This window comes from Vibrio sp. 2134-1, from assembly GCF_033339495.1.
In genome coordinates this window covers 173,015-549,497 of record NZ_JAWOUS010000001.1, presented here as the reverse complement: position 1 = coordinate 549,497, position 376,483 = coordinate 173,015, and the positions used below count along the sequence as shown (strand labels likewise).

At 43.7% G+C, this 376,483-nt stretch carries 332 protein-coding genes, 2 tRNA genes, 3 pseudogenes and 2 riboswitches (1 of these 339 only partly in view); of the genes and pseudogenes, 161 read left to right on the top strand and 176 right to left on the bottom strand.

Annotation, left to right across the window (positions count from 1 at the left end):
* Positions 1-4,659, top strand: a 4,659-nt coding sequence (locus R7R78_RS02455; RefSeq protein ID WP_225472950.1) for a tandem-95 repeat protein, incomplete at its 5' end; no start/stop codon positions are given.
* A gap of 88 nt (positions 4,660-4,747) precedes the next feature.
* Here the strand turns inward: R7R78_RS02455 and R7R78_RS02450 are convergent.
* Positions 4,748-5,362 carry an OmpA family protein gene (locus R7R78_RS02450; RefSeq protein WP_031781371.1) on the bottom strand — a complete coding sequence of 205 codons (615 nt, stop codon included), beginning with the start codon at positions 5,360-5,362 and terminating at the stop codon, positions 4,748-4,750.
* A 2-nt stretch (positions 5,363-5,364) separates the two neighbouring features.
* Positions 5,365-6,681 (bottom strand): TolC family outer membrane protein, encoded by a 1,317-nt coding sequence (locus R7R78_RS02445; protein ID WP_005389970.1) that lies wholly within the window; start codon positions 6,679-6,681, stop codon positions 5,365-5,367.
* Positions 6,682-7,082: 401 nt separating this feature from the next.
* Between R7R78_RS02445 and R7R78_RS02440 the strand changes: the two genes are divergently transcribed.
* The gene (locus R7R78_RS02440; RefSeq protein WP_225472949.1) at positions 7,083-13,616 is read left to right on the top strand and encodes a Calx-beta domain-containing protein; all 6,534 of its coding nucleotides are present in this window, start codon (positions 7,083-7,085) and stop codon (positions 13,614-13,616) included.
* A gap of 70 nt (positions 13,617-13,686) precedes the next feature.
* On the opposite strand, the gene R7R78_RS02435 is transcribed toward R7R78_RS02440, so the two are convergent.
* Complete coding sequence (locus R7R78_RS02435) at positions 13,687-14,880, bottom strand: class I SAM-dependent methyltransferase (protein ID WP_213886757.1); 1,194 nt, start codon at positions 14,878-14,880, stop codon at positions 13,687-13,689.
* A gap of 160 nt (positions 14,881-15,040) precedes the next feature.
* The gene (locus R7R78_RS02430; protein WP_025766604.1) at positions 15,041-16,444 is read right to left on the bottom strand and encodes a methyl-accepting chemotaxis protein; all 1,404 of its coding nucleotides are present in this window, start codon (positions 16,442-16,444) and stop codon (positions 15,041-15,043) included.
* Between the two features lie 90 nt (positions 16,445-16,534).
* Here R7R78_RS02430 and yccX point away from each other — a divergent pair, with 90 nt between their 5' ends.
* Positions 16,535-16,807, top strand: coding sequence for an acylphosphatase (yccX, locus tag R7R78_RS02425; RefSeq protein WP_017634611.1), 273 nt, complete (start codon positions 16,535-16,537; stop codon positions 16,805-16,807).
* A 2-nt stretch (positions 16,808-16,809) separates the two neighbouring features.
* Here yccX and R7R78_RS02420 read toward each other — a convergent pair whose 3' ends face one another.
* Positions 16,810-17,139: a TusE/DsrC/DsvC family sulfur relay protein gene (locus R7R78_RS02420; protein ID WP_005377396.1), complete on the bottom strand. Its 330-nt coding sequence runs from the start codon at positions 17,137-17,139 to the stop codon at positions 16,810-16,812.
* Positions 17,140-17,548: 409 nt separating this feature from the next.
* On the opposite strand from R7R78_RS02420, the gene R7R78_RS02415 reads away from it, so the two are divergent.
* On the top strand, positions 17,549-17,923 hold the full coding sequence (locus tag R7R78_RS02415) for a chromosome partitioning protein ParB (RefSeq protein WP_047102337.1): 375 nt from the start codon (positions 17,549-17,551) through the stop codon (positions 17,921-17,923).
* Positions 17,924-17,999: 76 nt separating this feature from the next.
* Here the strand turns inward: R7R78_RS02415 and R7R78_RS02410 are convergent, their stop codons facing one another.
* From R7R78_RS02410 to R7R78_RS02390, 5 genes are all read right to left on the bottom strand, one after another.
* On the bottom strand, positions 18,000-18,668 hold the full coding sequence (locus R7R78_RS02410) for a Bax inhibitor-1/YccA family protein (RefSeq protein WP_005494926.1): 669 nt from the start codon (positions 18,666-18,668) through the stop codon (positions 18,000-18,002).
* Between the two features lie 248 nt (positions 18,669-18,916).
* A complete protein-coding gene (locus R7R78_RS02405; RefSeq protein ID WP_005377400.1) occupies positions 18,917-19,666 on the bottom strand; it encodes an amino acid ABC transporter ATP-binding protein in 750 nt (249 codons plus the stop codon).
* Between the two features lie 23 nt (positions 19,667-19,689).
* Positions 19,690-20,787, bottom strand: a complete 1,098-nt coding sequence (locus R7R78_RS02400; RefSeq protein ID WP_005389988.1) for an amino acid ABC transporter permease — start codon at positions 20,785-20,787, stop codon at positions 19,690-19,692.
* A gap of 1 nt (position 20,788) precedes the next feature.
* Complete coding sequence (locus R7R78_RS02395) at positions 20,789-21,994, bottom strand: amino acid ABC transporter permease (RefSeq protein WP_225472948.1); 1,206 nt, start codon at positions 21,992-21,994, stop codon at positions 20,789-20,791.
* A gap of 218 nt (positions 21,995-22,212) precedes the next feature.
* The gene (locus R7R78_RS02390; RefSeq protein ID WP_005377403.1) at positions 22,213-23,241 is read right to left on the bottom strand and encodes an amino acid ABC transporter substrate-binding protein; all 1,029 of its coding nucleotides are present in this window, start codon (positions 23,239-23,241) and stop codon (positions 22,213-22,215) included.
* Positions 23,242-23,701: 460 nt separating this feature from the next.
* Between R7R78_RS02390 and R7R78_RS02385 the strand changes: the two genes are divergently transcribed.
* A complete protein-coding gene (locus R7R78_RS02385; protein WP_213872036.1) occupies positions 23,702-24,628 on the top strand; it encodes a bifunctional precorrin-2 dehydrogenase/sirohydrochlorin ferrochelatase in 927 nt (308 codons plus the stop codon).
* 101 nt (positions 24,629-24,729) lie between these two features.
* Here the strand turns inward: R7R78_RS02385 and R7R78_RS02380 are convergent, their stop codons facing one another.
* Both R7R78_RS02380 and R7R78_RS02375 read right to left on the bottom strand, forming a co-directional pair.
* A complete protein-coding gene (locus R7R78_RS02380; protein WP_005377415.1) occupies positions 24,730-25,212 on the bottom strand; it encodes a YajQ family cyclic di-GMP-binding protein in 483 nt (160 codons plus the stop codon).
* Positions 25,213-25,233: 21 nt separating this feature from the next.
* The gene (locus R7R78_RS02375; RefSeq protein ID WP_005377417.1) at positions 25,234-26,292 is read right to left on the bottom strand and encodes a 3-deoxy-7-phosphoheptulonate synthase; all 1,059 of its coding nucleotides are present in this window, start codon (positions 26,290-26,292) and stop codon (positions 25,234-25,236) included.
* 372 nt (positions 26,293-26,664) lie between these two features.
* Between R7R78_RS02375 and R7R78_RS02370 the strand changes: the two genes are divergently transcribed.
* Positions 26,665-27,162, top strand: a complete 498-nt coding sequence (locus tag R7R78_RS02370; protein WP_005377418.1) for a DUF4442 domain-containing protein — start codon at positions 26,665-26,667, stop codon at positions 27,160-27,162.
* Between the two features lie 33 nt (positions 27,163-27,195).
* On the opposite strand, the gene R7R78_RS02365 is transcribed toward R7R78_RS02370, so the two are convergent.
* Positions 27,196-28,548 carry a hypothetical protein gene (locus R7R78_RS02365; protein WP_005377421.1) on the bottom strand — a complete coding sequence of 451 codons (1,353 nt, stop codon included), beginning with the start codon at positions 28,546-28,548 and terminating at the stop codon, positions 27,196-27,198.
* A 192-nt stretch (positions 28,549-28,740) separates the two neighbouring features.
* Here R7R78_RS02365 and R7R78_RS02360 point away from each other — a divergent pair, with 192 nt between their 5' ends.
* Entirely contained in the window at positions 28,741-29,574 is an 834-nt protein-coding gene (locus R7R78_RS02360; RefSeq protein ID WP_017633794.1) for a S1 RNA-binding domain-containing protein, read from the top strand.
* A 283-nt stretch (positions 29,575-29,857) separates the two neighbouring features.
* Here R7R78_RS02360 and rsmF read toward each other — a convergent pair whose 3' ends face one another.
* The 4 genes from rsmF to R7R78_RS02340 all read right to left on the bottom strand — a co-directional run bounded on the left by rsmF (position 29,858) and on the right by R7R78_RS02340 (position 37,157).
* Positions 29,858-31,294, bottom strand: coding sequence for a 16S rRNA (cytosine(1407)-C(5))-methyltransferase RsmF (rsmF, locus tag R7R78_RS02355; protein ID WP_031781146.1), 1,437 nt, complete (start codon positions 31,292-31,294; stop codon positions 29,858-29,860).
* A 150-nt stretch (positions 31,295-31,444) separates the two neighbouring features.
* Positions 31,445-34,093: an MlaD family protein gene (locus R7R78_RS02350; RefSeq protein WP_225472947.1), complete on the bottom strand. Its 2,649-nt coding sequence runs from the start codon at positions 34,091-34,093 to the stop codon at positions 31,445-31,447.
* The gene (locus R7R78_RS02345; protein WP_005377429.1) at positions 34,086-35,336 is read right to left on the bottom strand and encodes a paraquat-inducible protein A; all 1,251 of its coding nucleotides are present in this window, start codon (positions 35,334-35,336) and stop codon (positions 34,086-34,088) included. Before R7R78_RS02345 ends, R7R78_RS02350 begins: the two co-directional genes overlap by 8 nt.
* 24 nt (positions 35,337-35,360) lie before the next feature.
* Positions 35,361-37,157, bottom strand: coding sequence for an ABC transporter ATP-binding protein (locus tag R7R78_RS02340; protein ID WP_017634277.1), 1,797 nt, complete (start codon positions 37,155-37,157; stop codon positions 35,361-35,363).
* 92 nt (positions 37,158-37,249) lie between these two features.
* Here R7R78_RS02340 and R7R78_RS02335 point away from each other — a divergent pair, with 92 nt between their 5' ends.
* The 14 genes from R7R78_RS02335 to rmf all read left to right on the top strand — a co-directional run bounded on the left by R7R78_RS02335 (position 37,250) and on the right by rmf (position 58,388).
* Positions 37,250-37,723: a GAF domain-containing protein gene (locus R7R78_RS02335; protein WP_017634278.1), complete on the top strand. Its 474-nt coding sequence runs from the start codon at positions 37,250-37,252 to the stop codon at positions 37,721-37,723.
* Between the two features lie 97 nt (positions 37,724-37,820).
* Positions 37,821-38,447: an RNA chaperone ProQ gene (gene proQ / locus R7R78_RS02330; RefSeq protein WP_005377435.1), complete on the top strand. Its 627-nt coding sequence runs from the start codon at positions 37,821-37,823 to the stop codon at positions 38,445-38,447.
* A 17-nt stretch (positions 38,448-38,464) separates the two neighbouring features.
* Positions 38,465-40,471: a carboxy terminal-processing peptidase gene (prc, locus tag R7R78_RS02325; RefSeq protein WP_213962515.1), complete on the top strand. Its 2,007-nt coding sequence runs from the start codon at positions 38,465-38,467 to the stop codon at positions 40,469-40,471.
* Between the two features lie 194 nt (positions 40,472-40,665).
* A complete protein-coding gene (locus R7R78_RS02320) occupies positions 40,666-41,331 on the top strand; it encodes a hypothetical protein (protein ID WP_062730582.1) in 666 nt (221 codons plus the stop codon).
* A gap of 226 nt (positions 41,332-41,557) precedes the next feature.
* Positions 41,558-44,164 (top strand): aminopeptidase N, encoded by a 2,607-nt coding sequence (pepN, locus tag R7R78_RS02315; protein ID WP_225472946.1) that lies wholly within the window; start codon positions 41,558-41,560, stop codon positions 44,162-44,164.
* A 65-nt stretch (positions 44,165-44,229) separates the two neighbouring features.
* On the top strand, positions 44,230-44,448 hold the full coding sequence (locus R7R78_RS02310) for a DUF2835 domain-containing protein (RefSeq protein ID WP_005377440.1): 219 nt from the start codon (positions 44,230-44,232) through the stop codon (positions 44,446-44,448).
* Between the two features lie 201 nt (positions 44,449-44,649).
* On the top strand, positions 44,650-49,491 hold the full coding sequence (locus R7R78_RS02305) for an NAD-glutamate dehydrogenase (protein ID WP_086046766.1): 4,842 nt from the start codon (positions 44,650-44,652) through the stop codon (positions 49,489-49,491).
* Positions 49,492-49,802: 311 nt separating this feature from the next.
* Complete coding sequence (gene pyrD / locus R7R78_RS02300; protein WP_225472945.1) at positions 49,803-50,813, top strand: quinone-dependent dihydroorotate dehydrogenase; 1,011 nt, start codon at positions 49,803-49,805, stop codon at positions 50,811-50,813.
* Between the two features lie 168 nt (positions 50,814-50,981).
* The gene (locus R7R78_RS02295) at positions 50,982-51,524 is read left to right on the top strand and encodes a cell division protein ZapC (RefSeq protein WP_005377444.1); all 543 of its coding nucleotides are present in this window, start codon (positions 50,982-50,984) and stop codon (positions 51,522-51,524) included.
* Between the two features lie 486 nt (positions 51,525-52,010).
* Positions 52,011-54,131 (top strand): bifunctional 23S rRNA (guanine(2069)-N(7))-methyltransferase RlmK/23S rRNA (guanine(2445)-N(2))-methyltransferase RlmL, encoded by a 2,121-nt coding sequence (rlmKL, locus tag R7R78_RS02290; RefSeq protein ID WP_053350765.1) that lies wholly within the window; start codon positions 52,011-52,013, stop codon positions 54,129-54,131.
* 21 nt (positions 54,132-54,152) lie between these two features.
* The gene (locus tag R7R78_RS02285; protein WP_017821808.1) at positions 54,153-54,395 is read left to right on the top strand and encodes a glutaredoxin family protein; all 243 of its coding nucleotides are present in this window, start codon (positions 54,153-54,155) and stop codon (positions 54,393-54,395) included.
* Positions 54,373-56,292 carry an ABC transporter ATP-binding protein gene (locus R7R78_RS02280; protein ID WP_213893859.1) on the top strand — a complete coding sequence of 640 codons (1,920 nt, stop codon included), beginning with the start codon at positions 54,373-54,375 and terminating at the stop codon, positions 56,290-56,292. Before R7R78_RS02285 ends, R7R78_RS02280 begins: the two co-directional genes overlap by 23 nt.
* A 7-nt stretch (positions 56,293-56,299) precedes the next feature.
* Complete coding sequence (locus R7R78_RS02275; RefSeq protein WP_225472944.1) at positions 56,300-58,033, top strand: DUF3466 family protein; 1,734 nt, start codon at positions 56,300-56,302, stop codon at positions 58,031-58,033.
* Positions 58,034-58,214: 181 nt separating this feature from the next.
* Positions 58,215-58,388, top strand: coding sequence for a ribosome modulation factor (rmf, locus tag R7R78_RS02270; RefSeq protein WP_005377453.1), 174 nt, complete (start codon positions 58,215-58,217; stop codon positions 58,386-58,388).
* 140 nt (positions 58,389-58,528) lie between these two features.
* Here the strand turns inward: rmf and fabA are convergent, their stop codons facing one another.
* The gene (gene fabA, locus R7R78_RS02265; RefSeq protein ID WP_005390081.1) at positions 58,529-59,047 is read right to left on the bottom strand and encodes a bifunctional 3-hydroxydecanoyl-ACP dehydratase/trans-2-decenoyl-ACP isomerase; all 519 of its coding nucleotides are present in this window, start codon (positions 59,045-59,047) and stop codon (positions 58,529-58,531) included.
* Between the two features lie 70 nt (positions 59,048-59,117).
* Entirely contained in the window at positions 59,118-60,758 is a 1,641-nt protein-coding gene (locus tag R7R78_RS02260; protein ID WP_005377458.1) for an AAA family ATPase, read from the bottom strand.
* A gap of 210 nt (positions 60,759-60,968) precedes the next feature.
* Here R7R78_RS02260 and matP point away from each other — a divergent pair, with 210 nt between their 5' ends.
* The 4 genes from matP to R7R78_RS02240 all read left to right on the top strand — a co-directional run bounded on the left by matP (position 60,969) and on the right by R7R78_RS02240 (position 63,071).
* The gene (gene matP, locus R7R78_RS02255) at positions 60,969-61,418 is read left to right on the top strand and encodes a macrodomain Ter protein MatP (RefSeq protein ID WP_005396497.1); all 450 of its coding nucleotides are present in this window, start codon (positions 60,969-60,971) and stop codon (positions 61,416-61,418) included.
* A gap of 15 nt (positions 61,419-61,433) precedes the next feature.
* Positions 61,434-61,745 (top strand): DUF3634 family protein, encoded by a 312-nt coding sequence (locus R7R78_RS02250; RefSeq protein WP_225472943.1) that lies wholly within the window; start codon positions 61,434-61,436, stop codon positions 61,743-61,745.
* Positions 61,746-61,859: 114 nt separating this feature from the next.
* The gene (locus tag R7R78_RS02245; RefSeq protein WP_225472941.1) at positions 61,860-62,183 is read left to right on the top strand and encodes a hypothetical protein; all 324 of its coding nucleotides are present in this window, start codon (positions 61,860-61,862) and stop codon (positions 62,181-62,183) included.
* Between the two features lie 522 nt (positions 62,184-62,705).
* A complete protein-coding gene (locus tag R7R78_RS02240; protein ID WP_225472939.1) occupies positions 62,706-63,071 on the top strand; it encodes a regulator in 366 nt (121 codons plus the stop codon).
* A 28-nt stretch (positions 63,072-63,099) separates the two neighbouring features.
* On the opposite strand, the gene R7R78_RS02235 is transcribed toward R7R78_RS02240, so the two are convergent.
* Together R7R78_RS02235 and R7R78_RS02230 are read right to left on the bottom strand one after the other, a co-directional pair.
* Complete coding sequence (locus R7R78_RS02235) at positions 63,100-63,636, bottom strand: hypothetical protein (RefSeq protein ID WP_225472937.1); 537 nt, start codon at positions 63,634-63,636, stop codon at positions 63,100-63,102.
* A gap of 184 nt (positions 63,637-63,820) precedes the next feature.
* A complete protein-coding gene (locus R7R78_RS02230; RefSeq protein ID WP_225472935.1) occupies positions 63,821-65,008 on the bottom strand; it encodes a hypothetical protein in 1,188 nt (395 codons plus the stop codon).
* Between the two features lie 243 nt (positions 65,009-65,251).
* On the opposite strand from R7R78_RS02230, the gene R7R78_RS02225 reads away from it, so the two are divergent.
* A complete protein-coding gene (locus R7R78_RS02225; protein ID WP_225472933.1) occupies positions 65,252-65,878 on the top strand; it encodes a DUF2726 domain-containing protein in 627 nt (208 codons plus the stop codon).
* A 39-nt stretch (positions 65,879-65,917) separates the two neighbouring features.
* On the opposite strand, the gene R7R78_RS02220 is transcribed toward R7R78_RS02225, so the two are convergent.
* The 8 genes from R7R78_RS02220 to R7R78_RS02185 form a co-directional block, all read right to left on the bottom strand.
* Entirely contained in the window at positions 65,918-67,270 is a 1,353-nt protein-coding gene (locus R7R78_RS02220) for a secretin N-terminal domain-containing protein (protein ID WP_225472931.1), read from the bottom strand.
* Between the two features lie 17 nt (positions 67,271-67,287).
* Positions 67,288-68,361 (bottom strand): zonular occludens toxin domain-containing protein, encoded by a 1,074-nt coding sequence (locus tag R7R78_RS02215; protein ID WP_225472957.1) that lies wholly within the window; start codon positions 68,359-68,361, stop codon positions 67,288-67,290.
* Positions 68,361-68,720 (bottom strand): DUF5455 family protein, encoded by a 360-nt coding sequence (locus R7R78_RS02210; RefSeq protein WP_024701224.1) that lies wholly within the window; start codon positions 68,718-68,720, stop codon positions 68,361-68,363. The genes R7R78_RS02215 and R7R78_RS02210 overlap by 1 nt, the downstream gene beginning before the upstream one ends.
* Positions 68,720-70,345: a methyl-accepting chemotaxis protein gene (locus R7R78_RS02205; protein ID WP_225472929.1), complete on the bottom strand. Its 1,626-nt coding sequence runs from the start codon at positions 70,343-70,345 to the stop codon at positions 68,720-68,722. Before R7R78_RS02205 ends, R7R78_RS02210 begins: the two co-directional genes overlap by 1 nt.
* Positions 70,346-70,422: 77 nt before the next feature.
* Positions 70,423-70,686, bottom strand: a complete 264-nt coding sequence (locus R7R78_RS02200) for a major coat protein (protein ID WP_140104866.1) — start codon at positions 70,684-70,686, stop codon at positions 70,423-70,425.
* Positions 70,687-70,955: 269 nt separating this feature from the next.
* Positions 70,956-71,261, bottom strand: coding sequence for a hypothetical protein (locus tag R7R78_RS02195; RefSeq protein WP_005389159.1), 306 nt, complete (start codon positions 71,259-71,261; stop codon positions 70,956-70,958).
* A gap of 83 nt (positions 71,262-71,344) precedes the next feature.
* Positions 71,345-73,375, bottom strand: coding sequence for a replication endonuclease (locus tag R7R78_RS02190; protein ID WP_225472928.1), 2,031 nt, complete (start codon positions 73,373-73,375; stop codon positions 71,345-71,347).
* Positions 73,368-73,649, bottom strand: a complete 282-nt coding sequence (locus tag R7R78_RS02185) for a hypothetical protein (RefSeq protein WP_025787611.1) — start codon at positions 73,647-73,649, stop codon at positions 73,368-73,370. Before R7R78_RS02185 ends, R7R78_RS02190 begins: the two co-directional genes overlap by 8 nt.
* 200 nt (positions 73,650-73,849) lie before the next feature.
* Here R7R78_RS02185 and R7R78_RS02180 point away from each other — a divergent pair, with 200 nt between their 5' ends.
* Positions 73,850-74,218, top strand: coding sequence for a DUF3693 domain-containing protein (locus R7R78_RS02180; RefSeq protein WP_031849321.1), 369 nt, complete (start codon positions 73,850-73,852; stop codon positions 74,216-74,218).
* Positions 74,219-74,385: 167 nt separating this feature from the next.
* Here the strand turns inward: R7R78_RS02180 and R7R78_RS02175 are convergent, their stop codons facing one another.
* From R7R78_RS02175 to R7R78_RS02165, 3 genes are all read right to left on the bottom strand, one after another.
* Entirely contained in the window at positions 74,386-76,107 is a 1,722-nt protein-coding gene (locus R7R78_RS02175) for an ATP-binding protein (RefSeq protein WP_158156477.1), read from the bottom strand.
* Entirely contained in the window at positions 76,097-77,278 is a 1,182-nt protein-coding gene (locus R7R78_RS02170) for an FIST signal transduction protein (RefSeq protein WP_017634895.1), read from the bottom strand. Before R7R78_RS02170 ends, R7R78_RS02175 begins: the two co-directional genes overlap by 11 nt.
* Before the next feature lie 113 nt (positions 77,279-77,391).
* The gene (locus tag R7R78_RS02165) at positions 77,392-77,748 is read right to left on the bottom strand and encodes a hypothetical protein (protein WP_005377473.1); all 357 of its coding nucleotides are present in this window, start codon (positions 77,746-77,748) and stop codon (positions 77,392-77,394) included.
* Between the two features lie 257 nt (positions 77,749-78,005).
* On the opposite strand from R7R78_RS02165, the gene ccoN reads away from it, so the two are divergent.
* From ccoN to uspE, 10 genes are all read left to right on the top strand, one after another.
* The gene (ccoN, locus tag R7R78_RS02160) at positions 78,006-79,433 is read left to right on the top strand and encodes a cytochrome-c oxidase, cbb3-type subunit I (protein ID WP_005396488.1); all 1,428 of its coding nucleotides are present in this window, start codon (positions 78,006-78,008) and stop codon (positions 79,431-79,433) included.
* Between the two features lie 12 nt (positions 79,434-79,445).
* The gene (gene ccoO, locus R7R78_RS02155; RefSeq protein ID WP_005377475.1) at positions 79,446-80,066 is read left to right on the top strand and encodes a cytochrome-c oxidase, cbb3-type subunit II; all 621 of its coding nucleotides are present in this window, start codon (positions 79,446-79,448) and stop codon (positions 80,064-80,066) included.
* Between the two features lie 9 nt (positions 80,067-80,075).
* Complete coding sequence (locus R7R78_RS02150) at positions 80,076-80,249, top strand: cbb3-type cytochrome oxidase subunit 3 (protein WP_005377485.1); 174 nt, start codon at positions 80,076-80,078, stop codon at positions 80,247-80,249.
* Positions 80,249-81,223 carry a cytochrome-c oxidase, cbb3-type subunit III gene (gene ccoP, locus R7R78_RS02145; protein WP_225472927.1) on the top strand — a complete coding sequence of 325 codons (975 nt, stop codon included), beginning with the start codon at positions 80,249-80,251 and terminating at the stop codon, positions 81,221-81,223. Before R7R78_RS02150 ends, ccoP begins: the two co-directional genes overlap by 1 nt.
* 105 nt (positions 81,224-81,328) lie before the next feature.
* Positions 81,329-81,805 (top strand): FixH family protein, encoded by a 477-nt coding sequence (locus R7R78_RS02140; protein WP_005377489.1) that lies wholly within the window; start codon positions 81,329-81,331, stop codon positions 81,803-81,805.
* 4 nt (positions 81,806-81,809) lie between these two features.
* Complete coding sequence (locus R7R78_RS02135; protein ID WP_225472926.1) at positions 81,810-84,173, top strand: heavy metal translocating P-type ATPase; 2,364 nt, start codon at positions 81,810-81,812, stop codon at positions 84,171-84,173.
* 15 nt (positions 84,174-84,188) lie between these two features.
* Positions 84,189-84,353, top strand: coding sequence for a cbb3-type cytochrome oxidase assembly protein CcoS (gene ccoS / locus R7R78_RS02130; protein WP_005377493.1), 165 nt, complete (start codon positions 84,189-84,191; stop codon positions 84,351-84,353).
* An 8-nt stretch (positions 84,354-84,361) separates the two neighbouring features.
* Positions 84,362-85,042 carry a sulfite exporter TauE/SafE family protein gene (locus tag R7R78_RS02125; RefSeq protein ID WP_225472925.1) on the top strand — a complete coding sequence of 227 codons (681 nt, stop codon included), beginning with the start codon at positions 84,362-84,364 and terminating at the stop codon, positions 85,040-85,042.
* Between the two features lie 90 nt (positions 85,043-85,132).
* Positions 85,133-85,879, top strand: a complete 747-nt coding sequence (locus R7R78_RS02120) for an FNR family transcription factor (RefSeq protein ID WP_005377497.1) — start codon at positions 85,133-85,135, stop codon at positions 85,877-85,879.
* 180 nt (positions 85,880-86,059) lie between these two features.
* Positions 86,060-87,007, top strand: coding sequence for a universal stress protein UspE (uspE, locus tag R7R78_RS02115; protein ID WP_213914992.1), 948 nt, complete (start codon positions 86,060-86,062; stop codon positions 87,005-87,007).
* Between the two features lie 141 nt (positions 87,008-87,148).
* Here uspE and ttcA read toward each other — a convergent pair whose 3' ends face one another.
* The 4 genes from ttcA to R7R78_RS02095 form a co-directional block, all read right to left on the bottom strand.
* Positions 87,149-88,042: a tRNA 2-thiocytidine(32) synthetase TtcA gene (gene ttcA / locus R7R78_RS02110; protein WP_005377502.1), complete on the bottom strand. Its 894-nt coding sequence runs from the start codon at positions 88,040-88,042 to the stop codon at positions 87,149-87,151.
* A gap of 198 nt (positions 88,043-88,240) precedes the next feature.
* Complete coding sequence (locus R7R78_RS02105) at positions 88,241-88,903, bottom strand: DUF2987 domain-containing protein (RefSeq protein WP_206954978.1); 663 nt, start codon at positions 88,901-88,903, stop codon at positions 88,241-88,243.
* Between the two features lie 13 nt (positions 88,904-88,916).
* Positions 88,917-89,753 (bottom strand): glucosaminidase domain-containing protein, encoded by an 837-nt coding sequence (locus R7R78_RS02100; RefSeq protein WP_151515140.1) that lies wholly within the window; start codon positions 89,751-89,753, stop codon positions 88,917-88,919.
* Entirely contained in the window at positions 89,746-90,543 is a 798-nt protein-coding gene (locus R7R78_RS02095; RefSeq protein ID WP_170893783.1) for a hypothetical protein, read from the bottom strand. The genes R7R78_RS02100 and R7R78_RS02095 overlap by 8 nt, the downstream gene beginning before the upstream one ends.
* 400 nt (positions 90,544-90,943) lie before the next feature.
* On the opposite strand from R7R78_RS02095, the gene potA reads away from it, so the two are divergent.
* From potA to R7R78_RS02070, 5 genes are all read left to right on the top strand, one after another.
* Positions 90,944-92,059 (top strand): spermidine/putrescine ABC transporter ATP-binding protein PotA, encoded by a 1,116-nt coding sequence (potA, locus tag R7R78_RS02090; RefSeq protein ID WP_017634901.1) that lies wholly within the window; start codon positions 90,944-90,946, stop codon positions 92,057-92,059.
* On the top strand, positions 92,040-92,900 hold the full coding sequence (gene potB, locus R7R78_RS02085) for a spermidine/putrescine ABC transporter permease PotB (RefSeq protein ID WP_005377512.1): 861 nt from the start codon (positions 92,040-92,042) through the stop codon (positions 92,898-92,900). The genes potA and potB overlap by 20 nt, the downstream gene beginning before the upstream one ends.
* The gene (gene potC, locus R7R78_RS02080) at positions 92,900-93,670 is read left to right on the top strand and encodes a spermidine/putrescine ABC transporter permease PotC (protein WP_005389180.1); all 771 of its coding nucleotides are present in this window, start codon (positions 92,900-92,902) and stop codon (positions 93,668-93,670) included. Before potB ends, potC begins: the two co-directional genes overlap by 1 nt.
* 102 nt (positions 93,671-93,772) lie before the next feature.
* Positions 93,773-94,804: an extracellular solute-binding protein gene (locus R7R78_RS02075; protein WP_005377519.1), complete on the top strand. Its 1,032-nt coding sequence runs from the start codon at positions 93,773-93,775 to the stop codon at positions 94,802-94,804.
* Positions 94,805-95,053: 249 nt separating this feature from the next.
* Positions 95,054-96,091 carry an extracellular solute-binding protein gene (locus tag R7R78_RS02070; protein WP_005377521.1) on the top strand — a complete coding sequence of 346 codons (1,038 nt, stop codon included), beginning with the start codon at positions 95,054-95,056 and terminating at the stop codon, positions 96,089-96,091.
* A gap of 88 nt (positions 96,092-96,179) precedes the next feature.
* On the opposite strand, the gene cobB is transcribed toward R7R78_RS02070, so the two are convergent.
* Complete coding sequence (cobB, locus tag R7R78_RS02065; RefSeq protein WP_005377522.1) at positions 96,180-96,911, bottom strand: Sir2 family NAD+-dependent deacetylase; 732 nt, start codon at positions 96,909-96,911, stop codon at positions 96,180-96,182.
* Between the two features lie 118 nt (positions 96,912-97,029).
* On the opposite strand from cobB, the gene R7R78_RS02060 reads away from it, so the two are divergent.
* Positions 97,030-97,203 carry a hypothetical protein gene (locus R7R78_RS02060; protein ID WP_165401620.1) on the top strand — a complete coding sequence of 58 codons (174 nt, stop codon included), beginning with the start codon at positions 97,030-97,032 and terminating at the stop codon, positions 97,201-97,203.
* A 32-nt stretch (positions 97,204-97,235) separates the two neighbouring features.
* Here the strand turns inward: R7R78_RS02060 and R7R78_RS02055 are convergent, their stop codons facing one another.
* The 12 genes from R7R78_RS02055 to R7R78_RS02000 form a co-directional block, all read right to left on the bottom strand.
* Entirely contained in the window at positions 97,236-98,456 is a 1,221-nt protein-coding gene (locus tag R7R78_RS02055; RefSeq protein ID WP_225472924.1) for an ammonium transporter, read from the bottom strand.
* Between the two features lie 579 nt (positions 98,457-99,035).
* Complete coding sequence (locus R7R78_RS02050) at positions 99,036-99,458, bottom strand: SMI1/KNR4 family protein (RefSeq protein ID WP_225472923.1); 423 nt, start codon at positions 99,456-99,458, stop codon at positions 99,036-99,038.
* Between the two features lie 11 nt (positions 99,459-99,469).
* Positions 99,470-103,642, bottom strand: coding sequence for an RHS repeat-associated core domain-containing protein (locus R7R78_RS02045; protein WP_225472922.1), 4,173 nt, complete (start codon positions 103,640-103,642; stop codon positions 99,470-99,472).
* Positions 103,643-104,065: 423 nt separating this feature from the next.
* Complete coding sequence (locus R7R78_RS02040) at positions 104,066-104,482, bottom strand: hypothetical protein (RefSeq protein ID WP_225472921.1); 417 nt, start codon at positions 104,480-104,482, stop codon at positions 104,066-104,068.
* Positions 104,466-105,518: a formate dehydrogenase subunit gamma gene (locus R7R78_RS02035; protein WP_005377534.1), complete on the bottom strand. Its 1,053-nt coding sequence runs from the start codon at positions 105,516-105,518 to the stop codon at positions 104,466-104,468. The genes R7R78_RS02040 and R7R78_RS02035 overlap by 17 nt, the downstream gene beginning before the upstream one ends.
* 14 nt (positions 105,519-105,532) lie before the next feature.
* A complete protein-coding gene (gene fdh3B, locus R7R78_RS02030) occupies positions 105,533-106,141 on the bottom strand; it encodes a formate dehydrogenase FDH3 subunit beta (RefSeq protein ID WP_005377536.1) in 609 nt (202 codons plus the stop codon).
* An 11-nt stretch (positions 106,142-106,152) separates the two neighbouring features.
* The gene (locus R7R78_RS02025; protein ID WP_213968824.1) at positions 106,153-109,008 is read right to left on the bottom strand and encodes a formate dehydrogenase subunit alpha; all 2,856 of its coding nucleotides are present in this window, start codon (positions 109,006-109,008) and stop codon (positions 106,153-106,155) included.
* Positions 109,009-109,018: 10 nt separating this feature from the next.
* Positions 109,019-109,219, bottom strand: coding sequence for a twin-arginine translocation signal domain-containing protein (locus R7R78_RS02020; protein ID WP_005377542.1), 201 nt, complete (start codon positions 109,217-109,219; stop codon positions 109,019-109,021).
* A 73-nt stretch (positions 109,220-109,292) separates the two neighbouring features.
* Positions 109,293-109,919 carry a molecular chaperone gene (locus tag R7R78_RS02015; protein ID WP_017820684.1) on the bottom strand — a complete coding sequence of 209 codons (627 nt, stop codon included), beginning with the start codon at positions 109,917-109,919 and terminating at the stop codon, positions 109,293-109,295.
* Positions 109,920-109,928: 9 nt separating this feature from the next.
* Positions 109,929-111,590, bottom strand: coding sequence for a 4Fe-4S dicluster domain-containing protein (locus R7R78_RS02010; protein ID WP_054576889.1), 1,662 nt, complete (start codon positions 111,588-111,590; stop codon positions 109,929-109,931).
* A gap of 311 nt (positions 111,591-111,901) precedes the next feature.
* Positions 111,902-112,528, bottom strand: coding sequence for a DUF3306 domain-containing protein (locus tag R7R78_RS02005; protein ID WP_025766652.1), 627 nt, complete (start codon positions 112,526-112,528; stop codon positions 111,902-111,904).
* Positions 112,518-112,982, bottom strand: a complete 465-nt coding sequence (locus tag R7R78_RS02000) for a DUF3305 domain-containing protein (RefSeq protein ID WP_005389514.1) — start codon at positions 112,980-112,982, stop codon at positions 112,518-112,520. Before R7R78_RS02000 ends, R7R78_RS02005 begins: the two co-directional genes overlap by 11 nt.
* Positions 112,983-113,305: 323 nt before the next feature.
* Here R7R78_RS02000 and R7R78_RS01995 point away from each other — a divergent pair, with 323 nt between their 5' ends.
* Positions 113,306-114,130 carry a formate dehydrogenase accessory sulfurtransferase FdhD gene (locus tag R7R78_RS01995; RefSeq protein WP_005377552.1) on the top strand — a complete coding sequence of 275 codons (825 nt, stop codon included), beginning with the start codon at positions 113,306-113,308 and terminating at the stop codon, positions 114,128-114,130.
* A 240-nt stretch (positions 114,131-114,370) separates the two neighbouring features.
* Here the strand turns inward: R7R78_RS01995 and R7R78_RS01990 are convergent, their stop codons facing one another.
* The 3 genes from R7R78_RS01990 to R7R78_RS01980 all read right to left on the bottom strand — a co-directional run bounded on the left by R7R78_RS01990 (position 114,371) and on the right by R7R78_RS01980 (position 119,660).
* Complete coding sequence (locus R7R78_RS01990; protein ID WP_025766654.1) at positions 114,371-115,963, bottom strand: ABC-F family ATPase; 1,593 nt, start codon at positions 115,961-115,963, stop codon at positions 114,371-114,373.
* A 216-nt stretch (positions 115,964-116,179) separates the two neighbouring features.
* Complete coding sequence (locus tag R7R78_RS01985; RefSeq protein ID WP_213866523.1) at positions 116,180-118,219, bottom strand: cache domain-containing protein; 2,040 nt, start codon at positions 118,217-118,219, stop codon at positions 116,180-116,182.
* A complete protein-coding gene (locus R7R78_RS01980) occupies positions 118,209-119,660 on the bottom strand; it encodes a sigma-54-dependent transcriptional regulator (protein ID WP_225472919.1) in 1,452 nt (483 codons plus the stop codon). The genes R7R78_RS01985 and R7R78_RS01980 overlap by 11 nt, the downstream gene beginning before the upstream one ends.
* 334 nt (positions 119,661-119,994) lie before the next feature.
* Here R7R78_RS01980 and R7R78_RS01975 point away from each other — a divergent pair, with 334 nt between their 5' ends.
* From R7R78_RS01975 to R7R78_RS01950, 6 genes are all read left to right on the top strand, one after another.
* Positions 119,995-120,813: a substrate-binding domain-containing protein gene (locus R7R78_RS01975; protein ID WP_225472917.1), complete on the top strand. Its 819-nt coding sequence runs from the start codon at positions 119,995-119,997 to the stop codon at positions 120,811-120,813.
* 6 nt (positions 120,814-120,819) lie between these two features.
* Positions 120,820-121,518 carry an ABC transporter permease gene (locus R7R78_RS01970; protein ID WP_005396188.1) on the top strand — a complete coding sequence of 233 codons (699 nt, stop codon included), beginning with the start codon at positions 120,820-120,822 and terminating at the stop codon, positions 121,516-121,518.
* 50 nt (positions 121,519-121,568) lie between these two features.
* Complete coding sequence (locus tag R7R78_RS01965) at positions 121,569-122,288, top strand: energy-coupling factor ABC transporter ATP-binding protein (protein ID WP_213885312.1); 720 nt, start codon at positions 121,569-121,571, stop codon at positions 122,286-122,288.
* Positions 122,266-122,853, top strand: a complete 588-nt coding sequence (mobA, locus tag R7R78_RS01960; RefSeq protein WP_199267698.1) for a molybdenum cofactor guanylyltransferase MobA — start codon at positions 122,266-122,268, stop codon at positions 122,851-122,853. Before R7R78_RS01965 ends, mobA begins: the two co-directional genes overlap by 23 nt.
* Positions 122,850-124,628, top strand: coding sequence for a bifunctional molybdopterin-guanine dinucleotide biosynthesis adaptor protein MobB/molybdopterin molybdotransferase MoeA (locus R7R78_RS01955; protein ID WP_137281987.1), 1,779 nt, complete (start codon positions 122,850-122,852; stop codon positions 124,626-124,628). The genes mobA and R7R78_RS01955 overlap by 4 nt, the downstream gene beginning before the upstream one ends.
* A gap of 74 nt (positions 124,629-124,702) precedes the next feature.
* Entirely contained in the window at positions 124,703-124,969 is a 267-nt protein-coding gene (locus R7R78_RS01950; RefSeq protein ID WP_005377584.1) for a DUF2960 domain-containing protein, read from the top strand.
* Positions 124,970-125,154: 185 nt separating this feature from the next.
* Here R7R78_RS01950 and nagK read toward each other — a convergent pair whose 3' ends face one another.
* Both nagK and R7R78_RS01940 read right to left on the bottom strand, forming a co-directional pair.
* A complete protein-coding gene (nagK, locus tag R7R78_RS01945; RefSeq protein ID WP_017820672.1) occupies positions 125,155-126,063 on the bottom strand; it encodes an N-acetylglucosamine kinase in 909 nt (302 codons plus the stop codon).
* Between the two features lie 175 nt (positions 126,064-126,238).
* A complete protein-coding gene (locus R7R78_RS01940) occupies positions 126,239-126,988 on the bottom strand; it encodes a tRNA-uridine aminocarboxypropyltransferase (protein WP_206954088.1) in 750 nt (249 codons plus the stop codon).
* Positions 126,989-127,128: 140 nt separating this feature from the next.
* Here R7R78_RS01940 and R7R78_RS01935 point away from each other — a divergent pair, with 140 nt between their 5' ends.
* A complete protein-coding gene (locus tag R7R78_RS01935; protein WP_206954087.1) occupies positions 127,129-127,944 on the top strand; it encodes a sterol desaturase family protein in 816 nt (271 codons plus the stop codon).
* Between the two features lie 104 nt (positions 127,945-128,048).
* Here the strand turns inward: R7R78_RS01935 and R7R78_RS01930 are convergent, their stop codons facing one another.
* The 5 genes from R7R78_RS01930 to R7R78_RS01910 form a co-directional block, all read right to left on the bottom strand.
* Positions 128,049-128,267 (bottom strand): hypothetical protein, encoded by a 219-nt coding sequence (locus R7R78_RS01930; protein ID WP_054579285.1) that lies wholly within the window; start codon positions 128,265-128,267, stop codon positions 128,049-128,051.
* Between the two features lie 48 nt (positions 128,268-128,315).
* A complete protein-coding gene (locus R7R78_RS01925; RefSeq protein WP_005377611.1) occupies positions 128,316-128,696 on the bottom strand; it encodes a hypothetical protein in 381 nt (126 codons plus the stop codon).
* Positions 128,697-128,907: 211 nt separating this feature from the next.
* Complete coding sequence (locus R7R78_RS01920) at positions 128,908-129,321, bottom strand: NUDIX hydrolase (RefSeq protein ID WP_206954086.1); 414 nt, start codon at positions 129,319-129,321, stop codon at positions 128,908-128,910.
* On the bottom strand, positions 129,311-129,730 hold the full coding sequence (locus R7R78_RS01915) for an NUDIX domain-containing protein (protein ID WP_206954085.1): 420 nt from the start codon (positions 129,728-129,730) through the stop codon (positions 129,311-129,313). Before R7R78_RS01915 ends, R7R78_RS01920 begins: the two co-directional genes overlap by 11 nt.
* A gap of 207 nt (positions 129,731-129,937) precedes the next feature.
* Positions 129,938-131,956, bottom strand: a complete 2,019-nt coding sequence (locus R7R78_RS01910; RefSeq protein ID WP_206954084.1) for a methyl-accepting chemotaxis protein — start codon at positions 131,954-131,956, stop codon at positions 129,938-129,940.
* 134 nt (positions 131,957-132,090) lie between these two features.
* Between R7R78_RS01910 and R7R78_RS01905 the strand changes: the two genes are divergently transcribed.
* A complete protein-coding gene (locus tag R7R78_RS01905; protein ID WP_186584267.1) occupies positions 132,091-132,585 on the top strand; it encodes an NlpC/P60 family protein in 495 nt (164 codons plus the stop codon).
* A 45-nt stretch (positions 132,586-132,630) separates the two neighbouring features.
* On the opposite strand, the gene R7R78_RS01900 is transcribed toward R7R78_RS01905, so the two are convergent.
* The 3 genes from R7R78_RS01900 to R7R78_RS01890 all read right to left on the bottom strand — a co-directional run bounded on the left by R7R78_RS01900 (position 132,631) and on the right by R7R78_RS01890 (position 135,102).
* Positions 132,631-132,975: a DUF3802 family protein gene (locus R7R78_RS01900; RefSeq protein WP_005377620.1), complete on the bottom strand. Its 345-nt coding sequence runs from the start codon at positions 132,973-132,975 to the stop codon at positions 132,631-132,633.
* Between the two features lie 190 nt (positions 132,976-133,165).
* Positions 133,166-134,128 carry a GGDEF domain-containing protein gene (locus tag R7R78_RS01895; protein WP_025766666.1) on the bottom strand — a complete coding sequence of 321 codons (963 nt, stop codon included), beginning with the start codon at positions 134,126-134,128 and terminating at the stop codon, positions 133,166-133,168.
* Entirely contained in the window at positions 134,128-135,102 is a 975-nt protein-coding gene (locus R7R78_RS01890) for a response regulator (protein WP_042523017.1), read from the bottom strand. Before R7R78_RS01890 ends, R7R78_RS01895 begins: the two co-directional genes overlap by 1 nt.
* Positions 135,103-135,326: 224 nt before the next feature.
* Between R7R78_RS01890 and R7R78_RS01885 the strand changes: the two genes are divergently transcribed.
* Together R7R78_RS01885 and R7R78_RS01880 are read left to right on the top strand one after the other, a co-directional pair.
* On the top strand, positions 135,327-136,193 hold the full coding sequence (locus R7R78_RS01885) for a fructosamine kinase family protein (protein WP_005377623.1): 867 nt from the start codon (positions 135,327-135,329) through the stop codon (positions 136,191-136,193).
* A 253-nt stretch (positions 136,194-136,446) separates the two neighbouring features.
* Complete coding sequence (locus R7R78_RS01880) at positions 136,447-136,641, top strand: CPXCG motif-containing cysteine-rich protein (RefSeq protein ID WP_017634925.1); 195 nt, start codon at positions 136,447-136,449, stop codon at positions 136,639-136,641.
* 75 nt (positions 136,642-136,716) lie between these two features.
* Here the strand turns inward: R7R78_RS01880 and R7R78_RS01875 are convergent, their stop codons facing one another.
* Positions 136,717-137,328, bottom strand: a complete 612-nt coding sequence (locus tag R7R78_RS01875) for a riboflavin synthase (protein WP_005377625.1) — start codon at positions 137,326-137,328, stop codon at positions 136,717-136,719.
* A gap of 392 nt (positions 137,329-137,720) precedes the next feature.
* Here R7R78_RS01875 and R7R78_RS01870 point away from each other — a divergent pair, with 392 nt between their 5' ends.
* The gene (locus R7R78_RS01870; protein WP_005377626.1) at positions 137,721-139,091 is read left to right on the top strand and encodes an MATE family efflux transporter; all 1,371 of its coding nucleotides are present in this window, start codon (positions 137,721-137,723) and stop codon (positions 139,089-139,091) included.
* A 134-nt stretch (positions 139,092-139,225) separates the two neighbouring features.
* Complete coding sequence (locus R7R78_RS01865) at positions 139,226-140,224, top strand: DUF3080 domain-containing protein (protein ID WP_225472915.1); 999 nt, start codon at positions 139,226-139,228, stop codon at positions 140,222-140,224.
* Between the two features lie 15 nt (positions 140,225-140,239).
* On the opposite strand, the gene R7R78_RS01860 is transcribed toward R7R78_RS01865, so the two are convergent.
* Positions 140,240-141,085, bottom strand: a complete 846-nt coding sequence (locus tag R7R78_RS01860) for a DNA ligase (RefSeq protein ID WP_225472913.1) — start codon at positions 141,083-141,085, stop codon at positions 140,240-140,242.
* A 422-nt stretch (positions 141,086-141,507) separates the two neighbouring features.
* On the opposite strand from R7R78_RS01860, the gene R7R78_RS01855 reads away from it, so the two are divergent.
* From R7R78_RS01855 to R7R78_RS01780, 16 genes are all read left to right on the top strand, one after another.
* A complete protein-coding gene (locus R7R78_RS01855) occupies positions 141,508-141,828 on the top strand; it encodes an STAS domain-containing protein (RefSeq protein ID WP_017634929.1) in 321 nt (106 codons plus the stop codon).
* 26 nt (positions 141,829-141,854) lie between these two features.
* A complete protein-coding gene (locus R7R78_RS01850; protein WP_225472911.1) occupies positions 141,855-142,721 on the top strand; it encodes an OmpA family protein in 867 nt (288 codons plus the stop codon).
* A complete protein-coding gene (locus R7R78_RS01845) occupies positions 142,718-144,820 on the top strand; it encodes an SLBB domain-containing protein (RefSeq protein WP_064353904.1) in 2,103 nt (700 codons plus the stop codon). The genes R7R78_RS01850 and R7R78_RS01845 overlap by 4 nt, the downstream gene beginning before the upstream one ends.
* Complete coding sequence (locus R7R78_RS01840) at positions 144,820-145,506, top strand: AAA family ATPase (RefSeq protein ID WP_005377635.1); 687 nt, start codon at positions 144,820-144,822, stop codon at positions 145,504-145,506. Before R7R78_RS01845 ends, R7R78_RS01840 begins: the two co-directional genes overlap by 1 nt.
* 11 nt (positions 145,507-145,517) lie before the next feature.
* Complete coding sequence (locus tag R7R78_RS01835; protein WP_149191800.1) at positions 145,518-145,898, top strand: Hpt domain-containing protein; 381 nt, start codon at positions 145,518-145,520, stop codon at positions 145,896-145,898.
* 308 nt (positions 145,899-146,206) lie between these two features.
* A complete protein-coding gene (locus tag R7R78_RS01830) occupies positions 146,207-147,733 on the top strand; it encodes a sigma-54-dependent transcriptional regulator (RefSeq protein WP_213962555.1) in 1,527 nt (508 codons plus the stop codon).
* Complete coding sequence (locus tag R7R78_RS01825) at positions 147,708-148,778, top strand: glycosyltransferase family 4 protein (RefSeq protein WP_213962556.1); 1,071 nt, start codon at positions 147,708-147,710, stop codon at positions 148,776-148,778. Before R7R78_RS01830 ends, R7R78_RS01825 begins: the two co-directional genes overlap by 26 nt.
* 144 nt (positions 148,779-148,922) lie before the next feature.
* Complete coding sequence (locus R7R78_RS01820; RefSeq protein WP_225472910.1) at positions 148,923-150,107, top strand: glycosyltransferase; 1,185 nt, start codon at positions 148,923-148,925, stop codon at positions 150,105-150,107.
* An 11-nt stretch (positions 150,108-150,118) separates the two neighbouring features.
* On the top strand, positions 150,119-151,291 hold the full coding sequence (locus R7R78_RS01815) for a glycosyltransferase (RefSeq protein ID WP_017634933.1): 1,173 nt from the start codon (positions 150,119-150,121) through the stop codon (positions 151,289-151,291).
* Positions 151,284-152,714, top strand: a complete 1,431-nt coding sequence (locus tag R7R78_RS01810; RefSeq protein ID WP_065274518.1) for a lipopolysaccharide biosynthesis protein — start codon at positions 151,284-151,286, stop codon at positions 152,712-152,714. Before R7R78_RS01815 ends, R7R78_RS01810 begins: the two co-directional genes overlap by 8 nt.
* Positions 152,711-154,075, top strand: a complete 1,365-nt coding sequence (locus R7R78_RS01805; protein WP_005377645.1) for an O-antigen ligase family protein — start codon at positions 152,711-152,713, stop codon at positions 154,073-154,075. Before R7R78_RS01810 ends, R7R78_RS01805 begins: the two co-directional genes overlap by 4 nt.
* 115 nt (positions 154,076-154,190) lie before the next feature.
* Complete coding sequence (locus tag R7R78_RS01800; RefSeq protein ID WP_225472909.1) at positions 154,191-155,315, top strand: glycosyltransferase; 1,125 nt, start codon at positions 154,191-154,193, stop codon at positions 155,313-155,315.
* A complete protein-coding gene (locus tag R7R78_RS01795; RefSeq protein WP_225472908.1) occupies positions 155,312-156,745 on the top strand; it encodes a GumC family protein in 1,434 nt (477 codons plus the stop codon). The genes R7R78_RS01800 and R7R78_RS01795 overlap by 4 nt, the downstream gene beginning before the upstream one ends.
* A 221-nt stretch (positions 156,746-156,966) precedes the next feature.
* Entirely contained in the window at positions 156,967-158,085 is a 1,119-nt protein-coding gene (locus tag R7R78_RS01790; RefSeq protein WP_225472907.1) for a glycosyltransferase, read from the top strand.
* On the top strand, positions 158,078-159,268 hold the full coding sequence (locus R7R78_RS01785; protein WP_176310954.1) for a glycosyltransferase family 2 protein: 1,191 nt from the start codon (positions 158,078-158,080) through the stop codon (positions 159,266-159,268). Before R7R78_RS01790 ends, R7R78_RS01785 begins: the two co-directional genes overlap by 8 nt.
* Positions 159,269-159,278: 10 nt before the next feature.
* Entirely contained in the window at positions 159,279-159,917 is a 639-nt protein-coding gene (locus R7R78_RS01780; protein ID WP_225472906.1) for a sugar transferase, read from the top strand.
* Between the two features lie 19 nt (positions 159,918-159,936).
* On the opposite strand, the gene R7R78_RS01775 is transcribed toward R7R78_RS01780, so the two are convergent.
* The 5 genes from R7R78_RS01775 to hrpA all read right to left on the bottom strand — a co-directional run bounded on the left by R7R78_RS01775 (position 159,937) and on the right by hrpA (position 167,759).
* Entirely contained in the window at positions 159,937-160,326 is a 390-nt protein-coding gene (locus R7R78_RS01775) for an AAA family ATPase (RefSeq protein WP_213877496.1), read from the bottom strand.
* 126 nt (positions 160,327-160,452) lie between these two features.
* Positions 160,453-162,033 carry a BCCT family transporter gene (locus tag R7R78_RS01770; protein ID WP_005377659.1) on the bottom strand — a complete coding sequence of 527 codons (1,581 nt, stop codon included), beginning with the start codon at positions 162,031-162,033 and terminating at the stop codon, positions 160,453-160,455.
* A 362-nt stretch (positions 162,034-162,395) separates the two neighbouring features.
* Positions 162,396-162,911, bottom strand: coding sequence for an outer membrane beta-barrel protein (locus R7R78_RS01765; protein ID WP_005377661.1), 516 nt, complete (start codon positions 162,909-162,911; stop codon positions 162,396-162,398).
* A gap of 199 nt (positions 162,912-163,110) precedes the next feature.
* Entirely contained in the window at positions 163,111-163,590 is a 480-nt protein-coding gene (locus R7R78_RS01760; RefSeq protein ID WP_021033871.1) for an outer membrane beta-barrel protein, read from the bottom strand.
* Between the two features lie 182 nt (positions 163,591-163,772).
* The gene (hrpA, locus tag R7R78_RS01755) at positions 163,773-167,759 is read right to left on the bottom strand and encodes an ATP-dependent RNA helicase HrpA (RefSeq protein ID WP_225472905.1); all 3,987 of its coding nucleotides are present in this window, start codon (positions 167,757-167,759) and stop codon (positions 163,773-163,775) included.
* Between the two features lie 185 nt (positions 167,760-167,944).
* On the opposite strand from hrpA, the gene R7R78_RS01750 reads away from it, so the two are divergent.
* Complete coding sequence (locus R7R78_RS01750) at positions 167,945-168,529, top strand: FMN-dependent NADH-azoreductase (RefSeq protein WP_225472904.1); 585 nt, start codon at positions 167,945-167,947, stop codon at positions 168,527-168,529.
* Between the two features lie 94 nt (positions 168,530-168,623).
* Here the strand turns inward: R7R78_RS01750 and R7R78_RS01745 are convergent, their stop codons facing one another.
* Both R7R78_RS01745 and R7R78_RS01740 read right to left on the bottom strand, forming a co-directional pair.
* Positions 168,624-169,013 carry a hypothetical protein gene (locus R7R78_RS01745; protein WP_225472903.1) on the bottom strand — a complete coding sequence of 130 codons (390 nt, stop codon included), beginning with the start codon at positions 169,011-169,013 and terminating at the stop codon, positions 168,624-168,626.
* 62 nt (positions 169,014-169,075) lie between these two features.
* A complete protein-coding gene (locus R7R78_RS01740) occupies positions 169,076-170,380 on the bottom strand; it encodes a MipA/OmpV family protein (protein WP_021707746.1) in 1,305 nt (434 codons plus the stop codon).
* Between the two features lie 235 nt (positions 170,381-170,615).
* Here R7R78_RS01740 and R7R78_RS01735 point away from each other — a divergent pair, with 235 nt between their 5' ends.
* The 3 genes from R7R78_RS01735 (at position 170,616) to R7R78_RS01725 (ending at position 173,540) form a co-directional block, all read left to right on the top strand.
* A complete protein-coding gene (locus R7R78_RS01735) occupies positions 170,616-170,960 on the top strand; it encodes a hypothetical protein (RefSeq protein WP_017820645.1) in 345 nt (114 codons plus the stop codon).
* A 9-nt stretch (positions 170,961-170,969) separates the two neighbouring features.
* Positions 170,970-172,910: an alkaline phosphatase D family protein gene (locus tag R7R78_RS01730; RefSeq protein WP_017634943.1), complete on the top strand. Its 1,941-nt coding sequence runs from the start codon at positions 170,970-170,972 to the stop codon at positions 172,908-172,910.
* A gap of 189 nt (positions 172,911-173,099) precedes the next feature.
* Positions 173,100-173,540 (top strand): TerB family tellurite resistance protein, encoded by a 441-nt coding sequence (locus R7R78_RS01725; RefSeq protein ID WP_017820644.1) that lies wholly within the window; start codon positions 173,100-173,102, stop codon positions 173,538-173,540.
* A 241-nt stretch (positions 173,541-173,781) separates the two neighbouring features.
* Here R7R78_RS01725 and R7R78_RS01720 read toward each other — a convergent pair whose 3' ends face one another.
* Both R7R78_RS01720 and R7R78_RS01715 read right to left on the bottom strand, forming a co-directional pair.
* Positions 173,782-174,312, bottom strand: a complete 531-nt coding sequence (locus R7R78_RS01720; protein WP_005377684.1) for a 3'-5' exonuclease — start codon at positions 174,310-174,312, stop codon at positions 173,782-173,784.
* Between the two features lie 83 nt (positions 174,313-174,395).
* Positions 174,396-175,938: pseudogene (locus R7R78_RS01715) on the bottom strand (diguanylate cyclase domain-containing protein).
* 291 nt (positions 175,939-176,229) lie between these two features.
* Between R7R78_RS01715 and R7R78_RS01710 the strand changes: the two are divergent.
* The 3 genes from R7R78_RS01710 to R7R78_RS01700 are packed head-to-tail and all read left to right on the top strand — an operon-like array spanning position 176,230 to position 181,692.
* Positions 176,230-176,862, top strand: a complete 633-nt coding sequence (locus tag R7R78_RS01710) for a DUF2760 domain-containing protein (protein ID WP_225472901.1) — start codon at positions 176,230-176,232, stop codon at positions 176,860-176,862.
* The gene (locus R7R78_RS01705) at positions 176,862-178,826 is read left to right on the top strand and encodes an Hsp70 family protein (protein ID WP_225472899.1); all 1,965 of its coding nucleotides are present in this window, start codon (positions 176,862-176,864) and stop codon (positions 178,824-178,826) included. The genes R7R78_RS01710 and R7R78_RS01705 overlap by 1 nt, the downstream gene beginning before the upstream one ends.
* 55 nt (positions 178,827-178,881) lie before the next feature.
* Entirely contained in the window at positions 178,882-181,692 is a 2,811-nt protein-coding gene (locus tag R7R78_RS01700) for an Hsp70 family protein (RefSeq protein ID WP_225472897.1), read from the top strand.
* Positions 181,693-181,777: 85 nt separating this feature from the next.
* On the opposite strand, the gene R7R78_RS01695 is transcribed toward R7R78_RS01700, so the two are convergent.
* Positions 181,778-181,972 (bottom strand): hypothetical protein, encoded by a 195-nt coding sequence (locus R7R78_RS01695; protein ID WP_005377692.1) that lies wholly within the window; start codon positions 181,970-181,972, stop codon positions 181,778-181,780.
* 86 nt (positions 181,973-182,058) lie between these two features.
* Between R7R78_RS01695 and R7R78_RS01690 the strand changes: the two genes are divergently transcribed.
* Positions 182,059-182,745: a DNA-3-methyladenine glycosylase I gene (locus R7R78_RS01690; protein ID WP_005377694.1), complete on the top strand. Its 687-nt coding sequence runs from the start codon at positions 182,059-182,061 to the stop codon at positions 182,743-182,745.
* An 83-nt stretch (positions 182,746-182,828) separates the two neighbouring features.
* Here the strand turns inward: R7R78_RS01690 and R7R78_RS01685 are convergent, their stop codons facing one another.
* Both R7R78_RS01685 and R7R78_RS01680 read right to left on the bottom strand, forming a co-directional pair.
* Positions 182,829-183,806, bottom strand: a complete 978-nt coding sequence (locus R7R78_RS01685; RefSeq protein ID WP_017820639.1) for a Gfo/Idh/MocA family protein — start codon at positions 183,804-183,806, stop codon at positions 182,829-182,831.
* Between the two features lie 11 nt (positions 183,807-183,817).
* The gene (locus R7R78_RS01680) at positions 183,818-184,105 is read right to left on the bottom strand and encodes a putative quinol monooxygenase (protein WP_225472896.1); all 288 of its coding nucleotides are present in this window, start codon (positions 184,103-184,105) and stop codon (positions 183,818-183,820) included.
* Positions 184,106-184,208: 103 nt separating this feature from the next.
* Between R7R78_RS01680 and R7R78_RS01675 the strand changes: the two genes are divergently transcribed.
* From R7R78_RS01675 to R7R78_RS01650, 6 genes are all read left to right on the top strand, one after another.
* Complete coding sequence (locus R7R78_RS01675; RefSeq protein ID WP_225472894.1) at positions 184,209-185,087, top strand: LysR family transcriptional regulator; 879 nt, start codon at positions 184,209-184,211, stop codon at positions 185,085-185,087.
* A gap of 426 nt (positions 185,088-185,513) precedes the next feature.
* Positions 185,514-186,857: a sodium/glutamate symporter gene (locus R7R78_RS01670; protein WP_158159647.1), complete on the top strand. Its 1,344-nt coding sequence runs from the start codon at positions 185,514-185,516 to the stop codon at positions 186,855-186,857.
* A gap of 204 nt (positions 186,858-187,061) precedes the next feature.
* Positions 187,062-187,553, top strand: coding sequence for a type II secretion system protein (locus R7R78_RS01665; protein ID WP_005377704.1), 492 nt, complete (start codon positions 187,062-187,064; stop codon positions 187,551-187,553).
* A gap of 271 nt (positions 187,554-187,824) precedes the next feature.
* Entirely contained in the window at positions 187,825-189,564 is a 1,740-nt protein-coding gene (locus R7R78_RS01660) for an ABC transporter transmembrane domain-containing protein (RefSeq protein WP_025998567.1), read from the top strand.
* A 3-nt stretch (positions 189,565-189,567) separates the two neighbouring features.
* A complete protein-coding gene (locus tag R7R78_RS01655) occupies positions 189,568-191,343 on the top strand; it encodes an ABC transporter transmembrane domain-containing protein (protein ID WP_225472892.1) in 1,776 nt (591 codons plus the stop codon).
* A gap of 251 nt (positions 191,344-191,594) precedes the next feature.
* The gene (locus R7R78_RS01650; RefSeq protein ID WP_054576911.1) at positions 191,595-192,143 is read left to right on the top strand and encodes a hypothetical protein; all 549 of its coding nucleotides are present in this window, start codon (positions 191,595-191,597) and stop codon (positions 192,141-192,143) included.
* A gap of 42 nt (positions 192,144-192,185) precedes the next feature.
* Here the strand turns inward: R7R78_RS01650 and R7R78_RS01645 are convergent, their stop codons facing one another.
* The 8 genes from R7R78_RS01645 to R7R78_RS01610 form a co-directional block, all read right to left on the bottom strand.
* Positions 192,186-194,408, bottom strand: coding sequence for a TonB-dependent siderophore receptor (locus R7R78_RS01645; RefSeq protein WP_225472890.1), 2,223 nt, complete (start codon positions 194,406-194,408; stop codon positions 192,186-192,188).
* A 199-nt stretch (positions 194,409-194,607) separates the two neighbouring features.
* Entirely contained in the window at positions 194,608-196,584 is a 1,977-nt protein-coding gene (gene fhuB / locus R7R78_RS01640; protein WP_225472889.1) for a Fe(3+)-hydroxamate ABC transporter permease FhuB, read from the bottom strand.
* Entirely contained in the window at positions 196,581-197,465 is an 885-nt protein-coding gene (locus tag R7R78_RS01635; protein ID WP_054574124.1) for an iron-siderophore ABC transporter substrate-binding protein, read from the bottom strand. The genes fhuB and R7R78_RS01635 overlap by 4 nt, the downstream gene beginning before the upstream one ends.
* Before the next feature lie 11 nt (positions 197,466-197,476).
* Positions 197,477-198,241 (bottom strand): ABC transporter ATP-binding protein, encoded by a 765-nt coding sequence (locus R7R78_RS01630; protein WP_005377721.1) that lies wholly within the window; start codon positions 198,239-198,241, stop codon positions 197,477-197,479.
* Between the two features lie 324 nt (positions 198,242-198,565).
* Positions 198,566-198,784, bottom strand: a complete 219-nt coding sequence (locus R7R78_RS01625) for a hypothetical protein (protein WP_005377723.1) — start codon at positions 198,782-198,784, stop codon at positions 198,566-198,568.
* Positions 198,785-198,871: 87 nt separating this feature from the next.
* A complete protein-coding gene (locus R7R78_RS01620) occupies positions 198,872-199,996 on the bottom strand; it encodes an HD-GYP domain-containing protein (protein ID WP_054701448.1) in 1,125 nt (374 codons plus the stop codon).
* A 274-nt stretch (positions 199,997-200,270) separates the two neighbouring features.
* Positions 200,271-201,476: an aromatic amino acid transport family protein gene (locus R7R78_RS01615; protein ID WP_225472888.1), complete on the bottom strand. Its 1,206-nt coding sequence runs from the start codon at positions 201,474-201,476 to the stop codon at positions 200,271-200,273.
* Positions 201,477-201,637: 161 nt separating this feature from the next.
* A complete protein-coding gene (locus R7R78_RS01610) occupies positions 201,638-202,831 on the bottom strand; it encodes an iron-containing alcohol dehydrogenase (protein ID WP_017634023.1) in 1,194 nt (397 codons plus the stop codon).
* Between the two features lie 626 nt (positions 202,832-203,457).
* On the opposite strand from R7R78_RS01610, the gene R7R78_RS01605 reads away from it, so the two are divergent.
* Positions 203,458-204,723 (top strand): HD domain-containing phosphohydrolase, encoded by a 1,266-nt coding sequence (locus R7R78_RS01605; protein WP_005389088.1) that lies wholly within the window; start codon positions 203,458-203,460, stop codon positions 204,721-204,723.
* A gap of 54 nt (positions 204,724-204,777) precedes the next feature.
* Here R7R78_RS01605 and R7R78_RS01600 read toward each other — a convergent pair whose 3' ends face one another.
* Together R7R78_RS01600 and R7R78_RS01595 are read right to left on the bottom strand one after the other, a co-directional pair.
* Entirely contained in the window at positions 204,778-205,380 is a 603-nt protein-coding gene (locus tag R7R78_RS01600; protein WP_033905235.1) for a 2OG-Fe(II) oxygenase, read from the bottom strand.
* A gap of 160 nt (positions 205,381-205,540) precedes the next feature.
* Complete coding sequence (locus R7R78_RS01595; protein ID WP_225472887.1) at positions 205,541-206,311, bottom strand: TerC family protein; 771 nt, start codon at positions 206,309-206,311, stop codon at positions 205,541-205,543.
* Between the two features lie 411 nt (positions 206,312-206,722).
* Here R7R78_RS01595 and R7R78_RS01590 point away from each other — a divergent pair, with 411 nt between their 5' ends.
* Positions 206,723-207,661 (top strand): LysR family transcriptional regulator, encoded by a 939-nt coding sequence (locus R7R78_RS01590; protein ID WP_005377737.1) that lies wholly within the window; start codon positions 206,723-206,725, stop codon positions 207,659-207,661.
* Positions 207,662-207,680: 19 nt separating this feature from the next.
* Here the strand turns inward: R7R78_RS01590 and R7R78_RS01585 are convergent, their stop codons facing one another.
* From R7R78_RS01585 to R7R78_RS01570, 4 genes are all read right to left on the bottom strand, one after another.
* Positions 207,681-208,562: a YjjW family glycine radical enzyme activase gene (locus tag R7R78_RS01585; RefSeq protein WP_225472886.1), complete on the bottom strand. Its 882-nt coding sequence runs from the start codon at positions 208,560-208,562 to the stop codon at positions 207,681-207,683.
* A gap of 22 nt (positions 208,563-208,584) precedes the next feature.
* Positions 208,585-210,126 carry a YjjI family glycine radical enzyme gene (locus R7R78_RS01580; RefSeq protein ID WP_151514746.1) on the bottom strand — a complete coding sequence of 514 codons (1,542 nt, stop codon included), beginning with the start codon at positions 210,124-210,126 and terminating at the stop codon, positions 208,585-208,587.
* 212 nt (positions 210,127-210,338) lie between these two features.
* Positions 210,339-210,962 carry a LysE family translocator gene (locus R7R78_RS01575; protein ID WP_005377741.1) on the bottom strand — a complete coding sequence of 208 codons (624 nt, stop codon included), beginning with the start codon at positions 210,960-210,962 and terminating at the stop codon, positions 210,339-210,341.
* A gap of 202 nt (positions 210,963-211,164) precedes the next feature.
* Positions 211,165-212,382 carry an HD-GYP domain-containing protein gene (locus tag R7R78_RS01570; protein ID WP_225472885.1) on the bottom strand — a complete coding sequence of 406 codons (1,218 nt, stop codon included), beginning with the start codon at positions 212,380-212,382 and terminating at the stop codon, positions 211,165-211,167.
* A gap of 487 nt (positions 212,383-212,869) precedes the next feature.
* Here R7R78_RS01570 and R7R78_RS01565 point away from each other — a divergent pair, with 487 nt between their 5' ends.
* Positions 212,870-214,573, top strand: a complete 1,704-nt coding sequence (locus R7R78_RS01565; RefSeq protein ID WP_213901119.1) for a putative bifunctional diguanylate cyclase/phosphodiesterase — start codon at positions 212,870-212,872, stop codon at positions 214,571-214,573.
* Positions 214,574-214,681: 108 nt separating this feature from the next.
* Here the strand turns inward: R7R78_RS01565 and R7R78_RS01560 are convergent, their stop codons facing one another.
* The 5 genes from R7R78_RS01560 to R7R78_RS01540 all read right to left on the bottom strand — a co-directional run bounded on the left by R7R78_RS01560 (position 214,682) and on the right by R7R78_RS01540 (position 219,012).
* Positions 214,682-215,155: a response regulator gene (locus R7R78_RS01560; RefSeq protein WP_005377744.1), complete on the bottom strand. Its 474-nt coding sequence runs from the start codon at positions 215,153-215,155 to the stop codon at positions 214,682-214,684.
* On the bottom strand, positions 215,142-216,479 hold the full coding sequence (locus tag R7R78_RS01555) for an ATP-binding protein (RefSeq protein ID WP_005389108.1): 1,338 nt from the start codon (positions 216,477-216,479) through the stop codon (positions 215,142-215,144). The genes R7R78_RS01560 and R7R78_RS01555 overlap by 14 nt, the downstream gene beginning before the upstream one ends.
* A gap of 3 nt (positions 216,480-216,482) precedes the next feature.
* Positions 216,483-217,901: an SLC13 family permease gene (locus tag R7R78_RS01550; protein ID WP_017634015.1), complete on the bottom strand. Its 1,419-nt coding sequence runs from the start codon at positions 217,899-217,901 to the stop codon at positions 216,483-216,485.
* 248 nt (positions 217,902-218,149) lie between these two features.
* Positions 218,150-218,614 (bottom strand): GNAT family N-acetyltransferase, encoded by a 465-nt coding sequence (locus R7R78_RS01545; protein ID WP_225472884.1) that lies wholly within the window; start codon positions 218,612-218,614, stop codon positions 218,150-218,152.
* A gap of 35 nt (positions 218,615-218,649) precedes the next feature.
* Positions 218,650-219,012, bottom strand: a complete 363-nt coding sequence (locus tag R7R78_RS01540; protein ID WP_025766707.1) for a hypothetical protein — start codon at positions 219,010-219,012, stop codon at positions 218,650-218,652.
* A gap of 479 nt (positions 219,013-219,491) precedes the next feature.
* On the opposite strand from R7R78_RS01540, the gene R7R78_RS01535 reads away from it, so the two are divergent.
* Positions 219,492-220,049: a DUF3750 domain-containing protein gene (locus R7R78_RS01535; protein ID WP_054574115.1), complete on the top strand. Its 558-nt coding sequence runs from the start codon at positions 219,492-219,494 to the stop codon at positions 220,047-220,049.
* 51 nt (positions 220,050-220,100) lie between these two features.
* Here the strand turns inward: R7R78_RS01535 and R7R78_RS01530 are convergent, their stop codons facing one another.
* The 7 genes from R7R78_RS01530 to R7R78_RS01500 all read right to left on the bottom strand — a co-directional run bounded on the left by R7R78_RS01530 (position 220,101) and on the right by R7R78_RS01500 (position 227,981).
* The gene (locus R7R78_RS01530; protein WP_225472883.1) at positions 220,101-221,678 is read right to left on the bottom strand and encodes a sensor domain-containing diguanylate cyclase; all 1,578 of its coding nucleotides are present in this window, start codon (positions 221,676-221,678) and stop codon (positions 220,101-220,103) included.
* Between the two features lie 185 nt (positions 221,679-221,863).
* Positions 221,864-222,334: a heme-degrading domain-containing protein gene (locus tag R7R78_RS01525; protein WP_053306491.1), complete on the bottom strand. Its 471-nt coding sequence runs from the start codon at positions 222,332-222,334 to the stop codon at positions 221,864-221,866.
* Positions 222,331-223,371 (bottom strand): oxidoreductase, encoded by a 1,041-nt coding sequence (locus R7R78_RS01520; RefSeq protein ID WP_054579456.1) that lies wholly within the window; start codon positions 223,369-223,371, stop codon positions 222,331-222,333. The genes R7R78_RS01525 and R7R78_RS01520 overlap by 4 nt, the downstream gene beginning before the upstream one ends.
* Before the next feature lie 11 nt (positions 223,372-223,382).
* A complete protein-coding gene (locus R7R78_RS01515) occupies positions 223,383-224,156 on the bottom strand; it encodes a DeoR/GlpR family DNA-binding transcription regulator (RefSeq protein WP_225472882.1) in 774 nt (257 codons plus the stop codon).
* A 184-nt stretch (positions 224,157-224,340) separates the two neighbouring features.
* Complete coding sequence (locus tag R7R78_RS01510) at positions 224,341-225,342, bottom strand: HAD family hydrolase (RefSeq protein ID WP_225472881.1); 1,002 nt, start codon at positions 225,340-225,342, stop codon at positions 224,341-224,343.
* 162 nt (positions 225,343-225,504) lie between these two features.
* The gene (locus R7R78_RS01505) at positions 225,505-226,602 is read right to left on the bottom strand and encodes a hypothetical protein (protein ID WP_225472879.1); all 1,098 of its coding nucleotides are present in this window, start codon (positions 226,600-226,602) and stop codon (positions 225,505-225,507) included.
* A gap of 53 nt (positions 226,603-226,655) precedes the next feature.
* Positions 226,656-227,981 (bottom strand): anaerobic sulfatase maturase, encoded by a 1,326-nt coding sequence (locus R7R78_RS01500; RefSeq protein ID WP_130546078.1) that lies wholly within the window; start codon positions 227,979-227,981, stop codon positions 226,656-226,658.
* A 178-nt stretch (positions 227,982-228,159) separates the two neighbouring features.
* Between R7R78_RS01500 and R7R78_RS01495 the strand changes: the two genes are divergently transcribed.
* On the top strand, positions 228,160-228,948 hold the full coding sequence (locus tag R7R78_RS01495) for a formylglycine-generating enzyme family protein (protein ID WP_033905216.1): 789 nt from the start codon (positions 228,160-228,162) through the stop codon (positions 228,946-228,948).
* Between the two features lie 46 nt (positions 228,949-228,994).
* On the opposite strand, the gene R7R78_RS01490 is transcribed toward R7R78_RS01495, so the two are convergent.
* The gene (locus R7R78_RS01490) at positions 228,995-231,325 is read right to left on the bottom strand and encodes a tetratricopeptide repeat protein (protein WP_225472878.1); all 2,331 of its coding nucleotides are present in this window, start codon (positions 231,323-231,325) and stop codon (positions 228,995-228,997) included.
* Between the two features lie 388 nt (positions 231,326-231,713).
* Here R7R78_RS01490 and R7R78_RS01485 point away from each other — a divergent pair, with 388 nt between their 5' ends.
* Complete coding sequence (locus tag R7R78_RS01485; RefSeq protein ID WP_005377767.1) at positions 231,714-233,279, top strand: arylsulfatase; 1,566 nt, start codon at positions 231,714-231,716, stop codon at positions 233,277-233,279.
* Between the two features lie 189 nt (positions 233,280-233,468).
* Here R7R78_RS01485 and R7R78_RS01480 read toward each other — a convergent pair whose 3' ends face one another.
* The 7 genes from R7R78_RS01480 to R7R78_RS01450 form a co-directional block, all read right to left on the bottom strand.
* A complete protein-coding gene (locus R7R78_RS01480; protein ID WP_005377768.1) occupies positions 233,469-234,890 on the bottom strand; it encodes an aspartate kinase in 1,422 nt (473 codons plus the stop codon).
* An 86-nt stretch (positions 234,891-234,976) separates the two neighbouring features.
* Complete coding sequence (locus R7R78_RS01475; protein ID WP_005377769.1) at positions 234,977-235,363, bottom strand: ectoine synthase; 387 nt, start codon at positions 235,361-235,363, stop codon at positions 234,977-234,979.
* 14 nt (positions 235,364-235,377) lie between these two features.
* Complete coding sequence (gene ectB / locus R7R78_RS01470; protein WP_170897114.1) at positions 235,378-236,643, bottom strand: diaminobutyrate--2-oxoglutarate transaminase; 1,266 nt, start codon at positions 236,641-236,643, stop codon at positions 235,378-235,380.
* 34 nt (positions 236,644-236,677) lie between these two features.
* Entirely contained in the window at positions 236,678-237,211 is a 534-nt protein-coding gene (gene ectA, locus R7R78_RS01465) for a diaminobutyrate acetyltransferase (RefSeq protein WP_005393379.1), read from the bottom strand.
* A 314-nt stretch (positions 237,212-237,525) separates the two neighbouring features.
* Positions 237,526-239,184 carry a BCCT family transporter gene (locus R7R78_RS01460; protein WP_005377772.1) on the bottom strand — a complete coding sequence of 553 codons (1,659 nt, stop codon included), beginning with the start codon at positions 239,182-239,184 and terminating at the stop codon, positions 237,526-237,528.
* Between the two features lie 192 nt (positions 239,185-239,376).
* A complete protein-coding gene (locus tag R7R78_RS01455) occupies positions 239,377-240,126 on the bottom strand; it encodes a 3'-5' exonuclease (RefSeq protein WP_213903506.1) in 750 nt (249 codons plus the stop codon).
* Positions 240,123-242,003: a DUF294 nucleotidyltransferase-like domain-containing protein gene (locus R7R78_RS01450; RefSeq protein WP_213903507.1), complete on the bottom strand. Its 1,881-nt coding sequence runs from the start codon at positions 242,001-242,003 to the stop codon at positions 240,123-240,125. Before R7R78_RS01450 ends, R7R78_RS01455 begins: the two co-directional genes overlap by 4 nt.
* 438 nt (positions 242,004-242,441) lie before the next feature.
* Between R7R78_RS01450 and proV the strand changes: the two genes are divergently transcribed.
* The 6 genes from proV to R7R78_RS01420 all read left to right on the top strand — a co-directional run bounded on the left by proV (position 242,442) and on the right by R7R78_RS01420 (position 248,858).
* Entirely contained in the window at positions 242,442-243,629 is a 1,188-nt protein-coding gene (gene proV / locus R7R78_RS01445; protein WP_005377777.1) for a glycine betaine/L-proline ABC transporter ATP-binding protein ProV, read from the top strand.
* A 4-nt stretch (positions 243,630-243,633) separates the two neighbouring features.
* Positions 243,634-244,719, top strand: a complete 1,086-nt coding sequence (gene proW, locus R7R78_RS01440; protein ID WP_005377778.1) for a glycine betaine/L-proline ABC transporter permease ProW — start codon at positions 243,634-243,636, stop codon at positions 244,717-244,719.
* A complete protein-coding gene (gene proX / locus R7R78_RS01435) occupies positions 244,712-245,719 on the top strand; it encodes a glycine betaine/L-proline ABC transporter substrate-binding protein ProX (protein WP_005385703.1) in 1,008 nt (335 codons plus the stop codon). Before proW ends, proX begins: the two co-directional genes overlap by 8 nt.
* A gap of 194 nt (positions 245,720-245,913) precedes the next feature.
* Entirely contained in the window at positions 245,914-247,863 is a 1,950-nt protein-coding gene (locus tag R7R78_RS01430; RefSeq protein WP_225472877.1) for an LTA synthase family protein, read from the top strand.
* Between the two features lie 146 nt (positions 247,864-248,009).
* Positions 248,010-248,375, top strand: a complete 366-nt coding sequence (locus R7R78_RS01425; protein ID WP_005385707.1) for a VOC family protein — start codon at positions 248,010-248,012, stop codon at positions 248,373-248,375.
* Positions 248,376-248,474: 99 nt separating this feature from the next.
* A complete protein-coding gene (locus R7R78_RS01420) occupies positions 248,475-248,858 on the top strand; it encodes a hypothetical protein (protein WP_005377782.1) in 384 nt (127 codons plus the stop codon).
* Positions 248,859-248,947: 89 nt separating this feature from the next.
* Here R7R78_RS01420 and R7R78_RS01415 read toward each other — a convergent pair whose 3' ends face one another.
* Together R7R78_RS01415 and R7R78_RS01410 are read right to left on the bottom strand one after the other, a co-directional pair.
* Complete coding sequence (locus tag R7R78_RS01415; protein WP_031780983.1) at positions 248,948-249,682, bottom strand: chromosome partitioning protein ParA; 735 nt, start codon at positions 249,680-249,682, stop codon at positions 248,948-248,950.
* Positions 249,683-249,713: 31 nt separating this feature from the next.
* A complete protein-coding gene (locus R7R78_RS01410) occupies positions 249,714-249,872 on the bottom strand; it encodes a hypothetical protein (protein WP_005377784.1) in 159 nt (52 codons plus the stop codon).
* Between the two features lie 418 nt (positions 249,873-250,290).
* A riboswitch (glycine riboswitch) is annotated at positions 250,291-250,404 on the top strand.
* Positions 250,405-250,490: 86 nt separating this feature from the next.
* Between R7R78_RS01410 and R7R78_RS01405 the strand changes: the two genes are divergently transcribed.
* The 4 genes and pseudogenes from R7R78_RS01405 to R7R78_RS01390 all read left to right on the top strand — a co-directional run bounded on the left by R7R78_RS01405 (position 250,491) and on the right by R7R78_RS01390 (position 254,370).
* Positions 250,491-251,780, top strand: coding sequence for a site-specific integrase (locus R7R78_RS01405; protein WP_225472876.1), 1,290 nt, complete (start codon positions 250,491-250,493; stop codon positions 251,778-251,780).
* A 547-nt stretch (positions 251,781-252,327) separates the two neighbouring features.
* Positions 252,328-252,489, top strand: a pseudogene (locus tag R7R78_RS01400) (ATP cone domain-containing protein); the annotation flags it as partial.
* A 603-nt stretch (positions 252,490-253,092) separates the two neighbouring features.
* The gene (locus R7R78_RS01395; protein WP_225472874.1) at positions 253,093-253,986 is read left to right on the top strand and encodes a zinc ribbon domain-containing protein; all 894 of its coding nucleotides are present in this window, start codon (positions 253,093-253,095) and stop codon (positions 253,984-253,986) included.
* 138 nt (positions 253,987-254,124) lie between these two features.
* On the top strand, positions 254,125-254,370 hold the full coding sequence (locus R7R78_RS01390; RefSeq protein ID WP_225472873.1) for a protein L: 246 nt from the start codon (positions 254,125-254,127) through the stop codon (positions 254,368-254,370).
* 76 nt (positions 254,371-254,446) lie between these two features.
* Here the strand turns inward: R7R78_RS01390 and R7R78_RS01385 are convergent, their stop codons facing one another.
* Genes R7R78_RS01385 through R7R78_RS01375 form a run of 3 tightly spaced genes read right to left on the bottom strand, consistent with a single transcriptional unit; the run spans position 254,447 to position 255,496 of the window.
* Positions 254,447-254,818, bottom strand: a complete 372-nt coding sequence (locus tag R7R78_RS01385; RefSeq protein ID WP_225472872.1) for a hypothetical protein — start codon at positions 254,816-254,818, stop codon at positions 254,447-254,449.
* Positions 254,819-254,833: 15 nt separating this feature from the next.
* Complete coding sequence (locus R7R78_RS01380; protein WP_225472871.1) at positions 254,834-255,193, bottom strand: hypothetical protein; 360 nt, start codon at positions 255,191-255,193, stop codon at positions 254,834-254,836.
* A gap of 18 nt (positions 255,194-255,211) precedes the next feature.
* Positions 255,212-255,496, bottom strand: coding sequence for a hypothetical protein (locus R7R78_RS01375; RefSeq protein ID WP_225472870.1), 285 nt, complete (start codon positions 255,494-255,496; stop codon positions 255,212-255,214).
* Between the two features lie 1,405 nt (positions 255,497-256,901).
* On the opposite strand from R7R78_RS01375, the gene R7R78_RS01370 reads away from it, so the two are divergent.
* The 13 genes from R7R78_RS01370 to R7R78_RS01310 all read left to right on the top strand — a co-directional run bounded on the left by R7R78_RS01370 (position 256,902) and on the right by R7R78_RS01310 (position 269,896).
* Positions 256,902-257,534, top strand: a complete 633-nt coding sequence (locus tag R7R78_RS01370) for a hypothetical protein (protein ID WP_225472869.1) — start codon at positions 256,902-256,904, stop codon at positions 257,532-257,534.
* Positions 257,535-259,299: 1,765 nt separating this feature from the next.
* A complete protein-coding gene (locus R7R78_RS01365) occupies positions 259,300-259,494 on the top strand; it encodes a hypothetical protein (RefSeq protein WP_225472868.1) in 195 nt (64 codons plus the stop codon).
* Between the two features lie 5 nt (positions 259,495-259,499).
* Complete coding sequence (locus R7R78_RS01360; RefSeq protein ID WP_153645749.1) at positions 259,500-259,670, top strand: hypothetical protein; 171 nt, start codon at positions 259,500-259,502, stop codon at positions 259,668-259,670.
* Positions 259,648-260,898: a hypothetical protein gene (locus R7R78_RS01355; protein ID WP_052708201.1), complete on the top strand. Its 1,251-nt coding sequence runs from the start codon at positions 259,648-259,650 to the stop codon at positions 260,896-260,898. The genes R7R78_RS01360 and R7R78_RS01355 overlap by 23 nt, the downstream gene beginning before the upstream one ends.
* 109 nt (positions 260,899-261,007) lie before the next feature.
* Positions 261,008-261,442 carry a hypothetical protein gene (locus tag R7R78_RS01350; protein WP_318119319.1) on the top strand — a complete coding sequence of 145 codons (435 nt, stop codon included), beginning with the start codon at positions 261,008-261,010 and terminating at the stop codon, positions 261,440-261,442.
* Positions 261,443-261,662: 220 nt separating this feature from the next.
* Positions 261,663-262,256, top strand: coding sequence for a hypothetical protein (locus tag R7R78_RS01345; RefSeq protein WP_225472866.1), 594 nt, complete (start codon positions 261,663-261,665; stop codon positions 262,254-262,256).
* 376 nt (positions 262,257-262,632) lie between these two features.
* Positions 262,633-262,833 (top strand): hypothetical protein, encoded by a 201-nt coding sequence (locus tag R7R78_RS01340; protein ID WP_193285748.1) that lies wholly within the window; start codon positions 262,633-262,635, stop codon positions 262,831-262,833.
* A gap of 50 nt (positions 262,834-262,883) precedes the next feature.
* Entirely contained in the window at positions 262,884-263,393 is a 510-nt protein-coding gene (locus tag R7R78_RS01335) for a hypothetical protein (RefSeq protein ID WP_225472864.1), read from the top strand.
* Between the two features lie 17 nt (positions 263,394-263,410).
* Entirely contained in the window at positions 263,411-264,451 is a 1,041-nt protein-coding gene (locus R7R78_RS01330) for a S49 family peptidase (RefSeq protein WP_225472863.1), read from the top strand.
* A gap of 84 nt (positions 264,452-264,535) precedes the next feature.
* Complete coding sequence (locus tag R7R78_RS01325; protein ID WP_225472862.1) at positions 264,536-265,378, top strand: hypothetical protein; 843 nt, start codon at positions 264,536-264,538, stop codon at positions 265,376-265,378.
* 217 nt (positions 265,379-265,595) lie between these two features.
* Positions 265,596-266,210 (top strand): phage baseplate protein, encoded by a 615-nt coding sequence (locus tag R7R78_RS01320; RefSeq protein ID WP_225472861.1) that lies wholly within the window; start codon positions 265,596-265,598, stop codon positions 266,208-266,210.
* Positions 266,211-266,215: 5 nt separating this feature from the next.
* Positions 266,216-267,949, top strand: a complete 1,734-nt coding sequence (locus tag R7R78_RS01315) for a hypothetical protein (protein ID WP_225472860.1) — start codon at positions 266,216-266,218, stop codon at positions 267,947-267,949.
* A 348-nt stretch (positions 267,950-268,297) separates the two neighbouring features.
* Positions 268,298-268,397, top strand: a riboswitch (glycine riboswitch).
* A gap of 122 nt (positions 268,398-268,519) precedes the next feature.
* Positions 268,520-269,896, top strand: a complete 1,377-nt coding sequence (locus R7R78_RS01310) for an alanine/glycine:cation symporter family protein (protein ID WP_104975278.1) — start codon at positions 268,520-268,522, stop codon at positions 269,894-269,896.
* A 117-nt stretch (positions 269,897-270,013) separates the two neighbouring features.
* On the opposite strand, the gene R7R78_RS01305 is transcribed toward R7R78_RS01310, so the two are convergent.
* Positions 270,014-270,580 carry a hypothetical protein gene (locus tag R7R78_RS01305; RefSeq protein WP_005385713.1) on the bottom strand — a complete coding sequence of 189 codons (567 nt, stop codon included), beginning with the start codon at positions 270,578-270,580 and terminating at the stop codon, positions 270,014-270,016.
* Positions 270,580-271,215: a LysE family translocator gene (locus R7R78_RS01300; protein ID WP_017820932.1), complete on the bottom strand. Its 636-nt coding sequence runs from the start codon at positions 271,213-271,215 to the stop codon at positions 270,580-270,582. The genes R7R78_RS01305 and R7R78_RS01300 overlap by 1 nt, the downstream gene beginning before the upstream one ends.
* Before the next feature lie 223 nt (positions 271,216-271,438).
* Here R7R78_RS01300 and R7R78_RS01295 point away from each other — a divergent pair, with 223 nt between their 5' ends.
* Positions 271,439-272,911: a carboxypeptidase M32 gene (locus R7R78_RS01295; RefSeq protein ID WP_225472859.1), complete on the top strand. Its 1,473-nt coding sequence runs from the start codon at positions 271,439-271,441 to the stop codon at positions 272,909-272,911.
* Positions 272,912-272,978: 67 nt separating this feature from the next.
* On the opposite strand, the gene R7R78_RS01290 is transcribed toward R7R78_RS01295, so the two are convergent.
* The 3 genes from R7R78_RS01290 to R7R78_RS01280 all read right to left on the bottom strand — a co-directional run bounded on the left by R7R78_RS01290 (position 272,979) and on the right by R7R78_RS01280 (position 275,194).
* Positions 272,979-273,929, bottom strand: coding sequence for an LpxL/LpxP family Kdo(2)-lipid IV(A) lauroyl/palmitoleoyl acyltransferase (locus R7R78_RS01290; RefSeq protein ID WP_137281935.1), 951 nt, complete (start codon positions 273,927-273,929; stop codon positions 272,979-272,981).
* A 419-nt stretch (positions 273,930-274,348) separates the two neighbouring features.
* The gene (locus R7R78_RS01285; protein ID WP_069593657.1) at positions 274,349-274,684 is read right to left on the bottom strand and encodes a DMT family transporter; all 336 of its coding nucleotides are present in this window, start codon (positions 274,682-274,684) and stop codon (positions 274,349-274,351) included.
* Positions 274,685-274,807: 123 nt separating this feature from the next.
* Positions 274,808-275,194: a DUF6559 family protein gene (locus R7R78_RS01280; RefSeq protein ID WP_005377791.1), complete on the bottom strand. Its 387-nt coding sequence runs from the start codon at positions 275,192-275,194 to the stop codon at positions 274,808-274,810.
* A 340-nt stretch (positions 275,195-275,534) separates the two neighbouring features.
* On the opposite strand from R7R78_RS01280, the gene metA reads away from it, so the two are divergent.
* From metA to R7R78_RS01245, 7 genes are all read left to right on the top strand, one after another.
* Entirely contained in the window at positions 275,535-276,476 is a 942-nt protein-coding gene (metA, locus tag R7R78_RS01275) for a homoserine O-acetyltransferase MetA (protein ID WP_005377792.1), read from the top strand.
* A gap of 179 nt (positions 276,477-276,655) precedes the next feature.
* Positions 276,656-277,381, top strand: a complete 726-nt coding sequence (pilW, locus tag R7R78_RS01270) for a type IV pilus biogenesis/stability protein PilW (protein WP_017820928.1) — start codon at positions 276,656-276,658, stop codon at positions 277,379-277,381.
* Between the two features lie 267 nt (positions 277,382-277,648).
* Positions 277,649-278,578 carry a phosphate/phosphite/phosphonate ABC transporter substrate-binding protein gene (locus R7R78_RS01265; RefSeq protein ID WP_053303129.1) on the top strand — a complete coding sequence of 310 codons (930 nt, stop codon included), beginning with the start codon at positions 277,649-277,651 and terminating at the stop codon, positions 278,576-278,578.
* Positions 278,578-280,734, top strand: coding sequence for a GGDEF domain-containing phosphodiesterase (locus R7R78_RS01260; protein ID WP_225472858.1), 2,157 nt, complete (start codon positions 278,578-278,580; stop codon positions 280,732-280,734). The genes R7R78_RS01265 and R7R78_RS01260 overlap by 1 nt, the downstream gene beginning before the upstream one ends.
* Positions 280,735-280,890: 156 nt before the next feature.
* Complete coding sequence (locus tag R7R78_RS01255; RefSeq protein WP_225472857.1) at positions 280,891-284,067, top strand: response regulator; 3,177 nt, start codon at positions 280,891-280,893, stop codon at positions 284,065-284,067.
* A gap of 9 nt (positions 284,068-284,076) precedes the next feature.
* On the top strand, positions 284,077-284,553 hold the full coding sequence (locus R7R78_RS01250; protein WP_017633987.1) for a hypothetical protein: 477 nt from the start codon (positions 284,077-284,079) through the stop codon (positions 284,551-284,553).
* 1 nt (position 284,554) lies between these two features.
* Entirely contained in the window at positions 284,555-285,646 is a 1,092-nt protein-coding gene (locus R7R78_RS01245) for a hypothetical protein (protein WP_025766727.1), read from the top strand.
* 146 nt (positions 285,647-285,792) lie between these two features.
* Here R7R78_RS01245 and R7R78_RS01240 read toward each other — a convergent pair whose 3' ends face one another.
* The 4 genes from R7R78_RS01240 to R7R78_RS01225 all read right to left on the bottom strand — a co-directional run bounded on the left by R7R78_RS01240 (position 285,793) and on the right by R7R78_RS01225 (position 287,720).
* Positions 285,793-286,104: a hypothetical protein gene (locus tag R7R78_RS01240; RefSeq protein ID WP_005377799.1), complete on the bottom strand. Its 312-nt coding sequence runs from the start codon at positions 286,102-286,104 to the stop codon at positions 285,793-285,795.
* Positions 286,105-286,306: 202 nt separating this feature from the next.
* Positions 286,307-286,741, bottom strand: a complete 435-nt coding sequence (locus R7R78_RS01235) for a DUF962 domain-containing protein (protein WP_225472856.1) — start codon at positions 286,739-286,741, stop codon at positions 286,307-286,309.
* A gap of 119 nt (positions 286,742-286,860) precedes the next feature.
* A complete protein-coding gene (locus R7R78_RS01230) occupies positions 286,861-287,214 on the bottom strand; it encodes an MmcQ/YjbR family DNA-binding protein (protein WP_005377801.1) in 354 nt (117 codons plus the stop codon).
* A gap of 23 nt (positions 287,215-287,237) precedes the next feature.
* Positions 287,238-287,720 (bottom strand): MarR family winged helix-turn-helix transcriptional regulator, encoded by a 483-nt coding sequence (locus tag R7R78_RS01225; protein WP_005377802.1) that lies wholly within the window; start codon positions 287,718-287,720, stop codon positions 287,238-287,240.
* A 110-nt stretch (positions 287,721-287,830) separates the two neighbouring features.
* Between R7R78_RS01225 and R7R78_RS01220 the strand changes: the two genes are divergently transcribed.
* Positions 287,831-288,718, top strand: a complete 888-nt coding sequence (locus tag R7R78_RS01220; RefSeq protein ID WP_064353868.1) for a DMT family transporter — start codon at positions 287,831-287,833, stop codon at positions 288,716-288,718.
* Between the two features lie 132 nt (positions 288,719-288,850).
* Here the strand turns inward: R7R78_RS01220 and R7R78_RS01215 are convergent, their stop codons facing one another.
* The 9 genes from R7R78_RS01215 to R7R78_RS01175 all read right to left on the bottom strand — a co-directional run bounded on the left by R7R78_RS01215 (position 288,851) and on the right by R7R78_RS01175 (position 299,597).
* Positions 288,851-290,173, bottom strand: a complete 1,323-nt coding sequence (locus R7R78_RS01215) for an EAL domain-containing protein (RefSeq protein WP_225472854.1) — start codon at positions 290,171-290,173, stop codon at positions 288,851-288,853.
* Positions 290,174-290,692: 519 nt separating this feature from the next.
* Entirely contained in the window at positions 290,693-291,964 is a 1,272-nt protein-coding gene (gabT, locus tag R7R78_RS01210; protein ID WP_225472852.1) for a 4-aminobutyrate--2-oxoglutarate transaminase, read from the bottom strand.
* Positions 291,965-291,978: 14 nt separating this feature from the next.
* Complete coding sequence (locus R7R78_RS01205) at positions 291,979-293,406, bottom strand: NAD-dependent succinate-semialdehyde dehydrogenase (protein WP_225472851.1); 1,428 nt, start codon at positions 293,404-293,406, stop codon at positions 291,979-291,981.
* A gap of 54 nt (positions 293,407-293,460) precedes the next feature.
* Positions 293,461-294,543: an agmatine deiminase gene (gene aguA / locus R7R78_RS01200; protein ID WP_225472850.1), complete on the bottom strand. Its 1,083-nt coding sequence runs from the start codon at positions 294,541-294,543 to the stop codon at positions 293,461-293,463.
* A gap of 12 nt (positions 294,544-294,555) precedes the next feature.
* Entirely contained in the window at positions 294,556-295,422 is an 867-nt protein-coding gene (aguB, locus tag R7R78_RS01195) for an N-carbamoylputrescine amidase (protein ID WP_225472849.1), read from the bottom strand.
* Positions 295,423-295,439: 17 nt separating this feature from the next.
* Entirely contained in the window at positions 295,440-296,717 is a 1,278-nt protein-coding gene (locus tag R7R78_RS01190) for an NAD(P)/FAD-dependent oxidoreductase (protein ID WP_031852232.1), read from the bottom strand.
* Between the two features lie 37 nt (positions 296,718-296,754).
* Complete coding sequence (locus R7R78_RS01185) at positions 296,755-298,239, bottom strand: aldehyde dehydrogenase (protein ID WP_225472848.1); 1,485 nt, start codon at positions 298,237-298,239, stop codon at positions 296,755-296,757.
* Positions 298,240-298,274: 35 nt separating this feature from the next.
* Entirely contained in the window at positions 298,275-298,832 is a 558-nt protein-coding gene (gene puuR, locus R7R78_RS01180) for an HTH-type transcriptional regulator PuuR (protein WP_225472847.1), read from the bottom strand.
* Positions 298,833-298,850: 18 nt separating this feature from the next.
* The gene (locus tag R7R78_RS01175; protein ID WP_169628436.1) at positions 298,851-299,597 is read right to left on the bottom strand and encodes a gamma-glutamyl-gamma-aminobutyrate hydrolase family protein; all 747 of its coding nucleotides are present in this window, start codon (positions 299,595-299,597) and stop codon (positions 298,851-298,853) included.
* Between the two features lie 340 nt (positions 299,598-299,937).
* Here R7R78_RS01175 and R7R78_RS01170 point away from each other — a divergent pair, with 340 nt between their 5' ends.
* From R7R78_RS01170 to R7R78_RS01100, 15 genes are all read left to right on the top strand, one after another.
* Positions 299,938-301,281, top strand: coding sequence for a glutamine synthetase family protein (locus R7R78_RS01170; RefSeq protein WP_005377815.1), 1,344 nt, complete (start codon positions 299,938-299,940; stop codon positions 301,279-301,281).
* 18 nt (positions 301,282-301,299) lie between these two features.
* Positions 301,300-302,775 carry a Na+/H+ antiporter NhaC family protein gene (locus R7R78_RS01165; protein WP_054576461.1) on the top strand — a complete coding sequence of 492 codons (1,476 nt, stop codon included), beginning with the start codon at positions 301,300-301,302 and terminating at the stop codon, positions 302,773-302,775.
* A gap of 249 nt (positions 302,776-303,024) precedes the next feature.
* Positions 303,025-303,708: a DUF4336 domain-containing protein gene (locus R7R78_RS01160; RefSeq protein ID WP_186584308.1), complete on the top strand. Its 684-nt coding sequence runs from the start codon at positions 303,025-303,027 to the stop codon at positions 303,706-303,708.
* 418 nt (positions 303,709-304,126) lie between these two features.
* Positions 304,127-304,594, top strand: a complete 468-nt coding sequence (locus tag R7R78_RS01155; protein ID WP_005385757.1) for an Sbal_3080 family lipoprotein — start codon at positions 304,127-304,129, stop codon at positions 304,592-304,594.
* A 64-nt stretch (positions 304,595-304,658) separates the two neighbouring features.
* Entirely contained in the window at positions 304,659-304,991 is a 333-nt protein-coding gene (locus R7R78_RS01150; RefSeq protein ID WP_005377819.1) for a YnfA family protein, read from the top strand.
* 141 nt (positions 304,992-305,132) lie between these two features.
* Entirely contained in the window at positions 305,133-305,537 is a 405-nt protein-coding gene (locus tag R7R78_RS01145) for a DUF1801 domain-containing protein (RefSeq protein ID WP_017633973.1), read from the top strand.
* A 153-nt stretch (positions 305,538-305,690) separates the two neighbouring features.
* Entirely contained in the window at positions 305,691-306,071 is a 381-nt protein-coding gene (locus R7R78_RS01140) for a hypothetical protein (protein WP_138939935.1), read from the top strand.
* Positions 306,072-306,221: 150 nt separating this feature from the next.
* Positions 306,222-306,722, top strand: a complete 501-nt coding sequence (locus tag R7R78_RS01135) for a GNAT family N-acetyltransferase (protein WP_053306918.1) — start codon at positions 306,222-306,224, stop codon at positions 306,720-306,722.
* Between the two features lie 98 nt (positions 306,723-306,820).
* On the top strand, positions 306,821-307,072 hold the full coding sequence (locus R7R78_RS01130) for a TIGR03643 family protein (protein ID WP_005377824.1): 252 nt from the start codon (positions 306,821-306,823) through the stop codon (positions 307,070-307,072).
* Positions 307,073-307,476: 404 nt separating this feature from the next.
* Positions 307,477-307,866 (top strand): lysozyme inhibitor LprI family protein, encoded by a 390-nt coding sequence (locus R7R78_RS01125; protein WP_065274430.1) that lies wholly within the window; start codon positions 307,477-307,479, stop codon positions 307,864-307,866.
* 163 nt (positions 307,867-308,029) lie between these two features.
* Positions 308,030-308,479, top strand: coding sequence for a nuclear transport factor 2 family protein (locus R7R78_RS01120; protein WP_225472846.1), 450 nt, complete (start codon positions 308,030-308,032; stop codon positions 308,477-308,479).
* A gap of 126 nt (positions 308,480-308,605) precedes the next feature.
* Entirely contained in the window at positions 308,606-309,244 is a 639-nt protein-coding gene (locus R7R78_RS01115; RefSeq protein WP_054865570.1) for a hypothetical protein, read from the top strand.
* Positions 309,245-309,449: 205 nt separating this feature from the next.
* The gene (locus R7R78_RS01110) at positions 309,450-309,848 is read left to right on the top strand and encodes a VOC family protein (protein ID WP_017820909.1); all 399 of its coding nucleotides are present in this window, start codon (positions 309,450-309,452) and stop codon (positions 309,846-309,848) included.
* Positions 309,849-310,013: 165 nt separating this feature from the next.
* Complete coding sequence (locus R7R78_RS01105; RefSeq protein WP_017820908.1) at positions 310,014-310,652, top strand: DJ-1/PfpI family protein; 639 nt, start codon at positions 310,014-310,016, stop codon at positions 310,650-310,652.
* 129 nt (positions 310,653-310,781) lie between these two features.
* On the top strand, positions 310,782-311,012 hold the full coding sequence (locus R7R78_RS01100; protein WP_017820907.1) for a hypothetical protein: 231 nt from the start codon (positions 310,782-310,784) through the stop codon (positions 311,010-311,012).
* A gap of 258 nt (positions 311,013-311,270) precedes the next feature.
* Here the strand turns inward: R7R78_RS01100 and R7R78_RS01095 are convergent.
* From R7R78_RS01095 to hppD, 8 genes are all read right to left on the bottom strand, one after another.
* Positions 311,271-311,347, bottom strand: a tRNA-Val gene (locus R7R78_RS01095).
* A 33-nt stretch (positions 311,348-311,380) separates the two neighbouring features.
* Positions 311,381-311,457, bottom strand: a tRNA-Val gene (locus R7R78_RS01090).
* A 179-nt stretch (positions 311,458-311,636) separates the two neighbouring features.
* Positions 311,637-311,975, bottom strand: coding sequence for a hypothetical protein (locus tag R7R78_RS01085; RefSeq protein WP_005377830.1), 339 nt, complete (start codon positions 311,973-311,975; stop codon positions 311,637-311,639).
* A gap of 119 nt (positions 311,976-312,094) precedes the next feature.
* Positions 312,095-312,754, bottom strand: coding sequence for a DUF2726 domain-containing protein (locus tag R7R78_RS01080; RefSeq protein ID WP_047100684.1), 660 nt, complete (start codon positions 312,752-312,754; stop codon positions 312,095-312,097).
* A 195-nt stretch (positions 312,755-312,949) separates the two neighbouring features.
* Entirely contained in the window at positions 312,950-313,618 is a 669-nt protein-coding gene (maiA, locus tag R7R78_RS01075) for a maleylacetoacetate isomerase (protein ID WP_225472845.1), read from the bottom strand.
* A gap of 21 nt (positions 313,619-313,639) precedes the next feature.
* Positions 313,640-314,677, bottom strand: coding sequence for a fumarylacetoacetate hydrolase family protein (locus R7R78_RS01070; protein WP_065646799.1), 1,038 nt, complete (start codon positions 314,675-314,677; stop codon positions 313,640-313,642).
* Between the two features lie 9 nt (positions 314,678-314,686).
* The gene (locus R7R78_RS01065; protein ID WP_005388948.1) at positions 314,687-315,817 is read right to left on the bottom strand and encodes a homogentisate 1,2-dioxygenase; all 1,131 of its coding nucleotides are present in this window, start codon (positions 315,815-315,817) and stop codon (positions 314,687-314,689) included.
* Positions 315,810-316,883, bottom strand: coding sequence for a 4-hydroxyphenylpyruvate dioxygenase (gene hppD, locus R7R78_RS01060; RefSeq protein ID WP_130546050.1), 1,074 nt, complete (start codon positions 316,881-316,883; stop codon positions 315,810-315,812). Before hppD ends, R7R78_RS01065 begins: the two co-directional genes overlap by 8 nt.
* 538 nt (positions 316,884-317,421) lie before the next feature.
* Here hppD and R7R78_RS01055 point away from each other — a divergent pair.
* The 7 genes from R7R78_RS01055 to R7R78_RS01025 all read left to right on the top strand — a co-directional run bounded on the left by R7R78_RS01055 (position 317,422) and on the right by R7R78_RS01025 (position 326,202).
* Positions 317,422-318,528, top strand: coding sequence for a M20/M25/M40 family metallo-hydrolase (locus R7R78_RS01055; protein WP_225472844.1), 1,107 nt, complete (start codon positions 317,422-317,424; stop codon positions 318,526-318,528).
* A 264-nt stretch (positions 318,529-318,792) separates the two neighbouring features.
* Complete coding sequence (locus tag R7R78_RS01050) at positions 318,793-320,403, top strand: peptide ABC transporter substrate-binding protein (RefSeq protein ID WP_213876501.1); 1,611 nt, start codon at positions 318,793-318,795, stop codon at positions 320,401-320,403.
* A gap of 144 nt (positions 320,404-320,547) precedes the next feature.
* Positions 320,548-321,468, top strand: coding sequence for an oligopeptide ABC transporter permease OppB (gene oppB / locus R7R78_RS01045; RefSeq protein WP_005377838.1), 921 nt, complete (start codon positions 320,548-320,550; stop codon positions 321,466-321,468).
* 9 nt (positions 321,469-321,477) lie between these two features.
* A complete protein-coding gene (locus R7R78_RS01040; protein ID WP_225472842.1) occupies positions 321,478-322,410 on the top strand; it encodes an ABC transporter permease subunit in 933 nt (310 codons plus the stop codon).
* Positions 322,411-322,420: 10 nt separating this feature from the next.
* Positions 322,421-323,404 (top strand): ABC transporter ATP-binding protein, encoded by a 984-nt coding sequence (locus R7R78_RS01035; protein WP_025766748.1) that lies wholly within the window; start codon positions 322,421-322,423, stop codon positions 323,402-323,404.
* Positions 323,405-323,413: 9 nt separating this feature from the next.
* Positions 323,414-324,406 (top strand): ABC transporter ATP-binding protein, encoded by a 993-nt coding sequence (locus R7R78_RS01030; protein WP_053306923.1) that lies wholly within the window; start codon positions 323,414-323,416, stop codon positions 324,404-324,406.
* Entirely contained in the window at positions 324,406-326,202 is a 1,797-nt protein-coding gene (locus tag R7R78_RS01025) for an aminopeptidase P family protein (protein WP_225472841.1), read from the top strand. Before R7R78_RS01030 ends, R7R78_RS01025 begins: the two co-directional genes overlap by 1 nt.
* A gap of 160 nt (positions 326,203-326,362) precedes the next feature.
* On the opposite strand, the gene R7R78_RS01020 is transcribed toward R7R78_RS01025, so the two are convergent.
* Positions 326,363-328,807 carry a collagenase gene (locus R7R78_RS01020; protein ID WP_225472840.1) on the bottom strand — a complete coding sequence of 815 codons (2,445 nt, stop codon included), beginning with the start codon at positions 328,805-328,807 and terminating at the stop codon, positions 326,363-326,365.
* Positions 328,808-329,109: 302 nt separating this feature from the next.
* Here R7R78_RS01020 and R7R78_RS01015 point away from each other — a divergent pair, with 302 nt between their 5' ends.
* Positions 329,110-329,544, top strand: coding sequence for a hypothetical protein (locus tag R7R78_RS01015; protein ID WP_225472839.1), 435 nt, complete (start codon positions 329,110-329,112; stop codon positions 329,542-329,544).
* Positions 329,545-329,664: 120 nt separating this feature from the next.
* Here the strand turns inward: R7R78_RS01015 and R7R78_RS01010 are convergent, their stop codons facing one another.
* The 7 genes from R7R78_RS01010 to R7R78_RS00980 form a co-directional block, all read right to left on the bottom strand.
* Positions 329,665-330,513 (bottom strand): ABC transporter permease, encoded by an 849-nt coding sequence (locus tag R7R78_RS01010; RefSeq protein ID WP_225472838.1) that lies wholly within the window; start codon positions 330,511-330,513, stop codon positions 329,665-329,667.
* 2 nt (positions 330,514-330,515) lie between these two features.
* The gene (locus R7R78_RS01005; RefSeq protein WP_225472837.1) at positions 330,516-331,796 is read right to left on the bottom strand and encodes an ABC transporter permease; all 1,281 of its coding nucleotides are present in this window, start codon (positions 331,794-331,796) and stop codon (positions 330,516-330,518) included.
* Complete coding sequence (locus R7R78_RS01000) at positions 331,793-332,914, bottom strand: ABC transporter ATP-binding protein (protein WP_048626301.1); 1,122 nt, start codon at positions 332,912-332,914, stop codon at positions 331,793-331,795. Before R7R78_RS01000 ends, R7R78_RS01005 begins: the two co-directional genes overlap by 4 nt.
* A gap of 73 nt (positions 332,915-332,987) precedes the next feature.
* Positions 332,988-333,902 (bottom strand): dihydrodipicolinate synthase family protein, encoded by a 915-nt coding sequence (locus R7R78_RS00995; RefSeq protein WP_225472836.1) that lies wholly within the window; start codon positions 333,900-333,902, stop codon positions 332,988-332,990.
* Positions 333,903-333,958: 56 nt separating this feature from the next.
* Entirely contained in the window at positions 333,959-334,933 is a 975-nt protein-coding gene (locus tag R7R78_RS00990) for an ornithine cyclodeaminase family protein (RefSeq protein WP_225472955.1), read from the bottom strand.
* Positions 334,934-335,020: 87 nt separating this feature from the next.
* The gene (locus R7R78_RS00985) at positions 335,021-336,094 is read right to left on the bottom strand and encodes a polyamine ABC transporter substrate-binding protein (protein WP_225472835.1); all 1,074 of its coding nucleotides are present in this window, start codon (positions 336,092-336,094) and stop codon (positions 335,021-335,023) included.
* Positions 336,095-336,217: 123 nt separating this feature from the next.
* Complete coding sequence (locus tag R7R78_RS00980; protein WP_225472834.1) at positions 336,218-337,474, bottom strand: NAD(P)/FAD-dependent oxidoreductase; 1,257 nt, start codon at positions 337,472-337,474, stop codon at positions 336,218-336,220.
* A 109-nt stretch (positions 337,475-337,583) separates the two neighbouring features.
* Here R7R78_RS00980 and R7R78_RS00975 point away from each other — a divergent pair, with 109 nt between their 5' ends.
* The 6 genes from R7R78_RS00975 to R7R78_RS00950 all read left to right on the top strand — a co-directional run bounded on the left by R7R78_RS00975 (position 337,584) and on the right by R7R78_RS00950 (position 344,112).
* Positions 337,584-338,585, top strand: coding sequence for a 4-hydroxyproline epimerase (locus R7R78_RS00975; protein WP_225472832.1), 1,002 nt, complete (start codon positions 337,584-337,586; stop codon positions 338,583-338,585).
* Between the two features lie 21 nt (positions 338,586-338,606).
* On the top strand, positions 338,607-340,139 hold the full coding sequence (locus R7R78_RS00970) for an aldehyde dehydrogenase (NADP(+)) (protein ID WP_225472953.1): 1,533 nt from the start codon (positions 338,607-338,609) through the stop codon (positions 340,137-340,139).
* A gap of 152 nt (positions 340,140-340,291) precedes the next feature.
* A complete protein-coding gene (locus R7R78_RS00965) occupies positions 340,292-340,966 on the top strand; it encodes a GntR family transcriptional regulator (RefSeq protein WP_225472830.1) in 675 nt (224 codons plus the stop codon).
* Between the two features lie 30 nt (positions 340,967-340,996).
* The gene (locus R7R78_RS00960; protein ID WP_017633951.1) at positions 340,997-341,761 is read left to right on the top strand and encodes a hypothetical protein; all 765 of its coding nucleotides are present in this window, start codon (positions 340,997-340,999) and stop codon (positions 341,759-341,761) included.
* 364 nt (positions 341,762-342,125) lie between these two features.
* Positions 342,126-343,721: a S41 family peptidase gene (locus R7R78_RS00955; RefSeq protein ID WP_225472828.1), complete on the top strand. Its 1,596-nt coding sequence runs from the start codon at positions 342,126-342,128 to the stop codon at positions 343,719-343,721.
* Between the two features lie 70 nt (positions 343,722-343,791).
* A complete protein-coding gene (locus R7R78_RS00950) occupies positions 343,792-344,112 on the top strand; it encodes a hypothetical protein (RefSeq protein WP_005397755.1) in 321 nt (106 codons plus the stop codon).
* Between the two features lie 71 nt (positions 344,113-344,183).
* Here the strand turns inward: R7R78_RS00950 and rlmF are convergent, their stop codons facing one another.
* The gene (gene rlmF / locus R7R78_RS00945) at positions 344,184-345,311 is read right to left on the bottom strand and encodes a 23S rRNA (adenine(1618)-N(6))-methyltransferase RlmF (RefSeq protein ID WP_115385898.1); all 1,128 of its coding nucleotides are present in this window, start codon (positions 345,309-345,311) and stop codon (positions 344,184-344,186) included.
* Positions 345,298-345,813 carry a M48 family metallopeptidase gene (locus tag R7R78_RS00940; protein ID WP_005377870.1) on the bottom strand — a complete coding sequence of 172 codons (516 nt, stop codon included), beginning with the start codon at positions 345,811-345,813 and terminating at the stop codon, positions 345,298-345,300. Before R7R78_RS00940 ends, rlmF begins: the two co-directional genes overlap by 14 nt.
* 138 nt (positions 345,814-345,951) lie before the next feature.
* Here R7R78_RS00940 and R7R78_RS00935 point away from each other — a divergent pair, with 138 nt between their 5' ends.
* Entirely contained in the window at positions 345,952-346,182 is a 231-nt protein-coding gene (locus R7R78_RS00935; RefSeq protein ID WP_005377871.1) for a glutaredoxin family protein, read from the top strand.
* A gap of 27 nt (positions 346,183-346,209) precedes the next feature.
* Here the strand turns inward: R7R78_RS00935 and R7R78_RS00930 are convergent, their stop codons facing one another.
* On the bottom strand, positions 346,210-347,079 hold the full coding sequence (locus R7R78_RS00930; protein ID WP_005389786.1) for a LysR family transcriptional regulator: 870 nt from the start codon (positions 347,077-347,079) through the stop codon (positions 346,210-346,212).
* Between the two features lie 106 nt (positions 347,080-347,185).
* Here R7R78_RS00930 and R7R78_RS00925 point away from each other — a divergent pair, with 106 nt between their 5' ends.
* The 3 genes from R7R78_RS00925 (at position 347,186) to R7R78_RS00915 (ending at position 349,756) form a co-directional block, all read left to right on the top strand.
* The gene (locus R7R78_RS00925) at positions 347,186-348,409 is read left to right on the top strand and encodes an MFS transporter (RefSeq protein ID WP_047100700.1); all 1,224 of its coding nucleotides are present in this window, start codon (positions 347,186-347,188) and stop codon (positions 348,407-348,409) included.
* An 89-nt stretch (positions 348,410-348,498) separates the two neighbouring features.
* Positions 348,499-349,071, top strand: a complete 573-nt coding sequence (locus tag R7R78_RS00920; RefSeq protein ID WP_025766766.1) for a DUF1415 domain-containing protein — start codon at positions 348,499-348,501, stop codon at positions 349,069-349,071.
* 109 nt (positions 349,072-349,180) lie between these two features.
* Positions 349,181-349,756 carry a nucleoside triphosphate pyrophosphohydrolase family protein gene (locus R7R78_RS00915; RefSeq protein ID WP_005377875.1) on the top strand — a complete coding sequence of 192 codons (576 nt, stop codon included), beginning with the start codon at positions 349,181-349,183 and terminating at the stop codon, positions 349,754-349,756.
* A gap of 69 nt (positions 349,757-349,825) precedes the next feature.
* On the opposite strand, the gene btuD is transcribed toward R7R78_RS00915, so the two are convergent.
* From btuD to cobT, 8 genes are all read right to left on the bottom strand, one after another.
* Positions 349,826-350,593, bottom strand: a complete 768-nt coding sequence (gene btuD, locus R7R78_RS00910) for a vitamin B12 ABC transporter ATP-binding protein BtuD (RefSeq protein ID WP_017820884.1) — start codon at positions 350,591-350,593, stop codon at positions 349,826-349,828.
* Positions 350,580-351,575, bottom strand: coding sequence for a vitamin B12 ABC transporter permease BtuC (gene btuC, locus R7R78_RS00905; RefSeq protein WP_042521936.1), 996 nt, complete (start codon positions 351,573-351,575; stop codon positions 350,580-350,582). The genes btuD and btuC overlap by 14 nt, the downstream gene beginning before the upstream one ends.
* A gap of 82 nt (positions 351,576-351,657) precedes the next feature.
* Entirely contained in the window at positions 351,658-352,686 is a 1,029-nt protein-coding gene (locus R7R78_RS00900) for a succinylglutamate desuccinylase (RefSeq protein ID WP_017820882.1), read from the bottom strand.
* 274 nt (positions 352,687-352,960) lie between these two features.
* Entirely contained in the window at positions 352,961-354,757 is a 1,797-nt protein-coding gene (locus R7R78_RS00895) for a M3 family oligoendopeptidase (protein ID WP_042521938.1), read from the bottom strand.
* A 128-nt stretch (positions 354,758-354,885) separates the two neighbouring features.
* Positions 354,886-355,500: an alpha-ribazole phosphatase family protein gene (gene cobC / locus R7R78_RS00890; RefSeq protein ID WP_154204658.1), complete on the bottom strand. Its 615-nt coding sequence runs from the start codon at positions 355,498-355,500 to the stop codon at positions 354,886-354,888.
* Positions 355,501-355,511: 11 nt separating this feature from the next.
* Positions 355,512-356,045, bottom strand: a complete 534-nt coding sequence (gene cobU / locus R7R78_RS00885; protein ID WP_042521941.1) for a bifunctional adenosylcobinamide kinase/adenosylcobinamide-phosphate guanylyltransferase — start codon at positions 356,043-356,045, stop codon at positions 355,512-355,514.
* A complete protein-coding gene (locus R7R78_RS00880; protein WP_213898298.1) occupies positions 356,042-356,818 on the bottom strand; it encodes an adenosylcobinamide-GDP ribazoletransferase in 777 nt (258 codons plus the stop codon). Before R7R78_RS00880 ends, cobU begins: the two co-directional genes overlap by 4 nt.
* A 29-nt stretch (positions 356,819-356,847) precedes the next feature.
* Positions 356,848-357,891, bottom strand: coding sequence for a nicotinate-nucleotide--dimethylbenzimidazole phosphoribosyltransferase (gene cobT / locus R7R78_RS00875; protein ID WP_005377883.1), 1,044 nt, complete (start codon positions 357,889-357,891; stop codon positions 356,848-356,850).
* Between the two features lie 248 nt (positions 357,892-358,139).
* On the opposite strand from cobT, the gene R7R78_RS00870 reads away from it, so the two are divergent.
* The 4 genes and pseudogenes from R7R78_RS00870 to R7R78_RS29960 all read left to right on the top strand — a co-directional run bounded on the left by R7R78_RS00870 (position 358,140) and on the right by R7R78_RS29960 (position 361,639).
* Positions 358,140-358,829, top strand: a complete 690-nt coding sequence (locus R7R78_RS00870; protein ID WP_053350419.1) for an NAD(P)H-binding protein — start codon at positions 358,140-358,142, stop codon at positions 358,827-358,829.
* A 200-nt stretch (positions 358,830-359,029) separates the two neighbouring features.
* On the top strand, positions 359,030-360,403 hold the full coding sequence (locus tag R7R78_RS00865) for an L-cystine transporter (RefSeq protein WP_005377885.1): 1,374 nt from the start codon (positions 359,030-359,032) through the stop codon (positions 360,401-360,403).
* Positions 360,404-361,015: 612 nt separating this feature from the next.
* Positions 361,016-361,381: pseudogene (locus tag R7R78_RS29965) on the top strand (hypothetical protein); the annotation flags it as partial.
* A complete protein-coding gene (locus R7R78_RS29960; protein ID WP_406707359.1) occupies positions 361,358-361,639 on the top strand; it encodes a DapH/DapD/GlmU-related protein in 282 nt (93 codons plus the stop codon). The pseudogene R7R78_RS29965 and the gene R7R78_RS29960, both read left to right, overlap by 24 nt.
* Positions 361,640-361,852: 213 nt before the next feature.
* On the opposite strand, the gene R7R78_RS00855 is transcribed toward R7R78_RS29960, so the two are convergent.
* The 16 genes from R7R78_RS00855 to R7R78_RS00780 all read right to left on the bottom strand — a co-directional run.
* The gene (locus R7R78_RS00855; RefSeq protein ID WP_165615995.1) at positions 361,853-361,996 is read right to left on the bottom strand and encodes a hypothetical protein; all 144 of its coding nucleotides are present in this window, start codon (positions 361,994-361,996) and stop codon (positions 361,853-361,855) included.
* A gap of 1 nt (position 361,997) precedes the next feature.
* Complete coding sequence (locus R7R78_RS00850) at positions 361,998-364,175, bottom strand: hypothetical protein (RefSeq protein ID WP_225472826.1); 2,178 nt, start codon at positions 364,173-364,175, stop codon at positions 361,998-362,000.
* Between the two features lie 54 nt (positions 364,176-364,229).
* The gene (locus R7R78_RS00845; protein WP_225472824.1) at positions 364,230-366,989 is read right to left on the bottom strand and encodes a host specificity factor TipJ family phage tail protein; all 2,760 of its coding nucleotides are present in this window, start codon (positions 366,987-366,989) and stop codon (positions 364,230-364,232) included.
* Positions 366,946-367,368: a hypothetical protein gene (locus R7R78_RS00840; RefSeq protein WP_225472822.1), complete on the bottom strand. Its 423-nt coding sequence runs from the start codon at positions 367,366-367,368 to the stop codon at positions 366,946-366,948. The genes R7R78_RS00845 and R7R78_RS00840 overlap by 44 nt, the downstream gene beginning before the upstream one ends.
* Positions 367,365-367,817, bottom strand: coding sequence for a DUF1833 family protein (locus tag R7R78_RS00835; RefSeq protein WP_225472820.1), 453 nt, complete (start codon positions 367,815-367,817; stop codon positions 367,365-367,367). The genes R7R78_RS00840 and R7R78_RS00835 overlap by 4 nt, the downstream gene beginning before the upstream one ends.
* Positions 367,818-367,827: 10 nt before the next feature.
* On the bottom strand, positions 367,828-368,379 hold the full coding sequence (locus R7R78_RS00830; protein WP_213892147.1) for a hypothetical protein: 552 nt from the start codon (positions 368,377-368,379) through the stop codon (positions 367,828-367,830).
* Entirely contained in the window at positions 368,379-370,637 is a 2,259-nt protein-coding gene (locus R7R78_RS00825) for a hypothetical protein (protein WP_225472819.1), read from the bottom strand. Before R7R78_RS00825 ends, R7R78_RS00830 begins: the two co-directional genes overlap by 1 nt.
* Positions 370,618-370,902, bottom strand: a complete 285-nt coding sequence (locus R7R78_RS00820; protein ID WP_025500496.1) for a phage tail protein — start codon at positions 370,900-370,902, stop codon at positions 370,618-370,620. Before R7R78_RS00820 ends, R7R78_RS00825 begins: the two co-directional genes overlap by 20 nt.
* Before the next feature lie 65 nt (positions 370,903-370,967).
* A complete protein-coding gene (locus tag R7R78_RS00815; RefSeq protein ID WP_225472818.1) occupies positions 370,968-371,438 on the bottom strand; it encodes a phage minor tail protein domain-containing protein in 471 nt (156 codons plus the stop codon).
* 3 nt (positions 371,439-371,441) lie between these two features.
* Positions 371,442-371,945, bottom strand: a complete 504-nt coding sequence (locus R7R78_RS00810; RefSeq protein WP_140390455.1) for a phage tail tube protein — start codon at positions 371,943-371,945, stop codon at positions 371,442-371,444.
* Between the two features lie 2 nt (positions 371,946-371,947).
* Positions 371,948-372,394: a phage tail terminator protein gene (gene gpU, locus R7R78_RS00805; RefSeq protein ID WP_025766786.1), complete on the bottom strand. Its 447-nt coding sequence runs from the start codon at positions 372,392-372,394 to the stop codon at positions 371,948-371,950.
* A complete protein-coding gene (locus R7R78_RS00800) occupies positions 372,384-373,016 on the bottom strand; it encodes a phage tail protein (protein WP_031812305.1) in 633 nt (210 codons plus the stop codon). Before R7R78_RS00800 ends, gpU begins: the two co-directional genes overlap by 11 nt.
* The gene (locus tag R7R78_RS00795) at positions 373,013-373,291 is read right to left on the bottom strand and encodes an ATP-binding sugar transporter from pro-phage family protein (RefSeq protein WP_029822210.1); all 279 of its coding nucleotides are present in this window, start codon (positions 373,289-373,291) and stop codon (positions 373,013-373,015) included. Before R7R78_RS00795 ends, R7R78_RS00800 begins: the two co-directional genes overlap by 4 nt.
* Positions 373,284-373,475, bottom strand: coding sequence for a hypothetical protein (locus R7R78_RS00790; protein ID WP_025632827.1), 192 nt, complete (start codon positions 373,473-373,475; stop codon positions 373,284-373,286). The genes R7R78_RS00795 and R7R78_RS00790 overlap by 8 nt, the downstream gene beginning before the upstream one ends.
* 59 nt (positions 373,476-373,534) lie before the next feature.
* A complete protein-coding gene (locus tag R7R78_RS00785; protein ID WP_083151000.1) occupies positions 373,535-375,508 on the bottom strand; it encodes a phage major capsid protein in 1,974 nt (657 codons plus the stop codon).
* A protein-coding gene (locus tag R7R78_RS00780; RefSeq protein ID WP_225472817.1) for a phage portal protein crosses the window boundary here: on the bottom strand, positions 375,474-376,483 show its 3' portion. It continues 550 nt past the right edge of the window; only the last 1,010 of its 1,560 coding nucleotides appear in the window; the start codon falls outside the window, past its right edge; its stop codon occupies positions 375,474-375,476. Before R7R78_RS00780 ends, R7R78_RS00785 begins: the two co-directional genes overlap by 35 nt.

The following is a 376,483-nucleotide window of genomic DNA, read 5'->3' as shown; positions in this document are numbered from 1 at the left end:
GCAGACCAAACCTTGGCAGAAGACTTTACGCCATACAGCATCGATCTAAATACCGCTTTCAGTGATGTGGATAACGTGGATGGCGAGTTGAGCTTCAGTGTCTCTGGCAACAGCAACATTCAAGTGGCGATCGTCAATGGCATTGCTACGTTCACTCCAACCGCAGACTGGAACGGCTCAGAAATCCTAACCTTTACGGCTACCGATCCAAGCGGCGAAAGTGTTAGCCAAACGGTGAACTTCACAGTGGCGCCTGTGGCGGACATCGTGGCAGATAAAGCAACGGTCGTGGAAGACACGCCAACCATCATCAAGGTCTTAGGTAACGACACGTTCGAAGGCGACGACAAAGTGGTGTCGCTCGATACCAACAACGGTCCAGCGAACGGCACGGTCTCGGTCAACCCGGACGGCAGCGTGACTTACACGCCAAACGACAACTTCCACGGTACAGACAGCTTTACCTACATCGTCACGTCCGGTGGGGTATCGGAGTCCACCACGGTGAACGTCGATGTCACACCAGTCAATGACAAGCCTGACAGTGAGGACTTTACGCATGTGACTGACAAGCCTGTGACGCAAGTTGTATTTGATACTGATACGAAACCTTTAGGTGATGGCGACTCTCAGGATCATATAGCGGATATTGAAGATGACTTAAATGGCAACGACTTGCATGTGCAGATTACTGAACTACCGACCTCAGGAACATTGTTCTTCAGAGATAACAACGGTGAACTGCATGAAATAAAAGAAGTCAGTGACACTCTTTATGAAAAAGATAGCCTTTACTATGAAGCTGATAATGTGGGTTTCTTATTAGGTATCAAGGATCGCCCAGATACACCAAATAGTTCCGAGTCTACAACAGATTTCAATAATTGGGGGCTAAGTGAGGACGGAGGTCCATCACACTCCCGTACTGAGCATTTAGTTAATGGTTCCTCCATCACTATATCTTCTGATAGTGGTGAACTTGCTCAATACAACCGCCAAGTGTCACATATCGGAAACGGTATTGCTGACAATGATGGGCAGGGTATTGAGAAAGGCGAGACAATTACGATCGATTTGTCTAATAACCCTGTGGGCAGCGTAAACCTTGGCTTAGATGGATTAGGTGGATTGTTTGATTACGGTGATGACAACGCTGCGCTTATTACGGTTACGTATTTAGATTCAAATAATATCGAACAGACTCAAACGTTCGAGTTCTTGAAGCCTGAAGGCAACTTCATGCTATTCCAAGAAACAAGCGTTGGTTTTGGGCTGGAACTAGCTCTTCCTGAAGGTTCGGTCATTACTCAGTTAGATTTTTCTACGAAAAATGAAGGGAACTGGGAGTTACGTTATGTAGAAGGTATTCCTGCCGGAGATAGCTTTGGATATGTGGCAGTCGATTCTGAAAGTGGAGTTAGTGATCCGTCTACGGTCAATATCGTTAACGAAATACTAGATGGTAATGTTGCGGAAAATGGACCTGTGGTGGAGAGCATTGCAGGTGTTACTGTTGTTGAGGGTGACGATGTCACGTTTTCTGTTTCTCTAAATAACGCGACAGATCAGACCGTTAAGTATCAAGTGGATTTCTCTGCAGAGGGTTCTAGTGTGAGCTCTCAAGACATTGATTTGTCGAACGCAACTTTTACTAATGGCGTGAAGTATTTGGGTGGATACCTTATTGTTCCAGCCGGAGTGAATGGCTTTGAGATTACCATTCCAAGTATTGATGATCAGTTGGTTGAATCAACAGAGAGTCTTGTGATTAAAGTCGGAGATGTATCTGGCGTTGGCTATATTGATGATAATGATGTTCCGCCAGCAGTTCAAAGCAACGAAATTTCCGGATTAGAAGACGAAGCTATTGTTATAACACTAGAACATTTAGGCATCGTTGATAGTAGTATAAGTGTTGAGTTTGACACTTCTGCTCTAAATGGCTCACTGCAAGTGAAAGGTTCTGATGGTTGGGAAGCGGTTTCTGGCAGTGTACTCGCTTCTGATATCGAAAATGGTCTTGTTCGTTATGTTCCTGCTGAACATGAGTCTGGTGCAAATGTTTTCGATAAAGACGGTGTTGGGAACGGCTTGGATACTTACGAGCAGATTCATTTCACTGTTAGTGATGGCAATTCTTCTGCTTCAGGTACGTTGAGTATCGACATAGAGCCTGTCGCGGACCCAATTAAGATTGACCTTACTTTCGGTCCAGTAACGTCTGTACCTGTGACACTAGGCGGAAGCTGGTCTACAGACGAAGAACTTAAAGAGCTGCTTGAGGCAAGTAATTTACCAGGGCTTGACTTTGAACATGTGGTGACACAAACGTTTAATAACGGACATGTTGGTAATGACTTAATGCTAAGCGGTGACACTGAATCGCCACTGAGCTTTGTCGGAGATCAACAAGCAGGTGCGAACGTTGATGCTCAAGGCAGTGATATCTTTGTGACTGGAGGAGGTAATGATTCTATCTATGGCGGTATTGGTTCATTAGATGATCAAGCGGAGACGGACACAGTTGTTTACTCTGGCAAGTTGTCTGATTACAACTTCAACTATTACCCTGCATCTGACCACTCAGAAGTCCCGTATTGGATTGTCGAAGATAGCCGATTTATTGATACAAAAGATGTTGTTTCGAGCACTCATAAAGAGTCGGGTGACCACCTTTATGAAATTGAACAACTTATCTTCCAAGATGCCATTATCAAGCTAAACAACAACACAGGAGAGTATGTTGTACTTACAGAGCAGCAAGTCTCTTTTGACCTGAACCTTGATCTTATCGATGTGGATGGAAGTGAGTCATTCATTAACGATAGCGTCACCTTAACGGGAATTCCTTCAGGGCTAACATTAGAGGTGAATGGCAAAACGGTTACTGAAAACAGCGATGGTTCTTACACGGTTGACCTTTCAAGTGAACCAAATCAAACCAGTCATCAACTAAGCGGTACGATTACTGTACCAGCCGATTACAATGGTTCGTTAGATTTTGATGTAACAGCGACGGCAGGAAGTGTTGAAGTTAATAACAATACTCAAATGGGAACGGACACGGCTTCTGTTTCAGTTCGAGATTATGATTTTGTTTCCGGTACGCATGGTGATAACAAGATAGCTGGATCTGATAGCAATGATGTGATTGTTGGCGATGTTCAAGGATTACAGATTGTCGAGGGGCAGGACTACAACATTGCTTTTATGCTCGATACATCAGGCAGCATGGGTTACGACGTTGGTCTAGCGCTAGGTGAGCTAAAAACAGTGCTGAATACTCTTACCGAAAGTGCTAGTGGCCCTCATTCGGGCAAAGTGAACGTTTTATTGACCACATTTGCTACTGGGAGCTCTCAGGTACTTGAATTAGATTTGAGTGCTGACAACGCAACATCGCAAATAGAGTCTACATTGGATGCAATTTTACAAATCGGTGATGGTAATACAAATTATGAAGCCGGGTTCCAATCTGCACTAGACTGGTTTGCTAATGCCGATAGTGGCGCAACAAACCTAAGTTATTTCATATCTGATGGTCAACCAAACCAAGCTACGGATAACAATACGAGTTGGTTTAGTGGTTGGGAGGGTGTCGTACTTGGCGTGTCAGAACAAAAGTTAGTGACGCTAGCGGATGTCTTGCCAAGTGATTACAGGTTTGGTGATACAGTCACATACAACAATAAAACAATCATAGATTTTCGCGGGGCGGTGTATTCGCTCTCTACTGGAGAACAGGTGGGGAGAATGCTTAACTCATATGTCTATGATGATTATGGAAATCATGTTCTATCTCAAGCGAATAACGCATATCAAGCATTGGCTGAATTTAGTGAGGTTCGTTCGATAGGTCTTGGTCGCTACTTAGATGAAGATTCGTTAGAAAACTTCGACTCTGATGGTGTAGTAAGAGCTAATATAGATGTAAACCAACTAGCAGAAGTGATCCTTGGTAAGGAAGTTTCATTGATGCAAGGCAAAGATGAGATTAACAGCCTTGATGGAAATGACATTATTTTTGGTGATGCCATGCGTTTCGACGTCGATGGTGAGCAAGGAGTTTCCGCGCTGCAAAACTACGTAGCTTCTCAACTAGGTAAGGATGTTTCGTTGGTTACCAAAGAAGAAGTTCATCACTACATTACTGAAAACCAAGCAGAATTTGAACAGTCTCGTTATTACGACCAGGCAGATACCATCTCTGGTGGTTCAGGAGATGATATTTTGTTTGGACAAGGCGGTGACGACAAGCTGTTCGGTGGTGCAGATAATGATATTTTAATTGGTGGTTTCGGCAATGATATTTTGACAGGGGGGGACGGTGAAGACATCTTTAAATGGATTGATGTGTCCAATGAACGCGACACTGTCACTGACTTCAATAAAGATGAAGACACTCTAGACTTCTCTGATCTCTTTGATGACTTATCTAAAGATGAAATTGGAGAGCTTCTTAATGATCTTCAATCAGGTGATCATACCGGTGATGTCGGAGAGTATCACGTAGAAGTGGCACCAGATGGCAGCTCTGAGGCAAACCTGAGTATTACAAAAGGTAGCTCGACATTAGACATCCATTTTGACGGTGCAAGTGTTGATGATGTGACTCAAAGCTTGATTGCAAGTTTAGAGGCGCAATACAAAGATATGTAGTGGCGTTACCATTTAGGTAAAATTGAAAATCAAAAAAGGTCTAGCAATTTGCTAGACCTTTTATTTTTACGTTCTGTTTATGGTTGTGTTAGCTTTTTGGAAGTGTAGTGAAAACGGTCCACTCTTTCTTAACTTCGCCCTTGTGACCAATCACTGTTGCGGTTACTCGACGGTTTAGCGCGTGACTCACTTGGTCAGTGCCTTGTGTTGCAAGCACTGTGTCTCCATAGCCCACAATGGTAACTCTATCCCCACTAATACCATTCGTCATGAGTTCTTTTCTAACGTTCTCAGCCCGGCGCTTGGATAAGTCGAGATTGTGTTCTGCAGTACCAGTGCGACTAGCATAGCCCTGAATCTCGATAGACGTATTTGGGTACTCTTTCAAGAAATCGGACAACTCACGAATTTGTTGCGTAAAGATAGGGTTGATAACATCGGAATCGTTCGCAAATAGGACTCGAATTTGCATTTCTTGTGAGGAGTCGACATACGAGCCGCAACCATCGTTATCTATCTCGGCACCTAAAGGGGTACCCGGACACAAATCGCGCTCGTTAATAACGCCGTCTGAGTCATCATCTATATGATCAGCCCACTGATCGGCAATTGGCGTATCGATGTAATCATACTCATCGCCTTTATCGGATGAGCTGCATGCCGAAATCATCAATGAGAGTGCAATAAGAGTTATGTGTTTCATAATTAATACTCCACTTCTTCTAGCCATTCTTTAGGCATTTCGACCCTTAATGCACTCAACAGTTGACCTGTTGCGTTCATCACTCGATATTTGGCGTACTGCTCTGCGTATTTAGAATCTAAGTAGTCTTTACGCGCCTCAAAGAGCTCGTTTTCAGTGTTCAATAGATCAAGCAGTGTTCGTTTACCGATGCGATATTGCTTCTCGTAAGCAATTACGGTCTCAGACGCAGAGTCAACATGATCTGACAGAAACTCTTTTTGTTGTAATGTTAAATCAAGCGCACTCCAAGAAAGTCTTAACCCTTCTTCAACATTGCGATAGGCACCTTCACGCAAGTCTTTTGCTTTATTTAGCTGGTAGGCGAAGTTTTCTGAGTTCGCTGCATCACTGCCGCCATTGAATAGGTTGTAGCGTAGACGCAGCATGGCAAGTGTCTCATCACTGCGACCTTTTAAACCATCAGCGTCGTCACGCCATGTTTGCGAAGCTTCAATGGAAATGGTTGGGTAGTTAACACCTTTAGACTGTTTGTATTGAAACTTAGCCGAGTCTACGTCTGCGAGCGCCACTTGAATAACGGGATGCAGTTCAAATGCCAAGCCTACCGCTTCATCAACTGTGTACGGAATAAAGTTTTGGTCCGCTCTCGGAAAGATTAGCCCTTGCGGTGTTTGACCGACTAAACGAGTGAACATCGTGTGAGAGTCATACAGGTTATTTTGAGCAGCGGCTAAGTTGCCGTGTGCTTTTGCCAAACGTGCTTCTACTTGCGTTAAGTCAGCGGTAGAGCCGATACCCGAGTTGACTCGTTTTTTAATGTCATCGTAGATATCTTTGTGAACAGCCAGGTTGTTTTCAGACAGCTTGAGTATTTCGTAAGCTTTTACAGCGTCTAGATAAACTTTGGTGACTTCAAGTGCTTTATCCGATGCGTCGGCCAAAAGTTGAAATCTTACTGATTCAGCATCCGCTGCGGTTCGGTCGATATCATTAAGAGTCGCACTGCCGTCCCAGATAAGTTGGGTTAGTGTCACCGATGCTTCTTTTCGAGTGTAATCTGTATCTCCACGTCCCACCTCGTCAGAAGGGTCTAATCCTTCATACCCAATACCCGCATCTAGATCAATAGAGGGTAAGTAAGCACCCGAAGATGCTTCATTTACGTATTTTCGGCTCGTAAATTCATTAAATGCACTCTTAATGTCAGGGTTGTTTTTTAACGTCAATGCCACGGCTTGCTCTAAAGTTTGACCGAAAACGGGTATAGACACCATTAAACTACAGCAGCAAGCAATATTTAGTCGGTTCCATTTCACGGTATTTCTCCTAAAAATTCGTGTTGCTTTTTGCTATTTCATCTCATAACTGAGACGAAACATCATAAATAACAGTGCTTGAGTAAGGGATTTATCAACCTACTGTTAAAACAAAGCTTTTGTTTCAAAAATCCAAGATTTCGCCTTTTAAAACCTTAGCACATATGTCGAATGTTGCTTAGCAACATAGCAAGTTTAGCTCGGAGAAAAGCTTGAATTCTTAATATCATAGCGTTTCACGGCCTGTGTCACTCTGCGCTTTTTTGTAACTCTGCCCCTAGAGTTATCAAACGTCCTACAAGCTACACATACAACGAAAATATGATGATTTTGACTAAACTATAGACGTAAATGTAGGGGTGACAAACTTTTGACTTGGTTTGAAGTGGGGCGAGGTAGATATGGAACGTGTAACTTTTAGCTCATTGGCGGGCAACATTGTCGTTATCGGGTTGGACGGGGAGATTAGGACTTTAGGTCAGGGTCAACTACCTCAACCAGGAGAGTTAATAATCGATGAAGTATCAGATACTTCTGAACTTGTTATCGAGCAGGTGACACCACAAGGAAGTTCAATAAATGTAACTGATGATATCACTGCGTTAATTGAAGCAATTGCGAGTGGGGAAGACCCGACTGAGCTGGGTGAAGAGTTTGAACCTGCTGCAGGTGAAGGAAACGGGTCTAGCCCACAGAATACGGGAGCTATAGATCGCACAGGTGCTGAATTACTCGCTAGTACCAATTTTGAGACAGTGGGAACTGACGGAACAGGATTTTCAAGTACTCAGGTAGAGACGCTACTCGATATTCTCCAAATACAACCACCAGAACCAACAGCAATCCCCGTTCCTGCAACGATAATTGTTCAGGAAATATCCAGTCCGACTATCAACGAAGGTGATCAGGTTGTATTCGATATTACTTTAAACCAAGCAACAGAGGACAATACTGATGTCACTTTGTCGCTACTTGATGGTACCGCAACTGGCGGTTCAACTGACGAGAGCGGAAGTGACTACGTTAATGAGCGTGTTCTCATAACATTTTCTGATGGTACAACGGAAGAAATCTTGGTTGATGATAACGGTACTTTTACAGTCTCGGTCCCATTAGGTGAAAGCGGGTTTACGGTTTCTCTCGACTCTATAGATGACTCTATATTCGAAGGCCCAGAAACGTTTACGCTTTCTGGCACAACAGAAGAACAAAATACACCTGCAACCGGGGTGGCAACCATTGTTGATGATGGTAGTGGGCCAGGTTTAAGTCCTGATGATGATCGCCCAACGGTAACGATGAGCGATGCAGGGATAGTTAATGAGGGTGAAACGGCTAGCTTTAAAGTGTCGTTATCTAATCCATCAGCTATAGATGTTGAGGTTGAACTGACTCTCAACTTAGGTGACACCGAAGCCGGTGACTTAGGTCTCTTAGAATACAACACGGGAAATGGCTGGGTTGCAGTGCCAAATGATGGTGTGGTGACGGTGTCAGCCGGGCAAACCGAATTTGATGTGCGTATCGCTTCCATTGATGACACCGTTTATGAAGGCCCTGAAGATTTCAGTGTGACAGTAACTGGCATTGGGGCGGTACAAGGCAGCGATACGGGTACAGCAACGATTGTGGATGATGGCAGTGGTCCAGGACCTGATCCGGACGATGACCGTCCAAGTGTGACTATTACCGATGCTGGCACCATTAATGAGGGTGAGACTGCGAACTTCACAGTCACCTTATCGAACGCGTCTGAAGCGGAAACGCAAGTGGAGTTGGGTCTTAATCTCGGCGATACCGAAGCCGGTGACTTAGGTACCTTAGAATACAACACGGGAAGTGGTTGGGTTGCAGTGCCAAACGATGGCGTGGTGACGGTGCCAGCCGAGCAAACCGAATTTGATGTGCGTATCGCTTCCAATGATGACGCCGTTTATGAAGGCCCAGAAGATTTCAGCGTGACGGTGACTGGCATTGGCGCGGTGCAAGGCAGTGATACGGGTACAGCAACGATTGTGGATGATGGCAGTGGTCCAGGACCTGATCCCGATGATGATCGCCCAAGCGTGACTATTACCGATGCTGGCATTATTAATGAAGGTGATACGGCGAACTTCAAAGTGACGCTATCGAATGCCTCCGAGTCCACTGTTCAAGTCGAGCTAGGCCTAAACTTGGGTGACACTGAAGCCGGTGACTTAGGCACCTTAGAATACAACACCGGAAGCGGTTGGGTTGCAGTGCCAAACGATGGCGTGGTGACGGTGCCAGCCGGGCAAACCGAATTTGATGTGCGTATCGCTTCCATTGATGACACCGTTTATGAAGGCCCTGAAGATTTCAGTGTGACAGTAACTGGCATTGGGGCGGTACAAGGCAGCGATACGGGTACAGCAACGATTGTGGATGATGGCAGTGGTCCAGGACCTGATCCGGACGATGACCGTCCAAGTGTGACTATTACCGATGCTGGCACCATTAATGAGGGTGAGACTGCGAACTTCACAGTCACCTTATCGAACGCGTCTGAAGCGGAAACGCAAGTGGAGTTGGGTCTTAATCTCGGCGATACCGAAGCCGGTGACTTAGGTACCTTAGAATACAACACGGGAAGCGGTTGGGTCACAGTGCCAAACGATGGCGTGGTAACGGTGCCAGCCGGGCAAACTGAGTTTGATGTGCGTATCGCTTCCATTGATGACACCGTTTATGAAGGCCCTGAAGATTTCAGTGTGACGGTAACTGGCATTGGGGCGGTACAAGGCAGTGATACGGGGACGGCGACGATAGTGGACGACGGCAGTGGTCCAGGACCTGATCCCGATGATGACCGCCCAAGCGTGACTATTACCGATGCTGGCACCATTAATGAGGGTGAGACTGCGAACTTCAAAGCCACCTTATCGAATGCCTCCGAATCTGCAGTTCAAGTGGAACTTGGCCTCAACTTAGGTGACACCGAAGCCGGTGACTTAGGTACCTTAGAATACAACACGGGAAGTGGTTGGGTCGCAGTGCCAAACGATGGCGTGGTGACGGTGCCAGCCGGGCAAACCGAATTTGATGTGCGTATCGCTTCCATTGATGACACCGTTTATGAAGGCCCTGAAGATTTCAGTGTGACAGTAACTGGCATCGGGGCGGTGCAAGGCAGTGATACGGGTACAGCAACGATAGTGGATGATGGCAGTGGCCCGGGCCCTGATCCGGACGATGACCGCCCAAGTGTGACTATTACGGATGCTGGCACCATTAATGAGGGTGAGACTGCGAACTTCAAAGTCACCTTATCGAACGCGTCTGAAGCGGAAACGCAGGTGGAACTGGGTCTTAATCTCGGCGATACCGAAGCCGGTGACTTAGGTACCTTAGAATACAACACGGGAAGTGGTTGGGTTGCAGTGCCAAATGATGGCGTGGTGACGGTGCCAGCCGGGCAAACCGAGTTTGATGTGCGTATCGCTTCCATTGATGACACCGTTTATGAAGGCCCTGAAGATTTCAGTGTGACGGTGACTGGCATTGGGGCGGTACAAGGCAGCGATACGGGTACAGCAACGATTGTGGATGATGGCAGTGGCCCTGGACCCGATCCGGATGATGACCGTCCGGTTGTTGCGGCAATTAGTGATAGAACCGTAAACGAAGGTGAGTCTGCTACGTTGGTTGTCACTTTGAGTAACCTAAGCACTACGGATACTCTCGTTAATCTGACACTTAATGATGGCACAGCAGAGGGAGGGGTAGATTACACCAAATCGTCTGTTACTGTTACCTATGCAGATAGTTCATCAGACGTTATCCCTGTGAACCCTGATGGTACATTTAATGTGTCCGTACCAGCTGGTGATATGACCTTTGACGTTGTGATAAGTACCACCGACGATGAGCTGTTCGAAAGCGATGAAAATTTCACATTAATTGGACAGACCGAGATACAAACAACTCCGGTTATAGGCACGGTAACGATTCTTGATAACGATACAGTCAGCGTTGCCTCTATTTCTAGTGAAGTGGTTAATGAAGGTGAACCTATCATTTTTGATGTTACTTTAAGTAACCCTAGTGATAGTGAAAGTTTGGTCAATATGGTGCTCGCTGATGGTAGCGCAGAGGGGGGCATAGACTACATCAATACATCGGTTACAGTTACCTATGCGGATAACTCAACAGATGTCATTACTGTCAACGCAAACGGAACATTTGATGTTTCAGTTCCCGCGAACGACGTCTCATTCAGCGTCACAGTCAATACTATTGATGATGACCTATTCGAAGGCGCAGAGACTTTAACACTCTCGGGTAAAACTGCCACTCAAATTACATCTGCAATGGGTACAGGGACTCTTCTTGATGATGGTTCGGGGCCAGGACCTGATCCAGATGACGATCGCCCAACAGTGGCAGCGATTACCTCTACAACGGTAAACGAAGGTGATATTGCAACACTAGATGTAACGTTGAGTAATGAAAGCACCACCAACACCACTGTCAATATGATGCTGACTGACGGATCAGCAGAAGGCGGTGTTGATTACACCGATACTTCAGTAACAATTACTTATGAGAGTGGCGGCATAGAAGTCGTTACGGTAAATCCAGATGGCAGCTTTATTGTCGATGTGCCCGCAAATGATACGACTTATAGTGTTTCTGTAAGTACAACAGATGATGACTTATTCGAAGGACCTGAAACCTTTACGTTATCAGGTAACACTGATAACCAAGTTGGCTCTGTGATTGGTACCGGTACTATTGTTGATGATGGTAGTGGCCCAGGACCAGATCCTGATGATGACCGCCCGACTGTAGCAGCGATTACGGATGCCATAGTTAGTGAAGGTGAGCTGGCAACGCTTGAAGTCACTTTAAGCAATGCAAGTACCACAAACACCGTTGTTAATATGACATTAGCAAATGGGACAGCTGAAGGAGGTTCGGATTATACAAATACGACAGTAACCGTTACCTACGCTGATAGTAGTACCGACGTTATTTCAGTGAACCCAGATGGTACGTTTGATGTCATTGTACCAGCTTTAGACACAACATTTAGCGTTACTATGGTGACGTTAAACGATGATATTTATGAGGGTGATGAGAACTTTACATTATCCGGTGCCACTACTGTGCAAACAACTGCTGCGGTCGGTACCGTAACGATTAACGATGATGCAGACATACCAACTGTCACTGAAATTACGGATATTCAAGTGGTGGAAGGTAACGATGCGAAGTTTAACGTTACACTGAGTAATGCAAGTGCGGTTGCGATTATGGTTAGTATGTCTCTCTTAGACGGAACCGCTGTCGCTGGAGATGATTTTAACGCTACGAGTGTGACCATTACTTATGCTGATAACACGACGGAAGTTATTGCGGTAAACCCTGATGGAGCGTTTGATGTCTCGGTACCTGCGAGTGATACTAACTTTAGTGTTACGGTAAACACTGTTGAAGACCAGATTTATGAATCTTCAGAAAACTTTGTTTTAACTGGTTCGATTCAAGGGCAATCACCTGCAGCGTCAGGCCTTGGTACTATTATTGATGATGACAATACACCTCCGACAGTAGAAGACTTTGGCATTTCGGTTGACCTTAGTGTGGGAGGAGACGCTTTAATTGACTTTGCACCACATGCGCAAGACTTTGAAGATGACTTTGATCTTCAAGATGATAAAGAAACGAGCATCTGTGTCACGACGCTTCCAGACTATGGCTATCTCTATTACTTGGATGATCAGAACAATGAAGTCATATTGGACATTGGTGATGTGATTCCAGAAACTACGGAAGTCAGATATGCACTAACGGAAGACTTCTTTGATGAGCAAAGCTTTGATTCCCAAGATTTACTCGATGAATTTTCTAAAGACTTCATTGCCGATTCAGTCGATGTTAACGGTTTAAGTTTCTTTGGAGGAACCATTGATGGTAATGGTGACTTTGTCAATAATGCTCAAATCAAGGTCGACTTTGCCGCTCAGCAGGTAGGTTTAGTTGTAGTGTCACCGGGCGAAACTGGCCAAGGGGATGAAATTAGTACGAGTGAGTTCATTGCCATTGAATTAGATGAAGGGCTTGAAGCTAAAGAAGCAAGGTTAAACCTAGCAAGCTTGAATGATAGGTTTAACAGTGGCGGCGCTTGGATTCAAGCATACTTTTATATGGGCGATACTCTTGTTGATATACAAACCATACACACCAGTGACATCGTATTTACTGGTAATCAAGAAGGTTACGCTGACGTATCGCTAAGTAATGGCAGTTTTGATGAGATTCGCTTGTTCCCTGAAACAGACAGTTCAAGTGATAAAGCCAGCTTTACTCTAGTTGGTACTCAGATTACAAGTTTTAATAATGTAAACGACTCGTTTGATTACAAAGCGATTGACTCAGATGGTTTAGAAAGCGATACCACTGCAACCGTTGATATTGATTTTAACAATGTCTCTTTTGAAACAGTGACCGCTTTCGGTACACAGACTGCTTCGTTACAGCAAGAGCCTAATATCATCATGGGAACAGACCAAGATGATGTTCTTGTAGGCACCGATGGTAATGATATTCTAATTGGTGGTCTAGGTAATGATATTTTGACTGGTGGCGGAGGTGATGACATCTTCAAGTGGACAGAGATGCAATCCGCAACTGACACCGTGACGGATTTCAGTGACGGGGATCAGCTCGATTTTACCGATGTATTTGATGATATGAGTGGTACTGATATTTCCACATTACTTGATGATCTCGGCTCTGGCGATTATCACGGAAGCGTGGATGATATCACGGTGGCGGTGACTGAAAGTGGAGGTAACTCAACTCTGACCATAAATAAAGATGGACAACAGTTGGAGGTTAATTTTGACGGAGCTTCTGCTTCTGATATCGCCAATAGTTTGATTTCTAATCTTGAACAATTACGAGAGTAAATGATTCAAAATGAAAAACGGAGCGAAAGCTCCGTTTTTCATTTAGTAATGCAGTAAGTTCAGGCAATAATTAAAGCACTTTACATGCAAAACCTTTTAAGTAGAAACCTTCTGGATATGCTGTATCGGTTGGGTGGTCAGCGGCTTGTTCAAAACGCTCCACAAACTTTACTTGGCGGTTAGCGTCTACGGCTGCATCAGCGATGATTTTCTGGAACAGAACTTGATCCATCAAGCCAGAGCAAGAGTAGGTCAGTAGCGTGCCGCCCGGTTTTAGAATTTGCATTGCTAGCATGTTGATGTCTTTGTAACCACGACATGCGCCGTTGAGTTGTGCTTTGCTCTCTGCGAACTTCGGTGGGTCCATGATCACAACATCGAACTGAGTTCCTTGATCACGATACTCACGAAGCAGCTTAAACACGTCTGCATTTAGGAACACGGCACGCTTCTTCGAAATATCAAACTCGTTTAGTTCTGCGTTGAATTTTGCGGTATCTAAAGCAGGTTGTGACACGTCAGCGTTAATCACACGCTTTGCATCACCTTTTAGAGCGTAAAGTCCGAAGCCACCTGTGTAAGAGAAGCAGTTAAGAACTTCTTTGCCTTTCATATATTTCATCGCTTGCTGGCGACTATCACGTTGATCTAGGTAGAAACCTGTTTTGTGTCCGCCAACGATATCTACACTAATCTTTACGCCATTTTCTTCGATGACGACCGATTTAGGTGGCTCTTCGCCGTGCAAGACGCCCGTGATCTCTTTTAAACCTTCTTTTTTACGAACGGCCACGTCAGAGCGCTCGTACACATTACAATCAGGGAAGCACTCAACCAGAGCGTCAACAATAGCCTGCTTATTGTGTTCTGCGCCAGCACTGAGAAGTTGGCACACAAAGAAACTTTGGTAACGGTCGATCGTAACGCCTGGTAAGCCGTCAGACTCTGCTGCGATAAGGCGATAACCCGTAAGGCCATCACGTTCGATAATGTCTTCACGAAGAAGTTGTGCGTCTTTAAGTCGTTTAACGAAAAAAGCGGTGTCGATTTCTTCTTTATCAAAACTCCAAATACGAGCACGAATTTGTGAAGCTGGCGAATATGCCGCCTTAGCTAGCCATTTACCGTCGTGAGTGAATACATCAACCGTTTCGCCAAGAGCAGGTTCGCCCTCAACTTTGTTGATGCCTCGAGAGAAGATCCAAGGGTGCTTGCGCTTGACCGATTTCTCACGACCTTTAACCAAATAGATAGCAGCTGTCATTTCATTAGCTCTTGTTGAATTTTGAAAGGGGCGTATTGTCCGGGATGTAAATGGTAAAAGCAATATCCCTCGGCAATCCAGTACATTGTGGTGACTTTTAAATACAAAAAAGGTCACTAAAGTGACCCTTTTATTGAATTTGCTGTAATAGATTCCGTTGCTATGCTTTAAGTCCAGTAAGTAGTGCTTCCATTGTGTCGCTTTGCTTACGCAGTTGATCAACGTTTTGTGAAGTCGTGCTTATCATATTGCACACGTTATCTGCTTGAACTCGAATTTCTTCAACGCTTGAGGCGATATTGTCCGCGACTACACCTTGCTCTTCAGCTGCTGTTGCAATTTGAATGCTACTGTCGGAGATAGTTTGATTTTTATCTGCCAAAGAGCCGATTTCGTGATTCACTTCCGTCATGAGGTTTTGTCCCTCATTTGCATTATTAACTGTCACTTCCATCAGCTTAGTAAGTGACTGGCTGTTACGCTGTAACGATTCGATCATCGTTTGGATTTCAACTGTCGCTTGCTGAGTGCGTCCCGCAAGAGCGCGAACCTCATCCGCAACGACCGCAAATCCACGACCTTGTTCTCCAGCACGTGCAGCTTCAATAGCCGCGTTCAGAGCAAGTAGGTTGGTTTGCTCGGAGATCCCATTGATTGTTGTCACTACTTCATCAATTTGTGCTGCATTGGCATCTAACTCGGCAACGGCTTGAGACGCAGATTGAATCTCATTAGAGAGGTTCGAAATCGAGTGAAGCGTATTCTCAACTTTCACTTGTCCAGACTGAGCCACGTTTCGCGCATCATCGGTTTGCGTGCTTGAATCGTGAGCTAGTGTCGCGACTTCTCGAATCGTTGATGCCATTTGTTCCGTTGCACTCGCAAGAGAGTTGAGGTGTTCCTGCTGAGTCGCTGAAATATCTGAACTGTGATGAATCGATTGATTCAGGTCTGAGCTAATTTGTTGCATTAACGCCACAGACTCTTGAATCGACAGCACCATTTGTTGCTCTCGTTCTGCAACTTTGTCTATCGTAATAGCAATTTCACTAAACTCGTCGCGAACAGGGAAGAAGTTCATTCTCGCAGTTAAGTCGCCACCCGCAAGGGTGTTTAATGCTTTGTTCATCGTGAACATCGCGCCGCCAATAAACGTCATGATGTAGTAAACGCCAAGAGCGAGAATAAACAAGCTCACACAGATAATGCTTACTTGAGTCGTTGATAGGGCAGCCCATAAAGAAAGTTCATGGTTCGCAACCAAACTGTACGTACCATTTAAAACAGACACGGATTGCGAACCAGAGCCAATAGAAACGGTTTCTGAACCAGCGATTAGGCTTGCTACTTGAGATTGAGAAAGGTTGCCTGCCTCTATCAGACCTTTCATAAGCATGAGCTCTTCTTGGTACATACTTGAGATCAGTGTATTAGCCGCGCTATTAAGGACGAGAGTGAGAATGACTAAAGCAAGAAGAGGGAGAACGAAGAGCAAATAGAACTTTTCTTGAATCTTTAAGTGAATGAGATACTTATCAATCCAGCGGAATGGAATTTCTTTCATAATTATAATAACCGTGCAAAAACCCACTATCCTTAGTGGGGTGAATAGACGCAAAGAATATATCACTCAGTAAAAAGAAGCGGTACAAAGATGAACGTAAAGTGTGAGAGATTTATAGTAAAAGGTCACGTTCAAGGCGTCGGCTTTCGTTACCATACTTCCCATCAAGGATTGAAGCTAGGGTTAACAGGTTATGCGAAGAACCTAAACAATGGTGATGTTGAAGTGATGGCGTGTGGAACAGACGCGCAAATAGTTGCGTTTTCGGAATGGTTACAAGAAGGACCGCGAACGGCAACAGTAGAGCATGTGATGCAGGAGCCTGCGTCGTATAAGCCGTTACGCGGTTTTAAAATTTTATGAATCTACAAGCATTTAGCTGGCTTTGGTAGGCCGGCTAATTTGGTTGCTTGTTTGGCTGGTCCCTTTTTAAACAGCTTGAATAGATACTTACTGTTACCTTTTTCCGGGCCGTGTGCTTTTTCCATCGCTTTCACAAGCATACGCACTGCAGGGGAGGTATTAAACTCTTCATAAAAGTCTCGCACAAAATGCACAACTTCCAAATGAGCATCCGTAAGCTCGATGTCTTCTTCTTTTGCTAAAAGCTCAATCATACCTTCTTCCCATTGAGTATGATCCAATAAGTAGCCTTGAGCATCCGTTTCAATTTCTTTGCCGTTGTAAACGAACATAACGTTTTATCCGTTAAGTAAACATGGATGTTTATAGATTAGCGACAGCCGAGAATGTTCTCAACAAAAGAATCTCGAAGTAGTGCCGAGCGAAGCAAAAGCGTACAAAATGGTGAGTGCTTTTTGACTAAGCCAGGTGCTTTGATATAAATGCTCTTTTATTCAAATAAATAGGAAACTATTCAGTTTGTTAGAAATTTTTCGGGGTGAGTACCAACGAAATTGCATGGATACCCAGGCTTATTCATTTTTGTTTTGGTTTTTTCTTGGCTACTTGTCTGATTATGGGATTTTATGGGTGAATGAATAGCTGACAACGTTGTGTTTGTTTTCATAGACCGATATTCTCTTTGATTGATGAAAAGCCTGTATTCAGGTTAGAAACAACAATGATGACAAGGAGTTAGTCATGTCGAAACAACGTTACATTGAGATTAATGACAATGTAAAATCCACTTGGTCCATCGAGCGAATTTGGCAACTTGCAGAATCCTTACCTGTAGAAGAAATTGCGATTGATGATATAAAGGGCCCAAATGAAGTGACTTGGTTTAGTCATGAAGGGCCACGGCCAACCTGCCGTGAAATTGCAAAACATTGCCAACGAATCAACAATGCTGATTTGTCGTATCCGGTAATCTTAACCAGTGACTATCGTGTTTTTGACGGTATGCACCGAATCGCCAAGCAAATCATGTTAGGAGAGGAAACGATCAAAGTAAGACGCTTTAGAGAAAATCCAGAAGCTGACGAAGTTATCGAGTTGTCTGTAGAGCAGGCGTAATACACTGAATTGCACACAAAGAAAAAGCCCGAAGGAATTACCTTCGGGCTTTTTTATTCTACTTAACGAGAAACGATTAATCGTCGTTCATAATACCTAGAATGCTTAGTAGACTAGTGAACAAGTTAAGGATGTTTAGGTACATCGAAATTGTTGCACTGATGTAGTTTGTCTCTTCGCCACGAACGATACGACTTGTATCGAATAGGATGAAACCAGAGAACACGAGTGCAGAAACACTGCTGATTACTAGGTGAGCCATTGTTGAACCAACGAAGATGTTAATCAGCGCTGCAACGATCACAATGATCAAACCTGCCATCAGGAAGTTGCGCATGAAAGAGAAATCTTTCTTGCTTGAAATGGTGTAAGCCGATAGGCCAAGGAACACCATACCAGTCAAACCTAGAGCTTGAGCAATGATAGTAGGACCGTTTGGAATTGATGCGTAGTAGTTAAGCATTGGACCTAAAGCACCACCCATTAGAGTCGTGAAAACGAATGTCCAAACGATACCAGATGATGAGTTGATTGCCTTTGGCATAACAAAGAACAAAATACCAATCGCTGCAAGCTGCATCACAATTGCCATGATTGGTGAAATTTGCATTGCCATAGTCGCGACTGCTGCGATAGCACTGGTCATCAGTGTCATCGACAGTAGGAAGTAAGTGTTTTTCAGTACTTTGTTAGTTTCTAGTGTATTAGGAACACTTGTTGAACGAGTAAACATTGGACTGTTCATAATTATCCTCAATAAGGGAGTTTACTATTGGTACATTTATGGGGCTGAAAGTTCAAAAAATCAAGCCCTTTTCATGCATATCCTAGATAAAATGATAATGGAAATAAGATGTTATGTATTTGGCAACTTGTAACACAATATTACTGCCTAGCATAGCTATGTTGATTCTCACACAGATTTTTGAATTTAGTAACAAAAGCACTGGCTTCATAGAAACCAGTGCTTTTTTATGTCGATTCGGCTAAATCTTAGTGGTGTAAGATTTGCGCTAGGAAGTTTTGGGTCCTATCCGATTGAGGATTCTCAAAGAAGTCGACCGGGTTGTTTTCTTCGATGATCTCTCCTGCGTCCATGAATATCACGCGATCGGCAACCTCTTTAGCAAAGCCCATTTCATGTGTCACACAAAGCATAGTCATGCCTTCCTCGGCGAGTTCGACCATTACATCCAGTACTTCGCGAACCATTTCCGGGTCGAGTGCAGATGTTGGCTCATCAAAAAGCATGACTTTAGGGTTCATACACAAAGAGCGAGCAATCGCCACACGTTGTTGCTGACCACCAGACAACTGACCGGGATACTTCTCCGCTTGGTCTGGAATTTTTACACGTTCCAGATATTTCATCGCAACTGCTTCTGCCTCATCTTTTGGCATCTTCTTCACCCAGATAGGCGCGAGCGTACAGTTTTCCAGTACGGTTAAATGAGGGAAGAGATTAAAGTGTTGAAAGCACATGCCCACTTCTCGGCGCACTGCTTCAATGTTCTTTAAGTCTTCAGTTAATTCCGTACCAGAGACGTAAATGCTGCCTGCTTGGTGCTCTTCAAGACGGTTAATACAGCGAATCATCGTTGATTTTCCCGACCCTGATGGACCACAGATAACGATTTTCTCGCCGCGCTTAACGTCGAGGTTAATATTTTTTAGTACGTGAAACTCACCATACCATTTATTCATGTCCTTCAATTGGATCATGTAGTCTTGTTGTTGCGTCATAATACGTCCTTGATCTTGATGAGTTATCGTTTGTGACCGGTATGAAGTTTGTTTTCAAGCCATATCGAATAGCGTGACATGCCAAAACAAAACACCCAAAACACTAACGCGACAAATACATAACTTTCTGTAGCAAAGCCTAACCATTCAGGGTCGGTGTTTGCTGCTTGCCCTATACCGAGTACGTCAAACATACCAATGATGAGTACCAAACTGGTGTCTTTAAACAAACCGATGAAGGTGTTCACGATAGAAGGAATAGTAATCTTTAGCGCCTGTGGCAAGATAATCAGCCCAGTCTTTTTCCAGTAACTTAACCCAAGCGCATCAGCGGCTTCATATTGACCTTTCGGAATGGCTTGTAGACCACCGCGTACCACTTCTGCCATGTAAGCGGAGGCAAACATAACCACACCGATAAGGGCGCGAATCAGTTTATCTGTCTCTGAACCTTCAGACATAAATAATGGAAGCATAACCGAAGCCATGAACAAAACCGTAATCAGCGGAACGCCACGCCAAACTTCAATGTAGACGGTACAAATGCTGCGAATGATCGGCATCTCTGAACGTCTACCAAGCGCAAGCACCACACCAATTGGCAGTGAAACTACGATACCAACTAACGCAATAATGAGCGTAACGAGTAGTCCACCCCATTTGTGTGTATCGACCACTTCTAGTCCAAAGACACCACCGTATAAAAGTCCAGCGATGATGAATGGGTAGATGTTTACGAAGAAAAGCCAAATCCACATCCGTTTCGGTGTCTTCTCATACGCGAGTAAAACAGTAAATATGGCCAATGTGATATAGAAAAGGCGAGGGCGCCATAGTTCGGACTCTGGATAAAAACCATACATGAACTGCTCCCAGCGCACGCTGATAAATACCCAGCAAGCACCATCTCGGCTACAGTCGTCACGCGTTGAGCCAATCCAGTCTGCGTTAATAAACGCCCAATCCACGATATACCATATTGCAGTTACGACAATATACGCAAGAATGACAGTAACAATGGAATTGATAGGGCCATTAAATAGATTTTTCCGCATCCAACCAACGAAGCCTACAGTATTGGCGGGTGGTGGGAGATCCGGTTGAAATTGATGAGTACTCATATTATCTCTCCACCAGCGCGACTTTACGGTTATACAAGTTCATTAATGCAGACGTAATCAGACTTAATGTCAAGTACACGCCCATCGTCATCGCAATGATCTCAATCGCTTGTCCCGTTTGGTTCAGGGTAGTACCAGCAAACACAGAGACAAGATCTGGGTAACCAATCGCCATCGCTAACGATGAGTTTTTGGTGAGGTTGAGATATTGACTGGTTAAAGGTGGAATAATAATTCGTAACGCTTGAGGAATGACAACAAGCTTTAAAGTTTTCGAGCGTGGTAAGCCTAGCGACATCGCTGCTTCGGTTTGACCATGGCTAACCGCATTAATACCAGAGCGCACAATCTCAGCAATGAAAGAAGCTGTATAAACACTCAATGCCAAAAGTAGCGCGGCCAATTCAGGAATAATGCTAATACCACCTCGGAAGTTAAACCCTTTTAGTTCAGGATAATTCAGTGAAATTGGCATACCAGCAAGGAAGTACACAACCAATGGAAGGCCAACAACTAAACCCAAAACTATTCTTCCCATTGGGGTTTGTTGCCCAGTGAGACGTTGCTTATTATTCGCCCATACATTAATTAATAAGCTTGCGATTACCCCGAAGATTAACGCGGCAATAACGTAGCTACTGCCAGGTTCCATAGTCGGTGCAGGGAAATATAAGCCACGAACGTTCAGGAAAATAGCTTCACCAAGACTTAAGCTTTGGCGTGGTAAGGGTAATGCTTGAAGAACAGCGAAATACCAGAAGAATATTTGCAGAAGAAGGGGGATATTTCGGAAAGTTTCGATATAAACTGCCGCTAAACGACTAACTAACCAGTTAGAAGAAAGGCGGGCAACCCCCATGGTAAAGCCAATCACAGTAGCCAGAATAATACCTAATACGGAGACTAACGCCGTATTAAGAAGGCCGATGATAAATGTTCTACCGTAAGAGTACGTTTCATCGTATTCAATTAATGTTAACCCAATACCAAACCCGGCTTCTTGATTCAGAAAACCGAAGCCCGTTGCAATACCACGAGCATCTAAGTTATTGAGAGCGTTGTTTACAATCGTGTAAAAGAAAAATACCAGTGCAGCAATGGCAATGATCTGGAAAATAGCAGAACGAAAGGCAGGATTATAAATCAGGCTCTTGCTTCCGCTTGGTTTGGACATCGTACTTGGCGATGCATCTTGTGTCGGTTTCATACAGCGATAACCTCAAACCTTAGTTATAGATATCGGCCTGTATAACAAAGTTTCGTCCTTGCTGGCTAAAGAATAACGCTCTCATGTCTAGCGGCTTACGAACCTTTAAAGCCGTTCCACAAAGCGAGCGCTTTTCGCCATCCAATGAGCGATCCTTACTCATACAGTGAGATATAATCAAGAAAAAGGGCGGCATGAACCGCCCTGATTAACTCTTTCTATCGGATTGGTGGCGCGTACATAAAGCCGCCTGCATTCCATAGCGCATTAACGCCACGAGAGATTTCTAACGGCGAACCAGTACCGACTGTACGTTCGAAGCTTTCACCATAATTACCAACTTGTTTGATAACTTGGTAGCCCCAATCGTCACGAATACCCAAACCTTTGCCTTTAGGGCCATCAACACCGAGGATACGTTTGATGTTTGGATCTGTTGACTTCAGCATTTCATCCGCATTCTTCGAACTAATACCGTATTCTTCAGCGTTAATCATCGCAGACAATGTCCACTTAGCGATGTTAAACCATTGATCATCGCCTTGACGAACGACTGGACCTAGTGGCTCTTTAGAGATGATTTCTGGAAGAACGGCCGCAGAGGACGGATCTTTCAAATTCAAACGTAGTGCATAAAGGCCAGATTGGTCAGTTGTTAATACGTCACAGCGTCCCGCATCAAAACCTTTCGAAGTTTGCGCCGCTGTGTCGAATACCACAGGTTTGTACGCCATGCCTTGGTTGCGGAAATAATCTGCAAGGTTTAGCTCGGTTGTTGTACCTGATTGAACACATACCGACGCACCATCAAGCTCTTTAGCACTTGATATACCAAGTTCCTTCTTCACCATAAAGCCTTGACCGTCGTAGTAGTTCACACCTACGAAGTTTAGGCCCAGTGCAGTGTCACGGTGGAGAGTCCAGGTCGTGTTACGGGAAAGCACATCAATCTCACCAGATTGAAGCGCAGTGAAACGTTCTTTTGCGGTTAGGGGTACATATTTAACTTTCGTTTTATCCCCAAGAACGGCTGCAGCCAGTGCTTGGCAATATTCTACGTCGATACCTTCCCATTCGCCTTTTGAGTTAGGGTTAGAGAAACCAGGTAGACCGGTACTTACGCCACAAGTAAGAAAGCCTTGTTTTGTGACTTTGTCCAGAGTAGTGTCTGCTGCTTGAGCTGATGTTGCCATCATCGCAGTAGAAGCCGCTACGACGGAAGCAAGAACTGTGAGTTTATTTGCCATTTGTATCCTTCCTGTATGATCCATGTTTAATCAGGAGTGACCTGAAATAACGTGTCCAATTCGTTAGAGTTATCGTCCTACGTGATTGATTTTCGAAGAAACGGCATTCGATAGATCAACCAGTTATAAGCGTAGGAAAGGATCTGTTAATTCTCAAATATATAATTTAAATGAAGTTTTGAGAGAACTTACAAAGTGCCTTGAGATTTAGAATGACGAAATGTTAATTGTTTGTAAATAGTGCAATTCATGGACAATTTGGTGCATCAGAACAATCAATAGAAGAGTGAACAATACAAAAGAATAAAAAGTTGTTATTAAAACTGTCATTAGCTGAGCAAGGTGAAGTTCAGTAAAAATTCAAACAAAAATTATTTGTGATACCGAAACAGGGTGATGAGCTTGCCCCATTTTTGGTAGCATGGTCTACAACAGCTAATTAGAGTAATCATGGATTGAAATGCGATATTTTCCTCTGTTCTTAGATTTAATTAATAAACCCGTTCTCGTCGTGGGTGGCGGTGAGGTGGCAAGCCGAAAGGTGGAAGCGTTGCTAAAGGCTGGGGCGGATGTGACTATCGTTTCTCCGACGTTGGTTGATTTTCTGTCTAAGCTTGCTTCTGAGCATCAACTGCGCTGGGTACAACGTTTCTATTCGAGTGACATTGTCACTAAAAGCTTTGTTCAAGTGTGGGCGACGACAGACAATCCTGAGCTAAATCACCAAGTGTACAAAGATGCTAAAGAGCTAGGCATCTTGGTTAACGTTGTGGATGATAAGCCTTACTGTGATTTCATCACGCCGTCAATGATTAATCGTGGCCGCATCCAAATCGCTATCTCTAGTGGTGGAGCTTCGCCAGTTTTAATTCGAAACATCCGTGAAAAGCTTGAATCGATACTGCCACAAAACATGGGGTTGATGGCGGATTTTGCTAACTCAAAGCGAAACTCAATTAAAGAGGCATTGCCTAGCGTCGATTTACGCCGTAAGTTTTGGGAGCAATTCTTCTCGAATCCCGAGGTTGAAAACGCACGAGATAATCGAGAGTTAGAAGCAATTTACCAAGCGACCATGGCAACACCTTTAGATGAAAAGGGAAGTTGTACTTGGGTTCATGTTGGGAAAGATGTTGAGATGTTGCCAATAAAAGCCGTACGCTATATGCAACAAGCGGAGCTGGCTCTGTACTCAACTCGATGTGAAGCGAATGTGTTAGAACTAATACGAAGAGATGCAGAAAGAGAAGCTTTCTCGAGCGCTGCTGAGCTTTCGGATATGCTGGCTAAGGCTAAGGCTAAAGCTGAAAAGCTTCGAATTTGCGTGTTCATACCACAAGGAACGAGCGAATTCGTATTGCTGCAAGGGCAGGACTTAGTTATCTAGCAATGTCAAATGCTAAAGTGGATACGTAGTTCGTTACACTAAAGCCAATAAAAAACGCCAGCGGATTATGCGCTGGCGTTTTTATTTACTTCTCAGATTGATTAATCACGGAAGTTGTTAAACTGGAATGGGATACCCATCTCTGCTTCACGAATCGCTGCCATTGTCGCTTGCAGGTCGTCGCGTTTCTTACCAGTAACACGTACTTTGTCGCCTTGAATAGAGGCTTGTACTTTTAACTTTGCGTCTTTGATAAGTTTCACTACTTTTTTCGCCGTTGGAGTATCAATACCTTGGCGGAAAAGCAGAGTTTGGTGCCAGTTTTTACCAGTAACGTCTGGGTCTTGTGCATCCATTGCGTTCGCGTCAATGTTACGCTTCGCTAAGTGGCCGCGTAAAATGTCGCGCATTTGCTTAAGTTGGAAGTCACCTTCCGCAGACATTTTTACGTTTTCTTCTACTAGCTCAAAGCTCGCATTTACGTTGCGGAAATCGAAACGAGTAGACAATTCACGGTTAGCGTTATCAACGGCGTTACGTAGTTCAACCGTATCGATTTCAGAAACAATATCAAACGATGGCATGAAGATTCCTTGATTATTTTGTTATAGGGACTTTCGGGACTTAACAGCGCTTGCCAGCATATCTAGCATTGTAGCAGTGTCTTCCCAACCTAGGCATGGATCTGTAATAGACTGACCATACGTTAGGTTATTGATGTCAGTCATTGGCTGATTGCCTTCAAGAATAAAGCTTTCAGCCATGATACCCGCAATACGAGTGCTGCCTGACTTAATTTGGTTACAAATGTCCTGAGCTACGTCGATTTGTTTTCTGTGTTGCTTCTGACAGTTTGCATGGCTGAAATCCACAACCAAACGTTGTGGCAATCCAAACTCAGCTAAAGCATCACATGCTTGTTTGACTGATGCTTCATCAAAGTTAGGGCCTTTTTCTCCACCGCGCAGAATAATATGACCGTAAGGGTTGCCACTTGTGCGGTAAACCGTCATTCGACCGTTCTTATCTGGCGAGTAGAAGTAATGCGATGCTTTCGATGCGCGAATTGCATCAATTGCAATTTTTACGTTGCCATTTGTGCCATTTTTGAAACCAACTGGGCAAGATAGTGCCGACGCCATTTCACGGTGAATTTGTGATTCCGTTGTGCGAGCACCAATCGCGCCCCAAGTGATCAAATCCGCGATGTATTGACCAGTGATCATATCAAGAAACTCAGTAGCAGTCGCAAGACCAAGCTTGTTGATATCCAGTAGTAGTTTACGAGCTTTATGAAGACCAGCTTCAAGTGCGTAAGAACCATCTAGGTTAGGGTCCGTAATCAAACCTTTCCAACCAACTACTGTACGAGGCTTTTCAAAGTAAGTACGCATCACGATAAATAGCTCGTCTTTGTACTTGTCTTGGATTTCACTCAGGCGAGTGGCGTAATCAATGGCAGCTTCAGTGTCGTGAACAGAACACGGACCTACAATCGCAAGAAGGCGATTGTCTTCACCCGATAAAATGTTTTCAATCTGACGACGAGATTGAGCGATACGGTCTGCAACGTCATCCGTAATAGGATGTACACTACCTAGCTCTGCTGGGGTAGGCATTGGACCCAAAGGCTGGGTTCTCAATTCATCTGTTTTTATAGGCATGTTATAGCTTTATTCTCTATTGCGAAGGGGTAAAGATAACGGAATTACAGGCAGGAATAAACCGTTTCACGGGAATCTTCGCCAGGAAATACCGAATTGTATACAAAGGTGTAGGTATTCATTTAAATGACTTATGTATAAATGACAAAACTTGATCATTAAATCAATATATATACATTTGAATTTATAACCATTTTATCTATCTCGCTGTAAGGTAATCTAAGTAACTGCGATAAACTTCATACCTTACGGGTGACGCCGTCACTTTATGAGGGTTAAATAACTCGTGAGATCGAGCTTTTGTTAACATTTCTTTGACATCTATTTCTTTCGTTGATTAACTGGTCTGACTAGATTGGTAAGGAGACCAAAATGTTATCAGCTCTACGTCGTGCGAATTTGTATCTAAATCTGTTTGGCTTTTCAAAAGTGCCGCTGATTTGGCTTTGCCACCCTAAAATCATTGCGATAGATAGCAAGCATGTTGAGGTTCGTATCCCATTGCGCAGAAGAACGAAGAACCACCTGAATAGCATGTATTTCGGCGCTTTAGCCGTTGGCGCTGATGTTGCTGGTGGTTTTCTTGCTATGAGTAAAGCGCAAGAAAAGGGAGAAGCGATCTCGCTAGCATTTAAAGGTGTGAAAGCCGAGTTTTTAAAGCGCCCGGAAGCCGATGTGCACTTTGTTTGTAACGATGGTCATGTCATTGATGAGATGCTCGAGCACACCTTGGCAACGGGTGAACGAGTAAATCGTGACGTAAAAATTGTCGCGCTGTGTCCTAACTTACATGGTGACGAGCCAATGGCTGAATTCTCGCTTACTCTTTCGATAAAAAAAGCAGCCCAACAAAGAAAAGAGGCTGCCTAGTGGTTTGTGGCTCGCTTGTTTAAAGGCGGTGGCTTAATTGAGTTCAATCTTCTCGATAGAGACGATTTTGGAGCGATTTAAGACCACTTTCCAGCGGTAATAAACAGGCTCATCGGTGTGGTTGTCCTCTTTGACAATCACATTGAGCAAATGACGTTTCTCTACTGACTCTTTGGTTACTTGACCTTCATTTAAACGGTAAACTCGGTTTGAGCTTTTATCCATCAAGCGGATGATAGGGCGTAAACTGATGTTCAATGTTTCTCTCGTTTGTTCGTAACCACTCAAGAAAAGAGAGGTCGCCATTTCGGTTTTCTCGTGATAATGAAGAATCTGCTCTTCACGTTGAACGACGCGTTTTTTACGTATTCTTTGAATCTTATCCGGCAAGCTACTTAAGGTACGATAATCGAGCCACTCCAATTTTTTGCCAACCACTTTTTTCGTCGTTGGATCAACATACTTCTTACGCCATTTTGGCTTGCCTTTACGGATCCATCGCCACATGGCATCGCGTAAATCATCTTTAAAGATTTCTCGTAAAGCGTAAATAAAAGACATCGCGATAATGAATGAGGCAGAAATTTCCCCCAGATAATCGCGAGCGAGAATCACTGTCGAGGTCACGACAACCATCACTAAACCGGTTGCAATACCTTTGATAGCGCGCTTAATGTTGTTACCCATCGATATGGTTTCTTCACGAAGCACGATAGGGTGTTCAATCAATCGCCTTAGCAAGCGCATTTTGTTAGATAGGCGAGTAACGTCTTCAACGACTCTTGATGAGTTGTATTTGTTGAGTTTACGATGGGCTTGCTCTTTCTCACATAGCGTGATCAGACGCTTTTTGATCGTGCCATAGTCGCCTTCACGTGGTAGATGGGCCACCAGTGACAGGAACTTTTGCTCGGTATACCAAGACAGATAGTTATCGATGTTAACGTAGTAGCGTTTTAAGTTCTCTTCATAAGGAATAGAACGCCGCAAGCGCTTTAAGATCTCAAGCGTGAGCTCGATAACTTCGTCCACTTCATCTTCCGTTACGGAGTTGTTCTCATGCTTGTTTAAACTTGCTACCGCTTTGTCTAGCGCGATAACGTATTGGTAAGCGAACAAACTCAAACTTACTCGGTATTGCTGATTCGACAGGCGTCCACGTTTGGCAAGTCGACTGTGTACTAGCGGAAGAAGGATTTCAGTACTGTAATAAGATCGTTGCTGTGTGATTGAGGTGTAATAAAATTCGGATTCACTGATGATATCGGCGTTTAAACCAAGCTCACCAGGTATAAAAAAGTAAATATCTAGGTCGACACTTTTGCTCTTTGCGAGTGCATGACTGATTTTTAATGTTATTGAGTCTTGTTTATCGACGGTGACCAAAGAAAGCTCCTGACTTTGCTAAAGCATTCTTAACTTATGCGTTCCGTTGAGCAGGTAAGTATAAGAGTGCTAAAAGAGTGACTGGGGCATATAGCTGAACGACAACAGCATAACAGAGCACTATGCTTTTCTCTCTGATTTTCTTGTTAGTTTAGGTATAATTCCACGTAAATTTAAAAAGAGACAAAATCAATGATTAAAATTGGTCAAATTAACAGCTTAGAAGTCATTAAAAAGGCTGATTTTGGCGTATTTCTGGATGGCGATGATTACGGTTCTGTTCTACTACCTAGTAAGTATGTACCAGAGGGTACTGAAATTGGTGAGCATGTAGACGTATTTCTGTACTTCGATTCAGAAAGCCAACTTGCTGCGACCATTGAAAGACCAATTGCCCAAGTGGGTGAGTGGGGTTTAATGAAGATTGAGGGTGTGAATGCGACAGGTGCTTTTGTAAATTGGGGCATCAAAGAAAAGGACTTACTGATTCCTTTTAGTGAGCAACGCACTCGCTTCTCTGCCGGACAAACCATTTTAGTGTATGTTTATACCGACAAAGCGTCAGGTCGCATTGTTGGTACGACTAAGTTCAATAAATGGTTAGATAAAACTCCAGCGAATTATGAAGTTAACGAGCAAGTTGATTTGATCATCGCAGAGCGTAGTCAACTTGGTTATAAAGCTATCGTTAACGGTAAGCATTGGGGCATGATTTTCCCATCGGATGTTTTTGGTAAGCTTTACATCGGTAAAAAGCTGAAAGGCTTTATTAAGCACATTCGTGAAGATGGCAAAATCGACCTTGCTCTACAAAAAGTCGGTGTGGCGAAAATGGACGATCTTTCTAGTAAGATCCTTGACCTGCTAGAGAAGAAAGGCGGATTTTTGCCTTTGAATGACAAGTCGTCTCCTGAAGCGATTTTTGATGCTTTCCGCACAAGTAAAGGGACTTATAAAAAGACCATCGGTGGCTTATACAAGCAGGGTAAAATTGTCATTGAGAAAGACGGTATTCGTCTAGCGTAGTCCAAACTCACGTAAAGCGGATCTACAGCCAAAAAAACGGCCCAAACTTTTCCTTTTTTTGGGCCTAGGGGAAACGGCTCCGCAGAGCCTGCGCTAAACTTGTCCAACAATAATTTTGTTGGTGAACATAGAGAGAAATGCCACATCAAAGCATTACTTTGATACAACTAGTTTAGTACAGCGTGTCCGGATCGCTAGCGAGCCCACTTGCTTTCATACTTACGAACTAAAAGGCCATCGCAAATACGATGGCTTTTCATTTATTTATGGTTCGTTACGTCTTTTAAAATAAGTTCTTATCTCGTACTAATTCGCGAGGGAGGCCATTCTTTATTCGGTTGCTTACCCACTTGCCAAGGCCAATAACTGCACCTTGATAGGTGACAAGCACTTCGCCTTTACCTGTTTTCATTCCCTCAGGAATGGTTTGTGGGCGAACATCACGCCCCATGTACCATTCGCGCGCTTCTTCAATACTGAGTTCAATGGCGTTGCTTTCAGAACCTGTCGCCAGGGCAGTCGCGACTTGGTGTTGCCAACGGTAGCCATTTTTATGGGCTTCCGCGATCTTTATACCCATACGGGAGAAGCGTAATTCGCCGATCATCGCTTCTAAAGCATTAGGGAACAGCCAGACATCTTTATCGCGAAGCCATACAGAACTGTCATTTGGAAGTTTAATACCTAACGCGCTTTGGAGTTGTTGAGCAATTTCTGTCGATTCTTTTTTTGAAGTTTTAGCAAAGGGGAATTTCCCCATGCGCTTTTTGACTTCTGGCGCCTCAACAGCAGCCAGTTTGCGAATTCTTGCAACAAAGAACCCTTCACAGTCGTAGACCTGCGGGAAAATATGCAAAAAGCCTTCTTCAGTTAGAGCTGCCTCTGCGTTTTCAAACAAGTTCTCAAGGCTTTCAAACTCTACAGCATCCCCAAAGGTTTCTTTCAAGTGATGACAAACTTGTTGGTTTTCTTCTGTACTGAGCGTACATGTTGAGTAAACCATCACACCACCGGGCTTTAATGCATGGAAGGCGCTTTCAATAAGATCTTTCTGCGTGTCAGCGATGTCGAGTACGGAAGCTTGCGTCCAGTTTTTCATCGCATCTTCGTCTTTGCGAACGGTGCCTTCTCCAGAGCAAGGCGCGTCGAGCAAAACCGCATCAAATTGTTCTGGTAGCCAACCGCCAAAAACGCGTCCATCGAAGTTACTTAGTGCGGCGTTACGTACCCCACAACGTTCCACATTAGCGTGCAGTACTTTTACACGACTTGCGGCGTATTCATTGGCCACAAGTACACCTTCGTTGTTCATTAAAGCTGCAATTTGAGTGGTTTTTGAGCCGGGAGCGGCTGCGGTATCTAACACGGCATCGTAAGATTCATCATTCATAAACAGAGCAGATACCGGCATCATCGAACTGGCTTCTTGAATGTAGAATAAGCCAGACATGTGTTCTGCTGTGTTGCCTAATGGTACAACTGACTCATCCGCTTCAATCCAAAAACCTGTGTCACACCAAGGCACAGGAGAAAGCTTCCAGCCTTTTGTTTCTGCTCGTTCTAGAAACGCTTCAACACTGATCTTCAACGTATTAACTCGAATACTTTTGCGCAGTGGCTTTTGGCACGAAGCAATAAAGTCTTCCATGTTGAGGTGAGCAGGAAGGATGGTTTGGATTTTTTCCAGAAACGCGTCTGGGATGTAAACATTAGGATGCAATGTGGGATCTCGTTTGCAGAATTTGTGGCAAATAATATACGAAAGCGAAGCAGAAACGAATAGTGACAAGGGCCGAGCAATAAAAAAGAGCAGCGATTGCTGCTCTTTTAAAGTGATCAAACTTCAATTGTACGTGAATTGAGCTTTATTCTACGGCTTAGGAATCGCTGTACGCCATTGAGTCCAACCTTCTTCAGCTTGTGGATACAAAAAGAAAGATTGCCCACTCTTTGCCGCTGGTGGAATAGTCGATTGCTCTGGCGTTGAAAACGCAATTCCTCCGCGAACTAAACTATCAAAGGTTCCCGCTTTGATGTTAGCGCCGGTAAGCCCGATGGAAACATCTACTCCTGAAACATTCCAGAACACACTGTTTTGACGAACGAGGTAAGCATATTCAGGCTGTATTTTGATAGTCGTGACGATGCGATCAGCAAATTCTCCTAGGCTTACGTCGGTCACTTGGCCAACTTCCATCTGGCGGTAAAGAATAGGGGTACCGACTTGTACTGAGCCTCTTTGTTCACTTTGTAACGTAAACATGATTCCATGCACGCGTTCTGAACTATTTTTTATTTGAAAATCAAATTTAGCTTTACCTTTACCTGGTTCAACACTGATGGATTTCGAAACCAACGCCCCGAGGTTTTTAACGCCACCTAAACCAATTTCTGGTTCAGTTAGCCAAAAATGTGAGCCTTCAACCGCAATGTTTTCTACGTATTCAGGTAGGATTCTTGCAGTGACTTCAACCATGTTACGACGAAAATTCGGTACAACCAGAGTGATTTCACCAACTTTAACACCTTGATATTCAATCGGCATTCCTTTAGCAATCTCTTGCGAACCGTCGGTTTCTAAAGCAATGACGCGCCCAAACTTGCGAGCGGTTTTTTGATCAGAATACAGCTTCCAGTTTTCTCCGATTTTGTTTTCAACGCCTGGCACGGAGTCAAAAGCGATGCCACCTTCGATTAACGACTTCAAAGGGTGTGCTTTCACACTGACGCCAGCTAATGATGCATCTATCTCAATCCCTGAACGATTCCAAAAAACGGTTTGTGGCGTTACAAGATAAGCGAAGCGGTTTTCGATAGTAGCCTTAATTAGTACTCCGCCATCAACTAGTTGGAAATCGGAGACGTTACCAACTGGAAGATTACGATAGAGTAGAGGACTGCCTTTGGAAATCGGCGGCAATTCAGAAGCAAATAGTGTTAGCGCCCTAGAGCCACTTTGATTGTACTGCGCCAATTCAGCCAATGATTCATTTTGGAACAGTTGATACTCTTTTTGAATATCCTGCTTGCCTTCGCTCACAAAACTAATTGACCCGGTTAACAACTGCTTTGCTGGAGGAACGGTAACGCTGAGCCCGGATTCAGTTAACTCTGCTGATGCACTGCCGGTTACATAAAAACGATTGTTTGATTTGATCAGATGTTTGTATTCATGGTCAATCAATACATCCATAAATACTTCGTGTTGTGATTTTTTATCTTCCTTAACTAGGCCCACTTTGATGATTGAACCAACAACGATGCCTTTATAAAGTACATTGGCACCGCTATCTAGGCCAAACGAATTGTCGGATACCAAACGAATCGCGATGGACTTTTCTTGCTGCTGGTTAAACACGTTTTTACGAATGGCAGTAAAGCGGCGAGAGCGTTCACCCGCGCCCGGCACGATCGTTAAGAAGTTTCCTCGCACTAAATTAGCAATGTTTTCAACACCTGAAAGGGACACTTTTGCTTCTTCTAAGACAAATCGAGTACCTGTCGTCAGCATGTCACTAAAAGCGGGTTGAATTGCCGCTGACGCCAATATCACTTCTCGGCCTTCGGAAAGGCTCAAGTCCGTAACTTGGCCAATTTCGATTCCGCGATACATAATTGGAGCGCCTTCTCCGCTGATCTTGCTGTCATCAGGTAGGACGATTTTAACCGCGATGCCTCGACCAGCAGTTTTCAAATCTTTATACAAACGGAACTCGGTGTTCTCTTCTACAGGCTCACCATCATCCGGAGAGTCGACGGCGATGGCGCCACCTAGTAAGGCACTCATGCTTTCTAGTCTTACATCGACACCTTCAAAACCGATGCTGGCACCAATTCCACTGACGTTCCAGAATCGACTGCGGTTGTTAATGATATGTCGGTATTGATCCTGAATGTTGGCTTGAATAGTGATAGATTTTGCATCTTCATCTAGCTGGTAACTGTACACTTCACCGATTGGGATTTTCCTATAAACAATTTGAGAGCCAACCGATACACCACCTAAATCACGGCTTTTGAGCTTAATATTCAAACCTTGAGAAACGCGTAAATCTGTTGGGGCAGAGTCTAACGCATGGAATGTTGTCTCAAACTCTTGACCATCTCCGGGTTGAATCGAGATGTAGTTACCTGAGACGAGCGCATCCAGTCCGGAAACTCCCGTTAGACTAGCTGTTGGTTTTACTAACCAAAAGCGTGTTTTATCGTTCAGTAACTTTGCAGCTTCAGGATAGATATCAGCATCGACATAAATACTGCCGAGATCTTCGGTGAGGTTAATGTCTCTTACCATGCCGACTTCTAATCCTTGGTAACGGATAGTGGTTCGGCCGGCGACAAGACCAGCGGCATCAGAAAAATAGATTTGCACTCGTTGTCCTGCATCGTGTATCGACTTCACAACAAGCCAGCCAGCTAAGACCATGGTCAAAATTGGCAACAGCCAAAGAGGAGATATGCCTTTACTCCGCTTTACATCTGGTACGTATGACGTTTGAGAACTGTTCTGATCACTCATTCATTGACTCTTTTTCTGATTGTTTTGGGCTTGTTTGGTCCCAGATTAGCCTTGGATCAATACTTTCTGCTGCAAGCATGGTCAATACAACGACAACACCAAATGCTACCGCGCCATATCCTGGTGTGAAATCCAGTATCTGACCACGATCGACTAACGTCATCATGATAGAAATAACAAACAAATCCATCACAGACCATTTACCGATCCATTTAACAACAAAGTAAACCATCATTCGTTGTCTCTTAAACACCGAACGTTTGAATTGGATGCAAAGCATGATGTAGGCGAGCCCAAGTATTTTAATCACCGGGACAACGATACTGGCAACAAAAATGATCGCAGCGATTCCATACATGCCGCTTTTTACCAAACCAGCCACGCCTGAAAAAATAGTGTCCTCCAAACGCTTACCATTGGTAAGCAAGATGGAAATAGGGATCAGGTTAGCGGGGAAGATGGCGACCGTTGCTGCGATGAGGTAAGCCCATGTTTTCTGAATGGAGTTTGGCTTGCGATGATATAACTCGTGATGACAACGCTGGCAATGGTCACCTTCAGGCTGGGACAAGTGGCATTCATGGCAATGCACATCTTTATGCTCAAAAGCATATAAACTTTCTGGCTTCCAAGCTTCCCAATAACGACGCACGCTGATTCTTGAAACTAACAAAACGGTAAATATCTGCAAAAGAACCAGACCAATTAACCCTGGACCGACGAAAATGTCGGAATAATCTTGGAGTTTAAAACAGGAAATGGCGATGCTAACTAAGAACACATCCAACATAACCCAATGCTTCAAATGTTGAATTAGCCACAGTGAGATACGAAGCCCACGGAACCATCGTTGATGTAAAGAAATATGCGCCGTTACCACTGAAACACAAACCGTCAGTGGCGCAAGAGAGCTACAAAATAGAATGAGCAATGAAAGAAGAACAAATCCTTCTTCCATCAATGTGATCATCCCTGAAGGTAGGGTTGCCGGAATCATCACACCAAAGAGTCGGATGCTAATAAAGTTAAAAAAGTGCGATGGAATAAATAGTAGGATGCAGGTTATCGCGACGGCTAGATTACCAGAGAGGCTAGGGCTACCTCCGCGATATAATTGCGTACCACAACGAGGGCAGTGTGCATTTTTGCCATGGGGTAAGTCGACGATGTCGACAGGCAATTCACAACCTTGGCACAAACGTACGTTATTGGGTTGCATGGCGTGCTTAGACAGAGAGGTCATAACGACCTCTCTAGCTTGAACGATTTAAGCGTGGGACTGTATGCCCCCATATAAGGTTTGATATAAGCCTTCTTGCTCAACTAACTCACCATGAGTACCTGTTTGCGTCACTTTCCCATCTTCAAGCACGTAGATCAAATCGGCTTGTTTAACAGCGGATAGTCGGTGCGCAACGATTAATGTTGTTCTACCACGTAAGAACTCGGTCAGTGCTTTGTGTAAAGCCGCTTCAGTAGCGGTATCTAGCGCAGACGTGGCTTCGTCTAAAATTACAAATTGAGGATTACTCAGCACCATTCTGGCAATGGCAAGCCGTTGTCGTTGACCTCCTGACAAACGAATGCCATTACGACCAACTTGAGTATCCAAGCCGTGGTTAAGTTGAGAAATTACATCTTGCAGCTGAGCCACTTCAAGCGCACGCCAAAGTGACATTTCGTCAAAATTCCCACCAAGCGTTAGATTATGCCTCAAGGTGTCGTTAAATAGTATAGGTTGCTGTAATACCACGGCAATTTTGTCGCGAATTACTTCAAAGCCAATATCTTCTGTTAATTCATCATTAAAGCGAATGCTACCGGAGTTTTGACGGTAAACCCCAATAAGTAATTGTATCAAGGTCGACTTACCACCGCCGCTTGCACCAACTAACGCCACTTTCTTTCCTGCCGGCATATGTAAAGAAAGATTATCTAGGACTTTGTTTTCATTATTGTAAGAGAAATTAATGTTTTCTACTTTAACGTCAACTTCTCTACCTTCTTTGAAAGGATTTACCTTAGGAACCGGTCTCTGCTCTTCTTCTAACTCTAATAAGTCGTTGATGCGTTTTAATGCGGCTTTAGCGCTGTACCAAGAAAACTGAATCCCAAGCAACTCTTGAACAGGAGACAGCATGAACCATAGGTAACCAAAAACGGCAAATATTTGGCCAATAGTAAGGTCACTGAACATGACCATTAACATTGCGACAGCTCTGAATAATTCAAAGCCGATCAAAAAGAGAAGGAAAGAAACGCGACCAGCCGCTTCAGATTGCCAAGCATACTTGTCTGCATCAACGCGAACTTGGTTCGCACTGTCTTTGAGTTGTTGGAGGAATTCTCGCTCTTTATTGGCTGCGCGTAGTTGGTAGATTCCATCTAATGTTTCAACCAAACGGTTTTGGAAAATTTCAAAAGAATGATTTTCCTTCCGTTTCAGATGTTTAACCATACTGCCTAGTTTACGTGAGAAGTAAATGACAATAGGGTTAACTAACAGGATAAACAGACCAAGTCGCCAATCGAGCCAAAGTAGAACGATAGCAGTACCAATAACAGTCAGAAAACTGATAACGAATTTTGCTAACGTAGAACCAATAAATTTATCAATGGTCTCAATGTCAGTGATAAGGTGTGCGTTGATTCCTCCGCTACCTTTGGTTTCGTATTGTCGGATGCTGATACGGCCGAGCTTGTCGATCATTTTACTGCGCATCTCAAACGTGATGGTTTTTGAAACAAGCGTAAATTGTCGGCTTTGAAGGATATTTAATCCTTGGCTCGCAGCTCGCATAAGAACAACCAAGAACAGGGTGAAGAAAATATAGCCTGTCGGAGTGTGCCACGCTTCAGGGAGAATGGCATTCATGGCATCTAAGCCTTTTGCAGGTTGGTCCAATAAGACCTCATCAACCATCAAAGGCATGAGGAGGGGAATTGGAACACTAATCAAGGTTGCAAGCACCGCTATCAAGTTCGCTATGATCAGCTTGGACTTGTGCTTTTTTACTTGTGTTATCAACCAAGAACGGCTAATAGTGTCATTTTTCAGAAGCATTGTAATTGAGAATAAGTCCTATTATAAAGTAGGGCTGCATTTTAGCGCCATACATTGAGAATGGAAGCTTTTATAGTAAGTAGGAAGTTAATATGAACTTAGAACAATACCAGAGACTAACCAAACAAGCTGTTGCTCTAATTGAGTCTGAACCAGACTTTATTGCGAACCTAGCAAACTTGAGCTCATTGCTTTTCATGGAACTTGACGATCTTAACTGGGCAGGCTTTTACCTAACAAAAGGTGAAGAGCTTATTCTTGGTCCGTTCCAAGGAAAACCAGCTTGTGTTCGTATCCCAATGGGTCGAGGCGTCTGCGGTACTGCTGCACAAACTAATACTATACAAAGAGTATACGACGTTCACGAATTTGAGGGGCATATTGCGTGCGATGCAGCGAGCAATTCAGAAATTGTGATTCCATTTTCTATTAATGGAAAGGTGGTTGGTGTACTTGATATTGATAGTCCAAGTATTGGCCGATTTAATGAAACAGACGAAGAAGGTCTCACTCATTTCATGGTTGAAGTAGAAAAGCTGCTTAATTCACACGCGAACGACGCATAAATTAGCCTTCGAGTGTGGTTTTTCCTTGGCATGTCACTATAATACGAGAATATTTTTTCTTAATGCTCGCGGAAATCCGCTCAAATCAGGACCCCTCATGACTGAAAAGTTAAAAAACAGCAAAGAAGTTATTGCATATATTGCTGAATGTTTCCCTAAGTGCTTTACTTTAGAAGGTGAAGCAAAACCTCTGAAAATTGGTATTTTTCAAGATCTTGCGGAACGTCTAAATGAAGACGAAAAAGTAAGCAAAACACAGCTTCGTGCAGCGTTAAGACAGTACACTTCATCATGGCGTTACCTACACGGTGTAAAACCAGGTGCAGTACGTGTAGACCTAGATGGCAACCCTTGTGGTGAGCTAGAAGAAGAGCACGTTGAACACGCGAAAGCGACACTTGCAGAAAGCAAGGCGAAAGTTCAGGCTCGTCGTAAAGAACAAGCACAAAAAGCTCGTGAAGAAGGTAAGGCGAAAGCGAAACCTGCGGCTAAAAAGCCTCAACAGCCTCGTCGTACTAATAAACCAAAAGTACAAAAACCAACTAAGCCTGTAGAAACGCGCGCTCTAAATGCTGATGAAATCACAGTAGGTAACGCAGTTAACGTGAACATGGGCAAAGGAAACATGGCAGCGACCATTGTTGAAATCAATAAGGATGATGTACGTGTTCAACTTGCTAACGGCCTACAAATGGTTGTGAAAGCGGAGCACTTGCGCGCATAAAGGAGATACTCCTACGCATGAATTGCCGTTCAAAAGTGACCCTGATTGCTGCTAGCTTATGGCTAGCAGCATCAGCTCAGGCTCTTGAAGCCAAACTACATAAAGATGACCTGCCGGTTCTTTCTCCTGAAGTTCAGCATGAAACAGCTAGCAAACGAGTCACCTCGCGATTTACCCGCTCTCATTATAAGCACTTCAGCCTCAATGATGATTTCTCTAAAGCGATATTTGAACGCTATGTAGAGTTGCTTGATTACAATAGAAATATTTTCACTCAAGCAGACATCGATTCATTTAAAAATTGGTCAGTCGAGCTTGATGATCAGCTTAAATCGGGCAACAACCAAATTGCTTTTGATGTTTACAACCTCTCAATGCAGAAGCGTTTCGATCGTTTTGCTTATGCGTTAACTCTACTCGATGAAGAGATCAAGTTTGATACCGATGACGAGATAGAGTTAGACCGCTCTGACGCCGCATGGCCAAAAGACGAAGCAGAGCTCAACGAGTTGTGGCGCAAGCGTGTGAAATATGACGCGTTAAATCTGAAACTGACTGGCAAAGAGTGGCCAGAGATTAAAGAAGTTTTAGAGAAGCGTTATAACAACGCGATGAAGCGCATCACACAGACCAACAATGAAGACGCATTTCAGTTGTATATGAATGCCTTCGCGCGACAGGTTGACCCTCATACAAGCTACCTTTCTCCACGTAATGCCGAGCAATTCCAATCGGAAATGAACCTTTCTCTAGAAGGCATCGGCGCCGTTTTGCAAATGACAGACGATTACACAGTAATTCGTTCACTTGTTGTTGGCGGTCCGGCATCAAAGAGTAAGCAACTTGGTGAAGGGGACCGAATCACTGGTGTTGGACAAGACGGTGAAGAAATTGTCGACGTGATCGGTTGGCGTCTGGATGATGTTGTTCAGTTAATCAAAGGCCCTAAAGGCACAAAGGTTAATCTACAGATCTTGCCAGAAGGTAACGATGCTAAGAGTTACATTGTCACAATTGTTCGTGACAAAGTTCGCTTAGAAGATCGTGCGGTTAAGTCAGAAATCATCGAAAAAGACGGTAAGAAGATTGGTATTTTAGAAGTACCAAGTTTCTACGTCGGCTTATCGAAAGACACCGATAAATTACTAGCTGAGTTGAAAACCAAAAACGTTGACGGCGTAATCGTTGATCTACGTAACAATGGTGGTGGTGCGCTAACAGAAGCGACGGCATTGACAGGTTTATTCATTAAAGAAGGTCCTGTAGTTCAAGTTCGTGACAGCTATGGCCGCATCAAGGTGAATGCCGATACCGATGGAAAAGTGAGTTATGATGGCCCATTGACGGTGTTGATTAACCGCTACAGTGCTTCAGCATCTGAAATTTTTGCAGCGGCAATGCAAGATTATAATCGTGCAATCATCTTAGGTGAAAACTCTTTCGGTAAAGGTACAGTTCAGCAACATCGTTCACTGAATCATATTTACGATCTTTTCGATAAAGAGCTAGGCTACGTTCAGTACACGATTCAGAAGTTTTATCGTATTGACGGTGGAAGTACGCAAAATCGTGGTGTTGCACCAGATATTTCGTACCCAACGCCAATTGAGGCTTCTGAAACAGGTGAAAGTGTTGAAGACAATGCTTTACCTTGGGATCAGATTGATAAAGCACAATATCAAACGTTTCCAAGTAACGACGCCTTAGTTGAAAAACTTACTGCTCTTCATAACAAGCGTATTTCTGATGAAATGGAGTTCCGCTTTATCAATGAAGACATCGAGAAATATCGTAAAGAAAAAGACGATAATACTTTGTCTTTGAACGAAAAAGTTCGTAAAGCTGAATCGGATAAAGCGGAAGCCCTTCGATTACAACGCATAAATGAACGTCAAGTTGCTTTGGGTAAAAAAGCATTCAAAACATTGGATGACATACCAAAAGATTACGAGGCTCCTGATGTTTATTTAGATGAGTCTGTCGCGATTATGGTCGATCTACTTAAGCAGGAAAATCAGTCATAATAACTGGCAATTTAGAATAAAAAGAGTGAGTCTTTCAGATTCACTCTTTTTTTATGCCTTTTTGTCTTCCGTTGTCTCGATATCGAGCAAGATATTCGCTTATTTTCCCCCAATAATTTACGTGATCTACATCTAAAATTTCGCGAAAGTGAAGACTACTGGCTAAGCTAAAAGAAAATGATAAGGATGCCGATATGAAGTGGTTCTTTATTTTACTTAGCTTTTGCTGCTTTAGTGTGGTTGGTGGAGAAAACACCAGAGAAGATGAATTAAGTCACTTTGACACGCCGTTTCTCATCGGAGACTGGTATTTAATGAACCCAAACCCCGAAGAGTCGGCTGAAAACTTTCGCGCGATCAAACTCTCATTAGGTTCTGACTACAGCTTTTCTATTGATATTCAAAAGAAAGACTATTCCGTTGACCATTGGGAAGGGCTGTATAATGCAAATGAAGACACAATCGTTCTTGGTTTAAACACCGACGAGCCTCAAATTTATGCCTATCGCAACAACCATAATACGCTTGATCTTAATGGTGTAACGTTCACTAAAGGATTATCTAATTCACTTGCAGGTATTTGGTCTAGCTCTCACGTATCTGGCGACGGTCTTGTGGCCAACAACATTAATCAGATGGATTTGATACTTCAACCTGATTTCGTGTTCATGTTTAGGGTTTCGAACGAAGAAGGGGATGAGTCCATCAAACAAGGTGTGTTTTACACAGAAGATGAGTTTTTGGTTCTGCTGTATGAAAATGGCGAGCATGGAACCACGTATAAGCTCAACAAGAATGAGCTAACGATCGAAGATTCCAATGGTGATATGTACGCCGTACTCAATAGAGTTACGCCATGATGCCTTTAACATGCGCCAAATTACGCGTGCGTACGGTAAGTCATTAATGTTGTTTAAATGTTAATCAAAAAACGGAGCTAGAGCACTAAAAGCTCCGTTTTTTGATGGAAAGACTTGTATTCTGATACCACAACCCCTACAAATAGCTTATATAGTGATACCAGAACTGCATTTTTGATCATGCAGTCTGGTATTTTTGTTGTTCGACATACAAGGATTTATGCTCATGTCTCAAGCTCCCCTGGCCAAATATCGTAAAGATTATAAAGAGCCATCTCATGCGATTACTGATATCGATCTTACTTTTGATCTATATGACAATGACACAATCGTTACGGCGGTATCAAAAGTTGCTCAAAAAGGCGATACAACAACGCTAGAACTCGATGGCGAAGGGCTTGAGCTACGCGCTGTAAAAGTAAATGGTGAGGATTGGGCTCATCACGAGGTGAAGGAGTCATCGCTGGTACTGACCGATCTTCCATCCGAGTTTGAACTTGAAATCGTCACCAAAATTGATCCTGAAGCGAATACAGCACTCGAAGGTTTGTACAAATCAGGCGGCGCATTTTGTACTCAGTGTGAGGCTGAGGGCTTCCGCCGTATCACGTACTATCTAGACCGTCCGGATGTTCTAGCAAAATACACAACAAAAGTGATCGCAGATAAAGCGGCTTACCCATATTTGCTGAGCAATGGTAACCGAATTGCAGAAGGTGATGCAGAGAACGGTCGTCATTGGGTTCAATGGCAGGATCCGCATCCAAAACCAGCTTACTTGTTCGCCCTTGTTGCAGGCGACTTTGATGTATTGCGTGACAAATATACAACGATGTCAGGTCGCAGTGTTGATTTAGAAATCTTTGTTGATAAAGGTAACTTAGATCGTGCAGGTCATGCGATGACATCGCTGATCAACTCGATGAAGTGGGATGAGGAACGCTTTGGCCTGGAATACGATCTGGATATTTACATGATCGTTGCTGTTGATTTCTTCAACATGGGTGCAATGGAAAACAAAGGCTTGAACATTTTTAACTCAAAATATGTTCTGGCGAACGATCAAACTGCGACAGATCGTGATTATTTAGGCATCGAAGCTGTGATAGGTCATGAGTACTTCCACAACTGGACTGGCAACCGTGTCACTTGTCGTGATTGGTTCCAACTAAGTCTAAAAGAGGGCTTAACCGTATTCCGTGACCAAGAATTCTCTTCTGACTTAGGCTCTCGTGCTGATAACCGTATTGATAACGTACGTATTATTCGTGGTCCTCAATTTGCGGAAGATGCAAGCCCAATGTCTCACCCGATTCGTCCTGACAAAGTCATTGAGATGAATAACTTCTACACGCTAACGGTGTATGAAAAGGGCAGCGAAGTTATTCGCATGTACCATACACTCCTTGGCGAAGAGGGCTTCCAAAAAGGAATGAAACTTTATTTTGAACGTCACGATGGTACCGCCGCGACGTGTGAAGACTTTGTTTCTGCAATGGAAGATGCCACCGGTGTTGATTTAAAACAGTTCCGTTTGTGGTACAGCCAATCGGGTACACCAACGCTACGCGTAAATAGCGAATACAACGCTGATGCAAAAACTTACGCACTAACGGTAGAGCAATTTACGGAGCCGACGCAAGACCAAACAGAAAAACAAGCGCTGCATATTCCGTTCGATATCGAGTTGTATGATTCGAAAGGTCGAGTTATCCCACTGGTGATTAACGGTGAATCTGTTCATAACGTGCTGGATATTAAACAAGATAAGCAAACGTTCGTATTTGAAAATGTCGAAGAACAGCCAGTGCCATCTTTGTTGCGTGAATTCTCGGCACCAGTCAAATTAGAATACGATTACAGCGATGACGAGTTAGTCTTCTTGATGAAGCACGCAACGAACGATTTTGCTCGATGGGACGCTAGCCAAATGCTATTGGCTAAATACATTCGTCAGAATGTGAAAAATATTCAAGCGGGACAAGAAGTATCGCTTTCTGAAGGTGTGATAGATGCTTTCCGCGGTGTGCTGTTGGATGAAACGCTTGAGCCAGCTTTCATTGCTCAAGTTTTCTCTATGCCTTCAATCAATGAGATTACTGGTTGGTACCAGCAAATTGATATCGATGCCGTAGACAAAGTGCTAAACAGCATTACAGTGTCACTTTCTAAGGAATTAGAAGATGAGCTAAGTGCGACTTATCACACGCTTAAGCAAACAGAGTATACGATCGACCATGCTGCTATTGGCAAGCGTGCTTTACGTAACCGTTGCCTTCAGTACCTAGCATATACGGAAAAAGGTAATGATTTAGTCAACGCGCAGTACGCATCTGCAAATAACATGACAGATACGATTGCTGCGATGAGTGCCGCAAATAACGCTCAGCTCGAGTGTCGTGAAGCACTTATGGCTGATTATAGCGATAAATGGAAGCACGATGGTTTGGTTATGGATAAGTGGTTTGCACTTCAAGGTAGCAATCCTGCAGAGGATGCTCTTGAAAAAGTAAAAGCAACCATGAACCACGAAGCATTTAGTTTGAAAAATCCGAACCGTACGCGCAGCTTAATTGGCTCGTTCTTAAGTGCGAACCCTGTACGTTTCCATGATAAATCCGGTGTAGGTTACCAGTTTGCCGGTGAAATTCTTCGCCAACTAAATGATTCGAACCCACAAGTAGCTTCTCGAATGATTGATCCTTTGCTTAAGTTCCGTAAATACGATGAAGCTCGCCAAGCAATGATTCGTGCAGAACTTGAAAAGCTCAAAGCAATGGATAATCTTGCTAAAGATCTATTCGAAAAAGTGACTAAAGCACTAGACGAATAGTAAACAACACAATAGGGTGGTCATTTAGACCACCTTATTTGTTTATGTCACTTAGTTTTCACTTCATGAACTATTACTACTTCAATCTCAACATTTCATATCAAACGTTTTTATCTCATTATTCTGGTGCGGCAAGTGTTGTTCAAGTTGTCACACACAACGGTTTGCGTTTGCAGTTACCCGCCGCGAGATTTAGACCATTTCTTAGTCAATTGGGCGTTAGAGGCCAGTTTAGACTAACAACTGACCAAAATAATAAGTTTCTTAAGTTAGAAACTCTGTGATGTATTGTATTTGCAGAGAGTTAAATAGGAATCTTAGTCACAGAATCGGACATTTCACCTCTTACCACTACGATTAGTTGTTAAACATTTGTAATTATGCTTTTACAATGGGCACATGCATTACCTATGCTTAGTTTCTAAGGTAACAACCTAGCTACTAAGTCCCCCTACAAAACAACAATTCTAATGTGGAGTGTGAATATGACCGCGCGTGAAAATGTAGTGCCGGTTCTGCTTGAAAAGGTTTACCAACTGATTCAAGACAAACTCGAGCTTTCTCACCAAACGCTTGTAACTAAACTTGCTCAACACTTATTCAGTAACATTGCTGATGATGATCTAATTCAGCGAAACGAATCCGACCTTTATGGTGCTGTCGTTAGTCTTTGGCACCATATCAATGAAAAAAAACCAGAAGAGATTTCGGTTCGAGTATTTAACCCGACCGTAAGTCGTCAAGGCTGGCAATCCACACACACAATCGTAGAAATTGTTGTTCCAGATAGTCCATTCTTAGTGGACTCAGTCAAAATGGCTTTAGCACGTTTGGATCTTGTTTGTCACCTAATGTTGAATAACCCAACACAGATTCAGCGTGATAAAAAAGGCCAAGTTACAGACGTAAACGGTGAGGGTGGTGTTCTTCAATCACTTTTCCACATAGAGGTAGACCGCCTTACTAGTAAAGACGAGATGCAAGCGCTTAAAGAAGAGCTGTTAAGAATTCTATCTGATACTCGCTTAGTCGTTGATGACTGGAAGCAGATGGTTGATAAGCTTAAGTTTGTTACTGATGAACTTGAGAAAAATAAAGATCGTGTTTCTATCCAAACTGATCGTATGGATGAAACGATCGCATTTCTTCGTTGGCTAGAAGATCATAACTTTACCTTTATGGGTTATAAAGATTATGACTTAAAAGAGGTCAATGGTGATACCGAACTTGTTCCTGCTAAAGAAAAAGGACTAGGTCTGTTTGCTGATGACAAGCGCGTGCGTAGCGTCAAGCTCTCTGAATTATCAGATTCAGCGCGATTAGAAGCGAAAAAACCATACGCTCTGATCATCACCAAAGGTAACAAAGCATCTCGTATCCACCGTCCGGCTTATACTGATTACATCGGTATTAAGAAGTTTGATGAAAACGGTAAAGTAATAGGTGAGCATCGCTTTACTGGTTTATATACCTCCGCCGTTTACAACCAAGCGGTACAAAGTATTCCTCTGATCCGTGAAAAAGTTGACCGTATCCTTGAAGCAAGTGGATACCGTCACGGATCATACTCATACAAAGCATTGCACAATATCTTAGAAAACTACCCACGCGACGAGTTGCTTCAAGCTAATGAAGAAGAGCTGCTTGAGGTGGGAATGGGTGTTGTACAAATGCAAGATCGTGACTTGCTGCGTTTGTTTGTTCGTAAAGACCCATTTGGTCGTTTCTTCAGTTGCATGGTTTATGTCACTAAAGATCGTTACAACACAGAATTGCGTCGTCAAACTCAACGCATTCTTAAGCAGTACTTTGGTTGCGAGCAAGAGGTTGAATTTACAACGTACTTCTCAGAAAGCCCACTAGCGAGAACACATTACATTGTTCGTGTAGACAATAACAACATTGACGTAGACGTGAAAAAGATCGAGCAAAATCTAATGGAAGTTTCTACCTCTTGGGATGACAGACTAAAAGAATCCATCATTGCTAACTTTGGTGAAAGCAAAGGCCTTCCTCTTTCAAAAGAATATATGAGTGCGTTCCCTCGCTCATACAAAGAGGACATGATGCCAGGTTCTGCGGTTGCAGATATCGAGCGCTTAGAAGCGTTAAGTGATGATAATAAACTTGGCATGTTGTTCTACCGACCTCAAGAAGAGGGTGCAGATTCCAAAGCTGTCCGCTTAAAGTTATACCATCGCGATGAACCAATTCACCTTTCTGACGTAATGCCGATGTTGGAAAACCTTGGTTTGCGTGTGATTGGCGAATCGCCATATGAGATCGAGAAAAACAACGGGCAGACTTTCTGGATCCTTGACTTCTCTATGCTGCATAAGAGCGAGAAAACCGTTGACCTTCGTGAAGCTCGTGATCGTTTCCAACAAGCATTTGCTGCCATTTGGGCGGGTAATCTTGAAAGTGATGGTTTCAACCGATTGTTATTAGGTGCGTCGTTATCTGGCCGTGAGATTTCCATTCTTCGTGCTTACGCACGATACATGCGCCAAGTAGGCTTCCCATTCAGTCAGCAGTACATCGAAGACACGCTAAGCCACTACCCAGACTTAGCGACAGGTCTAGTCAAGCTGTTCACCAAGCGATTTGATCCGAAACACAAAGGCAGCGAGAAAGGCCAAAACGATCTAATTAAAAAGCTAACAGAGCAGTTGGATCGTGTAGAGAGCTTGGATGATGATCGTATTATTCGTCGTTATATTGAAATGATCATGGCGACGCTTCGTACCAACTACTACCAAGTAGACGAGAATAAGCAGCCTAAGCCTTGGTTATCTTTGAAAATGAAGCCAAGCGATATTCCTGAGATTCCGCAGCCTGTACCTGCATTCGAGATCTTTGTTTACGCACCAGATATTGAAGGTGTTCACCTTCGTGGTGGAAAAGTGGCTCGTGGTGGTTTGCGTTGGTCAGATCGTCAAGAAGACTTCCGTACGGAGATTCTTGGCTTAGTAAAAGCGCAACAGGTTAAGAACACTGTAATTGTACCAGTGGGTGCAAAAGGCGGCTTCGTTTGTAAACGCCAGCCATCTCTCACCACTCGTGATGAAATTTTTGCGGAAGGTCAGCGTTGTTACAAACGCTTTATCCGTGCACTGCTAGATGTGTCAGATAACATCATTGAAGGAGAGGTGGTACCACCACAAAACGTTGTTCGTCACGATGAAGATGACCCATATCTAGTAGTGGCTGCCGATAAAGGCACAGCAACCTTCTCAGATTTGGCAAACTCTGTTTCTGCAGAATACAACTTCTGGCTAGGTGACGCATTCGCTTCAGGTGGTTCAAACGGTTACGATCACAAAGCAATGGGTATCACCGCAAAAGGTGGTTGGGAATCTGTTAAGCGTCATTTCCGTGAAATGGGCATCAACTGTCAGACCACTGATTTTACTGCAATCGGTGTAGGTGATATGGCAGGTGACGTGTTCGGTAACGGTATGCTGTTATCGAAGCATATTCGATTGCAAGCTGCGTTTAACCACATGCACATCTTTATTGATCCAAATCCAGATTCAGCCAGCAGCTGGGAAGAGCGTAACCGCTTGTTTAATTTGCCAAGATCAAGCTGGGAAGATTACAACAAAGACTTGATCTCTCAAGGTGGTGGCATCTTCTCTCGTCGATCAAAATCGATCCAGTTGACGCCAGAAATTCAGAAAATGTTAGGTACGAAGAAAGCATCTTTAGCGCCTAACGATCTGATAAAGATGATCTTGAAAATGAAAGTCGATCTTCTTTGGAATGGTGGTATCGGCACTTACGTTAAATCATCGACAGAAACTCATACAGATGTTGGTGACCGTGCTAACGACATGCTGCGCATTGACGGCCGTGACTTAAGAGCCAAAGTGGTTGGCGAAGGTGGTAACTTGGGTATGACTCAGCTTGGTCGTATCGAATACGCACTAACTGGCGGTCGAGTGAACACGGACTTCGTTGATAACGTAGGTGGCGTTGACTGTTCGGATAATGAAGTCAACATCAAGATCTTCCTCAATGGACTGGTTTCAAATGGCGATCTTACGGTTAAGCAACGTAACCAAATTCTAGAGTCTATGGAAGACGAAGTGGGTGAAATTGTCTTGGATGATGCTTACCGTCAGTCGGAGTCGATCTCTGTTACTGAACAGCAAGGTGTTGGCATTGTTAAGGAGCAAATTCGATTCATCCACACTATGGAGAAAGCAGGGTACTTGGACCGTGCTCTCGAATACATTCCTGATGATGAAACGCTAATCGAGCGTGAAAAACAGGGACTAGGTCTGACTCGCCCTGAGCTATCAGTGTTAGTTGCCTACGGTAAAATGGTACTTAAACAGCAACTTGTTACGGATGAAATCGCAAATGATGAATTCCATGCAAAACAACTTGTTGAATATTTCCCAAGTGCGTTACGACGTAACTATAAAGATCAAATGGTTAATCACCCACTGCGAGCTGAAATTATCGCTACAGCATTGGCTAACCAGATGGTTAATGAAATGGGCTGTAACTTCGTTACTCGTTTGCAAGAAGAAACTGGTGCAAGTGTTGTCGATATTGCCAACGCTTACAGTGCGGCTAGAGAAATCTTTGATTTAGAAGCAATCCTCAAGCAAACTCGCAAACTTGATAACGTTGCGACAGCGCAAGCTCAATACGAAATTATGTTTTACGTGCGCCGAGCACTGCGTCGAATTGCACGCTGGTTGCTTCGTAACCGTAGCGGCAAATGCACGGTCGGTGAGTTGATTGCTATCTACAAGCAAGATGTCAATGTTATCACTGAAACCCTAGACACTATGTTAGTTGAGTCTGAAGTTGAAGAACACAATGAGTTGGCTCAAGGTTGGATAGAGAAAGGGGTTGAAGAGAAACTCGCTCACCAAGTTGCCCGCTTATCAAGCTTACAATCTGCACTGGATATTTCATCAGTAGCAAGTGAAACAGGTAAAACGGTTGAGCAAGCATCGAAACTCTACTTTAACTTGGGTGACCGTTTATCGTTGCATTGGTTCTTGAAGCAAATTAATAGCCAAGCCGTTGATAACAACTGGCAAGCACTTGCAAGAGCGGCATTCCGTGAAGATCTGGACTGGCAACAACGTCAACTTACCGCTCAGGTACTGACTTGTGGCTGCTCAACCGAAGAGCTTGACGTGATGGCTGCGTTAGAAGATTGGATTGAAACTAACGAGCAATCGTTGCACCGCTGGGAGAGTATCTTAAACGAGTTCAAAGTTGGCTCAGTACACGAATTTGCTAAGTTCTCTGTAGCACTTCGAGAGCTAGTACTTTTAAACCTCAACTGCTCATCGAAAGAGTAGTGGAATAATCAAGTCATAAGTAAAAGCCTCGTTATTTAACGGGGCTTTTTATTATCTATTATTCACATTTGGAACGAAAATAGTTACATTGTCACATTGAATTGAAATTAAAACAGAGTGAAATCGATTGCTTTTAAGCGGTTAGTTACGATTTTTATCGCAGAAACTTGATTGTAATTGTTTGTTTTATATTTAAAAATCTTATAAAGATATAGGTTTTTACTTATTACGTTCATTTTCATTGAATTACGATGAAAAACGGTAAATAATATTGTCCCGTTTATACGGGGCTTTTTTCTTTCGGAGGCACAATGCTTTACCGTCTAGCCAGAACTGGCTTTTTCCAACTCGATGCCGAGAAGGCACATGATCTTGCAATCAAGAACTTCCAACGCTTTAACGGCACACCACTTGATCTCTTTTACCGCCAACAGTTACCAACTCGTCCAGTTGAGTGTATGGGTCTAACATTCCGTAACCCTGTTGGTCTTGCGGCTGGTTTAGATAAAAACGGCGAATGTATTGAAGCATTTGATACCATGGGCTTTGGCTTTGTCGAAGTCGGCACTGTAACGCCACGACCACAACCAGGTAATGATAAACCACGCTTATTCCGTTTAGTGGAAGCAGAAGGGATCATCAACCGCATGGGCTTTAATAACCTAGGCGTTGATAATTTGATCGAGAATGTTAAACGAGCAAAATTCAATTGTGTTCTCGGAATTAATATCGGTAAAAATAAAGATACGCCAATTGAGAAAGGGGCAGAGGACTACCTGATTTGTATGGAAAAAGTGTATGAGTATGCTGGCTATATTGCAGTAAACATCTCATCGCCAAACACTCCAGGTCTTCGTTCACTTCAATATGGTGAAGCGCTTGATGAACTGCTTTCCGAATTAAAAGCGAAACAAGCGGAGTTATCAGAGAAGTACAACAAGTATGTCCCGTTAGCATTAAAGATTGCGCCAGATTTAAGTGACGATGAAATCTGCCAAATCTGCGATTCTTTATTGAAAAACAATATAGATGGTGTGATCGCGACTAACACAACTTTGGATCGCACGATCGTAGAAGGGATGAGACACGCCAATGAGGCAGGTGGCTTGAGTGGTCGCCCTGTGCAATCACGCTCTACGGAGGTCGTACGTAAGCTTCATGAAGAGCTTGGAGACAAACTTCCAATTATCGGTGTTGGTGGTGTAGATTCCTATGTTGCAGCCAAAGAAAAGATCATGGCAGGCGCTAAACTTGTTCAAGTCTACACTGGCTTTATTTACCACGGCCCAGGTCTCGTACGTGATATTGTTAAGAATCTTTAACATATACATCAAAAACTACTGAAAAATCAGTACCTGTTACATAAAAAAGAGGACTTTGTTTCCTCTTTTTTTTTATCCGTTCGTTTGTAGAATTTAAAAATCACGAGTAGGTAATTAAGCGTCTTACCTCTTTACCACTGATTTAACTAGTCAAGAGAGAACGGAATAATGCTTAAACCCAGCGACAAATGGAATTGGTATTTTGACGAGCAAAAAGCTTGCTTAATGCTGGATCTGGGGGAGGAAATGATTTTCCAAACCAATCTATCCCGAAAATTGTTGGTTAACTGTGCCTTCTCAAACAGTGAATTTACCGTTGATGACGCCAGCGCATTTCAAACGTTTAATGAGCGCATTCGCTGTCTCGATATCAGTGAATATCGCCAAGCTGAATTAACACTGTATTGTGTTGCTGCAAAGCGTTTTCATAAACCTGTACAGCCTAAGAGCTGGTTCTTCGATGCACAGTCCTCTGATTATGAACCTCAAGAAGGGGACATGGTCTTTCTCACAAATCAATATTCTGATGGTATGTTCATCGTTCTAGAACCAGGCGAAACATCGAGCTTATGTGCTTATGTTAACCAAGAAGCCTTTGTTCTTGATGGCAATAAGGCGCTTCAATTTGGGCAGCCGATTAAAGTAATGCATGATCGCATGGCTTGTGCAAACCACCTCTTTGCAATGACCCCTATGGCAATGGTGGGTTAAAGCTGTTTAATTTTTCTTTATTTCGTTCCTTTGTTTGCCTTAATCGACCTTATTGGGTCGATTTTTTTTGTCCTTTCCTCTGACACTCCAATCCGAAAGACCATGAAACTGTTTGTTTTCTATGCATGCAAACATGAAGCTGGTCACTTTTATTTTACTTATTTCAATTTGATTACTCCTTTAATTAGGCAACCTAGCGCCTAAAAAAAACCTATTTATTCCCCTATAAAGGGTATTTGTAAGTAATTTACATCAATCAATCCCGACTGGTATATACCAAAATGCATGTAAATAAGTATTCACTTCTTCTAAAGGAAACAAAATACGTTCATGAATGAAAAACATTCAAACTAAAGATGTTGAAAGTTTTAGATCATTTGAGTGGTGATGATTTGAACTAACGGGTGGGAAAATACCTTTAAAAACGAGGCATTGATCGTAAAGTCAGGTATAATTGAAGCCATTTTTTATCAGCGAAAGAACACTATGAATCAATATCTCGCGGTAACTTCAAATGGCATGGAAAATTTGCTTGTTGAAGAACTGACTAAACTAGGCATTGAAAATGCGAAACCAGTACAGGCAGGCGTAAAATTTAAAGCGACAAACGAACAGGTTTATCGCTGTTGTTTGTGGAGCCGTTTAGCGTCTCGATTTGTACGTGTTTTATCTGAGTTCACGTGTAACAACGACATGGACTTGTATCTATCCACTTCCACTATTAACTGGGTTAACCAATTTCATAGCTCTAAACGCTTTGTTGTGGACTTTAACGGCACAAACCGTGAGATTAGAAATAGCCAATACGGAGCTATGAAGGTCAAAGATGGCATCGTAGATTGCTTTGAGAATAAAGGCTTGCCACGTCCTAATATCAGCAAAGAACGCCCAGATATTCGTATTCACGTTCGTTTGCATAAAGATAAAGCGTTGCTTGGGGTAGACATGGTAGGTAGTGGTCTTCATCAGCGTGGTTATCGACCAGAATCGGGTCGTGCGCCATTACGTGAAACGCTTGCTTCTGCGATTATCATGCGTTGTGGCTGGGATGGGCATCAACCATTACTAGATCCAATGTGTGGTTCTGGTACTTTGCTTATTGAAGCGGCAATGATGGCTGCCAACATGGCACCTGGCGTTAAGCGCAAACAATGGGGCTTCGAAGTTTTGGAAGACTTTGAACCGGAGACCTGGGCTGAGATTAAATCAGAGGCTAATGTTCAAGCTAGACGAGGTGTCAAGAAAGTTGACGCTAAGTTTTTTGGATTCGATAACGACCCCAAAGTATTAAAAGTCGCTCAAGAAAACGCCCGCAGAGCAGGTGTTGAAGAGTTGATTGAGTTTGCGCAAGGTGATGCTGCAACTATTACTCGTCCCGCAGGATTTGAACACGGTGTTATCGTTTCAAACCCACCTTACGGTGAGCGTCTAGGAACTGAGCCGGGGCTGATTGCGCTCTATACCGCATTCGGTGGACAGCTAAAATCTGAGTTTGGCGGATGTAAAGCATCTATCTTCTCTAGCTCAGACGAGCTCTTGAGTTGCCTTCGTATGCGCGCTGATAAACAGTTTAAATTGAACAATGGTGCGTTACCGTGTCACCAAAAGAACTACAGCATTGCCGAGCGCAGCGCTGATGAAGTGAAAGGTGCAGATACTAACGTTCAAATCGCACCAGACTTCTCAAACCGTTTGAAGAAAAACATTGGCAAGATTGGCAAGTGGGCGCGTAAAGAGAAACTAGACTGCTATCGTATCTACGATGCAGACCTTCCAGAATATAACGTAGCGATCGACGTGTACGGCGATCAAATTGTGATTCAAGAGTACGCAGCACCTAAGAACATCCCTGAAGAAAAAGCCAAGCGTCGTCTAACGGACATTATCCGTGCGACGATTCAGGTGACAGGTGTCGAAGCGAACAAAGTTGTACTGAAAGTTCGTGAGAAGCAGAAAGGTCGAAGCCAGTACCAAAAATTAGGTCAGGTATCAGAGACGCTCGAAGTAAACGAGTACGGTGTGAAGCTGATCGTGAACCTTCATGACTACCTAGACACAGGCCTGTTCTTGGATCATAAGATCACTCGTCGTCGTCTTGGCGAAATGGCACAGGGTAAAGATTTCCTTAACTTGTTTGCTTACACTGGTAGTGCAACAGTGCACGCTGCAGTTGGTGGTGCGCGTTCCACTACAACTGTCGATATGTCAAACACCTACTTGAACTGGGCGAAAGACAATATGCAGCTTAATGGCTGTGTAGGGCGCCAACATAAATATGAACAAGCGGACTGTTTGCAATGGCTAGAAAACGCAAAAGGTGAGTACGACTTGATCTTTATTGACCCACCTACGTTCTCTAACTCTAAGCGTATGGAAACATCATTCGATGTACAACGTGACCACATTAAGCTAATGAAGAACCTCAAACGTTTACTGAGAAGTGAAGGCACAATCGTATTTTCAAATAACAAACGTCACTTCAAGATGGATGAAGAATCACTCGCTGAATTGGGTTTGAAGGCTCAGAATATTTCTTCTCAAACGTTACCATTAGATTTTGCGCGTAATAAACAGATTCATAACTGTTGGCTAGTAACGCACGCGTAGTATAAACAAAAGGATTAATACGTGCTGATATTGTATAGCACGGAGGGATGCCATCTTTGTGAGATGGCATTTGCTCTAGTAGACCAAGTCGGTTTGGCCGAGCAAACAGATATCATTGATATTGCGTTCGATGATGTACTATTTTCTCGTTACGGCGTCACAATACCCGTATTAAAATATCAAGATTCTGAGTTGAACTGGCCGTTTGACTTAGAACAACTCACACATTGGTTGGATAATAATGGCATTACTTACCATTCATAACGCACAACTTGCATTTGGTGACCACCCATTGCTAGACAAAGCGGAGTTCGCTCTTCAAGAAAACGAACGCGTTTGTTTAGTTGGTCGTAACGGAGCAGGTAAGTCCACGTTAATGAAAGTGCTTGCCGGCGACATTTTGTTGGATGATGGCAAGATTCAAATAACTCAAGACGTAGTAGTTTCTCGGCTTGAACAAGATCCACCGCGCAATCAAGAGGGTACGGTTTACGAATACGTATCTGGCGGTTTGGCTGAAATCGGCGAACAATTGAAGATCTATCACGATCTTCTCGATCTTGTTGCTCAAGACCCAAGTGAGAAGAACATTAACCGTTTGGCGAAAGTTCAAGAGCAACTTGATCATTCTAATGCTTGGCGCTTTGATGACCGTGTTAAGAACGTACTTGGCGCTTTAAAACTAAGCCCAGAAACCAAACTGGCCGATCTATCCGGTGGCTGGCAACGTAAAGCTGCTTTAGCTCGTGCGCTGGTTTGTGATCCTGATGTATTGCTTCTTGATGAACCAACAAACCATCTCGATGTGACAACGATCGAATGGTTAGAGAACTTCTTAAAAGACTTCAAAGGCTCGATCATCTTTATTTCTCACGACCGTGCATTCATCAAGTCGATGGCGACACGCATCGTCGACTTAGATCGCGGTCAATTAGCTTCTTTCCCTGGTAATTACGAACAGTATTTGAATGACAAAGAAGAAATGCTTCGCGTCGAAGAAATGCAAAATGCTGAGTTCGATAAGAAACTAGCTCAGGAAGAAGTGTGGATTCGTCAAGGTATTAAAGCACGTCGTACTCGTAATGAAGGCCGTGTTCGAGCCCTTAAAAAACTTCGTGAAGAGCGTCGTGACCGTCGTGAAGTTCAAGGTAAAGTTAACCTAAACATCGATGATGCTTCTCGTTCAGGTAAGATTGTATTTGAAGCAGAAAATGTATCTTTTGCTTACGAAGGCAAGACAATTGTCGACGACTTTAGCTTTAACATCATGCGTGGTGACCGTATTGCACTTATCGGACCAAATGGCTGCGGTAAGAGTACGGTACTTAAATTGCTACTAGGGCAATTGGAAGCGCAGTCTGGTCGTTTACACTGCGGAACAAAATTAGAAGTCGCGTACTTTGATCAGTACCGAGAGATTTTGGATCCAGAAAAGACAGTGATCGATAACTTAGCGGATGGGAAACAAGAAGTAATGGTTGGGGGACGTCAGCGTCATGCGCTGAGTTATCTCCAAGACTTCTTATTTGCACCTAAGCGCGCCAGAACCCCGGTTAAGGCACTTTCCGGTGGTGAGAAAAACCGATTATTGCTAGCCCGTATCTTGTTGAAACCAAACAACTTACTTATTCTTGATGAACCAACTAACGATTTGGATATCGAAACGTTGGAACTTTTAGAAGAAATGCTTGCCAATTATCAGGGTACATTATTGTTAGTGAGTCACGACCGTGAGTTCGTAGACAACACAGTAACAACCAGCTGGATTTTTGAGGGTAACGGTATAATCGAAGAGTTCGTTGGTGGTTATCATGATGCTAAACAGCAGCGTGACCAAGTTCTTGCTTCGCGCAGTCAGGTTGAAAAACCAACGAAGAAAGAGAAAGTGGTTGAGGAAACTCCCAAAACTACGCAACCTAAGAACAATTCGAAGAAGTTATCGTATAAGCTGCAAAGAGAATTAGAGGCTCTACCAGCTAAACTTGAACAATTAGAGTCGGATATCGAGAGCCTTCAGGAGCAAGTGAACGATCCAGAGTTCTTTGCTAAACCTGTAGAGCAAACTCAGCCGGTATTGGAACAGCTTGCTGCACTAGAGCAGGAGTTGGAAATCGCATTCGAGAGATGGGAAGAACTCGAAGCAATGCAACAGGATAGTTAAGAATTCAATGAATTGTAGTAATAAATTCAAATTGACCGCCATTGCAATGATGGTTGGTACCACAATGAACGCACAGGCGGCATTGTATCAAGTTGTTGAGGTTTCACCTCAGGATCATGGTTCAAACGGTGACTACCAAACGGCTTACGGGGTTGCAATTCAACAGGGCGATGCAGGTACAGATCCTTCAACAGGTTCACCTTTCGCTTTAGGCTGCTTTGATGCAGCAGCAAACTGCACGCCAGAGCAGTTTAAACTTGCAATGGAAACTCGCACTACGCCGATTTCAGCGACACAAGCCGTGGATGGGAACAGCTATCGTGAAGAAATCCCATTCGGATTAGACGCTGGCTTTTATTACATCCAAGAACTCAAAGACTTTGAGCGTTACTGTTACAACCAGCTTCGCTATTCCACCTGTGACTCATGGGCTTCAGTAAACTGGACGCCGTGGAATAAAGAACGTAGTAAAGACTTTACTTCTAATGCGTTAGCGTTCATAGAAGAAGATTCTGCTGCTTATAAAAATGAATATAACAATGTTATCAACCAGCTTACCGAGGGTGGTGCAGCTGTCGGTAATCAGAGTAAAGTTAGCACAGAAAATACTTCTACATTAGAAACACGAAATACCGTAGTTGCACCAGTAGAGCCAAATATTCTTACTGGCGATGGTGACGCAAGTGTTGTGCAAAGCCATGCTTGGAGCACAGACGGCAATTTTACTGTTGGCAGTGTTTCTCGAACAGCAAGCAATACCAATGGATCTCACCACACATCAAAAGCAGCGATTTGGGATCAAAGCGGAACCGTCAGTGAATTGGCTTGGCCAAGTGGCACATCTAAAGATGGAGAAAGGTTAGCTCAAGGGAGCATGCGTGACCTTGTCACTGATGGAACTACGGTCTATGGCGTAGGTTACAACACTTACAGTGATGATAACTACCTGAATGCGACTGTTTTTGTCGGAACTCTAGAAGCCGAAGGTAGCGTTGAAAACGCAACTTGGAAAAACAAAGTTGTTGTAGGAGCTAGACAGCGCGAGGGTGATGATACGGTTCATACAAACTCACGATTAACCGACGTTAACTCTAATTTTGTTGCTATTGGTGAAGCAAAACGTTCGGGCGGATACTTAATGCCAACGGGCTCTGCTCCGAATCGTCTCTTTATCGTAGATGATGTTCGTAAGGATTCTATTAGCGCTTTTTACCCAACTACTGGCATTTTCTTTAGCGGTGCGGGCGGTAAGATGGGCGGTATCAACTCTTACAATGAAATCGTCGGGCAACTTGATGCGGAAACGACTCGTGAAGACGATGGCAAGCCACGTCGTAAGCGCGGTTTTATCTATCCATATAGCGTAGGTGGCGAGACTAGTGAACGTGCTGCAACATTATTCAATGGAGAAGCTTGGTTCCTAGACAGTTTGACTAACGGCGGTGATTACTCTGAACAAAACAATCAGTTCCGTATTATCGACGCAACTGATATCAATGATGCAGGTGTGATCTCTGGTACTGCTATGAAATGTGCAGGTGGTTATAGTACAACAGCAAACAATGCGACATGTAGCTCTGAAGAGCAAATTGTAGCAGTCAAACTAGTACCTATTGCTGACGCAACTAAGGACGACATCGTATCTCGAAGCATTGACTCAACGACGACAGAGCGTCAAGGTGCAGGCCTTGGTTGGTTAGCTTTGACCATGCTTGGATTGTTGGGGTTCCGTAGAAAATAGTTAAAAATCGTCAGTAATTTTTAAATCAAGCAGAGGCTCACACATTTGAGTCTCTGCTTTTTTTATGCCTTGAGAAATTGCCTACTTTGATCGATTCTTATAAGTGGAGTCATAAAAACTCCATCAAAGTTTCACAATAACAGCTGTACGTTAGTAAATGGACCTGTATGAGGAATTAACTATGAAGAGACAAAAGCGTGATCGCCTAGAACGAGCTCAATCTCAAGGCTACAAAGCTGGATTGAATGGAAGGTCTCAAGAGGCTTGCCCATATCAACAAGTTGATGCTCGGTCGTATTGGTTAGGTGGTTGGCGTGATGCCAGAGATGAAAGACAATCTGGTCTCTACAAATAAACTCTCCACATACAAAAAGAAGGATTCGAAAGGGCTCTACGGAGCCTTTTCTACATTACAGGGACATAGGGAAGTAGGTTAACACTCGATAACAAAAAGGCTCCTAAATAGGAGCCTTAATAAATCGATTAAAATCGTGATTAGAAGCTTGAAGTGTCTTGGAACAAGCCAACTTTCAAATCTTTTGCTACGTAGATTTCTTTGCCGTCCACACATACACGACCGTCAGCCAAACCCATCACAAGCTTACGGTTTACAACGCGTTTCATGTGGATTTCGTACGTCACTTTTTTCGCTGTTGGCAGGATCTGACCTGTAAACTTCACTTCGCCAACACCCAGAGCACGACCTTTTCCTTTGCCACCAACCCAGCCAAGGAAGAAACCAACAAGTTGCCACATCGCATCAAGGCCAAGACAACCCGGCATTACAGGGTCGCCAGGGAAGTGGCAGTCAAAGAACCACAAATCTGGAGTAATATCCAATTCCGCCAAGATCAAACCTTTACCAAAATCGCCTTCAGTCTCAGACATTTTAGTAACACGATCCATCATTAGCATGTTTGGCGCAGGAAGCTGAGGGTAACCAGGCCCAAACAGTTCGCCTTGGCTAGAAGCAAGTAGATCGTCACGGTTATAAGAATCACGTTTGTTTTGCATTATCAATTACTCCAATTTTTGATAGCTGCATCTTAGTGAACACGTGTACGCTAAACAACTCCGATCAGTACTAGACAAACCAGTTTTTGATGCGCTGCACAATTCCTTCTGGATGCTCATGTCTTTCAAAGTTTTCAATACGTTCCGCTATTTTGCCAATAATGCTATCGTCTTCACCTCTAAAAGGTTTATTCATTACAATCGGAATAGCTTCATCTACGGTAGAAACGGACCAAATATGGAACTCACCATTTTTAATGCTTTCTATTACATCTTTATGTAATGCAAGGTGTTTAAGGTTTGATTTTGGCATCACAACACCTTGATTTCCTGTAAAACCTTGATGTTTACAAACCTGATAAAAACCTTCAATTTTTTCGTTCAAGCCACCAACGGCTTGCACTCGACCAAACTGATCAACAGCCCCTGTAACCGCAACTTGTTGATTAATTGGAGATTCAGATAAAGCACTTACCAAGCAACAAAGTTCTGCAAGAGATGCGCTGTCACCATCAACTTCACTATAAGACTGTTCAAATACGATGGAGGCTGAGTAAGGCAGTGGTTCATCCAGTTTCAGAGCAGAGCTCAAGAAAGCTTGCATAATCATCATGCCTTTTGCATGTAGATTGCCTCCAAGCTCAGCTTTGCGCTCAACATCGGAAACATCGCCATCACCAAAATGAATTACACAAGATATTCGCGCAGGCTCACCATAGCTGACAGGGTGCCCAGCCATATCAATAACGGTTAGGCCATTGATTTGACCAACTTGTTCCCCAGTTGTCTCAATGATGACTTGTCCATCTAAAATATCGTACACGGCACGCTGAGGAAGGTAAGATTCTCGGTAATACTTATCGTCAATCGCTTTATCTAACGACTTGTAATCTAATGCGTGGCCATCACTGAACTGGCTAGCAAGCGTTAGAAGTTGAGAGTGCCACATTACTCCTAAAGGCAGATAATGTTGATCTTCAGTAAATCTCATACCGGCCAGCAACAATCTTCTAAAACCACATTCAGTTAAGTGAGGCAGCTGATATTGAGAACATATCCAGTTCACTAAACCAAAGTAATCTGTCAAATTCTGCTCTGACAGATGAATATCTTCTTCAACTTCCGTATACATGGCAAAGCCAGAACAGAAGTCTTCATCGATGTATTCTAGCTCTGCTAACTGACTTCTTTCTCCTGTTACAATCAGTTTTACATCATAAGCTTTAGCTTGCGGTACTGAAGTAGGTAAACGAGTAGGGCTTAGGTTCAGTGGCTCGATAAGGTTTTGTTGAATTGCAGACTTTATATTTGGCCAAAGCCCTGGGTTAGCCAAAATTAGATTAGCCGGTACAATTAAGTAACCGTTATCTGCCTGTGAAATTAAACCAGGTTGGAAGGCAATATCACCACTTACATCAACACTGTAACGGTCAAATAAACGTTTGGCATCAAGTGATTCCGAAAAAACTATCGCAGCGTTAGACTGGCTCTGAAGAGCTTTACTGATGAACTCTCTATATACAGAATTATCTACGCAGTTAATGAGTAGTACTCGCGTCAATCCGGAAATTTTTGAAAAACGAGATATCGTTGCCGACATTCTCGGTTGGAGATCAGTAAAAGACTTCTTTGGTAACGAAGGTGCAGACTTTAAAAGTGCTTCGTACTGCTCAAGTGAAGGTGTTACGTCTTGCCAATTAAGTTGGTTCATTAAAATTCATCGTAATTCAATCTTGCCGACATTATAACGAAACGGACTATAACACCCTAGCACCAATTTGGTTTGCTCTCGGCATTCATCTCTCAATGAACAATACTTAGACAAATGAGTGATCAACATCGATACTTCTAAGAGTTTTATTTGCCCAAGTAAACCATCTGGGTTACGCTGTCACTAGGTTATGTTTATGGGTCGGAACAAATGAAATATCAGCAGCTTGAGAATCTAGAATGTGGGTGGAAATGGAAGTATCTCATCAAAAAATGGAAAGATGGTGAAGCGATTACCCGACATATTGATACGAGCGAAGCAGATGCAGCGGTCGCAGAACTAAAACGCCTTGAACACGAGCCTACACTTGTCTTAGCTTGGATAGAAAACCACATGTCAGAAGAGTTAGATAATAAACTCAAGCAGGCTATCCGAGCGAAACGGAAACGTCACTTCAATGCAGAGCAAGTCCATACAAAGAAGAAATCCATTGATTTAGATTACCGAGTTTGGGAAAAGCTTTCTAGTAGAGCGAATGAACTTGGTTGTACGTTATCTGACGCAATTGAATATTTGCTTTCCGAAGCGTCGAGAAGTGAAAAAGCGAGTCAAAAAGTTACCTCAATTAAAGAGGATTTGAGTAAATTGCTATCTAGCTAGGATAGGGAGTGCCAAATGTTATATGTAATCTTAATTGCAGCCATCGTGATCTTTTGGTTGATCGCAGTCGATAGGCCGGTGTTAAAAGTAAAGTTCGATAATGGCCATATTAGTAACGTAAAAGGGCATCTACCTCCTTCTTTCAAACACAACTTACAGGATATTAGTGAGCATAACCCGTTTACTGGTGAAATGAAGGTGTATAGCCAACGAACAGGAATGCGCTTAAGCTTTTCCAAAGGCATTCCCAAAAAAGTTCAACAGAGGATTCGTAACGTTTTTCCGCACCAGGGCTTCAAAGCAAACGAAGGCAAGAAGCGCGCTTAATTACATATCAGTTACTTCATCATGTTAAATGGGACGCAATGTGGCGTCCCATTTTCGTATCTACAGAAAAATTACTTATCATTGAACAATCAACAACATAAACGGACCAAAACGATGAGATACGTTGTAACTTTAATGATATTGATCTTTGCAAGTAATTCAGTTTTTGCTGACGATTCAGAAACGAACCTGTTGGCTAAAAAGATTAAGACTAAGCTTCAAAAGAAAGTAGACAATAAGTTTGATGGCTATCAAGGTTATTGTGACGTCATGATAGAAATGGAGCACAAAAGTAAAAACGTAGTAATAAAAAGAGTAACCAGCAGTGGTGACCAAAAAGTGTGTAGGTACGTTAAGTCCAACTTGAAGAAAGGAAAACGCTATCGTTACAAATACCCCGAAAAGTACATTCGCCTCCATATAACCACAGGCTTATAAATGTTTCAGAACGCCTTGATTAAGAGCGAGTGAACTGAGCTCGTGATTTTTGGCAGATTTCGTTGCGGAGCGATTAGAGCGTTTAGCTGATTTTTGCTGTTGTACGAGGCGAGTATGAAAGGCTTTTTTGTTTGGTAGTGCTTAAGTTAGTAATCGTGATGCCATTGAATGGCAAATTCAGTGAGTTGGCCATCATCACCATACATAGATTGATTCAGGTACTTACGGAAGAACACGCCAGTAAGTCGAGGGCTAAGCGCGCATCAATTTTCAATAAGAGATTTGATTTGCTTCGTAAGCATAACCACAAACCAAACTAGCGATTGCAAGTCCACAGGAACCTCGGTTAAAGCCTCAAAAGCAAACAATGTTGTTAATCTTAGGAGGACATTTTAAAGTAGCTAAAACCGGACATTATTGCTTTGAGTTTACACCCTCCTTGGTGCGCATTATATCTGCTTATGTTGAATGCGATTGCATATGCTAGTCCTATAAAATGTCTCTCTTTTGAGGGACTATTCAATGAAGTATCACGAAATGACTAAAAACTATATTTTTCGTGAATTTGAATGTGGTTTATCCGTCGAACAAGCTGCTGAACTTTGTTTAAAAACTGTGAGAACGGTCAAAGAATGGGACAAGGGGAAAACCATTCCACCTGAGTGTAAACGGTTGATGAGAATGACAAAGGGTAGAGAACTGAGCCCATCAGAACAATGGGAGCACTTTAAAATGCACTATGACAAATTAGAACTTCCAACAGGACAATTGGTTACGGCTCAACAACTATTAACAGGAATAGCGTTATTAGAGATTGGAGCACTAACAGACTTAGAAGCGGCGGGGCAAGTATTAAAATATGCTAGAGCACTAAAGAAAATGATGTAAAAAAGGCTCCGCAAGGAGCCTGATAATCTTAAAGAGCTTCTACGTTTTCTTTATTCCAGAATTTAGAAAACCCTAAAGCAGTAAAAGATACTGTTTTAAATCCATCGATGAAATCGGTTTCGACTAAAACGCTATTATTTTTGGTAAATGCGTTAATAACGAAACTCTTTCCTGCATCAGACTTAGGTGTTAGATAGAGATATGCATAAGCGTCTTCGCTTTCTTTAACACAAAATCCATTCATTTTAATAGGTTGACCATTAAAATTTTGTATGGCAACACCTTCTAGCTTATGTTGGTTTGTGTTATTTATATCTTTAGATTTTCTATAATTGCATGTATCTCTGCTCGTATCTCCTAGATTAAAATACATGCTCAATTTCCCATTCAAGTTGCGCTGAGCTTGAACAGCAAAAAACCTTCCTAACTCGCCATCTTCATTCAAAGATGCCATCATAACTGTGCCATCTTGTTCCCATGTATAGCTAGGGACTGGTATCCACTCTTCTTTAGCTGAAGCAAAAAAGCTAGTTGCTATAAGTAGAAATAAAGTAAGTATCCGCATTAAATTTCCGCAAAAATTAATCTCATTAAATTTGTGGTTATTGTAATTCAGTGGAAACTGGTTTTGGGACCTTAATTGTTAGAAGATATGTAAATAGTTACTATAAAAATGAAAGCAAAGGTAGGCATAGTAAAACCTATGCAAGCTTATGTATTATGAAAAAAGGCTCCAAAGGAGCCTTCTATTAGAAACTAGAGTTTACCGGGCATATGCTTCCTTCAATCCAAGGCATATGACTACGTGTTACGATGTCGTCTCCAATAGAAAATGTCTTTTCACCCCAGTACTCAACGATTTCATTAGGTTTTTTATGCTCTTGATTAGAAAAACTGTGCCTGTTTTCTTTAATAGAGCCGTAATACGTCATACTAGATACATATGATCCAGAAGCTTTAGGGTCATTCAAAATTAATTGTATCTCGTGGTCAATCTCTTGGAACATTTTTAAAAAATGTTCCAGAATATCATCAACGTTTTTGTTTAGATTTGCTCTATGAAAGATGAAGGAGAAGGTATAACCACAGCTTAGACTTAAGAGGTTATCTTGCCCAACTTCAGAGCCACTTACATGATATGAGTCAGTAACATATATGACATTCTCCAACAGCTTTTTCTTTGATTTAAAAAACTTATCAATATTTATTTTGATTGTTTCCACTACTAGAGTTGATTTCCCTAAGGTTCTCTGACTGATCTCAACAAGTGGGATTTTAACGCTGATATCGATAAAACTACCAGAATTCGACTGTAAGAAAGAAATTCTCGAAAAGTTGTAGTTCATTTTGTTAAGTTCGACGTACCATTTTTCATTCAAGTTAGTTGGTACAGGGTTCATTACTGTATAAAGGTCTCTAAAGTATTCTGTTGCACCATGAAATACATGACTTATATTCTGTTTAAGTAATGTTACATCATCTTCCGTCACTGGTCTAAAATGAGCAAATGAGTTTCTTATTGCGTTTATTTCTAGCAACTTATTTACAATCACCATTCTGTCAGCTGAAAAGTAGGGACTAAATTGCTGCCAAGTGCTTTCATTTTCTAAAATATAAACGAGCTCTCCGCTATTAAGGAACAGCATTGGTGAAGACACAGTATTACCTAAATAACCATACTTCTTAGATTGTGTGAACCTTTTCTTATAAGCAGAGCTAATCGTCTCGTCTTCGTTAATATTCGTGTTTGCCCAGTTTGCACCTTTATACTTTTTTAGAATGCTATAAACAAACACTCTTAACGAGTTTTCAAATCTAAATAGAATGTTAAGAGCTTCATAAGAATGAATATGAATCCAATCTCCTGGAATAGTATATTGAGGATCTTGATAATCACTCTTTTCGACATTTAATAGCTCTTTATCTCTCCAATCCATAACGTATCATCCTTATAAAAATATATGCACTTCAATTATAAGTCATTGTTCCAATAGGGTAAAAACAATCTAGTAAGGTTATACAAAGATTTGAACAGAAATGAATGTATGGAATAGCCGATGGAGTGTGGAATTTACCCCCGTAATACACTACGGGGGCGCATAAAAGCTGATTTCTATAACACACTGAACAAAAACGATATGCTACCATGCACTCATTTTTTTATGAGTGAGGAACGGAAAGTGCCTGAATTACTGATACTTATATCCTTAGCGTGTATTGTGTATCTATTCACAAAGAAGGGAAAGAAATCTAAACGTAGGCTTAACGAATGGGAACAAGGTGCAGCGGTTAGAAGACCAAACAGCGTACATTCTTTTGAACCCAAAGTTGTAGAAAAGAACCCAAAGATAGTCGAAGTAGCACTGCCGAAGACTGGCAATAAGGCTAATTCTGTACCTCACAAGAAAAGTACATACTTGGCCACCAAGACAGAGCGCAGATTCTATAGGGTGTTGCAGGAGCTTATACCTGATGAATACGTGATTCATAGCCAAGTTTCATTGATGGCGTTGGTTCAACCGACCAATTTTAAAGATAACTCTCGAACTTGGGCTAAAAGAATGGACTACGTGATAACGGATAGAGACACAAAAGTTTTGGCGGTCATCGAGCTGGATGACTCATCTCATAGGCAGAAGAAGAGACAAGAACGAGATATATACGTAAACAATGCACTTAACGGACACCATCCGTTGCTTCGGTTTGAAGCTAGAAGCTCTTATGACAAAACACATATCGCAACCGTGTTAGAACGTGACACGATAATAAAGTGTAGAGAATTGGAAAACGCATTACAGTACAGCTAAAGCAGAGCCGAACAGCAATTGTTCGGCTTTTCTTTTAACTCAAAGTATCGTGGTTCTTATCGTTACTTTAAGTTCTTTATCTACCGTATTGGTCTTTTCTGACCGGAATAGAGCACCAAGCAAAGGCACATCCATCAAGACAGGCACACCGCTTACTGAATCGCGCTGCTCTTGGGAAATCAAACCACCTAAAGAGATCGTCTGGCGGTCTTTGACCTTGACCACGGTTTGCAGTGTTCGCGTATTGGTGATGATGTCGGATGCGATAGAGGAATCCGTTACCGAGTCGGATTTTTGCATTATCTGAAGCACAACATGATCACCAATTACATGAGGCACTACCTCAAGTGACACGCCCACATCCTTACGTTCGATTTGCTGGACTCTATTACCGCCATCTGTCACCTCAGAGGAAGTGAGGAACGGCACGTTCTGGCCAACCGTGATGTAACCGCGCTCTCTGTCCATAATGAACATGTTTGGTCGTGATAGGAGCTTAGTATTCTGATTCTTAGACACGGCTTTAATAAGCGCATTAAAATCACCACCCTCATAAAATAGCAGGTTATCAACGGCTTTCTTGATTGCAGTAGGCTGCGAAACAAAGCCTGCTTCACTCAGTGCCAAGTCCATATTCACGCCGACTTCCTGAGAATCACCAAGCTCAGTTTCGGTAATCACAGCCTCAATAAAGACTTGCTTTTGTGGTCTATCAATCCCTTTGATGAGCACATCAATGTGCTTCAATTGGTTCTCAGAGCCAGTCACGATAATGCTGTTTGTGGTCGGTAATACCTCAACCTTGTAATTCTTAATTGCTTTATTGTTCAGTGTTTGATTCTGCGTTGCAGCAAGCATCGAGGAAATCAAATCAACGACCTTGGTATTTCGGACATTCTCAAAGAAGTACAACTTCACTTGAGAGGGTTCGAACGTCTCCACTTTGTTGGCGTCAGCAATGATGGTAAAAACGCCGTGGTCATGCGTAAGCTCGTAACCATGCGCACGAAGCACCGAAAGGAAAAAGGCTGGATAGTCCTCATCTTTCAAATCCGGCGCGGTAAAGCTGACCTCACCAGTGACACCATGACCGAGCACAACTGTGTTTCCAGTGTGAACCGAGAACCACGATGCAAAGTCTCCAATCGGTGTGTTTTTTGCCTCAAAGGGCGCAGAGGTGGCGGCAAAAGCAGGAGAGCCGAGCAGGGTGCACGCGAGCAGAAAGACGGTAATGCTGGATGTGGAAAAGTTGGAACAAGCCGTTGTTTGTTTCTCAACTTTACCACAGCGCATAGTAAGTAATGTGCGCGTGAGCAGTGAGCCTCCGGCGTAATAAAATTCTTTTTGTTTTTTTGAAAGAAAAGCTGTGAGTTTTGCGATTATCCATGACATAAAGCGCACCTTATTCCCTAGCACATGACTTTGAATGATTGACCGTTGCCACTCACCGTAATGGAGCAAGAGCCGTTAGATTGAGCCGTAAAGCCCTTTGCGTATAGTTGCGACGACGACAGACGCACATCGTCCTTAACGAGCACAAAAGACGGGGCTACATTTGGGGGATTCATTGACGATTCGATTCGATAGCCGTCGAGCAAGTCACTCAATGACTCGCGAGGCTCCGATGCTTGAGCCGTTTCGGGTTCCGTCGACATGTTCGGCGTGCCAACTAAGGTGAACACCGCAAACGAGACGGCGACACCTGCCGCAAACACACTGAATCGAGAGTATTTGCGGAGATAGATTTTCGTAATGCGCATGATATTTCTCAACGTATACGGGACAGTGTAACGTCCGTGGGTATAGTAGGGCGGCAATACTGAAAAAACGCCGTCCTCATAGTTGTTCCTAAACATCTGCTTAGTGTCGTAAGAACTGTATAAGTCCGTACCCCAGAGCATCCATTTATCGACGGTGAGCGAGTTCGCGTTGTCACCATATTTCACGATGCCAACGTGCAACTTGGGCATTTTCAACTTGAGTTGACCGAGCGTCAGAACGGATACCGCCGTCGAGATGATAGGGACTTGAAGACGGTCTAAGCGGCGACAAAATACGGTGTGTTCAGCAAGTGCGAGACGCGCTTGTTTATCAACAATCGAAATGTCTTGAACTATGAAAATGACATCCCATCCAAGCTTTCGAATATGCAAAAGGTGATCAATTAACTTTTGTCGATTCTTGTCGTTCCATGTGCGCGAGTTAAACCACGTTCCGCACTCATCGAGCACAATCAAGCCGTCTTTTTTAGTGTCATAGCTTTTGTTTGCCGAACCAATCACCATTAAATCTTCCACTTGAGGCTTGTCCGGTAAGCGATAAAGGCGAGTGTTGCGCTTATCGCGTCCAAGCATTTCTTTCAAGTTGATATCGAGGTTTGTCGCCACAGGCACACCACGCATAAACGCCTCACGAATCTTACCGACTGCCGTTAGTGTTTTGCCTGAGCCGAGCTTACCCGTGACAAAGTAGACCGATGCCATTACGCCGCCCTCACAATCGCGTAGAACTTCCACTCCCACACCCAACGCAACAGACGCGCCGAGTAAATCGCACTCACACAAGGCACAGCGTTATTAGGGATGAACATACCCGCTGCTTGTGACCACATTGGAGGCGCAACATAAGACAGACCCGTTGCAAGGGTGTAAATCGCCAAGGTGAGGGTGACGGTTAAACCGATTAGCAGCGTTAAAATGACCAAGTTAATCGTGACGTTTCGTGCTTTCGCAATGAAGAACCAACCAAATAACGTGGTCGCTATCTGAGAGATAAAGGCAACCAGAGCAGGGAGGCGCAGCGCCGTCCCAATGGTACTGACAATTGGTAATAACTGAATCATTAGTAATATCTCCCCGAACCTGGCTTGTTACTTGGTACAGGCGTGACCTCAGTCAGCAGGATTTCAACAAGCGTCTTAATCGTGTAGATGTAAATCAGAATTGAGATGATCATTTTGAGTTTCTGCGAAAACTCACAAGAGATAGAAGCGCGACCACCGCCAAGCGTAGGCAAGGATAGATTCATGCAGGGTGTAGGCTTAGGTAACACACTCAAAAACGAATCCGATATAGCATTAATATGCCCCTCAGACTCCGCCGTCAGATTCTTCTCAATCAAATCGTTTGCCGCATCGGTCACGGTCTTTTCATAGGAATTCATCGCACCGGACACGGCTTTATCCGCTTGAGTCAGTACATCACCGACATAATCCGAACCTAAACCATGAGGGTTTTCACAATAGTTGTTTTCCTCGGTAGGCTCACAAGGCTTGAGGTCGTCGAGCTTGTCCGATAACTCCGCAAATCCATCAGCGTTAGTGGTTTGCAGATCATCGAGTCCCTTAACCACCTCACCGACAGAATTGGTGTTTCGATTGACCGCCGTCGTGATGTCACCGTTAGCTTGCTGAATCAGCGCCTTAGTGTTTTCGTAAATCTTGTTGTCGTTGATTTGCTGCTTTTGAATCGCTTGGGTGTTAGTCACCATCGACGCATTAAGCGCAATGATTTGGTTTTGAATATCAGCGCTCGATTGATTGAGGTCGACATTTAGCGCGTTGAGTGCTTTGTTCACATCCGAATTAAGCCCTTTGATCGCACTGACAACGCCTTTATCGGTTGATTCATCCGTGTCAGGGTCTTCGACTTCTGGCTCCGCGTCAGTATCGGGTGGGTTAACCGTATTGGTTGAGCCGTCAGGCAATACGCTAGGGTCTTCGATGTCGCCCGTTGGGTCGTCAGGGTCGTGAATTGGATCATCGGGAATAATAGGGGTGTCAGGACCATCTTTACCCCAAAACAGCGTACCACCATCACACTGATTACCAGTGAATTGAAACTTACCGTGACATCGCGTGTTTTGAGTGAACTCACCGGAGTCGACATCGGTACAAAGCGTAGTGTCATTTGGAATACGCTCAAGCTCACAACGGGTTGCGCCAAAATCGCCATAACATGCCCCCGTCACTTGCTCACCATAAACATAAGCCGACCAGTGAAGTGATTGTTTGTCATCAATGGATAGCTTGAACTGACAGGCATCCATACAAGTGCCGTCAGGGTTTTCACCAAACTCACATGCAGGAACGATAGGCTCACAGGTGTAACCGTCACCATCTTCTACTCTTTCATGATCTGCTGGACACTTAGCGGTACGATGAAGAAACGTTGCAGCGTGATATCTCGGGTAACTGGGACTGGTTGTGTTACAAATAATCATCAAAGCGAATTTACTACTCTCTATAGAGCATGATGTCGTATAGAAGTCTTTGTAGTTAACAAACTTATTTTCATAACAAGAAACATACGAGTAAGGGTTAACCCTTTTACCCAAGGACAAGTTACAGTTAGGATAAGCGGCAACATCGCTAGCGCTGTAAGTAGGTTGAGCGGCGCTTACATTAAAAGCACTAAACAAAACACCCAGTAAAATAATCAGTGACGCTATGCTTTGTTTAATGTTCATTTGTAAATATTCCTCGTGAAAAATAACGCCCCCATTCGGAGGCGTTGACCAATGGGTGTATAAAGCAGTCGTTAGAATTACGTTGCTTTGTTTGCACCTTTCTTGAATAGCTTGATGCCGATGAAACCAACCGTTAGTGGAACAGCGATTGTCCAAGTAGAGGCAAGCATGTCAGTAACAAACGTGCTTAAATCAGCGAATGCTTGCGCTGCCTGATCTGGCAATGCTGCATGTGCACCAGATGCCGCCATAAGAAGTGCACCACCAAATGTCGCACGTTTTGTTGTTACTACTGCGCCAGACTTAGCCATTGCTGCGCGTACTTTGCTTTGCTTTTCCATAGTCTTATTTCCTATGTTTTGTTTATGAAGAAGTTGAAACCTCAGCCGCTTTCTTGAATCCAAGAATGTGGAAACCAATCGAGAAGCCAAGGATAAATGCTGCCCCAAAACAGCCGAGCATAAACTCTATTGACAGCATTTATCTTTGCCCTCCGACCATCCAACCGAGCGCAACTAACAAGAAGCAAATGCCTAAGAACACCATTAACTGAAAGTTATCGAGTCGAGCCATTAGCTCTGCAAATTGCGTCTCGGTCATGATTTAGCCCTTACTTTTCATTAAGTTGAGGTAGGGCGTAGAGGTGGAAACCGTCGATAGAGACGTGTTTACCCTCATCGTTACCAAAGCTGAATTTTTTGTGTTCCACATCAAACATCATGCGATTACCCACGCAGCGCTTGAGCAGTTCGCCAGCCTTGCCGTTTTCCCAAAGCTCAGGAGACACACGCACTTCAATGGTGTCTGTTGGATTGGTCGTGATGAGACGCAGCTTGCCGTTTTGCTTTTGTTCGCCATTACGGTCTGTTTTGGTTTCTTGAACGATGTCCGAAACATCTAGAATTAAACCTTCCATTCTCATAGTGTTTTGCCCTTATTTTTACGTTGTTGGTTAGTTGAAAATTGAAATGACAGTTATTGACACAAGTCCAAGGGAAATTAATGCATCATGTCGGGCGGGGCTGCGCCCACCCAACACGACGCATTAATTTCCTGAGGGTCGGTGAGCAACAGCGCTTCCATTTCGTCATAGAGCGCTAGGTGTTTTTCGTATTGCTCGTAAAGGTCGTCATACATACGCTCGTACTCTTTTTCACGTTCTAGCGCGTCGAAGTAATCGACCACGTTAGACATGATCCCTTGTTGAGCACGGATGAATTGTTGTTTGTTCTCGGTCTTCCAAGTACGGAAGCGAGTCGCGATAAAAATCTTATGGAACATCAAGCCATTCAAACGCGCTTGAGCCATATCGCCGTAACGAGTTGATGAGTATTCACCGCCCGAAGCAATCAATTTTTCGATAGAGGTTGAAACGGAATATTCCGCTTTTACTGGTTGGTCTTTGCGCTTAACGAACACGCCGCCCATTGCGTAACAAAACGCTTTCCAGTCGCCCTCATCAGCAGAGCGGCGAACCGTTTCTAATAGAAAGTGTTCGTCTTGAGATAAATCTGTAAACAAAGCATCGTCCTCTTTGAATTCATCACGAAGACGACGAAGCTCACGCCATACCGTGACAGATGGACCACCAATAAATTGAAATTGTCGAATTTGATTCACACGCGCCCAAGTCACGACACGTTCCGCCGCATCCGAGCCAGACAAAGACGAACCTTTGTCAGAATCAATGTGCTGACCGTCGATGTTTTTACTCAGGTACTTAGCGACATAACCAACGGCTGAACCTTGCGACCAGTCGATAACTTCCGCTTTGAAACGGGCTTTCTTTGCGCCTTTTTCGTTTGGCGAGTCAGCCATAGCGAGACGACGAAACTCAGACGTCACGAACTTGCGTGCGGATTTTTCCATGAAAAGCAACAAGTGGTGATGCGGTGTGCCGTCTTGGTGAGGCTCGACAATGCGCATCCCGTAAACCTTGATTTTGCTTTTATCAATCGACTTGCGAAGATTCGCCCAAACGCCCATAAGGTAAGCGTGAGCCGCTTTCGCATCAGGCTTGCCAGCCTCAAGCCATTTCGGGTTGATGTCACCCTTAGAAACAGAGTGGAAACGAGACGGAGCCGTTACCGTGAAGAACACCGCATCGTGATTCGATTCTTGAGCGATTTCCTCAAAGCCACGCAGACGAACGAACATTTCTGCGCGGCGAATCTCAGCGTTAGAAACCGACTTAGCGGATAGCTCACTGAGTGTGAAGTAGTTAGACGGGTCAGCCTCATCGTAAGCAATCGTGTTTTCTAGCGCGATACGGTTAGACGTATTGCGATCACGTTGACGGCTTAGAGAAAAATCCGAGCAGTAAACTTGCTTACGGCGTTGAACAAGCGCTAAATCACGCGCAACACATTCAACCTCGTAAGCACATTTACGGCGCAGTTGACGAACAAGCCAATGCTCATCAAGGGCACGGTTTACCAATGCGAAAAGCTCACAGTTGTTTTCTGCGTATTGAATTTGCTCAGGTGAGAATGCCAAGCCTAATGAATCAAGAAGCTGACACGCTTTATCAAAACGCGCTTGTGATTCTTCAAGCGGAATTGCACTTAACACGCGAGAAAAATCGCGTGATTTGCGCTTGGCTAGGTTGGTAATTTGTTCATCCGACATCGCGTAGCTGTAGCCGTGCTCAGTCAAACGGTCGTGAGCGTCGTTAACTGCGCGAACGGCTTCCAGAGCGTTGCGTGTTTTCAGAATGTCGGTGTAAGCGCGTGTCATATGTCGAGCGAAGTCGCCGTTACGGTGTAATGATTTCGGCAAGTCCAAACAAGGGTTAGAAGTAGGGCGCTCAATAAATTCTGACAGGTCGTGTGAGTAGATTGACGTACTCATTGCCGATTTCACTGTCGACGGAATGAAATCCTCAGGCGTTGTGAATCTGTGGTCGACGTACTCAAAACGATGGTCGAATAAGTTATCAGGAATGTGCTCACATGAAGCCCAAGAATGGACAGGAACAAAATCAATCCATTCTTGTTTACCTGATGCCAAATCAACAACAAGTTCACGCATTATTTTGAGCCTCAACCGTTTTTGAAATAAGAGCGCGTTTTGGTGCGTCTTTCACGTAAACACGAAGTTCACTAACTTCGTTTTGTGTAAGCTTACCGTCAGCCATGAACTCGTTAAGCATTGGAATAGCGGATGGCTCTTTTTCAACCCAGCGTTGAACTTGAGCGTAAGTGCTCGCAGGAACTTCGAAATTCGAGCGGCCATAGAAAACAAACGCGATAGCTAGTAGTCCAGCTAACATACATAACAGTTCAAATGTTTTGTCGCGTTCCATAATCAACCACCTTGACTAGTTGAGAGAGCGACCGCCAAAGCCAAGCGCGAAAGCGTCAAGGGCAAACGCCCAGAGCTAAGGCGGTCTGATACTGATTGAATAACCAAATTTGGTTAGTAGCGTAATCACCAAAATTGGTTAGTGCAAGACACCAAAAATGGTGATTGATAAGCTAAACTGACGGAAATGGAGGAAGCGGTATGTATCAGAACAAACTATTAGATGCCTACAAAAAGGCTCAAAGTTACGTACAAGACAAACAAATTGCAGCGGATATGAATGTGCCGCCGCAGAGAATCAGTGATTTCCGCAAAGGAAAGCGTTATATGACTGATACACAAGCAATTTTTCTTGCAGAGCAATCAGGTTTAGACCCTGAGATTGCATTGTTGGGTTGTCACGCTGATCGCAATGATAATCCGCAGATAAAAGCAGTATGGGAAGGAATTGCAAAAAAGTTTAATGGGCTTGGATTGTCAGGAATCTCAATGGCTTGCACTGGATTAGCCTTAGTGATTGCAAGTCCACAGGAATCACTATTACAGTGCGCATTATATGTGTTATGTTAAATTGTATATCGCCGTACGCTAAATGTTGTCTGAGTATGCTCCTATTCCCTTGCAGATTTTAAATTTAAGGGCGTTAGTATTAAACATAATAGTTATTTACCATAAAATACTTAATATAGATCTTAATAATCTATCGATTGTTAAGATCTATATTAACGCCTTTTTAGTTATTGAAATGACTGTATAGCTTCAAAGATATCTTGTCTTCTAACTGGCTTGGAAATGAATCCGTCCATCCCGGCATCCAGGCATTTATCTCTATCGCTTTCTAGCGCATGTGCAGTTAACGCTATAATTGGAGTCTTGAGGCCTTTATCTCGAATAAGTCTTGTTGCGGTAATTCCATCCATCACTGGCATCGAGACATCCATGAGAATCAAATCGATTAAATCCTCATTCTCTTCTAAAAATGTTAATGCCTCTGCTCCATGGCTTGCGATATGAACATTATGGCCAAGCTTATTTAAGATAAGCTTTATTACGAACTGATTCGACTCGGTATCTTCTACGACGAGAAGTTCCATTGCTTTTGTCGGTTGATTGGTTTCGATTCTAACTGGACGATTTTGATTGCAACGAGTCAAAACTGGAATCGAAATCGTAAAGGTTGAACCAACATGCTCATCACTTTTAACGGCAATCTTGCCACGCATCATTTCAACTAAATGCTTGGTTATTGCGAGCCCCAGTCCTGTACCACCGAAGCGTCTCGTGATGGAACGGTCTCCTTGATGAAATGCCGTAAACAAGTGCTCTTGCTTTGCTTTAGATATACCAATTCCAGTGTCAGATATTGAGATCACAAGTTCAGCATCTTGCTCAGATACAGAAACTTTTACTTCACCTTCGTCTGTAAACTTTATTGCATTCCCTATTAGATTAAACAGAATTTGAGATAACCGCGTGGAGTCAATCCAAAATTGTTTGTCATTAGTGACAGTACAGTTGAGCTTGAATTTAAGATTTTTCTTCTTAGCTATTTGTTTTTGCTGAGAAATAACAAAAGTGACAGTGTCTCTTAAGTTAATCCATTGTTCATTGAGCTGAAAGCGACCTGACTCGATTTTAGAAAGATCAAGAATGTCACTGATTATCGCGAGAAGTAACTCTGCAGAGCACTCCATTTGGCTCAAAGCATCAATTTGTTCTTCTGACAAGGTTGATTGCTTCAGTATATCTAGCATTCCAAGAACGGAATTTAAAGGGGTTCTTATTTCATGACTCATCATCGCTAAGAACTCCGACTTAGACCGGTTCGCAAGCTCTGCTTCTTCTCTTGCTTTAGCGAGCTGAGTTGTTCTTACTTCAACGATACGTTGTAACTTCTCTTTGGTCTCGATATCAATGACCGCCCTTTCAATTAAGGGACGAAACCGCCTCAAGGTTTCCTTATTCTCTATGCTAAAGTGCCCTTTCTGAGCTCCAATAAGTAGGATTACGGTTTGCGTTACTTCTGAACGTATACCAGTTAAAACGACCGAGTTTACATGGCTTTTTATAAAGCTGTTTAAGTTAACAAACTCAGCGAGTTTATCTGGCTCGAACAGTAGAATGCATTCACCATTGAGAGCTCTTTGATAGGTGTTACCGTGTAACCAGGATACATTATCAAATACGCTATTAGTTGATATCAATGTCTTGAAGGGATATCGTTCACCATCACGAGTCAGTACAATAAAATCATCGAAGTTGATGTACTTTTTGAGGACATTGTTTAATCCCGTAAATATCTCATGCCGATTCTTTGCCTCACTCATCGCAGATATCGCGGAAAGAATGGCCTTGTTTTCATCAGCGAGTAGTCGTTCTCTTTGTCTAGCCTGCTTTAGCTCAACTAACGCTTCTTGAAGCGCTTCCTGTTGATATATGTCTAAGTATTTATCTTTCATAAGGTTTATGGAATATAGCCGATGAAATCATCAGGTTTCCATGTCCATTCTCACCACCAATAAATCTACCTTGCTCGCCGAAAGTAAAAGGGCAAATAAAAGGCAAATGTTCTAGTTCTTGGTTAATTTGTTCACAAACGCTATTCATGTCTTGCATTAAGTGCAACATGGGACCTGCGCAAAAGATATTTATCACTCCAATTTTTCGAGACTCTTCTAATTTTTGGTTAAAAGCGGCATTGACGACTTTTGCAGCGCGCGCAACGAGATGCTCACGACTTCCTTTCATTAATGTGAGCTCGTCACCCTCTTCTATTCGTGTAAACAACTCGATTCCACCATCTGGCGTCTCACGGATCGGATGGGATAACTTGTAATATGGGCGATCATAGAGATGACCTGCGATCCGCCCTAATGGATAAGCACTCGAGTTTGTAAACAGCATATTATCTTTACCTACTTGGTTATCCTGGTGATTTGTCCACCTTCTATAAACATTGAGCGCAGGTTCATTATCAATTTCAAGTAAGCATCTATCGTTGGTCTTGGTTGCAACACCTTTGATATTAGTTGGTGTATGCCCAGCGCTAAAAGCGATATCAACAGGTTGAGAGGAGTAAAAGAGAGTTAAGCTTAAACCTGAAGTTTGAGAGCCTTGGGCGGTTATCACAGACCATTTCCCAGCGATGTTATTATCAGCGGCCGAACCACCAATAATTGGAATTAGAGTTCCAAATCTTTCATCTATAGACGCAATGATTGATTCCTCTTGCCCTGGTGTAGCATGAAGTAGAATTAAGTTTGGTACCTCTCCTACACGGTTTGCGTTCTCAAGGGCCATATCCAAAGCCTTGGTGACGCTGTCACCTGAGTTGTGATTAGAAATACCAGTACCATAAGCATGAGGACCTGTATCATAAACAGCAAGTGCCGCAATTACTGGTCCTGTATGAAAGCCCTGATCTGTCATTACGGCTTGACATGAACTGGCGCCATGAAAAGGCACACCAGGAAAATGCGCAAGAAACGCTTCTCGAATCAACTCGAAATTGTATTCTTCCGTGTAGTAACACATCACGTAAGACAAGTTCTGTTGTGTCAATTCAGACCTGAGCGTTTTTATCGCTGAGTCTTCATCTTTAATATGAGTAAAAACTGATTGGCAATGCATACGATTTTATAATTGGATATCACTCTGCTGTTATACCATTCCAACCAATTTTCTCTAGGTAAGAAGGTGTTAATTTCATTAATAAGTTACGATTATCTCGTGATAGATCGTATTTATAATTGAACTACAACAATGTTTTCACCTTTTTTAAAGGTGATTTTTTTCGATTCAGGCATGATGTCCCATTCTACTGACTTATGCTTTTCGTTGAGATTGATAAAATTACCAGATTGATTTAGATCAATTTTTAGAGTGCTACTTTCTGTCGTTTCGAGCGAAATTCCCATTGAGTCACGATTAATCGTGATTATTTCTCCTTCAATTGTTACATCGCATCGTTCTTTTTGTGAACAGTCAACGCTATTAACACTCTCGTGTGTAAAGGTACGCCAGAAAAATGCGCCTATTAAAACACTGAGCATGATTAAGATTTGTGCAAGTCGCGCCTTTGTTAACTTTTGTGCAGGCATAATTACTAATATCCTTGTTACAAACTTCAAACTTTTTAAATAAAAAATGATTTCCAGAGGTCCAGTAAGGTTACTACCCTGTCATTGAATTGTTAATTCAAGTATAGTGTCACGCTGAAAATGCCACTTTTTATTAAAGTCAGCAATGGAAATAAGGTGATGATAACACTTGAATTCTAGAGTTTACTTGGGTGGTGTTACGACGCAAGTCGTGTTGGAAGTAAAAGTGTAGTTAATTAGAAATTGGAAGCATGCAAATGAGCCAAGTAAAGCAGCTTGAACAAAACTACAACTATACAGTCGTTCGCCAATTTACCCTTGTGACCATTTTATGGGGCATAGTTGGTATGGCTGTTGGTGTTTTGATTGCCGCTCAATTAGTTTGGCCACAGCTAAACTTTGATACGCCGTGGTTGACGTACAGTCGCTTACGTCCACTGCATACTAATGCGGTAATTTTTGCGTTTGGTACCAGTGCTCTGTTCGCAACGTCTTATTATGTTGTACAGCGCACATGTCAAACACGTCTTTTTGGTGGCCCACTCGTTGCCTTCACCTTTTGGGGTTGGCAAGCAATCATCCTGGCAGCAGCCATTACTTTGCCTCTCGGTTTAACATCGGGTAAAGAGTATGCTGAGCTAGAATGGCCTATTGATATCGCAATTGCGCTAGTATGGGTATCATATGCGGTGGTGTTCTTCGGCACACTAGTGAAGCGAAACACGTCACATATTTATGTGGCAAACTGGTTCTTCGGTGCCTTTATTATCACAGTAGCAGTACTTCACATCGTGAACAGCATGGCTATTCCTGTGTCACTTGGTAAATCTTACTCGATTTACTCGGGCGCAGTGGATGCGATGGTTCAGTGGTGGTATGGACACAATGCGGTAGGTTTCCTACTGACCGCTGGTTTCCTAGGTATGATGTACTACTTCGTTCCTAAACAAGCTGAACGTCCTGTTTATTCTTACCGTCTATCTATCGTTCACTTCTGGGCACTTATTTCTCTATATATTTGGGCAGGCCCTCACCACCTTCATTATACAGCGCTACCAGACTGGACTCAGTCTCTAGGTATGGTTATGTCGCTGGTTCTATTTGCTCCTTCTTGGGGTGGTATGATCAACGGTATTATGACGTTATCTGGTGCATGGCATAAGCTTCGTTATGACCCTATCCTACGTTTCCTAATCGTTTCACTGTCGTTCTACGGTATGTCTACCTTTGAAGGCCCGATGATGTCGATTAAGACGGTTAACGCACTTTCTCACTACACAGACTGGACCATTGGTCACGTTCACTCTGGTGCGTTAGGTTGGGTTGCGATGGTTTCTATCGGCTCTGTATATCACTTGGTACCTCGCCTATTTGGCCAAGAGCGTATGTACTCTGTTGGTCTAGTTAATGTGCATTTCTGGCTAGCAACAATCGGTACCGTTCTTTACATCGTTGCGATGTGGATCTCTGGTGTAATGCAAGGTCTTATGTGGCGCGCGGTTAACTCTGACGGTACGCTAACTTACAGTTTTGTTGAATCTGTAGAAGCGTCTTATCCGTTCTACTTTGTACGTTTCCTAGGCGGATTTATCTTCCTATCTGGTATGTTCCTAATGGCATACAACACGTACAAAACGGTAAGTGCACCTAAAGAAAGCCTAAAAGCTATCCCACATCCGGCATAAGGAGATTTAAGAATGAGTAATAATTCTAATAATCGCCATGAAATCTTAGAACGTAATGTCGGTTTGTTGGCTATTTTTATCGTGTTTGCTATCAGTTGGGGTGCTCTTGTAGAGATCACTCCTCTGATTTTCCAAAAGCAAACGACTGAACCTGTAGAAAATCTGCGCGCTTACACTCCTTTGGAGATGGAAGGCCGTGATATCTACATCCGTGAAGGTTGTAACGTCTGTCACAGCCAGATGGTTCGTCCTTTCCGCTCAGAGACTGAACGTTACGGTCACTACTCTGTTGCTGGTGAGAGTGTTTGGGAACACCCATTCCTTTGGGGCTCTAAGCGTACAGGCCCGGATTTAGCTCGTGTTGGTGGTCGTTATTCTGACGAATGGCACCGTGTTCACCTGTTAGATCCTCGTGAGCTTGTTCCTGAGTCAAACATGCCAGGTTTCCCGTGGCTAGCTGAAAACGTTTTAGACGGTAAGCTAACTCAGAAGAAACTTGAGCTATTTCGTGATCAGTTCGGCGTTCCATACACTGATGAAGAGATCGCGAATTCGGCTAAAGAAGTAGAAGGTAAAACAGAGATGGATGCAATCATCGCTTACCTTCAGTCTCTTGGTCATGCAATGAAGTAAGGGGATCATATGGATTTCGGTACAATTCATAGTATTTATACCGTTGTACTCTTCGCTAGTTTTATTGGCATCGTATGGTGGGCATTTAGTAAAAAGCGTAAAGCACGCTTTGAAGAAGATGCCAACTTGGTGTTTGCTGACGAAGAACAAAAGACCCCTAATAACCAAGGAGTGAAGAAGTAATGACTACATTCTGGAGTCTCTGGATTATCGTGATTACTGTCGGTACGCTAGTAGGCTGTGCGATTCTCCTGACTTGGTGCGCTAAAGATAAAATGGGCGTCGAGGAAGGGGAAGACATGGGCCACGAGTACGATGGTATTCGCGAGCTAAACAACCCTCTACCAAAGTGGTGGACTTACCTGTTTGTAAGCACATTTGTGTTCGCAGCAGTTTACCTTGCCCTATTCCCAGGTCTAGGTAGCTTCAAGGGCTTTTTAAACTGGCAGAGTTCGGCTCAAACCGTTCGCTCACTAGAAGAGTCAAAAGAAGCCATCGCTGCAGCACAAGAGAACAAGCAACTAAACCAATATGCAAAAGAACTGGATGATGCCGACGCTTACTTCGGCGAAGCATTCCGTAAACTTGCGCACAATGACAGTGGTCTACGCCCAATTCCTGAAATTGCGCAAGATCCTGAAGCATTAAAAGTTGGTCAGCGTTTGTTTTTGCAAAACTGTTCTCAATGCCATGGCTCTGATGCACGTGGTCAGAAAGGCTTCCCTAACCTGACTGATGATGCATGGCTATATGGTGGCGAGCCAGCAGCGATCGTTACAACCATCATGCACGGCCGTATTGGTCAAATGCCAGCATGGAAAGATGCCCTTGGTGAGCAAGGTGTTCAAGAAGTTGTAAGTTACACACTTAGTCTATCTGGTCGTAAAGTAAATGCTCGTGAAGCCACGGCAGGTAAAGCACGCTTCGTAGTGTGTGCCGCTTGTCATGGTACCGATGGTAAGGGTAACCCTGCAGTCGGTGCGCCTGACCTTACAGACCAAGACTGGTTATTTGGTGACTCTCGTGCAGCTGTAACAGAAACCGTAATGAACGGACGCTCAGGCGTAATGCCTGCGTGGAAAGACATTTTGGGTGAAGATAAAGTTCAGCTCGTTGCCTCATATGTCTGGAGTTTAAGTAACTCAGAGAGTAAGTAACTGAGATATTACGTAACATAGCAATAACAGCCCCTTTCATAGGGGCTGTCTTTCCTTTAAATTTAACGCCTTACATTTTTTCATTTAGCTGTTGAGAACTTTTTTATGGTAAAGCCTTGGTATAAACAATTTTGGCCGTGGTTCCTAATCATCCTTCCTCTTACTGTCGTAGTTTGGACTGTGATTACTGTGGTCGTTTTCTCGAACAACTCTGTTTCTTTAGTCGCCGAGGATTACTATAAAAAAGGCAAAGGCATTAATATCGACATTAGTAAAATGAATGTCGCTCGTGACCTAGGTCTTAACGCTGAGATTTCCTCTGAAAATAACAATGTTGTGATTGTTTTCGCTAAAGGGAAGCTACCTCATTACCCTGCTCTAACGGCCACTTTCACTCATCGTACTCTTCCTGATCGTGACTTCACAAAGCTTGTAACAGCGGATGCATCTGGTAATTACCGACTAAAAGCTGAGGAATCTATTCAAGGACCATGGTTTGTTGAACTACAACCACACGACAAGCAATGGATGATCCAAGGTAAAGTGGAGTTTCCTGCCTCTTCAACACCGTTAATGAAGTAAGCATATGTGTAAATCCTGTTATCACTGCGGTGAAGATGTACCAGCCAACACGGATTTCAAAGTAGAAATATTGGGTGAAATTCGCGACATGTGTTGTCCGGGCTGCGAAACTGTGGCGCAGACTATTGTCGATAGTGGTCTTGTCTCATATTACCAATACCGCACTGCGCCTGCAGAAAAGGCAGATCTAGTACCAGAGCAACTCCAAGCTTTAATTCATTATGACAATGCGGATGTACAATCTGAATTCGTACGAAATCGCGAAAATGTTTCTGAAGTAACCCTTTCTTTAGAAGGCGTTTCATGTGCTGCTTGTGCGTGGTTAATCGAAAAGCAAGTTTCCAATACAGCCGGGTTGGTATCTATTCGTGTTAATACAACCACCAATCGAGCGTTACTAGCCTGGGATAAAACTCAGGTACGGTTAAGCGAGCTCCTTTCCGTTATTCATAAACTTGGTTACAAAGCTGCACCTTTTGAAGCAGATAAGCAAGAAGCCTCTTACCATCGAATGATGAAGCAATATCTATATCGGCTAGGTATTGCAGGTTTAGCAACCATGCAGGTCATGATGCTCGCCGTTGCACTGTATCTCGAAGTCTTTGGTGATTTAGAGCCAGAGTTTAAAAGTTACTTTCGTTGGGTAAGTTTGATTTTTGCTACTCCTGTTTTGCTTTATTCCGCTCTTCCATTTTACTTAAACGCATGGCGCAGTATCAAAGGCCGAACCCTTGGTATGGATGTCCCGGTTTCTATCGCGTTGATCTTTGCCTATGTTGCAAGTTTAGTTGCAACAGTAACTGAACAAGGCGAAGTCTTCTTTGAATCTATCTCGATGTTTACCTTCTTTTTGTTAGTAGGTCGATTCTTAGAGATGCGCGCTCGTCGCAAAGCTGCTGCAGCGAGTGGTAACCTTCTTAAGTTGATTCCGGCAATTGCTACAACGCTGGACGGTGATCAGATACCCGTGAAGACGCTAAAAGTTGGCGATCGTATTCGCGTTCTACCTGGTGAACATATCCCCGCTGACGGTAAAGTTATTTCAGGCCGTATTCATATTGATGAATCCATGCTAACGGGTGAGTCAGTGCACGTTGTGAAACGAGAAGGCGATATTGTTTATGCGGGAACGCTAAACGGAGACGAATCATTTGAACTTGAGGTAGTAAGCTCAAAGGCCGATTCAATGATTTCTAACATCGTGCGTTTACAAGATGAAGCTCAACACTCCAAACCTAAAATTGCGGAAATTGCAGACATTGTCGCCCGTTACTTTGTTGGTGTGATTCTTATTATCTCTGCTGGTACTTGGTTTTACTGGCATCAAACAAAACCAGATGATGCGTTTTGGATCATGCTGTCTGTGTTAGTTGCTACATGCCCATGTGCGCTATCTCTGGCCACTCCGACCGCTCTCACTTGTGCTACCTCTAGAATGGGTAATTTTGGCATTTTGCTTCGTAAAGGCCATGTGTTTGAGACACTATGTAAGATCAACCACTTAGTTGTAGATAAAACAGGCACTCTAACGAAAGGTGATATTGAGGTCTGTGAAACAAAGGTACTTAGTGATCTCCCACAGAAAGATTGTCTATCACTAGCTGCAGCTTTAGAGGCTCATGCAAACCACCCTATCGCTCGTTCTTTTGCAACTTACACCAATGATGACTTTATCGTGTCTGACGTGCAAAACGTGATTGGTTCAGGGATTGAGGGTATGTGGAATGGCAAAATCGTTAAGATAGGTAGTGCTGCTTTTGTTCAAGGCAAAGAAAGTGGTGAAAGTCAGGCGGTCTATCTGTCGGTTGATGGCAAGCATGTCGCTAGCTTTTACTACCGCGACCCTATCCGAAAAGAAAGCAAAGCCTTTATTCAACGTTTTGCTGACGCTGGAATTAAGACAACCCTGCTAACTGGTGATTCTCTCTCAAACGCCCAACCAGTGGCGAATGAAATTGGTATCGATCACATCGTCGCGTCAGCAAAGCCAGAAGATAAGCTTGCATACCTTAAGAGCTTGGACGAAAACAGTATCACTATGATGGTTGGTGATGGAATCAATGACGCGCCGACTCTCGCCGGAGCTCACCTTTCTGTCGCAATGGGCGGTGGTACAGATGTCGCTAAAGCTTCTGCAGATATGACGTTACTTGGGGATAATCTCGAAAAGCTACTAGAAGCACGTTTGCTTGCACTGCGTACAAGAAAGATTATTCGAGAAAACTTGGCTTGGTCTTTGGGTTACAACCTGTTAATTTTGCCTTTGGCGGTCGCAGGTTTAGTGGCTCCCTACATTGCAGTAGTTGGCATGTCTGCAAGCTCAATTATCGTTGTATCTAACTCTTTGCGCCTGCTCAAAGAGAAATAAGTAGAGAAAGCAAACATGGAAAGTCTTTATATATTGATTCCCATCGCTATCGTTCTCGTTTGTGTTGCTGTCGCCGTTTTTCTTTGGGCGGTAAGAAGCGATCAGTTTGAAGATCTTGAACGGCAAGGGCACAACATTCTTCTCGACGAAGAAGACCAATCTAATAGTGATAAAAAGTAGCGACCTTTATGACTCCTGATTTTATCGGTGCGTTGATGATCGGCTTAGTAGGAGCCGGTCATTGTATGGGTATGTGTGGTGGTATCGCGTCTCTGCTTGCCATGGGCTCTTCTGCTAAAAATAAAACTGCCCCTCTTATCCCCCTCTTCTACAACCTCGGACGATTGATCAGTTATACCTTAATAGGAGCATTAGTGGGTGGTGCTATATCAGGTTTATCTGAGCTTAGTGGGTTAACGCATTCTCTTGCTTGGTTAAGGCTGATTGCTGCGTTATTCATGATTCTGGTCGCGCTGTATATTGCTAAATGGTGGCAAGGCTTACTTTTAATAGAAAAGCTAGGGCAGTATCTCTGGCGCTTTATCTCGCCAGCAGGGAAGAGTTTGTTGCCATTAAAGCATCCTCTTCACGCGTTGCCATTTGGCTTTATTTGGGGTTGGTTACCATGTGGTTTAGTTTATTCAGCGCTTACTTGGTCGGCGGTTTCTGGTAGTGCGATGAACGGCGGCCTAATTATGCTTGCGTTTGGGCTCGGAACGCTACCTGCAATGCTTATTATTGGATACGGTGCCAATCATTTTCAGAAATTACAAAAATCATTAATATTTAGAAATATTTCAGCATTAATCCTTATTGGCTATGGTACGTATACCGCCGTAGGAGCCTTAGCATTACTCGGTTTCATATAACGTTAAACTCTATTGAGGTGACATTTTTGCTACCCTTTAGGATTAAGCGATGCTAAAATATTGATGTATATCAAATAGTGAAAGGTTGTTATGATTTCTGAAAAACCTGCAACAAAGCGTATCCAATCAGGCGGTTGCGCCATTCATTGCCAAGATTGTAGCATTAGTCAACTGTGTATCCCGTTCACTCTAAATGAGGCAGAACTTGACCAGCTTGACCAAATCATCGAACGTAAGAAGCCTATTCAAAAAGGACAAGAGCTTTTTAAGGCCGGTGATGAGCTAAAATCGCTATACGCTATCCGCTCTGGTACCATCAAGAGCTATACGATCACAGAGCAAGGTGATGAGCAAATCACAGCGTTTCACTTAGCTGGAGACTTAGTCGGTTTCGATGCTATCACTGGTGACTCCCACCCTAGCTTTGCTCAAGCACTCGAAACGTCGATGGTATGTGAAATCCCATACGAAATTTTAGACGATCTATCGGGTAAGATGCCTAAGCTTCGCCAGCAAATCATGCGTTTGATGAGTAACGAAATTAAAGGTGATCAGGAAATGATTTTGCTTCTTTCTAAAAAGAATGCAGAAGAGCGACTAGCTGCTTTCCTTTACAACCTATCAACGCGTTTTTCTCAGCGTGGCTTCAGCCCTAGAGAGTTTCGTTTAACTATGACTCGTGGTGATATTGGCAACTACCTTGGTCTTACAGTCGAAACGATCAGTCGTTTGTTAGGTCGTTTCCAGAAATCTGAGATCCTAAGCGTAAAAGGTAAATATATCACTATCTTAGACCACGATGCATTGATGGAACTTGCTGGTGTAACTAAAGAATAATACACGCTAATTATTGATGTAGCTCGAAAATGAGCTACATCATATTTCTCATAAATTCCTTTCGAAAGTCCTCAAAAAGTTCTCCAAACTAAGCTACAGTAAAAATGTACGGTGAGTACTCCAAAATACTGATTTAATTTACATTCAGTATCTGGTTTTGCAATAGAAGTGGGCTTAGTTATGAGTATATACAGTAAGATCCTTGTTGTAGCTGACATCAATAATGATGAGCAGCCCGCACTTGCAAGAGCTGTTCAATTAGCTCAGAAAAGTGTATCTAGGAGCCGAATCACTTTCTTTTTATCCATTTACGATTTCTCGTATGACATGACGTCAATGCTATCAGTGGATGAAAGAGATGCTATGCGTCGAGGTGTCATTCATCAGCGTGAGCAGTGGATGCGTAAAATTGCTCAACCATACCTAAACGATGGCTTCGACTTTGATGTTTGTGTTGTCTGGCACAACCGTCCTTATGAGGCGATTATTGCTGAAGTCTACGCAGGCAATCATGACCTAGTCATCAAAGGCACACGTAAGCACGACGTGTTAGAATCTGTGATTTTCACTCCGACCGATTGGCACTTGTTACGTAAATGCCCTATCCCAGTACTTCTGATTAAAAATGCAGATTGGCCGGAACAAGCAAGTATCCTTGCCTCAGTACATGTGGGCTCAGAAAACCCGACTCATATTGATCTCAACGATACGATGGTCGAGCGATTAAAAGAAATCACCACTCGGCTTGAGGCCAAGCCATATCTTGTTAACGCCTACCCCGTTACACCGGCGAACATTACGATTGAACTTCCTGAATTTGACCCAACGACTTATACCGATGCAGTGCGAGGTCATCATTTAACGGCTATGAAAGCACTACGCCAAAAACATGGTCTTGATGAAGAACAAACGATAGTTGAGCAAGGTTTACCTGAAGATGTCATTCCGGCAGCTGCAGAGCGCTTGAATGCTGCAATGGTTATTTTAGGTACTACAGGGCGAACTGGGCTTTCTGCTGTCTTTATTGGTAATACAGCGGAGCACGTAATTGATAAAATAAATTGCGATGTGTTGGCTCTAAAACCAAAAGGCTACATTAGTCCTCTCGATCCAAATACAGCAACCTAATCTCTCCTTAGTATTGCTATGTATTGAGCGCTTTCAAATAAGCGCTAATAAATCCCCCCGAATACAGGGGGATTTTTGTTTGGGAACAGTTAAAGCGTTGGGTACAAAAAAGGAGGTCTAATTGACCTCCTTTTTTACAAGTTAGATGTTCGTAACATCGATGAACATTGATTCATCAATATTCGTCGAAGAAACGACAGCCTCATTAAACTCATACTCTTCGCGGTTACCTTCACGATCTAGCGGTAAGTTAACAAAGTCGAACAATTCGCGGTCTGCTAGTTGGCTTGGGCTTACGTTTTGAATTGATTTAAAAATTGCTTCCACACGGCCTGGCGTCTTCTTATCCCATTCAATCAACATTGCTTTTATAGATTGACGCTGAAGGTTCTCTTGAGAGCCACAAAGATTACATGGAATTATTGGGAAATCCTTATGCTCAGCGTATTTGATCAGATCTTTTTCACGACAGTAAGTCAATGGACGAATGACCACGTTACGGCCATCATCAGAGCGTAGCTTTGGTGGCATCGCTTTAAGGCGAGAGCCGTGGAACATGTTCAAGAACATTGTTTCGACGATGTCATCCATGTGATGACCTAGCGCAAGCTTAGTTGCACCAATCTTCTCTGCAAATGAATACAGCGTACCACGTCGCAGGCGTGAACACAGACCACAAGTGGTTTTGCCTTCTGGTACCTTCTCTTTTACGACGGAATACGTGTCCTTATCGACAATATAGTAAGGGATATTCAGTGTTTCGAAATACTCTGGCAGAATGTGCTCAGGGAAGCCCGGTTGTTTTTGGTCTAGGTTTACTGCAACCACTTCAAATTTGATCGGTGCGGCTTTTTGAAGATTCAGCAGGATATCAAGCATCGCGAATGAATCTTTACCACCGCTAATACATGCCATCACAACATCGCCTTCTTCGATCATGTTGTAATCAGTAATGGCATTTCCAACATGTCTTCTTAGGCGTTTCTGAAGCTTGTTGAATTCTAGGGTTTCTTTTCTTGTATCTATTTGGTTCATTGCGGGCTCTCACATCGCCGATAAATCGACTAGGACTTCCTAACATGGGTTTCTTTGGGGCGTGGATTATACGAGCTTTTTACACAGGATTAAATGCTTGTCTTATTGAGTCTTTAAGAAAAGAGTGTGAAAGATACTTTAGTTACGGTCAAAATTAAAAAAGAGCTGCGATTGCAGCCCTTTCTAAACGTTCAGTGTTCATTTCTTTGCGTTAGGTAGATAAGGTAACACTCGCATCGTCGGTTCTGGTAGTGCCATTGTGCCACCTTGCCCTATTTCACTTAGTGCGACTTGTATCTTGCCATTGACAATTGGCTTTTCGGTTCCGTTTGAGAAAATCACTTTATCATTCAGTTGATTTGCAAACTCCATCGTCACACCTTGAACTTCCGGTGTAAACCAACCCGCAAACATACCGCCTAAATCTTCCAGCATCGTCTGCATTTGAGGTAGAAGAGGCTTAATTTGCTCGTAAGAAACGTTACCCTGTAATGGTTCTTTGGTCATCACGACAAGTGAGTAATCGCAACGTGTATCTTTTGGGGTATCGACAAAAACCAACGGATTTGCTGACTTTAAGTTTTTATCAACTGGTAAAGGCAACTCTTGTGAAGCAGGGATAACAAACTCTTCATAGTGCTCTTCTTTTTCCATCCAAGCTTTTTCTATCGTACAAATTTGCTTAGTTTTTGCGTCCACAAAAAAGACACCAACTTTCACATCGTCATGCCCTTCTTTATTGTTGTTTTTTAGTTGAGTATATAACTTTGAGTATGTGAACATGTACTCTTGAGCTTGGGTTATCGGCGATGCAAGAATTAGCGCCGCACTTCCCAACAGACTTAGGCTTAACTTTTTCATTTTATCCGTTATTTTATTGCGTCCAGTAGGCGTTGTTATGACGAATCATAGCGCGAAGATCGTGTACATAGGCGATGCCACGTTCAGAATAGGCTAGCAACCCATGCGTTAACTCTGACGCGGTTGCGACCGTTAACAAGCCCTTGTTCTTTTCAGCCAGAGATGTTCTGATTTCACGCAGGTCTGCATACGCTGGGTTTCGATTAACATTCATAAAGTAGCCATGAACAGACTGTTGTACAGAATCGAATTTTTCAACTTCATGAACTTTGTTAGCGCCACGTTGCGCTGGAACAATTCCACAGCCCTTTTTATAACACCATTGGCCGAACAAGTTGTTTGCTTGAGTAGCAAAACGAGAAGTGCCCCACGCAGATTCATTTGCCGCTTGAGTTAGAACCAACGCTTCTGGTAAGACGTTCACTCTCACAAGCATCTCGTCTAGCCACGCTTGATCAACCTTATCGTTACTCAAGGGCAACGAATACAGAGATGATAACCGCTGAGCATACTCTTGTTGTTCTTGCGTCACTTGTCCCACCTTTAAAGAGGTAAGAAAGGCCCGCTCATGACGAATTCGTTGATTTTCAAGAGCAATTTTAGGCCTTAAAAAATCAAAAAAAGCTGCTTTTTTCTCTTTCGTATCTTTTATTGAATTGAAGTCTGGGATATCACCGATGTATGGCAAGTGTGATAAATCGACATGCTTAATCTTGCCAGAGAGTGCGTCAGGATTTTCCACATATTTAAACTGTTTCTCGTAGTGTAAATATGGGCCTATAGAAATGAAAGTGGCGGCTATACAGGTTGCCGCCACTCGTAAACTTATTGATTTCAAAGAATTAGGCATCAAACACCTGTGAGTTACCATCGTGATCATTATCGTTTTTCTGTGTTGTAACGATCTTAAGCTTAATTCCAAACATTTCGCGGTAGAGTATGCCTTTCAAATGGAAGAAGAATGGCAGCACAAAAATCAAGCCAATACCGTAGAACATTGCTGCAATAATAAACATTAACATCACGCCTAAGTAAAGCCCCGCGACCACAAAAATCTTCTTGTTGATTGCGCGAAGTGATAACAGCAACGCTTGCATTGGTGGCACCCTTTTCTCACAAATCAACAAAATAGAGTGACTAAATGCCAAGGAAAGATACAGCGACAGTAAAGGAAAAATCATACCAACCACACCTTGTAGCATTAAGCTCATGAGTGTTGCTAGAATAACAGGAATGGTGAACTGCAACCCCTTTCCAACATGGCGCAACTTAGTCTTCAGGCCAGCGATATGACTCATAGCCATCAAACTTATCCCCGCATAAATTGGGGCGCTAATCACCTCATAACTGAAATTCGCGACATAAATAGAAGACACAATATCGTTTGTGAACGACTCTGGGTTCTCAAACGCATCAAGAATAACGGTCAAATCGCCCAACTGCAGTTTTAATGCAATATAGAAAATACCTAACTGGACAAAAAGCAATACAATAATGGCAGGAGAAAATGATAAAAAGTGCTGGATGGTTGCTCGCCAAGCTTCGTTAAAAACCGCGCCAGCTTTAAGCTCGTAGTTGCCAGACAAAGCTCGCTCTACACTCCCCCCAAGATTGAAATCTTTCTCAAAATCGTCGTTCATAGTTTATCCAAGACTAACTTGTAAAATTTTGACTGGAATTCCAGTCAATTAATGTAATCGTCATTATAAAGAAATCTTTCCACATCTAACATCACAACTCACCTACAATCCTTGCAATCTCAACTGTATGGTTGATAATTAACCACTTTCAAGGTCATGAAATTGAAACAATTGTTGAACAAAGTTTAGTGCTATCAAACTGTGTCTAGATGCCAATTAATCTCATAAAAACAGTATGGTAAGGAATGATGGCTTTTTCCTGCAAAATTATTTCTGTTTCAAGATAAGAAAATGCTTTAATTTCACACTTTTGGTGATTATGATGCGCGCCTCAAAAGTGAATGGTTAGTGTCACATCAGCTGGGATAATCCCGGCTTGAACGTGGGGGAAATACAGACGTTGAACGCAAAACCGCAAGCAGGAAAGCCAGTTATTCGTTTATCTGGTATTAGTAAAAGTTTCGATGGTAAGGAAATCATCGGTAATTTAAATCTGGATGTTAATCATGGTGAATTTCTGACGATTCTCGGGCCTTCTGGTTGTGGTAAGACAACAGTTTTACGCATGATTGCAGGTTTTGAAACGGCAGATAACGGTCAAATTATTTTGGATGACCAGGATGTAACACAGGTTCCTGCAGAGCAAAGGCACGTCAACACGGTATTTCAAAGTTACGCATTGTTTCCACACATGACCGTATATGAGAATGTCGCTTTTGGTCTTCGTATGCAGAAAACGCCTACTGCGGACATTGAACCACGAGTAATGGAAGCGCTACGCATGGTGCGCCTAGAAAAAATGGCACAGCGTAAGCCTCATCAGCTTTCTGGTGGTCAGCAACAACGTATCGCCATTGCGCGTGCGGTTGTTAACAAACCAAAAGTACTGCTGCTAGATGAATCTCTATCGGCACTTGATTACAAACTGCGTAAGCAAATGCAAATCGAGCTTAAACAGCTTCAGCGTCAACTTGGTATTACCTTTATCTTCGTTACGCACGATCAGGAAGAAGCCCTATCGATGTCTGACCGCATTATTGTTATGCGCGACGGTGTTATCGAGCAGGATGGTTCTCCACGTGAGATTTACGAAGAGCCGAAGAACCTATTTGTTGCTCGCTTTATCGGTGAGATCAACGTATTCAACGCAACAATGCTAGAGCGTATCGACGAGAAACGTATCCGTGCAGAAATTGAAGGTGTCGAGTCTGTTGTTTACTACGATCAGGAAGCGCAAGCAGGTGAAAAACTGCAAGTACTACTTCGCCCAGAAGACTTACGTATCGAAGAGATCAAAGAGTCTGAAGAAAAAGGCATCGTAGGTCACGTAACAGAGCGTACCTATAAAGGTATGACGCTTGATTCAGTTATCCAATTGGATTCAGGCATGCGTGTAATGGTTAGCGAATTCTTTAACGAAGATGATCCTGATGTGGACCACTCACTTGGCCAGAAAGTCGCTATCACTTGGGTTGAGAGTTGGGAGGTAGTCCTCAATGATAAGCAAGAAGATTAATCTTCAAAACGCGATCATTACCTTAATCGTCGGTTGGTTAACACTTTTCGTGTTGGTACCAAATGTGATGATTATCGGTACGAGTTTCTTAACGCGTGATGAAGCAAACTTAATCGAAATGACATTTACTTTCGACAACTACTTACGTCTACTCGACCCCTTGTATGCGAAAGTGCTGATGCACTCGTTCTACATGGCGATTGTGGCGACGTTGTTGTGTTTAGTAATTGGTTACCCATTTGCTTACATCATAGCGAAAATGCCAGAGAAATGGCGCCCATTCATGTTGTTCTTAGTTATCGTACCTTTTTGGACAAACTCTCTTATCCGTACTTACGGCCTGAAGATTGTTCTGGGTACACAAGGTATTTTGAACAAATCATTAATGGCGATGGAAATCATCGATAAGCCATTACGTATTATGTACACCGAAACAGCAGTAATGATTGGTCTTGTGTACATCCTGCTTCCATTTATGATTCTGCCGCTTTACTCGGCAATCGAGAAGTTGGACAACACTTATATCGAGGCGGCGAAAGATCTTGGTGCGAACAAGTTCCAAACCATTACGAAAGTGATTCTACCTCTTACAATGCCTGGCATTATCGGTGGTTGTTTGTTGGTTCTGCTACCAGCACTAGGTATGTTCTACATCTCTGACCTTCTTGGTGGTGCGAAGAACCTACTGATTGGTAACGTTATTAAGAGCCAAGTATTGAACGCTCGTGACTGGCCATTTGGTGCTGCGACTAGTATCGCCCTCACCTTCGCAATGGCTGTGATGCTTTACGCTTACTACAGAGCAGGCAAACTATTGAATAAGAAAGTGGAGCTAGACTAATGGGACGCACAGTTAGATTTAGCTTTATGGCGCTGGTGTATGCATTTTTGTATCTGCCAATCATCGTCTTAATTGTTAACTCATTTAATGCCAACAAATTTGGTATGAAATGGGGTGGTTTCACCACGAAATGGTACGAAACCTTAGTAAATAACGACAGCCTAATGCAAGCTGCATGGCATTCATTGAACGTAGCGGTATTCTCAGCGACAGCAGCAACCATCATTGGTAGCTTAACGGCCGTTGCCCTATTCCGTTACTCGTTCAAAGGTAAAGGTGCGGTAAACGGCATGCTGTTTGTCGTGATGATGTCTCCCGATATTGTAATGGCGATTTCATTACTTGCTCTGTTCCTAGTATTAGGCGCACAGCTTGGCTTCTTTACACTATTGATTGCTCACATCACCTTTTGTCTACCATTCGTTGTGGTAACTGTGTACAGCCGCTTAAATGGCTTTGATGTGAAAATGTTGGAAGCTGCAAAAGACCTTGGTGCAAGCGAATGGGTTATCTTGAAACAGATCATCCTTCCTCTTGCTAAACCAGCGGTTGCTGCAGGTTGGCTATTGAGCTTTACGCTGTCTTTGGACGACGTAATTATCAGCTCGTTTGTAACAGGTCCAACTTACGAAATCTTACCATTGAAGATTTACTCCATGGTTAAGGTGGGCATTTCACCGGAAGTGAACGCCCTAGCAACGGTAATGTTGATTGTTTCTTTGGTCTTGGTAGTAATTTCTCAGTTGCTAGCAAGAGAAAAAGTGAAGTAGAATCCGCACCTGTTAACATCACGAAACAGAATGGTTACATGCCATTCTGTTTTTCTATCTATCGTCCAAAATTGGACAACGTTTGGTTTGGAGCTAACGTCAATGAAAAAATGGGCTACTCTATTAGCTGGTAGTGCATGTGCGCTTTCTCTGTTCTCTGGTACAGCGACAGCGGATGATAAAGAACTAGTATTTATGAACTGGGGTCCTTACATCAACAGTAATATCCTAGAGCAATTTACTAAAGAAACTGGCATCAAAGTGATCTACTCGACTTACGAGTCGAACGAAACTTTGTATGCAAAGCTAAAAACTCATAACCAAGGTTATGACCTAGTAGTACCTTCAACGTACTTCGTGGCGAAGATGCGTGACGAAGGCATGCTACAAAAGATCGATAAGACTAAGCTGAAAAACTTCGGCAACCTAGATAAAAACTACCTAGACAAGCCTTACGATCCAAGTAACGACTACTCTATCCCACACGTTGTTGCGATTACAGGCCTAGCGGTTAACGCAGACATGTACGATCCAAACGAGTTCCAAAGCTGGGCTGACCTATGGAAGCCTGAGCTTGAAGGTCAAGTAATGTTGATGGACGACACTCGTGAAGTGTTCCATATCGCTCTGCGTAAACTTGGCTACTCAGGTAACTCAAAAGACCCTAAGCAAATCGATGAAGCGTACGCTGAGCTACAAAAGTTGATGCCTAACGTTTTAGTTTTCAACTCTGACAACCCTGGCGCACCTTACATGTCTGGTGAAGTGGGCGTTGGTATGCTTTGGAACGGTAGCGCCGCAGCGGCACAAAGTGAAGGCCTGAACCTTAAACTCGTTTTTCCTAAAGAAGGCGGTATCGGCTGGGTTGATAACTTCGCTATCTCTTCCGGTGCGAAGAACGTAGAAGCAGCTCACAAGATGATCGACTTCTTACTGCGCCCAGAAATCGCAGAGCAAATCTCTCGTGATACTGGCTACCTAACGGCGGTGGAGGAATCGAATGCTAAGTTTAAAGACGTTGCCCCACTATTCCCTTCTCAAGAAGACCTTGACCGCGTTGAATGGCAAGATGCGGTTGGTGATCTAACCGTTAAATACGAAGATTACTTCCTCAAGCTGAAAGCGGGGCAATAATCTAGCTTGTGTAACAAGTCATCAACCATAGGAAAATAGGCAGCAATACGCTGCCTATTTTTGTCTTAGGCTGATATAATCGCGCGTTGCTAGGTTTATTTGTCTTGGTATCATAGATTTATCGTCTCATAACAAGGAGACAACGATATTCAAGCTAAATGAACATATTTGTGCTTACTGCGATTTGGCTCAACTTGATAACTCCAGCTAGTATTGACTTGTCCAATCGCGAAACAAAACGGAAAACAAATGAAAAGTAAATTCTACGCAAGCGCTCTATGTGCAGCGACGCTCATCGCTACCCCTGCAATGGCTGCTGATCAAGAACTGTATTTCTACAACTGGTCGGAATACATTCCAAACGAAGTTCTTGAAGACTTTACAAAAGAAACCGGAATCAAAGTTATTTACTCTACATACGAATCTAACGAGAGTATGTACGCAAAACTAAAAACTCAAGGTTCTGGTTACGACTTGGTAGTACCGTCTACCTATTTCGTCTCTAAAATGCGTAAAGAAGGCATGCTACAACAGATCGACAAAGAGAAATTATCTCATTTTGCCGATCTTGATACTAACTTCCTAAACAAACCGTTCGATCCGAACAACAACTACTCTATCCCATACATTTGGGGTGCGACCGGTATTGGTATCAATGCTGACATGCTAGACAAGTCATCGGTTTCTAAATGGGATGATTTCTGGGATAGCAAGTGGGAAGGTCAACTAATGCTGATGGATGATTCTCGCGAAGTATTCCACATTGCATTGACTAAGCTTGGTTACTCACCAAACACGACTAACCCAGAAGAAATCAAAGCCGCTTACGAAGAACTGAAAAAGCTAATGCCAAACGTATTAGTATTTAACTCAGACTTTCCTGCAAACCCTTACCTTGCGGGTGAAGTTTCACTAGGCATGCTTTGGAACGGTTCTGCATACATGGCTCGTCAAGAAGGCGCGAACATCGACATCATCTGGCCAGAAAAAGGCACTATCTTCTGGATGGACAGCCTAGCAATTCCAGCTGGTGCGAAGAACGTTGACGCAGCTCATAAGATGATCGATTTCCTACTACGTCCTGAGAACGCAGCTAAGATTGCACTTGAGATTGGTTATCCTACGCCAGTTAAAACGGCACACGATCTGCTACCGAAAGAATTTGCTAATGATCCAAGCATCTTCCCACCACAAGAAGTGATGGACAGCGGTACTTGGCAAGATGAAGTTGGCGAAGCGAGCGTAATGTACGATGAGTACTTCCAAAAGCTAAAAGTGAACAACTAATTCGTTAGTTTTAAAGAGATGAAAAAGCGGCTCATGAGCCGCTTTTTTGTTCTTAATGACAAGACAAAAACTCTTCCTGTTGAAGTTATTACGCTCTTTCTTTTCCTTCTAGAGCCAGTATCTCGTCAACTAATTTTGGAACCTCAACGCTTGCTTTTCCGTAGCGTTTTTCCTCAAATTCACTTTCTACCGCACTAGGTTCTAGGTTAATTTCAATGGTATGTGCGCCGTGCATTTTTGCATCATGAACAAAACCTGCTGCGGGATACACAACGCCAGAAGTCCCAATAGAAATAAACAAATCTGCTTCTTCTAATGACGCGTAGATATCACCCATTCGCAGTGGCATTTCACCAAACCAAACAATATGTGGTCGCATTTGTGAAGGGATCTGACAACAGTGACAAAGCTCGCCGGTCTTAATGTCCTCATTGTGCTCTACTACTTGGTTAGATTCACTACAGCGGGCCTTGAGCAACTCACCATGCATGTGAATCACATTCTGACTGCCGCCTCTTTCGTGAAGGTTGTCTATATTTTGAGTGATGACCGTCACTTTACCTTCTAACTCAGCCTCTAAACGACCCAATGCTTCATGCGCTGCATTAGGCTTTATCGCATTATCTTGAAGTTTCTTGCGGCGTTGGTTGTAAAAATCTTGAACAAGGTCCGGATCGCGAGCAAACCCTTCAGGCGTTGCTACATCTTCGATACGGTGATTCTCCCATAGGCCATCTTGCGCACGAAATGTTTGAATACCAGATTCGGCCGAGATACCTGCACCAGTAAGTACTACAATATTTCTATAAGGGAAATTCATAACTCATCCTTGCTGTTTTTTCATTAGCTTAACACTGAAAGAATAGCAACAGTAGTAATATGGATTAGACCATAGTCGTAATGGTCACTATTAGAATTACAATTTAAGAGGAACAGCAATGAGACAAGTATCTCTAGCGTTTATATTGCTTATGACTTTGGCAGGCTGTCAACTTACCAATGTTGAAGGCGAAGTCGATGATGTAAAGGTAAGAGTCAGCACCAATGATGATGACCATCGAGGTAATGGTAATTTCTGTCCTCCTGGCCAAGCCAAGAAAGGCAATTGCTAAAAGAGCGGCTTTATGCCGCTCCCATATTGGTCTCAATCCTCGTTGGTCGAAGATATTTTATGAATGGCTAGGTCAGCGCCATTGAATTCGTCTTCTTCTGAAAGCCTTAGTCCCATACTGGTATTAATCGCGCCGTAGACTGCAAGTGCCCCAAGCACAGCGATGGAAATGCCCAAAAGCGTTCCTAGAAGCTGAACGATAATGCTCACGCCCCCTAGCCCACCCAACGAGATTTGGCCAAAGATCCCCGCAGCAATACCACCCCAAGCGCCACATACACCGTGTAAAGGCCAGACACCTAGCACATCATCAATCTTGGTTTTGTTTTGTAGGTGGGTAAAAAGATAAACAAATAGCACGCCAGCAATCGCACCTGTTACTAAAGCACCGATAGGATGCATTAAGTCTGAGCCCGCACATACAGCAACCAAGCCAGCTAGTGGGCCGTTATGAATAAAGCCAGGGTCATTCTTACCAGCCAACAGTGACGCGACAATGCCCCCGACCATTGCCATCAATGAGTTCATAGCCACCAAGCCACTTATGCCTGACACAGTTTGAGCTGACATGACGTTGAAGCCAAACCACCCCACACATAAGATCCAAGCTCCCAAAGCCAAAAACGGAATATTCGAAGGTGCAAAGTTGGTATGCTTTCCTGCTCGAACTCTGCCTTTTCTCATGCCCAAAAACACAACGGCAACCAGCGCTATCCAGCCGCCAACACCATGTACAACGACTGAACCTGCAAAATCGTGGAAGCCATAACCAAAGGTATTTTCAAACCAAGCTTGAACACCAAAGTTTCCGTTCCAGATCATTCCCTCAAATAACGGGTATACGATGCCGACAGTGAAAAATGTTGCGATAAGAATCGGATAAAAACGAGCTCGCTCTGCGATACCACCAGAAACAATAGCAGGAATCGCTGCAGCGAAGGTCAGCAAGAAAAAGAACTTCACCAACTCGTAACCATTGCCTTGAGATAATGTCTCTGCATCAGCAAAGAAGGTGCCGCCATAAGCGACCCAGTATCCAATGAAAAAATACGCAATGGCGGAAATACCGAAATCGGCCAAGATTTTAACTAAAGCATTAACTTGGTTCTTTTGGCGCACGGTTCCTACTTCAAGAAAAGCAAAACCAGCATGCATCAAAAAGACCATGATTGCGCCAAGTAGTAAGAAAAGTGTGTCGGAACTTTGCGTGAGAGTTTGTACAGCGCCGTGTACCTGATTGGCAGTTACACTCATTATGATTGTCTCCGTTGATCTGTAGCGCACTTATCCTGTGCATCAAAGTTAGGCTCATCACCAATTTGGTGAACTTAGTTTATAGAGCGTCTAACAGAGCAATTCTCATTCCATAATTTACATTTCTAACACTTACACTTTAATTTATTGTTTTGTATGAACTTTAATAAAATTATGCATTCTTGAAATGGTGCTTAACACGCTAATAAATGCACCAATGTGGTTTTACTGCACCAACATAATGCGCACCATATAGCTCAACAAGCAGCAAACTCCCCACCATAAACATAAAAGCCACCTCATGAGAGGTGGCTTTTATACTGAATGGCTAACTAAAGGAGTTTATCGAGTGATCTTCCCTGCTTTTACTTCTTCTAGCCAACGCCCCTCGACGAGGTAAGGAGGAAGCCAACCAGTTTCAACAGATAAACGGTTACCTTTGTCGTACCATATGCCAATCATTAAAACTGGTTTAGTTTTAGGGAGAGAAGCTACCACTATTCAGTCAACTCAGAGCAACTGCTGCGTCTTACGAGTTCCTTTTGTGAATGTTGTTACGTCAACATTAGAATTTGGTAACTATATCTCTTCCATCCCAACCCCTTTTGTTAGGAAATCCTCCAATGAAGCAGATATATATTTAGCATCGTCGAGATCTAGATCACTAAAATCACTTAAATAAAGTCCTGGCCCTTTTTTTCCTTGCATTAATATCAAAGCTGCGCCTTCTTCATTATCCCCAATAGCCAAAGAGTTAGGAATGCAATCTTGGATTTCATAAGCTTCATTCATCTCAATACAACCCGACGGGCTCCATATCCTTATATACTTTTCTCCACGCACTAAAATCTCTACTTCCGTCATTTTTCTAACGATACAAAGATACTCTTCCGGTACAGTAATACTGCTAAAATTTTTCAAATCATTAATTTCATCTTCGCTTGCAGCATTCTCGTGCGCATCAAGCCTAAAGTTGAGCGCTAAATTTTCTATGATATCCAACTATATAGCCTCTAATAATTCAACCTTTCGTATGGTATTTTTAGTGTATTTAGCATTTTATACTGCTGTTCAAGAACTTTACTTATTGTTTGTTTGTCAAAACCTGCAACTTCCAAATCAGCTATAATGAACTGAAGCTCCTCTTGCAAGTTAGAGCCCCATTTGCTTTCCCCACTATTGACTCTAGCATTTTTTCTAGCCCGTTGTTCATTACTAATTATTGTATGGGGGTGACATGAACCAAATTTCGTTTTTCCAGTTTCGATTGTGATGCTTGGGGCTAGTTCTTCATCATAACCATATGAAGATAAGTTTTCTTTTGCCCAAGCCCGCTGCAACCCATGATGAGACTCTAAACGCCCCCCATTTGGCCCCTTCCCCTTTGGTTTAGGTAAAGAGTCTTTATGAGATTTGTTAAAGAATATATAGTTTTCCCCATCATTTACTTGGAAATTATATTTTTTAACTTCATGAAAAGCTCTGGAATTAACAAATTCTTCAAGGCCAACAACATGCTGAATTTTTCGTTTACTACCATCTGAATAGTTAATATGACGATAAAAAGTAATCTCGTTTCTTTCGCAATCAATATGGTCTAAATCGTATTCATATCGAATATGATTTTTACCTTTGGGTTTTCGGATTTTGACTTGCGAGCGAACGCCATCTTCTCCGACGGATGACTCTTTTGCTGCTTCTAAAATCTGATCGCAAACCTCTTGGGGGACATCGCTTTGCGCCTGATACTCTGCCAACATTTGACCCAAGCGTTTTAGCCCTTCTTCACATAGGAAACCTGTTGGGTCAATCCATTGAATTGGGTTGACTGCATATTGGTAATGATTAATACCACCAGCAATAGATATCGGATCTTGTTGGATAAAGCGTCCTAGCTTAGGATCGTAATACCGAGCGAGGTTGTAGTGTAAGTCGGTTTCTTGATCGAAGTACTGCCCTTGAAAACGCAGTGGATTTACTACTTTTTCAATATGTACATGAGCAAAGCCATGAGCATCGTAGCTGGCACTCCATACAACATTCCCCTCGCAATCGATCAGTCGCTCTGGTTTACCAACTTGATCGCACTGGTACCAATAAATAACGTCATTTTCTAGCAGTGCCACTGGCGTGTAGGTTTCTGGTTGATATAGGTACCAGCGGAAAGCACCTGAAGAGCGTTCACCAATTAAACGTTCACCTTCCCACAGGAACTCCTTAACGCCTTTTTGTGTAATTTTTTTCGTTCTGCGCCCTAATGCATCATATTCATATTGACTGATACCATCGTCGGTGTGAACTTCAATGAGCTGATTTAACGCATCAAATACGCGAGTCTGAACGTGTCCTTGCCCCTCACGTTTTGTCTGGTTTCCTTGCGCGTCATATTTGAACCGTACATCATCGTGTACTTCAATACGATCAGCGAATACCTCTGAAGTTGGCAAAGTAGGATTGCCAAAACTATCGTATTCAAATTTAGTCACTTCTCCGGAAGCATTGACTCGTTTCAGTTGCCCTAAGGCATCGTACTGATAGTGTGTTGCTCCTGCCGTATTATCAATGATTGATGAAATACGGTTTTGCGCATTGTAAACGTACTTTTTCTCTCTATCAGGCCAATGTTGTTCGACCAAACGACCAACACCATCATAAATGATGCGCTCATTAAAATATGCCGTTTCAATTTGGGAAACTCGTCCCATTTCATCGTAATGAAATTTGATTTGAGGTAAATCTAGGTTTCCAAACCGAATCGCTGAAAAACGCCCATATCGATCATAAGAGAAGTTCAGCTCCGTATTATCTGGCAGTACCTGAGATACGCGTTGGCCAACTCTGTTAAACTCCTGCGCTATCTCAAACTGACCTTGAATGCGCTTTGTTAAATGCCCGAATGAAGAGTATTGGTATTGCAATGTTTGATGGCGATTGGAGGCGAACGTAAGTCGCCCACCAAGCGTATAATTAAAGTGGTGCTCTACAATACTGCTAGCATTTCCTGCTTTGACGTGCTTGAGATAACCCGCAGCGTCATAGCGGTACAGCACGGTCCTATCGGCGACTTGCTTACGATGGATCCGTCCCATATGATCATAATCAAATTGGCTTTGTAGATTATCAAACCCGACAGTTCCTGACAGCTGGCCTTCATCGTCATACAGGAATTCGAACTCTAAGCCGTCACTCCGAACTAATTTAGTCAGGTTACGTTGTTGATCGTATTCGTAAGAAATATGGCTGCCATCGGGAAAGATGACTGCTTCTTGTTGCGCGAGTGCTCCCCATTGATACGAGGTAATGCCTGCTGGCGTTCGAATCTGAGCAACACGGCTGCGCTCATCGTAAGAATATTCTTCGCTATAACCGACTTTGTCTTCGTCGTTAAAATAACGAACTGATGTACGCCTGCCAAATTGATCATAAGCGAGTTGAGCAATACACCCATCGGGATAAGCAACGCCATTCACTAAATCTTCTTCATTGTAGCTATAACGAAGTAATGTACCGTCTATTTCATTCGCGATAAGTCTTTGTTGTTCATCCCACCACCACTGACTTTTCTTACCATCTTCAGACTCTTTTTTGACGACTTGACCGTGTTTATCGTAATCATATTCCGTGACACAGCCGAACTGATCGGTATCCCAAACTCTTTGACCGAGGCTATTGTAGTAAGCCTTCTCGATATCCCCGTCAGGTGAAACCGTTTTAACTAACTTACCTAAGCCGTCATAACCATATTGAATTTCTTTGCCAGAGGAATGAAACTTAGAAACTAATTGACCATGCTGATTATATTGATAATTGACCGTTGACTGATCAGGATAGATAGCTTGTGCTTTTCGTCCTAATTCATCATATTGCCATCGCCAAGTTCTACCTGTGGGGCTTATTTTCTCAAGTAGGTTACCCTGCTCGTCATGCAAGAAAGACCATTGATGATCTAACGAGTCAGAATAAGAAGAGTGATTTCCTTGATAATGGAAGCGATAGTCATAAATTCCTGCGTCCCCAACGTTCCTGATGCATTTCGCGTTAGCACCTTCGCCATCCCATTCAAAATAATGAGTAAAGCCAGTTGGTCGTACACGCTTAACAATTAAATGGCCGCGGTATTGATACTGTTCCTTCAAGCCCAAATGATTAGTTGCACTGACCAAATCATCGTGCTCATCATAGGTATAAGTTGTCAGAACTTTTTGGGACTTTGCATTAAGCAGTTCTACAAGGCGTCCTTGCTTATCATATTGACATTCAAGAACCGGACGCTTGTTATATGCGATCTCGATCAATCGATGGTTTCGAGAATACTGCAATTGAAACGTTGAAAACGTGCCATTTCTAACTTGTTTAACAAGCCAACGATCATCTTTTTGCTCAAACCTATATTGATGCCCACTAGCGAGCGTCACGATCCGAGTTGCTGAATTTAGGAAATAACAGCTCGCACCAGCGTATATCTGGTAACTTGTCGCTCCAATATCTACTGGCTCAAATTCTGTGATATCTGCCTTATCGTCAACAAACTCCCAAGCGATAACATTGTCTTTCTCGTTCGTCTTTTCGCGTAATTCAAACTGAAATGCATGTCGCCAACCAAAGCCCATTCCATGATTTACATCCGACTGCGAAGAGCGGTAAGTACGCTGCCAAGTAGTACCTTGTTGTAGCTCGATATCATAGAGTTCGAGAATTTCTTCACCCGTCACAAGTGATACAGGATCACCGGCTTTCTCATGTTTTTCGCTGCTTTGTTGCTGAGGCTTGGCGGATGCGGCACTTCTGCCACTCTTTTTATTCGACTTCCCCTTTCCCTTCGATGGTTTTGCATTGACGGTATTTTGAGTCGGTGGAGGCGTAACCGCCGACGAGAGTGCGTAGTTTTCGCCGGTAGGTACAATTCGAGCGACATGCAAGTCACCGTTCACCAAAGCATTGGCAAACGTTGAATTATAGTGTTGGGAAGTAAGCTCACCGTCAGGTATGTTTGGCTTGAATTGACCAATCGCATAGAACAAGTCCTCGACAGAGCGAAGGTCAAGCTCACCAAAGCTCTCAAGAAACTCTATTGCCTCTTGTTCGGTCACGAATGTTTTAGGTTCGCCGTTAGTAAGTAACTGACCAGAGAAGTGATAACTTTCACCAAAGCGATTCGTGATAGGAATGACGAATTGAGGGATCATAGCCGTAACGTGTTTGTCCTTTTCTTACCTTGCCGCATCATTTAATGCTCGTTTCGCTCTTTTTATTTGTGAGAGCAAGATGCCTTAATCAAACATCCTCCGATAGAGATTCCTCTGTATGCGTAGACTGAATGTATTGATGGCAATTTTCACGTATGCAACTCTTTGAACTTCTGAGCGCAGCGTACTTTAACGGGACGATGAATCCTGAGTAAATGAACAATAGCGTGAGTGAGACTAATGTCTCATCGTGACGCGATTTTTTTACATGTTTCTTACTTAACTATGATTTTCTGCCCAGTTACGTAAATTCAGTCAATAAGTTGCATCAAGTATCACCCCTGCGACTCAACGCTTCATATTTGAGACAAAACAGCAACAAAAAAACCGCCTATTACGGCGGTTTTGCTTAAAGAATACTGATTAAAGGTTTGGACCTGTCGATGGTCTGTGTGGTTGGTTATTGAGCAGTTGCTGCATCCCTTGAAACATTCGCATAAACCACACCAAGATGGCTAATGCAGCAAACACCATCCCTACCCAAGGAATAAAGTAAGCGATGGTTTCAAGCAAAGTACTATGCAACCAATAATCACTCACGCCAGCGAGTACACCATTAGAAGTCGCGACGGTGACGATCAACACAACAAAAAACGTCAGGTAGAGAAAGAAGGTGCGAATTAAACCGTAGTAATGAGAAATCACTACGTCGCTGTCTTCTCCCTTATCTAATCGGTAACCCGCATAGATAATTGCGATAACGCCTGAGATCAGAAACGTAAACGGGGTCAGACAGCTCAGGATGTACGCAACCCAAATCCCGTTATGAGGTTTGTTCATTCGCTTTCGCTCCTTTTACTTCCGTTTGTGCCGTATCTGTTTCACCCATCGCTTCTTTGGACTTCACTTCCTCATACCAAAGATCGTGATGCTCTTTCGCCCATGTTTCATCAACTTCACCTGTCACCATGCCTTCTAGCGCACCTTCCATACCGAATAGACCAATATAGATGTGGAAGATAAAGCCACAGATTAGAATCAGCGCCGAAATCGCATGAACTAAGTTAGAAAGCTCCATGTCACGGCGAGTTTGGCCAAAGATAGGAAAGTCCAGAACTAAGCCACTCACTGCCGCGATAGCACCAAAGAAGATTAACAACCAATAGATTGCCTTCTCACCACCGTTTGAGAAACCAGCTGACGGATGTGTGCCTTTGTGTTTACCAACCATGCCGCCCATTTTCATAAACCAACGAACATCTGTCATGTTTGGAATCGACTTGCGCCACCATTTAAAGAGCACGAGCATCAGTAAAATGAAGAACAATGGTCCCATGTAATTGTGGTACTGCTTCGCCAACATGACGATAAAGCCCCAGAACTCAGTAGGAACGTACGGTTTTAAGAAGTGCTTACCGTAAACCAGCATCAAACCACTGAATGCCAGCGTTAAGAATGTAAACGCCATACTCCAGTGAAGCGCGCGGTCTAAACGAGACCAACGCTTCATTTTTTTACCAGTACGCGGCTTGCTAAGCATCAAAGGACCAACGAATACGTAAGCCATGATTACCATTGCAATACTGCCGAAAATCGCGACAGCACCCGCTGGAGACATCCATTTCTCTTTTAGAATGTACCAAGTCTCACCAGGTTTACTGATCAATACGCCATGTTCTGGCGATTGAGACGTGGTGTAGCCTTCTTGCCCCTCTCTGACTTCGCGCCAATAGTCTGCCCCGGCGAGTTGCGTGATCTCCTGTTGAATAACTTTAGAAGATTGTTCCTCTGCTGAAGCAGGCATTGCGAAAGTCAGCAGCAATGCCGTCATCATTGACAGCATTGCTAGAGATGCACGTTTAAGCGTGTTTAACATGTGCCTCTCCTTACTTAGCTTTTCGTCGCATCGTAAGAAAGATCGTTTCCGTCTGTCCAACCTGCGTTTTTCGCGCCGCGTTCTACCACACGTTGACGGAAAATGTCAGAGACTTTCTCTGCGTCACCCGCAAGCAGCGCTTTAGTTGAACAAAGCGATGCACACATCGGTAACTTGCCTTCTGCGATACGGTTCGCACCGTATTTTTGACGTTCTTCCTCAGAGCCAGGCTCTGTTTCTGGGCCGCCCGCGCAGAAAGTACATTTATCCATTTTGCCACGTTCACCAAACGCTTCTTGTTTAGGAAATTGAGGTGCGCCAAACGGACAAGCAAACAAACAGTAACCACAACCGATACACAGATCTTTATTGTGAAGAACGATGCCGTCTTCGGTATGTTCGAAACAGTCTGCTGGACAAACTGCCATACAAGGTGCATCGGTACAGTGCATACAAGCAACAGAGATAGAGTTTTCACCAGCTTCACCGTCGTTTAGTGTTACCACGCGACGACGTTGAATGCCCCATTCAAGCGCATCGTCGTTTTCGTTCTTACATGCAGTAACACAGCCGTTACACTCTATACAGCGCTTGGTGTCACATAGAAATTTCATTCGTGCCATTGTCAGACTCCTTACGCTTTACGAATGTTACATAGAGTTACTTTGGTTTCCTGCATCAAGGTAACCGGGTCGTAACCGTAAGTGGTTGCCGTGTTAGCCGATTCGCCAACAACGTAAGGCTGTGTACCTTCTGGGTATTTAGGACGTAGGTCTTCACCTTCGAACTTACCGCCAAAGTGGAACGGAATGAACGCCAAACCAGGTTTCACACGACGTGTTACCATCGCTTTCACCTTGATTCGTCCTTTCTCTGCACCTTCAACCCAAACATCATCACCATCTCTAAAGCCAAGATCGTTCGCGTCTTTCGGGTTCACTTCAACAAACATTTCTTGTTGAAGCTCGGCAAGCCAAGGGTTTGAACGCGTCTCTTCACCACCACCTTCGTATTCAACCAGACGGCCAGAAGTCAGAACGATTGGGTACTCGCCCGATTTGTCTTGCTCTTGAATGGATTTATACAACGTAGGAACACGGAAGATTGCATCTTTGTCTTCCCAAGTTGGGTAATCCGTTACAAGGTCACGACGTGGTGTGTAAAGTGGTTCACGATGCAGTGGCACACGGTCTGGGAACGTCCAAACAATCGCACGCGCTTTCGCGTTACCAAATGGAATACAACCGTGCTTGATCGCGACACGCTGAATACCGCCAGAAAGGTCAGTCTTCCAGTTTTTACCCTCTGCTGCCACTTTCTCTTCAGCAGTTAGGTCGTCCCACCAACCAAGTTGTTTCAATAACTTATCAGTGAACTCTGGGTAACCGTCTTTGATCTCACAGCCTTTCGAATAACTGTCTTCTGCAAGAAGGCTTTTGCCTTCGAATTCCACACCAAAGCGCGTACGGAAGTTACCGCCACCTTCTGCAACCGTCTTAGACGTATCGTACAGAATGTGTGTACCTGGGTGTTTCATTTCTGGTGTGCCCCAGCATGGCCAAGGTAGACCGTAGGTTTCACCGTTGACAGGGCCACCTTCCGCTTCCAATGTGGTTTTGTGGAACGTATGCCAGTTTTGTTGGTGCGCTTTCAAACGCTCTGGGCTTTGGCCTGTGTAACCAATCGTCCACATGCCTTTGTTGAATTCACGCGTTAGGTCTTCAATCACCGGCTGGTTGTTTTCAACACGGATGTTTTTGAACAGAAGATCGGAATAGCCCAGTTTCTTCGAAAGCAGGTACATGATTTCGTGGTCTGGTTTTGATTCAAACAAAGGTTCAATCACCTGATCACGCCATTGTAGAGAACGGTTAGATGCGGTAACGCTGCCGTGTGTTTCAAACTGTGTTGTTGCAGGAAGCAGGTAAACGCCGTCGGTACGGTCGTTCATTACCGCAGCAACCGTTGGGTAAGGGTCCACAATCACCATCATGTCCAACTTCTGCATCGCTTTTTTCATCTCAACACCACGTGTTTGAGAGTTCACTGCGTGTCCCCAGTAGAACATTGCACGGATGTTTTCGCGCTGACGAATGTTGTCTTTGCTTTCCAGTACACCATCAACCCAACGAGATACAGGAATACCTGCACTGTGCATTGGTTTCTGACCGCTGTAAGCGTTGTCATCGAAACGACCTTTGATCCATTCGTAATCGATTTCCCACACTTTTGACCAATGACGCCAAGCGCCTTCAGAAAGGCCGTAGTAGCCAGGTAGCGTGTCAGAAAGTACGCCAAGGTCGGTTGCGCCTTGTACGTTATCGTGACCACGGAAGATGTTTGCACCGCCGCCTGATTTACCAATGTTACCAAGCGCTAGCTCAAGCACACAGTAAGCGCGTGTGTTGTTGTTACCAGTAGTATGCTGAGTACCACCCATACACCAAACAATACAGCCCGGGCGATTTTCAGAAAGCAGTTTTGCTGTTTGGTAAACGTCTTCTTCGCTTACGCCTGTTACGCGCTCTACTTCTGCTGGCGTCCACTTCGCCACTTCAGCACGGATTTCATCCATACCGAATACACGTTGACGGATGAACTCTTTATCTTCCCATTGGTTTTCGAAGATGTGCCACAACACACCCCAAATAAATGCTACGTCAGAACCTGGACGAAGAGAAACGTAGTGATCTGATTTCGCAGCAGTACGCGTACGGCGAGGATCCGCTACGACGATCTTACAGTTGTTCTTCTCTTTTGCGATCAGAATGTGCTGCATCGCTACTGGGTGTGCTTCAGCTGGGTTTGAACCAATGAATAGCATCGACTTACAGTTGTGCATGTCATTGAAAGAGTTGGTCATCGCACCGTAACCCCAAGTGTTCGCTACACCCGCCACGGTTGTTGAGTGACAAATACGCGCTTGGTGGTCAACGTTGTTCGTACCCCAAAGTGATGCCATTTTGCGGAACAAGTACGCTTGTTCGTTGCTGTGCTTTGCGCTTCCCAAGAAGTAAACCGAATCAGGGCCAGACTCTTTGCGGATGTCCATCACCTTGTTACCGATTTCTTCGATCGCTTGATCCCAAGAAAGCTTTTTCCACTTACCGTTTTCAAGCTTCATTGGGTATTTTAGACGACGCTCACCGTGGCCATGTTCACGCAGTGCTGCGCCTTTTGCACAGTGACCACCGGCGTTAAATGGGTGGTCAAATGCAGGCTCTTGACCCGTCCAAACACCATTTTGAACTTCTGCGTAAATACCACAACCCACTGAACAGTGAGAACAGATAGTACGTTTTATTTCTGTTTTCGCTTCTGGATCGACAGATTTTGCTTGCGCTTTTTTCATCATTCCCGGTGCGAATAGACTAGCACCAACCACTGCGCCACCAGCGGCAAGCGAAGTGTTTTTCATGAATGCACGACGAGATACGCCAAGCTGGTTCGTTTCTTTGCTCACACTGTCGGAGCGTTTGACAAGTTTCATCCGTTATCTCCTAAAGTGTGTCGTAGTAATCGCGAATGTGTTGAGTTTCACGATACCCTTTCTTCTTCACGTCGTTTTCAGAAGGCTCAACCGTTTCTGAAGCAACGGCCACTTTCGTGGTTCCCGCAACAACAGCACCGGCAACGGCAGCGGTTGTGAAGCCTTTTAGGAGATCCCTACGGCTTGTGTTTATTTCTTTATTATCTTTCATCATTGCTTCCTTACCTTACGGTAGATCTTTGGAGACTCATGCCTCTCTATCGATATGACCAAGTACTGCTCGATTACTCGTAATCAGTGACGTTTTTCACATCAATTTTTAATTTGTTCTTACTGCTTTTGGTGTTCACGCTAAAGCGCACTTGCTCTAACGTTAAAAACGCATCGCAAAGCTGTGCAGCTGGCTTGTAGAAGTTCACGCTTTCTGCGCTCTCTAGTTGGCGCGTAAAAGATTGGAACCAAGGGGCGATGTGTTTGTTAAACACCGCTTGTTGAAGTTCTTCCTCTTCACCTGTCAGCATTGCCATCACTTCGCACAGTGCAGAAATATGGTCTTCAGGCTCTTTCACGTTCTCTTCTCGTTCGATGCCTAAAAGATCCAAATCGCGACGAATTTCCGCTAACGGTTTTTCCATCATCGAGCCAGTGCGATGCCAAGATCCGAATGGCACAACTTCACCACGTCCAATGCCAATAAACAGATCTTGATATTCTTCTTCTAACGCTTCTCGCTGCGCTTCGTTCGCGGCTTGTTGCAGTGCGAGCCAAGCTTTTTGCATCGCGCTCTCAGACGGCTCAATTTCTAGCGATTTCAGGAACGCCAGCATTTCATCACTAGGCGCACTACGAAAAAGTGCAGATAGAACGAGATAAATGTCTGTTCTCAGTGTTTGTTCTTGTTGTGTGTCCACTGCGAGCTCCTAGTATTTCAGTTGTTTCATTGGGTCTTCTGCCATCGACTCAAACATGTCGATCACACGGCAGTCTTCACACATCGCGATACGATTGATCGCCGCTTCATCAGAGAAACAAGAGTGACCGCGTAACTTGTTTTGTAGCATGTCGATCATAGACTGAGGTGCGAATGGCTTATGACAGCGAATACATTCCGCTGCTTTCTCTTCGTGAATCACAACCGCTTTTTGGCGCTCTTTTTTCACCCAGTTCATACGAGGCGTAAGCGTCAGCACTTTCTCTGGACACGCTTTCTCGCACAGCCCACATTGAATGCAGTCTTGCTCGACGAATTTAAGCGACGGAGATTGACCATCGGTATGAAGTGCACGTGTAGGACAAACTGCCACACAGCTCATACACAACGTACAATCTTTGCTCTCACAAGAAACATTGCCGTAAGGCGCGTTTGCTGGCAGCTCAACAATGTTCTCGACTGGAATACGAGAAGACGACAACGCATCCAACGCCGTAAATAGACGCTGACGTTTGTTGCCTTGCAAGTCTCCTAATGCCAAATCAAAAGACTCGGTACAAAGTGTCGGAGCACCTTCACGTAGTGACTCTAGATACAGAATGTCGATGGTTTCTTTGGCGATACCAAGCTGACCGAGCAGCTCTTGAGCAATACCTACTTCGCTATTAAGCACACGAATAATGGTTTGAGGCATAAAACGTGAAGCCGTAAACAGCACCTGAGTAGCACCATTCACAAGCGCGGCGAACCAAGTATCAATACCAACCGAAGGCAGTTCTTCCACCACAATTGGAATCACATTATCTGGCAGTGCTTTTAGTGCCATCACGTTGTAGCTCTCGTGGCGAGAACTACAAATCAATACGATAGGATCTAAACCACCCGCTTGCTCATAGTTGGCGAGCGTACGTTCAATAAACTTTTGCGTATCTTCAGGGTTTGGCAGTGCGTAATGAATCGCTTCTGTCGGACACGCTGTAGCACAAGTACCCACGCCTTGACATAGGTATGGATTGATCTCGATGCGATGGCCCGTTCTGTCGCTGCCTTCACTCGATAGTGCCCCTGCCGGACAAGCATCCACACACCGTTCGCAACCTTTTACGCCACGAGAGCTGTGTGCACATAAATCGGTATCTAAACGGAAGAATTTCGGTTTATCGAACGTCCCCATTAAGGTTGGAATCTCTTCCAACGCTTCAGCCAGTTTCGGATAGCCACGACCTACTGGGTAGTAGCCCGGTACTGGGACTTCTTCCGACATGCAGCTGTTAAGGCAAAGATCGAGTACGATATCGAAACAATCGCTATTGATCGCGACCTTGGCAAGATTGTTGGTCGAACCATGATTTTCAATCAGAACTTCAAACGTACCTAAGAACCCTGAAACCTGAACCGAATTGGCGTAATAAAGCTCGGGATTTGTGCCCTTTTCGCCATCGGTAGAAAGCAGCGTTAGGCTGTTCATTTGCGACAATTGCGCTGCCGCACTTTCGATGATTGCTGTTGGGCCCACAATCAAAGTATTACCGCCGCTTTCATAGCTTACGGTTGGTGGAATAAGATTGGTCAACTCTACGGTATTTTCGAAAGCGTACAGCCTCGCTTTACCGTTATTGGAAGTTGCTTGTTCTAATAATTGTTTCAGCATTGCTCAATTCCATTTATGAACATGGATAGTCTTTTCCATCTCTTAGTGTAGTTAGCGCCGGAGATTCTGCTGATTAACTTATCAATGAGAATTCTTATTCCGCCGTCTATAGGCGATGAATACTACGCAGTGCGTCCGTACTAACTTCAACCAGATTGGTATTGAGCAACAAATAGCAAGTGTCATGCCAATAAAATATCAACTGAAAATCAATAGGTTATCAATTTTACTGACAAATAGTAGGGATAAAAAAACCGGTTGAGACATTTTGTCTCAGCCGGCTCATTGAGTGTTTAGTCAAAATGTACCTATTATTTGTGTGGTATATTTTGTCTCACCTCGTTAGGCTGTGATTCTTCAGCAAAAGTATCACTTTCGCCAGATACTGTATTTATATACAGTTCATTTTCATCTTGAGTAATTTGGCCACTTTTGTCGGTGTTTGACTCTGCGTCTTCAACTACCTCAGATGCGATATCGTTAGCGTTAAGCTCAGACCCTTGCGCAGTTTCAGCGTCTGGTTCGTCTTCCACTTTATCTTTAACCCAATCACGCAGCGTCTCAGCGACGTCTTGAGAAAGTGACTTTAAGTTACTGTAATCATCATCGTAATCGTCTAGGCCGTCACGCACGTTAAATTCTTCGGACAAGAACATTTTGCGCAGCGCAGCTTTCTTAACGCTTTCTGAAGCTTCAGAAACCAGCAGTTGCGCCACAGACATTTCTTCGGTTTTTTCAGTCTCTACACTCGCGGTAATGTCTGGAGCCTGACTATCCTCATTGACGTTCAAAGTATCTAAGCTTTCGTCAGCGTTTGAAAGCGCTGTGACACTATCTTCGGATTGTTCCGTCTCTGCTATCGGCGTGATCTCTTCAGCATGTTGGGAAGATTCTTCTAGTTTACGTTTCGACCAACGGCTTAAAAAACTAGTTGCCATTTGCTCTGCCTGCTCCTTTGCGTTTCTTGCGTCTTACTTCTAACAACTCACCATGACGACCAATAAAGGCTTCCATCCAAGCCTGAACGGCTAACGGCATATCGTTAGATAGTACAAGGTTATCACCATCCATATATTGCGCCGCAACAGATTGTGAAGCCGTCAGTAACTGTATCGCTGGTTTTTCACCAGACTCGACGTTATCCATAACTAAAAAGAGTTTAGGTTGCTGAGAGCTTAAGTTAAAGCGGTAGTCTGTACGCTCGTCTTTATGTAATTGCAACAGACAAACATCTGGAGTCTCTTCCGTCGGATTCAGCGCAAATCCTGTCAACTGCCATTGGGTTGTCACCCAAATCCCTGTACTGATCTCATGCTCAACAAGCTCTACGCCGATTGGCCATGTATCCTCAGTCTTTTCGTAATTTTTTTCGAAATCTTTCTTATCCGACATAACTCACCCAGTCTTTCTATTTTTGGTCTGAAAACACACAGGACATTTTGCCCCCGTTTTCGACCATTTTTATTGTCTTCGAAGCAATAAACGCGCCAAGCTGATATAACTTAGTCTATATACACCCTCAGGCTATAAGTACCAAACTAGACGAAACTCAAATGTATTGATGTGTCATTACTGCGAACTCGCAGTTTTAATGCATTGTTGACATAAAACCTCGCAATTTCTGTGGAAACCGCTATTTTGGAATGAGATTTGCTAGCCACTTAAAAAGCTAAAATGCGTAGCAACCTAACGCTCTTAATCACTAGGACACGACTGTGCTGAAACCAAATATTATTAAAACCAGTGAAAATCCCCTGCAAACCATTGAAGTCGATGTGTACGACGAGTACGGCGAAAAGCTCACGAAGCAAATCGCTTGCGAGCGTCCTCTTACGGTCATGCTGAACTGGAAAGAAGTGGTCACGCTCATGACGCTAGGTTCGCGTCCAGAAGCACTAGTACTGGGTTATTTAAAAAACCAAAGCTTCCTGTCCGATCCAGCCGCGATTGAATCCGTTATTATTGACTGGGAAACGCATTCCGCAGCGGTGATTACTAAAGAAAACACTGAACACTTAGAAGGCGCCCTGAAAAAGAAAACCGTCACCTCAGGTTGTGGCCAAGGCACTATGTATGGCAACGTGATGAAGCAGCTTGAAAATTATCAAGTGCCTCAAGTTTCTCTTAAGCAGTCAGAAATTTATTCTGCGCTGGAAGCGTTAACCCATTACAACGACACCTACAAAAAAGCGGGCGCAGTACACGGCTGTGCGGTTTGCAAAGGAAATGAGGTGTTATCATTTGTGGAAGATGTCGGCCGTCACAACGCAGTGGATACACTTGCAGGTGAGATGTGGCTCAAAGAAGAAACAGGTGAAGATAAAATTTTCTACACAACTGGTCGCCTTACATCAGAGATGGTGATTAAAGTGGCTCAAATGGGCATTCCTGTTCTGCTTTCTCGCTCTGGCGTTACTCAAATGGGGTTAGATCTAGCGAAGCAATTTGGTATTACAACCATTGCGCGTGCGAAAGGTTTGCGCTTCCAAGTTTTTACAGGAGCCGACAAGGTTGAATTTGATGTAAAAGGCAACCAATAACACCTTTTCAGTGTAAACTAAAACCAATAATGCGGATTCACAGAGGATGTGGACTATGAATAATGACCAATTGTGGAATTTTCTGCTTACGCCCAGCGGTATCATGCTTTCTATGATTATTACCTTTGGCGTAGTCGGGCTCTATGCGTATATAACAGGTCAGTTTAAGGATTAAGGCCAAATATCAAAAAAGCCTCGCTAAATAGCGAGGCTTTTGCTTTTTAAACGCTTTGCGAGTAATTACGCGTCAACACCACGAGATTTTAGGAACTCAGAGTAAGTGCCTTTAAAGTCTGTGATTTTACCATCGCGGATTTCGATAATACGCGTTGCTAGTGAGTCTACGAATACACGGTCGTGAGAGACGAAGAACAACGTGCCTTTGTATTGCTCAAGCGCCGTGTTCAAAGATTCGATCGATTCCATGTCCATGTGGTTGGTTGGTTCGTCCATTAGCAGCATGTTTGGCTTGTGCATCATTAGCTTACCAAGCAGCATACGACCTTGCTCACCACCAGACAGTACTTTTACTGACTTCTTAATGTCATCTTGACCAAATAGCATACGACCAAGGAAACCACGAACGACTTGCTCGTCATCACCTTCTTGACGCCATTGACCCATCCAATCCGTTAGGTTCATGTCTTCTGCAAAGTCATGCGCGTGGTCTTGCGCGTAGTAACCGATGTTTGCATTTTCAGACCATTTGAACTCACCAGCACGCGGTTCAAGTACACCAGCAAGCGTGTTTAGAAGTGTTGTTTTACCCACACCATTTTCACCGATGATCGCAACGCGCTCTCCCACTTCAAAAATTGCATTGAAGTCTGAGAACAAGTCCTCTTCAAAACCTTGGCTCAGGTTTTCTACAATCAGAGCGTTACGGAACAGCTCTTTAGACTGTTCAAAACGAATGAATGGGTTTTGACGGCTAGACGCTTTCACTTCGTCCAGTTTGATCTTGTCGATTTGCTTAGCACGAGATGTCGCTTGTTTTGCTTTCGATGCGTTTGCTGAGAAACGTGCAACGAACGTTTGTAGCTCTGCAATTTGTGCTTTCTTCTTCGCATTGTCGTTTAATAGACGTTCACGAGCTTGAGAAGCCGCCGTCATGTACTCGTCGTAGTTACCAGGGTAAACGCGTAGCTCACCGTAGTCCAAGTCAGCCATGTGTGTACATACTGAGTTTAGGAAGTGACGGTCGTGCGAAATGATGATCATTGTGCAGTTACGCGCGTTTAGCGTATCTTCCAACCAACGGATTGTGTCCATGTCCAAGTTGTTGGTAGGTTCGTCAAGAAGCATCACATCTGGGTCTGCGAATAGAACCTGCGCTAGAAGCACACGAAGTTTCCAGCCTGGTGCTACTTCACTCATTAGACCGAAGTGTTGCTCCATTGGGATACCTACAGCAAGAAGAAGCTCGCCCGCTTTGGCTTCTGCCATGTAGCCGTCCATTTCAGCAAACTGAACTTCTAAGTCAGCCACTTTCATGCCGTCTTCTTCGCTCATTTCAGCAAGTGAGTAGATGCGGTCACGCTCTTTCTTCACTTCCCATAGCTCTTTATGACCCATGATGACGGTATCGATTACCGTAAATTCTTCGTAAGCGAACTGGTCCTGGTTCAGTTTTGCAACGCGCTCGTTTGGATCGTAGCTTACGTTACCGCTGGTTTGCTCAAGCTCGCCGCTGAGGATCTTCATAAAGGTTGATTTACCACAACCGTTAGCTCCAATTAAGCCGTAGCGATTGCCTTCGCCGAACTTAACTGAAATGTTTTCGAATAGCGGCTTAGCGCCGAATTGTTGAGTAATATTCGCTGTGGAGATCAAAACCTTTACCTTAGCAATTGGGGTGTATTTAGAAAAACCGGGCAACGGTACTTGTTCATGCTACATACTGCAAGTGTTGTTTTTATTAATTCACTCCAAGTGAAATCATTGTTAGGTTTCTAAGAAGCAAAAGCGTAAACATAAATGCGTCATTAAATACAAAAAAGAGCCACTATCGTCAGTGACTCTTTTTCCATTAATACTTCAAAAAAGTGACTAAGCGATGTTCGTCACCTCTAGGATCAGTTCGGCTTTTTTAGGTAAATAAATACTGAATTTACTGCCTTTTCCCCATTCAGACTCTGCTTTTAGCTCACCACCCGTTTGGCTGAGGATACTTTGAGAGACCGACAGCCCTAACCCTGTGCCTTCTCGCTTCGTCGTGTAAAATGGTGAGAAGATTCGATTCAAGTTTTCTGGTTTAATACCGCAGCCCTCATCGATAACATGAATCGCGGCTCCTTTCACTTCGCCCTCTTCAATCCAGTCTTCACTGACTACTGTTAATGTTCCTTTACCGCTCATTGCGTGAATGGCGTTCATTTGCAAATTAACTAAGATTTGTAGCAAGTGGTGACGGTTTATCTCAACGGACGTATGCGCTTGTAGGTCAGTCACAAACTCGACGTCGCGTTTCTTGGTGCCAGTTTTAACCAAGGTGATGCTTTCATCAATGATAGGATTGACATGTTGCCAAGTGATTTCATCTTGAACACCACCTTGGCGACTGTATTGCAATAAACTGCGCGTGATATTGCGGATACGATCAATTTGCGCGTGAATCGCATCAATCTCCTCTTGTACTCGACTTGCATCGTCACCCAATTCAAAATGGATCAATTCTACGTTGCCAAGAATCACGGCGGTTGGGTTATTAATTTCGTGAGCAATCCCCGCGGTGAGTTCTCCCAATGCTGCCAGTTTTTCATGAACAACGAGTTTGTCGCGAGTTTGGTTAAGCAATTGAATATGCAGCTCAAGATCTTGGGTTTTTTCTCTCAGGCTTGCCGTACGCTCTTGAACTTTGCATTCAAGTTGAGCTGCGGAGTTTTTCAATTCAATTTTGCGCTCTTCTAGCGCGTCTAACATATCATCAAACTGTCTGGCTAACTGCGCAAGTTCATGATCGGCATCTAATCCTAACGGGCCAATCCGTTTTTCTTTACCTTGTTGGACCTGCTTCACCACTTTATGAATGCGTTCGATCGGTCGAAACAGATCATAAGAACCGCGATATACCATCACGCCGGAAACCAGCAATAACATAACCGTAATCAAGCTGATTTCGGCAATGTTCGTCATGTAGGCTTTAACGAATGGCCACATGAGGTAACCCGTATAAAGCATACCAATAACATTGTCGTATTGGTCTTTGATTGGTTGATACGCCGTAATATACCAAGCGTCATACACATAAGCGCGATCAACCCACTGTTCACCCTTCGAAAGTACTTGGTTATACACTTCTGCACTCACGCGAGTGCCTATGGCGCGCCCTAGCCTATGATCGCTGTCTAAAGGAACGTTGGTGCTCACACGCAAATCATCGAGAAATACCGTCAACGTACCCACAGGGCGAAGGCGGTCATTATCACTTAAGTAAATGAGGTCGCGGATTTGATCCACCAACACTGTACTGTTGTTAAGGAGCAAACCACCATCCAGAAAGCCGATCAAATCGTTCGCTTGGCTGTATACCGGAATCACGGTCCGACTGACTAACCCACGCACCTCCCTGTCACCATCAGCAAGAATAGGCACTTCTGCTCGTTTGGCGAGTTCAGGATCGAGGCGTTCGAGTTCTTCTTTATTGAGCACATCAAAAAACGATTCGCGCTTGGTGAGATCCATAAAGCGGAATTTGTTTTCCATGGAATTAACGCGTTGGAAAGAGAGAAAATCTAAAGCATATCTTTTCTTCTGCTCTGTGACCCACTTTTGCAGGTCACCTTGTGGCGTTCCTTGATTAATACGAATACGGAAATCGTACGAATCGGCAAACGCCCGCACGTAATTGGCTTGCTTTTGCTGTAACAACGTTACACTGTTATTTGCAACACCAAGACGTTCCGAGACATCAAGCAACGCATTTTGCCACGTGTAATGAATAGACCAATAAATGGTAATGCCGATCAGAGCTAACAACGTGAGGAAAATCGGCGCAGAGGTTAAGAATAACAAGCGATAACGCACCATGGTTTTAAAACGGTGCGTCCATTTTGACAATCCTTTGTGCTGTGGGCCGTTAGTCGGCATATTCCTCACCCTCAGAATCCCATTCTTTGTACTTACGTTCTAAGGTCTTGCGAGCTACGCCCAAGTCACGAGCAGCAGCAGACTTATTGCCTTCATGCAAGTTAACGACTTGTTTAATATGTGCTTTCTCGACTTCTTTTAACGTCCAGCTGTTTGGATAGCCTTCGCCAGTAAATTCTTTGCCTTCTCTAAAGGTTGGTAACTCAGCAGAGTGAGAAACAGTAATCGATACATTAGGCAGTGAATGCCCGCCATTCAGCTCTCGCCAATAGTGTGCAGGTGGTTTGCCAAGCAAGATACAACGCTCAATCAAGTTTTTCAGCTCACGAATGTTTCCCGGCCAATCGTACTCACTCATGGCTTCCATGTCCTCGTGAGCCCATTTGGGCGCAGGCATACCGAGCTCGCGCGTCAGCATATTGCTGAAAAATGGCACCAACTCAAATAAATCGGTTTTGCGCTCTCGCAGCGGACACACTTCAATTTTCAGAACGTTTAAACGGTAATAGAGGTCACTGCGGAAATTACCTTGATTGACCTCTTCTTGCAGGTTTCGGTTGGTTGCCGCTACGATACGGACATCAATACTGATCTCTCTTTCTGAACCGACAGGGCGAATCATACGCTGCTCTAACACACGTAATAATGATGCCTGCATTGCAAGTGGCATCTCCCCGATTTCGTCAAGAAATAAGGTGCCACCGTTCGCAACACGGAACAAACCTTCACGCGATTTTTTTGCACCGGTAAACGCGCCCGATGTATGACCAAACAACTCACTTTCTAAAAGCTCTGGTGCAATCGCGCCGCAGTTGATTGGCACAAACGGGCCCGTTCGCCCACTCGCCTGGTGGATACCTCGTGCAACTAGTTCTTTACCCGTACCCGACTCACCTTCCACCAAAACAGAAGCGCGTGATGGTGCAAACTGGTTAATAAGTTGCTTAAGCAGACGCGTTTTTTCTGAGCCGCCGATGATCTCTGAGGTATTGTGACGTTGGTAATCGCGTGTCATGGCGTACTGCATGCGTTCGTTCAAACGGCGATCCATACAGCGACTGACCGCTTTTAACATCTGCTCAAGGTTGAATGGTTTGAGGATAAAGTCGGAAGCACCGAGCTGTAGCGCTCGAATGGCAATTTCTAAATCCGCATAACCCGTCATAAAAATCACATCGGCACGTTTGTCATCATCTTCAAACGCTTCTTCCCACTCAATTCCAGAACGCCCTGGCAGATTAATATCCAGTAAGATCAGATCATAATGTCGAGAATTACGCAGTTGTTCTGCTTCTTCGATGCTACCAGCTGTATCGACATGTGAAAAAAGCTTACCCAATGCCTTTTTCAAGATGGCTTGCATGCCTAATTCATCATCGACGACCAGTACGGAAAAGGCGCTATATTGTTGGTTTGTACTAAGATGGGATTGAGTAGACATATTTACCCCAGATGGATTTCGATGGGACAGAGTGTACCAAGTTTAAACAGAGATACCCTACAAAAAGTGCGACATTTTGTACCAACGCAAACTTTTATGCAAATAACCCCATGATTTAGCGCATAAACCAAGCACTTTAAGCTTGTAAAAGGTTGGCATCTTGTTTGCTATAAGGTGGATACGGAGCGCATTTAAGTGATCTCAGGATGTTGATGTTTGCTTATTCCAACACCCTAAGACAACTTGCGTATTACGCTAATCGCTCTCGTCCAAAAAGGCTTCTCCCTAAAACCTGGAGAGATTCCAAAGAATCATTGGAAAGGAACACATAAAAATGAAAAAAATTGCGCTAACTCTGGCTGCAACGTTTATCACGCTTGTAAGTTACTCTGCGTTTTCTGCTCAAGACGGAGAACATGTTCGCCTTGCAACCACAACCAGTACTTACCATTCAGGTTTACTTGATTACCTGCTTCCACAATTTGAAAAAGACACGGGCTACAAAGTCGATGTTATTGCTGCAGGTACGGGTAAAGCCTTAAAAATGGGCGAAAACGGTGACGTAGATTTGGTGATGACACATGCACCAAAAGCTGAAGGCGCATTTGTTGAGAAAGGCTACGGCGTTTTACCTCGCAAGCTAATGTACAACGACTTTGTGATTGTAGGCCCGAAAGCTGACCCAGCAACAATCAAAAATGACGAAGGCGTGTTAGATGTATTCAAAGAGATCGCAAACAAAAACGCAACGTTCATCTCTCGCGGCGATGATTCTGGTACGCACAAAAAAGAAATGGGCTTCTGGGCTCAAACTAAAATCGAACCGAACTTTGGTGGCTACCGTAGCGTAGGTCAAGGTATGGGCCCAACTCTAAACATGGCGTCTGAAATGCAAGGCTACACCATGACGGACCGCGGCACATGGCTGGCTTACCAAAACAAATTGGATCTAGAAATTCTGTTCCAAGGCGATGAAAAACTGTTTAACCCGTACCAAGTTATTCTTGTTAACCCTGAGCGTTACCCAACGATCAACTACCAAGGTGCGAAGGCATTCAGTGATTGGTTGGTAAACCCTCGCGGACAGGAACTTATCAATGGTTTCCGCCTAAACGGTAAACAACTGTTTGTTGCGAATGCTGAGAGCAAATAACGCAATATGAATCTTGCTGATACAACACTGGAAGCGCTTCGCTTACTGGTGAATTTTGATGCAGACCTATGGGAGATCGTTGCGGTCTCCTTTAGTGTTTCTATCACGGCAATATCTTTAGTGGTATTGCCGGCTATTTTGATGTCCTTTGTACTGGCGTATACCGACTTTCGCGGTAAATGGTTTTTGTTGTCGATCGTGAATACGCTGCAAGCGGTCCCTACCGTCGTGATTGGCCTGTTGCTGTACATGTTGCTGTCGCGCGCTGGCCCTTGGGGAGACTGGCAAATGCTGTTCACTCAGAAGGCGATGATTTTCGGCCAAATGGTGATCTGCTTCCCTGTTTTGGTATCGATGATGCATGGTGCACTGCAATCTAGCGACCGTCGCGCTGTGGAAACTGCCATCACGCTAGGCGTCTCCATTCCGCGCGTGGCAGCTACGATGATTTGGGAAACCCGCTTTCCTCTACTCGCAGCTATCATTGCAGGGTTCTCACGTATCGTAACCGAGGTGGGCTGCTCAATGATGGTGGGCGGAAACATTATGGGCGTGACGCGAAATATTCCCACTGCTATCGCAATGGAAAGCAGCAAAGGTGCTTTTGCGCAAGGAGTTGCATTAGGAATTGTATTACTATCTTTAGCGTTGGCACTAAACTTCTTCTTATCAAGCATGAGAGGCAAAGGCTACCTCAGAACATAGAACATGAAGCAAACAAACGACTCACCATTAACCCCATGTCGAGGCGAATTATGACTATAAAAATCACCGCCGAACAGTTATCCATGCGCTTTAAAGAGCGTGTGCTTTTCCACATCCCTGAGTTAGCCATCGGCCCAAATGATGCCATTTATCTCAAGGGTGACAATGGTGTGGGCAAAACTACCCTACTCAAAATCCTTGCTGGCTTGCTCAAACCCTCTACTGGCGATGTTGTTGCGCCAAAAGATACGTGGCTGAAAAGACTGACGTGTCGCAATGGTCGTGTCGATGTGATTTATCTCCATCAATCCCCTTACCTTTTTGACGGCACTGTATATGAAAACGTAGTCTATGGAGTGAAATATCAACAAGACACGCAAAAAGATAAGCGAGCTCAAGTTATTCACGCGCTGCGCATGGTAGGTTTAGAAACCTTAGCGGACGAACATATTTCCGTGTTGTCCGGCGGTGAAAAACAGCGCGTTGCCATGGCAAGGGCTTGGATTTTAAAACCGTCGATTTTATTGATGGATGAGCCAAGTGCGTCTTTAGACCAAGAATCCATTGAACGATTGGTAGTGATGGCGAAAGATCTTTTGGATCGTGGTTCCAGTATCGTGGTGACAAGCCATCAGGCCAACGCACTGACCGACTTATGTAAAAAACAGTGGTGGATTAGAGACAAGACTTTGATAGAGTCTCCTCTGTTGTATGTCATACCAAAAGAAACATCCCAAGAGAATGCATATGCTTCAACCAACACAAACTAGTTGGGTCATTTTGGCTGGTGGCCAAGCCAGCCGTATGGGTGGAAAAGATAAAGGTCTGATTGAGTTAAATCAGAAGCCACTCATCGAACACGTTATTGAACGTTTATCTCCACAAACTCCACGCATTTTAATTAATGCCAACCGAAACCAAGATGCGTACAGCAAATTTGGTTTCGTATTTAGTGATCAATTCAAAGATTTCCCTGGGCCTATGGGCGGTATTCACGCGGGTTTGATGCATGCTGAAACTGACTGGGTCGGATTTGTACCTTGCGATAGTCCACAAATTAACACCGACCTTGTCGAGCGTTTCTGCCAGTTCGTCAAAGAAGACAGCGATATTTTGGTCGCGCATGATGGTGACCATCAGCAACCTGTTTTTACGCTCTACCACAAGCGCGTACTGCCAAAACTCACCGCGTTTTTAGAACGTGGCGACCGCAAAATCATTCTGCTCTACAAAGAGTGCAACACCAGTTACGTTGACTTTAGCGACTCACCAAACTGTTTCGTCAACTTGAACACTCCGGAAGAACTGGCGCAATTTGGACAATTAGAATTATGAAACACACGCTAAACATTCCTATTCTTGGTTTTGCAGCTTATTCAGGCACAGGCAAAACCACGCTACTTGAAGCCCTATTGCCAAAGCTGACCGAAGCAGGTTTACGCATTGGCATGCTAAAACATGCGCACCACAACTTCGATGTCGATAAGCCGGGTAAAGACAGCTACCGTTTACGCAAAGCTGGCGCATCTCAAATGCTGATTGCTTCTCGCAACCGTTTTGCGTTAATGACAGAAACGCCAGAAGCCGAAGCGGAGTTTGAATTCCTATTAACACGTTTTGATGAAGACATGCTTGATGTGGTTTTGGTCGAAGGCTGCAAAAACATCGCGTTTCCTAAAATCGAATTGCACCGTGAAGAAGTCGGCAAGCCTTGGCTTTATCCAAACGATGAAAACATCATCGCTATCGCTTCAGACGGCGGCGAGTTGGACTCTGAACTGCCACAAATGAACATCAATGATCTTGAAGCGATTGCTCAGTTCGTTATTCAGTATGTTCAAGAAGCGAAAGCACCAAAAAACAAAGAGAAAGAAGCCGCATGTTGCGACACACTTTCTCCTGCTTTCCTTTCTGTGGTTCAAGGCCAAGAGAAAATCCTTTCTTTGGTGAACACGGTTTCGGAAATAGAAGCATGCAAGATTGAAAACGCCTATGGCCGCGTTCTTGCGGAACATATCGTTTCACCAGTAAATGTGCCGCAGTACACCAACTCCGCGATGGACGGTTATGCCATCCGCAGTGATGATGTTGACCGTGATAGCTACCAAGTGGTTGCTGAAGTGATGGCGGGCCATGCTTACGATCAGCCTCTGGAAGTTGGTCAAGCAGTTAAGATCATGACTGGCGCACCAACACCACGTAACGGCGACACAGTGGTCATGCGTGAGCAAGCCTCTCAAGAAGGTGACAAGGTCACCTTTAACAGTGCGAATATCAAAGCAGGCCAAAACGTTCGTCAAGCAGGTGAAGATCTCGCTATCGGCAGTGACGTCTTTACCGCAGGCACTCGCCTAGCCTCTCCAGAAATGGGCATGATCGCTTCGCTTGGTTTTGGTGAAGCGAATGTGTTCCGCAAAGTGAAAGTTGCCGTGTTCTCCACCGGTGACGAAGTACAAGCGCCGGGAACAGAGCAAAAAGCGAATTCTATCTACGATTCCAACCGTTTTACCATCATGGGCATGCTTGAAAAGCTCGGCTGCGAGATCTTGGACTTCGGTATTCTGGAAGACAACGAAAAGTTAATGATTGAAGCGTTGGAAAACGCATCGGCGCAAGCGGACGTGGTTATGACTTCTGGTGGCGTATCTGTTGGTGATGCGGATTACATCAAACTTGCCTTGGATAAACTTGGTCAAATAGATTTTTGGCGAATCAACATGCGTCCGGGACGTCCATTAGCGTTTGGTCAAATCAACAACAAGCCGTTCTTTGGTCTGCCGGGCAACCCTGTGGCAGTGATGGTTTCATTCATCAACTTTGTTGAGCCTGCACTGCGTAAGATGCAAGGCGAACAAGGCTGGAAGCCTCTGAAAGTGAATGCCATCGCGACTGAGAATCTTCGCTCTCGCCAAGGTCGTACCGAATTTAGTCGAGGAATCTATGAACTGGATAACACTGGCCGTTTAACCGTTCGTACAACAGGCAAGCAAGGCTCTGGTATTTTGCGCTCAATGAGTGAGGCAAATTGTTTGATCGAAATCTCCCCAGCTATTGATACAGTAAAAGCGGGAGAAAGCGTGACAATTATCCCACTTCAAGGCAGAATCTAGCTCAAACTAGAAATTCAAAGGTCAGCGAGTCTGGCCTTTTTGTTTAATACAGAAACCTTTTCAGAGAGACAGCTATGGCTCGCACCATTCTTTACACTTACAAAGACCAAGACAAAGAACTGACGTTCTCATACCAGCAGCACCGCAACATTCAAGAAGCGGTTGCAGAAGCAGAAGGTATCGATATCACTGAGTTCCTAAAGATGGAGCAACAAATCGAAGCAGTGTCTGACACTAAAGCAGTGCGCAACTACCGCGACAACTACTTCAGAAAATTAGGCTTTAGCAAAATCACCCTAGCTCAAAAAGAAAACCTGGGCGTAGGCAAAAAGAACAAATAAGCTTAGCTGCAAACAGAAAACTCACGATTCGTCGTGAGTTTTTTATGCATGCTACTTTTGTTCATGATCTATACCCGAGCATACCGAAATTACTTAGGTATATAAGTAAAAGCCCCGTTTAACCTTGAAAGTCTAAACGGGGCTTTAAATTTCTTCTTACTTTATATCGAGTAAGGTTTAAGTCATTACTTGATGTTTAAGAACGCAGCGCCGCGTACACCACCTGAATCACCGTGTTTTGCTTTGATGATCTTAGGACACTTAGCCACAGACAATAAGTGTTTAGGGATGCGTTTTGGCATCTCTTCGTAAATCAATTCGAAGTTAGATAAGCCGCCACCAAGTACAACGGTGTGTGGGTCTGTTGCAGTAAACAGGTTTGCAAAGCAGATCGCTAGCAGCTCCATAAAGCGCTCGACGTGCTCTACTGCTTTCTCCTCACCCTCTACGTGCGCTTTAATAATGTCGATCGCTTTCTTCTCTTCGCCGTAGTAATGCGCGTAAAGAAGCTCGAAACCACGACCAGATAGGTAACTATCTAAACAGCCTTTGTTGCCACAGCCACAACCCAGTAATGGTGCGTTTTCGCCTAGGTGGAACCATGCGTCGATAGGAAGACGTGTGTGACCCACCTCACCCGCTACGTGGTTGCGGCCAGAGAATACTTTGCCTTCGTAGATAAAGCCGCCACCAAAACCAGTACCAAGGATCAAACCTAGTACAGATGGTTCATCTTGAAGATCTTCGTCCCAGGCTTCAGAAAGCGCGAAACAGTTTGCATCGTTTTCAATTTTTACGCTGCGACCGATTTTAGCTTCCAGATCAGCACGAAGTGGTTTGCCTTTTGCCGCAGGAACGTTAACTGTTAGTACCGTTGCATCATCGGCGTCTTCCATACCTGGCAAGCCAAGACCAATCGTACCTTCGCAGCCAAACTCTGTATCGTATTTGTTCACCAATTCCGCAATGGTATCAACCAGCAGCTCGTAGTTGTCTGTTGGTGTAGGTACACGTTCCGTCGCTACACGCTCAAGCTTCTCGTTAAATGCACCAAATTCAATTTTAGTGCCGCCGACATCAAAGCCGTAATACATGTATTTCTCTCCTAAAAAATGCTTCAAACGACTCTCAAAAATGGCTAGAGTCAAAAGTATAAACTGATGGCATTATCCATATCTGTACGCCTGCAAACCGTGACCGAATGCAGATTTATCCCCTCACCGAAGCCAGTTGAACAACATACCATCAACAAAAGCTCATTCCTTAGAGTCAGCTCTCGGTTTTCATCCACTCTTTGAAACGTTTCAAGTGTGGCTGGTTAGGGTCGTTTTTGACTCGAGTCTTGCTCAGCATGTAAGTTTCTCTGAAGGCTTCAAACCACAATTGAAGGCATTCCGCAGCTTTCGGCTCACCAGCTTGTTTTAAAACTAATGTCGCGACTTCGGCGGTTGAAAGATGCTGCTCATTCTCGGAGCGGCGCATGATGTATTCAGACAGAGATTCCGGCTCAATGGAAAGCACAGGCAAAGATTTAAGAAAATCAGAACGACGGAATATCTTTCGTGCCTCACGCCAGCTACCATCAATAAAGATCAGCAACCATTTTTTGCTCTCGACATCTTCTTTTACCAATCGCCCTGGCTCTAGATCTTCAATTAAACGAGAGGGATCATCCACATAGTCTGCAGGAAATACAATCACCGGTTGGTATCTGTCATCCTGTAGTAGCGCTAGCATCTCTTCAGACGGTTCTGTTCGGTTCCATTGATACACGTAAGTCTCTTGAATCGTATCAGCGATTAGACGACCGGTATTACTTGGCTTAAACACTTCGTTTTCAGAAACAATCAACATACATGCAATATTGGCCTTGATGTTTGGCTGAAGGTCGCACAAACAGTGTTGCTCAGAAACCTGGCAATATTGGCAACGAACCACTTTACATCCACGCGCGTTGAAAGGCTTGGTTGAGATAGATTGTCGGTACTGATATAAACGGTGGAAAGCGTGAATTCTCATGGTAAGTAATGCCAAGTAAAAAGTAGAGCGCGATTCTACTGATATTATGGTTTCGCCTCAAGATAAGCCCATCAGCAGTGTGTTGAAATAAATTCACTCTTATCTCGGTCATAGATAAAGAAATAAATAAGGGAATGACAGTGACAGAAACGACATTTCAAGAACCCTCATGGCTCAGATTAGGCTTTTTCCTTGGCGTATTATTGCTTTGTGCCATTTGGGAAAACAAATTGCCTAGAAAAACACTGACCGCTTCGCGCAGGTTTCGCTGGGTCAATAACTTGTCATTGGTCGCTTTTAACAGCCTAGTTATTGCTTTAATCATGCCTATCGCCGCCTTTCAAGCTGCGGTCATAGCTCAGGAGCAACAATGGGGGCTGCTCAATATTCTGTCCTTCCCCGCTTGGTTAAATATTTTTCTAACCGTCATTTTGCTTGATTTCGTCATTTACGCTCAGCATGTTGTCTTTCATCATGTAAAACCGCTGTGGAAGATTCACCGAATGCATCACGCCGATCTCGACATAGATGTCACTACAGGCGCACGCTTTCATCCCTTCGAAATAATCATTTCAATGGGAGTAAAAATTGCAGCCGTGTTTATCTTAGGTGTTTCACCTATCGGAATTGTGGTATTTGAAATTGTGCTTAATGCGAGCGCGATGTTTAATCACAGTAATGCAAAACTGGCTTTATCCATAGACCAAAAACTGCGAAACGTCATCGTTACACCAGACATGCATCGCGTGCACCATTCAGTGATAGTAAAAGAGACCCACTCAAACTTTGGTTTTTTCCTTTCAGTTTGGGACCGCTTTTTTGGGACATACCGAGCTCAGCCTAAGTTGGGTCATGATGATGTTGTTATTGGTGTGCCGGAAATTAGAGACGAAGAAGAGCAAAGATTAGATAAGCTTTTAACGCAGCCCTTTCGCTACAATAAAGAGAAGAAGTAATGGTTGAAAAAAATATTGTTGGATGAAGTATGTCAACAAAACGAATAGACCAAGCCTAAACCCCTGTTAAACACTACTTCATCCTCATGATGTGTAAGAACAGATTAGTTTTCTGCTAGCTGACGCTTTTTGTTTAACTGAGTAATACCAACAAATAAACCAACAACACCAAGCACTGCACATGCCAAAGCATTGGTGTTCATTACTTGCTGTGCCTCCATTGAGCTGTATAGAAAAGCAAGGCTGAAGAAAGTGGTGGCAAAGCTCAAACCTGTCAGTACGCTGAAACCAGCAAAACTGGCCAAGTCTTTAAAATCGTTCATAACGAGTCCCTGTTTACAATCCTTAATCGAGTGTTGTGAAAATAATAATTAACGAAATATTTGGCGCGATTGACTATGTTTTCGCGCATTCCATAACCAGATAGATACCCCAAATGAGAACCCTAAAAACAGTGTCTTCATTTGTAGGGCGACGTTGTTATCTAATATTTCTAATGTATAGTGAGCGTGGGAACTAAAGATAACATTGGTTATAAGAATCAATAACATAACAACTAGGCCAGAGCGGCGATGCTTGACCAATAGATACGCTGCTAATAAGTCCAATAGTCCCAAAGCGCTCCAATACATATTCAACCAGCGTGGCGCAAAATCGTAAGGTAAAAAGCCACCAACAATGTTGTCATAAAGATGAACCACTCCGCCAACTGTCATAAAAAGGCATAAGAGAAACACGACGAATTTATCCATTACCGTTTCCTTATCTGAATGAATGAGCAAAGCATATAGAAGTCACTTAAACATTTGTAATCTCATCGCCATTTTTGAGATCGACAGTGCCATTATCAACACGATGAGAACAGTAACGGCTGATCTACCTTCTTTATTTGCTTCTAGTAGAAGCATAGTGTTTGCTGTGGCGTTTCGCCCAAATCCGCCAATGCAATGACAGAGTCCTCCTTTAAATCACGCCTTGGTCTATCAACTCTCGTACCTTTTCCAGCCCGCGCTGAAACACAGTATGTGCATTCGCGGGAAGGCCGCTCTCGACATCGTGCCAGAAGAACGCGAAATCATGTCCGCCATCGTCTTGCGTATGAAACAGCCATGAATTAGCGAGGTCAGCACACTCACACAAAACAAAATGCCATACTTGATTTTGAAAGCCACTATCCCATGAGCATAAATATCGTGCGGAACGAACATGTGTGATACCAGACTCCTCAGCGAGCTCCCGCTTGGCTGCTATGATGTAACTTTCATCAAACACTTCGACAGTGCCCTTGACGAGCTGAACACCCGCCAACGGATGTTTAAAAAGTAGGATCTCTTGATTTTGATTACGTAGAACGACGGGGCAAACTTTATCGATCACAAAACCACTCCTTATGCTTCAAGCAAAAGGCTTTAGCTTTCTCTGGATATAAAGAAATCGAGTGAAGTTGCTCTACACGCACCCACTTCAAATGGTACTGATTAACATCTGATTTTCTGATTTGCTCTGGCCCACTCCCTAGTTTCACTTTTAAGTTCCCTACATAAGAAAGAAAATAGGTTTCTAAGCGACCTTGATTTTCGAGTTCCAAAACTTTCTTAACCGAGCCAAGTTCTATTGAGGTTTCTTCCAGCGCTTCTCTTTTAGCAGCTTCAACAGGTTTCTCACCTGCTTCAACACTGTCGCCAGGGAAAACCCAATACTGTCTGTCGTTTCGAACGCGGTGGATAAGCAAAAGCTCTTGGTGATGATTAACTAGTATGAGGCTGGCTCTTTGTGATAACTGCATGATTCGTTCCTTTGAATTCTGGCGACATTCTAGTCAACGAGTCCCTCGAACAAAGCATTAACATCACGTTGTGATAACTAAACCCTTTAGAAATGAACGAGATGAGATGTAACTCACTCTTGCAATGCAAATTGGAGCCATTGAATGGGTAGCCGTAACAAAAAAGCAGAACCGAGGTTCTGCTTTTAGTCGGTGGAAACATCTCATTTACTTGGTCTGATGAAGCTCATACTTGTGCAGCATTGCTTGCTGGTGCCCGGCAATTTCCGCCACTTGCTCAGAACTCTCAACCATAGACTCAAGCTGCAGCTTTGTGCGTTCGCCAAGATCAGAAATATGCGTGATGGATTGAGATACATCTGCCGTCGCTCGTTCTTGTTCTTCTGTAGCAACTGAGATTTGTTCAACACGTTCTTGAATGTGCTTAACCGCGAGGTTGATATCAGAAAATGTCGATTTCACTTCATTGCTGGACTGTAGCGCGTGGGTCATTTCTTCTCTTGAATCATTAACTGCTTGGCGCGAACGCTCTGCGGCAGTAATAAGCTCGCTCATCATTTCTCGGATGTTCGTCGTTTGTTGAGAGGTATCACTTGCAAGTTTGCGAACTTCATCAGCGACAACCGCAAATCCACGCCCTTGCTCACCAGCACGGGCAGCCTCTATTGCCGCGTTGAGAGCAAGTAAGTTGGTGTTGTCCGCGATCCCACTGATCATATCCACCATTTCACGAATCTGTTTAACACGCTGGTCTAGCTCTAACATTGACTGTTCATTTACATCCAAAGAGCTTTCTAATGACTCCAAACGTTCGCGGTTTTGTTCCACGACTTGAACCCCTTTTTCAGTGTGTTGGGTTGCAAGGAGCGAGTCCTGTGAAGATGCATTTGTCACCATTGCTATTTCACGAATAGAGGCTTCAAGCTCCGTTATGGTCGTGATCATACTCGACAACGCTTCATTTTGTGTTGCCAACCCATCACTTGTTTGTTCGGCTGCACTGTGACTTACTTCTGCCGTCTGATAAAGCGTTTCACAATTGCGCGTCACCGTTTGAATGGAGTCGTGTGTGGAATCGATTACTTGATTCAACTTTCGTGCTACTTCTTTCAGCTCATAGGGGCCGACTTCTTCTGCCTTGTCACGAAAATCATGTTCGGTAAGTGCTGAAAGACGCGTTAGTACATTCCTTAACCCTCGGTTTGTCCATGACTTTAGGCTAAACCAAGTAACCAGAATAATAAAAGAAATCACACACGCCGCAAACACGAGCACAACGCTCACCGATTCAATGGTCTCGTTGACCACCCGCTCCTTTTCATCGATCAACTGACCAGCGGTTTGGGAGATTTGATCAAGTAACCGCATGGTTTCATCCGCAAGCATCGAAGCCTGTTTAAACTCTGAACGTTGCAATTCCCCTTGTTCTAGTTTGGCGAGGATCAAACGCAGCACGCCCTTTTCACTAAAGCCTTGTTTCACCATCTCATATGGTGCGGTTAAGCTTGCATATTCACTTACTTCAGGATGGAAAGATTGGAAGTCTTCATAGGCGAGTTTAATACCTGCTATGCGATTTCGCATTTCTCGGTATTCTTTTTCGGCTTTGTTTAATTCTGAGTGCATCATCATGACTAAGAACGTACTTTCCATTGAGCTTGCAGAAGCAATGAAACGGTTAGCGGCATCGCTCGACTCAGGATTATCAGCACTAAGGAACGAACTGATTCGATTCATTTCCGGACCGATAGAGCTAAGCCCATAGCGAAACCCACCAACAGCGGCATCAATATCCATTTGAATTTGTATCACCGAAGATTGCTTCAACAAAATGGACTGCGTGATGTTATGTAAACGCGCTAGTTTGGTGTCTAACTCCTCCGAGAGTTGCTGAGCTACACCAGACGCTTTCACAACCAAAGTTGTGCTTTGAGTTGCAAGAGAGTCGATTTGCTCTTTTATGAGAGGCAACTCTTTCGGCTCAGTAATCTGCATACCATGGTTGAGTAGCTTAACCATCTCCAATACATTCCTGGTTAACTTTGCGTTTGCCATCGCGATTGGTAATGCTTTTTGCGACAAGTCTTCAAATTGTTCCCCTACCTGTTCCATTCCTTTGAAACTTGAGACAGAAAGGGCTATAACAAGAGCAATGATAGTTAAAAATGTTGCACTGACAGCCTGAATCAGTGAAAGTGATGTGCGTGAGCGTTTTCGCTTTGCCATAATCAATTTTTATTCTTTCTTAAGGTTGAATCGGTTCTGCAGTGATTCCGTCACATTTGTGAGACAAAACCGTGATTTGCAGCCCATACTATGGATTGGTTATGACACTAATATTTCAGTTGTGAGTCATAGAGATGACAGGTGGTGATTTGCGTCGAGTATATTTTCCTTTGATAATCAGTGTGCTACTAAGCGCCTGCTCTTCTGGGCCTGAGCCTAGTGAGCAAGCACAGGTGACAACACCTACAAATCAGCTATTGTCGGACAACCCTGACTTGTTCGACTTTTACTCAGAGTGGCACGGCACGCCTTATCGCTTAGGCGGGACACAGAAATCTGGAATTGATTGCTCAGCATTTGTACAAAAAGCGTTTATTGAGGCTTATCAGCTCTCGTTACCAAGGACAACGAAGCAGCAATCAAAGCAAGGTGTGGAGTTAAGTTGGACGGATGCCAAGCAAGGGGATCTAGTGTTTTTTAAAACAAGACGTACAACTTATCATGTCGGAATTTACTTGGGTAACAAGCAGTTCATGCATGCATCGACGTCTAGAGGTGTGATTATTTCAAGAATCGACAACCCATACTGGGCATCTAAGTTTTGGCAAATAAGAAGAGTTACAATGTAACTCCTCTCACTCTTTAACCGGACATTGCTGTAAGTTAAAACAATATCAGTCGTAAGTCGCAACAGCATTATCGAACAGATTTTTGACCAGAGCGATGTATTCATCAAGGAACGTGATCTGTTCATTGGTCGCTTTTTTATGCCATACCCCAGCCAATATCTCACCAAGATCTTCAACAACTGCATCAGCCTCTTTCAACAATTTGAAGCGTACGCTCGAGTGAAGTTCTGGATTTTGCTCAAAAATCGCCATGATGTTTGAAGCCACCATATCGGTGACAACATCTTCGATGCTTTCGGATCCAGTGTCGCCAATTTCGGTCGTAAAAATATCTAGATTTAGAGACAAGTGCTCGATAAGAGCGAGATATCCATCGGTTTCTAAAACCACTGTTTTTCTCCGTTTATTGCAAGCCTTCGAAGCTGAAAGCAGAATAGTTTCAATAGTAAGACATGCCGAGAAAATTTCATTAACTTATTTCATATTAACAAACATTCACGAACCAACTGGATGATTTTCAAACAATTGAGCTTTGCTTCACTGAGTTCGGATACAGGGTTTCTTCAAACCTTTTTATATTTCAGTCATTTTCATGCAAACAGGTTTGGTTACGACCATTTTCTTTTGCACGATACAGCGCAGCATCGGCACTCTTTAACCATTGAGTGTGAGTTTCAAAATAAGGCTTATACTCGCAAACACCAATACTTATCGTGTAATTAATCAAAAAATCTTCCACTTTCACGATCTCTTGCTCAATTCTTTTGCGCAAACGCTCTGCGAAATAGCAAGCTTGCTCCTGGTTTGTGTGAGGAAGTAGTACCGTAAACTCTTCACCACCAAAACGACCGCAGATGTCACTGCTCCTTGCTGTTTTTCTCAACAAGGCAGAGGTTCGACGAATGACTTCGTCCCCTGTCGGGTGACCATAAGTATCATTCACCTTTTTAAAGTGGTCGATATCGAATATTACTAATGAGCATGGTCCGTCGATAACTTTTAAGTGAGCAAACTCATCTTTCAATGATTGCTCCCAATAAGCGCGATTAAATAAACCTGTTAAACCATCTTTGCGACTGATTTCCGACAAATGTTGATTTGTTTCTTTCAAATGAATGCGATTTCTCGCAGTTTCAGAAACATCATTGACTTGAATCGCTATGTGGCTGACCTCTCCAGAGAGCCCAATTAACGGCGTGATCACGATATCTTGATACATAAAATCACTGCTGTTTGAAACCGGAGAAAAATTGTTGAACTTAAAAAGGTACGGTCGGTTTTCCCAGCTAGAAAAAGAACGAGTTTCCAGATCGGCGGCAGCTTTTATCTTGGTTTCTAGCCAAGTTCTTGGCAGCTCTTCAAAATGCTCAAATAAACATTCACCAAGAATTTCTTGTGATAGAACGCCACTGTATGACTGCATAAAACTGTTCCACACACACACTTTATACTCTTGATCCAAAACAATAAGCCCTGAATCCATCGTATCGAGAATTTGTGTGACCCAATGAAAGTCTGCTATGTCCAGCGTGATATCGGACATTAGATTAGCTCCATGATTTCATAGATTATTTCTACGGATGGCTTATCAATTAAAAACAGTACCTCGCACTCGAAATCGAGCGCTTCTGCCATGTAGGTGTATTCAATAGTAAAGAGCTCACCCAACTCGCCTTGCTCTTCACAATAAGGTGTTAAGGTATCCACAATGCCTGGCTGACGAAGTGAGAATTGCTTGTCGAGTTGATCGCCTAACGACGTGAGAAATGACGAAACCAGTAGGTTAGAGATATTCAAGATGATTTCATTATGAGGCGTAAACTCAAGGAGGTAACCTAATTTTTCCCCAATCTGATTGATATCCCTACCACGTAAGCACACCAGTGCCTCTCCGTGAATACCACCACCGACAAACCTCTGCGCTACCGCAACGGAACTGTCACGCCCAACCACATCAACCAGTGTCATATGAAGCTCGCCGTAGGACAAAGGTCCAACATGAGGAACAGGAAGTTGGATGAACTCATGTAAATGGTCGGCCATAATCGCAGCCCCTTTACCAAGGGCAATGTTCGCAATTTCACGGAATTTGGCTAGTAAGGAAAGCTCTTCGCAACCCTGGTTTTTAGAATCAACCGAATGACTAGGTTTGAACGCATAATGCAGCCCTAATTGTTCGTATAGTGGGAGCACCTGCTCTTCTGTCAGAGGCTTAGCGATAAAAGCTTGAGCACCAAGATCGAGACAGCGCTGTTTTGCCTCTTGTTGAACATCTCCAGAAATAATGACGATGTTGGTCGGGTACTGACTAACAGGTAATGATTCGAGGACCTCAAAACCATCCATTATGGGCATCGTTAAATCGAGAAACAAAATATCGATATTTTGCTCAGCAAGAATATTAAGCGCCTCATAACCATCTTGCGCTTCAATAAGATGCAATGATGTATCTTGTACGATAGAACGCGCAATAAGCTTTCTTGCAACAGCTGAGTCATCACATATCAGTATTTTCATGCCACCAATGGAACTAACGTCAAAAAAATCATAATACCTGTTGTAAACGTTCATCTCCATATGCTAAGCCAACAAATCAGAGGCTTATAAGCGACTTGATTCACATTTATACAAATTGACTACACTAAGAGGAAGGTTTCTTTACTAAGTATGCTCAACATAGCGCCAACTCCCTGCTATTTATCCTAAACTATTGGTGGTCAAATAGATTCGCGAGGTTTTGTATGTGGCAAGCAATATCGCAACAGCTTTCTGATACTTTATTGTTCGATTACCAGATCACGGAAAAAGTAAGGCTGTCTGGTGGGGATATCAGTGAAAGCTACATGATCAATGATGGCGAGCAACGTTATTTTGTGAAAATTAACGATCGCGAGTTTTTGTCTAAATTTGAGGTAGAAGCTGAAAGCCTGCATCTTTTGCGTGAAACATCCACCCTATTTGTACCTGAGGTGGTATTGGTTGGTAAAACCAAAAATGCCTCATTCCTAATTCTTAACTACCTTCCAACGAAACCATTAGAAGATGGTCCCAACAGCTTTAAATTTGGGCAGCAATTAGCTCACCTACACCAGTGGGGCGAGCAAAAAGAGTTTGGTTTTGATACCGACAACTATCTCGGTTCGACTCTACAGCCCAACAAATGGCACAAGAAATGGTGTGTATTCTTTGCTGAGCAACGCATAGGATGGCAATTACAGCTCCTTAAAGAAAAAGGCGTCACCTTGGTTGATATCGATGACTTTATCGATGTCGTAAAACAGCGGCTAGCAAACCATGCTCCGGAACCTTCTTTGTTGCATGGCGATTTATGGAATGGAAATGCGGCACTCACTGCATTCGGTCCTATCTGTTACGATCCTGCGTGCTATTGGGGGGACAGGGAGTGCGATATTGCGATGACGGAGCTTTTTGGTGGATTTCAACCAGAATTTTATCAAGGTTACGAATCGGTTATGCCACTTTCTTCAAGCTATGAAGAGCGTAAAGATATCTATAACCTTTACCATGTTCTCAACCATTGTAATTTGTTTGGCGGCCATTACTTGGAACAGGCTCAACTGGTTATTAATAAAATCATTTCTTATTAATTTGGAAGCCACTGCATATTTCAAGATGTAAAATCTCGAGGCACATCACTACAGAAAATCACCCTAAGCTCAAGGTTGAGTTTGGGGTCAAGTTTTGTACTTATTTCGACTCAATTAGCAACAACTCGACCTAATATCAAAGGAGACTTAACTTTGGATTGTGCCTATTTTCCTTGTAGGCAAAGTAAGTAAAGGGCTGTACTTCGTTGATGAATAGTGTGTTTAAAAGCCCTGCGAGATTAGGAGTTGTTGTATGAAAAATTATACCGAAAGGTATGTAAAGTGCCCGCATTGCGGACATTCTATCGGCATTACATTGGATGCAAGCAATGGTGACCAAGAGTTTTATGATGATTGCCCAGCTTGTTGCCACGCTATCCACCTAAATATGCGAGTGGATGAGTTACAAGATAAGGTCGAACTATTTATCGATGACAATTACGAATAGCAGCTCGAGCATGTGAACATCAGAAATATAAAAACGCTTAAATGAAAAAGGAGCACTCGGCTCCTTTTTCTCATTCTAAAGCTGTTTTGCTGCAAGAACGCGCTCAACAGTATCAACAATTGCTTGAGTCTGGGGATCAAACTCAATATTAACACGCTCCCCTACTTGTCTCACTCCGAAAAGCGTTCGCTGCAAGGTTTCTGGAATTAGGTGTACCGAAAAACGACACGCTTCAACTTCACCAATAGTTAGCGAGCAGCCATCTAAACCAATGTAACCTTTCGCTAATACATATTTCATTGATTCTTGCGGCAGTTGGAACCAAATCGTGCGGTTATTGGGCGTATCGATGATATCGACAATATCTGCCGTTAAACTAATATGACCAGACATGCTATGCCCGCCTATTTCGTCACCAAACTTAGCCGCGCGCTCAATGTTTACGCTATCCCCTTCCACCAGCCGACCTAAATTAGTAAGAGCCAATGTCGCTTGCATTAAATCAAAACTGATAAGGTTGCCTTCGATCTTAGTCACAGTTAGACAACATCCGTTGTGTGCAACGGATGCACCAATTTCTAACCCTTTACAAAGTTCATCGCTTAACTCGACAACGTGCGTTTGAAAGCGTTCTTTTTTATCAATTTTAACGACCTTCGCCGTACCCTGAACTATTCCTGTAAACATTTCTTTTTACCTATTGATTTAATACCAACTGTAGTCGAAGACTAAGCCCTAAACACTGCGCTACAGGTCGGAAATAAAGACCGCAGACGATAAAGCCATGGCTTAATGAACACTGGTTTGTTCTCATGCATGCTTCAACATTACCATGATTCGCTGCTGTTCTCAGTAAAAGCGTATCCTTAGCGTGGAGAGCGTCCAGTCAGTGTTATCGACTATTCGCTACCTAGCTATGGAATATAAACATACAATTGTTTATCATTTGCGCGGAGTTTCTCCGAGGCATTTTTTCACCTTATCGTGACTAAAATCAACCATCAGATCCGTTCACCACATCTTTTGCCCTCGAGTACTCTCATTCTTTCAACTTATTGTTCCGCTCTGGAGTATTTTTCGTGCATCGCTATAAAGAAGAAGCATCAAGTCTTATCAAATTGGCGACCCCGGTATTGATCGCATCTGTCGCTCAAACTGGTATGGGGTTTGTTGATACCGTAATGGCTGGCGGCGTTAGCGCCACCGACATGGCTGCGGTTTCTGTCGCTTCAAGTATTTGGCTACCATCCATTTTGTTTGGGGTGGGTTTATTAATGGCATTGGTCCCTGTTGTCGCACAGTTAAATGGCTCTGGTCGTCGAGTGAAAATCCCGTTTGAAATTCAGCAAGGCGTCGTTTTGGCATTGCTGATCAGTGTGCCGATAATTGCAGTCCTGCTTCAAACCCAGTTTATTCTCGGGCTGATGGATGTTGAAGCACTGATGGCTGAAAAAACGGTGGGATACATTCATGCCGTTATATTAGCAGTACCCGCTTTTTTACTTTTCCAAACGCTTAGAAGCTTTACGGATGGTATGTCATTGACGAAGCCGGCAATGGTGATTGGCTTTATCGGTTTGCTGCTCAACATTCCTCTAAACTGGATTTTCGTGTACGGCAAGTTTGGTGCACCTGAATTAGGCGGTGTTGGCTGTGGTGTAGCAACCACGATTGTTTACTGGGTCATGTTTGCCATGCTATTGCTGTATGTGATGACATCAGAGCGATTGAAAAGCATTAACCTATTTGGAGAATGGCACCGCCCACAATGGAAAGCGCAAGTTCGTCTATTCAAGCTCGGCTTTCCTGTTGCAGCAGCGCTGTTTTTTGAAGTGACACTGTTTGCTGTTGTTGCACTGCTCGTTTCACCACTGGGTCCTATCATTGTGGCAGCGCATCAAGTCGCGATTAACTTCTCCTCGTTGGTATTTATGCTACCAATGAGTATTGGTGCAGCAGTAAGCATTCGTGTCGGCCATCGACTTGGTGAAGAAAACGTCGATGGCGCGCGCGTAGCGTCACGAGTCGGCATTATGGTTGGTCTAGCTTTGTCCGTTCTCACGGCGATTTTAACCGTCTTGTCTCGTGAGTGGATCGCCGAGCTTTACACTAGCAACCCAGAGGTAATCACTCTAGCGATGCACCTGCTCGTGTTTGCCGCTGTTTATCAATGTACGGATGCGGTTCAAGTGATCGCAGCTGGTGCATTACGCGGCTATAAAGACATGCGAGCCATCTTCAACCGTACTTTTATTGCTTATTGGATTCTTGGGCTGCCAATTGGTTACGTCCTTGGCCGTACAGACTGGATTGTCGAGCCAATGGGAGCACAAGGCTTCTGGCTTGGTTTTATCATCGGCCTATCTTCTGCGGCCTTTATGTTAGGCGTCAGAATGCGTTGGATGCATCGCCAAGAGCCAGAAGTGCAATTGAACTTTTCAGTTCAATAAAAAGTAAAAAAAGCCAGCATCCGCTGGCTTTTTTGATCGAATAATTACACGGTTGAGTATACTTATAACAAGATTGCGAAGTGGTTGATTTTGCTCTCTAGACAACGGATACGAAGTTATAAAAAAGGATATTTGTGCGGTCTATTTTATTGTTCTTAATCTTGCTTCTTAATGGTTGTGATAACTGGTTCAATCCAGAGAACGCCATGTTTGATAAGTATCATCAACGTGTAGCCAATGTATTGGAAGTTCCTGCTATTCCAATAGAATTACAGTCTACGGTAACGATTCCTGCGAAACGCGTTTTGTTCGAGCCATTGCCAAGGTTATCTATTGGCCTGCTAGAGAGCTATCAATTACGACAATGCGGACTCTTTAATTTACTTGCCGAGAAAAACTCACAACTTGGAAAGGTGCAGGATGCCTTTCATGATTTTGATTATCAAACTGCCCTTTTAAGAGTCATGAATCGATGTTTATCCGAATTTCCACTTAGCGATGAAGAACGCGCGACATTGACAGAGCTTTACTCAACCAAGTGGCAACATTTAGACATTCATCTCGACAACTTACTACTCGTAAGTAATGCCATGCAAAAGCAACTAACAGCCTCTGATTGGCTATCTCAAAATACGACGAATGATATTGCACGCATTAACGATGTCTATCGTATTTTCAGCGAAATGTATGATTTACCCCACCGCGCGGTCTCACGTCTACCCGATGTGGAAGTTACGCAATATCAAGAAGAGTTAGAGAAATCTCGTTTACTCGGACGACTTTACTATTCAATGGTAAACACATCCCTTTGGTTAAAAGCGACAACTCAGCTACTTGAACAGAACCAGAGCAATGTATTGTGCGGGCCGAACAGAGACACCACTCAGTTCCGCTACTTAAGAAATGTCTTTCAATCCATTTACGTTGAAGAAGTGCAACCTTATTTGGCTTATTTAGACAGTACCTATCAACAACTTAATGATGGTGCCACTTTGGTGGAGAACCGTATGCAACTCCATGGTCACCAGTATGGCATCATTGAGGCACATAGGACATTTAGGCAAGAAACCCTAAACCACGTTCAGTTTTGGCAGGGTCTCTTCAAACGATGTGGCGTAACCGTTGGCAACTAGTAAGTGCAGAGCGTTCTATTCCTTCAATCTTTCACGCAAGAATCGAGCAAAACGTGGTTTACCAGTATGTGTAAAACCGTTATATCTAAATGTAATGGTTGAACCAATTTTCGGAGGCTGGCGACGTACTTCATCGGTAAATCCGCTACCGATGTAAAACTCAATGCCATTTGGTAAGCGAACTAACATTGCTCCCATCATACCTAACAAGCGCCCTGTTCCTGGCTTATAACCCACAACTAACGCTTCATCATCTGAGTATCGTTTTAGTTTAAGCAAATCACTACCGCGTCCAGCCTGATAGCGGCTTGATACCTTCCGCAACATCACCCCTTCACCGTCGGATATTGAAATTTTATCCAACTGTGTAAACAGATGAGCTTCATTTTGAATCGCTCTGTGCTCGACATATTTGATATGAGGCTGGTCGACTTCAAGCACTAAGTCTTTGATGTTGTAATAACGCTTCCGATAATCACCAGCGGAATATGGCATATCAAAGATCATAAAGTCGATAAGTCGCCAAGCAGACTCTACAGGAGTTTTATCTAACACCGTTTGCTGAACAAGATGGAAATTACCTCTCCCAGCCCAAAGTTCACCGTCCAACGGATAATCAGGTAAAGGTCCTGTAAACCAATCTGGGGCGTAGATTCGATTACCATTTCTCGTCACGAGATGTTGCCCAGTCCAATAAGCGCGAACACCATCAAGTTTTTCGCTATACCAATATTCAGACACATCAATACCATCCTGATAGCTTTGTGCAAGAGAAACTGGTGGTGCGAGAGAAGTATCCGCTTGAAGCTGTGAAGACGCTGCCATAACAGCCAGCGCAATTAATGTCATTTTTAATGGCATAAGAAGACCTTGTACAAAAAATCGTCTTTATTGAAACGTAAGTCCTCTCGATGACCTATTTATTACTAGTTGTTCTTCGACTCATAACAATCAACATTAGTAATAATTTGCAAAGATAATCATAAACTTTAGACAGGTTTTGCATTTAGTCGTTACACGTTGTTCACTTAAGGCGGATGGTTCGTCAATCGAGTTGGAATCTAATCATGACGAGATCCCCCGCTCTAATGACTTCTTTAGGTTCAACACCTCTTATAAGCAAACCATTTCTCTGTGCATTTTTGATTCTCAATTTGAGAATCAGTCCTTTCTCAAATTGAACAATATCATTAACAATATTTAACTGTTTGATTTTTCATTAATTTCAAATTGGCACGTTACCTGCTCTATATCCAATTAGAAAAACAAACGGAGACAGAGTCATGGAATTACGCAAACTAGAAATCAATCAAGACAAGTTAGCCATTGAGTTTTTTGGTGACTTAGACGCAAGTGGCTGTCGACAAGCACAACATCACATTGATGAAGTAATTCACAACAATCATCACAAAGAAGTCGAAATTAACCTACAGCACGTCCAATTTCTTGATTCTTCAGGGATTGGTGCCATTGTTTACTTATATAAGCGTCTAGTTGAACGTGAAAGAAGCATGAGTATTGAAAACGTATCAGGCCAACCTTTAGAAATCATGAGCTTGCTTCGTATCAACCATGCCATTCCCGTTAACTCAAAAGGACACTAAAAATACCGGTTTAAACGGAGGTTGGCATGGTAAATCTTATACGACGATATGCAGTAAGCGGTCTTGTTGTCGGCATGTTTGGTTGTTCGTCGTTTGACTACCCAGAACACGGGAAAGGTGGCTTGGCGGAAAGCTATCAAGATATCTCGATCGAGAATTATCAGTTTTCCCCAGTGATGCCTGACGAGCCTTTAGGTCCAGAACATGGGTTAAGGTTTGATTGGCAACTGACCAAGTTACATCTAGACTCACTAATCCAAGAGGGCGCGCGCTGGTGTTTTCCTGCGGCAGTTGTTCAGGCCCTTGAAAAACAAAATAGAATTGCGCGCGAGTTGGAAGGTGGGCTTTTACTCGACGCTGCCAACGACCTTGTGATTCAGCGTCGACGCTTAAACCAGCTCGAACAACAACTCGACTACGTACTGAGCCAAACCACTTGCACACCGCCCGATGATATTGAAGCACTACGTAGCGACCTAAACATAGTCTCGGATATCTATGCACTACTTAATATCGACAACCAGTTTGCTGTCGATTCAGCAGAAATCAACCCGAAGTACATGGGACATTTGGCAGAAGCAGCCTACATTTTACGTGACCACCCCAACCTATCTCTTGTAGTAACGGGGCATGCGGATGCAACTGGAACACCCGATTACAACCAGAAACTTGCTCAAGCGCGTGCGGAACAAGTAAAGCGTTACCTAACCGTATTTGGTATCACTTCAGAGAGAGTCACTACCAAATCTGTCGGAGATAACCTGCCACTCTATGAAGGTGAAACATCCGCCGTGCGTTTAACTAATCGTCGAGTAAGCATCGAGGTTATTAGCCCTAATTCAGATAGCGATACCTCAATAAACCGCAACCCAACGGCAGGAGGCGCACTATGAACACGATGAAACCATTTATCCTCTTAATGTTGTTGTGTCTGGTCGCGTGGGTACCATCTTCCATAGCGGATGAGAGCAATACTGTTAAGGTCGGTGATTTAATACAGATTAACTTACCTGGAGAGGCGTCGTTAAACCAAGGGTTTCAGGTTGATCGTCGTGGACGAATTAATTTACCAGAAGTCGGCCCTGTATTAGTGGCCGGCTACAATGAACAACAACTCCAAGACGTGATTATCGACAGGCTAAAGACCGTGTATCGTGACGTTAACAACGCTCGAGTTTTTATTAAACAGCAACAGTTGTTAGTGTCCGTTCAAGGCTACGTGGTCAAACCCGGTGAATATACCTTACCTTCTGGGTCCAACATTCAAATGTTTGTGTACGAAGCTGGCGGCCTGCGCGCTGGGGCTCAGCTTGATAAAATGATCGTGAAACGTGGAAATAAAAACATTGAATTTGACTACAAACGCTTCCTTGATACGGGGGACAATAGCCAACTGCCAAAACTAGAATCACTGGATGTCTTATTTGTCCCCGCTTCCCCACTCGTAGGGAATATTGAGCAAGAGTTTGATGCAGCAAAACTCGCGAATTCAGGTGACAGCGCAGATTCCGCTCGTGCAATCAAAGTCTTTGGTGAAGTCAACGCACCTGGCTCGTTCTCATACAAGCCAAACACCACGCTAGTTGATGTCGTAATGCGAGCTGGCGGCGTGACACGATATGCCAGTGTTGAGCAAATTCGCGTGATAACAAACAATAACCCAACCATGTTTAACCTGAAAAAGTACCTTGATACTGGAGACCAAAGCCTACTGCCGGAGATCCTGCCAGGTGCCACCATCTTTGTCCCAAAACAGGAAGAAGAAATCAAAGCAGGTGCAAATGTGGTTTACGTGATGGGTGAAGTCGCCCATCCTGGGGCATACGAAGGCAAGCAAGGCGCTAGCTTCATGGATATCCTCGCCAACGCTGGCGGGCCCACTCGCTACGCAGAATCTCGCCAAATTCGCGTTATAAAAGCCGATGGCAAAGTCATCAAATTCGATCTTACCGCGCATACAGAAGGACTATCTTCAGCCAGACCACCAAATGTTGGACCAGGAGACGCGATTTTCGTACCGGAGAAAACCGATTTCAATGAGAAGTCTTGGTTAAAAGTAGCACCTAGTCGAGCGGTCGCAGTGATGGGAGAAGTTGTTCGCCCTGGACGCATCGAGTGGTCAGACGAAATGGATTTGATTGATCTGCTTGCACACGTTGGTGGCCCAACTCGACGAGCTGATACCACCAAAATTGAAGTCGCCAATAACGGTCAAATGACACAATTTGACTTAGACCAATACATTCTGGATGGCTCACCAACATCAAGCCTACCTCGAGTTTCCGCTGGTACAGTCGTAAGGGTACATGCATTGCCTGACGACCCATCCGATAATAAGTCGCAATGGGTAAGCCAAAGCTCTGACGCATCGATATACGTTTTCGGGCAAATCAATGCACCTGGGCGCTATCGTTTCACCGAAGATATGCATTTTCTGGATATTTTATCTGCCGCCGATGGACCGACAATGGATGCAGATATTCACAACATCCGTGTCACACACCGAGGCCTAGGTTATGCCAAAGTGAGTAAATTGAATTTATCGATGTACTTTGAAACAGGCGATGAGTCAATTCTGCCCCACGTTCGTCCTGGTGATACCATTTACATTCCAGAAAAAAACAAAAACTGGTTAGATCGTTCAAAAGAGTCCACGGTACGCGTATTAGGTGAAGTAAGAGACCCAGGGCGATACGTATTTAATGACAACATGACTGTGCTTGATCTGTTAGCGGAAGCAGGAGGACCAACTGACAATGCCTACCTTGAAAAGATCAGTGTGGTCAATATGTCTTGCTGCCAGGGCCAAGCCCGAACATTTGATTTGGTGAACTTTAGTAAAACAGCCAACATTTATGAGCTGCCAGTCATTCGCGCAGGCGACACGATTTACATTCCCCATAAAGACGAAAGCTTTGTTGAAAAAGCGAGGGCCGGATTAAGAGATATTTTACAAATAACCACAACCATCGTGTTAATAGGAGCGTTGTAATGACTATTCCTGCAACTCACGCTGAGATTGAGCAAATTTATCTTCAGAGTGAACAGAAAGGCCACAAAACGATTTGTGTTGTGGGTTGTAAATCTGAAGATGGTGTCACTTCCGTGGCTTCATCTCTTGCAGAGCGCTTGGTTTTAGCAGGCCACAATACTTTGTATGTAGACCTTAACTTATTCAAACCCGCTTATCACACTGTTCACGAATTTGATGATGACGAGAAGGTTGGCCATTTGATCACACGAGAGAATACACATCAAACTTTAGTCGGCCTCCCTGCTCCGTCTCTCGCCAGCACTCAGTTAGCGTACCGAGACCCAACAACGCTGAAACAAAACATTGCACAATGGTTAACGCAGTACGAGCGCGTCGTGATAGATACATCACCACTTCTTAGTGTCAACCGAAGCAATATTGCGCCTCAAGTGATTGCTGGCGTATGTGATGCTACTTTGTTAGTAGCGCATTATGGCTCTACGACTGCAACCCAGCTCGAGCAAGCCAAAAAGCTACTCGATGCTAGCGATGCGAACTTGATTGGTTCTGTACTGAACATGAAGCACACTCCAAGCCTGAAAGATGAGTTAATCCGCCAAGTTTCCAAGCTGCGTTTCTTACCAAAAAAGTGGAAAGAAAAACTGTCTCAGCAAATTAAAAAAAGCGAACTGTTTATGTTATAGGGAGCGCTATTATGACGATAAATAATACATTGACTATCGAGCAAGAATTAGTGGATGAGCATATTCTTCAGCAAATGATCAAAGATACGTGCGCCGAAATCATCCCTACCTTGATTGAGCACTATGTCGAAGAGTCACGCGATCGCATGGAGAAAATAGAGCAAGCATTAAGCACAAAAGACCTTCAAACATTAGAGTTCGAGGTTCACACACTGGGCAGTTCTGCTCTCGCTCTAGGCAATCGAACGCTTTCAAGACAAGCAAGAATGATTGAGAAGTACTGTGTCGAAGGAAAAATACCAAAAGCATTGGAGCTTTGTGAAACACTTCCTCAACTCGCCAATGAATCGTTTGATGCGTTAGAAAAGCGAAAAGCTCAAGGGTTTGAGTAGTATCAGTGTCTTACTCCCTAGCGAAGCATCGCGTTTGATAAAGCGCGATGCCGACATCATCTCAGAAATTTAGGCTCCAAATTCAGTCACCCTCGCCAAGCCACACACCTTGAAATTATTTGGGTATAACTTAATCAATTAAAAAGTATGGATTTTTCGCAAATTTCCTACCTTGTGCTAATACTTAAATAACGCTTTTCTCAAATTGAGAATTTTCAGCACTAGAGAGCTATAAACCACTCATAATGCCAAATAGTAGTGCTGACAAAAATCATAAAAAATGAAACAAACTACGTTGGGATGGGACTATGAGACCAAGGGTGTTACTGGTAGAGGACTCTACTTCACTAGCCATACTTTATAAGCAGTATGTGAAAGACGAACCTTATGACATTTTTCATGTCGAGACAGGTCGCGAAGCGATTCAATTTATTGAAAGAAGCAAACCTCAGCTCATCATTCTCGATTTGAAACTGCCCGACATGTCTGGCGAAGACGTGTTGGATTGGATCAACCAGAATGACATTCCTACGTCCGTTATTATTGCTACGGCACACGGCAGCGTCGACTTAGCCGTTAATCTAATTCAAAAAGGTGCGGAAGATTTCTTAGAAAAGCCCATAAACGCTGATCGCCTAAAAACGTCAGTTGCATTGCACCTTAAACGCGCCAAATTGGAAGATTTGGTGGAAAATATTCAGTCCAAGTTTGATCGCCACAACTATCACGGATTCATCGGTTCAAGTCTCCCGATGCAGGCGGTATACAAGACCATTGATGCTGTTGCGCCAACTTCTGCCAGTGTGTTTATTGTGGGAGAAAGTGGCACAGGTAAAGAAGTTTGTGCTGAAGCCGTCCACCGCCAGAGCGACCGTAAAGACAAGCCTTTTATTGCAATTAACTGTGGGGCTATTCCACGAGATTTGATGGAAAGTGAGATTTTTGGTCACGTTAAAGGGGCCTTTACTGGAGCAACAACAGATCGAAAAGGTGCGGCGACGCTGGCACATGGTGGCACGCTTTTTCTTGATGAGCTGTGTGAAATGGAACTTGAGATGCAAAAGAAGTTGCTCCGCTTTCTACAAACGGGCACTTACACCCCTCTTGGTGGCACTCGAGAAATGAAAGTGGATGTGAGAATCATTTGTGCCACTAACCGAGATCCATTAACAGAGGTAGAAGAAGGTCGTTTTCGTGAAGACTTATACTACCGTGTGCACGTTATACCTATCGATATGCCCCCATTACGTGAACGAGGAAGTGACATTGTCACGCTTGCCAAGCACTTCTTGACCACTTACGCCAAACAAGACAAAAAGAAATTCTCAACAATCGACAGCGAAGCTCAACATATCATCAAGCATTACGAATGGCCGGGTAATGTAAGGCAACTACAAAACATCATACGTAACATTGTGGTGCTTAATAACGACGAAAAAGTCACGGTGAGCCACCTACCCGCTCAACTTACTAAAAAGTCTAAAGTGACGAAAACAACGACGCCTGCGCATGTTGCTCAAGAGTCAGCAAACATTGCACCAATCACACCACCACCTGGTTATACTGAGGAACCTTCACCTTCTGCGGTCGAACCGTCGATTACCGCAGCGGAGCAGCCTAGTACACCGTCCTCTGCTGCTACCTCACCGTACTTTAACTCTGATGGAACCATTCGTCCTATGTGGCAAGTAGAGCGTGAAGCAATTCAAAACGCAATCGCGTACTGTGATGGCAACGTCCTCAACGCCGCTGTCATGCTGGAGTTAAGCCCATCTACGGTTTACCGAAAAAAACAAGCGTGGGAAGCGGATGAAATTAATCTCGAACAATCTTGATAAACCTGCCATTGGTGAAATTTGGATCTTGCTTGATAGCCGTCTATTCGGCGGCATTGAAAGTCACGTTATCGAGCTAGCTCGGGGATTAATCGCCTTTGGAAACAAAGCTCGAGTTGTGCTAACCACTGAGTATTCGCCAGCCGCTCAGATTGTACAGAAGGCAAAAGAAGCCGCGATCCCTGTGAGTTACTTAAACTATTTGTCTGGCGAGCCCAATAAAGCTTTAAAAATTAAACACCTAACAAGCGCCGTCGCCAATCACCAACCCTCAGTGGTTCACTCCCATGGTTATAAAGCGTCGATTTTGTCGCGCTGCGCCAAACTGCTCACCCGTACGTTTCCTCGTTTGATTTCAACTTATCATGCTGGTGAATCGTCCTCAGGAAAGCTATGGCTATACGATTGGCTTGATAGAGGCTCAGGCAGCCTATCTGACCATTGCTTTGCTGTCAGTCCAAGTATTCAGCGCAAAGTTTTTTGTTCTTCAGAACTGCTGAATAACTTTGTTTCGATTCCCAAAAGTCAACTCAACTATCAGGAGATCGCTTTTGTCGGCCGATTGAGTCAGGAAAAAGGCGCCGATCAATTTATTGAGGTAGCGAGGCTCTGTCCAACATTACAGTTTAGTGTGTACGGTGATGGCCCGGAAAAAGAGTCGCTTAATCAAACTGCCCCTTCAAATGTGACTTTCTTCGGCCATCAAACCGATATGGAAGGTGTTTGGGAAAATATCAGCGTACTTATCATCTCTTCTCGTTATGAGGGTCTTCCAATGGCGGCGCTTGAAGCCATGTCGAGAGGCATTGCCGTGATGAGCTTACGTGTAGGTCGTCTTCCAGATATTATCCAAACGGGTAAAAATGGTTTTATCGTCGAAGACATTCCCTCTCTTGCTAAATGTCTTCATGACTGGATGTCGATTGGTGAAGCGCAACAATCACTCATTCGCCAGAATGCTCGACAAACCATCATTGATGATTTCTCAGCGCAAAGTGTGATTCCCGTATTGCTACAAAAATATCAAATTGAAACGGATCACTAATCCATATTGGTTCTCAATATGAGAATGATGAGTTCCAAACATAAATATCATAGAAGATTCAATCACATAAACTAATGGCATATTTTGGCATCTCTATTGCAGCTCAGCAGTTAACGCAGATTAATGATGAGACAGAGGTGACTTATGACTACGCCAAAACGCATTCTATATGTTCATTATGGTGATAATTGGATTCGCGGCAGTGAAGTGGTGCTTCTGGATCTCATTTCAGGAATCGACCGCGATAAGTTTGAGCCATTCGTATGGTCCAACTGCCAACCATTAATCGATAAGTGCCAATCGCTCGGAATTGAAGCGGAACATTCAACCTTCAATTTGGTGGGTGGTTGGAGCGCTCCACGCTGGGATATTAGCGGGTGGAATAGCCTTATCAAACAAGGCTCAGCTTTGATCGAAAAGCACAGCATCGACTTGGTACACGTCAATAGCGGCGGCCCTTGTCAATGGATGTGTTTGGCTGCTCGCATGAATCATATACCACTTGTCACGCAACTTCATTGCCATTATACATTGCGCGATCGCTTCTCTCTCGGACTTCACCTCTCTCCAAAATTGATTTGCGTTAGCAAAGATGTTGGACGCGAAATTCTTCAGGACGGCTACCCGCAAAACCAACTTCATGTCGTACACAACGGCGTGTCACTTCAAGGCGTGGATACACCCATCGAAATTAAAGATCGCCTCGGAATCCCATCACAGGCCTTTACCTTTCTGTCGGTGGGTTCGCTGATTAAGCGCAAAGGGTTTGACCGCCTTATTCGGGCAATGCGCATGCACAACTACCACCACCACAACCCTCACCTTGTTATTGTTGGTGACGGCGAAGAAAGAGAAGCATTGCAACAGCTTGCCGCAGATCTTGGTATCCAAGAACGAGTGCACTTTGTCGGAGAGCAACACAATGCTGGAGCGTGGATGTGTGGTAATGCAGACGCTTTTATTAGCGGCGCCTATGAAGAGGCCTTTGGTCTCGTGCTCGGGGAAGCGGCTTTAGCTCAACTGCCTATCGTGGCTCCTAAAACGGGAGGCATTCCTGAGTTGTTCGAGCATAATCACTCTGCATTGCTGTACCAGAACAGTGGAATGGCGAGCCTGTTAAACGCGATTCAACAAGTCATGCAAGACGCGGCATTAAGAAACAAGCTGGCGGAAAACGCTTACCTACATGCTAGCCAGCACTTAACGACGACTGCATCTATCAACGCTATTGAACGTATTTACGAAGGTGAACTTAATAATAACGCCATTACACCAATGCCAATGACTCACTGCATGAAGCCTCTTTCACGCTGGTTGAGCATCAATTGAGGAGCCCGGTCATGAAACGTGTATTGATGTTCGACGCCATCCCAATGCAAGGTGGATCCAAAATCGCGAATGCAGAGCTCCTTAAGCAGTGCGATAAGCTGAACGTGATTGGTTATCTACTCACTACAAATCCAGAGCATTGGGCGTCACTGCTTAGTGATACACCGCGTGTGCAAGTTATAAAAATAAAACCATCACCATTTAACTCGACTCATGGCCTGACCTACTGGTTGATGAACGCTTACTACTTTCTCCAACTTCTCTACGCGTGCATGAAGCTGCCAAAAATAGATAGCTTTTTGGGCCTATCTTGCCCAAGTAATGATATGCCTTTGTACTTACTACGATTAATTAGCAAAAAGCCTGTGGTACAGATGGTTCATGGTCCTATTGGACGATCGAGATCTGCTGGCTACTGCTTAGTAAAAGCATCGGCAATTTACTACTTGGCAAACACCCGCGAATCAATGGTAGAAGCATTACAGGCCTACCTCAAAACAGAGAAGCCAGCCACCGAACGCTATTGGTGTGGTTTGAATACATCTACGTTTGTTAATGGATTATCGAAAGATCGCTGGCCAAAACAAGCGAATCCGATTTCAAGCCGCGTTTTCTGGGCAGCTAGCTTACTAAAATGGAAGAACATCGATCTTTTGCTTGATGCTTTAACACTTGATGAGTCGAAAAAGATCAAATCCACCGTGTGTTACATCAAACCTAACGTGGCAGGTGTGGAATATTCAACACCGGACTTCAACACACAAGGTGTTGAATGGCATGAGTGCCCAAACAACTTAGATGAATTGCGTTCACAGTGTGGTGTGTTTGTTTCCACCAGTATCAACGAACCTTTTGGGTTATCTATTTTGGAGGCTCTCGCTGCAGGTATGTGTGTCGTCATTCCACATGATGATAGTTATTGGGACCGCGTGTTAACTCACGGCCGAAATTGTATTAAATACACGCCTAACAATGTGGCTTCGCTACACAACGCAATTCGCCTTTTGAATGAATCGCCGTGGATGAAAGTAACGATGGGTATCGAAGCACTCAATGTTTCTCAACTATACACAGCCGAACGTTGTTATTTGCCAATCGCCCAGCACCTTGCTGCCGAAATTGCTACCAACAATGATTGCACACTCAAGACACCGCGAGACATCAAAGGATATGATCATGTCTAAAGCAATGACCAACATGACGCTATTTGCTATCGCCTTAGTGATCAATAAAAGCATCAGCCTAATCATGCTGCCTGTATTGCCCCACTTTCTCTCACCAGAGCAAATGGGCAAGCTTGAGCTTCTAACAACCTTTGGTGTTGTTACGACCTTGTTTGTCAGTTTCGCTTTGCATGAAGCGCTTTATCGATTCGTCGGCGTTGAAAAGGATCAAAATACGCGCACAAGCCTACTAAACCAGCTGTACTCACTTGCTTTACTCATCGCTGGCGTCGTCGCTCTTAGCTTGCTCACTATCATTTTAATCGCCCCCATTCCCGCGCCTTTTACGCGAGTCGAATTTGCTATTGTTATGTTTGCCATCGTTCTAGAGGGCAGTATTGCAATCGGCACTGCCTGGTTAAGAACACAAGACGACAAAGCAAGAACACTGCTTAACGTCATGGTCACTACCACCATTTTTCAGGTCATTTTTATCGTCGCGGCGCTGTCTGTTCATCCCCATGTTATTTCTGTTTTGTGGGGGGGCTTGTTGGCTGCTATTACTCAATTTGTTTGGCTGCACATCGTTAACCGTTACAATGTCACCCTTCCTAAGCTGACATTGGCAAAACAATACCTAAACTACTGCCTACCAATGATGATGGCTGGATTGGTTGCGTTCTGCCTCAATGGCGCTGAGCGCTGGTTCATTGGTGCCAACACTTCTCTTGCGACGTTAGGGATTTACGCGATAGCGGTAAAATTTGCAGTGGGCATGTGTATTTTAGTGCAGCCATTTGGCATGTGGTGGATGCCACGTCGATTTAATTACTTAGAAGGGCGCAAGAACACTGAAGCAGTGCGCATCACACACTTAGGTATGATTTACATTACAGGTTTGAGTGTAGTGGTCGGCACATTAGCAATGGTGATGATCACCTACTTACTGCCAGAAACCTATCATGAGGCGGTACTATTCAGCTTATTCTTGCTGCCTATCGCCATGTTAAAAGAATGGAGCGAACTCATTAATATTTCCATTTTGTACAAGCGTCGTACTCGCTGGCTACTGGGTATAAATGTCGTCTCTGCGTGCGTTGCGATTGCTTTGCTGTTTGGCTTATCTTCTCTGGGTATTTATGGGGGGTTCATTGCGCTTTATTACGCACAACTGTGTAAGCTGGGCCTGACTTATGTAGTAGGCCAGCAATGTATGGCGTTGCCTTTCCACCTAAGTCTGATGGTTTTATTACAGATTATATCCGGTGTGGCACTGTTCCTGCTTCACTCTTCACAATCAATAGGCATCGCCATCGCAATTTGCATTTTGACATGCAGTTTGCTGGCAGGGATAGCCACTCGCTACATGAGTAAAGAGACGCTAAATGCTCTCACTCGATACATAGTGAAAAGGCGTGGACAGGTGAAGAGATACTCGTTATGAATGAAACCAAGGTGAGAACAAAACAGTCCATCGCAGCACTGACGATTACAGTCTGTATCGGCCTGCTTTGGATTGTTATGCCTCATCCCATTTTGATTGTTGCGTTGTGTTTCGCACCACTCGCGTTACTGTTTGTTCTCAATCAAACGTTTTGGCTTGTCACACTGTTCGTTATTTTTTCATTCTTTCGTATTCACGAAGCCTTTCCTGTTATCTATAACTTCAAGATCCCATTACTGTTATCACTGGGGGCACTCGCCGCACTCGCCTTTCACCTTCTTATAAGCCGCCAGATTACAGCTTTTTGGCACCCTTCATTAAAGTGGCTGTGTATATTTTGGGGTCTGGTGATCATCGGAATAATATTCGCTTCCAGTCGTGATATCGCAATAACGGTGTTCAAAAATACCTATTGGAAAATCATCATTATGACGTTGGCCATCACCTGGCTTATTACTAAACCTTCACAGCTCGCTCAGATGTCAAAAGCAATTATTTTCGCCGGATTATTGATTGGCTTAGTGGCATTACAAAACGCTGCGAATGGCATTGATTTAGTCGAAGGAACGCGCGTGTCAATAGGACGATCCATAGGTTCAGTACTTGGCGATCCTAACGATTTGGCACTAGTGCTGATGTTTCCCCTTGCCTTTACTGTTAGTCAATTGATGGAGAAGCATTCCCCCAAGCATCTCAGACTCTTTGCCCTTATCACCTGTTTGGTTTTGTTCTTTGCGATCATTGAGACGCAGAGCCGCGGGGGGTTACTAGGTTCACTGTCTGTATTTGCCTACTTTGCTTTTAAACACATCAAAAGCAAAACATTAGTCTTGGTATTAGGCGCTATCGCAGCGATCGTACTCTACGCATTCGCTGGTATTTCAGGACGAGAATCGGGGGGAGCCGCTGAGGATGGTATAGATGCCTCTGCGATGGGGCGACTTTATGCGTGGGAAGCGGCATTTAAAATGGCGCTGCATCATCCGTTGACTGGCGTAGGTCTAGATAACTTCTATTTTAATTACTATTTCTACAGCCCACACTGGGATGGTATCAACCACGCCGTCCATAGCACTTGGTTTGGCGTGTTAGCAGAAACGGGTTTTGTCGGGCTCGCGGTGTTCATTACTTTAATTGTGTCATTGATCCGCACCTCTTTGCATTCCATCTCATTGTTGACACCAAAATCAGATTACACCCTCTCTGTTGGTGCAAACGCCGTGTTAAGTGGGCTTATCGGTACCATCGTATCAGGTACGTTTCTGACTCAAGGTTTCACTTGGCCAATTTACATTCTAGCGGCATTAACAGTTGTCGTTAGCCGAATTGTTCAAAGTGACTGTCAAAATGAGAAATCCTAGTTTCAAACATAAACAAAACCCATAACTCACTGTTTTAAAATGGCTAATTCCTTGGCACGCATTGTGATTACTCACTTAATTAGTAATCAAATAACCAAGACTCAAGGAGAGCCACATGACGGACATCGTAGTATTTGGAGAAGATTTTGGTGGGTTACCCTCTTCCACTCAGCATATTGTCAAGCAACTAGCAGCGAACCATCGAATCCTTTGGGTGAACTCCATTGGCCTTCGTCAACCTAAGCTGGATTCTAAAGACATACAGCGTGCGTTAAACAAACTCACTCGTGTATTTCATAACGTAGGCTCACACAAGCCAACATTGGACTCTGAAACAAACCCAAACATTCACATCATCAACTTGCTCACCATTCCTGCCCCTAGTTCTGCATTAGCAAGAAAAGTGGCCGCTAAGATGATGAAACACCAACTCAACAAACAATTACAAGCTCTTGGTTTTGATAAGCCTGTATTTTGGACGTCGCTCCCGACTGCTGCCGATCTTTGTGCAGAAATGAACCCACGTGGACTGATTTACTATTGTGGCGATGACTTTAGCGCTTTAGCTGGTGTTGACCACGACACGGTGGCCAAGCACGAACGTACTCTTGTTAATGCGGCCAGCGTTATCTTTACGGCAAGCGAAACACTCTCCACCAAATTTCCATCTGGTAAAACCGTCACTTTGCCTCACGGTGTCGACGTTAGTCTGTTTTCTGAGCCAGCACCTAAGGCTGAAGATTTTCCTAATAATGGTCGCAAAGTGCTGGGCTTTTATGGCAGTTTGTCTGAATGGTTAGACTACGACTTAATTGCCCAAGTCGCAGACCAAGCGCCTGACTGGGATCTCGTGTTCATCGGCCCTAACGAGTTCAGTGATAATCCACTTCCACAAAGATGCAACCTATACTACCTGGGCCCGAGAGCGCATCACACTCTGCCAAGCTACTCCCAACACTGGGATGCCAGTTGGTTGCCCTTTGTTGATAACGCTCAAATCAAGGCATGTAATCCGCTTAAACTTCTTGAGTACTTGGCAACAGGAACCCCTGTTATCAGCACACCGTTTCCTGCATTAATGCCCTACAAACATATGCTTCATGTGGTTCAAGATGTCGAAGACGTGCGTGCCAGTCTCGATCACCTCCTACCGCCACCGACAGATTCAAAGTCATTTGTTCAACAGCAAAGCTGGGAAGCAAGAGCCAACCAAGTTGATAAATTAGTGAGGGCGCTATGAACGATTTAAGAGAAAACCTCAGCGTACTGTTACATGGAGCTTGGAGACGTCGCTACATGATCGTTATTCCTATGCTTGTCTTGCCTGTGCTGGGTTTCATCGTAAGTAAACTGGTTCCGACGACTTATGTTGCTCATACCAGCATGCTTATTCAAGAGACAGCGAAAATGAACCCGTTCCTTCAAGACCTTGCCGTCTCAACAATGCTTAAAGACCGATTGAGCGCACTCAGTACTCTGCTAAAAAGCCGACACGTTTTGTATTCTGTCGCAAAAGAACAATCGCTGATCAATGACGAGATGAGTGCAAAAGAGCAAGAGTTCATCATAAAAGATCTTGCGTCGCGCCTGTCTGTTCAGCCACTCGGTAAAGACTTCATTCAAATTCAATTGCAAAGTGGTAAATCAGAAGGAATGGAGTCGATGCTGCTCTCTGTCAGAGAGCATTTTGTCGAACAGCTTTTGGCACCTGAGCGTTCTTCGATTAAAGATTCGAGCCATTTTTTGACTATCCATATCAACAAACGCAGGGAAGAACTAGACAAGGCAGAGCAAGCCTTTGCAGAATATAAAAATACTTACTCAGACGCGACGCCCGAAATGCAAGCTCAAAGCCTTACTCGCCTTGCTAGCCTCAAACAAACGCTAGCCGAAAAGGAAGCGGAGCTTGCTGGTGTTTCACGAAGTCTAGGCAGTTTGGATCAACAACTATCCAAAACGAACCCGGTTATCGGTAAACTGGAAGAGCAAATCATCGACATTCGTGGTGAACTTACCCTGCTTCGCGCTAAATACACAGAGGCGCATAGTTTGGTGCAAGGTAAGTTGCGAGAATTAAACCGGTTGGAGCAGGAACGCTCGGTACTCTTGAACTCTAAACAACCAGAACTAAACAGTGCTCAACTATGGGATATCGCGAGCAATACCACAGTAAACAGTCTTGGCGAAGCACAGCCTCTACTTGTCTCCCAACTACATCAATTACAAATGATGCGCGGACGTTTTGAAGCACTTACGGAAGAAACCAACAGCTTGCGAGACATGATCCAAGAATTAGAGCGAAATGCGCACCAATTTGGGAGCACAGCGACAGAAATCAACCGCTTAGCTCGTGACGTCGCAGTGAAGAGAGAAATGTATGATGAACTCGTCGAACGCTATGAGATGGCCCAACTAACGGGTTCTTTGGGAGAATTTGAAGAGAATAAGCGCGTAAAAATCATTGATGAACCGTTCACGCCAACGATTCCAACTAACTTACCTAGTTTTGTATTTGTCATTTTAGGATTTATTGGTGGCGCTGGTTTAGGCATTGGATTAGCGACGATACTAGAGTTAGCCGATAACTCTATCCGCTCTAAAAGAGCATTAGAAAAACACCTTGGTGTTCCTGTCATCACCACTTTACCTAACGTAGTGTACGGAAACTAACCGCCATAAGAACTCATTTACAAGCACTCGGTCGGCGAGTGCTTTTCTTTTACTACTGCCTTATACAGCCTCATAGCATGTCCACTAATATGAATCTCAAATTGAGAATAAACATAGAACCTCACACGAACTGAATCTAACTTATTGTTTTTAAATGCTTAATTTCTTGGCACGTTGTCTGCAATTCCTAAATAAACAAAGAACTCAACGAGGGTTTGAAAATGGAAGTCAGACAAAAGCACAATAACACTAAGCACAGCAAAAAAGTGATATTACACGTCGTGCAGCACTTAGCTCCTGGCGGCTTAGAAACGCTCGTACTAGAAATGCTTCGTTTTGCGCAGCCAAACCATTCCGTTTTTGTCGTAAGTTTAGAGGGAAGCAAAGCGCAAGCACTGCAATGCTGGCAAAAACTATTGCCCTACCAAGGCCAACTGCACTTTCTTAATAAAAGACCTGGATTCAGCGGGAAGACCATCGCTACACTGACTTCAATGATAAAAAGAATGCGACCAGACGTGGTCCACACTCACCATATCGGACCACTCTTATATGGTGGGATTGCGGCACGTTTAGCGCACGTACCTGTAGTGATTCATACCGAGCACGACGCATGGCACCTTAATAACAAAAAATCAGCTCGACTACAGTCCCTTTTGCTAACGATGATTCGCCCGCAAGTAGTTGCCGATGCTAACTTTGTCGCCCATCAAATACAGACTAAGTTAAAGTATCGCAAAGTTTGTACTATCCATAACGGGATTGACTGTCAGAAGTTTAAAAGCGGTGACCAAACGGCAACAAGACACTTGTTTGAACTTCCAACCGACAAAATCGTGATTGGCGTTGCCGGGCGTCTAGAAGCAGTTAAAGGCCATAAAGTGCTTATCGAAGCATTCTCTCATCTTACGCCAAACACACACCTAGCCATTGCTGGAGATGGTTCTCAGCGAGCTCAATTGGAAGCACAAGTTAGAACGTTAAAACTTGAAGATCGAGTAACCTTTTTAGGCTTGGTCGACGATATGCCCAGCTTTTACCAAAGCCTAGACTTGTTTTGCTTACCATCACTTCAGGAGGGCTTTCCTCTCTCAACCCTCGAGGCTCAAGCATGTGACATTCCTTGCGTCGCAACGGATGTTGGCGGCGTGAAAGAGACGCTCTGTCCGAACAACAGCACACTGGTTGAAGCAAATCGCGTGTTTTCGTTGGCAGAAGCGTTATCACAACAACTGGAATCATCACACCGTTCTCCTCGAACTTTTATTCTCAAACACTTTGATATCAGAGACATGGTGAGTCGCTACTCACGTTTGGCCAAGGAGGCTAGCTATGAATGATTTACTTTGGATTATAGGGTTTGGTTTATCCGCATTTTTGATTGTCTATCATCACGTTGGGTACCCACTGCTCCTTAAATGGCTTCCTTTAAAACGGCAAGCCGAAACCAAAGCACCATTTGTAGAGCGAGCTTACAAAGCCTCCAAAACAGATAACCAGCTACCCTCTATTACTGTCATCGTGCCCGCCTACAATGAAGAACAATGGATAGCAGAGAAGATCCGTAACCTTGCGAGCCTAGATTACCCGAGGGATAAATTAAGGGTAGTGATCGCATGTGATGGCTGCACAGATAACACAGCCGAGATTGCTCAAGCGACAATTCAAGAAGCAATCTGCTCTGATACTCTGTTCATTATTAATGATCACCAAGTCAATCGCGGTAAAGTTGCCCTACTCAACGAAGAAATGCGTCATGTTAGCTCGGACATTACCGCACTGAGTGACACGTCGGCATTGATTTCTTGCGATTCTCTGTTGCTAGCTAGTCAGCATTATCAAAATGAGAACGTTGGAGTGGTTAACGCAACATATCAAATAATGAGTACTGATAACCAAGGTGAAGCGGCGTATTGGCGATACCAGTCTCGAGTAAAGCATCAAGAATCCTTGTTAGGTTCAACGATTGGTTCCCACGGTGCATTTTACACTTTCAGAACTCACTTATTTGAACCACTGGAAGTCAGCACCATTAATGACGACTTTATTCTCCCTATGAGAATCGTTTTGCGAGGCTATAGCGCTATTTACGAGCCAAACATGCTGGCTCTTGAACTAGAACAGAGCTCAGACAACGCAGATTTCAAGCGGCGCCTAAGAATTTCAGCGGGTAACATGCAGCAGCTCATGCAATTAAAGCAATTACTGCTACCTCGTTATCGTGGCACTGCCTTTGCATTTCTATCGGGAAAGGTTCTGCGCTTAGCAACACCCTATTTGATGATTGTTTGCTTTATTTGCTCACTACTACTGGCACACAATCCGCTGTTTCAAGTAATGCTGTTCGCTCAAGTTGGCATTTATAGCATCGCGCTTATCACTTACTTGATGCCAGCACTTAACACAATTAAACCTTTTAAGCTGATTAGCTACATCGTCATTGGTCATCTCGCCAACTTTATCGGCGGTATGAAGTATTTGCTCGGAATGGAAAATGGACGTTGGAAACGCGTCAACCAATAAGGAAAGCATCATGAAAAACTCACGCTACGATTCAAATGTATGCCACGCAAAAAGAACGTTTGATGTACTGGTTGCAATGCTTATTTTGGTCGTCACTGCACCACTATTCCCATTTATCGCGCTAGCGATCAAAACCACATCGAAAGGCCCTGTGATTTATCGCCAATTGCGAGTAGGACGCTGCACACCAGAAAAAATGGATCTTTTTCAAATCATGAAGTTTCGCACCATGTATATTGATGCAGAGCAACGCTCTGGCGCAGTATGGGCAACTCAAAATGATCCCCGCATCACGCCAGTAGGACGCTTTTTACGCAAAACGCGTTTAGATGAACTACCTCAACTGTTTAATGTGTTGAGAGGTGAAATGTCGATGATTGGGCCGCGCCCAGAACGCCCAGCTTTCTACCAGAAATTGGAAGATGAAATCCCCTATTTTGTAGAGCGCACATATGGCGTGTTACCAGGTATCACAGGCTTAGCTCAGGTTAACCAAGGCTATGATGCATGCATTGAAGATGTAAGACGCAAAGTTGGGTTTGACCACAGTTACGCACTAAGCTTAGGTTCGTTTTACTCTTGGATTTCAATGGACCTTTCAATCATGAGCAAAACATTCGTTGTGATGATTGACGGACGAGGTCAATAGCTTCCGGTTCTGGTAACAGTCACTCTTGCCACTGGCGGCGCATCTTTTCTATCGTCGCTGGTGGCACGTCATGAATGCTTTGATACGCTCCGTGACACACTTTAATTTCCACCTCGATGTGCTTCTTCATGCAGTAGTCCATGTAACGCTTCATCTCCCAATGTCGAACAAACGTATTGCTCACAATCACGACTTTCCCTTTGTTCAACCACTTTCTAGTTTGCTGAAAACACCACTCATGCGCTTGAGGTAATTGAACCGGTTCAAAGTGATAATCACCTTCATCATTTTCAAAATACATGTCAGCTTCAAAATGCTTAGCACCAAGCTCTATTGCCAGTTGTTTTGCTAAGGTTGTTTTACCTGAACCCGGAAGTCCACGAATAAGAATGAGTTTAGCCAGTGACATAATGCAGTTTAATGAGGTGGAAATAAGCCTAAACTGTAACGAAATTATTGGAAAAGAAAAGTAGAAATAAAAAATGCCGAGCACATAAGGCTCGGCATTTAAACTCAATCATGGATCGCGTTGTATTTATTTGTAAGCTGGCAGTTCAGTTCTTAACCCTTTCACCAAACTGACACACATCAACAGCAGAACAAAAGTAAACGGTAATCCTGTTGCAACAACGCCTGATTGCAATGCTTGCAGGGCTTCTTTACCACCAACCCAAAGCATTACGGCTGCAATTGCACCTTCAATACACGCCCAGAAAATGCGTTGCGGTACTGGTGCATCAATCTTACCACCGGCGGTAATACTATCGATAACCAGCGAGCCAGAGTCTGACGATGTAATAAAGAATACCAGAATCAGCACGATAGAAAGCATTGAAATCACTGAGCTATACGGAAGCGCATCGTAAACATGGAACAGAGTCAATGAAATATCAGTTAGGCCATTTGCACCTAGCTCACCAACTTTATTCACCACTTGGTCAAGCGCGATACCACCAAACACAGACATCCAAATCAAAGTAACAACTGTAGGAATAACGATGACTGCGAATAAGAATTCTCGAACCGTACGACCTTTAGACACACGCGCGATAAACATACCAACAAACGGTGACCAAGATACCCACCAAGCCCAGTAGAATACCGTCCAGCCGTGCATCCAAGTTTCATCTTCACGACCGTGAGGGTTACTCAATGGAATAATATTTTCAATGTAAGCCATTGTTGTGTCGCGTAGCGAGCTCCACGCCGTATCAAACGTGATGAAGGTAATGAAAATAAGCAGCGCAAACGCAACCACCATATTGACGTTACTCAGTAGCTTAACACCACCATCAATGCCACGAATCACTGATAACACCGCGATAAAGGTAACGAAGGTGATCACAATCATTTGTGTACCAATGCCGCCTTCTAGACCAAAGACATGGTTAATACCACTGGTCGCCTGCTGAGCACCTAGACCTAGCGACGTTGCAAGACCAAATAGCGTCGACAAAACGGCAAGGATATCAATAACGTGACCTAACCAACCCCATGCACGGTCACCAAAAATTGGATAGAACGCCGCGCGCAATGAAAGTGGTAAACCTTTGTTAAAGGCAAAAAACGCTAATGCTAGTGCAACGAGTGCGTAAATACTCCAACCATGCACACCCCAGTGGAACATAGTGGCACCCATCGCAAGGGATTTTGCTTCTTCGGTGTATGGTACTGCGTTAAGTGGCATTCCCCACCAATCAGTGAAATACGCGGTCGGCTCAGCCACACTCCAGAACAGAAGACCAATACCCATACCCGCGGCGAAAAGCATCGACAACCAAGAAACGGTTGAGTGATCCGGCGTTGCTTCTTTGCCACCTAAGCGGATTTTACCTAGCGGAGAAAAAAGAAGAGCAACGGCGAACAATAAGAAGAAGTTTGTCGACCACATAAAAAACGCATCAAACTGTTCGATAATTCCGTTTTTTAGACCGTTTAATACGTCACGAGCAGTGGTTGGCTCAACAAGAAGAAGTGAAATCAGACAGAAAACAACGAGCCCCGCACTAATGCCAAAAACCGGGTTATGTATATCGAATCCCCACTTTTGAACGTTATCCTGTCCAACCTGATAATCGGTTGTATCAATACTATATTTTTTAAATGCATTATCCATAAATACAAATTTAACGTGAATTTGAAACGCCCCTCAGGTGAGAAGAACTCCAATACCGCCCTCCATTAATTTGAACTCTAAAGTTTTAAAGCGGGACAAATTTTAGCAGCAATCACATATTTTTGCAAAAAGTCGTGATTTATTGCATTTTAAGCTCAATTCGAGACAGATGAAGGGAAAATGATATCAACACAAAAATTATGAGGTCTAACGATTGATTTTGTCGTAGGTTGTAGACTAGAAAAGACACAAGAAAGACTTAAGTTCATAGCCAGTCACAGCGCAAATAGAGAAGACCTGCGCTGATTTGGTTTCACAATTAACGACGAAACCAAATCAGCAAACCTTTCATCCAGCGAGCGTTATAAGAAATGGAAGGTGATGTTCCCTGTTACGCTGCTAACGGTATCGCTATCGCCTTCAATATCCACGCCAAACGCTTGATAACTCGCGCCCACAGACACATTGTCAAGCAAGAAGTATTCGGCACCAACACCATACATGTAAGAGACGCCATCATCTTTGTCTAAGTTTCTCAGTCCGCCGTCATAATCAACGTTGAATGCATTGATGCCGCCTTTTGCGTAAACGTGTAACGGGCCGAAGTCGATACTAGGTTTCGCCGCTAAATAGAATGAATCAAAATCAGCACTACCCCTGCTGCCACTCAAAGATAAATCCACTTTGCCGTGGTTAAAGTAGCCTGCTTCAATGCCAATGAATGGCAAAATACCAGTACCGACATGAATACCATAAGTTGTATCATTTTCGCTGTCGATATCGGACTGACCAATTTGACCACCAGCGTAAATCCAAGAGTCAGCCATTGCTGACGTTGAGCACAACGTTAGAGCGAATAACGAGAGTGTTTTTTTCATACTATCCCTTCCTGATCGATTCCTAAGCGAAACATTACGCAAATATGCGCATTTAATCGCCACTATATATTGGAAAGCATAGGCATTTTAAGACTCTAAAAGTGAACAATTTATGTTCAACTTTTGTTTTGTGACTTCCAGACAAAAAAACACCGACATAAAGCCGGTGTGTTTCATATGGTGTTAGAAAGCTTGACGCTTATAGGAAATGTAGTGTTGCGTTAACAGAGAACGTGCTGATATCGTCTTTACCAGCAGTGTAGTTCATGTAGCTAGCACCAACAGACATTGGGCCAAAAATGAAGTACTCAGCACCCACACCGTACATTAGGTCCAAATCGTCATCGTCTTTGCCGCCTTTCACTTTTTTGTCCCACTGATGGAAACCACCTTTTGCGTACACGTGTAGCGGACCGAAGTCGATACTTGGCTTAAGTGCTGCGTAGTAAGAAGTTAGCTTAGTGTCCTGACCATTTACGTTGAACTCACCGTGTTGTGTTACACCAGCTTCAACACCAATGATAGGTAGAATGCCTGTACCAACGTGAACAGAGTATGATGTGTCCGTCTCACCTTTGTAGTCAGACTGACCTACTGTTGCACCACCGTAAATCCAAGAATCCGCCATTGCCGCAGAAGATGCGCCAAGTAGCGCCACTGCTAATAGAGTTTTTTTCATCATCTACCTTTACTCTTTATTATTCCCACGTCTGCATAACTCAGTCGTTGGTACTACAAATAAAGGGAGGCGAACTATTGCCTCCCAGAACTAAAAAATAATGCTTATTGAGTTACTAGCAATTAGTGTACCAGCAACTTCTTAAGCGATAATTACAAATCTGACACTATTTTACTGGTTGATTAGCAAGCATCAATTGCGTTTTTGACTCGTTTATCAGAAACAGGATAAGGAGTGCCTAATTGTTGAGCAAAATAACTCACGCGAAGCTCTTCAATCATCCAACGCACTTCTTTTACATTTTCAGGAATGGCCACACCTTTCGGGATCTTGTTCAGCAACTCTTTATAGTCTTGAGTCACAGATTCAATCTTCAGCATATGTAAACGATCTTTGTTTGGATCGATTGGCAACTTCTCCATACGACGCTCTATCGCGCGCATGTAGCGAAGAATATCCGGCAAGCGTTTCCAGCCACATTCCGTTGCAAAGCCTTTGAAGATCAAGCCTTCAATTTGTGCTTTGATATCGGACAGAGCAAACGCCATTGTGAAGTCGATCTTGCCTTTTAGCTTCTTATTGATGCTAAACGCCGTGGTCAGAATAGTCTCAACCTGTTGAGCAATCTCTACAACGGTGTCACCCAATTCAGCACGAACGTGTTCTTTCAACGCTTCGAACTTCTCTGGCTCCCAAACTAAACCACCCTGCTCTTCAATAAGCTTATCGACACCACAGGCAATGCAGTCATCTATCAGATCAAGCACTTTGCCGTATGGATTAAAGTACAGACCCAGCTTCGATTTGTTCGGTAAGTTGGCGTGCAAATATTTAATTGGCGACGGTACGTTCAATAAAATTAGGCGGCGCTGGCCAGCACGCATTGCGGTGATCTGCTCAAATTCGGTTTCGTAGAGTTTGATTTCAACGCTGTCTTTGGTATCAACAAGCGCCGGATACGCTTTTACATCGTAGCCGCCACGTTTTTGTTGATACACTTTCGGCAATTCTCCAAAACTCCACGTATGCAGACCTTGCTGTTCGATATCGTCATCCGCCACTTTGGAAAGCGTTTCTTGAACTTTGTCTTTCAAACTTTCTTTCAGTTCATGAAGGTCTTTGTTTTCCTTCAGTTTACGATTTCGGTGATCAACCGCACGAAACGTGACTTTCAAGTGCTCAGGTACTTGTTCCAAGTTCCAGTCTTCACGCAGCACTTCTACGCCCGTCATGCGTCGCAACTCTTTCTCCAATGAATCTAACAGCGGCGCTTCCATTGGCGTAACGCGCGCTAAGAATGCATCGGCATAGTTCGGCGCAGGCACAAAGTTCTTACGAATTGTCTTTGGCAACGATTTAATCAAGCTAACCACAAGCTCATGGCGTAAACCTGGGATCTGCCAGTCAAAGCCCGCTGGTTCAACTTGGTTTAAAATCGGCAACGGCAAATGCACTGTGACACCGTCACTATCATCGCCTGGTTCAAATTGGTAACTCAATTTGAGCTTCAAACCATTTTGATGCCAGAAGTTCGGGTAATCCAAATCGTTCACATGGCTAGCATCACCCTTGAACAGCATCTCTTTTTCAAAGTTCAGCAGTTCCGGATTTTCTTTAGATGCCTTTTTCCACCACGTATCGAAATGCTTACCAGACACCACTTCGGTGCCAACGCGTTGGTCATAGAAATCAAACAGCTCATCATCATCCACTAAGATGTCTCGACGACGAGATTTATGCTCAAGCTCTTCCACTTCTTGCAGAAGCTTACGGTTTTGCTTAAAGAACGCGTGTTTGGTTTCCCATTCACCCTCAACCAATGCACTACGAATGAAGATTTCGCGACTTACGGTCGAATCGATACTGCCGTAGTTGACCAAGCGTTTCGGTACAATTGGTACGCCGTAAAGCATGACTTTCTCGTGCGCCATCACCGCCGCACGTTTCTTCGACCAATGTGGTTCGCTGTAACTGCGTTTAATAAGGTGTTTAGCTAACGGCTCAATCCATTCTGGTTGAATCTTTGCGATGATACGGCCCCAAAGTTTCGAGGTTTCCACCAACTCGGCTGACATTATCCACTTAGGTTGTTTCTTAAATAGACCCGATGCAGGGAAGATATGGAAACGAGCATTGCGCGCGCCTTGATATTCATTCTTTTCTTGGTCTTTCATACCGATGTGCGACAGCAAACCAACCAAGATCGCACTGTGTACACCATGGTAAGAAGCAGGCTCATCGTTAAGTTTGAATTCCATTTCACGCATCGACTGATGAATTTGGAAGTAAACGTCTTGCCACTCGCGAACGCGCAAGTAGTTCAAATAGTCTTGCTTACACTGTTTGCGGAACTGATTGCTAGACAGGGCTTTTTGCTGCTTTTGGATGTATTCCCACAAATTCACAAATGTCAGGAAGTCCGATTCTTCATGGAAGAAACGACGATGCTTATCGTCTGACGATTGTTGTTTATCTGAAGGACGTTCGCGTGGATCTTGAATCGACAAGGCCGCTGCAATGATCATCACTTCTTTAAGCGCACCATATTTTGGCGCTTCCAATACCATACGCGCCAAGCGCGGATCGATTGGCAAACGCGCTAATTGGCGACCAATGGAAGTCAGGCGCTTTTTCGGGTCTTTTACCTCAGAGTTAATCGCACCAAGCTCTTCCAGCAAACGCACGCCGTCTTGGATGTTACGTTTATCCGGTGCTTCCACAAACGGAAACGCTTGAATATCACCCAAACCAAGTGCCGTCATTTGCAAGATAACCGACGCTAGATTGGTACGCAGGATTTCAGGATCAGTAAACTCTGGGCGTGACTCAAAATCTTCCTCTGAGTACAGACGAATACAGATACCCTCTTCCACACGACCACAACGACCTTTACGCTGGTTCGCACTCGCCTGAGAAACTGGCTCGATTGGAAGACGCTGAACCTTAGTACGGTAACTGTATCGACTGATACGCGCCGTGCCCGGGTCGATAACATATTTAATACCCGGAACGGTTAGCGAGGTTTCTGCTACGTTGGTTGCCAGTACAATTCGGCGACCAGTGTGAGGTTGGAAAATCTTATTCTGCTCACCTGCCGACAAACGCGCGTAAAGCGGCACAATTTCCGTGCTCTTCAGATTACGTTTGGACAATGCATCTGCGGTATCACGGATTTCACGTTCACCGTTCATGAAAATCAGGATGTCACCTAAACCTTCATCGCACAGTTCATCTACCGCTTCGAAGATGCCTTCAAGCTGGTCACGATCATTGTCGTCATCACCGCTTAGTGGGCGGTAACGTGTTTCTACTGGGTAAGTACGACCCGATACTTCAATGATTGGTGCATTGTTGAAGTGTTTTGAGAAGCGTTCTGGGTCGATGGTTGCCGACGTGATGATCACTTTCAAATCAGGACGACGTGGCAGCAACTCTTTCAAGTAACCCAAGATGAAATCGATGTTGAGGCTGCGCTCGTGCGCTTCATCGATAATGATGGTGTCGTATTGATTCAAGAAACGGTCATGCTGAATTTCAGCCAACAAGATACCGTCCGTCATCAATTTGATTTGGGTATTTTCAGAGATCTGATCGTTGAATCGAACCTTGTAACCAACAAACTCACCAAGCTTGGTTTCCATCTCTTCGGCAATACGGTTAGCAACCGAACGCGCTGCAAGACGACGAGGCTGAGTATGACCAATCATGCCAAATTTACCGCGACCAAGCTCAGCACAGATTTTTGGTAGCTGAGTGGTTTTACCAGAACCGGTTTCACCCGCGACGATAACCACTTGGTTTTCTTCGATCGCTTTCGCAATATCGTCGCGTTTTTGGCTTACAGGCAGGATTTCTGGGTATTCAATCGTTGGTTTGTAGTTGCTGCGCTGCTCTGCAACCATCATGGATTTTGCGATGTCTAATGCGATTTCGTCGAACACAGCATTACGCGCTGCGTCCTTCTTAATTTTGCTTGCACCAGAAATACGTTTACTCAAGCGGAAACGGTCGCGCATCATGCACTGATTCAGCGCTTTACGCAGAGATGCCGCGCTATTCACTTGAGCCTGAGGTGTTTGAGCTTGTTTCGCTGTCGCTTTTTGCGCACCATTTGACGGTGTCGCTTGCTCTTCAGCTAGATTCTTTTTTGGGGGCTGTGACGAAGTCAAAGCGTTTCCTATTCTTTTCATTACAAAAACTGCGCGGATTGTATCACACAAGATCTGTAACAAGATAACCGAAAGCTCATTCAATTTTTTCGAACATGTTCAGCGAATCGCTAGGCTTTTGAACTCACTTACGTTGCTTATAATGGCTCCCATAATCGAAAGCACTTATTTAAGGAATAACCATTATGTCTCGTGTACTAGCTCTAAAATCAAGCATCCTTGGCGATTACTCTCAATCAAACAAATTGGTTGAAGACTTCATCAAAAATGTAGACCAAGACAAGCTTACTGTTCGTGATTTGGCTGCAAACCCGCTACCTGTTTTGGACTTCGCCGTTGCGACTGCACTGCGCGCTACGGAAGATCTTTCACAAGAACAGCAAACGGTGGTCGACTTGTCTGACACCCTTATTGAAGAAGTAAAGGCCGCAGACACTTTGGTTATTGCCGCTCCAATGTACAACTTCACCATCCCGACTCAGCTTAAAAACTGGATTGATTTGATTGCTCGTGCAGGCGTGACATTCAAATACACAGAAAACGGCGTTCAAGGTTTGATTGAAGGTAAAAAGGCGATTGTAGTAACGACTCGTGGTGGTATTCATAAAGATTCACCAACTGACAACGTTACGCCGTACCTACGCACTGTACTGGGTTTTGTAGGAATCACTGATGTGGAATTTGTTTACGCAGAAGCGCTAAACATGGGTGAAGATGCAGCTGCAAAAGGCATTTCAGAAGCGCAAAGCCAACTTGCAACAATGGCGTAAGTTAGAATAAACTAGAATACAAAAGGGATTGGTTCGCGCCAATCCCTTTTTAGATCAAGATGCCTTGATCGTGTTTATAGGGTCGCTTACATCGTCAAAAACGATTCACTTTCTCCAAGTTACGTATTGCATCGAGGTAGACTTTTTCTAAAGACCGCTCAGCTTCGCATATCATGTTCTCGATCATCGCATTAAACGCGACATCGCTACGCACTTCTATATTGTCTCCCGCCTTAACGTCAAGAGAGTTGACGTACAACACCAACCATTCATCGCCCTCCAAGTGCCCTTCTCCGTGAATGGCAAAAAAGCGTTTGGCAAATTCAGCGTTGGTACAATTTATCGCTTCAATTTGAAGATTGAATGAGGAGTCGATACTCATGGTGCTTATGCCATCCGATTCATCAGATGCATCACAAACAGCCTTAACTCTGGCACGATATACGAAATTTCTCGTTGAAAGCAGCATAGTATTATTCATCATTACTCATAATGGGCGATAAATAAGTCAGTTGCAAATCCGACCTATATACATCTCGCGATGCGCTAAAACTCGAACTGGAAATAAATAGTATTGTAGTTGCTCCCACCTTTAATTCGCCCAAACTGGGAAGCGCTTTCAAAAATCGCCGAGCGGTGATGCAATGAATAGCCCACCCACATATTGTTCCAGCTCTTTTGGTTGAAGAGATCGCCTACATTGACATCAAACGAGAAATCTAGGTAGTTGAGCAACTTGCTTGGTGTATAACCCTTGTCTTCCATTTCTGTGCCTTCAATATAGGTAATGCTATCAATGTATGACACACCTTCCGCTACACCAAATCGCCAAGTCGTAGGCCAATTAACCGTATAATAAGCCTTAATCGCCATGACGTATTCTGTGCTCGCAGACTGAACACTGGACGACCAGTGATGAACCAACCCTGGCGTTAAATAAATATCAAGAGGAAAACCAAACAGCTCATCCGTTAATGGATGCCCATAAAACAATGAAGTAAGTTGATTGTCGTATGGGTCTTTTTCTCTCTCAAAGCTAAATATTTCACCGATGTTCGAAGGCGTCGCCCAACCATGCGCAATACGTAGATATGCTTTATTGCTCAGTGTCGGTTTCGGAACTTTGCTTTTATCGTTGAAAAAGCCAAAACCGACAAACACTTCTCCCTGATATCGATCTTCTACAAGCTGACTGTTGTAGGCGTTATCATCTAAGCGAGTAACACTCGTCTCACCCAGTAAATACAAATTTGAAGTTACATGGTAACGCGCTTTAATACCAAGATTGGTGTCAAGTCCAGCTCCAATTCTCTCGCCAGTAATATCCTTAAAGGAATAGTATTCACTATTGAAATCAGCGTCTTTGTATCGAATCGTAATCGATGGCTCTAATTCCCAATCCCCAAATACATAATTGGCAGCAAGGCGGTAATTAGAGTGAAACTGGAGTTCGTCGTCCGTCATCAGCTCTACTTCTGCGCGCCAATTGTCGTTAATGCTATAACGCACTTGCCCACCGAAATCGACTCTGTCCCCTTCATTAGCATTTTGTAGCGACATGGGAATATCGACAAATCTCAATCGCATGAGTGCGCTCGCGCGCCAGTCGGAATCACTCTCGTTATACAAAAAAGCGCCACCTTCAATGCCATTGATATACACATGTTCGTTTTCAAAGAACATCATTGGTACAAATGTACTCACCGTAGAGTCATTATCGGCGGTATAAAACGGAATCGATGCTGTGCGATACATCGCAGCAATCCCCCACGTTTGTTCTTCTGCACCATGCGCAGAAGAAACTGCCGCAGCTAAAGGTAAAGCGAGTGTTGTTAGAATTAATCTCTTCATGAGTTCGAAAAATGTTGGTTGAGAAGCAGGCAAACATCAATGATTTGCCATTAAAAGCTTATGTTCTGCTGATGATAGCCGTTACAATGGCAAATGTTGTCATCCTCGTGACAGTTTGAGTCCCAAGATCATATTAATATTGCACGACTAGGTGAGCTTGTTTGCGAATATTTTACCATTACAACAAGCGCTTAAACTCTAGCTTAGTTCTAAATCAAACATAATGAAGTAAAAAGTGAAAGCATCAGAACTCATCTCTACCTTGAATCATTTACCCGCAGACACAGACATTGTGATGGGAGAAGCATGGCTGCCAGAGAGGTTGATAGGGACTCAACTCGATGGTGACATGTTGTTTTTGCACTTTGATAATGCACCAGAAGATGGTCAAGGTGACGAAGAAGGGCGTGGCTTCGTCGAACACGAAATCGACCTAATTAGAACTCGGCTTCAGCAAATTTTGGATGAAGACAGTGATAACGCGTCAAAAGCCGATGCGATGCTTGGTTTGTTCCTTATGGGACATGAACTTAGTAGCTCGCAAGTTATCGAAATATTAGAAGAAGAAGCCGACACATAAGGAGCCGTTTTGCCAGCATTGATGAACACGACTGAAATTTCTTCACTTCCTCTTGTCGTTGCAGGTCCGATCCTACGTAAAGTGACCGCAACTGAAATCAATATTTGGCTAGTCACCACCCAACGCTTGGAGGGTATGGTGCAAATTACGGATGAAAATGCCTCCATCCTTTATCAAGCCCCTTTAAGTGAACAAAAAGAACAGCTTCAAATCGGCCTCAATGCGTGGTGTTGCTTACTTAAATTAGAAGGCGAGTTTCCAACCCATCAAGCGTTACGCTATCAAATAAAAACGCAATATGGCTTAGTGACGGAACTGCTCCCTCACCTGACTTATGAGCGAGATAATACGCCAAACTTGGGTATTGAGTTCCTCGTTAGTGAAAAAGCGGATTATCTCTTACATGGCTCTTGCCGTAATCCCCATCACTTCAGTGATGATACATTGGTCGCTGCGGATCATAAAATCGCGTCTCAATCCATTGAAGAAAGACCAGATATGCTCATCATGAGTGGTGATCAAATCTATGCAGACCATGTTGCAGGCCCCACTCTCGATGCCATTGAGCAAGTCATAGCTTTATTGGGTTTGCCAGGCGAAGAATTCGATCAAGCTCCGATAAAAAATACCAATGACCTCTACCAACACCCTGCTTGCTATTATGGTCGAGATAAATTGTTGCCTCATTATGTGAGTGATGACAGTTTACTAAGTAAGTTTTTTCCACACCGAGGGACACCAATATTCAGCGCCAAAGAGTGTGAGAATCACCTAATAAGCTTTGCTGAGTGCTTTGCAATGTACTTATTGGTTTGGTCTCCGACCTTGTGGAAGCTTGTTCGAACGGATCGTTTATTAGAAAACGAATTTACTGTCGGCGGAGAAGTTCTTGAACCGAAATGGCAGCAGCAATGGCGCGAAGAAAAAAAACAAATTGATAAATTCGTCGCAGGTCTGGACAAGGTTCAACGCTTACTCGCTCACATTCCAACCTATATGATCTTTGATGATCACGATGTCACCGACGATTGGAATCTCACCATAGGCTGGGAACAAGCCGCATACAGCAACACGTTTGCAAAACGCATTATCGGTAATAGCTTGATTGCTTACTGGCTTTGCCAAGGTTGGGGAAATGCGCCAGAAAAATTCAATGATGAATTTATGAGCCTCGCTCAACGCTTTATCGATGAGCGAACCTCGCAAACCCAAGATGCATTTATTCAATATTTATATCGCTTTGAGAATTGGCACTACACCATTCCTACGACACCAAAAGTTGTCGTGCTAGATACACGAACCAGACGCTGGCGTTCTGAGTCTAAAATGAACAAACCTTCTGGCTTAATGGACTGGGAAGCGATGATTGAGTTCCACCAAGAACTCGTGCACCAAGACAAAGTTGTTATTGTTTCTGCCGCGCCAATGTTTGGTGTGAAATTTATCGAAGCACTACAACGTGTGGTGACCATGCTTGGTAAACCATTGATGGTTGATGCTGAAAACTGGATGGCTCACCCCGGAAGTGCGAATACTCTTATTAGTATTTTCACACACACAAAGACACCAACTAACTTTGTTATTCTCTCTGGCGACGTACACTACTCTTTTGCATACGATATTAAGCTCCGCTATCGAAAAAACAGTCCGAATATCTATCAAATCACCTGTAGTGGAATTAAAAATCAGTTCCCTACACAACTGCTCAATATTTGTGATGGCCTAGATAGACTGCTATACAGCCCTCGCTCACCTTTAAACTGGTTCACAAAACGTAAACGACTCAAGATTTACAAACGCGCACCAAGTACGCACAACTTTTATCGCTTGGTTAACCATAGTGCCATTGGTGAGCTACGTCTTGATGATGAAGGCAAACCAAGTCAAATTAGTATTCTGACGAGTGATGGTGACGAAGTTCATTTTCCACCGACACGTGCTGAAAGCTGAGTATCAATCCCAAAATGACTTGCCCTTTGTAAGAGGCAAGTCACCTTGAACTAACTCAGGAGTTTAGGTTTTTTGGGGAGAAAGTGGCCGTTCTTAAATGTCAACGGCGTGCTAAATTTGGTATCGCACCTTGAGATCTTCCGTATTTATTACCATGTTAACCAAATAAACAATAGCTCGGTGTTCATTATGTTTAATTCTCTCACATCATTATTTAAACAACTCATTGATGGCTCTGATTTAAGCCAAACCAACACACTTTCCCCTAACATGGCTATCGCGTGTTTGCTTTGTGAAGTTTCTGGCGCAGACCATAGTGTCGATGATAGAGAACAAGAAACAAAGCGCTCTTTATTGATGAAACTGCTTTCGTTAAATGAAGAAGAATCAAATACTTTGTTAGAGCAAGCGCAACAGAAAATAAAAGATTCCGCTTCGCTGTACGACTTTACCTCTCAACTAAGAGAACTGACTCAAGAAACTCGTTACAACTTAATCAAAAGCATGTGGGAAGTCGCTTACGCAGACGGCGAAATTGACCCGCTAGAAGACGCGGTGATCCGTAAAACAGCAGAGCTACTCTATGTTGATCACAGCGAGTTCATTCGAGCGAAGTTACAGTCTCAGTAAAGTGACGAGATGAGTATATAAGTCGCTGGCTAACTCTAAGCTACCCCTAGAATGACAACAGATATCGCTTCTGTAGCCATAAAAAAACGCGCACTCTGCGCGTTTTTCAATAAGCCAACGACATTGTTATTAAAATACTGGTCAAGGTATGTGTTTAGCTCTTTCCACACTAAACAGACTACATGACAAAACAACAATGGTTGGATGATTATTTAATTACAAGCTAGCTAAGTTCGAATAACTAAAACATGGTCAAAGCAAGCTTAGCTAAGTTGTATGCATCTACATAGCCAGAGTGTTGACGCCCTTCCCAGTCTATTCCTTTTGCTTCTTGAGCGGCTCGATGGCCTATACGTTTATCTTTAAGACGATTTTGAATACGGTAGAGTGTCGCTAAGTTGATGAACTCTGTGAACGGTGCTTCAATACCTTTTTGCTTACACTCTTCTAGAAGAATGAGGTCATCTCGCCCCCAAGATGCAAAGATTTTGTTGCGACCACCGAAGTTCTTAACCATGGATTTAAGCACTTCTTCTAGTGGGCGTCCTTGTTTTTCAATCTTACGTGGTGTGATGCCCGTTAACTCAGCGCAGAACAGAGACACTTCATCGTGTTCTGGTTTCACGTAGTATTGAGCACGCTTGACTATCTCACCTTTAGACAAATCTATTTCAGCTAACCCCACTTCGATAATTTCACCCGTGCTGCCGACGCCATTTTCGTTCCAGCAACACATTTCTAAATCGAAGCATACAATACGGTTATGGTTCATAGTTTGCCTTGGTTCCTAACATAAAAATTTAAAGCGTGCGATTCTATCGTAACACGGCGTAAAACTCGAATTTGTGCGCCCATTTAATCGCCGATCGACACATTATTACGGCCGTTTTTTTTACTCAAATAGAGTTGACTATCCATTTTGTGATACAAGCTCTCAGGATCTTCTTCTTTATGGATAACCGCACCGATACTCAACGTACAGATGATTGACGCATCACCATAATCAAAAGCCGTACTTGCCACAACACTCCGTAACTTTTCTAGGTAAGCTTCTAGCGCTGCTCTATCAATGACTTTAGAAATAATACAAAACTCGTCACCACCAGCTCGGTAAAACTTATCTCCCGGTTTTAAATTAGCACTGACCAGCTTAGTGACATGTTGTAACGCTTCATCTCCACCTAAATGGCCGTGTTTGTCATTAATCACTTTGAAGTGGTCGATATCAAAACCAACCAAGGCGAAGTTAACACCTTTGTTTATCTGATTGAGCAAATAATCGTTGAATGCTCGGCGATTAAGTAGTTGAGTTAGAGGGTCTCGCTCTGCCATTCTTTTTAATTCAACGGTTTTGAGCTCCAACATGACCGCTAAGCGCTCTTTTTCTCGAGACTGTAAATTCACAATCCAACTGATCAAAAAGGCGATTACCAATCCGGCTAGCGTCGTGCCCGCTAAAATAGAACGCTCCCAAGCTGAGACTGCGTCAGAAAGCTTAAAGTCAATACGCCATTCACGGTTAGGCAGTTGAATGGTTCGGCTTATAACCGTTCCTCGAATGTTATCCCAGCTAGCACTTTGAAAGAGAACAGGGTCATCTGCTGCGTCGAATCCCAAGTCTTCTACGCGCACCGACATATCGAGCTCCGTCGCGGTTTTCGTAATCAAATCCTCAAAGTAAACCGTACTTCGGATAACGCCGGTCACTACTCCTAATAAATATTTGTTCTCGAAGTCGAACACTGGATGGAACACCAGCAACCCAGTCTTAGGTATGGACTTGTCATAACCATCTTGCAGTAAGCGAACTTTATCCGAGACATTCGCTCGCCCATTTTCGGAAATATCATCCAAGATTAAATCGAAGCGTTTGCGCGAAAAATAGAAACCCAATAGAGAAAGGTTTTCCGGTGTTCTTGGGTAGATATCCGACGCGATAAAAATTGGCTCATTGTGTTCAAAAATGTACCCGTAGGTTTTGGGACCATCTTTAGGAACGGTAAACGGTTGGAAGTTTGGAAATTTTTGACGGGTCTTTAAAATATGTTCATCAAGATCTTCGAATTCGACCTTTTGCATCCATTGAAGTCCAATGAGACTTCGCGAGCTATTAATCACTTGTTCCGCATACATGGGAAACGATGGCCAATAGCTTCGCTCAATCGAATGGAAAAAGTTTGCGCCCGCACCAATGAACTTTAGATCATTCTCGACGTTTGCTTTAAGTGATTCTGCTTGTCGGTCGGCTAAAGTATCAAACGTAGTCTGTGTATACCGTTGCTGCATTGTATAAGCAGCACCGACTACACCAGCAGTGACACATTAAAGTCGCCAAAAAAGCTAAAATAGAGTCTGAATGTCGTTTTATAAAGCTCTTATGAGCGGTGCTTTGTGTCATATCGTAATTTTTGATACTTCCGTAAGTTAAACTTCGGGATCTATTGAAATACTGCGTTAGCAATGCACAAACATCAAGCAACAACCTATATTGGGGAGTCTGATCGTCGATTTTTCACTCTGTTCGTACGGTATAGTCACGAATTATTACAGCCTTAAGCCTTGAATATGCTACCATCCGTCATCATTTTAATGTCTAAACTTGGTGCAAGATCGCAAAGACGATCGTTTTAGTGAACAAATATGAGCCAATACTGAGCACCAATAAATCAATAGAAAGAGAAAAAACGTCATGAACATTGATTTGAACCTAATTCCTCAAACGCTCGATATGCTTCACGCTGGCCTAACCGCATCGAGCGTTTTGCTTCTTCTAGTTGCAGTGTCGCGCAAATCAAAAGTGGTCGAGAAAGTGGTAGAAAAACCAGTCGAGAAAATCGTCGAGGTTGAGAAACCAGTTGAGAAGATCGTTGAAGTAGAAAAAGTAGTGGAAGTAGAGAAAGTCGTAGAGCGTGTTGTAGAAGTTGAATCAAAACTTGCAACCGCATCAACAGACTCTGCAATGCAGCTGCTTTCTATCATGCAACAAGAAGCTCGTCTGATTGACTTCTTAAAAGAAGACCTAACGTCATTCTCTGATGAAGAAGTAGGCGCAGCCGCTCGCGTAATCCACACTGGTGGTCAGAAAGTACTGAACGACTACGTGACGCTAGCGCACGTTCGTAACGAAGACGAAGAAACTCGCATTACGGTTGAAGAAGGCTTCAACCCACAAGAAATCCGCCTAACTGGCAACGTAACAGGCAGCGCGCCATTTAACGGCACGCTAGTTCACAAAGGTTGGAAGGCAACATCAATGACGTTGCCTAAACTGGCTGAGAACTACGACGCATCTGTGATCGCTCCAGCTGAGGTTGAGCTGTAATGGAACACATGAACCAAGAAAACCATTCTCAAGAAGCGTCTGTTGAAACTCAACAGACGCCTAAATTCAGTGTTGGTATCGACTTAGGTACAACACACTGTGTGATGTCTTTTGTTGATACTCACGACGAAGACGCTCGCGTTGAAGTGATGCCTATCCCGCAGTTGACTGCGCCGGGTACGGTAGAGACTCGCAGCCAATTAGGCTCTTTCCTTTACCAGCCGCACGAACACGAAATGAACCCGCAATCACGCGTTCTTCCGTGGTCGAGCGAGCCAAAAGCTCTAGTTGGTGCAATTGCACGTAACCTAGGTTCAAAAACACCAATTCGTCTTGTTGCAAGTGCGAAATCTTGGCTTTGCCACGCAGGTGTGAACCGTCGTGATGCTTTCCTGCCAGCAGGTAGCCCAGAAGAAGTGGAAAAAGTCTCCCCTCTTCGTGCGACAGAGCTTTACCTAGAGCACCTAAAAGATGCTTGGAATCACACCAATCCAAATCACAACCTTGCCGATCAAGACGTAACTATTACAGTTCCTGCTTCTTTTGATCCTGCTGCTCGCGATCTAACTGCAGAAGCAGCACGCAACGTTGGTTTTGTGCACCTAACGCTTCTAGAAGAGCCACAAGCTGCGCTTTACAACTGGATTGATAACAGCAACGACAAATGGCGCGACGAAGTTGAAGTTGGCGACATCGTACTTGTGGTCGATATCGGTGGTGGTACAACCGACCTCTCTTTGGTTGAAGTAACCGAAGACGACGGCAACCTAACTCTGAACCGCATCGCGGTAGGTGAACACATCCTACTTGGCGGTGACAACATGGACCTTGCACTTGCGTACCGCTTGAAGATGAAGCTAGCGCAAGAAGGCAAAGAGCTACAGCCATGGCAAGTGCAGGCAATGACACACGCATGTCGCGACGCGAAAGAAGCGCTATTGAACGACAGCGAACTTCAGTCAGTGCCAATCGTAGTACCAAGCCGTGGTTCTAAACTGCTTGGCGCAACGCTGAAAACAGAACTGACTCAAGAAGAAGTACAACAAACACTGGTTGACGGCTTCTTCCCTCAAGTTGCGATTACGGACCACCCTGTTCAACGTAACCGTGGTGCACTAACGCAAATGGGTCTGCCTTACGCACAAGATGCAGGCATTACTCGTCACATTGCAGCGTTCTTGTCTAAGCAAGCCAATGCTCTTTCTGCTTCAGGAAATAGCGCAGAAGCAGCAGCTCAAGATTTCAACCCATTCGCTAACATGCCTGGTATGCCAGGTTCGGATGCAGCGCAATCGGCTGACTTCATCAAGCCAACGGCAATCCTATTCAACGGTGGTGTTCTGAAATCGAAACTTCTAGCAACTCGTCTAGAAGACACGATCAACGAATGGTTAATTGAAGCAGATGCAGAAATGGCGAAGCGCCTAACAGGTGTGGATCTAGACCTTGCGGTTGCTAGCGGTGCGGCTTACTACGGCTCTGTACGTCGTGGTCAAGGCGTTCGTATCCGTGGTGGTATTGCTTCGGCGTACTACGTGGGTATCGAAAGTGCGATGCCTGCGATTCCTGGCATGGCGCCTCCAATGGAAGCACTTTGCGTTGCACCATTTGGTATGGAAGAAGGTTCCAGCGTTGACGTACCAAGCCAAGAGTTTGGTTTGATCATCGGTCAGCCGGTTAACTTCCAATTCTTTGGCTCAACGGTTCGTCGTGATGACCTAGCAGGTACTCACCTAGACTACTGGGCACCAGAAGAGCTTGAAGAGCTTCCAGAGATCCAAGTAACGCTGCCTGTATCTGAAGGTCGTCGTGAAGGCGAAGTGGTTCCGGTAACCCTAGCCTCTCGCGTCACTGAGCTTGGTACGCTTTACTTAGAAGCCATTGCCGCTGATAACGGTCAAAAATGGCATGTTGAGTTCGATGTGCGCGAAGACGCGAAAAGCAACTCAAACGAAGAAGAATAAATAGAAATCAAACGGCATCCAATCGGGTGCCGTTTTTAAATACACGAAGGTTTGTATGGCATCTCCTCGTTTTCTTGTTGGTATTGACCTTGGCACCACAAACACTGTGGTGGCGTATTGTGAAATTACCGACAACCTTGAACAATCCGAAGTATCCCTATTCGACATCGACCAATTGATTGGTCCGGGTGAAGTGGTTCGTAAGCCATTGTTGCCCTCTTTCCGCTATCACCCAGCGGTTGGTCAAATCTCCCCTTCTGACCTAACACTTCCTTGGGAAAACGAACCTGTATCTGGCGACATTAGTAATGTGATCGTGGGTGAATGGGCTCGTGAATTAGGCGCTAAGGTGGAAGGACGTCAAGTATCCAGTGCTAAAAGCTGGCTATCGCACCAAGCAGTGGATCGTAGTTCAGACATTCTTCCTTGGGCGGGCGCGCAAGACGTAGATAAAGTCTCACCCGTTATTGCCAGCGCAAGCTACCTCAACCACATTCGTCAAGCATGGAACTACCGTCACCCTAGCAATAAGATAGAAGACCAAGATGTGGTTGTGACCGTTCCAGCTTCGTTCGATGAAACCGCTCGTAAGCTCACGCTTGAAGCTGCACAGCTGGCAGGTTTAAAGAAAATCGTCCTGCTCGAAGAGCCACAAGCCGTATGTTACGACTGGTACGCACGCCACCAGCAGACCGCTGCTGATGAACTCAAAGAGTTGCCGCTGATTCTGGTGTGTGATGTGGGCGGTGGTACTACCGACTTGAGCTTGATTGAAGCCAGTTTCTCTTCTCAAGATGAGCTAGCCCTTGACCGCATTGGCGTTGGCGAACACTTGATGCTGGGTGGTGATAACCTCGATTTAGCATTAGCACACCTTGCAGAAAGCCGCTTCAACCAAAGTAAGAAGCTCACTGCCGCAAGCCTGACTAAGTTGATTCAGCAAACTCGCAAGGCGAAAGAAAACCTACTTTCATCGAGCGCACCTGAAGAAGTAAAAATCACCATGCTGGGCAGCGGCTCGAAACTTCTTGGCGGAACAAAGAGTATTGGGCTGAGCAAACAAGAAGTGCACCAAATCGCTTTAGATGGCTTCTTCCCGCTTTCTGATTTCAGTGAAGTGCCGGACAAACGCCGCAGCGCGGTTGTCGAGTTTGGTCTTCCATACGTTGCTGACCCAGCGGTGAGCAAGCACGTTGCCGAGTTCTTAACTCAGCACCAACAAGTTGCTCGTGCCGCTCTCGGCATTGAAGACGAAAAACAAAATGCAATTCCGGTAGGTTTGCTACTTAACGGTGGTGTGTTCAATAGTGAACTTGTGACTGAGCGAGTCACTACCCTCCTTTCCGATTGGCGCGGCGCTCCGGTTACGGTATTAGATAACCCACATCCAGATTGGTCTGTTGCACTAGGTGCTGTTGCGTTTGGTAAAGCACGTCGTGGTGCACAGCTAAAAATTGGTGGTGGTGCAGCGCGTTCTTACTTCTTGCACCTTCAAGAAAAGAACAAGATGGGCAAAGCGCTCTGTTTGCTTGCAAAAGGGACAGAAGAAGGTCACGAGATCCGCTTAAGTGGTCGTCGTTTCTCGCTTACCTTGGGTGAACCCGTTCGCTTTAACCTGCTGACTTCCACCCACGACACCTTAACCAATAACACCGCCATTCAAAACGGTGTGATGGTGGACGTTGACCCCGACTTATTTGCTCCTCTGCCGCCTTATATCACCACCCTTGAAGGTGAAGGCGCTGAACTACAAGCCAACCAGAAAGAGCGCGTAGAAGTACAACTGGCGTGTCAGTTGACCGAAGTCGGCACGCTTAAGATGGAATGTGTCAGCGCAGAAGACGATAACAAACGTTGGGAGCTGGAATTCGAAGTTCGTAACAAGCAAACCGATGACAGCGAGCAAGTTAAACTTCACCCTAAACTGAACGAATGTAAAGAGCTGATCGCTCGCCTTTACAGCGGTAACAAGAAAAGCGCAGAAAGCAAAGAGATCAAAACCTTAGCCAAAGATCTTGAGAAGAAACTTGGCAAACGTGATGAATGGGATTTCACGACCCTACGTCAACTGTTCGATACCTTTGCACAAGGTCGTAAGCGTCGTCGCCGTTCTGAACAACACGAGAAAAACTGGCTTCGTTTGGCAGGTTTTGCTCTGCGTCCGGGCTTTGGCGATCCAACCGACTCATGGCGCATTGAACAAGTTTGGGGTCTCTACCAGCAAAACATTCAGTTCAAAAACCATCAAGGCTGGACTGACTGGTGGGTATTCTGGCGTCGTATCGCAGGTGGCTTGAGCCAAGAGCAACAAGAGACCATCTTGGCGGACATCGCGAAATACCTACATCCTGGTGCGATGAAAAACCCACAATCCGCCAAAGCGGCACAAGATATGGGTTACGAATCAATGGTGCGCTTATCTGCCTCTCTAGAGCATCTAGAAGTCGAAGACAAAGTTCTATTGGCTACGTGGTTCTTGAGCAAAGCCATCAACCATAACCAGTTCGAACAAGCACACTGGTGGGCAATGGGTCGCTTGGCATCACGTACGCCTTTATATGGCAGTCAGCATAACGTCGTTCCTCGTGAACAAGCGGAACAGTGGTTGCCTAAGCTGCTAGAGCCGAACTGGCAGAAAGAGCCAATGATCGCTTTCGCAGCCGTAATGATTTGTCGTAAGACGGGCGACCGCCTATTCGATATCTCAGACGACTACCGTGAGCAGGTACTGGCTAAGTTGAAGCAAAGCAAGGTACCTGAATCTTGGGTATCACTGGTTGAAGAAGTCAAAGAGCTATCTGAGAGCGAATCGAAGCGTATCTTCGGTGATGCACTACCAAGCGGTCTGACACTGGTAAATAACTAGGCTCTCACGCTTATAAACGCAACAAAGCCCTTCTCGTGAAGGGCTTTGTTTTATCTGATTCTAATAGCTGACGAAAGACGACTCGTTAGTTCATTTCCGTATTGATCACCACATCACGCGTTTCATTATCCATATCACTGATGCCAACAACTGAGATTTCACGGTCAGATAAATTCTCAATCATGCTGTCTTCTAACCCACCGTCCGTCATCCACGCATAGAATTTTTCCGCAATACGATCCGAACCTTCCCCGACAAACGTTAATGTGACCTTCTTCATTTGTGACACTCCATCAATTTACGATTCAGCCACTTAAGCGTAGTATGTTTCGCAAATATCGACATAAACTAGGACTAACTTCTTTTATGAGTATCGAAAAATTTGACGCGATTTATCAGCGCGCTGCCGAGCGTAAAGGTGGTGAAGATCAACTTGAAGCGCTTTTGTCTCATCCACTAAGCAAAGAGGAACTGGCTGCGATTCCCGATGACCGTTGGCTGGCCGCTTTTTCGATGAAGGTATTCCAAAGTGGGATTTCATGGAGCGTGGTTCGCAACAAATGGCCGAACTTCGAAGAAGTGTTCTTCGGATTTAAAATTGAGCCGTTGCTGATGCTGTCAGACGAGCAATGGGAAACCAAAGCAACCGACAAACGCATCATTCGCCACCTCACTAAAGTCATGTCGATTCCTGCTAATGCTCGTATGATCCACGAAGCAAAAATCGAATACGGCTCGTTTGGCAAAATGGTTGCCGATTGGCCGCAAGAGAAAATCACCGACCTATGGGCGTATTTGAAGAAACGCGGCAATCGCCTAGGCGGAAATACTGGCCCTTACACACTGCGTCAAATGGGCGTTGATACCTTCATCTTGTCTAGCGACGTTGAAGCTTACCTACGTAATTGCAAGATCATTGAAGGTGGCAAAGATACGAAAAAATCGCTCGATGCAACCAACAAAGCGTTTGTTCAATGGCAGCAAGAAAGTGGCAGAAGCCTGTCTGAGATCAGCCAAATCATTGCGTTCAGCACCGGCGATAATCGCATTTAACAGAGACTGAACCCAAAACAAAACGGCGCACCAAATATTGGATTTAGTGCGCCGTTTTTATGTTCATTGGTTCAAGTACAGACTTACTTTGAAGCCAGTGATTCCCACTCAGTCAGTAGCTGCATAATACGGTGAGAGTCTTCCCATGTTGCACAAGGGTTCTCTAACGATGTACGCCCTGCTTCAACCGCTTGGCGAATATTGCGCACTTGATAGAAGAAAGCGTCTCCAGCTGCCGATACAGACACCTCGCGCTTCGACGTCTCGTAAATTTCCACACTAAACTGGTTGTCTTGCGTTGGTAGCCATGGATTCGAGTCTAACGTAATACTGCCTTTACTACCCAGAATAGTGAATTGGTGCTTCAATCCATGATCTTCGGCGGTGTGTACGCTCGCCGTTTGTTGCTCACCGAATTGCATCATCAAACTCGATTCACAGATATTCCCATCGTTACCTCGTCGACCAATCGCCGTCATAGAGCGGTTTCCAAAGGCTTGTTCACCCAACATGGTTTTCACCACCAAATGCACCAATGACATTGGGTAGCAACCTAAGTTATACAAAGCACCTTTACTGTCCGGATTAACAAACTGCGCAATCGACGCAATATAAGACGTGTGGATGGAGCGAAGTTCACCAATCTCTCCCGATTTAAGCACAGAAACCAACTCGCTGATCAATGGGTGATGTAAGTACATCAAACCCTCAGCAAAGAATACCTTGTGCGTTTCGACTGCTTTTAGTGCCAACTCGGTTTTTTCCATATCTACCGACAGTGACTTTTCACACAGGATCGCTTTTCCCTGCTCTGCCGCTTTAACGATAAAGTCATGATGAAGGTGATTTGGCAATGCGATGTAAATAATGTCGACTTGCTCATCGGCAATCAACGCATCGTAATCGTTGAACGTATTCTCGATGCCATATTGCTCAGCGAATGTCTTTAAGTTCTGCTCCGAACGCCCAGCAACCGCGTACAGTTCACTCTTGTCATCGCCTTGGATTGCCTCAGCCATGACACCTGAGATAAAGCTTGTGCCTAAAATACCCCATTTCATGTTCGCCTCTCCTATTGAGCTTGGGTTTCGAATGCTTGAACTAACTCTGCCATTTCAGCCGCAATAAACGCTTGTGTATGCGGCATAGCAAAATGCGCTTCAATCGCGGCGCGGTTTTCATATCGCTCCCAAAGAATCACACGTTGTGGATCTTTAGAATCGTAGGTCGCACTCGCTTGCAAGCACCCCGTTTCGCTTTGCATATCAAGGCAAAATTGTTCAATGGCTTCAACTACTTGTTGTCTTGGCTTATCGGCATTCATTTTCAGTTCGGCGGTAACAAAAATCGTCTCATTCATGATGGATCTCTTTCTCCATTCTTAATCATACGCCCACTGTAATTAACCTCGTTTGATTGATAAACTCTGCTTTAGTTATTTCTTTATCAACTCTGGGTGTGCAATGGATAAATTAACAAGCATGAAAGTTTTCGCTTACGTGGTCGAACACGGCAGCTTTCGTAATGCTGCACACCACTTTGATATTTCACCGACCATGGTTGGCAAGCACGTGAGCTTTCTTGAGCAAAGCTTAGGTACACAGCTGATTCATCGGACCACGCGCAAACAGTCCTTAACCGAAGCCGGTAAACTCTACTACCAAGAGTGCCACCGCATTATTGAAGACATCACTAACGCAGAGAACTTAATCCAGACGCTGATCAACCGTCCAACCGGAACAGTAAAAGTTAACTGCCCTGTCACGTATGGCAAAAAGGTCATTGCTCCTATCGTGGCTGACTTCTTAGCTGAATTTCCCGATTTGAACGTTGAGCTGATGTTGGACAACAATTTGATTGACCCATATCGAAGCGAAGCAGACGTGATTATTCGAATCGGTGAGTTGGTCGATTCGTCGTTAGTCGCGAGAAAATTGGGTGAATACCACATGACTTACTGCGCCTCACCCTCTTACCTTGAGCAACATGCCCCTATCCAATCGCTTGATGACTTAGCACAGCATCATTGTTTGGGGTTTCAGTATCACCAAGGAGAAAGCCAACAAGTGGTGAACATGCCATCTAATACCTTTGGAAACAGCAACACCCGATTAACGTCTAATAATGGCGATGTACTTAAGTTTGCCGCGTTAAAAGGCTCTGGTGTTCTTCTGCAACCAAAGATCTTAGTTGAACAGGAAATCCAATCTGGTGCCTTGGTAGAAATTCTCCATTCACACATTCCCAAGCCAAAACCGATCCACCTGCTTTACCGTTCAAAACAGCTTTCCCTTAAAAACCGCACCTTGGTTGATTTTGTTCTTTCGCATGTGAATCTCTAACGCCACCTCATAAAGCGGTGACAATTTAGCCATTCAATCAACTTTTATTGTCGATATGACAAATATTATTGCTTGTTAATTGTCTTTATTTTTCATGTTGTTAGTCAGAGACACCCATTAACTAGGCATAATTTATTGATTCACACCAATTGCATTGCTCTGACAAAGTGACTAGGATTGCCGCCTTTCCTGAGTGAACTATCAAAAAAATATCGAGAAATTTAATCTAATTTCTCTTCCTGTTCGTGTGCAATCACAACATTTACACTCATTTCAAATTGCATAAGCACATTCCTTTGCTTATGAAAACGACATTGATTTCTCAACGCTTTTAGTCACGTATGTGGCTTTTTGGCTTGAGAGAGATTTTTATTCAAGGTAGGTCACAAGGACGCTACCCCTTGACTGCATTTACTGGAGGATAAGATGCCTAAAGGTCTAATGCTGACTGACTTAGCCATCGCTGGCTTACTATTGATTTTGGCAAAAGTCATTCGCGTTCACGCGCCATTACTACAGCGTATGTACATTCCATCGGCGGTTCTCGCAGGATTATTCGGTCTAATTTTTGGACCAGCCCTGTTAGACGTACTGCCTTGGACCGATACGTTTACCGCTAACGCAAGCCTATTAACTGCTGCACTTTTTTCTGCGTTAGGTCTGGCAACGGATGTTCCATCACCTAAAACCGTCGCACAGCGTGCTGGCTCATTGTGGGCGTTTAACCAAATCGCTTCTGTTTCTCAGTGGTTGTTTGCGGCAATGTTTGGTCTAGTTCTCACAACCTTCTTCTGGCCAGAGATTAATCCTGGCTTTGGTGTGACAATGTCTGCGGGTTTTATGGGCGGACATGGCTCTGCATCTGTTGTTGGTGAAATCTTCACGGGGCTTGGCTGGGAAGATGGCTTCACACTTGGCTTAACGTTCGCAACCGTGGGTATTTTCATCTCGATTTCTGTCGGCATGCTCATGCTGCAATTCGCATTGAAGATGGGTTGGATTCGTAGCTTTACGACCTTCGACAGCATGGACGAACACGAACGCAAAGGCCTTGTTAAGCCTGATGATCAAGAACCGGTAATGAAAGACACCATGTCTTCCCTGTCGGTTGATTCTTTTGCGATTCACGCGGCGTTGGTTGTAGTGGTAACAGCTTTCTCGTATGTAGCGGCTAACTACTTATCTTCTTTCCACGATAAGGTACAAATCCCTACGTTCGTAACTGGCTTCCTTGGCGGCATGCTCGTGCGAATCGTCGCGAAACAAACGAAAGCTTCACGCTATCTTTGTGACGGTGCATTCAAACACGCTGCGGGCATCAGTACCGATTATTTGATTATCTTTGGTATCTCAGCCATCAAGATTACCGTCTTAGCCCAGTATTTAATGCCGATGGTAGTGCTTGCAATCGGCGGTATCGCCTTCACACTATGGCTAATCTTCTGGGTTGCCCCACGTATCATGGGCGAAGATTGGTTCGAGAAAGGCATTTTCTCTTGGGGTTGGTTAACCGGTACAGTTGCCATGGGTATTGCGTTGCTTCGCATTGTTGATCCAAAAATGCGTAGCAAGGTGCTTGATGATTACGCCATCGCTTATGTCCCTGGCTCAATCACTGACATCTTCATCATCTCTCTGATGCCAATCGCGATGTATAACGGCATGCACTGGCAAGCGCTTGGTGTAGGATTAGGTTACATCGCAATTGTCTTATTTATTTGGCGATTCATTTTTAAACGTAACAGCAGTGCTCTGACACACGAATCTTAGTCGCTTTACTCGGGAGGATTTTATCCTCTCGAGTTCATTCCTTGGTTTTTATCAAAATCACTCCTCATCTCGAAAATAAGCAACTTGTTTTATATTTGAGATTTGCAATCCCGATCTCTTACTATCATTCTTTTTTAATACTTGACCTGAAAGTTTCTATATCAGAATAGCCGCCTATTCGTTTCTAAAACATGGAGAAAGGCTGTGCGTCGCTCTCAAGGATTTACTCTTATTGAACTCATTGTGTGCATCATCATTCTTGGTATTGTAAGCGTCGTTGCATTTCCTAAATTTCTTGGCTTACAAAAAGATGCCAGAGTTGCGGTTCTATATGGAGCCAGAGAAGCACTCATGACCGCCAACAACTTTGTCTACACCAAAGCAGTGATTCAATCTCAAGAGACAGTAGATGGCGGCATACAATATAACATTGATCTAGATAATGACGGCCATAACGACCTAATTGGTTACTTTGGATTTATCAAAAATGTTATTCCAGCAAAAGAGCTAGCGGGCTTTGATCCGCAACTCACTATCAACACTTGGTATGGGGTAGACAGCCCAGACGAACCCTACTTCCTTATTGGTTTTGCAAACAAGCCTGTTGGTCCAGAACATATGTGTTATGTCGAAGTTTACTACCCAGAAACTCCTGGTGGCCAAGTGAAATACAAAATACAAACTGACGATTGCTAATTCCCATAGAGAGTGGCAGTAACACTTTTACTTTTGGTGTCTTCATCGTTATTGCAAGGTCATGGCTCCAAAACCACCATTAACAACTATTTCACATAATGTCGTCGCACAGTTAGCTCATAGAGATAAAACCAGTAATTTGCGCCGACACATGGTTATAATTGAAACAATCTATCGTTTTTAAACCCGCCTATAACTTGTGCTTGTAAACTCATCATTTCGCTCAATAATAGTTCTATAACAAATTCAATAATTTAAAGCGGGAGGCGCAATGAGAATATTCTGGCAGCTACGTTGGTATTTCCAACAAAAGTGGAGGCACTATGTCGGATCCATTCTGCTTTTCGCTGTGATATCAGCACTACAGCTTGTTCCGCCCAAAGCAGTTGGCATCATCGTTGATGGTGTCGTAGACAACACTTTAGATACAAATACGCTGATTCTATGGCTCTCAGGGTTAACTGTACTGATCTTTACTATTTATGGGTGTCGCATCTTATGGCGAATTTGGCTTTTCGGCGCAAGCTGGGAACTCGGGACCATTCTACGTAACCGTCTATATAGGCACTTATCGACACAGCCACCTCGTTTTTTTGAACGTTACAAGACGGGGGATCTGATGGCTCGTGGCACTAATGATGTGCGTAATATCGTTATGACAGCCGGCGAAGGGGTTTTAACCGCCGCAGACTCTTTGATCACTGGTATTGCGGTTTTAATCATTATGGTAACGCAAGTAAGCTGGAAGCTCACCGTAATGGCGCTTCTTCCAATGCCATTTCTTGCCATCATCATCTTCTTTATTGTGCGTATCCTACATCAACGCTTTCGTGTCGCTCAGGAAGCCTTTTCTACCATGTCAGACATGACACAAGAGTCACTTAATGGCGTGCGAATGCTGCGTGCTTTCGGATTAGAAAACCAAGAGCAGCAACGTTTTGAAGAGGTTGTGGATGATACTGGCGAAAAGAACATCGCTGTCGCAAGAGTCGATGCTAGATTTGACCCGGCAATTCAGTTAACCATCGGTCTTTCTTTCCTTCTTAGTGTCGCTGCTGGTGCTTACCTTGTTGATAAAGGTGAGATCACGCTTGGTGATCTGACCGCATTTACGATGTATTTAGGGTTGATGATATGGCCGATGCTGGCATTCGCATTCCTATTTAACATTTTAGAAAGAGGCTCTGCCGCATGGAACCGACTACAAGAGATCTTTGATGAAAAGCCAGAAATTATCAGTGGCAATAAGCCAATAGAAAATAAACCACTTCCGTTGAAAATTGATATCGACGATTTCCATTGGTCTAGTGATTTACCGCCCGCTTTGACGGAAGTAAACATCGAACTGGAACCCGGAAAAATGTTGGGAGTTGCAGGGCCGGTAGGAAGCGGAAAATCGACCCTGTTAACGCTACTTTTGCGTCAACATGATTTAGAAAACGGCTCAATTAAATTCGGTGATGTCGAGATCAAGGATGCCCTACTTCCACAGTGGCGCAACCGTTTTGCTGTCGTTAACCAAAGTCCGTTTCTATTCTCCAAATCTATCTTCGACAATATTGCCCTAGGCAACCCTAATGCAGAGAAAGAAGAAGTCTATAGAGCAGCAAAGTTAGCCTGTATACATGACGATATTGAAAAGTTTCCTGAAGGCTATCAAACAGAAGTTGGTGAAAAAGGCATTACACTCTCCGGCGGGCAAAAACAACGTATTGCGATAGCACGCGCTATGCTGCTGAATGCTCAAGTGTTGGTTTTGGACGATGCACTTTCCGCTGTTGATGGACGGACCGAACATCAAATCCTTAAGAATTTGGAAACATACTACCGTAATCAAGCCCTAATCGTTATTGCGCACCGCCTCACCGCATTGGAAGCAGCAGACGAGATCATTGTATTGAATCACGGACACATTACTGAACGTGGGCAACATAGCGCGTTATTAGCGCATAAAGGCTGGTACGCCGAGATGTTCGAGTATCAGAAACTAGAGCAGGCGATGGAGGAATAATGAATGAACCAGACCAGCACGTTTAAACGGTTAATGTCTTACCCATTATCTCAACCAAAGCCAATGATTAAAGGACTCGCCTTGTTGTTTATTGCAGCGTTAGCTAGCGCCGGCGGCCCTTGGTTGATTCAATATTTCATTGATGAGCACATCGCTAAAGGTGACTATTCACAAAGTGTTCTGATTTCGCTAGCAGTAGGTTATATCGCTCTTCAGATCGTATCGGCAACATTCCAGTATTTTCAGTCATTGCAATTTAGCATTGTCGCGGCTAACACGATCAAAGCGATTCGTAAGCAAGTATTTTCTGGCGTGATTAAGCAGCCGTTATCTGCGTTTGATTACACGCCTGCTGGAAAATTGGTGTCGCGAATTACCAACGATACGGAATCTTTACAGCAATTTTATGAGCTTTTGATCGCGACCGTGGTAAAAAACGTGGTCATGATTGTCGTAATGCTTGGCGTTATGTCTTTCATGAGTTGGAAGCTCACACTCGTTGTGCTTGTATTGCTGCCGATCGTCATCGGCTTTATGTACTTGTTTAAACAGCTAAGTACAGAAAGCTACCGAAAGATGCGTGACCTATTGACCGATATAAATGCGAATCTGAGTGAATCCATTCAAGGGATGAGTGTCATCCAATTAATGCAACAAGAAGAGCGTTTTAATAAACAGTTCAACGAGCTAACCGCAGAGCATCTGGTGGCATCTAAACGAGTGATTCGGCTAAACGGCTATCTGCTAAGACCATTAATGGACTTACTCGCTGGTCTTGCGTTGCTTTGCTTGGTTGCGATCTTTGGTTTTAATGGTATTGAGTTGATTGGTGTGGGGGTACTGTATGCATTTATCAGTTATCTTGCGCGAGTTACTGAACCACTAATTGAGATGACTCAGCAACTTGCTCTACTTCAGCAGGCGTTAGTATCAAGCGAACGTGTTTTTGAATTGATTGATGCGAAAGAACAAACTTACGGGGGCGATCATCAACCATTAAGGTCAGGTGCTATCGAACTTAAAGACCTCACATTTAGCTACGATGGTAAACAGGACGTCCTAAAAGACATTTCGTTGAAGGCCAACCACCAAGACTTTATCGCGCTTGTCGGGCATACGGGAAGCGGTAAAAGCACATTAGCGTCACTGTTAATGGGCTTTTATCCAACGCAATGTGGTGAACTGCTCATAGATGGTCGTCCACTTAAAACATTAGGGAAAGACGTACTTCGCAAAGATGTGGCAATGGTTCAACAAGATCCACATATTCTCCCTGCTTCAGTCAGAGAAAACATCTCTCTCAGTCGGGCGGTTGATGACAATCAAATATGGGATGCGTTAGACAAGGTAGGTTTGGCAGAACAAATTCATCGTTACCCTAACGGGCTAGACACGCAGTTAGGTCAAGGCGAAACTAATTTATCTGCAGGTCAGAAACAGCTTTTGGCGTTAGCACGTGTGCTTGTGGTAAAACCTAAGATATTGATATTAGATGAAGCAACCGCAAATATTGACTCAGGAACAGAGGCTTTAATCCAAAAGAGCTTGGCGGTACTCAGACAAGACATGACGCTCGTTGTTATTGCTCATCGGCTTTCAACTATCCTAGATGCAGACCAAATCATTGTTCTTCATCATGGGGAGTTAGTCGAGAAAGGCACACACAAAGCACTCTTAACGCAAAATGGTCGTTATGCTCAAATGTATCAGTTACAGCAAGCAAACCGACATCTACAACAGATTGAAGAAGACACCAAGCAACTCGAAGAAGCGGTGTGATTTTATGCCCGTGCCTTCTTTTTATTTAGTTGGCATGGGCATAATTGGTGTAACTTCAAAATTTAGCCTTGTTAGCTTCCAATTTCTTCATAATGTGAACTAATTTTCTATTTCTTACCTATTATTGACATAACCCCTCGCTATATCGCGCAAGGTCGTTGTAAAATCGTACGGTACTTAAGTCTACTGCCTGTGGCATTGGACGGAATTCCGCTTTCTAATTATGCACATTAATCTCATGACACAAGTCCATGGACAAAGATAAGTTTACTAACATCTATCGCTTGCCTGGTTCGATTCAAATTCGTATCGGTAAATGGCAAAAGACGTTCCGCGGCACCTCTGATTTAGTTTTACATCAGGCGCTAATGGAGCGTAATAAGCAATTTAAGAAGCCAGACTTTTTACCTAAAGGCTGGTGTGTCACTCCTATTGATGAAAACGACATTACCATTACGCATCACGGTAAATATATCCAAACCGTTATGCGCACAATGCTGGACAGAAAGGTCTCATACAAGCGACTGTTCCTATCTCGAATGACTCTCGAAGAAGGTGAAAAAGTGCTCCACAATTACAAGCTGGAGTGGGTAAGAAAACATAACCAGATCGCCAAAAAGTACAATCAAATTAAAAAGAAACAATATATGAATTTTGCAAGAGAAGAAGAGGAAACCCTCTACCCTTCGATTCCAAAGGGTGAGTTTGACAAAACGTTATGGAACAAACTTGTCGTATCATCGTTTGGCCCGCAGAAAAAGTACAAAAACCCGCACTTTGTCCGTAAAGCCGATTTCTAAATAAACACCCCTAAAGTTAGGGGTGTTTATTTATACGTTAACTCACCAGTCGTAAGTTAAACTTGCAATAACATTTTGTCGGTCGCCATACCAACAAAAACCATCACATGTCGCTATGTACTTTTTATCCGCGATGTTTTTAGCTGCGACTTGTAGCTTGTAATCGCCGATTCGATAACTGACCGTCGCATCCATTAAGAAATAACTTGGTACTTTTAGTCTCTCTTCATTGTCTCCGTATGACTCACCTGTATAGCGCGCGCCTAAGCCAACAGCAAAGCCATCAAGAGGTCCATCAAAGAAACGATAATGTGCCCAAGCTGATGACACGGTATTCGCCACTTGGGAAGGTGTTTTGCCAACCCATGCCTTATTGATGTCTTCTTTTATCTCTGCATCAACGTACGCAATGTTCCCGATCAATGTTAAGGATGGTGTCACATTAGCTACAGCTTCAAACTCAACGCCGTTATTTTCTATTTTTCCTATTTGCGTTAATTCACTCAAGTAGATACGAGCCAAGTTTTCTTTTGTTGCCCGATACGTTGCAATATTGAAATAACCATCAAATGAATCCGGTTGGTATTTCATACCGATTTCAAATTGATCACCGCTTTCAGGCTTCGCTGGCTTACCATTGCTGTCTTCTTGAATAATTGGATCAAAGTACTGAGAGTAACTAAAGTATGGCGTGAAGCCAGAATCAGAAATATAAGCCGTTCCCACGCTAAACGTCCACTCTCCATGATCGACTTTCGTGCGAGCACCCGTGGTAACATTATGTACTTCATTACTTGTATCGTCGTAACGTGCGCCCAATAACATCGCCCATTTATCGTTGATCAGCATATGATCTTGAAAGTAGACGCCGAGCTGCTGATTATCGATTTTCGTTCTTTGTTTATCGGTTTCGCTCAATGGTTGTAGCGTATTCGGATCGAGTAACATTATGTTATCCGAATAAGTAGGATTAAATACATTAAACCTAGGATCGGGCAAAGCTCCCATTGGTGTGTTTAATAATGCATTACCATTAGCAACGATAGGGTCATTGGCAAAATCTTTACCATCGATACTGATCATTTGAAAATCTATGCCCAACATCAAGTTATGCTCAACACTTCGCCAATTTACTTGGTGCATCAAACGATTATCGATATTAAAAGCATCAGATGACCCATCTTCTGTTGAAGCACCCCGAAGTATGGTTTTGCGTTCATTTGATGGGTCCAAAACCGGCCCCAACGCAGGCACATCAGCCGAGTAAACGTACGAATACATTTGTCTTAGCTTAACATCCATTTCGCTGTAACGAGCTGCTTGAATAAATGAAGTGGTATCATTAAATGCATGAGAAAACTCATAGCCTAAAGACACCTGCTCACGCTCAAACGTCTCCCAGTTAGGATTGCCTATCGCTAAACTATCACTGATCTTTCCATTTTTGTTTGGCGTTAACGTTCCTTCAACTGGCAAAAATTGCAGATAAGGATCTGAGTCGTCTTTTTGATAGCTCGTTAGAAAGGTAATTTCAGACGCCTCATTAAATTTGTACGTCATCGATGGAGAGAGAAGAATGCGCTCTGCTTCTACCCCACTAATTCTCGTCCCATTTTTTCTCGCTAACCCTTGAAAGCGGAAAGCTAGCTGCTCACTCACCTCAGAGTTTACGTCAAGAGAAAGTTGTTTACGGTCTTCAGAACCGTACTCCAAAGATACAAGTCCTGACCCCCCATCAAATTGAGGTCGCTTACTGACAACATTGATGACCCCACCAGGAGGGTTTTGCCCATAAAGAACAGACGCTGCACCACGTAAAACTTCAACCCTTTCCAAAGCAAACGGATCTATTTGCCAACTATAAAAACCAGAAGAATATAAACGGGTACCATCTTGATACAGCCCGCTGTTCGCCTGTTTAAAACCACGAATAATAAACCAATCTTGCTTGTTATCTTCGCCGAAATAATTAGTTTGAATACTTGGTGTGTACTGTAGCGCGTCAGAAATGCTAATAGAGGCACGATCATCCATTTGTTCTCGCGTAACAACAGATACCGCTCTTGGGGTTTCATTGATGGCAATATCAGTTTTCGTCGCTGCCCGACTCTTCGCTCCGAGATAACTAAAATCTGGACCAACTGCACTGTCTTGCTGCTGTCCAATCACAACTATATTTTCATCTTCCTGAGCCAAGACATTTGGCGTTGATACAGCTAATACAACCGCCATCGACGTTGGTGTCAGCATAAACTGCCGAGTCATATTCTCTCCTTTTTGTCGGCAGCCAAACCAACCCTTCATGACTTCAGCGACCGCTGAAAGAAAAGCGAGTTACGGCATCGCCAGTTGTTTCCGTAAAAGACAAACCAGAGGTTTTGCATAAAGCACTCGCATAGGTTACGAATGCCACTACGAGTGCTTATTTGTATAAGTACTTTCTTGGTTGAGGCTTAGCTCATTTCTATAAGCGGCGTAAACCCCACATTAAATACAAACCGCCAATGAGAGACGCCATAAGCCCTGTTGGTATTTCTTGCGGGTAAAGGACCTGTCGTCCCAACCAATCAGCCAACAACATCACCCCTGCCCCCAATATCGCGGCGCATAACATGTGTTGTGACGCTTTGTTAAAACCAAATAAGCGAGCTAAATGCGGAGCCAACAACCCAACAAAGCTAATCGGACCAACAACCAATGTCGCACTGACCGTGAGACAAGCAACTAAAAGAAGCAGTGTTGCGCGTGAACGATCAACTCGAATTCCAAGCGCTTTAGAGGAAGCGGCACCGACAGGAAGAATATCTAGCCATCTTACGCAGAGAAAACTCAACCCTATAAAGACAAGCGCAGATAAAGACAACGGGAGTAACGTTTCAACCGAGACATAGTAGGTAGACCCTGACAACCAAGCCAATGCTTGATAACTTCTTGGGTCACCAGTGGCTAGAATAAAGCTCTGTATTGCATTCATCAGTGCGGTTATCGCAATACCAGTCAACAAAATACGCTCCGGCTGAAAGCCTGATTTACGGTTTAGCAGCACAATGACTAATACCGTCGCTAATGCACCTACGAGCCCGCCTAGAGAAAGAGTGAAAATTGACGAACCAAACCCAGTAAACATCGCGATGATCAATCCCATCGCTGTCCCTGAACTGATACCGATCACTTCAGGACTTGCCATTGGGTTTCCACTTAGGCGTTGAATCATGGTTCCAGCAATCGCTAACATTGCCCCCGCAATTGCTGCTGCAAATAATCTAGGTGCGCGCCACTCCAAAAAAATCCAATTTTGGCTAGAAAATAAGTTTGCCCACCCTTCATTTTGCACAGCAACCGTGGCAAAAAGAACAACAGAAATTAACGTGCCGATCAACGCCAATGAGATCGCTTTAGGGTTTAGCTTGTAAACATGTTCACGATGTCGAGTTAACACTGTTTGAGTATGGCCCTGCGTCTTTTGTGATAAGCGAGGTAACAGCCACAACAGTAGCGGAGCGCCCAGTGCAGCGGTTGCTGCTCCCGTTGGTATAAAACTCGCCATTAGCCCTGGCAGTTGCTGAATAACCAAATCGGTTAAAGTCAATAACATGGCACCAATCAGCATTGATACCCAAAGCTTATGCTGGATTTTATTGATACCTATCAATCGAGTAATCGCTGGCGCCGCTAACCCGATGAAACCGATGATTCCTACGACAGAAACCACCCAAGAAGTGATTAACACCGCAAGCCCAAGACAGACAAAACGCAACTTAGCTAGCGAGACACCTAAACTCTTGGCACCTTGCTCGGAGAGTTCCAACAGACTTAACGGCTTTGCAATCACAAATGCAACGACCGTAGCAAGTGCGATTCGAGGGGCAAGATACGAGAAATCTCCCCATCCACTCTGAACAAGCGAACCGGCTCCCCATATCATTAACCCATTCAGCTTTTCGGTATTCATCATCAGAATAACCGTACTTAATGATGCAAAGTACAGGTTTATCACTAACCCAGAAACGACGACAACCGTTGGAGATAACGCTCGTCGCCATGACAACAGCATCACCAACCCCATCGATATCACACCGCCGATGAGAGCAACCAAATTAGGCGCGATATCCAACATCCAAGGTGCGAATAGCGTAGCTAACATCAAAGCAAAACTTGAACCGCTCGCCACACCAAGTGTCGTGGGTGAAGCGAGAGGGTTACGCAGCACTTGCTGCATCAATACCCCAGCAACCGCTAATCCAGCACCAGATATAATCGTGGTGAAGACTCGAGGCCACCAGCTAAAGTGAAGTAAAACAGAATCGATAGATTGAAAGTTAGGCTCCCATAAACTGCTTAGAGCCAACGAAAATGAGCTTACTTGGTACAATTGGAAAGCACCAATAGAAAAGGTAAATGCCGAAAGTAACACCACAAAGCTTAAAGGCATCGTTTTCATTGTGTTAACTCCTCGACCTTACTCGCCGTAACTAACTCTGCGAAACGGAGAGCTGAAGGCATAGAACCAAAACTCCAAACGGGTGCGACTTGCATGACCTTTTCACCAGATTGTTGAACAACATATTGCCAAAATGGGTCTTGAGAGAGCTGCTCCGCTCCACCGTAAGGTAATGGCTCTACGATAACAATTTGAGCTTTTATGCCAGCTAACTTGTCGATGCCAACTAGGCTAAAGCCCCAGCTATTCGTCTTTTCATTCCATGCATTACTCAGCCCAATCTTTTCGATAGCCTGAGAGTAAAGACTATTTTGACCAAAAACACGAACGTGCTTCGTATCCATAAACTGAATCATTAAAAGCGGCGGCTGGTCTTTGTTTATGCGCTGTTTTAATAAAGAGAAACGTTTTTCATATTGTTGGATAAGCGCCTCTGCTTCCGCTTCTCTTCCCAGCTCTTCACCAAACCTCCGAGTGAAACGAGTAAGTACCGACCAATCTGTGATCCCGCTTTCATATAAGTCAATCGTGGTAACGGGGGCAATATCGACTAAACGATGCTTCATTGAGGAGAAGTACGGGGCAATAAAAATACGGTCAGGTCTGAGCTCGTAAATACGCTCTATATTGGGTTGAGTTCTTAACCCTACATCCTTAGTTTGAGGTGGTAACGGTGGCGATTTTACCCAAGCATCGTAATCTTGCCCTTGAGCGACGCCTACGGGCACAACCCCTAACGCCAACATCGTTTCAGTTTGTGTCCAATCAACCGACATCACCCGAGGTGATGCGTCAGCTAGTGCTTGAAAAGAACTGACCAAAAGCGCACTAAGTGAGAGAGCGAAAGAGAAATGTTTAAGTCGAGTGTTTGTACTGCTCATTATTCCAACCTTTAGCTTGGCATCGCCACCGGGTAACCCGCAGGGTGGTCAGAGATCATCATCTCTATCCCATATATGTCCCTCAACTTAGGTTCAGTAAACACCTGTTCAACATTGCCTTGTGCAATCAAATCACCTTGATGTAATGCAACGATGTAGTCGCAAAATCGTGCAGCCAAGTTGATGTCGTGTAATACGATAATAACGCCCAAGCCCAGTTCTTGACTGAGTTTAGAGATAAGCTTCAACATATCGACTTGATGGCTGATATCTAGCGCAGACAAAGGCTCATCAAGAAGCAAATACTCGGTTTTTTGGGCTAACAGCATAGCTAGCCACACACGTTGACGCTCTCCTCCAGATAACGTGTCCACTAAGCGATCTGCGTATTTTAGTGTGCCTGTCATCGCCATTGCTTCTTCAACAATGTCGTGATCTTTCTTACTCAAACGTCCAAGTAAACCATGCCATGGATAACGACCAAAACCGACTAAATCTCGACCTAAAATACTGTCGGTCACTGGAAGATGCTGAGGCAAGTAGGCAATGTGTTGGGCGAATTTTTTCGCTGAGAGATCGTTAATGCTCGTTCCATGCAGAACCACGTCACCAGCGGTGTATGGCTGTTGCTGTGCCAGCAACTTTAACAATGTGGATTTTCCTGAACCATTGTGTCCAACAAGAGCGTATGTTTTTCCGGGTTCAAATGTCACATCAAACGCTTTTAGCAATGACTTGCCTTCAATCTCAAACTGGAGTGCTTTAGCTTCCAACATCCCTACTTCACCTAATAGCCATTTACGAATAACAGTTATTCAGAGCTCTCATTCGTTGATCACGTTTGCCGTTCTTATTCAACAGAACGATTAATAAGGGAGGTTTTATATAACAACAAAGATACAAATGCAAACCGTTGTCATTATCATTACATCAACAAGATCATTGAGAGAATTGCTAAGTGTTAGTGATAATTTGCTCGGCTGAACTTCATTAGTAAATTATAGGCAGGTCAACGAGAGTAGCGGTCTCCCACTGCTCTCGCATAAATTTGAACGAATACTGCAGCGTATGAAGAAATGAAAAATGCCGCAGTGAATACATTAATGACGAGCGTCAGCGCCAAACTCTACTTCTTTATAGATATCGGCCAGCGACTTTTTACCTTGTTTGTCTTTGGCTGAACGCTTTTTCTTAGTTTGATAATGGTATTCTTGCTCCTGAAGTGCTTGTTCGTGCTCTTTTGCTGACTCAACAAACTCAGGATTTGCAAGTGCTTGTTGGCGTAAGCGGTTTACTCTTTCAAGGGTTTCCCACAACATACTTCACCTCCAAACTTGTTACTGTATATAAAAACAGTATTATTTAAATATTCCTCCTCGTCAACATTTCAACTTTGTTACTGCTCTTCACATTAACCCCAAGCCTGTATAGTGCTCAGGATATTTGTGGATGATTTGCTTTATATAACCTTGATGCTCTCGCAGAGCATTAACACATTCTCGAGATAACCATCCCTGATATACCCATTTTTCAAGCTCTAACAATGCGTATGGGATGGACCACGCTTGTCTATACGGATGGTGCGTTGTCATAAAATCAAAGGCATTTGCAGCAGCCGTAATTTGCGCGGCTATTGGTATATCGTCACTGGTTAAACCATACGGATAACCAGTGCCATTTAAGTTTTCGTACTGATAAGTAACCATCTGCAAAAACAAAGTCACACTCGGGTGAACCGGATTTCCGATACGGGCAACTATGTCATCCGCTGAATCGATACAACGCTCAATATGTTGAATCAATATCGCCTCTTGTTCTTGAGAGTAATTTGTTCGGCGGCTAGCAATTTCAACTGGCAGCTGACTATCACCGAGCGCATGGAACTGAGCAAAAATACCAATATCTTCGACCATTTCGTCATTCAGGTGATAACGATCCGCTAACTGCGTTGCGATAATTTGACTGTAGTACTTCATGCGTTTGGTATGCGCGTAATACTCAGGTGAATAGCCTGGCATCATACATTGCATTCGGTTCGCTAGCGTTTCTATCGCATTGACTACTTGAGTCTCTGATTCAACCGCAAATCGAATCATTTCGAAATAAGGTTTAAGACCATTCAGCGCTTCTAAACTAAACGCATCACGTTGAGTGGAGTTCAAAAATACAAAACCAGTAAAAGCTTTGTTGTCATAACAAGGAATAGCAGCCGACGACTGATATCCGTGTTTGAGTAAAATTTGAACCCGAGGACAGTGATTAATATCATGAAGGTCTTCGACGATACGAGGAACCGCGTTTTTAGAGGCAATATTGAGGTGGTGGAGTTTACGGAATGCTGATTCGTGATGGGCTAAACACCAAGTGTCAAACTCACTTTCTGCAAATGATTTGAGCACATCTTGGTCTGGGTGATATTTTGCAAATGACACCCTATCAATACATGGCAAGTGCGCCTGCATCCTGCCTTTTAGCGTTTGCAGTTGCTCGTTAAGCGGTTTTGCAAACGGGTAAAAACTCCGGTGCGCCATGCTTCACCTCCACACCAAAGCAGAGAAACAAGAAAAGCTCATTGTGTTGCAAATTCAATGGTATTTTGAGCGGTTTTCTCCACTTAAATTATCGATATACCACAACTTAAGTGTACGAAATAAAAGCACATTTCTACCAATTTTTTCACCGGATATCTTACGGTAATTTGATCCAGATTAAAAAAGCCAACGAGCGAAACTCGTTGGCCTAACAATACAGATTGATTACGATGGATTCAGTAACTAGAGGTTATTCAAAGAACGTTCTAAACAACTAGCCTAGAGCAGGAAGCACACCCAGCGTAATTAACACCTGAGCGAATACGATGCCAGTGCCAGCGATGCCCGTTATCACTAGCGCACCTTGACCACCAGCGACGCGGTACTCCCCAGTAAAATCATCCGATTTACGAACCTTGATCACCATAACCAAAGGCAAAAAGATGGCTAAAATCGCTAAGGCAATCGCTGCATAGCCCAAAGCCATAATAAAGCCTTGAGGATAGAAAAGTGCGAAGCCTAGCGGTGGAGTAAACGTCACTAGTGCCGCAATCAAACGATTAGGCTTATCGTTACTTCCTTTGATGGTATCACCCAAAAATTCGAATAGACCCAAACTCACGCCAAGGAACGATGTCAACAATGCCAAGTCAGCAAACACACCAACAATGCTACCCAAATTTGATTGGTGTACTGTCTGAGATAGTTGACCAATCAGTGCGCTCAACCCTCCGTTCTCAACAAGCGTACTTTGGCTAACCACACCCAACGTCACGATTTGCCAAAAGATATAAATAACGAGTGGAATCGTCGAACCAATAATAACGGCTTTGCGTAAAGAAGAAGTGTCACCGTCTAAGTAATTCACAATTGCAGGTATACTTCCGTGGAAACCAAACGAAGTAAAGATCACCGGAATCGCCGCTACAACAAGGCCTTGTTCGATTGGCATACTTAACAAGTAAGATTCCGTAACGTTTGGAGCAAGAAAAGAAAGCACCGCAACCATCGCAATGAGCTTCATCGCGAACAGAACTCGGTTTACTTTATCGACCGTACCGGTACCCACTGTCACAACTAAAGTCACAATCAAGGTAAAGATTATCGTTGATGTAGGCCCTGAAATATCGAGGTCAAACCATTGTGCAAGGCGGTCTCCGAACTGAGCACCACCGCCAGCGATATACGCTGCACATAATGAGTAGAAAAGAAACAACATCGCAAAACTTGCCACCCACTTGCCTTTTTGACCTAGGAGCTGTTTCGCCAAAGTATGAAGTGTAGCACTACTCTCCGCATGTTGATGAAGCTCAAGCATAAGCAAGGCAGTGAAAGCCATCAGAGCCCATAAGCCTAGCATGATGATAATAGAAGTTGAAAAACCAATGCCGGCAGAGGCAAGTGGAAGCGCTAGCATACCAGCGCCTATTGTAGTGCCCGCAATAATTAGCGTACTACCGAATACTTTAGAACGACTCATTGTATATTAATCTTTACACTTTATTAGAAATTATCAGTATTAGATCGGGCAACGGCGGACCGAAACCAACACCATATTTGTATTACCGTCGATATTGTAGGATCTTTAGCAGAAGATCAAGCAAAGTGTAAGGATAAAAAACCACACATGTAAACTATAATTTACACCTTACTGATATTTAACAATAACTGTGTGCATTCTTCCCTGTTCATGAACTTGGGAACAGGGTAATTCCAGTGCGCCTCTTTCAGAATTAAATCAACAAGCGCATCAGCATCTTCACGTTGAATGAGCGCACTGGTTTGCTCAATATCAATAGTTGAAAACAAGGACTCCAGATTCGCCAAAAAATGCTGAGCACTTGCGTTACCTAACTGCCCCTCGGCCGTCAACTCATCGAGCTTTCTTAGTTGAGGCTCAATCTCTGATAATGAAAAGCGCAGCACAGGCAACAAGGCTAATCCGTTTGCCATACCATGAGGTATTCCATATCTCGCACCGAATGTGTGAGCAAAGGCATGAACATAACCCAAACTCGCTTTGGTAAATGCTAAACCCGCGTAATAGGATGCCATAGCCATTTTATGACGAGCTTCGACATCATCCCCTTGCATCACAGCCCTAGGAAGATATTTAAAAATGAGTTTAATAGCGGCAACCGAATAAGCCATCGTTTCTTGAGTAGCGTTTTTCGATACATAGGCCTCAATAGCATGGGTTAATGCATCAACGCCAGTATCAGCCGTGATCTTAGGAGGTAAACCAATCATTAAATTCGCATCTAAAGCTGCCATTAGTGGCACCAACTTTGGATCCATTAAAGGGGTTTTAATGTGTGAGGAGGGATCTGACACGACCGCAGCGATAGTAACTTCACTTCCGGTTCCAGCCGTTGTTGGAATAGCAAAAAGCGGCGCTGGCATTCGCCATACCTTCAATAGTCCAGCTAATTTTTTGATTGGCCGTTTATTGGTAACTTTCGCAGCGATGACTTTTGCACAATCCATTGCAGAGCCGCCACCCAAAGCTAATATGCCCTCACAATGAAAACGATGATAAGCCTCTAGACCGCTCTCAACCTGATCATAGGTAGGATCGGGCTTAACTTGCGAGAAAACATCTAACTGTAAATCGAGTTGTGCTGCTGCCTCAAGCACCTTATCTACAATACCGACTTGGACCAACCCTTCGTCGGTAACTAACAAAACGCGTTTAAATCCCAGCTCGGTCATCGATTCTAATAGCTCATTCATCGAACCAGGGCCGGAAAACAAGGTTGGTCTCGGCATAGGAAGGATATGGGCTGCAATTTTTAACCCAGCGGTGTAACTCCGGTATAAACGATGCTTCAACATACGAAATCCTTTTCATTTAGAGCTATCATTCTAGCTACTTTTACTACCTATGCTTACTTTGCAATCACACATTTTCAATAAACTTATCTCACTAAAAGGGCTAGCATCGCTGGGAAACCGTACCATTTTATTATCTTTCCTCAACGACATGAGCTACAGAGAAAATGTTTTCAACGACGCTCTATTGTCATGTAGTTAACAAGCTTCTTTCCCTATTACTCTGTTAGTTACAGAGCGAGCCTCGAAGAAGTCTTCTTATTTTTTGCCAAAAGCAACAATATGAATTCTGTTAACCACACATCAATACCGTGTGTCTCTGGTTGAGCGCGAGCACGATTTACAAAAATAAAAATAAGAATGCGTTACATCATGATTTATTGTCGTTTTCAAATAAGTCAACAAGAGCAACAATAATCTTTCAAAACTTATACTTAGTTCAAATATCTGACTCTTAACCATGAGCTTCAGGTGATATTATTATGCAACTAGGATTATTATCCCGCCCATAATCAAAACTATGTCTAAACGCCCACCTTTTTGGGGTCTATTCGCTGTCGTACCCAATTTTTCCTATCACCTTCTGATTTGGGTTTAGCGTGGGCTAATTAGCAATGTCGGTATAAACCATGAATCATTCTTGCCATTCCCATACGGACATGGGCTTTGAAGTCGATCTGAAACAAGCACTTATCTGGGTTGCTCGAGCACTCGACTATGTAGGTGTTGATGATACGCACCATAGCCATCGTGTCGCTTACATCGCTTACCAATGTGCTCGGGTCATGAACTGGGAACCAGAAAAAGCGGAGTTTTGCTACTTCGCAGGGATGATCCACGATTGTGGGGTCTCCGAAACACAAGAACATAAAATGTTACTTGAGGAGTTGGTGCCACAAGATGTAAAAACACATTGCTTAAGAGGATACCGAAGCCTCAAGCAGTGTCGTTTGTTGCGTCAGTTTGCTACACCTGTTCTTTACCACCATACACATTGGAGTGAACTAAAATATCTTGATTTACCGCCTTTTGAAAAAGAGGTCGCTGCCCTACTCTATTTAGCCGACCGTCTCGATTTTATGCGTTCCAAATACGTCATGAACTGCCACTGTGACATTGTCACACTTCATGAAGAACTAATTGCAGAATGCATCATGGCAAACGCTGGAACTTTGTTTAATCCAGACATGGCTAAGGCAATGGTTAAGCTCGTTATGACCGACGCATTTTGGTTCGCGATGGAGTCTGAAAATATAGAAACCATCGGATTAAACTTTAAAAGCATTGATTGGCTTCAAAAACAGCTCACTATCCAAGATATGAATAGTTTGGGAATGTTTATCGCTCGAATTGTTGACGCAAAAAGCCCATTTACTTATCAACATTCGCAAAAAGTGGCGGAGTTATCTCGGTATCTAGCCATCAAGCTTGGGTTCTGTGAGCACGACCAAGAGATGTTATTTATTGCTGGGTTGGTGCATGATATCGGAAAGTTAAAAACACCAGATGAGATTCTTCATAAAGAAGGCTCTCTTAATAAACAAGAGTATACGCGTATCAAACGCCATACAATTGATACTCAGCTCGCATTGCATAAGGTCTTCCCTAACGCGAAAATAGCGGAGTGGGCTTCCAATCATCATGAACGTTTAGACGGGTCGGGCTATCCCTATCACAAAACAGGCGCCGAGCTCGATGTTCCATCGCGTATCATTGCTGTCGCGGATGTCTTCCAAGCTCTGTCTCAGGACCGTCCCTACCGAGGACGAATGGCTCAAGCACAAATCGCCGCGATTATGGGCGAGCAAGTCGCTAATCAAGAACTTTGTTCTGACGTCTATGCAGTGCTAGAGCGAAACATGACCGAGTGTTACGAGCTATCAACTAATGTTTAATCGATAAAGGGCGTATCTACGCCCTTTGCTGATTTTGTACAGGTTGCAAACCAATCATTTTGCAATATCAAGTACATTGTCTCGCACACCATTGATTCTGAACCAACCTGCAATGCTGAACCGCTCTGCGTTGGTCGGTAAAACCTCATGCGGGAATTGCTCAGATAAGAATAAAAGTAAGCGTCCTGATTGAGGAGGGATGGTTGCTATCTTATTATCATTTAGATCGTAAACCACCAATTCACCTGCATCCTTTTCCGTCCAAGATTCGTTCATGTAAAAAACGGTTGTCAATCGACGGTTTTCATTGCCCTTAAAACAATCTAGATGCTTTTGGTAGAAATCCCCTTCCTCGTACTTGGCAAAGTGAGCTTCATACTCAAAAAGTCCCAGAAACAAGTGACGGTTCACTTCTTGGCGTATTTCTTCCATCTTATCTAAGTAAGAAGTAACCGCGTGCCCCATATTGGGCGATAACCATTGAATTTTGTCACTTCGAATTGACTCAATACGAGTCACATCGTCATTACGACCAATACGCGCTTTTTTCCAGTTACTTGGAATGCAGTCTCGCAATTGATCCACTTCTTGTTCAGAAAGAAAATCATCCCAGATGTAGTAACCATGGGTTGCTAACGCATCGATCATTTTATTCATTATTGTCGTTCACTCATATTAGTTGGGCGGTCTATATAAAAAATCTTCAACCCCACAACAAATGCGATTTTTTGTCGAAACGACAACAAAATAAAAAGAGAGTAAAAATAGGTGATGACGAATATAAAAATGCCGCTCATATGAGCGGCAATATCTTTTATTATTGACGAGCTTCTAATCTGGTTGGATGAACTCGCAACGGACTAAGACGTTTAATAGTCGGGCGTTGTTTGTTTTTTAACTGGATATGACAAAGTTCCAGAATTAAGCCGAATGCCATCGCAAAATACACATAACCTTTGTTGATATGAATTTCGAAGCCTTCTGACATCAATAAACCACCTAACAAAACGAGGAATAACAAAGCAAGTGTCTTAAAACCAGGGTAACACGACACCAGGTTATTGATTTTTTCTGCTGTCATGACCATCACGATAGCAGAAGAAACAATCGCTGCGACCATAAGTGGGACATCACTTGTCAAACCAACGGCGGTTATCACCGAGTCCATCGAGAATACAGCATCCACGGCAACAATCTGCAACAGAACTACCGCTAAACCAGTACGGGCGTGAGTTGAGTGAGCAGACTCGTTGTGATTTAACCAACTCCACAACTCTTTCAGGCTTTTAGCCAAGAGGAATGCACCACCCGCAATCATGATGACGTCTCTTCCGGTAAACGCATGGTTCGCCAAAGAAAATAGCGGTTGAGTCAGTTGCATGATCCAAGAGATTGAAAACACTAAACCAATACGAGCAACAACAGCCAGACCAATACCAAGGCTTCTTGCCAGCTTACGTTGGTGCAGCGGCAGTCTTTCACATAAGACAGAGATAAAAACGACGTTATCAACGCCTAAGACAACTTCAAGCGCAAACAAAGTGGCGAAAATAGCCCAAGCTTCTGGTTGCATAAAAAGTTCTAGCATGAGCATGTCTCCAATAATAAGAAGACATATGGTGAAGGGTTTTGTCGACTAAAGGGGTCGTCCATTAATTATTTATACCTTTGTTACTGAGGGATCATGAGTAAATCACCAAACAATCAACAAAACAATATCTATTTTAATTAACAAGGAACAAGTTTAATTCGTGTACAAATCAATCAACTCCTCCAAATTGATTAAAATTACATAGAAGCTTTAGAATTGAATAAATGAAAGCATTAAAGTCCAACAAAACTAAGATAAATTTCTAGACTTATAAGCACCATCAATCCTTATGCAACCCATTAAATGCATTGAGCTCAAAGAGAAACAGGCGTGTTTCCGAGATAAACAATAGTAAAAATTTGTTTCATGCTGATATACTGCCAAAAATCATAAGAAACCATGCTATTTATGGACTACATTGCTCTTTCGCGTATAAGCCTTAAACATCTAACTGTTTTACATATGTTGTTAACCACTCACAGCGTCACACTTGCGGCAGAACGCTTGTGTGTAACACCATCGAGCGTCAGTAAAACGCTCGGACAGTTGCGCGAAACGCTAAAGGATGACCTTTTTTACCGTGATGGCACTCGCTTAGTGCCGACAGCATTTGCGCTGCATATAGGCCCATCAATCCATGGCATACTCTCCAGTATGAATGGATTATTACATCAAGGCTCTTTTAATCCGGCTTACTATCAAGGTAGTTTTTCATTAGCAATGCGTGAAAGTTCATTTGAGCTCTTTGCGCCAGTTCTACAGCACTTGTCCCAACAACTGAGCAACCACGCGCACTTGAATGTCCATGCGAAAGAGGAAATGAGCTTCGATGCATTAGCAAGAGGTCAAGTGGATTTTTTGTTGCTTCCTCACGATCTCAGCCAACCACCCACACAAAATAAAGACTTGGTCTGGAAAACCATTTTGAAAGACGAAATGGTTTGCTTAATGAGAGCATCGAACCCACTCGCTGAGCAACCCTTATCTGTTGAAAGTTACCTTTGTGCAAGACACATCGGTATTCATGATAAAGATCTGTCACAACCTTATTTTGAGCAAAATCTCACCCAAAGGCATTCAAAGCGAAACTTGGCCATGCGTGTAGCCGACTTTGGTTCAGCTGCGGTGATGTGTCAGCACTCGGATTACTTGTTCACATGCTCCAAGCTTTGGGCAAGAGCGGCAATGCAAGCAAAAGGTTTGGTTGAACAAGCTCTTCCATTCGATTACGGACAGGTAGCCTACAGCCTCGTTTGGAACAAAGCGAGCTTAAACGATCCCGCTTTAAAATGGTTACAGCAACAATTACTCGACGCCTGCGCCATGTTAGATGCCTGTGATGCGTAAGCATAGATAAACAACGGTACTACGTGAGTACTGTCGGCACTGTGATAGGGTTACTCACGTAGCATCGAAGCTCTGATTTTAAGCGTTCGATATCATGATGAGAGCACATATCCCAAGTTAACGCCTCCCCCACTACTCCGTGATGCTGAAAGGCATTTAAACGTATAAGCACCGATTCAGGAAGAGTACTCAAGTAACGTCCAATTGCTACGATTTCTATATCTAAATCACTTTTTTGGGGAATATGCAGTAAGCGGACCTCGTACAATTTTTCGTGCTCAACAAGGTACTGAAGGGTTTTAAATACACGATGATTATCACGCCCAGTTAGCCACTGATGCGTCTCCGTCTGCCACGCTTTCAAATCGATCATTGCGCCATCCAGAAAAGGTAGAATACGCTGCCAACCAGCAACCGCTAAAGAACCGTTACTGTCGATGAAACAAGAGAGGTGCCGTAATTCAGGATCTTGTTTTATCCCTTTAAACAGCTCAATAATGAAAGGAAGTTGTAAGGTAGATTCCCCACCGGATACAGTAACACCACTGATGAAAAAGCGATGTTTGCGTATCAAATCGAGCATTGTTACTACAGAGTAGTCAGTAATTTTTGGAGTAGATTGGTTCTGACATATCTCTATACAATGATCGCAGTGGGTGCACTCCTCTTTAAGCCAAACAACGTTGTTGTTTTCGTCGAACTTCAATGCGCCTGCTGAACATTCACTCACACACTCACCACAATGATTACAATGGTTTATCGTGTGAGGATTGTGGCAGTTCAAACACTGATAGTTACAACCCTGTAGAAAGATGACTAGACGATTTCCTGGCCCATCAACACAAGAGAAAGGAAGGATACGAGTGACTTTTGCCAAAAGGCTTCCACTTCGTCTAGACATCTTGTTCTTTCCTAAACCGAACTTATGCCTGCGTGTAAGTCGGTGTTACTTCATGACTCACCACACGTGGCGAGCGTTCTAAAATTTTGGTATTTTTTGCTGCTTCTGCACCTAGAAACGTCGTGTTGGTTCTCGAACCTTCTTTATCATATTTCGCGACATCTGAAAGTTTGATCATGTAGCCTGTCACGCGAATTAAGTCATTTGAAGTGACATTCGCGGTAAACTCACGATAACCAGCATTTAGTGCCCCTTTACATAAATTGAACATCGCTTCTGGGTTAGATTTCACCGTTTCATCAATCGTCAAAATATCGCTGATACCCGCACGATAATACTGATGATGCTTCGCCGTTGCTTGTACATAAGTGACAGGGTCTGGCTCTGCACCATAAGGCAGACGTACACCTGGCGTAACATCATGATCTAAGCTAATGCCGCCTTGTGCATGTAAGAGCGCTTTGCCATCTAAACCATATTTCACCGGGGTTGAGTCCACCAGTTTAGCCAGTGTTGCTGAAACATCATGAGCAAAAGTATTTGCTCGATCATTTTTTCCGTATCGCCCTATTTGCCCTTCTTTTTCAAATAGAAGGTTTACCGCTTCGGCCATGCCGTAAACGCCATACATTGGCGCGAAATAGGACTCTTTTATCAACCCTTCTTGCGTCAAAAAGCCTTGAAAGAAGTTCGATTTTTCATGCAAGTGCGTGCTTCTTGCGTTTATGAGCTCGACCATTAATCGATGGTAAGAAGGCAACGCATTTAAGAAGTCGTTACAGTCTGATGCTCGTTTTGCAACTTCTTTTAAATTCATTCGCACCAATGTGTTCGAGCCACCTGCTAATGGAAGCGAGTTGTAGCAACTTACAATACCAAAGCGTGAGCCGTTGTAGGCTTTCGCGTGCATTGGGTAATTGGCGATATGCGGTTTACTGCATTCACAAATGTTCTGTGTCGCTTGACGAAGTAAATCATCAGGTGTAACTGTCTCGTCGTACATAAAGGTGAGATTCGGTGCGATCTGCTTGAGCTCCGCATCTACTTTTAAAACAGTGCGACAAATAATGTTGTCTGTCGGTCCGACATTCACATGCATAAACGCATCTGGCAATGTGCGATCCAGCATGATCCAAAAATGTTTTAACTTTTTGTAAATCTGGCTCTCTGTTAGGTCGCCTATGTAAGGCAACAAGACATCATCTAACTGGCCTAAGTAAACCGGAATGTTCGTTACCGAAGGAACATGATGGTAAATGATGGTCAGCATGTTCAACGCATCATCGAAATCATCAGCCGGAGACAACTCTAAATAGTCTGAGCCTTGCGATAGAAATTTAGCGTAATCAGGCAACACATAGCGAGGTTTAAACGGTGCATGACCTTCAAACATATCGCAGATGATGCCTTCATCCATTGCTTGTCTCAGTGATGGAGATACGGTCATGTAAGGAATGCACGCTTCCGCCTCTAAAGCTAAAAAACTCGACTTCTGTTTTGGAGAAAGACGGACGTCGGTCGCGATATCTAGAAAACGTTGTTGTAGTTTAGAAAGGCTTGTCATCTAAGATATTCCTACAAAGTAACCACAAGCCCACAAGACAAAATACGAGCTCTACCCCTAAAGAGTAACGTGATTTTACTCCTGCTTGGCTGTTGCCACTAATGAAAATAAACAAAACGTCTATTTCCATTCTGGAAATAAGACAAAGCTAAATTAGCGCATTCCAACTTACTATATGGGAAAACCTAACTGCGTACCGAAGTCTGTCTTATTTATCGGTTTGCCGTCGACAACATCACGCCAGCACCAATAAATACTCCACCAGTCAAACGATTGAACAACTTCGCTCTTCCAGCGACAAACAACCAATCAGAGGCTTTTACCCCTAACAATGCATAAAATGTTAGCCAGCTAAGCTCAAAAACCACAAATGTAGACGCGAAAATCGCGTATTGAGCCAGTAGCGGTGCGGAAGGTTCAATGAATTGAGGAAACAAAGCGGTGAAAAAGACTATCGCTTTGGGGTTACTAGCGCCAACAATGAAACCACTAGTGAACGCGCTGAACGCTGTCGCGGAACTTTGAGTCGTTGCCGTTTTATTAAAATCTGTCTGAGATGAGCGCAACGCTTGAATACCTAACCAGATTAAATAAGCGGCACCACACCATTTGATAATATTAAAAACTAACTCAGATGAAGCAATGACAACTCCCAGCCCGGTAAATGAGAGCGTAAGGATGATCGTAATCGCAGACAAACTGCCAAGTGCAGTCATGAAAGCAATACGAAACCCACTACTCACTCCTTTACTCAAACACAACAGTGAGCTTGGTCCTGGTGAAGCAGTGAGCACGAGAATGGCAAGAGTGTAAAAAATCCATGTATCTATTTGCATTGGCATCCCTTCCAGAAAAAAGAGGTTTATAGCCCATTGTGTATAGAACTATTTTATCGCCCGGTTTCTATCCATGAAGCCGAGGTCTTAAGAACCATCTTGCATCTAAATAACTTAGAAAAAATTAATAGATAGTTATGCAAATAAAATACGATCTACATGCAAGGATGTAAAGCCTGTTGTATAAGCTTATCCATTTCTCTTAATCATAAAAAGGCTTAGGATCGATCTCTAACGATGAAGGCGCTATCGCTCTTTCAATTTTGTACGCACTCGTTTTTAAATCCACAATCGTGACATCAATGTATCGTTTATACTTGCGGGAGTAGAAACATTTCACTTCTGGCTTTAATGCTTGAGATTCATTTGAAGACCAAACAATACCAACACGCCCATCGTTCAACTCGACAATAGAGCCTACGGGGTACATCCCAATGCAATTAATGAATTTGTAAACTAAGTCGGCGTCTAAATGAAATGGCGTTAGACTCAACAAGATTTTAAACGCTTCGGCAGAACTCATGCCTTTTTTGTAACAGCGATCAGCCGTTAGCGCATCGTAGATATCTACAATACAGCTCATACGGCCGTGAATTGGAATCTCCTCCCCCTTCAAGCCTCTAGGATAACCATTGCCATCTAACTTCTCGTGGTGCATCAAACAAACATCACGGCTTACGTCACTAAGTCCTTTTACGTGAAGGATAATCTCACCTGCGAACACTTGATGTAGCTTCATATGTTCAAATTCTTCAGGCGTTAGCTTCGCTGGCTTGTGCAAGATCTTATCATCGACTTTAATTTTACCTACATCATGAATAATGCCACCTACAGCAAGCTGTTTTAGCGTTGGCTTATCCAAGCCCAAGTACTTACCGAATGACACTAAAAGACAAGCGACATTGACGGAATGTTCCAATAAGTAAGAGTCTTTTTTTCGGAGTGCAGAGACACACTGCAACGCATCTGAGTCAATCAAAACACTTTCAATGACATCGTCAGCCCAAGCTTCTACTTCATCAACTTCAATGATTTTTCCTTCAAAAGTTTGATTCAATAGTTTCTGCGCCAAATCTTTTGCTTCGGCGATCAGCTTTTTGGCTCGCTTGTGTTGGATGTCTCTCGAACGATAAGTTCGTTGACCCCTCTTAAAATCTGAGTGTTTCTGCTCTCTCGTCTCTTTAGTGGCATCAGTTGATTCATCTACAGGCTTGAAGACACACTGCTGCGAAGATAATGTTTGATCTACCCAAACATACTTTACGCCACTTGTAGCAAGCTTCTTAATGCCTTCAGGGCTAGATATCCGCCCTGCATTGGCTAAATTGACGCGCTTGTTGTGCTCTATCGCGGTAACAAACATACCAACGCCGATATCAGCGAGCGCAATTTTGATTGAATTTTTCGGATCGTACTGCATATAAAGAAGGCTTACTCGATATTAACGTCCGCATTATAAGAGATTTGATTACTTGGCGTGATAATAAATTTGAATTGATTACAATTAATGAGCATCCTGTCAATTAATAATCGGTCGCGCTCATTAAGTCCTTTTTGTTATTATGGTTTTATCCAAGATAACATATATACAAATGACGTTAGAAAACAGCACATTGATACCGACACAACTGAAAATAACTTTAGGATAATTATTCATAAATATTTATAGATTGCGGACGGCATCAATAACTGTATTTTATAAATGATTTTTACTGTTGACTATTTTTTATAAATGTCGATGATTAGCCGCCTAATCTTAGTATGTTATTAACCTAGTAGCGCATAAAATGATAGCCAAACAATTTGAACTGACACTTTTGTGATTGTAATGTACGCCAGCAGATCAACTCTATGTTATCAACCCCAACACTCATCTCTGATGCTAAAAGGCTCGAGGAGGAAATATCTTGACCACCATATTTGACCAACAAGTCTCAGATAGTGACCGAGAGTTCCTAAAAATCGTCGAAGAACGATTCATTCATATCTTCGATGTGTTTAACGAAGGCCTCTTTTACATGGATGAGTTTGGAACCATGGTATTTTATAACAAGGGCTTTTATGAGCAGCTTGGTATCAACGCTGGTCGAATCAGCTTAGAGCAATGGTTAGACCTTGTTCACCCTCTCGATCGAGAAAGACTCTCCACTCGGGTCGATGCTCACATCATTACCAACAACACGAGGGTCACAACGACCTACCGCGTGCGTAAACCCAATGGACAGTACGTCTGGATTGAAGGCGTAGCCATGACCAAAGAAACAGAACATGGTCATTATATGGTTGGTAGCCACCGTGATATTTCTGAACGCAAGCTGATGGAAAGCTACATTCATCAAGTCGCATTTCATGACAATGCGTCAGGTATGGCTAATCGCGCCCATCTCTTGCTGGATATTGAAGATAGTGTGCGAGCCACCGATTCTTGTGCATCTATCTGTTACATTCAGATAGAAGAGATTAAATCTTACTTAAATCAATATGGCAGCGAGTTGGTCGATGGGTTAGTGGAAAAATTGCTACAAACTCTCAGTCACCTACCTTCTCCAAATAGTTCTGTATATCGCGTACATGATGATGACTTTGCGATTTTGATTCACGATGAATGCTCGGTAGAAACGCTGCAAAGTTATGCCGAAAGTTTAAAGGAAACCTACCACGAGGCAGTGATTGAAGAGGGCCAATACTTAGGAAGTAACATTAGTATTGGTTTGTATCCTTGCATAGATCCAAGTCACTCAGCAGAGGAAATATTACGTAAAGCAGCACGAACTTGTCAGTACGCAAGCGAGCAGAATAAAGACCGTGTTGCGGTTTACAGTGAGAAAACTCAGCATGCCGTAGACCGTTATTTCTTTATTGAGCAAGGTCTAAAAAGTGCACTTGAAAAACAGACATTAAGCGTTAAGTTTCAGCCAATTATTGACGCCAAAAGCTCAAAAGTAGTGAGCTTCGAATCTCTGGTTCGCTGGCGTAGCAAAGAGTTTGGCGAAATTTATCCAGACGAATTCATCCCCGTCGCAGAGAACAAAGGTTTGATTGTCGAACTCGGATATCAAGTCTTTGCCAAAGCGTGTGAATTTATCAAAAACTACCGTGAGCGTTACCAAAACCAAGTTCGTGTAAACGTGAATGTTTCTGTACTTCAGTTAATGAATAGTGAATTCCCTGCGCGAATTAAAGCCATGGCGGATGAGGTTGGTGTCGTTCCTGAGTCTATTGTGTTGGAACTAACAGAAACGTTTATTTTGGATAATAATCAGACAGCCATTGCCCCTCTGAATACCCTCAGGGAACTAGGATTTGCACTCTCTCTGGATGACTTTGGATCTGGTTACAGTTCATTAAATAGCTTCTTCGACCTCCCGATGACACAAATCAAAATTGATAGGTCGATGGCGTGGAAAACACTAACCAACCGCTCTTCACAAGAATATCTGAAGTTTCTTATCACTATGTGCCAGGAAAATAATATTGAAGTAGTGATTGAGGGAATTGAAGACGCCAAAATGTGTGAATTTTTTACCGAAATGGGCGTCGATTATCTGCAAGGTTATTGGTTCTCTAAGCCACTTTCTGTTGCCAGTGCAAGCCGCTATTCGTTGAGTTAAGCATACTAGAGCAATATTCCGCACGGCCACGTTAAACATGCTGAACTATTCACTATAGATTTCAGACACTAACTGGCCGTGACGAAAACAAAGCTTAATGCCCCCTAATTAACGTAGGCGTTCAAACACCACACTCTGATCTAAATGTTCGTGATACTGAGTGTAATCTAAGCCCACATCAAAGATATATTGGGTCACCAGGTTTCTAACGCACTCTATTAATTGGCTTGCTTGCCATGGTTTTTCAAAGTAGCGGTCAATGCCTGCGGAGTTGATCGCATTAATCGTATCGGTGTGCGTCGCTTGCCCGGTAAGAAGCACTTTCCTCGTAAAGCCAAAACGACCGTCTTTTGATACATCGGTCAGCAGTTCTACTCCCGTTTTACCTGGCATCACATGATCGGAAATAATCAATGCGATCATCTCGCCTTCTGCATCAAATTCATCCATCAGTTCTAGAGCCTCACCTGCTGATTCGCAGTCTTCGACATTCAACCATTGATTTAACGGCTCTAAATCTTGTAGAACCGCGCTTAGTACCTCTCGTTGGTCATCAACGCAAATTACATTAAGCTTCTCCATGTTCACCCTCTACTGGTAACTTGATTCTAAAAATCGTTTTTTCACTGTCGCTCTTTACCACAATAGAGCCGTTATATCCGGCGATAATGCGCTTCACAATCGACAGACCTAACCCTAAACCAAACGACAATCCCCCCTTTTTAGTGGTGAAGTTTGGCCGGAAAATTTTTCTACGTGTCGCTTCATCAATTTCTGGTCCGTTGTTAGCAATCGTGACCAAAATTTTACCCTTACTCTCCCGAGTATGTATTTCGATACCGGGTTTCTCCGTTTCACCAAGTGCATCGCACGCATTCTTTAAGATATTTACCCAAACTTGGACGAGTTCGGTTTGAGAACCAATAAAAGCAGGTAAATCCGCAGGGCTAAAACGAACACTCACTCGTCTTAAGTCACTTTGCAATAGAGCCAAGGCGCGATTGATTGAATCATTGATGTTAATCGCTTCATCCAAGTCGATATCCGTGCGCCCCAATTGTTTTACGGATCGCACAATGCCAACGGTATGTTTAGAAGCGATGCGTAAGTCATGGAGATCTCGCCCCATTTGCCAGAAACGTATCGCTTCTTCTGGTCTTTTTAGCCAATGTTCTGAAAGGAAGTTATTTGGAACGGCACGTGCAAGATCACGAGCAACCTCCTTGGTTAAACCGTAGTATTTTTCGAAGTGACGCCCCCGCTTTCTCGCTTCGCTAGAAGAGACTTTCTGCCCTTGCATTAAACCAAAATCAAAAAATTGACTCGCTTCCGGATGAACTTCTTCAAGCAGTTCCATGATAACTGTCTCTAGCCGTTCTGATTTACTGCTTACAACGCCTATCGCATTGTTCAACTCATGAGCAATACCCGCTGCAAGCTGCCCCAACGTTGTCATTTGCTCTGCGGTATGAAGCTTTTGTAGCGCTTTTTCTTTAGCTAATGCCTCTTGCATTGCACGCCGTTGACGACGAGATAATTCGTTAACCATCACAGGCATAAATTGTGTCGTCAATGGTCCGTATGTCGCCTCTTCCACGGCGGGCGTATCACGCTGTATCCAAGCCAATTCAACATCGGTTTGAGCAATCACTGTCGAAGAGGCAGTCCACGTACCAGAAAAGAAACTATGTACGCCAATAAACGCACCTTGAGACGCAGAAAATACCTGAATCGGTTTCTTGTCATCTTCCGCGTAATAGCCCGCCAGTTCTCCCGACAGCACATAGTACAAGCGATCATTGTAGCCAGCTTGCTCAATAAGCACCGACCCGGATAAAACCGTTAATCGGCGTTCAAGGTGATTAAAGTAGCGTTGTACTAACGCGTCTAACTTCGTTTCGTACATGGGTTATCCAATATGCCCAACAGTATGTAAAATCCACACCATCACAAAGCTGAGTAATACGCCAATCACGCCTAGCACGGCACCGATACGAGCCATTTGGCCGCTCTCGACATGCCCTGTTGCATGAGCTAACGCGTTTGGTGGCGTACTGATTGGTAACGACATACCGAGTGAAGCAGCAAATGTCACGACTAAGATCAGAGTAACTTCACCGCCGAGAGGCGTTAACGAAGCCATAGAGGTACCTAACGCAGCCATAATCGGCATCAGCAAGTTTGCGGTGGCAGTATGCGACATAAAGTTTGCCATTAACAAGCACAAGAAAGCCGCACCAAACAAGACAACATATGGCGAGAACTGATCAAACGGAATGCTGTGTACCACCAGCTTCGCAAGCCCGGTTTTATCTAGAGCAAGGCCCAGAGCAATACCGCCTGACACCAACCAAAGCACATCCCAAGAGATTTTCTTCAAGTCTTCTTTGTTGATGATGCCCGTCAATGAGAACACTGCCACCGGAATTAATGCTACTGTGTAAGAATTCATTCCATGTGCAGAACCCATCAACCAAAGAATAATCGTGCCGGCAAAGGTGACGTAAACCATTATTGCTTTGGGTGTTTTCAAAAACTTGCTTTTAATGTTCAGATCGATGGTGGTTTGTTCGGCTTTATACAAAAAGCCAATCAGAAACCAGGCTAACGCCATCATCACAATAACGAATGGCACACCAAATACCATCCATTCACCAAACGTAATTAAGTTGTCACCAACCAAATATTTTAGGGCGATGGCATTCGGTGGCGTGCCGATTGGAGTACCAATGCCACCAATGTTGGCTGCAACAGGAATACACAAGGCGAATGCAATTCGACCTGGGTCTTTAGGCCCGAAAACCGCTATCACAGGGGTTAAAATGGACAACATCATCGCTGTTGTTGCGGTGTTTGACATAAACATAGAAAAAACAGCGGTGATCAGCATCAACCCCAGCATAACGAACTTTGGTTTTTGTCCAAATGGTTTGAGTAACACTCGGGCTAAGTTGACATCTAACCTGTACTTTGTCGCCGCCATAGCCAAAAAGAAACCGCCGAGGAAGAGCATGATAATCGGACTAGCGAAGGTCGCCATTATCTCGTTGTATTGTAATAGCTCACCAAAATGTGGCTGCCCTTCTTGCAAACGAAAGAGCACAATACCTTTATTTGATACAAGCAATAGCTCTAGGACAATGATCACAACCGAAGTGGCGTAGATTGGAATTGGCTCGAATACCCAGCAAAGTGCGGCAAGCAAGAAGATTGCAATCACTCTTTGCTGGACGATAGTAATGCCATCAAATGGGAACGCAGAGAGAGGCATCAACCAAACAAGCAATGGTATCAATGTTGGAACAACGTATTTGAGATAAGGGCGCATAGTACTACTTCTCTTCCTGAGATGGTTAGCCAGACACATTTGGCGTTTGGAACGCTATTACCCGCCGCAAAACCAAAACTTTCAGACTGTTTTTAAGCCTTCAGAGACGAAATGCGGTAATGGCGTTCCAGAGAAGATTATGTACACTGTTTTCAAACAAAACGTTGGTGCGAGATCAATGAACTCGTTTTCACATTGGAAAACATTTTATATCTGTGTTCAAGCTCACTAAATGCTCACTATTTAAGTTAAATATACTTTTCCATCATAAAGTTAGTTAAGGTTTCTCCCCTAACCTCAACATGTTGTCGAGACTTAACTGTGAAACCCATTTTCTCGTAAAAAGGTCGGGCGGTAATACTCACTTCAGAATACAGTCGTTTTATCCCCTGTACTTTCGCCTGTGAAAAAAGAAAAGACATCAAATCACGACCAACACCTTGTCCTTGGTATTCATGATGGCAAAAGAAATGATCAATCAAGCCGTCACCTTGCAAATCACAATAGCCAACGACCTGCCCTTCTATCTCCGCGACGTAGGGTTGAATATCGTCCATTTTGTGTTGCCACACATCGAGGTCAAAATCTGATGGTGCCCAAGCGGAAACTTGTGATTCCGTATAATCGCGACGATTAATGATTCGCACAGTATGGTAAAAGAGTGCCCACAGTGTTGGGGCATCCTCGGTGCGATAGCAGCGTATTGAGAGCATCAATTTCCTCATTCCTATTCAATAAATACTAAGCATTAACGCAAAGTGATACTAGTGAACTCATCATTTTCAATGCCAATCACTAAAGGCTTCCCAATCTGATCACTGTTCATCAGTACGGTTGTATTCAGCTCTCGGCTTGATCTGCGTATTTTGCTTTTTCTTATGATATGAACATTCACAATATAATCGGAATACTCCTTTATGATTCCGCCGGAAAATTCTACGTGCTCACTTTCATTGTCTCGGACAACATGAAATTTTCGATTGGCTTGAATATCAGTACTGATGGAGGAGTCACCATAGTTCAGCACAACGGACGTTGGTTCGCTATCTTGATTGGCAAAACAGCCAAATGCGAACATGCTTAATGCGAGTATACTTTTTGATTTAAACATTAATTATTCTATTTCTAGTTATTTTTCTGCTATTTGCATGACCAAACAGCACTTGTTCTGTGAGCGCCTATTGTGCCATAGCTGAACGCTGACTCTAAACGCGCAAAAAGATGAGCGATGAAAATTCCGCCCAAAACAAGCAAATGTGAGACAATGTGAGAGTCCCAAACTCACTCAATCAGTCAAAATCCACTGTAAACCTCTGTTTTTTAATGCTTTTAATTCATGTGGCTGTGTAAGGAATACATACAACCTCTTACTTTTTCATACGCAACTAGACGAATCGTTCGAGAAATACGGCATCGTCTATGCCACATGTTACAAATCGGCTTACCTTATTATTGCGTATGAACTGGAATTATGGCACTAACTTCCCTCTCTCTTTTAATAAGGAGAGGATTTCAACAATCAGGCTTGCCACGTTTTTATAGCTAAAATCAATAGAGCGTTACCAACATCGGTTGGTCTAGGAGCAATAAATGAAAGACCTTCTCAACTTTACTCACCTTGTAAAAATTGGGTTCATGTCAATCGCGGTTATGCTGGGTGGATGCACTCAAGGAGATTGGCGTACTGCTAGCAGAGAACCTGCGGGTATCGCACCCGACCCTTCTAATGTTAAGCATGCTGTGATTGAGTTTTACGCCGCAGATGCGTTTGGTTGGCGAGGCTGGTTTGCTGTTCATACATGGTTTGCAATAAAGCCTGAAAATGCGAACGAATATACAGTGTATGAAGTAGTCGGCTGGAGAGTGAATCGCGGACAACCCGCTCTATATCAGTACCAAACTGGGACGCCAGATCGATATTGGTATGGTGCAAAACCAGAAAAGATCCTCTCCATACAAGGTGAAAAGGCCCGCCAGCTTATCCCTAAAATACAAAGTGTGATTAACCAATACCCTTGGGCTGAAGAATATACGCTGTTTCCAGGGCCAAATAGCAATACATTTCCGGCTTGGGTGGGTAAACAAATTCCAGAATTAGAGCTGAACTTGCCGTTTCGCGCAATTGGTAGCGGTTACGCCAGCGATTAACAGCAAAGGTTAGTCACTGGCTCGTTTTATGTTCAGCATAAAGCGCAATATCTATTGTGCGTCGTCACCCAACTCCGTTCTATTTCTTCCATTATGTTTCGCTTTATAAAGTGCATTATCGGCGTCTTTCATTACCGCTTCAATTGGTGTGTCATTGCCTTTCCAGTGAGAAACGCCCAACGAAACCGTGACCTTACCAACGACTTGGAAGTCATGTTGTTCCACGTTGTGTCTAATACGCTCTGCAACATCCATAGCGTGGTTTACGTCTGTTTTTTCCAAAAACATCATAAACTCTTCACCGCCAGAACGACACAGCTGATCATTAGAGCGAGCTTGGTCTTTCATTAACTGCGCAAACTCTCTAAGTAAATTGTCACCCACGTCATGGCCATAGTTATCGTTTACGCTCTTAAAGTGGTCAATATCTAGCGCCAAAACAGAGAACGCGGTATTTTCCTGCTTAAACAAACCAAGAACTTTATCTAATCCACGTCGATTCAATAACCCAGTCATCGAATCTGTTAATGTATCCAGTTGCAGCTTATCAATGGTTTTTGACACGATACCAAATGCTTTAAGAAAGCTAAGCTTCAAATGTGAGACCTCAAAATACCAAGACTTAACCAGTTTGAGATCATCGATAGAGGATGAATGTTCTTCGACACCTCGCACAGCACCAGCTAACTGCCAAAGTGGTCTAGAAATAAGAAGGGACAAGAACCAAATTAGCAACAAAGTTAATAAACCAATTGGAATCGACTTAAGGAAAACATTCCACATCTGTTCATCTAGCACAGATAACGTCATCGATTTCGGGCGCTGAGCAACAATTCCCCATCCTGATGACTTTACTGGTGCATAACCAGCAAGCATTTCGACGCCGCGAGAGTTAACAATTTCTTTGTTACCGCTCTGCCCCATCGTCACCGCTTTGATTACCTCATTATCGTCGATTACTTCACCAACTCTCGACTGATCTGGGTGATAAATCAGAGTGTTACTCTCATCGACAACGTAAAGGAAAGAACCATCTTTGTATGCGTGCTGGCTGAGTAACTCTGCAAGAATATTTTCTTTTTCTAGATAAATAGTGCCGCCGATATAACCTAAATATTCATTAGATTGAGAAAATATAGGGTATGAGATGGTTAACAAGTAATTTCCAGCTGGCGATATAAATGGTTCAGTAACAACCGGTGCTTGAGCGTTTAAAGACTGGCGTTTTCTTTCACCCACTAACCTTACACCTTTCACCTGAAGTGTTTCAGGGGATACAGAAATAATAACCCCTTTTGCATTAACGACAACCACAGAGTTAAATGATTTGGTTTGCGTTCTTAATCTCTCAGCCTCTTTATCAAGAAGCTGAGCGTCATGCATCTTGTCTTTTAGCACGTTCGCACTGTATTTTAGCTGCGACATTGAGCTTTCTATGAAAGAGTCTGTCATTTCAGACATTTTTTGGGCGTAAACACGGTTTGATTCTAACGTGTTATTGATGATGAGATCCCTTTGAACACGATAAATCGAGTAGAATGCGTTGATCAAAGTGACAAGCACACTGAACACACATAGGGTGACAATAAGATTTCTAAGATTGAGTTTTTCTTTTCTTCTAAAAGACATTGCCAATGGCCAACTTTGAAGGCTTTCTATATGAATGAGCGTATAGGTTATATGAAATTGATTTGATTTTCAGGTAGTAAGTTGGGATCAATGTTAATATTTGCTCACATTAAAGAACACTTTATGAGCTAAAAAGAGAATTCAGTAGCACGATAAAGAAACCGTGCTACTTTCATATTTGGCGTTTAAGAGGGTTTTGTCTCTGTCATCGTTTTTAATATATCCACAACTAGCTGATGATCATCTAACTGCGGTAAACCCGATACCGTCACAACCCCAACCAAACCAGACCCAGAAAGCCGAATTGGAAACGCGCCACCATGAGCGCAGTACTCACGAGCATCGAGATGAGGCTGATTTTCGAAATCACGTTGCTTTTGCTTGTTGTACAGAGAAAGATAGTAAGAGCTGTGGCCATACCTTAATACTGAGTTTCGCTTCCTACGGACCCAATCTACATGATCAGCGCAGGTTCCTGCCATCGCGTATTGAAATAGCGTTTGTCCAAAGCCGTAAACCTCAATAGCAACAGCCGCGCCGCGAGCTTCAGCCTCTTCTTTTAGAGCGAGGCCGATAGACCACGCAATATGGTGATTAAATTCCGCCAACTGAAGTTCATGCTCTTGCAGGGCCACGAGTTCAAGCGTCAAACTCATGGTTTCACCTGAATCGTTTTACCCGTTTTACTGCTTTCCAATGCCATCTCAATCAGAGCGATATTCTGTACTGCTTGAGCGGCAGGAACCGGGTTATCAGTGCCCAAGCGAATGGCGTCTGCCACACCAACAAAGTAAGCTTGGTACGCGCCTCTCTCCGTTTTGATAGTTTGCGCACCGTCTTCGTCGTAACGGACGCCGTATAACGCCTCATCTTCTTCCGACCAAGCATCGTTTTCCGGCAAACGGCCTTCTTTTAAGTAGCCCTCTTGAGGATCTAATCCAAACTTTTCATATTTAGCTTCCGTACCCAATACTTTGTAGCGGAGATTCGGCTCTGGGCTATACAAGTTTGAATGCAAGTGCACAATATGCTCAGGGTAATGAAGTATCAAGTTGTAATAATCAATCGTCGTCGCACCCGGGCGCATCATTCGACATTGTGCGTCTATCGCATCTGGCAAGCCAAACAACACCAATGCTTGATCGAGAAGATGAGGAGCAAGGTCGAATAAAATACCACCGCCATCTTGAGCCTGCTCTCGCCAGCGTTGACGAACTTCAGGACGGTAGCGATCAAAGTGCGACTCAAACAGCTTTATATCACCTAACTTACCTTGTTCGATAAGAGATTTAACCGTGAGAAAGTCTCCATCCCAACGTCTATTGTGAAAAACGCTCAGCACCAGACCTTTCTCTTCGGCTAATGCGATAAGTTCATTACCATCTTCTATCCGAGTAACAAACGGTTTCTCGACGATGACGTGTTTCCCATTGTTCAACGCACGCTTTGCAAGTTCGTAATGTACGTCATTTGGCGCAGTAATGATTACGAGCTCTGCATCACTATCATCGAGTAAAGTATTCGCATCAGAAAACCACTTAGCATCTGGCCAATCATTTTGAACCGCCTCCTGTTGACGAGAGCTTATCGCGCTCAGCGTTAAATTTGGTAGCGATTTAATGAAGGGTAAATGAAACGTTTTTGCTGAATATCCGTAACCAATCACAGCGGTTTTTACGGGATCGTAAGCCATTCTAAGATTCCTTATTTCGGTGACACAACAATACATTCAATATCATTGTGATCGAGGAGTTGTTGAAAATCTGATTGAGGGGGATGATCGGTAATAATGATGTCGATCTTTGACAAATCACATACGTGGTGGAAATTGTCGCTACCAATTTTTCGGGATTCACAAACGACGATGACCTGCTGAGCTTGAGCAATCATCGCTTGTTTCATTGTTGCTTCTAACAAACTATTTGTTGTCAGCCCTCGGGATGACAATGCACACACGCCAATGAACGCTTTGTTCACGTGATAATGCTGCATTTGCTGCTCTGCTTGCGCCCCTAAAACTGCTCTGGCATAAGGGTCAAAGTGTCCGCCTAAGAAATGAACGTCCATTATGTCGTTTGTTTCAGCAGCAGTCAGCACATCAATGCTGTTAGTGACGACGTTGAGCTTGTTTTCTCCACAACACGCTTTTCCTGCATAGAGTGGGAGCAGAGATAAAATGGTGCTGGTATCAATAACAAGATGGTCGCGCTCATCCAACAACGCTGCGGCAGCTTGAGCCAGTCGATGTTTAACGTCACTCACGGGTCGACTCGCGTATGCCTCGGTATGGGAAGAGATCGGCGCAAGCATGACACCACCTCGTATTCTTTGTAACCCAGGTTGCTGACTCAACTTAACTAAGTCTCGGCGAGCTGAATCTCGCGAGATACCAAAGTACTCACAAACTTCAGACAACGTTACTTTGTTTTGCTGCTCCAGCTTCGCTCTGAGCGCTACGAGTCTTTCTTCTTGTGTCATAACTTAAATTCACTTAAGTGGTTTCAAGTCATGATGCCACATATCAATCAAATAACCAACGTAGGTCAACAAAAATGGTTGGAACAGACACTGAACATAAATTGTTAGAGAAATGGTAAGCGTACTGATGATCATCATCCCCCATCACAAAAATTTCTACGTAGGGTTCATCATGATTAGTGAGCTATTGTTTCATGGCTTCTTTAAACACTTGATTCCAATCTTGTTTCATATCGACAAATAGCCAACCTTGCTCTTCACCTACTTTAAACGATTTATCTAACTTACCAACATGAGAATCTTTATCATACGCCCATTCGCGCTTGTCATCCGTGTGATGGATAATCGCAGAAAATCTTGGACCTGAACCTGCTTTCGTCCACTCTAACATCTGTAAATCACCATCAGAATTACCAAACGCCATTACCGGACGTTTGCCAATGAAGTTTTGGATCGTCACAGGCTTTACTGCTTTGTCATTGACAAAGTCTATTTCCGGCATACGTTGGATGGTAGGTTTTCCATCAACACTTTGATATTCCGCCTTTAACGTCGTTCCCACGATGTTTTGCGTTGGAATGCCGTATACTTCCGGCGCCCAAACGCGCATAAATTCAATTCCGCCTCCAGAAACGATGTAGGTCTGATAGTCGTTAGCTCTTAAATAGTCGAGCAGTTCGAGCATAGGTTGATAGACCATTTCAGTGTATGGTCTACCCGTTGTTGGATGGACAGCCGTTTTCAACCATTCCTTAACTTCTTGATGAAACTGTTCAGCAGACATTCCAGAATGGGTTGCCATAACAAGCTTCATTACACCTTCGAGTCCTTGTTTACCAATCCCCTCCATGTCACCTTTTAATGCGGAAGCAAAGGGTTCGGTTGTCTTCCAATCAGGATGCTCAGAGGCCATTTCTTTTACTCTATCGATCGCAAAAAACAACTGTAGATAAACAGGCTTTTCTGCCCAAAGTGTTCCATCATTATCAAACGTCGCGATTCGTTGGCTTTCAGGCACATAGGAATCCGAACCTTGGGTCGTTGTTTTCGTAACAAACGCCATAATAGCTTGCTTAGCGTCAGTGTTGTTCCATGACGGAAGTGGATCTTGCATATCAGCAGCAACAGCGTAACTAGACAGAGCAAAACCTGTTGCTAAGACAATCGCCTTTAACTTTATAGCCATCTTAATTCCTTATATTGAGGTGCTAGGTGCGAATCCAATCAAAAGTATAGTTCAATTGAAACAGGCGCATATTGAACTGAAATATGCAACGGCCACCAAAAAGTGACAATGTCACCAATCTAGTCCACTATTTTATTAAAATAGAAACATGGAATTTAACGATTAAAGTTTAAATTCATTGGCTTCAACTGATGTAGGGGCACTTTTACGTCCCTTTTTCTGATTGAGCTCTTCAATAACATAGTCGGGAGCGACCTTCGTTAGCTCTGTTAAACAGTCATCCGTTTTAGGGTTGCCGTATCTAACATAGATGTCACACACGGCATACAATTGTTCTGGAGCACCGGATATCAAATACGCTTGCTCAAAAGCGTTGACAGACTTCTTCAAGTCTAACTCTTCTTGCAGAACACCATTTAAGTACCAAAAGTAACTGTTTGTCTTTGCCATCGTCACAGCTTTGTCTATTTCAAACGCCGCTTCTTTCTTTTTGTCTAATCTAACCAAAGCGAGAGATTTAGAATAATGCAGCGAGGCATCTTCTGAATTTAGCTTGATACCCTCGTCAAGCACGTTGATAGCTTTCTGGTCTAGCTGTTGCGCTCGGAAGTTGTCTGCGTAGCTTAACCAAACTTGAGGGTTGTTTGGCTCAAGCTTAGTTAACTCTGGGTATATCAGCGCCGCTTTATCCCAATCACGATGCCAACGGTAAACGTCTGCAAGTAATAACTTGGAAACATTATCGTTCTTACTGGACAAGTGTGCTGTCAGCTCTGAAACAGGCCCTTCAAGTGACTGCTGTTGCTCTGAACTCAAATTGGCGTAATCTCGAACGAGGTTAATCGCGGCTGTAATTCGCACCATGGCGGCGTCATCACTCAATAATGGTGAAATCAAACGCCAACGGTGCTCAATCATATATGGCTGTGCTCCCACAATCGCAGCTTCGCGAATACCTGCATCTTCATCCTGCAACCCACGCGCAACTGCAACCAATGCATTTTGGCTTGGATAGTTGGCTAACTCACGTAAAGCATCAATACGTTTTTCTGAAGACAACTTTTTATTTTGCGAATCATAAGACAGCTTTTCGACTCGTTGCGCCGGTGTCATTTGAGCTTCTTGTGGAGTCACAACCGTTGTCGGCGATACTTGATCTGGGTCTAGCAATGTTGTTTCTTGTGCCACTGCTGCTTGACTCGCAGCAATGCCGATCGAGATCACGAGTAATGATTTAGAGAGCAGCTTAATTTTTTGCATTCAATAACCTATATTCTTTCATTTCCGGGCCTGTAGCAGGCGTAGTGACTATCTTAAAACTTCGTTTCAAACACAGTCTGTGTTTGAGTAGCTTGCTGGCGTAGAATCTGGTCACTGTATTTACCGTGAACCACTGGGTTACCTGTTGCTCGTAAGATGTACGCCATCGACTGATCAACATGGGTAAAAAACTTCTTCCAACCCGCGCAGAGATAATTAAGACCAGGCTCACCTTGCCTAGTACGGATAAAACGGTTTTTGGGACATTCTCCAAAACATGCAAATTGATAATCACATTGAAGGCACTGTTGGGGCAGCGTACGACTTTTAGCAAACCCAAATTTCTGCTGCTCAGAGCTATAAGCGAGCGTATCGAGCTTTTCGTGATGAATGTTTCCAACCTTATATTCTGGGTACACGTAATGATCACACGCAAACACATCACCATTAGGCTCCATTGCTAAGCCTTTCCCGCAGATTTCACCTAACGTACACAGTGGGTTTTTTCTGCCCATCCAGGTTTCGATACTGGCTTCAAAGTACTGAACAAACACGTTGCCGATATCGTGTAAAACCCATTCATTGAAAATCGCGATCAGAAAATTTCCCCATGCTTCATCCGCAACGCAAAAAGGCTCAACAACGGCATCTTTATGACCTGGGATCAACCGTTTATCTCCTTGTTTTAGTTGCTCGTTTGGCTCCCAGGTTTGAGGGGCGGTTGTTCTGAATGTTTTCTGCTCAACTATTGGAATAAACTGCATTTGAGGGGAGCGTACTTCATCTCGCAAGAATCGGTAAACTTCAAGTGGGTTACGGCTGGTCAAGTTGTTAACACAAGTGAGCGTAGCAAACTTTACTTCGTGCTTATGTAATAATTCAACCGCATTCATAACTTGCCGGAATGTGCCTCTACCAGCTCGGTTTGTTCGATAAGCGTTGTGCATCATTTCTGGGCCATCAATGCTTAAACCGACGAGAAAGTTGTTCGCCTTTAAAAACTCACACCATTCATCGTTAAGCAGTGTGCCATTAGTCTGGAGATCATTGGAGATCGTAATACCATCGGGACGGTATTTATTCTGTAGCTCAACAATTGTCTTGAAATAATCCAAACCTAGCATTGTCGGCTCACCACCCTGCCAAGAGAAAATGATTTCAGGTGTATTCTGTCCCGCTATATATTGACGGATATAGGTCTCGAGCGTTTCCTCATCCATGACTGGTGAGCAGCCTGGCTTGTACTCAAGTAAATCTTGTTTGCTTAGGTAGTAACAATAGGTGCAATCGATATTGCACACTGCACCGATAGGTTTCGCCATGACATGTAATCGCTTGGATGCTTTTCCATTGAACTGCGGACCTTGAGTTATGTGCATTCATCACCTTCTTAGTTGCTAGCCTGCGCCCAACGGCGTTAAGACTAATCATTAAGTTAATCGCCTAGTGTGATGATAATGTTCAATTATTCGTGGCGCTTGTTATAGTGTGTATAACTGTTTTTCATAGACTTGCCTGATAAAATTTTTTGATCATAAATGTTGATGGAGCTCCCCTATGAAGCATTCCAAAAGTAATACTCTTTACCTTGGTGCCACTATTTCGATTTCGCTAATTATCACTGGATGTGCAACAACACAACCTAGCCCTCTTGCTCAAAAAATCGATCAAGATATGGTTCTTATTGAAGGTGGGCAATTTATGATGGGCTCGGATAATCCATCAGCAAATAAATCCGAGCGCCCGGCTCGCACCGTTCGCGTGGATGATTTCTATTTGGCAAAATTTGAGGTAACCCAAGAGTTATTCGAATCGGTTACAGGCTCTTCTCTGAGTTATTTTAGAAACCCAAATACGCCCGTGAATAACATTAGCTGGCAACAAGCCAATTATTTTATAAAGAAATTGAATGAAAAAACGGGAGAGCACTATCGTTTACCCACAGAAGCAGAATGGGAGTTTGCAGCGAAAGGGGGGAATCTAAGTCAAGGATTCACTTACGCGGGGTCTGATGATATTAACGACGTTGCCTGGTATGCCAGTAACTCAAACAATAAGGCACACAAGGTAGGTCAGAAAAAACCGAATGAGCTTGGCTTATACGATATGACGGGTAATGTTGGTGAGTTTGTTATTGATGCGTTTGATGAAGGCTATTACAAATCAGCACCAAGTGATAATCCGGTAAACGCAAAAGATGAAAAAGAAAGCCTGGCACACAAGTCTGTACGAGGTGGTAGCTTTGCCTATGATGCTGACGAATCCGAAAACTATCGTCGCGATTTTGCTAGCCAGTCAGTCATCATGTCCGACATGGGGCTGAGATTAGCGAAAGACGCTGATTAAACTAAGTAAGAAAAAAGTGGAGCGATAAAAGCTCCACTTTTGGTAATTAGCTCCTATTGACCCCAACAATAGAGGCTTTAAGCTGATCAATAGCTTGCTTAGGTGCATAGTGACTAAGCTCTTGTATGCACCTATCGAAAGCAAAAGCGACAGCACCTTTTTTATGATTTCTCGCTAGAACCTCGCATTGAGCAAACAAGTGTTGTGGATTGCCACCGACTTCAAATGCTGTATGCAACGCTTTACTGGCTTCTAGAACATCGCTTTTTTCTAAAGCTAGACCGTACACGTACCAATAATGCGCATTAGTTTCACCAACTTCGGCGGCGCGTCTAAGTAGCTTTTTCGCATCATCGGCTTTGCCTTGACGTAACAAAGAAAGACCTGCGCTGTATGGTAATGTGCTGGATTTAGGTTGAGCTTTCATCCCTTGTTGTAGCACCGTGAGCGCAGCTTCTTCTTTACCTAGGTGACGATACAAATCTGCTAGGTTAACGTAGCTATTTTCGAAATAGGGTTCGATGCTGATCGCTTGTTTATACAGCTCGGCCGCTTTGTCAATTTCACCTAAGCTGCGGTACACATTCGCCAAATTGGTTCTTCCGAAACCACGATCGGCATTAAACTCTTGAATTTCCATGTACTCTTCTAAAGGCGATTTAGTGATATCTTTTTGTAAAGGGGTCATTTGTGCGTAGTTCGCTACCAGCACCGAGGCAGCTTCCGCTCTCACTGAAAGCACTGGGTCACCAAGCAATGGCTCTAGAATCCGCCACCGATCATGAAATTCATAACCAGACGAGCCTGAAATTGCCCCTAATCGAACCATTTCATTCTCATTCTTAACGGCCCTAGCCAAAGATACTGTTGTATTTTGGTCAGTGTTGCCCCCCATTCTCTCCAGGGCTGAGGCGCGAATAATGTCTTTTAAAGACGAATCCTGAGCAGAGTATGCCAACGCATTTGCTGCTCCTTGATGACCAATTGAATCCGCATAAAATGCGACAGCAAAATGTTGTTGATTACGATACTTCGAATTCGGGTACCATTCTGCTATCTGTTCATCGGCCCATTGATTGCTTTTATCTTCATGGCATGACATGCAAACATTGGGCGTTCCAATGTGTTTGCTCAAATCCGGTCGTGGAATATGCCAACTGTGGTCTCTACGAGGATCGACTTGCATGTAAGTCGTTTCTGGCATGTGACAAGCCGTACATTGCGATGCTTCAGATCCAGCCTTATGAAAGGTATGCTTTTCAGGTGTATATTCCGATGCAATATGGCATTGCGAACATACTGCCTCTTCTGGGATCGTTAACTCTGCCGTGTGTGGATCATGGCAATTAGTGCACGTGACCCCCTTCTCCGCCATTTCAGATTGAAGAAACGAACCATAAACATAATCTTCGTCGTAAATCTGTCCATCATGATAGTAGAGTTCAGGTGTTATAAGACTTAAGCGATATTTATCAAAAAAAGAACCTTTAACATGATCACCTGTTTCATTTAACTGGGTTCGGCGACTATGGCATTGAGCGCATGTTTGCACTTGATTGGTTGCTTCAATTGATTTCGGCTGTAACGTACTATGGCCTTCCTCAAACACCCAATCCGACACTGCTTTAGACAAATTTCGATCAAAGCCATAATGGCTGTCATGCTCAAAAGAAGTGCCAGCATTTTTGTATTTCTTGGCCAGTTCTATGTGCTGACTAGCGGGACCATGGCATGCTTCGCATCCCACATTAATCTCTGACCATGAGCTGTTGTAAGTGTTTTTGTCAGCGTCGTAATTCTTCTTTAGGTTCGTTGAATGGCAATCAGCACACATGAAGTTCCAATTTTGCCCGGTATTGGTCCAATAGAATTCATCCGTTGTTGTCGTTTCTGGATAAAGATGAAACCAACGCTGTCCCCCTTCAACTTTAGCTCTTGTGTCCCAAGCAAAAGGAATAAGCTGCACGCGGCCATCTTCAAACTCGACCATGTACTGCTGTAATGGCTCCCAGCCAAATGTATAGCTGATCTTATAGTCACGCCATTGCCCGTCAGCACCTTGAATATTGACCCAAAATTCGTCGCCTTTTTTAAAAAAACGATTAGGCATTCCTTTGTGCGTTACAACATGGTTATCAAAATCACCACGCACAGAGGTTGTACTTGCATGCTTCATGGCCATATCGTGATGTGACCCTTTCCAGGCCTCCACCTCGTTTTGGTGGCAATCTATACAAGCTTGTGTGCCAGCATATTCTGGATTTAAGCCTGAAGGAATATTTGGTTTCTCTGTTAATAACTCTTGAGAAAAAGCCATAAAACTGACAACAACGTTGACCAGCAATAAAATGCGAAACCGGCCTGCCCACTGACTCATAGATATCCTTATATTTATAATGTACAACCTAAATCAATATAGACACTAAATCACTGGTTATACAAATAATTACAAGCAATACATAACGACTTTAGTATTGCTTTAGGACCGTAAAACAAGCGAGCATCCTATTGTTTTTCATTTCCATCCCCTCTTCTACTACGCAATAAAAATAAGGCTCTTAAGTGATCTAAATCTACTTTACGAATCTCTACAAACTAACAGAACAATCCTATTTCTTTTTAATTAACAAATGGTTACAACCTAGCAATAACTTATGGTTATATCGAGTATAAGAGGATTTTTCTATATACATCATTAACTTATGCAGCAACTAAGCATAAGGCTCACTTGTGCTTATCTTTACTCTCAACAAACTGGAGTTTTTATGGCAAATCAATTGAGCAAAATCGCTGTAGGCGCAGGACTGTTAGCGGCGTCCAGTGCCGCTATGGCAGCCGACAAACCGAATATTCTGGCAATTTTTGGTGACGATATCGGCTACTGGAATATCAGCGCATACAACCAAGGTATGATGAGTTACAAAACGCCAAACATCGACCGTATAGCGAATGAAGGCGCGTTGTTCACAGATCACTACGGACAACAGTCTTGTACTGCTGGTCGCGCGGCCTTTATTACAGGTGAAGAGCCATTTCGTACGGGTTTGTTAACAATTGGTATGCCAGGCTCTGACCACGGTATACCTGATTGGGCGCCAACCATTGCAGATCTGTTAAAAGAACAAGGTTACATGACGGGTCAATTTGGTAAAAACCACTTAGGTGACCAAGATAAGCACTTACCGACCAAACACGGCTTTGACGAATTCTTCGGTAACTTATATCACCTAAACGCAGAAGAAGAGCCTGAAACTTATTACTACCCTAAAGACCCAGAGTTTCGTAAAAACTATGGCCCTCGTGGTGTCATTAAGTCTTATGCCGACGGTAAGATTGAAGACACTGGCCCGATGACACGAAAACGTATGGAGCACGCAGATGAAGAGTTCCTAGAGAGCTCTTTGGCATTTATGGAAAAAGCAGTTAAGGCGGATAAACCCTTCTTTATTTGGCATAACGCCACTCGTATGCACGTTTGGACTCGCTTGCAGGAAAAATACCAAGGTAAATCAGGTGTAAGCATTTATGCCGATGGTATGCTGGAACATGATGATCATGTAGGTGTTTTACTCGACAAGCTGGATGAGCTAGGTGTTGCAGACAACACTATCGTTATCTACTCAACGGACAACGGCGCAGAAACCATGACTTGGCCAGATGGTGGCGCAACACCATTCCATGGTGAAAAAGGTACAACTTGGGAAGGCGGTATGCGTGTTCCTCAACTGGTTCGTTGGCCAGGCGTCATTAAGCCAGGAACCAAGATCAATGAAATGATGGCACACCAAGACTGGTTGCCTACATTATTGGCAGCTGCTGGCGTACCTGATGTAAAAGAAAAACTGGCAGAAGGCTACAAAGCAAATGGCAAAGAGTGGCGTGTACATTTAGATGGTTATAACTTCATGCCATACTTTGAAGGTAAGGAAGAAAAAGGCCCTCGTGAGTCGCTGCTTTACTTTACGTCTAATGGTGAATTAAACGCTGTCCGCTGGAATGACTGGAAACTTCACTTTGCAACGCTTGAAGGGAACCTAAGTAACGCAGTTCGTTTTGCTCCGAACTGGCCTAAAATCATCCACCTACGCGCTGACCCATTCGAAAAAGGCCCAAGCGAATCACAAATGTACTTGCGTTGGATGGCTGACAACATGTGGCTATTTGTACCTGTTCAAGACGTTGTGGGAGAGTTCTTTAAAACACTTCCAGAATACCCAATGCAACGTGGCACAGCGATGAACCCTGCTTCACTAAACTACGACTCTCTAAAAATGCAAGAGAAGCTGCAGCAACTAGACAAAGTTGAACAAGAAATCAGCAAGTTTAAGTAAACTAAGTTAACGTTAGTTAATCAGTAACATTAAGCCAGCAGACCATTCTGCTGGCTTATATGTATCGCCACACAGGAACTTACTTAAATCGCCTGTTTAGCCTATACAAAGCGGGCATTGTGAGTACAAACTGAAAAACAAAAAAAGGAGAGCTAACCTGCTCTCCTTTGTATTTTAACCGTGGATAAACTAAGCCACATTAACCGATTTAGCTAAACTGCTACTTTGGAAAAACTCATCATGCAATGCGCAAATCGCGTGCTGGTATTCCTTATCACCGACAACAAATTGAACATTTACATTTCTCAATGATGAGTGCAGTGCAACTGGCGTAACACCATTATTCATCAATGCAAGTACACCTTTTGCCAACGTCTTGTTGGTATCAATTTGTGAACCGATGGCTGAGATAAGCGCGACCATACGACCTTTAATCGAGGCATTCGGATAACGTTTCTCGGCTTTATACAATACTTTGTTTAAGCTATCTGTACTGCCACCTAGATAGTAAGTAATAGAGTTCGCGTTCATCTCTTTACCAACCAAACTTACACGAGCATCGGAGATGATTTCCATCAATTCGTAACTAACGTTATCGGCTTTTCCTACCATTGCTTGGTCAAACAAATGCAGTGCAAATACTTTTTCTTTACCTGCGATGATCTCGACTTTGTCTTCTTCCGGACGATAGCTTGAAGAGATTAAAGTACCTTCGTGTTCAGGTTCGAATGTATTTTTAATCTGTAGCTCAATACCACTTTCACGCAAACCCGCAGCGGCATTTGGGTGAATAGCTTCCATGCCAAGGTTCGCAAGTTGGTCCGCTACGTCATAGTTTGTACTACCAATTGGTAATACTTTTTCAGGGCCAACAACGCGTGGGTCCGCTGAGCTCAAGTGGTACTCTTTGTGAATTACTGCTAAATCCGCTTTTGTTATTGCTGCAATTCGGCTAAATGTCATCTCACTATAACCTCGGTCATAAGTGTGCATTAGGCCCTCTTTACAGTAAGCATAACCTGTCACGATTGGCAGTTCTTTTGATACATCGATATCAGCAAACGCGTCACTGATCGACTCATCAAGGCTTCTTGGCGCTTGATTATCCCAACCAGACAGGTCAACGAACTTAGCGTTAATACCCATATTTTTTAGTTTTAGTGCTGTGTTGTAAGCACTATGTGCCTCACCGATAGACGAGAGAAACTCTCGAATTTGAGGCAAGTACTGGCGCAACGAAAATTGACCGTACTGACAGGTTTCTAAAATATTCGCGATACAGTTTTTCGCTTCAGCAATGCGGGAGCGAATGAATTTATCCGCACGGATACGATTCATTGGGTCCGCAAAAATATTTTCATTGGTCAGCAACATACGGCTTTCAACGTACGCTAACGCTTCTTCCCATTTGTCGTCGCGTTTCGCGATAAGCTGATAAACGCCTGGTTTACTGGTTTTTTTACACTCGAGCAGCGCATCGGTCATACCACCGTATGCAGATACGACAAAAATACGATTGTATGGCGTTTTGGGACGAAGAATAATATTGTCGAGAACAGCATCAAATGCTGTCATTGATGTACCGCCGATTTTTTCTACGGTAAATGTCATGATAAGCCTTTTTTGATTGGTAACTTTAAAAAGAAAAAAGAAGAGATAGTAAAGTGTGGGGTGGCAAAGCACCCCACCATCATCTTTTAGTCAACGAGAGGATAAACACCGTTTTCATCGTGCACTTCAGCGCCAGTAATCGGTGGGTTGAACACACACGCCATTACCATTTCTTTATTCTTATAAGCTCTCAAGTAGTGCTCATCGTGTTTATCAAGGATGTATAATGTACCTGGTTTGATTGGGTACGTTTCTCCACCTACAACTTCAATCTCACCTTCACCACTCATACAAAACACCGATTCAAGGTGGTTTTGATAGTGAATATGAGTTTCTGTATCTTCATAAATCGTTGTGATGTGGAAAGAGAAACCCATGTTGTCGTCTTTCAACAACATGCGGACACTTTCCCAGTTATCTGAAACAACACGTCGTTCGCTGTTGCGGCATTCATCTAGAGTTCTGACGATCATAATTAAAATCCTTATTAAGATGCTTGTTTGAAATGTTTCGCAGCGATAGTCTCTACTGCATTTTCAAAGATGCTTAGTCCTTGATCTAGCTCTGATTCGCTGATGGTTAGTGGACAGAAGAACTTCACAACTTCATCGTCTGGACCCGCTGTCTCTATCACCATTCCATTCTCGAAACAGTTTTTCGCAATTTCAGATGCCATGTCACCATTGATACATTCAATACCAACCATCATGCCGCGGCCTTTTTTCTGCACAAACATTTGTGGAAAGCGACGAACACAACGGTCAATAACAGCACTTACCTTGTCTGAACACTGCTTGATGTGTGTTTCAAAATCATCGTTTGCCCAGTAAATTTCTAGTGCTTTTGCAGCAGTAATAAAGGCGTGATTATTGCCACGGAACGTACCGTTATGCTCGCCTGGCTTCCACTGGTCAAGCTCAGGCTTAAGTAATACGACAGCCATCGGCAAACCGTAACCACCGATCGACTTCGATAGCGTCACGATATCCGGTTGGATACCAGACGGCTCGAAACTAAAGAAAGTACCGGTACGTCCGCAACCTGCTTGAATGTCATCGACAATCACAAGAATGTCATTGGCTTTACAGATTTTGCTCAAACGTTGTAACCACTCGTTTGAAGCAGCATTTAAACCACCTTCACCCTGCACAGTTTCAAGAAGTACAGCGGCTGGTTTATCTATACCTGCAGAGTTATCATTTAGCATGGTTTCGAACAGCGCGAGACCATCTACGCCAGCGTAACCTTCAAATGGAATACGAGTGACGTTACTTAGACTAGAACCGTTACCTTGTCTGTGATGCTGGTTACCCGTTGCAGCCAGTGCGCCAGCAGTACAACCATGGAAGCCGTTAGTAAACGCAACGACGCTGTCGCGGCCTTTTACTTTTTTAGCCAGCTTCAATGCCGCCTCAACAGCGTTAGTACCTGTTGGGCCCGTAAACTGAACCTTGTAATCCAAGTTTCTTGGTTTAAGGATGTAAGTATCCAACGCTTCCAGAAACGATGCTTTCGCTTCTGAGTGCATATCCAAACCGTGAGTAATACCGTCCATTTCAATGTACTCAAGCAACGCTTGTTTTAGTACTGGATTGTTATGGCCGTAATTTAGAGATCCCGCTCCAGCAAGGAAGTCTAAGTATCGTTCACCTTGTTCTGTTTCTAGCCAGCAGCCTTTCGCTTTACGAAAAACGACCGGGAAATTGTTTGAATATGAGCGTACGTTGGATTCCTGCTTTTTGAAAATATCCATGATGAGACCGTTTTTAATTCCTATTGTTTGAGGATTATTTGAGAGGAATGCGATACAAATATTCTGTATCGTGTTTGCCTTTAAAGTGGGCTTCTTCATCCAAAAATGTGCTTACTTGGCCAGAATTGCCGTTCATCGCATCTAACTTTTTGAATAGTGCCCAAGAGGCTTTATTATCTTCCGTGATGGTAGTTTCTACCGATTTAACACCGCCTAATTCCTCTCGGGTGAGAAGTTCTTTCAACATGCGGAATGCTAAACCATGACCTCTAAAGCGAGGTGAGACTGCAACTTGCCAGACAAATAAAACGTCTTGCTCGTCTGGTTTCTGATAACCGGAAATGAAACCTGCGATTTCGCCTTTTTGCTCAACCAAAATACTGGTTTTGCTGAAATGCGTAGACTGTAGGAAATTGCAATAAGATGAGTTCATGTCCAATGGAGGACAGTCTGCAATCAAGCTGTAAATGTCGTCACCATCAGAGATTTTAGGCTCACGAAAAATCCATTTTTTACTTGAGTCTTCTCCAATCTCTGGATAAAGGACCCAAGGTGCTGATGTGATCATGTGAAAATACATATCCTTTGAGGTCTAATTAAATTTCCTTTTTATTATGGGCATCCCTCGCGACTAAAAATCAAATAATCCGCCTTTTTATCGGTATTTTTGTGATACGAATCACAAAAATAAACCTATTAACCAAAAGTTAAAATAGTTCGAGGTCTAATTTATTAAATAGTCACCTAAATGCACAGTACAAAAAACAACCAGAATAAGACCATTTTCCATGCTGTTCATTTCTCAGAGAAAAATAGAAATCCAAAAAAAAGCGGCATGCTTTCGCATACCGCTTTTATCAATAATTTAACTGCTGATACTAGTTATTTTGATTTCTTAGAAACCGCCTTTGGACGAGGTTCATCCATCAAACCTTTTATCAAAGATACCGTTGCAACAAGCAAAACAATAGTAAATGGTAAACCAGTCGTCACCGCCATTGCTTGAGCAGCAGCTAGACCACCACCCAACATCAATGCAATCGCAACCAAACCTTCAAACGTACACCAGAACACGCGTTGTGGCGTTGGTGCATCGACCTTACCGCCCGCAGCAATAGTATCAATAACCAGTGATCCTGAGTCAGAAGAGGTAATGAAGAACACCACGACTAAGATAATGCCGACAAAAGATGTTATCTCAGCCAATGGCATAACATCTAACATGGCAAAAAGTTTTAAAGGCAGTTCTGCGTTAAACACCGCCTCATAGCCATCATTAACGTATTGGCTAATTGCGTTACCGCCAAAAGCCGTCATCCATAACACACAAACTGAAGATGGGATAAGAATAACGCAAATAATAAACTCACGAACCGAACGACCGCGAGACACACGTGCGATGAACATACCCACAAATGGTGACCAAGAAATCCACCACGCCCAGTAAAACGCCGTCCAGCCTTGAGAGTAATTCACATCCTCTCGTCCAAATGGCATAGATAAGGCAGGGATATTAGCCACATAGGAAACGATGTTCTCGAAGAAACCAGTTAAAATCGCAATCGTCGGGCCAACAACAATAACAAATAGCAATAGCAGTGCTGCAAGACCCATATTGATTTCAGATAAGATCTTCACGCCCTTATCGAGTCCAGCCACAACAGAGATTAAAGCGAGCGCAGTAATACCAATAATCAATATAACCTGCGTCGTATTGGTCATTGGGACATCAAACAGGAAGTTCAAACCCGTTGCGGCTTGAGATGCACCGTAGCCTAGCGATGTTGCTAAACCAAAAACCGTCGCTACCACTGCAAGAATATCGATAATATGACCAGTCCAACCCCATACACGCTCACCAAACAAAGGGTAAAAAATTGAGCGCATGGTGAGTGGCAAACCTTTGTTAAATGAAAAGATAGCCAGCCCAAGAGCCAAGAGCGCGTATATTGACCACGGATGAAGTGCCCAGTGGTAAATCGTCGCAGCCATCCCTAATGCCGAAGCTGCAGTTGCATCGCCCTCTGCACCACCTAGCGGTGCCCAGTCAGTACGTACACCATTCTCAACGCTCACGCCACCAATCGCAGAACTAAAATGGGACATCGGTTCTGATACACCGAAGAACACGAGACCAATGCCCATACCTGCAGCAAATAGCATTGCCAACCATCCGGCATAGGAGTAATCCGGTGTTGCTTCAGTACCACCGATTCGCACACGGCCCAATGGTGTGAAGATCAATCCGACACAGACAATGACAAAAATATTACCTGAAGCGAGAAAAAACCAGTCTAAATTGTGCAACAAACCCGCTCGTAGGTCTGCAAAAAACGGCTCTACCTGTTCTCGGAATAATAGTGTTATCACAACAAACATGACGATTGCTAAGCCAGAAATTGCAAAAACACGGTTGTGAATATCAAGGCCAAATGGGCCTACCTTTAGCGCAACGTTATCCTGACCAATTTGATAGTCAGTATCTATTGCGTTTACTTTTCCATCGGGGCGTTGAATGCCACCGTTATTATCGGTGCTCACGGATAATCTCCTTAAAAATACGTGACCAAGTTTAAATTACTTTTGTCGGAGTTCGAGTAATGAAACGTCTTCATCACTACCAAGCACATGTTCATAAAACATTGTTCTTATAAGCGGTTACTCAATCCGCCATCATAATCTTAAAGCCCCCTATCTCTCATTGCATTTTATTGTTTTCACCATAAATAACGCCTATTGCCAAACCGAAGATATTGGCATGTTTCGATTAAAGTGATACTGCAGTTGTGCTTGAAACAGCTCCGCAGTTGCTAACGCATCCGTCAGGGCATGGTGAGGTTGATAAGCAGGGAGGCCATATCTTTCACGAGCGTGCCCTAATCGTACAGAACCGGGTTTCTTGCCTTTCAACTTATTGATAAAACCTCTGCATTCACGGCGCTGTATCGCATACTCAATATCTAACGTATCAACAACAGGAAACTGTATCCCCTCTCCGATGCTATTTAGCAAGGCGTTATTAAAGAACTGCCTTTCAATGTTCTTGTAGTGAACAAGTACCACTTTGCCTGACAACGCATCCAATATTTCACCCAAGATCTGAGACAGCTGCGGCGCGTTTTTAACCTCAGAGTCAGTGATACCGTGAATAATGACAGACTCGTGGTTTAACTCTCTGTTTGGGTTAACGACCCAATGAGCAGAGCCATTACATTGAACACGATCAATAGTAAACGGCACAAGTCCGATCGTGAGAATGACATCCTCTTCCGAGTTCAATCCTGTTGTCTCAAAGTCTACCGAGACAAATGGCACTTGTTCAATTGGTGTTTCCCCATTAACCATCGGTGTCGAATAATAGCGTTTGAGCCTCTCGTCTTTCGCTTCTTTAGCGAGTTGTTTGAACAACATTGACCACTCTGGCGTCTGGGATGTATCCAACAACAGCTGTTCTTTTTCTACATTTTTTGAGAACCACATCATTTGCTACTTCTCTGGTATCGAAACTTAATGAAGTTCTGTGCGTTACTTAGAATTTGAAATGCTGCTTTTAAGTTTCGACGTTCAAATTCAGACATGTTCTCCGGCTCAATGTTGTTGTCTGGCTCTTCTCCATTTTCTATATCAAGGGCTTGGTGACGAATTCGAACCATGTAGATTAGCTCCATCGCATCCCTTAAATCCAAACCTCGACCTTTCGGTAAAATGCCAGCATCATTAATGTCATCTAAACGGTCGAAAGAGTTTTGCGATCGGGAACCGATTGCCAGAGAATGCACCCGTATTAAATCGGCCAACGGAGCCGTCCCCCTTCGCTTCAAGTTAATCGAGTTGCGATGACGACCATCTTTCTCCATCACAAAGTCTTTGAAAAAGCCCAGTGGAGGCGTCCTACGTATTGCGTTGTACGCCATACAAGCAAGAAAGCGGTTATTTCTTTTCGCTCGTCTCACAATAAAGCTGCTTAATTGCTCCGCCCATTTCACTCGCCCATGCACACCGAGGAGATCAAAAAAGATACTACTATTTAACAACCTCTCAGGGGTTGGATTGTCTATCCAGTTTCCAAAGCATTCTTCCCATTCTGCACGAGTTTTTCGCCATTCTGGGTTGGTAGCCATAATGTCTCCAGTACAATAAGCATAGCCGCATGCCGCTAAACCATCACAAACAAATTTAGCAAACTTTTCAAAGTACTCTCCGTGAATCTCAACGTCATAACTGTTGTCGAGAATAAGCGCGTTATCTTGATCCGTTACAATTAGCTGCTCATCCCTCGCCATTGAACCCATTGCGACTAAACAATAAGGAATGGGCGCTGGGCCGAACTCTTGCTCAGCTAATTCAGCGAGGCGTTGTTTGAAACTACTGCCTATAACCGACATGGCTCGACCAATCATGTGCGCGTTGGCATCTTCATTGACCATTCTTACGAAACAGTCTTTTACTTGTTCAGAAACCTGCTTGAGATCCTCGACACTGGTTTGCTGAAAAATAGAGCTCACTAGCAATAGGCTGTTCTGAGATTCATAACGAACGATGTCCGTCATGCCAATAATTCCTATCGGCTTTTTATCTTTTAAAATTGGTAAATGATGCACGTTGTAACGCAACATGGTTAACATGGCCTCAAACACATAGGCGTTATAATCCAATGAAACCACGTCATAACTCATGACCTCACTCACTGGAATATTGGTATCAATACCCTGAGCTAGTACGCGAATGCAAAGATCGCGATCAGTCAATATTCCAAGCAGCTGTTCGTCATCTTCTTCTGTGAGCTCCTCTGTCGGGCGAATAATGAGCAGAGAGGTGACATTTTCCTCTGCCATTAGTATCGCAGCTTCCTGAATTGAAGCCGTTGCCTCCAGAGTTACTGGCTCTCTTGCTAAGATTTTACGTGCCTTAGCGGTGGTAAAGTCATTGCTTTCGGAGCGGCTAGATATTGCGCTTCGCAAACGCGCGCTATCTTCCAGTTCCATGTAGTCCGCAAAGTTTTCAAACTCATCACAAAGTTCATTGAAGATGTTTTCCGGAATACAGTAAACGAGAGTGTCTTCTATCGCTTTGGCTGGCATCCGTACGCGGTTGTTCATCAACAACCCCATCTGACCAAACAGTCCACCAGCATCAATCCTGTTATAGAGTTCACCTTTACGTCGATAAATCTCTACCGCCCCACTTCTCACCATATACAAGTCGCGGATCGTATCTCCGAAGTTAAGGATTTTTGTTCCTTGCCGAAAGTATGCAACCTCGGCATTGAGAGCAATTTTTCTAAGCTGCTCTTCAGGTAGGTCATCAAAAGGTGGGTACTGGCTAATGAAATTGAGCACTTCTAACTGTTCGGCTTCCATTTTTTATTCCATACGTTGCCTAAACTACAGCGATAAATATCACCCTGAGTGAAATCAAGCAATAAATAAATCTAAGGATAACAGTACCTAACCGATTTCACAGGACCAAGCCTTAACCAAAAATTAGAGCTCTAACCTTTTTACATGTAGAGTTCTAAGCTATCACAGCTTATATCTATGCAAGCGAGTTGAGTTGAAATGTACAAAAAAATTCAAAATAAATTCAACCCTACGTCAGGGCAACGTTATGGTGGATAAAAACACATCACAAGCAATTGTTTTAAATATAAAAAATAAGAATTGAACATACCTTGCTCAACGAATTCTCTATGCACGGCAGAACTAGTTAACCAACCCCCTTTCGTTGAAAGTTGAACTAAAATTAATTAGAGTACAAATCGTTAAACAGTTATAAACACACGAAAAAGGACAGATAACATGGATCCCATACTGGAAGTTAAGGGACTGTATAAAGTGTTTGGAGAAGACCCAGAGAGAGCCTTCTCGCTTATCGACAAAGGCGTCGATAAAGACGGTATTTTTGAACAGACAGGTTTAACAGTCGGCGTAAACGATGTATCTCTCACCATAAATGAAGGGGAAATTTTCGTAATCATGGGCCTTTCTGGCTCCGGGAAATCCACCCTTGTTCGACTTCTTAACCGGCTCATTGAGCCGACTAAAGGCAGTGTTTATCTCAAAGGAAGAGATATCGCCCACATCTCCGAAAATGAACTTCGAGAAGTTCGTCGTAACAATATCTCAATGGTGTTTCAAAGTTTCGCACTCATGCCACACATGACGGTGATTGAAAATGCCGCCTTTGGTTTAGAACTTGCCGGCATCGACGTTAATGAGCGTCAGAAAAGTGCCCTTTCCGCCTTAGAAAGAGTGGGTTTAGACCCTTATGCAGAATCTTTCCCTGACGAATTATCCGGAGGTATGAAACAGCGCGTTGGTTTAGCGAGAGCGTTAGCTTGTGATCCAGACATCCTATTAATGGATGAGGCGTTTTCCGCTTTAGACCCATTGATCCGTTCTGAGATGCAAGATGAGCTTATTCGTCTACAGAACGATGACAAACGCACAATTGTCTTCATTTCTCATGATTTGGATGAAGCAATGCGCATTGGCGACCGTATCGCCATCATGCAAAACGGTGAGGTTGTTCAGGTTGGTACACCTGATGAAATATTACACAGTCCAGCAAATGATTATGTCGAAGCGTTTTTCCGCGGCGTAAACATCGCAAGTGTCTTGACAGCAAAAGATATCGCGCGCAAGAAGCCAGCGGCTGTTTTTAAGAAATCGGAAAATGACGGTCCAGGCTCTGCGATGCAGATTCTGATGGATCACGACCGTGATTACGGCATTGTCGTCGATAAATCTAGCCGATATTCCGGCATCGTATCTCTTGATTCACTACGTTTGGCTCATAAAGAAAACCGTTCGTTAGCCAGTGCTCAATTACCGGATGAAGTTACTCTTCAGCCTGATCAGTCAATTAATGACATTTTGGGTCTGGTTGCTGGTGTTCCTTATGCCGTGCCTGTCGTAGATGAGAAAGGAACTTACTTTGGTGTCGTGACTAAATCACGTCTTCTACAAACACTAGATAAGGATTAACACGATGTCTTCAGAGCAAACTAACAATGATCCCTGGTCAAATACTGCTCCTGCGCAAGATGATCCTTGGTCGCAAGGTACAGAGGCCGCACCAAGTAATGATTGGCTCAACTCAGAAACTGTAGAGCAAGCGCCATTCGATATTATGAACCCATTCCAAGATGCGGTTTTACCCCTCGATAGCTGGGTAGAGTCCGGTTTGAACTGGCTGGTGGAACATGGTCGACCTGTTTTCCAAGCAATACGAGTTCCAATCGACTTTATTCTAACGTCGTTTGAAACTGCTTTGGTGTCTACACCTGCGCCTATAATGGTACTCATTTTATTTTTGCTAGCGTGGCAGTTTTCCAATGTAAAACTTGGTTTTTCTACTCTTGTATCCCTTGTTTTCATTGGCCTAATTGGTGCGTGGTCACAAGCGATGACAACGCTAGCACTGGTGTTAACCGCCGTTTTCTTCTGTTTGCTTATAGGGCTACCAATGGGGATATGGTTGGCAAGGAGCCAAACCGCTGCCAAATTTGTTAGGCCAATATTAGATGCAATGCAAACGACTCCCGCGTTCGTTTACCTTGTGCCAATTGTTATGTTGTTTGGTATTGGTAACGTTCCTGGCGTAGTAGTAACGATCATTTTCGCCCTGCCTCCCGTTGTGCGCCTGACTATTTTGGGTATTCAGCAAGTACCTGAAGAGCTTATCGAAGCTGGCCACTCTTTCGGGGCAAACAAAAAACAGATGCTTTATCGCATCCAGTTACCGTTGGCGTTACCAACTATCATGGCAGGTGTAAACCAAACCTTAATGCTGTCACTTTCTATGGTAGTGATTGCTTCAATGATTGCTGTTGGCGGCTTAGGCCAAATGGTACTTCGTGGTATTGGCCGACTTGATATGGGTCTTGCTGCTGTTGGTGGCTTAGGCATCGTTATTCTTGCGATTTTGTTAGACCGTATCACCCAGGTGTTAGGGGTTAATGCGGGCAACACTAAACTTCGCTGGTATCACACAGGTCCTGTTTCATACCTATTAAAACTGAAAACAAAGACGAACCAAGACGATCTAAAACTTAGGAGAAACATCAATGAATAATTCATGGAAGAAAGCGCTCTCTGTTGGAGCTCTAAGTACTATCGCATTTTCAACTTATGGTGTGGCAAGTGAACTACCGGGTGAAGGTGTCACTGTTCAGCCTGTTCAATCAACCGTTGCAGAAGAAACATTTCAAACGTTGATCGTAAACCGCGCACTTGAAGAGCTTGGTTACGATGTTAAACCGACCAAAGAAGTGGACTACAACGTAGGCTACACCTCTATTGCTAAAGGTGATGCTACTTTCTTAGCGGTTGGTTGGTTCCCTCTTCACGCCGATAAGTACACGATGTCTGGCGGTGATGATAAGTTCTTCCGTAAAGGCCAATACGTAAGTGGTGCTGCGCAAGGTTATTTGATCGATAAGAAAACCGCGGAAAAATATAACATCACTAACATTGGTCAGTTAAAAGATCCAAAATTGGCGAAGCTATTCGATGCAAACGGCGATGGCAAAGCGGACTTAACTGGTTGTAACCCAGGTTGGGGTTGTGAAATGGTTGTTGAGCATCAGTTGGATGCTTTCAAACTTCGTGACACAGTAACACACAACCAAGGTAACTACGCGGCGATTATCGCTGATACGATCTCACGTTACAAAAAAGGCGATCCGATTCTTTACTACACTTGGACACCGTACTGGGTAAGTGGCGTTTTAGTTCCGGGGAAAGATGTTGTGTGGTTAGAAGTGCCATTCTCTTCACTTCCTGGTGAGCGTAAGGACATTGATACAACACTAGAGAACGGTAAGAACTACGGCTTCGAGATGAACTCTATGCGCATCGTTGCCAATAAAGAGTTTACAGAAAACAACCCTGCTGCTGCAAAGCTGTTTGAAATCATCAAACTAAATATCAATGATGTTAGTGCTCAGAATATGATGATGAGCCAAGGTAAGAACAGCTCAGCGGACATCGAGTCTCATGTAAATGGTTGGATCAAAGCGAACCAGAAAAAGTTCGACGCATGGGTCGAAGAAGCGAAGAAAGCCGCAATGTAATCATGCCTTTATCAATCTCTAGAGCCAGTTGGTGTTATTAACTGGCTCTTTTTTTACACAAACGCCCCTCCCCCTTACATAGACATACCAACACTTACACTACTCGACCATAAACCCACATTATAATTCACGTTTATTTCACGCTTGCTTTGCTAAAAACAACACAACATAACAATTAAACTATTCGAATAAATATGAAAAACTTATCAAAGAGCTCTGTGTGGGGGCCTTTGCAGCCAATTGCTGCCTTTTCTTTGTTTTCGCTTCTATTTCTGTCTATCTCAAGAGTTTTGCTAGCTTTTTGGCAGATTGACCGTATTGACTCTCTAAACGACTTAATTTACATCCTAGGTCAAGGTTTGCGCGTAGATATTGCAACGCTTTGCTGGTTATTTATTCTTCCAGCACTGTTATCAACCTTCATGCCATTAACCGGTAAGATGGGAGAGTGTTGGAAGCGAATATTACGCATATGGATGGTTTTAGGGCTTTGGGTGCTTGTATACATGGAGCTAGCAACAGCGCCATTCATTCAGGAATACGACCTACGTCCAAACCGCCTGTTTGTGGAATACTTAATCTACCCAAAAGAAGTCTTGAGTATGCTCTGGACTGGCTACAAATTAGAACTGTTTATTGGTGCGTTAGGTACAGTTTTAACCATCACTTTAGGTTGGAAGTGGAGTAAGAAACTGACCGATAAGGCGCAGCAGGTCAACTGGAAATGGCGACCACTATTGGCACTTTTCGTTGTTCTTTTTGGGGTTGCAGGTGCTCGCTCATCTTTAGGTCACCGCCCGCTAAATCCTGCTATGGTCGCCTTTTCTAACGATCCACTGCTTAACGACTTAGCACTGAACTCATCTTACTCATTGTTGTTTGCGGTTAATAGCATGAAGTCAGAAAAGAGCGCGGAGCAGTTCTACGGAAAAATGGACACTCAAAAGATGTTGGAATTAGTTCGCACTTCATCAACAAAGTCCGACTTCACCCCTTCATTACTCCCAACCATGAACAGTAACCCCGCGACTTACCAAGGTAAACATAAAAACTTAGTGATTTTGCTACAAGAAAGCTTGGGCGCCCAATTTGTCGGTGCTTTGGGTGGTTTGCCTCTAACACCAAACCTTGATGAACTCATGAAGGAAGGTTGGCAGTTCACACAAATGTACGCCACTGGTACTCGTTCTGTTCGTGGAATTGAAGCCGTAACCACGGGCTTTCCTCCATCTCCGTCTCGCGCGGTAGTGAAGCTGAGTAAAAGCCAAACGGGTTTCTTTACCATCGCGGACTTACTGAAAGCTCAAGGCTATCGCACGCAATTTATTTACGGCGGTGAAGCCAACTTTGACAACATGAAAACTTTCTTCTTTGGTAACGGTTTTGATCAAATAGTAGAAGAAGATGATTATAACAACCCAAGCTTTGTTGGCTCTTGGGGTGTTAGTGATGAAGATCTATATAACAAAGCAAACGAAGAGTTTGAACGCCTTTCAAAAAGCGACAAACCTTTCTTTAGCTTAGTTTTTACGTCAAGTAATCATAGCCCTTATGAGTATCCGAAAGGCAAAATTGAGCCATACGATTCAGAACATATGACGCGTAACAACGCCGTAAAATATTCCGATTACGCTTTGGGCACTTTCTTTGAAAAGGCGAAAAAGTCATCTTATTGGGATGATACCATTTTCATTGTAATTGCAGATCATGATGCACGTGTTTCTGGCGCTAACCTTGTTCCGGTTAAGCACTTTCACATTCCAGCATTGATCCTTGGTAAAGGCATTCAACCACGTAAAGATGACCGCATAGCAAACAACATCGACATGCCGCCTACACTGTTATCTCTAATTGGGGTAGATGCTAAAACACCGATGATTGGTCGTGATTTAACGAAGCCACTAGCTCGCGAAGATGAGCGCGCAATGATGCAATACGACAAAAACTTTGGTTATTTAACGCGCGACAATCTCGTTGTGCTTTCCCCTGGTGAAAAGGTATCGACCCTGACGTACGACTTTAAAGACCAAACCATGAAGCCGCTAGAGGTGGACGAGTCTATTATCGAGCGTGCAAAAGCAAACGCATTATTTGCATCTAAAGCGTATCAAAACAACTGGTATTCTTCCAAACACACTCATTAATACCAATGATTCCGCTGATAAAAAGGAGCTAAACGGCTCCTTTTTCTTATTCTGTCACTTACCTTCGAGAATGTTCTACTGACAACTCCTGTCGTTCCTTTCCGTTAGATTGCCCCTACTATTTCTAATTGATTAAGGAACAAACCATGCTGACTATCAATTCATTCGTTCTCTACGTTGAGGACATCCACATAAGCCAAGTTTTTTATTCGAAACTGTTCGAACGCAAAGTCACGCTGTTGTCTCCAACCTTCGCCGCTATTCCACTGACCGAAGGCTTAACGTTGACACTCAAGCAAAGAGATAATCTTTCACCCCACAGCGGAATTAGAGGTGGTGGCACCGAGCTGTCTTTATCAGTGCCCAACAGGCATACGTTAGAGCGCATTTACAAGCGCTGGAAAGACCTAGGTGTTGAGTTTGTTCAACCACCAGCGACATCAGTGTATGGGTTAAATTTTATGGCTATCGATCCAGATAAGCATCGCATTCGTGTTTTCATAAATGAATAAAAATGCGTTAAAAATGCTTTTTACCCATTCCCAATGTGACTTCAATAAATTAGACTCAAGGAAACATTAAAAGCGGCGTAGTAATAAGAAGGAATGCCCATGAGCTCAAGTATGATCCTTAGCGAATCCCTAATCGAGAGCGGAAGAGATATCCCCCTCAAAGAACTGCTTTATGCAAAGCGCGTGCTGGATAACTACATGGCAGTAGCCAAAGAAAGTAGCCCGCTTGAGCTATTAACTGAGATGAAATCGGCAGCAAAGCAAGTAGAATACTTTACAACGACGAGTAACCCGTGTGAGGCTCGTAATGTCATCAGTCAGATGATTGATAAAATCGACACCGCGGAATCTTTTGCTTCGTTCAAAGCATTAGCAGGTAAGCCATCTCAAGCACTCAATGAACTAATTGAAGATCGAGCTCAGCTGATTAAACACGAACGAGAGCTCCTGCTCGCCTCAGGCTATGACGCCTCACGAATCTAATATACGAGCAGCCTTAAAGTCATAGCTAACAACGAAAAAGGAGCTCTTAAAGAGCTCCTTTTGCTTTTCAAAAATCGGATACAAAAGACTTAAAGGCCGATATCTTCCGTTATTGCTTTGATTTGTTTGAGGTCCATTTTATAGACTTCAATCATTTGATCGACCTGACTTAGTCGTGAATTAGCTTCGTCATGTTTATCACACGCGTCCGACTTCACGTCCCAAGATTTGCCTTCTAAAAATACGTCACACTCTTTCTTGAGTTTCTCAATCTTAGGTAATAATTTCGACCGTTCTTTCTCGAGAGACTCTAATTCTTGCGAAATTTTTAGCTCTTTCTGGAATACTTCGCGGGACCGCTCAAACATAGTCGCTTGCATATCCGCTTGACGACTCAACTTCTCATTTTCTGACTTCGTCGTGTTGATCTTATCTGCCTGCTGCTTCAATTGAGACTCTAGTGACAAGTTAACCTTCTCGACCTCAGTCAATTGCTTTTGCAACTTCTTAAGTGCTTTCTGATGAGCTTCATCTTTCGCGGCGAGTAACTCACTAACTTGGTTTTGTATCTCTTGGTCAAGCGCCTCTTCACGCACTTTTACTTGAGATGCCAACTGGGTTTTATCTTGCGTTAGTGCTTGATACTTTTCTTCTAATACGTGGTAAGTCGATTCCCACTTGTTCGCAGTGACAACCGCTCCAACAAGGCCACCAAATGCCAAGCCTAACACCGCAGCGATTGCGATATAGATATGCGTACGTTTGTCACGCTCTTCAATGACAACTACGTCGTCTTGCTCTTCCATTTTGTTCTGAGAACTCACCGTATACTACTCCAAGGACTCTTTTACTTTGCTAGCGGATCAATTCCGCAAACATAATTGATGCTGTATAAATCAGAAATGCGCCAATTAATGTTATAACGGTCGCTTTTTGGACTTTTTCATTGGTTCGATAACGAAACAGCACAAATGCTACTGCAATCAACACCGCAATGGCTAATAATCTGGTCATACCGCCTCCTTGTCCACTCATGAAAAACTGCCTAGGTCCGTAGACTGTTTCACAAAGGTTCATTGTAACCCATTTATACGTACCATAAGGTCAACTTAGCGTAGATTTTAAAATAAGTGCTCCGATTTTAATCAATTTTGTGTCCTTAATTGAATAACTTATGTCGTAACAATCGAAACACATTTATCGTTCTGAAATGTTTTGGGGTTCCATTCCCTAACCCAATAAATTTTATTTATGCCGTGACTCGCACAAAAAGATTGGCAAACATACCTTCATGAAAATTGATGAGGTTATTTCATTAAAAATAAATTGACATAGGGTGTTGAAATAGACCAAAAACATGATAGAGTTCACACGTTAATGATGACCAGCATCATTAACTAACCTTTACTCATTTAATTGAGTAATTGTTCCGATGAAGACTGCAGGAGAGTGGTTATTAATCAAATTTTAACATTTGATCAGCATAACTCGCCGAAGAATTAACTATTTCAGGTGCTACCTAGGTAGCGGGGACTGTAGTTGGAGGAACCTCTGGAGATTTAAATTTCTAGAGTTACCTATCTGATATTATTAACTTTCTTAGATGTTACCCACATTTTGGGGTACATTTAAATGAGACATCTCACCAAACGAAACAACACCTTTTACTATCAGAGACGAATCCCCTCCCACCTTCAACATCACTATCAAAATGCTAAAGTTGTACGTTTTTCTCTTCGTACAACCAACCCTCGTGAGGCTGTAATACTAGCAACGAAACATACTGCAAATTACGATAGAGAATTCTTTCAACTCCAATACATAACATTGTCACAGACTCCTGTTGTAACTAATCAATTTATAGCAGAGCGACCCCAAGTAAATGCTAAGCAGCAAGTAAAAAAGAAAGAGCCGAAACTCTCCGAATGTATAGAGTTATTTCTGACAGCTAAAACAGTAGATAGGGTATCTCCAAAAGCCCTAGCTCGGTATCGGTCTAGACTTGAACTACTACTGCGCATTGTTAAAGACAAAGGGATTAACTCATTCACCCGTGATGATGCCTTATCATTTAAACACCAACTTGTGCAGCTACCGCCCAATATCAACAACAACCCACGTTACAAAGGGAAACCGATTAAACAAATTATTGCTTTTGGTGATAAACCTATCGGTATTCATACGATTAACGACACGTTGAAGGTGGTTAGCGGTTTCTTTGACTGGTTGGTTTTGAATGAAAAATCAGATAAAAACCCGTTCACTAAGTTGCAAGTACGTAAAGAAATCAAAGCCAGTGAAGAAAGGAGAGTTTTCACACGTTCAGACATTAAAAAGTTATTCACTATAGAACCATACAAGACGCCCCCCAAAGAAGCTTGGCACTATTGGATACCACTACTAGGTTTGTACACGGGAGCTAGAATTAATGAGTTGTGTCAATTATATACCGACAACATCAAGCAAATAGATGGAGTTTGGTGTATCTCCATCAATGCAGATAGACCGGATCAAAAGCTCAAAACCAAAGCTGCATTTAGGAATATCCCGATACACAGTAAATTAATTAAGTTAGGGTTTATCGACTACGTTAAAAGCTTACCTTTAGGGCTAGTGTTCCCTACTCTCAAATACTTACCAGAAGATGGTTACGGTAAATACCCTTCTAAGTGGTTCAGTATTCAGCGTGATAAAGTTCTAAACAAGAATGAACGTTACAAAAAGACATTCCACTCTTTCCGACACACTGTAGCCAATGAGTTCAAACAGTTGGGTGTTGAATATAGTCCAGCTTCTTACCTGTTGGGTCATTCAGATGAAACGATCACATATGGTCGTTACGGTAAGGACTATAAGCCTAGGTTATTGCAGGAAATCATAGAGAAACTGGAGTTTGATATAAACATCGCTCTCCGTGACTGAGATTACATAGTTCTAATTTAAGTAGGTTCTTGAAAAAAGGTTAAATACTCCCCATCATATAGTTAACCTGTCACTCCTCGCTGGCAGGCATGAAATCCAGTTCAGGGCTTTCTCTTTGCACGAGTAATACGCAAATGAGAAAGAATCCAAACTACAAACTAAGTCGAGTCATTATCATTGGGTATATTTTGTACAAAGATATACCTCTTCTAATCGAAGCTTCCGCTTCACAAGATTGGGGGGCATTGGTGGTGAACATGATCTACCTACTGTTCAAAATAAGGAGTGTTTTATCGATTAAGCCGAAAGAGAATAGAATTTAGCATTCAGGACATTAAATAGTAATTGTCATGAATTAAATCAAACATTTACAAACATCAGGATAGCTTTGTAGCTATCAAACTTTGATAAATCTGGGGACAAGATTATTTTAACGTATCTTACTAAATAATCTGGTTTTCATAGAGAAGGCTCTTTACCGACCTTCTTAAGAATCAGCATGTTTTTTAAACAGTTGATATGTTTATTCTAGCGAGGCTAGGTACATTTGAAACCAATAGTAATAAAACGTGACGGAAGGAAAGCTCCTTTTAACAGAGCGAGAATTGAAGCTGCTGTTAATGCTGCTAAATCACTGGATAAAGAGACTGTTATTTATGCTTTAAATGTCGCTTTAGCCGTCGAACTGTCATTGGTCGACAGCATTGAGGATATTGAACCTCAAGAATTCAATACTTCTGTTCTTATTGCTTTTGTGGCACTTTTACCTGAAATCGGCGCGAAAGATAGATGTGCTTATGTTTCAAATGTGGCTTCTAAACTGTGTATTGAGCGCCCTAATAACCGCAGTCCCCCACATAATAAGTCTACCTACCCCGCGTCACTTAACCTTTCAAGTTTGCACCTCTCAACGTTTGCCAGTGTACAAAGTCATGTTCATTGTTGATTCTTACAAAGGGATAAGGCGCAGCAAAATAGACTAATTGATTACAGCTGGAACAAAGGTGTGGGATCTGATTGTGTCTCGTTATCGGGTGGTCTTGAGATACACGATAAAAACCTTCACCACATTCACAACGGTACTCTACGAGCAATGCAGATTTTAACGGTCTGGTAAAATGGTTCTCTGTAAGCTTCATATTGACATCCTCACTTGCTCAAAATGCTAGAATATACCAATACTGTATAAATACACAGTTCTGTGAAATTTTTCCATAAGTGCAATTTCTACACTTTTTGAACTAGTGCAATCTTACTTTAAGGTTAAGGCACTAAAATATGTAACTAGATGAACATGATCTAGGGTGTGTTGATGGCATTGATAACGTGTACAGAGTGTGGAAAGGAATACAGCGATAAGGCAAGCGCATGTATAAACTGTGGTTGTCCAACGGAAGTTAACGTTTCACCACCTCAACAAGAAGGTGCGCCCATACAAAGCAGTGTAGAATCTCGAACCTCCGACACACCTAAAAACGAGCAGACCGTTCAGAAAGAACCAGAAAGTAATGCAAAACAAGCATCTAAAGGTAAACCGTTGTTGATTTGGGGTTTAATTGCATTGGCAGTGGTAATCATTTTTAACCAAAACAAGCAACAAGTAACTGACGATACTGGTCAGCTATCCACCAGAGTCAAAGATGATATTTGCAAGAGCTACATAGGTGAAGTTACAAACAAAAATCCCCTTCTCTTAACAACTACAAAAAATGAAGACGTTAGGTTTTCCATTGTAAGCATTAATACGGAAGGAACTAAAAGTGATTATGCTTGCCATTTCTTTAACAATGGAACTTCTGTTATCTGGTCAACTTTAGAAAATGCTAAACAAGGTAAATGGAAGGATGAAGAAACCGCAACGATTGAACACCGCCGAAAGTTTAATGTAGCTAAACTGAACGGCAAGGACTTCAATATAGAAGTTTCTACCTACTATGCTAGTGAAGCAACAAAAACAACGAAGAAACAAGCCATCACTCACCCACTACTTGAATCTGAAGTGAACCTACCAAAAGGAGTTAAGGAACACCCAGAAGTAATCCCTCAGATGGTACGTTTAATTCAACTTACTGGGTATAAATGTGACTCAATTTCAGCAATTAGAGAAATGATATTATCTAGAGGATTTTCGGTGGTATGCAACAACTTCAACTATGAATATGAGATTGAGGATAAAGGTGGTAACTGGGTGGTGACACTTCAATGATCATGCTTATCAAATATAGTTGTATTTAAATACTAAATTTATCAAGACATCCATTCTAAATGTGGTGTATATCAATGCGTGTGATTGCATAATGGTTTATGTTGTGAAGCTGAACATGCAATTAACAAGGAAAATACAATGTCTTGGTATATTGATAAGTCGAACTTAACACAAGCAATTGCTGATAAGTCTCATTGGAAAAATTCTTACAGTCCAGGTTCAGAAGTGCCTATTTCAGGCATATATCGTTGCACCGGATGCAAAAAAGAAATCACATCTAATAAAGGCGATCCATTTCCACCTCAAAACCATCATCAACATGCAGCTTCACAAGGTGATGTTAAATGGAAACTGAATGTACGAACTAACACTAACGGGGACTAGTTTAGAGTTAAAGTAATTACATATCTATTACCAAAAAGAGAGCTCTTTTTGCTGACTATATGCACAGAGTACGCACTTAATTACTCTGTGCAAACCCTATAACAATCTCACATCCCACAACTTTCTCTTTGTTGTAGAGCTTCGCAGCATTATTGAACGCTTGAATGAGTTCTTCCTGTGTTGGAGAAGCAAAAGGTAAGCCTGTATTTTCAACAAATTGCTGTAGTACAAACACCAGATGATTGAACCCACCTGTTTTAAGAACGCTAAACAGTTTTTCATGCTCAGTAAGAAGAAATCCAAACAAAGCGTCTGAAGTATCGGTAGAGGTTAGGCTGATTAATGGACAGTACACCCCTTTCTCTTGGATCTCTTCTTCACTGTAACCAAGGTGTGTTAAGTATCTGTACAGCAGTGAGATGTGCTCACCAATAAATCGGATTTTCATAATTATACCTCTCGATTACAGTTTAGGAAGAAGAGAAGATTTATTATCACTCGATTTCGGTGTTACCTTTTCTGCCTCTTTAACACTCTCAAGTGCCTTGATGATTTGTTCTGATTCCTTGATTGACTTCTCCAGATCACCAACCAGTGATAACGCCATTTGGACAGCTTTCAATTGGACTCCTGAAATATCCTTGTTCTTACCTGTGGCAGCGTCGAGGATAACCTTTGTGAGCTTTGGGAATGCTTTCGTGAGATCGCCTAAGCTTTTATTTTTCTGCGTAATCAGGTCTAGAATTTGCTCTAACTGTTGGTCAAGAATTCGCTGGTTTGTATTTTTTGGTTGAACTGGGATATTCACTGTTACGGCTGACATTGTGTTGTTTCCTTATTTTTATAGTAGGTTGGCTTTTGCGTAGAGTTCGTGAGATTCGATCTTTAGTAACTTCACTGTGTCTTTGAATCGACTAGAAATCTTATAAACGGTTGTTAGTGTCGGGGATGAGTTGTGTACGGCTGGCTGAAGCTCTACCACTTGCTTAGGAGTTAGATTCAAACCTAATAACCAGACTGTGACTACCGTACTCTCTGCGATCCTTGGTGTATCACCTATCAATGAGAACGTAAGAGTTCTTAAATCTGATTGAATTAATTCTGCAAGGCGTTGTTTTGCTGTCATTGGGATACCTTGATGTGCTGAAATATCGTGTAAAAAGGTGTGCTGCTTACTTTTGTGTAAATACGCCAATATTTAATATAATTTACTTATATTTCAGTATCTTATGAAAATTCTTGGTGTACTGCTTAAAATTGGGGTATTTGGACTAGTTCGGGAAGGATAGAAATATTTCTATATGTCTAATTATACCATAAACAGCATATTTATTCTTAAAATACGCATATTTATGAAATTAAATTTGACACATAAGCATTTAAAATATTGGCTCTGGTGTAGATATGGCAAAATATCTAAATGGATAGATAAGGTAATGCTGGCAAGGTTTTGAAGTTCAAAATTGAGAGATCGACTCACTGAGCACGGCACACACGCCCAGATGTGAAAATCGTAGAAATGTAGAAATATTTATGCACCTTACCTGCATACAGAAGACACTCTATTCAAACACCCCACTCTATGTACGTCCGTACAAGCACACACAGCCGTTTTAGGACAACTCGATGCAAGTGCATTCTTCACACAATTAACCTTCTCTCAGAAGCGTACATAAGCTTTAAACACTACCCTTTGCAACGATGTTGCAGCTACAATACATTGTCACGGTGTGACCAACATAATTTCATTAAACAATACAAAAATTATTATGTGCGCACCAAACCACAATCATACACCAAGCCTTATACAGTAAGGGATTCGAGCGTTTTATTACCGTAACAATAACATTTCAAGTGCGCGATAGATCCATTATGTTAAATTAGGCTATTCTAATATTTATAAATTGAGGTTGAATGGTGTATTTTCGATAGTTTTCTATCTTTAAAGTTGGGAGTTTTGAACAAGAAAAGTTTGAAATTATTTGCACTATATTGGGGCATTGCAAAAACAGGTATCTTTGTATAGATACCTCACCAACATCGTATATAAAGATAAATTAGAATTTACTAATTCATTGTTCATTATCCCTGTCCTCTCACAACGTCCTAATCAACATTAATACAATTACACCAATTCACCGCTAAAACGCTTGTCTGAGCCGCATAGAAGCATTTGCACACCAATTATCCCACACTCACACATCCAGTGCACAAATCGACTTAATATCAGAGTATTTTCATTTATATTGCACACATGGTCTATATTCATTGATTGAATTATTATTCAGTATCGATTGTTGCATTTTTGGTAAGTTGATTACCATTTATGAAAAGTTTTAATCTGTGGGGTAAGAATGGATAGAGAGGTTTGTTTAGCACACCTCTATAAAGCTTCATTGATAAACTGTACTGCTTAACTACCTATAAATAGAACTGTAAATATGTTGATGCTGCTTTGTGAGCAGGCTAGATAACATGATTATTCAGTGTGCTAAGGTATTTGATTCTCTGATTTAATTAAGGAAGTTTAAATGTCCTATACAAACGATCTCAACATACATTTCCTTTACGGTAGACACCTTGATCGAAGAAATCCCAAGAATATCCACCTAGAGTTTGAACAAAATGATCTTATGTCGTCTAACTCTCTCCCCTCATTAGTTATGAAGAGTGGTAAAATTGAGTATGTAGATGAACATGAGTTAATAGATTATGTGATCGGTTTAATTCCTGTTTCTCCTCGTAGAAACCGAGTAATTAAGGATATTGAGAAAATTGTACCTTATATACTCACTGCAAATGATAAAGCAATTATCTATGATATTGAATCTGTTTACTTTAATTATGGAGATGGTTTTAAAAAGACTTACCACCCTCAGATCACTGGTGGTTGTGGTGGACTATTTATCTACCTCGAACATGGAAAAGAAAGCTATGAGACGCTACAAATGGACTCTCAAGAATTACAAGCGTATCGAACATTTATCAAAAATATAGGTTCTAATGACCCAGAAGTAGATTTAAATGAGGTATTTGCACGTCAATTGACTAACATAGTCAGCATTGAAAGAAGTAAGGACAGAACTGCACCATCCCCAGAAGCAACAGACCTTGCCAGAAAGTTATGGGCTGTGATTGATGGTGAAATCACTGAACTCATCTAAATAATAAGTTGACTAGAAACTATTACCAAGCTCAAAACTAACCAAATCAAGGCATCACGATTAGATGTTCCCTACTCCTTACACCTTACAGCACCGTGAGGATCTTTCTTACAGATTGATCCGTCCGACCCCCTCAATTTACCATGCGTATCTTCACGCCAAGTATTACCCTTGTTATCTCTAATGATTCCGTTTACATCAGTCTTATATATTGAGCCGTCAGAGCCTCGTATAGCTCCATGAGCGTCAACCTTATACGTTGTTCCGTCCGATGATCTAACAGTGCCGTGTGCGTCCGTCCTGTACCTTGTCTCTACCCCATTGGAGTCCTTACAACGTGTTATTCCTATCGCATCGGTTTTACAGATGGTTTCTGCTTGTCCAGTAGCCGTAAGTAAGCACATAGCAGCCAGCAATAAACGTTTCATGGTGATGTCTCAGCGTTGAACAGAGTTAAAAGTATCATGAGGTTAAGTATAGCAATGTGTTGGATTACGACACTGCGAACTCTTTGAATAACACAAGATTTATGAAAGCAACACACAGCCTCTTTAGGGGTTAGATGAACACATCACACATGGAAAGTGAAATAGCTTGTCTATGAGCTTTACAGGTGGGTTGTATCGTGAATCTTACATACACATAGATAGCGGAGCTATAAAACACATTCACTATCACGAAGTGATAAACACACAACATGTGTAAGCGGAGCTTAAAGACAAGACAGGGTTTCTTTTCTTAGTGAACACAGTGAACATAGAAAACACATAAGCGTAGCGTTGTATTATTAGTGAGCAAGGCGAACACAACACAATGGAACGTAGTGGAATGGTGTTAGTTATCTTCTTATACATATTCTAATAAAGAATAAAAATCTGTTTGTGTTAGAGCGTAGCGATATTCACTTATGAACGTAGTGAGTTAGTGAACACATAAACGTAGTGTTGTTGTGTGGTCAGCGTAACGGAGTGAAGAGACGACACAGCATTATTACTATAAAGCAGTCAATGTAAGGAGCTGGCGACTGAAAGGATTGCTTTAGTCATTATTACAGAGAACGAAGTGAACGTATTATTATTATAAGGGCAGAACTACGGACTGGTTCCGGTACGGTTCACGGACTGCTTTTTAAGATTAGATGAGGAAAAGCGGTACAGTTTACGGACTGGTTCTTATTGGTATTGAAGTAAAAGCGGTCTATTTCCCGAACTCCTACCCTCCCATGAAACTGGTTCATTCTACGGACTGGTTTCACAAGAATACAAGTGTTTGTTTCAGCTAAGAGGAAGATTAGGTAGATCACAACATTTCAAAATTAATTGAAAATAATTTCACCTTACCAAGCATCATTCTATAAATAGCATTCTGTTAATCTCCTATATTTTTTATGAAAAGTCTGTGTTTGGACAGATACAACCACTCCAATAACTTTAATATCTAACAGTTAAACGATTCATAGTGATAAGCTCTAAAATTTGCAAAATAATCTAGTTCATGAGATTATTGAAATATGGCTAGCACAAATAGAAACAGTAGTCAACGATAAATAGCAAAAGTTCTTGACAAAGGTCTCATATCTTGGTATGATTATTGTATAGTTTGAAATTAACCAATCAAATTACCCTGCTCTATCGGTCATCCTGACCACCTAGTTACACCTACTCCGTAAGGTGACATCACCACAATCTAACCTTTGCAACTGTGCCTTTACCCAAAGGAATCACAGGGGCAGTTTTCGTGTATCTGCTATATAAGGAAAATTTATATGAACGACATTATTAATAACATTCCCCAGCTCGATGGGGATTACATCCGATACCAACTCAAACGACTTGAGCGAGATGAGATCAAGCGTACCGCTATTGTGAGAACATCATACCGCAACCCAGATGACCTGATCTTGTGTATGCAAAACGACATCATTCTGGCTCTTTATTACCGTCAACAGAAACAGGAGTGAATACTATGAACTTTAAACCAAACAGTACTGAACTTGACCGATTAATGCACCAAGTTCGCCGATTAGACAAGAAACCTTATCAACTAATGAGAGAAGCATTTACCGCTTATATGACAGCATTAGAACAACAAGAAGCAGAGGAGCTTAACAACCATGACCAACAAGTTAAAAATTGATTGGGATAAACTAAAAACTTTCACCCTCATTCCGCTAGAAGTTTCGAGCATTTGCAAATACAACGGTAAGAAGCTCAGCGCAGACCATAAGAATATCTACAGTTACTTTCACAAACTCCAGCATGATGGGAAACTGAACGACACCGGATATGCTAGCTTTGATTCTCTAATGAAAAGGTTTGGTATCGGTTCAAAAGGTAGCTTAACCGGATTCATTAATCACTTGGTTGATGTTGGCTTACTGATAAGACATAAAGAAGGGAACGGAACACGTAACCGATACGAAGTAAAAGACATTGATTTAGAGCTTGCCACCTACCCTAGCAAATCTCATGTAGCAGGTAGTAATAAGAACAAATTCAGTAGTAACAACCTACAAGACAAAAAAGCGAATAACTACCTCTTAGCAAAGAAATACAGAGCAATTCTCAAGGGTGACAAGCTAAAAGCTTTCAATCAATGGATATGGAAAGCGGATCAAGAAGGAGTTCAATTAACCGCACAGGATTACGCTACTTGGTCAAAGAATTACGCCGACACAGAAAAACGTAAGTCACACTTTGAAGATATGACTCCTTGTGACGGCACAGAAAATTATGCAGTTCTAGTCCCAAACTCTGAAGATTTCGACTTAACGCCAGCACCAGACAACTACAGTGATTCATCAGAAGCTAACTACGGTTTCATGAATGATATTAGCCTTGATGGTTGCCCTACTTTCTCTAAGTCCGAGCAAGAGCTGGCAAGCTATGAACAATACTTGTTTATTGATGAAGACACAGCAGAGCGAGAAGAAGATATTACGAATCTTTTCACTAACTCGTATGATGGAAAACCCGAACCAGTTAAACACATGGCACCTGCTGAAGAAGCTGAAGTAATAACAGAGATTGTTGAAACACTAACAGAGGTAACAGCACCTTTGGGTGATAAGTCTAAACTGGTTGGCCTGATCGGAAATGTCGATGTTTCAGATATTAACCTTGACGGTAAAGGGATCGGATACTTTGCAGCACCACTGGCGAAGGGCGAACTCAACCGAACAGATACGCAGCAATATCTCACAGTGATACATACACATTTCTGGGATGACTATTCACCAGATCAAACAACAGTGGAATCTATCTGTAAAAAGCTACTCTGTGAAGTTTGCGGTGACAAATTAGATGATCTCGGTTACTGCTTAAACCGCGATTGTCCTGAACACGAATCAGTAATCCCATTCTAACTAACCCACTTTTAGCGCAACGCTAACACCTTACACAGCCTTTACAGGCTAACCCACAACACTAAAAAACAAACCTGATGCATGCTTTGAGCACAACGTAGGCACTCTAGTGAGCTTTGAAAATGTACCAAAAACAACACAAGAGGAAAATTTTATGAACACTGAATTTCACATTTTAAAACCAGAACAAGATCTTAATACATTATTCATCACACAATCTGAAGCTGTAGCGGAAAAAGTATTTAAAACTTCAACCGTACCTTTACAAATCGCTAGCTTACCAATCACTAATGAAGACACACTAGAACTTGTTGAGTATTTTGATGGTGAATGGATTGACCTTCACGATTACAAATACCCTTGTGAAAAGAATGGTAGTACATACACATATGACATTTTATCAAATGAAGAGTTTCTAGGACTTCTTGTTATGCACCCAAATATTATTAACAAAATGTTCACCATTGATTACTACCAAGATTGTGAAGAAATCACTGAAGAACTAGAGCAAGAATTGTATAAGTTTTTCCTTGAAGAACTGTAAGAAGGCTAAAACTCTCCTTAATACTCTCTCTGCACCACCTTAACACCCATCTAAATAAAACTAATACATTGCCCTCTATACGTGCTTAATCGCTTGTAGGCACGTTCTCGCACGTTATATAGGGCGATGTAACAATAAGGAAATCATAACGTGAAGAAATACCGAATTAGAAAATTAAAACAATCTCGTCGCCGTTTTAACTGTGCAAGGTTGGTGTGAAATGGAAGACTTACACAAAAAGTATGAAATGCTTCTTTCAAAACTAGAGCCAAAGAAACAGGCAAAACTTGAGGAACTAGTTAATGAGTGGCTACCAATCTACAAACAAGATTTAGCTTGTGTCCTAGCTAACACTGATTATGTCATCGAGCAAAGCCCTCAATTGATACCTATGGGTGGTGGATTATCAGTTTCTAAAATAAGGTTTCAGGCTTACCTAAAACACTCACAGACATACAAAACCATTCTTCTAGATGTAGGTTTCAATAGTTATAAGATTAAACCTGAAAAGGCACGAATACCTTATTTAAATAACTGGTTAGAACGTTCTTTATCACCTCCTAAGAGACAAAAACCCGTTAAGACACTGAGTGCAAGGTTCATTAAGATGCTCAAAGACTTCGACGCTGGCGCAGGTGTAGATAAACACATGACAACTTTAACCGAAGTCAACCGATTAATTCCACATATGAAGAATGTTATAAACTGTAAAAGACAGCCTACCGTTTACGATTGGTTTTATAATACTAAGATACCCCATGCTGAACTATGTATTTTAATTCAAGAAACTCATGATCAGTTAACACAAAAATAAGCAATAGTCTATATTATTTTAATGTGTTTACTATACAAATAAATATATTTTTGGTATAATACTTGTATAGAGTGATTTAAAAGACTTCTCTAGTTTTATTCGACATCCTTCCTATGTTTTCGATAAAATTTTCCTTTGTTATCTCTAGTGTTGCAATGCTAAAAACGTTACTCCAAGCGTTTTACTCAACTTATTTTATTAGTGATGAGGCTCCTCCTTTCCTCTATCTAATATAAAGTTGAGGTTTTGCACCATTTAATTGTAGTCAAAAAGTTTACAATTACTCTATACCTTCTAATCACTTCCACAGTGAATTAACAATCTTATACTCTCACTTAATTTAAACCTAATCCAATTTAACAATGGAGGTCAACCCATGCCTAGAAAACGGATTTTATATAGTTCACCCGAAGAACTATTAAATGAATTGATAACCGGAAGTCGTAACATTAAAAATGTATATATCATGCGACTGAGAGCTAGAAATCTATATGAAGATGAAGAGCAATTTGAAATTATCGATGCCGCTTTAAAAATGTATCAAGCTTCTAGAAAAATAAAATCAATCGATTTCTAATCTATCCCCTACCAATAGCAGCAACCCTATAATAATAAAAAGGAAGTAACATGAAGATAACTGAGCTTATCGAACTATACCCACAGTTAAACAAACAACAATTAATTAAATTGAGAAGTCATTTTTACAGCATTAAAGGTCGCTGTAATAGTAAATGTGAACATCATAAACACTATCACGATGTTGATTTTAACTTTACAGACTTAATTAAATTCATCGACTTTATTCTATCTGAAAAATTGAAAGGTCGTGATTACTTTACAATCAAAAATCCACATGTTTGTAGACTCTTCGATAAAGGCGAATATTCCCCGACTAACTGTATTATTCGTAGTAGGAAGCAAAACATTAGAGAAAGTTCTGGATATGAATTCAAGATTTACGACAGTCTGACTGGAAAGGTCGAGTATTTTAATAGTGTTAATCTTTTCTATGAAATCAATAAGCATGTCTTAAACATTTCACTTGCCACCTTATATCGTCGTATAAAAGATAATAAAATTATTACTGTAACCGATGGCGTAACAAGTGGCTATATCAAGATTTCCTACATCAAATAACTATAATAAGGAATATTATGAATTATTTAAGTAAAGCAGTTTTACAAAAACCTCAACTTTGCAGCCTAAGCTTTTTTGAAACAATCGCAGAGGTTATCGAAAATAAAGAGGCGCGCCAACTAGCACTATCTGGTGAAGCATTGAGTTCACCAAACCCATTAAAAGAGAAGTTGGAGCAACAAGGTGTTGGTGTATTGGATATTTCTGGAGTACTAACCGCAAAACCAACACCCTTTCAAGCGTTATGTGGCGGCACTAACTACAGTGATCTAATTGCCAACATGCAAAAACTAGCTGATTCAGGTAAGAAAAAAGTAGTTTTGAATATTAGTTCCGGTGGTGGCGAAGCGTTCAACTGTTTCTACTGTGCCAAACAACTACGAAAAATCGCTGATGCTAACGGTATTAAGTTAACTGCTTGGATTGATGGTGAAGCCTGTAGCGCCGCATACGCCCTAGCCTCAACATCACATGATGTTACTGCAGACCCAGAGAGCTACAGCATTGGATCGGTGGGTGTGGTTATAAAATTGCAAAACGACAGTAAAGCACTAGAACAGCAAGGTATTTCACGTAGCTTCGTATACGCTGGAAATAATAAAATCCCTTATGCAGCCGACGGTAGCTTTAAACAAGAGTTTTTAGACGACTTACAAGAATCAGTAAACGAAACTTACACCAAATTTGTTGAACATGTAGCTAACTATCGTCCACTTAGTAAGCAACAGGTCATTGATACTCAAGCAAAAGTTTACAGTGCTGATAAAGCATTAAGCTTGAAACTTGTCGATAAATTGCTGACTCAAGAAGAGTTTCTAACATACATGCATGGTAATAGCGTATACAGCCATAAACCTACACCAACCGCCAAAGCAACCGCAAGTAATAGCAATACCCCTGCTTTTGATAAAGCCAAAGCTACCGCATTAGCGAGTGTTGCAAAGCCTGTAGTTAAGAGTGAACCAGAACAAGAACTAAGTTACGAGCAAGAGAAATTAGAACACAAACTTAAACTTGAAGCGGCAGTTCGTAGAGCTAAAGAGAAACGAGGTTTGTAATATGGCAGAAGAAACCAAACTAGTTTTACAGAAACTCCGTACTCTCCAATCCCTAATTAAAAAACAAAATAAGGATAACAATAAATGAGCATTGCAACCGACACCTTACCAAATATCCAAACTGTTGAAGAACTTATCAAAGAATATTATCGCACTCAAGTGACTAAACCAGAACAAATTGATCAGGAACGTGTTGATAAGGTGGTTAATTTCAACCTAGCCTCTTATAACCTTCCTTATATCTCCACGTCCGCACCTAAAGCATTTAGTTCACGTAAGGATGAAATTACATACCTTTTAAGTGGTAGCAACCTTGTAAAAGATAATAAACTGTGTGCATATCACCATGAATTTATCCGAGAAGGTTTGCAACACCTTTTAGTGACTCATGATGAATTGTTGAAAGAAGGATATAAAACAGTCTCTAGTCAAGAACACAATTTATTCCATCAATTGAGTGTTAATAAGCTTATCATGAAGAAGCCTGATTGCTTGATTGAGGAAGATATTAAAACTATCAAAGATGAAGTGGAAGAACTTATTAATGAACTTTATGAGATTGAACGTAAAGAAAAAATGGATGCTGTAAAAGCAACGAATTGGGCTCAAAACAAGCATTCTGAACAGAAAGCAGCTTATGATAAAGCTATTGCTGAATTAGCCGCTAGTGAAGCTAATAGCCTAAATGATATGTATGTTAATTTCTCACAATACTTTGATAGCATTGAGTCAAGAGATTATTGGTTCTTTGATGAGTTAAAAGATATGTGTGGAAACGCCTCAAACAAAGATATCGAAGAAGTTCTTACCCATTTAAATTTCACCCCTCTTCGTAAATATCTCGCTGATGATAAACAGCATAAACTTTGGGTGAAAGAAAGTGAAGCTGAAAATCTAGACTATAAGATTATCCAATATAACAAATAAAAATATAACAGCCCCCTTTTTTAACTAAGGGGTTTATAAAAAGCCTATGGAATTTATACAACAATTACCTCCCCTCCTTCTTATCCTCATCCCTATTCTAATTATCAATACCCTATTTGGTAAACCAAAAGAGAAAGATCCTAAAGAGGATTATCGAACAGTATTGAAGAAGATAAAGAAGATTGTGGATGAAGAACTGAGAAAATAAGGAAGATTTATGATTACACCCACATATATTATGGATAACAACCTTGGAAGATTTTACGCCGATGCGTTTACTGAGGTGTTACCCAGTTATCAAGCTAATGCTACCAAATACCCAGTAAGCGATAAGAGCGTTATCACTTCAAATGTAGTTAAGAGCAACCCTACATTATCACTTACCTGTTACGTTGGTAAGAATCCCCTCTCAAATATAAATGGTAATTTGTTAAGTGTTGATGACAAACGCCCTTTGAATGCGCATGAAATTCTACTCAATTGGTTTAATAGAAGCACTAAATTAACGATAGTGAATGAATTTTATAACCTCAAAGATTACGTCATTGTTAAATACACCCCTAAACAAGTTGGGACAACAGATAGTATGCAGTATCGTCTCCTCTTAGAGCATATCCGAAACGTGTCTTATGAGCGAGGCTACTTATTAACCGCAGCAGATGAACAAAAAAGCATTGATGGTCAAAACAAAACTAGCAGCACAAATAACGGCTTTAGTGGGAAGGTGAATAAACTACCTGATTTATATAAAGATGGTTATGTAAATCTCATGGGGTTAGAACAAAAATCGAATGAACAAATTATTAAAGAATTTTTTAACAGAGAAGGTTAATTCATATGGCTCGACAACTTCATAAATTTACAAACACGATTGCATGGAAGCTCGATCGTCCGTCTTGGAATAAGGTTTTAAAAGATAGTAAAAAGCTGGCTCGACAACTCGATCGAGCTAACCCAGAAAACGTTCTTGGTGTTGGTGGTTCTCCTAGAGCTAGGCGACAACGACAACAAGATCAAGATTCTCACATAAAACATTATCGAAAATTACAGCTTGAACAAGAGAAATTCGAAGCTACACAGAAGAAAGTGTTGCTACGATTTGCTCAATCCACAAGTGCAATTCGTGACATGGGTGTTGCTGAGAAGAAAGTTTTACTGAACAAGCTCAAACAAGCTTCAAGCACAGAAGAATTGCTTCACCTTGAGAAACGATTGAAAAACCAAATCTCAGATCGCAACCGCCGCGAGAAACAAAGGACACGAGAACTTGCTAAACAGAGCGCACTTATAACCCATCAGCACAATGAACGCCGTAAGGCGGCAGCGTCATCACTCAAACGTGCTGGTATGGCAGCAGGTGTGGTAGGTGCTGGGTTGGCTACTGTAGGTATGCAACAATCCCTGCAACGAGCTACAGAGTTAGATCAGGCGATTAAAAAGAGTAACTTGGATAGTGAAACCTTCCAGAATTTAGCCGCAGCCTCCAGCCGATTCGGTTTGTCGATGGATCAAGTCGCCAGTAACTACCAAGATTTCGCAGACCGCTTGGGCGAGTTCCGTTTAACAGGTTCTGGAGAATTCAAAGATATCGCAGAATGGTTGCAGCAAAATAGCAAAATAACCACCAAAATGCTGGAAAGTTTAGAGCCATTAGAAGTTATGCACCTGCTCCAGAAGGAAGCAGAGCGAAGGGGCACAGATATGAGAGACTTAACTTTCTTAATGGAATCCTTTAGCTCAGAGGCCATAAATCAGTTCAAAGCAATGAATAACCTAGCGGAGATTCAAGCACAGCGTGAGCGATTCAACCTCAACCTAACACAACAAGATATCGACACACTTGTTAAAGCGCGACAGAACATTACACTCATGGGTGAGGGTTTTTTAAGACTCGCCGATTCCTTCCTTGTAGGTTTTGGTGGTGGTGATATTAACAATGTCATGACTAACCTTAAAGAGTTACAGCCAACATTCCGTAGTCTAGGAGAAAGTGTACGTAGCTTTGTTGATACCACTACCGAGCATGGTGACCAGATTATTACTATTGCTAAAACCCTAGCAAGTATTTGGGTCGGTTCGAAAATCTTTACTGTATTAAGCGGTGGCTTGAGTGTTGTAAATACATTAACAAATGTATTCAAAGGACTGTTTAAACTAATAGGTCGAGCCGCAGGTACATTAGGATTTGGTGGTGCAACAAAAGCCGCAGGTTCTTTAGGTGGTAGTGTTGGAAGAGCAGCCGCAGGTATTGGTGCAAGAGCTAACCCTTATCTAGCTGGTGCTCTCGCCGTTTACGAAGGTCGTCCAGGTGGTTTGTTAGACCCTGCTAATTTCTTTGGTGATAACAAATACACCAAATTCTTAAATACAAATATCTTCGATCTGCTTGGTCGTGCTGGTAAAGAGATTAGTTCAATTCAAACACAACATCAAAAAGTAGATGTAAATCTTCACGTTCGTTCTGATGTTGATAATTCTGGTAACATCATCCCTGTTGTTCGTGGTGAAATTGACCGCGCTGAGGATGATCGAATGGTGGCATTTTATAGCAACCTATCACCTTCAAACTAGAATCTAAGATATGACATTACCCCACCTTATCGGTGGGGTTTTTTATGCTATCGAATACACAAGTTGGGGTACAAATTGGAGTACATCGGTTTAAAACACTATGAAAAATACTTGACCTATATCTCATAGTTGGTAAATTATGCGCTGTTAGCAATAGGCTAACTATCTGATTATCTGAGAGTTATGTAACAACTTAGTAACAACTGAGAAACTTATATAAATCAAAGGTAATTGTTCCGATGAAGACTGCAGGAGAGTGGTTATTAATCAAATTTTAACACTTGATTAGCATAACTCGCCGAAGAATTAACTATTTCAGGTGCTACCTAGGTAGCGGGGACTGTAGTTGGAGGAACCTCTGGAGAGAACCGTTAAATCGGTCGCCGAAGGAGCAAGTCTTGCACTCACGCAAGGTGAAACTCTCAGGCAAAAGGACAGAGGAGTGGAAAGTTACAACCTAACTATTTTGCTTGGCCTTCCCGCCTACAACCAATAGCTTAGTTCTTTTAGAGATCGTTGATCTCGTCCTTTCCCTCTTCTCCTTATTAGTTGTTTTATTAAGGGGAAATCATGAACAACCTACAATCTTTACTACAAACCATCGATAATTTTGTCTGGGGTCCACCGCTGCTTATTTTGCTAGTGGGTACAGGTGTTTACTTCACTTTTAGCCTTGGCTTGATCCAGTTTAAACACCTCCCAACAGCGCTAGCGATGGTATTCAGTAAAGATAAGTCATCTAATACTCAAGGTGACGTTTCTAGCTTTGCAGCTCTTTGTACTGCACTCTCAGCAACAATTGGTACTGGTAACATTGTTGGTGTTGCCACAGCAATCAAACTCGGTGGACCAGGCGCTCTATTCTGGATGTGGCTCGCTGCCCTTTTCGGAATGGCGACTAAATACGCCGAATGTTTGTTGGCGGTTAAGTACCGAAGAGTCGATGATAAAGGCCAAATGATTGGTGGCCCAATGTATTACTTGCAATACGGTGTTGGCTCAAAAGCTCTCGCGATCATGTTTGCAGTGTTTGCTTTGGGTGTTGCTTGTTTTGGTATCGGTACGTTTCCACAAGTAAACGCGATTCTGGATGCAAGTGAGATATCTCTTGGTGTTAACCGTGAGCTATCTGCCTTTGTACTAACTCTTTTGGTTGCTTTCGTAACTTTGGGTGGCATCAAATCCATTGCTAACGTTGCAGGAAAAGTGGTTCCTACCATGGCTGTATTTTATGTGTTGGCGTGTTTAAGCGTGATCATCATGAATGCAGACCAATTGTTCAATGCCGTTGAATTAGTGCTGGTTTCAGCCTTTACATCAACAGCAGCGACGGGTGGTTTTTTAGGTGCAAGCATCATGCTGGCAATCCAATCAGGTATCGCTCGCGGTGTGTTCTCAAATGAATCTGGTTTGGGTAGCGCGCCTATGGCAGCAGCAGCAGCGAAGACAGACTCTTGTGTTAAACAAGGCCTAATTTCAATGACGGGTACCTTTTTCGATACCATCATTATTTGTACCATGACAGGCCTTGCTCTAATCCTGACTGGTGCATGGCAAAGTGACTTTGCAGGTGCCGCGATGACGACTCATGCTTTTGCGGTGGGTTTAAATGCAGATACATTTGGTCCTATGCTCGTCTCAATCGGTTTGATGTTCTTCGCTTTTACCACCATTCTTGGTTGGAACTACTACGGTGAGCGTTGCGTTGTGTTCCTGTTCGGAACTAAAGCTGTGCTTCCATACAAACTGATTTTCGTCGGCTTGGTGGCATCTGGTGCATTCCTTCACCTCGATATGATTTGGCTACTGGCTGATATCGTAAACGGTCTGATGGCAATTCCTAACCTAATTGGTTTGATCGCACTGCGTCACGTCGTACTGGCAGAAACCAAACTGTTCTTTAGCTCAACATCGCAATCAGGTAAAGTTGAAGCAGTGAAAGCTTAGTGAAACGGCAGGTTTGCGGTCACAAACTGTCAGTCACAGAGAGCAAGACACATTAGAAATGGTAAAACACAAAGCCCGCTATTATTTAGCGGGCTTTATTTATCTTCGGTTAAATGGTTAATCTCTCAACCATTGATGCTCAACGTTTTCTCCACGTTCTTCAAAAAACTTCGCATTTTTTTGCTTGAATTGATCCGCTTTCAACTCTGATAGCGGCCAGTCTAAAAATGCTTCTGTTACAAACGAGTCGCCGACACCAACTTCAATCGATTCCAGATGTTTCCCGATGTAGCGATAAAAGTAGCCTTGCCCAAACGCATCGCACACCATAGGTACATGCCTGACACGTTGATGATTGACAGAGACCGAAGCCCAAGTCGTCGTTTTAGGTTCACAGGTTTGCTCTTTTACAACGTCAACCTCAAATTTATTGTCCATAGTTGTCGAAACAAAAACGACAATAGCGTCATGCAAATACACACGCCTGAGCAATAACTGTTTAGTATCTTGAGTTCGCGTTTGTTGTATTCCATTAGCAAAAGGCTCGAAGTAGCCCCAGTGCCAAGACCAGATCATGCCGCGTTGCGCAAACTGTACTTGTGGCCACGTATGCCAAGCAACAGCGGCACCTATCCCCACAATAAATACAGCGAGTAGTATCAACAATCGATAAATATTACGCATTAAACGGGTTTTTCAATTAATAACTTCACACCAAGTGCGACTAATACTGCGCCCGTCGCGCCTTCCATCCACTTCATAAAGCTTGCATTCTTTAGTAGATTTTTAGCCGAGTTGAGCGCGCCAGCTAAACCACACTGCCAAACCATCGCAATAGCAAAGTGTACAGATGCCATCATCATTGATTGAAGCAAGGGTGAACCTTCTGGATTCACAAACTGTGGCAAGAAAGCCAAATAGAAGACCGCCGTTTTCGGGTTCAAGACGTTAGAAAGAAAGCCCTCTCTAAAAGAGCGCTTACCATTAAACACTTCGTGAATCTGCTCGGTCACGGTCAATCCATCTTTCGACGACATTAGCGCTTTTAAACTGCTCAAACCAAGCCAGATAAGATAAGCTGCGCCAATCATTTTTACGATTTGGAACAACTCTGCTGATTGCGCAAGAATCGCCGAGATACCAACCGCAGAAAAAAAAGCATGTACGAATAAGCCAAAGCAAATCCCTAGACTGGTTGTACATCCATCTTTTAGGCCCGATCGGCTAGTGTTACGGATAACAAGTGCAGTATCTAAACCTGGCGTTAACGTTAAAATCGTAATGGCAATAATAAATGCCTCGAAATTCAAAATATCCATATTATCGTGATAATTAATTGTCAATCCTTCATCAATACCGCCAATCCACAAGATTCGCAAGCTTCTTTTTTAAGAGAGCTATACAACTGGGTGAGTTTATGGACAATGGGTTGGAGTTAATTGTTAATTATTAGTAAATTAACGCAGGTTGCTTAGTGCAACACCATATGAAGGACCCGTTATCGGGTGTTTAGGGAAAGAACAAAAGAATAAGAGTAGTCACATGAACGCATTTACAAAACTCGTTGAACATTCCAAAAAAGTGGCAAATTTTGAGCATCTATCAGCCATCATAGATTGGGATCAAGCGGCGGTCATGCCACCTGGTGGCGCTGAAGCACGCTCGAATGCCACGGCAGAGCTCGATGTACATATCCATTCTTTAATGACTCAACCGCACTTGGGAGAGCTTTTCGCTCAGGCAGAAGAAGAGACGCTGTCTACAAAAGAAAAATCTATCCTAAGAGAAATGAAGCGTGGGTGGCAGCAAGCTAACTTACTACCAGAATCATTAGTTCAAGCTCAATCTCTTGCTGGCTCCAAATGTGAACATGCATGGCGTACGCAACGTGGAGAAAATGACTGGGCTGGTTTTGAAAAGAACTGGGCTGAAGTCGTAAAGCTATCGCAGGAAGAAGCGCAAATTAGAGCCGAAGCAAATGGCACGACTCCTTATGATGCCATGCTCGATGTTTATGAACCTGGCACAACGTCTGCGTCGTTAGACATTCTTTTTGCTGACGTGAAAACCTGGCTTCCTACTTTGATCGATGAAGCGTTTGAAAAACAACAATCAGACAACATCTTATTGCCAACTGCACACTACCCTGCGGAAAAGCAAAAAGCGCTCGGTTTGGAAGTCATGAAGCTACTTCAATTCGATTTTGAACACGGTCGACTTGATGAGAGTACCCACCCATTTTGTGGCGGTGTACCGACAGATGTGCGTATTACGACACGTTATAATGAAAACGAGTTTGTCCAATCATTGATGGGAATTGTCCACGAAACTGGCCATGCTCGATACGAGCAAGGGCTACCAAAAGATTTATCAGGAACACCCGCGGGAGAAGCTCGCTCTATGGGTATTCATGAATCACAATCACTCTTCTTTGAAATGCAAATAGGACGAAGCAGCGCGTTTATCGATCACCTCGCTCGACTGGCTTCTAACCATTTTTCTGGTAGTGAATTCGAAAAAGACAATTTAGCCAAAATTTACACTCGCGTAGAAAAAGGCTTTATTCGCGTAGATGCTGACGAACTAACATATCCTGCTCACGTTATTCTTCGATATGAAATTGAGCGAGATCTCATGAACGGCGTCATCAAACATACAGATGTACCAGAACTCTGGAACGAAAAGATGAAAGCGTACTTGGGGCTATCAACCGAAGGAAACTTCAAAAATGGCTGTATGCAAGATATCCATTGGACAGACGGAAGTTTTGGCTATTTCCCGTCCTACACGCTCGGTGCGATGTACGCTGCACAATTTATGGCAGCAATGAAACAAACCGTCGATGTAGATGCGGTTATTCGTTCTGGCGACTTAGCTCCGATATTCAATTGGCTCTCGGAAAACATCTGGAGTAAAGGTAGCTTATTCACCACTGATGAGTTGGTAAAACAAGCCACGGGTGAAACACTGAATGCTAAACACTTTCAAGCTCACCTAAAAGATCGCTACTTATAAAGCGAAACGAATAGAAAGTAAAAGCCCAAGGTTCGTATGTTCCTTGGGCTTTTTTAGTCTCTACATGCTATGCCAAGCTAGGGATGAGCCTAGGCTTGTACAAACAGTCCTCACCCTCTGGTCTAGTTTTAAACCGACGATGAAGCCACATATACTGGCTCGGACTTGCCATGATTGATGTTTCAACTATTTGATTCACGAATGCGGCGGCGCGTTGATGATCCTCTTTCGGGAAACCTTCGACGGGCGCACTAATGGTTAGGGTATAGTGTCCGTCTTTTCCTCTTACCATCGTAAAAGGCACAATGGCGCAATCTGTAGAATCAACCAACAAACTTGTACCTGTCGTAGTACAAGCATTTTTAACGGCAAATAACGGTGCAAATGTCGAGCGTCGGTTACCATAATCATGGTCCGGTGCATACCAAACCCGCTCACCCGTTTTAAGTGCTTCAAGCATGGCTTTGACGTTTTTACGATCAATCAGTGTACGATTAGAGCGAGAGCGTCCCTTATACTGAAAATAATCAAAGCACGGATTATTGTTTGGGCGATAAACACCGGTTCCAGACTTTTTAATGCCAAAAGCTCGAGCACCTAACTCTAGATTCATTGAGTGTACGGCCAACATTAATGCACCTTTGCCTGACTTCTCTAAAGCCTCTAGATGCTCCATGCCTTTTATCGTGACGTGTTTGTTTACCCGTTTATCTGACCAAAACCATGCCATTGCGGTCTCAAAAAGTGCGATGCCAGTATTGTCGATGTTGTCTTTTAGAATTGCTTCGCGTTGGCATTTTTCCATATGAGGGAAGCAAAGCTCAAGATTGCGTCTGATCGTAACTTGACGTTTTCTCATGAATCGCATAGCTAAACGACCAATGTTGCGTCCCAAAGCTAGTTGAACTTTAAAAGGAAGGAGGCTAAGTAAGTACATCACGCTAATGATAATTAACGTTCCCCAGTAACGAGGCAAAAGAAATTCGGCCTTGAATGCAGGCTTTTTGTATTTGTTCATGTAAGTATTGTCAGATGTGCCCATCTATAAGTGATAAAAACAATGATAATGGACTGCACTTTTATCATTGATAACGCTAATAACATAAATTAAAGCGCGCGGATTCTATGGTTCTTCGACACACTACACAATAAGAACTTTGCAGAAATATGTAGGGAATGAAAAGCAGTAAAGATGAGTCGCCACGTTAACATCTATCGGAGTGATTTATCTACTGCCCTTTCCTAAAGTTTGAAGAAACATAACTTTGTATTTTCAATGCGCTAAATAATGTCTATTTTTCAATCACATAATGCGACTGTTATGAATACAACAATAAGACGTCATATCAATACTCGCCATTAGCGATTGAATTTGCACTAAAAAGCCGCAGCAATTTCTCGCAGCGGCTTCTTATTCACTTAACAAGTAGAGTGGCGTTATTCGTGCCCTACAGTTTTGGATAATAAATTTACGATCAACACACCAGCGATGATAAACCCAATACCAACTAGGGCTGGTAAGTCTAGACGCTGTCCGTAAACAAAGTAACCAACCGTCGCAACCAAAACGATCCCAGCACCACTCCATATGGCATAAACAACCCCAACAGGCATTGTTTGCACTGTGACGGAAAGCAAGAAGAAAGCGATGCCGTAACCAATCAAAACGACTGTGCTCGGCATTACTTTCGTAAATTGCTCTGTTTTGGGAATATAAGAAGTGGCAATCACTTCACATACAATCGCGATCGACAGCGCCAACATTGGTGGCATAGAGACAAGCATTTTGAACATAAGGCATTAACGCTCAACAGAAATGTAACCGACAACATGTCCGGATAATTAGGCCGCGCATTATACCCAACTCATCTCACGATGGAATACCACTAACGATGTTTACACACCATCACTTTCGCTTACTTTTTGATGACCAGGTGAAAGGCTGACGTTTTGGTGCTGACGAGAAATTTCAAAGTAGATATGCATATCAATCGGCTCAGGTGTATTGAGTAGCATCTTACCTACTTCACGTTGGAAATGACCATAATTACCTAGCTCATCCGTTAGTTCTAGGAGCTCGTAAGAGGCTTCATCGGCAAACATTCCATACGCATACTGATAATGACTGATATCCTTGCTCTTATCATAACCCAGCTTTTGAAGAGCTTGATCAATCTCTTCCGGCGTATAAATGTCTTTATCACCAAACGAATGCAGTAGCACGCAAGGAACTTCTTGAGCGATGCTCTGAATCTTTGTCTTTCTCTTGAAAATACCGAACATAATGTCCTCCACTGACGATGTTTCCAAATATGCACATTAATGCAAAATGGTGAGCTGATTGTTTTTAGTATGGCTCATTAATTTGAGACTTCCTTACTACGAAGTCACCTTCACATATTAACGTGATCGCATAATTACCAGCAAATAGTACACACTGCGTTTCAAACCTATCTCATCAGAAACTCTGCTTTAGTCACAATTGTGTGACAACCCCGAGTACGGTTTACCATAATGTAAAGAGTAGATTGAAAAGTCGGATTTCGTATCGACATCTAAACTTAATTAAGTTAGCTTTAGAAGTATAGACGTCTATATTGACTATACTTAGGGAGAGAAAGTCGTGCCAATTAGAATTCCAGATCAATTACCAGCTACCGATGTATTAAGGACAGAAAACATCTTCGTGATGAGTGAAACGCGTGCAGCGAGTCAGGAAATACGTCCTTTAAGAGTGCTGATCCTTAATCTGATGCCAAAAAAAATAGAGACTGAAACTCAGTTTCTGCGTCTACTCTCAAACAGCCCACTACAGGTTAACGTCGAATTACTGCGCATTGATAACCGCCCGAGTAAAAATACGCCAACTGAACATTTAGACACGTTTTATCGCCAATTTGAAATGGTGCGAGATAAAAACTTCGATGGCATGATCATTACTGGGGCTCCATTAGGTTTGGTGCAATTTGAAGATGTCATTTATTGGGATCATCTCAAAACCATCATGGAGTGGGCAAAAGATCATGTGACATCCACTCTTTATGTTTGCTGGGCTGCGCAAGCAGGGTTAAAGCTACTCTACGATCTACCTAAAAAAACGCGTAAAGAAAAACTTTCAGGCGTGTATCACCATCAAATCCATCATCAGTTTCACCCTATCTTACGCGGATTTGATGACACGTTTTTGGCTCCTCACTCGCGTTACGCAGATTTTTCGCCTCACTTTCTAGAAGAGCATACTGACTTAGACATTTTAGCGACATCGGATGTCGCAGGTGTGTACTTGGCCACCACAAAAGACAAACGCAATGTCTTTGTCACAGGACACCCTGAGTATGATTCCCACACCTTACATAATGAATATATCCGAGATTTAAGCGAAGGTATGGAGCCCGCTATTCCTGTCAACTATTACCCAAACAACAACCCAGATAACCCACCAATTGCAAGCTGGAGAAGCCATGGGCACCTCCTCTTTTTAAACTGGCTGAACTACTGTGTTTATCAGCAAACACCGTACGACCTCGATCACTTCAGTGAAGATGCTTTCACTAAAGACGATTAGCTTCAAAATAAGCAAACAAAGCACTCATCATTACCGAAATGTAATATGTGAACCAAGCCGCCATATGGCGGCTTTTTCATAACAGTTTGCAAACCTGATCGCATAGTGTTTTTTCCTCAATAGGTTTTTGCTAAGTAATTCATATCATGCAGAAAGATTCAGGGATGTAGGGATAAAGAATGAAAACAGCAAAGCTCGGTGCACTAATATTATTGTCTCAGTTTGCACTCGTGGGTTGCGTGACGGTGAAAGAAGATGGAAGCCCTGTCGTTAAAGCCGATCCTGTGGCAATGGCAGAATCACGTATCGCACTTGGCTTAGGTTATTTAGACGGCGGTAACATGATTCGCGCGCATGATAACTTACAACAAGCCTTAAACCACGCACCTCAATACTATCGCGCGCAATTATCTATGGCTCACTACTACGAAACGGTTGGTGAAGATATTAAAGCCGAACAGATGTATAAACGCTCTCTACGCCAACACACTAAAAACGGAAATGTGCTCAATAACTACGGTACTTTTCTTTGCAAGCGAGGTGACTTCGAAAAAGCCGATCAGATGTTTAATCGAGCCATTGAGCAGCCTTATTACTACCTTATTCCAGCAAGCTATGAGAATGCAGCTTTTTGTGCGCTAAAATCACAAGATAAAGACAAAGCGAGATACTACTTTACTAGAGCTATCGATCATGATCCCCATAGACCAAAATCGATTTTGCAACTCGCTAAAATAGAAATTGATAGCGGTGATTATACTGAAGCTAGAATTCGATTAATGAGATTCAATCAAATGTATGGCGTGAAGAAGCCCTCTTTGCAACTCATGATTCAACTTGAACGTGCAGCAGGCAATGAAGCTCTCGAGAAAAAGTATCAAAAACAATTGGAAAAATTTTCTTAGTACAAAATAGCGATACATAAGGCGCATTAGCTCACAGCCAATACAGCGCTTGACCAAGAATCCAGTGAATTCAGACTCACGGTGATACATTCATCCTGTACATAAACGTCAAATTCGGTACTATTTGAACGGAATAAGTGACCAAGTCACATTATAAAAAGTGCGCACACAACGAAATTTGTACATCATACTGTTTTTAAGATTGATTTCGGCACATTGATAAATACTAAATATTACTGACATGCACCAGAAGGAAGTTGAAGCCGGATGAAACCTGCCTGCACTCTGTTATTACTCACTTTGCTGAGTTCACCTTTTGTCGTCAGTGCACAAGAAAATATTGAGAAAACATTCACATTTGGCATTGTGTCCAATAAAGCCCAAAGCAAAATCAAAAAAGCGACGCCCCTTACTCAGTATGTAACTGAAAATATGACTGAATATGGTTACGCAAAAGGGGCGGTAAAGGTATTTAAAAATTATCGTCAGCTCGCGGTTGCGCTTGAAAATGGCACCGTTCAAATTGCAACGGCGACCCCCTTTAATGCGATGACCTTAGAAAAGGAGTCTAATAGCCAAGTTCTTGCTATACGATGGAAAAAAGGCCTGCAAAAATATCATACGGTGTTCTTTACTAATAAAGAGAGTGGCATTGAGTCACTTTCTGACCTGCGCGGAAAAACGCTTGTTTTCGAAAAGCGCACGTCTACCAGCAGCTATTACCTACCTGCGATTACATTGCTGAATCACGGAGAAAAACTGCAATACCTTCCCTCTCCTGATGACAAACCGGCCAAAGACAGCATTGGTTATTTATTCCTTGATGAGCAACTCGCTCAGTCAAATGAAATCAACCTATCTGTATGGGTATATAAACAGAGAGTTGCAGCAGGAGCATTCAGTAACTTCAACTGGAACAATCCCAAAGATTTGCCAGAGAACATGAAAGACAAACTAGCGATTTTTTCTCGTTCTGTTGAAATACCCAGGGATTTAATTCTCGCTTCTCCAAGCATGAGCCTAGAGCAACAGCGTAAAATCACGTCAATACTGCTTGATATGGATACAACTCACGAAGGCTCTCTCGCACTTAAAAAGTTTCAGAACACCAAAAAATTCAGCGCGCTTACTCCAGAAATGCGAGCCTCCTTAAGTACAGTGCGCAAGTCAGTTCACTTGTTACCGAAGGTGGATTGATGTTTCAAAAGCTCTCACTCGAAACCAAATACATTTGCTCGACAATGTTCGTTGTCTTGTTTGTTGTGGTGATAAATCTTGCGTTATACATGCACGGTTACGATGCGTATTCAAATAGCTTAACTCAACAAATCACGAACAACTCTCAAGAAAAAACAGAATCTTACGTTAAGCAAAAAGGGTTGGTTTATGCAGAGCTATTATCAAAACAGCTTTTTGATCCACTCTATACAGACAATATCAGTCAAGCGTATGAGCAAATTAAGGCAACATTGAGCCAGCCAGATGTCTCGAAAATACATGTTGTTGACAATGAAGGGCTAATCTTTCACGACGGCACTACTCAGCTAAGGATGTTTGCCCAACCTCATTACCGCTCTCCTTTTATTTTGAAAGCAATAGAAGAATCTAGAACTCTCGTTTCCTTTTCCAAGCATCAGTTGGAGATCGCAGCGCCGATTCAGCAATCAAACATTACTCTTGGGGCGGTGTATCTTGAGCTTAACTTGATACACCTACTGGAAGAGAAAGAACAGAACATTGAACAAGTCCAAGCGATTACCTCAAACGATAAACAGAAGATGTTTAACTTGCTGCTAACGATCAGTGGGATATCCGTTCTATTCGGTAGCATCATCGCTTATGCTTTGGGGCGGTCGTTAACTAAGCCACTCAAGCAACTAAAAGATCAATTTTCAGAGTCAAATACCCAAGCGCTGCCAGTCACCGACATACAAAGCAAAGATGAAGTGGGAGAACTTATTTCAGCGTACAACAAAATGTCAAACAAAGTGAACCGATACACCAGCCGAGTTGAGTTCATGGCATACCACGATATTCTGACTTCCCTGCCAAACCGAGAAAAGTTACTCATTGATATTCAAACGCAAATAACTGACCACAAATCCCCCTCACTCGCGGTTGTGTTTATTGACTTGGATGACTTTAAGCACATTAACGATAACTATGGACATAACATTGGGGATAAATTGCTAGGCCATCTTGCCTCAGAGCTTCAAGGCCGTTTGCCGAGTTATTTTAAGCCGCTTTACCGCCTTTCTACCATCGTAAGTCGAGTAGGTGCGGACGAATTTGTACTGGCCTTTCCGTGCTCGGACAATCATGAAGCTAGAGAAAAAGCGCACGCTATTCATCGCCAACTACTCTCTCCCTTTAGTTTGGAAGAGAACGATATTCAAATTACGGCAAGCCTCGGAATTGCTGTGTATCCAGAATTTGGTTCAAACGCTGAGTCTCTTTTACAGCTTTCCTCTCTTGCGGCGCAGGAATCTAAAAGACGCGGTAAAGACATTATGACGATATACGATTCCACGTTTGATGAAACGATTAAACAACGTTTATACATAGAACGAGAACTGCGTCGTTCAGTACGTGATTTGTCTCAATTCGAGCTGTGGTATCAACCACAATTTGATCTAAAAACTTATCGCCTAATTGGGGTCGAAGCATTGGTTAGGTGGAATCATCCCGAGAAAGGTTATATCAGTCCAGAATCATTTATCCCGATCGCAGAACAAAGTGATTTAATATTGGAGCTTGGAGAACATATCATTGAGACGGCAGTTGCTCAGCGGGCAATGTGGGCAGAACATTTCGGTACTGATTTTCACATCGCATTAAACTTGTCCCCAAGACAAATCTATCGCCAAGATTTAAGTCAATTATTTTCTAAGTATTTACGACGACATGATGTCGCCCCTCAAACCATTCATGTTGAAGTGACAGAGTCACTTTTTATTGATGATACAGAGAAAGCTCAATATGTGCTTAAAAAACTACAAAGTATCGGAGTGGAAGTTTGGCTAGATGACTTTGGTACGGGGTATTCAGCCCTTGCCTACCTACAACATATGGCTTTTGACGGGCTCAAGATTGATCGTTCATTTATCGCTCAAATCCGAAAAAGCGATCAAGACGATTCATTAGTTCGCGCGATTGTATCCATGGCTCACAACCTAAGAATGAAAGTAGTAGCCGAAGGCGTAGAAACTCAAACTCAACTCACACGAATGGAGTCTCTCCACTGTGACGTCGTACAAGGTTTTTTCTTAGGTAGACCTGTACCTGCCGAGGAATTGATTGCATTTGAACACCAACGAGGGAGTGGCGCTCAAAGCGTCAATCACTTTGCTTAGAACGCCGTTTTGTTAACTATTGCCGCTTAGCGCGTTAGTACTCGTAATGCAATATCGGTCACACTTCCCCCACCTCATTAATATGAATTTTCTCTTAAAATCTAACATCTGAGATAAATAAACTACACTTTTCATATCAACTTCTTGGATATGGAAATGCGCGTGGTAGGAATCTTTTCTTGGAACAACCTGTCGGTAAAACAAAAGCTATTTGGGTTGGTTTTGCTGCCAATTTTATTGTTGCTTGTCCTCGCGGGTAAACATGTACAAAGCCTTTCTATCCAGGCTCAGGAACTACAAAAAGCACAGTTATTCTCTGTCTACATCGACCGCGTATCTTCGCTTTATCACCTACCGAATAACCCTGATGTAATAGATAAGCAACTAAAAACTCAGCAGATATCTCAATTGTTACGCGACACTGCAGCACCAGTATTCGGTGAAAACGCTGAGATACTAAACCAGTTGACAAGCTTTGAGGAAGCAACCCTCTCGATGCTCTCTTCGCAAAATCAAGAAGAAAAGTTAGATGCGGCAGAGTGGCGAGCTGATACGTTCAAAGAAATCCTCATGAGCTTAGACAAAGTCTATTTTAGAAATGTGAGTTATGAAACAAACACTCACCTTTCTTCTTTGATGCAACTTGAATGGTTGATGTTTTGGTCTACTGAAGAGCATAGATTAAGCGAATATTTGATTCGATCTTCAGAGGAAAATAACGAGTATGACCTCACAACACAGGCTTCTATCCAATCTTTAATCCAGAACCAACAACTATTTCTAGAGCGTTTTGTGACGCTAAATGCCAATCAACAACAAGTAGATCTGCTCATTGAGACGTTTACGGGTGAAGTCTTTATCAAAAGCCAAGAGTTTCGTGCCTATTTATTGCAACCAGCTCAACTCAAATTATTAACCCCGGATGAGATTGATGCGGGGTTATCTGCACTCAACAAACGCTTATCGTTATTACAAAGTGTTGACGACAAAATGGAACAACAGCTGAGTGATGATATATCAAAGACAATCAACACGACGACACAGCACCGCTTTACCTTTATCGCAATGATGAGCCTTTTAACGCTGTTGGTCGTAAGTTTAACGCTAAGATTGGTGCGAAAAGTTACTGGAAACTTGAATCTAGTCCTCAAATTTCTCAGTAACGAAAGCAATGAACAAAGTAACACTGAAAATTCACCTCTTGCTCAACTAATAAAGGGTAAAGACGAGCTGAGTAAGTTTGCTCGAGAGGTAAAAAAGCTTAGTGATGAGCGGATGTTGTCCAGACTAAAGCTCACACAAGCTAAAGAAGATGCAGAACAAGCAAAAGATGATGCAATTAAGGCGAGTAAAGCCAAAAGTAGCTTTTTGGCCAACATGTCCCACGAGATCCGCACGCCGCTAAATGGCGTTATTGGCATCTCTGAAGTGTTATCCGATACTTCCCTGACTGCCACACAACGCGATTACGTCGACACGATTGAAACCTCCTCCCAACTGCTTTTGAGTTTAATTAATGACGTTCTAGACTTCTCAAAAATTGAATCTGGGATGTTGCTCATTAGCCCACATTCAACTTGTGTTCGAGAGTCTATCTATGACATTGCTTCTATCATTTCACCGAAAGCAAAGGAAAAAGGCATCGATGTGCAAGTCAACATTAGCCGTAACACGCCTTACCACGTAATGTTGGATGACCATCGTATACGCCAAGTTGTCATGAACTTCATGTCTAACGCGGTAAAATTTACCGAACAAGGCAGTGTAGAGCTATCGGTCATCACCCGCGAAATAAAAAATGGTGAAGCGGTCATCGAGTTTTCCGTTAAAGATTCTGGGATTGGTATTGATGCCCAGCAGCAAAAGAAAATATTTGCTCCATTTGCCCAAGAGGATAACTCTACTACCCGACAATTTGGGGGAACTGGACTTGGGCTTGCCATTAGCACGCAATTAGTTGAGCTAATGGGTGGAGAAATTCAACTTGAATCCGAGAAAGGTAAAGGCAGTCGCTTCTTCTTTGAACTAACTGCTCCTGTTGTGACTCAAGAGTTTAACGCTTATCACGCTCTGAATCACAACGACATATGGATTGTATGCAGCAGTACTCAACTAGAACAAAAACTGCGTAACGAGTTAAGTTTTTTCAACATCAATATAACGCAGTCAGTAGATACCTTAAGTGCGTTGCCAACGTGGATTGATAACGAGCGCGTTATCGTTATTCATGTAGAAGCATCACCAAATGCAGCGGCGATGCATATCGATGAGATAGAAAGCCTTTGTAAACGAAACATTCGTGTCTGCCTCATCAAGCACCTTCATAGCCCACAATTCGACTTTAGAAACAGTATCAGCGCCTTGGTCACTCAGCCACTACTAGGGCAGCGCTTAATTAAAGCACTTGAAAGTTGTGCGGCAAATTTCTCGCACGCACAACAAGAGAGCACTTCAGCGCAACATGTTAAATCTCTGCCGAAAATTTTGGTCGTTGATGACAATACGGTCAATCAAAAAATCGCGGGGCTACACGTCACAAAAGCTGGCTTCGACTTTGATGTCGCAGTAAACGGACAAGAAGCGGTTGATAAATTTCAACAGAATCAGTACAGCCTAATTTTAATGGACTGCATGATGCCCGTAATGGATGGATTTGAAGCCACCCAAATAATTCGTCAAATAGAAGTAAAAGAAAAACGCGCTTTCAGAATTCCAATTATTGCTCTAACGGCAAGTGTGGTCGATGATGATATACAAAAATGCTTTGACGTTGGAATGGATGACTATGTGCCCAAACCGTTTAAAGCAGGGTTGCTTAAAGAGAAGTTAGATAAGGCAATTGGGTTACGTGTTTCCAACACGACGCCTGCTGAACCACACCAAGAGAACACCACCCCCGATAAAACTCATGAACTACCTGCAAGTTCTGAGCAACCAGAAGCAACGGTAACGCCTATTCGCTCCGAACGCATCTTGCTTGTCGAAGATAATAGAGTGAACCAGAAAGTGGCTTCTCTATTGCTATCTAAAGCAGGCTATCAATTCGAAGTCGCAGAAAACGGACAAATTGCAGTCGAAATGTTCCAAAAAGATGGAAAGTTTGATGTTATTTTGATGGATTGCATGATGCCCATAATGGATGGGTTTGAAGCTTCTAGGCAAATTAGAGCTTATGAAGCGAGTAAAGGATTAGCTAAGACGCCCATTATCGCATTAACAGCAAGCGTCGTAGATGATGACATTCAACGCTGCTTTGATTCAGGAATGGATGCCTACGTACCAAAGCCTGTGCGCAAAGAAAAACTGTTGTATCAAATTGAACAAGCAATGTAGGTGGATTCTATGAGTAGAAATCATTCTCGCGTTGCTTTTCCTTTGCGTTACATAAAACGCTATCTGTTTATTCTGATTGCCCTTCTTTCATTAAATTGCCAAGCTCTCGCTGCAGAGAGCTACGCCGTTTTCTCATTTAATGACGAATTCTCTCCGCTCACTGTCAATAAAGCGCGAAAGTTGTACAGAGGGAAGACGCAACTTTTACAAGGCCAGCGAATTGAACTCTCTGACTGGCCTGCGACATCAACAGAAAGAGCTGAGTTCTATCGTTATCTTCTCAACAAAAATTTAGCGCAAATGAACGCGCATTGGGCAAGCTTGTCTTTTTCAGGTAAAGCTAGACCGCCAAAAGTGATTGCACGCTCCAGCATTGATGACCTCATAGCATGGATGCAAGAGAAGCCGAATAGAATTGGTTATGCCCCAACATCGAGCGTCCCTAGTAATGCTCATGTTTTATGTGTGGTTAGCTCGGAGAATTGATATGAAAAAATATTTAACCATGTTATCGCTGAGTATCGCGACCTTTCCGAGCTCAGCCACGATTGAACTAACAGAACAACTTTCTTTAAGTGGTTTTGGCTCTACTTCGTGGGCAAAATCCGATAACCCAACTACGTTACTAGTTAACCGCTTTATTGGCGATGAATCTTGTTTCGATTGCGATACCACTTTCGGCATGCAGCTCGATTATTTTCACAAGGCATTTCGGGCATCCGCACAAGTCGTAAAGCGCCCGCAAGACCATTGGAGCTCGCCTCAGCTCGAGTGGGCGTATTTGGCTTATACCTATCAAAACATAGAAATACGAGGAGGACGCTTAAGACTGCCACTGTTTTTGATGTCTGAGTACAACTATGTCGGCCACGCTTTTACCCAAGCCCGCCCACCGAATGAGGTATATGACAGCATTCTAGGTATCACGGCTTATAACGGCCTATCTGCACGCTGGATTCATGACCTCAATGAGCAAGTCGTACTTACCGCCATGCCGTTTGTCGGGTTTAAAGACAATAGTGACGTAACCATCAATGAACGTACTGAATTGGAAATTGAGTCAAACAATACTGCAGGGATGAACTTAACGCTAAGCGGAGAGAGCTATCGTTGGAATTTTTCCTACCTCCACGGCGATTATGATCAAACAACGACGCTCTCTAACATTGAGCAGTCCACTCCCGGTGGCGGAACCACAATCATTGACCGTCTAGTTGAAACAGAAAAAAACAACACGATCGATCTGTTTTCTCTAGGGTTAAGATACGAGCTCGATAACATTGTGATTATGGCAGAAGGACAGACCAGCAATCTTTCCTCATCTTGGTACGCGACAACAAGTTATAATGTAAACAAGCTGACTCCTTATATTGTTTACGGTCAGCAGTTTAATAGTCGGGATAAAAAAAGTGGAGACAGTTTCTTACTCGGGTTGAGATACGACCTAGATTACAACGTTTCCCTGAATGCAGAATGGCAAAGGTTCAACGCCTACAATAATAGCTCTGGCGCGTTTTCATCAGCCCCAAAGGATGACAGTGCGAGCCTTTATACGCTAATGCTCAACTTCGTTTTTTAATGTTTCTTACAGTACCAATTTCCACAACACTGGGGGCTGTTGTATTAAGAAGGCTTTTTGCAACACGTAACTAAACGCTAAACGACTGGAAGGGATAGAATCGATCAGATAGGTAAGTGGCAATCCAAACAGAGACAAAGGTTACTCTATTTCGGTTTGTTTTGATTGCCTTTTAACCGCTTTTCTTTGCGTCGCAGTGCCCGGAAAAACTTTGACTCTTCGTGGTACCAACCAAGGACACTAATTGGGAAGCCCACGAGCATCATAATAAAAACATCCGCAGGGAGTTGTTCCCAAATGTCGCTTAAAGAATGCAGCTCTCCAAAAATGAACAAACCGATGACTTTACCAAGCAGTAATGCACAACAAATCATAAAGAAGGACTTTAATATATAGTGCCATTTGCCTTTTTTACGCTCTTCTCTCCAATAGGCATATTTATATTGTCGGTCGTACATTCATCCCCCTAAAGTAAACTTGCCGTAAGTTTAAGTATCTCGATAGCGTAAAGTGCGTTGGCACCTCTTTAATCATAGTGCGTATCTAAAGTGAATGCTTGTCGTGGCAATAAGAAGGAGAGCTATTCTGTAGTAAGAGCTACATAATCTCTGAACGTTATATGTCTTGTATCATTCGGATGATGCCTGATTTTGCTTATCGCTAGTGTTTTCTGAACACCCAAATCGGGCCGATGAGTAGAAACTGTAAATCCTCAAAAAACGACGGTTTTTTACCTTCAATCTTGTGACCGATAAATTGCAATATCCACAATACACCAAACAAGAGCATAGAAATATGCAGAACGGGCAACATCAATACCTCTAGCGACCAAATAAGGCCAATGCACGCTAATGTGTAGCCGATCATCATCATGAATACACTCAGAGACAAACGAAAATAGAAAACCCAAGTGGGGATCACCGCTACCCAAACCCAATTAAGTTCTAAGCCTAATAATGAAATCTGGGGAATCGACCAAATAAGTCCAACCACAGAAAGGTAAATACCTGGAACTGCGATTGTGTGAATCTTTTGGTTGATAGGGTTTTGGTGACTCTCCCCGTATTCTTTTAGCCATTCAGATAATGCTCGCATATCATTCCCCTTTTCCACCTTCTTATTCTTATATAGCCCGAGGATGAAAAAGGTGCGAATTTTTCCGTAAAGGCTACGAGCAACGAGCGACAAAACAACAGAGGCCAGTGCGTTGCCGATTACTCACCAAGCAACGCTCGTTGTGCTTTCGGCAGCTTGGCAACGACAAGAGCATAAGAGCGTTCACACAAGTCTTGAATCAACCCATCCTCGACATCACCGTTAAAATAAACCGTTATCCAATGACGCTTATTTAAGTGATAACCCGGGATAATATCCGTAAACTGCGACGTTAAGACTTCTCCATCTTCTGGTTTTACTTTTACGCTGACATACTCCCGACCGTTTCTCTCTGCAATGATGGCAAACATCTTGCCTTTGATTTTGTAAACAACCGCTTCAGGCCCAAATGGGAAATCGCTTTCTGCACACATGAAGGTACTTAAGTATTGTTCTAGTTCTTTGCTTTTCATATCCCCTGCCTCCTTCTGCGTTCTCATTCAAATTGTGGCAATAGCAATTTTAACGCCTGGTTAACCTGCTCTTTTTCATTGCCTTCTAAACCATGCAATAACGATTGCTGAACGTCTACATGCTCCAAAATTAGCTTGTCAATTAAGGTTAAGCCTTGCCCTGTTAGTTCAACGGTGACGCTACGTCGGTCTTCTTTACTATGGGTTCTGGTAATAAACCCTTTCTTCTCTAGTTTATCTAAGCGATTAGTCATCGCACCCGAAGTGAGCATCATCGACTCTATTAACGCTGAGGGAGTAAGACAATATGGTGAACCAGCTCGACGCAGTGTCGCTAACACATCAAATTCACCCATTTTCAGATCGTACTTCTTATGTAGCTCGGCGACCCTAGATTCCATGTGTTTTGCAATTCGCATTAGTCGACCCATTATTGCCATCGGTTCAGTGTCGAGGTCTGGCTTCTCCCTAGCCCACTGCTCTACCACTCTATCAATTGCATCCATTATTTCTCTCCAAACATCATATATTTTTTATTTTAACATAAAGATACTTTACAAAAAGCCACCTTGCCGATATCGTTACATTTAATTATCTCTACATAAAGATATTTAACATGAACATTTTACTTGCGATGATTCCTGCCTTTTTTTGGGGGACGACTTACGCTGTTACTCAGTTTACTCTACCGGACTGGCCTCCCGTTTTACTTGGCGCTCTAAGGGCACTGCCTGCGGGTCTTTTGTTGCTGGCAATAAAGCCCTCGTTTCCAAAAAGAAGTGAGTGGAAAGTGCTGCTTGTTTTAGGAACCATCAACATCGCTTGCTTCTTTGGTCTCATTTTTGTCATGGCGTTGACGCTTCCTTCTGCCATCTCTGGTGTTGGTATGGTTTCGGTCCCCGTTTTTGCGATGCTGTTTGGTTGGGCGGTCTACAAACGTCAGCCTAGTGGCATTCAAGCGATAAGCGGCGCAACTTTGATTGCTTTAGCTTGGTTCTTATTTGATCCTAGCTCTATTTCTCTCGAACCCGTGGGCTTACTTGCGATGATCTCCGCCATTATGTGCATCGTGATAGGAAGTAGCGTAACAAAGTCACTAGGTACAAAAATGCACTGGTGGACAGTGCTAACATGGCAGCTCATTTTGGGTGGCGTGATTATGTCTATCGCAACAAGTGTGCTGGCGATAAACAATCCAGAGCCATATGTTACGGTCGTTCAGGACGTATCCATGACGAATATTCTAGGGTTACTGTGGGTAATTATTCTGAACACCGCATTAGGGTATGGCATGTATGTATGGTTATTACAGCGGATGTCGGTCGTAGATTTTACCTTTGGTGGTATTGCAAACCCAGTCGCAGGCATTGTTTCGGGCCTACTGCTATTGGGGGAAACGTTCACTCCTCTGCAATACAGCTTAATGCTAGGAATGATCGTAATGTCATTACTACCTCAGCTCATTACGTCAATCAAAACGAAAAGAGCCGCACTCTCCTCCTAAGTAACGTTAATTCCTAACACTCTAGGAGTAATGAGAGTGTTAGGAATCCTCAAGTGTGAGCCTACCAGCAGAAATCAGCGCTAACCTAGGCAACTGGCACCTTTAAAGCGGGATGTTATGACGTTATGGCTATTAAGCACTTGCAAGGTTAGTCAGGGGCTCTGGTCTAGCGTAAACATAACCTTGAATAAGGTAAATCGCATGCTGAGCCAGGTATTCGACTTGATCCTGGCTCTCTACACCTTCTGCAATCATCTCACATTCCGCTTTGTTCGCTGCAGACACAATTGAGTCCAGCACTTTCAATTTTTGGTCGTCAGATCCTATTGGATCAATGAACATCTTATCCACTTTTAGACATCGGATGCCCAAGTCTTGTAGATAAGAAAAGCCACCATATCCGGTACCAAAATCGTCAATTTTGAACTTGTAGCCTTTATTCGTTAAATACAAAATCTCTTTTTTCGCGGCCTCAGTGTCTTTTACTGGTATTCTCTCGGTCAATTCAAAATGAATTCTATTAGAGATTGGCCAATTTAACTCCGACAGCAACTTCGTTAATACACCTGACTCTAAATGGGAGGAAACAATATTGATGCTGACCCACGTATGCTCGGGTAAGTCACTTAAGTCTTGTATGATTTTACGAATAAGCTGATTGGTCATCGGGATAATCAGGCCACTTTCTTCTGCAGCACCAATAAACATATTTGGTGGCACCATTCCATCACGTCGCGACCATCGAATCAGAGCTTCATATCCTACTGTCTTACCATCGCGACTATCGACAATCGCCTGGTAGTAAGGAATAAATTCTGCATTACTAATCCCATTTTCAATTAGACCTGTAATGGATTTTCTCAAGCTTTTACCAGATATGTATGCAAAGGCAGTCACAAGACCAGCAAGCACACTTACAAGACCGCCCCACAAAAGTACTCTTTCCTGAGCATAATTTTTAAGTTTTTCACCGCTGAATATCTTGATGAGCATGTTGGCTTGAGACTCTCCTGAAAAGAAAAACTCTTTTGACAGTGCGTTTTCTTCTCCTGCAATATTCGCTTTGCCACGGCTTATCGTTAAATCACCAAATATTGGTTCATCATACTTAAACTCTACAAATAGGCAGTCTTTGCAAGGCGTTTTTATTACCTCGTTAACCCAACTGTTATCAAGTACCCAGAAGACTTCAACGTGTTCATTATCATAAATGACCATCCACTCTATTTGGTCATTCTGTTGCGGCAAAATGAGTGATGCGAAAAAGTTCTCATCCATCTGAAATCGTTCACTACTAGATGGGCGAGACACTTCACTACCAACCGTGGAACACGTTTTTCCGCCTTCTGTGGTCATCGCAATAAAACGAATGTAACGGTTATAAAAACGTGGGTCGCGTAAAGTTCTTACATCACTATCACTACAAGTAAAATCTAACTGAGCAATCTGCTTCACTATTGCTCTGTCCAAATAGGCAGACCTTTGATTTAAATATTCTACGTAAGCATCTATTTTCGACGCTTTTACCGAGTTGACGTAAAAGTTGGTTATCGAATGAAAGGCCACTACAAATATGGCGATGGGAACTAAGCCGAGTAAAATGGCATACCTTGTATTCTTTGTTATCAAAGTTCGTCCTACTAATCTGACAAGCAACCTAAGTGGGATATGAATACTATCTCATTTTTATAGTCCAAAAAGTGAGGAATGACGCTCAATAAAATTATAGACTCAAGTGGCTTTCAGATGTCGGGATTTAGAATGCAAGCACCAAACCACATTCGAGGAGAACAAAGTAGCGACTAAGTGGAAAGTAAGAACGAGCCCAATTGTTAAGTCATCCGTAATAAAAGTGACGACTTGGATCTTGAGCAATACTTTTTAGATAGGCAGCAGATACGCTAAAAAACAAAAAGGAAACGATTGATGCCAACCGCTTCCTTGATTTGTTATTGCTATTTAAAAGCGCGTGAATTACGCCACTTCAAGAATCACTTTTTCCAACTTATCTAAGCCTTCGTTCAGTACGTCAGATTCGATGGTCAGTGGAGGTAACAGACGAATCACGTTCGCTTTTACTCCACAAGAAAGCAGAATAAGGCCATTTTCTTGCGCTTTAGAAATCACCGATTTGGTCATCTCTTGTAGCGGCTTACCTGATTCTGGGTCAGTAAATTCAATCGCCATCATCGCACCCGTGGTACGGATTTCACCAATAGCAGGCACAGATTGTTGCAGTTTGGTCATACGTGCATTGACCACTTCACCGATGCCAATCGCTTTAGCGCACAAATCTTCTTCTTCGATGATTTTCAGCACTTCAAGACCAGCAACACAACCGAGTGGCGAGCCCGCATAAGTGCCACCTAAACCACCAGGTAGTGCAGAATCCATCACATCCGCTTTCCCAACAACAGCTGAGATTGGGAAACCACCAGCAATGCCTTTCGCCATTGTCATTAGATCGGGTTCAATGCCTAGGTGCTCCGTCGCAAACATTTTACCGGTACGGGCAAAACCCGTTTGGATCTCATCCGCAATCAGCATGATACCGTGCTTGTCACACAGCTGACGCAAGCCTTGTGCAAACGCTTCAGGTGCTTTGTAGAAGCCGCCCTCACCTTGTACTGGCTCGAAGATGATCGCCGCAACACGTGATGGTTCAATATCACAAGCAAATAGATCGTCGATCGCTTGTAAGCTTTGCTCAACGCTGATGCCGTGAAACGCATTTGGGTAAGGCGCGTGGTAGATTTCGTTCGGGAAAGGACCAAAGCCCGCTTTGTACGGCGCAACTTTACCAGTTAACCCCATCGTCATGTTTGTGCGACCGTGAAAGCCGCCTTTAAACGCTATCACGCCGCTACGGCCTGTATGAGCGCGTGCCACTTTTACGGCATTTTCGACCGCCTCGGCGCCAGTGGTTAGAAAGATCGCTTTCTTCTTAGTCTCACCTGGTGCAAGTTCTGTCAGCTTTTCAGCCAGCTCTACGAATGACGCGTATGGCGTAACCATCGCACACGTGTGTGAGAAGTTGTCCAGCTGAGCTTTTACCGCTTCGCTAATGCGCTTGTGAGAATGCCCGGTGTTAGTCACCGCGATACCCGCTGCAAAGTCGATGTATTTGTTGCCTTCGATATCCCATACGTAAGCGTTTTCTGCTTTCTCGACGTAAAGTGGGTACAGTGCGCCCATGCCTTGAGCGATAACTTGGCTTCTTCTTTCGTGTAGTTGTTGGTTTGTCATTGTTTTGTCCTTAATTAGTTGCCGCCAAAGCAGAGATATTTCACGTCCATGTATTCATCGATACCTTGTTTTGCTCCTTCACGTCCGATACCGGACTGCTTAACACCACCGAAAGGAGCCACTTCAGTAGAGAGCATACCTTCGTTAATGCCGACCATGCCGTATTCGAGCGCTTCTGCGATTTTCCAAACACGGTGAATGTTTTGGCTGTAGAAGTACGACGCGAGACCGTAGATGGTGTCGTTCGCCATTTCGATCAGCTGTTCGTCGCTGTCAAAACGAATCACTGGCGCGACAGGGCCAAAGATTTCCTCGCAAACAATCTTCATGTCGTGAGTAACGTCTTTGAGAACCACTGGCTGCATAAATAGACCATCGAGCTTTTTAAGTTCTGAAACCGGCTTCGCGCCTTGCTCGATAGCACCATCGATCAACGCTTGAATGCCTTGCTTCGCTGACTCGCTGATCACTGGACCAATGTTGACCCCCTCTTCCAATCCGTTACCTACTTTGAGCTGCTGAACCGCAGCGTCAAACTTAGCAACGAATTCGTCATACACTTTGCTGTGTACATAGAAACGGTTCGCACAAACACACGTTTGGCCTGCGTTACGGAACTTCGACGCCATCGCACCCGCCACGGCTGCATCAATGTCGGCATCATCGAATACGATAAACGGCGCGTTGCCACCGAGCTCCATTGAGGTACGTTTAATGTCCGCCGCGCTTTGCTGCATCAGCACACTACCAACTTGGGTAGAGCCAGTGAAAGACAACTTACGAATCAACGGATGCGAAGTGAAAATAGCGCCTACCTGACGTGAATTTTCACCCAGAACCACTTGCAGCACATCGCGAGGGATACCCGCTTGATAGGCAAGCTCTGCGACCGCAAACGCAGACAGCGGCGTAGATTCAGATGGTTTTACGACAAAGCTACAACCGGCCGCTAAAGCTGGCCCTGCTTTGCGCGTGATCATCGCAATTGGGAAGTTCCACGGTGTAATCGCACAGGCGACACCAATTGGCTGTTTGATGGTAACCAAACGCTTGTCCGCACTTGGGGCAGGAATCGTCTCACCGTAGGTACGTTTCGCTTCTTCAGCAAACCATTCGATAAAACTCGCGCCGTAAAGCACTTCACCTTGAGCTTCAGCCAGCGGCTTACCTTGCTCTAACGTCATTAAGCGGCCAAGGTCGGCTTTGTTTTCTAACAGAAGTTGGAACCAACGATTGAGCATGCCAGCGCGCGTTTTTGCTGGCAGTGCCGCCCACTTTTTCTGCGCCACACTGGCACGTTCAATGCCATTTAAAATGTCGTTTTCGGTTGAGCCTGGTGCGTACCCGAGGAGTTCTCCGGTCGCCGGATTAGTCACTGCAATGCCCTGTTGTGGATTCGCTACCATAAACGAAACAAGGCTTTGGTTTTGTATCTGTTGCATGGTCATTCCTTTTGACAACTCATCATCGCCGCTAAGCCAGCGGCGAGTTTATGTTTAAGCAGGGATCTGCTGCGTAATACAGTGAATGTTCCCTCCGCCGAGTAGAACCTCTCTCGACGGTATCGCGATGATTTGGTATTCCGGCATCGCGTTTTGCAAAATATCGATCGCCATAGCGTCGGTCTCTTCGTCCAGCATCGGCAAGAACACATGCTCGTTGACGATAAGAAAGTTCGCATAAGAGGCACTTAGGCGTTCGCCAGCTTGTCGACTCATTCCTGAACTGGCGTCGATACCATTGGCTTCGCGCTCGCTGTAATGCAACGGACCCGGTAATGGCAAACGGACAATTTCAATATCGCGTCCTTTCGCATCGTGCTGAGATTTCAGTACTTGTTCCGCTTGACGAGATAACGCGTATTGCGGATCGCTTGGGTCATCGGTCCAACTTAGTACCACTTTACCCGGTGCGATAACGTGCATTAGGTTGTCGATATGGCCGTCTGTTTCGTCATTGAATAAACCATTTGGCAACCAAATGACTTTTTCGATACCGAGGTACGCCTTTAACTGCTCTTCGATTTGCGCTTTACTCAATTGCGGATTTCGCCCCGGACTGAGTAAGCACTCTTCTGTGGTGTAAAGGGTGCCTTCACCATCGGTGTGAATCGCCCCTCCTTCAAGTACAAACGGAGCACGGTAATGATCAATACCGATGATGTCGCATACCGAGCCAGCGACAAGATCGTCCTGCTGCCAGTTATCGTAAAGCCCGTTGTATTCGCCGCCCCACGCGTTGAATTGCCAACTAATCCCACGGCGCTCGCCCGCCTGATTCACAAGCACGGTCGGTCCAATATCGCGCATCCACGCATCGTTAAATGGGATTTCCACCAAACGTACGTCTGAGTGGAGCATTTGACGCGCTCGGTCAAAGTTGTGCGAGCATACCGCCACGCACACCTTGGTCACTTCCGCGATTAAGTTCGCGATTCTGGCAAAGGTTTCTTGCGCGGGTAATGCGTCATCACGCCAATTGTCTTTCCTTTCTGGCCACGCTAGCCAAACTTCACTAACCGGCTGAAACTCAGCCGGAAAATAGAAGCCATCCTGCGCTGGTGTTGTCGATAACTTCATTTTAACGCCTCTTTAAACGGCTAGTTTGCCAACGCTGGTGTAAAGGTCTGGACGACGGTCGCGGAACAAGCCCCACGCGTGACGCGCTTTCGCTGTCGTAGCGAGGTCGATTTCTGCGTAAATGATGGTTTCACCTTCACGCGGTGCTTCGGCAATTTTTGCACCAGTGTGGTCAGTGATAAAAGAAGAGCCGTAGAACGTCGTCTCGATACCATCATCGACTTCAGTGCCCACTCGGTTTGACGCAATCACTGGAACGAGGTTTGCTGCCGAGTGACCTTGCATTGTACGTTGCCAGTGGTCACGTGAATCCAGTGTCGGATCTTGAGGCTCAGAACCGATTGCAGTTGGGTAAAAAATCGCTTCCGCGCCGTGCAGAGCCAAGCTGCGTGCAAGCTCTGGAAACCATTGGTCCCAGCAAATGCCAGCACCGAACTTACCGAACTTGGTTTGCCACACTTTGAAACCGGTATCGCCAGGGCTAAAGTAGTACTTTTCACTGTAGCCCGGACCGTCAGGAATGTGTGACTTGCGGTAGTTATCTAGTACCGTGCCATCGGCATCTATCATTACTAGCGAGTTAAAAAACGTGTTGCCCGCTTTTTCAAAGTAGCTAACAGGAATAACCACGCCGAGTTCTTTCGCCAGAGCGCTCATCTCTTTAATGAGACGGCAATTCTCCGTTTCTTCCGCAAGCTCGAAATACTTTGCTTCTTGTTTTTTGCAGAAGTAAGGCGCAGCGAACAGCTCTTGCGGAAGAATCACGTTCGCACCGTTTTGTGCTGCTTCACGGATCGCCTTTTTTGCTTTGGCTAAGTTGTCTTCTAGATTCCAGCTTTTCGTCAGTTGAAGGGCTGCAAATTTCACTACTTTGCTCATTGGATATTCCTTATCTCTTAAATCGCCAGTTTGTCACGTAGGTTGTAGTAAGCCGCACCCATTGCCGTAAACGGAATTTGGAAGTGGCGGCCACCTGGGAAGGAGTAATGTTTCAGTGCAGCAAACGCATCGAAACGTTCAGCGTGTCCGGTCAATGCTTCTGCCAACAACTTGCCTGCTAGATGAGTACACGTTACACCGTGACCGCTGTAGCCTTGGAGGTAGTAAATGTTGTCTGCAAACGAGCCAAATTGCGGCATGCGTGAGTAAGTCAGCAAGAAGTTACCCGTCCAGGTGTAATCGATCTTAATGCCTTTCAATTGTGGGAAGACTTTTTCCATCTTCGGACGGATCAGTGCTTCGATGTTTTCTGGGTCACGTGCGCCGTAAACCACGCCGCCTCCGAACAGCAAACGCTTGTCAGCGGTTAAGCGGAAGTAGTCAAGCAAGTAGTTACAGTCTTCAACGCAGTAGTCACTGGTCAGCACTTGTTTTAGCTGCTCATCACTCAAAGGCTGAGTCGCCACCACTTGTGTGCCGCACGGGATCGCTTTGTTGCTGATGTTTGGTGCCAAACCACCAAGGTAGGCGTTACCTGCCAGTACCACGTACTTGCTCTTCACGCTGCCTTGCGCAGTTTTAACTACTGGGTTCATCCCTTTATCAATCGACACGACCGCCGACTGCTCAAAGATTTGACCACCTAGAGAAATGAACGCAGCGGCTTCACCTAATGCCAGTTTAAGCGGGTGAATATGACCACCGCGCATATCCAGCAAACCGCCAGTGTATACTTTCGTACCTACCGCTTGTTCTACCTCTCCTGCGTCAAGCAGAGTCAGTTGGTCGTTTCCGTAACGCTCCCAGTTCTTCTTATGTTCTTCTAGCCCTTTGAGTTGTTTACTGTTCAGTGCCGTGAACAAGCCACCTTGCTTGTAATCACAGTTGATGTCGTATTTGTCGATCAGACCACGGATGATATCGCCGCCTTCAAAAATCATGTCGCACAGAGCTTTGGCTTGGTTTTGGTCGTAACGGCTTTCAATCACGTCAACATCTCGGCTGTAGCTGTTAACGATTTGGCCACCGTTACGACCAGTTGCTCCAAAGCCCACTTTTGCGCTCTCTAACACAACAACTTTAAAACCTTTTTCCGCTAGGTGTAGTGCAGAAGAAAGACCAGAGAATCCCGCACCGACTACACACACATCGCACTCGATGTTGTCTTGCAGTTGTGGGTATTCCGGCATGTTTGGCACAGAGTGCGCGTAGAACGAATCCGTATGCTTGTTCATAGAACTATTCCTTTATTTATCGTAATCGTCAGCAGGCTTAAGAATGGAGGCGAATCCAAGTGGTTTTGGTTTCGGTGAATTTTTCAATTGCGTGTAGAGACTTGTCTCGACCATTTCCGCTCATTTTGAATCCGCCAAATGGGACCGTCATGTCACCTTCGTTGTAGTTGTTGACCCAAACCGAGCCGGCTTGCAGTCGTTTTGCTACGCGATGAACACGGTTGATATTGCTACTCCAAAGTGCAGCACCTAAGCCATACTTCGAATCGTTAGCGATCTCAATTGCTTGCGCTTCGTCTTTGAATGGAATGACACATAGCACTGGACCAAAAATTTCCTCTTGGGCGACACGCATCTTGTTGTCGACGTTGTCTAAAATGGTTGGGGAAACAAAAGCGCCCTGTCCATCGACATCGCCGCCACAACGCACGTTTGCACCTTCTGATTCACCTAACGAGATGTATTCCAACACTTTTGATTTATGATCTTGGTCGATAAGCGCACCCATGGATGAACTTGGGTCCATTGGGTCTTTTGGCGTGAACGCTTTCGACGCTTGAATAACTTTTTCTATGAACTGATCTTTGACGCTTTCGTGAACAAGCAGGCGGGTTGCCGCGACGCACACCTCACCTTGATTGTAGAAACACCCTGCAGCGGTTTCTGCTGCTGCGCGGTCTAAATCATCACAATCTTCAAACACGATGTTCGCGTTCTTGCCGCCTGCTTCTGCAAACACACGCTTTAGGTTGCTCTCACCCGAGCTGACCATCAGTTGACCTGCAATGCGCGTCGAGCCAGTGAAGGCGATGCAGTCTACGTCTTGGTGTTTCGCCAGCGCGTCGCCAGCTTCATGACCAAACCCCGTAACGACTTGGAAAACGCCTGTTGGCAAACCCGCTTGAGAAGCAAGTTGACCTAGGAATATCGCGGTGAGAGAAGATTTTTCTGACGGTTTTAGAATCACGCTGTTACCAGCCGCTAAAGCAGGGCCAAGCTTCCAACACGCGAGCCAAAGTGGGAAGTTCCACGGCACAACCGCGGCAACCACGCCAATTGGCTGATGAGAAATAAAAGCGTGTACGTCTTTTTCCGTTGGGGCAACTTCACCGTACACTTTGTCGATCGCTTCGGCGTACCAGCGTAAAGAGTTTGCTGCGCCAGGAATATCGGTAGAGAAGCTGTGAGAGATAGGTTTACCAGTATCGAGAGTTTCTAATAGTGCTAACTCTTCTTGGTGTTGCTCAATCAGCTCAGCTAACTGTTTAAGCACTGCTTTGCGATGAGCTGGGCTGCTTTCACTCCAGATACCAGATTGAAATGCTTGGCGAGCGTATGATACCGCGAGGTCGACATCTTCACTTTGGCAACGGGCGATTTCGGTGAATATCTCGTCTGTTGCTGGGTTAACTACCGGGATGGTTTGCCCTGTTAAAGCGGCACTGTATTCACCGTTAATGTACGCCCTGTTTTCGATGTTTAGATTGTTTTTTAGCTCAATCCATTGCTCTTGGGTTTTCATACGCTCTCCTTGTGATCACACAAGGCAAGCCCCCACTAAAATGTGGTTGGCGTATGCGCACTTATCATTCGACAAGCCTTGTCTGTGTGATTTGTAAATCGATGGGGCTTCGTCGTATCAATAATGTACGACTCGCCCACTGTTATGACATGAGATTGCCCTTTATATTCCAGAGTGATTTCACCCTCTAATACGGTGCCAATCTCTTCGCCTTCGTGTTTGATTTCTGCCGCACCAGTGGTTCCATAAGGTGCGTATTCCTCGATCAAGAATCCGATGACTTGATCTTTGTCGCCATTCGTTACCAGTTTCATGGACACCGTCTCGCTCCCGATTTCCACAAGATCTGACGGCTTGATGACTACTTTCACTTCATCGTTCGAAGGTTGTTCAAAAGTGAAAAACTCTGATAACGATAAAGAAAATACATTAACGATTTTTTGTAGTGAGCTGACCGACGGGCTCACTTTGCCATTTTCAATGGATGAGATTGCACTGTGGGTAATACCAGCGCGCTCGGCTAGTTCCCTTTGTGACAATCCATGTTTTTTTCGTAACTGAACAATATTTTTACCAATCTCTTGATTGTCCATTCATACAGCTCCAAACGTTTAACGAGAGGTAGCCATCATAAATTCATTGAACAAAATTTGAGAGAAATGATTGGTTTTTGCTTCCCATTCTGGGTGCCACTGCACGCCAACGAAAAATTTTTGATTAGGAAGACTAAATGCTTCTACCAAGCCATCCGGGGCTTTAGCTTCTACTTGTAAGAGAGGAGCAAGCTGATCGACGCCTTGGTTGTGTAGTGTGTTCACTTCAAAGAAGGTGGTGTTTTCCCAATGATTTTGCACCAGCCATTGTTCAAATAAGCTCTGTTTTTGAACTAGCACAGCGTGTGCTGGCGCGTATTTTTGTTCGAAATCTTCAACAGGCGCTTCACGATGGTCATTGAAGCCGGAGTCATGAACGGCTGGGTTTAACGAGCCACCGAGTGCGACATTCATCTCTTGAAAGCCACGGCAAATACCAAGGCACGGAATGTTTTGGTCAACCGCATGACGAATTAACGTGAATGAGAGCTCATCACGAGCTTCATCTTTGTAGCTCTCTTCGTGCGTTGCATTGTATCGATGTGGCGCAACGTTAGAGTGGCTGCCAGGAAAAAGAAAACCATCACATATGTCTAGGATGGTGGTTACGTCATTGCCCGACATGTCGGGAGCCAACATAATCGGTAGCCCTCCAAAATCCTTTATGGCGCGAAGGTAAAAGTCGTTGACCGCTTGTATCTGATAGCCACCCAACTCTTTAGCGCAGCTAACCACACCAATGATGGGTTTGTGTGTATCTGCCATGATATGTCCATGTTCAATTTATTTAACACAAACCCTACAAACCATGTACAAAATTATCAACACAGATGACCATTATTATCGTCACAACGTGATCTGACGCACTTTTTAGGCTTCAAAACTGAATATTTATGCTCATTATATTGAACAAAACAAAACCAACTGTTACAAAATAGTTAACAGAAAGACATAAGAACCAGCCGTTAAACATCAAAAACACAGTTTAAGTGCATGTTTAAATTAAAAATAACCTAAAAAACAAACAACTCGCTCAGAGTACTGTAATTTATTTGTTAATTTGGTTATTTCTAATTTCTACTCGTCAGGCTATTTGGAGAAGAAAATGGAATCGTATCTACAGGAAGTACAAAATTTTAAACAAAAATGGCCCGATATTGAATTTATCGATCTCATCTTTACCGATATAAATGCCACCCCAAGAGGAAAACGCATCCCGATAGATGCTCTAGAAAAACTGAATAAAGGTGTTGCCCTCCCCCTTTCGACCATCACCCTAGATACCAAAGGTAACGTCGTTGAAACGGCCGGGTTGGGAGAAGATCTCGGAGAACCAGATAATCTCTGCTATCCAATCAGCGGCACCTTAATGCCGACGGCAAAAGAACAAGTTGGTCAGCTACTGCTTAGTATGATGGATGAAACCGGGCAGCACCCTAACCCACTGTTCATCCGAAACATTCTCGCTTCTATATTGCAAACACTGCATGCTAAAGACCAATATCCTTGTGTCGCGCTCGAGCTGGAGTTCTATTTAATAGACAAAACCCGCGGCGAAAATGGCGAACCATTAACGGCAATTAACCCCACGAAAAAAACTCGAGAAAAAGATACCGAGGTTTACGACCTTGATGGACTAGATGACTACGCTGATTTCTTGGCCGACCTTAATCGAATTGCATTAGAACAAGGTTTAAACACTTCCGGAGCCCTATCTGAATCGGCACCAGGGCAGTTCGAAATCAACTTCAACCATTCTAAAGATGTACTTCGAGCATGTGATGAAATCATCATCGCAAAACGCTTGATTCGCCAGGTCGCTCATCAGCACGGATTTGACGCCACATTTATGGCGAAACCTTTTAGTGAGCAAGCGGGTAATGGCATGCACATTCATCTCAGCTTGGTTGATACAGATGGTAACAACCACTTTAGCCAATCAGACGGTCAAGCGAGCGCCTTCTTCTATCAAACCATGGCAGCGATGCTGTCACAAACATCCGATGCCATGGCCCTAATCTGTCCTAACGTTAACTCTTACCGTCGCTTTGTTCCTGGCGCTTACGTCCCAACCAAAGCCGATTGGGGAGAAAACCACCGCGGTGTTGCGTTGCGTGTGCCTATCAGCGATAGCAAAAATCGCCGTATAGAGCATCGTATAGCAGGCGCTGACGTTAACCCATACATTCTCGCTGCAGTAGTACTTTCCGCAGTATTAGCGAGTGAAAGCTACACCAAAGATCAATGTCCACCGACTCTCAGTGATGATGCAATTGAGTTACCTCTGCGTATGTCAGAAGCTCTAGAGCGACTGGAGCACAGTGAGCTAGCTCAATACATCTCAAGAGACTTTATCGATTTGTATCTAGCTTGCAAACAGAGTGAACTCGCAGAATTTGAGCGAGCGATTACTCCATTGGAAATCGACTGGATGTTGCACTCGGCATAAACAAAGGAAATGAACTTTATGACTACGCAGACCAAGGCGCTGGATGCGCCTCTTAAAATCAACTCTCAACACATTATTGTTTCTTTAATCTCGGTTGCGACGTTTGTCTTTTTTACCACAATCGGTTTGAACCATGAGGAAGGCGAAGCCTACGGATGGATGAGTCTTTTACCAACGGCGTTGGTATTGGTCTTTGCGCTGACAACACACCGAACTGTGGAAGCCCTCTTTAGCGGCGCTATTGCCGGTGTTCTTCTGCTTAACCCAACTGAAGCGGTGGAACAGATTGTTGATATTTCCATGAGTGTAATGATGGATGAAACTATCGCCTGGATCATCCTCGTTTGTGGTTTGATGGGCGGCCTAATTGCTATTTTGGAGAAAGGCGGCAGTATCTTAAGCTTCTCCGACATGCTGGTCACGAAAGTAAAAAGCCGTAAGCAATCGATGCTGATGACCTTTGCGTTAGGTATTCTGATCTTTATCGACGATTATTTGAATGCGATTGCAATTTCTTCCTCAATGAAAAAAGTTACGGACGGCTACCAAATCTCGCGTGAAAAGCTCTCATATCTTGTGGATTCAACCGCCGCACCTATCTGTATCCTCGTACCAATTTCCACTTGGGCAATTTTCTTCAGTTCTTTGCTAGAAGCAAACGGAGTAGCAGAAGCGGGAGATGGTATCAAAGCATACATTGAAGCTATTCCATACATGGCTTACGGCTGGGTAACGCTGGTGATTGTTTTGCTGGTTGCAATGGAAAAGGTCCCAGATCTAGGCGCGATGAAAAAGGCAGAAAAGCGTGCGAAGAATGGTCAAGTTCGTCCAGACGGTGCAACAGATGTCGACTTTGGTCCCGATGTATCTGCACATACCAACCCAACCATGGGCCTTGTCAACTTCTTGTTACCAATGATCGTACTTGTTGCCGCAAGTTGGTATTTTGGTATCGATCTACTTGCTGGTGTTTTCGTCGCGTTAATCTTTACTATTAGCTTTTACGGCGCACAAAAACTGATCTCGATGAACGACATGTTCGAAGCTGTTTATGATGGCATTAAAGTTATGCTACTGCCGCTTGCGACCGTTATTGGTGGTTTCATGTTGAAATCGGTCAACGACTCATTGGGCGTCACGCAGTATGTCATTGAGACCGTCAGCCCTTACCTGTCAGCGTCTTACTTCCCTGCGATTATCTTTATGATTACGGGCGCGTTGGTATTTGCAACGGCATCGTCTTGGGGAACGTTTGCAGTAGCGATGCCAATTGTTCTACCTTTGGGCGAACAGCTTGGTGTGCCTCTACACTTAACCGTTGCAGCGCTGCTTTCAGCATCAGCGGCAGGGAGCCACTCTTGTTTCTTTAGTGACTCAACCGTGTTATCTGCACAAGGTTCAGGCTGTACAGCAATGCAACACGCAACCACACAGTTTCCTTATGCGTTGATTGGTATTGTTGCAACCGCGATTTTCTTCTTCATCATCGGTTAGCCCCTTTATCTAATTGCAAAACCCTGCTCAAAAATAGCGGGGTTTTGTTCTATCAAGTCAAATGATCCTCTTAAAACTACTTTACGCCCGTTCAGTATAAAAATACTCAAAGATATACAACTGCACTCAATAAGGGTTTGGTAAACCTAATATTTTTGGTTTACGCTTAGCGAAGCGTTTATTGTGCAGCAAGGCAGCTTTTGAGTAACTAAAATGCCGCCTTAATACAGTGTTAACGGTTGGAGAGACATGAAAAAGTTAGCCCATGAGATATGGATATTTGACGGAGATCCCGTCCAATTCTTAGGACTCCCATACACCACTCGTATGACTATTGTTAGGCTTTCTGATGGTGGCCTTTGGGTTCATAGTCCAATTAAGTTATCAAATTCGATTAGAGAGCAAATCAACAATCTAGGCCAAGTGAAATACTTAATCGCTCCTAATCATTTACACCACTTGTTCTTATCTGAATGGGTATTTGCCTATCCTAGCGCAGAAGTTTATGGCACAGATGAAGTCATTAAGAAGTGCCGTGATATACACTTTCACGCTTCACTTAACCAAGGCGGTAATGCTTGGAACTCTGAGGTTGAACAAGAACTATTTTCTGGCTCTCCATTAATGGAAGAGTGTGTGTTTTATCATCGACTTTCAAAGACCTTAATTGTTACTGACCTCGTCGAGAATTTTTCTGGCCAGGACTTTAACTACTGGCAGCGGTTTGTGGCTAAAGGGGCCGGTATTCTTGCTCCGAATGGAAAAATGCCTTTGGATTGGCGCCTAAGTTTTATGTTTAGCAAACAAGAGGCTCGAAAACACTTAAATAAATTGCTGTCTTGGAAACCTAATATATTGGTTATGGCTCACGGTGAAATCGTCCTTGATAATGCAGACGAGTTCTTACAGCGCTCTTTTAAGTGGCTAGTATGAGACAACATTGAAAACTCACACAACAGAATAGACAAGAAGCTATTTTAAAACATTAGGCCCTTTTAGCTTAGTCTTAGGGACGAATTTACAGCACTACACGTTATGTTTAACGATAAGCTCCCCTATTCCTCTTAATTGAGCATTATGCAGCAATTTAAAATTCCGTTAGAATTGCACTTCAAAAACTTCAATGCGAAGAATTCTGGACATTGATACGGACATAAGTTCAAGAGTTAACATAACGCAATAGCAATCTCTTACTAATTATTTTGCATCGAGACATTGGCATACTCCCGAAACAAACCCTTCTACTCTAAAGGTTTTGTTAATAACAGTTGCCATGCTTGTTAGTTATTCTCGTTGAACTCAGTATCTTGAAGTTGTTTGAATATATAAATTTAAAAAAAAGAGACATAAGATGCACAAAAAACTCATCATTCTAAGCTTGCCTATTCTATTAGCTGCATGTGCGGCACCAAAGTATACGGTAGAAACAATCTCGAAAGAAAATCAGAGCAAGGAAATCACCATCGTAAAAGACAACGCCACGCGAGATGTTTTCTTAGATTCGATGCAAGACTGGTGTTTGGATACCGCCCATAAATGCACAGTCGTAAGCGACGGCACGCCTCCTGTTAGCTCTGAGCTAACACTTACTTACGTATCACGCTGGAGCTGGGATTTTAGAACATTTATCGCTGATGCTCAGATCAAAGCCTACAAAAATAACGAAAAAGTAGGACAAGTTGAATTTAAAGCACCAAACAGCGCGAATCCAGATAAATGGGGTAAAGACAACAAACGAATCATTTCGATGATGGATCTGTTATTCGGTAAACAAACCGTGAGTGAGGCTCAATCCAAGATTAAGCTGGGCGAAATGTAATGAGCCGAACAATTGCCCATTTAACAAGCATCATATATTTGTAGAGAAAGATAGGAATGTTTAAGTGACTGAAGTCAAAACCATTGGGCTTTTCTTTATAACCGCCATTGCAGAAATATTAGGCTGCTACTTACCTTATCTCTGGTTAAAGGAAGATAAGTCAGTTTGGCTTTTGGTACCAGCAGCGCTATGCCTTGCTATGTTTGCTTGGCTTCTATCTTTACATCCTACCGCAACTGGCAGAGTTTATGCCGCTTACGGTGGTGTCTATATTTTTGTCGCAATTCTATGGTTGTGGTGTATCGACGGCGTTCGACCAACGCTCTGGGACATAGTGGGGGTTTCTGTCGCTATGCTTGGCATGTCAATCATCATGTTTTCACCCAGAGCATCCTAAACGTAACCGAGGGAAACCCTTACGCTTAGTATTTTGGCTATGTGCTAGATTTATTGATTAATAACATTATGACGTAATTGCTACATAGCCAAAGTACGCTTGGGCTTCACCCCAAAACAGCGCTATTTATAGGAGATACTAATGAACCATGCAGTGAAGGCAAGATTTGATGAGTATCCAAAACATGTGCGTATTCGGATAGAAGAGCTACGAAATATCGTCTTAACTATCGCTTCTGAATTAAAACTGGGGGAAGTTGAAGAATCTCTAAAATGGGGAGAGCCAAGCTACAGTGTGAAAACAGGTAGCCCGGTAAGGATGGATTGGAAACAGAAAACGCCTAGTCGTTATTATCTGTTCTTTAATTGCCAAACTAAGCTCGTCGACACATTCCGCGAACTGTATAGTGACTCACTTGAGTTTCAGGGTAATCGAGCAATAATTCTATCTTTATCAGCACCTTTGCCAGAAGCTTCAATCAAGACCTGTTTAGAATTAGCATTAACCTATCAAAAGCGAAAGAACTTACCTCTTTTAGGTATGTAAGATCGCTTAATAAAACTATTTACGGCCGATTAACCATATTCAACTACTCTACCTTTGTATCCTTTTTAATGCTTCCGCAGTAAAGTTTTAGATTAAGTGGTCACGTTAATAGCGCCGTAACCAAACTAGTAATATCGAAATAAAGAAGAGTTTATGAAATCAAAAATCTTGTTCTTACTTATGCTTGGAGCTCATTTCAATGCTTTTTCAGCGACGAACTATCAAGTCAATGTGGTAGTAACAGAGCCTCAATCAACATTCATTTTTCCGACTTTTGAAATATCCTCTAAAGGAAAAAGCAAAACCAGTTTTGTCGACGGCTGCACGTACTTAGGGACCCTTTCAGAACCGAGCAAAAATAGTATACAGCTTGAAGCTACCATGTCATGCAACCAAGATGGCTCTACGTCAAGGATGGAAATGCCGGTATTTGTGCTCAACTCCGAGGGTCAAAGCGCGAGTTATGATCTTGTAGAAAACGGGATCGTGATGTGGAAATATTCTGTAGAAGTTAAGCCGTCACTTAAAAAGTGATATATCAGAAATACTAAAGTAACAATCAGCACTATTAACCGCCGTTTAAGTGTAATAGGTATATTCTTTACGACTTAATGACGTTACTTGTTGCCGCAAGTCTCCAACTCATGTACAAAGCAGCCCTAATTTTAATAGGAGCTAAGTGGCATGAATTTAATTGTACGTCAGGTAACTTTAGGTGATGCTGAAGGCATTACAAACGTCCTCAACCCCATCATTATTGAAGGTTTATACACTGTATTAGATACGCCTTTCACACCTGAAGAAGAAAAAGAGTTCATTACTCATTTCCCAGAACGGGGCGTGTTTACAGTCGCTTTATCCGAAAATAGCTCACAAGTCATAGGTTTCCAAAATATCGAGCCATTTGCACAATATACAAAAGCTTTTGACCATGTTGGCATAATTGGTACGTTTGTTAGTGACGGTGCTCGTGGCCAAGGTGTGTCTAAACAGCTTTTCAAATCGACATTCGAAGTAGCCAAACAAAAGGGTTACGAAAAACTATTTGCGTACGTTCGCGGCGATAATGAGCGAGCGTTATCAGCCTATCTCAAACAAGGCTTCGAAATCGTAGGGACCGCGAAGAAGCATGCAAAAGTTCGTGGGAAATACGTAGACGAAGTCCTCATTGAGAAGTTTTTGTAGGTGTTAAGTCGCTAAACACTAAGCACGCATATAAGAACATTTGAACCAAGACTCAATTTCCGTCGTAGAAATCTCTTTTCTAAAATAGGTTATTTGAAATGAAACTGACCTCGGAAACTGAGTCAAGAATAATAGAAATGGCATGGGAAGACCGCACCCCATTTGAGGCTATCGAATTTCAATTTGGTTTGAATGAATCCGACGTGATTCAGTTTATGCGTAGCCGGCTCAAATCAAGTAGCTTTAAATTGTGGCGTAAAAGGGTTTCGGGGCGCAATACAAAACACAACAAGCTACGAAACTCAGACATCATTAGAGGTTATTGCCCAACTCAATATAAGCCGCGATAGCGAACTGCACTTGGCATAAATTTTTATTACGAATCGCAACATTTATCGCCCTACCTTTGAACCAACTTCATGATTGGAGGGGAATAGTCACCACTTAATTCAACCTAGGTGTTTCAGGGCGATAATAAATTCAATGGGAGTCATCTTAACGTCCTCAGTCGCCATCAAACTAATGATTCCACAGAAAAGATTGATACAAAACGCCCACTAAAAGTAACTCAGATTAAGGCGTCATTTAATCCGTGTATCAATCTCTTTTACCTTCTGTTTAGGCACTAGAATCACTAACCTTCTATTTTATCTTTGAAGGCACAGATAAAAAGCTGCATGATTAAAAAGGAAAAATAGCGGATAACGGTTTAACAAGCACTCGGAGCTTGGAGGCAATTTTGAACAAATTACTTATGATGTTTGCGTTGGTTTCTTTACCTTGCTTGGCTTCTGATGATGTTGAAGATCCCTGCAAAGTAAAAGGCGGGGGCGTTATGGCTGGTTATCAGTGTGTAGAAAAGAAGATGGAATCTGCAGATAAAGAGCTTAACGAAAGTTACAAGGAAGCAATCGCTAGAATAGGTGAGGAAGAAAAAGCACTAAGGAAAACATGGTCTCAGACCGAACTGGTAGAGCCATTTCGAAAGGCCCAAAGAGCTTGGCTAAAATACAGAGACGCCGAATGTGAATTTACGGGCCTGTCTTCCACACCCTCACCCTGGCAAGGTGTCCAGATTGAAGAGTGTAAGTTAAGAATGACGTTAGAACGCGTCGAGTACTTCAATGGAGTATACGTAGGCTAAACGGATTACATCTAACAAAGCACTTCAATAAGATTCGCAACTCTTGGCAATTTCAGTTTAAATGTACTCGGTGTTTAAGATGCAAACGTTCAGGTTGAGTGGTCGCTCCGCTTACTACTTAACCCTGCGTTGTGCGTAAAGCTAATATGGGTGTGAAATAATTATGGAAAAAGACGATTTAGTTGGGCTAGTAGTTAAGTATTTCGAGAAAATAGATGCCGGTGATCCTAGCTATCTGGATCTATTCTCAGAGGATGTTGATTTTTTCTTTCCTAAATTTGGGCAAGCGAAAGGAAAGAGTGCCTTAGTGGAGTTTGGCAATAGGATTGGTGGCTCGTTGATTAGTATCTGGCACGACATAGACGGCTTTCAAATAACGACTGCTGGAAACAAGGTCATTGTTGAAGGACAGGAAGGCGGCGTAATGAGTGATGGTACCTCTTGGCCGGACAACAAAGTTTCCACAGGGCGTTTTTGTAGTGTATTTGAGTTTGAAGGAAAAATGATAAGTCGTATGTTTGTGTACGTAGACCCTGACTTCCCGAGTCGAGATTTTGAGAGAATTTCCGTGCTGTCAGGCGAGAGCAACGTGCGACAAACTGTTCAAGCCTGAATACTACCGCTACCGCATAGCATCTTTGTTATGCGGTAGTATTCGTAGTTAAGGTGTGTTAAGGGCTTTGATATCGCTTTACTCACACCTTATCAGTGCGTTAGCTATATTCCCTTACTGATAGAAATGCTACTTTCTTCAATCGTCCTGTATTATGATAATGAAAAAGATTGCACTAATTTTAAAATTAAAATGAACCAAAAATTTTTTCTAAAACTACTCCCTGTCCCTTTTCTTCTAACCGGTTGCCAGTCTACGCAAAGCCAGCTTCAGCCTATACCTGAAAACGTATTATCAAACCTATCGACTCAATGGGCAGTGGTAGAGGCCTGTTTTCACTCCGATGCTTATAGCTTAGAGCAATCCGTAAACTATCGAGAGGCCATTAACTATTCTTTTTCTACTTGGCTAGTCGATCAGTCCGATATCGATCAGTCTGTAAATGAAGCTCGTGTAGCGTTATCAGAATATCAGTCTCAGAATGATGGTTTAGGAACAACATGTAAGGATTGGCACCTACCCTTAGAATCTGGGTTGCGAGAAGTTAACAATCACAAGAATCAAGTGGCGATAAACCAGCAGCGAGCACATGAAATACATAAAGCAAACGCTTCTAAACCTGTGACGTATTCAACACCAGCATCTACTTCGACTAGTAATGTTGTTCACTGTTACAAATTGGAAGACGTTAGCTTGAATAAGAACATTCAAACCTTTAATGGAATGATATGCCCTATAGGCTGGCTTAAATATTATGGCTATTAATGTATTTGATTAATACAGCACTTAAGAATGAACTCTAAGTTTAATTTTTAGTTCAAGATTGGGTTTCTTGTTTACAATGTTATGTTTCCAGTTGGATTACCGTATTCGAATAGATTGACGAAGTTAATCAATATATGTGTATTGATGCTTACTTTTTATCGAGTTATCTTTGTTTGATAGCCATTAAAACGAGTAAGGAAACAAAGTGACTGTGTTAACAAAAGGCATACACCACGTAGGTTTAACCGTATCTAACCTAGAAGCAAGCGCGAAGTTTTTCACTGAACAATTAGGTTGGAGTGAAGTAAAAAGAAATCCAGACTACCCGGCAATATTTGTGAGTGATGGGCATATCATGCTTACACTATGGGCGGCTAAGGCTGATGCCGCCACTCCATTTGACAGAAAAACGAATATTGGTTTGCATCACTTAGCTTTACTGGTAGAGACTGAGAAGCAACTCGATGAGTTGCGTGATCAATTTATGGCGTCGGGAATCGAAATTGAGTTTGGTCCCGAGCTTGTTAAAACAGGACCCGCAAAACATTTAATGTGTTACGACCCAAGTGGTATTAGGGTTGAGTTTTTCTGGGCGGGCTCATAAAACAAACATAACAAAGTTTTATAATAGGGATTTGGCACACATGGCATTGTTAGTTTGCACCGCCTTTGGTGTTTAAGGTGCTCAGTAGAAGCTTGCGTATTGAATGCCCCTCCCCTCCTACTACACATTTTGCGACTTACGAGTAAGTCCAAAAGGATAAATGTTATGTATAAAATCGGCGTTGTTTTATTTGATGATTTCACGGATGTCGATTTCTTTCTTATGTATGACTTGCTGGGGCGCACAACCGACAGTTGGACAGTAAGTATACTTGGAACTAAATCTGAACATCATTCCCACCTCGGTATGAAAGTTAAAACAGACGGACACCTTTCTGAGGTGACGAATCAAGATGTCGTTCTTATTACAAGCGGCAAACAGGGTATTCCAGCCGCTTTAAAAGATGCTGAATTTATGTCAGCGTTGAATCTTGATCCAAATAGGCAGCTAATAGGTTCGATTTGTGCGGGATCATTCATCCTCCATGAACTCGGTTTACTAAAAGGCAAGCGATTAACAACAAACCCAGATGCAAAGGCTGTTCTACAAAGTATGGGAGGAGATGTTCAGGATCTGCCTCTCGTGATAGACGGTAATGTAGCGACGGCCGGTGGCTGTCTTTCACTGATGTATCTAATTGGTTGGTTAACAGAGCGGCTATTTGACTCAAACAAACGAAAAGCTATACAAAATCAATTGATACCTGCTGGGCAATTAGAGCTGTTTGAAGAACTTATTGCCACAACTATTCAATCAGCAGAGTTAGCAAGCTCGGATAACAAGGCGTTAAATAATCATTCATAACATGTGGTGTTTTACATTACGTTAGTTTTAGTGTTTAGGGTAAGTCACACATCAGTCTTGTGTGACTTACCCTTGAACATAACGCCACTTGGGGAAATTAACTTACAGGGAGTAAATCAATTGGTAAAAATGTACGGTTCTGAAGAGACAAGAGCGTTTTGCTGTAATTGTAAAGAAGTAACGCTGCATCGGTACGAAAGCTTCTCTAAAGCGCAGGAAAAGACCGAGAAAAAAGCTAAAGGTTTCTTCTCAGGTCTATTTGCAGCAATAATTAGCTCATTAATGGAAGGCGAAGCGACTGGTGACTACAAATGTACAATATGCGGCACCAATCTTCACACGCCAGATAATTTAGATTAATAGTCATTGTCTCTAATGCCACGGCTAGTGGCACGCAACATGATTTATAGACGGCTCTAGTGGGTTTGAAGCGTATACACCTTATGCATTGCATTTAGGGTTTTGAGGTTGTGTTGCGGATCAGGTAGTGCGCTTTTATCTTTAACAAGGGGCTAACGCAGAGCAAAAACAAGGGACAAGAAAAGAAGTAGTTTTATTTGAGTATCAATGAATTACAGACACAAAAAAGCCCACCAAAAGGTGGGCTTTTTTAAAATTTGGTGGGTCCGGGCGAACTCGAATCGCCGACCCCTACCATGTCAAGGTAGTACTCTAACCAACTGAGCTACGGACCCAAATTTTTATGTTCCTAACCATTCAATTCAGAATGGTGCGTCCGAGTGGACTCGAACCACCGACCCCCGCCATGTCAAGGCGATACTCTAACCAGCTGAGCTACGGACGCATTTCTCTGGAACGACGAGGATATTAGCTATAAGCGAACGACGGTGCAAGCACAAATTTACCAACTTTGAACCGTTTGGCGAAAATGTAAACTCAACACGCGTTTTCAGATGATTTTATCGACAAGGACTGAGCCTGCAGGGTTTAAAAGTGTGATCTATATAACTTTTATTATCTCACTTAATTGTCGTAAGGCACTTCACTGAGCATCCAAATCTGTAAGGTTTGCGATACCTTAGGGCAAGTGCCGAACAAAATCTGATATTTAGGTTTAAATGGTTCGCCGATATAGGTTGTACGAATCAACTCTCCTGTTTTGACGTCCACTTGAGTGCTCACCCTGCCTTTGAAGTTTTGAAATATGACAAACTGCTCACTGTGGTAAACCATTTGCTCTCGGTAAAACAAGAAATGATCTTGGGGTGTCTCTGTCAATTCACACTCCAGTGGTTTCAAATTAGGTATCGCACTAACATTAGATGCGATGAACAATGCTGACAAAATCCATCCGTATCGCATATGGCTGCCCTATTCTGCACTCTTTTTCAAAGTATAGGTCTTGCCTTGAGGACAGATACAAAAAAGGCTTTGATCATCTCTAATCAAAGCCCCTTGTTTCTGCTGGTTAATTGTCGTGTTTAATCGTCCGCCTCAAACACAACGTTATAATTTTCGGTGTATGTACAATTCGGCTGACGGCTACAAGTAAAGAAACGTCTCCCTTTGAACTCACCTTGGCTTGCGGTTTTAATGATCATCGGACTGCCGCATTTTTTACAAAAACGCACTTCTTTATCGGGCTCAATCAAATCAATGTGTGCCGCAAGCAAACGACGTAATCGCCCAACTTGATAACTGTGCTTTACCGAGGCGCCAATTAAAGGCAGGTTGGCCGTCTTACAAACATGAATCAATAACTTTTGTCTTTCTATCTTACCCTTGTTTAGCTCCTGCCCATTATCCAATTCAACGATAACGCGCGGCTCTAGTGTCCTTGGGTCACAAATAACGTAATCAAAATAGCTTCGAGATATACGATTGTTCGCGACAAAAAACTGCTTCTTATTTTTGATTTCTTTTGGCGTAACCAAACTGGACATGTTTACTTTCGCGAATACTACGGCATGCTCCCCTACCGCCGCTCTTAACGCATTATAGAACGCACCCTCTTGACCTCTGAGCAGAGGGCCTTTCGAGCGATAAGGATAATCACGCGTGTCATCGTGCTTAATCACGTACTTTTGAATAACAAAGAAGAATAAAACCAGAAGAACAACAATGATAAAAATGTTGGTCATAAATAAAGTGCATCCAAAACAACTTGTTGCTCAAAGCGTAAATGGAAATGTTATGCAGAGCAACAAAACCTCGCAATTTTGAGGCGCCACGACGATAGCGAGAAACAGAAAATTTTGCTCACCAATAAAAACGAGCCAATCACACACTTGGATTGGCTCGTTTAAATTTTGTTAATACATTATGTATGCTAAGAATCAACTATTAGCGTCTGGCTGATTCTCTGGCATCGCATCAATAAAAGCTGGCAGTTGATTGCATGACTGCACAACAGCGTTAATGGTTGGATAAAGAGAGGTATCTACACCAAAGCGTTGTGCGTTATAAAATTGTGGTACCAGACAAATATCGACAATAGATGGCGAGCTTGTCAGGCTAAACTTGCAATCACCATTTAGTTTACGATGCATCTGAAGTTTCTCTTCTAATGCTGTAAAACCTTTGTGGATCCAGTGATGAATCCAAGCTACTTTGCGCTCTGGCTCGCAAGCTAACTCCCCCTCTAAATACTGTAGAACTCTTAAGTTATTCAGGGGATGAATCTCCATTGCAATATCCTGAGCCAAAGCTAGCGCTTGGTATCGAAGCGGCGTTTGCTCGGGGATCACAGTGACATTCGGGTAGTGTTCTTCTAAGTATTGAATGATCGCCAGTGACTGGGTTAACTGAACCTCCCCATCCACCAGCAAAGGAACCAGTTCAGAAGCGTTTAAATCATGGTACTCGTCACTGTGTTGTTCGCCACCATTGCGCACCAAGTGTACCGATTTTGAATCATACAATAGCTCTTTAAGATTCAAACAAATACGCACACGATACGCCGCTGAAGACCGCCAATATCCGTACAAAACCATGCTATCGCTCATATCGTCTCCCAACTGGCGCTCTTAATGCTTGAGATATTGGCTAACTTGTTGGTCAATCGAGCCAAAGATGTTGTTGCCATCCGCATCGAACATTTCCAGTTTGATTGAGTCGCCAAACGACATGAAGTTAGTCGACGGTTTACCATCACGAATGGTTTCAATCATGCGAACTTCCGCGATACATGAATAGCCAACGCCACCTTCTTCAATAGAAGTGCCATGTTCCGTTCCCTGCTTGTTGGATACCGTACCTGAGCCTATAATCGCCCCAGCAGATAGCGGGCGCGTTTTAGTCGCGTGAACAATTAAGTCTGCGAAATCAAACGTCATATCGATACCTGCATTCGGGCGACCAAACGGCTTGTGGTTGTAGGTCGAGACCAATGGTAAATGCACTTTGTTTTCGTACCACGCATCGCCTAGTTCGTCAGGTGTTACTGCCACAGGAGAAAACGCAGAAGAAGGTTTAGATTGGAAAAAACCAAACCCTTTAGCTAATTCTGCGGGAATTAGCCCACGCAGTGAGACATCATTCACCAGCATGATCAAACGAATCGACTCCTGAGCCTCTGCAACACTCGCGCCCATTGGTACGTCACCAGTTACCACAGCCACTTCACCTTCGAAATCAATACCCCATTCATCACTCGCAAACTCGATGTTGTCACAAGGACCAATAAAGGCATCAGAGCCTCCTTGGTACATCAACGGATCCGTCCAAAAACTCTCTGGCATTTCAGCGCCGCGAGCTTTTCGAACCAACTCAACGTGGTTTACGTAAGCACTGCCATCAGCCCACTGATAAGCGCGAGGAAGCGGCGACTCGCAGTAGTGCGCTTCAAACTCTTCATACCCTGCAACCGTGCCATTGTTCAGTGCAACGTATAGCTCTTCCAGTTGCGGTGCTAGCGTATCCCAGTTATCAAGTGCCACCTGCATCGTCGGTGCTAAGTTCATGGGGTGGAAAATTTCTGTCGCTGGTACGCAGCGCGTTAAGTCTTTGCTCACGACCATCAACAAACCGTCACGAGTGCCATTTTTCTTGGTTGCTAATTTCATCCTTGCCTCTTACTTCTCTTGCCAGCTATAGACGTATTCTTTGTTTTCTACTTTTTCCAGCTCATCCGAAAACTGAAGTGCGTGACGCGTATCAATCATGACCGCAACTTCGTCGGTGAAAGTCTTCTTATGCTCTCGCCCTGCTTTGAATGCTTTCGGGTGAGGACCATGCGTAAATCCTGCTGGATGGAATGTCACCATGCCTGCTTCAATGTTGTCACGGCTGAAAAAATCACCTGCATGGTAGAACAAGACTTCGTCATAATCGTCATTGTTGTGGTAGAACGGTACTTTGAGCGCTCCAGGATCACTTTCAATTGGGCGAGGAACGAAGGTACACACCACAAATCCTGCTCCTACAAATGTAGTATGTGCAGAAGGCGGTAAATGGTAACGATGTGACATAAGTGGACGAATATCACGCCAGTTCACTTTTACTACCGCCAAATCACCATGCCACCCAATCGCATCCAACGGGTTGAATGGGTAAGTGATAACACTGACTTTATCGTGGCGTTTCACCTGAACCTGTGTTTGATTCTCAGAATATTGAGCACGGAACTGATCGTTGATCGACGGCGTTTCTAAAACCGCTGGATCAAACACCGCGTGGTTTCCAACCATGCCTTTTTCGGGCAATGTATAAGCCGCATCGGTGTTTTCAATCATCAGAATGAACATCGGCTCGCTTGGTTCTAAACGCCAGCTCGTTGAGCGCGGGATCATGACATAATCCCCTTCGCTCACTTTCAAATGACCATAATCACAGTAGAGATCTGCCGTACCTTGGTGGATGAATAGCAGTTCGTCGCCATCTGCATTTCTCACCAAGAAGTCCATTTTTTCATCCATACGCCAAACACGAACTTTACAATTCGCGTTGTGTAATAGATGCGGGACTGCCCACGGGGTAATATGGCTGGCTTTCTCGACTAGATTAAAATCGAACGCTCGTGGACGTAGCTCTCCCTCCCACTCAGACCACCCCGTTGGGGCATGTTGATGATGAAAATGTGTTGCGGGGCCGAAGAAGCCACTTCGACCTGCCTCACGTTCATAAATTGCCTCTTCCGGGAAGTCAGCATGCGCTTGTTTAGAGCACACTCCCTCCCGGTGAGGGAATGTGATCCATTTATGCATCGCTCAATACTCCTCGACGAATTTGGTCTTCTTCTATCGATTCAAACAACGCTTTGAAGTTACCCTCGCCAAAGCCTTCATTGCCTTTACGTTGGATGATTTCGAAGAACACAGGGCCGATAACGGTTTGAGTAAAGATTTGTAGCAAGATGCCATCTTTCGTTGGTGCACCATCAATAAGAATCTGCAAATCACGAAGCTTGCTTACATCTTCACCGTGACCTTCAACACGCTGATCGACTTTCTCGTAATAAGTATCTGGCGTTGGCATAAAGTCCATGCCTCGCTCACGCAAGGTTTTGACCGTTTCGTAGATGTCGTCAGTGGTCAATGCGATGTGTTGAATACCTTCGCCATTGTATTCACGGATAAACTCTTCAATCTGTGATTTATCATCTGACGACTCATTGATAGGAATTCGGATTTTGCCGCAAGGTGCGGTCATCGCACGGCTGACAAGACCAGTCAGCTTACCTTCGATATCGAAATAACGAATTTCGCGGAAATTACCAATGCGCTCATAGAAACCAGACCAGACATCCATGTTGCCTTGCTTAACGTTGTGCGTTAAGTGGTCGATTTCGTAAAGACCAACATTCGCTTTTGATAAACGCTCATCAGCATCATTATAAAAACGAAAATCGACATCATAGATGCTCTGCTTTCCATAACGATCGACAAAATAAAGCAAGCTTTCACCGATGCCATAAATAGCAGGAATGCTTAGCTCCATCGGCCCAATTTCCGTTTTATATTCTTTACCGCCATTCTCTAACGCATGCGCCAGAGCAACGGTGGCGTCTTTCACACGAAATGCCATGCCACAAACCGACGGACCGTGAACTTTGGCGAATCCCTCAGCTTGGCTATGCGGCTGCGCATTCACAATAAAGCTAATGTCACCTTGTCGATATAACCACGCTTCTTTTGAGCGATGCTTTGCAATCTCCGCAAAACCTAACGATATAAACAGATCTTTAAGCTGTTGAATGCCTTTGTTGTCAGCAGCGGTATATTCAACAAACTCAAATCCGTCTGTTCCTAATGGGTTATATGCATCAACCATGACTTTCTCCTTGTCTCAGTAGCTTTTGTTTGGACTTATTTTTCTAACTTGGCGCAGGTCTTGAGAAATTGGAATACGTGGGGAGAAATCTTTATCTTGGCGATTTTTACGCATAATTGTAAAATATATGTTACACACAGAGAGCACATCGAACCCACTTTCGTAAACATCAAACAAATTGCTTATTTTCAATATATTAGATTGATATTTTCGGCTTTACGCCAACATGAAAAATGTAAACAAGTTGTTACTTTGGCATTTTATCTTGGCAACGTAGCTTAAAAGTAAAAGAGGGATAGAAAGCCTATTGCCCCCTATTTCTATCTGCTTCATTCATTTGGTCCTACAAAACATCGAAAGTAATGTTTCGTGACGCTTCATACAGTTCGAAGGACTCATCGGTCAGAATCGTGTCATGGATACCCCTTTATTGATTCACCTCAGTTTTATTCAAAAGTAACTATGCCATAAGTGGTGCTCTGTTCCCTATCGAGCCGAGCCACAAGGCTTCACGCTCGATCAGAAAAAGAGACATCTAATGACACACATTAATCAAGAACGCTTAGTTGAACATTTTTGCCAACTGGTACGTATCGATAGCGAATCAACAAACGAAAAACAAATTGCAGAAACACTGGCAGAGCAGCTAGGCGACCTAGGCTTCACCGTGCACAAGCTTCCAGTGCCTAAGCACATTTCTAACGGCTTTAACCTATACGCCCGTTTAGACGGCAAAAAAGACGGCTCTATCCTAATGAGCTGTCATATGGATACGGTCACTCCAGGCATTGGCATTGAGCCAATCATCGAAGACGGTGTTATCCGTTCAAAAGGCAATACGATTCTTGGTGGCGATGATAAATCTGGTATTGCTGCTATCATGGAAGCCGTTCGTTGTATTCAAGCGGAAAACCGTGAGCACAAAACGTTAGAACTTGCTTTCACCGTGTATGAAGAAGGCGGTTTATTCGGTTCACAATACTTCGATATGTCACACGTCACTTCAACGGAAGCAGTCGTGTTAGATACGGGTGGTCCTATTGGCACTATTGTGACCGCAGCCCCAGGCCAGCAAAAAATCGTGGCAACAATCAAAGGTCGACCAGCACATGCAGGGCTTGCGCCAGAAGAAGGCATCAGTGCGATCATGGTGGCGGCAGATGCCATCAACCAAATGAAGCTGCTTCGCATCGACGAAGAAACGACAGCCAACATCGGTATAGTGAATGGCGGTCAGGCCACAAACATTGTTATGCCTGAATTAAAAATCGTGGCAGAAGCACGCTCCCTGAATGGCGATAAACTAGATGCTCAGGTCAATCATATGATCTCAACATTAGAGTCTGTCTGTGAAAAACACGGTGCAGAAGTCGACATTGAATCTAGCCGAGCCTACGACGCTTTTGTTATTGAAGAAAACCACCCGCACGTAAACGCTATAAAAGCAGCGTTTTCAGAGTTGGGAATTGACGCCTTCACAAAAGGCACTGGCGGCGGTAGCGATGCCAACAACTTTAACAAGAAAGGTCTCACAACGGTCAATCTTTCAACTGGCATGGCAAAAGTACACACGACAGAAGAGTTTATCGCGGTAAGTGATATGGTCAAAATCACTGAGTTCGTGAAACATTTCCTAGTCAGTTAACGTCATGCCTTTTGAAGAGCAGACTGACTATCTTCCCCTTCTAGCCTGTGCTTGAAGGGGATTTTAATTTGTATCGAAGCAAAATTACTTCCCGTCATGCCAACTTGATATCAGATCTTCAAAGAAATTCCCCTAGCTCACTTTTTGAGACCAGACAGCTCAACACCTGACACCCTGTTACAGTAATGTTAAAACTCGATTGTGTAGACAATTTATACAATATACATTTTTGACATCTTTCAGGATGAAAAGAGTGAGACAAGGATGAAATTACCTAAGTTGCTTTTATTAGCGTCGATGATGAGTCCAATACTGGCAACATCAAGCTATGCCGCACCGTATCCCGCAGGTGTGACCCTCGATGAGATACAAGAAATTACGCTAAACAATGGAGCTGAAGTTACTTCTATTGACCCAGCCAAGCAAGCCGCAGAGCCCGCTTTTAATCTCGGTCGAGACCTGTTTGAAGGTCTGGTCATTCAAGATAAGCAAGGTAAAACCATTCCTGGTGTTGCTGAGTCTTGGTCAGTCAATGACAACAATACGGTTTATACTTTCCACTTACGTGATGCAAAATGGTCAAATGGCGAAACGGTCACTGCACAAGATTTTGTCTACAGCTGGCAACGCTTACTGAATCCAAGCACTGCTTCACCCTACGCTTGGTTTGCGGCCATTCCAAATATCGAAAACTCGCAAGCGATTATGAAGGGCGAAGCCGAACCCGAGTCCTTGGGCGTGAAGGCGCTGGATGAAAAAACATTCCAGGTAACACTCGAAGAGCCTATTCCCTTCTTTACGAAACTATTAAGTCATCCAGTGCTTGCCCCCGTTCACAAAGCGACCGTTGAAAAACATGGCAACCGTTGGACCCAGCCTGAGCATATCGTTACAAATGGTGCGTTTACTGTCTCTGAATGGAAAGTTAACGAAAAACTGGTGATGGTTAAAAACCCACATTACTGGGACGCAAGCAATGTAGTGCTGGAAAAAGTCACCTGGCTACCAATTGGTGATGCAAACGTAGTGCTAAACCGCTACCTAGCCGGTGAGATAGACCAAGCGGTTTCCATTCCTGCCGCTCAGAAGAAAAAGTTAATTCAACAACGCCCACAAGAAGTGGCAAGCACCAGTGCGTCTCTTGGCTCCACATTCTATTACCTCAACACTCAACAAGGACCAACAAAAGACGTGCGGGTCCGTAAAGCCCTCTCATATGCCATTGACCGTCAACTGTTAACGAGTGCTATCTTGAGAAACGGTGGGGTTCCAATGTATACCCTTGTGCCACCTCAAACAGATGGTTTTAAATCTCACACTCCTGAGTTCGCAACTTGGAACCGTCATAAACGTATCGAAAAAGCGCAGCAATTACTGTCAGAAGCTGGATACGATAAAAGCAATCCGCTTAAGTTGACGTTTACCGTACCAACTTTCTCGATGGACGTAAAAATGGCAACCACCATGGCAGGCATGTGGAAAAGCCGATTGGGTGCGCAAGTCACGATAAAACAGCTAGAACCGAAAGTGTTCTACGCACTTAAAGAGCCGACCGACATTACTCGCGGCGGCTGGACGGCTGACTACAATGAAGCCTCTACATGGTTGGATATCTTCGTTTCTAGTGGCGAGTACAACGATTCTCGTTATAACAACCCGCAATACGACGAGTTAATGGCTCGCTCAAAGACCATGAGCAACCCATCAGAACTGTATCTACAAGCAGAAAGCATGCTGATTGAAGACATGGCCATTATTCCTATTTATCGTCCGGGTAACGATCAATACCTCATCAAGCCTTACGTGGGCGGCTACGAACTGACAAACCCTGAGTCGTCGTACTACCGCAAGAATGTCTATGTAAAAGCCCACTAAAAGCATGTTTTCGGTCTGAGTCGGCAAGTTCAATGTTTACTTGCCGTTCCTCATATCTCTCGGTGGAGAAGGCAACCTGAGCTCAGACCATTTTTTATTCATAACCGTTCGAAGTGATTTCGGATGACCAAAGGATGATGGATCATGATTTGGTACATTGTTAAGCGATTAGCTATCGCTATCCCCACGCTTCTATTCATCGCACTCGTATCATTTTGGCTGATGCACATTGCACCAGGGGGGCCATTTGATATGGAACGGCCTATGCCAGAGGTGGTACGTGCGAATATCGAAGCAAAATTCCATTTGGACCAGCCCTTCCTTACTCAGTTTTGGATTTACATTGGTAATTTCATACAAGGAGATCTCGGTCCGAGCTTCGTTTATCAAGACTTCAGTGTTACACAGCTCGTCGCACAATCATGGCCAGTTTCAGCAGTATTAGGCGTACTCTCCTTTTGTATTTCCGTTCCACTTGGCATGTTGCTTGGCACCATTGCGGCATTGAACCGAAATAGCCGCCTAGATTACGGCCTGATGACACTTTCGATGACTGGAGTTGTGGTGCCGGCCTTCGTTCTTGCTCCAGTTTTAGTCATGATCTTCGCTATTCAGCTCGGCTGGTTCCCTGCTGGTGGTTGGGAAGGAGGAAAGCTGGCTTTTCTTGTTCTTCCCGTGCTCAGCCTGGCGATTGGCTCCATTGCGAGTATTGCACGCGTCATGCGTGGCGCAATGATTGAAACACTCAACCAACCATACATTCGAACGGCAAAGGCCAAAGGTTTGTCCACAACCTACATTTTATTCCATCACGCTTTGCGACCATCCCTGATTCCCGTCGTTGCGATGCTCGGCCCTGCGTTTGTGTCTGTCGTGACAGGCTCGGTAATTATCGACATTTTCTTTGGTACGGGTGGCATGGGACAACACTTTGTGTCTGGGGCTCTCAACCGCGACTACGGCCTAGTAATGGGCATTACTCTGATTGTCGCTTCACTCACTATCTTCTTTAACCTTGTGGTCGACTTGCTATATACGATTATCGACCCTCGTATACGCGTTTAGGAGTCCGGCATGTTAACGATCAAAAAACTGGATACACAAGCTCTTCAAGATCAAGTCGTCGACAATATTGAAGCCGTCGAAGGTCGCAGTCTTTGGCAGGATGCATGGACTCGATTTCGTAAAAACAGAGCCGCGATGACATCAGTGTATGTTTTGGCGTTCATTACCTTATGCATCACCTTCGGCCCCTCTCTTGCCGCTTTTGGCCATGATGAAATTGACTGGGAAGTGCTCATCGATCCATACGAGCTAGGGAAACCTTCACTGAGCAGTGGCCATTACTTTGGTACCGATGATCTCGGGCAAGATGTTTTCGCTCGCACGATGCAAGGTGGCAGGCTCTCTATTTTGGTGGGCTTTGTCGGGGCCTTAGTCGCCGTTGTTATTGGTACGATTTGGGGAAGTATTTCCGGCTATCTTGGCGGCGTTGTAGATAGCGTAATGATGCGCATTATTGAGGTGCTCGATTCGGTGCCATTTATGTTTATGGTTATCCTGTTTGTTACCCTTTTTGGCAACAACATCTACCTGATTTTTATCGTGATCGGAATGGTATCTTGGCTGGGCATTGCCCGTGTTGTACGTGGTGTCACCTTCGGTCTAAAAAAGCGAGAGTTCATCGAAGCCGCACACTCTATTGGGGTTTCTAAATTAACAATTGTCCGACGCCATGTTCTGCCTAATGTGCTTGGGATCGTGATGGTTTATTCCTCCTTAATGGTACCAGGATTCATTATGTTCGAATCGTTTTTGAGCTTCTTAGGGCTTGGTGTTCAACCACCCGACACGAGCTGGGGAATCCTAATTTCCGAAGGCGCAAAAACGATTGACGTTGCATTTTGGATGCTGCTTTTTCCCTCTCTGTTTTTAGTTGCGACCCTCTTTTGTTTTAACTTCATCGGCGATGGCTTGCGTGATGCTCTTGACCCGAAAGACCGATAAGGACAAACCCATGCTATCTATTGAAAACATGAACGTGCGCTTCGATACGCCAGATGGGCAAGTGCAAGCGGTCAGTAATCTCTCCTACTCGATTAAAGCGGGCGAAACTCTTGGGATTGTTGGGGAATCAGGTTCGGGAAAAAGCCAGTCTGTTTTCGCATTAATGGGGTTAACCGCGGACAACGGCGCCGTGTCTGGCAGCGCGATGTTCCACGGTGATGATTTACTCGCGATGTCTAAAAAGCAGCTCAACCGCATCCGTGCAGAGAAAATCGGAATGATCTTTCAAGATCCGATGACGTCACTTAATCCATTCATGAAAATTGGCAAGCAGCTTTGTGAAGTTCTCATGATTCATAAAGGAATGAGCCGAAAACAAGCAAAAATTGAATCGATTCACATGTTAGATGCGGTGCGTATTCCCTCTCCCGAAACTCGGATGAATCAATACCCTCACGAGCTATCTGGCGGAATGCGTCAGCGAATCATGATAGCGATGGCGTTGTTGTGTAAGCCCGAGTTGTTAATTGCCGACGAACCAACCACCGCATTAGATGTAACCGTTCAGGCTCAAATTTTGACGCTATTACGAGACTTACAACAAGAGTTCAACACCGCAATTTTACTGATCACTCACGATATGGGCGTCGTCGCCGAGATGTGTGATCGCGTATTGGTCATGTATGGTGGTCAAAAAATGGAGCAATCCGATACCGAGACATTGTTCGCTCAACCTGCTCACCCCTATACTCAAGGCCTGCTAAAGGCTATTCCTTCTATCACTGAAGATATGCCACGTTTACCAACCATCCCAGGTAACCCACCAAGTGCGTTGATTAACCATCAAGGGTGTCCGTTTAGAGAGCGGTGCGAGCATCGAGAGACGCGTTGCCAATACGAAACCCCGCGTTTTTCCCCATTGAACACGAGCCAGTCCATTGCCTGTCACGTTAAAGCACCCAGTGTTATCACTCCTATTCAAATAAAAGCTTAAGGAGGCGTTATGAATAAAAAAGAAGTCCTCATGTCTGCTCGTGATTTAAACGTCCACTTTCCTGTGTCGCGTCATCTTATTCCAAGTCGACGTAAAATCGTGAAAGCGGTCAATGGTATCGACTTAGATGTTTACCGAGGTGAGACACTTGGCATTGTGGGGGAATCAGGCTGCGGAAAATCAACACTTGCACGCGCCTTACTTCGCTTAATTGAACCTACACATGGCGAGTTGACTTGGAAAGGTCAAGACATGCTCGGGTTTAGTAAAAAAGAGCTTTCCTCTCGACGCAGAGAATTTCAGATGGTGTTTCAAGACCCATCCGCTTGTTTGAATCCGAGATTAACCATCTCAGAATGCATCGCCGAACCACTGCTCACCCACGAGCCACAACTTAAACGGGCAGAGGTAGAAAAGCGTGTCATCGCTATGATGGATAAAGTGGGTCTCTTGGCGAGCCAGCGAAACCGCTATCCACATGAATTTTCCGGAGGTCAATGCCAGCGTGTGGGCATTGCCAGAGCATTAATTCTCAATCCAGATTTGGTCGTGTGTGATGAACCCGTTAGTGCGCTAGACGTCTCCATACAAGCTCAGGTCATCAATCTTCTAGATGATCTTAAACAAGAAATGGGGTTAACACTGGTGATGATTGCGCACGACTTAAGCGTGGTGCGCCACATCAGCGACCGCGTTATGGTGATGTATCTTGGTAAACCTATGGAAGTAGGACGTTACGATAAAGTATTTGATGATGCACAACACCCCTACACCAAAGCACTGTTATCTGCTGTCCCGATAGCTAATCCGCAATTAGCACGTGACCGTGAAATACAACTATTGCCCGGCGACCTTCCTTCTCCACTTAACCCACCTAGCGGTTGCGTTTTTCGTACTCGATGCCCAGAAGCAACAGAAGTATGCGGGCAACAGAACCCAATAAAAACAGGCTCGGAGCAGCATCATATCTATTGCTCAAATATGACTTTAGGAACCATTTAATGAACAATACTAACTCAGTAAACCAACGCCTTACGTTATTGCGTGAGGCAATGTCCTTTCACAACGTGTCTGCATATATCGTGACCAACAATGACCCACATAACAGTGAATACTCAGCGGATCATTGGTTAGCGCGAAGCTGGATTTCAGGTTTTACCGGTTCTGCAGGCGATGTCGTCATTACCCAACAAGGTGGTGGCCTGTGGACTGATGGTCGTTACTATATTCAAGCTGAAGAACAGTTACACGGCACAGGACTTGAACTGTTTAAAGCCAAACAACTAGAAACACCGACAATTGCCAAATGGCTGGCTACCACGCTCCCAGAAAACAGTATTGTCGCGGTTGACGGGCGCGCCATCAGTTACGCTTTTTATCAAGGCCTCAAACAAGCCTTTGAAACGAAAAACATTAAGATCATTGTCAACCTGGATTTACTCACACCGATTTGGCTTGAAAGACCACCTCGCCCAAGTGCACCCGTATTCGAGCACCCCACCGCTTTTGCTGGCGTTGACACTGAAAATAAGTTAGCGAGAATCCGTTCTTGGTTAACCGAGAACCAAGTAGATAGCTTATTAGTGTCAACGCTAGATGATGTCATGTGGACAATGAATATTCGAGGTGGTGATACGAATTACTGCCCAGTTTCTGAAGCCTATCTAGTCGTAGAGCAATCACTTGCGACACTGTTTATTGATAAAGCCAAACTGCCTCAAGACGTTGAAAGAGCGCTGACCGAGCAGAGTGTACACATTCGCCATTACAACTACGTAAGTCAGTATTTGAATCAGCAATGTGAGGGATTATCGCTCGCTTTTAACCCGACCCACACAGACAGCTTATTGGTGAGTTCGATTGAAGGGAATGTGAATCTAAAGCCAATGGCTTGCCCTGTAACGGCAATGAAGGCCATAAAAAATGCGACCGAGCTAACTAGCCTAGAACAGGCATTAACAGATGATGGTGTGGCAATCGTAAGGTTTATGAACTGGCTCGAAGAGCAAGTTCCAAGCGGACTCGTTACAGAATTGTCTGCTGAGGCACAACTGAATCACTATCGCCGTCAAACCCGACATTATGTGAGTGACAGTTTCCGCACTATCGCAGGCTTCGCAGCTCACGGGGCAAAAATGCATTATGCCGCCGATGAAGAAAGCAATGCGGCAGTCAATGAAAGCAACTTCTTTCTCGTCGATTCTGGTGGCCAATACCTTGGCGGGACAACAGACATCACCCGTACTTTCCACTTCGGGTCACCGACCATTAAGCAGCGCAAAGATTATACCTTGGTGCTCAAAGCGGTCATCCGACTGACTCAGACTCGATTCATGAAAGGCTCTACGGGTGCCAATCTTGATATCATGGCGCGTGGCGTCTTATGGCAACATGGTATTGATTACAAGTGCGGCACTGGACACGGCGTGGGCATTTGCTTGAATGTTCACGAAGGCCCACAAAATTTCTCGCAAAGCCACCACGAGGTTGAACTAAAACCGGGTATGGTCATTACTAATGAGCCAGGCGTTTATCGCGAAGGTGAGTACGGGGTAAGAATAGAGAACATTCTTAAAGTTGTAGAGGTAGAACAAAATGAGTTCGGCACGTTTTACGGTTTTGAGACCATCACTCTTGCTCCAATTGCGACCAACGCCCTTGACTTATCAATGCTAGATCAAGCAGAGCTAGACTGGCTCAATCATTACCATTCACGAGTCTATCAAGCGCTTAGCCCTTTTCTTGATGCGCAAGATAAAAACTGGCTTCAACGCACAACCCAACTTATTGAGAAATAGGATATCAGCAAGTTTTATAACGTTTTCATTTTCATCTCAAACTCCTTGTTTGCCAGCCTTCGGGCTGGTTTTTTTATAGAGATAACGGCGTAAAAAACAAAAACGCCCCGCAATGTTAGCGAGGCGATCAATTAAATTAAAATGATGCAGTTAAAATGCCCTACTGACGACACTTCTGAGCATCAAAATCAACGACGATGGCGGCATTCTCAAAGTCACCAGAGACTTTAACGTAGCCCCAGTAGTTACTCTGATTTGACAACGTAATACACTCTCCATTACCAATATTATCTGACCACCCGTGACGATTAGTATCATCCGGCCAACCGGAGTTACTGTATTCAAGCTTTAGGTTGCCCGTACCGTTCCCCGTCGTTATCGCCAGATTTGAGCTCTCATTCACCGCTGGCACACTCAGCCAAATGGTTTGTTGATTTGCCAAGCAAACAGGCTCTCCTGCTGTTAGGCGTCCACCGCTTACTTTACTTTGCACCGCACAGTCTTGTGGCAATGTGTCATTACCGCTCAACGTTGAGATAACAACACTATGAGTGGCGGTTGCCGTCAAGCCTTCACTGTCTGTCACACTTAGACTGACCGAATACTCCCCTTCACTCCCATATTGGTGCGTCGGCTTGGTTTGTGTACTTGTCGAGCCATCACCGAAGTCCCATAAGACGCTGACGATCTTCCCGTTTGGGTCTGTACTGTTTTCACTGCTAAATGTAATGCTTTCACCGACTTTCCCCTTACTGTTTGCGGTTATGACTGCATTAGGTGCACCATTTGAGACAAGGGCTTGCTGCCACTGCTCAAACTCACTTTGATATAAATTCGCCCATTGGGTGATCGTTGCTTTGTAATTGCTCCAATTCCCCTGGCGTGTTTCCACCAGCATTTGGTTTACGTCATCTTTATGATTTTCAAACATAAAACGTACAGCTAAGTACCCCCAACGATAAATTCGATCGACATCAAACCCATCATAAGTAGTCTCGAAAATCTCACTTAAGGTATATGTCGAGCCGTCTAGAATCGTCTCAAGTGCTGCTTGGTTGTCATTTTCTTGAGCGACATACTCTGCAATGCCTTCACTCCACCACACTATTTTTTCAGTTGGATGACTAAACCCTCCATAGAGATCAAATCGACCATCTAAGTAATGCACGTATTCGTGCTCTAAGTTCCAGACAAAGTGATCCGCGTTCGCATAAGAGGCTTCATAAGCAATAAAGTTGGGAATATTCCCCGGCTGGGAAGGATCGCCCTCCAAGTACATACCGCCATTGTCAGTACTAATATCGAAAATTGGCCCTGCGTACTTACCATAATCGGTGCTTGAATCGAAGATATTGACTTGGAGCTGAGTATTGTGGTCATCTTTTACTGGTTGTTCACCCGTTTCTAATGACTGATGAAAGTAACCCTCTTCGTAACCCATTTTAGAACATGCGGCCGCGTGTTGCTCTTGTGTCATATTCTGGGACAATATTCGAATTGTTGGACTACAAGTATAAGTTTGCGATAGCACTAAGCCTTTTAGCTCAGTTTCGAAATTACAAATTCCGAACTCACTACAATCTGCGTAATATGAAGCGGTGTCCGCCGCCGCAAGCCAAACCGAGTCACCCCGACCATACATTTCATACTGTTCAAAGATTCGACTCAGCTGACTCTTCACAACAGAACTCGCGTTACCCGTATACTTGGTCAGACGCCCGAGCTCTCGCCCCGCATTCGCGGCCATAAACTCATCTTCAGCACCGATTGATGACGCCCTCAGAGCAAAATCGCCTAAAGCTTTGGCAAGGTCTGTTTGGTTACCAATTACTTGCACAAATTGCTCGTTCCACTGCCCACCAAACAAAATAGTGAAAACACCATTAACCGCATTGCGCATATACCAGTGCTGGGCGTATTGATCATTCCAACGTGTAAGCCACTGGGTCACTTGCGGTAAGTACGCGTGCTGCAAGCCCGCACTATCCATAGTGATGATGACTTCACTAAGCACTTTGCCGTGACGGTCGCTGTTCTCATAGAAGTTTGCGTTATTAACAAACGCATCCACGGATTCTTTCACCGCTGGTGTGACCCATTCAATAAATGAGATGTTGTCATTGTAAAACTCGGCGTAATAACCCGCGCGTAAGTATAAGAACAACGTTTCTAGTTCATCGCTCCCGCCACCCATATAACCCTTCGCCAAGGTCGTAGTGTGCTTAGCGATGTTGTACATATGATCGGAGCTAAATACCGACTCCTGAACCCGACTTTCAGCAGAGAATAACTGGTTCACGCACGTCGCGCCCTGACTTAAAATTTCGCTGATCAATTGGTTACTGCTTTCGGTAACCAATGCTTCCAAATCACAAGCAGTGCTCGACTCATCAAGGCTTTCAAGTGACTGTACTCGAGTTGCCTTGGAGGGCTGAATAGGGAGAGTTGCGGTTGGTTGGTATTCAACTCGATTGGATTCAACACCGTGTGTATGAGCCGAATGTGCATGTTGCTCTGTAACTTGAGAAACTGGCTCGCTTAACGCAAATACGCCAGTGCTGGTTAATGTTGTCGCAATCGCGACACTCAAAATCTTCAGTTCCATCTAATTTCTTCTATATTGAGTTTTCCTTAGATGCATTACGTCTTTTGCATCGCCACTGCCCTTATTACTGCAAGAGCATCTCCATATAATCTACTCGCAAGACAAGAAGAAACATTTTGTTAACAAATAGATGTGGCGGTATCAGTTTTTGGTACTCGAGTTGCCGTTGCACGAGCTTGCCAGAAATCGATTTGCTTTAGTAATATTGATCAACTAGTTGTTTATCTTTCCATTCAAATATCTTTTATTGCTCCTCACAAAAGCTATAAAATGGTTTCTTTTCTTTTTGCTAAACAACTCCTATGACCGACGCTGATATTGAGCTACAACACCTTTGGTTAGAAGTCCAAGCCGAACGCTGGCAAAACTTGCCACGCTTTTTATTCAGTTACTACTGCTACAAGCACAACCTTGTCAGTAAAACCAACAAAGTTTGCTGGGAGACGGCACGTGCAACACTGCCCGCTTCAACATCAATAAAAGAGCGAAAAAACGCGGTGGTTGAACCGTTAGTCTCTGAGGAAACCGTCGTTGGGTTATTGAAAACCATCAGCAAAGATGGGGAAATGACGTTTGACGTGATGGTAACCACACTTAATACGTTTTTGCACTATGTTGTGATTAGCAAGGAAGAAAAAGCGCGACTTAAATCAAACATGCCAGCTAGTTGGTATCAGCAATCGAACAAGTCGCCTTTGGCACGTTTCGAGCAAGCTGGCATTAAGCTACCAGAGTGATATGCCAGTCATCGCTGAAGATAAACACAAAAGACAAGCGCCTACAATGAGGCGCATTTGATCAAAAATTGAGGTGCCCCTAAACAAAAGTGCAAAGTGACCAACAAAGCAAAAGTTTGGTTATTCTTGAATGCCTCGAATGCGTACATTACGTCTACGTAAAACTTCTAATGTCACGAGCAAACACACCGACATAAAAATCAACAACGTAGCGACCGCCAATATGGTCGGACTAATTTGCTCTCGAATTCCTGACCACATCTGCCTCGGAACGGTTTTTTGTTCTGCCCCAGTCAGGAATAACGCCACCACAACCTCGTCGAACGAAGTGCCAAAAGCAAACAAGCCGCCAGATATCATCCCCGGACGAATCAGCGGAAAGGTAATGTGTCTGAAAGTATAAACAGGGTTTGCTCCTAAGCTAGCCTCCGCTTTTACCAAGCTATGGTCAAAGCCGCTTAACGTCGCAGTAACGGTAATGACGACAAAAGGCGTACCTAACGCAGCGTGTGCCAAAATGACGCCTAGATAAGTTTGTGATAAGCCAAGGCGTGTGTAGAAAAAGTACATCGCAGCAGCAGAGATAATGACTGGTACGATCATGGGTGAGATCAACAGCGCCATAATGGTATTGCGAAAAGGCAAATTACTACTGGCTAAACCCAACGCCGCCAGAGTTCCTAGCCCTGTTGCAACGAGTGTCGCCATAAAAGCAATGAACGTGCTGTTTTTCAGCGCCAACAGCCACTGATCACTAGTAAACATTTCTTGATACCAGCGAGTAGAATACGCTGCCGAATCAAGGTTTAGCATCCCCTCGGTAAAAGTAAAGTAAGGCGTTGCATTAAACGATAACGGGATGATGGTCAGAATTGGAGCGATTAAAAAGAACAGCACCAACCCACAAAAAACTAAGTAGCCTGCGTAAGCGACTCGCTCTACTTTTGATGCATAGTTTGGTAATGCCATGGTTATCCTCCTACCTTAAGGTTATTCATGCCAACCACACGGTTGAATATATAAAACAGAACCAGTACAACGAACAAAAGCAGTCCACCCAATGCGCCAGCCATCCCCCAGTTCAGTGATGTCTGCATATGATAGGCAATCATATTGGATATCATCTGTCCGCTTCTTCCACCAACCAAAGCGGGCGTAATGTAGAAACCAATAGAAAGAATGAAAGTGAGCAAGGCCCCCGCACCTATCCCCGGTAACGTAAGCGGCATATAAACTTTGATGAACGCAATGAAAGGCGTCGCGCCTAGAGAACGAGCGGCACGGAAATAAGTTGGGCTAATTCCTTTCATTACGCTGTACAGAGGCAGGATCATAAACGGCAGCAGAATGTGAACCATAGACACCACCGTTCCGAAGGTATTGTGAATCATCTGAATTCGTTCGGAAGTAAAACCCGACCAAATAAGGAGATCATTAATGACCCCTTGGTTTTGCAGCAGAACAATCCAAGACGTGGTTCTGACTAATAATGACGTCCAAAATGGCAGCAGCACAATGATTAAAAGTAAGTTCGCGCGCTTATCAGGTAAATTGGCAAGCAGGTAAGCAACGGGGTACGCCATCACCAAACAAATTAAGGTGATTGAAATAGACATCCAAAAAGTTTTAAAGAAAAGGTCGACGTATATTTGGCGTTTTTCTGGTTGGGGCTCAATGTCTCCAAACTCATTCACTTGCAAGTCTAGCGCAGCAAGATAATGACTGAATGTTAATGCGCCACTAAGATTCTTAAACGCCGCCCAATATTTAGGATTAGCCCATCGCTTATCCAGCTTAGCCAGCTGTGTCACCGAGCTCGGCAGCGACGCCAAACGAGACAACTTTCTACCTGTTTTCATCAATAAGCTGCGCATACCAGACACTTCAATATTCATTCGGCTGGCTATTTTCGGTAGCTCTTTGCTTTGATAAAGCGCAAGTACTTCAACAGAGAATGCCTCAATGACTTCTTGATGAGGCAGACCTTGATAATCCCAACTTTCTAATGCTTGAATAGTTTGTGGTAGTGACTGGGATATTTCTCGGTTATCCACGCTTCGATAAAGCATATCGAGGATAGGAAAAGCAAACGTAAGCAGAATAAAACACACCAATGGCGTTGTGAGCATAATGGAGCGAAGCTTTTTTCGGCGCTCTGCCTTTTGCAACTGCGCTTTCAGATTGGTTTCTTGCTGATGAACTTGGCGTTCGATCTCCAATACAGAATTTAATGCGGTTAGCTCTCGACTCATGCTGCTACCTCGCTACTTTGAGTTTGTGTCCCATCAAGAGCATGGCAATCGTCACTTTGCCAACCAATACGACAAATTGAGCCAGGCGTTAACTGCAAGTGTTTACGATTATCGTTAGGTACTTTAACGATGAAGTGACCAACGCTCTCTACTTCGACGACCAAACGATAATGATCACCGTGATAAATCAATTCTCGTAGGACGCCTGAGACTTGGTTCTCACAAGACGCTTTCTCTGGTTGAATAACAATCTTTTCTGGTCGAATGGAAAGTGTTGTCCTCTGCCCTTGCTCAGATACTCTGACAGGTTTCGCAGTAAATAACTCTTTCCCAACGAGCACTTGGCAATACTTTCCGTTCCACTCTTTGACTAAACCTGAGAGTTGGTTGTTTTCTCCAATAAACTGCGCAACAAACGTATTACTCGGAGATTCATAAAGCTCGGTAGGTGTCGCGAGTTGTTGCACTTCGCCGTGATTAAAAACCGCAATACGGTCGGACATAGTGAGAGCTTCGTCTTGATCGTGCGTCACATACAAAATGGTGATGCCAAGCTTTTCATGCAAATGTTTAATCTCCATCTGCATTTGCTCACGCAGCTGCTTATCTAATGCGCCTAGCGGCTCATCCATCAACACGAGTTTAGGTTCAAACACTAATGCTCGCGCTAGCGCAACACGCTGTTGTTGACCACCTGATAACTGCTTTGGGTATCGAGTCGCAACATGCTCAAGCTCGACCATTTCTAATACACTCTGAACTTTGCTTTGAATCGTGTCACTGTCGAGTTTTCGCACCTTCAAAGGAAACGCAAGATTCTCAGCAATAGTCATATGTGGAAACAACGCATAGTTTTGAAACACCATACCAATATCGCGCTTGTGCGGCGCGAGATGATTAACGGGAACGCCATCGATATAAATGTCTCCACCGGTCGCGGTTTCAAAGCCCGCTAGCATCATTAAGCAAGTAGTCTTTCCCGATCCTGACGGCCCCAACATAGTAACGAACTCTCCAGGAGCAATATCTAAGTTGAAGTCTTTCACCACCAAATTCGTACCATCGTAGGTTTTCTTAACGTGTTGAAAGCTGACATAGTCCTTGTTTTCCGTGCTCATGACTTCCCTCTTCTCATTTTTTGAATATTACGAATGAGTAGAGCGTCAGTTAACGCTCTACTAAACAGCACAACTACAGATTGTATTTGGATAGGTCTAAGCGGGTTTCTAACGCATGTTCAACCATTTGAATGACTTGTTGACGCTCTTCACCTTGTAAAAGTTGGCGTGGCGCACGAACTTGTTCAGATCCACGTCCGCAGACCTGCTCGGCCAGTTTAATGCACTGAACCAACGTAGGAATGGTGTCTAAACGCAGCAGCGGTAAGAACCAACGGTAGATTTCTAACGCTTCAGCATAACGACCTTGGCTTGCCAGTTTATAAATCGCGACGGACTCTTCTGGGAATGCGTTGGTTAAACCAGAAATCCAGCCAGTCGCACCTAGCATCAATGATTCAAGAGCGATGTCATCAACACCACTGAACACGGTAAATCGGTCATCAAATTTATTGTAAAGCTCAGTGATACGACGAGTATCAGTGGTCGACTCTTTGATAGCTACAATGCTTTCAAACTCAGCCAGTTTCGCCATGATATCGAGGTTTACATCGACACCATAAGCAACCGGGTTGTTGTAAATCATGATTGGCATTTCTGGCGTTGCTTCTGCTAGCGTGCGGTAATATTCGAACGTTTCGTTCTCAGACGTGCGGTAAACCATGGCAGGCATCACCATACAACCATCGATACCAATTTTGTACGCATCCTGCATGTAATCAACAGCTGCTGTGGTAATAGACTCTGCTGTACCAGCAATCAAAGGCACACGGCCATTTACGACTTCTTTTGCCGCTTGCAAGACCTGGCGTTTCTCCTCCGGGTACAACGCGCAGTTCTCACCGACGGTACCCAAGCAGATAATGCCATTCACACCATCTTTAATTTGGTTATCTATAACAGTTTGCGTTGCGTCTAAGTCGATTGACTGATCTTGACGAAATTGCGTACTGACCGCCGGATAAACACCTTTCCAATCAATTTTCATGAACTACTTTCCTTATATGTATATTGTATGCAATTTAAATAAACGAGCAAAAATGCTCAGGCATGGCTATCTATGCCATTTTCTAACAACACCGCCTTTACAGCGGCCAAATCAGCCAAAGCACTGCCAACTGATTTGTATAAAGTAATGACCTCATCGTTTTGACGTCCTGAGATTTGTTGGGCGCAAAGCTGCGGTAATTCCCCTTTGATATCATCTGACGTGAACACGCCCTCTTGAATTGGAATGAGAAGATCGCCCGCTTCGGCTAATACGTTAATGCGGCTATCAACATACACCTGTGCTCGTTGCACTGCTTCGGAGTCGCATTCACGCTTATCCAAGTCATGATTACCGACCAAATCAATATGGGTGCCCGGCTGCACGTCCGCGCCATTAAACAAAGGCTCAGCTGATGCGGTAATACAGCTGATGATATCAACGTGTTTGATAACGTGGTCCACACTTTCAACGACTGAAACGCGAAACCGACGCTCATCAGGAAGCGACTGATACTCTGAAGATGACACAATGGCATCTACCGTCGCCTCGGCGTTGTCTGAGTTACGCCCCCAAATATAAACCTGCTTAAGTGGGCGAACCGCAGCGTATGCCCACGCAAAATAAGGCGCAAGATTGCCCGTTCCGCAGATCAACAGACGATCGGCATCAGGACGCGCTAAATAGTCCGCTGCCAACGCAGAAGCTGCGGCGGTGCGCCAAAACGTTAAAACTTTACCGTCCACGAGTGCGAGCGGCTCACCATCGTTTCGTCTAAAAACAAGCAGCTTAGATGCAAGCGTATCTTTGCCTTGCTCGGGGTTATGCGGGAAATATGTAAAGGCTTTCACCGCAATTAACTCCTGGTTCCAAGCAGGAAGTAGCGCAAACGCCTCGTATTCTCCCTCTTCTAAGGGCATAACTCGGCGTTGAGGTATTGTTGCTGGCCGCGAGTACATTTCACGCATCGTTTCAATAAGAGAATTCATTGTTAAACATTGCGCGACTTGCTGTGCTTCGATGACTTTCATCATTTCTCCGAAAACATAAATACAGTTGAGGAAAAGTACGGAACCTCGCTTATGGATGAAAACTCGGCCCCATACACAAATTAACGCCTAGTTAAGCAGCCAAGTATTGAACTCTTCATTTAGTTCATCCGCGTAGTCTGACCACCATTCATCGTTAATCAGGAAGGCGGTTTGGAAGTTTTGAGGTGCGGTAGGAAGGTTCGCTAAAATGTCTGGGTTCACCTCCGCCGAAGACGACTTACGCGTAGGCCCATAAGCAACGTACTTAGCTTGATCAGCTAATGGTTTTGTTCCTGAAGAAAAAGCGATGAAGTCCAATGCAAGCTTTGTGTTCTCACTACCCTTAGGTATCGCCCATCCATTCATGTAACCCATTTGACGGTCCCATATAATCCGAAATGGTTGACCTTCATCTTTACGGGCATTGTGAATTCGGCCGTTAAACGCCGAGGCGATCACCACTTCTTTGTCAGCAAGCATTTGAGGTGGCTGGGCACCTGTTGTCCACCACAGCACTTCTGATTTGATCGTATCCAACTTAGCAAAAGCACGCTCACGCCCCGCTTCGGTTTCGAGCAGGCTGTAGACCTCTTCTGGCTTTACACCATCAGCCAATAGTGCCCACTCAAGATTGCCCTGAGGTTGTTTTTGCAATGCACGTCGACCTGGAAAAGTTTTTAGGTCAAAAAGATCGGTCAACTTGCTAGGCAAAACCTTACCTTTAAACGCGTCTTCGTTCACCGCTAATACTGTGGACACAACGATGGTATTGATTGCGCACTCGTGAATCGCACCATCAATGAAATCCTCTTGTGCTGGTGTTCCATCTGCGCCCGGAGGCAAAATACTTGGGTTCACTGGTTCTAATAACCCTTCGGTACAACCACGAACAATGTCCGGCTTGTCGAGAGAAACCAAATCCCAGCGCACGTTGTTCGCTTCCACCTGCGCTTTAATTTCGGCTAATCCGCCGCTGAAATCCTCGGATACGATCTCAACACCTGTTTTTTTAATGAAAGGCTTATGATATGCCTCCACTTGGCTCTTGGTGAATGCACCACCCCAAGATACGACCGTCAATTTGTCTTTAGCATAAGCAGAGGTCCCCAACAGCATTCCTGAAATCAACAGCGCCAATGGTGCTTTGGTCATTCGTGACATGTTTTACTCCTTTTGGTTGCTTTTCTGGAGGCATCCGAGTACGGCTGTTGGACACCAGTTTTGTTAAAATTAAGTTAACATTAGCATTCAATATATTTTATACAATATTTAATATTAAATTTTTCAGGCAAATCGTTGTAGTGAAAAAGGTGAAAGATCAATCGATGTCGGCTTTCCTTCGATAAGCTCTAAAAGGAGATCTGCCGTAATCGCCGCTTGAGTTAATCCAAGGTGTTGGTGGCCAAATGCCAGTAATACATTTCCATCCCAAATGCTATCAATAACCGGTAACGAGTCGACTGTTGAAGGCCGATTCCCCATCCACTTTTCTCCTTGCTTGAGTGGATGTAACCCCGATTCAAACATCTCATCACCTAACTGAAAAAGCATTTCTGAACGTTTCATATTGGGTGGTGACTCTACATCGGCATACTCAACAGTGCCTGCCAAGCGTAACCCACCAGACATCGGAGTCATGATGAATTTTCTATCGGCAGAGCTAATAGGAAATGGCAATACATCACGCTTGTCATCCACCATTAGGTGATAACCACGCTCGGCTTGAATAGGCACTTTGACTCCGGTTAGCTGCCGTATCAAAGGCTTAGAATGTACACCAGCGGCAACAATGATTCGGTCAAATGAATACGTTTGAGACTCAACCAGCACCTCGCCATTTTTCGCCAACGCAGATACACCTTTTTGTAAAACCTTACCGCCAAGAGCTTCAAAAGCTTCACTTAGCTCAACACAGATCTGATAAGGGTCTAGCGTATGTCCTGTATCGGGAAAAAAGACTCCGACACGAACCTTATGGCTGAGATCAGGTATCCGCTTTCGAATCGCCTCTTGCGTCCAAACTTGATACGCCACACCGTTTTTAGCCAGTGAGTTAAGCGTACTTTGGTAGTCTTTAAACAGTTTCTCGTTTTCAAAAGTGAGCAATGAACCATTCATTTTTATTAGATGCGCTTTTCCGATTGAATCAAGCACGCCACGCCAACTTGCCACTGACCGCTCGTTAAGAGTTTTAATCGCGTTTTTTGCCTGCTCCGCGGCTGATGGCTTTGTTTGTAATAGAAAACGAATCATCCACCCGATAGTGCTTGGAATATCTTGCCAACGGATCGAAACCGGACTTTTGGGATCTAGCAGCATTTTAGGTAATTGTGGAAGCAGCGCTGGCGTTGCAAGAGGGAAGATTTGCTCAGTCGCGATATGACCTGCATTTCCCTTAGAGCATCCATTCCCCACGCCATTGGGATCAAAAATCGTGACTTGATAACCTTGCTGCTGCAACTTCAATCCAATTGATAAGCCAATAATCCCCGCACCTATCACGGCGATCTTTTCCTTTTTGGTTTCATCCTTGACCAACATAAATATGCTCCGAGTCACACTTGAAAACGTAGATTGTATACAATATATTTTACATTACGTTAACATCACTATTGTTTAATTCAACCATTTTTTCAGCAAGGAGCGAAAAATGAGACAAGGAACTTTTTTCTGTATTGATGCCCACACCTGCGGCAACCCAGTTAGGCTGGTAGCAGGCGGTGTGCCTCCACTCGAAGGCAATACCATGAGCGAAAAGCGCCAATACTTTCTTGAGCATTATGATTGGATTCGTCAGGCACTCATGTTTGAGCCTCGCGGACACTCAATGATGTCGGGGTCAGTTGTCTTGCCTCCTTGCAGCGATAACGCAGACGCTTCAATTCTGTTTATTGAAACCAGTGGCTGCTTACCAATGTGTGGCCACGGCACCATCGGAACCGTCACTACCGCTATCGAGAATCGCCTTATCACTCCCAAAAAAGAAGGTCGTTTGATACTTGATGTCCCAGCAGGACAAATCGAAGTGCACTACCAAACAAAAGGTGACAATGTCACGTCGGTGAAGATATTTAACGTACCAGCTTACCTTGCCCACCAAGACGTAACCGTGGACATAGAGGGCTTAGGTGAGCTCACTGTCGATGTTGCTTATGGCGGAAACTATTACGTAATCGTCGACCCTCAAGAAAACTACGCCGGACTTGAACACTACTCTCCAGATGAAATTTTGATGCTTTCTCCAAAAGTTCGCGAAGCGGTATCTCGAGCGGTTGAGTGCGTACATCCAGAAGATCCAACAGTGTGCGGTGTTTCTCACGTGCTATGGACCGGAGAGCCCACTCAAGAAAACGCCAGCGCTCGAAATGCTGTGTTTTACGGCGACAAAGCGTTGGATCGCTCGCCATGTGGTACGGGAACAAGTGCGCGCATGGCGCAATGGCATGCAAGAGGCAAACTCAATCAAGGAGAAGACTTTGTTCACGAAAGTATCATCGGCAGCCTATTTCAAGGACGTATAGAAGGCATCACCGAAGTAAATGGCAAAGCCGCTATTTTGCCAAGCATTGAAGGATGGGCACAAGTATACGGTCACAACACGATATGGGTAGACGATGAAGACCCATATGCGTACGGATTTGAAGTGAAGTAATAAGAATAGTAAGGAAGAATGATGAACCCACAAGAACCAACCACTTTTTACGCAGTCAACGCCTTTACTGGTGAGCCTATACCTATAGCGTTTCCGGTACATGGAGAGCAAGAAGTTAATCAAGCCGCCTCAGCCGCCCAAAGCGTTGCGCGTGAGTTTCGCCAACTAAGCAATGCAAAGCGAGCGAGCTTACTTTGCTCTATCGCCTCTGAATTGGAAGTGAAGAGTGAAGAAATCGTTGCTCGTGCTCATTTAGAAACTGCCCTTCCCGAAGCACGTTTAAACGGTGAAATAGGACGTACCGCCAACCAATTACGACTATTTGCCGAGGTTGTGAGATCAGGTAATCACCATCAAGCAATTTTCGATACGCCAAACCCAGACCGTCAACCACTGCCGAAACCAGATATTCGTCGTCAGCAAATCGCAATTGGCCCTGTCGCCGTGTTTGGTGCGTCTAATTTTCCGCTCGCATTTTCTACTGCAGGTGGTGATACGGCTTCGGCACTGGCAGCTGGCTGTCCTGTGATTGTAAAAGGCCATACCGCCCACCCTGGCACCAGTCAACTTGTTGCAGAGTGTATTGAGGCTGCACTGGAGAAAGAGTGCTTACCGCAAGCCATCTTCACGCTATTGCAAGGCAACAAACGCGCACTTGGCCAAGCACTCGTTACCCATCCAAAAATTAAAGGGGTTGGGTTTACAGGCTCCGTCGGTGGTGGCCGTGCGCTGTTCAATCTAGCTCAGCAAAGACCAGAGCCAATCCCCTTCTATGGTGAACTAGGGGCGATTAACCCAACATTTATTCTCCCTTCAGCCATACGAGCAAACGCCTCATTGGCTGAAGAGTTTGTGGCTTCTATGACTTTGGGCTGTGGACAATTTTGTACAAAACCAGGCGTTGTATTTGTCTTGAATAGCCCAGAAACGCAAGCCTTTATCGAAATCGCTCAAGGGTTAATTCGACAACAATCAACGGCCACTTTGCTAACGCAAGGAATCCGAGAAACGTATGAATCCGAAGTGGATAAGCGAGCTTCCGAAACAGGCATTAACGTCACTCGTTCTGAACAAGCAGAAGCGACCAATGTCTCACCAGCACTGTTCGTGACGGACAGTAAAAACTGGCGTGAAAACCCGCAATGGGAGGAAGAAATATTTGGTCCTCAATCGTTAATCGTAATCTGTGAAGATTTCGATGACATGTTGAAACTGAGTGATTCACTGACTGGATCGCTCACCGCAACCCTTCACGCTACCGCTGAAGACGAAGAACAAGCGAAGCAACTGCTTCCAAGTTTGGAAGAAATCGCCGGACGCCTTGTATTCAACGGTTGGCCAACTGGCGTCGAGGTTGGTTACGCTATGGTTCATGGTGGACCATATCCGGCTTCAACCAATTCTGCCTCAACATCTGTCGGGGCAGAGGCTATTCATCGTTGGTTGCGTCCCGTCGCTTATCAAGCTTTACCAGAATCTTTATTGCCGGATTCATTAAAAGCGTCGAACCCACTGGGTATTCAACGCGCCATAGATGGCAGAGTCTCCCAATAAGATCACCAAATGGCTCAAAAAGGCATCAACTGATGCCTTTTATTTCACTCTACTTCTCAAAACCTTCTTTCCTAGTTGGTTTGTGCCAGAAAAACAATAAACTACTAAAGTAAAATGGATTGGATACAATATTAATTTCACGGGAGACTTCAATGTCACAGAAACCTGTTTTTAAAACGCGTACTCAGCTCGTTGAGGAAGCAATTCGAACTCAGATCTTGAAGGGCGAGTTAAAAACTGGTCAACCTTTACGTCAAGATGCGTTAGCAAAAGAGTTTAATGTTAGCCGAATTCCTGTGCGTGAAGCGTTAGTTCAATTGGAAGCACAAGGACTCGTTAGCTTTGAACCTCACAAAGGTGCGACGGTCACTGAGCTATCTCCAGAGAAAATCAATGAGCTATTTGAACTGCGCGCTGTCGTGGAATGCCACATTTTAGAGCGTGCGATTCAAAATATGACAGACGCTGACCTTGAACGCGCGCGCGAAGTTCGCGAACGTTTCGAGTCAGTAGTGAACAGTGGCGCCGAAGTAGAAGAATGGAGCAACTACAACTACGAGTTCCACAAAGCCCTATATGCGCCAGCCAACATGCCTGAAACTATGGACGTCATTTACAACCTGAACACAAAGTGTGACCGATACATACGCATGCAGCTATTGTTTACTACAGGCATTAAAAAGGCAGAAGAAGAGCACTTAAACTTGTTTGAAATGTGCCAAAATCGCGATATCGAAGGCGCCAAGTACCTGCTGAAAAAACACATTCTAGAAGCGGGCACAGCGATTCGAAACCTGCTGCTTGAAAGGCAAAATATCAGCCAGTAAACGGAATAACGAATAAGGTGATATTCAAGGATGAATGTTGGACCAAAGTTTTTACTCGCAGCGCTACGACAAAAGATTAAAGAAGAAGGGCTTTGCTACAATTCCTTGTCAGAGAAAAGTGGCATCCCTTTATCTAGTATTAAACGCCACCTACATAATCCAGCTTTAGGTTTGGATAAAGTACTTATTTATCTGAACTACCTGAATACCGATCTCATCGAACTCGCAACCTTAGCCAACGAGCTTCAGCACCAAAACGAGCAAATGCTAACAGATGAAGAGAGCGCCCTTTTCGTTGAGCATCCTTACTTACTTGATTTTATTTATATGCTGACTTCTCGTGATATTAAACCGCAAGAGATAGCCCAAACTTACGGACTTTCTGATACAAGCTTACGATTCTATTTGCGTATCGCGGAAATTCTAGGATATGTCGAAAACTTCGGAGACGGCTTGTTTTACCGTTCTGGTCGTCGATTTATTATGGAAGAAGGTACGGCATTAGACACCTTATTCAAAGAGCGATTTCAACAAGATTCGCTTTCTCATGATATCAACCCAGGCGTATGTATAGGTCGCATTAGGCTCACCGAAGAGCAGAAAGTGCAAATAGAGGACGAGCTTTGTAATAAATTAGCGAAACTTAACGCAGTTAACACTTCCAACAATGAAGGTGAACTAATAAATATATTAATGCGCTGCACTCCCGGTGCTCAGATATTTTTCGCTGATGATTTACCTAACATTGACGGAAGCCTATTAAAGCACGTCGCTCAACTCACTAAATTAAGTTAAAGCATCAGACAAATAAATCAAACAAACCCCAGATAACATCATATATCCCTACCAAACTATTGATTCAAAGCGTTTCCTGAATCTAATTCTGATTTTTATTTAGCAAGCATCGCTTAGTCAACTAAGAACTTGTCTTAATTTCACACTTATTAATTGTCTTGTTAGCTCTTTTGAAATAGACAGAAAACTTAAGTAATGACTAATTTAGCTTAAGTATAAAAGACAACTTTTTTACGTTATTTACCTCACACTATTTAACTATAAATTTGCAGACGAACAAATTAAATTAATACATTCACCTGGCTAATAAAAACAAAAGCAAAACACATAATTATAATTCTATTATTTATAAGGACATAGAAAAGTGAAATTTAAGTATTCTTTAGCAACGGCAGTCACTCTCGCATTATTACAAGGCTGTGGCGGTGGCGGCGGTGATGGTTCATCACCTACTCCGTCCACTAGCAGTGCAAACGGTCCAACATGGAAAGCCGGTGATTTTAGCCAACCGTCGAAAACGTTTATCAACCAATGTGAAACGCCCCGCGTCGGACTGGACCCATATGACAACTATGCCGCCTATCCAGATAAATTGGGCTCTGCATTACACGAAAAACTCTTTTTAAGAGCTTTTACTAACGAAACGTATCTATGGTATGACGAGGTTCCTGATAATAATCCAGCAAACTACAAAACTGTTACTGATTACTTCAATACGCTGGTCACCTCTGCTACTACCGCGACGGGTAAACCAAAAGATCGCTTCCATTTTACCGTCCCTTATGAAGATGAGATGAAATCATCGCAATCCGGTTTAGTTGCTGGATTTGGTTTTAACTGGGCATTCCTACGTGGCGTACAACCTCGAGACGTTCGTATTTCCTACACTGAAGAAGCCTCGCCAGCTGATAGAAGCGGCATTGCTCGTGGTGATAAGCTTCTGAAAATCAATAATATTGATGTGGTTAACACCGGTAGTCAGTCCGACATTGATTTTATTAACAAAACGCTCTTTAACCCTGACATCAATCAAGATTACACCTTCACATTTGAGAGTGTTGACGGTCTAGAGAAAACCGTGACGCTTACCGCCTCTGATGTCATGACCTCTCCAGTTAAAAATGCCAAAGTGATTACACACAATGGTATGCGGATCGGCTATCTGCAATACAACTCCTTTGAACCAAGCGCTCAAGCCCCGCTTATTGAGGCGTTCAGTACGCTCTCAGCAGAGAATGTTGACGAGATCGTCGTTGATTTACGTTACAACGGCGGTGGCTTAGTCCTTCAGTCCTCGCAAGTAGGCTACATGCTAAGCGGTGCTGGTCAGAACCGAGTCTTCAGTGAATTGATTCACAATGACAAAGTGATGCGTACCATTAAGGATGGGGATAACATCTATCGCTTTACGAATCTAGCAATAGACTGGGCAGCACAGAAATATTCGGACCAAGTGCTTCCGACACTGAACAAAAAGCGCGTATATGTACTGACTTCAGGAGGCACGGCTTCCTCAAGTGAACTGTTAATCAACGCTTTGCGCGGCATTGATGTGGAGGTTATCCAAATAGGCTCAACAACCACAGGTAAACCGTATGGGTTCTCACCAGAACAAAACTGCGGCACTATGTACTACACTATTCAGTTCAAGTCGGCGAACGAGAAAAAATTTGGCGACTTCGCTGATGGTTTTATTCCTACTCCAAAGAGCCAAATCAATACCGAGCTAGGCTTAAACAATAGAGTGGAAGGTTGCTGGGTCAATGACGACCTAACAAAACCGTTAGGCGATCCGTCTGAAGGTATGCTTTCTGCGGCGCTAAACTACATGGAAACAGGAACCTGTCCGCCAGTATCCCCTTCAAGTTTCAACGCCATGCCGCGTAACATTTCATCTCCGGAGTTAAGCGATCTTCGCTCTCCGCTACGAACAGAGGCAATTCATGTTGAGATCAACTAACTTTTTACGAATGCTGATTCGGGTTGCGCTTTTCTTAGGCACTTCGATTTCTTTGATAGGATGCCAAGCTATGTCACAAGAACCCGTTGAAGCATTGAGTAAAAAGAACTCTCCGGAAACAGTCATAGAGATTCAAAACGCGATCGCAGAAATCCAAGGGACACCAGCACCTAGAATCGCAAATAACGTATTTGAATCCTCACCGCATTTGTTGATTGAAAAAGGACGAGTAAAAGGGAACAACAATCAACTGTTGGATGGCAGCTATACGGATCTTCCAGACCAATATACGTTGCAGATAAGAGGTGAAACCTGTGGCTTGTACTATGCCAAAACAGATACTTTTGTCTCTCTCAGTTCACTAGATTGTGAGCCCATCATTAAGTTTTAGATCTCCCAAAATAGAAGCCCGCTGATATCAGCGGGCTTCCTACTTTATTGTTCAGTGTGAAACGGTCAACGTTACTTTAGTTCAATCCATGCTTTGCGCTGTTGCTTATCCATGTATGACCAAGCTACAAAGCGGCTCACTTTCTGCCCTTGACTCATTTCAACCACACGAATGGCTTTCACACCCAATTTTTCAAGCTGCTTGCGCATCGGGCGAACGTTGTCTTTTTTGGATATAAGTGTTGTAAACCACAAGACCTGTGCGGCAAAAGCTTGGCTTTCATTCGCCATTTTTCGGATAAACGCCGCTTCTCCGCCTTCACACCACAATTCAGCGTTTTGACCGCCAAAATTCAACGCAGGCTTACTTGTCTTTACTGGTGCGGTTTGAGGTTTTAGCCCTTTCTTGCGCTGGTTTGCTTTTAGATTATCGATTTTACGCTGGCTGCCCATAGCGGCATCTTCCGCCGAACGGTGGAATGGCGGATTACATGTCGTCACATCATAACGATCATTCGGTTGAATGATACCTCGATAAATATTGGCATCATTGTATTGCTGTACCAGTGCAATTTTTCCCTTCAAAACACGATTGTGCTCTACGATCGTTTGAGCCGATTGGATGGATTTTGGATCGACATCGCTGCCCGTATAGTGCCAACCGTATTTTGTTACACCAACAATCGGATAAATACAGTTTGCTCCCACGCCAATGTCCAACGCTTTCACTTTTTGGTGCGCGTACTGACCTTTTACTTCACCATCAAGAAGTTCTGCCACTCGGTGAATGTAATCAGCGCGGCCCGGAATCGGTGGGCAAAGGTAGGTGTCGGGAATGCCCCAGAACTCGATACCATAATACGCAGCAAGCAATGCTTTATTGAGAATTTTAACAGCGTTAGGATCAGAGAAGTTTATGGAGTCTTCCCCTTTCGGATTTTTGATAACGAATGGCTTTAACTGTGGTTCACTTTCCACGAGTTTTTTAAAATCGTAACGACCTCGATGAACATTACGCTCATGCAAACCATTCTTCGCTATTTTTATGAACTCGACTTCGCTCTTTCCTGCAGGCTGCGAGGATTTGCGCGCAACTTTGTCTTTAACACGCTTCGGCTTGGCTTTATTCGCGTCTTTATTCTGAGCCGCCTTTGAAGTCTTTGGCTTTGCTTGCTTCGCGTTGTGATTATTGTTCTTCATTCAAATTCGCTTTTAAATCGAGGTAAATCATAAACAAACGAGCATCAAATTCGAGTTGGTGATACTCAGGCTCCATATAGCAACATAGCTGATAGAACGCCTTGTCGTGGTTTTTCTCACGAGTATGCGCCAACTCATGTACCACCAGCATTCTTAATAGTGGCTCGGGCGCATCCTTAAATACATTGGCAATGCGAATCTCGTTTTTCGACTTCAGCTTACCGCCATGGTTTCTACTGATTACACTGTGCAAACCAAGCGCGTTGTTTACCGCGTGAATTTTCTTATCGTAGACGACTTTACTGATTGGCGCGGCTTTCTTCATGTAGCGGTTTTTGATTGCCATGGCGTACTCATAGAGCGCCCTTTCGCTTTTGATTTGGTGCCTGTCGGGATAACGCTTCTCGAACCAAGGAACAAACTTGCCACTCGCTATCAACGAGCTCACCTGCTCTACGATGTTTTGTGGGTAGCCTTGAATGTATCGAAGTGACGGATGCATAGAATTAACGTCTGTTATGACAAAATAAAGGCGCTCAATATACCTGAGATAAAGGACAGTTTCACCTTAGCTTTCGCCTTTCATTTATTGTGAAAGGCCGTTAAACTTCGCCTCCCAATGATAATGGAGAGAAACTCAATGAAACGTGTCGTCCTTTACGTCAAAGACAAATGCCCTCACTGCAAAGATGCTCAACGTTATCTGGATTCGAAAAATATTAACTATCGTTTGTGCAATGCTAAGATGCAACGCGGTCGCAAAGAACTTGATGCGCTTGGTGCTCGTTCAGTGCCAGTTTTAAAAATTGGTGATCGGGTAATGATTGGCTGGAACCCAAAGAACTTCGAGAAGATGTACAAAGGCGACTAGTGCTCGGACGATGAATCTGCGCTGCGTTTAAACGTAGCGCTTGATAAAGTCGATAAACGTTCGATCTGCTATTGATAAATACCCCTGCTTGCGCCAAGCAAGTGCCAGATCCAGCGTCACTGGTGGTTCAAACGGTAAGCCAACAACGCCCGACTCATGTTGAGTCACCAATTCCAGTAACGCGGTAATCGCAAACTCTTGTTTTACAATACTCAAAATCAAAGGCAGTAAGTTGGTCTCGAATGATGACTTCATGGTAAACCCATGCTCCTCACTCACCTGATCCAAAAATTCGCGGTGAAAATAGCCATGCTGAAACATAACCAAATCGTGTTCAAAGAACTCATCAAAAGTAAGAGCGTGTCGCTGGGCTAACTCATGCTCAGGTGAAACAACTGCGACCATTTGGCTAGTAAACAAATGGTCAGTTTCTAGATCATCAGGCACATTATCACAACTGATCACACCAATATCGAGTTGACCATTGAGCAGCATACGACGAATCGATTGAGTTCCAGCTTCGACCAAGGTCAATTTTAACTCAGGGAATTGGCTTTTAAACGCCATCACAATTCGTGGAAAGAAATAACTGCCCATCATTGATGGCGTCCCTAGTCTTACTTCGCCTTTCGCTAAACCTTTCAACTCATCAATCGCGAGCTGCGCGTCGTGCAACTGTTGAATCACCCGCTTAGCATGTACAAATAACGTTTCGCCCTCTTTCGTTAAGCTGATTTTTTTATCATCACGGCGAAATAGGGTAACGCCCAAAGACTGCTCAAACTTTTTGATAGAAATGCTTAATGCGGGCTGGGCAATATGCAGGGCTTTCGCCGCATGGGTAATGTTTCCGTGTTCAGCGACCGCCAGAAAATGTTTAAGTTGTTTCGATTCCATTAGATCAAAAATATATGGTGTCCATATTTTTAATATATTTTTTTAATTTATAACGAACTGATAGATTGATCACAGTCTCTCCATTTGCTCACATTAGGCAGGATTCATGGTCAGTTTTGGCACACCGGAATACAAACGCATTACGCTCTCGCTAGCGCTTGGTTCCTTCTTGGTTTTTTCAAATTTATACCTACTACAGCCAATGCTGCCCACTTTTGCTCAAATTTTCACGATCTCAGAAACGCAAGTGAACTGGTTATTTGCGGCCTCAACACTCGCTCTCTCTTTTAGCCTCGTTCCAATGGCTGTGTTGTCAGAATCAGTGGGAAGAAAGCCAGTCATGATGGCTGGTCTGTTTTCGATTCCTACCCTTTCCGCTTTGATGCTATTTGGTGACTCATTTCTGTTTTTGGTGGTATGTCGAGCACTGATCGGTGTCGCGCTCGCAGCTTTTGCTGCAGTCGCCGTGGCTTACATGGCAGAAGAGCTCGACAAGCACGCTTTCTCGATGGCAATTGGAACGTACATTGCGGCTAACTCATTAGGCGGTATTGCAGGGCGTATTAGCGGCGGCTTATTGGCGGACAATTTCAGTGTTGATGTCGCCATTGAAGTTATGATGGTGTTCACTCTTCTTGGTGTCATTGGCGTTCACTATTTATTGCCAACACAGCGCAACTTCACCCCGTCATCAAGCAGCTTGCGCCATCAAAATCGTGCGCTTATTGGTCATTTTAAAAACCAACGCGTGTGGTTCGCAATGCTGATAGGAGGACTCAACTTTGCTTTGTTCGTCAACCTTTACTCCGTCATGGGTTTCCGTCTGGTGAGTGAACCTCACAATGTGCCCGTCGGGTTGGCCTCACTGATCTTTATTTGTTACTTGGGAGGGACTTTCTCCTCTCGTTGCGCAGGCCACTGGAGTAAACGTTATTCATCAATCCTCGGTATGTTCTTAGGCGCGATAGTGAGCATGGCGGGGATGTGGATTGCGGCGGTTGAAAGCTTGACTGCAATGCTATTTGGGTTGTTGCTGATAAGTTTTGGTGCCTTCTTTACTCATACCCTCGCCTACGGTTGGGTCGGTCAGAACGCCACTCGCGCCAAAGCCACCGCGACAGCGCTCTACTTAGTACACTACTACGTAGGCGGTAGCTTAGGAGGATTCTTACTTCTTTATTGTTGGCAACATGGTGGTTGGTCGAGTGTTCTTATGGGAGGAAGCGCAGTCTACCTAGCGATGTTTGCTGCAATTGCGTATTTGAAACACATTGCCGAAAGAAAGCATACTGACCAAACACCTGACGCTGCGAGTTTAAAGAGTAGCTAAGGTACGCTCATTTGCGTAATACCTCTCTGGTTACTTGGATAACCAACTCTGCTATGCTTGCGCTACTTTAATAAAAACCAGAAAGTCGTATGTCAACGCGTTCAACACAAAACACAGATATCGAAGCGATCACTCAACAGGTCGATCAATGGCTCAACGATGTAGTAATCGGTCTCAACCTTTGTCCATTTGCTGCCAAGCCGCAACGTAATAAACAAATCAAAATCTTTGTTAGTGAAGCGACTCAAGAAGAAGCGCTTCTAGAAGATATTTTATTGCAGCTGATTGAGCTGAGTAACACAGAACCCGAACAACTTGAGACCACGTTGGTTGTGGTTCCCAACATGCTACAAGATTTCTGGGACTACAACTTTTGCATAGATTGGGTTGAAGGATTAATTAAGCAGCAAAACTGGGAAGGTGTTTTCCAAGTAGCGACTTTCCATCCTGATTACTGTTTTGGCGGCGCAAGGCCTGAAGACGACGAAAACCTAACCAATCGTTCTCCTTACCCGATCTTCCATTTGATTCGCGAAGAGAGTATGGAAAAGGTACTAAAACACTATCCTGATCCTGAATCCATTCCCGATACGAACATCGCTCGTGTTTCCGCCCTTTCAGAGGAAGAACGTAAAAAGCTGTTCCCTTACCTATTTCGTTAAGCACCACCATTCCCAAAGGCAGATTTATCACCAGTTAGATGCAATGCCCTTGGGGTTCAAAGTGCGGTTTGGTATCATTGCCGCTTCAATCGATTCAATGGAAATTAGAATGCAACTGTCAAAGCTAACCCAAGAGATTTTTGATCACTTATACCGTGATATCACCGAGTTCCGTAGTACGTTCGACTTACCAGTCGCAGACGCTGCAAGCCTTGATACGCAAGCAGACACACTACACACCTCTTTGGCGATCGAAGAGCTAACAGAGCTAGCAGAAGCAGATTGTAAAACTGAGCAAGCAGATGCCATCGTAGACAGCGTGTATGTATTAATGGGCCGTCTCGTTCATCTTGGCCACAGCAAAGTAGAAGACAATCTGGCGATCAGCTACTTAATTGATCTTCTATTAAACGTTGCGGTAAACCGTGGTATCGAGTTTATTCCTTGCTGGGATGAAGTACATTCAAGCAACATGAGCAAAGTATGCCGTAACGAGCAAGAGTACTCAGAAACAGAAGCATTCTACGCAGAACAAGGCATCAAGTTGATGGCGGTGCAGAAAGGTGAATACATCATCGCGAAATGCGCCGAAGATTTCGTATCGGAAGGTAAAACCATTCGTAAAGGCAAAGTACTCAAATCTGTTTACTACCGCCCAGCAGATCTAAAACCGCTAACTCAGTAAGCGTTGAGTTTGGCTTTCTCGATTAAAAAAACGACCTCAAGTAGGTCGTTTTTTTATTGTCCCTAAATACTAATCAAAGATTAAATAAGGTTGCTCATCTACGATGACCTTTTTGACTTGAGTATTGAACACTTCCCCGAGCGCTTCTTCCGTTAGCACAGTATCGGCACTTCCTGATGAGTGCAGCACACCGTTGTTAAGCAGCAATACTTTATCTGCGTGCTTTAATGTGCGATTGAGATCGTGATTAGCAACCAATACTCCAATTCCCTGCGCCGCCATAGCGTTAATCAATTGATAGAGCAGACCCTCTTGCGCAATATCTAACGGTGCTGCTGGCTCATCCAAAATTAAAAACTGCGAAAAAGGATTAATGGTACGCCACACCTGCAAACATACACCTGCTAATCGGACACGCTGCCACTCACCACCGGATAATGTTTGAATACTGCGATGAAGCTTATCTTGCAGTTGTACCAGCTCCACCACCATATTGACGGCATCACGCACTTTGATATCCGCAATCTCAGCACCACTTGGCAGAGATAAAGCGAGATACTGGAACACATCAACATTAAACGCTGGGCGCGATTGCTGACACAAATAACCTCGAACATGAGCTTGCTCTGACAACGGTAAAGTAAGCAAGTTTTTGTTGCCAACGTACACTTCACCACTCATACCGTCTCGGTGACTTAACGTACCAGAAATCGCAGCCAATAAAGTACTCTTACCGGAACCATTAGGGCCAACGATATGTACGATTTCGCCAGCTTTGCATTCAAAAGAAAGAGGCAATAATCGACTACCAACCGACATATGTTTAACGTGCATCATGACTCTTCACCAGCATCCAGATGAAAATAGGTGCGCCAATCGATGTTGTCATGACACCTAAAGGTAACTCTGCGGAGTCCAATAACAGTCTTGCGCCGATGTCAGCAAATACAAGCAACGCAGCACCAGATATTGCAGAAAGTGGCAATAAATAACGGTTTTCCGTACCAAAAGCCAAACGCAACAAGTGCGGCACCACCAAACCAACAAAACTGATGATGCCACCCAAAGCGACTGAACTACCCACCAAAACAGAAATGGCGAGGATCAATTTCCAACGCATTTGATGCACATCGACACCCAATTGGGTCGCATGAATCTCACCCAGCATCAATTTATCAAGCGACTTGCCTTTACAACATAACCAGATAAGCACCGGTAACATCACCAAAGTAACGGTATGTTGATACCAACTTGCACCGCCAATACTGCCCATTAACCAATACATCAGTTGGCGTAAACTGAGATCATCACTAAAGTAAAATGCCCACGTCACAATCGCGCTCGATAAAATACCCAATGCGACCCCAACCAAAAGCAATCGAGCCGTCGTCAGGTGCATTGCCCTTGCTATCGCCACCAAAACAAACGTGAATACCATCGAGCCAGCAATCGCTGCCAACATAAAAACAATCGGGGTAGGAAGAACAGGTGACGCGAACATGATTAAGACCATTGCTAAGCTTGCACCACCAGATATACCAAGCACGCCAGGTTCAGCCAACACGTTCCCAAGCAACACTTGTAACGTCGCGCCAGATACCGCTAACGCAGCACCAATAATTGCCGCAGACACTAGCCTCGGTAAACGCAAGTCCACCAATAACTTCTGTTCAAATGCAGATAAGGATTGAAAAGGAGAAAGGAAAATTTCTCCGACCATCAAGTGAATGGCAGAGAGTACAGCGAGCACGATCGACATAACCATCAGGTTACGTTGCCAGCGTCGTTCCTTGTTCAGGATAAGTTGTTGAAAATCCATAGCGGCCGATAAAAACAAACGAGGCTTAACCTTACAGTTAAGCCTCGGTAAATTGCAATTAACTTCTCAAAGCAATGTTGGATTAATCGTAAACCAACTCACCCTCTTCAAAACGGGTTTTCACTTCACAAACCATCAGAGCTGCACGTTGACCTATTGCGACGTGGCGGTTCGGGAAGACAATCGCTTCGTTTTCATTCTTCGCCATTAATGGTTTGTCGCCATCATGACCAAACACTTCGCCGTGAACAAATGAGGTGAAGTTTTCAACATTGTCGTCGAACATAAAGTCAAAGTCTTCGTTCAAACGAACGATTGTGCGACTTACGCGATACTTAATGCATGGTTTTGGTAGGTGTTCTGGCTTCGTTTCCGCAATCAAATTACGTAAAGACAAATCAAACGCGGTCAGTTTATCGAGGTCATTTTCACCGATACGAGCCACACGCCCAAGCTCCATCGTCAGAGCCTGCGCACCAAAGTTCTCGGCACTGTACCAGCTAAACGTACTCGATGGGGAGTTTGACAGGAGCACAGCTTCAATGTGTGCACTGTCCAAGAAATCGATCAATGCTTTGCTGCGCACAGGATGGCGAGTCTTAGGACTTACTGCAAACGTATAGTGCTTGGAGCCTCTAATCGCGCAGTGTAAATCAAGGTGCCAGCGTGTTGTCGGGTCGGTATCCTGATAAAAATCTCGAACAAGCAACTTAAGTGTATCGGCGATAACAAGCTCTTTTGTCTGTTTGTGTTCTTTTTCGTCAAACAGACGGTTGAGGTTTTCTTCGAGGAATCGCGTGTGCGCCAGAGTGGATTCTGGGTGAGCGATAATGAACAGACAACGGGTATCGACCGTCTGGAACCCAGATTCTATGTCTTGAATAATGGAATCCACCAGCTCCATCGGTGCGGTTTCATCTCCGTGAACCCCACAAGAGATGATGATGTTCTTCGTATCCTGAGTATAATTCGCAGGGATTACTTCTAATACACCACGCTGATAGAGTTTAAGTTTTACACCGCTAGAAAGCACCTGCTCCGCTGGTGCAACATCAATATGAACATCTAACGTGTCAGTTAAAAACGATTGGCGAAAGAGAGACTTCGTCATGCGTTACTCCTTAATAGCACGGCGGATATGTTAATAAATTGTACAAAGGATTTTTGTTGCTGCGATCTCACTTATGAGTAGAAATCACTATTTCCCTCGAAAATCCGATGCCTTTTCGCGCCAGGCACTCAAATCAAGCATTGAGGCGTTTAATTTTCAAACAATTACAAAGTGTTAGGGCTGTGAACTTTACCACAGCCCTGATTAAGATCATTATGATTTGATCAAATTTTTGTAGCTATAAAGCAGATTATGCATCAACACTGCGAAAAACTTAGCCGCGCTGTGCGAGCAAACGCTCAAACTCATCGACTTTTTCACGCACTAGCTCAACACTCTGCTGCCAAAACGTTGGCTGGGTTAAATCCATCGACAGATGCTTTTCGACGACATCTTCCGCCATCATGCAGCCTGTATCGCGCAGCAAATTGATGTAATCGGTGTAAAACGCTTCGCCTTTGGTTTCTCGCTGTGCATAGATACCCTTGCTAAACAAGAAACCAAATAGGTATGGGTAGTTATAAAAGCTCACGCTATCAATAGAAAAGTGCAGCTTGCTTGCCCAGAAGTACGGATCCGGTTCGCTCATTACGTCGCCATACCATTCTTTCCAAGTTTCTGACATCAACTCACAGAATTCATCTGCGGTTAACTCTCCATCCTGGCGGCGTTCATAAAACGATTTTTCAAACTCGTAGCGAACCGGAATGTTGATCATTAAAGCTAGCGCAGATGACAACTCTTCCCACAACATCTCGAGCTTTTCATCAACGCTCTCAGCTTTCGAAATCAAATGATCACGAACGATGTTTTCTGCAAAGATAGAGGCGGTTTCTGCTAACGTCATTGGGTAGTAAGTTTGGCAAAGTGGCAAATCACGAATAACCCAGTTATGGAACGCATGGCCAAGTTCATGTGCCAGAGTCATAAGGTCTGACCGGCTGCCACTCCAAGTCATAAATACAAGTGGTGTTCGCGTTGCTGGCAGTTTGGTGCAGTATGCGCCAAGACGCTTGTTAGCATTTGGCGCGGCATCAATCCAACCATTTTGTACCATCAAACGGACAAATTCCGACATCTCAGGGTTTACTGTTTCAAATGCTTCACAAATAACCTCAATCGCTTCATCAAAGTCGTAAACCTTCGCTTCACCGCTCAAAGCAGGCATAGCCGCCAGATGATTCCAAGGTTTCATCTCATCCAGACCATGTACTTGCGCCATCAATAAACCCGCTTTCTGACCAATAGCTCGACTGTCTTTGGCTACGGTCATCATCGCATTTAAAGTTTCAGCTTGGATTCGGCTACCATGCAAACTCGGCTCTAGGAAGTGAACTTCACGCTTCGTAGAACGCTTTTTATTTTCAGTTAAGCGCCATCCTGCTAACGCATTCAAAATCGCAGCGAATGATTCTTGGTGCGTTTGCATTGCATCTTGTACGCCTCGCCACGCGGCTTCTTGACGCTCGAATTCAGAACCATAAAGAATGCTTGCCGCTTGAGAAAACCCAAGCTCTTCACTATTACCATCTGTGTACTCAAGCTTCACTTTCAATGAGCCAGTCAGGTTATCGTATAGGTTACCCCAAGCCGATTTGCCATCCACACTCATCGCAGCCAGTAACTGTTCTTCTGCGTTGCTAAGACGAGTATCCGCCAACTTTCTAGAATTCAAGATAGAAAAAGCTTGCCCACTGATATCAGGATTCTCATGGTCTAACACGCGCAAGATAAACTCTTCGTCGGCATGCGTTAGTGTCAAATCAAAGGGACTGAACGCTTGGGAAAGCTCCGAAAAGATGCGGGTCATTTTACCAAGTAACGATTTCGCTTCGGCGTTTGTTGCATCAACAGAAGCATAACAACTCGCAAAATTTGCAACTGTGCCCGCTAAACGACTCGCGGCTTCATTGGTTAAAATCGCATTTTGCATGATCTCTACGTTGCCACAATCTGCTGATTGTTTATTCAAAAGATCAATACATTGTTCCACAAGAGCAATATCGTCTTGAATTCGTGGGTCAGAAAGGTCGTTATAAACGATGGACAAATCCCAACTCGGCGTTGTCATTTCTATATTTCCTTTTTATGTAACTGAGTCAATTTTCGCTTCCTGCACCTAGCAGATGGGCTTCCACTGACATCTTCCGTGACTATGCCCGTAAGCAATATCGTTCTGGGCATTTTAATATTTATAAATTAACGAGTTAAAAGAGGTACGCCAATCGAACGCACCGAGGCGTAAATTTGCTCATCTATGGTAATTGTTACATGCGTGACAGAAGCGTTTCCTATCGACAACGTCGAATACCACTTTGGGTTACGCCAATCTAACTCCAATACATGAGCAAGAATCATACGAATGACGCCACCATGCGTGACGATAAGTAGATTGTCATTGATATCGTTGATGATTTGAGACCAAACGCGACATATGCGCTCAGAAAATGTGCTTAAGCTCTCAGCATTCGGCAACGTATGTTGTGCTGGCGATTGCCAAAAAGCATCTAGCTTTTTCCACTGCTCAGTGAGCATATCAAAAGGCATACCATCAAAATCACCAAATGCCATCTCTTGTAAAGATTCATCCGTCATTACTGGTAATAATTGCTGTTCAGCAATGATGTTTGCCAGTTCTTGACAGCGTGAAAGTGGAGAAGAAATTATTCCACCCACACCTCGTCCACTCTCAGCCCAAGCCCGAGCAATACTCTCTTGATCAGCAGGCGTAACTTTTACATCTGTTTGGCCATGGAGTCCTGGTAGAGCGTCTACTTTTCCATGACGCACAAGATAGATATTGAGTGTTTTCATTTTGTTCCATCCTACTCTTTAAGAACCAACGGCAAACCAGCAGCAACAAAGGTAACACGATGGCAAACACTGGCTAGTTTTTGATTCATCCGTCCTGCATTATCCACAAAATAACGACTAACCGCCCCCAAAGGTACAATGCCCATTCCAACCTCGTTAGAGACGAATATTAACGTCGCATCTGAGCCACGTACCACCTGTATAAGCTTTTCAATTTCTGCTTCTAGCTTCTCATTGGAACATTCATCACCTAACTCAAATATCCAATTGTTGAGCCACAAGGTTAAACAGTCGATCAATACAACATCGGTGATAGCGAAATTTGTCAGTAACTCAGATAAATGAAGGGGGCATTCATGCTCTTGCCACTCGCCCCCGCGTTGCTTTTGATGATGCGCTATTCGCTCTCGCATTTCTTGGTCAAATGGCAGCGCGGTTGCAACATAGTGTAATGCTCGCTGAGAAGCGACCGATAATTGCTTAGCTGTTTTTTCTGCCAAATGCGACTTCCCAGAGCGCGCGCCACCGAGTATCAATTGCTTCATGAGATGTGATAAAACCCAATCATAGTGAGATAAACAAGCAGTTCCGATAGCTGCTGCGCTGCGCCAAGGCAATCCCCCGTGAAGCCGCCAATTCGCTTGATTAACCAACGTTTGAATATCAAACGAAATACCACGAGAACAAGCGATATCAAGATCGCATCCGCGATACCAAGCACAAGCAATGTTACGCCACCAGTAAACAACAAAATGGAGACTTCTAGAGAAGACTGGCGACTTGCCAGCGGTTTACTTTTCGACGTATCACTGTCACTGACATAAGGCATGTCATAAATAAGCGTCGCTGCTAGTGCTCGGCTTGCGGTGTAAGCGACGACAATGACCAACCAAAAGAGCGGCAAGTTAGCGAGTTCACTCCAAAAAACATACTTAGCCAATAACGCCATAATGAGAGTGGCGGCACCATAAGTGCCAATACGACTGTCTTTCATAATAGAGAGGCGTCGCTCTACGGTCATGCCACCGCCAATGCCATCCGCCATATCGGTCAAGCCGTCTTCGTGAAAAGCCCCAGTTAACAATAAGCTAAACACCATCGTTAATACTATGGCAACCGACTCTGGGAAAAGAATTGAGGTGAGCGAAAATACCAAAGCGCAAAGCGCTCCAAGCACGAGACCAACTAACGCGAAGTAACGGCCTGCCTGATTCATGCGTTCTTCACTGTAAGGCAACGCTTGGGGCACGGGTAAGCGGCTAAAAAAACTGGTAGCTAATAGAAACAACTCCCACTGGTATCTTAACGATGACGGCATGACGTTCTCAGAATTATCAGGGACTGACACTAAACTGTAACTCCTGCACTCTCAAAGCTCGCCATTTTGTTGTAAAACTGAGCAGCAGCTTTTAACAGAGGCAAGGCAAGAGCGGCTCCTGTTCCCTCCCCTAGCCGTAAACCAAGGTCGAGCAGAGGTTCTGCTTTTAGATGTTCCAATACAAATTTATGTCCATTTTCTTCAGAGCGATGGGCAAACAACATGTATTCACGCGTTTCTTCGTCTAACAACGTCGCAATATAAGCCGCTACCGATACGATAAACCCATCCACTAAAACTGGAGTTTTAAGCCGCTTGGCTTCTAAAAAAGCGCCCACCATTTGTACGATTTCAAAGCCCCCAACCTGTGCGAGAATCGCTTTGGTATCAAGACCTCGACATCGGTTTACCCCCTGTGCTACCAGTTTATATTTGCGGCTCAACTGCTGTTGATTGATTCCGGTGCCAACGCCAACACAATAATCAATATCTAATGAGCTCAGCGCCGATAACAGTGCTGAGGCCGAACTGGTATTACCGATGCCCATCTCGCCGAACATTAAGAGGTTTGAACCATGCAAAATGGTATGCTCAGCAATCTTCGCACCATATTCTAAACCTAACGCCACTTGTTCTGGGGACATCGCGGATTGTTTAGAAAAATTAGCCGTACCGTTACCCAACCGTTGTTCAACCAAGTTGGGATGGGATTTAAATTCTGGAACCAGCACATCAATAGGAGCCAACATGCCGCAATCTATTACTTTGAGTTGAATGCCATTAATGTCGCAAAAACAGTTGATGGCTGCGCCGCCAGCGAGAAAGTTAGCCACCATTTGCTGAGTGACTTCGCTTGGCGCAATGCTCACACCCTCCTCTGCAACGCCGTGATCTCCAGCAAATACCAGCATGCTTGGTTTGCAGATAGCGATGGAATCAACTGGCTGAGGTTTATTCTGACTTTGAATAAGAGCTAACTGCAGTGCCACCTTTTCCAATAAGCCTAAAGAACCGACGGGTTTGGTTTTGTTATCTATGCGTGCTTGTATCTCCGCAGCAAAAGAGTCATCCATTTTTTACGTTCCTTTGATGTTGTCTGGGTGAGAGGTGTTCTGTTGTTCAAGAGGTCTTGTTCAGCGACAGTTTTTGCGCGCCCACTATTGTATACACTTGCATCCAATTGGGGCAGCGCTAATCAAGTTTATCTCAGGATAGTCTGCCGAGTTCACAGAGCGTCTCACCTTTCTTGCACGAGATTATAAGTAACTCGTTGAAATCCGCTACAATAGCTTAGACTATGTTCCCATATAGGAGAAAAGATATGGATAACAACACCTGCGCAATCATCGCCGGTGCAACTGGCTTAGTAGGCTCAAAAGTCATTGCAAACCTCATAAATCAATCAGGTGTTGGAACATTATATTATCTTTCTCGCCGCCCACTCGATGGCGTCCTAGATGTGGACAACAAGCTTATTCCTCTCATTGATGCAGACCTTTCTATCCACCAATGGGATGAGAACCAACCAACACCAACCATCGGCTTTATCTGTTTAGGCACGACCCTTAAGCAAGCAGGCAGTAAGGATAATTTGCGTAGAGTAGATGTTGATCTGGTGTGCAAAGTCGCCCAACAAATGAAAACAATCGGAGTCAAACGCCTTGCGGTTGTTTCTAGCCTCGGTGCAAATAGTAAATCGCCATCCCATTACTTAGCTTGTAAAGGACAAATGGAACAACGAATCGAAGCTATGGATTTTGAGGAAATCGTATTTGTTCGCCCAGGCCCGCTTGTTGGTCAACGTCAAAACCCAAGAATGGACGAGAAGTTAGTACAAACTCTGTTTAAGGTAATTCGCCCACTTATGCTTGGCAAACTGTCCAACTTTTTACCGATTCGAGCAGAAGATGTCGCCAAAGCGATGATTTATCAACTTTTCAGTTATCAAGAAGACTCGGTGGTTTACTTACAAAGGAAAGAAATGCGTGACTTACTGCATCACTACGAATAACCATTTTGTACAATTAACGTGCTAATTCACGCTCTCACGCGACTAAGATCTCGTTTTTATATTCATTTTAGATCTAGCTAATACCCGTTTGTCATTTTTAAAGTTATATCACGAGCGTTATCTTACGCTCCATAAATAAATCCGTATAAAACCCCGTATAAAAAACAACCGCCACTTCGGTTGGTTGATAAGGTCAAATTATGAATTTTGCAGTGATAGCCTCTCTAGCCGTCTTTGTTGGAATATTGTTCTTTCTATTTAATCAACAACAAAAGAAACACACTCTTTCACGTCTCGTTTTGATCGGTCTTGTTACCGGTTCTCTTTTTGGTCTTGCTTTGCAACTCATTCACGGTGAAGGTAACAGCGCAATTGCTCAAACACTTGAATGGGTAGGCATTGTAGGCAGTGGCTACGTTGGTCTACTGAAAATGGTCATCATGCCACTAGTATTGGTATCGATGATCTCTGCAGTTGTTAAGTTGGAGAAAGGTGGATCTTTAGGTAAAATTTCTGGCCTGACCATCTCTGTTCTTCTAGTAACGACTGCAATTGCTGCACTTATCGGTATTTTGGTGACAACGACATTTGGCCTGTCAGCAGAAGGGTTAACTGAAGGTGCGCGTGAAACCGCTCGTATCGCCGTTTTAGAAAGCCGTGCCGGTACAGTAAGTGACTTAACTATTCCTCAAATGCTAGTTAGCTTCATTCCAACCAACCCATTTGCTGATCTAACAGGTGCTCGCTCGACATCAATTATCGCTGTTGTGATTTTCGGCGTGTTAACTGGTATCGCCGCTCGTAAAGTGATGATGGAAAAAGCAGAGTTGGAATCACCGATTCGTACTTTCGTAGAAGCAGCTCAATCTATCGTTATGCGACTAGTGAAGATGATCATGGCCCTAACGCCATACGGCATCGCAGCACTGATGGCAAAAGTGGTAGCGACATCAAGCGCAGGCGACATCCTAAACCTACTTGGCTTTATTGTGGCGTCTTATGTTGCTATCGCACTGATGTTTGTTGTTCATGGCGTATTAGTCTCTTTTGTCGGCGTTAGCCCTGCGGAATACTTTAAGAAAATCTGGCCTGTACTGACCTTCGCGTTTACATCTCGTAGCTCAGCAGCAACAATTCCACTAAACGTAGAAGCGCAAATCACGAAGCTTAACGTACCACCAGCGATTGCAAACCTATCAGCATCGTTTGGTGCCACTATCGGCCAAAACGGCTGTGCGGGTATCTATCCTGCAATGCTTGCAGTGATGGTAGCTCCGACAATGGGCATCAACCCACTTGATCTACACTTTATCCTGTCATTGATTGCGATTATCACCATCAGCTCATTTGGTATTGCAGGTGTCGGCGGCGGTGCGACGTTTGCAGCCTTGATTGTTCTTCCTGCAATGGGCTTACCTGTGACCATCGCGGCACTGCTTATCTCTATTGAACCACTGATTGACATGGCACGTACCGCACTAAACGTTTCAGGCTCAATGACTGCGGGTACAATTGCTAGCCGAGTGCTGAAGTCACCAGAAAGTGAAGCAACATTGGAAGAAACACGAGCATAGAACTCAAATTCCTTCCAAAGCGATAAAACGTAAAATATCAAGCCGATGGTTCGCCATCGGCTTTTTTCATTTTCAAAAATTCAACTTGCATCTTTCGTTGCTAGTCAAGGCGTTGAATGGTCTAATACTGTCATCGGTTTTGTAAACGGTAAGCAGAATGCACCAAGATAATCAGCCCACTTTTTTCTTCTTTGATTATGAGTGACATTGTGTAAACAACTGAATATTAACCATATAAATTGCACAAATCTAATTGTGAGACGCAATTTAGACACATTCTTCGACTACACTTTTCGCCCCTCTACTTCCGCCTGTGAAGCCCCTCCAAAAATCAACATCAACTTCGACGCTTTCACGACAGTATCGTGCCTCCGTATTAACATCAATGTCACTTCAACTCACTTCACTGACGCCTCATTAGGCTAATAACATTAGCCACACAGTAATATTTTCAAACTAAAGTAACGTAACAATAGAACTATATAAAATTTATGGGATATTATAAATTCCAAAGTTTGCAGTACATATCATAGATGTTTGCCCTCACTAGCTATACAACTTCTTTAGTATGCGATAAAATCCTGACCAAATTTCAAGTTATTACACGCAAGGATGACCAGTAAACATATGAAAAAAATTTTTAGAGCACTTTTAAAACTAAGAACAATTTTTTTAAACTTAAAATCAAAGTTAATTGTATCTTTCCTAAAAAGTAATAAAAACATTGAAATAGGAAAAAAACTTGAATTAAAAGGGACTCCTCTTATAGATATTAAAGATGACTGTTTTCTACTCATAGAGGATAGCGTCACTTTAAACTCACAAAATAGAGGTTACCATGTTAATATGCACTCTCCAATCAAGCTATATGCTGATAGAAAAGGGGCTATAATAAGAATTGGTGCAAACACCAGAATACACGGGACCTGTATACATGCATATGAGTCTATAACTATTGGGAAAAACTGTTTAATAGCCGCCAATTGCCAGATATTTGATGGGAGTGGTCATGACCTATCATTTTCTGATGTCGAAAATAGAATCAATACTCGAGGCGTTAGCAAACCAGTCTTAATAGAAGATAACGTTTGGATTGGGATTAATTCAATAATTCTTCCAGGTGTTACTATTGGCAATGGTTCGGTCATTGCTGCAAATAGTGTTGTAACCAAAGACATCCCTCCTATGGTTTTAGCAGGAGGTAATCCTGCCAAAATAATCAAGCGATATGAGTAAAGTAAGAGTACCTTTCATTCTTTTAAGAATATAAAAAGTAGGCCTACTATTGTTAGGCCTTTATAAAAATATTATTGAAATAGAGGTAGCATCATTAAATACTGGATACTCCACCTTGGAGTCTATTTTAGATTTAAACTAGATTAGTATTAAACTAATAATAGCGCACTCCTTTTCAACTTATCATTCAAACACCTTTTAAATAAAGACTTATCACGCTGAAATTGGCTTTCTCTGTGATTCATATTCATTAAACCGAATCTCGATAATCTCTTCAGAAGTGAAGCCATGTTCCAAAAGATCGATATCGCTCAACTCCGTTGATTCTACTTCTTTGCCATTCAACTCAATTTTCATATTACTCCGCCTTGTAAATGACTTTTAAGATAAACTTATCCCCACTGCCGGAAAGCACTGCTTCAAATGGCGACTTAAGCTGAATGCTGTTTGACGCACCGTTTAAAGTGACGCCTGCATCAGGGATAAAAAGAACGTCGTTCATTAGTCCTTTCAACTCAATGTCTGTTCCTGCTTGCTTACATCCCTCTTCAAGCAGAAGATTGGTAACGGGATTGGTCTTGTTAAAAACAATACGCTTATTCAGATAATCTTTAAGCGTCAAATTAACACTCGTTCCAGCCATAACAAACTCTGACTCAATCTCTCCAATTTCACATTGAAATTTTGCTCGGTCTAACTTTGTAAGGCTTTTTATGTCCGAACCTTCAGGCAAGATGTATTCAGAAATCGAAACTGACTTCTTAGGGAACGTGACTTTCGAAAGTTGACTGGAGTTAGCCACTGTGATTGCGTGTAAAAAGTCTTGGGTAGCGACGACCTGATCAATATCAACTCGCGGGTATCCAACGATTTCTTCGCCCTCGGTTTCAACTCGAAAATAAGGTGGTTCTGAGCACACTAACTTTTTAATGCGAATAGTGTCACCGTAATTCATCGCATCAAAAACAAACACCCTGGTCTCAATCACATTAAAATCTATGATGTTCTTAACACCAACGTTCCTATTGGTTTTTAGACGCATCCAGTTATCTAAGATACATTTGCCTCTAAACACAATGTTATGAGGAATGGATGTAGGACTTTGCTTCTGGAAGTTCATTTCAATGTTGTAACCACCGCAATCATTGACTGTTAGATCATCAATTTCGATATCAATACTTTCTGTTGCTAAGTCAGGTTCCAAATCGATGCCAGCCATTGGATACGTGCCAGATATATGCTCAAAGTGAGCAATACCTTTAATCTTGATGCCCTTCCCTCGAATCACACTCATGCCTTGTCTACGTGAGTAAGCACCATAAGGGTTTTCTATCGTGATATTGGATTTGTTAGTGATGATTAAGTAACTGTCACCCCAACACTTAACCACCCAAGGGTCTTTGATGTAGACGTTCTCTGCGTTGTAGTTAATTCGAATTCCATAACCCCACTCACCTGAGAATCCATCTACTGTATTGTTCGGGTTTAGTGTTGTAATGTGCTCATCTCTATCACCAATGATTCTTGGGTAATAGATCTTTGCGTTAGCCGAATCAATCCAAAGCACACAATAGCGATCAGAATCATTGGGCAATGCCTTTAGCTCAGCATTAGGCTCAAAGTAAAGTCGAGTGCTCTCCCTGGTTTCAATTCCTCTCAAGTCTCGATTTTCTAGAGAGCCTTTGTGCACCGCATTGACCATGTACCGCTTACCAGCACTCAATACAACATTATTGATTTCATCGATGGCGGTCTGGATCTCAATAGTATCGTCTCGAACACCGTCTCCCATGGCGCCCCATCCCTCCGGTCTTGCTTCCATCTTGACCGTCGGGTAGCCATTTCTTCCGCGTAAAATGTTTACATTGGGAGAGACGAACTCAAACGTTTTCAACGAACCATCTTGCTGACGGCATGTCATTGTCGCGGTGCCATAATCGTGGTTATCAACAAAGTTCGTAACCACACCCATCGGTTCATTCCAGGCATGCCAGTAGGTGGTTTCATCCAAAAACACACGGTCAGCGCCATCTGCAATTTGTCCCCAAATACCGGTGGTCAGATCGAGCTGTCTTTTTCCACCGCTTCCTGCTAACTGTCGCTTGCTAGTATGGCTTTTTGTCCATGGAACAGAAGCCACGCCATGCTCAATCCAAAACCCATTGGTAACATCATCTTCAAAGGTTGCCCCAGTTTCAAAAGGTAACTTAGAAGGGTCAGGAAGATGCTCGGAGTAAGAATTTGTACCTTTGGCACCAGTGTAATAACGCTGTAGTCGGTTAGTGACAATTAAATTTGATTGCCAAGCAATCGCATTCTCTGAAATCGCAAAGCGTTTTTGAAACTCGTCGTCTTGCGTAACGAGCTGAGTATCAAATTTAAACTTCGACTCTCGACTTATTTTGGGGAAGCTGTCCCTTTTCCCTGCTGGAGTTGTCACTTCTTTGTCTTGATGTGCAATTTCATCAACGGTTTTGGCTGATGATTCAAGCGTGGAAGTGGCAGCCAGAGTGCGTTGTTCAATATTCTGGGTCATGAATAAACCTCATAAAAAAGCCCAGCGCGAGGGCTGGGCATTGAGTGCTTGAGTTTATGCGTAGGCATCCACGCGAGGGTCGTCTTCGATAGCGGCGCAGCCGACCTCGAGCTCCCCTTTCTGTTTGACTTGTTGCAGGATGCATTTCTTGTACATGGTGTCGGCTTGGCCAAACATGTATTCGCTTGGCTTTTTGCCCTTTTCACCCACAGCGATGATCTTTTCGGTTGGCTCATCGACCAGAATGACAATATCTGGCGCCTCAGTCGGCTCGACTCGGTACGGGCCATGCGTTCCTTTGTTGCCTCGGTTAAACAGCAAATAATGCTGCTTACCTGGTTCCCATTCCAACAGTCCCGAAAGCTGCAGGTATTGATTGCCATCGGCGGCGTTTAGCGTTTCGATCACCTGCCCCGACGCGCCCCAACTCACCGCATCGTGCGCCACCGGAATCACATCACCGTAGTTCGACTCCCATCCATCCATGTCGGTGGTGAAGTCAATGTTGGTGCGGCGGTAGGCTTGCACAGCGGCATGGAATAGCCCTTCCCTTTTGGCCTGCTCTTCGTTGGTGACAAAGTTCAGCTTAAGTGGGTTCGGGTTGTAGCCGTTCTGCCCTGGTAAGGTACACAATAGGGTTTCAGATTTTCGAGACTGAGGATTGAACCACTCGACTTCGACGCCGTCGTAGTCATCTTCCTTGACCATGTCGATGTCGACAGAAAAGCTGTCTGGGGTCATGTTCACGGGTGAGTATGGTTTGCACAGCGTTTCTCTTGGCTCATCGCGCCACATGCTGACCGTGCCAAGCTCGATGCGAGGGTAAGCGCGTCCCGTTTCGAGTAGCCTACGTAGCGCTTCCCAAAACGTGGTCGGTTGGTCAAATAAGCCATCGCACTTATCACCTCGCGATTCCCATTTATCTCGGTAAGCCAGCAAGGTATCTAGGTCAATGGCATCGTCTTCTAGCCCTGCCCCGTACACATCATTGCGGCAAGCATCAATGACCGCATCCGCAATGGAGCGAGTTGGCTCTTCTACATACCTGCCGTCGTCTTGGCGAACAGGCAGGATGCGCGTCGAATCATTCCAGTATTGGCTATTGGCCTGCTGACTGAGCGAGTTGGTGGCTTTGATTTTCAGCGTGATGATGGACTCTTTTTCATTCGTATAGGTTTTCTGAATGACGGACTTCAGCCCCATCCACTGCACTTCATCAAACACTTTAGTCGCTTTGGTGACGGTGCTCAGACGACGACAGCCCACTTCCCAACGCCCTGGTGCGAGTCCCATTTCCTCACTCAGCCAAACGGTGATGCGCTGCGGCGTGTTATCTCCCTTTGTCAGGGTTAACTTATGGGTTTGATAAGCCTGATTCGTGCCCTCTGGCCGCACACGCACTTGCCATTCACACGTTCGAGCGTTGATGTCACCATTCTTGTTCATGGTGCCAAGGCCACGAGGAAAGATAAAATCCAGTCCCACATCAAGCGCGGTCGCATTGCTAGGAACACAAAGAAAGTCACCGACCCATTCAGCTTCTCGATCCCGTTCTAACACCGAAATTTCTGCGCTAGGCGTATCTAAGGTAATAAAGCCATTCCAACTAGGTACTTCTTCCAATGTGATGGAATCCACCAAGGCTAGAGTGCCGTTACTGTCTTTACACACGTAGGTACCATCATTGCCCACCGCCTCATAAATCCGAACATAGACGTTGGTCATAGGATGGAATCGCGTAACTTCAGTACCGCCATCCGGTTTGACCCGAATGCGATTTCCTGCAAGCAAAGCGGTGACAATGTAGGTACCCGAGTTGATCCCTGCGCCCGTGATTATCATCCGATCATTCACCGCTAACGTTCCCCAACCTAATGGGTTTTCAATTTCGTCTGGCAGCTCTTCAGGGTCGATAACGTCACCATCATCGCCCATATCATGAAAGTGGATGTTGCCCTCAAAATAGAGGCTTTCCTGAGTAGTAGAGGTGATAACCACATGCTGGCCTGCATCCCACGGCCACTTATCGCGGCGCAATGTCGACGTGTAATCACCATTGCCTGTGTGAATGCTGTAGTTAGACCACAGCTCAACCACCTTGCCACGAAAACGCGCTTCGTTGCTGCTGGTCTCTGCGACCCAATCCGAGGTCACGCCATCGAGCTTTAAGCCGCCTTGGCCATCGGATGAACCTACCTCTTTGGAGGTCCAGACGATGTGATGGAAATGATCCACCACTTCACCAGGCTTATATTCTCGGATTTCAATGTCGGGGTTATCTGGTTTGATTTCCGTCTCACCAATAACGTGGCGATGGTAAAGAAACTTGCCGATGCCCTGAGAAAAGGTCTGGTAGTAATACTGCTCGTTGTTTTCGTACTCCCACCAATCTGGGGCAATGATGTCAGGGTAATGCGGCATGCGCCCATAACGAACTGGAACGGGGTTGCCAAGTTTTGGCTTGTTGCCTTGGCCATTGTAGTTGTACACCGAGCTGGCCTGCTTGGTGTTCTGGTTGCCGCTCATGTCTGGCATGTTCATGTACATGTAGACAGCAGAGGCCGCTGACAGGGCTAACGCAGCATAGACAAGCCAATCCACACCAAAGCCGATTTTAGGGCGAATACTCACCACATCACGTTCGCTGATGATCACATTGAAATCATCGAGCCGGTTAAAATTTAAAGTGGCATTGAAGGTTTGGTTTGGGAAGTGTTTTTCTAGCCAATCCGACAAGCGAGTGCCAGCATCGACAGTATGAACCTTGCGTTTATCCTTTCGTATCGGATGTTGAAACTCGACAATGTGTGGCATGACGATAAAACTCCACGGTATCAAATCGGCGGCGGAACTGGTTTAACGGTTCAATCTTGACGGTGCAGCCAAGGGTATGGATGACATAACCTGGCATTTGCTCGGCGCTGAATACACCGCAATGCCATTTGCCTTTCCCAGAGGCGGCGACCATACACAGGTGCTCTGGCTTTGGAATGGGTTCGATTAACTGCCCTTGATAGCCATCAATCAGCTCATGGGCGTAGTCTGGTGTGACAAACTGGTCCATATGCTTGGGCAAATTTTCAAGGTGCAAGAAACGCTGCCATGCCTCACGAACAAGCAGGACGCAGCCGTCCACCGGAAAGTGACCATCTGGCAGCGATTTAAAGTAAGCAATCATGGATGGTTTACTCATATGTACATCAACCCTGGGTGCGTAACGTTGTTGTAAATCGGGCGCATGAAGCGTCGGTTGGTCAAATCTTTCCATGAGTTCGTGAGGGTCACGGTCATGGTGGTAATTTTGGCCGAGGACATGGTGAGTCGTATTCGCTTGTTGCGCGGCTTGCTCAAGTCGTCGGTGTCGTATTCGCGGTAAATGCTCACGACTGGAATCACGGGTTCGTGTCGCTTGGCGGTTTCAATCGCCTTAGAGAGCGTGAGGTCGGTATTGGGCGCGGCCACGGTCAGGGCTTCTTGTCCTTTGGTTGCCTTGTCGGGCAACTGAAAAGCAAACTGGCCTGCTGTGAACCACACCCACTCGCCTGACTCAATTCCGGCATGTAGGTCAATTCCGTCCTTCACATAACGCAGCACCCCTCCTGGTAAGGAGGGGTGCTGATATTCAATCGTTGCTATGATCACGTTTGCCTCACTATGGCATTTTGAATACGGCCTCTTCGGCAGCTAACGCGGCCTTTTCGATGCCAGATAAAGTATCTCGGGAAAGTACGCGAGCGGTGTAGCGCTCCAGTTTTAAAGCGCGGAAGGTTTGCACTTTGGCTTTAAGTTCCCATATGGAACCAAAGTCTTTGCGACCACCTTTATAAACGAATGGGGTGTCCTCGCCTGGTGTGGCGGTAAACTGGCACTTATGTACTTCAAGGTCGTAGTCGCCCGTTCGAAGCGGCAAATAGAACCACTCCACGCCTGCTTCCAGTTCATTGAATACCCAGCTCTCGAACACCTCTTTTTGCTCTCCGGTGAACCGGAATGGTAAGACAAATTCAGCAGGGGCTATGCGAGAGCGACGACGCTTGGTGGCCAAGCCCAAATCCATCTTTGAGCTTATGACTGTTTTACCATGTTGATACTGATACCCTTTGGATTTTGGCAACGGCAATATGCCGTTACCAAAATACTTGCACGGGTAAAGGATCACATTCGGGTTCAATTGTGCCAACACTTCAGGTTTGATGGTTGCCATTATTTGAATCCTCCTGGCTGAACGCCAAGCGTTTTAGAGATGTAGCTAAAGTATTTCCCACCACTTTGTGCATCCTTCATCATGATGTTGAGGACTTTGTTCTCGTCATCTATCTCAGCGTGAGTACCAGGCTCAGCTTCATGAATAATGATGGTCCAAGGTTGGGCGTTCGCTCCGCTCCCGTTCGCGGCCATGCGGTTTTGGTAGGCCATGGTTGGGTCGTTGGCAGCAAATGGTTGGCGGTACATTGCCATGGTGGCGCGGTACATTTGGTCAATGCGTCGCGCTGACTCATTGGTGTAGACTCGCTCACCTGCTTTTAACGTCCAGTTTGACTCACTGCGACCTGCGAACATTGGCACTTCTTCAATGCCGTTGTGCGCCATGCCTGCGACAGCTTGCCCCATGATTAAGCCTGCGCTGGCAGCAGCCAAAGTACGAATGACCATTGCTTGACCGACGCCTGCAATTGGACCCAAACCGATAGGCGGTGGAGCCAGTGCAGCCGTAGCGGCAACTTCACCTTGCATATAGACCTGAGCAGCAGCCATGGCTTTTTGCGCAGCGAATGCCGCCTTTTGAATGAACGAGCCTTGTTTGGCGGTTTGTTCAATCAATGATAGGCCTTGCGAAGCTAAGCCAAACTTCATCGAGAGGACGGATTGCTCAATGCGTTTTTCCGTATCGGCTCTCTGTTTGGACGCACGCTCTGCCGCTTTGGTTTTGGCATCTTCTTTTGCGATATAAGCGTCAATTTCTCGCTGAATCGCTTCATCTTGCTTACGCTCAAAATCTTCAAGCTCGGTGTCGTAGAACTCTTTCTCGCGCTCTTTGTACTCCGCTTTAATTGCAGCCAGTGAATCAAAACCACGCTGCTCAATTTCTTGCTCTGAGAGTTTGAGGTTTTCAATATCTTCAAGACGCTGCTCATGCGAAAGCTTTAGTTTTTCGCGTTCGCTGGCGTACTGATTATCTAAAGTGGATAACCTTGCTGCACCAGCGACTTGAAGGCGTTCTAACTTTTTAGACTCTGAATCACTGTTATAACTGTCATCAACATCGTCATTTGCAGGCTTTGAGCTTGGAGGTGTGTAATCAAAATTACTGGACCAACGCTTTTGTTGCTCTACTATCTTGTCGTTTAACTCTTTCAACTCATCACGCTTCATTCCTAAATCGCGTTGAAGGTTAAACCACTCATTCCGACTCTGACCAAACGGGTTAATGCTTGGTAGCTTATTTACATCTACACCTTCGTATTCTTTAAGCTCTTCTTGTAGCTCGATCATCTCACCGAAAATCTCACGGTGCTTCTCTCGCATTGAGGTTCCAGAGAACACATTGAGGGTCGCTGTGGCCATGCCAAACGCTTCAATTTGACTGGTGTAGTCTCGGACTCCCTTGGTCATATTTGAAACGAATGTATTTACATCGTCCATGGCAGGAAGCAGGCTATAAGTAACTTGACGAGAAAGGTTGCCAAATGCCCTGCTCATTTGCATTTCCATGTCGGAAATTTGCTGATCCATCTGTTTGAACTGCTGAATGTCATATTTTGACATTGCAACGTTCAAATCTTTGTAGTGACGCGTTAGTTCATACAATCTTTCGCCTTTGTTTTCCAACAAAGGCATTAGTGCCGATGCATCGTTAGCAATCGACTCTAAGTAAAAGATTTGCTGCTTCATAGGAACATTGGCTTGGTCCATGGCTTCTTTAATCGCAATTAAAGCCTCAGGTCCAGCCATTCTTTGCAGTTCACTTACCGTTAATCCAACTTTTGGCGCAATTTGTTCAAAGAAATCTTTAAACTCACCGCCTCCAGTCGCTGCATAGTCTCCTAATTTATCGTTAACATCCTTTAGGATGTCAGCCATCTTATCGCCTGCAATGCTATATTGCTCTGAAGCATAAGAAAGCTCTTGGATACGTTGCACAGACACTTGGGCAACTGTTGCTTGACGCTCTATTTCCCTTGCTTGCTGCGCACTTTGGCGAACCATGTATGTACTGGCCGCTACTGCTGCACCTACGCCTGCCGTTATCATTCCAGTCAGTTGTAGGGTTGCTGTACCCATTTTTCTAATACTACTTCCAGCTACATTGATTTTTCTTTCAAAGTTAGCTGTTTCATCATTCGCAACTTTGGCTTCTTTGGTGTAGCCACGCAGCATCTTTTTGGCGTAATCCACGTCCTTCTGAAACTTAGCGGTTTCAGTATTGAAGCGGATATTAAAATCAGCTATCTGGGCACTCAATACGGAATCCTCCTGCTGATTCGCTCAATGCCATCAGCTCTTCATCAGTGTATTCGTGGGGTTCTTCGGGCTCGTCGGTCACGGGTAGGAAATCACGGTATGAAACAGGCTCGTCTAACTTCACTCCTGCTGCCATGGCCGTGATATTCCAGTTAGACGCACAACTAACAGCAAAGCGCCAGTTATCCATGTGATGTGAAAAGCCCTGCTCCGAGAAATACTCTCGCCATTCGATGACCGTTTGACAGCTAATGGAAGCCAGCATGGTTCGCCAACAGATATGACCAAACTCGCGAGCAAGGTCTTGGGCGAACCGCCTTTCAGCCCGAATTAAGCTTTTGGGTCGACAGGCTCCAAATCGTCTTCCTGCCCACCGTCTTTTTCTGGCGTTTCTGGCTCAGCACCTTCCTCACTGGATGTTTTTTCATCCGGTAATGGCATACCAGAAAGCTTGGCCACTTCGTCATGAAGCTCTTTGATTTGCTCTTTAGACATGGCCGTCATGATGTACTGATGGCGCTCATCAATATCATCAAGGTCGAAGTTCGTGCCATGAGCCACCAATCGAGCCTGCATGATGAAATTCAAACGGTTCCATTGACGAGTGACCTTCTCCATTTTTTGCAGTTGTGCTTCTTTCTCTTCCTTGCTGGCTTTTTCTGATAACGCTTCAATCGACTCAGGAAAGGTCTGCTCTGAGCAGAAATCCATGAAGTCGTAACGATCCAAACCAGACAACTGAGTGAGGGTGACTTTATCGTCACCCACAGGAACCGTCTTTTGCTTTAGGAATGTAGCCATAGATTAAACGCCCCCTTCAGCAGGCTGCGCTTGTTCAGCCAAAATCATTTCCGCGAGTTTTGGTTTGCCAACGTTTTTGATTTTTAGTGTTCGAGTGATCTTCTCTTTAATCGTTACCGCTTTACCCCATGAGTTAAGGTAACCAGAATACGCATCCACAGTGCCATTCGGGTACTTGGTTCGATATTCGGTAACAGTACCGTTCACTACATCATCAGAAAGTTGTTGTTGACCTGGTTCACCAGGTTTCCAAACTAACGTGATGGTCGTATCACCTGCTGACTTTTGACCCGGAGTGGTCTTTGCCCAGTCCGCATCAGGATCGTCTAGGTAGTTATCTTCTTCATCTTCAACCGTAACTTCACCTGGTTGAATTTCTTTGACGCCGCCTAATTTTTCCCATTTGGCGTCATCAAGGTAATCTGCAGTAGTAAGCAGTTCTTGGTCGTCTTTTTTGCGCCAAAACGAGGTTCCAGCACCTTTGATTGCTTGAGTTGGGTCCGACATGATTAAACCTCTTCGGTGTATTCAATAGTAAATGTTAAAACCGAGGAACCCCATGGAGCCCCCTCTTCGCGTACATAAGAAAAACCCGCTCGATTACATAGACTGAGCAAACCATTAGCGGTGTAGTGACGGTCAATTACGCCCCGAACTTTCTCACTAAAGTTATCTAGGTCGTCATCCAGTTGATTGGTTGCCAAGTCCATAATCTCTACAGCAAGTACCGAGCTCCACACCTCTTCATCAAAATCCTGCCCAGTGGATTCACCATCTAGCAAGTAGACCGAAATAGCTGGAACTTCGAGGTATCCTGTCTCACCGTCATCACTAGCTGTAACTGGCTCACCTCGGCCAGAAAAATAAGCAGCGATAAGGGGTTGCCCTTCACTGTCAATTAGTGCTTTTTCCAAGTCAGAAATGACCTGTTTTCGAATTTGTTTGTTAATTTCCACGCCCTACCTCTCTGCGGATTACAAGCCTGATTTGCTGCCCCATGGAATAAGAAAGCTCTTTCGGCATATCTGTCTTCATGAGCTTTTTGCTATTTGTTTCAAAGGCAGTGGTGATTTCGTTTTTGATGGGAATTGCGCACATCTTGATTGGGTAACGAGCATCACTAGTACGCTGCATAATGTGCCATTTACCATTCTTCAGCTTCTGCAGAAAAGCATTGTCAAACTTATGTTTACCCACTTTTATGGACGTAAAACCAGAAACTTCGCGCTTGGTATAACGTCCATCTTTAGCACGGGTTGCACTTTGCACCTGGTAACGCCCTTTTTTACGCCGAATTTGTGTACGAGCTTCCCCTATGTGAATTGCTGGAATATCGGTACGCCTTACTCGAACATAAGCGACAGGCTGTTTTGGTGAGGCTTTTTTGGATACTCGGGCATAACGTCTGATGACTTTTTGCTGAACCTTGACCGCCTTAGAGGTGTCTTTTACTGAATGGCTAATAGCTCTCTTAGCGATTCGGTTTATTGCCATAGAAGCTGCACTTGGTACCGCTTTTTCGTCTAAAGCACTGAGGTTCTTTACTGCAGTTGCCAACTGGCGGTCTAGTTCATTCATTTCAGATCAAAGCTAATTAAGCCATCATGATACTCAGGTACATCAGCAACCATATGGCTGCGGCCTTTATAGGTAACTTTGTCACCTTTGCGAACCTTCACACCTGATGAACCAGAGATAGACAAACGGGTCACATTGGCAGCCATCATCCCAAATTGATCTTGTGATGTATTTGGAACCACTTTTGCAGACTGACCCGCAATGGTGGCTGACTCTCCGAATGCACCAAATAAAGCAGCATCCATTTCAGCCATAGATTGAGACCAATTACTCATCTTCGTCCTCTTCGACTTCAAGATCGTCTTCTGGAATCCAGACTGCTTTCTTTTGGCCAACCAGAGAACGGGCTTCAGACGGTGTAATGTCGCAGCCTTGCCCCACTTCAAGTGCAGTTTCAGGCTTCAATAATTGACCGCGACAACGAAATGGTTGTGTAACTAAAATTGCTTTAACTGACATTTGTTTCTCCAAATAAAAAGCCACTCGATTGAGTGGCTTAGCTAGTAGTTTTTGGTTGATTAGGCTGCTGGTTTTTTACCTAGGCAGAAAGAAGCAGGATGACGAACCGTTACATCAGCGTCTTGGAATGCAACAACACGCAAGCGACCTTTCGCACTATGAGTGTATGGGTCAATAGTCAGGTCTAGGCCTCCCCACAAACCAATCAGCATTTCGGACCAGACGCCAAACCAATAATCACCGTTGTTGATCTGGTTAGAAATGTGCGTGCCGTAGCCGTTTACAGTGTTACCCCCTTCCCAAATAGGTGAGCCGTTGGTATTAGCAAACTTTTGCGTTGTCTTACAGTGACCACGGCCAGTAGCGTTCATCATGTAAAGCATGGAACCAACATCAGCATTGTCAGCAGTTATCTCTGTTTCCATGTTTACAATTTCTTGGAACGTCGGATTAACCGCAGTGAAATCTACACCGTTCACACCCGTGATGTTTGCTAGACCAAGCGGTTGATCACCACCAGTGCCGTACAAGGCAGCTTTATCAATAGTAAGAGCCAGAGCTTTAGCAATATCCGCACGAGCCAACATCTCAACATCTGGTGAAGACTGCATCAGCATCTTACGAGTCATTTCTACTAGCGCAGCACAAGTACGGTTTTGTAGGCCACGCTCACCAAAGGTGATTTCAGATAAGGTTGCATCTACATCCTCACCAAGCCAATAGCCCGTAGCGCCACCCTCTTGAGTCGGGATAGATAAATCACCGACTAGGCCTGTTAGCGTAGTTGCGTAGTTCATGACTGCTGATTTGTTATAGAGCATATCAATGAAGCTACCCGCCATATGGTCAGTAGCAATCAAATTGCTACCGGAACCACCAGCACTTACTGGCGCAGCTGCACGAAGAACATCGTTAGGTACAATAATACCTTGTGCTTCACGCTTCATTTTATCGGCTGCGGCTTCAGAGGCTTCAAGCTCAAATGCAGCTGCACGACGATACTTTTCATTCGTAGGCTGAGACAAGTAACGCAGAACGTTCAGAAATGAATACTGACGAATTTCATTGTCAGACAAGCCAATGTCTGGGCTGTCTGCAACCGTTGGTGTTGCGCTACGTGCTCCCGCTGGTTGACCGCCATTCTCAGACGCAGCATCAAGTAAGGCGCGTTGGTAATCGGCAGCTGTCTTCTTTTTGTCTCGAAGATAAGGGTTAGGATCAACACCACGACTTCCGTATTGCTCGAACAGGTCTAAAATATCACGCACACGGTTTTGCTCTGCTTCAATACCAGCTTGACGTTCTGTGTTGGACTCCTCAAGAACTTCAATAATCTCAACAATCACATCGTTCTCATCAACTTTTGCACGAACTAAGCGGCCACTGGCATCACGCAGGGTTTTAGTCTTCATATTGGATTCACTCCGGTTTTCAATTTCACGTTCATTTTCTGTTGCGCCAGTTGGGATGATGATCCCCATATCACGCAGGTGGTTTTGGTATTTGGTTGTATCTAAGCTGCGCCCAACACCAACGGAAGGGTCAGCGGGAACCGTGACAAAAGACAGCTCGAACGGCTCCCAATCTGTCACACGATAGGTGCGAACATCATCCGTATCACTTTCAAGAACCATCGCATGGACGATGTAACCAATAGAAACGTGCTTACGAATGCCATCTTTAACGTCCTGCCAAATTTCCTCAGCTCTTGGGCTAGTACCGAACCGAACAACCGCTCGGCCCTTATTCTTTTCGATTCGAGCTGATTCAATGACACCAACTAGATCGTCCCAGTCATGGTTAACCAAGGCAGAAGCACCAGCATCAAAACGTGCCATGCGTACTGCACCAGATGAATGGTCGAGGACTTCATAGCCAAACCAACGCTCAACTGGATATTCGCTAGAGAAAGCCAGTTCAACCGTACGGTTTTCTTCATCCACTGACTCAACCGTGTAGTTTCGATACACAGGTTGACCTGTGACCTGACGAATCAGATCACTCGTCGTCAGTTTCGTCTTCTTCTTGCTCACTTTGATTTACTCCTGCAGGTTGCCCGGTGGCTTTTATTCCCAAAATCTGGGCTATCATTTCGTCTGGAATCCCTTCCGCTCTCATTGCCTTGATGTCCTCTGCATATCCCTTCCAGACATCTACAGGCTCACGACCAGATTCACGTATTGCTTCACCAGGGGACTTACGACCATTTTCTTGAGCTTCGGTAATGGCTTTCTCTTCTTTAAGAGGGTCAATCCATTCCCAACGGCGAGGTTGCCAATCTGCTTCTAGGAATTTGCCTAAGCGGCTAGCTGGGATAGGATTGCCATTTGAGTTAATGACTTTTCCGGCAAGTAATGAATACTGAAGCCAACGTTCATAAACTCGATGGCAAACCGACTCGATGAACCATTCTTGTAACTCTTTCCACCCGTCACGTTCGTCAAGCTTGCCTTGGCGAATTGAACTAAGGTTGACACCTTCTAAGTCATTGGCGTACGTGTTGTAAGCCATACCCTGACCTGTAGCCATTCCTCGCAACATATGCTTTGAGAACGTTGCCGTCTCTGTTGAAGGAAAATCCGGCGAGTAATCAACAGGAGTAAAGCCTGGAGGCAAAGTCACAACCGTATTGGGTTCTAACTCAATCTCTGGCTCTTCAAACTCTTCGGATTCATCCGGTTCATAAACATCAGCGTCTGCTTGAAGTACCAGTGTTTTACTCGCACCCGCTCTGGCGTTTACAACAGAAGCTTCTTCAAACCCAGAAAGGTTACGCATTCGACTTAATGATGTGTGATTCCATGGAATACCACGGAATTGCTCAGGATGCTCTTGGTCATAAACGTGCAGCATGTCTTCAGCAGAAACACGTTCAAACTCTTTACCTCCATGGCGAAATGCTTCAGCCAAAACACCTGCTTTTGTTTCAACTAAGTAAGCAACCAGGCGTCCATAAGGGGTCATTTCGATGCCGTTTCGAATTACGTTTCCGTTTGCTAGTCGGCTTT

Bases quoted from the DNA above. Each gene is read 5' to 3' on its own strand.
- R7R78_RS02055 (WP_225472924.1), bottom strand. From the start codon at position 98,456: ATGAGTGTAACTGCCAATCAGGTACACGGCGCTGTACAAACTCTCACG.
- R7R78_RS01595 (WP_225472887.1), bottom strand. From the start codon at position 206,311: ATGCTAGAACTTTTTATGCAACCAGAAGCTTGGGCTATTTTCGCCACT.
- aguB (WP_225472849.1), bottom strand. From the start codon at position 295,422: ATGAGCAAAGTAGTGAAATTTGCAGCCCTTCAACTGACGAAAAGCTGG.
- R7R78_RS01875 (WP_005377625.1), bottom strand. From the start codon at position 137,328: ATGTTTACAGGAATAGTTCAGGGTACGGCGAAGGTCGTTAAAATTGAT.
- R7R78_RS01840 (WP_005377635.1), top strand. From the start codon at position 144,820: ATGACTATTCCTGCAACTCACGCTGAGATTGAGCAAATTTATCTTCAG.
- R7R78_RS01170 (WP_005377815.1), top strand. From the start codon at position 299,938: ATGGAATCGTATCTACAGGAAGTACAAAATTTTAAACAAAAATGGCCC.
- R7R78_RS01705 (WP_225472899.1), top strand. From the start codon at position 176,862: ATGGAACACATGAACCAAGAAAACCATTCTCAAGAAGCGTCTGTTGAA.
- R7R78_RS01290 (WP_137281935.1), bottom strand. From the start codon at position 273,929: ATGAACAAATACAAAAAGCCTGCATTCAAGGCCGAATTTCTTTTGCCT.
- R7R78_RS02310 (WP_005377440.1), top strand. From the start codon at position 44,230: ATGAACTATTACTACTTCAATCTCAACATTTCATATCAAACGTTTTTA.
- R7R78_RS02230 (WP_225472935.1), bottom strand. From the start codon at position 65,008: ATGGATTGGAGAGATAAAGAGCTATTAAATGTCGAAAAGAGTGATTAT.
- R7R78_RS01830 (WP_213962555.1), top strand. From the start codon at position 146,207: ATGAGACCAAGGGTGTTACTGGTAGAGGACTCTACTTCACTAGCCATA.
- R7R78_RS00930 (WP_005389786.1), bottom strand. From the start codon at position 347,079: ATGGAATCGAAACAACTTAAACATTTTCTGGCGGTCGCTGAACACGGA.
- R7R78_RS01540 (WP_025766707.1), bottom strand. From the start codon at position 219,012: ATGTTTAAATCAAAAAGTATACTCGCATTAAGCATGTTCGCATTTGGC.
- R7R78_RS01005 (WP_225472837.1), bottom strand. From the start codon at position 331,796: ATGAGTCGAGAGCTAACCGCATTAAATTCTGTATTGGAGATCGAACGC.
- R7R78_RS02385 (WP_213872036.1), top strand. From the start codon at position 23,702: ATGCGATATTTTCCTCTGTTCTTAGATTTAATTAATAAACCCGTTCTC.
- R7R78_RS00975 (WP_225472832.1), top strand. From the start codon at position 337,584: ATGAGACAAGGAACTTTTTTCTGTATTGATGCCCACACCTGCGGCAAC.
- R7R78_RS00995 (WP_225472836.1), bottom strand. From the start codon at position 333,902: ATGAAAATTGATTGGAAAGGTGTTTATCCGGCGGTCAGTACGCAATTT.
- R7R78_RS02125 (WP_225472925.1), top strand. From the start codon at position 84,362: ATGACTCCTGATTTTATCGGTGCGTTGATGATCGGCTTAGTAGGAGCC.
- R7R78_RS01335 (WP_225472864.1), top strand. From the start codon at position 262,884: ATGAAGATAACTGAGCTTATCGAACTATACCCACAGTTAAACAAACAA.
- R7R78_RS01685 (WP_017820639.1), bottom strand. From the start codon at position 183,806: ATGAAATGGGGTATTTTAGGCACAAGCTTTATCTCAGGTGTCATGGCT.
- R7R78_RS01555 (WP_005389108.1), bottom strand. From the start codon at position 216,479: ATGTACGAAACGAAGTTAGACGCGTTAGTACAACGCTACTTTAATCAC.
- R7R78_RS01530 (WP_225472883.1), bottom strand. From the start codon at position 221,678: ATGTCTTTTAGAAGAAAAGAAAAACTCAATCTTAGAAATCTTATTGTC.
- R7R78_RS02220 (WP_225472931.1), bottom strand. From the start codon at position 67,270: ATGTCATGGATAATCGCAAAACTCACAGCTTTTCTTTCAAAAAAACAA.
- R7R78_RS01260 (WP_225472858.1), top strand. From the start codon at position 278,578: ATGTTTCAAAAGCTCTCACTCGAAACCAAATACATTTGCTCGACAATG.
- R7R78_RS02105 (WP_206954978.1), bottom strand. From the start codon at position 88,903: ATGAAAAAGTTAAGCCTAAGTCTGTTGGGAAGTGCGGCGCTAATTCTT.
- R7R78_RS01590 (WP_005377737.1), top strand. From the start codon at position 206,723: ATGGACTACATTGCTCTTTCGCGTATAAGCCTTAAACATCTAACTGTT.
- R7R78_RS01245 (WP_025766727.1), top strand. From the start codon at position 284,555: ATGAAAAAATATTTAACCATGTTATCGCTGAGTATCGCGACCTTTCCG.
- R7R78_RS02345 (WP_005377429.1), bottom strand. From the start codon at position 35,336: ATGACCTCTCTGTCTAAGCACGCCATGCAACCCAATAACGTACGTTTG.
- R7R78_RS00940 (WP_005377870.1), bottom strand. From the start codon at position 345,813: ATGCATCCGTCACTTCGATACATTCAAGGCTACCCACAAAACATCGTA.
- R7R78_RS00790 (WP_025632827.1), bottom strand. From the start codon at position 373,475: ATGTCAGTTAAAGCAATTTTAGTTACACAACCATTTCGTTGTCGCGGT.
- R7R78_RS01690 (WP_005377694.1), top strand. From the start codon at position 182,059: ATGAGTATCGAAAAATTTGACGCGATTTATCAGCGCGCTGCCGAGCGT.
- R7R78_RS01520 (WP_054579456.1), bottom strand. From the start codon at position 223,371: ATGGCTTACGATCCCGTAAAAACCGCTGTGATTGGTTACGGATATTCA.
- R7R78_RS01955 (WP_137281987.1), top strand. From the start codon at position 122,850: ATGAAACACACGCTAAACATTCCTATTCTTGGTTTTGCAGCTTATTCA.
- R7R78_RS01395 (WP_225472874.1), top strand. From the start codon at position 253,093: ATGGCATTGATAACGTGTACAGAGTGTGGAAAGGAATACAGCGATAAG.
- R7R78_RS01040 (WP_225472842.1), top strand. From the start codon at position 321,478: ATGTTAACGATCAAAAAACTGGATACACAAGCTCTTCAAGATCAAGTC.
- R7R78_RS01280 (WP_005377791.1), bottom strand. From the start codon at position 275,194: ATGTTCGGTATTTTCAAGAGAAAGACAAAGATTCAGAGCATCGCTCAA.
- R7R78_RS01325 (WP_225472862.1), top strand. From the start codon at position 264,536: ATGAGCATTGCAACCGACACCTTACCAAATATCCAAACTGTTGAAGAA.
- R7R78_RS01330 (WP_225472863.1), top strand. From the start codon at position 263,411: ATGAATTATTTAAGTAAAGCAGTTTTACAAAAACCTCAACTTTGCAGC.
- rlmF (WP_115385898.1), bottom strand. From the start codon at position 345,311: ATGAAGAACAATAATCACAACGCGAAGCAAGCAAAGCCAAAGACTTCA.
- R7R78_RS01070 (WP_065646799.1), bottom strand. From the start codon at position 314,677: ATGAAATTAGCAACCAAGAAAAATGGCACTCGTGACGGTTTGTTGATG.
- R7R78_RS01770 (WP_005377659.1), bottom strand. From the start codon at position 162,033: ATGGATAATGCATTTAAAAAATATAGTATTGATACAACCGATTATCAG.
- R7R78_RS01025 (WP_225472841.1), top strand. From the start codon at position 324,406: ATGAACAATACTAACTCAGTAAACCAACGCCTTACGTTATTGCGTGAG.
- R7R78_RS01675 (WP_225472894.1), top strand. From the start codon at position 184,209: ATGGATAAATTAACAAGCATGAAAGTTTTCGCTTACGTGGTCGAACAC.
- R7R78_RS01670 (WP_158159647.1), top strand. From the start codon at position 185,514: ATGCCTAAAGGTCTAATGCTGACTGACTTAGCCATCGCTGGCTTACTA.
- R7R78_RS00960 (WP_017633951.1), top strand. From the start codon at position 340,997: ATGAATGTTGGACCAAAGTTTTTACTCGCAGCGCTACGACAAAAGATT.
- pilW (WP_017820928.1), top strand. From the start codon at position 276,656: ATGAAAACAGCAAAGCTCGGTGCACTAATATTATTGTCTCAGTTTGCA.
- R7R78_RS02420 (WP_005377396.1), bottom strand. From the start codon at position 17,139: ATGTTCGTTTACAACGGCAAAGAAATTGAAACGGATGCTCAAGGCTAC.
- R7R78_RS01515 (WP_225472882.1), bottom strand. From the start codon at position 224,156: ATGACACAAGAAGAAAGACTCGTAGCGCTCAGAGCGAAGCTGGAGCAG.
- R7R78_RS00980 (WP_225472834.1), bottom strand. From the start codon at position 337,474: ATGTTGGTCAAGGATGAAACCAAAAAGGAAAAGATCGCCGTGATAGGT.
- rmf (WP_005377453.1), top strand. From the start codon at position 58,215: ATGAAGAGACAAAAGCGTGATCGCCTAGAACGAGCTCAATCTCAAGGC.
- R7R78_RS00935 (WP_005377871.1), top strand. From the start codon at position 345,952: ATGAAACGTGTCGTCCTTTACGTCAAAGACAAATGCCCTCACTGCAAA.
- R7R78_RS01765 (WP_005377661.1), bottom strand. From the start codon at position 162,911: ATGAAAAAAACACTCTCGTTATTCGCTCTAACGTTGTGCTCAACGTCA.
- fabA (WP_005390081.1), bottom strand. From the start codon at position 59,047: ATGCAAAACAAACGTGATTCTTATAACCGTGACGATCTACTTGCTTCT.
- R7R78_RS01285 (WP_069593657.1), bottom strand. From the start codon at position 274,684: ATGCCACCAATGTTGGCGCTGTCGATCGCGATTGTATGTGAAGTGATT.
- R7R78_RS01880 (WP_017634925.1), top strand. From the start codon at position 136,447: ATGAAAAATTATACCGAAAGGTATGTAAAGTGCCCGCATTGCGGACAT.
- R7R78_RS02060 (WP_165401620.1), top strand. From the start codon at position 97,030: ATGAGACAAGTATCTCTAGCGTTTATATTGCTTATGACTTTGGCAGGC.
- R7R78_RS01000 (WP_048626301.1), bottom strand. From the start codon at position 332,914: ATGAGCACGGAAAACAAGGACTATGTCAGCTTTCAACACGTTAAGAAA.
- R7R78_RS02075 (WP_005377519.1), top strand. From the start codon at position 93,773: ATGAAAAAATGGGCTACTCTATTAGCTGGTAGTGCATGTGCGCTTTCT.
- R7R78_RS01835 (WP_149191800.1), top strand. From the start codon at position 145,518: ATGACGATAAATAATACATTGACTATCGAGCAAGAATTAGTGGATGAG.
- R7R78_RS01490 (WP_225472878.1), bottom strand. From the start codon at position 231,325: ATGAGTCAGTGGGCAGGCCGGTTTCGCATTTTATTGCTGGTCAACGTT.
- R7R78_RS01630 (WP_005377721.1), bottom strand. From the start codon at position 198,241: ATGTTGGAAGCTAAAGCACTCCAGTTTGAGATTGAAGGCAAGTCATTG.
- R7R78_RS01965 (WP_213885312.1), top strand. From the start codon at position 121,569: ATGACTATAAAAATCACCGCCGAACAGTTATCCATGCGCTTTAAAGAG.
- R7R78_RS02250 (WP_225472943.1), top strand. From the start codon at position 61,434: ATGTTATATGTAATCTTAATTGCAGCCATCGTGATCTTTTGGTTGATC.
- R7R78_RS02430 (WP_025766604.1), bottom strand. From the start codon at position 16,444: ATGAAAGAAATTCCATTCCGCTGGATTGATAAGTATCTCATTCACTTA.
- R7R78_RS02135 (WP_225472926.1), top strand. From the start codon at position 81,810: ATGTGTAAATCCTGTTATCACTGCGGTGAAGATGTACCAGCCAACACG.
- R7R78_RS01175 (WP_169628436.1), bottom strand. From the start codon at position 299,597: ATGGCAGATACACACAAACCCATCATTGGTGTGGTTAGCTGCGCTAAA.
- R7R78_RS01205 (WP_225472851.1), bottom strand. From the start codon at position 293,406: ATGCAACAGATACAAAACCAAAGCCTTGTTTCGTTTATGGTAGCGAAT.
- R7R78_RS02295 (WP_005377444.1), top strand. From the start codon at position 50,982: ATGCTTAAACCCAGCGACAAATGGAATTGGTATTTTGACGAGCAAAAA.
- R7R78_RS02180 (WP_031849321.1), top strand. From the start codon at position 73,850: ATGTATCAGAACAAACTATTAGATGCCTACAAAAAGGCTCAAAGTTAC.
- R7R78_RS02350 (WP_225472947.1), bottom strand. From the start codon at position 34,093: ATGAGTGATCAGAACAGTTCTCAAACGTCATACGTACCAGATGTAAAG.
- R7R78_RS01505 (WP_225472879.1), bottom strand. From the start codon at position 226,602: ATGCAAAAAATTAAGCTGCTCTCTAAATCATTACTCGTGATCTCGATC.
- R7R78_RS02185 (WP_025787611.1), bottom strand. From the start codon at position 73,649: ATGGAACGCGACAAAACATTTGAACTGTTATGTATGTTAGCTGGACTA.
- R7R78_RS02375 (WP_005377417.1), bottom strand. From the start codon at position 26,292: ATGCCTATAAAAACAGATGAATTGAGAACCCAGCCTTTGGGTCCAATG.
- R7R78_RS01130 (WP_005377824.1), top strand. From the start codon at position 306,821: ATGAAACTGACCTCGGAAACTGAGTCAAGAATAATAGAAATGGCATGG.
- R7R78_RS01020 (WP_225472840.1), bottom strand. From the start codon at position 328,807: ATGGAACTGAAGATTTTGAGTGTCGCGATTGCGACAACATTAACCAGC.
- R7R78_RS01165 (WP_054576461.1), top strand. From the start codon at position 301,300: ATGACTACGCAGACCAAGGCGCTGGATGCGCCTCTTAAAATCAACTCT.
- R7R78_RS01315 (WP_225472860.1), top strand. From the start codon at position 266,216: ATGGCTCGACAACTTCATAAATTTACAAACACGATTGCATGGAAGCTC.
- R7R78_RS01120 (WP_225472846.1), top strand. From the start codon at position 308,030: ATGGAAAAAGACGATTTAGTTGGGCTAGTAGTTAAGTATTTCGAGAAA.
- R7R78_RS01225 (WP_005377802.1), bottom strand. From the start codon at position 287,720: ATGGATGCAATTGATAGAGTGGTAGAGCAGTGGGCTAGGGAGAAGCCA.
- R7R78_RS01370 (WP_225472869.1), top strand. From the start codon at position 256,902: ATGTCCTATACAAACGATCTCAACATACATTTCCTTTACGGTAGACAC.
- R7R78_RS01340 (WP_193285748.1), top strand. From the start codon at position 262,633: ATGCCTAGAAAACGGATTTTATATAGTTCACCCGAAGAACTATTAAAT.
- R7R78_RS02045 (WP_225472922.1), bottom strand. From the start codon at position 103,642: ATGATCCCTCAATTCGTCATTCCTATCACGAATCGCTTTGGTGAAAGT.
- R7R78_RS01655 (WP_225472892.1), top strand. From the start codon at position 189,568: ATGAACCAGACCAGCACGTTTAAACGGTTAATGTCTTACCCATTATCT.
- R7R78_RS00800 (WP_031812305.1), bottom strand. From the start codon at position 373,016: ATGAATGAACTAGACCGCCAGTTGGCAACTGCAGTAAAGAACCTCAGT.
- oppB (WP_005377838.1), top strand. From the start codon at position 320,548: ATGATTTGGTACATTGTTAAGCGATTAGCTATCGCTATCCCCACGCTT.
- R7R78_RS00810 (WP_140390455.1), bottom strand. From the start codon at position 371,945: ATGTCGGACCCAACTCAAGCAATCAAAGGTGCTGGAACCTCGTTTTGG.
- R7R78_RS02140 (WP_005377489.1), top strand. From the start codon at position 81,329: ATGGTAAAGCCTTGGTATAAACAATTTTGGCCGTGGTTCCTAATCATC.
- R7R78_RS01575 (WP_005377741.1), bottom strand. From the start codon at position 210,962: ATGCAAATAGATACATGGATTTTTTACACTCTTGCCATTCTCGTGCTC.
- R7R78_RS01620 (WP_054701448.1), bottom strand. From the start codon at position 199,996: ATGGCGCACCGGAGTTTTTACCCGTTTGCAAAACCGCTTAACGAGCAA.
- R7R78_RS01105 (WP_017820908.1), top strand. From the start codon at position 310,014: ATGTATAAAATCGGCGTTGTTTTATTTGATGATTTCACGGATGTCGAT.
- R7R78_RS02095 (WP_170893783.1), bottom strand. From the start codon at position 90,543: ATGAACGACGATTTTGAGAAAGATTTCAATCTTGGGGGGAGTGTAGAG.
- R7R78_RS00845 (WP_225472824.1), bottom strand. From the start codon at position 366,989: ATGCCACACATTGTCGAGTTTCAACATCCGATACGAAAGGATAAACGC.
- R7R78_RS01950 (WP_005377584.1), top strand. From the start codon at position 124,703: ATGGCTCGCACCATTCTTTACACTTACAAAGACCAAGACAAAGAACTG.
- R7R78_RS00915 (WP_005377875.1), top strand. From the start codon at position 349,181: ATGCAACTGTCAAAGCTAACCCAAGAGATTTTTGATCACTTATACCGT.
- proW (WP_005377778.1), top strand. From the start codon at position 243,634: ATGTCTTCAGAGCAAACTAACAATGATCCCTGGTCAAATACTGCTCCT.
- R7R78_RS02005 (WP_025766652.1), bottom strand. From the start codon at position 112,528: ATGGCAACTAGTTTTTTAAGCCGTTGGTCGAAACGTAAACTAGAAGAA.
- ectA (WP_005393379.1), bottom strand. From the start codon at position 237,211: ATGATCACATCAGCACCTTGGGTCCTTTATCCAGAGATTGGAGAAGAC.
- R7R78_RS01425 (WP_005385707.1), top strand. From the start codon at position 248,010: ATGCTGACTATCAATTCATTCGTTCTCTACGTTGAGGACATCCACATA.
- R7R78_RS02450 (WP_031781371.1), bottom strand. From the start codon at position 5,362: ATGAAACACATAACTCTTATTGCACTCTCATTGATGATTTCGGCATGC.
- puuR (WP_225472847.1), bottom strand. From the start codon at position 298,832: ATGGACAATCAAGAGATTGGTAAAAATATTGTTCAGTTACGAAAAAAA.
- R7R78_RS01615 (WP_225472888.1), bottom strand. From the start codon at position 201,476: ATGAGTCGTTCTAAAGTATTCGGTAGTACGCTAATTATTGCGGGCACT.
- R7R78_RS02335 (WP_017634278.1), top strand. From the start codon at position 37,250: ATGAACTTAGAACAATACCAGAGACTAACCAAACAAGCTGTTGCTCTA.
- R7R78_RS02025 (WP_213968824.1), bottom strand. From the start codon at position 109,008: ATGAAACTTGTCAAACGCTCCGACAGTGTGAGCAAAGAAACGAACCAG.
- R7R78_RS01660 (WP_025998567.1), top strand. From the start codon at position 187,825: ATGAGAATATTCTGGCAGCTACGTTGGTATTTCCAACAAAAGTGGAGG.
- R7R78_RS02440 (WP_225472949.1), top strand. From the start codon at position 7,083: ATGGAACGTGTAACTTTTAGCTCATTGGCGGGCAACATTGTCGTTATC.
- R7R78_RS02275 (WP_225472944.1), top strand. From the start codon at position 56,300: ATGAATTGTAGTAATAAATTCAAATTGACCGCCATTGCAATGATGGTT.
- R7R78_RS01360 (WP_153645749.1), top strand. From the start codon at position 259,500: ATGAACTTTAAACCAAACAGTACTGAACTTGACCGATTAATGCACCAA.
- proQ (WP_005377435.1), top strand. From the start codon at position 37,821: ATGACTGAAAAGTTAAAAAACAGCAAAGAAGTTATTGCATATATTGCT.
- R7R78_RS01035 (WP_025766748.1), top strand. From the start codon at position 322,421: ATGCTATCTATTGAAAACATGAACGTGCGCTTCGATACGCCAGATGGG.
- R7R78_RS00970 (WP_225472953.1), top strand. From the start codon at position 338,607: ATGAACCCACAAGAACCAACCACTTTTTACGCAGTCAACGCCTTTACT.
- R7R78_RS01375 (WP_225472870.1), bottom strand. From the start codon at position 255,496: ATGACAGCAAAACAACGCCTTGCAGAATTAATTCAATCAGATTTAAGA.
- R7R78_RS01745 (WP_225472903.1), bottom strand. From the start codon at position 169,013: ATGATGAATAATACTATGCTGCTTTCAACGAGAAATTTCGTATATCGT.
- R7R78_RS01775 (WP_213877496.1), bottom strand. From the start codon at position 160,326: ATGTCACTGGCTAAACTCATTCTTATTCGTGGACTTCCGGGTTCAGGT.
- R7R78_RS02405 (WP_005377400.1), bottom strand. From the start codon at position 19,666: ATGACGCAACAACAAGACTACATGATCCAATTGAAGGACATGAATAAA.
- R7R78_RS00865 (WP_005377885.1), top strand. From the start codon at position 359,030: ATGAATTTTGCAGTGATAGCCTCTCTAGCCGTCTTTGTTGGAATATTG.
- R7R78_RS01185 (WP_225472848.1), bottom strand. From the start codon at position 298,239: ATGAAAACCCAAGAGCAATGGATTGAGCTAAAAAACAATCTAAACATC.
- R7R78_RS01580 (WP_151514746.1), bottom strand. From the start codon at position 210,126: ATGACAAGCCTTTCTAAACTACAACAACGTTTTCTAGATATCGCGACC.
- R7R78_RS02190 (WP_225472928.1), bottom strand. From the start codon at position 73,375: ATGCGTGAACTTGTTGTTGATTTGGCATCAGGTAAACAAGAATGGATT.
- R7R78_RS01780 (WP_225472906.1), top strand. From the start codon at position 159,279: ATGAAAAACTCACGCTACGATTCAAATGTATGCCACGCAAAAAGAACG.
- R7R78_RS02320 (WP_062730582.1), top strand. From the start codon at position 40,666: ATGAAGTGGTTCTTTATTTTACTTAGCTTTTGCTGCTTTAGTGTGGTT.
- R7R78_RS01405 (WP_225472876.1), top strand. From the start codon at position 250,491: ATGAGACATCTCACCAAACGAAACAACACCTTTTACTATCAGAGACGA.
- R7R78_RS01910 (WP_206954084.1), bottom strand. From the start codon at position 131,956: ATGGCAAAGCGAAAACGCTCACGCACATCACTTTCACTGATTCAGGCT.
- R7R78_RS02360 (WP_017633794.1), top strand. From the start codon at position 28,741: ATGATTAAAATTGGTCAAATTAACAGCTTAGAAGTCATTAAAAAGGCT.
- R7R78_RS01065 (WP_005388948.1), bottom strand. From the start codon at position 315,817: ATGCATAAATGGATCACATTCCCTCACCGGGAGGGAGTGTGCTCTAAA.
- R7R78_RS01605 (WP_005389088.1), top strand. From the start codon at position 203,458: ATGAATCATTCTTGCCATTCCCATACGGACATGGGCTTTGAAGTCGAT.
- R7R78_RS01125 (WP_065274430.1), top strand. From the start codon at position 307,477: ATGATGTTTGCGTTGGTTTCTTTACCTTGCTTGGCTTCTGATGATGTT.
- pyrD (WP_225472945.1), top strand. From the start codon at position 49,803: ATGCTTTACCGTCTAGCCAGAACTGGCTTTTTCCAACTCGATGCCGAG.
- R7R78_RS01740 (WP_021707746.1), bottom strand. From the start codon at position 170,380: ATGAAGAGATTAATTCTAACAACACTCGCTTTACCTTTAGCTGCGGCA.
- R7R78_RS02020 (WP_005377542.1), bottom strand. From the start codon at position 109,219: ATGAAAGATAATAAAGAAATAAACACAAGCCGTAGGGATCTCCTAAAA.
- R7R78_RS02165 (WP_005377473.1), bottom strand. From the start codon at position 77,748: ATGCCTGCACAAAAGTTAACAAAGGCGCGACTTGCACAAATCTTAATC.
- R7R78_RS01135 (WP_053306918.1), top strand. From the start codon at position 306,222: ATGAATTTAATTGTACGTCAGGTAACTTTAGGTGATGCTGAAGGCATT.
- R7R78_RS01480 (WP_005377768.1), bottom strand. From the start codon at position 234,890: ATGACATTTACCGTAGAAAAAATCGGCGGTACATCAATGACAGCATTT.
- R7R78_RS01050 (WP_213876501.1), top strand. From the start codon at position 318,793: ATGAAATTACCTAAGTTGCTTTTATTAGCGTCGATGATGAGTCCAATA.
- ccoS (WP_005377493.1), top strand. From the start codon at position 84,189: ATGGAAAGTCTTTATATATTGATTCCCATCGCTATCGTTCTCGTTTGT.
- R7R78_RS01390 (WP_225472873.1), top strand. From the start codon at position 254,125: ATGTCTTGGTATATTGATAAGTCGAACTTAACACAAGCAATTGCTGAT.
- R7R78_RS01985 (WP_213866523.1), bottom strand. From the start codon at position 118,219: ATGCCGACTAACGGCCCACAGCACAAAGGATTGTCAAAATGGACGCAC.
- R7R78_RS01980 (WP_225472919.1), bottom strand. From the start codon at position 119,660: ATGTCTACTCAATCCCATCTTAGTACAAACCAACAATATAGCGCCTTT.
- R7R78_RS01915 (WP_206954085.1), bottom strand. From the start codon at position 129,730: ATGCAGTTATCACAAAGAGCCAGCCTCATACTAGTTAATCATCACCAA.
- R7R78_RS02205 (WP_225472929.1), bottom strand. From the start codon at position 70,345: ATGAACATTAAACAAAGCATAGCGTCACTGATTATTTTACTGGGTGTT.
- R7R78_RS00920 (WP_025766766.1), top strand. From the start codon at position 348,499: ATGTCAACGCGTTCAACACAAAACACAGATATCGAAGCGATCACTCAA.
- R7R78_RS01255 (WP_225472857.1), top strand. From the start codon at position 280,891: ATGCGCGTGGTAGGAATCTTTTCTTGGAACAACCTGTCGGTAAAACAA.
- R7R78_RS00985 (WP_225472835.1), bottom strand. From the start codon at position 336,094: ATGTCACGAATGACCAAAGCACCATTGGCGCTGTTGATTTCAGGAATG.
- R7R78_RS00925 (WP_047100700.1), top strand. From the start codon at position 347,186: ATGGTCAGTTTTGGCACACCGGAATACAAACGCATTACGCTCTCGCTA.
- R7R78_RS01750 (WP_225472904.1), top strand. From the start codon at position 167,945: ATGTCTCGTGTACTAGCTCTAAAATCAAGCATCCTTGGCGATTACTCT.
- R7R78_RS01430 (WP_225472877.1), top strand. From the start codon at position 245,914: ATGAAAAACTTATCAAAGAGCTCTGTGTGGGGGCCTTTGCAGCCAATT.
- R7R78_RS01010 (WP_225472838.1), bottom strand. From the start codon at position 330,513: ATGGCATTACCAAACTATGCATCAAAAGTAGAGCGAGTCGCTTACGCA.
- R7R78_RS01145 (WP_017633973.1), top strand. From the start codon at position 305,133: ATGAACCATGCAGTGAAGGCAAGATTTGATGAGTATCCAAAACATGTG.
- R7R78_RS01930 (WP_054579285.1), bottom strand. From the start codon at position 128,267: ATGAACGATTTTAAAGACTTGGCCAGTTTTGCTGGTTTCAGCGTACTG.
- R7R78_RS01495 (WP_033905216.1), top strand. From the start codon at position 228,160: ATGAAGCATTCCAAAAGTAATACTCTTTACCTTGGTGCCACTATTTCG.
- R7R78_RS00870 (WP_053350419.1), top strand. From the start codon at position 358,140: ATGGATAACAACACCTGCGCAATCATCGCCGGTGCAACTGGCTTAGTA.
- R7R78_RS01695 (WP_005377692.1), bottom strand. From the start codon at position 181,972: ATGAAGAAGGTCACATTAACGTTTGTCGGGGAAGGTTCGGATCGTATT.
- R7R78_RS00840 (WP_225472822.1), bottom strand. From the start codon at position 367,368: ATGAGTAAACCATCCATGATTGCTTACTTTAAATCGCTGCCAGATGGT.
- R7R78_RS02000 (WP_005389514.1), bottom strand. From the start codon at position 112,982: ATGTCGGATAAGAAAGATTTCGAAAAAAATTACGAAAAGACTGAGGAT.
- proX (WP_005385703.1), top strand. From the start codon at position 244,712: ATGAATAATTCATGGAAGAAAGCGCTCTCTGTTGGAGCTCTAAGTACT.
- R7R78_RS02380 (WP_005377415.1), bottom strand. From the start codon at position 25,212: ATGCCATCGTTTGATATTGTTTCTGAAATCGATACGGTTGAACTACGT.
- R7R78_RS02195 (WP_005389159.1), bottom strand. From the start codon at position 71,261: ATGGAAGGTTTAATTCTAGATGTTTCGGACATCGTTCAAGAAACCAAA.
- nagK (WP_017820672.1), bottom strand. From the start codon at position 126,063: ATGTATTACGGCTTTGATGTCGGCGGCACTAAAATTGAATTTGGTGCA.
- R7R78_RS01815 (WP_017634933.1), top strand. From the start codon at position 150,119: ATGAAACGTGTATTGATGTTCGACGCCATCCCAATGCAAGGTGGATCC.
- R7R78_RS02390 (WP_005377403.1), bottom strand. From the start codon at position 23,241: ATGGCAAATAAACTCACAGTTCTTGCTTCCGTCGTAGCGGCTTCTACT.
- R7R78_RS01795 (WP_225472908.1), top strand. From the start codon at position 155,312: ATGAACGATTTAAGAGAAAACCTCAGCGTACTGTTACATGGAGCTTGG.
- R7R78_RS02035 (WP_005377534.1), bottom strand. From the start codon at position 105,518: ATGTTAAACACGCTTAAACGTGCATCTCTAGCAATGCTGTCAATGATG.
- R7R78_RS01015 (WP_225472839.1), top strand. From the start codon at position 329,110: ATGACCGACGCTGATATTGAGCTACAACACCTTTGGTTAGAAGTCCAA.
- R7R78_RS01380 (WP_225472871.1), bottom strand. From the start codon at position 255,193: ATGTCAGCCGTAACAGTGAATATCCCAGTTCAACCAAAAAATACAAAC.
- prc (WP_213962515.1), top strand. From the start codon at position 38,465: ATGAATTGCCGTTCAAAAGTGACCCTGATTGCTGCTAGCTTATGGCTA.
- R7R78_RS00830 (WP_213892147.1), bottom strand. From the start codon at position 368,379: ATGGCAACCATCAAACCTGAAGTGTTGGCACAATTGAACCCGAATGTG.
- R7R78_RS01570 (WP_225472885.1), bottom strand. From the start codon at position 212,382: ATGCAGTACGATCCGAAAAATTCAATCAAAATTGCGCTCGCTGATATC.
- R7R78_RS01310 (WP_104975278.1), top strand. From the start codon at position 268,520: ATGAACAACCTACAATCTTTACTACAAACCATCGATAATTTTGTCTGG.
- R7R78_RS01860 (WP_225472913.1), bottom strand. From the start codon at position 141,085: ATGCCATTAAAAATGACATTAATTGCGCTGGCTGTTATGGCAGCGTCT.
- R7R78_RS01975 (WP_225472917.1), top strand. From the start codon at position 119,995: ATGAAAAAAATTGCGCTAACTCTGGCTGCAACGTTTATCACGCTTGTA.
- R7R78_RS02245 (WP_225472941.1), top strand. From the start codon at position 61,860: ATGAGATACGTTGTAACTTTAATGATATTGATCTTTGCAAGTAATTCA.
- R7R78_RS01800 (WP_225472909.1), top strand. From the start codon at position 154,191: ATGACGGACATCGTAGTATTTGGAGAAGATTTTGGTGGGTTACCCTCT.
- R7R78_RS01115 (WP_054865570.1), top strand. From the start codon at position 308,606: ATGCTACTTTCTTCAATCGTCCTGTATTATGATAATGAAAAAGATTGC.
- R7R78_RS01410 (WP_005377784.1), bottom strand. From the start codon at position 249,872: ATGACCAGATTATTAGCCATTGCGGTGTTGATTGCAGTAGCATTTGTG.
- R7R78_RS01055 (WP_225472844.1), top strand. From the start codon at position 317,422: ATGACACACATTAATCAAGAACGCTTAGTTGAACATTTTTGCCAACTG.
- R7R78_RS01450 (WP_213903507.1), bottom strand. From the start codon at position 242,003: ATGGAAGCCGAACAGTTAGAAGTGCTCAATTTCATTAGCCAGTACCCA.
- R7R78_RS01850 (WP_225472911.1), top strand. From the start codon at position 141,855: ATGGTAAATCTTATACGACGATATGCAGTAAGCGGTCTTGTTGTCGGC.
- R7R78_RS01890 (WP_042523017.1), bottom strand. From the start codon at position 135,102: ATGAAAATACTGATATGTGATGACTCAGCTGTTGCAAGAAAGCTTATT.
- hppD (WP_130546050.1), bottom strand. From the start codon at position 316,883: ATGGTTGATGCATATAACCCATTAGGAACAGACGGATTTGAGTTTGTT.
- btuD (WP_017820884.1), bottom strand. From the start codon at position 350,593: ATGATGCACGTTAAACATATGTCGGTTGGTAGTCGATTATTGCCTCTT.
- R7R78_RS01600 (WP_033905235.1), bottom strand. From the start codon at position 205,380: ATGAATAAAATGATCGATGCGTTAGCAACCCATGGTTACTACATCTGG.
- R7R78_RS02010 (WP_054576889.1), bottom strand. From the start codon at position 111,590: ATGCTGAAACAATTATTAGAACAAGCAACTTCCAATAACGGTAAAGCG.
- potB (WP_005377512.1), top strand. From the start codon at position 92,040: ATGATAAGCAAGAAGATTAATCTTCAAAACGCGATCATTACCTTAATC.
- R7R78_RS01680 (WP_225472896.1), bottom strand. From the start codon at position 184,105: ATGAATGAGACGATTTTTGTTACCGCCGAACTGAAAATGAATGCCGAT.
- R7R78_RS01560 (WP_005377744.1), bottom strand. From the start codon at position 215,155: ATGGAGAAGCTTAATGTAATTTGCGTTGATGACCAACGAGAGGTACTA.
- R7R78_RS01085 (WP_005377830.1), bottom strand. From the start codon at position 311,975: ATGCGATACGGATGGATTTTGTCAGCATTGTTCATCGCATCTAATGTT.
- R7R78_RS01535 (WP_054574115.1), top strand. From the start codon at position 219,492: ATGAAAGACCTTCTCAACTTTACTCACCTTGTAAAAATTGGGTTCATG.
- R7R78_RS01485 (WP_005377767.1), top strand. From the start codon at position 231,714: ATGGCAAATCAATTGAGCAAAATCGCTGTAGGCGCAGGACTGTTAGCG.
- uspE (WP_213914992.1), top strand. From the start codon at position 86,060: ATGAGTATATACAGTAAGATCCTTGTTGTAGCTGACATCAATAATGAT.
- R7R78_RS01240 (WP_005377799.1), bottom strand. From the start codon at position 286,104: ATGTACGACCGACAATATAAATATGCCTATTGGAGAGAAGAGCGTAAA.
- matP (WP_005396497.1), top strand. From the start codon at position 60,969: ATGAAATATCAGCAGCTTGAGAATCTAGAATGTGGGTGGAAATGGAAG.
- R7R78_RS01455 (WP_213903506.1), bottom strand. From the start codon at position 240,126: ATGATGTGGTTCTCAAAAAATGTAGAAAAAGAACAGCTGTTGTTGGAT.
- R7R78_RS01760 (WP_021033871.1), bottom strand. From the start codon at position 163,590: ATGAAAAAAACTCTATTAGCAGTGGCGCTACTTGGCGCATCTTCTGCG.
- R7R78_RS01725 (WP_017820644.1), top strand. From the start codon at position 173,100: ATGTTTAATTCTCTCACATCATTATTTAAACAACTCATTGATGGCTCT.
- ttcA (WP_005377502.1), bottom strand. From the start codon at position 88,042: ATGAACCAAATAGATACAAGAAAAGAAACCCTAGAATTCAACAAGCTT.
- R7R78_RS01905 (WP_186584267.1), top strand. From the start codon at position 132,091: ATGACAGGTGGTGATTTGCGTCGAGTATATTTTCCTTTGATAATCAGT.
- potC (WP_005389180.1), top strand. From the start codon at position 92,900: ATGGGACGCACAGTTAGATTTAGCTTTATGGCGCTGGTGTATGCATTT.
- R7R78_RS02340 (WP_017634277.1), bottom strand. From the start codon at position 37,157: ATGCTTCTGAAAAATGACACTATTAGCCGTTCTTGGTTGATAACACAA.
- R7R78_RS01220 (WP_064353868.1), top strand. From the start codon at position 287,831: ATGAACATTTTACTTGCGATGATTCCTGCCTTTTTTTGGGGGACGACT.
- R7R78_RS01320 (WP_225472861.1), top strand. From the start codon at position 265,596: ATGATTACACCCACATATATTATGGATAACAACCTTGGAAGATTTTAC.
- R7R78_RS01305 (WP_005385713.1), bottom strand. From the start codon at position 270,580: ATGCGTAATATTTATCGATTGTTGATACTACTCGCTGTATTTATTGTG.
- R7R78_RS02100 (WP_151515140.1), bottom strand. From the start codon at position 89,753: ATGCCTAATTCTTTGAAATCAATAAGTTTACGAGTGGCGGCAACCTGT.
- cobB (WP_005377522.1), bottom strand. From the start codon at position 96,911: ATGAATTTCCCTTATAGAAATATTGTAGTACTTACTGGTGCAGGTATC.
- R7R78_RS01805 (WP_005377645.1), top strand. From the start codon at position 152,711: ATGAATGAAACCAAGGTGAGAACAAAACAGTCCATCGCAGCACTGACG.
- R7R78_RS01355 (WP_052708201.1), top strand. From the start codon at position 259,648: ATGACCAACAAGTTAAAAATTGATTGGGATAAACTAAAAACTTTCACC.
- R7R78_RS01475 (WP_005377769.1), bottom strand. From the start codon at position 235,363: ATGATCGTCAGAACTCTAGATGAATGCCGCAACAGCGAACGACGTGTT.
- R7R78_RS00950 (WP_005397755.1), top strand. From the start codon at position 343,792: ATGTCACAAGAACCCGTTGAAGCATTGAGTAAAAAGAACTCTCCGGAA.
- R7R78_RS01855 (WP_017634929.1), top strand. From the start codon at position 141,508: ATGGAATTACGCAAACTAGAAATCAATCAAGACAAGTTAGCCATTGAG.
- R7R78_RS02150 (WP_005377485.1), top strand. From the start codon at position 80,076: ATGGATTTCGGTACAATTCATAGTATTTATACCGTTGTACTCTTCGCT.
- R7R78_RS01420 (WP_005377782.1), top strand. From the start codon at position 248,475: ATGAGCTCAAGTATGATCCTTAGCGAATCCCTAATCGAGAGCGGAAGA.
- R7R78_RS01080 (WP_047100684.1), bottom strand. From the start codon at position 312,754: ATGACCAACATTTTTATCATTGTTGTTCTTCTGGTTTTATTCTTCTTT.
- R7R78_RS01610 (WP_017634023.1), bottom strand. From the start codon at position 202,831: ATGTTGAAGCATCGTTTATACCGGAGTTACACCGCTGGGTTAAAAATT.
- R7R78_RS01230 (WP_005377801.1), bottom strand. From the start codon at position 287,214: ATGAAAAGCAAAGAACTAGAACAATACTTAAGTACCTTCATGTGTGCA.
- rlmKL (WP_053350765.1), top strand. From the start codon at position 52,011: ATGAATCAATATCTCGCGGTAACTTCAAATGGCATGGAAAATTTGCTT.
- R7R78_RS02415 (WP_047102337.1), top strand. From the start codon at position 17,549: ATGTCGAAACAACGTTACATTGAGATTAATGACAATGTAAAATCCACT.
- maiA (WP_225472845.1), bottom strand. From the start codon at position 313,618: ATGAGCGATAGCATGGTTTTGTACGGATATTGGCGGTCTTCAGCGGCG.
- R7R78_RS01500 (WP_130546078.1), bottom strand. From the start codon at position 227,981: ATGCACATAACTCAAGGTCCGCAGTTCAATGGAAAAGCATCCAAGCGA.
- R7R78_RS02280 (WP_213893859.1), top strand. From the start codon at position 54,373: ATGGCATTACTTACCATTCATAACGCACAACTTGCATTTGGTGACCAC.
- R7R78_RS02240 (WP_225472939.1), top strand. From the start codon at position 62,706: ATGAAGTATCACGAAATGACTAAAAACTATATTTTTCGTGAATTTGAA.
- R7R78_RS02120 (WP_005377497.1), top strand. From the start codon at position 85,133: ATGATTTCTGAAAAACCTGCAACAAAGCGTATCCAATCAGGCGGTTGC.
- R7R78_RS01295 (WP_225472859.1), top strand. From the start codon at position 271,439: ATGAACGCATTTACAAAACTCGTTGAACATTCCAAAAAAGTGGCAAAT.
- R7R78_RS01625 (WP_005377723.1), bottom strand. From the start codon at position 198,784: ATGTTGTGGGAAACCCTTGAAAGAGTAAACCGCTTACGCCAACAAGCA.
- R7R78_RS01810 (WP_065274518.1), top strand. From the start codon at position 151,284: ATGTCTAAAGCAATGACCAACATGACGCTATTTGCTATCGCCTTAGTG.
- ectB (WP_170897114.1), bottom strand. From the start codon at position 236,643: ATGGATATTTTCAAAAAGCAGGAATCCAACGTACGCTCATATTCAAAC.
- R7R78_RS01940 (WP_206954088.1), bottom strand. From the start codon at position 126,988: ATGAGAATTCACGCTTTCCACCGTTTATATCAGTACCGACAATCTATC.
- R7R78_RS02400 (WP_005389988.1), bottom strand. From the start codon at position 20,787: ATGAGTACTCATCAATTTCAACCGGATCTCCCACCACCCGCCAATACT.
- yccX (WP_017634611.1), top strand. From the start codon at position 16,535: ATGAACGTAAAGTGTGAGAGATTTATAGTAAAAGGTCACGTTCAAGGC.
- cobT (WP_005377883.1), bottom strand. From the start codon at position 357,891: ATGGATGACTCTTTTGCTGCGGAGATACAAGCACGCATAGATAACAAA.
- R7R78_RS01030 (WP_053306923.1), top strand. From the start codon at position 323,414: ATGAATAAAAAAGAAGTCCTCATGTCTGCTCGTGATTTAAACGTCCAC.
- R7R78_RS01345 (WP_225472866.1), top strand. From the start codon at position 261,663: ATGGAAGACTTACACAAAAAGTATGAAATGCTTCTTTCAAAACTAGAG.
- R7R78_RS01155 (WP_005385757.1), top strand. From the start codon at position 304,127: ATGCACAAAAAACTCATCATTCTAAGCTTGCCTATTCTATTAGCTGCA.
- fdh3B (WP_005377536.1), bottom strand. From the start codon at position 106,141: ATGGCACGAATGAAATTTCTATGTGACACCAAGCGCTGTATAGAGTGT.
- R7R78_RS01160 (WP_186584308.1), top strand. From the start codon at position 303,025: ATGAAAAAGTTAGCCCATGAGATATGGATATTTGACGGAGATCCCGTC.
- R7R78_RS02410 (WP_005494926.1), bottom strand. From the start codon at position 18,668: ATGAACAGTCCAATGTTTACTCGTTCAACAAGTGTTCCTAATACACTA.
- R7R78_RS01250 (WP_017633987.1), top strand. From the start codon at position 284,077: ATGAGTAGAAATCATTCTCGCGTTGCTTTTCCTTTGCGTTACATAAAA.
- R7R78_RS00990 (WP_225472955.1), bottom strand. From the start codon at position 334,933: ATGAAAGTCATCGAAGCACAGCAAGTCGCGCAATGTTTAACAATGAAT.
- R7R78_RS01790 (WP_225472907.1), top strand. From the start codon at position 156,967: ATGGAAGTCAGACAAAAGCACAATAACACTAAGCACAGCAAAAAAGTG.
- R7R78_RS01700 (WP_225472897.1), top strand. From the start codon at position 178,882: ATGGCATCTCCTCGTTTTCTTGTTGGTATTGACCTTGGCACCACAAAC.
- R7R78_RS01970 (WP_005396188.1), top strand. From the start codon at position 120,820: ATGAATCTTGCTGATACAACACTGGAAGCGCTTCGCTTACTGGTGAAT.
- pepN (WP_225472946.1), top strand. From the start codon at position 41,558: ATGTCTCAAGCTCCCCTGGCCAAATATCGTAAAGATTATAAAGAGCCA.
- cobU (WP_042521941.1), bottom strand. From the start codon at position 356,045: ATGAAGCAATTGATACTCGGTGGCGCGCGCTCTGGGAAGTCGCATTTG.
- R7R78_RS01845 (WP_064353904.1), top strand. From the start codon at position 142,718: ATGAACACGATGAAACCATTTATCCTCTTAATGTTGTTGTGTCTGGTC.
- R7R78_RS02235 (WP_225472937.1), bottom strand. From the start codon at position 63,636: ATGCGGATACTTACTTTATTTCTACTTATAGCAACTAGCTTTTTTGCT.
- R7R78_RS01265 (WP_053303129.1), top strand. From the start codon at position 277,649: ATGAAACCTGCCTGCACTCTGTTATTACTCACTTTGCTGAGTTCACCT.
- R7R78_RS02040 (WP_225472921.1), bottom strand. From the start codon at position 104,482: ATGAACAAACCTCATAACGGGATTTGGGTTGCGTACATCCTGAGCTGT.
- R7R78_RS02210 (WP_024701224.1), bottom strand. From the start codon at position 68,720: ATGATTCAGTTATTACCAATTGTCAGTACCATTGGGACGGCGCTGCGC.
- R7R78_RS00815 (WP_225472818.1), bottom strand. From the start codon at position 371,438: ATGGCTACATTCCTAAAGCAAAAGACGGTTCCTGTGGGTGACGATAAA.
- R7R78_RS01635 (WP_054574124.1), bottom strand. From the start codon at position 197,465: ATGAGCAGTACAAACACTCGACTTAAACATTTCTCTTTCGCTCTCTCA.
- R7R78_RS01365 (WP_225472868.1), top strand. From the start codon at position 259,300: ATGAACGACATTATTAATAACATTCCCCAGCTCGATGGGGATTACATC.
- R7R78_RS02370 (WP_005377418.1), top strand. From the start codon at position 26,665: ATGTTATCAGCTCTACGTCGTGCGAATTTGTATCTAAATCTGTTTGGC.
- R7R78_RS02305 (WP_086046766.1), top strand. From the start codon at position 44,650: ATGACCGCGCGTGAAAATGTAGTGCCGGTTCTGCTTGAAAAGGTTTAC.
- R7R78_RS02395 (WP_225472948.1), bottom strand. From the start codon at position 21,994: ATGAAACCGACACAAGATGCATCGCCAAGTACGATGTCCAAACCAAGC.
- R7R78_RS00795 (WP_029822210.1), bottom strand. From the start codon at position 373,291: ATGAGTAATTGGTCTCAATCTATGGCTGAAATGGATGCTGCTTTATTT.
- R7R78_RS01925 (WP_005377611.1), bottom strand. From the start codon at position 128,696: ATGGATAAATTCGTCGTGTTTCTCTTATGCCTTTTTATGACAGTTGGC.
- R7R78_RS02070 (WP_005377521.1), top strand. From the start codon at position 95,054: ATGAAAAGTAAATTCTACGCAAGCGCTCTATGTGCAGCGACGCTCATC.
- R7R78_RS02260 (WP_005377458.1), bottom strand. From the start codon at position 60,758: ATGAACCAACTTAATTGGCAAGACGTAACACCTTCACTTGAGCAGTAC.
- R7R78_RS01785 (WP_176310954.1), top strand. From the start codon at position 158,078: ATGAATGATTTACTTTGGATTATAGGGTTTGGTTTATCCGCATTTTTG.
- proV (WP_005377777.1), top strand. From the start codon at position 242,442: ATGGATCCCATACTGGAAGTTAAGGGACTGTATAAAGTGTTTGGAGAA.
- R7R78_RS01550 (WP_017634015.1), bottom strand. From the start codon at position 217,901: ATGCGCCCTTATCTCAAATACGTTGTTCCAACATTGATACCATTGCTT.
- gabT (WP_225472852.1), bottom strand. From the start codon at position 291,964: ATGACAAACCAACAACTACACGAAAGAAGAAGCCAAGTTATCGCTCAA.
- R7R78_RS01650 (WP_054576911.1), top strand. From the start codon at position 191,595: ATGGACAAAGATAAGTTTACTAACATCTATCGCTTGCCTGGTTCGATT.
- R7R78_RS01645 (WP_225472890.1), bottom strand. From the start codon at position 194,408: ATGACTCGGCAGTTTATGCTGACACCAACGTCGATGGCGGTTGTATTA.
- aguA (WP_225472850.1), bottom strand. From the start codon at position 294,543: ATGAAGTTATCGACAACACCAGCGCAGGATGGCTTCTATTTTCCGGCT.
- ccoO (WP_005377475.1), top strand. From the start codon at position 79,446: ATGAGTAATAATTCTAATAATCGCCATGAAATCTTAGAACGTAATGTC.
- R7R78_RS01820 (WP_225472910.1), top strand. From the start codon at position 148,923: ATGACTACGCCAAAACGCATTCTATATGTTCATTATGGTGATAATTGG.
- R7R78_RS01300 (WP_017820932.1), bottom strand. From the start codon at position 271,215: ATGGATATTTTGAATTTCGAGGCATTTATTATTGCCATTACGATTTTA.
- R7R78_RS01895 (WP_025766666.1), bottom strand. From the start codon at position 134,128: ATGTCCGATATCACGCTGGACATAGCAGACTTTCATTGGGTCACACAA.
- R7R78_RS02435 (WP_213886757.1), bottom strand. From the start codon at position 14,880: ATGACAGCTGCTATCTATTTGGTTAAAGGTCGTGAGAAATCGGTCAAG.
- R7R78_RS02215 (WP_225472957.1), bottom strand. From the start codon at position 68,361: ATGGCATCGGTCTACTTTGTCACGGGTAAGCTCGGCTCAGGCAAAACA.
- R7R78_RS01525 (WP_053306491.1), bottom strand. From the start codon at position 222,334: ATGAGTTTGACGCTTGAACTCGTGGCCCTGCAAGAGCATGAACTTCAG.
- R7R78_RS00965 (WP_225472830.1), top strand. From the start codon at position 340,292: ATGTCACAGAAACCTGTTTTTAAAACGCGTACTCAGCTCGTTGAGGAA.
- R7R78_RS00850 (WP_225472826.1), bottom strand. From the start codon at position 364,175: ATGACCCAGAATATTGAACAACGCACTCTGGCTGCCACTTCCACGCTT.
- R7R78_RS01710 (WP_225472901.1), top strand. From the start codon at position 176,230: ATGAACATTGATTTGAACCTAATTCCTCAAACGCTCGATATGCTTCAC.
- R7R78_RS01510 (WP_225472881.1), bottom strand. From the start codon at position 225,342: ATGGCTATAAAGTTAAAGGCGATTGTCTTAGCAACAGGTTTTGCTCTG.
- R7R78_RS01100 (WP_017820907.1), top strand. From the start codon at position 310,782: ATGTACGGTTCTGAAGAGACAAGAGCGTTTTGCTGTAATTGTAAAGAA.
- R7R78_RS01190 (WP_031852232.1), bottom strand. From the start codon at position 296,717: ATGAACAAGCATACGGATTCGTTCTACGCGCACTCTGTGCCAAACATG.
- R7R78_RS01720 (WP_005377684.1), bottom strand. From the start codon at position 174,312: ATGAACCATAACCGTATTGTATGCTTCGATTTAGAAATGTGTTGCTGG.
- R7R78_RS01545 (WP_225472884.1), bottom strand. From the start codon at position 218,614: ATGCTCTCAATACGCTGCTATCGCACCGAGGATGCCCCAACACTGTGG.
- ccoP (WP_225472927.1), top strand. From the start codon at position 80,249: ATGACTACATTCTGGAGTCTCTGGATTATCGTGATTACTGTCGGTACG.
- R7R78_RS02170 (WP_017634895.1), bottom strand. From the start codon at position 77,278: ATGCATTGCCAATCAGTTTTTACTCATATTAAAGATGAAGACTCAGCG.
- R7R78_RS01385 (WP_225472872.1), bottom strand. From the start codon at position 254,818: ATGAAAATCCGATTTATTGGTGAGCACATCTCACTGCTGTACAGATAC.
- R7R78_RS00855 (WP_165615995.1), bottom strand. From the start codon at position 361,996: ATGAAAATTGAGTTGAATGGCAAAGAAGTAGAATCAACGGAGTTGAGC.
- R7R78_RS00900 (WP_017820882.1), bottom strand. From the start codon at position 352,686: ATGACGAAGTCTCTCTTTCGCCAATCGTTTTTAACTGACACGTTAGAT.
- btuC (WP_042521936.1), bottom strand. From the start codon at position 351,575: ATGGATTTTCAACAACTTATCCTGAACAAGGAACGACGCTGGCAACGT.
- R7R78_RS00895 (WP_042521938.1), bottom strand. From the start codon at position 354,757: ATGACAACGCCGAGTTGGGATTTGTCCATCGTTTATAACGACCTTTCT.
- R7R78_RS02200 (WP_140104866.1), bottom strand. From the start codon at position 70,686: ATGGAAAAGCAAAGCAAAGTACGCGCAGCAATGGCTAAGTCTGGCGCA.
- R7R78_RS01140 (WP_138939935.1), top strand. From the start codon at position 305,691: ATGAAATCAAAAATCTTGTTCTTACTTATGCTTGGAGCTCATTTCAAT.
- ccoN (WP_005396488.1), top strand. From the start codon at position 78,006: ATGAGCCAAGTAAAGCAGCTTGAACAAAACTACAACTATACAGTCGTT.
- R7R78_RS01825 (WP_213962556.1), top strand. From the start codon at position 147,708: ATGAAATTAATCTCGAACAATCTTGATAAACCTGCCATTGGTGAAATT.
- R7R78_RS00880 (WP_213898298.1), bottom strand. From the start codon at position 356,818: ATGCCGTCATCGTTAAGATACCAGTGGGAGTTGTTTCTATTAGCTACC.
- R7R78_RS01585 (WP_225472886.1), bottom strand. From the start codon at position 208,562: ATGTCTAGACGAAGTGGAAGCCTTTTGGCAAAAGTCACTCGTATCCTT.
- R7R78_RS01885 (WP_005377623.1), top strand. From the start codon at position 135,327: ATGTGGCAAGCAATATCGCAACAGCTTTCTGATACTTTATTGTTCGAT.
- R7R78_RS00820 (WP_025500496.1), bottom strand. From the start codon at position 370,902: ATGCTGGCTTCCATTAGCTGTCAAACGGTCATCGAATGGCGAGAGTAT.
- mobA (WP_199267698.1), top strand. From the start codon at position 122,266: ATGCTTCAACCAACACAAACTAGTTGGGTCATTTTGGCTGGTGGCCAA.
- fhuB (WP_225472889.1), bottom strand. From the start codon at position 196,584: ATGAAAACGATGCCTTTAAGCTTTGTGGTGTTACTTTCGGCATTTACC.
- cobC (WP_154204658.1), bottom strand. From the start codon at position 355,500: ATGAAAACACTCAATATCTATCTTGTGCGTCATGGAAAAGTAGACGCT.
- R7R78_RS02175 (WP_158156477.1), bottom strand. From the start codon at position 76,107: ATGAAAGATAAATACTTAGACATATATCAACAGGAAGCGCTTCAAGAA.
- R7R78_RS01235 (WP_225472856.1), bottom strand. From the start codon at position 286,741: ATGCGAGCATTATCTGAATGGCTAAAAGAATACGGGGAGAGTCACCAA.